371 protein-coding genes and 6 pseudogenes (1 of these 377 cut by a window edge) are annotated in these 461373 nt (G+C 61.1%); 184 read left to right on the top strand and 193 right to left on the bottom strand.

The annotated features are described in order from the left end of the window. Together BLO97_RS04095 and BLO97_RS04090 are read right to left on the bottom strand one after the other, a co-directional pair. A protein-coding gene (locus tag BLO97_RS04095; RefSeq protein WP_092141217.1) for a TRAP transporter large permease subunit crosses the window boundary here: on the bottom strand, nt 1–949 show its 5' portion. It extends 332 nt beyond the left edge of the window; 949 of the gene's 1281 nt are visible here — the first part of the coding sequence; its start codon is at nt 947–949; its stop codon lies off the left edge, out of view. After that, a complete protein-coding gene (locus BLO97_RS04090; protein ID WP_092345066.1) occupies nt 946–1506 on the bottom strand; it encodes a TRAP transporter small permease in 561 nt (186 codons plus the stop codon). The genes BLO97_RS04095 and BLO97_RS04090 overlap by 4 nt, the downstream gene beginning before the upstream one ends. A gap of 911 nt (nt 1507–2417) precedes the next feature. Between BLO97_RS04090 and wecB the strand changes: the two genes are divergently transcribed. The 6 genes from wecB to BLO97_RS04060 all read left to right on the top strand — a co-directional run bounded on the left by wecB (nt 2418) and on the right by BLO97_RS04060 (nt 11988). Further along, on the top strand, nt 2418–3650 hold the full coding sequence (gene wecB / locus BLO97_RS04085) for a non-hydrolyzing UDP-N-acetylglucosamine 2-epimerase (protein WP_092345113.1): 1233 nt from the start codon (nt 2418–2420) through the stop codon (nt 3648–3650). Nucleotides 3651–3686: 36 nt separating this feature from the next. Next, nucleotides 3687–5900: a hypothetical protein gene (locus BLO97_RS04080; RefSeq protein ID WP_092345064.1), complete on the top strand. Its 2214-nt coding sequence runs from the start codon at nt 3687–3689 to the stop codon at nt 5898–5900. Nucleotides 5901–5912: 12 nt separating this feature from the next. Continuing rightward, nucleotides 5913–8027: a glycosyl transferase family protein gene (locus BLO97_RS04075; protein WP_092345062.1), complete on the top strand. Its 2115-nt coding sequence runs from the start codon at nt 5913–5915 to the stop codon at nt 8025–8027. Then, nucleotides 8024–10570: an NfrA family protein gene (locus BLO97_RS04070; RefSeq protein ID WP_092345060.1), complete on the top strand. Its 2547-nt coding sequence runs from the start codon at nt 8024–8026 to the stop codon at nt 10568–10570. Before BLO97_RS04075 ends, BLO97_RS04070 begins: the two co-directional genes overlap by 4 nt. 180 nt (nt 10571–10750) lie before the next feature. Beyond that, a complete protein-coding gene (locus BLO97_RS04065; RefSeq protein WP_092345111.1) occupies nt 10751–11530 on the top strand; it encodes an alpha-amylase family protein in 780 nt (259 codons plus the stop codon). A 200-nt stretch (nt 11531–11730) separates the two neighbouring features. Continuing rightward, complete coding sequence (locus tag BLO97_RS04060) at nt 11731–11988, top strand: phage infection protein (protein ID WP_092345058.1); 258 nt, start codon at nt 11731–11733, stop codon at nt 11986–11988. A 171-nt stretch (nt 11989–12159) separates the two neighbouring features. Here the strand turns inward: BLO97_RS04060 and hpaR (BLO97_RS04055) are convergent, their stop codons facing one another. Together hpaR (BLO97_RS04055) and hpaA are read right to left on the bottom strand one after the other, a co-directional pair. Continuing rightward, nucleotides 12160–12582, bottom strand: coding sequence for a homoprotocatechuate degradation operon regulator HpaR (gene hpaR / locus BLO97_RS04055; protein WP_063321373.1), 423 nt, complete (start codon nt 12580–12582; stop codon nt 12160–12162). A gap of 62 nt (nt 12583–12644) precedes the next feature. Continuing rightward, complete coding sequence (hpaA, locus tag BLO97_RS04050) at nt 12645–13550, bottom strand: 4-hydroxyphenylacetate catabolism regulatory protein HpaA (protein WP_018613304.1); 906 nt, start codon at nt 13548–13550, stop codon at nt 12645–12647. Nucleotides 13551–13736: 186 nt separating this feature from the next. Between hpaA and BLO97_RS04045 the strand changes: the two genes are divergently transcribed. The 8 genes from BLO97_RS04045 to hpaI all read left to right on the top strand — a co-directional run bounded on the left by BLO97_RS04045 (nt 13737) and on the right by hpaI (nt 21161). Next, the gene (locus tag BLO97_RS04045; RefSeq protein ID WP_092345056.1) at nt 13737–14414 is read left to right on the top strand and encodes a fumarylacetoacetate hydrolase family protein; all 678 of its coding nucleotides are present in this window, start codon (nt 13737–13739) and stop codon (nt 14412–14414) included. After that, entirely contained in the window at nt 14411–15181 is a 771-nt protein-coding gene (locus tag BLO97_RS04040) for a fumarylacetoacetate hydrolase family protein (protein ID WP_092345054.1), read from the top strand. Before BLO97_RS04045 ends, BLO97_RS04040 begins: the two co-directional genes overlap by 4 nt. A gap of 5 nt (nt 15182–15186) precedes the next feature. Then, nucleotides 15187–16647, top strand: a complete 1461-nt coding sequence (gene hpaE / locus BLO97_RS04035; protein ID WP_092141229.1) for a 5-carboxymethyl-2-hydroxymuconate semialdehyde dehydrogenase — start codon at nt 15187–15189, stop codon at nt 16645–16647. A gap of 187 nt (nt 16648–16834) precedes the next feature. Next, entirely contained in the window at nt 16835–17692 is an 858-nt protein-coding gene (hpaD, locus tag BLO97_RS04030; RefSeq protein ID WP_063321378.1) for a 3,4-dihydroxyphenylacetate 2,3-dioxygenase, read from the top strand. A 91-nt stretch (nt 17693–17783) separates the two neighbouring features. Next, nucleotides 17784–18176, top strand: a complete 393-nt coding sequence (locus BLO97_RS04025) for a tautomerase family protein (protein ID WP_092345052.1) — start codon at nt 17784–17786, stop codon at nt 18174–18176. Between the two features lie 52 nt (nt 18177–18228). Beyond that, complete coding sequence (locus tag BLO97_RS04020) at nt 18229–19533, top strand: MFS transporter (RefSeq protein WP_092345050.1); 1305 nt, start codon at nt 18229–18231, stop codon at nt 19531–19533. 12 nt (nt 19534–19545) lie between these two features. Beyond that, nucleotides 19546–20349 carry a 2-oxo-hept-4-ene-1,7-dioate hydratase gene (gene hpaH, locus BLO97_RS04015; protein WP_092345048.1) on the top strand — a complete coding sequence of 268 codons (804 nt, stop codon included), beginning with the start codon at nt 19546–19548 and terminating at the stop codon, nt 20347–20349. A gap of 14 nt (nt 20350–20363) precedes the next feature. After that, nucleotides 20364–21161 (top strand): 4-hydroxy-2-oxoheptanedioate aldolase, encoded by a 798-nt coding sequence (hpaI, locus tag BLO97_RS04010; RefSeq protein ID WP_063321382.1) that lies wholly within the window; start codon nt 20364–20366, stop codon nt 21159–21161. 145 nt (nt 21162–21306) lie between these two features. Here hpaI and hpaR (BLO97_RS04005) read toward each other — a convergent pair whose 3' ends face one another. The 3 genes from hpaR (BLO97_RS04005) to BLO97_RS03995 all read right to left on the bottom strand — a co-directional run bounded on the left by hpaR (BLO97_RS04005) (nt 21307) and on the right by BLO97_RS03995 (nt 24179). Continuing rightward, a complete protein-coding gene (hpaR, locus tag BLO97_RS04005) occupies nt 21307–21729 on the bottom strand; it encodes a homoprotocatechuate degradation operon regulator HpaR (protein ID WP_092141241.1) in 423 nt (140 codons plus the stop codon). Between the two features lie 272 nt (nt 21730–22001). Then, nucleotides 22002–22943 carry a p-hydroxyphenylacetate 3-hydroxylase reductase component gene (locus BLO97_RS04000; RefSeq protein WP_072347828.1) on the bottom strand — a complete coding sequence of 314 codons (942 nt, stop codon included), beginning with the start codon at nt 22941–22943 and terminating at the stop codon, nt 22002–22004. 66 nt (nt 22944–23009) lie between these two features. Then, the gene (locus tag BLO97_RS03995) at nt 23010–24179 is read right to left on the bottom strand and encodes a p-hydroxyphenylacetate 3-hydroxylase oxygenase component (protein ID WP_092345046.1); all 1170 of its coding nucleotides are present in this window, start codon (nt 24177–24179) and stop codon (nt 23010–23012) included. A gap of 311 nt (nt 24180–24490) precedes the next feature. Between BLO97_RS03995 and BLO97_RS03990 the strand changes: the two genes are divergently transcribed. The 6 genes from BLO97_RS03990 to BLO97_RS03965 all read left to right on the top strand — a co-directional run bounded on the left by BLO97_RS03990 (nt 24491) and on the right by BLO97_RS03965 (nt 29502). Beyond that, complete coding sequence (locus BLO97_RS03990) at nt 24491–25789, top strand: NAD(P)/FAD-dependent oxidoreductase (RefSeq protein ID WP_092345044.1); 1299 nt, start codon at nt 24491–24493, stop codon at nt 25787–25789. A gap of 183 nt (nt 25790–25972) precedes the next feature. After that, nucleotides 25973–26338, top strand: a complete 366-nt coding sequence (locus BLO97_RS03985; RefSeq protein WP_092141253.1) for a cupin domain-containing protein — start codon at nt 25973–25975, stop codon at nt 26336–26338. 51 nt (nt 26339–26389) lie between these two features. Continuing rightward, a complete protein-coding gene (locus tag BLO97_RS03980; protein ID WP_092345042.1) occupies nt 26390–27049 on the top strand; it encodes a helix-turn-helix transcriptional regulator in 660 nt (219 codons plus the stop codon). A 78-nt stretch (nt 27050–27127) separates the two neighbouring features. After that, nucleotides 27128–27949, top strand: a complete 822-nt coding sequence (locus BLO97_RS03975; protein WP_092141259.1) for a molybdenum cofactor biosynthesis F family protein — start codon at nt 27128–27130, stop codon at nt 27947–27949. Then, nucleotides 27942–28742 (top strand): SDR family NAD(P)-dependent oxidoreductase, encoded by an 801-nt coding sequence (locus BLO97_RS03970; protein ID WP_092345040.1) that lies wholly within the window; start codon nt 27942–27944, stop codon nt 28740–28742. The genes BLO97_RS03975 and BLO97_RS03970 overlap by 8 nt, the downstream gene beginning before the upstream one ends. Further along, complete coding sequence (locus BLO97_RS03965) at nt 28735–29502, top strand: SDR family oxidoreductase (protein ID WP_092141266.1); 768 nt, start codon at nt 28735–28737, stop codon at nt 29500–29502. The genes BLO97_RS03970 and BLO97_RS03965 overlap by 8 nt, the downstream gene beginning before the upstream one ends. A 98-nt stretch (nt 29503–29600) precedes the next feature. On the opposite strand, the gene feaR is transcribed toward BLO97_RS03965, so the two are convergent. The 3 genes from feaR to BLO97_RS03950 form a co-directional block, all read right to left on the bottom strand. Next, entirely contained in the window at nt 29601–30563 is a 963-nt protein-coding gene (gene feaR / locus BLO97_RS03960; protein WP_092141268.1) for a transcriptional regulator FeaR, read from the bottom strand. A 123-nt stretch (nt 30564–30686) separates the two neighbouring features. After that, nucleotides 30687–31307, bottom strand: coding sequence for a DUF3156 family protein (locus BLO97_RS03955; RefSeq protein WP_170867281.1), 621 nt, complete (start codon nt 31305–31307; stop codon nt 30687–30689). After that, nucleotides 31252–32751, bottom strand: coding sequence for an APC family permease (locus BLO97_RS03950; protein ID WP_092141271.1), 1500 nt, complete (start codon nt 32749–32751; stop codon nt 31252–31254). The genes BLO97_RS03955 and BLO97_RS03950 overlap by 56 nt, the downstream gene beginning before the upstream one ends. A gap of 293 nt (nt 32752–33044) precedes the next feature. Here BLO97_RS03950 and BLO97_RS03945 point away from each other — a divergent pair. Beyond that, nucleotides 33045–33646, top strand: a pseudogene (locus BLO97_RS03945) (hypothetical protein); the annotation flags it as partial. A gap of 52 nt (nt 33647–33698) precedes the next feature. Here BLO97_RS03945 and BLO97_RS32080 read toward each other — a convergent pair. After that, nucleotides 33699–34670, bottom strand: coding sequence for a methyl-accepting chemotaxis protein (locus BLO97_RS32080; RefSeq protein ID WP_092141278.1), 972 nt, complete (start codon nt 34668–34670; stop codon nt 33699–33701). Nucleotides 34671–34878: 208 nt separating this feature from the next. Here BLO97_RS32080 and BLO97_RS03935 point away from each other — a divergent pair, with 208 nt between their 5' ends. Continuing rightward, on the top strand, nt 34879–36366 hold the full coding sequence (locus tag BLO97_RS03935; protein WP_092345038.1) for an aldehyde dehydrogenase family protein: 1488 nt from the start codon (nt 34879–34881) through the stop codon (nt 36364–36366). Between the two features lie 136 nt (nt 36367–36502). Here BLO97_RS03935 and BLO97_RS03930 read toward each other — a convergent pair whose 3' ends face one another. From BLO97_RS03930 to BLO97_RS03910, 5 genes are all read right to left on the bottom strand, one after another. Then, the gene (locus tag BLO97_RS03930; protein WP_092345036.1) at nt 36503–37960 is read right to left on the bottom strand and encodes an amidase; all 1458 of its coding nucleotides are present in this window, start codon (nt 37958–37960) and stop codon (nt 36503–36505) included. A 17-nt stretch (nt 37961–37977) separates the two neighbouring features. Further along, nucleotides 37978–39234, bottom strand: a complete 1257-nt coding sequence (locus BLO97_RS03925; RefSeq protein ID WP_092141286.1) for an MFS transporter — start codon at nt 39232–39234, stop codon at nt 37978–37980. Nucleotides 39235–39246: 12 nt separating this feature from the next. Continuing rightward, nucleotides 39247–40179: a SphA family protein gene (locus BLO97_RS03920; protein WP_092141289.1), complete on the bottom strand. Its 933-nt coding sequence runs from the start codon at nt 40177–40179 to the stop codon at nt 39247–39249. A gap of 69 nt (nt 40180–40248) precedes the next feature. Beyond that, complete coding sequence (locus BLO97_RS03915) at nt 40249–41241, bottom strand: helix-turn-helix domain-containing protein (protein ID WP_092345034.1); 993 nt, start codon at nt 41239–41241, stop codon at nt 40249–40251. 111 nt (nt 41242–41352) lie between these two features. Then, nucleotides 41353–42360, bottom strand: a complete 1008-nt coding sequence (locus BLO97_RS03910) for an ABC transporter substrate-binding protein (protein WP_092345109.1) — start codon at nt 42358–42360, stop codon at nt 41353–41355. A 207-nt stretch (nt 42361–42567) separates the two neighbouring features. Between BLO97_RS03910 and BLO97_RS03905 the strand changes: the two genes are divergently transcribed. Continuing rightward, nucleotides 42568–43578, top strand: a complete 1011-nt coding sequence (locus BLO97_RS03905; RefSeq protein ID WP_092345107.1) for a GlxA family transcriptional regulator — start codon at nt 42568–42570, stop codon at nt 43576–43578. A 26-nt stretch (nt 43579–43604) separates the two neighbouring features. Here BLO97_RS03905 and BLO97_RS03900 read toward each other — a convergent pair whose 3' ends face one another. Beyond that, the gene (locus BLO97_RS03900; protein WP_092345032.1) at nt 43605–44546 is read right to left on the bottom strand and encodes a LysR family transcriptional regulator; all 942 of its coding nucleotides are present in this window, start codon (nt 44544–44546) and stop codon (nt 43605–43607) included. Between the two features lie 473 nt (nt 44547–45019). On the opposite strand from BLO97_RS03900, the gene BLO97_RS03895 reads away from it, so the two are divergent. The 7 genes from BLO97_RS03895 (at nt 45020) to BLO97_RS03865 (ending at nt 51680) form a co-directional block, all read left to right on the top strand. Then, nucleotides 45020–46471 (top strand): sensor histidine kinase, encoded by a 1452-nt coding sequence (locus BLO97_RS03895; RefSeq protein WP_092345030.1) that lies wholly within the window; start codon nt 45020–45022, stop codon nt 46469–46471. Beyond that, nucleotides 46468–47127: a response regulator transcription factor gene (locus BLO97_RS03890; RefSeq protein WP_092345028.1), complete on the top strand. Its 660-nt coding sequence runs from the start codon at nt 46468–46470 to the stop codon at nt 47125–47127. The genes BLO97_RS03895 and BLO97_RS03890 overlap by 4 nt, the downstream gene beginning before the upstream one ends. 103 nt (nt 47128–47230) lie before the next feature. Then, nucleotides 47231–47770: a kinase inhibitor gene (locus BLO97_RS03885; protein WP_092345026.1), complete on the top strand. Its 540-nt coding sequence runs from the start codon at nt 47231–47233 to the stop codon at nt 47768–47770. A 5-nt stretch (nt 47771–47775) separates the two neighbouring features. Then, complete coding sequence (locus BLO97_RS03880; RefSeq protein WP_092345024.1) at nt 47776–48594, top strand: helix-turn-helix transcriptional regulator; 819 nt, start codon at nt 47776–47778, stop codon at nt 48592–48594. Between the two features lie 149 nt (nt 48595–48743). Next, nucleotides 48744–49118, top strand: a complete 375-nt coding sequence (locus tag BLO97_RS03875; protein WP_092345022.1) for a response regulator transcription factor — start codon at nt 48744–48746, stop codon at nt 49116–49118. Nucleotides 49119–49354: 236 nt separating this feature from the next. Further along, nucleotides 49355–50557: an NAD(P)/FAD-dependent oxidoreductase gene (locus BLO97_RS03870; protein WP_092345020.1), complete on the top strand. Its 1203-nt coding sequence runs from the start codon at nt 49355–49357 to the stop codon at nt 50555–50557. 211 nt (nt 50558–50768) lie between these two features. After that, nucleotides 50769–51680: a LysR substrate-binding domain-containing protein gene (locus tag BLO97_RS03865; protein ID WP_092345018.1), complete on the top strand. Its 912-nt coding sequence runs from the start codon at nt 50769–50771 to the stop codon at nt 51678–51680. A 199-nt stretch (nt 51681–51879) separates the two neighbouring features. On the opposite strand, the gene BLO97_RS03860 is transcribed toward BLO97_RS03865, so the two are convergent. From BLO97_RS03860 to BLO97_RS03835, 6 genes are all read right to left on the bottom strand, one after another. After that, the gene (locus BLO97_RS03860; protein ID WP_371856933.1) at nt 51880–52860 is read right to left on the bottom strand and encodes an ABC transporter substrate-binding protein; all 981 of its coding nucleotides are present in this window, start codon (nt 52858–52860) and stop codon (nt 51880–51882) included. A 241-nt stretch (nt 52861–53101) separates the two neighbouring features. Then, nucleotides 53102–54271 (bottom strand): acetylornithine deacetylase, encoded by a 1170-nt coding sequence (argE, locus tag BLO97_RS03855; RefSeq protein ID WP_092345016.1) that lies wholly within the window; start codon nt 54269–54271, stop codon nt 53102–53104. Further along, nucleotides 54264–54938 carry a DUF1028 domain-containing protein gene (locus BLO97_RS03850; protein WP_092345014.1) on the bottom strand — a complete coding sequence of 225 codons (675 nt, stop codon included), beginning with the start codon at nt 54936–54938 and terminating at the stop codon, nt 54264–54266. The genes argE and BLO97_RS03850 overlap by 8 nt, the downstream gene beginning before the upstream one ends. Nucleotides 54939–54948: 10 nt before the next feature. Continuing rightward, a complete protein-coding gene (locus tag BLO97_RS03845) occupies nt 54949–55359 on the bottom strand; it encodes a RidA family protein (protein ID WP_003201555.1) in 411 nt (136 codons plus the stop codon). After that, a complete protein-coding gene (locus tag BLO97_RS03840; protein WP_092345012.1) occupies nt 55359–56684 on the bottom strand; it encodes a flavin-containing monooxygenase in 1326 nt (441 codons plus the stop codon). Before BLO97_RS03840 ends, BLO97_RS03845 begins: the two co-directional genes overlap by 1 nt. An 853-nt stretch (nt 56685–57537) precedes the next feature. Further along, entirely contained in the window at nt 57538–58452 is a 915-nt protein-coding gene (locus BLO97_RS03835) for a LysR family transcriptional regulator (RefSeq protein WP_063321410.1), read from the bottom strand. A 121-nt stretch (nt 58453–58573) separates the two neighbouring features. On the opposite strand from BLO97_RS03835, the gene BLO97_RS03830 reads away from it, so the two are divergent. After that, complete coding sequence (locus tag BLO97_RS03830; RefSeq protein ID WP_092345010.1) at nt 58574–59413, top strand: pirin family protein; 840 nt, start codon at nt 58574–58576, stop codon at nt 59411–59413. A gap of 54 nt (nt 59414–59467) precedes the next feature. Continuing rightward, nucleotides 59468–60562, top strand: coding sequence for an alkene reductase (locus tag BLO97_RS03825; protein WP_092345008.1), 1095 nt, complete (start codon nt 59468–59470; stop codon nt 60560–60562). Nucleotides 60563–60624: 62 nt separating this feature from the next. Here BLO97_RS03825 and BLO97_RS03820 read toward each other — a convergent pair whose 3' ends face one another. After that, nucleotides 60625–61680 carry a LacI family DNA-binding transcriptional regulator gene (locus tag BLO97_RS03820; protein WP_092345006.1) on the bottom strand — a complete coding sequence of 352 codons (1056 nt, stop codon included), beginning with the start codon at nt 61678–61680 and terminating at the stop codon, nt 60625–60627. Nucleotides 61681–61808: 128 nt separating this feature from the next. Between BLO97_RS03820 and BLO97_RS03815 the strand changes: the two genes are divergently transcribed. The 3 genes from BLO97_RS03815 (at nt 61809) to BLO97_RS03805 (ending at nt 64969) form a co-directional block, all read left to right on the top strand. Continuing rightward, nucleotides 61809–62732 (top strand): TIM barrel protein, encoded by a 924-nt coding sequence (locus tag BLO97_RS03815; RefSeq protein ID WP_092345004.1) that lies wholly within the window; start codon nt 61809–61811, stop codon nt 62730–62732. A gap of 18 nt (nt 62733–62750) precedes the next feature. After that, entirely contained in the window at nt 62751–63920 is a 1170-nt protein-coding gene (locus tag BLO97_RS03810) for a Gfo/Idh/MocA family protein (RefSeq protein ID WP_092345002.1), read from the top strand. A 146-nt stretch (nt 63921–64066) separates the two neighbouring features. Next, entirely contained in the window at nt 64067–64969 is a 903-nt protein-coding gene (locus BLO97_RS03805; protein WP_092345000.1) for a sugar phosphate isomerase/epimerase family protein, read from the top strand. A gap of 9 nt (nt 64970–64978) precedes the next feature. On the opposite strand, the gene BLO97_RS03800 is transcribed toward BLO97_RS03805, so the two are convergent. After that, nucleotides 64979–65437, bottom strand: a complete 459-nt coding sequence (locus BLO97_RS03800; protein WP_092141340.1) for a metallophosphoesterase family protein — start codon at nt 65435–65437, stop codon at nt 64979–64981. 127 nt (nt 65438–65564) lie between these two features. Here BLO97_RS03800 and BLO97_RS03795 point away from each other — a divergent pair, with 127 nt between their 5' ends. The 3 genes from BLO97_RS03795 (at nt 65565) to BLO97_RS03780 (ending at nt 71274) form a co-directional block, all read left to right on the top strand. Continuing rightward, nucleotides 65565–67133 carry a sensor domain-containing diguanylate cyclase gene (locus tag BLO97_RS03795; protein ID WP_092344998.1) on the top strand — a complete coding sequence of 523 codons (1569 nt, stop codon included), beginning with the start codon at nt 65565–65567 and terminating at the stop codon, nt 67131–67133. Nucleotides 67134–67251: 118 nt separating this feature from the next. Further along, nucleotides 67252–69252, top strand: a complete 2001-nt coding sequence (locus BLO97_RS03790) for a peptidase U32 family protein (protein WP_092222137.1) — start codon at nt 67252–67254, stop codon at nt 69250–69252. A 282-nt stretch (nt 69253–69534) separates the two neighbouring features. Next, the gene (locus BLO97_RS03780) at nt 69535–71274 is read left to right on the top strand and encodes a dipeptidase (protein WP_092344996.1); all 1740 of its coding nucleotides are present in this window, start codon (nt 69535–69537) and stop codon (nt 71272–71274) included. Nucleotides 71275–71447: 173 nt separating this feature from the next. Here the strand turns inward: BLO97_RS03780 and BLO97_RS03775 are convergent, their stop codons facing one another. Further along, nucleotides 71448–71675, bottom strand: coding sequence for a DUF3079 domain-containing protein (locus BLO97_RS03775; RefSeq protein WP_027911723.1), 228 nt, complete (start codon nt 71673–71675; stop codon nt 71448–71450). A 204-nt stretch (nt 71676–71879) separates the two neighbouring features. Between BLO97_RS03775 and BLO97_RS03770 the strand changes: the two genes are divergently transcribed. From BLO97_RS03770 to BLO97_RS03755, 4 genes are read left to right on the top strand one after another with little or no spacing between them, the layout of a single operon-like run. Beyond that, nucleotides 71880–72410, top strand: a complete 531-nt coding sequence (locus BLO97_RS03770) for an iron transporter (RefSeq protein WP_063321427.1) — start codon at nt 71880–71882, stop codon at nt 72408–72410. 2 nt (nt 72411–72412) lie between these two features. Then, nucleotides 72413–72775, top strand: a complete 363-nt coding sequence (locus BLO97_RS03765; RefSeq protein WP_092344994.1) for a cupredoxin domain-containing protein — start codon at nt 72413–72415, stop codon at nt 72773–72775. A 22-nt stretch (nt 72776–72797) separates the two neighbouring features. Continuing rightward, complete coding sequence (locus tag BLO97_RS03760; RefSeq protein ID WP_092344992.1) at nt 72798–73652, top strand: FTR1 family iron permease; 855 nt, start codon at nt 72798–72800, stop codon at nt 73650–73652. Further along, nucleotides 73640–75007, top strand: a complete 1368-nt coding sequence (locus BLO97_RS03755; protein ID WP_092141361.1) for a 4Fe-4S binding protein — start codon at nt 73640–73642, stop codon at nt 75005–75007. The genes BLO97_RS03760 and BLO97_RS03755 overlap by 13 nt, the downstream gene beginning before the upstream one ends. 196 nt (nt 75008–75203) lie before the next feature. Here the strand turns inward: BLO97_RS03755 and BLO97_RS03750 are convergent, their stop codons facing one another. The 6 genes from BLO97_RS03750 to BLO97_RS03725 form a co-directional block, all read right to left on the bottom strand. Continuing rightward, entirely contained in the window at nt 75204–77624 is a 2421-nt protein-coding gene (locus tag BLO97_RS03750; protein WP_092344990.1) for an efflux RND transporter permease subunit, read from the bottom strand. A 52-nt stretch (nt 77625–77676) separates the two neighbouring features. Further along, nucleotides 77677–78780, bottom strand: a complete 1104-nt coding sequence (locus BLO97_RS03745) for a WD40/YVTN/BNR-like repeat-containing protein (protein ID WP_063325091.1) — start codon at nt 78778–78780, stop codon at nt 77677–77679. Between the two features lie 68 nt (nt 78781–78848). Then, nucleotides 78849–80210, bottom strand: coding sequence for a DUF1329 domain-containing protein (locus tag BLO97_RS03740; RefSeq protein ID WP_063321432.1), 1362 nt, complete (start codon nt 80208–80210; stop codon nt 78849–78851). Nucleotides 80211–80225: 15 nt separating this feature from the next. Then, the gene (locus tag BLO97_RS03735; RefSeq protein ID WP_092141373.1) at nt 80226–81875 is read right to left on the bottom strand and encodes a DUF1302 domain-containing protein; all 1650 of its coding nucleotides are present in this window, start codon (nt 81873–81875) and stop codon (nt 80226–80228) included. Between the two features lie 87 nt (nt 81876–81962). Continuing rightward, nucleotides 81963–82730, bottom strand: coding sequence for a coniferyl-alcohol dehydrogenase (locus BLO97_RS03730; protein ID WP_027911729.1), 768 nt, complete (start codon nt 82728–82730; stop codon nt 81963–81965). Nucleotides 82731–82799: 69 nt separating this feature from the next. Beyond that, a complete protein-coding gene (locus tag BLO97_RS03725) occupies nt 82800–84272 on the bottom strand; it encodes a benzaldehyde dehydrogenase (RefSeq protein ID WP_092141376.1) in 1473 nt (490 codons plus the stop codon). 282 nt (nt 84273–84554) lie between these two features. On the opposite strand from BLO97_RS03725, the gene BLO97_RS03720 reads away from it, so the two are divergent. After that, nucleotides 84555–86330: a sigma-54-dependent Fis family transcriptional regulator gene (locus tag BLO97_RS03720; RefSeq protein WP_092141379.1), complete on the top strand. Its 1776-nt coding sequence runs from the start codon at nt 84555–84557 to the stop codon at nt 86328–86330. A 174-nt stretch (nt 86331–86504) separates the two neighbouring features. Here the strand turns inward: BLO97_RS03720 and BLO97_RS03715 are convergent, their stop codons facing one another. Then, nucleotides 86505–87407, bottom strand: a complete 903-nt coding sequence (locus BLO97_RS03715) for an AraC family transcriptional regulator (RefSeq protein ID WP_092344988.1) — start codon at nt 87405–87407, stop codon at nt 86505–86507. A gap of 199 nt (nt 87408–87606) precedes the next feature. Between BLO97_RS03715 and BLO97_RS03710 the strand changes: the two are divergent. From BLO97_RS03710 to BLO97_RS03700, 3 genes and pseudogenes are all read left to right on the top strand, one after another. Further along, nucleotides 87607–87789: pseudogene (locus BLO97_RS03710) on the top strand (sugar ABC transporter substrate-binding protein); the annotation flags it as partial. Between the two features lie 156 nt (nt 87790–87945). Further along, nucleotides 87946–88719 (top strand): L-iditol 2-dehydrogenase, encoded by a 774-nt coding sequence (locus BLO97_RS03705; protein ID WP_092344986.1) that lies wholly within the window; start codon nt 87946–87948, stop codon nt 88717–88719. Nucleotides 88720–88913: 194 nt separating this feature from the next. Beyond that, nucleotides 88914–89765, top strand: coding sequence for a CAP domain-containing protein (locus BLO97_RS03700; RefSeq protein ID WP_063321438.1), 852 nt, complete (start codon nt 88914–88916; stop codon nt 89763–89765). A 19-nt stretch (nt 89766–89784) separates the two neighbouring features. On the opposite strand, the gene BLO97_RS03695 is transcribed toward BLO97_RS03700, so the two are convergent. After that, nucleotides 89785–90681, bottom strand: coding sequence for a LysR family transcriptional regulator (locus tag BLO97_RS03695; RefSeq protein ID WP_092222118.1), 897 nt, complete (start codon nt 90679–90681; stop codon nt 89785–89787). Between the two features lie 100 nt (nt 90682–90781). Between BLO97_RS03695 and BLO97_RS03690 the strand changes: the two genes are divergently transcribed. Genes BLO97_RS03690 through BLO97_RS03680 form a run of 3 tightly spaced genes read left to right on the top strand, consistent with a single transcriptional unit; the run spans nt 90782 to nt 93812 of the window. Beyond that, nucleotides 90782–92131, top strand: coding sequence for an acyclic terpene utilization AtuA family protein (locus BLO97_RS03690; RefSeq protein WP_092344984.1), 1350 nt, complete (start codon nt 90782–90784; stop codon nt 92129–92131). Next, nucleotides 92131–92454, top strand: coding sequence for an AtuA-related protein (locus BLO97_RS03685; RefSeq protein WP_003201468.1), 324 nt, complete (start codon nt 92131–92133; stop codon nt 92452–92454). The genes BLO97_RS03690 and BLO97_RS03685 overlap by 1 nt, the downstream gene beginning before the upstream one ends. 50 nt (nt 92455–92504) lie before the next feature. Next, entirely contained in the window at nt 92505–93812 is a 1308-nt protein-coding gene (locus tag BLO97_RS03680; RefSeq protein WP_092344982.1) for a CitMHS family transporter, read from the top strand. Between the two features lie 176 nt (nt 93813–93988). Here BLO97_RS03680 and mqo read toward each other — a convergent pair whose 3' ends face one another. The 12 genes from mqo to pedF all read right to left on the bottom strand — a co-directional run bounded on the left by mqo (nt 93989) and on the right by pedF (nt 108942). Then, nucleotides 93989–95632, bottom strand: coding sequence for a malate dehydrogenase (quinone) (gene mqo / locus BLO97_RS03675; RefSeq protein WP_092141388.1), 1644 nt, complete (start codon nt 95630–95632; stop codon nt 93989–93991). Nucleotides 95633–96016: 384 nt separating this feature from the next. Beyond that, nucleotides 96017–97222, bottom strand: a complete 1206-nt coding sequence (locus tag BLO97_RS03670; protein WP_092141391.1) for an acetyltransferase domain-containing protein — start codon at nt 97220–97222, stop codon at nt 96017–96019. Nucleotides 97223–97396: 174 nt separating this feature from the next. Next, nucleotides 97397–98767, bottom strand: a complete 1371-nt coding sequence (locus BLO97_RS03665; RefSeq protein WP_092222108.1) for a hybrid sensor histidine kinase/response regulator — start codon at nt 98765–98767, stop codon at nt 97397–97399. After that, nucleotides 98751–99908, bottom strand: coding sequence for an alcohol dehydrogenase-like regulatory protein ErcA (ercA, locus tag BLO97_RS03660; protein WP_092222169.1), 1158 nt, complete (start codon nt 99906–99908; stop codon nt 98751–98753). Before ercA ends, BLO97_RS03665 begins: the two co-directional genes overlap by 17 nt. A gap of 132 nt (nt 99909–100040) precedes the next feature. Next, the gene (gene pqqA, locus BLO97_RS03655) at nt 100041–100112 is read right to left on the bottom strand and encodes a pyrroloquinoline quinone precursor peptide PqqA (RefSeq protein ID WP_003253598.1); all 72 of its coding nucleotides are present in this window, start codon (nt 100110–100112) and stop codon (nt 100041–100043) included. A gap of 275 nt (nt 100113–100387) precedes the next feature. Then, nucleotides 100388–101908 carry an acetaldehyde dehydrogenase ExaC gene (locus BLO97_RS03650; RefSeq protein ID WP_063321443.1) on the bottom strand — a complete coding sequence of 507 codons (1521 nt, stop codon included), beginning with the start codon at nt 101906–101908 and terminating at the stop codon, nt 100388–100390. 303 nt (nt 101909–102211) lie between these two features. Beyond that, nucleotides 102212–103987 carry a PQQ-dependent methanol/ethanol family dehydrogenase gene (locus tag BLO97_RS03645; RefSeq protein ID WP_092222106.1) on the bottom strand — a complete coding sequence of 592 codons (1776 nt, stop codon included), beginning with the start codon at nt 103985–103987 and terminating at the stop codon, nt 102212–102214. Between the two features lie 408 nt (nt 103988–104395). Beyond that, on the bottom strand, nt 104396–105499 hold the full coding sequence (locus BLO97_RS03640) for an RHS repeat-associated core domain-containing protein (RefSeq protein ID WP_092344980.1): 1104 nt from the start codon (nt 105497–105499) through the stop codon (nt 104396–104398). Between the two features lie 385 nt (nt 105500–105884). Beyond that, nucleotides 105885–106814 (bottom strand): quinoprotein relay system zinc metallohydrolase 1, encoded by a 930-nt coding sequence (locus BLO97_RS03635; protein WP_092344978.1) that lies wholly within the window; start codon nt 106812–106814, stop codon nt 105885–105887. 16 nt (nt 106815–106830) lie between these two features. Then, a complete protein-coding gene (locus BLO97_RS03630; protein WP_092222100.1) occupies nt 106831–107589 on the bottom strand; it encodes a quinoprotein dehydrogenase-associated SoxYZ-like carrier in 759 nt (252 codons plus the stop codon). Nucleotides 107590–107599: 10 nt separating this feature from the next. Next, nucleotides 107600–108475, bottom strand: coding sequence for a substrate-binding periplasmic protein (locus tag BLO97_RS03625; RefSeq protein ID WP_092344976.1), 876 nt, complete (start codon nt 108473–108475; stop codon nt 107600–107602). 5 nt (nt 108476–108480) lie between these two features. After that, nucleotides 108481–108942: a cytochrome c-550 PedF gene (pedF, locus tag BLO97_RS03620; RefSeq protein ID WP_063321449.1), complete on the bottom strand. Its 462-nt coding sequence runs from the start codon at nt 108940–108942 to the stop codon at nt 108481–108483. A gap of 254 nt (nt 108943–109196) precedes the next feature. On the opposite strand from pedF, the gene exaA reads away from it, so the two are divergent. Together exaA and BLO97_RS03610 are read left to right on the top strand one after the other, a co-directional pair. After that, entirely contained in the window at nt 109197–111053 is a 1857-nt protein-coding gene (gene exaA / locus BLO97_RS03615; protein ID WP_092344974.1) for a quinoprotein ethanol dehydrogenase, read from the top strand. Nucleotides 111054–111196: 143 nt separating this feature from the next. Continuing rightward, entirely contained in the window at nt 111197–111841 is a 645-nt protein-coding gene (locus tag BLO97_RS03610; RefSeq protein ID WP_092141418.1) for a pentapeptide repeat-containing protein, read from the top strand. Nucleotides 111842–112006: 165 nt separating this feature from the next. Here the strand turns inward: BLO97_RS03610 and BLO97_RS03605 are convergent, their stop codons facing one another. Further along, complete coding sequence (locus BLO97_RS03605; protein ID WP_092222092.1) at nt 112007–112645, bottom strand: response regulator; 639 nt, start codon at nt 112643–112645, stop codon at nt 112007–112009. Then, nucleotides 112645–113898, bottom strand: coding sequence for a HAMP domain-containing sensor histidine kinase (locus BLO97_RS03600; RefSeq protein ID WP_092141424.1), 1254 nt, complete (start codon nt 113896–113898; stop codon nt 112645–112647). The genes BLO97_RS03605 and BLO97_RS03600 overlap by 1 nt, the downstream gene beginning before the upstream one ends. A gap of 286 nt (nt 113899–114184) precedes the next feature. On the opposite strand from BLO97_RS03600, the gene BLO97_RS03595 reads away from it, so the two are divergent. From BLO97_RS03595 to BLO97_RS03570, 6 genes are all read left to right on the top strand, one after another. Beyond that, a complete protein-coding gene (locus tag BLO97_RS03595) occupies nt 114185–115351 on the top strand; it encodes an ABC transporter substrate-binding protein (protein ID WP_092344972.1) in 1167 nt (388 codons plus the stop codon). Between the two features lie 27 nt (nt 115352–115378). Continuing rightward, nucleotides 115379–116368, top strand: a complete 990-nt coding sequence (locus tag BLO97_RS03590) for a YVTN family beta-propeller repeat protein (RefSeq protein WP_063321454.1) — start codon at nt 115379–115381, stop codon at nt 116366–116368. Further along, on the top strand, nt 116365–117096 hold the full coding sequence (locus BLO97_RS03585; RefSeq protein WP_092141432.1) for an ABC transporter ATP-binding protein: 732 nt from the start codon (nt 116365–116367) through the stop codon (nt 117094–117096). The genes BLO97_RS03590 and BLO97_RS03585 overlap by 4 nt, the downstream gene beginning before the upstream one ends. After that, nucleotides 117093–117884 (top strand): ABC transporter permease, encoded by a 792-nt coding sequence (locus tag BLO97_RS03580; RefSeq protein WP_063321456.1) that lies wholly within the window; start codon nt 117093–117095, stop codon nt 117882–117884. Before BLO97_RS03585 ends, BLO97_RS03580 begins: the two co-directional genes overlap by 4 nt. Before the next feature lie 147 nt (nt 117885–118031). Then, complete coding sequence (locus BLO97_RS03575) at nt 118032–118565, top strand: PQQ-dependent catabolism-associated CXXCW motif protein (RefSeq protein ID WP_092141435.1); 534 nt, start codon at nt 118032–118034, stop codon at nt 118563–118565. A gap of 59 nt (nt 118566–118624) precedes the next feature. Then, nucleotides 118625–119290, top strand: coding sequence for a response regulator transcription factor (locus tag BLO97_RS03570; protein ID WP_053122521.1), 666 nt, complete (start codon nt 118625–118627; stop codon nt 119288–119290). A gap of 159 nt (nt 119291–119449) precedes the next feature. Here BLO97_RS03570 and nahK read toward each other — a convergent pair whose 3' ends face one another. From nahK to nosR, 8 genes are all read right to left on the bottom strand, one after another. After that, a complete protein-coding gene (gene nahK / locus BLO97_RS03565) occupies nt 119450–122089 on the bottom strand; it encodes a hybrid sensor histidine kinase/response regulator NahK/ErcS' (RefSeq protein WP_256571611.1) in 2640 nt (879 codons plus the stop codon). Next, nucleotides 122019–123182, bottom strand: a complete 1164-nt coding sequence (gene nosP / locus BLO97_RS03560) for a nitric oxide-sensing protein NosP (RefSeq protein WP_063321459.1) — start codon at nt 123180–123182, stop codon at nt 122019–122021. The genes nahK and nosP overlap by 71 nt, the downstream gene beginning before the upstream one ends. Before the next feature lie 332 nt (nt 123183–123514). Beyond that, entirely contained in the window at nt 123515–124042 is a 528-nt protein-coding gene (locus tag BLO97_RS03555; protein ID WP_063321460.1) for a nitrous oxide reductase accessory protein NosL, read from the bottom strand. 30 nt (nt 124043–124072) lie between these two features. Beyond that, nucleotides 124073–124903 (bottom strand): ABC transporter permease, encoded by an 831-nt coding sequence (locus tag BLO97_RS03550; RefSeq protein WP_003201419.1) that lies wholly within the window; start codon nt 124901–124903, stop codon nt 124073–124075. Further along, on the bottom strand, nt 124900–125817 hold the full coding sequence (locus tag BLO97_RS03545) for an ABC transporter ATP-binding protein (protein WP_063321461.1): 918 nt from the start codon (nt 125815–125817) through the stop codon (nt 124900–124902). The genes BLO97_RS03550 and BLO97_RS03545 overlap by 4 nt, the downstream gene beginning before the upstream one ends. Continuing rightward, entirely contained in the window at nt 125814–127127 is a 1314-nt protein-coding gene (locus BLO97_RS03540; protein ID WP_092141447.1) for a nitrous oxide reductase family maturation protein NosD, read from the bottom strand. The genes BLO97_RS03545 and BLO97_RS03540 overlap by 4 nt, the downstream gene beginning before the upstream one ends. 25 nt (nt 127128–127152) lie before the next feature. Next, nucleotides 127153–129072 carry a TAT-dependent nitrous-oxide reductase gene (gene nosZ / locus BLO97_RS03535; RefSeq protein WP_092222080.1) on the bottom strand — a complete coding sequence of 640 codons (1920 nt, stop codon included), beginning with the start codon at nt 129070–129072 and terminating at the stop codon, nt 127153–127155. 52 nt (nt 129073–129124) lie between these two features. Further along, a complete protein-coding gene (gene nosR / locus BLO97_RS03530) occupies nt 129125–131293 on the bottom strand; it encodes a transcriptional regulator NosR (protein ID WP_256571610.1) in 2169 nt (722 codons plus the stop codon). 393 nt (nt 131294–131686) lie between these two features. Between nosR and BLO97_RS03525 the strand changes: the two genes are divergently transcribed. After that, complete coding sequence (locus BLO97_RS03525) at nt 131687–134344, top strand: excinuclease ABC subunit UvrA (RefSeq protein ID WP_092344966.1); 2658 nt, start codon at nt 131687–131689, stop codon at nt 134342–134344. Between the two features lie 146 nt (nt 134345–134490). Here BLO97_RS03525 and hemN read toward each other — a convergent pair whose 3' ends face one another. The 3 genes from hemN to BLO97_RS03510 form a co-directional block, all read right to left on the bottom strand. Next, nucleotides 134491–135879 carry an oxygen-independent coproporphyrinogen III oxidase gene (hemN, locus tag BLO97_RS03520; protein WP_092344964.1) on the bottom strand — a complete coding sequence of 463 codons (1389 nt, stop codon included), beginning with the start codon at nt 135877–135879 and terminating at the stop codon, nt 134491–134493. Then, nucleotides 135876–137249, bottom strand: coding sequence for an oxygen-independent coproporphyrinogen III oxidase (locus BLO97_RS03515; protein ID WP_092344962.1), 1374 nt, complete (start codon nt 137247–137249; stop codon nt 135876–135878). The genes hemN and BLO97_RS03515 overlap by 4 nt, the downstream gene beginning before the upstream one ends. Before the next feature lie 95 nt (nt 137250–137344). Further along, nucleotides 137345–137788 (bottom strand): CopD family copper resistance protein, encoded by a 444-nt coding sequence (locus BLO97_RS03510; protein WP_092222070.1) that lies wholly within the window; start codon nt 137786–137788, stop codon nt 137345–137347. A 324-nt stretch (nt 137789–138112) separates the two neighbouring features. On the opposite strand from BLO97_RS03510, the gene BLO97_RS03505 reads away from it, so the two are divergent. Beyond that, nucleotides 138113–143725 carry a putative Ig domain-containing protein gene (locus tag BLO97_RS03505; protein ID WP_092222068.1) on the top strand — a complete coding sequence of 1871 codons (5613 nt, stop codon included), beginning with the start codon at nt 138113–138115 and terminating at the stop codon, nt 143723–143725. Between the two features lie 299 nt (nt 143726–144024). On the opposite strand, the gene BLO97_RS31550 is transcribed toward BLO97_RS03505, so the two are convergent. The 5 genes from BLO97_RS31550 to gabP all read right to left on the bottom strand — a co-directional run bounded on the left by BLO97_RS31550 (nt 144025) and on the right by gabP (nt 150501). After that, nucleotides 144025–144180: a hypothetical protein gene (locus BLO97_RS31550; RefSeq protein ID WP_175489826.1), complete on the bottom strand. Its 156-nt coding sequence runs from the start codon at nt 144178–144180 to the stop codon at nt 144025–144027. Between the two features lie 174 nt (nt 144181–144354). Then, complete coding sequence (locus BLO97_RS03500) at nt 144355–145704, bottom strand: TolC family outer membrane protein (RefSeq protein WP_092344960.1); 1350 nt, start codon at nt 145702–145704, stop codon at nt 144355–144357. Between the two features lie 2 nt (nt 145705–145706). Continuing rightward, nucleotides 145707–147077 carry an HlyD family type I secretion periplasmic adaptor subunit gene (locus tag BLO97_RS03495; RefSeq protein ID WP_092222064.1) on the bottom strand — a complete coding sequence of 457 codons (1371 nt, stop codon included), beginning with the start codon at nt 147075–147077 and terminating at the stop codon, nt 145707–145709. Further along, complete coding sequence (locus BLO97_RS03490) at nt 147070–148791, bottom strand: type I secretion system permease/ATPase (RefSeq protein WP_092344958.1); 1722 nt, start codon at nt 148789–148791, stop codon at nt 147070–147072. The genes BLO97_RS03495 and BLO97_RS03490 overlap by 8 nt, the downstream gene beginning before the upstream one ends. Nucleotides 148792–149100: 309 nt before the next feature. Continuing rightward, nucleotides 149101–150501 carry a GABA permease gene (gene gabP, locus BLO97_RS03485; protein WP_092344956.1) on the bottom strand — a complete coding sequence of 467 codons (1401 nt, stop codon included), beginning with the start codon at nt 150499–150501 and terminating at the stop codon, nt 149101–149103. A gap of 517 nt (nt 150502–151018) precedes the next feature. Between gabP and BLO97_RS03480 the strand changes: the two genes are divergently transcribed. Continuing rightward, nucleotides 151019–151630: a TetR/AcrR family transcriptional regulator gene (locus BLO97_RS03480; RefSeq protein WP_092141481.1), complete on the top strand. Its 612-nt coding sequence runs from the start codon at nt 151019–151021 to the stop codon at nt 151628–151630. A gap of 48 nt (nt 151631–151678) precedes the next feature. Here the strand turns inward: BLO97_RS03480 and BLO97_RS03475 are convergent, their stop codons facing one another. The 3 genes from BLO97_RS03475 to BLO97_RS03465 form a co-directional block, all read right to left on the bottom strand. Further along, complete coding sequence (locus tag BLO97_RS03475; protein ID WP_072344702.1) at nt 151679–152782, bottom strand: polyamine ABC transporter substrate-binding protein; 1104 nt, start codon at nt 152780–152782, stop codon at nt 151679–151681. 39 nt (nt 152783–152821) lie between these two features. Then, nucleotides 152822–154159, bottom strand: a complete 1338-nt coding sequence (locus tag BLO97_RS03470; RefSeq protein ID WP_092344954.1) for an alginate export family protein — start codon at nt 154157–154159, stop codon at nt 152822–152824. A gap of 116 nt (nt 154160–154275) precedes the next feature. Next, the gene (locus BLO97_RS03465) at nt 154276–155538 is read right to left on the bottom strand and encodes a serine hydrolase domain-containing protein (protein ID WP_092344952.1); all 1263 of its coding nucleotides are present in this window, start codon (nt 155536–155538) and stop codon (nt 154276–154278) included. 304 nt (nt 155539–155842) lie between these two features. On the opposite strand from BLO97_RS03465, the gene BLO97_RS03460 reads away from it, so the two are divergent. Further along, nucleotides 155843–156946: a sigma-54 interaction domain-containing protein gene (locus BLO97_RS03460; RefSeq protein WP_092344949.1), complete on the top strand. Its 1104-nt coding sequence runs from the start codon at nt 155843–155845 to the stop codon at nt 156944–156946. Nucleotides 156947–157126: 180 nt separating this feature from the next. Here BLO97_RS03460 and BLO97_RS03455 read toward each other — a convergent pair whose 3' ends face one another. The 8 genes from BLO97_RS03455 to msuE form a co-directional block, all read right to left on the bottom strand. Next, nucleotides 157127–157888, bottom strand: coding sequence for an ABC transporter ATP-binding protein (locus BLO97_RS03455; protein WP_092344947.1), 762 nt, complete (start codon nt 157886–157888; stop codon nt 157127–157129). 56 nt (nt 157889–157944) lie between these two features. After that, entirely contained in the window at nt 157945–159270 is a 1326-nt protein-coding gene (locus BLO97_RS03450) for an ABC transporter substrate-binding protein (protein WP_092344945.1), read from the bottom strand. Nucleotides 159271–159342: 72 nt separating this feature from the next. Next, a complete protein-coding gene (locus BLO97_RS03445) occupies nt 159343–160410 on the bottom strand; it encodes a branched-chain amino acid ABC transporter permease (RefSeq protein WP_092141502.1) in 1068 nt (355 codons plus the stop codon). An 11-nt stretch (nt 160411–160421) separates the two neighbouring features. Further along, nucleotides 160422–161303 (bottom strand): branched-chain amino acid ABC transporter permease, encoded by an 882-nt coding sequence (locus BLO97_RS03440; RefSeq protein ID WP_092141505.1) that lies wholly within the window; start codon nt 161301–161303, stop codon nt 160422–160424. Between the two features lie 67 nt (nt 161304–161370). Next, nucleotides 161371–162153 carry an ABC transporter ATP-binding protein gene (locus BLO97_RS03435; protein WP_092344943.1) on the bottom strand — a complete coding sequence of 261 codons (783 nt, stop codon included), beginning with the start codon at nt 162151–162153 and terminating at the stop codon, nt 161371–161373. A 13-nt stretch (nt 162154–162166) separates the two neighbouring features. Beyond that, nucleotides 162167–163327 carry an AMP-binding protein gene (locus BLO97_RS03430; protein ID WP_092344941.1) on the bottom strand — a complete coding sequence of 387 codons (1161 nt, stop codon included), beginning with the start codon at nt 163325–163327 and terminating at the stop codon, nt 162167–162169. Nucleotides 163328–163341: 14 nt separating this feature from the next. Beyond that, nucleotides 163342–164439 carry a dimethylsulfone monooxygenase SfnG gene (gene sfnG, locus BLO97_RS03425; RefSeq protein WP_027911753.1) on the bottom strand — a complete coding sequence of 366 codons (1098 nt, stop codon included), beginning with the start codon at nt 164437–164439 and terminating at the stop codon, nt 163342–163344. A 39-nt stretch (nt 164440–164478) separates the two neighbouring features. Beyond that, complete coding sequence (msuE, locus tag BLO97_RS03420) at nt 164479–165042, bottom strand: FMN reductase (protein ID WP_092344939.1); 564 nt, start codon at nt 165040–165042, stop codon at nt 164479–164481. 377 nt (nt 165043–165419) lie between these two features. On the opposite strand from msuE, the gene BLO97_RS03415 reads away from it, so the two are divergent. The 4 genes from BLO97_RS03415 to BLO97_RS03400 all read left to right on the top strand — a co-directional run bounded on the left by BLO97_RS03415 (nt 165420) and on the right by BLO97_RS03400 (nt 169016). Beyond that, a complete protein-coding gene (locus BLO97_RS03415) occupies nt 165420–166664 on the top strand; it encodes an acyl-CoA dehydrogenase family protein (protein WP_092141520.1) in 1245 nt (414 codons plus the stop codon). Between the two features lie 343 nt (nt 166665–167007). Next, nucleotides 167008–167778 (top strand): class I SAM-dependent methyltransferase, encoded by a 771-nt coding sequence (locus tag BLO97_RS03410; RefSeq protein WP_092141523.1) that lies wholly within the window; start codon nt 167008–167010, stop codon nt 167776–167778. Between the two features lie 90 nt (nt 167779–167868). Continuing rightward, nucleotides 167869–168594, top strand: coding sequence for a CPBP family intramembrane glutamic endopeptidase (locus BLO97_RS03405; protein WP_256571609.1), 726 nt, complete (start codon nt 167869–167871; stop codon nt 168592–168594). 44 nt (nt 168595–168638) lie between these two features. Next, complete coding sequence (locus tag BLO97_RS03400) at nt 168639–169016, top strand: hypothetical protein (protein ID WP_092141526.1); 378 nt, start codon at nt 168639–168641, stop codon at nt 169014–169016. A gap of 47 nt (nt 169017–169063) precedes the next feature. Here BLO97_RS03400 and BLO97_RS03395 read toward each other — a convergent pair whose 3' ends face one another. The 4 genes from BLO97_RS03395 to BLO97_RS03380 all read right to left on the bottom strand — a co-directional run bounded on the left by BLO97_RS03395 (nt 169064) and on the right by BLO97_RS03380 (nt 172735). Beyond that, the gene (locus BLO97_RS03395; RefSeq protein ID WP_092344937.1) at nt 169064–169759 is read right to left on the bottom strand and encodes a tRNA (adenine(22)-N(1))-methyltransferase; all 696 of its coding nucleotides are present in this window, start codon (nt 169757–169759) and stop codon (nt 169064–169066) included. A 15-nt stretch (nt 169760–169774) separates the two neighbouring features. After that, nucleotides 169775–170701 (bottom strand): Gfo/Idh/MocA family protein, encoded by a 927-nt coding sequence (locus tag BLO97_RS03390; RefSeq protein WP_092141532.1) that lies wholly within the window; start codon nt 170699–170701, stop codon nt 169775–169777. A gap of 118 nt (nt 170702–170819) precedes the next feature. Beyond that, nucleotides 170820–171614, bottom strand: a complete 795-nt coding sequence (locus tag BLO97_RS03385) for a DeoR/GlpR family DNA-binding transcription regulator (RefSeq protein WP_092344935.1) — start codon at nt 171612–171614, stop codon at nt 170820–170822. Nucleotides 171615–171727: 113 nt separating this feature from the next. After that, entirely contained in the window at nt 171728–172735 is a 1008-nt protein-coding gene (locus BLO97_RS03380) for an aldo/keto reductase (protein WP_092344933.1), read from the bottom strand. 92 nt (nt 172736–172827) lie between these two features. Here BLO97_RS03380 and BLO97_RS03375 point away from each other — a divergent pair, with 92 nt between their 5' ends. Further along, nucleotides 172828–173730, top strand: coding sequence for a LysR family transcriptional regulator (locus BLO97_RS03375; protein WP_092344931.1), 903 nt, complete (start codon nt 172828–172830; stop codon nt 173728–173730). Nucleotides 173731–173863: 133 nt separating this feature from the next. Here BLO97_RS03375 and BLO97_RS03370 read toward each other — a convergent pair whose 3' ends face one another. Beyond that, nucleotides 173864–174535: a glutathione S-transferase family protein gene (locus BLO97_RS03370; protein WP_092344929.1), complete on the bottom strand. Its 672-nt coding sequence runs from the start codon at nt 174533–174535 to the stop codon at nt 173864–173866. 179 nt (nt 174536–174714) lie between these two features. After that, nucleotides 174715–175467, bottom strand: coding sequence for an SDR family oxidoreductase (locus BLO97_RS03365; protein ID WP_092141546.1), 753 nt, complete (start codon nt 175465–175467; stop codon nt 174715–174717). Nucleotides 175468–175594: 127 nt separating this feature from the next. On the opposite strand from BLO97_RS03365, the gene BLO97_RS03360 reads away from it, so the two are divergent. Next, entirely contained in the window at nt 175595–176503 is a 909-nt protein-coding gene (locus BLO97_RS03360) for a LysR family transcriptional regulator (RefSeq protein WP_092344927.1), read from the top strand. Between the two features lie 203 nt (nt 176504–176706). On the opposite strand, the gene BLO97_RS03355 is transcribed toward BLO97_RS03360, so the two are convergent. Continuing rightward, on the bottom strand, nt 176707–177048 hold the full coding sequence (locus tag BLO97_RS03355; protein ID WP_072344635.1) for a YajG family lipoprotein: 342 nt from the start codon (nt 177046–177048) through the stop codon (nt 176707–176709). Nucleotides 177049–177199: 151 nt separating this feature from the next. Between BLO97_RS03355 and BLO97_RS03350 the strand changes: the two genes are divergently transcribed. After that, complete coding sequence (locus tag BLO97_RS03350; RefSeq protein WP_003201330.1) at nt 177200–177436, top strand: hypothetical protein; 237 nt, start codon at nt 177200–177202, stop codon at nt 177434–177436. 43 nt (nt 177437–177479) lie between these two features. Here the strand turns inward: BLO97_RS03350 and BLO97_RS03345 are convergent, their stop codons facing one another. After that, nucleotides 177480–178415 carry a hypothetical protein gene (locus tag BLO97_RS03345; RefSeq protein ID WP_092344925.1) on the bottom strand — a complete coding sequence of 312 codons (936 nt, stop codon included), beginning with the start codon at nt 178413–178415 and terminating at the stop codon, nt 177480–177482. 112 nt (nt 178416–178527) lie between these two features. On the opposite strand from BLO97_RS03345, the gene BLO97_RS03340 reads away from it, so the two are divergent. Then, nucleotides 178528–179013 carry a thiol-disulfide oxidoreductase DCC family protein gene (locus BLO97_RS03340; RefSeq protein WP_092141555.1) on the top strand — a complete coding sequence of 162 codons (486 nt, stop codon included), beginning with the start codon at nt 178528–178530 and terminating at the stop codon, nt 179011–179013. 436 nt (nt 179014–179449) lie between these two features. Here BLO97_RS03340 and BLO97_RS03335 read toward each other — a convergent pair whose 3' ends face one another. Continuing rightward, on the bottom strand, nt 179450–180637 hold the full coding sequence (locus tag BLO97_RS03335; protein WP_092222022.1) for a XylR family transcriptional regulator: 1188 nt from the start codon (nt 180635–180637) through the stop codon (nt 179450–179452). Nucleotides 180638–180792: 155 nt separating this feature from the next. On the opposite strand from BLO97_RS03335, the gene xylA reads away from it, so the two are divergent. The 4 genes from xylA to BLO97_RS03315 all read left to right on the top strand — a co-directional run bounded on the left by xylA (nt 180793) and on the right by BLO97_RS03315 (nt 186130). After that, nucleotides 180793–182109, top strand: a complete 1317-nt coding sequence (gene xylA / locus BLO97_RS03330) for a xylose isomerase (protein ID WP_063321501.1) — start codon at nt 180793–180795, stop codon at nt 182107–182109. A 147-nt stretch (nt 182110–182256) separates the two neighbouring features. Beyond that, nucleotides 182257–183258: a D-xylose ABC transporter substrate-binding protein gene (gene xylF, locus BLO97_RS03325; protein ID WP_025213958.1), complete on the top strand. Its 1002-nt coding sequence runs from the start codon at nt 182257–182259 to the stop codon at nt 183256–183258. A gap of 178 nt (nt 183259–183436) precedes the next feature. Further along, on the top strand, nt 183437–184993 hold the full coding sequence (xylG, locus tag BLO97_RS03320; protein ID WP_092344923.1) for a D-xylose ABC transporter ATP-binding protein: 1557 nt from the start codon (nt 183437–183439) through the stop codon (nt 184991–184993). After that, nucleotides 184994–186130 carry a sugar ABC transporter permease gene (locus BLO97_RS03315; RefSeq protein WP_003201312.1) on the top strand — a complete coding sequence of 379 codons (1137 nt, stop codon included), beginning with the start codon at nt 184994–184996 and terminating at the stop codon, nt 186128–186130. Between the two features lie 10 nt (nt 186131–186140). Here the strand turns inward: BLO97_RS03315 and BLO97_RS03310 are convergent, their stop codons facing one another. Next, nucleotides 186141–186749 carry a LysE family translocator gene (locus tag BLO97_RS03310; protein WP_092344921.1) on the bottom strand — a complete coding sequence of 203 codons (609 nt, stop codon included), beginning with the start codon at nt 186747–186749 and terminating at the stop codon, nt 186141–186143. Nucleotides 186750–186855: 106 nt separating this feature from the next. On the opposite strand from BLO97_RS03310, the gene BLO97_RS03305 reads away from it, so the two are divergent. The 5 genes from BLO97_RS03305 (at nt 186856) to BLO97_RS03275 (ending at nt 190944) form a co-directional block, all read left to right on the top strand. Further along, a complete protein-coding gene (locus BLO97_RS03305; RefSeq protein ID WP_092344919.1) occupies nt 186856–187761 on the top strand; it encodes a LysR substrate-binding domain-containing protein in 906 nt (301 codons plus the stop codon). A gap of 2 nt (nt 187762–187763) precedes the next feature. Beyond that, the gene (locus BLO97_RS03300) at nt 187764–188909 is read left to right on the top strand and encodes an epoxide hydrolase family protein (protein ID WP_092344917.1); all 1146 of its coding nucleotides are present in this window, start codon (nt 187764–187766) and stop codon (nt 188907–188909) included. A 473-nt stretch (nt 188910–189382) separates the two neighbouring features. Then, nucleotides 189383–189664 carry a fructose-bisphosphate aldolase gene (locus tag BLO97_RS03290; RefSeq protein WP_092222012.1) on the top strand — a complete coding sequence of 94 codons (282 nt, stop codon included), beginning with the start codon at nt 189383–189385 and terminating at the stop codon, nt 189662–189664. 389 nt (nt 189665–190053) lie between these two features. After that, nucleotides 190054–190572, top strand: coding sequence for an isochorismatase family protein (locus BLO97_RS03280; protein WP_092344913.1), 519 nt, complete (start codon nt 190054–190056; stop codon nt 190570–190572). Between the two features lie 60 nt (nt 190573–190632). Further along, nucleotides 190633–190944, top strand: coding sequence for an isochorismate lyase (locus BLO97_RS03275; RefSeq protein ID WP_092344911.1), 312 nt, complete (start codon nt 190633–190635; stop codon nt 190942–190944). A 178-nt stretch (nt 190945–191122) separates the two neighbouring features. Here BLO97_RS03275 and BLO97_RS03270 read toward each other — a convergent pair whose 3' ends face one another. Genes BLO97_RS03270 through BLO97_RS03255 form a run of 4 tightly spaced genes read right to left on the bottom strand, consistent with a single transcriptional unit; the run spans nt 191123 to nt 196249 of the window. Then, entirely contained in the window at nt 191123–191344 is a 222-nt protein-coding gene (locus BLO97_RS03270) for a formate dehydrogenase subunit delta (protein WP_092344909.1), read from the bottom strand. Continuing rightward, nucleotides 191341–194217, bottom strand: coding sequence for a formate dehydrogenase subunit alpha (fdhF, locus tag BLO97_RS03265; protein ID WP_092344907.1), 2877 nt, complete (start codon nt 194215–194217; stop codon nt 191341–191343). Before fdhF ends, BLO97_RS03270 begins: the two co-directional genes overlap by 4 nt. Continuing rightward, nucleotides 194214–195773, bottom strand: coding sequence for a formate dehydrogenase beta subunit (locus tag BLO97_RS03260; RefSeq protein WP_092344905.1), 1560 nt, complete (start codon nt 195771–195773; stop codon nt 194214–194216). The genes fdhF and BLO97_RS03260 overlap by 4 nt, the downstream gene beginning before the upstream one ends. Beyond that, nucleotides 195767–196249 carry a formate dehydrogenase subunit gamma gene (locus tag BLO97_RS03255; protein WP_063321514.1) on the bottom strand — a complete coding sequence of 161 codons (483 nt, stop codon included), beginning with the start codon at nt 196247–196249 and terminating at the stop codon, nt 195767–195769. Before BLO97_RS03255 ends, BLO97_RS03260 begins: the two co-directional genes overlap by 7 nt. 296 nt (nt 196250–196545) lie before the next feature. Here BLO97_RS03255 and BLO97_RS03250 point away from each other — a divergent pair, with 296 nt between their 5' ends. The 3 genes from BLO97_RS03250 to BLO97_RS30530 are packed head-to-tail and all read left to right on the top strand — an operon-like array spanning nt 196546 to nt 201417. After that, nucleotides 196546–198192, top strand: coding sequence for a DUF6531 domain-containing protein (locus BLO97_RS03250; protein WP_256571606.1), 1647 nt, complete (start codon nt 196546–196548; stop codon nt 198190–198192). 17 nt (nt 198193–198209) lie between these two features. Further along, on the top strand, nt 198210–200900 hold the full coding sequence (locus BLO97_RS03245; protein ID WP_092344901.1) for an RHS repeat domain-containing protein: 2691 nt from the start codon (nt 198210–198212) through the stop codon (nt 200898–200900). Next, nucleotides 200887–201417 carry a hypothetical protein gene (locus BLO97_RS30530; protein WP_139197642.1) on the top strand — a complete coding sequence of 177 codons (531 nt, stop codon included), beginning with the start codon at nt 200887–200889 and terminating at the stop codon, nt 201415–201417. The genes BLO97_RS03245 and BLO97_RS30530 overlap by 14 nt, the downstream gene beginning before the upstream one ends. 173 nt (nt 201418–201590) lie before the next feature. On the opposite strand, the gene BLO97_RS03240 is transcribed toward BLO97_RS30530, so the two are convergent. Beyond that, nucleotides 201591–202484 carry a LysR family transcriptional regulator gene (locus tag BLO97_RS03240; RefSeq protein ID WP_092344899.1) on the bottom strand — a complete coding sequence of 298 codons (894 nt, stop codon included), beginning with the start codon at nt 202482–202484 and terminating at the stop codon, nt 201591–201593. A 98-nt stretch (nt 202485–202582) separates the two neighbouring features. On the opposite strand from BLO97_RS03240, the gene BLO97_RS03235 reads away from it, so the two are divergent. Together BLO97_RS03235 and BLO97_RS03230 are read left to right on the top strand one after the other, a co-directional pair. Continuing rightward, nucleotides 202583–203056 (top strand): cyclophilin-like fold protein, encoded by a 474-nt coding sequence (locus tag BLO97_RS03235; protein WP_175489825.1) that lies wholly within the window; start codon nt 202583–202585, stop codon nt 203054–203056. Nucleotides 203057–203081: 25 nt separating this feature from the next. Further along, nucleotides 203082–204110 carry an alpha/beta hydrolase gene (locus BLO97_RS03230; protein WP_092344895.1) on the top strand — a complete coding sequence of 343 codons (1029 nt, stop codon included), beginning with the start codon at nt 203082–203084 and terminating at the stop codon, nt 204108–204110. 18 nt (nt 204111–204128) lie between these two features. Here BLO97_RS03230 and BLO97_RS03225 read toward each other — a convergent pair whose 3' ends face one another. After that, on the bottom strand, nt 204129–204680 hold the full coding sequence (locus BLO97_RS03225; protein ID WP_092344893.1) for a cytochrome b: 552 nt from the start codon (nt 204678–204680) through the stop codon (nt 204129–204131). A gap of 279 nt (nt 204681–204959) precedes the next feature. Between BLO97_RS03225 and BLO97_RS03220 the strand changes: the two genes are divergently transcribed. Further along, nucleotides 204960–205121 (top strand): DUF2986 domain-containing protein, encoded by a 162-nt coding sequence (locus BLO97_RS03220; protein WP_080766468.1) that lies wholly within the window; start codon nt 204960–204962, stop codon nt 205119–205121. Nucleotides 205122–205144: 23 nt separating this feature from the next. Here BLO97_RS03220 and BLO97_RS03215 read toward each other — a convergent pair whose 3' ends face one another. Continuing rightward, nucleotides 205145–205861 carry a class I SAM-dependent methyltransferase gene (locus tag BLO97_RS03215; RefSeq protein WP_092345104.1) on the bottom strand — a complete coding sequence of 239 codons (717 nt, stop codon included), beginning with the start codon at nt 205859–205861 and terminating at the stop codon, nt 205145–205147. A gap of 206 nt (nt 205862–206067) precedes the next feature. On the opposite strand from BLO97_RS03215, the gene arsH reads away from it, so the two are divergent. Continuing rightward, on the top strand, nt 206068–206802 hold the full coding sequence (gene arsH, locus BLO97_RS03210) for an arsenical resistance protein ArsH (RefSeq protein ID WP_092344891.1): 735 nt from the start codon (nt 206068–206070) through the stop codon (nt 206800–206802). Between the two features lie 97 nt (nt 206803–206899). On the opposite strand, the gene BLO97_RS03205 is transcribed toward arsH, so the two are convergent. Further along, nucleotides 206900–207205 (bottom strand): NIPSNAP family protein, encoded by a 306-nt coding sequence (locus BLO97_RS03205; protein ID WP_039011797.1) that lies wholly within the window; start codon nt 207203–207205, stop codon nt 206900–206902. Nucleotides 207206–207422: 217 nt separating this feature from the next. On the opposite strand from BLO97_RS03205, the gene BLO97_RS03200 reads away from it, so the two are divergent. The 3 genes from BLO97_RS03200 to BLO97_RS03190 all read left to right on the top strand — a co-directional run bounded on the left by BLO97_RS03200 (nt 207423) and on the right by BLO97_RS03190 (nt 210184). Continuing rightward, nucleotides 207423–207716, top strand: a complete 294-nt coding sequence (locus BLO97_RS03200; protein WP_063321519.1) for a hypothetical protein — start codon at nt 207423–207425, stop codon at nt 207714–207716. Nucleotides 207717–207753: 37 nt separating this feature from the next. Next, nucleotides 207754–208320, top strand: a complete 567-nt coding sequence (locus BLO97_RS03195; RefSeq protein ID WP_092344889.1) for a DUF6630 family protein — start codon at nt 207754–207756, stop codon at nt 208318–208320. A gap of 97 nt (nt 208321–208417) precedes the next feature. After that, complete coding sequence (locus BLO97_RS03190; RefSeq protein ID WP_092344887.1) at nt 208418–210184, top strand: S8/S53 family peptidase; 1767 nt, start codon at nt 208418–208420, stop codon at nt 210182–210184. Between the two features lie 19 nt (nt 210185–210203). Here the strand turns inward: BLO97_RS03190 and BLO97_RS03185 are convergent, their stop codons facing one another. From BLO97_RS03185 to BLO97_RS03170, 3 genes are all read right to left on the bottom strand, one after another. After that, a complete protein-coding gene (locus tag BLO97_RS03185) occupies nt 210204–210911 on the bottom strand; it encodes a class I SAM-dependent methyltransferase (protein WP_092141626.1) in 708 nt (235 codons plus the stop codon). Nucleotides 210912–211347: 436 nt separating this feature from the next. Beyond that, nucleotides 211348–212676 (bottom strand): type VI secretion system tip protein TssI/VgrG, encoded by a 1329-nt coding sequence (gene tssI / locus BLO97_RS03175; RefSeq protein WP_092344885.1) that lies wholly within the window; start codon nt 212674–212676, stop codon nt 211348–211350. 152 nt (nt 212677–212828) lie between these two features. Beyond that, nucleotides 212829–213932, bottom strand: coding sequence for a polyamine ABC transporter substrate-binding protein (locus BLO97_RS03170; protein ID WP_092221985.1), 1104 nt, complete (start codon nt 213930–213932; stop codon nt 212829–212831). A 138-nt stretch (nt 213933–214070) separates the two neighbouring features. Between BLO97_RS03170 and BLO97_RS03165 the strand changes: the two genes are divergently transcribed. Beyond that, the gene (locus BLO97_RS03165) at nt 214071–214862 is read left to right on the top strand and encodes a helix-turn-helix transcriptional regulator (protein WP_092221983.1); all 792 of its coding nucleotides are present in this window, start codon (nt 214071–214073) and stop codon (nt 214860–214862) included. Between the two features lie 29 nt (nt 214863–214891). On the opposite strand, the gene argC is transcribed toward BLO97_RS03165, so the two are convergent. Further along, nucleotides 214892–215821 carry an N-acetyl-gamma-glutamyl-phosphate reductase gene (gene argC, locus BLO97_RS03160; RefSeq protein ID WP_092344883.1) on the bottom strand — a complete coding sequence of 310 codons (930 nt, stop codon included), beginning with the start codon at nt 215819–215821 and terminating at the stop codon, nt 214892–214894. 113 nt (nt 215822–215934) lie between these two features. On the opposite strand from argC, the gene BLO97_RS03155 reads away from it, so the two are divergent. The 7 genes from BLO97_RS03155 to BLO97_RS03125 all read left to right on the top strand — a co-directional run bounded on the left by BLO97_RS03155 (nt 215935) and on the right by BLO97_RS03125 (nt 224643). Further along, nucleotides 215935–216819 (top strand): LysR family transcriptional regulator, encoded by an 885-nt coding sequence (locus tag BLO97_RS03155; protein ID WP_092344881.1) that lies wholly within the window; start codon nt 215935–215937, stop codon nt 216817–216819. A 147-nt stretch (nt 216820–216966) separates the two neighbouring features. Continuing rightward, nucleotides 216967–218826, top strand: coding sequence for an ABC transporter ATP-binding protein (locus BLO97_RS03150; protein ID WP_063321528.1), 1860 nt, complete (start codon nt 216967–216969; stop codon nt 218824–218826). Nucleotides 218827–219564: 738 nt separating this feature from the next. Next, nucleotides 219565–220656, top strand: coding sequence for a hypothetical protein (locus BLO97_RS03145; protein WP_092221977.1), 1092 nt, complete (start codon nt 219565–219567; stop codon nt 220654–220656). 39 nt (nt 220657–220695) lie between these two features. Next, complete coding sequence (locus tag BLO97_RS03140) at nt 220696–221994, top strand: hypothetical protein (RefSeq protein WP_092344879.1); 1299 nt, start codon at nt 220696–220698, stop codon at nt 221992–221994. 62 nt (nt 221995–222056) lie between these two features. After that, a complete protein-coding gene (locus BLO97_RS03135; RefSeq protein WP_092221973.1) occupies nt 222057–222968 on the top strand; it encodes a Rossmann-fold NAD(P)-binding domain-containing protein in 912 nt (303 codons plus the stop codon). Nucleotides 222969–222971: 3 nt separating this feature from the next. Beyond that, nucleotides 222972–223931: a hypothetical protein gene (locus BLO97_RS03130; RefSeq protein WP_092344877.1), complete on the top strand. Its 960-nt coding sequence runs from the start codon at nt 222972–222974 to the stop codon at nt 223929–223931. 118 nt (nt 223932–224049) lie between these two features. Further along, on the top strand, nt 224050–224643 hold the full coding sequence (locus BLO97_RS03125) for a hypothetical protein (protein WP_139197641.1): 594 nt from the start codon (nt 224050–224052) through the stop codon (nt 224641–224643). 203 nt (nt 224644–224846) lie between these two features. Here the strand turns inward: BLO97_RS03125 and BLO97_RS03120 are convergent, their stop codons facing one another. The 6 genes from BLO97_RS03120 to BLO97_RS03095 all read right to left on the bottom strand — a co-directional run bounded on the left by BLO97_RS03120 (nt 224847) and on the right by BLO97_RS03095 (nt 231095). Beyond that, complete coding sequence (locus tag BLO97_RS03120; RefSeq protein WP_092221967.1) at nt 224847–225290, bottom strand: HIT family protein; 444 nt, start codon at nt 225288–225290, stop codon at nt 224847–224849. Between the two features lie 111 nt (nt 225291–225401). Next, nucleotides 225402–225803 (bottom strand): response regulator, encoded by a 402-nt coding sequence (locus BLO97_RS03115; protein WP_092344873.1) that lies wholly within the window; start codon nt 225801–225803, stop codon nt 225402–225404. Beyond that, entirely contained in the window at nt 225800–227983 is a 2184-nt protein-coding gene (locus BLO97_RS03110) for a PAS domain-containing sensor histidine kinase (RefSeq protein ID WP_092344871.1), read from the bottom strand. The genes BLO97_RS03115 and BLO97_RS03110 overlap by 4 nt, the downstream gene beginning before the upstream one ends. A 109-nt stretch (nt 227984–228092) precedes the next feature. Then, complete coding sequence (locus tag BLO97_RS03105; RefSeq protein ID WP_092344869.1) at nt 228093–228923, bottom strand: amidohydrolase family protein; 831 nt, start codon at nt 228921–228923, stop codon at nt 228093–228095. Between the two features lie 28 nt (nt 228924–228951). After that, the gene (locus tag BLO97_RS03100; protein WP_092141701.1) at nt 228952–230241 is read right to left on the bottom strand and encodes an MFS transporter; all 1290 of its coding nucleotides are present in this window, start codon (nt 230239–230241) and stop codon (nt 228952–228954) included. Between the two features lie 122 nt (nt 230242–230363). After that, nucleotides 230364–231095: a GntR family transcriptional regulator gene (locus tag BLO97_RS03095; protein WP_092344867.1), complete on the bottom strand. Its 732-nt coding sequence runs from the start codon at nt 231093–231095 to the stop codon at nt 230364–230366. 310 nt (nt 231096–231405) lie between these two features. Between BLO97_RS03095 and BLO97_RS03090 the strand changes: the two genes are divergently transcribed. After that, entirely contained in the window at nt 231406–232749 is a 1344-nt protein-coding gene (locus BLO97_RS03090; RefSeq protein ID WP_092141707.1) for an OprD family porin, read from the top strand. Between the two features lie 78 nt (nt 232750–232827). On the opposite strand, the gene BLO97_RS03085 is transcribed toward BLO97_RS03090, so the two are convergent. Continuing rightward, nucleotides 232828–233091 (bottom strand): Lpp/OprI family alanine-zipper lipoprotein, encoded by a 264-nt coding sequence (locus BLO97_RS03085; protein WP_092344865.1) that lies wholly within the window; start codon nt 233089–233091, stop codon nt 232828–232830. Nucleotides 233092–233350: 259 nt separating this feature from the next. Here BLO97_RS03085 and ftsH point away from each other — a divergent pair, with 259 nt between their 5' ends. The 4 genes from ftsH (at nt 233351) to BLO97_RS03065 (ending at nt 238411) form a co-directional block, all read left to right on the top strand. Then, on the top strand, nt 233351–235177 hold the full coding sequence (gene ftsH / locus BLO97_RS03080; RefSeq protein ID WP_092344863.1) for an ATP-dependent zinc metalloprotease FtsH: 1827 nt from the start codon (nt 233351–233353) through the stop codon (nt 235175–235177). 229 nt (nt 235178–235406) lie between these two features. Next, complete coding sequence (gene fnr / locus BLO97_RS03075; protein ID WP_092141716.1) at nt 235407–236159, top strand: fumarate/nitrate reduction transcriptional regulator Fnr; 753 nt, start codon at nt 235407–235409, stop codon at nt 236157–236159. 130 nt (nt 236160–236289) lie between these two features. Next, complete coding sequence (gene arcD / locus BLO97_RS03070; RefSeq protein WP_092141719.1) at nt 236290–237783, top strand: arginine-ornithine antiporter; 1494 nt, start codon at nt 236290–236292, stop codon at nt 237781–237783. 88 nt (nt 237784–237871) lie between these two features. Further along, on the top strand, nt 237872–238411 hold the full coding sequence (locus BLO97_RS03065) for an Hsp20/alpha crystallin family protein (RefSeq protein WP_092141722.1): 540 nt from the start codon (nt 237872–237874) through the stop codon (nt 238409–238411). Nucleotides 238412–238595: 184 nt separating this feature from the next. On the opposite strand, the gene BLO97_RS03060 is transcribed toward BLO97_RS03065, so the two are convergent. From BLO97_RS03060 to BLO97_RS03050, 3 genes are all read right to left on the bottom strand, one after another. Beyond that, a complete protein-coding gene (locus BLO97_RS03060) occupies nt 238596–239951 on the bottom strand; it encodes an MBL fold metallo-hydrolase RNA specificity domain-containing protein (RefSeq protein ID WP_092344861.1) in 1356 nt (451 codons plus the stop codon). A gap of 100 nt (nt 239952–240051) precedes the next feature. Further along, nucleotides 240052–240942, bottom strand: coding sequence for a universal stress protein (locus BLO97_RS03055; protein WP_092344859.1), 891 nt, complete (start codon nt 240940–240942; stop codon nt 240052–240054). 66 nt (nt 240943–241008) lie between these two features. After that, the gene (locus tag BLO97_RS03050) at nt 241009–243381 is read right to left on the bottom strand and encodes a phosphoketolase family protein (RefSeq protein WP_092221950.1); all 2373 of its coding nucleotides are present in this window, start codon (nt 243379–243381) and stop codon (nt 241009–241011) included. Between the two features lie 170 nt (nt 243382–243551). Between BLO97_RS03050 and BLO97_RS03045 the strand changes: the two genes are divergently transcribed. Then, nucleotides 243552–244535, top strand: coding sequence for a zinc-dependent alcohol dehydrogenase family protein (locus BLO97_RS03045; RefSeq protein WP_092141734.1), 984 nt, complete (start codon nt 243552–243554; stop codon nt 244533–244535). Here the strand turns inward: BLO97_RS03045 and BLO97_RS03040 are convergent. Then, nucleotides 244525–245418: a universal stress protein gene (locus tag BLO97_RS03040; RefSeq protein WP_092344857.1), complete on the bottom strand. Its 894-nt coding sequence runs from the start codon at nt 245416–245418 to the stop codon at nt 244525–244527. The two genes, BLO97_RS03045 and BLO97_RS03040, sit on opposite strands and share 11 nt — an antisense overlap. 246 nt (nt 245419–245664) lie before the next feature. Here BLO97_RS03040 and BLO97_RS03035 point away from each other — a divergent pair, with 246 nt between their 5' ends. Continuing rightward, nucleotides 245665–246228: a GNAT family N-acetyltransferase gene (locus BLO97_RS03035; RefSeq protein ID WP_072347403.1), complete on the top strand. Its 564-nt coding sequence runs from the start codon at nt 245665–245667 to the stop codon at nt 246226–246228. A 51-nt stretch (nt 246229–246279) separates the two neighbouring features. Here BLO97_RS03035 and BLO97_RS03030 read toward each other — a convergent pair whose 3' ends face one another. Together BLO97_RS03030 and BLO97_RS03025 are read right to left on the bottom strand one after the other, a co-directional pair. Next, the gene (locus BLO97_RS03030) at nt 246280–247191 is read right to left on the bottom strand and encodes a universal stress protein (protein WP_092344855.1); all 912 of its coding nucleotides are present in this window, start codon (nt 247189–247191) and stop codon (nt 246280–246282) included. 100 nt (nt 247192–247291) lie between these two features. Further along, a complete protein-coding gene (locus tag BLO97_RS03025) occupies nt 247292–248542 on the bottom strand; it encodes an MgtC/SapB family protein (RefSeq protein ID WP_092344853.1) in 1251 nt (416 codons plus the stop codon). Nucleotides 248543–248798: 256 nt separating this feature from the next. Here BLO97_RS03025 and BLO97_RS03020 point away from each other — a divergent pair, with 256 nt between their 5' ends. From BLO97_RS03020 to BLO97_RS03010, 3 genes are read left to right on the top strand one after another with little or no spacing between them, the layout of a single operon-like run. After that, a complete protein-coding gene (locus BLO97_RS03020; protein WP_092141745.1) occupies nt 248799–249722 on the top strand; it encodes a universal stress protein in 924 nt (307 codons plus the stop codon). Between the two features lie 60 nt (nt 249723–249782). After that, on the top strand, nt 249783–252530 hold the full coding sequence (locus BLO97_RS03015; protein ID WP_092344851.1) for a cation-transporting P-type ATPase: 2748 nt from the start codon (nt 249783–249785) through the stop codon (nt 252528–252530). A 42-nt stretch (nt 252531–252572) separates the two neighbouring features. Continuing rightward, nucleotides 252573–253058, top strand: a complete 486-nt coding sequence (locus BLO97_RS03010) for a hypothetical protein (RefSeq protein WP_063321570.1) — start codon at nt 252573–252575, stop codon at nt 253056–253058. Between the two features lie 92 nt (nt 253059–253150). On the opposite strand, the gene BLO97_RS03005 is transcribed toward BLO97_RS03010, so the two are convergent. The 6 genes from BLO97_RS03005 to BLO97_RS02985 form a co-directional block, all read right to left on the bottom strand. Continuing rightward, the gene (locus tag BLO97_RS03005; protein WP_092344849.1) at nt 253151–253438 is read right to left on the bottom strand and encodes a cyd operon YbgE family protein; all 288 of its coding nucleotides are present in this window, start codon (nt 253436–253438) and stop codon (nt 253151–253153) included. Next, on the bottom strand, nt 253435–253557 hold the full coding sequence (gene cydX, locus BLO97_RS03000) for a cytochrome bd-I oxidase subunit CydX (RefSeq protein ID WP_092165183.1): 123 nt from the start codon (nt 253555–253557) through the stop codon (nt 253435–253437). The genes BLO97_RS03005 and cydX overlap by 4 nt, the downstream gene beginning before the upstream one ends. A gap of 23 nt (nt 253558–253580) precedes the next feature. Beyond that, nucleotides 253581–254717, bottom strand: a complete 1137-nt coding sequence (cydB, locus tag BLO97_RS02995) for a cytochrome d ubiquinol oxidase subunit II (protein WP_092221932.1) — start codon at nt 254715–254717, stop codon at nt 253581–253583. Then, nucleotides 254710–256281 carry a cytochrome ubiquinol oxidase subunit I gene (locus tag BLO97_RS02990; protein WP_092141763.1) on the bottom strand — a complete coding sequence of 524 codons (1572 nt, stop codon included), beginning with the start codon at nt 256279–256281 and terminating at the stop codon, nt 254710–254712. The genes cydB and BLO97_RS02990 overlap by 8 nt, the downstream gene beginning before the upstream one ends. Beyond that, a complete protein-coding gene (gene cydP, locus BLO97_RS31545) occupies nt 256278–256454 on the bottom strand; it encodes a cytochrome oxidase putative small subunit CydP (RefSeq protein ID WP_014338536.1) in 177 nt (58 codons plus the stop codon). The genes BLO97_RS02990 and cydP overlap by 4 nt, the downstream gene beginning before the upstream one ends. 165 nt (nt 256455–256619) lie before the next feature. Then, the gene (locus BLO97_RS02985; RefSeq protein WP_092344847.1) at nt 256620–257942 is read right to left on the bottom strand and encodes a sigma-54 interaction domain-containing protein; all 1323 of its coding nucleotides are present in this window, start codon (nt 257940–257942) and stop codon (nt 256620–256622) included. A gap of 229 nt (nt 257943–258171) precedes the next feature. On the opposite strand from BLO97_RS02985, the gene BLO97_RS02980 reads away from it, so the two are divergent. From BLO97_RS02980 to BLO97_RS02950, 7 genes are all read left to right on the top strand, one after another. Beyond that, nucleotides 258172–259050 carry an MBL fold metallo-hydrolase gene (locus BLO97_RS02980; RefSeq protein ID WP_092221928.1) on the top strand — a complete coding sequence of 293 codons (879 nt, stop codon included), beginning with the start codon at nt 258172–258174 and terminating at the stop codon, nt 259048–259050. A gap of 45 nt (nt 259051–259095) precedes the next feature. Continuing rightward, nucleotides 259096–260766, top strand: coding sequence for a bifunctional protein tyrosine phosphatase family protein/NAD(P)/FAD-dependent oxidoreductase (locus tag BLO97_RS02975; RefSeq protein ID WP_092344845.1), 1671 nt, complete (start codon nt 259096–259098; stop codon nt 260764–260766). 28 nt (nt 260767–260794) lie between these two features. Next, nucleotides 260795–261598 (top strand): sulfite exporter TauE/SafE family protein, encoded by an 804-nt coding sequence (locus BLO97_RS02970; RefSeq protein ID WP_092141775.1) that lies wholly within the window; start codon nt 260795–260797, stop codon nt 261596–261598. 43 nt (nt 261599–261641) lie between these two features. Beyond that, nucleotides 261642–262076 carry a YeeE/YedE family protein gene (locus tag BLO97_RS02965; protein ID WP_092344843.1) on the top strand — a complete coding sequence of 145 codons (435 nt, stop codon included), beginning with the start codon at nt 261642–261644 and terminating at the stop codon, nt 262074–262076. 2 nt (nt 262077–262078) lie between these two features. Continuing rightward, nucleotides 262079–262516, top strand: a complete 438-nt coding sequence (locus BLO97_RS02960) for a DUF6691 family protein (protein ID WP_092141781.1) — start codon at nt 262079–262081, stop codon at nt 262514–262516. Then, nucleotides 262513–262701 (top strand): YgaP family membrane protein, encoded by a 189-nt coding sequence (locus BLO97_RS02955; protein WP_092141787.1) that lies wholly within the window; start codon nt 262513–262515, stop codon nt 262699–262701. The genes BLO97_RS02960 and BLO97_RS02955 overlap by 4 nt, the downstream gene beginning before the upstream one ends. Before the next feature lie 95 nt (nt 262702–262796). Beyond that, entirely contained in the window at nt 262797–263888 is a 1092-nt protein-coding gene (locus BLO97_RS02950) for an ArsO family NAD(P)H-dependent flavin-containing monooxygenase (RefSeq protein WP_092344841.1), read from the top strand. 45 nt (nt 263889–263933) lie between these two features. Here the strand turns inward: BLO97_RS02950 and BLO97_RS02945 are convergent, their stop codons facing one another. The 7 genes from BLO97_RS02945 to BLO97_RS02915 are packed head-to-tail and all read right to left on the bottom strand — an operon-like array spanning nt 263934 to nt 270228. After that, the gene (locus BLO97_RS02945; protein ID WP_092141793.1) at nt 263934–265301 is read right to left on the bottom strand and encodes a sensor histidine kinase; all 1368 of its coding nucleotides are present in this window, start codon (nt 265299–265301) and stop codon (nt 263934–263936) included. Continuing rightward, a complete protein-coding gene (locus BLO97_RS02940) occupies nt 265298–265960 on the bottom strand; it encodes a response regulator (RefSeq protein WP_092344839.1) in 663 nt (220 codons plus the stop codon). The genes BLO97_RS02945 and BLO97_RS02940 overlap by 4 nt, the downstream gene beginning before the upstream one ends. Nucleotides 265961–265971: 11 nt before the next feature. After that, nucleotides 265972–266616, bottom strand: a complete 645-nt coding sequence (locus BLO97_RS02935) for a tetratricopeptide repeat protein (protein WP_057448105.1) — start codon at nt 266614–266616, stop codon at nt 265972–265974. Then, complete coding sequence (locus tag BLO97_RS02930) at nt 266613–267422, bottom strand: SDR family oxidoreductase (protein ID WP_063321580.1); 810 nt, start codon at nt 267420–267422, stop codon at nt 266613–266615. The genes BLO97_RS02935 and BLO97_RS02930 overlap by 4 nt, the downstream gene beginning before the upstream one ends. Next, complete coding sequence (locus BLO97_RS02925; protein WP_092221915.1) at nt 267409–268083, bottom strand: iron-containing redox enzyme family protein; 675 nt, start codon at nt 268081–268083, stop codon at nt 267409–267411. The genes BLO97_RS02930 and BLO97_RS02925 overlap by 14 nt, the downstream gene beginning before the upstream one ends. After that, a complete protein-coding gene (locus tag BLO97_RS02920; RefSeq protein WP_092221913.1) occupies nt 268080–269561 on the bottom strand; it encodes an AMP-binding protein in 1482 nt (493 codons plus the stop codon). The genes BLO97_RS02925 and BLO97_RS02920 overlap by 4 nt, the downstream gene beginning before the upstream one ends. After that, nucleotides 269551–270228, bottom strand: coding sequence for a thermostable hemolysin (locus tag BLO97_RS02915; RefSeq protein ID WP_092141811.1), 678 nt, complete (start codon nt 270226–270228; stop codon nt 269551–269553). Before BLO97_RS02915 ends, BLO97_RS02920 begins: the two co-directional genes overlap by 11 nt. 244 nt (nt 270229–270472) lie before the next feature. On the opposite strand from BLO97_RS02915, the gene BLO97_RS02910 reads away from it, so the two are divergent. Then, a complete protein-coding gene (locus tag BLO97_RS02910; protein WP_092345102.1) occupies nt 270473–272179 on the top strand; it encodes an amidase in 1707 nt (568 codons plus the stop codon). Between the two features lie 164 nt (nt 272180–272343). Here BLO97_RS02910 and BLO97_RS02905 read toward each other — a convergent pair whose 3' ends face one another. After that, the gene (locus BLO97_RS02905; protein ID WP_092141814.1) at nt 272344–273198 is read right to left on the bottom strand and encodes a LysR family transcriptional regulator; all 855 of its coding nucleotides are present in this window, start codon (nt 273196–273198) and stop codon (nt 272344–272346) included. A 74-nt stretch (nt 273199–273272) separates the two neighbouring features. Here BLO97_RS02905 and BLO97_RS02900 point away from each other — a divergent pair, with 74 nt between their 5' ends. Continuing rightward, nucleotides 273273–274229 carry a DMT family transporter gene (locus BLO97_RS02900; protein WP_092344837.1) on the top strand — a complete coding sequence of 319 codons (957 nt, stop codon included), beginning with the start codon at nt 273273–273275 and terminating at the stop codon, nt 274227–274229. Between the two features lie 91 nt (nt 274230–274320). Next, nucleotides 274321–274719 carry a VOC family protein gene (locus BLO97_RS02895; protein ID WP_092344835.1) on the top strand — a complete coding sequence of 133 codons (399 nt, stop codon included), beginning with the start codon at nt 274321–274323 and terminating at the stop codon, nt 274717–274719. Nucleotides 274720–274742: 23 nt separating this feature from the next. On the opposite strand, the gene BLO97_RS02890 is transcribed toward BLO97_RS02895, so the two are convergent. Then, complete coding sequence (locus tag BLO97_RS02890; protein ID WP_063325097.1) at nt 274743–275675, bottom strand: LysR family transcriptional regulator; 933 nt, start codon at nt 275673–275675, stop codon at nt 274743–274745. 148 nt (nt 275676–275823) lie between these two features. Between BLO97_RS02890 and BLO97_RS02885 the strand changes: the two genes are divergently transcribed. Beyond that, on the top strand, nt 275824–277053 hold the full coding sequence (locus tag BLO97_RS02885; RefSeq protein WP_092344833.1) for an MFS transporter: 1230 nt from the start codon (nt 275824–275826) through the stop codon (nt 277051–277053). A 201-nt stretch (nt 277054–277254) separates the two neighbouring features. Here the strand turns inward: BLO97_RS02885 and BLO97_RS02880 are convergent, their stop codons facing one another. From BLO97_RS02880 to BLO97_RS02860, 5 genes are all read right to left on the bottom strand, one after another. Next, complete coding sequence (locus tag BLO97_RS02880; protein WP_092344831.1) at nt 277255–278160, bottom strand: LysR family transcriptional regulator; 906 nt, start codon at nt 278158–278160, stop codon at nt 277255–277257. Then, entirely contained in the window at nt 278160–279080 is a 921-nt protein-coding gene (locus BLO97_RS02875; protein ID WP_092344829.1) for a LysR family transcriptional regulator, read from the bottom strand. The genes BLO97_RS02880 and BLO97_RS02875 overlap by 1 nt, the downstream gene beginning before the upstream one ends. A 78-nt stretch (nt 279081–279158) precedes the next feature. Next, nucleotides 279159–279788 carry a glutathione S-transferase family protein gene (locus tag BLO97_RS02870; protein WP_063321590.1) on the bottom strand — a complete coding sequence of 210 codons (630 nt, stop codon included), beginning with the start codon at nt 279786–279788 and terminating at the stop codon, nt 279159–279161. Nucleotides 279789–279972: 184 nt separating this feature from the next. Continuing rightward, a complete protein-coding gene (locus BLO97_RS02865; RefSeq protein ID WP_092344827.1) occupies nt 279973–282027 on the bottom strand; it encodes a 2Fe-2S iron-sulfur cluster-binding protein in 2055 nt (684 codons plus the stop codon). Between the two features lie 199 nt (nt 282028–282226). Further along, nucleotides 282227–283834: an ATP-binding response regulator gene (locus BLO97_RS02860; RefSeq protein ID WP_092142714.1), complete on the bottom strand. Its 1608-nt coding sequence runs from the start codon at nt 283832–283834 to the stop codon at nt 282227–282229. Nucleotides 283835–283937: 103 nt separating this feature from the next. Here BLO97_RS02860 and BLO97_RS02855 point away from each other — a divergent pair, with 103 nt between their 5' ends. From BLO97_RS02855 to BLO97_RS02845, 3 genes are all read left to right on the top strand, one after another. After that, complete coding sequence (locus BLO97_RS02855; RefSeq protein WP_092141835.1) at nt 283938–284576, top strand: response regulator; 639 nt, start codon at nt 283938–283940, stop codon at nt 284574–284576. A 319-nt stretch (nt 284577–284895) separates the two neighbouring features. After that, complete coding sequence (locus BLO97_RS02850) at nt 284896–285393, top strand: hypothetical protein (RefSeq protein WP_092141838.1); 498 nt, start codon at nt 284896–284898, stop codon at nt 285391–285393. 191 nt (nt 285394–285584) lie between these two features. After that, nucleotides 285585–287279, top strand: a complete 1695-nt coding sequence (locus BLO97_RS02845; RefSeq protein ID WP_218189606.1) for an ATP-binding response regulator — start codon at nt 285585–285587, stop codon at nt 287277–287279. On the opposite strand, the pseudogene BLO97_RS32175 reads toward BLO97_RS02845, so the two are convergent. From BLO97_RS32175 to BLO97_RS02835, 3 genes and pseudogenes are all read right to left on the bottom strand, one after another. Then, a pseudogene (locus BLO97_RS32175) lies at nt 287260–287733 on the bottom strand (methyl-accepting chemotaxis protein); the annotation flags it as partial. The gene BLO97_RS02845 and the pseudogene BLO97_RS32175 overlap by 20 nt on opposite strands. A gap of 114 nt (nt 287734–287847) precedes the next feature. Beyond that, nucleotides 287848–288525, bottom strand: a pseudogene (locus BLO97_RS32170) (PAS domain-containing protein); the annotation flags it as partial. 174 nt (nt 288526–288699) lie between these two features. Next, nucleotides 288700–289605 carry a transcriptional regulator GcvA gene (locus BLO97_RS02835; RefSeq protein WP_063321594.1) on the bottom strand — a complete coding sequence of 302 codons (906 nt, stop codon included), beginning with the start codon at nt 289603–289605 and terminating at the stop codon, nt 288700–288702. Between the two features lie 110 nt (nt 289606–289715). On the opposite strand from BLO97_RS02835, the gene gstA reads away from it, so the two are divergent. Continuing rightward, nucleotides 289716–290315 carry a glutathione transferase GstA gene (gene gstA, locus BLO97_RS02830; RefSeq protein ID WP_092141847.1) on the top strand — a complete coding sequence of 200 codons (600 nt, stop codon included), beginning with the start codon at nt 289716–289718 and terminating at the stop codon, nt 290313–290315. Nucleotides 290316–290466: 151 nt separating this feature from the next. On the opposite strand, the gene BLO97_RS02825 is transcribed toward gstA, so the two are convergent. Next, nucleotides 290467–291423, bottom strand: coding sequence for a threonine dehydratase (locus BLO97_RS02825; RefSeq protein WP_092141850.1), 957 nt, complete (start codon nt 291421–291423; stop codon nt 290467–290469). Between the two features lie 93 nt (nt 291424–291516). Here BLO97_RS02825 and BLO97_RS02820 point away from each other — a divergent pair, with 93 nt between their 5' ends. The 13 genes from BLO97_RS02820 (at nt 291517) to BLO97_RS02760 (ending at nt 308410) form a co-directional block, all read left to right on the top strand. Further along, nucleotides 291517–292332, top strand: coding sequence for a helix-turn-helix transcriptional regulator (locus tag BLO97_RS02820; RefSeq protein ID WP_092344825.1), 816 nt, complete (start codon nt 291517–291519; stop codon nt 292330–292332). Between the two features lie 242 nt (nt 292333–292574). Next, entirely contained in the window at nt 292575–294449 is a 1875-nt protein-coding gene (locus BLO97_RS02815; RefSeq protein ID WP_092344823.1) for a 3-dehydroquinate synthase, read from the top strand. Next, nucleotides 294446–295336 carry a UbiA family prenyltransferase gene (locus tag BLO97_RS02810; protein WP_092344821.1) on the top strand — a complete coding sequence of 297 codons (891 nt, stop codon included), beginning with the start codon at nt 294446–294448 and terminating at the stop codon, nt 295334–295336. Before BLO97_RS02815 ends, BLO97_RS02810 begins: the two co-directional genes overlap by 4 nt. After that, nucleotides 295333–296106, top strand: a complete 774-nt coding sequence (locus BLO97_RS02805) for an EboA domain-containing protein (protein ID WP_092344819.1) — start codon at nt 295333–295335, stop codon at nt 296104–296106. The genes BLO97_RS02810 and BLO97_RS02805 overlap by 4 nt, the downstream gene beginning before the upstream one ends. A 39-nt stretch (nt 296107–296145) precedes the next feature. After that, nucleotides 296146–297030, top strand: a complete 885-nt coding sequence (locus BLO97_RS02800; RefSeq protein ID WP_058545409.1) for a TatD family hydrolase — start codon at nt 296146–296148, stop codon at nt 297028–297030. Beyond that, nucleotides 297027–298256: a metabolite traffic protein EboE gene (eboE, locus tag BLO97_RS02795; protein WP_092221891.1), complete on the top strand. Its 1230-nt coding sequence runs from the start codon at nt 297027–297029 to the stop codon at nt 298254–298256. The genes BLO97_RS02800 and eboE overlap by 4 nt, the downstream gene beginning before the upstream one ends. Next, entirely contained in the window at nt 298246–299700 is a 1455-nt protein-coding gene (locus BLO97_RS02790) for an alkaline phosphatase family protein (RefSeq protein WP_092344817.1), read from the top strand. The genes eboE and BLO97_RS02790 overlap by 11 nt, the downstream gene beginning before the upstream one ends. Further along, nucleotides 299670–300809, top strand: coding sequence for a hypothetical protein (locus tag BLO97_RS02785; protein ID WP_092344815.1), 1140 nt, complete (start codon nt 299670–299672; stop codon nt 300807–300809). The genes BLO97_RS02790 and BLO97_RS02785 overlap by 31 nt, the downstream gene beginning before the upstream one ends. A 12-nt stretch (nt 300810–300821) precedes the next feature. After that, nucleotides 300822–303200 carry a hypothetical protein gene (locus BLO97_RS02780; RefSeq protein WP_092344813.1) on the top strand — a complete coding sequence of 793 codons (2379 nt, stop codon included), beginning with the start codon at nt 300822–300824 and terminating at the stop codon, nt 303198–303200. A 62-nt stretch (nt 303201–303262) separates the two neighbouring features. Beyond that, a complete protein-coding gene (locus BLO97_RS02775) occupies nt 303263–304186 on the top strand; it encodes a hypothetical protein (protein WP_092221885.1) in 924 nt (307 codons plus the stop codon). Nucleotides 304187–304205: 19 nt separating this feature from the next. Continuing rightward, nucleotides 304206–305510, top strand: a complete 1305-nt coding sequence (locus tag BLO97_RS02770; protein WP_092221883.1) for a hypothetical protein — start codon at nt 304206–304208, stop codon at nt 305508–305510. A gap of 3 nt (nt 305511–305513) precedes the next feature. Beyond that, on the top strand, nt 305514–307322 hold the full coding sequence (locus tag BLO97_RS02765; RefSeq protein ID WP_092344810.1) for a hypothetical protein: 1809 nt from the start codon (nt 305514–305516) through the stop codon (nt 307320–307322). Nucleotides 307323–307354: 32 nt separating this feature from the next. Continuing rightward, the gene (locus tag BLO97_RS02760) at nt 307355–308410 is read left to right on the top strand and encodes a hypothetical protein (protein ID WP_092344808.1); all 1056 of its coding nucleotides are present in this window, start codon (nt 307355–307357) and stop codon (nt 308408–308410) included. Nucleotides 308411–309337: 927 nt separating this feature from the next. Here BLO97_RS02760 and BLO97_RS02755 read toward each other — a convergent pair. From BLO97_RS02755 to BLO97_RS02740, 3 genes are all read right to left on the bottom strand, one after another. Next, nucleotides 309338–310102: an SDR family NAD(P)-dependent oxidoreductase gene (locus BLO97_RS02755; protein ID WP_092344806.1), complete on the bottom strand. Its 765-nt coding sequence runs from the start codon at nt 310100–310102 to the stop codon at nt 309338–309340. Between the two features lie 221 nt (nt 310103–310323). Further along, complete coding sequence (locus tag BLO97_RS02745) at nt 310324–311235, bottom strand: bifunctional helix-turn-helix transcriptional regulator/GNAT family N-acetyltransferase (RefSeq protein ID WP_092344802.1); 912 nt, start codon at nt 311233–311235, stop codon at nt 310324–310326. A 212-nt stretch (nt 311236–311447) separates the two neighbouring features. Beyond that, nucleotides 311448–312044, bottom strand: coding sequence for a TetR/AcrR family transcriptional regulator (locus tag BLO97_RS02740; protein WP_063321617.1), 597 nt, complete (start codon nt 312042–312044; stop codon nt 311448–311450). Nucleotides 312045–312555: 511 nt separating this feature from the next. Between BLO97_RS02740 and BLO97_RS02735 the strand changes: the two genes are divergently transcribed. The 8 genes from BLO97_RS02735 to BLO97_RS02700 all read left to right on the top strand — a co-directional run bounded on the left by BLO97_RS02735 (nt 312556) and on the right by BLO97_RS02700 (nt 323557). Then, the gene (locus BLO97_RS02735) at nt 312556–313569 is read left to right on the top strand and encodes an SDR family oxidoreductase (protein ID WP_072347767.1); all 1014 of its coding nucleotides are present in this window, start codon (nt 312556–312558) and stop codon (nt 313567–313569) included. A gap of 81 nt (nt 313570–313650) precedes the next feature. Further along, nucleotides 313651–315165 carry a class I adenylate-forming enzyme family protein gene (locus BLO97_RS02730; protein WP_092344800.1) on the top strand — a complete coding sequence of 505 codons (1515 nt, stop codon included), beginning with the start codon at nt 313651–313653 and terminating at the stop codon, nt 315163–315165. Beyond that, the gene (locus tag BLO97_RS02725; protein ID WP_003201018.1) at nt 315155–315766 is read left to right on the top strand and encodes an HAD-IB family hydrolase; all 612 of its coding nucleotides are present in this window, start codon (nt 315155–315157) and stop codon (nt 315764–315766) included. The genes BLO97_RS02730 and BLO97_RS02725 overlap by 11 nt, the downstream gene beginning before the upstream one ends. A 3-nt stretch (nt 315767–315769) precedes the next feature. Then, nucleotides 315770–317533 (top strand): FAD-dependent monooxygenase, encoded by a 1764-nt coding sequence (locus tag BLO97_RS02720; protein ID WP_092344798.1) that lies wholly within the window; start codon nt 315770–315772, stop codon nt 317531–317533. A 118-nt stretch (nt 317534–317651) separates the two neighbouring features. Beyond that, a complete protein-coding gene (locus tag BLO97_RS02715; protein ID WP_092344796.1) occupies nt 317652–318743 on the top strand; it encodes an acyl carrier protein in 1092 nt (363 codons plus the stop codon). A 74-nt stretch (nt 318744–318817) separates the two neighbouring features. After that, the gene (locus tag BLO97_RS02710; protein ID WP_092344794.1) at nt 318818–322246 is read left to right on the top strand and encodes a polyketide synthase family protein; all 3429 of its coding nucleotides are present in this window, start codon (nt 318818–318820) and stop codon (nt 322244–322246) included. A gap of 56 nt (nt 322247–322302) precedes the next feature. After that, nucleotides 322303–322773, top strand: a complete 471-nt coding sequence (locus BLO97_RS02705; RefSeq protein WP_063321623.1) for an SRPBCC family protein — start codon at nt 322303–322305, stop codon at nt 322771–322773. Between the two features lie 85 nt (nt 322774–322858). Further along, nucleotides 322859–323557, top strand: coding sequence for an outer membrane protein (locus BLO97_RS02700; protein ID WP_092344792.1), 699 nt, complete (start codon nt 322859–322861; stop codon nt 323555–323557). Between the two features lie 115 nt (nt 323558–323672). Here BLO97_RS02700 and BLO97_RS02695 read toward each other — a convergent pair whose 3' ends face one another. Further along, nucleotides 323673–324515: a hypothetical protein gene (locus tag BLO97_RS02695; protein WP_092344790.1), complete on the bottom strand. Its 843-nt coding sequence runs from the start codon at nt 324513–324515 to the stop codon at nt 323673–323675. Between the two features lie 103 nt (nt 324516–324618). Here BLO97_RS02695 and BLO97_RS02690 point away from each other — a divergent pair, with 103 nt between their 5' ends. After that, nucleotides 324619–325047 carry a DUF1810 domain-containing protein gene (locus BLO97_RS02690; RefSeq protein ID WP_092344788.1) on the top strand — a complete coding sequence of 143 codons (429 nt, stop codon included), beginning with the start codon at nt 324619–324621 and terminating at the stop codon, nt 325045–325047. A gap of 62 nt (nt 325048–325109) precedes the next feature. On the opposite strand, the gene BLO97_RS02685 is transcribed toward BLO97_RS02690, so the two are convergent. The 4 genes from BLO97_RS02685 to BLO97_RS02670 all read right to left on the bottom strand — a co-directional run bounded on the left by BLO97_RS02685 (nt 325110) and on the right by BLO97_RS02670 (nt 329524). Continuing rightward, nucleotides 325110–325610: a GNAT family N-acetyltransferase gene (locus BLO97_RS02685; RefSeq protein ID WP_092344786.1), complete on the bottom strand. Its 501-nt coding sequence runs from the start codon at nt 325608–325610 to the stop codon at nt 325110–325112. A gap of 356 nt (nt 325611–325966) precedes the next feature. After that, nucleotides 325967–327211 carry a saccharopine dehydrogenase family protein gene (locus tag BLO97_RS02680; protein ID WP_063325102.1) on the bottom strand — a complete coding sequence of 415 codons (1245 nt, stop codon included), beginning with the start codon at nt 327209–327211 and terminating at the stop codon, nt 325967–325969. A gap of 25 nt (nt 327212–327236) precedes the next feature. Then, nucleotides 327237–328334 (bottom strand): carboxynorspermidine decarboxylase, encoded by a 1098-nt coding sequence (locus BLO97_RS02675; protein WP_058545429.1) that lies wholly within the window; start codon nt 328332–328334, stop codon nt 327237–327239. Nucleotides 328335–328588: 254 nt separating this feature from the next. Beyond that, nucleotides 328589–329524: a Ppx/GppA family phosphatase gene (locus BLO97_RS02670; protein ID WP_092221848.1), complete on the bottom strand. Its 936-nt coding sequence runs from the start codon at nt 329522–329524 to the stop codon at nt 328589–328591. A gap of 458 nt (nt 329525–329982) precedes the next feature. On the opposite strand from BLO97_RS02670, the gene BLO97_RS02665 reads away from it, so the two are divergent. The 5 genes from BLO97_RS02665 (at nt 329983) to phnE (BLO97_RS02645) (ending at nt 335200) form a co-directional block, all read left to right on the top strand. Continuing rightward, nucleotides 329983–331602, top strand: coding sequence for an inorganic phosphate transporter (locus BLO97_RS02665; protein ID WP_092344784.1), 1620 nt, complete (start codon nt 329983–329985; stop codon nt 331600–331602). Nucleotides 331603–331966: 364 nt separating this feature from the next. Further along, on the top strand, nt 331967–332818 hold the full coding sequence (locus BLO97_RS02660) for a putative selenate ABC transporter substrate-binding protein (protein ID WP_014339226.1): 852 nt from the start codon (nt 331967–331969) through the stop codon (nt 332816–332818). Next, the gene (locus BLO97_RS02655) at nt 332815–333615 is read left to right on the top strand and encodes a phosphonate ABC transporter ATP-binding protein (protein ID WP_092344782.1); all 801 of its coding nucleotides are present in this window, start codon (nt 332815–332817) and stop codon (nt 333613–333615) included. Before BLO97_RS02660 ends, BLO97_RS02655 begins: the two co-directional genes overlap by 4 nt. Continuing rightward, entirely contained in the window at nt 333609–334436 is an 828-nt protein-coding gene (gene phnE / locus BLO97_RS02650) for a phosphonate ABC transporter, permease protein PhnE (RefSeq protein WP_092344780.1), read from the top strand. Before BLO97_RS02655 ends, phnE (BLO97_RS02650) begins: the two co-directional genes overlap by 7 nt. Beyond that, entirely contained in the window at nt 334433–335200 is a 768-nt protein-coding gene (phnE, locus tag BLO97_RS02645; protein ID WP_092141942.1) for a phosphonate ABC transporter, permease protein PhnE, read from the top strand. Before phnE (BLO97_RS02650) ends, phnE (BLO97_RS02645) begins: the two co-directional genes overlap by 4 nt. A gap of 193 nt (nt 335201–335393) precedes the next feature. Here phnE (BLO97_RS02645) and BLO97_RS02640 read toward each other — a convergent pair whose 3' ends face one another. Then, nucleotides 335394–336317: a LysR family transcriptional regulator gene (locus BLO97_RS02640; protein WP_092344778.1), complete on the bottom strand. Its 924-nt coding sequence runs from the start codon at nt 336315–336317 to the stop codon at nt 335394–335396. A 113-nt stretch (nt 336318–336430) separates the two neighbouring features. On the opposite strand from BLO97_RS02640, the gene BLO97_RS02635 reads away from it, so the two are divergent. From BLO97_RS02635 to yghU, 5 genes are all read left to right on the top strand, one after another. Beyond that, nucleotides 336431–337426, top strand: coding sequence for an aldo/keto reductase (locus tag BLO97_RS02635; RefSeq protein WP_092344776.1), 996 nt, complete (start codon nt 336431–336433; stop codon nt 337424–337426). A gap of 122 nt (nt 337427–337548) precedes the next feature. Beyond that, entirely contained in the window at nt 337549–338307 is a 759-nt protein-coding gene (locus BLO97_RS02630) for a substrate-binding periplasmic protein (RefSeq protein WP_092141951.1), read from the top strand. 1 nt (nt 338308) lies between these two features. Beyond that, nucleotides 338309–339649, top strand: coding sequence for a diguanylate cyclase (locus BLO97_RS02625; RefSeq protein ID WP_092141954.1), 1341 nt, complete (start codon nt 338309–338311; stop codon nt 339647–339649). Between the two features lie 26 nt (nt 339650–339675). Beyond that, the gene (locus BLO97_RS02620; protein WP_092344774.1) at nt 339676–340410 is read left to right on the top strand and encodes a substrate-binding periplasmic protein; all 735 of its coding nucleotides are present in this window, start codon (nt 339676–339678) and stop codon (nt 340408–340410) included. A gap of 44 nt (nt 340411–340454) precedes the next feature. Then, nucleotides 340455–341294: a glutathione-dependent disulfide-bond oxidoreductase gene (gene yghU / locus BLO97_RS02615; RefSeq protein WP_092141960.1), complete on the top strand. Its 840-nt coding sequence runs from the start codon at nt 340455–340457 to the stop codon at nt 341292–341294. A gap of 25 nt (nt 341295–341319) precedes the next feature. On the opposite strand, the gene BLO97_RS02610 is transcribed toward yghU, so the two are convergent. After that, nucleotides 341320–342846: an FAD-dependent monooxygenase gene (locus BLO97_RS02610; protein WP_092344772.1), complete on the bottom strand. Its 1527-nt coding sequence runs from the start codon at nt 342844–342846 to the stop codon at nt 341320–341322. Between the two features lie 215 nt (nt 342847–343061). Next, complete coding sequence (locus BLO97_RS02605) at nt 343062–344168, bottom strand: hypothetical protein (protein WP_092221830.1); 1107 nt, start codon at nt 344166–344168, stop codon at nt 343062–343064. Here BLO97_RS02605 and BLO97_RS32165 point away from each other — a divergent pair. Further along, nucleotides 344159–345661 (top strand): annotated as a pseudogene (locus BLO97_RS32165) (FIST signal transduction protein); the annotation flags it as partial. The gene BLO97_RS02605 and the pseudogene BLO97_RS32165 overlap by 10 nt on opposite strands. A gap of 195 nt (nt 345662–345856) precedes the next feature. Beyond that, nucleotides 345857–346534, top strand: coding sequence for a methyl-accepting chemotaxis protein (locus BLO97_RS32160; protein WP_371914685.1), 678 nt, complete (start codon nt 345857–345859; stop codon nt 346532–346534). Between the two features lie 157 nt (nt 346535–346691). Here BLO97_RS32160 and BLO97_RS02595 read toward each other — a convergent pair whose 3' ends face one another. Together BLO97_RS02595 and BLO97_RS02590 are read right to left on the bottom strand one after the other, a co-directional pair. Then, nucleotides 346692–348122, bottom strand: a complete 1431-nt coding sequence (locus tag BLO97_RS02595) for a diaminobutyrate--2-oxoglutarate transaminase (protein ID WP_092221825.1) — start codon at nt 348120–348122, stop codon at nt 346692–346694. Nucleotides 348123–348158: 36 nt separating this feature from the next. Beyond that, nucleotides 348159–348374, bottom strand: coding sequence for an MbtH family protein (locus BLO97_RS02590; RefSeq protein ID WP_018600641.1), 216 nt, complete (start codon nt 348372–348374; stop codon nt 348159–348161). A gap of 203 nt (nt 348375–348577) precedes the next feature. On the opposite strand from BLO97_RS02590, the gene fhuF reads away from it, so the two are divergent. After that, complete coding sequence (gene fhuF / locus BLO97_RS02585; protein WP_092142014.1) at nt 348578–349315, top strand: siderophore-iron reductase FhuF; 738 nt, start codon at nt 348578–348580, stop codon at nt 349313–349315. 7 nt (nt 349316–349322) lie between these two features. Here the strand turns inward: fhuF and BLO97_RS02580 are convergent, their stop codons facing one another. The 10 genes from BLO97_RS02580 to BLO97_RS02535 all read right to left on the bottom strand — a co-directional run bounded on the left by BLO97_RS02580 (nt 349323) and on the right by BLO97_RS02535 (nt 383107). Next, nucleotides 349323–350966, bottom strand: coding sequence for a cyclic peptide export ABC transporter (locus tag BLO97_RS02580; RefSeq protein WP_092344770.1), 1644 nt, complete (start codon nt 350964–350966; stop codon nt 349323–349325). Next, a complete protein-coding gene (locus tag BLO97_RS02575; RefSeq protein WP_256571599.1) occupies nt 350963–354748 on the bottom strand; it encodes a non-ribosomal peptide synthetase in 3786 nt (1261 codons plus the stop codon). The genes BLO97_RS02580 and BLO97_RS02575 overlap by 4 nt, the downstream gene beginning before the upstream one ends. Further along, on the bottom strand, nt 354748–363768 hold the full coding sequence (locus BLO97_RS02570) for a non-ribosomal peptide synthetase (RefSeq protein WP_175489824.1): 9021 nt from the start codon (nt 363766–363768) through the stop codon (nt 354748–354750). The genes BLO97_RS02575 and BLO97_RS02570 overlap by 1 nt, the downstream gene beginning before the upstream one ends. 11 nt (nt 363769–363779) lie before the next feature. Then, nucleotides 363780–373244 (bottom strand): non-ribosomal peptide synthetase, encoded by a 9465-nt coding sequence (locus tag BLO97_RS02565; protein ID WP_092344764.1) that lies wholly within the window; start codon nt 373242–373244, stop codon nt 363780–363782. A gap of 44 nt (nt 373245–373288) precedes the next feature. Beyond that, nucleotides 373289–378106: a non-ribosomal peptide synthetase gene (locus tag BLO97_RS02560; protein WP_092344762.1), complete on the bottom strand. Its 4818-nt coding sequence runs from the start codon at nt 378104–378106 to the stop codon at nt 373289–373291. Nucleotides 378107–378176: 70 nt separating this feature from the next. Then, nucleotides 378177–379151 (bottom strand): TauD/TfdA family dioxygenase, encoded by a 975-nt coding sequence (locus BLO97_RS02555; RefSeq protein WP_092345098.1) that lies wholly within the window; start codon nt 379149–379151, stop codon nt 378177–378179. Nucleotides 379152–379285: 134 nt separating this feature from the next. After that, entirely contained in the window at nt 379286–380194 is a 909-nt protein-coding gene (locus BLO97_RS02550; protein WP_063321655.1) for an ABC transporter substrate-binding protein, read from the bottom strand. An 83-nt stretch (nt 380195–380277) separates the two neighbouring features. Continuing rightward, nucleotides 380278–381327: a FecCD family ABC transporter permease gene (locus BLO97_RS02545; protein ID WP_063321656.1), complete on the bottom strand. Its 1050-nt coding sequence runs from the start codon at nt 381325–381327 to the stop codon at nt 380278–380280. After that, nucleotides 381324–382307, bottom strand: a complete 984-nt coding sequence (locus BLO97_RS02540) for a FecCD family ABC transporter permease (RefSeq protein ID WP_063321657.1) — start codon at nt 382305–382307, stop codon at nt 381324–381326. The genes BLO97_RS02545 and BLO97_RS02540 overlap by 4 nt, the downstream gene beginning before the upstream one ends. After that, the gene (locus BLO97_RS02535; protein WP_092221812.1) at nt 382304–383107 is read right to left on the bottom strand and encodes an ABC transporter ATP-binding protein; all 804 of its coding nucleotides are present in this window, start codon (nt 383105–383107) and stop codon (nt 382304–382306) included. The genes BLO97_RS02540 and BLO97_RS02535 overlap by 4 nt, the downstream gene beginning before the upstream one ends. A 289-nt stretch (nt 383108–383396) precedes the next feature. On the opposite strand from BLO97_RS02535, the gene BLO97_RS02530 reads away from it, so the two are divergent. The 4 genes from BLO97_RS02530 (at nt 383397) to BLO97_RS02515 (ending at nt 389629) form a co-directional block, all read left to right on the top strand. Beyond that, the gene (locus BLO97_RS02530; RefSeq protein WP_092344760.1) at nt 383397–385616 is read left to right on the top strand and encodes a TonB-dependent siderophore receptor; all 2220 of its coding nucleotides are present in this window, start codon (nt 383397–383399) and stop codon (nt 385614–385616) included. A gap of 374 nt (nt 385617–385990) precedes the next feature. After that, nucleotides 385991–387853: an ATP-binding protein gene (locus BLO97_RS02525; protein WP_092344758.1), complete on the top strand. Its 1863-nt coding sequence runs from the start codon at nt 385991–385993 to the stop codon at nt 387851–387853. Nucleotides 387854–387941: 88 nt separating this feature from the next. After that, nucleotides 387942–389180, top strand: a complete 1239-nt coding sequence (locus tag BLO97_RS02520) for a porin (RefSeq protein ID WP_092344756.1) — start codon at nt 387942–387944, stop codon at nt 389178–389180. Nucleotides 389181–389191: 11 nt separating this feature from the next. Further along, on the top strand, nt 389192–389629 hold the full coding sequence (locus BLO97_RS02515) for a type 2 periplasmic-binding domain-containing protein (protein WP_063321661.1): 438 nt from the start codon (nt 389192–389194) through the stop codon (nt 389627–389629). Between the two features lie 9 nt (nt 389630–389638). Here the strand turns inward: BLO97_RS02515 and BLO97_RS02510 are convergent, their stop codons facing one another. Continuing rightward, a complete protein-coding gene (locus BLO97_RS02510; protein ID WP_092344754.1) occupies nt 389639–392011 on the bottom strand; it encodes a putative bifunctional diguanylate cyclase/phosphodiesterase in 2373 nt (790 codons plus the stop codon). 353 nt (nt 392012–392364) lie between these two features. Between BLO97_RS02510 and BLO97_RS02505 the strand changes: the two genes are divergently transcribed. After that, nucleotides 392365–393375 (top strand): response regulator, encoded by a 1011-nt coding sequence (locus tag BLO97_RS02505; RefSeq protein WP_092142049.1) that lies wholly within the window; start codon nt 392365–392367, stop codon nt 393373–393375. Between the two features lie 3 nt (nt 393376–393378). Continuing rightward, nucleotides 393379–394332 (top strand): GGDEF domain-containing protein, encoded by a 954-nt coding sequence (locus BLO97_RS02500; RefSeq protein ID WP_092221804.1) that lies wholly within the window; start codon nt 393379–393381, stop codon nt 394330–394332. Nucleotides 394333–394424: 92 nt separating this feature from the next. On the opposite strand, the gene treA is transcribed toward BLO97_RS02500, so the two are convergent. The 3 genes from treA to BLO97_RS02485 all read right to left on the bottom strand — a co-directional run bounded on the left by treA (nt 394425) and on the right by BLO97_RS02485 (nt 399090). Continuing rightward, a complete protein-coding gene (gene treA, locus BLO97_RS02495) occupies nt 394425–396053 on the bottom strand; it encodes an alpha,alpha-trehalase TreA (RefSeq protein ID WP_092345096.1) in 1629 nt (542 codons plus the stop codon). 84 nt (nt 396054–396137) lie between these two features. Beyond that, a complete protein-coding gene (locus BLO97_RS02490) occupies nt 396138–397016 on the bottom strand; it encodes a hypothetical protein (RefSeq protein WP_092344752.1) in 879 nt (292 codons plus the stop codon). A 517-nt stretch (nt 397017–397533) separates the two neighbouring features. Then, nucleotides 397534–399090 carry a carbohydrate porin gene (locus tag BLO97_RS02485; RefSeq protein ID WP_072339067.1) on the bottom strand — a complete coding sequence of 519 codons (1557 nt, stop codon included), beginning with the start codon at nt 399088–399090 and terminating at the stop codon, nt 397534–397536. A gap of 170 nt (nt 399091–399260) precedes the next feature. Here BLO97_RS02485 and BLO97_RS02480 point away from each other — a divergent pair, with 170 nt between their 5' ends. From BLO97_RS02480 to BLO97_RS02455, 6 genes are all read left to right on the top strand, one after another. After that, on the top strand, nt 399261–400535 hold the full coding sequence (locus tag BLO97_RS02480; RefSeq protein ID WP_092344749.1) for an ABC transporter substrate-binding protein: 1275 nt from the start codon (nt 399261–399263) through the stop codon (nt 400533–400535). Nucleotides 400536–400556: 21 nt separating this feature from the next. Beyond that, nucleotides 400557–401522, top strand: coding sequence for a carbohydrate ABC transporter permease (locus tag BLO97_RS02475; protein ID WP_063321669.1), 966 nt, complete (start codon nt 400557–400559; stop codon nt 401520–401522). Next, the gene (locus BLO97_RS02470) at nt 401519–402361 is read left to right on the top strand and encodes a carbohydrate ABC transporter permease (protein ID WP_063321670.1); all 843 of its coding nucleotides are present in this window, start codon (nt 401519–401521) and stop codon (nt 402359–402361) included. Before BLO97_RS02475 ends, BLO97_RS02470 begins: the two co-directional genes overlap by 4 nt. Before the next feature lie 31 nt (nt 402362–402392). Continuing rightward, on the top strand, nt 402393–403538 hold the full coding sequence (locus BLO97_RS02465) for an ABC transporter ATP-binding protein (protein WP_092344747.1): 1146 nt from the start codon (nt 402393–402395) through the stop codon (nt 403536–403538). Next, the gene (locus BLO97_RS02460; protein ID WP_092344745.1) at nt 403535–405037 is read left to right on the top strand and encodes a glycoside hydrolase family 32 protein; all 1503 of its coding nucleotides are present in this window, start codon (nt 403535–403537) and stop codon (nt 405035–405037) included. The genes BLO97_RS02465 and BLO97_RS02460 overlap by 4 nt, the downstream gene beginning before the upstream one ends. Before the next feature lie 75 nt (nt 405038–405112). Beyond that, nucleotides 405113–406105 (top strand): LacI family DNA-binding transcriptional regulator, encoded by a 993-nt coding sequence (locus tag BLO97_RS02455; RefSeq protein ID WP_092221797.1) that lies wholly within the window; start codon nt 405113–405115, stop codon nt 406103–406105. A gap of 144 nt (nt 406106–406249) precedes the next feature. On the opposite strand, the gene BLO97_RS02450 is transcribed toward BLO97_RS02455, so the two are convergent. Then, on the bottom strand, nt 406250–406837 hold the full coding sequence (locus tag BLO97_RS02450) for a TetR/AcrR family transcriptional regulator (RefSeq protein ID WP_063321674.1): 588 nt from the start codon (nt 406835–406837) through the stop codon (nt 406250–406252). Between the two features lie 170 nt (nt 406838–407007). On the opposite strand from BLO97_RS02450, the gene BLO97_RS02445 reads away from it, so the two are divergent. The 5 genes from BLO97_RS02445 (at nt 407008) to BLO97_RS02430 (ending at nt 411786) form a co-directional block, all read left to right on the top strand. Then, the gene (locus tag BLO97_RS02445) at nt 407008–408102 is read left to right on the top strand and encodes an alkene reductase (RefSeq protein WP_092344743.1); all 1095 of its coding nucleotides are present in this window, start codon (nt 407008–407010) and stop codon (nt 408100–408102) included. A gap of 76 nt (nt 408103–408178) precedes the next feature. Then, on the top strand, nt 408179–408967 hold the full coding sequence (locus BLO97_RS02440; protein ID WP_063321676.1) for an SDR family NAD(P)-dependent oxidoreductase: 789 nt from the start codon (nt 408179–408181) through the stop codon (nt 408965–408967). A 99-nt stretch (nt 408968–409066) separates the two neighbouring features. Then, entirely contained in the window at nt 409067–410083 is a 1017-nt protein-coding gene (locus BLO97_RS02435) for an NADP-dependent oxidoreductase (protein WP_092221793.1), read from the top strand. Nucleotides 410084–410238: 155 nt separating this feature from the next. Continuing rightward, on the top strand, nt 410239–410409 hold the full coding sequence (locus BLO97_RS31540) for a hypothetical protein (protein ID WP_170861994.1): 171 nt from the start codon (nt 410239–410241) through the stop codon (nt 410407–410409). A gap of 141 nt (nt 410410–410550) precedes the next feature. Next, nucleotides 410551–411786 (top strand): DUF2599 domain-containing protein, encoded by a 1236-nt coding sequence (locus BLO97_RS02430; RefSeq protein ID WP_092344741.1) that lies wholly within the window; start codon nt 410551–410553, stop codon nt 411784–411786. Nucleotides 411787–411870: 84 nt separating this feature from the next. Here BLO97_RS02430 and BLO97_RS02425 read toward each other — a convergent pair whose 3' ends face one another. The 7 genes from BLO97_RS02425 to BLO97_RS02395 all read right to left on the bottom strand — a co-directional run bounded on the left by BLO97_RS02425 (nt 411871) and on the right by BLO97_RS02395 (nt 420968). Next, entirely contained in the window at nt 411871–413955 is a 2085-nt protein-coding gene (locus tag BLO97_RS02425) for a 3-hydroxyacyl-CoA dehydrogenase NAD-binding domain-containing protein (protein ID WP_092344739.1), read from the bottom strand. A gap of 27 nt (nt 413956–413982) precedes the next feature. Then, nucleotides 413983–415224, bottom strand: a complete 1242-nt coding sequence (locus tag BLO97_RS02420) for an OprD family porin (RefSeq protein WP_092344737.1) — start codon at nt 415222–415224, stop codon at nt 413983–413985. Between the two features lie 85 nt (nt 415225–415309). Then, the gene (locus BLO97_RS02415) at nt 415310–416308 is read right to left on the bottom strand and encodes an ABC transporter substrate-binding protein (protein WP_092344735.1); all 999 of its coding nucleotides are present in this window, start codon (nt 416306–416308) and stop codon (nt 415310–415312) included. A 38-nt stretch (nt 416309–416346) separates the two neighbouring features. Then, nucleotides 416347–417114: an ABC transporter permease gene (locus tag BLO97_RS02410; protein ID WP_092344733.1), complete on the bottom strand. Its 768-nt coding sequence runs from the start codon at nt 417112–417114 to the stop codon at nt 416347–416349. Between the two features lie 27 nt (nt 417115–417141). Then, a complete protein-coding gene (locus tag BLO97_RS02405; protein ID WP_092344731.1) occupies nt 417142–417972 on the bottom strand; it encodes an ABC transporter ATP-binding protein in 831 nt (276 codons plus the stop codon). A 104-nt stretch (nt 417973–418076) separates the two neighbouring features. Then, nucleotides 418077–420158, bottom strand: a complete 2082-nt coding sequence (locus BLO97_RS02400) for an acetate--CoA ligase family protein (RefSeq protein WP_092344729.1) — start codon at nt 420156–420158, stop codon at nt 418077–418079. A 3-nt stretch (nt 420159–420161) separates the two neighbouring features. After that, nucleotides 420162–420968, bottom strand: a complete 807-nt coding sequence (locus tag BLO97_RS02395; protein WP_092344727.1) for an enoyl-CoA hydratase/isomerase family protein — start codon at nt 420966–420968, stop codon at nt 420162–420164. Nucleotides 420969–421050: 82 nt separating this feature from the next. On the opposite strand from BLO97_RS02395, the gene BLO97_RS02390 reads away from it, so the two are divergent. Further along, a complete protein-coding gene (locus BLO97_RS02390) occupies nt 421051–421887 on the top strand; it encodes an IclR family transcriptional regulator (RefSeq protein WP_092344725.1) in 837 nt (278 codons plus the stop codon). Between the two features lie 16 nt (nt 421888–421903). Here the strand turns inward: BLO97_RS02390 and BLO97_RS02385 are convergent, their stop codons facing one another. The 15 genes from BLO97_RS02385 to BLO97_RS02315 form a co-directional block, all read right to left on the bottom strand. Then, nucleotides 421904–423514 (bottom strand): gamma-glutamyltransferase family protein, encoded by a 1611-nt coding sequence (locus BLO97_RS02385; RefSeq protein ID WP_092344723.1) that lies wholly within the window; start codon nt 423512–423514, stop codon nt 421904–421906. A 42-nt stretch (nt 423515–423556) separates the two neighbouring features. Beyond that, nucleotides 423557–424336, bottom strand: coding sequence for an amino acid ABC transporter ATP-binding protein (locus tag BLO97_RS02380; protein WP_092344721.1), 780 nt, complete (start codon nt 424334–424336; stop codon nt 423557–423559). Nucleotides 424337–424338: 2 nt separating this feature from the next. Beyond that, the gene (locus BLO97_RS02375; protein WP_060742708.1) at nt 424339–425115 is read right to left on the bottom strand and encodes an amino acid ABC transporter permease; all 777 of its coding nucleotides are present in this window, start codon (nt 425113–425115) and stop codon (nt 424339–424341) included. Nucleotides 425116–425127: 12 nt separating this feature from the next. Next, nucleotides 425128–425934 (bottom strand): ABC transporter substrate-binding protein, encoded by an 807-nt coding sequence (locus BLO97_RS02370; protein ID WP_092344719.1) that lies wholly within the window; start codon nt 425932–425934, stop codon nt 425128–425130. Between the two features lie 77 nt (nt 425935–426011). Next, complete coding sequence (locus BLO97_RS02365; RefSeq protein WP_003200810.1) at nt 426012–426680, bottom strand: GntR family transcriptional regulator; 669 nt, start codon at nt 426678–426680, stop codon at nt 426012–426014. Between the two features lie 303 nt (nt 426681–426983). Beyond that, complete coding sequence (locus tag BLO97_RS02360; RefSeq protein WP_072339096.1) at nt 426984–427925, bottom strand: helix-turn-helix domain-containing protein; 942 nt, start codon at nt 427923–427925, stop codon at nt 426984–426986. Between the two features lie 186 nt (nt 427926–428111). Then, nucleotides 428112–428876: a 2-keto-4-pentenoate hydratase gene (locus BLO97_RS02355; RefSeq protein ID WP_092344717.1), complete on the bottom strand. Its 765-nt coding sequence runs from the start codon at nt 428874–428876 to the stop codon at nt 428112–428114. Further along, entirely contained in the window at nt 428873–430480 is a 1608-nt protein-coding gene (locus tag BLO97_RS02350; RefSeq protein ID WP_092344715.1) for a bifunctional 3-(3-hydroxy-phenyl)propionate/3-hydroxycinnamic acid hydroxylase, read from the bottom strand. Before BLO97_RS02350 ends, BLO97_RS02355 begins: the two co-directional genes overlap by 4 nt. A gap of 2 nt (nt 430481–430482) precedes the next feature. Beyond that, nucleotides 430483–431343, bottom strand: coding sequence for an alpha/beta fold hydrolase (locus BLO97_RS02345; protein ID WP_092344713.1), 861 nt, complete (start codon nt 431341–431343; stop codon nt 430483–430485). Nucleotides 431344–431369: 26 nt separating this feature from the next. Continuing rightward, complete coding sequence (locus BLO97_RS02340) at nt 431370–431972, bottom strand: amino acid synthesis family protein (RefSeq protein ID WP_092344711.1); 603 nt, start codon at nt 431970–431972, stop codon at nt 431370–431372. A 14-nt stretch (nt 431973–431986) separates the two neighbouring features. Further along, nucleotides 431987–432436, bottom strand: coding sequence for a VOC family protein (locus BLO97_RS02335; RefSeq protein WP_058546791.1), 450 nt, complete (start codon nt 432434–432436; stop codon nt 431987–431989). Between the two features lie 11 nt (nt 432437–432447). Then, nucleotides 432448–433488, bottom strand: a complete 1041-nt coding sequence (locus BLO97_RS02330) for a VPS10 domain-containing protein (protein ID WP_092344709.1) — start codon at nt 433486–433488, stop codon at nt 432448–432450. 12 nt (nt 433489–433500) lie between these two features. After that, on the bottom strand, nt 433501–434295 hold the full coding sequence (locus BLO97_RS02325) for an SDR family NAD(P)-dependent oxidoreductase (RefSeq protein WP_092344707.1): 795 nt from the start codon (nt 434293–434295) through the stop codon (nt 433501–433503). 26 nt (nt 434296–434321) lie between these two features. Then, nucleotides 434322–435812, bottom strand: coding sequence for an aldehyde dehydrogenase family protein (locus BLO97_RS02320; protein WP_092344705.1), 1491 nt, complete (start codon nt 435810–435812; stop codon nt 434322–434324). Nucleotides 435813–435822: 10 nt separating this feature from the next. Further along, entirely contained in the window at nt 435823–437364 is a 1542-nt protein-coding gene (locus BLO97_RS02315; RefSeq protein ID WP_092344703.1) for an acetolactate synthase large subunit, read from the bottom strand. A gap of 274 nt (nt 437365–437638) precedes the next feature. On the opposite strand from BLO97_RS02315, the gene BLO97_RS02310 reads away from it, so the two are divergent. Continuing rightward, nucleotides 437639–438391, top strand: coding sequence for an IclR family transcriptional regulator (locus tag BLO97_RS02310; protein WP_092344701.1), 753 nt, complete (start codon nt 437639–437641; stop codon nt 438389–438391). A gap of 155 nt (nt 438392–438546) precedes the next feature. Here BLO97_RS02310 and BLO97_RS02305 read toward each other — a convergent pair whose 3' ends face one another. The 4 genes from BLO97_RS02305 to BLO97_RS02290 all read right to left on the bottom strand — a co-directional run bounded on the left by BLO97_RS02305 (nt 438547) and on the right by BLO97_RS02290 (nt 444268). Continuing rightward, complete coding sequence (locus BLO97_RS02305; RefSeq protein ID WP_092344699.1) at nt 438547–439872, bottom strand: alginate export family protein; 1326 nt, start codon at nt 439870–439872, stop codon at nt 438547–438549. An 82-nt stretch (nt 439873–439954) separates the two neighbouring features. Continuing rightward, nucleotides 439955–441304 (bottom strand): aminotransferase class III-fold pyridoxal phosphate-dependent enzyme, encoded by a 1350-nt coding sequence (locus tag BLO97_RS02300; RefSeq protein ID WP_092344697.1) that lies wholly within the window; start codon nt 441302–441304, stop codon nt 439955–439957. Between the two features lie 11 nt (nt 441305–441315). Continuing rightward, nucleotides 441316–442737 (bottom strand): aldehyde dehydrogenase family protein, encoded by a 1422-nt coding sequence (locus tag BLO97_RS02295; protein WP_092344695.1) that lies wholly within the window; start codon nt 442735–442737, stop codon nt 441316–441318. Nucleotides 442738–442819: 82 nt separating this feature from the next. Further along, nucleotides 442820–444268: an APC family permease gene (locus BLO97_RS02290; protein ID WP_092344693.1), complete on the bottom strand. Its 1449-nt coding sequence runs from the start codon at nt 444266–444268 to the stop codon at nt 442820–442822. 478 nt (nt 444269–444746) lie between these two features. Between BLO97_RS02290 and BLO97_RS32155 the strand changes: the two are divergent. The 4 genes and pseudogenes from BLO97_RS32155 to BLO97_RS02275 all read left to right on the top strand — a co-directional run. Next, nucleotides 444747–445940: pseudogene (locus BLO97_RS32155) on the top strand (HAMP domain-containing protein); the annotation flags it as partial. 102 nt (nt 445941–446042) lie between these two features. After that, the gene (locus BLO97_RS32150) at nt 446043–446798 is read left to right on the top strand and encodes a methyl-accepting chemotaxis protein (protein ID WP_371914890.1); all 756 of its coding nucleotides are present in this window, start codon (nt 446043–446045) and stop codon (nt 446796–446798) included. A gap of 117 nt (nt 446799–446915) precedes the next feature. Then, the gene (locus BLO97_RS02280; protein ID WP_092344689.1) at nt 446916–448085 is read left to right on the top strand and encodes an efflux RND transporter periplasmic adaptor subunit; all 1170 of its coding nucleotides are present in this window, start codon (nt 446916–446918) and stop codon (nt 448083–448085) included. Nucleotides 448086–448088: 3 nt separating this feature from the next. Next, nucleotides 448089–451184, top strand: a complete 3096-nt coding sequence (locus BLO97_RS02275; protein ID WP_092344687.1) for an efflux RND transporter permease subunit — start codon at nt 448089–448091, stop codon at nt 451182–451184. Between the two features lie 110 nt (nt 451185–451294). Here BLO97_RS02275 and BLO97_RS02270 read toward each other — a convergent pair whose 3' ends face one another. From BLO97_RS02270 to BLO97_RS02255, 4 genes are all read right to left on the bottom strand, one after another. Further along, nucleotides 451295–452143, bottom strand: coding sequence for an ureidoglycolate lyase (locus tag BLO97_RS02270; protein ID WP_092344685.1), 849 nt, complete (start codon nt 452141–452143; stop codon nt 451295–451297). Nucleotides 452144–452174: 31 nt separating this feature from the next. Further along, complete coding sequence (locus BLO97_RS02265) at nt 452175–452915, bottom strand: SDR family oxidoreductase (protein WP_092344683.1); 741 nt, start codon at nt 452913–452915, stop codon at nt 452175–452177. Next, on the bottom strand, nt 452912–454294 hold the full coding sequence (locus BLO97_RS02260) for an MFS transporter (RefSeq protein ID WP_092344681.1): 1383 nt from the start codon (nt 454292–454294) through the stop codon (nt 452912–452914). The genes BLO97_RS02265 and BLO97_RS02260 overlap by 4 nt, the downstream gene beginning before the upstream one ends. 354 nt (nt 454295–454648) lie before the next feature. Next, nucleotides 454649–455587 carry a LysR family transcriptional regulator gene (locus tag BLO97_RS02255; protein ID WP_063321685.1) on the bottom strand — a complete coding sequence of 313 codons (939 nt, stop codon included), beginning with the start codon at nt 455585–455587 and terminating at the stop codon, nt 454649–454651. Nucleotides 455588–455700: 113 nt separating this feature from the next. On the opposite strand from BLO97_RS02255, the gene BLO97_RS02250 reads away from it, so the two are divergent. From BLO97_RS02250 to BLO97_RS02235, 4 genes are all read left to right on the top strand, one after another. Then, nucleotides 455701–456882, top strand: a complete 1182-nt coding sequence (locus BLO97_RS02250) for a fumarylacetoacetate hydrolase family protein (RefSeq protein WP_063321686.1) — start codon at nt 455701–455703, stop codon at nt 456880–456882. A 43-nt stretch (nt 456883–456925) separates the two neighbouring features. Beyond that, nucleotides 456926–458710, top strand: a complete 1785-nt coding sequence (locus BLO97_RS02245; protein ID WP_092142099.1) for an IlvD/Edd family dehydratase — start codon at nt 456926–456928, stop codon at nt 458708–458710. 134 nt (nt 458711–458844) lie between these two features. Continuing rightward, nucleotides 458845–459063 carry a tautomerase family protein gene (locus BLO97_RS02240; protein WP_092142102.1) on the top strand — a complete coding sequence of 73 codons (219 nt, stop codon included), beginning with the start codon at nt 458845–458847 and terminating at the stop codon, nt 459061–459063. 101 nt (nt 459064–459164) lie between these two features. After that, entirely contained in the window at nt 459165–459635 is a 471-nt protein-coding gene (locus tag BLO97_RS02235) for a DoxX family protein (RefSeq protein WP_092142105.1), read from the top strand. Nucleotides 459636–459658: 23 nt separating this feature from the next. Here BLO97_RS02235 and BLO97_RS02230 read toward each other — a convergent pair whose 3' ends face one another. Then, nucleotides 459659–460336: a TetR/AcrR family transcriptional regulator gene (locus BLO97_RS02230; RefSeq protein ID WP_063321689.1), complete on the bottom strand. Its 678-nt coding sequence runs from the start codon at nt 460334–460336 to the stop codon at nt 459659–459661. A gap of 148 nt (nt 460337–460484) precedes the next feature. On the opposite strand from BLO97_RS02230, the gene BLO97_RS02225 reads away from it, so the two are divergent. Beyond that, the gene (locus BLO97_RS02225) at nt 460485–461366 is read left to right on the top strand and encodes a 2,4-diacetylphloroglucinol hydrolase (RefSeq protein WP_092142112.1); all 882 of its coding nucleotides are present in this window, start codon (nt 460485–460487) and stop codon (nt 461364–461366) included. The last annotated feature ends 7 nt before the right edge of the window (nt 461367–461373 follow it).

The following is a 461373-nucleotide window of genomic DNA, read 5'->3' as shown; positions in this document are numbered from 1 at the left end:
GCAACAGAAGGGTCTGGTTGTCCATGAAGGGCGCCAGCATTTCCGCCAACTGGCCCGGCAGATCGGCGATGGTCACCAGCCACGATGAAACCATGGCCGCCGCCACCAGCAGCATCACCACCGAGGTGGTCTTGGCGGAGGACAGAATCACTTCGTACAACTGGCTGACTTTCATTTCCCGGTAGATCACCAAGGACACGAACAGCGAATAGACCGCCGCGACCACGGCGGCTTCCGTGGGGGTGAAGATGCCGAACTTGAGGCCCAGGATGATGATCAAGGGCAGGCCCATCGCCCAACTGCCGTCGAGCAACGTGCGCAGCACTTCGGCACGGGAACGCTTGGGCGGTGTCTCGACGTTCTCGCTGCGGGAGATGTACCACCAGGCAACAGCCAGCGAAGCCCCCAGCATCAGGCCCGGCACAATACCGGCCAGGAACAGCTTGGAAATCGACACCCCGGACGCCACGCCAAAGACGATGAAACCGATGCTCGGCGGAATGACCGGTGCGATGATGCTACCGGCGGCGATCAGCCCGGCCGAGCGCCCTCGGTTGTGCCCGGCCAGCACCATCATCGGCACCAACAAAGCCGCCAGTGCCGCCGCATCGGCCACGGCCGAACCGGAGAGCGAAGCCAACAGGCAGGAAGCGATGATCGCCACGTAACCCAGGCCTCCGCGCTTATGCCCCACCAGCGCCATGGCAATATTGACGATGCGTTTGGACAGGCCGCCGACGTTCATGATTTCGCCGGCCAACATGAAGAACGGCACGGCCATCAGCGGGAAGCTGTCCGCGCCGTTGAGCAGGTTCTGGGCGATGATTTGCGCGTCGAACAGATCCAGGTAGAACATCAACGCCACACTGACCACCAGCAAGGCAAACGCGATGGGCATGCCCAGTGCCATGCTGCCCACCAGAGACCCGAGGAAAATAACCAGCGTCATGGGCGGGTACTCTTTGTAGGGTTATGGGTAATGGGGTCATGGGTGAGCACCTCGGCATCGTTGTCCTTGACCATCACCAACTCGTCATCCCCCAGCTTGCCGAACAGTGCCAGGTAGAGCTCGTAAAGCAGGATCGCTGCGGCACTGGCGCCAAACACCAGGCCGGCACCATAAAACAGCGCCATGGACAATCCTGACGCCGGAGCAACGACATTCAGGTTGATCGCTGCCTGTTGCCAACTGCCACTGAAAATCAGCCAGCAGATGTACAACATCAAAAGATGACTGATGACCAGGCAGATACGCTTGCCTGCCGGCGGCAAGCGCTTGACCAGGCTGTCCATGCCCAGGTGAGCACGGTCCTTGAGCGCCACCAGGGCACCGAGAAAAATCATCCAGACGAAGAACCAGCGCGACAGCTCCTCCGACACACTGATGCCCGAGTTGAAGGCATAGCGCAGCACCACATTGCCGAACACCAGCAAGATCATCGCGACCATGCACAACACAATCAGTAGCTTGAGCAGCTTGAAATACAGATCGACGACTTTTGTCATCTTGAAGGCCTCTCGGTTTGTCGGATGCCGGGGTCCAGCCGGCGCGATGGAACGGTAGCGGTGTCCGCTATCGAATCCAGACGCAGGTATTGCCGAGGGTTCCAGACCAGGTGCGACAGAGCGAGGGAAAGGCATCGGGGGTTTGCAGATAGATCCGCATGAGGTGTTCCTCTACTTTTTATTATGGTCTTGGCAATGCATCGCAAGACGTATGGCGCCTAAAATGTACCAACCAGTTAGTTCGGTCAATATCCCTGGCGCGAACGCGTTACAAAGCGTGCGATTATCGGCTAGAGGAGAATTGGGTTTGCGAGGGTATTAGAGCTATTCAAGAACGTTTCAAACATCACTCAGTCCAATTGAGAATCTCGCCGCTTATAAACACCGACAATGTACATATTCGTAGATCACTTAAAATAAAAACGTAATTTAAATTGAACTTTGACAGCCTTATAAGAATTGGCACTCAAGTACTAGGAAATCAATAACCTTGACAATATGCAGGCGCCATTTTAATGGCGAGCAAATCTCTTACAAAAACATTGGCGCCACTTGTCAAAAAAACGTCACCACTCCCCTTTGCCGAGCCCGAGGCCACGTAGTAGCACAAAAAACTCTTATTAATCAGACAGTAATAAAATTTAAAGATATCCGGGCACGCCTCTTTCTTGCCCTCGCAAGAAGACCCTTTTAAAAAAACATTCAAACTTCACATATAAAACTTTGCGACAACGAACATTGATGTTATTAATTTGACGGCCCAGATCAAGATGCCACTACGTCACTTCCTGTGTTCGTAAGTATCTGCCTGACATTGGATCCAATTAACTTAAACCGCTGGCTTGCCCAACCACTTCGTTGTGCTTGGACGGCTGTTGTGCGGCGCAGAAAACTGCGCGAGGAAGGACGTCATCGCTATTCAAGACTCACGGATCAAGATCCTTTCGATCTTCGGTACCCGTCCAGAAGCCATCAAGATGGCACCTTTGGTCAAGGCCCTCGCCGCAGAACCAGGTATTGAGTCGCTGATCTGCGTCACCGGCCAGCATCAAAGCATGCTCAAGCAGGTGCTGGACCTGTTCGACCTCAAGGCCGACTTCACTCTCGACGTGATGACGCCGCACCAGACGCTCAACTCCCTGACCGCCGCGTTGTACAGCGCCATCGACCCGGTACTGGAACAGACCCGGCCGGATCGGGTACTGGTCCATGGCGACACCACTTCGGCCATGGTCGCTTCGATGGCCGCCTTCCATCGACGCATTCCCGTCGGCCATGTGGAAGCCGGTCTGCGCACCGGTGACATCTACAGCCCCTGGCCGGAAGAAATGAACCGCCGCTGCATCGACCTCAGCGCCGACCTGCTGTTTGCACCTACCGAACAATCGCGCGACAACCTGCTGGGCGAACGTCTGCAAGGCCGTTGCCTGGTGACCGGCAATACCGTGATCGACGCGCTGCAACTGACGGCCCGACGCATCGATGACGATGCCCGGTTGCGTGACGAACTGGACCAACAGTTCCCGTTCCTGCAAACCGGACGCAAGCTGCTGCTGGTGACCGGCCACCGCCGGGAGAATTTCGGCGAGGGTTTCCTGGACATCTGCAAGGCCCTGCGCCAACTGGCCCAGCGGCCGGATATCCAGATCGTCTACCCGGTGCACCTCAACCCGAACGTGCTCGGGCCGGTTACCGAACAGCTGGGCGACTTGCTCAATGTGCACCTGATCAAGCCGCTGGATTACCTGGCCTTTGTGCGCCTGATGCAGCACGCCCACGTCATCCTCACTGACTCTGGCGGAGTGCAGGAAGAAGCGCCGTCCCTGGGCAAGCCGGTGCTGGTGATGCGCGACGTCACCGAACGCCCCGAAGCCGTGGCCGCAGGCACTGTGCGCCTGGTGGGCACTTCCCCGGCCTCGATCATCGCCGGTGTGGACGCGCTGTTCGACGACCAGGCCTTGTGGCGTCGTGCGTCACAGGCCGCCAACCCCTATGGCGATGGCAAGGCCAGCCAACGCATCGTCGACACCCTGATGGGCCGCCCGGTCAGCGACTTCATCGTGGGCCAGGCGCATTCGCTCCAGGAAATGGCACACGCGCCAACGTCCGAACCACAAGAGTTGCTCGCCGATTTCACCTCATAACTGCTATCCACCCTTATCAGATCGAGATTTGCCTGAATGAAGCCTTCCGTTGCCATCCCTACGGGCGCGCTCAGCGCCCTTGCCTGTGGCCTGAGCCTGCTCGCGCTCATGCCGACCTTTGCCCTGGCTGCGGACAGCCCGCTGACCCAGGCTATTCATCGACTCAACGCCGATACCCGCCAGACACGTGAAGTGCGCTTGAGCGACCTGGGCATCACTGCGCCGATCCTCTTGAGCGCCAGCGACGCCCGCCGCGAGCTCTACCTGCCGGTGCCCGCCGGCGTTGCCCTTGATGACGCCACCTTGCAACTGGATGCCAACTACCTCAATGGCGAAGGCGGTCGCAACACCCTGCTGCTGTCCCTCGATGGCTACCCGGTGCGCGCCGAAGGACTCAGCGAGGCACAAGGCGATGCCAGCGCCACACTCGGTGTCGACAAGGCCGCACGTGACAACGGCCTGGTGCGCCTGGGCATTGCCTGGTCCTCGGTGGTGTCTCGGCCGTTGTGCGAAGACGATCGAGTCATCGGCAATGTGCTGCGCATCCAACCCGAGACGCGCCTGAACTACAGCTACGACGCCAGCCAGTTGCGCGACATCGGTGCGGCTTGGGCGGCCCTGCCCGGTGAGCCCGGCATCCTCGTCGCCCCTGGCTCGTTGTCCGCCGCCAGCTACGACTCGGCCTGGCGCCTGGGTGTCGCACTGGAACGCATCGGCAAACACAGCCGCATCCTGCCCTTCCCTGTCGTGCAGGACCGCGTGGACCTGAGCAGCCTGCGCATTCCCGCCGAGTTATTGAGCATTCCAGCCTTCGCCAGCCTCAACGGCAAAGGCCTGCACACCTTGGCCAACCCGGCCGAGATCGGCGCACTGCTGGTGTTGGGCCAGACCCCGAACGTACAGGCTGACCTGGCGATCAACGACCCGGAACTGCTCAAGGCCATCAACCAGTCCCTGGACGCCTTGCAAAGCCAGGTTCAAGGCCTCGACACAACGGCAGCCAGCGCACTGACCCAATGGCGCGAGCAGCACGTCAACGCGGCGCTGGCGAGCGCCGGCACCGACAACGTAAGCCTGGCGCTGCTCGGCACTCGCCCGGTTCTGATGATCGCCCCGCAATCCACGGGCAAAGCCCTGTCGCTGCTCGGTTCGGCGTGGAGCAAACTGGCGAAAAGTCGCCAATTGACCGTCAGCGAAGCGCAAACACCGTTGAGCGACGATGGCCGTGTGGCCCTGGCGCGACTGGGCGGCGCCCCTGGCAACTTCGACGTGGCCTCGCGATTCGACTGGAGCACTTCGTTCCCTCTGGGCAGCGTGGCTTACGACGGTCGCCTGCCGGTCACGGCCGTGGTGGACGTCTCCGCAGCCCCGGGGGCTTCCGCTACGGCACCAGTGGCCTCGCTGTTTTTCAATGATTTCCTGATCGGCGCGCAGCAACTGACCACCGATGGTGAGTCACAGCGCATCCAAGCCCACATCCCGCGCTATGCCCTGGGCTCGAAGAACACCTTGCGCGTATCCTTCCAGCGCCAGCCGGTCAGCGACCGCTGCCTGGAAACGCCACAAGCCTTCCCGGTATCGGTCCTGCCGACCAGTCACATCGTCCTGGAAAAAGCCTCGCTGGATGACGACTTCTCCGGCATGGCCGCACGCTTCGCCGTGGACACTCAGGTCCTGGTTCCCCAGGCCTACCTCGACCAACCGGCCAGCAGCCTGGCGCGGGTCATTTCGGTGGCCGATACCAGCGGTGTGTCGCCGCTGCGCGCGCAGCTCAAGGTCAGCGCTGATCCGAAAGCCGTCGTCAGCCCGGACAAAGCCTTCCTGGCCTTCGAGTTGCCGCTCAAGGACAGCAAGGAATCGGTCCAGGTCGACGAGCAAGGTCGCCTGCGCATCAACCACAAGGACCAGGTGTTGCTGGACGTACAACCCCTCAACCAATTGGCCTCGCTGCAAGTGGTGCAGACCGCGGGCCAGCATGGCCTGGTCTACCGGGCCCTGGGCAACCAGCCGCCAAGCCTGACCAAGCCGATTGTGCTGACCCGTGGCGACGTGGCGATTCTGGGCAACAACGGGGCCGTGGCGATCTTCGATACCCAAGACCCAAGCGGTAGCCTGCTGATCGGTCGCGAAGAACCCAAGGGCCTGGACGCCTGGCGTAAACCTTCGATGCTCTGGCTGATTCCAGGCGCCTTTATCCTGTTCCTCCTCTTGTTGCTGGCAGGCCGTAGTGCCCGTCGCAATCGCCAGTAACGGTACCTTTCGATGACGTCGCTTTATTGGCCCTATTGGCTGGCCCATTACTACAACTACCTGGAGATCGCGACCATCGTGGTCGCGGTGCTGATCCTGATCTCCAGCCTGGACGATCTGATCGTTGACGTGTGGTACTGGTCTCGTCGGCTGTACCGCAAGTTCACCGTGGACCGCAAATACCGCCCGCTGACCGTCGAGCAATTGTTGGCCCGGGACGAACAGCCCCTGGCGATCATGGTGCCGGCCTGGCTGGAATATGACGTCATCGCGCCGATGATCGAGAACATGGTCTCGACACTCGACTACCAGAACTACGTGGTTTTCGTCGGTACGTACATCAACGACCAGCGCACCATCGACGAAGTCGAACGGATGCGCAGGCGTTACAAGCAACTGCACCGCGTGGAAGTGCCCCATGCCGGGCCGACCTGTAAGGCCGACTGCCTGAACTGGGTTATCCAGGCGATTTTCCTGCATGAGAAAACCCATGGCATGACCTTCGCCGGCGTCGTCCTGCACGACAGCGAGGACGTGCTGCATCCGCTGGAACTGCGTCTGTTCAACTATCTATTGCCGCGCAAGGACATGATCCAGTTGCCCGTGGTGTCGCTGGAGCGCAACTGGTACGAATGGGTGGCGGGCGTCTACATGGACGAGTTCGCCGAATGGCACGGCAAGGACCTGGTGGTGCGTGAAAGCATGACCGACACCGTGCCCTCGGCCGGCGTCGGCACTTGCTTTTCCCATCGCGCCCTGCGGGTGCTGGCCGGTGAAACCGAAAACCAGCCGTTCAACACCGACAGCCTCACCGAGGACTACGACGTTGGCGCGCGCTTGGCCAAGGTGGGCATGAATGCGATTTTCGTACGTTTCCCGGTGCAGTTCCGGGTACTGCGCAAATCCTGGTTCCGCAAACCTTACGAATCGACCCTGACGATGCCACTGTGCGTGCGCGAGTTTTTCCCGGACACGTTCCGCACCGCCTTCCGGCAGAAGGCCCGCTGGACCCTGGGCATCGGCTTGCAAGGCTGGGAGCAGATGGGCTGGCACGGCTCGCTGGCCAACCGATACCTGCTGTTTCGTGATCGCAAGGGGGTGGTGACGGCGTTCGTGAGCATCATCGCCTACGTCATTCTGGTGCAACTGCTGGGCTTGATCATTCTGCGCCACAGCGGCTTGTGGGATGTCACCTTCCCCACGCCGTTTGAAACCAATGGCCTGGTCAAATACCTGCTGTTGGCCAACGGCGTCGCCTTGGTCTGGCGCATCCTGCACCGCTATTACTTCACCACCGTGCTGTACGGTTGGCAGCATGGCTTGCTGTCCATGCCCCGCATGCTGGTGGGCAACTTCGTCAACTTCATGGCCGCCTCCCGGGCCTGGCGCATGTTCCTGGTGGGCAAGGTGATGAATCGCAAGCTGGTCTGGGACAAGACCATGCACGACTTTCCTTCCACCGACCTGGTCGCCATCGCGCCACGCCGCTTGGGCAGCGTGTTGCTGTCCTGGCAGGCCATCACCGACACCGCGCTGCAAAGCGCGCTCGACGAACAACAGGCGCGCAACGTGCCTTTAGGACGAATTCTGCTCAATAACGGCTGGCTGGACGATGAAACCTTGGCCGAAGCCATCGCGTTCCAGAATGACCTGCCCCGGGTCTTTGATGTCGCCGAGAAAGCCGCTGCCTCGACGTCCTCGTTGAGCCCCGAGTTTGCCTTGCGCTGGCGGGTCGTGCCCCTGGGACGCAATAGCGAAGGCTGCGAACAGATCGCCGTCGCCAACCCCTTGCCCGATGCAGGTCTGCAACAGGTCAGCGCCGAGCTGGGCAGCGAGCCGGTGCAACTGATCGCCCGGGAAAGCGAAATTCTCGCGCTGTTGCGCAAGATGCCTGTGCGCAACGGCCACACAGTGCCAAATGCCCGGGCGCCGCTGCTGGGTGACCTGCTGATCGAAATGGGCCTGCTCGATCGCGACGAATTCAGTCGCGTCATGCTCCAGTACCAGCCTCAACACCATGGCCGCATCGGCGATTACCTGGTCGACAGCGGTGTCCTGCCACGCTCGACGATCGAGCAGGCTGTGGCCCGTCAGCACGACCTTTACCCAACGGAGCTCCCGGCATGAACCGCCCCTTCCTGACCCTTTTGGCCACGGGGCTGAGCCTGATACCAGCGTTTGCGCTTGCCGAAACGTTGCCGCTGCCGCTGTCCGGTCCGGCCTATACCGCCGCCAGCGAAGCCTACAGCGCCTACGAACGCAAGGACTATGATCTGGCCATCGCCAAGGCACGCGAAGCCCTGCGCCAGCGTGCCGACGTGACGCGCCTGAACACCCTGATCGAGTTGGCCGAGCGGGACAGGAAACTGCGCGACCAACCCCTGCCCCTGGCAACGTCTCGCCCCGCCACGGCGGCACCGGGTTTTGTCGCCGCGTCCCAGGGATTCAAGGCCTATGACCGCGAACAATTCAGCCTCGCCGCGCAATCGGCCCGCAAGGCCATCGTTCAAGCACCCCGTCGCCGTGAATATCGCCTGTTGCTGATCGACTCCTTGCAGCGCCAGCAACACCTGGAAGAAGCCGACCGGGCCACCACCGATGCCCTTGGCATCTTTGCCAACGACAACACGTTGTTGATGCGCCGCAAAGCCATTCGCCGTCAACTGGCCGTGCCACTGGCGACCCAGGGCTATCGCGCCCTGGAACAAGGCAACAGCGCCCTGGCCGTGGACCAGGCGCGCAAAGCCGTAGCCTGGGCGCCAGAGATCGCCGCCAACCAGCAATTGCTCATCAGTGCCCTGCTCGCGGCAAAGGATTACCCCGCTGCCGAACAGGCTGCCTCTGGCTCGCTGGCGCTGGACGATCGCCAAGCCGCCCCATGGCTCCTGCGCAGCTATGCCCGGGATCGCCAGGGCAATCTGCCGGCAGCCCAGGCCGATCTGAACCGCGCCCTGTCCCTGCCCGGATTGTCGGCAAGCGAGCGCCGGGGCATCCGTCTCTTTGCCGTCGACGCCGCCCTGGCACGCGGTGAGCCTCAGCACGCGTTGGAGCAGTTGCAGACATTGGGCAATGACGACAGCGATGAGGTGACCCGTCGCAGCGATACAGCCCGTGCAGCACTGCGCCAGAAAAACAAAGGTCTGAACAGCCTGGCCCAGTTTCCACCACCGCCCCTGGAGTGCCAGGAAAGCACCTTCGGCCTGACCTGTGCGATCTGGCCGGGCAGCTCCCACGATGCCGGTACTGCGCTGGCGTCCCAGGCCTATGCCGCCCTCGCCCGCAAAGACCCGGCGACCGCAGTCGCCCTGGCCCACCAGGCCGTGGCGCGCGCGCCGCAGAACCCCGCTTATCGGCACCTGCTGGTCAGCGCCCTGACGGAGCAAAAACGCCTGCCCGAAGCCATCACCGCCGCCAGCGAAGGCCTGCAAACCCATGGCGACGACGCACGGCTATTGGTCATGCGTGGACGCCTGCGCCAGCAATCCGGAGACGATGCCAGCGCCCGGGATGACTTTACCCGCGCCCTGGCGCTAGGCAGCCTGCCGGCCTACGAAGAAGCCGGGCTGTATGCCGCCATCGGCCAGCGCCGCACCGCCCGCGAACGTCTACAAGAAGCCCGGGCCAGCGGCGAGCTGGCATCGGTGAGTGACCTGCAGGTCGCCTACCTCTCGATGCAGGCCGGCGACGACGAGGCGGCCCACACGGCGTTCCGCAAGGCCGACGCCAGCACGCCGCTACCCCCGACAGCGGCCCAGGACGCCGCCTACAACGCCATGCGCCTGCACGAAGACGACGAAGCCGTGGCGTACTTCAAGCGCGTCATCGATGGGCAGAAAACCACTGAGACGCCGCTGTCCGCACAACAGCTATTCGATACCCGTCGCACCGTGGGCGATGTTTCCCGCACTATCGGCCTGACCAGCACCACCAGCTATCGCGGCAACAGTTCCAGTGGCCTGAGCGCCGCCCCGGGCACCAGCAGCAGCGGCAGCGAAAGCAATGACCTGCTGCAAAACAGCACCGAACTGTCGTGGCGTCCGCTGGGCTATCGCAATGGTCGCTTTGTCGAACTCTACGGACGCATCACCGACACCCTATGGAGCAAGAACAGCGATTCGGACACGGGCGCGGATGCCTTGCAAGGCGCCCTCGGCGTGCGGGTCAAGCCCTTCAGTTCGGTCAACATCATGGCCGCCCTTGAACGGACCTTCCCGCTTGGTTCTTCCAATGTCGACGGCGACTGGCTGGTGCGACTGGGCTACGGTTCGAGCATCGGCACCGATCTGCGGGTCGATGTGCCGAGCTGGTGGACTTCGCAGCTGTACGCCGAGGTCGGCCACTACATCAACGACTCGCGGGACTACTTCAACAGCGAATGGCAAGTGGGTCGCAGCTACGCCATCGGTGGAACTGGCTCGCGCTGGGTGACCTTCCCCCATGTTGTCGCAGCGATCGACTACGATTCCAAGATGAAGAGCGAAGCGGGCGGCGGCTTTTCTTCCGGCGACGCCGGGGGGATCGGGATAGGAAACAACGTACGTTACTGGTTCCGGGAAGACGCCTACAACGCGCCACGCTCCTATGTGGACCTGTCCCTGCAATACCGGGCCAGGGTGTTTGGCGAGGATCGCGCCAAAGGCGTGTTCGCACGCCTGACCTACTCCTACTGAGGACGTTGGTGGGATATTCGGTTCATCGGTACGAAAAGCGGCTCGTCTTGCCGAGCCGCGACTAAACTGCATCCAGAAGGGACTTGTTTGAATAGCTTCGCAAAGTTCATCAATCGCAAGACCATCGCGGCGCTGTTTGTCGCCGTGCTCCTCAGCGCAGGTACAGGGACGTACTACATAATGACCACCACGACACCGAATATCGTCGGCATCGTCTGGCAGCCAGACAACCAGACCGTCGGCATCAGCGGCAATTGGGAAAAACTGGGAGTGCACGAGCTGCTCGTGCAATGGACGGTGGTGGACGACCAGGCCTTCGTGTCCGGAACCAGCCTGCCCAGCGTACCGGTACTGCCCGACTGGGCGCGCATCGCCAAGACGCCCTGGGCCCAGGATGTCATCCTCGGGCTGGCTGGCTATTTCAGCGAGAACCGCTCACGAGAAAACATCGAGCAACTGGCCGCGCTGTCGGAGAGCATTGCCGGGTTGCCGACGCCATTGCATGTCACCGGTTGGTACTTTCCGGCTGAAGTCGACCCCAGCTGGTCGGGCGCCACGGAGCTGCCGGCCTTGCTGGCCAAGCTGCCACGCCCACTGTGGATCAGCGTCTATGACGGCGCCAACATCGGCCCCGCCGCTACCGCAGACTGGCTCAAGCAATGGTTGCCGAACGACATCGGCGTGTTTTTCCAGGACGGCGTCGGCGTCTACGCCCGTACCGCCCCGGTTGCCCGCAACTACGCCGATGCCCTGCGTGACCGGCTTGGCAAGGATCGCGTGCGGATCATCGTCGAAGCCTTTCGCCCCAAATACGGCGGTGGCTTTCGCTCCGCCACGGTCGACGAGCTCAAGCCACAACTGGCGGCCTATGCAGGCTATCCGCTCTATCTGTTCGACGGGCCGCACTACATGACGCCAACCTTGGTGGACCAGTTGAAACAAGCCTTGGCCCAGCCTTGACCAGGCCTTAAAACCATCCGCCTTCCCTCGCCTACTGAGTCTGTATCGGTCTGTATCTGAGATGCGGACCGATACGAAACAATGCATCTCACCCTCTGTTGGCACACATCGTCGATACATCCGAGCGTTTAACTGTGATCACCGGACAGCACAACATTCGCTGCCACGGACCCACTCAATCAAGCGCAAGGAGAATCACCATGTTCAACTTCTCGAAAGTATCGTCCCTGGCTATCGCCCTGACATTGGTGGGCGGTATCGGCCTCGCCAATGTCGCCTCCGCCACCGCAGCCAGTGCATCGATTCACAACCAGGAGCAACCACTGGCTGAAGGCGGGGCTGATCGCTTGCTCGAGAATCGTGTGGCTGAAGGCGGTTCTGATCGTTTACTCGAGAATCGCGTGGCTGAAGGCGGGGCCGATCGGTTGCAGGAGTTGCGTGAACGCAGCGCGGTGTGAAGCGATTGTGTGGCGAGGGCTCTTGCTCCCGTTGGGCTGCGTAGCAGCCCCCTGCCCCCTCCCACTCGTTTAGTCACCGGTCGGCTGGTTTTGCGACTACTTCGCAGTCGAACGGGAGCAAGCTCCCTCGCCACAAAAGCGGATGGCTACTCATGGCTTGTGGCTCAAACCTCAGGGCTTGATGTTCTTCAGCTCATTGAGCAACCCGAGCAACTGCTCCATCTTTTCCTCGCCAAACTGCTCTTCGATCCGTCGATAGTTGCCTTCCATGCCCTCGCTCATGGACACGAAGCACTGCTGGCCGCGCTCGGTCAGCCCGACAAAGACCCGCCGCTGATCCTGGCTGGACTTCTGCCGCCGCACCAGACCGTCACGCTCCAGGCGACTGAGTACACCGGTCATGCTCGGTTTGAGGATGCACGCCTGGTGGGCGAGCTGATGGCTTTCCAGCTCCCCTTGCTGATGCAGGATGCGGATCACCCGCCATTGTTGTTCCGTGAGGTCATGCTGGTTCAGCGCCGGTCGAAAAAAAGCCATCGCCGCTTCGCGGGCTTGCAACAGCGTCAGGGTCAATGAGGGTCTGGGGTTGGCCATGTTCGAACTGTGTGGATGGGCGAGTCGGCAGCTTAGTGTCGCTATCACAGCGCTGCAAGCGCTCAGCGCAACCCTGATTGCCGCTGGCGATACTCCCCCGGCGTGAGTTGGGCGTAACGCTGGAAAAACCGACTGAAATACGCCGGGTCCTTGAACCCGAGCTGGTAGCAGATTTCATTGGCCGAGCTGCCGGTGAACAGCAACAGGCGCTTGGCCTCCTGCATCAGCCGCTCCATGATCAGGCGCTTGGAAGGCAGGTCGGCGATGCGTCGGCACACGTCATTGAGGCGCGCCTCGGTCACGCCGATGCCTTCGGCGTAGCGCGATAACGGCCAATGCTGCAGGTAGTGGGCCTCGATCAACTCGTTGAAGCGGTGAAAGATCTTCAGGTCTTCATGCCGGGCCGGCCTGGCCTCCAGGGAGTTGGAACATAACCGCAGCAGGCTGATCATGATCAGCCGCGTCAATGCGTCCAGTGTTGCGCTGCGCCCCGGGCGCCCGGCCGTCACCTCCTCACTCAACTCCTCGAACAGGTACTCCAACCGCCGCACCTCCCCCGCCTGCCCAGGCCCCAGTTGCGCCAGCGCTACGCAGGCCGCCGGCATTTGCACGCCCGCCGGCGCCAGGCTCGGGTCGGCGTCGATCAACTGCCACACCAATTGCTGGCGCACCGTCAGCACATGGCCGTCACTGTCGGCCTCGGTCACGAAGGAATGGGGAATGGTCGGTGGCGTGAGGAAGAACATCGGCCCGGATTCGACGTACTGCTGGTCATCGAGATATACGCGCACGGTGCCGCTCTTGACGTAGTGCACCTGGAAGAACCGGTCGTGACGATGAACCGGCATGTTGCGACCGAAAAAATCCGCCAGGTTGGCGAGTCGGTCGTAATGCACTTCGGCATCGCTGTAGCGCTGGTCGTACACCTGACCAATGTTGATGTTGGGGATCGGCTGACGGTCAGTCATCACGCAGTACTCATTTTCTTATTCTGGTCCAGATACCTGCCGCATTCATCCTGCACCGAATCCGGCAAGGCAACCAGTGCCCGCTCATTCTGTCACGCTTGACGATAGTTAACATCTTAATTATAACTGTTAACACATTAACAATAACCGCAGAGCCCTCACCCTCTGCATCGCCAGGAGACAAGCATGAGCCGAGCCCTGCATGACGTCGCGACCGGCACCCTGTTCGGGGTCGCGCTGAACTACCAGGGGCTGCTGAAACAGCGCCTCGCCGAGTTCGAGCAACCGCCCTACCAAAAACAGCCGCTCAAGCCCGTGCTGTTCATCAAGACCCCCAACACCCGCAACTGGCACGGTGCCGAGGTGGTTCACCCCGGTCGCAGCGAAACACTGCAACCAGGGCCGGCGCTTGGCGTGGTCATGGGCAAGTCAGCCAGTCGCGTCAGCGCCGCCGAAGCCCTGGACTACGTGGCCGGCTACACCCTCATCAATGAATTCAGCCTCCCGGAAGACAGCTATTACCGCCCCGCCGTCAAGGCCAAGTGCCGGGACGGTTTCTGCGCCATGGGCCCGGAACTGGTGCCCACCACTCAGGTGTCCGACCCTCACAGCCTGGCGATCACGCTGTACGTCAACGGCGAGGTTCGCCAGCAGAACAGCACCGCCAACTTCGTTCGCAACATCCCCCAACTGATCGCCGAGATCAGCGAGTTCATGACCTTGCATGCTGGCGACGTGCTGATCACCGGCACGCCTGAAGGCCGGGTCGACGTACTGCCCGGTGACCGTGTCGAAGTAGACATCAGCGGCCTGGGGCGTCTGGTCAATATCATCGTGGCCGAGGAAACAGGAGCAGGTTCATGAAACACGCGCGCATTCGTTTTGAAGGCCAGGATCAAGCCGTCACCGTTGAAGCTCACAACGCTGTACGCCTGGCGGACGGTCGCCTGCTGGCCGAGGACCAGGTCCAGTGGCTGCCACCGGCCACCGGCAGCATGTTCGCCCTGGGCCTGAATTATGCCGATCACGCCGCCGAGCTGGCGTTCAAGCCGCCGACCGAGCCCCTGGCATTCATCAAGTCCCCCGGCACCTACACCGGCCACAACCGGGCGACCTGGCGTCCCGACAACGTCGCCTACATGCACTACGAGTGCGAGCTCGTGGCGGTCATCGGCAAAGCGGCGCGCAACGTCAAGCGCGAGGATGCGTTGGAATACCTGGCCGGCTACACCGTGTGCAACGACTACGCGATCCGCGATTACCTGGAAAACTACTACCGCCCCAACCTGCGGGTGAAGAACCGTGACGCGACAACGCCCGTCGGCCCATGGATTGTCGACGTGGCCGATGTGCCGGACCCGAGCAACCTGAAGCTGCGCACCTGGATCAACGGCCAGTTGCGCCAGGAAGGCAGCACGAAGGACATGATTTTCGATATCCCGTACCTGATCGAATACCTGTCCAGCTTCATGACCTTGCAGCCCGGCGACATGATCGCCACTGGCACGCCGGAAGGCCTGGCGGACGTGGTGCCCGGTGATGAAGTGGTGGTGGAAGTGGAAGGCGTCGGTCGCCTGGTCAATCGAATTGTCAGCGAAGCCGAGTTCTTCGCATCCCGTAAAGAGGCTTGAGCAGCATGATCAAACACTGGATCGACGGCCGTGAGGTCGAAAGCAAAGACGTCTTCGTCAACTACAATCCTGCCACCGGCGAGGCCATCGGCGAAGTCGCCAGCGGCGGCGCCGAGGAAGTGGCCCAAGCGGTCGCGGCAGCCAAGGAAGCGTTTCCGAAATGGGCCAATACCCCGGCCAAGGAACGCGCCCGGCTGATGCGCAAGCTCGGTGAACTGATCGAGCAGAACGTGCCGCAACTGGCCGAACTGGAAACCCTCGACACGGGCTTGCCGATCCACCAGACCAAGAACGTGCTGATCCCGCGGGCCTCCCACAACTTCGATTTCTTTGCCGAAGTCTGCACGCGAATGGACGGTCACACCTATCCGGTCGACGACCAGATGCTCAACTACACCCTGTACCAACCGGTGGGTGTCTGCGCGCTGGTATCGCCCTGGAACGTGCCGTTCATGACCGCGACCTGGAAAACGGCGCCGTGCCTGGCCCTGGGCAACACGGCCGTGCTGAAGATGTCCGAGCTGTCGCCGCTGACCGCCAACGAGTTGGGGCGCCTGGCCGTCGAGGCCGGCATTCCCAATGGCGTATTGAACGTGATCCAAGGCTACGGCGCCACCGCCGGCGACGCGCTGGTGCGCCACCCGGATGTACGGGCGATCTCCTTCACCGGGGGCACCGCCACCGGCAAGAAAATCATGCAGACCGCCGGGTTGAAAAAGTACTCGATGGAACTGGGCGGCAAGTCGCCGGTACTGATTTTCGAAGACGCCGACCTGGAACGCGCCCTCGACGCCGCGCTGTTCACCATTTTTTCCCTCAATGGCGAACGCTGCACCGCCGGCAGCCGGATCTTCATCCAGGAAAGCGTCTACCCGCAATTCGTGGCCGAGTTTGCCGCCCGCGCCAAACGCCTGATCGTCGGTGATCCGCAGGACCCGAAGACCCAGGTCGGTTCGATGATCACCCAGGCCCATTACGACAAGGTCACCGGCTACATCAAGATCGGCCTCGAAGAGGGCGCCACCCTCCTGGCCGGTGGCCTGGAGCGTCCGGCCAATTTGCCTGCCCACCTGAGCCGTGGCCAGTTCATCCAGCCGACGGTGTTCGCCGACGTCAACAACAAGATGCGCATCGCCCAGGAAGAAATCTTCGGCCCGGTGGTGTGCCTGATCCCGTTCAAGGATGAAGCCGAGGCCCTGCAACTGGCCAACGACACCGAATATGGCCTGGCTTCGTACATCTGGACCCAGGACATTGGCAAGGCCCATCGCCTGGCCCATGGCATCGAGGCCGGCATGGTGTTCATCAACAGCCAGAACGTGCGCGACCTGCGCCAGCCTTTCGGCGGCGTGAAGGGTTCCGGAACCGGCCGCGAAGGCGGACAGTACAGCTTTGAAGTGTTTGCCGAGATCAAGAACGTTTGCATCTCCATGGGCAGTCATCACATACCGCGATGGGGTGTTTAACCCAAGGTAAGTGATGAACCCTGTGGCGAGGGAGCTTGCTCCCGCTGGGCTGCGAAGCAGCCCCGCTTTTCCTGAAGATTGCTGCGCAATCGAGCGGGAGCAAGCTCCCTCGCCACAACTCATCAGCAAGACCCGATTCACCGATTATCCAAGATCCAACAAGAACAATCTTTTCAGGAGAATCATCATGGGCGAAGTCGTCCTGGCTGCGAAAATCTGCCACGTTCCCTCGATGTACCTGTCGGAGCTGCCCGGCAAGCACCACGGTTGCCGCGCCGCCGCGATTGCCGGCCACAAGGAAATCGGCCGTCGCGCCCGTGAGCTGGGGGCCGACACCGCCGTGGTGTTCGACGTGCACTGGCTGGTCAACAGCGCCTATCACGTCAACAGCGGCGCGCACTTCAAGGGCATCTACACCAGCAACGAGCTGCCGCACTTCATCAAGAACATGGAGTACGAATACTCAGGCGCCCCGGAACTGGGCGAGCTGATCGCCGCCGAGGCCAATGCCGCCGATGTGCGCACCCTGGCCCACAACATCCCAAGCCTTGAACTGGAATACGGCACGCTGGTGCCGATGCGCTACATGCACATGGACGTCCCTCAGGAACAGAAATTCGACGTCGTATCGATTGCTGCCTGGTGCGCCTGGCACCGCCTGCAAGACAGCTTCACCTTCGGCGCCGCCGTGCGCCGGGCCATCGAAAAAAGCGACCGCAAGGTCCTGGTGCTCGCGTCCGGCTCGCTGTCGCACCGTTTCTCCGACGATCGCAACGCTGAAGCCAACATCCACAACTGGACGCGGGAGTTCGACAAGCAGGTCGACCTGCACGTCGTCGAGATGTGGCGTCAGGGCCGCTGGAAAGAGTTCTGCGCGATGCTCCCGGACTATGCCGAACACTGCTTCGGCGAAGGCAAGATGCATGACACGGCGATGCTGCTGGGGTTGCTCGGCGGGCCGGACTACGACAAGCCTGCCGAAATCATCACCGAGCCTTTCGGCAGCTCCGGCACCGGACAGATCAACGCCATTTTTCCAGTCTGAACAGCAGCTGCAAGCCGCAAGCTAAAAGCTGATCGCTTGCAACTTGCCGCTTGTAGCTCACCACTCAAAGCTGCCGACGCAGGAGGCCCCCATGCCGCATTTCATCGCTGAATACACCGACAACATCGAACAACAAGCCGACCTGCCCGACCTGTTTGAAAAGGTCCACGCCTTGCTGGGCGACAGCGGCGTGTTCCCCCTGGGCGGCATCCGCAGCCGGGGCGTGCGTCTCGACACCTGGCGCATGGCCGACGGCAAGCACGACTACGCCTTCGTACACATGACCTTGAAAGTCGGCCACGGCCGCGACCTGGCCACGCGCCAGAAAGTCGCGGAAAAACTCTTCGAGGTGATCACCGCGCACTTTGCCGAGCTCCAGGCCCAGCGCCTGCTGGCCCTGTCGTTCGAGATGATCGAGCTGCACGAACAGCTCAATTTCAAGGCCAACAACGTCCACGCCTTCCTCAAGGGCCAGGCCACCTGAATCCGTCTGCCTCGCGTTCCCCATCGGCCTCTCTGACAAAAAGTACAAGATCATGAGCACAGCCCATACCGCCAACACCGCCGGCACCGTCGCGCACGACCGCACCCATGCCACCATCACCTGGCGGCTGATGCCGCTGCTGCTGGTCTGTTACCTCTTTGCCCACCTTGATCGCATCAACATCGGCTTCGCGAAGATGCAGATGAGCGCCGACCTGCAGTTCAGCGACACGGTCTACGGCTTCGGCGCAGGGCTGTTCTTCATCGCCTATGCGCTGTTTGGGGTGCCCAGCAACATGGCCCTGGACCGGGTCGGTCCGCGGCGCTGGATCGCCACGCTGATGGTGGTCTGGGGCGCTTTGTCCACCGGCATGTTCCTTATCGACAGCGCCGCCGGTTTCTACGTGTTGCGCTTTCTGCTGGGCGTGGCCGAGGCCGGTTTCTTTCCTGGCATCCTGGTCTTTCTCAACCGTTGGTATCCGGCCCGGCGCCGGGCCCAGGTGACCGCGTTGTTCGCCATCGCCGTGCCGATGGCCGGGGTGATTGGCGGGCCTTTGTCCGGCGGCATTCTCGAGCACTTCCATGATGTTGGCGGTTTGCGTGGCTGGCAGTGGATGTTCGTCATCGAAGGGCTGCCGGTGATCCTGCTCGGCCTTGTTATGCTCAAATGCCTGCCGGACGATTTCGAGACGGTCAAGTGGCTCACACCGCACGCCAAGCAGCAGCTGCGCGAACAACTGAGCCTTGAAGAACAGCGCAAATCCATCACCTCGTTTTCGGCGATTCTCAACAATCCGCAGGTCTGGTTGTTGGTGGCGGTGTACTTTGCCGTGATGTTGGCGGTGAATACCCTGGCCTTCTGGATGCCCACCCTGATCCATGGCGCCGGCATCGGCAGCGACGGCAAGGTCGGGCTGCTCAGCGCGGTGCCCTACCTGGCCGGCTGTTTCTTCATGATCGGCTGCGGGCGCTCCTCCGACCGCCATCGCGAACGTCGCTGGCACCTGTGCGTACCGCTGTTGATGGCCGCGCTGGGCATTGCGGTCACCGGGTTCTCACCCGGCAATCCAATCCTGGTGCTCAGCGGCCTGATTGTCGCCGGCATGGGCGCCAGTGCGGCGTTGCCGATGTTCTGGCAGCTGCCGCCAGCCTTCCTGTCCAACGGCACCCAGGCCGCCGGTATCGCGCTGATCAGCTCCTTCGGCAGCATCGCCTCATTCTTCGCGCCCTACCTGATCGGCTGGATGCGCGACACCACCCAGAGCGCCAGCCTCGCCTTGTATGTGCTGGCCCTGCTCATCGCCCTTGGTGGCTTGCTGGTGCTGCGCACACAGGCCGCCATCGTCAACCCTCAATAAGAGACCCTTGCCATGCTTGACCAGAACCTCATCCAACAAGCCGCCGCCCGCCTCGACCATGCCGAACGCTCCCGCGAGCAGGTGCGGCAGTTTTCCCTCGATCACCCGGACATCACGATCGAGGATGCCTACGCCATTCAGCGCGCCTGGGTCGCGCAGAAAATCAAGGACGGCCGCAAGCTGGTCGGCCACAAGATCGGCCTGACCTCCCGGGCCATGCAGGTGTCGTCGAACATCACCGAGCCGGACTACGGCGCGCTGCTGGACGACATGTTCTTTGACGAAGGCACCGACATCCCGTTCGAGCGTTTCATCGTGCCGAGGGTGGAAGTGGAGCTGGCGTTCATCCTCGGCAAGCCCTTGAAAGGCCCGAATGTGACGGTTTTCGACGTGCTCGACGCCACCGAATGGGTGATTCCGGCGCTGGAAATCATCGATGCGCGCATCCAGCAGATCGACCCGCAGACCAAGGCGACCCGCAAGGTGTTCGACACCATTTCCGACAACGCCGCCAATGCCGGCGTGGTCATGGGCGGTCGCGCCGTACGCCCGACCGAGATCGACCTGCGCAAGGTGCCGGCGGTGCTGTACCGCAACGGCGTGATCGAAGAGTCCGGCGTCTCGGCGGCGGTGCTCAATCACCCGGCCAAAGGGGTGGCCTGGCTGGCGAACAAGCTGGCGGCCTATGACGTCACCCTGCAACCGGGACAGATCATTCTCGGTGGTTCCTTCACCCGCCCCGTGGCAGCCAAGCCCGGCGATACCTTCCACGTCGACTACGACATGCTCGGCTCCATCGCCTGCCGTTTCGTCTGATCGGAGACCGTTTCATGGACATGCCCATCAATACCTTCAAGCAACGCCTGCGCAGCGGCGAGGCGCAGATCGGCCTGTGGCTGGGATTGGCCGATGCCTACTGTGCGGAACTGGCGGCCAACGCCGGCTTCGACTGGCTGCTGATCGACGGTGAACACGCGCCCAACGACTTGCGCACCTTGCTCGGCCAGCTCCAGGCCGTGGCCCCCTACCCCAGCCAGCCGGTGATACGCCCAGTGATCGGTGACACGGCGCTGATCAAGCAAGTGCTCGATATTGGCGTGCAGACCCTGCTGGTGCCGATGGTGGAAAGCGCCGACCAGGCGCGCGAACTGGTGCGCGCCATCCACTACCCGCCCCATGGCGTACGCGGTGTCGGCAGCGCACTGGCCCGGGCGTCACGCTGGAACAGCATCCCCGGTTACCTCGACAAAGCCGACGAGCAGATGTGTTTGCTGGTGCAGATCGAAAGCCGCGAGGGCCTGGCCAACCTGGACGCCATTGCCGCGGTGGACGGTGTCGATGGGGTCTTTATCGGCCCGGCGGACCTGAGCGCCTCCATGGGTTTTCGCGGCAACCCCGGCCACCCGCAGGTACAAGCGGCCATCGAAGACGCCATCGCCCGCATCCGTCAGGCCGGCAAGGCAGCCGGGATTCTCAGTGCCGATGAAAAACTGGCCCGGCGCTATATCGAACTCGGCGCGGCGTTTGTCGCGGTGGGCGTGGATACGACGGTGTTGATGCGGGGCTTGCAGACATTGGCGGCGACGTTCAAGGACACACCAAAGCCTGCGGCTGGCGGTGTGTACTGACAGCACCACAAACCCCGTGGCGAGGGAGCTTGCTCCCGCTGGGTCGCGAAGCGGCCCCCTTGAATCCGACAGTGAATTCAAGACTTTTGGGCCTGCTGCGCAGTCCAGCGGGAGCAAGCTCCCTCACCACAAAAGTAGACCAGCCTCAGCGCCTGATCGCCTTCAGGTCATTGAGCAACCCCAGAAGCGTCTGCAATTTTTCCTCCCCTAACTTGTCCTGCAGACGCTGATAGTTCGCTTCCATGCTCTGGCTCATCGAATCGAAGCTCGCCTGTCCTTGCGGCGCCAGGCGCACCAGCACCCGGCGCTGATCCTGCTCAGCCTTGCGCCGCACCACCATGCCTGCCGCCTCCATGCGCACCAGCACGCCGGTCATGCTGGGCTTGAGGATGCAGGCCAATTCGGCCAGGCGATTGATCTCCAGCTCATCGTGCTGGCTAAGAATGCGGATGACTCGCCATTGCTGCTCGGTCAAGCCATGTTGATTGAGGGAAGGCCGGAAAAAACCCATGGCCGCTTCACGGGCCTGGAGCAGGGTCAGGGTCAAGGATTGGCGCGGCTTGGGCATGAGAATGTTCGCGAGAAAGATTTAGTTAATGAGTTAACTAAATCTTAACAGCTTCCACCCCATGTCGGACCATCCGTTCACAGAATCTGGATCAAGCGATGGCCTCTGTGGCGAGGGAGCTTGCTCCCGCTGGGCTGCGCAGCAGCCCCTGGATCAGTCGCAGCGGAGTGTCAGGCAATCTGAGCTTGGAGTGTTGGGGCCGCTTCGCGGCCCAGCGGGAGCAAGCTCCCTCGCCACAGGGGTTGGTGCCAAGCCTTGATGCATGTTTCAGCTCAAGCGCCCTTGATCACACCCTTGAGCACCGCTTTGAAATGCTCCACCTGGGCCTCGCCGAACTGGCCGAACACCTTGTCCTGCTGTTCCTTGGCGATGGCCCAGAGCCCTTCGGTCTCATCCATGCCCTTGGCAGTCAGGCGTACCCGCTCGCCTTCATCGGTCACCAGGCCCTTGCGCTTGAGGTTGGCCACGGCTTCTTCGATCTCGCGCACCGGCATCGCCACCTCCCGCTGCAAGTCGCACAGGTTCAGCCCGGCATCGTTCTCGAGCACCATCAGCATTCGTGCCTCACTGGTGCGCAAGCCGGTAGACAACTGACGCGGCTGGTAGCTGGCCTGGTAAGCCCGCAGCGCCTGAGTCATCAGGTAATACAGATTGTGACTCAAGCGCCCCTGGAAGTGACTGCTGGGGGACTGTCCCTCTTCCCGTCTGGTCATGCGAGTGTGGGGCAGCACCATCGAGTAGGCGCCCTGGTGATAGAGCAATGGAGAGCGTCCGAAATCATCAAACGCCACGACCTTGCCGATCATGATCCAGTGATCGCCGCCATCGACCTGCTGGAATTTTTCACAGTGAAAACGCGCCGAGCAATCGACAAACACCGGGGCACCGCCTTCGCCGGTTTCGAATTCGATTTCAGCGAAGCGGTCCTCCTTGGGTCGTGCGAAGTTGTTCGACAGGTCGATCTGGTCGGCGGCCAGCACGTTCACCGCAAAGTGACTGGCGGCTTCGAACACGCCATGGCTGCTCGAACGCTTGTCGATGCTCCACAGGATCAATGGCGGGTCCAGGGACACCGAGTTGAAACTGTTGGCTGTCACACCGACCTTGCGGCCATCTTCAGTGGCAGCGGTGACCACGGTCACGCCGGTGGCGAAGTTACCCAGGGCCCGGCGGAATGCGCGGGTATCGAAAGCGGTATCACAAAGACTGGACATGCAAGACTCCCGGCCGCCTCGAGCGACGGCCTCGATTATTGTTCTAGGGGTACAACGAACAGGCGGTCAAACCATGGACGGATCAGGCTCAAGGCCCATCAACTCACGACCGAGAATCTGCGCACAAACGTCGTAGTCGGTATAGGCATGGGCGCCGGTCAGATGGGCGTCGCGGAACAGCCGTTGCAACTCGTTGTTCTCGAACCAGGCGCCGCCGCCAGCCGCCTCCATCAAGCGGTCGACGGCCTGGATGCACATTTTGGTGGCGTAACCCTGGTTGGTCCGCCAGAACGCCAGGGTTTCCCGGCTGGGGTATTCGTGGCGCTCACCGTATTCGGCGTGCTCCTGCCAGGTTTTCTCCAGAAAGGCACGGGCCGCGGCCACCTGATGAGTCGACTCGGCCAGACGCATCAACGCCGGGGTAGCGGCACCGACTGCCGCACCGGTGTAGGCCCGCACGCGGTTGCGGGTCTTCTCGCGAAAGACCTCCAGCATGCGTTCGGCCACACCCAGGCTGACCGTGGAAAAACCACTGGCGAAGTAAGGGCGGTATGGCGAGTAGAAAATCTTGCTATCGGGGTACAGGCCGAATCCGCCGGACTTGCCCTCCATCATGTCCTTGGCTTTCTGGATCCGGTGTTCCGGCACGAAAGCGTTGTCGATGATCAACGTCTTGCTGCCACTGCCGCGCATGCCCACCGCGAACCAGTCATCGCGAATCTCATAGTCGCTACGCGGCAGCACCGCAAAGCAATAGTCCTGGGCGCCTTCGGCGTTTTTACGGCGAAACCCAACGATCGCCCATTCGGCATGATCGCAGCCGCTGCTCCAGCCCATTTCACCGCTGAACGTCACACCGCCCTCGACTTCCTCGGTGCGGCCAAACGGCGCGATACTGCTGCTGGCAGTGGCATCGGGATCATCGCCCCAGATTTCCTGCTGGGCCCTGGCCGGGAACATTGCCAACTGATGGCTGTGGGTGCACAACAGGCTCATGGCCCAGGCCGTGCTGGCACAGGCACCGGCCAGCAGCGCGATGCAATCGGCGAACTGCGGCAGGGAAATCTCCAGGCCACCGTAGGGTTTCGGCTGGAAGGCCCGGTGCATGCCAATGCTTTTGAGCAAGGCTATATTTTCGGCAGGGACGCTACGGTCTTTCTCCGCCTGGAAGGCATTGGCGGCAATGACCGGCAGGAGGGGCTTGAGGTCTTCGAGCAGCGGGTTTGGCTTTTTCATGGACAGGCTCTTTTATTATTGGCATCTGCCAATCCCGTCTCTGCCCGGCAACCTGAGGTTGCACAAACAGCGGGATCAGTGATTAAGGCCGGTCCAGTATGGGCAATCACAGGCGGGTGAAAAATGCACCTTCCAGATCCAAGATTGTACTTTTCATGGGGCAGCTTTCGGCGCCATGGCGCGCTCGGTCAAATCCCCCGGCACGGATGATCAAGACAAGCGCCCCGCCAAGGCTCTTAATAGGGCCATCCCCTGCAATGCCTTGCGAAGGCGTGGCAACGGAGTTTCCTTTCACTTTGTCAGGTTGCGTCATGATCAATATCGAAACGCCCACCTATTACACGGCCACCAAGAAATACAACCTCAGCTTCCCCACGTTGGAACAGGACGTGGACGCCGATGTTGTGGTCATTGGCGGCGGTTTCTCCGGGATCAATACCGCGCTGGAGCTCGCCGAAAAAGGCATCACCAACATCGTGGTGCTGGAGGCGCGTTACCTGGGGTTCGGCGGCACTGGGCGCAATGGCGGGCAGATTATGGCCGGCATCGGTCATGACCTGGAAAAGATCAAGAAGGACGTGGGTGAAGACGGCCTGCGCCAGATCTTCGAGATCAGCGACCTGGGCGCCGACATCATCAAGGACCGTATCGCCAAGTACGCCATCGATGCCGACTTCTGCCACGGCTACGGCTACATGGGCTTCAACGCGCGCCAGGAGAAAACCCTGCGGGCCTGGGAAAAAGACTTCAAGTCAGTCAACAGCAAACACGAGATCCGCTTTCTCGGCGGCTCCGAGGTGCAGCAGATCATCGGTTCCAAGGCCTATGGCAGTGCCTTGCTGCACATGGGTGGCGGGCATGTGCACTCACTGAACCTGTTATTGGGTGAGGCCAAGGCCCTGGCCAGCCACGGCGTACGGATTTTCGAGAACAGCCCGGCGCTGGAAGTCAGTTATGGCGAGCGCATCACCGTGCGTACCGGGCGTGGCTCGGTCAGGGCCAGCAAGCTGCTGTGGGCCTGCGACAGTTTCCTCAACAAGCTGGAACCGGAACTGCACCGCTCGACCATCAACACTTACGCCTTCCAGATGATGACCGAGCCGTTGTCGGACGAACTGATCCAGCGCATCAGCCCGATTCGCGGTGCCTACAGTGACATTCGCCCGGTGATCGACTACTACCGAGTCACCAACGAAAACCGCCTGCTGTTCGGTGCCGCCACGCCGTTGGTGGAGCACATCCCCCAGGATCTCAAGGCCTGGAACCGGCGCCTGATGCTGAAGATCTTCCCGTACCTCAAGGACGTGAAGATCGACCTGGCCTGGGGTGGCCCGATGGCGTGCAGCCCGAACCTGTTCCCGCAGATCGGCACCCTGCCCGGGCGCAGCAACGCGTTTTTCGTCCAGGGTTACTCAGGCTTTGGCGTCACGCCGAGCCACATCATCTGCAAGGTGCTGGCCGAAGGCATGAGCGAAGGCTCGGCGCGCTACGACCTGGTCAGCTCGATCCGGCGCCCGACCATCATCGGCAAAGACGCCATTCGTCCATTGCTGCTGACCGCCGGCAAGTCCTGGCATCAGCTGTCGGGCTACTGGAACGGCCGTCGCTGAGATGAGTGGCTGAACATACACCCTGTGGCGAGGGGATTTATCCCCGCTGGCTGCGAAGCAGCCCCATAAGCAGCGCAGATGCAGGTTTTTTCAGGGGTCGCTGCGCGCCCAGCAGGGATAAATCCCCTCGTCACAAAAACCCCTTCCAACTTCGCTATTTTTTAATCATCAGGAGTCACTGCCATGCCCCTTATCACCGTCAAAAAAGACATCCAGCTGTCCGACCTGGACGCCTGGGGCACCGTCGCCGATCTCGGTTCGCAGATTCTCGAAGGCGAAGTCAAAGCCTTCGGCAAGATGACCTTCGGCGCACCAACCGACCCCGTCAGCAGCGCCTACTTCGGTACCACCCAAGGCAAGTTCCGGATGGTCTATCCCTTCGCCGAACACGCCACCGTGGTCACCGGTGAAGTGGTGCTCACCGACGAGGCCACCGGCCAGAGCACCCGCTACAAGGCCGGCGACAGCTGGTTCGTGACCAAGGGCACACCGGTGCTGTGGGAAGTGGTCAGCGAGAGTTTCGTCAAGCACTACTTCGCGGTAGCCTGATCGGACTTGGCTGCCGGCCCGACCGGCAGCCCTCTCGGCGAAGGTGCGACCATGAACCTCATCCCCACCCAGGACATCGCCAGCCAGTGCCTGCACGCATTTACCCAGCTCGTTCCCGTCAGCCGGGCGGCGTTCTACTGCGTTGATCGGCAACTGCAGGTCCACGACTTCAGTCTGCACAGGATGAGCGGCGAGATGCACCGCGACTATCTGGACAACTATCGCCAATTTGATCCGCTGCACCCGCGCCACTGCGTGTCCAGCGAGTTGGCCGTTGTGCCGTTGAGCCTGGCAATGACCCGCCAACCGCTGCGTGACAACCATCGTTATCGGGACTTCCTGCAGCGCTACGGCGTGGTCGACGTGGTGGAAGTCTTCGCCCATCGCGATGGTCAGCCTCAAGCCGCGATTTCGTTGTTGCGCACCGCCGAGCAAGGTGTCTTCACCAGCCAGCAGTTGAGCCAACTCAGCGCGTTGCAGGCCTTGCTGCAACTGGCCGCGGCCCATTTGCCCAGCCATGAGGACCCACTGGGCGACTTGACGCCCAAGGAGCGCCAGATTGCCTGGCTGCTGCGCCAAGGCGTCAGCAACAAGCAATTGGCCCGGGAGCTGGAGGTGGGCTTGCCGACCATCAAGACTCACCTGATCCACCTGTTTCGCAAGGTAGGTGTGAGCAGCCGTACCGAGTTGGTCAGCGCACTGTTCCTCTGATCAACCATTTGGTTGATAGTCCGCCGTTACCCGGCACCGCATGATCCGTGTGGCTAATTCAACCACCGGAGCCTTGTAATGAGCACATCTTCAGACTGGATCACCGTCGGCGCCCTGGCCGATGGCTTTGCCCCCGAAGCTTTCATCCTGCCAAACCTGGCCGACCTGGACAGCAAGACCTTCACCCTGCATTTCGCCAATGGCTGGCAGATCGAGCACCGCTTCGAGCAGGACACCCTGACCTGGAACGCCGCCGATGGGCACTCCAACGGCAGCGCGACCTACCGGGCCACATCCGTACGCCCGGGCCTGTACCTGGTGGACTTCATCAAGCGCGAAGGCGAGCTGACGCTGTCGGTAAGCCTGGTGCTCGATACCGCCAGCGCCGCCTTCACCGCCGTGATCGGCCGCATGCCGAGCCAGCCGGAAACCGGCGAAGGCCTCTACAGTCGGGCGCTGGCCGGCAAGCCCCTGACCTCGGTTCAAGCGCAGTTCCTGCACGGCAGCCTCGATCGTCCCTGGCAGCCTGGCCTGTGCCCGCACACACCGACTACCGAATTGGTGGGGCTGCGCAACTTGTATCGCTACAGCCCGAGCGAGGTCTACGAACACATTTACCTCAACGACCAGTTCTACTCCTGGCAGTGCCTCAAGGGCGTTGAGCAAGGCCTGTGCGACACCGATCGCTGCGACACCTACAAGATCGCCGATCAGTTGTACCTGTTCGTCTGGCGGGAAAAAATCATCCCGACCCTGGGCCTGGTGCTGATCGACCTGCAACAGCACCGCAGCGACGGCAAGATCTTCGGCTACGCCGGTGCGTCGTTCGATGAGTTCTCCAATTTCCCGGTCAGTTCCTACTGCCAGGTACTCAATCAGACGGAGTATCCCGATGCCTGAATCACGTACCGTGGTGATCACCGGTGCCGGTACCGGCATCGGCGCCGCCTGCGCCCGCCTGTATGCCGCCGAAGGCGCCAACCTGGTGCTGATCGGCCGCCGTCGCGAGCCCCTGGAAGCACTCGCCGAGGACATCGGCGGCCTGGTGCTGGTGGGCGATGCGGCCTGTCCGAACACCTGGGACGGCTTCATCGAGCAGATTTTCACGCGCCATGGCCGACTCGACGTGCTGCTCGCCTGTGCCGGTGGTTTGGGCATGGGCAGCGCCACTGAGACTCAGCCATCGGCCTGGGAAGCGGCACTGCGCAGCAACCTCGACAGCGCCTTCTACAGCGCCCGGGCGTGCCTGCCACTGCTGCAGGAAAGCGCCGGCAACATTGTGCTGATTGCCTCCATCGCTTCGTTGGCGGCAGGCCCCCACGTGTGCGGCTACACCACAGCCAAGCATGCGCTGTTAGGCCTCAACCGCTCCCTGGCAAGGGATTACGGGCCTCACGGCGTACGGGTCAATGCAATCTGCCCAGGTTGGGTCCGCACCCCCATGGCCGATGAAGAAATGCAGGCACTGATGCAGTTCCATGGCGAAACGTTGCAACAGGCCTATGACCGGGTCTGCGCCGACGTGCCGTTGCGCAGGCCGGCCAGCGCGGAGGAAATCGCCAACGTCTGCCGCTTCCTGGCCTCCCCTGATGCGTCGATCATCACCGGGGCGACGCTGGTGGCCGATGGCGGCTCCAACATTGTCGATGTACCGACACTGGCCTTCAGCCGGATGGAGGCCAGCGATGTCTGAGGATCTGGATTTCAGCGGCCAGACCGTATTGGTCACGGGCGGCGCCCAGGGCATTGGCCGGGCCATCGTTGAAGCGTTTGCCCTGCGTGGGGCTCGCGTGGTCATCGCCGACCTTGGCCTGGCGCGCGCCGAAGCGGTGGCCGACGAATTGACTGCCGAGGGCTGTCAGGTACAAGCGGTGGGGGTTGACCTGGCCGACGCAACGGCGGTCTTCGGGATGATGGCCGAGCTGGAGCAGCGCTTGGGGAGGCTGGATACCCTGGTGCACAACGCCGGGTATTTTCCGCTGACACCGTTCGCCGAGATCACCCCGTCGATGCTCGAGCGTACGCTGGCGGTGAACCTGTCGGCGCTGTTCTGGCTGACCCAGGCCGCGCTACCGATGTTCCGACGCCAGGGCCGAGGCTGCGTGCTGGTGACCTCTTCGGTCACCGGCCCGCGGGTGGCGTATCCAGGGCTCAGCCACTACGCGGCCTCCAAGGCCGGGGTCAATGGTTTCATTCGCAATGCCGCGCTGGAACTGGCGGCCGAGAATGTCCGCGTTAATGGGGTCGAGCCGGGCATGATCGCGACACCGGCCATGGCCAACCTGGGCGACGATGAAGTCAACCAGGACATTGCCCGCCGAGTGCCGCTGGGTCGATTGGGCCAACCGAGTGACATCGCCGGCGCCATGCTGTACCTGGCATCGAGCCTGGCCAGTTATGTGACCGGGCAGACTTTGGTGGTCGACGGGGGTTCGACGTTGCCGGAGGTCTGAACCTGAGTGGGGGGAGTCAGCTTGCGGTGAGGGTGGATGGACCACCGTCATCGCGAGCAAGCTCGCGATAGCGATCATCCAGTCAACGACGACCTCATTCAAGCCATCCCTTGCCCCTCCTGCAAACGGCTGGAACGAAACTCCTTGGGCGACAGCTCGAACTGCTTCTTGAACGAACGGCTGAAATGCGCCGAATCGGTAAAGCCCCATTTGTAGGCAATCGAGGTAATGGACTCGTCCCGCAGGAACGGATTGGTCAGGTCATCAGCGCTGCGCTTGAGCCGGGCCCGCTGGATATAGCGGCAAACGCTGTCATCCTGCTCTTCGAACAATCGATACAGATGCCGCACCGAAATATTCAGTCGATTGGCCAGGCCCACCGGGCTGAGGCCGGGCTGGGTCAGTGACTCGTCGATGACCTTCTGTACATAGCTGCGCAGATGGCTGCCCTGCAACGCAACCCCCTCATCACGGGCATCGCTACTGTGCTCCAAGGCCGAGCCCAACAGCGAAACGAAGGCACTCTGCAACGCTTCACCCTCGCCCGCGGCGCCCTCGCCGTCGGGTGTGTCCCTGCACAGCTGGTCCATCAAGACATGCAGCATCCGCCCACACGCCTTGCTGGACGAAACCTTGCCGAAAGTCTTGGTCTCCCCGCCCAGTTGTCGCGACACGTCCTGGCGAGACAAGGACAGCACCGCGTGCTCGATCAGGCCGAACGGGCTGATCTCAAGCGCCCCCACGGAATCCATCAGCAGCAGTTCACCGGGTGCCAGCTGAATGCTCAAGCCGTTCTGGGTAATGCGGCAGTAGCCGCTGCGCTGGCTGACCAGGAAGCAATCCTGGTCATCGTCGTGATCCGCGTTGGGTAGGTGACGCTTGATGCTACCGGCGTTGGTGCGCAGGTTCGCGAGGGCAAGGCCACCCCGATGGAAATTCGACACTTCACCAATAAACAGGGAACGATTGAAGGCCAGCTCGGTATCGAAGTGGCCGCAAGTCGCCCGCAGATCCCGGTTCCAGGTGTCCAGACCGTCCTGCCCAACCTGTTGCATGCTCATGGCATTCTCCGCAGTGGCTTTTTGTTTTTGTGCGGCAATAGTTAACATGTTATCTATATGCACGCAACAAGTACCTGATCGCCAGAGCAGTAGCAGGAATGATGCCAGGGCAGCACAACAGAATCAGAGCGTTGCCAGTACCCGCTGCAGACCGCTCAAGGTTGCCAGCAAGACGCAGCGCTGCTCGCGGCTCAACGGGATATACCGACGAAAGGCCGGCATGCGATTGACCACTTCGCTACCGCCCATGTGTTCCAGGCGCACGCACCACTGGCGTCCCTGCAAATCGATGCGCAGCCGTTTGAAATCCAGGGGCATGAGGGCCTGATACAGCACAAGATCCTGCTCCACCGCCGCCTGCAACCGGTCCGCCAGGTCACTGCGCCCGTCCCGCTGCCGGCAGCGAATACCACTGCGCCGAACAGCCCCGCCGTGGTGCAGCTCCAGGCGCGCCGTGCCCTCTCGGGAGGCAGGCACGCGCAGGACGAACTCGGTCATCACCAGGTGCATCAACAACTGCGACTCGGTGCGTTCGACGATCTCCAACTGCAAGCTGCCATCGTCGGTGGCTGCCGTCGCCGTGGTCAGGCCCGTCACCTCGAATTGCGCCAGCGCCAGGTTGCGCCGCAGGTGTTCCAGGGTCACCCCGGGCCGATACCCGGCCGGGGTGTGCTGGGCGCTGAACAACTCAGACAGTTTTTGCAGCAGGGTCGACAAACTCGCCCGCAAGTTGCCCTGGTTCATGGGAGAACTCCTTGGCCAGCACGTCTTCTACCGACGCTGGCTTGAATGGATTGACCCTCTGTACCACCAGGGTCCAGAACAAGGCGTACGCTGCCGTGCCACCGAGCATCACCGCGAAGGGCACGTAGATGTCTGCCGGGTTCATGCCGGGCGGTGTGATGAACCACATGCCCAGCATAATGCCGACACTGGACAGGATCTGTGGCAACGGGAACCACGGCGAGCGATAGGCCCGCGGCAGATCGGGACGACGAATCCGCAGGCTGACCACCGACACGGTCACCAGCAGGTAGGCAAAACTCCAGGCGCACACCGCGGCCAGCACCAGGTGCATGATGTTGTCGGTATTGCCACCCAGCCACCACGCGTGCAGGCACGGAATCAGCATCGCCACCAGGATGCACAGTAACGGCGTCTTGAAGCGCGGGTGCAGATAGGTGAAGATTTTCGGCAACGCACCATCCACCGCCATGCCGTAGAGAATCCGCGGTACGCCGGCCATCAGGGTGTTGATGGTCGCCGCACCGGCAAACAGAAAGCCAATGCCCAGCCACATCGGGCCGATATCGCCCATGACCTGTTCGGCGAAGCGTGGAATCGCCATGGGGGTGTCCAGCAGATGCACGCCGCTGGTGGCATCGAGCAGCACGTTTTCCACTTGGCGCTTCATCGCCGCACCGTAGATGAACATGCAGGTGGCGACGCTGAACAAGCCCAGCATCATGGCCCGGGGCATGGTCCGAGCGGACTGGCGCAGGTCCGGTGCCAGCGGCGTGACGAATTCGCAGCCGACAAACATGAACATGGCCATGCCCACCAGCGACAGCACCGTGACCATATCGGTGCCCACCACGGACGCGCCGAACCAGCCCTCCAACTCCACTGCCGGAGCGGCGATCAGGCCCAGCACGCCGAACACCATCAGGGTGGTCCACATGCCGAACGTCAGGATGATTTCGGCCCGGCCAAAGGCGCTGACGCCGAACGCGTTGAGCACGCCAAAGACCACCACGAACCCCACGCCCAGCAACCAGGAGCCACCTGCCGATTCGGCCAGGGTGTTGAGGTGTTCGAAGTTCACCAGGGCCATGACGCCGGCCAGGATGGTCTCGGCGGTTCCGGCGAACACATGGACAATCAGATAGGCCGACAAGGTGCCAGTAATCGCGAAGAAACGTCCCATGCCACAGTTGATATAGTCATAGACCGAGCCGGTGGTCGGAAGAATCGACGCCGCCTCGGCAAACGTCGTCGCCTGGGCCAGCATCATTACCACGGCGATCAGCATCGCCACGGCAAAGGCGCTGCCGCCAATGCCAAAGCCCATGGTCGCGGTGAGAATCACGGGACTTGCCATGATCAGGCCAATGGTGCTGGCCAACGCGGTGGGAAAGCCCACCGAACCCCGGTTCAAGTGCTCGGTGAGCCTGTCATTGATCGACATGGTGCAAGGTCCTCGAAAGCGGATTTTTAGTATGGATGCCACAGCCGTCCAGGAACCGGCGATCATGCCTTCCCCAACCAGTCCCTGATCGAAACGGCGTTGCGTGTAGCCTTACTCTGCGCCGCACCGCGCCGGGCGTCTTGCCCATGTCTGCCGCCGGTTTTGTTGCTGCCTGCCAACACCGCCGCGCTGGCGGCCTGGATCAACTCCATGGCAGGCAGGTGAAAGACTTCCCTGGGTACCTCTCCCCTTAATGCGCGCTCTACTGTCCAATCGCACTGGGGAATTCCACCATGGGGCACACACGCCGTACACCTCTGCTGCGCAATGCCCATCGGCTTGGGCATCGCCCTGCTGGTCGCCGATTCACCGGCCCAGGCTTATGAGCTTTATTCCGACGAAGATACCACCGTCATCGGCAACTTCCTGGCGGTCTACGGGCTGTTCAACAGCCGCAAGAACTACGACGGCTCCACCGGTGGTTCAAGCTGGCGCGAAGGCTTCATTAAGTATGGCCTGAGTATCGACCAGACACTCGGCAACCTGGGCAGTTTCTACGGGACGGCCAACCCTGGAATACACCGCCGCGCCTGGCACCCTGGGGCTGGCCTATATCCATGGCATCGATGTCGATGACCGCTACGCCAGCAACTTCCAGAAACAGCACGAAGGCATGGACATCTACAGCCTGCGCGGCGCCGGCAATGCTGGCATCGAAAACGCCCACTTCTCCTTCGAGTACGCCTGGCAGGACAAGGACGCGGGCCCGGAGAAAGCCTGGTACGGCGAAGCCGGCTACACCTTCGCCGACCTGCCCTGGACACCGGACCTGACCTATCGCTACAGCCGTTACTCCAAGGACTGGGACTCGATGTTCAACGGCCAGAACCGTGGCGGTTGCGTTCTGAACGTGGCGGGAGCTGCCCCGACGGCAGCTCCCGCTCGGCTTACTGTTTGTGCTGATGCAACATGGTCTGGATCTGATGGGTCGCCTGCCGGGTGCTCTGCGCCAGCTTGCGCACCTCATCGGCCACGACTGAGAAACCGCGCCCGACATCTCCGGCCCTGGCGGCTTCAATCGCGGCGTTCAAGGCGAGCAGATTGGTCTGGTCGGCAATGCCCTTGATCACCCCCACCACCGTGGCAATCTGGGCGTAGGTCACCTGGTTCTGTTCGAGCATGCGCTGATGGGTGGACTGGGCCGAGCGCTCATCGCTGATATCACGCACCGCACCAATGACCCGCACCAGTTGCCCATGCGAGTCGCGTACCGCCCGACCGCGTTCACGACACCAGATGTAATCCCGGGTCTTGTGGCGCATCCGGTATTCGAAGACGTATTCACCGCTGCCCTGGGAGCCAAGGATTTCCTGATCGAAAATGGCCATGATCTTGGGCAAGTCGTCCGGGTGGGTGATGCCGACCTGGGCATCCCAGCCATCGGGCAAGTCATCCGGCCCATACCCCAGCAGCGAACGGAACTGACTGGAAAAGCGCATGCCACTGGCCGGGTGCTGGAGGTCACCGTTGACGACCGTGATATCCCAGCAGCCTTCAGTCAAGGTCGATTGCAGCAACTCCCAGATCTGCGCATCCTGGCGTTGTTGCTGTAGATGCTGGCTGTGTTCGCCCAGACGAACTTCAAGCGCCTGCTCGCGCTCAAGGGCTTGCTCCAATTGCTGGCGAACCCTGTGCATCTCACGCTCGCAGTGCTGCCATTGCAGGGTTTGCGCCTGCACTTGTGCTTCGACCTGATGCAGATGTGCAGTCGCGCTCGCCACCTGCCGTGCATGCTGCTCAAGGACGGTGCGCAGTTGCGGATACGCGTCGAGCTGTGGCGTGTCCTCCGTTTCGCCGGTCAGCACGCGTTGCACCTGCGCAGTCAACGCCAGTCTCTGTTTGTTGGTCTGGAGAAACATCGCCCGCCCCTATGCCATCAAGTCGAAACCCGAATCTGATCGCAAACCGGCCTGGCTGGCTTGTCCCTGCCTGCACGAGGCCTTGCTCCTGGCTGCCAACCACCCAGGCTGGCAGCCACAGACATACGGCGCGGCAGGCACAGTCAAGCTGGATGATCCTGCCGGGATTACCCTCGGGGCTTTCCCTATTCGTGATCAGGAAACCCTCATGAGCGATATTGCCCTGCTGCCTCAGGTCGAAGCCTTCCTCGGCAAACATCACGCCCTGTTCATCGACGGTGGCTACGTCGAAAGCCAGAGCAGCCAGACACTTGACGTCGTCAATCCTGCCAACGGCCAAGTCATCGCCCAGGTCAGCGACGCCACTTCCGGCGACATTGATGTGGCGGTGGAGTCGTCCCGCCGCGGCTTCAAGCAGTGGTCCCAAACGGCACCCGCGGTCCGCGGCCATGTGCTGCTCAAGTTGGCAGACCTGCTGGAACGCAACCGCGAAGAGCTGGCGCAGATCGAGACCTGCCAGTCGGGGAAGATCATCCACGTCTCCCGGGCCTTCGAAGTCGACCAGGCCGCACATTTCCTGCGCTACTACGCTGGCTGGGCGACCAAGATCAACGGCGAGACGATCACCCCATCACTGCCCTCCTTCGCTGGCGAACGCTATACCGCATTCACCTTGCGCGAACCGGTCGGAGTGGTGGTCGGTATCGTACCGTGGAATTTTTCCACCATGATCGCCATCTGGAAATTGGCCTCAGCCCTGGTGACCGGTTGCAGCATCATCATCAAGCCCAGCGAGTTCACCCCGCTGACCATCCTGCGCATCGCTGAACTGGCCATCGAGGCCGGCCTTCCGGCCGGTGCCCTGAATGTGTTGACCGGCGGCGGCCAAGTGGGCAAAGGGCTGATCGAACACCCAGGCACCAACAAGGTCTCATTCACCGGTTCCGTGCCCACCGGCCTGGCGGTGGGCCAAGCGGCCATGGGCGCCGGGTTGACCCGTGCAACCTTGGAACTGGGCGGGAAGAATGCGGCGGGGTTCCTGCGTGATATCGATCCCGAGGTGGCGGTCAACGGCATCATCGAGGCCGGCTTTCTGCATTCGGGACAGATCTGTGCAGCAGCGGAACGGTTCTTTGTTCATCGCTCGCAGATCGAGTCGATCATGGACAAACTGGCGCAGCGCCTGAGCAAACTCACCATCGGCTCGCCCTTGGACGAACGCACCGAATTCGGCCCGGTGACCAACCGCCAGCACCAGCGCAAACTCGCGGAATTCTTCGCCAAGGCCCGCGCACAGAACAACACCATCGTCCACGGCGGCAAGCTGATCGATGGACCGGGTTGCTATGTGGAGCCGACCATCATCCTCGCCAATCGCCGCGACGACAGCCTGCTCAACGAAGAAACCTTCGGCCCGATCGCCACGTTTTTCCCTTACGACACTGAGGAAGAATTGCTGGAACTGATGAACGACACGCCCTATGGCCTGAGTGCCAGCCTCTGGACCAACGACCTGGGCAAGGCCCTGCGCATGGTCCCCGCCATCGAAGCCGGCACGGTATGGGTGAACATGCACACCCTGCTCGACCCGGCGGTGCCTTTTGGCGGCAGTAAATCTTCAGGAATAGGCCGTGAATTCGGCAGTGCATTCATTGATGATTACACCGAACTGAAGTCGGTGATGATCCGCTACTGACCTTCAAGGGCTCTGTAACAACCCCAGAGCCCTACCCGCAAAAATCCCGTTTGTGTGCGAGCTTGCTCGCGATAGCGGACTATCAGTCAACCATGATGCCGACTGACCCAACGCCTTCGCGAGCAGGCTCCCAGTTTCACCGCCGACAGGCGTTGACCGGTGGAACTCGGCTACGCCAGGGCTGGGCGCGCTCCAGTTGGGCGGCCAGGGCCAGCAAAGTGTTTTCCTCGCCAAAGCGACCGGCAAAATGCGCCCCCATCGGCAGGCCATTGGCGCTCCAGGACAACGGCACGGACATCGCCGGCTGGCCGCTGGCATTGAACAGTGCAGTGAATGGCGAATAGCTGTGGTAGCGCTCGATCAATTGATCCAGGCTCATGCACACATCCTGCAGATCCAGCTCGCCAATCAGCACCGGTTCACGGGTCAGGACTGGGCTCAGGATCACGTCATAATCCTGCATGAACACCGCCAACCGCCGGCCGAGGGCATGAATCCATTCCACCGCCGCGGCATATTGGGCGCCGCTGACGTTGCCCTTGTCCCGCAAGATGATCCGGGTGCGCACCTCCAGCTCTTCGGCCTGCACGGCAAACCCACGCATCTGGCCCAGCAGGTCGACATAGTGACGAGAGCTGGCGCCAATGATGGTGAACACGTGGTCGAGAAACTCCAGCAATCCCACCGGCAGGCTCACCGGTTCGACACGGTGCCCCAGGGACTCGCACAACCGCGCGGCCTCGCCCACCGCCTGAAGGCTCTGGGGTGACGTAGGCCAAGGCTCGAGTTGCTCGACCAGGGCAATGCGCAACGGCTTGGGATCAGCCTGCACCGCCATCACATACGGCAACGCCTGGACCGGCGCGGCATAGGGCGCCCCCAGGTCCCTCCCGGCGGTGGCGTCCAGCAGCGCCGCACTGTCGCGCACCGACAAGGTAATCGCATGGGGCGTGCCCATCCCCGCCCAGCCCTCGCCCACTATCGGCCCCGACGGCATAAGGCCACGGCTGGGCTTGAACCCGAACACGCCACAGCAAGACGCCGGCACGCGCAATGAACCACCGCCGTCGTTGCCATGGGTGAACGGCACCACCCGGGCCGCCACCAACGCCGCCGCGCCGCCACTGGAGCCACCGGCGCTGTGGTCGGTGCTCCAGGGGTTGCGGGTGGCGCCGAAGCGCGCGGACTCGGTGGAGTACGAGGTGCCGAACTCCGGCGAAGTGCTGGTGCCCATCACTTGACATCCGGCACGACGCAGACGCGTCACGACTTCCGATTCGAAATCCGCCCGGAAGTCGCCCAGTGCGCGTGAGCCGTTAGTCATCGCCGCGCCGTGGACCGGCGAAAACAGGTCTTTGATCAAGGTTGGCACACCGGCCAGCAAGCCTTGGCCAACCTGTGGCGTGCGCACGGCTTGCCGGGCCGAATCGTACAAACGCTCGGCCACCGCATTGAGCTGCGGCTCGACCCGCTCCAGGCGCTCGATGGCGGTTTCCAGCAGTTCGCCGGGCTGGACTTCGCCACGCCTGACCCACTCGGCCAGCGCCGTGGCGTCTTCACTGTCCATCAAATGGTGGATGTCTTGCATACCCATGTTTCAGATTCCTTATGTCACGACGATTGATGTGATCCGACGGTGCTCGCCTGCCCCTGGCCCCGTGCACGCAGACCGGCAATGACCCAGAGCAATGCCAAGGTAAAACTGGCCAGGGCCAGCCACTGGATGGCGTGACGCAGGTCACCGGCGAAGACAACCACCGACGCCACCACCAGCGGACTGACGAATTGGCCGATGTACAGGCACGAGGTAAACCCGCCCAAACCCCGGCCGCGGGTGTTGGCGGTCAAGGCATTCATCACCGGCGCCATCACATTGGGCACCAGCAACCCGGCCCCCAGGCCCTGGATGAACACCGCCACCAGCACAGCGTTGTAGCTTTGCCCGCGCATCAGCAACCACAGCCCCAGGCCCATCAAGCCGAGCAACAATGCGTTGCAACCGGCGATGCCGAAGCGACGGCGCAGCAACGGCCACATCAGCGAACCGCCCAAGGTCGCCAACAGGCTCAGCCCCGCCGCCAGGCCGATCAGCGTGCTGGAGGTGACGCCCAGGCTGACCAACAACGTCGGCGCCTGGATAGGCATGATGAATGTCAAGACCATGCCGCCCAGAATCATCAGGTAGCCGACCAGCAGTGGCAGCACGGCGACCTTGGCCGGAGCCGACTCATCGACGCGCTGCTCGACCTTCTGCTGCTTCGTCACCGGCGGTTCCCAGAGGATTTTCATCATGGCCGGCACCAGCAGCAGTGGCAGCAGATACAACAGGAATGGCGCACGCCACGAGTGCTCGCCGAGCACACCGCCCACCACGAAAAACAGCGCCCCCACCAGGCCAATGGTCACCACCTGCCGGTTGACGTAACGCAACCGCTCCTCGCCCTGCCAATAGTCGGCGATCAGCGTCGCGCAGCAGGTCATCACCGCCGCCTCCGTGCACCCGAACAACAGCCGCACACCGACAATCGAAGTCAGGCTATCGAGCAGGGCCGGTAATGCACCGAGCAAGGCGTAGAGCACCGTGGCAATCACCAGCAACGCCTTGCGTCCAACCCGGTCGGCCAACCAGCCAGCCAACGGCGCGCACACGGCAATCGCCAGGGCGGGACCGGTGATCGCCAACGGCACCAGCAGATCGGCGCGCGGTTCCAAGGGACCGAATTCGGCACCCAACCGGGGCAGGATCGGCGTGACCATCACCGCGCCCATGATCGTCAGGCTGCTGCCCAGCATCAGCACTGCGCCTTCGCGCCAACTGGCCTGGCGCGACGGGGTGGCCGCCGTTGAAACGGAACTTGATTGGTTCATGACGAGCCCCTTCTAGAAACTGTGGGAAATACGCAGCGCCGCGGTATAGCCCTCGGCGCGATTGCGCGCATCGAGCTCCTTGTAGACATGCAGCCACACCGGTGGAATGCCAGGCTTGAAGTAGCTCACCGCCGGCCCGACCGCCAACACCCGGGCGCGATTGCCCGCCTCCAGGCCCGGCGCATCGTCATCGGTGAATTGCCGGTAGTAATAGCCGCCCACGCCCACCGTCCAAGGGCCAACGTGTTGACCCACGGCGAACTCGTGGCGGTATTCGACGCCGTTCTTGTAGTCGGTGGCGTGGTTGCGGGTGTTGATGTCGGCCTCAAAGCTCGAAGACACCTCGAAGCCGCTGTCGGAGATGTAGGTGGCGTTGAGGATCGGCGAGAAGGTCCAGTGGTTGAGGCCCGGCGAGATCAAGCGATCCTTGTCGTAGTCGCCGGTGGGGGCCTGGATCTGGAACTGGGCATTGACGAACAGGTTCGGCGACAGGGTCCACTGCAAAATCACCGGCAACACCTGCATGTCGGCCATGCGAAACGGATCGGCTTCCAGGTCCAGCGGGCCGACAGGGGTCTGCACCTGTAGCGAAGCGTCCATCTGGAAAAACGGCACTACGGCGCCGAAACCATACTTGGCGCCCAGCACGGTGTAATCGGTCATGCGCATGTAGGCGAGGCCGATGGACAAGACATCCAGGGAGAAATGGTTGTCCACGGACTTGCCGTGGCGATCTTTCTGTACGTTGGCCGAATAGAACGCGGTACGCAGGCCGACAGTGCCAAAGGGCGTGGCCGGCGGCATCATGCCCGCGCCGAAATCATAGACCCCGACCGCCGTGGTCGGTGCGCCGTTTTCGGTGCCATGGGCAGCGGTGCAGGCACCGATCAGCCCCAGGGTTAACCACGTACAGTGCCAGGTGTTTGTTTTTTTGTTTTGGTACATCGAATGCCCCTCCGACCATGTGGTGTCGGGGTCATCCTAGGGAGCCGGCCGGTCAGCCGTTATCCGTTTTCAGCACAGATGCGTGCGGCGCAACGTGTGTGATGGGGTTTCGCCGAACAGGGTCCGGTAATCACTGGAAAACCGACTCAAATGCCAGAACCCCCAGCGCGCTGCCACCTCCTGCACACCCAGCGCCTGATCGCCATTGCGCAGCTCACGGCGCACCGCATTGAGGCGCAACGCCCGCAGATAAGCCACCGGATTGATGCCCAGGGTCTCCTGGAAGCAATACTGCAGTTTGCGTCGGCTGGCACCGATGTGATTGCACAGGTCGAGGATCGACAGCGGCTCATCGACATGGGTCAAGGCATATTCCCGGGCGCGGTCGACCATGCGTTTGCGCGCCGTGGGGCTGAGCGGCGGCGCTTCGTCAGGCGCCACCAGTTCCAATATGTGCAACATCACCGTGTCCCGCAGGCCCCGGCGAATCGACTCGTACCCCAGCAACGAATCACGCCCCTGCTCGCCGCCTTCAAGCTCATCGAACAACGCCGCAAGCTCGGCGGGCAGCGTCGAATTGCCAAGACGGTAACACTTGGGAAGATCGGTAATTCGAAAGCGACTGCCTTGGCGCTCCAGCACATGTTCCAACGCCTGCTCGTCGATGGCGACCCCGAGCAGATCCAGATGCTGGGGGGTGCGCAGCTCGGGCAGGTTTTGGCCGCGGGCGACCAACAGGCTGGGCTCGATAATCGGGTGCCCGGAGCAAAAGACCGGTCCATCGGCACTCAGCGGCACGCTGAAGGTGATGGCGCCCTCCCAGGCCATGCCTTGCTTGGTCATGGCCTGATTAGAGCGGTCGCGCACCAGTTGCATCCAGTCCGAGCGGAACTCGATCAACTCACCGTCGAAACGCCCGGGGGTCAACTGGTCATAGCAGACCTGCCACCCCCCCATGTTGCGGGCGTGCTCATCGATGTCAGCGGTGCGGAACCGATTGATCGGCAGCGTCGGCAACAGGTCCCACGAGACCGCTGGCTGCGCCATGTTGGAGTTGTTCATTGACCCGACCTTTGATGATTCCAGGGCTTACGGGTCAAAGCTCAGGCAAGTTCCATTCCGCCCCGTGGGCCGGTCGGGCAATTGTGCCGAAAACGGATAATCGGCCCGGATTCAGCTGCCGGCGTCGGCATGGGCCTCTTCGAAGAAATAGTCCTTCCAGCTGTCAGCCTTGTTTTTCAACACGCCCAGTTCATGCAGTTTTTCGGCATAGATGTAGGTGCGTTGCGGAACGACGGTGAAGTCGATTTCGGGGTCGGTGACGATTTTCTCCACCAGCGCCAGCGGCAACTTGGACTGTTCAACGCGGATGTAGGTCTGGGCAGCGGCCGGCTTGTCGGCCTTGATGATGCCTTGCGCCTCCACCAGGGCATCGTAGAACGCCTTGTAGGTCTTGGGGTTTTCGTCGTGGAATTTTTCCGTGGTGTAGAGCACGTTGAACGTCGCCGGCCCGCCCAGCACATCATAGGAACTGAGCACCTTGTGCACATTGGGGCTTTGCAGTGCCTGGTACTGGAACGGTGGGCTGGAGAAGTGTGAATTGATCTCCGACTGACCGGCGATCAGCGCCGCCGTCGCATCCGGGTGCGGAAGGCTGACCGAGATGTCGTCGAATTTCTTGAAGTGATCGTTGCCGAACACCTTGGCGGTTTCGATCTGCAACGTGCGCGACTGGAATCCGACCCCTGCGGCCGGGACAGCGATCCGGTCCTTGTCGGTGAAGTCCTTGAGGCTCTTCACGTTCGGGTTGTTGGTCAGCAGGTAGTTGGGCATCGCCCCCAGCGAGGCGATGGCCTTGACGTTCTGCTTGCCGCGGGTCCGATCCCAGATCGTCAGCATCGGCGGAATGCCCGCCGACACCACATCCAGGGCGCCGGTCAGCAAGGCCTCGTTCATCGCCGTCGCGCCGGAAATGCTGTTCCAGTCCACTTTGATATCCAGGCCCTGGGCCTTGCCATGCTTCTCGATGAGCTGCTGGTCACGCACCACATCCAGGATCAGGTAGCCGATACCGAATTGCTGGGCGATGCTGATCTCGCCCTCGGCATGGGCCAAGGGATTGAGCAGCGCAGTGGCCGCCAGGGAAACCAACAAGGTGAGCGCAGAACGCTTGAAAGCCATGGTCTGGTGAACCTCACAGTAGGTGAAAAGACTGAAGGTCACGACTTTAAAGCTATAAGAATATTAATTTAAATACCTTAATGGCATATCAATAGCACCTAAATATTCGGTATCCGAACCCATGAAGCCGCACTCACGGGCACGATCACTTGATAACCTTGCAGACCTCCCCTCACGAACACCCGGCGCGAAGCGAATATGAACGAGATGTCCCTGGATATCGGCATCGCCACCGAATCCGTTTCCCAACCGCGCACCCTGGTATTCCTGGCCTATCCGCAGATGGGTTTGCTGGACCTGACCGGGGCCCAGACCGTGTTCTGGGCCGCCACCAAAGCCATGACCGAACGCGGCCTGCCCGGCTACGCCATGCACACCGCGAGCCTGGCTGGCGGGTTGATGCAAAGCGCCGAAGGCCTGGTCGTTGATACCCGTGCACTGCATGAGCTCGACGGGACACTCATCGACACGCTGATCGTGCCCGGCGCACCGGACATTCGGCAGGCGATGATCGACTGTGTCGATCTGGTGCACTGGCTGCGCAAGGCCTCGGTCCAGGCCAGGCGCACGGCATCGGTGTGCAGCGGCACCTTCCTCATGGCCCAGGCCGGCTTGCTGGACGGACGCCGGGCCGCGACCCATTGGGCCATGTGCGAGATGCTCAAGAGCAATTTCCCGTCGGTTGAGGTGGACCTCGATGCGATCTTCATCCAGCAGGGCAACGTGTGGACCTCGGCCGGTGTCAGTGCCGGCATCGACATGGCACTGGCATTGGTCGAAGCCGACTGTGGTCGCGATGTGGCCTTGCAGGTGGCCCGTGAGCTGGTGGTGTTTCTCAAGCGCCCCGGCGGGCAGGCGCAGTTCAGCCAACTGTTGCAATTGCAGATGCAAGAGAGCGCCGGCTTCGATGAACTGCACGTGTGGATTTCCGAGCACCTGGACGACAACGACCTCACCGTCGAACGGCTGGCCCGCCAAACCAGGATGAGCCCGCGCAACTTTGCCCGGGTCTATAAACGCCAGACCGGCCGAACCCCGGCCAAAGCCATCGAGATGTTCCGCCTTGAAGCGGCGCGTCGAATGCTCGAAGACTCCCAGCGCAACATCGACCAGATCGCCCGATCCTGCGGTTTCGGTGACGAGGAACGAATGCGCCACACGTTTCAGCGCCATCTCTCGATATCCCCCCGGGAGTATCGCAGCCGGTTTTCTCGCTGAGTGCGAACCCCTTGCGCAACTGTCCGTCAGGCCACTCGCCTGGAATGCTCCTGCGGGTCGGCCTGCTCGGCCAGGAGCGCGCTGCAACGGGAACGCAACCAACGCTCCCCCGGATCATTGTGCGAAGCGCCGCGCCAGACCATGGAAAGCTCGTGCTGGGGCAAGCAGATCGGGGCCGCTTGCGCCCGCATGCCGGTCACCATGACCATCGCGTGGGCAACGTAATCCGGCACGATGGCAATCATGTCGCTCTGGGCCAACAGCACGGGCAAGGCGCTGAACTGTGGCACGGTCAACACCACCCGGCGCTGTCGACCCATCAGGCATAACGCGCGGTCCGAATCATCGATGACATTGCCCATGGACGATACGATGGCATGGGGCCGACGGCAGAATTCGTCCAGGGTCAGCTCGCCGGGCTGCGAATCGGCGCGCAACAGCATCGGCCGCATCGGCCGCAGTGTCTTGCGCCGGGCATTGGCCGGCAGCTCCAGTGTCGGGCTGATGCCCAGGGAAATCTCGCCACTGGCCAACAGCTGGGAGACCTGCCACTGATCGGTCCGGCGCACCACCAAGGTGGTGCCCGGTGCCTCGACCCGCAGGCGTCGCAACAGGTCCGGCAGCAGGGCATACTCGACGTCATCGCAAAGGCCGATATGGAAGGTCGCCTCGCTGGTGGCCGGCTCGAACGCCTGGCAGCAGCTCAAGGCGGCGGCGATGCCGTCCAGGGCCGGTGACAGGTTAGAGAAGATTTCCCGCGCCCGGGAGGTCGGTTCCATCAACCGCCCCGAACGGATGAACAAGGGATCATCGAACATCAACCGCAAGCGCGCCAGGGCACTGCTGATCGTTGGCTGGCCGAGAAACAGCTTTTCGCTGACGCGGGTCACGTTTCGCTCGTGCATCATGGTTTCGAAGACCACCAGCAGATTGATGTCAGCACGACGCAGGTCATTTCTGTTCATCATAGTCGTCGCCCCAGGCGCCAGGCCATTGAGTCGGAAGTGGACAAGATCATCGCCTGCACCCTCCATCAAGGCCTAAGACGACGAGGTGTTGAAAGCGTAATCCCCGAGGCGTGCCAGGTCTGTCGTACGTGGGGACACTCGACTCACCCTTTGGGCAACGTCATCGATACTTCGGTATGTATGTATCCAGGCCCGGGTGAACACCGCCTTTGTGGCGAGGGAGCTTGCTCCCGCTGGGCCGCGCAGGGGCCCCCTCTCTTTGGCACAGCTTGGCGGGATTTCAGGGTTTTATGTCCTACCTCAGGCAAAGCGACGCTTCTAAGATACGAACCGATGCTCTGTCGCCCCGACACTCCAGAGCGAGACCACGTAAAAACAAAAGGTCTGCCAGCGTGCCCCTACCCTCCGCGATGTTCAAGAACGTCTATGACAGCCTTCGATACAGCCCAAGCCGGAGCGGGCCTCGGCCGTCGATGGGAATCAGCACCCACCCACTGGTGAACGCCCTCGGCTGGGCGGTAGGCCTGGTGGTGGCCTGCGGGATTGTCATCATCAACTCCGAAACCCATTCCGACCTGGCGCCAACCCTGCTGTACATCACCTTGCTGTTGATGGCGGCCAACCTGTTCTCCATCAATCTGGTGATCGCCGTCGCGCTGATGTGCATGGGCTTGCTCACCGCGATGTTCTTGTACAACGGCGGTTATCACCGCTGGGAATCGACCACCGGCTTCTTCCGCTGCCTGACCGCGCTGTCCGCCATTGCGTTCCTGGCCCTGCGCAGCAAGCAGGCTTCCGACAGCCTGCGGCACAACGAGGCTTACCTGACCGGCGCCCAGCGTCTGAGCCAGACCGGCAGCCTGGGCTTTCGCGGTGATCGACAAGCGTTGTCCTGGTCGGAGCAATCGGCACGGATTTTCGAGTATCCACCCAGCAAGACGCCAACGGTGTCGATGATGCTGGAGCGCACCCATCCTGAAGACCTGGAGTTGGCACGCGGGGTTTTCCAGCAGGCCGCCGCTGGCGAACCGCAGATCGAGGTCAAGCTGCGGCTGCTGATGCCTGATGGACGCATCAAGCACATCCACATGATCGCCAGCCCCCTGCTCGTCCAGCATGGCCGTTTCCAGTATCTCGGCGCACTCATGGACGTGACTGCCAGCAAGCAGGCCGAAGAAGCCTTGTTTCGCGCCCAGAGCCAACTGGCCCACGTCACTCGCTTGACCTCCCTGGGGGAAATGGCCGCGTCCATTGCCCACGAGGTCAATCAGCCACTGACGGCCATCACCAGCAGCGGCGAGGCCTGTCGCCGGTGGCTCAAGCGCCCGCAACCCGATCTCGGGGAAGCCTTGGATTGCCTCGACCGAATCGTCGCCAACGGCTGTCGCGCCAGCGAGGTCATCAGCGGTATCAGGGCGCTGTCGCGCAAGTGCGACCCGTTGCGCCAGCCCGAGCGACTGGACGACATCGTCCGCGAGACCCTGAACCTGGTCCAGCAACAACTGGCTCATCATAAAGTCCGGGCCAAGGTGGATCTGGCAGCGACCGACGGCCAGGTCAGCGCAGACCGGGTGCAACTGCAGCAAGTGATCATCAACCTGATCATCAATGCCTGTCACGCCATGGACGGGGTCAAGGTAGATACACGAACCCTGCATATACGCACCTGGACGGCGAGTGACGAAGTGCTGCTGGAGGTGACTGACCACGGAACCGGCATTGCCCCCGAGGTCCTGCCGTGCTTGTTCAATGCGTTTTTTACCACCAAGGAAAACGGCCTGGGTATGGGCCTGTCCATCTGCCGGTCCATCATCGACTTCCATGACGGCAGGATCTGGGCAACCAGCGAGGCCGGCCAGGGCACCTCGTTCAGGTTCGCACTGCCGCGGCTCACTGGCACCGCTCTGTCGGGGGGTGGGCAATGACCTCCATACAGTCCGCAAGCCCGATCATCGACAACGCCCCCATCGTCTATATCGTTGATGACGACGCACCGCTGTGCCAATCCCTCGGCAGCCTGCTGCGCTCCATCGGCTTGCAGGTCCATCTGTTCGGTTCGGTCGCGCAGTTCATGAACCATCCCAGGCCCGACCAGCCCAGTTGCCTGGTCCTGGATGTGCGCCTGCAAGGCACCAGCGGCCTGGATTGCCAACGGGAGCTGGTCGCAGCCAACGTTCGACTACCGATTGTGTTCATGACCGGTCACGGTGACATCGCCATGACCGTGCGAGCGATGAAGGCCGGTGCGGTGGATTTCCTCGCCAAACCGTTCCGCGAACAAGACCTGATCGACGCCGTGACCGCCGCCCATTACCAGGACCGCCAGCGGCGCGACGCCGAACGCGGCCATCAGCAAGTGCTTGACCGCTACGCCACATTGACGCCCCGGGAGCAGCAGGTCATGGCACTGGCGGTGTCAGGCCTGATGAACAAGCAGATCGCCGGGGAACTGGGCTTGAGTGAAATCACGGTCAAGATTCACCGGGGCCAAGCCATGCGCAAGATGTGCGCACACTCGTTTGCCGATCTGGTACGCATGGCCCAGGTGCTGGAATGGCGCCTGGCTGACACAAGGCGATAGTCAATCGAGCATTTCGGCACTTTGGCCGAGCGTTTCGGCACAGTAACCACTCTTTGTTCATCCTAGACTCGAGCTTCACTTTTAAGCCCCAGAAGGAATCACGATGAAAATCAGGTCACTCCTGCCTGCACTCACCATGGCCGTAGCATTCAGTGGATACGCTGCCGACTTCTCACTGACCAGCCGGGATATTGCTGACAACCGTCCGATGACCAGTCGCGAAGTGTTCCAGGGCTTCGGTTGCGAAGGTGGCAACACGTCTCCTGAGCTTTCCTGGACAAACGCCCCCGCGGGGACCAAAAGCTACGCGATCACGGTCTATGATCCCGATGCGCCGACGGGTAGCGGTTGGTGGCATTGGACGGTGGTCAACCTACCCGCTTCTACCAATAGCTTGCCAAGCGGAGTGGGAGCGAACCTGCCTGCCGGTGCCGTACAAGGGCGAACCGATTATGGCCAGCCAGGATTTGGCGGGGCTTGCCCACCTGTAGGGGATAAGCCCCATCGCTATCAATTCACCGTATGGGCATTGAAAGTCGATAAGCTACCCCTCGACGGTGAGGCCAGTGGCGCCTTGGTTGGGTACATGCTCAATGCCAACGTCCTGGCCAAAGCGACGATCACTTCAACTTACGGACGTTAAAAACGATGCGCCCTTGTGACGGCATACAGCACCGGGAAAACATTATCGATGCGTGTGTCATACAGGCGCGACAGCCCCTCACCTTATCAAGGGTACCGGTGTTCGTGACCACCCTGTGTCGAGTGCGACAGGGGGAAAAACTGTTGCAATGGGATGACCGGGAGATGCGCGCGGGGCCGCAACATCTGATTCTGATGCCGGCCGGACGCGAGCTTGGTATCTCGAACTTCCCCGGCCCTCACGGTCACTACATCGCCGATGCGGTCACCTTTCCGCTCTCGACGCTGCGTCACTTCAGCAGCCGATATAGCCAACAGATCATGAGCCGTCGCGGTGCACTGAAGACCGATCTATGCGTCCCTCTGGACAAGCACACAACCCAGGCATGGAATCAGCTGTTGGCCTCCATCAATGCGAACGCGCCGGACGCATTACGCACACTCTATGGGGAAGCGGTTCTTCTGAGCCTGTGCCTTGGTGGCCAGATCGGACCTCTGCTGATGGGTCGCAACGATCCCATTTGCGAACGTGTGCAGCAGATGGTGATGGGCAGCCCGGAGAAAGACTGGACGGTTGCGAGCGTTGCGCAGCAACTTAACCTGGGTGAGTCGACATTGCGCCGCCAACTGGCGAATGAGGGGGACAGTTTCAGGAGCATCCTGGAGGGCGTTCGACTGGCGACAGCGTTGCAATGGTTGCAAACAACGTCCCGTCCCATCGGTGAAATTGCCGGTGCCTGCGGTTACGCCTCGGCCTCACGTTTTGCGGTGCGCTTTCGCTCACGCTATGGTCTGTCGCCACGTGAATTGCGGGCAACGATTTAAGCATTGCGGTGAGGTGCCCTCCCTGTTGTTGCCCCGCGATGCGGTGGAAAGTTCATACACACGTATACTTGGCGGGGCCATTGGACAGCGTATCTTGCAGTGATACGGGCGCCTTTATGGCTACCTGATATCAAACTCCAGGTATCGACATGTCCAACGCTGCAATCATTTCAATCATTGACGACGATGAGTCAGTTCGAATTGCATTGGATGGTTTGTTACGTTCCCACGGATATCGGGTTAAAACATACGCCAGCGCCTTGGATTTTTTATCTTCCTGCGAACTTGAAAACACAGCGTGCCTGATATCGGATATTCAAATGCCTGGTATGACGGGCATTCAGATGTACGATCGATTATCGGCCCTGGGCATTCATCCCCCGATCATCTTCATCACCGGATACCCTGGCGTGCCTCCCCGTATCAGCGCCGGTACGCCCGAGCCGGTGGCGTTTTTCCCGAAACCCTTCGACTGCGCCGAATTGATCGCCTGCATCGAAGCGGTACTGTCCCGGCCTGCTTGACTGCGGCGCGCCCTCATACCTTCGTATAGAACCCCCCTACCCAGGCATAGGCGCGATGACCTTATGTAGAAGTGTTAAACACAGGTCCTGCCAATAAGCTTCCCTACAGCGAACCGAAACTGAATGTGCTCGATGGCAACTCATTGCAGCCAAGCGATTTTGGAGTACTTCGCGATACGGTCACGCTGAAACAGTTGAACCATTCAACGTATCGATTTTGTCTTCGGGAGCTCATCATGAAACAACGTATTCTGGTTGTTGGCGCAGGTTTCGGCGGGGTCTGGAGCGCATTGAGCGCAGCCCGGCTGCTGGACCAACACGACCGTCATGACGTGGAGATCAGCGTCCTGGCCCCCCAGGCCGAGCTGCGCATTCGTCCCCGTTTCTACGAGCCGGACGTCCACACCATGGCGGCGCCGCTGGGTAGTCTGTTCGACGCCGTCGGCGTGAAATTCGTACAAGGCTCAGCGAGCAGTATCGATGTCGACAACAAACGGGTGGGCTATGTGGATGTGTTCGGTACCCAGGGCACCCTGGGCTATGACCGACTGGTGCTCGCGGCGGGCAGCCAGCTGGTTCGCCCCGACCTGGAGGGCATGATCGAGCATGCCTTCGACGTTGATGAAATCGAACAGGCCACCCGTCTCGAAGCCCATATCAAGTCGCTGAAAAATCTGCCGGACAGCCCGGCCCGCAACACCGTGGTGGTGGCCGGTGGCGGCTTTACCGGGATAGAAACCGCCACCGAAATGCCCGCACGCCTGCGCGCGGTCCTCGGCGAGGACGCGGACATCCGGGTCATCGTGGTGGACCGCGGACCGCAGATTGGTGCAGCGTTGGGCGACGGCATACGTCCATCCATTGTCGAAGCGTCCGAGCACCTGGGTATCGAGTGGATCCTCAACGCCTCGGTCGAGTCGGTGGATGCCGGTGGCGTCACCCTGTCGAGCGGCCAGCGTATCGAGTCCCATACCGTGATCTGGACCGTGGGTTTCCGCGCCAGTCCATTGACCGAACAGGTACCCGGCACCCGCGATCGCCAAGGTCGACTGCACGTCGATGCGAACCTGAAAGTCCTGGGCCAGAACGACATATTCGCCAGCGGTGACGTGGCCTACGCCGCCACCGACACGCTGGGCAACTATGCGGCGATGTCCTGCCAGCACGCCATCGCCCTGGGCCGCTATGCCGGCAACAACGTCGCGGCCGACTTGCTGGGCGTCGCGCCGATGGCCTACAGCCAACCCAAGTATGTGACCTGCCTGGACTTGGGTGCCTGGGGCGCGGTGTACACCGAAGGCTGGGATCGCCAGCTCAAGTTGGTCGGGCAGGAAGCCAAGGAGCTCAAGACCCAGATCAACACAGTGTGGATCTACCCGCCCGCGGCTGATCGCGCAACCGCCCTGGCCGCCGCCGACCCGTTGATCCCGGTAGCCTGAAACCCGTTTCCGCCCCCCGGCCAGTCCCTCCTTTCTGCGCCGGTCTTTCCCAGACGCCTGCCGACGATCCTTGGGCAGGCGTTTTTTCCGGTGCTCGTCCCCAAGCCAGCCTGAATATCGTCACTGCCCAGCAAAATCCGCATCAATGCCCGCCCATCGCCCTCCGTGCACAAGGTAAGGTAGGCAGAAATCATCCGGATCGAGGTGTGCCGTGGCGTCCTATTCCTTGCGTCAGCTGAAGTACTTCGTCACCACCGTCGAATGTGGCAGCGTCGCCGAAGCCTCTCGCAAGCTGTACATCGCCCAACCGTCGATCGCCTCCGCCATCAAGGGCTTGGAAGACAGTTTCGGTGTGCAATTGCTCATTCGTCATCACGCCCAGGGAGTATCGCTGACGCCCGGCGGCGCGCGCTTCTATCGCAAGGCCCAGGAACTGCTGCGCATGGCCCGGGAGTTCGAGCAGAACGCGCTGGCCGATAACGATGTGGTCAGCGGGCAGATCGACATCGGTTGTTTCGAAACCGTCGCCCCACTCTACCTGCCAAGGCTGATCGCGGGCTTTCGCGAGCGCTTCCCAGGGGTGGAAATCCGCGTGCAGGATGGCGAGCAACAGGAACTGGTGCAAGGTCTCACGGGGGGGCGTTTCGACCTGGCGATTTTTTATGAACACGACCTCGACAGTACCATCGAGACCGAAGCACTGACGGCGCCGCAACGCCCTTACGCGTTGTTGCCGGTGGGGCATCGCTTCGCCGACCAGGCCCAGGTATCGCTGCGCGACCTGGCCCTCGAACCGATGATCCTGCTGGATGTGCAGCCCAGTCGCACTTATTTCGTGAGCATCTTCGAGGAGCTGGGCCTGGCGCCCAACATTGTCTTCAGCTCGCCGTCCATCGAGATGGTGCGGGGCATGGTCGGCCAGTCCTTTGGTTTTGCCGTACTGGTGACCCGCCCGCACTCCACCTGCACCTACGATGGGCAACACCTGGTGTGCGTCGACATCGCCGAGGACGTGACCGGTTCGGCACTGGTGGCAGGCTGGCTCAAGCGCGCGCACCTTACCAAGCCGGCGCAGTTGTTTGTCGACTACTGCAAGGAACAGTTCAGGCAATGGCTGCCTTGAGCCACGACAGGCCAGGCACAACTGCCCGCCCCGGCCTGTAAGTAAAACACCAACCCCGTGGCGAGGGAGCTTGCTCCCGCTGGGTTGCGCAGCGACCCCATGCAAGCCGAACGCGGTCAGGCTGATACACCGAGGCGCCTGGTGTTGGGGCTGCTGCGCAGCCCAGCGGGAGCAAGCTCCCTCGCCACAAGGGATGTTTCTAGCGAGCGGCCCAGGCGTTGAAGCGTTGCTCCAGTTCCTCGCCATGGTCGACCCAGAACTCCGCGTCCACGGCTTGGGCTTCAGCCAGGTTGGCCTCGGCGGTGGGCAACTGTTCCTGTACCGCCGTCGGCAACAGCGCCAGTGTCTTGCGGTGCACCGGCCCATAAGGGATGTTTTCCGAAAACACCTTCTGGGTCTGCGGCTGGCTGGCAAAGGCAATGAACTGCTCGGCCAGGGCCTTGTTCGGCGTGCCCTTGACCACGGCCCAGTACTCCGGGTCGTAGAGGCTCTGCGGCCAGACGATGCTCAGCTTCATGCCTTCTTTCTGCGCCGACGCGATGCGTCCGTTGTAGGCCGCACTCATCGCCACGTCCCCCGCCACCAACCACTGCGCCGGTTGCGCGCCGGCTTCCCACCATTGGATGTTCGGCTTGATCTGGTCGAGCTTGGCGAATGCCCGGGACACGCCTTCCGGGGTGTTCAGCACCTTGTACACGTCGTGCGCCTTGACCCCGTCGGCCAGCAAGGCGATTTCCAAAGTGTACTTGGCGCCCTTGCGCAGGCCGCGCTTGCCTGGGTACTCGGCAACGTTCCAGAAATCCGCCCAGGACTTGGGTGCCTTGGCGAGCTTGCTCTGGTCATAAGCCAGGACCATCGACCAGACGTAGGTGGCGACCCCACATTCATTGAGTGCTCCCGGCACATAGTTCGCCGGGTCGCCCAGGCGCCCCAGGTCAAGCTTCTCGAACAGCCCCTCCTCGCAACCACGCAACAGCTCTGGGCTCTCCACTTCGACGACGTCCCAGCTGGTGTGGCCGGCGGCGACCATGGCCTTGATCTTCGACAATTCACCGTTGTATTCGCCAGCCACGATGTTTCCCGCGCCGCTGGCGTTGAAAGGTTGGAAGTAGGCCTTGTCCTGGGCCTGCTTGGTGGCGCCGCCGAAGGAAATCACGGTCAAGCTCTGGGGCGCGGCCATGACGCTTGAACTCAACAACGCCAATGCACACGCGATATTGCAACGCAAGGATCTGGACATGAAGCGGTTCCTCGAAAATACCGGCTCGCCCGCACGAGCCGGTGACGGGACTCAAAAGTGACCGTAAATACGGGCGGCAAGGTCTACAGCAAAGGCTCTTGTCGGCCTGTTCATGGGTGTCGCCTGGCTGACCGCGAGGAATCTCCTTCCCTTGAAATCGTCCTCCTCAGGCACCTTGCGGTCAGCAATCATTGGGTTCACAGAGATGGCTCGCCAGCCGATCCATCAAGCGGTCGCAGGCGGCCATTTGTTCAACGCTCACGTATTCGTCGGGCTTGTGCCCCTGGTCCATGCTGCCGGGGCCACAGACCACCGTCGGCACCCCGGCCTGATGGAACAGGCCGCCTTCGGTGCCAAAGGCGACGGTGCCGAACGCGTCGCTGCCGCACAGTTGCGCAACCAGTCGGGCGGCCGCGCTGTCCGGCGAAGTGGCGAGGCCCGGGTAGGCCGACAACGGTTCGAAGCGGATTGCGGTATCCCCCGCCACCGCCTGCATGGCCGGCAGCAGGGTCTGCTCGGCATAACCTTGCAATTGCTCGACCACCACGAGGGGATCGAAATCCGGCAAGGCGCGCACCTCGAAATCGAAGCGACAGTCCGCCGGGACGATGTTCAGCGCCGTGCCGCCGTGGACCACCCCGACCTGCACCGTGGAACACGCCGGGTCGAAGCGCGGGTCGTGCCGCGAAGGTTCGGCCAACTGAGCGCCGATCTCGCCCAACCGCCCGATCAGGCGCGCCGCCTGTTCGATGGCGTTGACCCCGTAAGGGGCATAGGCCGAATGACAAGCCGCCCCCCGGACATGACAACGCATCGCCAGCTTGCCTTTGTGCCCCAGCACCGGTCGGAGTTGGGTGGGTTCGCCAATCAGGCACAGGGCCGGTTGCGCGATCCGCCGAACCAGCACCTCCAGCAAGCTGTGAACGCCCAGGCAACCCACCTCTTCGTCATAGGAAAACGCCAGGTGCACCGGTCGCCGAAGCGGGCTGGACAGGAACACCGGCACCGCCGCGAGCACCGAGGCCAGATACCCCTTCATGTCCGCCGTGCCGCGCCCGAACCATTTCCCGTCCATCTCGGTCAGGCAGAACGGATCGACCGTCCAGGCCTGCCCGTCCACCGGCACCACATCGGTATGCCCGGACAACACCACGCCACCGGGCACCGCCGGGCCAATGCTCGCCAGCAGGTTGGCCTTGGTTCGCTCGGCGTTGTAGATCAGCTCGCTGTTCACGCCCAGCCCTTGCAAGTAGTCGCGCACGAACTCGATCAAGGCCAGGTTCGAATCGCGGCTGACCGTGGCAAAGCTCACCAGCTCGGCAAGCAGCGCGCGACTGCGCAGCTCACTCATCACCCGGCACCCCATAACTCGGCGCCAGGGTCGGGTTGAGCGCACGGGTCAGGTAATCCTGCAATTGCGGCTGATAGACGAGCCAGAGTTTTTCCAGCTCGCCGATGGGGTTTTCCTCGGCCCAATCCACCCGTAGATCGACGATGGGCCAGGTCAGGTCATCGACCACCGACAGCGCCGCCGAATGCACCGCTCCGGCCTCCCCACCCGCCGCCTGCCCGGCCTGCAACGCGCTCATCAAGCGTGACACAAGACAACCACCGCCCCGCTCGAAGGTCGTGACCATGGCCTCGATCACCGCAGCGTTGGCCAACAGATTGCCTGCCGCCACGCATTGCTCACCGGCCACGGCGTTGTGGGTGCCCAGGGTATGCTCGCCGCTGAAAATCGCCGTGCGGCCCTCGGCATCGATCACCGCCACCTGCCGGTATTGGCCGTAGCCGTTGCGCGCCAGGGTCCGCTCCAGCGCCGCTTGCGCGGTCAGGCCGCTGGCCAATTCATCGAGAACCTGCGGGCCCAGGGCCGGCAGCGTAATGTTCTGGCTCGACACCGCGCCGACGCCGGCTCGCAACCAGGGACAACGGGCACCCACGGCAATGCTCGAGGAGCTGATGGCGATGCCTAACTGGCCAGTTTCGGCGCAGCGCCCGACGATGGAAAAAGTCATGCCGCACTCCTTATTCGGGGATCACCGCAATCACGTCGATTTCCATCAGCCACTGCGGCTGGCCCAGGGCACTGACCACCAGGCCGGTGGAGATCGGAAACACGCCCTTGAGCCACTTGCCGACCTCCTGGTACACCGGCTCGCGATAACGCGGGTCGATCAGGTACGTCGTGGTCTTGACGATGTGGCTCAGGTCACTGCCGGCCTCTTCCAGCAATTGCTTGACGTTGCGCATGGCCTGTTCGGCCTGGGCGCGAGGATCGCCGAGGCCCACCAGTTGGCCATTGAAATCGGTACCGACCTGACCACGCACGTAGACGGTGTTGCCGGCGCGCACGGCCTGGCACAGATCGTTGTCCAGCGTCTGGTTCGGGTAGGTGTCCTTGGTATTGAACATGCGAATACGCGTGTGAGTAGGCATCAACGAACTCCCGTGAGACTGGTTTTCGAACGCTGTGAATCGCTGTCGAGTGCCGACGCCTGGCGCTGGGCAGCATCCTGATAGGCGAGATAAATGCGTTGCTTCACGATGTGGTCGGCAATATGCCGGGCGTCATGCCAGACGCCCCAGATGAACGCCGAGCCCCGTCGCGACAGCCAGGGCAAGCCGACGAAATACAGGCCCGGTTCCCTGGAAACGCCACGCTGATGCCGAGGCTTGCCATTGGCGCCGAGGGCGTCGACCTTCAGCCAGCTGTAATCCACCGAGTAGCCGGTGGCCCAGATGACACTGGTCACGCCGGCGGCGACCAGGTCCAGTTCCAGGATTGGCCGGGTCAGGCATTGCGGATCAGGCAGCCGGTGACGAGCTTCAGGTTCGAGCGGCAGGTCCAGGCCGTTGCGGGCGATGTAGGCGTCGGCGGCATCCAGCAGCGCCAGGTAGTTTTCGTCGCCGCGGGCGATGTTTTCGGCCAGATTCGGCTCAAAGGTCACCACGCTGCCATTGAACGATTTCGTCAGCCCCACCAGGGTGATGCCCTCCTGGGCCAGCCGGCGAAAATCCACGGTATGGCCACCACGGGCACCGCTCACCGCGATAGTGACGTGCTCCTTGCCCGGCTGGACCGCCTCCGCGTCCCACTCGCCCAGCACGCCCAGCCACCAGCAGAAATCGCGGTTGCGATAGGCCCGGGGCGGACGATCGTGGGCGCCCACCGAGAGATAGACCTGTTTGCCGGCGCGCTGCAGTTCATCGGCGATCTGCACCCCCGACGACCCGGCGCCCACCACCAACACAGCCCCTTCGGGCAATTGCCGGGGATTACGGTACTGGGCCGAATGAAGCTGGGTGACCGTCGCCATGTCCGGCGCAATCGGTGGAATCACCGGTCGTTGAAAAGGCCCGGTGGCGACGACGACATGGATCGCCTCGATCAAGCCTTCAGAGGTTTCAACGGTGAACCCCGGACGGCCGACATTGCGCTCGACTTTCCCGACCTCCACGCCGGTACGGATCGGCGCGCTGAACTTGTTGGCATAGGCCTCGAAATAATCGGCCACCTGGTCCTTTGTCGCGAAGTCATCAGGACCGAGTCCCTCAAATTCCAACCCCGGAAAACGGTCATGCCAGGCCGGGCCATTGGCGACCAGCGAATCCCAACGTGATGTGCGCCAAGCTTCGGCAATGCGGCTTCGCTCCACCACGAGATGCGGCACGCCTTGCCGGCTCAAGTGCTCACTCATGGCTATGCCGGCTTGGCCGGCGCCTATGACGAGCGTATCGATGTGTAGGGTTTCAACAGGCATGTCTGTGCACTTCCGGCAATAGGTTCGATTCAGGCGGGCATGGCCCCGCCTCGGGTTCAGTTTTCTTGTTGTTCTGCGGTTGCGGTTATCGAGATGAGGTGTCGAGGCGATTGTGTTGGCAGGCGGGAATTTGCGAAACGAGGGTTTTTATCGTTGCTGGGAAGGAAAAAAATGGGCTACTGCCCGGGCGTGATACCCAAAGGAACAAGGCGAGTCTTGTTTGCAGCTGAGACATGCGGAACCTGTGGCGAGGGAGCTTGCTCCCGCTGGGCTGCGCAGCGGCCCCAAACCTATCACCAAGGTCTGTCAGGCGGATTGCGTCCAGCTTTTAGGCTGCTGCGCAGCCAGCGGGAGCAAGCTCCCTCGCCACAAGAGCGGTTTAGCGGTGTGGCAAGAAGGTCGATGCACGCGGTAGCGCCACCCCTGACATCCACATCTTGGAGAGGGAATGCCTTTGTGGCGAGGGAGCTTGCTCCCGCTGGGGTGCGCAGCGGCCCCAAACCTGTCGCCAAGGTCTGTCAGGCGGATTGCGTTCAGCTTGTAGGCTGCTGCGCAGCCAGCGGGAGCAAGCTCCCTCGCCACAAGAGCGGTTTAGCGGTGTGGCAAGAAGGTCGATGCACGCGGTAGCGCCACCCCTGACATCCACATCTTGGAGAGGGAATGCCTTTGTGGCGAGGGAGCTTGCTCCCGCTGGGTTGCGCAGCGGCCCCAAACCCGTCGCCAAGGTCTGTCAGGCAGATTGCGTTCAGCTTGTAGGCTGCTGCCCAGCCAGCGGGAGCAAGCTCCCTCACCACGGTATTGAGGTGCGGCACAACGGGCTTATCCCGCCACGACACCGGCCTGGATGGCTCACTCACTGCATCCGCGCCGGAAACGCCTTGAGCTCAAGTTTCTCCATCACCAATCCGATGAAAGCCGAAACCGCCAGCGGCAACTGCCGCCGGCTCGGATAGAGCACATTCAGACCGAAGCCGACGCGTTGGTATTGTGGCAGGACACGCACCAGTCTTCCGGCTTCCAGGTCGAGGCTGCTCAGCGCCCCCGGCAACACGGCGATGCCAAGGCCGGCGACGGTCGCCCTGCGCAACGCCTGGGCGGTGTTGGCGTGGAATCGGCTGGCGATCTGCACCTGTTCCTCGATGCCGTCCGGGCCAACGAATCGCCAATGGGTCATGCCGCCGGGATGAGCGAAACTCACGCCGTCGTGGTGGGCCAGATCCTGCAACGAAAGCGGTGCGCCGCGCGCGGCAATGTACGCAGGGCTGGCGACCATGCCGTCACCGTCGTTCTTGAGCAGTTGGCGACCGACATACCCCGAGTCCTGCAAGGGACCGCCGCGAAAGGCAACGTCGATGCGGTCGGCAATCAGATCGACCCGGGCGTCGCTGAGCACGAAATCAAGTTGCACTCGCGGATGCGCGGCTAAAAAATCGGCCACCCATTGCATCGGGAAGAAATCGAAAAAATCCGCCATCGCCGCGATGCGCACCAGGCCGCTGGGTTCCTCGCTGCCCATCATCAGCTCCTGTCCGGCATCCATCAGGCCGTCCACCGCATCCACGCAGCGCTCATAAAACCCCTGGCCCGCATGAGTCAGGGTGAGTTTGCGGGTCGAGCGCTGCAGAAGTCGCGATTCAAGCTGGGCCTCCAACTGCTGAACCCGTCGGCTGACGGTATTGGAAGGCATGCCCAAGCGTCTGGCGGCTTCGGCGAAGCTGCCGCTGCGGACCACCTGAACGAACAGCGCAACATCGTTGAGATCGAGCATGGCACTGACATTCCTTCGCTTTATGGATGAGTTCAATCCGATTGTATCGGCTAATCAATCTATTGGCAGGCACTTATCCTTCTCGCATCGAGGCCCAACGCCCAAGACTTGGAGGCACCCCATGAACAGCATCGTCGCAGCACCGCCCCGCGCCATCGTCCATCGCACCTCCGGCAATAGCCACGGGCCGATCACCCGGCTCATGAGTCCCGGTGACCTGGGCCAGCTCTGCAAGCCATTCGTGTTTCTCGATCACTTCGCCTTCAACGCCGATGCCATGCAAAGAGGTTTCGGCATGCACCCGCATTCCGGTATCGCCACGCTGACCTACATGATCGAGGGCCAGGTGATCTACGAAGACACCACGGGCCAGTCAGGAACGCTGCCCAGCGGCGGCATGGAGTGGATGCAAGCCGGTAACGGCGTATGGCACACCGCCCGCCCCGTCGCAGGTTTGCCGAACCAAGGCTTCCAGCTCTGGGTTGCGCTGCCGGCGGCAGAAGAAAATGCCCCGGCCCACAGCGTCTACCTGGCGCCCTCCGAGATCCCCCGTGAAGGTCCGGCGCTGGTGTTGCTCGGCCAATACGGCAGCGCCCGCAGCAGTGTCGCGGCGCCAGCAGGCATGAATTACCTCGCCGTGCAGTTGCAAGACAACGAGCACTGGCGCTACACGCCACCGGCGGGGCACACCGTCGCCTGGCTGGCGGTCAACGACGGCAGTCTCGATGCTGGCGGCAACGTCAATGCCGGGGAAATGGTGGTCTTCGAAGAATCCGGCGGGGCCATCGACATGGTTGCCCAAGGCGCAACGTCCTTCGTGCTCGGCTCCGCAGTCAAGCATCCCCACGACCTGGTGATGGGCTACTACTCCGTGCACACCAGCAAAGCCGCACTGGAAAAAGGCGAGAAGGAAATCCAGCGCATCGGCACCGTTTTGCAGCAAGAGGGTCGGCTGGCCTAGCCGCTCCTCGACTCAACCCTGATCCACTGTCCGAATCCCATAGAGGTGAACATCATGAGCAACGTCGGTCTCGATCTTCTGCTGTCCCGCGCCCAAGTCGGCAAGCTGTCCCTGAAAAACCGCATGATCATGGCGCCGATGACCCGCAGCCGCGCAGGCGCTGGCGATGCCGCCACGCCCCTGATGGCCGAGTACTACAGCCAGCGCGCCAGCGCCGGCCTGATCATCAGCGAAGGTTCCCAGGTGTCGGCCCAGGGCAAGGGTTACCTGAGAACGCCAGGGATCTTTACCCCTGAGCAAATCACCGGCTGGAAACAGGTGACCGACGCAGTTCATGCCGAGGGCGGACAGATCTTTCTGCAGCTCTGGCATGTAGGCCGTCTTTCTCATCCGCTGGTGCAGGTCAACGGCGCCCAACCCGTAGCCCCCTCGGCGATCAAGGCCGATGGCGAAATCTACACCGCCGAAGGTCTCAAGCCCTATGAACTGCCACGGGCCCTGGAGCTCGATGAAATCCCCGGTGTGGTCGCCGACTTCCGCCAGGCCGCGGCCAACGCGAAGCTGGCCGGCTTCGACGGCGTGGAAATTCATGGCGCCAACGGCTACCTGATCGACCAGTTCCTGCGTGATGGCACCAACCAACGGACCGATGCCTACGGCGGCTCGATCGAGAACCGTGCCCGTTTCCTCAAGGAGGTGGTCGAGTCGGTGATTGAAGTCTTCGGCGCCAGCCGTGTCGGTGTTCGCCTGTCGCCGATCTTCAGTTACTTCTCGATGAGCGACAGCAACCCGCAAGCGACCTTCGACTACACCGCCAGAATGCTCAGCCGCTATGGCCTGGCTTACCTGCACATCGTGGAGTTGGGCGAAGGCCCGTTCGACTTCCTGGAACTCAAGCGTCGCTTCGGCGGGACGTACATTGCCAATGGCGGCTACAGCGCCGAACGCGCGGCCACTGCCATCAGCCGTGGAGAAGCTGACCTGGTGGCATTCGGCACGCCGTTTCTGGCGAACCCGGACCTGGTGGAGCGTTTCAAACGGGGCCAGGCGCTGAACGCCCCTGACGCATCGACGTTCTACCAGGGCGACGAGCGGGGTTATACGGACTATCCGCCCCTGACAGAGGCTCAAGCAGGCCAAGAGGCTTAATACCCAGGAGCCGACGGAACCAGCCTGTTCGCGAAAGCGGCGGCTGAGAATGCTTCAAACATTCAGGTGCTTTCCGGCACATCGATCTGAAGCGGCACCACCCGCCTCGGCGCCGGGCCTGGCGAGGTGGCAGTCGCTGCCTCGACCAGGGCTTCGACTGCCTGTTCGGCCATGGTCACGACGGGATGAGACAGCACCGCCTGGACCAGCCCCGTCTTCAACGCCTCGCGTGTCAACGGCGTCAGGTCATGGCACACCACCACAGGCAAGCGAATCTTCTGTTTCTGGAGGCTGCGCAAGGCCCGCAATACGCCGGCGATGCCACCACCGGCCACATAAAGCCCTACCAGGTCAGGCTCTGCGGTGAGCAAATCCAGCGTGTTGCCATACGCGAACTCATCGTCCTCCAGCGTCAGGCGCGACGCGAGCAGCTCCCATTCGCTGGAGTGCTCGGCCAGATAACTGTGAAAGCTCAGCTCACACAATTCCTGGCACTGGAAACGCTGGCTGCTGAGCATGACGGCCGCCGCCCCGGGTCGACTCGCCAGACGGCTGATGAACCAACCTGCCGTGCGGCCCGTGAGTCGATTGTCCAACCCGACATACCCCGTGCCGCTGGCGCTGGACAGCTCCGACAGCAGCGCTACCACCGAAACCCCTGTCTCGCGCAATTGCGCAACCGCCTCCCGGACCCGGGGATGATCCACCGCCACCACGCCCAGGCCGTCCACTTGATCGCGCAGGGCCAGGATACGTTGCGCCACGATGACCGGATCGAGGTCGTCCAAGTAGCCGATGACCACGCGAATCCGTGCTCGCGTGCAGGTCGCGGCAGCGTTCGACAACGCATGGGCCAGCCCCTGGTAAAAAGGTACGCCGCTTTTCTGCAACAGAAAGCCAAGCCGCAAGGTCGGGCGGTCGTTGAGCACCCGCTGCTCGATAACGCCCTTGGCATGAAACCCCAACCGCGCGGCCGCCGCGGCAATACGTTGGGCGGTATCGGCGCGCACATCGGCGCGCAGGTTCAACACCCGGTCGACGGTAGACAAGCTGACCCCGGCTTCCCGGGCGACATCAGCCATGGTGGGGCGAAGCATTCGGCGTGGCTTTTCTGACATGTTTTGACACCTCTGCCCGGTATCATGAGGGGTTTTGACAGATTAAGCCAACGCCCCATGGCCCCCTCCCCAGCAACGCAATAGCATCAGGTCCAGCCCATAACAATAAACACAGCCGGAGTGCTTCCATGGCCATTCACATCTGTACAGCGCCCTGCTGTTGGGGCGTCGACGACGTCAAGAACCCATTCCTGCCACCGTGGCGCCGGGTACTTGGCGAAGCCGCCGAGGCCGGTTATCGCGGCATTGAGCTGGGGCCTTATGGTTACTTGCCCCTGGACGCCGAAGACGTAGGCCCGGCCTTGTCCGAACACGGCCTGCACGTGGTTGCCGGGACGATTTTCGACGACTTGGTCAACCCCGCCAACCTGCCTGGACTGCTGCGCCAGGCCCACGACATCTGCACGTTGCTCAGGCAGTTGCCCCCCATGGAAAAACAGCTCGGCCAACGCTTCGCCGGGCCGTACCTGGTGATCATCGACTGGGGCCACGAGGCGCGCGACTACGCAGCCGGTCACTCGGACCGCGCCCCGCGCCTGGACGATGCTCGCTGGAACACGATGATGGCGCACATCCGCGCCATCGCTGACATCGCCTGGCATCAATACGGCATCCGCGCCGTCATCCATCCTCACGCCGGGGGCTACATCGAGTTCGCCGACGAGTTGGCGCGCCTGGTGGACGACATTCCCGATGAAGTCGCCGGGTTGTGCCTGGACACCGGGCATCTCTATTACGCGGGCATGGACCCGGTCGCGTCGCTGCGCACCTACGCCCATCGCCTGGACTACCTGCACTTCAAGGACATCGACCCGGCGGTGTTCGACCAGGTGCTGAACGAACGCATCCGCTTCTTCGACGCTTGCGCCCGGGGCGTGATGTGCCCCATCGGGCGGGGCGTCATCGATTACCCGGCGCTGCACAGCCTCGTGCATGAACTGGGTTATGTGGGTTGCATCACCGTCGAACAGGAGCGTGACCCACGCAACGCCGGGAGCAGCCTCGACGACGTGGCCGCCAGCCGCGCCTACCTGGCCCGCATCGGTTTCTGATCACACAAGGACAACGTCATGATCAACGGCAGCAAAACAATCACGCGGCCCATCCGTTGGGCCATGGTCGGTGGCGGCGAGCACAGCCAGATCGGCTACATCCATCGCTCGGCCGCCCTGCGCGACCGGAATTTCGAGTTGGTTGCCGCGGCGCTGGATATCGATCCAGCCCGTGGCCGAGCCTTTGGCGAGCAACTGGGTATCGACCCCCAGCGTTGCTATCCGGACTACCTCAGCCTGTTCGAGCTGGAAGCACAACGTCCCGACGGGATTGAAGCGGTGTCAATCGCCACGCCCAACGGCACCCACTACGCCATCACCCGCGCCGCCCTGGAAGCAGGGCTGCATGTGGTCTGCGAAAAGCCGCTGTGCTTTACCCTCGAGCAGGCCGAGGCGCTGCGCACCCTGGCGCACGCCAAGGGACGCATCGTTGGCTTGACCTACGGCTATGCCGGGCACCAGTTGATCGAGCAGGCCCGGGCGATGATCGCGGCGCAGGCACTGGGCGAGATCCGCATGGTGCACATGCAGTTTGCCCATGGTTTTCACTGCGCCCCGGTGGAGGCGCAGAACCAGGCCACCCAGTGGCGCGTCGACCCGCGCCAGGCCGGGCCCAGCTATGTACTGGGGGATGTCGGTACGCACCCGCTGTATTTGTCCAAGGTGATGTTGCCCGATCTCAAGATCAAACGCTTGATGTGCAGCCGGCAAAGCTTCGTCGCCAGTCGCGCACCGCTGGAAGACAACGCCTACACCTTGATGGAGTACGAAGGCGGCGCCATGGGCATGGTCTGGTCCAGCGCTGTGAATGCCGGTTCCATGCACGGGCAGAAAATCCGCGTGATCGGCTCCCGGGCCAGCCTTGAATGGTGGGACGAGCGGCCCAACCAGTTGAGCTTCGAGATCCAGGGCCAACCTGCGCAGGCCCTGGAACGCGGCATGGGCTACCTGCACGCCGACGCGCTGCAGGACGACCGCATCGGTGGTGGCCACCCCGAAGGGCTGTTCGAAGCCTGGTCCAATCTCTATCGCCGCTTCGCCCTGGCCATGGATGCAGCGAACCGCGGTGACAGCGAGGTGCTGGCCGCCCTGCGCTACCCCGACATCGACGTCGGCGTGGAAGGCGTGCGTTGGATCGAACGCTGCGTGGAATCGGCCAACCAGGATGCTGCTTGGGTCGCCTATTGACCCGACACCCGTCAGTCAAATAACCCTGTGGCGAGGGAGCTTGCTCCCGCTGGGCTGCGAAGCGGCCCCGTCTTGGGACTGCTGCGCAGTCCAGCGGGAGCAAGCTCCCTCGCCACGGGTAATGAGCGTTCCTAAGGAGAACAACAATGAAAATCGCCCTCGACCCCTACATGCATCGCCACCTGAGCCTGCCGGACCTGTGCCGCAAGACTGCCGAGCTCGGTTTCGAATACCTCGAACTGTCGCCACGGGAAGATTTCCTGCCCTGGTGGGTTCGCCCCCGCGCCCACAAGGAACGCATCGCCGAGTTCAAGAAAGCCCTGCGCGATCACGATCTGCAACTGGCCTCGCTGCTGCCGATGTATCGCTGGGCCAGCCCCCACGAAGACGAACGCCGGGCAGCGGTAAACTACTGGAAGGAGGCCATCCAGATCGCCGTGGAAATGGGTTGCACGACGATGAACTCGGAGTTCGGCCGTGGGCCGTCGCCTGATCGCGGGCATAAAATCAGTTGCTGCGGTGGTGTGCACAGCCACGAATCGAGCGAAGCGGCCTGGTGGCGTTCGATGGAAGAACTGGTGCCTGTCCTGGAGGCAGAAGGCGTCACGCTGAACGTCGAACCTCACCCGGAGGACTGGTGCGAGACACTGCACCCGGCCCTCGACATGCTCAAGACCCTCGGTTCGAACAACGTCAAGTTCCTCTATTGCACGCCGCACACCTTCTATTTCGGCGATGACATGAAAGCCATGATCACCGAGGCCGGGTCGATGATCGCCCATGTCCACATCGCCGACACCTACAATCACAAGGCCTCGTCCGGCCTGCGCTACATCGTCAACCCGCCCGGCGCCAAGGTCACCGTCCACCAGCATATGGACATGCACCAGGGCGAGATCGACTGGGACCTGTTCTTCAGTGAGCTGGCCAAGACCGGCTTCGACGGCATCGTCACCGCGTGCGTGTTCGGCTGGGAAGAGCGGGCGGATGAATCCGGGCGCTTCATGCGCAAGGAAATCCAGTCCTACGTCGACAAATACTTCAAGTAAGCGTGTCCATCACTCCAGCAACTGGACCAGCCGCGGCTCGATCGCGCCAGCGCTCACCTCGACCAACGCCAGCGTCACCGGCAGCGTAAACCGCCGCCGGCCGGCGCTGCCAGGGTTCAGGTACAGCCGGTCGCCACGCCATTCGATGCCCGGCTTGTGGGAATGGCCGCTGATCACCCAGTTCACGCCCGGGTCGAGCGAGTCCTGTACATCGGCAATGTCGTGAACCAGCAAGACCTGCCATCCACACAGGTCGAATTGCAGGCGGTCAGCAAGCGGCCCGGCCCAATCGGCCCCCAGGTCGTTATTGCCGCGCACCATGTGCAATGGCGCAATCGACGCCAATTGATCCAGGATCTCGGGGCTGCCGATGTCACCGGCATGGATGATACGCTCACACCCCTGCAATGCTGCCAGCGCTTGCGGGCGGAGCAGACCATGGGTGTCGGAAATGACGCCAACTTTCATGAAACCTCTCTCCCCAATCGTGTGTCGCCGGTTGTACCTGCCTCGTCGTAGCAAGCTAACGTGCTGAAATCGAATAAGATAGGCTGCGCATCAATAGTGTGCAGACCCGTCGTAAAAGGAAATGTTGATGCTCGGACGCAAACGGCCAGAGCCAAAGATTGAAAACACTGATGAGGTCTTTTCTCCCCAGAGCGCCCAGGCCGGAGCGGCGTTGCGGCTCACCGTGAGCTTCATGCTGGTGGTGGTTGTGGCCTTCCTGGCCGTCGAAGGCTGGCGGACCTGGCGCGACTACCGCGCCGCTTTTGCATCTGCCCGGGATTCAGTGACGAACCTGGCGCGGGCGACGGCCCAGCACGCTGAAGACACCATTCGACAAGTGGATGTGGTCACCGCCGCCCTCGCCGAACGAGTGGAGGGCGATGGCCTGCAGAACATGGATATCCCACGCATCCATAAACTATTGGTGCAGCAGGCCGCCATCATGCCGCAACTGCACGGGTTGTTTATCTATGGCCCGGACGGCCAATGGCTGGCGACGGACAAGGAGACGATCCCGGAAATGGCGAACAACGCCGACCGCGACTACTTCCAATACCACCGCACCCACAAGGATCAAGGCGTGCGCATCGGTGACGTCGTCAAGAGCCGTTCCACCAATGACCTGATCATTCCCATTTCCCGCCGCCTGAACAACCCCGATGGCTCGTTTGCCGGCGTATTGCTGGGAACAGTTAAGGTGAGCTATTTCGTCGACTACTACGGCGACTTCAAAATCGATGGCAAAGGCGCGCTGGTCCTGGCCAAGCGCAGCGGAACGATCCTGGTCCGACGTCCCTTCGTCGCTTCGGTGATTGGCAAGAGCCTGGTTAACAGCGTGATTTTCAGAGAACATTTACCCACCTCCAACCAAGGGGTTGCCGAAGCCAAGGCCGTCGTCGACGACACCGAGCGCCTATACGGCTACCGGGCGCTGACCACTTACCCGCTGGTGGTGGAAGCCGGCTTGTCCCGCGAATCGATCATCGCGCCCTGGCGCCGCGACCTGTTCAAGACCGGTTTGGTGCTGATTTTCCTGATCGCGATACTGGTGGGCTTCGGGCTCATCGTGTTGAGCCAACTGCGCTACCGCATGGCCATGGAGAAGCAGATTCGCAGCGCCCACCAGGCCATGCGCGACATGGCGCTGACCGACAGCCTGACCGGGCTGGGCAACCGCAGGCGGCTGGACATCGCCCTGGCCGATGAGATCCGCCTGGCCAGGCGCCAGGGTTCGTCCCTGGCCCTGATCATGCTCGACGTCGATTACTTCAAGCGTTTCAACGACAGATACGGCCATGCCGCCGGGGACGATTGCCTGCGGGCGCTTGCAGCCGCGCTCAGGCAGACCATCAAGCGGCCGGGCGACCTGGCTGTCCGCTACGGCGGTGAAGAGTTCACCGTGCTGCTGCCAAACACCGACAGCGCCGGCGCCACCAAGGTCGTGCAGCAAATCCTCGAAGCGGTCAGGGCCTTGAACATTGAACATGGCGACCATCCCTTGGGCATCGTGACCATCAGCGCGGGCGTCACCACCTGCCAGCCGAGCGGCGAGGACGTCACCCCGGCCATGCTGATCAGGGCCGCGGACGCCTTCCTGTACCTGGCCAAGAACACCGGGCGCAACCGCTGGTGCAGCGCCGGCTCGACGCCTGGGTGACCCCAGCAGGACCGCCGTGTATCGGTCAAGGTCGTGCTAACCCAAGTCCACAGGTGCCTGCAAGGCGCCTGGCGGCTACAATGCTCGCTTCGACCGTGACCAGCCTGACTAAAAACAAATGTCCTTGCCCAAACATCATCTGGAATTGCTCAGCCCCGCCCGCGACGTGACCATCGCCCGCGAGGCCATCCTGCATGGCGCCGACGCCGTGTACATCGGTGGCCCGAGTTTCGGCGCACGTCACAACGCCTGCAACGAAGTGGGCGATATTGCCCGGCTGGTGGAGTTCGCCCATCGCTACCACGCCCGTGTGTTCACCACCATCAACACCATCCTGCACGACAACGAGTTGGAGCCAGCCCGACAACTGATCCACCAGTTGTACGATGCCGGCGTCGATGCGCTGATCGTCCAGGACCTGGGGGTAATGGAGCTGGATATTCCACCCATCGAGCTGCACGCCAGCACCCAGACCGACATCCGTACCCTGGCCCGAGCGAAGTTCCTCGACCAGGCTGGTTTCTCGCAACTGGTCTTGGCCCGTGAGCTGAACCTGCAGGAAATCCGCGCCATCGCCGACGAGACCGAGGCGGCCATCGAGTTCTTCATCCACGGCGCGCTGTGCGTGGCGTTTTCCGGCCAGTGCAACATCTCCCACGCCCAGAACGGCCGCAGCGCCAACCGTGGCGACTGCTCCCAGGCCTGCCGCCTGCCCTACACCCTCAAGGACGACCAGGGCCGGGTGGTTGCCTACGAAAAACACCTGCTGTCGATGAAAGACAACAACCAGAGCGCCAACATCCGCGCCCTGGTCGAAGCCGGCGTGCGTTCATTCAAGATCGAAGGGCGCTACAAGGACATGGGTTATGTGAAGAACATCACCGCCTATTACCGCCAGCGCCTGGACGATGTCCTCGAAGACCGTCCGGACCTGGCCCGCGCGTCCAGCGGCCGCACCGCGCACTTCTTCGTCCCCGACCCGGACAAGACCTTCCACCGTGGCAGCACCGACTATTTCGTCAGCGAACGCAAGATCGACATCGGCGCCTTCGATTCGCCGACCTTTACGGGCGTGCCGGTGGGCGTGGTGGAAAAAGTCGGCAAACGTGACCTGCAAGTGGTGACCTTCGATCCGCTGTCCAACGGCGACGGCCTCAATGTACTGGTCAAGCGCGAAGTCGTCGGTTTCCGCGCCAACATCGCCGAGCCCAAGGGTGAGTTCGAAGAGGACGGCCAGAAGCGTTACCGCTACCGTGTCGAACCCAACGAGATGCCGGCCGGCATGTACCAGTTGCGCCCCAACCACCCGTTGAGCCGCAACCTGGACCACAACTGGCAGCAAGCGTTGCTCAAGACCTCCTCCGAACGCCGCGTCGGCCTGGCCTGGGTTGCGCGCCTGCGCGAAGAGCGCCTGGAACTGACCGCCACCAGCGAAGAAGGCATCAGCGCCAGCGTCGCCCTGGACGGACCGTTCGGCCAGGCCAACAAGCCGGAACAGGCCCTGGAGCAATTGCACGACCTGCTCGGCCAACTGGGCACCACCGAATACCACGCCACCGCGATCGAGCTGGATGCGCCCCAGGCGTTCTTCGTCCCCAACTCGCAGCTCAAGGCCTTGCGCCGCGAAGCCATCGAGGCCCTGACCAGCGCCCGCATCAAAGCCCACCCACGCGGTGGCCGCAAGGCCGAGACCAACCCGCCGCCGGTGTACCCGGAATCGCACCTGTCGTTCCTGGCCAACGTCTACAACCAGAAGGCCCGGGACTTCTATCATCGTCACGGCGTCAAGCTGATCGACGCGGCGTTCGAGGCCCACGAGGAAACGGGAGAAGTGCCGGTGATGATCACCAAGCACTGCCTGCGCTTCTCGTTCAACCTCTGCCCCAAGCAGGCCAAGGGGGTCACTGGCGTGCGCACCAAGGTGGCGCCGATGCAGCTGATACACGGTGATGAAGTGCTGACGTTGAAGTTCGATTGCAAACCCTGCGAAATGCACGTGGTCGGCAAGATCAAGGGACACATCCTCGACCTGCCGTTACCTGGCAGCACGGCGCAGCCCGTGGTCGGCCACATCAGCCCTGAAGACCTGCTCAAGACCATCCCCCGCGCACCGCATTAAGCAATGCGCACCTATGGCAGCGAGCTTGCTCGCGATAGCGGTGGGCCTGCTTGCATTGAGGCTGAATGTATCGCCGCCTTCGCGAGCAAGCTCGCTGCCACATGGGTTTTCGGGTGTTTGATGGCCCTGCGCCATTTTTCATTTCTGCGCCGTTTTTGCTTCGCTGTGCGACAGATTTTCCTGCAGGACTCCCCCACCCTTTCCTCGCGGTGTTAGGTTGCAAGCGTTTGTGTCATCAAATCAGACACTTGTCTCCTACCGCCTGCAAAGGAATGCCCAGCAATGGACTTCTCGCTCAAACATCTGGCAGTGACCACCCTGCTGCTGTCCAGCCTCGCTTCGATCACCACACCAGCACTCGCCAACATCACCGCCCAACAGGGCGCAGCCATCGTCAAAACCTTCTCCAACACCTCAGCCACCGATTTCAGGCAGTTCCTGGCCGACGTGGCCAAGAGCGACCCGGGCAAAGCCGCGAACCTCGGCCCGGCCATCAGCGCGTTCCAACGCAACAAAACCCTTTCAGTTGAACAGCAGAATGAAATCCATCGCCTGTTAGGTCTCTATGCCCGAGTGAAATACGGCCAAGCGGCCACCGAGACCCTGAAGGAACTGGTCGCCATCCCGACTTTTCGCAAGGACGGCGTCGCCCAGCACGAGAACCCGGAATTTCTCAAGATCGCCGACAAGATCAAAAGCCTGGCCGAAGCGTTCAACCTCAACTTCCGCAATGTCGACAACCGCGTCTATGAGATTTCCCTCGAAGGCGGCGGTGACGAAGTCGTCGGCATTCACGCCCATGCCGACGTGGTGCCGGTAACGCCGGAAAACTGGGTGTTGAAAGATGGCACCCGCCTCGACCCGTTCAAGGTCACCCTGGTGGGCGACCGCATGTATGGCCGCGGTACCGAGGACGACAAGAACGGCATCGTGGTCGCGCTCTATGCCATGAAAATCATCAAGGAAGAGAAACTGCCGCTGGCGCGCAACTTCAAGCTGCTGGTCGACACCACCGAGGAAACCACTGGCGACGCCATCCCCTATTACTTTGAACGCAACCCGACGCCCAACTACAACCTGGCGCTGGATGGCGGCTACCCCGTAGTGATCGCCGAGAAAGGCTATGGCACCATCATGGCGAACTTTACCCGACGCGCTGCACAGGGCAAGGGGGCAGAAATTACCGCGCTGACGGGCGGCCTGGCGACCAATCAGATTCCGTCGACGTCCGTTGCCACCTTCGCCAGCGACAAGCCCGCCGAATTGGCTACCAGCCTGCTCAAGGCCGGTACTGACTATGCCAAGCGCAATGGCGGTCACTTCGAGGTGGCCAGCCAGGTTGTCGGCAAGGACGTCCAACTGACCTTCACTGGCGTGTCCGCCCACTCCTCCGAACCCGAGTCAGGCGTCAACCCGGTGGCAAGGATGCTGGACTTCATCAATAGCCTGAACGGCAAGGTCGCGCTCAAACGCAACCACATCACCGACGCCGCCCGCTATGCCGCCGACAACTGGGGCCTGGACTATCTGGGCAGCAAACTGGGAATTGGTTTTTCCGATGCTTTCATGGGCCCGCTGACCGCGTCCCTGACCTACGTCGGCATGGACGAGAAGACCTTCAAGTTGGCGGTCAACCTGCGAGTGCCAGTGGGCAAGACCACAGCAGCCCTCAAGACTGAAATCGCCGACAAACTGGCCGCCTGGAGCAAGAAGTCCCACGTCGCGGTGGCCTTCGACTATTCCATTGACGAGCCGATGTACCGCAACCCCGAGGGGGAATGGGTCAAGGCACTGCTGGCCGTGGCAAGTGAAAACCTGGGCATGGAACACAAATACGGCACCTCTGCCGGCGCCACTTCGGTTCATGACTTGCCCAATGGCGTGCAATTCGGCCTGGCCATGCCCGACGTCAAGTACACCGGTCACAACGACAACGAGTTCAAGACGGTCGAGCAGTTCCTGTTGGACTTGCAGATCGTGACCGAGATGATGGGGCGGATCGGGCAGTTGCCGAAGCTCTAAGGTGCGTATGATCCATTGTGGCGAGGGAGCTTGCTCCCGCTGGGCTGCGAAGCGGCCCCTAAACCTGCCAAATGCGCAGCATCAGACACACCCCACCCGCCGGTTTACGACTGCTTCGCAGCCGAGCGGGAGCAAGCTCCCTTGCCACAGGGGGCCCCTCACTACAGGTTATTTCATTCCTTCGGGTGAGTGGCGCTTGGATCGATGACCTTGGCGGTGATATCGACCAGCTCCAACCCCCAATCCCCGTGCAGATACCAATCCTCCCCAATCATCTCAGCCGGATGCATCGTTCGATCGGCACCGTTGCCGCAGGCCAGCGCACTGGTCGGACAGTAGCGATCACACCCCCAGCAAATGCGCTCGGGATGTTTGGGACTGATGGGAAAGGGCTTTGCCATGACGACCCCGTATAACGGATGGGTGTACCCGCACCCTACCGCGTCGGGGCGCCGTGCCCCTTGATCGCGATCAAGAACAACCGCGCAGGAACGAGTCGTCACTCGTTGTTGGAAAATTCGCGCTGAAAATTGACAAGAATCATTATTATTCGCAGCAAAGCTTCCTAGACTCGGCGCCATCATTTAGCCAACCAGGAAGTCATCATGCGCACACTTGCCACTCTGCCTCTGGCCCTGCTGTTTCTCGCACCGCTGGCCCAGGCCAAGGAATACCCCATCGGCGAACCGCAACTGTGCCCGGGACTGGAGGTCGGTGCGGTGTATTTGCAGCCGATTGAAATGGCCCCGGCCGGGATGATGCGCGCCACTGCCGATTCCGACGTGCACCTGGAGGCCGACATCCGCGCCACGGCGGACAATAAGCAGGGCTTCCAGGAAGGCAGTTTCGTGCCCTACCTCAATGTGTCGTTCCAACTGAAGAAACAAGGCAACGACACCGAACTCAAGGGTGACTTCCACGCCATGGTCGCCAACGACGGACCGCACTATGGCGACAACGTCAAGCTGCTCGGCCCTGGCAAATATCAACTGACGTTCACCCTCCTGCCACCTGGCGGCCATGGCTCCCTCGGCCGTCATACCGACAAGGAAACCGGCGTGGCGCCATGGTTCGAACGTTGCGAACTGCATTACGAATTCGTCTACGCCGGGATCGGTAAAAAAGGCGGGTACTGAGCATGCGCCACTCATCCTGCCCACGGCACGTCGAGCCTCATCGACGCCTGGCCTGGTTGACGCTGGCCGGTTTGCTGCTGCCCTCGATCGCCCATGCCGAACTGCCGACCTACGAGCTGAGCATACGCGACGGGCATTTCACGCCGTCGCAACTGGAAGTACCGGCCGGGCAACGCTTCAAGATCGTGCTGAAGAACATCGGCCAAGGCCCGGCGGAGTTCGAAAGCACGCCTTTGCGCGTCGAGAAAGTGCTCTCGCCCGGTGTCACGACCTTCGTGGTCATCCACCCACTGCGCCCAGGGCACTATCCGTTTTTCGACGAATTCAATCCGCAACTGCCCGAGGGCGGGATTCTCGCTCAGTAGTTGGTCTGCAGGAGGCATTTGCATGACTCAATCGATGTTCATTGTATGGCGCGAAAGCGTCGAGGCGTTGTTGGTGATCGGGATTCTCCAGGCCTGGGTCAGCCGGCAACACCAGGCCAGCCAGCTGTTGCGCTATGTATGGACCGGCGCGGCGCTGGGCCTGTTGCTTTCGGGCGTGCTGGCCGGCCTGATCCTGCTGGCCGGCGAGGCCATGAGCGGGACGGCCAATGAATGGTTCCAAGCGTCGCTGGCACTGGTCGCCAGCCTGCTGATCGTGCAAATGGTCGGCTGGATGCACCGAAACGCAAGGACGCTCAAGCATGACCTGGCGCGCCACGCCGACCAGCGGCTGAGCCGCCAGGGCGGCCTGGGCCTGTTGGTGCTGGCCCTGCTGGCGGTCAGTCGCGAAGGCAGTGAAACCGTGGTGTTCTTGTATGGTGCCGGTGGGCGCCTGCAAGGGCCGCAACTGGGCTTGTTCGCTGTGGGCGCGCTGGCCGGGCTGGTGCTGTCGCTGCTGACCGTCTCCTTGCTGCACAGCAGCCGCCGGTTCATTTCATGGCCGCGTTTCTTTGCCATCAGCGAAGCGATCCTGCTGTTGTTGGGGGCGGCGTTGCTGGTCAGCGGTATCGAGCGCGTCGGCGGGCAACTGCTCGCGATGGATTGGCCCGAGGCGGTGTATCGCGCCATTGGCGACGCACTGTGGGACAGCAGTGCGATACTCGATGACGGCCATGGTTTCGGCGGGTTCCTGGCGGACTTCACCGGGTATCGGGCCAGCCCGAGTGCGATGACGCTGCTGGTGTGGCTGGGCTATTGGGGCGTCGTCGTGGGCTGGCTGCGGCAACGCAAGGCGGAAAACCTGCCATGCCCGACCTGAACCCCTGGCTCCAACGCCTGGGCGACGGCATGCGGCGCCACGGTGCAACCATTCGTGCCGTGCAATGGGTGGTGGTGCTGTTCTACGCGGTGCTGCTGGTGGTGCCGGCCCTGCTGCCATTGCCCAGCGGCCAGGCACGCCTGTTCGACAATCTCACGCTGCTGGCGCAGTTTCTGTTCTGGGGCCTGTGGTGGCCGTTCGTGTTGCTGTCGATCGTGTTGTTCGGGCGGCTCTGGTGTGGCGTGCTGTGCCCGGAAGGCGCCTTGAGCGAATGGGCCAGCCAGTACGGCAAGGGCTTAGGGGTGCCGCGCGGATTGCGCTGGGCTGGCTGGCCGACCTTGGCGTTCTGCCTGACGACCCTCTACGGTCAACTGATCAGCGTCTACGACTACGCCCAGGCGGCGTTGCTGATCCTGGGCGGCTCGACCGTCGCTGCGGTGATCGTCGGCCTGTTGTTCGCCCGGGGCAAGCGGGTGTGGTGCCGCTACCTGTGCCCGGTCAGCGGCGTCTTTTCCCTGCTCGCTCGCTTGGCGCCGGTGCACTTTCAGGTGGACGAACAACGCTGGCTGGAAAACCCCGCACCGCGTCGCCCTCCTCCCAACTGCGCGCCCTTGCTGGACATCCGCCGCATGCGTGGCGCCGCCGATTGCCACGCCTGTGGTCGCTGCAGCGGCCAGCGCGATGCGGTGCGCCTGATTGCCCGCTCCAGCAGCGAGGAAATCCTGCACTCGACGGCTAACACCCTCTCGCCCTGGGATGTTCGCTTGCTGTTGTTCGGTGTCATCGGCCTGGCCATGGGCGCCTTCCAGTGGACTGTCAGCCCATGGTTCATCGACCTCAAGCAAAGCCTGGCCCAATGGCTGGTCAGTCATGATTGGCTCTGGGCACTCCAGGACAACGCGCCCTGGTGGCTGTTGACGCACTATCCGCAACTCAATGACAGTTTCAGTTGGCTCGATGGTTTTTGCATCGTCGCGTACCTGGGCATGAGTGCGCTACTGATAGGCACTTCGCTGATGCTGCTGATGCGCCTGGCGGCACGCCTCTCGGGTGACAGCACACAATATCCGCCCTTAGCCATCACCCTGACGCCCCTTGGCGGTGCAGGGTTGTTCCTCGGCTTGTCGGCCACCACGGTCAAGCTGCTGCGCTATGAAGGCCTACTGCTGGAATGGGTACAACCGGCTCGGGCCGTATTGCTGATAGCGGCGATAGCCTGGAGTTTATGGCTGGGCTGCAAACGCCTGCAGCAGGCGCAGACTCCACCGATCCGACGATGGCCAGCCATGGCCTGCCTGGTCTTGGCCAGCAGCCTGGTGGGTTATGGCTGGTGGCTGCAGTTCTGGGGATGGTGATGTGTTCACAACACCTAGATTCGATACAAAACCCTGTGGGAGCGAGCTTGCTCGCGATGAGGCCGGCAAGCCCGACATGCATGTGACTGGACCACCGTCATCGCGAGCAAGCTCGTTCCCACAGAGGAAACGCGATCACCAAAGAACCACACCACGCGGGCTTAACGCAGGTATTGCGCAGTGCCATATCACCATATCACCCTCTAACCCACCGCCCCTGCCGACTCAACTCAGGCTTTTTTGAAAACACCCTCTGCGGCAACAGCAACCAAGCCAACGCCGGCAGCAAGATCAAGGCTCCCAGCATGTTCACCAAGAACATGAAGGCCAGCAAAATCCCCATATCAGCTTGAAACTTGATCGGCGAGAACGCCCAGGTCGACACCGCCACAGCCAAAGTCATGCCCGTCAACAACACCACTTTGCCGGTGAACAGAAGCGCCTGGTAATACGCCTGGGCCAAGGTGTCACCGGCCCGCATTCGCGCCAGGATCACGCTCAACACATAGAGCGCATAATCGACCCCGATGCCCACGCCCAGTGCAATGACCGGCAGCGTCGCGACTTTCACCCCCATGCCCAGCCCCACCATCAGCGCCTCGCACAGGATCGAGGTGAGCATCAGCGGCAGCATCGCGCACAGGGTTGCGCGCCAGCTGCGGAAGGTCACCAGGCATAGCAGGCTGACCGCGCCATAGACCCAGAACAGCATCTCGCGCATGGACTTCTTCACCACGATATTGGTCGCCGCTTCGATCCCCGCACTGCCGGCCGCGAGCATGAACTTGACCTCGGGCATCTGGTGCCCGGCGATAAACTGCTCGCTGGCCTCCACCACCCGGTTCAAGGTATCAGCCTTGTGATCGGCCAGGTAAACGTACAGCGACAGCATCGAGCAGCCCTGATTGAACAGTTCTCGCGGGGCACGGGTTTGCACGGCCCCCAGTGCGCCGTCATTGGGGATCAGTTCATACCATTTGAAGTTGCCTTCGTTGTAACCGACCGTGGCGATCTTGCTCAGCGCGGCCATCGAGGTGGTCGATTCCACGCCGGGCAATTGCTCCAGTTGCCAGGCCAGCGCATCTACCGCGGACAGGCTGGCGTAACGGGTGCATTGATCCTCGGGGGTCTTGATCATGACCACGAAAATATCCGAGCTGGCCGCATAGTTCTGGGTCATGAACAACGCATCGCGGTTGTAGCGCGAGTCGGCACGCAACTCTGGAGCGCCAGGGTCCAAGTCGCCGATTTTCAGGTGCAGGCTCACGGCAAAACCAGACGCGGCCAACAGCAAGCCAGTCAACATGGCGCCCGTGGCCCAGCGCCGCTGGGTGAACAGATCAAGCACACGCCACAGGGGATGCTTGATCTGCGCCTGTTGCTCGGTGGTTTCCGCACTCAGGCTGCGTTGCGCCGCCGCCGGGCTGACGCCGATATAGCTGAGCAGGATCGGCAGCAGGATCAGGTTGGTGAAAATCAGCACCGCCACCCCGAGGCTGGCGGTGATAGCCAGGTCCTGGATCACCCGGATGTTGATCAGCAGCAACACCGCGAAGCCCACCGCATCGCAGAGCAAAGCGGTGATGCCAGCGGCGAACAGTCGGCGGAAGGTATAGCGCGCGGCAACCACCCGGTGGGTGCCACGGCCGATGTCCTGCATGATGCCGTTCATCTTCTGCGCGCCATGGCTCATGCCAATGGCGAACACCAGGAACGGCACCAAGGCCGAGTAAGGGTCCAGTTCATAACCGAGCAGCGCCAGCAGCCCCAGTTGCCAAAGCACCGCCGCCAGTGAACAGATCACCACCACCAAGGTGCTTCGCACGCAACGGGTGTAGCCAAACAGCACCAAGACCGTCACCAGCACCGCCACCACGAAAAACAGCAGTACCTGGGTCATGCCCTCGATCAGGTCGCCGACGATCTTGGTAAAGCCGGTGACATGAATCCGCAGGTCATCGGTCTGGTACTTGTCTCGCAGCGCCTCCAGTTGCCGGGAAAACTCGCCATAGTCCAGCGCCTTGCCCGTCTGCGGATTGATTTCCAGCAACGGCACGAAAATCACGCTGGACTTGAAGTTGCCGGCGACCAATTGACCGACTTCCCCGGAGCGGGCCACGTTGGTCCGTACCTGCTCGAGGCTGGTGGCCGAGCCATCGTAGTCGTCAGGGATCACCGTGCCGCCGTCGAGCCCGTCTTCGGTCACGGCGGTCCAGCGCGTGGTCGGGGTCCATAATGATTTCATGTAGGGGCGGTCGACGCCCGGCAGCAGATAGAGCTCGTCGTTGAGCCTGGCCAGGGTGTCGAGGTAGTCCTTGGTGAAAATGCTCCCCTGCCTGACCTCCACGGCGATGCGCAGCGAGTTGCCCAGGCCGCTCAGTTCCTTGCGATTCTCCAGGAAATTGGCGACATAGGGATGCCCCGTGGGAATGGTCTTCTCGTAGCTGGCATTGATGCCGATGCGCGTGGCTTGCCAACCGAGCACCAACGTCACCAGCAGGCACAGCAGGATCACCAGCGGTCGATGGTTGAAGATCGCTCGCTCAGCGAAGTTGCCAGACGCCCGGTCAAAGTCTTCCTGGCGGCCGATCACGGTTTGAGTTTTATCGTCTTTCAAGTTTGACTCCTGTTGCACGAGCCGTGGCCCGATAGCGCTACACCGTGAAGTTTCAAGGTTGACCTGCGGCCCGCGGATCCTGGTCAGCGGCCACGCCGGTCAAGCCGACACTGGTCAGGCTGCCGTCGACCGCCTGCTGCACGGCAGCGAGGGTCCCGCCGCTGCGGCTCTGCCGCTTGTCAAAGCTTCGCCCCTGGTCATGGCTGAATAAAAGCTCACCACTCTGGCTGGCCAACAACAGGCCGCCGTCGCGCAGTTGGAGGGCACTCGCCAGTGTCGATTCGATACCGGTATCAAGGCGGCGCCAACTGTTGCCACGATCCCCGGACCACCAGGCGTTGCCGCGCAGGCCATAGACCACCAAGGCCCCGTCGCGGGTGCCGAGCAGACCGAAGAAGCTGCCCTCATACGGCGACTTCAAGGCCTGGAATGACTGCCCTGCGTCGGTCGAACGCAACAGCAAACCGCGCTCACCCACCAACCACAGATCGTTGCCCACGGCGCGGATGCCATACAGGTTCAAGCCCTGGGGATTGTCCACATGCCGCATCCACGGCTGCCAGCTTCGCCCGCCGTCGTCGGTACGGAAGATCTGGTTGTAGGCACCCACGACGTAGCCGTGCAGGCGGTCACTGAAGTACAGGTCGAGAAACGGTTTATCCGGTCCGTCATCGAGCATGCGCCGTGCCTGCGCCAAGTGGCTGGTACCGTCGGGTTGATTGACATCGCGCTCAGCGAACTGCACCGCCAAGGCGATGGCACGCTGACCGTCGAGTTGCTTCTGCCAGGTTTCCCCGCCGTCCTGGGTGTGCAACACCACGCCCAGATGACCGACCGCCCAACCCTGCTCGGCATCGACGAATTGCACCGCCGTCAGGCTGACACTGACCGGCACGCGGGCCTGGCGCCAGGTCGTTCCGGAATCGTCCGAGAGCAACACAATGCCGCGCTCACCGACCGCCACCAGACGCTCCCCGGCCCGGGTCAAGCCAAGCAACACCGCACGCGGTGCCTTGGCCGTCGGTAAGGCCGATTGCTGGAGCGCGGCGAACGTCGTGGCCGGTGCCGCGATGGCACTATTGGCCAACAGGCACGACGCCAGGACACAGGCTCCCCAGCGCCGGGCAAAACTCGCAAAGCATTGTTCAACGTTCATGTCTTTTCCCACTTCGAAAATCGCCAGCATCCGCGACGAGCCTCTCACCCGCCGCGGTGCTCCAGGGTTCAACGCATGTTTTCGTTCGCCATGGCATCCGGGGTGTAGAAGGACGCCGAAGGCGTGGCGATCTTCTGGTACTGGACCGCCAGGTCGTTGCTCGACGAATTGAGGAAATAGGCGCCGGTATCGAGGTTGTAGCTGCCCCACATGACCTGTGAAGTGAGCACCGGCATGTCCGGGGCCAACAGCGTCAGCGAATACATCTGCCGTCCCAGCTTGCCCTGGGCGTCATAGCCGTCGACCAACAGGATCTGCCAGGAATCCTCATCGATGTAATAGGTCCGACGCGGCACCACATGGCGCTTGCCGGATTTGAGCGTGGCCTCGACCACCCAGACCCGGTGCTTCTCCCAGCGCACCAGGTCAGGGTTGAGGAAGTTCGGCTTGACCAGCTCGTCGCTCTTGACCAGGCCGGCGCGATTATTGTTGTAGGGAACGATCAGTTCTTTCTTGCCCGCCAGCTTCAGGTCGTAGCGGTCGGTGGGGCCGAACAGCATGAACGCTTCGTCGAACAGACCAACGCCAGAGGTGACGAAGTCCGGCGTGTCATAGGCGATGTTCGGCGCCCGACGCACTCGGCGCTGGCCGACCAGGTATTGCCAGGCCGCACGGTTGCCCGGGTCCAGGTCCCAATGAGTCATCAGGCCTTCACCGGCCTTGGAGGATGGCAGCTCAGTCAATAACTTGCCGACCTGGTACTTGCCAGCGAATTGTTCCGGGCTACCGTTCTCGGAATAGTAGGGAAACTGGTAGCTGAACAGGGCACGGGTGGCCTGGACTTTCTTGCCGCCAGCGGTCATCAGCCACGTATCGAACGGCGCACTGATGGTCTCGGCCCCCTGCCAGGACAAGCGGTAATTCCACAACACCTGCGTGCCGTTGTCCGGGATCGGGAACGGAATGCCGCCGAAGGCACCGCTGACTTTCTCGGTCTCGACATCCAACGTGGCGCGGCCGGCATTCTTGGCGGTGTTGTCATACACCCATTGTGGTGCCGCCGCCGAGCGATGAGTGGGGTACACGTCCAGTCGGTAGTCCGGGTATTTCTTCAGCAGAAGCTTGGTACCTTCCGCCAGTTGGCCGGCGTACTGCTCCATGTTCGACGCCTTGATCGAGTACAGCGGCTTGTCGCTGGCAAACGGATCGGGCCGCTTATCGCCCGGCTTGTAGCCGGCCACGACCTTGGTATAGCCGCCGTCCCAGGCCGGGATACTGCCATCGGCGTTACCGGCGCGCTCGGCGCCGAGGGGCGTGAGTTCAGTCTTCAAGCGTGCCACCTGTTCAGGCGACACCGCCGCCTGGGCCAGGCTCACCCCGGCCAGGGCCAGCGTCAGGAGGCAGGTGTTGAGCAATGTGTTGTTCTGCATGGCGAATCCACCTTATTAGAATGAGGTTTTCACGTAGAGCGAGACGAAGTCGCGGTCGGCCAACGACTGTCCGTAACTGAAATTGCCGTCTTCGCGCAGCCCGGCTTTCGGGGCGCCGAAGAAGTTCACGTAGTTCAGGCCGACGTCCCAACGCTGCAGGTAGGTTGCCTTGACCCCGACGCTCCAGTCACCGGAGTGGGTGTTGCCGAAGCCTGCCTTGCTGACGGCCGATGAACGCCCATCGAGTACCACGCCCATGCCAATCGGTACGGTCAGGTCGATGCCGTCGATCACCTGGAAGTACGCCGGCTCCAGCAGTACCCGCAACGCCGTGGCATCGCGGGTGGTATTGGAGTCCAGGGCCGCCGCGTTCTTGGTGACGCTCAAGGTACGGTTCCAGGCCAGTTCGGCCAGCGCGGAACCGCCGTCCCAGAATGAGGTGGGCGACAACAGGTAAATCGCCGACAGGTTGGCGTGGGCGGTCTTGCCTCGGGCAAACAGCTCATCGTTACCGCCATCGACGTCCAGGCCTGGCGCGACCACTTGCAGATTGCTGACCAGCGGCGCGTTCCAGCGCACGGAGGTTTCACCGGCGAAGTTGAACGGCCCGTGGGCAGTGGAGAAACTGACGCCGGCGGTCTTGATGTCTTCGGCGTAGACCTGGCGATAGGAACCCAGGATCGGCAAGCCAGTGGCCGCCGAGGCGGGCCCGTCGAGGTAGGCGTACAGGCCACTCGGGGCTTTGTCGTGGTACTGCGCGGCGTAGAAACCCAGCTCCAGTTCGGTCCCATCAGGCTTGTAGCGGATCTGCATACCGCCCTGCCCCGAATTGCGCGGCTTCAAGTCACCGGCATTGACGGTGTCGTTGCCAAACACTTCGCGCAACGGACCACTACCGTAGCCAATGGCATCGACATCGCTCAGGTAGCTGCCGGCACCGGGAACGTTGGAGCGCTCCCACTCGAACTGATAGTAAGCCCCCACCGACAACTGCGGGTTGATCTGCAACTGCCCGGAAATCTGATTGACCGGCCGCAGGATCTCCTTGAACTGGGTCCCCGGCACGCTGAGCAACTTGACCACATCGCTCGGTCCCTGGGCATTGGCGATGCCGTTGCCGCCGTAGAACAGGCTTTCACCGTAGATGAGGCTGTGCCGGCCTACCCGCACCACGCCCTGGGAATCTTCGCCAAGGTCACCGCGCAGGAACACGAAGGCGTCGAGAATTTCCGCATCACGGCCGTGGAGCTTGCGGGTTTCGCTGAGGAAGTGGGGCTGCTCGCTGCTGTCGGTGTCCTTGTTGTAGATATCGTCGTACCAGGCTGCGCCGCTCACGCGCAGACCATAGTTTTGCCGGCTCAGGTCCATTTCGGAAAACAGGTCCAGGCGATTGGAGACCAGGCCGCGACTGAAATTCTTGTCGCCCTGGCTCTGGATCGAAGGGTACAGACCGTTGGCGGTCGAGGCGTTGGTCAGGCGGCTGTCCTGCCCCCGCAGGCGCCAGGCCTGGCTGTACTTGATGGTGTTGTCCCAGCGCAGTTTCCAGTCGGAGTCACCCAGGTCCATTTGCATGGCCTGGACCCTTTCGACCATCACACCGGTGCTGCATAACGCCAGGAACAGGGCGCAATGCTTGAAACCAAAGCAATCTTTGAGGTTATCCATGGACGCTTCTCATTATTGTTATTTTTGGGCATGGCTTTGCAGCCAACACGCTCGGGTAGCGGCTTGCACCGTTCTACGGATGCGCATTCAGATGTAGGTGGAGGCCAATCCACCATCGACCGGCAGGTTGACGCCGTTGATCCAGCGCGACTCGTCGGCACACAGGAAAGCGATCACCGCCGCCACCTCATCGGCGTAAGCAGGACGTTTCATGCGATGGGCATCGGCCTGGGTCCGGGCCTCGCCGAGCATGCTCACGAAGTCGTCGAGGATCGGCGTGAACACTGGGCCTGGCGCAACACTGTTCATGCGCACCGAATGCTCAAGAAACCAGGGTTGGGCCTGCAGGTAGGTCCAGACGATCAAGGCTTCCTTGAAGTACTGGTAGCAGGTCTGGTCCGGCACCCGGTGGTCGGCCAGCCAGGCTTGCGCGGCGGCAAAATCCTCGATGCGCGCCAGCGCCTTGTGCTGTTCCAGGCGCAACGGCCATTCGGCGCCGAGGATCGAGGCGATATTGACGATGCTGCCGCCCGCGTTGATGCGCGGTAGCAGCGCACGGCTCAAGTGGCGCAACCCAAGGTAGTTGACCCGCGCCAGCAGTTGCGGGTTTGCGGTGCCCGGCACCCCGGCGATGTTGCACAGGCTGTCGAGCCGTGCGGGTAGCTGCGGCAGCAACCGTTCGATGTTTTCGGCGCTACTCAAATCGCCTTGCACAAAACCGTCCAGGGTCATGTGCGGCGCCTTGAGGTCGACGCCAATCACCTGGGCGCCATGAGTGCGCAGCAGGCTTGCAGTGGCAGCACCAATGCCTGACGAGACACCGGTGACCAGCACAATCTTGTTGTCGAGTTTCATGTTGAGTCCTCTTATTATTTTTGTGTACTCGCAGGGCCCTCAGCTCATCGGGCCCTGTAAACCTGTCTGTCAGAAGGGGTAGACCGGCGCCTTGTCCTTGACCGTCACCCACTGCCATTGGGTGTATTCGTCCCAGTCCGCCGGGCCGCCGACGCTGCCGCCATTGCCCGAGGCGCCACGCCCGCCGAACGGGTTGATGCACTCGTCGGCGACGGTCTGGTCATTGATGTGCAACATGCCGCACTGCAACCGCTCACCGATGGCCATGGCCCGGCCCACCGACGACGAAATGATCGCCGCCGCCAAACCGTACTCGGTGCGGTTGGCCAACTCGACGGCTTCATCATCGGTGGCGAAGCTGACCACCGTTGCCACGGGGCCGAAGATCTCCTCGTCGAAGGCACGCATGCCCGGTTTCACGCCGCTGAGCACGGTGGCCTGGTAGAACAGTCGATCGTGCTCGCCGCCTGCCTCCAGCCGGGCGCCGGCGCGCACGGAGTCGCTGACGATGTCGTGCACCCGTTTCAGTTGCCGCTGATTGATCAGCGGCCCCAACGCAGCTTCGCCCTGGGCGGCGTTGCCTACCGTCAAGGCCCGGGCCTTTTCCACCAGTTTGCGGGTCAGTTCTTCGGCGATGGATTCATGGGCGAGGATCAACCCGGTGGCCATGCAAATCTGCCCTTGATGCAGCCAGGCGCCCCAGGCCGCATTGCGGGCGGCGAGGTCGAGGTCGGCGTCTTCAAGAATGATCAGCGGGTTCTTGCCACCCAACTCCAGCGCGACCTTTTTCAGGTTGCGCCCGGCGACTTCAGCGACTTTGCGACCGGCACCCGTGGAACCGGTAAAGGCGATCATGCGCACGTTAGGGTCACGGCACAGTGCCTCACCGGCATCCGCCGCGCCGGGCAACACTTGCAACAGGCCCTTGGGCAGCCCTGCCACCTCGAACAAACGAGCGATGAGAAAACCGCCGCTCACCGGGGTCTGCGGATCCGGCTTGAGCACCACCGCATTGCCCGCCGCCAGGGCTGGCGCAACGGAGCGCATGGACAGCACCAGGGGAAAGTTGAAGGGCGAAATCACGCCGACCACACCATGGGGCTGACGCCGCGCATAGGACAGGCGCCCCGCCTCGCTGGGCAGGACCACCCCATGGGCCTGGGATAGCAGGCCGGCGGCCTGATGCAACAGCACGATGGCTTCGCGCACTTCGTGTTGACCCTTGAACAGCGCGGCGCCGGACTCCCGAGCCACGTACAGTGCCAGTTCGTTGAAGGAATGCTCGGCCACCTCGGCGGCCTTGCGAAAGATCGCCGCGCGCTGCCGCGGGCCCAGCGCCGCCCAACCCGGCTGCGCCAGGGCTGCGTCGCGGCTGGCCTTGGCAATGTCGGCGGAGTCGGCCGTGGCACAGCGCATCAAGCGCTCACCGGTGGCCGGTTCAATGATCGATTGCAGCGGCCCCGACGCAGGCACCCAGTCACCGTTGAAGACACATTCCGACTCGATCACCTGGGACAACAGGTGGCTTTTGGATGCAGACATTTAACACTCCCGGCTCTTTGTTGTTGTCATCGTTTGCCGCACCTGGAAGGTATCGACGCACGCCGTGCAAGTGCTTGAGCAAGCGCTGTGCCGGTTTCGCCTGCGGACGTTGATAAACCTGGCGCAGGGCTCTGGATCAATGCTCTGCATCGAGTGCAAGGCTGATGACGCATCTGCCGACGTGGCCGTTGGCCAGCTGCCACTTGTTCATTTGATAAAGTTATGCTTAATAACTATCTCGCCAGATGATCATTTCGATCACCCGCCATCAGGGGCATAACAATGAATAATCCCCACTGCCAATTGCCGGATCACCGGATCGCCACCGAGCACTTCCGTCCACGGGGTGACAGCAACGAGCTGACCGACAACAGCTCGCCCACGACGGCAGAACTCACCGCATGTCTGTTTTTCTCCCCCGACGATGGCCGTATCTGGCTCAACGACCAACGCATGTTGCTGCTGCACAGTTCATCCTTCGGTGCGTTGCGCCGGGAAATCATCGAACGCCAGGGGCTGGAACAGGCCCGTGGGATGCTCACCCGCACCGGCTATTCCTCCGGCGCCCGGGACGCCCGGCTGATTCGCGAACGCTGGCCCCACGCCGATGCCGCGGCGGTGTTTCGCGCCGGCACGCATCTGCACACCCTTGAAGGCATGACCAAGGTCGAGCCGCTGCATTTCAAGTTCGATGCCGACTCCGGGTTCTATGAAGGGGAATTTCTCTGGCACCACTCCTGTGAGGCCGACGAGCATGTCGCCGCCTATGGCACCGGGCAGGATCCGGTGTGCTGGACCGAACTGGGCTATGCCATCGGTTTCGTCAGCGGGTTGTTCGGGCAATTGGTGATCTTCCGCGAAGTGGAATGCCGAGGCATGGGACACGAACGCTGCCGAGTCGTCGGCAAGACCGCCGAGCAATGGGGCGATGTCGAGCAGGACCTCAATTACCTCAACGCCTCACCGCCAGCGGTCGTCGCGCGCACCGACAGCCAGTCCGACAGCGTTGCCGGCACCGCCCCGCTGCCGGACAGCGAACAGCCGCTGATCGGTGCCAGCGCCGCCTTCAACGCCGCGACCCAAGCCTTGCAGCGGGTGGCCTTGACCCCCGCCACCGTGCTGGTCAGCGGCGAATCCGGCGTCGGCAAGGAGATGTTCGCCCGCCAGCTGCACCAACTGAGTCGCCGACGCGATGGTCCGTTCATCGCCCTCAACTGCGCGGCCATCCCCGACAACCTGATCGAGGCCGAACTGTTTGGCGTCGAACGCGGTGCCTATACCGGGGCCACCCATTCACGCCCCGGTCGTTTCGAGCGAGCCCATGGCGGCACGTTGTTCCTGGATGAGATCACCTGCCTGAGCCTGGCCGGGCAAAGCAAGTTGCTGCGCGCCTTGCAGGAGCGGGAAATCGAACGGATCGGTGGTGGCCACGGCATCAAGGTCGATGTGCGGGTCGTGGCGGCCACCAACATCGACCTGCGCAAGGCCGTGGCGGACGGCGCGTTCCGTGAAGACCTGTTCTATCGGCTCAACGTCTACCCCATCGCCCTGCCGCCCTTGCGCGAGCGTCGCGATGACATACCGCTGCTGATCAATGCCTTCCTCAAGCGCTTTTGCCAGGAATACGGCCGCACCCCGATGGGCCTGACCATGCGCGCCTTGAAGGTCCTGCTGCGCTATGACTTCCCGGGCAACGTGCGCGAATTGCAGAACCTCATCGAGCGCGGCCTGATCGCCAGCGAAGAAGGCCAGGCGATTGACCTGGTCCATCTGTTTCGCAATGAGCAACTGCCGGTGGATGCGTATTCCGTGGACCTGCACGGCGGTCTCTCGCCGATGGGCATGGCCGCCAACGACCCCGCGGAAAAACCGGCGTTGCTCCAGTCCCTCAGCCAACTGGACTCGGACTTCTCCATTGACGGGCTGGAGTCACGGCTGATCAACGAAGCCCTGCAACTGAGCAGCGGCAACCTGGCAGCGGCCGCACGCTCATTGGGGCTGAGCCGGGCACAGTTCGCGTATCGGTTGAAGAAGCATCAAAAAGGTGTACCGGACTGAACACCGAACCTGGGAGATGTTGCGAAGGCAGGTCTTGGGGCCGCTTCGCGCCCCAGCGGGAGCAAGCTCCCTCGCCACGGGTATATCGCCGGCCTTGAGTGAACAACATTACCTGCGGGAGCAAGCTCGGCTCCCACACTGGCTGCTCAACGACGGTCAACATGGCAGGCTCCGTCAAGCAGGGGCAAAAGCGCCCCGCCGGTACTCGCTGGGGGTCTGGTTCATTTCTATCCGAAAATGCCGGTTGAAGTTGGACAAGTTGTTGTAGCCCACTTCAAAACAGATATCGGTCACGGGCATTTCACTCTGCAACAGCAAGCGACAGGCACGCTGGACCCGCAGCTTGCGCATCAAGTCAATGAAACCGTGCCCGGTGATGCGCTTGAAGAACCTCGAGAAGCCTGGCTCGCTCATGTCCAATTGGCGGGCGATCACCGACAGGCGCAGGTCGCCGGTGAGTTCGGCCTGCAAGTATTCGAAGGCTTTATGGATGCGCTCGGAGCTGCGCGCATCGAGGGTCGGCGCATAGCAAGGGCTCGCCAGGCTCAAGGCTTCGTCGCCAGGGGCTTGGTTGAGGGTGTGAAGCAGTTCCAGGAACAGCGCCAACCGCGCCAGTCCCTGGGCCGGGCCGATGGCTTCCAGCAGGTGCGCGGCCTGCCGCGCGGTGTTGCCGCCGAAGGCCAGGCCGCGGCGGGCACGCTCGAACAGGCCCTGCAGATCGCCCAGTTCGGGCAGGGTTCGGCGCAAGGTCAGCAGCGTGGCACCGTCGAACTGCAAGACCACGTCGCGCCCGGGCAGGTGCTCGCCCGACGCCAGGTCGCCCATCCAATCGTGGGGCAAGTCCGGGCCAATCATCGCCACGTGGCCAGGGCCAAACGGACCGATGTAGTCGCCCGCCAACAGCTTGCCGCTGCCCTGGCGGATCAGGTGGATTTCAAATTCGGGGTGATGGTTCCAGCGCGCCATCGGGTACGGGTAATCATGCTCGTACCAGCGAAAACTGTGTTCGGGCTCAGGCAGGATGACTTCCAGTTCGGCTGGTCGCTGCTCGAACAGGGGCGTTCGGTGATCAGGCATGTCGCGCCTCTTTTATCGTTATAGCGGGCACCTTACGCCGAGTGCGCAGCGCTTCGCCAGCCTCGGCCTGACCGGTCACTGATACTTTTTTAACCCGCACCTGTCGCACTCAAGGGCGTTAAAAAAGTATCAACGCACGATCCTCCCTGCGTTTGTCGGCCTCCACGGGCGCTGCTGTAATCGGCTTGCCATTGACGACGAACCGGTGCCGTACGTGGGCATCCAGTACGTGACGATTCCAGAGCTCCAAGCCATCGGCACCTCCGTCGGCCAGCTGTTTACCGCCGCCCTCACCGGACAGGTCACGGTGGAACAGGCATTGGCCTCGGCGCAATCGAGTACCGAGCGGGAGATGAAACGGGCCGGGCATCCAAAGTTATAACGATTGGTACCGGCCTTTTGTGGCGAGGGAGCTTGCTCCCGCTGGGTCGCGCAGCGGCCCCACATCGGCGAGTGCTACGCACTCGAGCGGGAGCAAGCTCCCTCGCCACACGGCTGTGTGCGCCGCCTACCACCTAGACTGAAGACAGGACAACCCATGAAACGACTGGAAGGAAAAAGTGCCCTGGTGACCGGTGCCGCCCGCGGTATCGGCAGGACATTCGCCCAGGCCTACATCAACGAAGGCGCCACAGTGGCGATCGCCGATATCGACCTGGAGCGAGCCCAGGCCACCGCCGCCGAACTGGGCGATAGCGCCTACGCGGTCAAAATGGATGTGACGGACCAGGCGTCGATCGACCAGGCCATCGACGCCGTGGTGGCCCGGGTGGGCAAGCTGGATATCCTGATCAACAACGCCGCGCTGTTCGACCTGGCGCCCATCGTGGAGATCACCCGCCAGAGCTATGAGCGGCTGTTTTCCATCAATGTCGCCGGCACGCTGTTCACCCTGCAAGCGGCGGCGCGGCAGATGATCCGCCAGGGCCATGGCGGCCGGATCATCAACATGGCCAGCCAGGCCGGTCGGCGTGGCGAAGCGCTGGTCGGTGTCTATTGCGCCACCAAGGCAGCGGTGATCAGCCTGACCCAGTCCGCCGGGCTGGATCTGATCAAGCATCGGATCAACGTCAACGCCATGGCCCCCGGCGTGGTGGATGGCGAGCATTGGGATGGCGTGGATGCGCTGTTCGCCCGCCACGAAAACCTGCCGTTGGGGGAAAAGAAGCGCCAGGTAGGGCAACAGGTGCCCTATGGCCGGATGGGCACGGCGGAGGACCTCGCCGGGATGGCGATTTTCCTCGCCTCGGCGGAGAGCGAATACGTGGTCGCGCAGACCTATAACGTCGATGGCGGGAACTGGATGAGCTGATAATCTGCGATTTTATGGCCTTGAAACGACGGAAATGGACTTATTCGCCTGAAAGTTGATCCCACTATTTGAGGATCATCCCGAACGCTACCCAACGGTGCCGTTCCAAGGGATTTCAAAAGAGCGTGAATACCGTTGCCCCAGCGGGGCAAAAATTGCGCATCATAGGCGCCGTCCGCTCAAGGGAGATTTACATGCGTGCCATTTCATCCGTCATGGGTCTTGTCGTGCTGTCGCTGGGCCTGCTATTCACCACCGGTGCCACGGCCACCGAAGAGACGCAACTGGTCGAGTCCATCAACCTTTACCGCAGCCAGTCCCAAAGCTGTGCCGGCCAGGCCTCGCTGGAGTTGCCACCGCTGGCGATGGATTCCCGGCTGATCCTGTCGGCCAATGGCATCGGCGACCTGCAGCAGGCGCTGGCGCGGGCGGCCTATCCAATGGTCAACGTGCAGGCCATCAGCCTGTCCGGGCCGCGCGACGCACAATCAGCCATGAAAGCCGTCCAGGAAAGCTTCTGCCAGGTAGTACTCGACCCGCAGTTCATCGACATCGGCGTCAGCCGCCTGGACCGCGAATGGCGCATCGTGCTGGCGCGCCCACTGTTGTCGGCGCGCCTGGGTGATTGGCAAGCCGAGGGCCAGAAACTGCTGAAACTGATCAACAGTGCCCGCACCCAGCCGCGTCGCTGCGGCACCGAAACCTTCGCCGCCACCACGCCGCTGGCCTGGAACGCCACCTTGGCCCTGGCCGCTGTGAACCACACCCGGGCCATGGCCAACAACAATTTCTTCGACCACAAGGACCGCGACAACCGCATGCCGGGCGACCGCGCCGAGCTGGCCGGCTATCTGGGCCAGTTGATTGGCGAGAACATCGCCGCCGGACAGGACACCGCGCTCAAGGTGGTGGACGGCTGGCTGGCCAGCCCGGGGCACTGCGCCAACCTGATGAACCCGCAGTTCCGCGAATTGGGCGCCGGGTACGCGAGCGATCCGAAAAGCGATGCCGGGATCTATTGGACGGCAATGTTTGGCACTCAATAGCGCGGTGGCCCGATCAACCTCAGTGTCCGTGGCTGACATCGTCCTTGTGCAGCACCTGTCGCAAATGCTGCATGAACTGACTCAACGAAGGTGATTGGGCCACCGGCTTGCGTTGCAACAGGCCTATCGAGCGCTTCGCCGGCTGGTCGATGGCGGTGACAGCACACTGCTCGCCAATGTTGAACACCGCCGTGCAGCTGGCCGGCAACAGAGAAAACCCCAATCCTTCGCGCACCAGGGCCGTGGCCGTGCTCATGTGCGCCACTTCCCAGGCCGGCACAGGGTCGACGTTCAAATAGCGCAACGCAGCGTCAGCCAGGGGCCGGATGCTGGTGTCAGGCGTGAGGGCAATATAGGGTTGCCGCTTCCAGTCGCCCTGGCCGTCACGCTGCGGGTCTTTGTGGCTCAGCAACACCAGATTGTCATCCAACAGGCGCACAAAGCTCAGTCCGGACAGATCGTCAGGCAACGAACTGATGCCGGCGTCCACCTCCCCTCGCTGCACCCAGCCCATGATTTCCCCGGCGCGGCCGTCCAACAAGCTCACCGTCACGCCAGGGTTCTCGTGCTGGAAAGAAGCGATGGCGATCGGCAGGAATGACGCCGCAGCGGTGGGCAAGGCGGCCAGCCGGAGCGTGCCACGGCTCAGGCTCAGGGTGTCGCGAGCATCGCGCACGGCGTCGTTCATGTCCCGGAGCATGCGCCGCGCCTGGGGTAGAAAATGCTCACCGGCCGGGGTCAGCTCGACGCTGCGGGTATTACGCGCGAGCAACTGCAGCCCCATGCTCTCTTCCAGTTTGCGGACGCTATAGCTCAGCGCCGGCTGGGACAGGTGCAATTGTTCTGCCGTGCGGGTAAAGCTCGACGTCTCGGCGATGAGGATAAAGGCACGAAGCTGTCGAAAAGTAACGTTCATGGCCAACTTATAAAATTAATGAATCAATTGATTCTACCTTTAAAATTCACAGAACAATCCAGTCTCTCCACTATGGGGCCACCCCTCAGTGGAAAACGACATGACAAAAACAATTCTCGTCGGCTGCGGCGCCGGTTTCGCCAATGATCGACCCGACGCCGCCCTGCGTCTGGCCCAGGACCTGGCACAACGCGGCGGCCAGCGCTACATCATGCTGGAACTGCTGGCTGAACGGACCCTGGCCGAGGCGCAACTACGCAAGCGCCTGGATCCCCAAGCGGGATATTCCGTGCGCCTGTTCGATTTCCTCGAACCCATGCTCGACGTCTGCATCGAGGCTGGCATCCCAATAATCACCAACGGCGGCGCCGCCAATCCCAGGGCGGCCGCGCAACGGCTGCGCCAGACGCTGGCGGGCCGCTTTCCTGCACTGAAAATCGCCTGCGTGCTGGGTGATGATCTGTTGGAAGAAACACCGCCCCGTTACGAACGATGGCTGTCCTCGGAGCCCTTGGAACAGCCCGTGGCGGTGAACGTCTACACCGGGGCCGACGGTATCGCCCAGGCGTTGGCCCAGGGCGCTGGCATCGTGCTGTGTGGCCGGGTCGCGGATCCGTCGTTGGCCGTAGGCGCGATCCGCCATGGGTTGGGGTGGTCGGCGGACGATTGGCAGAAAATGGCGATCGCCACCACCGCTGGTCATCTGCTGGAGTGTTGCACCCAAGTCACGGGTGGCTATTTTGCCCATCCTGGAATGAAAGACGTTCCGGACCCGGCCAATCTCGGCTGCCCCATTGCTGAAGTCCATCAGGATGGCCGCCTGATCATCGGTAAAACCCGCAACAGCGGCGGACGGGTCAGCGAACAGACGGTCAAGGAGCAGCTCCTTTACGAAGTACACGACCCTCGACGCTATCTGACCCCGGACGTGGTGCTGGACCTGGGCCAGGCCCGTGTACAGGACTTGGGCGATGACCGTGTTGAAATCAGTGGCCTGCTGGGTCATCCGCGTCCCGACACACTCAAGGGCCTGGCGGGTGTGCGAGGCCTCTGGTTCGGCGAGGCGGAAATATCCTACGCAGGCCCCGGCGCCGTGGCGCGTGCCGCCCTGGCGCGGGAAATCCTGCTGCAGCGCTTCGACCAGTTGGCACCCGGGGTCCAGCCCTGGATCGACCTGTCCGGGGTCGCCAGCCTCTTCAACGACCAGGGCGGTCGATACCTGCAACAGCAACTGGCCCAGGCGCCCGCCCTGGAGGATGTGCGCGTGCGGATCGGCCTGACTCACACCGACCGACGGCTGGTGGAGGCCCTGCTGGCAGAGGTCGAGTCGCTCTACACCAACGGGCCGGCGGGCGGCGGTGGCGTCCGGCGACACCTCTCCGAGACCGTTACCACCCGCAGTTTCCTGCTACCGCGAGATCAAATCCATACAACCCTGGAGTGGTACTGATGAACCTAGTCACCCTCGCCGACTATGCCCATGCCCGTGCTGGCGACAAGGGCAACATTCTCAGCATCGCCCTGTTCCCCCACGATCCGGCCCACTATCCATGGCTGCTACGGGAATTGACCTGCGCCCGAGTGGCCGAGCAATTCGCGACGCGACAGCCCTCCAAGGTGCATCGCTATGAACTGCCAAACCTGAATGCGCTGAATTTCGTGCTCGAGGACGCCCTGGAGGGCGGGGTGAACCGCAGTTGCGGTCTTGATCGTCACGGCAAGAGCCTGAGTTACCTGCTTCTGGCCTTGCGCCTGCCCGGACCGCAAGGCTGATCGACTTCGCCCGCGAACCTTCGACAACAATAAAAAAGAGAGGCTGCAACATGATTACAACCCTGGGTTTCCTGATGATGCTCGCCATTATCGGGTTGATATTGCTACGCAGGATCAGCCCGGTGGTGGCGTTCACCACCCTTCCCGTGATCGTTTGCCTGCTGGCCGGCTTCAATCTCGGGCAGATCGGCGAATTCATCAAGACCGGCCTGATCACGGTGGCCCCGACCGCAGCACTGTTTCTGTTTGCCATCCTGTTCTTCGGCATCATGCGCGACCGGGGATTGTTCGATCCCTTGGTCAACCTGCTGATCCGCAGCACGGGCGGCAAGCCGCTGGCCGTGGCACTGGTGACGGTATTGGTGACGTCAGTGGTCCATCTCGACGGCGTCGGCGCCGCCACATTCTTACTGACCATCCCGGCCCTTCTGCCCTTGTATAAACGCCTGAACATGAGCCCGGCGATGCTGTTGTGCCTGGTGGGCACCACGGCCGGCGTGATCAATATGGTCCCTTGGGGTGGAACGACTGCACGCGCCGCCGCAGTGTCGGGGCTGGATGCCACCCAACTGTGGCTAGGCTTGCTGCCAGTGCAGATGGTGGGCCTGGCGTGCATGCTCGTTGTCGCGACAGTGTTGGGCTTGCGCGCCCAACGTCGCCAACCGATGTCGCTGGGCGCGGCTGCAACCTGTGACATGGACAGCCTGCAACCCCAAGACCGTGAACTCGCCCTCTCCCCGCGAGGACTGCGTTACTGGCTGAACGTGGCGCTGACCGGTGGGATCCTGGCGTGCCTGTTCACCGGCATTTTTCCCTTGTATGCCTGTTTCATGGTGGGATTGGGCATCGCCCTGCCCTTGAATTTCCCGTCCCTGGACGCCCAGGCCGAACGCCTCAAGGCCCATGCGGCCGATGCGCTGCAAATGGTCCTGGTGATGATGGCCGCCGCCGTTCTGCTGGGCGTGCTTTCCGGCGCAAAGATGTCCGACGGCATGGCATTGGCACTGATCGATACCATGCCAGCCGGTTCCGCCCAATATCTGCATGTGATCGTCGGTTTCTTCGGCGTCCCTCTGGGGATGATCTTCTCACCGGATGCCTACTATTTCGCCTTGCTGCCAGTGATCAGGGACGTGGCCGCTGCCGCGGGTGTCCCCCTCGAGGCCGTGGCCCGGGCCATGTTGATCGGCGAGAACACCGGATTCTCCATCAGCCCGGTGGTGCCCAGCGTGTACCTGGCGCTGGCGTTGTCCGGCGTAGAGCTGCGCAAGCACATGGCCTATACGTTCTTCTGGGCCTGGGGCGTCAGCCTGGTGATGCTCGCCTTCGCGGTGGCGACTGGAGCGGTACAGGTTTGAACAAGCGGTGAATGCGGGCAAGTGCAGATGATCCTTCGCATGTTGAGCAGATCAAGCATTGATGCTGACTGAGCGTGCGCCATCGCGAGCAGGCTCGCTCCCACAGGGTTAACCGAGCCCAAAAAAAACGCCGCTCAATGAGCGGCGTTTTTGTACCTCACCAGACGGCGTCCGGTTTACAGCGCCATGTCAGCCGCTGGGTTGGCTTCACGGGCAGCGGCCGGCTTGGCCGGTGCCGCGGTGGCGCCTGGCTTGCCGATCGCCGGCGGAGGATCCAGTTGCAGGACCTCGCTGGTGTAGGCCCATTCCTGGGCGACACGCTCAGGGTTATCGTTGAGCTTGGTGCCGTAGCTTGGCACGATCTGGTGCAGTTTTTCCTGCCAGGCCGGGCTGGCGACCTTGTCCTTGAAGACCTTCTCAAGCACGGTCAGCATGATCGGTGCGGCGGTCGAGGCGCCTGGCGAGGCACCCAGCAGGCCGGCGATGCTGCCGTCCTGGGACGCAACCACTTCGGTACCGAGTTTCAGTACGCCGCCCTTCTCTTCGTCACGCTTGATGATCTGCACGCGCTGACCGGCCTGCCACAGGCGCCAGTCTTCCTGCTTGGCCTCCGGGAAGTACTCTTTCAGGGCGTTGAAGCGATCTTCATCCGACAGCATCAGTTGACCGGCCAGGTACTCGACCAGTGGGTACTGTTCGATACCGACCTTGGTCATCGGCCACACGTTGTGGGTGGTGGTGCTGGTCAGCAGGTCGAAGTACGAACCGTTCTTCAGGAACTTGGTGGAGAAGGTTGCGAACGGGCCAAACAGAATCACGCGCTTGCCATCGAGCACACGGGTATCCAGGTGCGGAACCGACATCGGCGGTGCGCCCACCGAAGCCTTGCCGTAGGCCTTGGCCAGGTGCAGTTGGGCAACCGTCGGGTTTTCGGTGACCAGGAACGAACCACCCACCGGGAAACCCGCGTATTCACGCGCTTCCGGGATGTCGGACTTCTGCAGCAGGTGCAAGGCACCACCGCCGGCGCCGATGAACACGAACTTGGCGTCGGTCTCGGTTTCGGTACCGTCTTTCAGGTTCTTGTACGAAACGCGCCAGGTGCCGTCTTCGTTGCGGGTGATCTCTTCCACTTCGCTGGACAGCTTGAGGGAGAAGTTCGGCTTGGTTTGCAGGTAAGCCGCGAATTGACGCGTGATTTCGCCGAAGTTCACGTCAGTGCCCAGTGGACTCCAAGTGGCCGCGACTTTCTGGCTCGGGTCACGCCCTTGCATCATCAGCGGCACCCACTTGCTGATCTGCTCGCGATCTTCGGAATACTGCATGCCGGCGAACAACGGGCTGGCCTGGAGGGCTTCGTAGCGCTTCTTCAGGAACGCGATGTTCTCGTCGCCCCACAAAAAGCTCATGTGCGGCGTGGAGTTAATGAACGAACGCGGGTTCTTCAACACGCCGTTCTTGACCTGCCAGGACCAGAACTGACGGGAGATCTGGAAGGCTTCGTTGATTTCGATGGCCTTGGAGATATCGACCTTGCCGTTCTTGTCTTCCGGCGTGTAGTTCAGCTCGGCCAGCGCAGAGTGACCGGTACCGGCATTGTTCCAGCCGTTGGAGCTCTCTTCGGCAACACCGTCCAGGCGCTCGACCATTTCCATGGTCCAGCCCGGCTCCAGCTCATTGAGCCAGACGCCGAGTGTCGAGCTCATGATGCCCCCACCAATGAGCAAGACATCCACTTTTTTTGGCTCGGCGGCATGCGTGGTCGCAAGACCCATCGCCATCGCCAGGCCCAGTAGCGCCGTGTGTGTTTTCTTCAACATGTGTGTATCCCTAGGATGAACGCCATTCCGTCCACCTGTCCTGATCACGGATAGCCCACGTCCATGGCCGGCAACGCCAGCAGGGCGGCTATCGAGAAGGACCGGAGGATGGACCTACAGGGCCGAGCAATACGTCGGCCTCTCGTTTATATCTCTCCGGCGCTGACTTCTTGTAGGTCTTGGCTTCAGCTGGGGTGAGGGACGCTGCGAACGGTGTTCATCGGGCATGGCGCGGCCGTGTCCGATTGTCGCAGCGGGGGGAGTTTACATAAGGAAATAAACAGACCGAAACGTCTTTTTACATTCCTGACAAAAACGCCGACCAAATGACGGCATTTTAATGGCCCTGATCGCCACCGTTCGCGCGACCAGAGCCCCCGCGGGTCAGAGATACTTGAGGATCGCGATATCACGCCGCCGTTGCTTGAGCCCGGCAAACCAACGTGTCGGAAAAAACAGCACGACACCCAGCAACACACTCCACAACCACACCATGGGTAAATCATCGAATCCGAAATAGGTACCCTGGTTGGTGCCCCAGATGGCAACGGCGGTCAGGTACAGGGCCTTGAGCACGTAAAGGTGCAGCAGGTAGAAAAACATCGGTGCGCCGCCATAGATCGCCAACAGCGCGATGGCTCCCCGATCCTGGGCTTTTTCAAAGAGTGCCAGCAACATCAGCCCTATTCCCAGGGTCGGCATCAGGAACATCAGCGACGGCGGATACTTCGTCGCGCTCATGAAGCTCATGAAGGTGCGTAGCGCGTCGCCGGTCTGGAGCCAGGGTTTGTCGCCGTACACGTTCAGGTAACGGATAAGCACAAAAGCCAGCAGCAGACCCAGCCCCATCTTGAACAACCGTCGCAGGCGCACGGCGGGTTCAACATCCTTGCCAAACCACGGCCCGATGACCCAGCCCAGCAGGATCACGCCGATCCACGGCAGCACCGGATACGTGGTACGGGCCCGGGTGAACTCGGTGATATCGATGAATGCCCGTTGATGAAGAATCGACCACGGCACGAAAAACGGCGAGTCAGGCCCTGGCACCACACCGTCCAACAGATTGTGTCCAGCAACGATGGCAACGCCGAGGAGGATCAGCCAACTGCGCTTGAGGTGCAACAACGCAGCCAGGACAATCATGCAAATGCCAATGCACCAGATCACTTGCAACCACAGTGTCTTGGGCGGGAACTCGGCGTTCCAGGCGAAACACACGAAAGTCAGTTCCAGGAAAACCAGGAACAGGCCACGCTTGAGCAGGAACAACGAGGTCTGGCCGGCGGTGTGTTTCTGGCTGTAGAGCCAGGCCGACAAACCGGTGAGGAAGATGAAGACCGGGGCACAGAGCGTACTGAGCAGGCGGGTGAAATACAGGTCCGGGGTCACGCTCAGCGCATCGATGGGGTCGGTGACCTGACGGTGCAGCAGGAATGTCTCGCGAACATGATCCACCAGCATCAGCAGCATGACGAAACCTCGCAAGGCATCGATGGCGAGCATGCGCACATGGGTTTTGGTGGCGCTGATTGCAAATAAAGGCGCGATGACGCCGGACGGGCTCGTCATGCTTGAAGGTAGGCTCATGGCTTTACTCGGATGGAGGTCGTTGGTCCGTGCAAGGCAGGGAATGAGAATTCCTGCCAAACGGAAACGGATAACATAACACTGAATTGTTATCGCGCGCAGGCTCGCTGCCACTGGGGATTGTGGTGGAGACGGTTTCGGGGACCTCACCAGGTGAGGCCTGCCTCGGGTCCCCTACCCGAGCATCTGACTCAACACCGCCCGCAACTTGCCAGGCTTGAGCGGTTTGTTGAGCAGCGGCGCGCCCAGTTTGCGCAAGGCGCGGCGGCACTGGTCGCTGCGGTCGGCGGTGATGATCACCGCAGGGATCGCCTGGTGGAAATGCTCGCGCAGGTGCTTGACCACTTCACAGCCCACGACCCCGTGATCCAAGTGGAAATCCGCCAGGATCAGCTCCGGCGCACGGCCTTGCAGCACATCCAGGGCGCCCGCTTCGTCGGTGGCGGTCAAGACTTCGCAGCCCCACTGCCCCAACAACGCCGCCATGCTTTGCAAGATGCTCAACTCATTGTCGATCACCAACAAACGCCGCCCCGGTAGCGGGTTGCCCGCGACCGCCTGTACCGGAACCTGGGACACTGGCAGGGGTTTTTCGCTGGACAGCGGCACCTCGATACTGAACACCGAGCCCCGTCCCGGCCGAGAACGCACCTTGACCCGGTAACCGAGGATGTGGGCGATACGTTCGACAATCGCCAACCCCAGGCCCACGCCTTTGCGATCCGCCGCCCGGCCGACATCGAGTTGGTTGAATTCGAGGAAAATCGACTCCAGGCAATCGGCAGCGATGCCCCGCCCCGTGTCCCAGACCTCGATGCTCAAGCGCCCTCCCCGGCGCCGGGCCGCCAGGAGAATACCGCCCTGAGTGGTGTAGCGGCAGGCATTGCTCAGCAGGTTGCGCAGGATACGGCTGATCAATCGCAGGTCGGTCAGCACGGCTTCATCGCCAAACCGCACCCGCAATTCCAACCCCGCGGCGCCGGCCACCGATTGAAATTCGGAAACCAGCGGCCCCAACAACTCATCCAGCCGATACGGCGCCAGGTCGGGCTTGACGGCGGCCTGGTCCAGCCGGGAAATGTCCAGCAGGTCGGTGAGCAGGTCTTCGGCCCCTTCGAGCGCCTGATGAGTCCGTTCCACCAGTACATGTTCGGCGGTAGGCAACTGGCGCTCACGCAACGTGGCGATCAGCAGGCGGGCCGCGTTGAGTGGCTGCAACAGGTCATGGCTGGCGGCAGCCAGGTATTTGTCCTTGCTGCGGTTGGCGGCCTGGGCGGCGTCTCGGGCATCGCGCAACTGTTGCTCGATCAGTTCGCGCTGGACAATCTGCTGCTGCAAGTTGTGGTTGGCCTCCAGCAACGCGTCGGTGCGCTCGGCCACCCGCTGTTCCAGTTGATCATTGAGCTGCTGCAGATGTTGCCGGGCCTGCTCCAGTTCATCGAGGCGCGCCGCCAGTTCCGGGTAGTGACTCTTGCGCGTTGAGTGATTGCCCAGCCCCAACAGCCCCGCCAGGGCTTTTTGCTGCTCGTCAGAGGGCTTCGCCATAGACGACCTCGACATCCCGCTGGCTCGACTCCCGAGGGTTGGTGAGGATGCACGGGTCGTGCATCGCATGCTGCGACAGGAACGGAATGTCCGAGGTGCTCACGCCATGCAGGCCCAGCGTCTCGTGGAAGCCGATGGTGTGCTTGAGGGCAATCAGGTGTTCCACCAGCCGAGTGCGGATCTGCCGGTGGTTGAGCCCCCGGCAGTCGATGCCCAGCGTCTCGGCAATCACCTTGAAACGCTCCGGCGCCGAGTTGTAGTTGAACGCCACCACGTGCTCAACCAATACCGCGTTGCACAAACCATGGGGCAAATCGAGGAAGCCGCCCAGGCTGTGGGACATCGCATGAACCGCGCCGAGGATCGCGTTGGAAAACGCCAGCCCGGCCTGCATGCTGCCCAGCATGATTTTTTCCCGCAGGGCGATGTCCGCCGGGTTGGCGATCATCTGCACCAGGTTGCCATTGATCAGGCGCATGGCTTCCAGGGCATGGGGGTCGGTCAACGGCCCGTGACCGGTGGACACGAACGCCTCGATGGCATGCACCAGGGCGTCGATGCCGGTACAGGCGGACAGGAACGGGTCCATGCTCAGGGTGGTTTCCGGGTCGATCAGCGACACGTCCGGCACCGCCGCCTTGCTGACAATGGAGAATTTCATCCGTTCTTGCTGGTTGGAGATGATCACGAACTGCGACACGTCCGCCGACGTCCCCGCCGTGGTGGGGATCAGGATCAGTGGTGGGCTGGGCACGTGCAGGGTATCGACGCCTTCGAACTCGAGGATATTGCGACCGTGGGCAACGACAATGCCGATGCCTTTGCCGCAATCCATCGGGCTGCCACCGCCCACCGCGACGATGACATCGCAATGGTTTTCCCGGTAAAGGTCGGCACCGAGCATCACTTCCTCGACCCGCGGATTGGGCGAGACCGCGCTGTAGACGCAGTAGTCGATGCCTTGGGCCTGGAGACTGGCTTCGACGTCGGCCACCCAACCGGCGGCGATGACCCCGGGATCGGTGACGATCAGCACCTTGCGTGCACCGAACGTCTTGGCGTAATTGCCGACATTGTGCCGACAACCGGCACCGAACATGATTTCAGGGGAAACGAACTTGCGCAGCGGGCTGAGGCTCATCTTTTCAGGTACGTGGCTCATCGGTAAGCCTGTTGTTATTGTCTTGGGATACCTTGAGCCTAAAGCATCCCACCGCGATTGCAATCAGACCAATGGGTAGCCCGGCCTGAACGCGTCAGGCCGGGCTGGCACTCATCGGTTGGCGAAGTACATCGTCACTTCAAAGCCAATACGCAGGTCGGTAAACGCGGGTTTAGTCCACATGGGTCTTTCCTCTTCTTGTACCGGGCGATTCCGGCAAGTCATTAATGCATACCCCGCCCAAGGCTCGAATGCTACTTTCGAAGCGGTGGAGGGAGTGCGTTGGTACTACTGCAGAGCGGGCACCTGTGGCGAGGGAGCTTGCTCCCGCTGGGGCGCGAAGCGCCCCTTCTTCAAGGCACTGCATTTGAGTGCTTGATGATTACTTTTGGGGCCGCTGCGCGGCCCAGCGGGAGCAAGCTCCCTCGCCACAGTGTTCACTCACTCGATGTCGGGGATTAGAAGAACCCCAACGGATTGATGTCGTAGCTCACCAGCAGGTTCTTGGTCTGCTGATAGTGATCGAGCATCATCTTGTGGGTTTCACGGCCGACACCGGACTTCTTGTAGCCACCGAACGCGGCGTGCGCCGGGTACAGGTGGTAGCAGTTGGTCCACACGCGACCGGCCTTGATCGCCCGGCCCATGCGGTAGGCGCGGTTGATGTCGCGGGTCCAGAGACCGGCACCGAGGCCGAACTCGGTGTCGTTGGCGATCGCCAGGGCTTCGGCTTCGTCCTTGAAGGTGGTCACGCCCACTACCGGGCCGAAGATCTCTTCCTGGAACACACGCATTTTGTTGTGGCCCTTGAGCAGGGTCGGCTGGATGTAATAGCCGCTCGACAAATCCCCCTCGAGTCGCTCGGCAGCACCGCCAGTAAGCAGCTCGGCGCCCTCTTGCTGGGCAATTTCAAGGTACGACAGGATCTTGTCGAATTGCTGCTCGGACGCCTGGGCGCCAACCATGGTCTCGGTGTCCAGCGGGTTGCCACGCTTGATCTTGGCGATCTTTTTCATCACCTCGGCCATGAACGGCGCGTAGATCGACTCTTGCACCAGGGCCCGGGATGGGCAGGTGCAGACTTCGCCCTGGTTGAAGAACGCCAGCACCAGGCCTTCGGCGGCTTTCTCGATGAAGGCCGGCTCGGCCTGCATGATGTCTTCGAAGAAGATGTTCGGTGACTTGCCGCCCAGTTCCACGGTGGACGGGATGATGTTCTCGGCGGCGCATTTCATGATGTGCGAGCCGATCGGGGTGGAACCGGTGAAGGCGATCTTGGCGATGCGCTTGCTGGTGGCCAGGGCTTCGCCGGCCTCGCGACCGAAACCATGGACGATGTTCAGCACGCCGGGCGGCAGCAGGTCGGCGACCAGCTCGATGAAGACCATGATCGATAGCGGCGTCTGTTCAGCCGGCTTGAGCACGATGCAGTTACCGGCAGCCAGGGCCGGGGCGAGTTTCCAGGCGGCCATCAGCAGCGGGAAGTTCCACGGGATGATCTGCCCGACCACGCCCAGCGGCTCGTGGAAATGATAGGCCGTGGTCAGTTCGTTGATCTCGGCCGCCCCACCCTCTTGGGCGCGGATGCAGCCGGCGAAATAACGGAAATGGTCGGCCGCCAGCGGCACGTCGGCATTGAGGGTTTCGCGTACGGCCTTGCCGTTGTCCCAGGTCTCGCTGACAGCGAGGATTTCCAGGTTCTGCTCGATACGATCGGCGATTTTCAACAGCACCAGGGAACGGTCCTGCACCGAGGTCTTGCCCCAGGCATCGGCCGCGGCATGGGCGGCATCCAGGGCCTTGTCGATGTCGGCGGCGCTGGAACGCGGGAATTCGGCAATGACTTCGCCATTGACCGGAGACGTGTTCGTGAAGTATTCGCCGTTGACCGGCGCGACAAATTCGCCGCCGATGAAGTTGCCATAGCGCGGCTTGAAGGAAACGACGGCGCCTGGAGTTCCGGGTTGTGCGTAGATCATGATGGGCCTCTGCCTGGTCGATGCCTGTCGCGGGACAGGCGATAGACCGATGGTAGAGAGCCCCGCGCGGCGGACGAATGCGTCGTTGGCAGGGGGACTCTCGTTATTTGGTCGTAGATTCAGAGCAAGGCATCCGCGAACGTGAACCCATCGCAGATACCTTTGTGGCGAGGGAGCTTGCTCCCGCTGGAGTGCGAAGCGCTCCCCTTACCTCGGTTCATGGCCGAAAACTGGCCCGCCGGGTTGGCGACTGCTTCGTAGCCGAGCGGGAGCAAGCTCCCTCGCCACGGTTCAGTGCGGATATCAGCGTTTGGCCACCAACGCTTTCGGCAACTTGAAGGTCCAGAGCATCCCGCCCTGGTTGAAGTCCTTCACGCGCTTGGCCACCTCGCCCCCCCACAGCGGCACCGCGCCGCCCCAGCCGGAGACCACGGAGACGTATTGCTCGCCGTCCATTTCCCAGGTGATGGGCGAACCGAGCACGCCGGAGCCGGTCTGGAATTCCCAGACCTTTTCCCCGGTCTTGGCATTGAACGCCTGCAGGAACCCTTCAGGCGTGCCGGTGAACACCAGGTTGCCCTTGGTGGTCAAAACCCCGCCCCACAGCGGCGCGAAGTTCTTGTGGCGCCAGACTTCCTTGCCAGTCTTGGGGTCGATGGCCCGCAACACGCCGATGTAATCCTCGTTCAGCGGCTTGATGGTGAAACCGGCGCCGAGGAACGCCGCGCCTTTCTTGTAGGCGATGCCTTCGTTCCAGATGTCCATGCCCCATTCGTTGGACGGCACGTAGAACAACCCGGTGTCCTGGTTGTAGGCCATCGGCATCCAGTTTTTCGCGCCGAGGAAGGCCGGTGCGACGAACACCGAACTGCCCTTGGCTTCGCTGCCCGGCGCACCCGGACGGCTGGCCTCGTTGTAGATCGGCCGTCCATCCTTGTCCAGGCCAGTGGCCCAGGTGATCTTGTCGACAAACGGGAAGCCGCGGATGAACTTGCCGTTGGTGCGGTCGAGCACGTAGAAGAAGCCGTTACGGTCGGCGGTCGCTGCCGCCTTGATGTCCTTGCCACCTTCCTTGTAGTTGAACGAGATCAGCTCGTTGACGCCGTCATAATCCCAGCCGTCGTGAGGCGTGCTCTGGAAGTGCCATTTGATGGTGCCATCGTCCGGATTCAGGGCCAGGCGCGACGACGAATAGAGGTTGTCGCCAGGACGCAGGTGGGAGTTCCACGGCGCCGGGTTACCGGTGCCAAACAGCAGCAGGTTGGTTTCCGGGTCGTAGTAGCCGCCCAGCCAAGGTGCGGCACCGCCGGTTTTCCAGAGATCGCCCGGCCAGGTCTTGCCCGCCTCGCCGCCGGAAATGCCATTCTCGATGGCTTTGCCGTCCTTGTAGACGTAGCCCATGTGGCCTTCCACGGTGGGGCGGGTCCACAGCAATTCGCCGTTCTTCGGGTCATAGGCACTGATCTGGCCCACCACACCGAACTCGCCACCGGCCACGCCGGTGATCAGCTTGCCGTTGACGATCAACGGCGCGGCGCTGATGGAGTAGCCTTCCTTGTGGTCGGCAACCTTCTTGCTCCACACCACCTTGCCGGTGTCCTTGTTCAAGGCCACCAACTTGGCGTCGAGGGTGCCGAAGAACACCAGGTCGCCGTACAGCGCCACGCCACGGTTGATCACGTCGCAGCAAGGGCGGATGTCATCGGGCAGGCGCGCATCGTATTGCCACAGTTTCTTGCCGGTGCGCGCATCCACCGCGAACACCCGTGAATAAGAACCGGTGAGGTACATCACCCCGTCCTTGATCATCGGCTGGGCTTGCTGGCCGCGCTGCTTTTCGCCACCGAAGGAAAACGCCCAGACCGGCCGCAGGTCCTTGACGTTGTCGGTGTTGAGGGTGTCGAGCGGGCTATAGCGCTGGCCCTGGACGCCCAGGCCGTTGGTCACGATCTGCTCGGGGTTCTTCGGGTCCTGGAGAATTTCCTGATCGGTCACGGCTGCAAGGACCGAACCGGACAGCAGCATGGCACTGAGCAGCAGGCTCACGGCGAACGGTTGGCGACGTGCGGGTTGACTCATGACGGCTACCTCTGCGGTTATTGTTATACCCGGGAAATTTTCCCGGTCTGTCGCAGATTCTTGGCCCCAGGGCCGCTGGCAACAATTGCCCGCAGTGTTGAGTTTTCTAGTTCCTTGGTACATGTCAAAGGCGGCTTGGTCGGCCAACGCAACGCCCCCGTGGAGAGGGAATGAGCAACTGCTCCCTCTTATTTGAGCACCCTGACGTTTGTGCGGCGGTCTCGTCGGTAAAAAACCACAACTTCTTGGGCATCTGTCCAATGCAGTCTGCTTAAGGTCTTTCTATCCACGCGCAAGTACTTTATGCGTGAGCTCGGTTACGTTCCTTCACCAATGTAGCAACCTCTTGAAATGTGGCTGATTGCAGTCTAGCGCGATACGGATTCAACTATTTCCGGGGCGATGCCCTCAAGGAAAATAAGTCAAGTATTTATCGCGAATTCGGTTTTGCTCTGCAACCAAACCAGACTCAGACCTCGCTTTCAGTGCATACAATCGCAGCCTAAGTTTATATGCATCAACTATTTCCTCGTCGAACTTGAGACTGTTGTCTTCTAGGGCGTCTGCAAGATACTCGTTTCTATCCGGTAACACCTTCTTCTCCAAATGTTCGAAGATACCACGATGCTTAGTTTGTTCGATGGCCGCTTGGCGCTGCATCGGCTCTAAATGAGGTTCTAGGATTTTGCCTGCCAGTGAAGAAAACGGATGGCTTTCAGGGCGCGCCGCCTTATAAGCAAGGTTATCAAGTCGGATTCCGGTTTGTGGCGTGGTGTTTTTTTGGGGGCCGCCCCCCGGGTTCAATACCTTGTTATCTGCTTGGAAGAGCTGCCTCTGAGCATCACGTTTAATCGCCTCAATCTCTTCATCTAAAGCGTTAATTCTTTTTAACGCACGTTTTCCTTTAAAGCTGGTGACCCCTTTCTTTGTCCAAAGACCTTCACCCACGTGCGTTGTTTTCAGGCCTAACCATTCCAGTGGGTTGTTCCCTGTAGGATCGCATCTATTAATCGGGTCACCCAAGCAGTATGCATATCCATTTAGTCCACCTTCCCCAAACGGACTAAAACTGTCTGGACTGTTAAATCGCATCAACACCGGGCTGAACGCCCGACGCCCATTACCCAATAAATAATGCCCGGTCACCGGATCCGCTCGTTCGCCGTTGAACCCCAGCAAACTGGCTACACCGCGTTCAGTGGGGCGATGGCCGTAAGGTGAATAGGCGATGGGTTGTCGCTGGCTGTTTTCACTGAGCGTGTGCAACACCGACCGCTGGCAATCGGTTATCAGCAGCGCAGTGTCAAACTTAACGCCATGACACTGTTGCGCGAGTAGCTGGTCGTTGTATTGGAATATTGAATTTTTTATCGTGCCTCGAATCTCTGTGACCAGGCGCTTTCTGCAGTAGAAACGCTGAGATTCAGGCCCATTCAGCAACGTACAGCCGATCAAACGGTCGAGCGGGTCGTAATGGTATCGACAGAGCAACGATTCGTGTTGGGTAGGCATAGGATGACACCTAGTAAGTTTTGACGTGCAACTGAAGGGTAGTGGGTACTGCATCAGGCGACTACTAACAGAACTGTTAGGTTAGCGAATTGGAACACCGCGCTTTTGGATGCTTCAGGCAGCTGCGCAGCCCTGCGGGAGCAAGCCTTCATGAAAAAAATCACAACCTGCTGATTTTTAAAAAACTCTGCTAAACACAGTTCGGCAATGTGGCCTCAGTTAGGCGAGCACCTCCCTTTGTGGCGAGGGGATTTATCCCCGCTGGGCTGCGCAGCAGCCCCATGAGCCCGTCCAGTCACCCCGATAGTCGGCAGAAGATAGAGGGCCGCTTCGCGCCCCAGCGGGGATAAATCCCCTCGCCACAGAGGATTTGCTCAGCCAACGGTCATTGGGCGTCCACCCGCTTCATCCCCGCCCGCTCATAGCGCGGATAGAGATGGCTGACACTGCGAATCAGCTCATAACGACTCAGGCTGATCCCGGCGAAGCGTTCGGGGATGGGGCTGCGGATCATCTCGGTCATGTCGTCGCCGCGAGCCGCGCCGTCGCGCATCAGTTGGTCGAGCCAGCCCAGGTAATCGCGCATCTGCGCAAAGGGTTGGGCGCCGGTCGCCACTGGGCCGTGGCCGGGCACGATCTGTTTCCAGGGCAAGGCCTGCAGGGTGTCGAGGTCCTGGAGCCAGACCTCCAGCCCCGGGCTGTTGGGGGTGGTCAGGGCGCGTTCGTAGAACACCAGGTCGCCGGCGAACAGCACGCCCGTGGTTTCGTCGAGGATCGCCAGGTCGGCCCCGGTGTGCCCGGCCAGTTGCAGCAGCCGCAACGCGTGATTGCCCACCTTGAGCACACCGGGCGTCAACGCTTGGGTGGGCAGCACCACCTCGGTGCCGCGCATCCAGTCGCCCACCAGCCGGTACATGTTCTCCGCCATGGCGTCGCCCTGCTGGCGCAGCAGGTCCGTGGTCCCGGCCAAGGCGCCGATGGGGACGTCGCTGAAGGCCTGGTTGCCCAGTACGTGATCGGGATGATGATGGGTCAGCAGGACCTGGATCACCGGCTTATCCGTCGTTGCCGCAATGACCTGGCGCAGGGCTTCGCCGTAGCGCTTCGACGGCCCGGTGTCGATCACCACCACGCCGGCATCGGTGACGATGAACGCGGTGTTGACGATGTTGCCGCCGTTGGCCTTGGCAAAATTCTCGGTGCTGCCTTCCAGCAGCCAGGTGCCTTCGGCGATCTGCCGGGGCTTGAGCGCGTAGTCCGTCCCGGCCCACGTCGGCCAGCACAGGCTCAGGAACATCAGCAACAACCAGCGCATGGCGCGCTCCTTGTGGTCAGGGGATCGCCGCCTCGAACGTATTGCCGCTGTTGTCGCGCAGCAGCAGGCGGGTCTGGCCCGGGCCTCGGATGTCGAAGCCCAGGTTGGGGTTTTCACTGACCGCCGGGAACAGCTCCAGGCGCGCCAGCACCTGGCCGTCGGCGTCCAGCAGTTGCGCCTGGTTGAGGAAAAACTCCGGGATGCCGCTCACCAGGCCGTTATCCATCGGATGAGCGACCTGCAAGCGCAGGCGGCTCGAATCGCCCCGGGGATAGCGGGCGCCTAGCACCTCGCCCAAGTGTTCCTCCCAACCTGGCTGGGTGCGCACCACGCTGGGCGCGGTGCAGCCGCCACCGGCCGCGTCGATCAGGGTCGAGCCGACGTGCCACAGGCCATCGCGGGTCTGCACGGCAGCACGCAGCGGCGTGGCTTGTTCGATACGAATACGGATCGACAACCAGGGCAGCACACGCGCCCCTGGTTGGAAGTCGACGATTTTCGGCAACGGGTTCAGTTCGGCCCAGGCCAGCACCCGTACGACGTCGCCAGTGAAGGCCCGGGCATCGATTTCCAGTGGCACCTGGCGTGCGTCTTCGGCAAAGGGTGGGGCCAGCAGGCGCACCCGGTCATCGAACACGAACGGCGCGTCCCCCAGCAATTGCTTGTGATAAAAGGCCCACATCACCGACGGCACCGGGTCCTTCCCCGGTTCGACCGCCGCCAGCGCAATCGTCGGCAGGCCGCACCACAGCAGGCACCACATGGCCCATTTCATCCCTGCGCTCCTATTGATACATCTCCGGCACTTCGTAACGCAGGCCGTAATGGGCATAAAGAGTCTTGACGCTGCCGTCGCGGATCAAGCCTTCCAGCGCCTCTTCCACCGCATAGGCCAACTGACGGTTGCTTTCATGCACCGCCATGCCGATTTCCCAGCGTTGCTTGCCCATGTTCGGGTAGGCGTTTTCCGCCAGCGCCAGTTGCGGATCAGCCGCCTCGTGCACTTGCCAATCGACCTCACCGCGCATGGCCATGACGGCGTCCACCTCCCCGGCCTGCATGGCCCCGAAAGCTTTGGCGACGCTGGGGTAATGGCGGGTCTTGGCACTGAGCATGCCGTTGAACACCGAGGTCAGGTAAAACGACGGCACACTGTCGACTTCCACCCCGATGGGGTGTTGCTGGAACACTGCGACACTGCCCACCGAATCCAGTCGGCGGCGGTCATATGCCACCTGCCAACATTCCTGCTGATAAGGTCCGAACATCACCACTTGGGCATTTTCCAGCTCACCGATGTCGTTGCGCTTCTGCACGTAGTCGTGGTCGTACGGCACACGCATCATCAGGTCGGCCAGTTGTCGGTCGTGCAGCGGGCTGCTGCGCCAGATGTAATCGCGCAAATCGTCATCAAGCTTCTCGCCCGGTGGTGCCCACATCAATTGCAGACGCACGCCAAGCGCCTTGGCCAGGGCCTGGGCCAGTTCCACGTCCACGCCCCTGGGTTGCCCGTGATCCTCAAAACTGTAGGGCGCGAAGTCCTTGTAGACCGCGACCTTCAACTCACCGGAGGCGATCATCTGGTCGTAGCTGCGCACCTGCGCCTGCGCCGCCTGGCCACACAGCAGCAGGCTGCACATCACCCACGCGAACAGGCGCATGGCGATCACTCCTCGACGTGTACGCTGTCGAGATAGGTGCGCACCGCCCACAAGGCTTCCTGGCTCAGGTAGTCGGCCATTTTCGGCATGTAGACCCGGCCGTCGCGCACCGCGCCGTGACGTACGCGCTCGACGAACCATTCATCCCCGGCTTCGGCGGCGTCCAGCATCCGCAGGTCCGGGGCGATGCCGCCCGACTTGGCCTCCAGGCCATGGCACGCGGCGCAGTTCTGGTTGTAGGCCGAAGCGCCGATTTCTATGGCTTTGTCACGCTCGGGGGAACTGCGATAGGGGTTCTGGGCGGCCCAACCATCACCGTCCAGCGGCAGGTTGGTGTCCTTGATCGGGGTCAATCCCTTGGTTTCCACTGCCTGGGGCACTACGTTGCCATGGGCCCATGCGGAGCCTGCGCCGGTCAGCCCCATCAGCAGTGCGGTAGCGATGATGGCGTTGCGTTTTGTTGTCATTGTTATGCCCTCTGGATTGCACGCAAGACCTCTGTGAAGAAGCCGTGCCGTCATCTTAGGAACCGCCCTGCCCCAGCCGAATGCTGCTTTGGTGGCCGGGATCTAGTTCCTTGGTAGCAGGCCATCCGACGCAGGTCGTAAAGACAGGCGGTTTGGGAAGTCTTCCCGGCAAGGGCGGGACTTTTTCCGTATCGGTCGGGTCGTGGCACCACTCACCCTAGTCAGGCCAAAACCTTTCACTGGGAACTGCCACCATGAGAATAAAAACGCTACCCGCCCTCTCCTCCCTGACGGTCGCCTTGCTGCTGGCCGGCAGTCTGTCAACGAGTCCGTTGGCGCGCGCTGCCGTCACCTGGGAAGACATCGCCAACGACCACCTGACCACCCAGGACGTGCTGCAATACGGCATGGGCACCAACGCCCAGCGCTGGAGCCCGTTGGCCCAGGTCAACGACAAGAACGTGTTCAAGCTGACCCCGGCCTGGTCCTACTCATTCGGCGACGAGAAGCAGCGCGGCCAGGAATCACAGGCCATCGTCAGCGACGGCGTGGTGTACGTCACCGGCTCGTACTCGCGGGTATTCGCCCTCGACGCCAAGACCGGCAAGCGCCTGTGGACCTACAACCACCGGCTGCCGGACAACATTCGCCCGTGCTGCGACGTGGTCAACCGTGGCGCGGCCATCTACGGCGACAAGATCTACTTCGGCACCTTGGACGCGCGAGTCGTCGCCCTGGATAAGAACACCGGCAAAGTGGTGTGGAACAAGAAGTTCGGCGACCACGCCGGCGGCTACACCATGACCGGGGCGCCGGTGCTGATCAAGGACAAGACCAGTGGCAAGGTCCTGCTGATCCATGGCAGTTCCGGCGATGAGTTCGGCGTGGTCGGCCAGTTGTTCGCCCGCGACCCCGATACCGGCGAAGAAGTCTGGATGCGCCCGTTCGTCGAAGGCCACATGGGCCGCCTCAACGGCAAGGACAGCACCCCGACGGGCGATGTCAAGGCGCCTTCCTGGCCCGACGACAAGACCACTGAAACCGGCAAGGTCGAAGCCTGGAGCCACGGCGGCGGCGCACCTTGGCAGAGCGCCAGTTTCGACGCCGATACCAACACCATCATCGTCGGCGCGGGCAACCCTGGCCCGTGGAACACCTGGGCGCGCACGGCCAAGGATGGCAACCCTCACGATTACGACAGCCTCTACACCTCCGGCCAGGTGGGCGTCGACCCAAGCACTGGCGAAGTGAAGTGGTTCTACCAACACACGCCCAACGACGCCTGGGACTTCTCCGGCAACAACGAGCTGGTGCTGTTCGACTACAAGGACAAGGACGGCAAGGTGGTCAAAGCCACCGCACACGCCGACCGCAACGGTTTCTTCTACGTGGTGGACCGCAACAACGGCAAGCTGCAGAACGCCTTCCCGTTCGTCGACAACATCACTTGGGCCAGCCACATCGACCTCAAGACCGGCCGCCCGGTGGAAAACCCCGGCCAGCGTCCGGCCAAGCCATTGCCGGGTGAAACCAAGGGCAAGCCGGTGGAAGTCTCGCCGCCCTTCCTCGGCGGCAAGAACTGGAATCCCATGGCCTACAGCCAGGACACCGGCTTGTTCTACGTCCCCGGCAACCAGTGGAAAGAGGAATACTGGACCGAGGAAGTGAACTACAAGAAGGGCTCGGCCTACCTCGGCATGGGTTTTCGCATCAAGCGCATGTACGACGATCACGTTGGCAGCCTGCGGGCGATGAACCCCACCACCGGCAAGGTAGTCTGGGAGCACAAGGAACCGCTGCCACTGTGGGCCGGCGTACTGGCGACCAAGGGCAACTTGGTGTTCACCGGCACCGGCGACGGCTTCTTCAAGGCCTTTGATGCGAAAACCGGCAAGGAGCTTTGGAAGTTCCAGACCGGCAGCGGCATCGTTTCCCCACCCATCACGTGGGAGCAGGACGGCGAGCAATTCATCGGCGTGACCGTCGGCTACGGTGGTGCCGTACCGTTGTGGGGCGGCGACATGGCCGAACTGACCAAGCCGGTGGCCCAGGGTGGGTCGTTCTGGGTGTTCAAGATTCCGAGCTGGGATAAGGCGACGGCGCAGAAATAGCCCAATCCCACCTGAATCCTAATCGATACAACAATCCCCTGTGGGAGCGAGCCTGCTCGCGATAGCGGTGGTTCAGCTGGCATTCATGTTGACTGACATGGCGCTATCGCGAGCAAGCTCCCACAATTGCCCGAGCTCATGCCATGAGATGCTTGTCATTGCTGCTTTTGTTCGTTGGCGCCTTTGCCAACGCCGACGAGACCGACACCCCGCTCACCCTCAACGGCTGCCTCATCGCCGAATCCAGCCAATGCCCCGGCGCCAACCTGCGCGGTGCAAAACTGGCGAACCAGGACCTGCGCAAAATGAACCTCAGCGGTGCCGACCTGCGCGACGCCGACCTGCGGCACGCACGGCTGGACCTGGCCAACCTCGAGAAAGCCCAACTGCAGGGCGCCAACCTGACCCGTGCCAGCCTGCAACAAAGCAACCTGCGCCTGGCGGACTTCAGCGGCGCCACGCTCAAGGCGATCCAGGGTTGGGGTCTGTTCGCCCAAGGCACGCAGTTCCAACGCGCCGACCTGACCGCCGCCTACCTTCAGTTCGCCCGCTTGTCCGGCGCGCACCTGCAGGGTGCCAACCTGCAGGCCGCTGACCTGGAAATGGCCTGGCTGAGCAAGGCCGACCTCAAGGGCGCTGACCTGCGCGACGCCAACCTGCAGGAAGCCAAGCTCGGCGAAAGCAACCTGGAACAGGCCAACCTGAGCGGTTCTCGCCAGCACTACGGGAATTTCCAGGATGCGAATATGGAGGGCTGTACCGGTTGCCCGACTTCCTGGGATCAGTAAGGATTGCCACAACCCCCTGTGGCGAGGGAGCTTGCTCCCGCTGGGCTGCGCAGCAGCCCCCCTCCGCCGGCCAACTCAGTCAATCCGTCCTACCGAGGTGCCTGGTTTCAGGGCCGCTTCGCGCCCCAGCGGGAGCAAGCTCCCTCGCCACAATGAACCTGGGATTTATCCCGCCACCCGCACCACCCCCATATCGATCCCCAAGTGCACCAGCTCGGCATGGGAGCTGACCTGCAACTTGCTCTTGAGCAGCGTCAGGTGGTTGGACACGGTCTTGGCGCTGATGCACAGCTGTTCGGCGATGGTGCGGGCGGGGGTGCCCTTGGCGAGCATGACAAAGATCTCCAACTCCCGTTGAGTCATGCATTGCAGCCGCGGGTCGACATCCTGGCGCGAACGGGTGCAGGCCAGTTGCGTGGCCAGGGATTGCTCGATGTAGACATGCCCGGCCAGCACTCGCCGCACCGCGTCGACCAGCACCTGGGGTGCCGAATTCTTGGTCAGGTAGCCCGCGGCGCCAGCGTCCAATGCCTGGCGCACCAAGGGCAATTCATCGTGCATGCTGAAAAACAGCACCCGCAGTTGCGGCAGGCGATGGCGTAGCCGGCGGGTGGTTTCCAAGCCACTGATACCGGGCAGGCCGAAGTCCATGATCACCAGATGCGGCACCTGCTCCTGCACCTGGCTCAACGCCTCCTCACCGGTCGCCGCTTCGCGGACCTGCAGGTCCGGCATCAACACCCGCAAAAGGCTGGCATAGCCCTGCCGAACCACCGCATGGTCGTCCACCAACAGAATGTTCATCACGCCTCCAGGGGGATATTCAAGGCCAGCGCCCAACCGGCGCCAGCCTGGCTGAGGATGCGCAGCTCACCGCCCAGGCTGCGCGCCCGCTCGGACATCGAGTGCAAGCCGACACCGGCGCGCGATGGTTGCGTCGCTCCACAACCGTTGTCGCGCACCAGCAACCGCAGGCGCCCGGCGCGGTGTTGCAGGCGTATCCGCACCTGCGTGGCGCCGGCATGCCGGGCAACGTTGGTCAACGCTTCCTGCAACAAACGATACAAGTGGGTCTTGTCCGGACCGGACAAGGACGGCAGTGTTTTGTCGATCCACACCTGACAGGTGATGCCCTGGCTGGCCTGCCATTGCCCGGCCAATAGCCTGATGGCCTCGCACAATGGCAGGTACTGCAACACCACTGGGTACAAGTCATGCACCAGTGCCCGGAAACCCGATTGCAAATGCTCGCAATGCTCTTCGAGCTGGCTGACGGTCTGCTCCAGCGCCAGCGGCTGATCCATCAACAGCCGCAGCAGGCAGGCGCGAGCACGAATGCCGGCCACGTATTGGCCCAAGTCGTCGTGCAGGGTCTGGGCCAGCTGGGTACGCTCCTGTTCCTGCACGGCCAGCAAGGCCTGGGTAAGCCGGGCGTTATCGGCCTGGGCCTCGGCCAGCGCAGCGGTCATGCGATTGAAATGCCCCGCCAGATGCTGCGCCTCCGGGACACCCTCAGTGCCCAGGCGCACCTGCAGGTTCCCGGCTGAGACCTGACGCAACGCATGCAGCAGCTCATCGAGCAAGCGCATGCCCCGGCGTACCCCCCAACGAATCACCAACAGGCTGAGCGACAGCGCCAGGGCACAGACGTACAACAGTTGCACCAAGGAATCGAGAATCTCGTCGATTTCATCGCGAGGGTCGACGGCAATCCAGGCCCGCCGACCGTCCGGCAAATCCACCACCTGAGCCGCGGGTCCGTCATCCAGTAACCGGCGGCCGAGCCAGGCCTTCATTCCGGATTCATTCGCCGGGAACAACTCCCCAGGGGCCAGCCAACGGACCCGCACATGCCGCAGGCTGCCGGTCAACCGCGGCTGGAGACTGGCCGGATCGCGCTCGGCGGTTTCGCGCAGGTAATGCACCACCGATTCGGCCGATTGCAGCTCTCGTTTCACATCGGCCATGGCCTGGTGCAGCAGCAGGACTGCACAGGCCAGGGTGACCAGGGCGAAAAAGGCGGAGACCCAGAGGTTGATGCGCCAGAGGGCTGACATGGCTAGCGCTCCAGCCCTGAATTGACACCTACCCCCTGTGGGAGCGGGGGTTTCCCGGTTTTGGGACGGTCAACCCCGATCAAACTCAGGATCAGCAGAAACGGCAACAGCAGCGCTTTGAGAATCCGCATGGTCTGCCCCCTCCTGGTCAATGACGATGCCTGCATGCTAAAACCCCGACCTCCAAGGTGAGTTACTACCTTGGTACTGCACCGGCGGTACTTTCTGCATATTTCCCCATGCCCCTGGGCTTTCTATGCTGGCGCTACCTGCAATGGAGGATGTCATGCGCCGGCTCGTCAGTTACGCCCTGGTTTCTCTGCTGGCAGCGGCAACTGCTCACGCGGGCGATGCCACGCCGCTGCAAGTGCGCATCGGCTACCTGGGTTACCGTCCCGATCCGGGCCCGTTGCTATCCAACGTCATTGCCGAACCGGCCGATGCCGGGTTGCGCGGCGCTGAGTTGGCGATCGTCGACAGCAACAGCACCGGGCGTTTTCTCAAGCACGACTACCGCCTGGAAAGCGCCAGCGTCGACACTCCCGAAGCGCTGCTCCAGGCCGCCCGGACCCAACATGACCAGGGCCTGCGGCTGTTCGTGGTCAACGCACCGGCCGCCAGCCTGCGCCAACTCAGCGCCGCCCTGCCCGACAGCCTGCTGTTCAACGCCGGTAGCCCCGACGACAGCCTGCGCACCACCGACTGCCTGGGCAACGTGCTACACAGCCTGCCCGACCGCGCCATGCTCGCCGATGCCCTGGTGCAGTTCAGCGTCGTGCGTAAATGGCAGCGGGCCTTGCTGATCGTCGGCCAGACGCCCGAGGACCGGGCCTATGCCGACGCATTGCGCCGGGCCATGAAACGCTTCGGCATGAAAATCGTCGCCGAAAAGGCCTGGCAGTTCGACAACGACCAGCGCCGCAGCGCCCAGGCCGACATGCCGCTGTTCACCCAGACCGCCGAGTATGACGTGGTGCTGGTGGCCGATGAGCGCGGCGACTTCGGTGAATACCTGCCCTACCAGACCTGGTACCCACGCCCGGTGGCCGGCACCCAAGGGCTGACGCCCACCGGTTGGCACAAGACCGTGGAAACCTACGGCGCGGCGCAACTGCAAAAACGCTTTGAAGCCCTGGCCGGACGCTGGATGAACGACCGCGACTTTGCTGCCTGGATCGCCGTGCGCAGCATCGCCAGCGCCGTGAGCAAGTTGCGTCAGGACGACCCGCTCGCCATTCGCCAGCTGGCCCTCAGCGACCAGTTGCCCCTGGACGGCTTCAAGGGTCGCAAGCTCAGCTACCGGCCCTGGAACGGCCAGTTGCGCCAACCAATTGCGTTGGTCCAGCCACGGGCACTGGTCAGCACCTCGCCCCAGGACGGTTTTCTCCACCCTTCCAATGAAATGGACAGCCTGGGTTATGACCGGCCCGAAGTAAGCTGCCGTTACCCCTGATCGATAACAACAATAAGGAAAACCGCCATGCGCCGCCCGCTGTTCAAACCGGCCCTGCTCTGCCAAGTCCTTGCCCTGGGTGCTGTTCTGCTGGCTGCCGGCCCCGCCGCCGCCAGCATCGCCTGGGTCTCGAACGAGAAGGACAACAGCCTGAGCCTGATCGACATGCAGAGCCTGGAAGTCATCGAGACCCTACCGGTTGGCCAGCGCCCCCGGGGCCTGCTGCTGTCCCACGACAATCGCCTGCTGTACATCTGCGCCAGCGACTCGGACCGGGTCCAGGTGATGGATGTCGCCACCCGCAAGATCATCAAGGAACTGCCTTCCGGCAAAGACCCGGAGCAATTCGCCCTGCACCCCAACGACCGCTGGCTGTATGTCTCCAACGAAGACGATGCCCTAGTCACGGTGATCGACACCCAGACTTCCGAAGTGCTGGGCCAGATCGGCGTGGGTGTCGAACCCGAGGGCATGGCCGTCAGCCCTGACGGCAAGTGGGCGGTCAACACCAGTGAAACCACGAACATGCTGCACTGGATCGACACCAGCACCCAGACCCTGGCTGACAACACCCTGGTGGACCAGCGGCCACGTTTCGTCGAGTTCAATCGCGACGGTACGCAGCTCTGGGCCTCGGCGGAGATCGGCGGCACGTTGACCGTACTCGACGTCGCCACGCGCCAGGTGCTCAAGACCCTGACGTTCCAAATCAAGGGCGTGCACCCGGACAAGGTCCAACCAGTGGGCATCAAGCTCAGCGCCGACGGCAAGCTGGCGTTCGTCGCCCTGGGCCCGGCCAACCATGTGGCGGTGATCGACGCCAAGACCTTCGAAGTGCTGGATTACCTGCTGGTGGGCCGACGGGTCTGGCAACTGGCGTTCACCCCGGACCAGAAGCAGCTGCTGGCGACCAACGGCGTCAGCGGCGATGTCTCGGTGATCGATGTAGAAAGCCGCAAGGTCCTGAAGTCGGTGAAAGTCGGGCGCTACCCTTGGGGCGTGGTGGTCACGCCATGAACGCCCTGGAGGTCAGCGACCTGAGCTTTGCCTATGGCGCGCGCGAAGCTCTCAAGCAGATGAACTTCAGCCTGCCCGCAGGCCGTTTCGCCGCGCTGCTGGGTCCCAACGGTGCCGGCAAGTCGACGCTGATCGCCCTGCTCACACGCCTGTACGACCTGCAACGTGGCGAGATCCACATCGGCGGTCATTCCCTGCAGAAATCACCAAGACCGGCCCTGCGCCAGTTGGGTGTGGTGTTCCAACAGAGCACGCTGGACCTGGACCTGAGCATTGAACAGAATCTGCGCTATCACCTGGCGCTGCACGGTTTTTCGCGGCGCCAGGGCAGCGCCCGCATCGACGCCGAACTGACCCGCCAGCACCTGACGGAGCGCCGCCACGAGCGGGTACGCGACCTCAACGGTGGCCATCGACGCCGGGTTGAGATCGCCCGCGCCCTGCTCCACGAACCGCACCTGCTGCTGCTCGACGAACCCAGCGTCGGCCTCGATCCGGCCAGCCGCCTCGCCCTGGCTCTGCACATCCGGCAACTGTGCAGCGAGCAAGGCATCAGCGTGCTCTGGACCACTCACTTGCTCGACGAAGTGCAGCCCAGCGACGACCTGTTGATCGTGCACCAGGGCCGTCTGGTCGCCAGCGGACAGGCCGACGCGGTGAGCCTGGAACATGGGGGCACCCTCGGTTCGGCCTTCACCCGCTTGACCACCACGGGAGTCGGGCCATGAATGCGTACTGGCAATGTTTCAGCGGCATCGTGACGCGCGAATGGCTGCGCTTCGTGCTGCAACGCACACGGCTGCTCAGTGCCCTGGTACGGCCCCTGCTGTGGCTGCTGGTGTTCGCCGCCGGTTTTCGCGCGGCACTGGGCATCGCCATCATCGCGCCCTACGACACCTACATCCCCTACGAGGTGTATATCGTGCCCGGGCTGGCCTGCATGATCCTGTTGTTCAACGGCATGCAGGGCTCGCTGTCGATGGTCTACGACCGGGAGATGGGCAGCATGCGCGTGTTGCTCACCAGCCCCTTGCCCCGGGCTTTCCTGCTGGCGAGCAAGTTGTTGGCGACCTCGCTGATCTCACTGTTGCAGGTCTATGCCTTTCTCGCTATCGCCTGGCTGTACGGCATCCAGCCACCGACCATGGGCCTGCTGCTGGCCCTGCCGGCCCTGTTGCTGGTGGCCCTGATGCTCAGCGCCCTGGGCTTGTTGCTGTCCAATGCCATCCGGCAACTGGAAAACTTCGCCGGGGTGATGAATTTCGTGATCTTCCCGATGTTCTTCCTGTCTTCGGCGCTGTACCCGCTGTGGAAAATGCAGGAAGCCAGCCCTTGGCTGTACTGGCTTTGCTCGGTCAGCCCGTTCACCCACGGCGTGGAGTTGGTGCGTTTTGCGCTGTACGAGCAGTTCAACCTGCTGGCGATGGCGGTGTGCGTGGGGTTGACCCTGGTGTTCGCGCTGTTGGCGGTGTGGACGTTCAATCCGCAGCATGCGGCGTTGCGCAAGGCCAATTGAATTGCCCCATACCCATATCCCACGGGGGTTCTGTGCAGGGCTCATGGCCAAAATTACTACTTTAGTACTGGTTTTCCTGTCTATGGTCGCATTCACAAGACCTCGACCCTGGCATGTAATGGGCGCATAACAAAAAGGATAAATCCTATGCCCCGTTTGCTGGCGATCCTCCTGCTGGGCCTGGCGCTGAATGTCGCGCAGGCCGATACCGCGCTGTTTTCGGCGCAGGGTTATCGCATCGCCCAATACCGCAGCCCGACGCCCGCCACTGTCGACGGCGCCCAGACCCTCGATACCCAGGCCCTGCAACAGCTGCTTGAGCAAGCCTCGCCCCCGGTGCTGATCGACGTTTATCGCCGGCCGTGGGTCCAAGGGCGTTTCATCGACAACGAACCCCACGCCAACCTCCCGGGCAGCCTGTGGCTGGCCAATACCGGTGACGGCGACCTCGACCCGACCTGGCAGGACTACTTCAGCCATCACCTGCGCACGGCCACCGGCGGGCGGTTGGATTCACCGTTGGTCTTTTATTGCCGCGCCGATTGCTGGCTGAGCTGGAACGCGGTAAAACGCGCCACTGCCATGGGCTATAACCATGTGTACTGGTATCGCGATGGCCTCGATGCCTGGGAGGCGGCCAACCTGCCCCTGCAAGCGGCCCGGCCCGAACCTTTTCCCTGATCTTGCAAGAAGTGCGTGCAACTGCCCTGCCCCACACGACAATAACGAGGTGAATGGCCATGTATAAAATCCTGATAGCCGACGATCACCCACTGTTTCGCGAAGCCATCCACAACGTCATCAGCGACGGTTTTCCTGGCAGCGAGGTCATGGAGACCGCCGACCTGGACAGCGCCTTGGCCTTGACTGCCGAGCACGACGACCTGGACCTGATCCTGCTGGACCTGAACATGCCCGGCATGCACGGGCTCAATGGCCTGATCAACCTGCGCAACGAGGCACCGACCATTCCCGTGGTGATTGTCTCCGCCGAGCAGGACAAACAGGTGGTGCTGCAGGCCATCACCTATGGTGCGGTGGGCTTCATCACCAAATCCTCGCCACGCTCGCAGATGACCGACGCCATCGAGCAGATCCTCAACGGCAACGTGTACCTGCCGCCCGACATCATTCGCACGCAAAAAAGCCCGATGGGCCGCCGCCTGAACGAAACCCCGGCATTCCCGCCGGAACTGCTCCAGGCCTTGACCCGCAAGCAACTGCTGGTGCTCGAACGCATGACCAAGGGCGAGTCGAACAAACAGATCGCCTACACCCTGGACATCGCTGAAACCACGGTCAAGGCCCACGTCTCGGCGATCCTGCGCAAACTCAACGTGCACAACCGGGTGCAGGCGATCCTCAGTGCCGGGGATATTGATTTCGGGGCTTATTTGCGGCGCTGAACAGGCGCCATGAATCCCTGTGGCGAGGGAGCTTGCTCCCGCTGGGGCGCGCAGCGGCCCTGAAAAGTCTGCAACAACACCGATAATCAGGGTGGCGCGCGAAGGGGGCTGCTTCGCAGCCCAGCGGGAGCAAGCTCCCTCGCCACAACAGTGTTCGGCTCAAGATCGGGAGGGATCCAACAGATGACTCATCGCAATCTTGAGCTTCATCGGCCGCACCGGCTTGTGCATCAGGGTGTGCCCGCGTTCGCGGATCTGCTGCTTGAGTTCGTTGCTGTAGTTGGCGGTGATCATCATGGCCGGGATCGGTGAGGCCCGGCGGGCGTTGATCCTGGCCACCGCATCGACGCCATTCTGATCGTTGTCCAGATGATAATCGGCGATCAACAAGTCGGCCTCGGCATGGTAGTTGTCCACTTGGCGGGCCAGGTCCTGTTCCGACAACGCGGTCACTACCTGGCAACCCCAGCCCTCCAGCAACGTACGCATGCCGGCGCAGATCGCTGCATCGTTATCCAGCACCCAGACCCGTGCCCCGCGCAGGCGTTCGAGCATCGGCTCGCTCATGTCCAGGCACGGCAGCGGCTTGGGCGCGGTGGCGCTCAGCGGCACGTCGATGGAGAACATCGAGCCCTTGCCCGGCCAAGAGCGCACCTGGATCCGGTGCCCGAGGATCCCGGCGATTTTTTCGACAATCGCCAGGCCCAGGCCCAACCCACGGTCCTGGTTCGGGCGTTGCACGTCGCCACGCTTGAACTCCTGGAATATTTCCTCGAGGCGGTTCTCGGCAATACCGATGCCGCTGTCCCAGACCTGGATCGACACGCGTTGGCGGTGTCGCCGGCAACCCAGCACCACCCGCCCGCTGGGAGTGTAACGAATGGCGTTGCTCAGCAGGTTGCGCAAGATCCGCGCGAGCAATTGCATGTCGCTGCGCACCAGCACCGAACAACCGACAAAGTGCAGCTCCAGCCCTTCGCTGCGGGCGATCTGGGCGTATTCGGCGGCCAGGTTGTCGAGCAACTCACTGAGGCCGAACGGCGCGACGTCGGCCTTGATCACCCCGGCGTCCAGCTTGGAGATGTCCACCAGGGTGCCCAGCAGGTTCTCCACGTCCTGTAGCGAATTGCTGACGTTACGCACCAGTTGCGCGTTGGCGACCGGCTCGCGGCGCTCAAGCAAGGCACTGGTGAACAACCGGGCAGCGTTGAGCGGTTGCAGCAGGTCATGGCTGACCGCTGCGAGAAACTTGGTCTTCGACAGGTTGGCCTGCTCGGCCTCGCGCTTGGCCTCCCGCAGGCGCAATTCCACCCGGCTGCGCTCGTCGATCTCGCGCAGCAACTGGTCATTGAGCGTAGTCAGTTCGGCGGTCCGTTCCTGGACCCGCTGTTCCAGGTTCTGGTAGGCCTGGTGCAGCGCTTCGGCGGTGCGCCGGCGTTCGGTGATGTCGCGGATCAGCACGAAAATCCCCACCACTTCACCGTTGGCCAGGCGGTTGGGTACATAGGAGCGCAGCATGTAGCGCTCCTGGTTGTTGATGTTGGTCTCGGCGAACTCAAACGTCACGCTCTCCCCCGCCAACGCCCGGGCCACGTAGGCTTCCAGGCGCTGGTAATGCTGCTCGCTGTGGGCCTCGCGCAGGCTCTGGCCGAGCATCACGCCACGGGGCCAGCAATACCATTGCTCGTAGACCTTATTGGTGAACTCGTAGACCAGGTCGGCGTTGAGGTAGGCGATCAGCGCCGGCACATGGTCGGTGATCAGGCGGATCCAGCGCTCGCTTTCGCTCAGGGCTTCGGCGTGCTGATAGCGCTCGGTGATGTCGGTGAAGGTATTGACATAACCGCCGGTAGGCAGCGGGTGGGTGCGGATCTCCAGGACCCGGCCATCCGACAGGCGCTGTTCGCTTTCGTGAATCAGCCGCCCGTTGCTGTCACGGCTGGTTGGCGTCAGCAGGTGCAGCTCGCTGTCGGCGATGACCTCGTTGAAGGGCCGATGGGCAGCCACCGGAGCCAAGCCGCTGAGTTCCAGGAAGCGCCGGTTCCAAAGCTCTAGCACGCCTTGGGCATTGACCATCGCCACGCCCTGGGACAGGTTGTCCACCGCCCGCTGCAACAGGTGGGATTTCTGCGCGATGGCCTGCTCGCGACGCACGGTTTCGCTGAGCTTGACGTCAGTGATGTCGGTAAACAGGATCACCCGCCCGCCCTCCTGGGTCGGCCGCTCGCTGACTTGCAACCAACGTCCGTTCTGCAAGCGATACAGCACATGCTCGTCGGCCTGGCCCCGGGGCTCTTCGCTGAACAGCCCGTTGGCGGTCATCAAGCGCTTGACCTCGGAAAGGCGCATGCCGGCGATGATGCGCACCCGGCTGTTGGCCCAGAAGGCCTTGAAGCGGCTGTTGAACAGGACAATGCGTTGCTGCTCGTCGAACAGCACAAACGCATCGGAGATGCTTTCGATGGCGTCGATCAGATGCCGGTGGGCGGTTTCCGCCCGCAGCCGCGCCTCGCCCAGCAAGTGATTGCCGGCCTTGAGTTCGGCCATGGCCTGGTTCAGGGCATCGGTGCGCTCACGCACCTGCTCGGCCAGCACCACCGAGTGCTGGAACGCCGCATACGGGTCGTTGCCCCGAGTTACGCCGGACTCCACCCGTTCGATCAGCGCCTCATTGATGCGCCGCAACTTGCGGTTTTCATGCTGCTGGGCAGCGAGCTGGGCCTGCAGCTCAGCGATGGCCGGGGACGCGATGTCGGGCAATGGCAACTCCGGTGAACGTCTGGTTGATGTGCATGCCATTGAACTGTTCTCCATAGGTGTTGAACCCCATCACCCGTTGTTCGCGCAGGAACTGGCCGATCTGCTCCAGGCCGCCGCGATCTTCCAGCTCCAGGCGCCGGAGAAAGCAATCGCAGCCGATGGTCAGCAGCAAGTCGCCGAGGCGTGCCTGCAAACCGTCGAACAGCGTTTGCAGGTTGTGCAGCAAAGGACCGGGCGTCATCGCGGTGAGGACAATGCCGTTCTCCACCGCACAGTAGAAACTCAGGCTCAAGTCCGGATGCACCTGCTGGATGGCGCGCACGTAGTACTGGTCGTTGATGCGCACCGCCAGTGGATGGGCGGCGAAGACCCGGTAGTCGAGGGCGCTCACCGGCACGCCGATGTGCCGGGCGTATTCTTCGGCGGCGGGTTCGGCGTTGAGCTCGTAGACCCGTCGCGAGGCGCTGTCGGCGCCGGTCACCACCAGTTTCTCCTCCCGGGGCAGGATGTGATGGGTGGTGAAGACTTCGAATTCCAGCCAGGTGTTGATCAGCACCACCACGGCCGCGCCACTGTGGAACTGGCCTTCGAAGTACACGTGGGTGTGAGTCAGGTAGTTGTCATCGCCAGCCGAACCGCCGAAATGCGGGATGTCCCCCAGCGCGGCGCTCAAGGCCGCCAGCACCATCTCCTCGCGGCTGGACAGGCCATCGAGCAGGGTCAAGGCGAAGCTGTGGCCCTTGATCGGGGCCAGGGCGTTGCTGCGACAGCCACTCGCCAGACGCTCGACCATTTGTTGGGCGTCGATCAGGCTGAAGTGTTCCATTTCCCCGATCAGTTCGGCGGCGATGGAAAAGTGCCGGTGATCGAAACCCACCGCCGTCACGCAGTTGCGACCATAACCTTGCGCGGTGATTTCACCGGCGCTGGTACAGCCCACCAGGCGAATCCCGCCGAAACTCTGGGACAGCGCCTGGCCCAAGGCCGGCAGGTCATATTCGGCGGAACAGAAAAACAGCACGAAGCCCAGGTGCGGGTGCAACAACTGCCGCGCCAACTCCTGGGCCACCTGCTGGACGTCCGTGGCCTGGGACATGGCGCTCACCACACCTTCGCTCTGGGCCTGCTGCATCTTCGCCTCCGACGGGTGCGTGATAGGAGCCCTGAGTGTACGAAGCCGCGTCGAGTCGACGTATGCTACTTGGGTAGCGGGTGGACGCTTCCATGGGATGAGAAGATCGGCGCACACGACGGTGCCGCCACCACCCACACCCCTGATATGGAATACCTTTGTGGCGAGGGAGCTTGCTCCCGCTGGGTTGCGAAGCAGCCCCAAGCAAATTGAATGCAGTCAACCTGACACAGCGCGCTGTCAAGTCTCAGGGCTGCTTCGCAGCCCAGCGAGGCGGTGCGACGTTTCGCTAAATCCCCTCACCACAAAGGCGGTTCGGTGTGCAGGCAATATCAGTGACTCATCGGAGACATGGCGGTCGCCTGCCCCAGCAGTTCCTGGTCGATGTCTTCCAGGCGCAGCACCCGACCACCGGTATCGCTGGCGAGTTTTTGTGCCGCCTGGGGGTCGGAGAACGAAGCCAGGACAACGCCCATGGCGCCCTTGAGCCCGCTGCCGATGACGAAGTAGGCGGTCCGGGCGTCGATCAGGTGGGCGTCATCCGGTGTGTCCCAATGGCTGCGGCCCATGTCGTGGACATACAGCTTGACGTCGGCCCGATGGTTTTCCGGCTGCAACCACCAGCCCAGCATCTCCGCCGGCGAGCAGAATTTCTTTACGCCCCCTGCCCCGACCGCCGCGCCCTTGGGTCCGGGAAAGTCAGTGATGACCATGCCGCACACATGGCATTCGTCACTGGGATGGAACGCCAGCGCGGCCTCGCTGGCCGCGGGTGGCTCGGCCTTGCCGCAGGCCGCCAGTGCCAGGCACATCAATACCCCGACCCAAAGGCGACCCGCCTTGAAATACACCCTGTTCATCGTTGCATGCTCCCTTATCAAGATTGAAATTCACGGGCATCGGCGATTGAACAACCGATAGGCCAGCCACAACGGCACCGCCATCCACAGGCCCAGGCACAGCCAGAGCAAAGGCGCCGACACCGGCAGGTCGCTGCCCAAGGTCAGCACCGCGGCGCCGCTGGACGCCGCATCGAACCCGGACAGGTTGATCAGCCGATAGACGTCGGTAGGGTTGAACAGCAGCAGCCATGGCAACAGTTCCGGGCTGAAGCGCCCTTCGCTCAGCACCAGCAATGCCAGCAACGCCAGGTCGAACACCAGCACGAAGAAAAACCACACCCCCAGCGCCAATCCGGCCGCGGTGGATTTCTCTGCCGACAAGCTGCTCAGCACATAGGCCAACCCGAGGAACACCCAGCCCAGCAGCGTGCTGGACACCATGAAGCGACCGAAGGCCCAGAGCAGCAGGCTCAACTGGACATCGTCCACCAACAGGGCGATAGCCAGCATCGCGCAGCCAAAACCGATGAAGGTGGCCAGGGCCAGGATCAAGCCGTGCCCCACGAACTTGCCCAGCAGCAATTGTCCGCGGCCCAACGGGTAGGTCAGCAACAGCAGCAAGGTGCCGCTCTCGTCCTCGCCGACAATCGCGTCATAGGCCAACAGCAAGGCAATCAGCGGCATCAGGAAGGTCGCCAGGCTGGACAGGCTCGCCACCGTGGCCGGCACCGAGGTGAACCCCAGTTGACCGGATGCCGCCGCGCCGAGCCAGGCGATGCCGATCGCCAGCACCGCGAACAACAGACTGATCGCCAACAACCAGCGATTGCGCAGGCCATCGCTGAATTCCTTGCGAGCCATGTTCCAGACCGGATTCATAGGCGGGTCTCCTCGGCCGCGGCACGGACCATGTAATGACGGTACAAATCCTCCAGCGACGGCGGCTTGATCTCGACATCCGACGGGTCATCCTGGGCCAGTAACTGGCGCAGCAATTTAAGCTTGCTGCCATCCGGCGCGGACACCTGTACCCCTTCGGCGCCCCAGCCTTGGGTGGCGTGCCCTTCACTGCGCCAATGCTGGCGAAGCCAATCGGCCCGCGACAGGCCCGAGGCGCGGATCAGTGTCGGCAACCCGGCGTCCTCCCTCAGGCGGGCCAGGCTGCCCAGGGCCAACAGGCGACCCCGGGTGAGAATCGCGGCGCGGTTGATGTGAGCTTCCACGCCAGGCAGGACATGAGAACAGAGAATGATGCTGGTGCCCTGCCAACGCAGGCGGTCGAGCAACTGATAGAGGTCCTGGGTGGCGATGGGGTCCAGGCCCACGGTCGGTTCATCCAGCAATAACAGGCGCGGTTGGCCGAGCAGCGCCTGGGCCAGGCCGAGACGCTGGCGCATGCCCTTGGAATACGTCTTCACGCGTCGTGTCGCGGCACCCGCCAGCCCGACCTCTTCCAGCAAACGCTGCACCTGCTCCGGTGCAGCGCCTTTGAGCCGGGCAAAATGGCGCAAGGTTTCCAGCCCGCTCAATTGCGGATAGAACATCACGTTCTCGGGCAGATAACCGAGCATCTGCCGCACGCTCGGGTCACTGGGCGCGCGGCCGAAGACACGCACCTGCCCCTCGCTGGCCCGCAGCAAACCGAGGATCAGCTTCATCGTGGTGGTCTTGCCCGCACCGTTATGCCCGAACAGGCCGAGCACTTCGCCCTGGGCCAGGTTCAAGTCCAGCCCGCGCAGCACGGCGACATCGCCATAGTACTGGCTGACGCCTTCGATCTCGACGACGTTCAAGACGCGTCCTCCTGGGCACTGTTGCGTGGCGGGGGCTGGACAGGCGTTTCCATCAGCGGATGGCTGTCCATCACCCCGGGGGATTTCATCACCGGGAAGGCTCGCTGCACCCAACGCAGCAGTTCGATCCCCGGGCTGTTCATCAACAAGCGCACCTGGGGATACAGCCACAGCAGGCGATCGACGTTGTCGTTGGGTTCATAGGCGACATCGCCCAAGCCATCGCCATTGCGATCCCAACCCAGGTAGTCGCTCCAGTAATTGCCGCGGCCATCCACCGACCATTCCTGCAACCGCGTGGCCACGTATTTGACCTGGCGCTGGTTGTGAACGAAGGCATTGCCGGCGATGCGGTTATCCTCCGAGCCCGCCGTCAGGTGGATACCCACGGCGCTGCGCTCGAAATGGTTGCCTTCGATGCGGTTGAACAGTGAGTTGTAGATGAACAGGGCCTTGCCCTCGGCGCCGGTGATCATGGTGTCGCCGGTGGACCCGTCGCGCACGTCGGTGACGAAGTTGTCGCGCAGGGTCGAATAGGTGATGTAGTTCATCAGGATCCCGTAGTTCTGATCCTGTTCGGAGCGATTGCCGATGACCGTCAACTGGCGGCTTTGCATCAAGGCATAACCGGTGCGAGTACGCCGGGTGACGTTATCCAGCAGGCGGTTATCGTTGGCGAACATGTAATGCACGCCGTAGCGTAGGTCCTCCAGGACATTGCCCTGGAGCAGGTTGCCGCTGGAGGTGTCGATGTAGATGCCATCGCGGGTTTCGCGCACCTGGTTACCGATGACCCGGGCGCCGTGTACGGCATACAAATGGATGCCATTGCCACGGTCCTGGGAGCGCAGGCTGGGGTCGCCCTGGATGCGGTTGTCGATCAGGCTGACGTCCCGCGTGCCATCGACCCAGATACCGAAGCCCTGGCCCTGCATCCGGTTGCCACGCACCACCGCGCCTTGGGCAACCGGTTGGATGAACACGGCCGCGTTCATGGCCGTCAGGTCGTGGCCCCAGTCCAGGAACGTACATCCCTGGACCCGCACGTTCGGGGCGCGAATGATCACGCCATTGCCCTCGCCCAGGCCCTGGAATACCGCATCCGGCGCACACGTGAGGGTCATGGGCTGGTCGATGCTGAACGAGCCCCGGTACTGGCCCGCAGGCAGGCGCCATTGCTGGTCGCCCTCGGCCTGCAAAGGCAAATCGGTGATCGGCTGCGGCGCGCCGAGCACGCCGCCCGACAGCAGGCTGAACACCAGGGCAATGACCAGTCGACGAACGTTTGGATGCTGCATATTCCCGGTCATTGCGCCTGTCTCCCTAGTGAATGACTCAGGCCTTTTCAACCAGCATGCGCCCGACCATCTCCATGTGCAGCGCGTGGCAGAACCAGCTGCAGTAGTACCAGTGCAAGCCGGCTTTGTCGGCGGTGAAGGTGATGGATGAGGTCTGTTGCGGACTGATCTCCATGCTGACGCCATGGTTGGTCATGACAAAGCCGTGGGACACGTCCTCGATCTGGTCGATGTTGGTGATGGTCACCGTGACCTCATTGCCTTGTTTGACGGTGAACTCCGTCAGGCCATAGGCCGGCGCCATCGACGTCATGTACACCCGCACCTTGTTGCCGTCGCGGATGACCTTGTTGTCGGTTTCCAGGTTGATGCCGTCCTTCTTCGCCCGGGCCACGGTGTCGGCGAAAAACGGATCGTTGCGGTTCCAGATCTTCTGGGTCTTGATCTGATCGCGCCGCGCGAGAATACAGTCATGCGGTTCGGCGAAGGCCGGGCCGTCGTGCACCAGCTTCATTTCTTCACCGGAAATGTCGATCAGTTGATCGTTCTCCGGGTGCAGCGGGCCGGTGGGCAGGAAGCGGTCCTTGGAGAATTTGCACAACACCACCAACCACTTGCCGTCCGCCTCGCTGGTTTCGGTGAGAGACGCATGGTTATGGCCAGGCTGGTATTGGACGTCGAGTTTCTGCTTGATGTAATTGATCTTTTCGCCCTTGTAGGCGCGGATGGCCTCGTCCATGTTCCACTTCACCACCTGGCTGTCGATGAACAAGGTGGTGTAGGCATTGCCGCGCCCGTCGAACGTGGTGTGCAATGGCCCGAGCCCCAGTTCCGGCTCGGCGACGATCACTTCGCGTGGGTCCTTGAAGCGGTCGGCGAACAAATCGTCCAGGCGATCGATGGCGATCATCGAGACCGTAGGCGACAGCTTGCCGTTGGCGATGAAGTATTTACCGTCCGACGAGGTATTGAGCCCGTGGGGGTTCTTCGGCACGGGAATGTAGCGGGTGAATTCGGAGTCCTTGCCATCGATCTTGCGGCCATCGACCACCGGCACCTTGGAGCCGTCCAGGTTGATGAACTTGCCGGCCTTGATCGCCGCCTCGATGCGCGGGATGTTGAACACCACCACCCAGTCGCGCTCGTTGCGCATCATGCCGCCCAGGTCGTAGGCCTTCTCGGAGTTGTAGCAGGTGCTGGCGGCGTATTTGCCGGTGTAGTCAGCATCGGAGTTGTCCAGGTTGCCGTCGACGATCACCTGGAACGCCATTTCCATTTTCTCGGCATCGATGGCGTTGAACATCGTGAAGCTGTTTTTGTCCTGCAGGTCGAAGGTATGGCCGTCGTTGGGGTGCGGGATCACGAACTCAGCGTTGGCGAACACGTACTTGGTGTACGGCACCTTTTGCAGGCGCAGGCCGTGGATGGCTTGCACGTTGGGCACGGTGAGGATCTTGTCGCACTTCATGATGTCCAGGCGAATACGCGCGACCCGCGAGTTGGCCTTGTCGTTGATGAACAGGTATTTGCCGTCGTACTTGCCGTCGGTCATGGAGATGTGCGGGTGGTGGCAATCGCCGTTCTGGTACTTGGCGCTGTCGCCCAGGATGCGCTTGCTTTCGTTGGTCAGGCCCCAACCGGTGGCCGAGTCGACGTTGAACACCGGGATACGCATCAGCTCACGCATCGATGGCACACCTAGCACCCGCACCTCGCCCTGGTGGCCGCCGCTCCAGAAACCATAGTATTCGTCCAGCTCCCCAGGCCCGACGTGAATCTTGGACTTGGCCTCCTTGGCCGCCGCAGCCCAGGACTCACGGGTGAACGTCCCGGCCCCCAGCGCCGTCGCGCCGGCCAGTACGGCACCGGTTACCGCGCCAGTGCCGAGAAAACTGCGCCGGCTGACACCCCTGGGTTCTTCCACCACGCCCGGGGTTTGGTTTTTTTTATCGCTCATGCTGTGTGCTCCATGAAGAATGAAACGGTCAAGGGACAGGCCATTGGGGGCCTCAAGGCGCCGGGTTCACCTGCACCACGGGAATCAGTTGCGGATCGCTCACGGCCGCCTTGCCGCGCTTCTTGCGCTTGTTGATCAGCGGCGGACATTTGTTTTCGTTGTGCCAGGTCATCTGGCAGTCGAGGCAGTAATGGCATTCGTTGGCATTGATCCGGCCATCGGGATGAATCGCCTGGATCTCGCATTCCTTGGCGCACAGCTGACAGGGGTTGCCACATTCCTTGCGGCGCTTGAGCCAGTCGAACAGCCGCAGCCGGGTCGGCATCGCCAGGGCCGCGCCCAGCGGGCAGACGTAGCGGCAATAGACCTTGCGAGTAAACAGGTTGATCACCAGCAGGCCCACGGCGTACGCCACGAACCACCACTGGCGGTCGAATCTGAGGGTGATGGCGGTCTTGAAGGGCTCCACTTCGGCCAGCCGCTCGGCGGTGGCCATCGACTCCAGCGAAACGCCGAACAGCACCAGCAAAATGATGTACTTGATCGCCCAGAGCCGCTCATGCACGGCGAACGGCAACTCGTATTGGGGCACCTTGAGCTTGCGCGCCAGTTCGTTGATCAACTCCTGTAACGCGCCGAACGGACACAGCCAGCCGCAGAACACCCCACGTCCCCACAGCAGAATGCTGCCGGCGGTGAACACCCAGAGAATGAAGATCAGCGGATCGGTGAGAAACAGTTCCCAGCGAAAGCCTTCGAACAAGGCGTGGACGAAGGTCAGCACGTTGACCACCGACAACTGCGCCAAGGCGTAGCCGCCCAGAAACACCACGGTGAAGACCAGGTAGCCGCGGCGCAGCCAGTGCAACAGCGTCGGCCGCCGGGCCAGTGAATCCTGGAAAAACAGGATCGCCGTCAGCACCAGCAGGGCTACGCCAAGCACGATGATTTCGACACTTTTCTGATACCAGAGCGTCAGCCACATCGGCCGGCTCGCTTCTTCGGCGGCCGCCAGTTGCTCGGCGGTCGGCAATGGCCGCTCCAGGTAGGGCTCCGGCAATTGATAGGCCAGCTCGAAGCTGCTGAAAATACCGCTGACCGGCCCGGTCTGGCGGCGGATCAGCAGCTCCAGGCTCCAAGGCGAACCGGGGTCGAAACGGTGGGACGCGCGAACGATGAACACCGCCATTTCGTCGAACTCAGGCATGTCCTCGGCGGCCACGTCATCCAGGCGCTGGAAGTCCATGTCACGGAAACTGATGACGTCGCCGAACTGACGCACCAGCACCCGGTCGAAAATGCCGCCGCGCACATAACCCGAGCCCTTGAAGGAATAGCGCCCGCTGCCCATCACGGCAATGGCTTGTTCGCCGGGTTTGAGCTCGCTCATCAGCGTGCGATATTGCCCATCGCCCAACAGATTGCGGCCAATGGTGGGCGGGTTGAGGTGGGTGACGTACAGGTCGATGAACGTGTCGTCGGCCTGGGCGGCGCTGGCAACTTCGACCTGTTCGGCGTCGGTGCCTTTGAAGCTGGCGTCTACTTGAGCGCGAGTCAGGTGCAGGCGCCGTACAGCGCCGTTGCCGGTCAGGGTCTTCCAGTCGGCGGGCTCGTAGATGTCCTCGCGCACACGAGCCGGCGCCACGGCCAATCCCGCATCGCCCTTGACCAGGCCCAGGGACACCGCGACATCGTGGGCGGCACGCATGATGACTTCGTTGACCACCATCGCCGTCACGGTAGCCCCGGCGATGGCATCCACGGTCACGGCATTCGGGTCGCTGGAATGCCCCACCACCACCCGCTGGTTGACCTTGATGCCGCTGTAGCGCGCGCTGAACGCGTGGAGTTTTTCTTCGGCGATGCCGATCAGCAGAATCGGCTCATGGTGTTCGAGCACATAGGCATCGAGGATCACCCCTGCAGGATCGAGAATGACCTGGACGTTGATCGGCTTGCCGGAATAGGCGGGAATGTCCACCACGTCCAGGCTCTGGAACACATAGCCCAGGACCTTGCCGGCAGCGGACAGCGTGCGCACCTTGAACCGCCCTTCGGGCTCGGAGATCGCGTCGGTCTGGCCCAGGACATGGTGGATGCGCTGTTGCGGGGTGTCGCCGTAGTCCTTGGCCTGGGCCAGGCCCGTGAACAACAGCAGGAAAACGAACAGTCCACGGAGCCAGAAGCGGGATAGGTGCAGCATCACAAAGGGAGGGGTCATGGACGCCAGGGCTTAAAGACAGGATCTTGGCGATCATGGTAGGGGCCGGCCCCATCTTCGGCCCTTGATTGAAATCAACTTGGGAAAAAACTTAAGCCTCGCCACAAAGGTCTTCCATGACAAGGTCGTGGATGTGGGCCATACCGCTTTGTGGCGAGGGAGCTTGCTCCCGCTGGGCTGCGCAGCAGCCCTAAAGCCTGTCATTGCTGTGAGTCATCAACTTCATTAGGGGCGCTTCGCACCCCAGCGGGAGCAAGCTCCCTCGCCACAGGACCGTGCCCACTTTTGTGCCATGTTCACCGTTGGTATCCTGGTCCAGTCCACTCTGCCATCGCCATAATGCAGCGCCATAACGCCCTTAAACGTTGCACCAACGTCCACAAGGAATGCCCGATGCATCCGCGCCACGCCCCCGCTTCAACCGCTGACTTGCCGCAAGGCACCGGTTTCGTCCGGGTGCGTGGCGCCCGCGAACACAACCTCAAGAACGTCGACGTGGATATCCCCCGCGATGCCCTGGTGGTGTTCACCGGTGTGTCGGGGTCCGGCAAGTCATCGCTGGCCTTCTCCACGCTCTACGCCGAAGCACAGCGTCGTTATTTCGAGTCCGTCGCACCCTACGCACGGCGCCTGATCGACCAGGTCGGCGTGCCGGACGTGGACAGCATCGAGGGCCTGCCGCCGGCAGTCGCCTTGCAGCAACAGCGCGGCACCCCCAGCGCACGCTCATCGGTGGGCAGCGTCACCACTCTGTCGAGCCTGATTCGCATGCTTTACTCCCGCGCCGGCAGCTACCCGGCCGACCAACCGATGCTCTATGCCGAAGACTTCTCGCCCAACACGCCACAAGGTGCCTGCCAGGAATGCCATGGCCTGGGCCGGGTCTATGAGGTGACCGAAGCCTCCATGGTGCCGGACCCGTCGCTGACCATCCGCGAGCGCGCCGTGGCCGCCTGGCCCATGGCTTGGCAGGGGCAGAACCTGCGGGACATCCTGGTGACCCTGGGCTATGACGTCGACATCCCCTGGCGCGACCTGCCGAAGCAGCAGCGGGACTGGATTCTCTTCACCGAACAAACCCCTACCGTTCCCGTATACGCCGGGCTCACCCCGGCCCAGACCCGCGCTGCTCTCAAACGCAAGCTCGAACCGAGCTACCAGGGCACGTTCAGTGGCGCCCGACGCTACTTGCTGCACACCTTCATGCACTCCCAAAGCGCGCAGATGCGCAAACGCGTGGCGCAATACATGCGCGCCAGCCCCTGCCCCGTGTGCGAAGGCAAGCGGCTCAAACGCCAGGCGTTGACGGTGACCTTTGCCGGCCTGGACATCGCCGAGCTGTCGCACCTGCCGCTGCTTGAGTTGGCCGAAGTGCTCAAGCGCGTCCTGGCACCCGACTACCTGGAACAGGCCGAAGAAACGGGCGACGTCCTCAGCCACCAGCAAACCCGAAAAGCCCGCGAGCAACGCGCCGCCAGGGGCGACAACCCGCACGCGGGTGGGCCCGACGCGCGCCACACGCCCAATCTCTCCCTGGAGAAACGCCTGGCCGCCCAACGCATCGCCGCCGAGCTGCTGGAACGGATCGTCACCCTGATCGACCTGGGCCTGGGCTACCTCGCCCTGGAACGCAGCACGCCGACGCTTTCGTCCGGCGAACTGCAACGCCTGCGCCTGGCGACCCAGCTCAATTCCCAGTTGTTCGGGGTGATCTACGTGCTGGACGAACCCTCCGCCGGCCTGCATCCGGCCGACAGCGAGGCGCTGTTTGGCGCCCTGCAACGCCTCAAGGCAGCGGGCAACTCGGTGTTTGTGGTCGAACATGACCTCGATACCATGCGCCGGGCCGACTGGCTCATCGACGTCGGCCCGGACGCCGGCGAACAAGGCGGGAAAGTCCTCTACAGCGGTCCGCCGTCAGGCCTCGGCCAAGTGCCGGAATCACGCACCCGCGCCTACCTCTTTGGCGAGGAACACGTTATGGCACGCAGCCCTCGGACACCCAGGGATTGGCTGCGCCTGGAAGGCATCACCCGCAACAACCTCGACAACTTGAGCGCGGCCTTTCCCTTGGGTTGCTTCACCGCCGTGACCGGCATCTCCGGCTCAGGCAAATCCAGCCTCGTCAGCCAGGCCCTGTTGGATCTGGTCGGCGCCCACCTGGGCCAGGCCAGCCCCAACGCCGAACCCGATGAACAAAGCCTGGAAGACGAACCCGTGCAAACCAGCGGCGGACGCGTTAGCGCTGGGCTTGAGGCGGTCAGGCGGCTGGTGCAGGTGGACCAGAAACCCATCGGCCGCACCCCGCGCTCCAACCTCGCCACCTACACCGGGCTGTTCGATCACGTGCGCAAACTGTTTGCCGCGACAGCGCAGGCGCAAGCACTGGGATTCGATGCCGGACGGTTTTCCTTCAACGTCGCCAAGGGCCGTTGCGAAACCTGTGAGGGCGAGGGTTTCGTCAGTGTGGAATTGCTGTTCATGCCCAGCGTGTACGCACCCTGCCCCACTTGCCACGGGGCGCGCTACAACCCGCAGACCCTGGAAGTGAACTGGCAGGGCTTGAACATTTCCCAAGTGCTGCAACTGACCGTGAACCAGGCGCTTGAGGTGTTTGCCGAGCAAGCGGCGGCCAGGCGCTCATTGCAGGTGCTGCAGGATATCGGGTTGGGCTACCTGCGCCTGGGCCAACCGGCCACGGAACTGTCCGGCGGCGAAGCCCAGCGGATCAAGCTGGCGACAGAACTGCAGCGCAAGGCCCGGGGGGCGACGTTGTATGTGTTGGATGAGCCCACCAACGGGCTGCACCCCCAAGACGTCGACCGCTTGCTGGTACAGTTGAATCGCCTGGTGGAGGACGGTCACACGGTGGTTGTGGTGGAACATGACATGCGCGTCGTGGCACAGAGTGACTGGGTCATCGACATCGGCCCGGGCGCAGGTTCCCAAGGTGGGAACGTCGTGGCCTGCGGGGCTCCGGAGGAAGTCGCGGCCTGCCGGGAAAGCCGGACGGCGGAGTTTCTGAAAAGGGCTTTGCAGCCCGGAAGATAACTCCCGTGGCGAGGGAGCTTGCTCCCGCTGGGGTGCGAAGCACCCCCAATGAAGCTGACTACATCAACCTGATACACCTCAGTGACTGGCCTTGGGGCTGCTTCGCAGCCCAGCGGGAGCAAGCTCCCTCGCCACAAGAGCGGTTTTCAGACCGTACGCGAATACTGAACCGTCTGGTCCGCCCCCAGGTACGCGTCGAAAGCCATGGCCACGTTGCGCATCATCAATTGCCCCTGGGGCAACAACACCAGCTCGTCGTCGCGAAGGTCCAGCAACCCGTCGCGCACCAGCTCCTGGAGTCGGTCCAGGGCATCGACGAAGTACTCGGTAAATCGAATGCCGTGGGCGCGCTCGATCTGGCCGAAATCGATGCGTGCGTGGCACATCAGTTCGCTGATGACCTCGCGCCGCAAGCGATCGTCGTCGCTCAGCCGATAACCACGCTGCACCGCCAGCAAGCCTTGATCCAACCGGGCGTAATACTGGGAAAGCTCCTTGACGTTCTGGTTGTAACTGTCGCCCACCTTGCCGATCGAGGACACCCCCAGGCCAATCAGGTCGCAGTCGGCGTGGGTGGAGTAACCCTGGAAATTGCGCTGCAGGCTGCCCTGGGCGCGGGCGCGTACCAGTTCGTCATCCGGCAAGGCAAAGTGGTCCATGCCGATATAGACGTAGCCGGCTTCAGTCAGGCGATTGATGGTCAGCTCGAGCAACTCCAGCTTGCGCTCTGGCGGCGGCATGTCTTCCGGCCGGATCATCCGTTGCGCCCGCACCCGTTGCGGCAGGTGGGCGTAGCTGTATGCCGCGATCCGGTCCGGACGCAGGGCGATGATCTTGCTCAAGGTGACATCGAAACTGGCGATGGTCTGCAAAGGCAGGCCATAGATCAGATCGACGCTGACCGACTTGAAGCGCGCCAGGCGCGCGGCCTCCACCAGCTCGACGACCTGGGCTTCGCTTTGCACTCGATTGACGGCGATCTGCACCTGGGCATCGAAATCCTGGACGCCAAAGCTCAGGCGGTTGAACCCCAGCTGGCGCAAGCCTTGGATCTGTTGCGCATCGATGGTCCGCGGATCGACCTCGATGGAAAACTCATGGGCGTCGCTGTCGTCCATGTCGAACGACTGGTGCAGGCAGTCCATCAGGTCGGCCAGTTGCTCATGGGTCAGGTAAGTCGGCGTGCCCCCGCCCAGATGCAGTTGGGTCAGTTTGCGCGAGCGGTCGAACAAGCCCGCCTGCAGGGCAATTTCGCGCTTGAGGTAGGTCAGGTATTCGACGGCACGATGGCTTTTGCGCGTGATGATCTTGTTGCACGCGCAGTAATAGCAGAGGCTCTGGCAGAACGGGATATGGATGTACACCGATAACGACTTGGGCTGCGGCGCCTGGTTGCTGCGCTGGGCAGCCTGCTGGTATTCGTCCATGGCAAAGGCCTGGTGGAACTGCGGCGCCGTCGGATAGGAGGTGTAGCGCGGCCCCGGGCGGTCGTATTTCTCCACCAGGGCACGATTGAAACCGGATACAGCATTCATGATGGGTTCAACTTTTCAAAAGGGTGTGGGCCTGCGTCATCCATTCCTGGGTCGAACAGATTGCAGATCGCATCGACGTTCAAGCGCCCGGCGGGCAGGATGCCGATAAACCGGCTCGACAGTTCGATCAATCCCTGGTCATGCAACACTTCCAGCGACGGCCAGACAGACGCGAATTGCTCGCGAAACACCAGGCCGAAGCGTGCCTCGATGGCCAGGATATCCAGCTCCAGATCACAGGACAGCTGCTCGGTCACGCTCGCCTTGACCTGATCCTGCGCTTCACAGCGCCAGCCGCGACACACCGGCAACTGCCCGGCATCCAGCTGTTGGCAATATTGATGCAGGTCGTCGGTGTTCTGTACGTACAGGTGCTCGATCTGAGTAATGGCCGACAGACCGAAGCCCACATGATCACAGCAACCGTGACGGGTAAAACCCTGGCAATTGCGATGCAGGCGTCCGTGTTCCTGGGCCACCGCCAGGTCATCGTCGGCCCTGACGAACTGGCCCAGGCCGATGTAGTGATAACCGGCGCCAATCAGTTGCTCGCAGCAGATCCGCCGCATGGCGTCCTTGTCGGCCGGGCTGCAAAAGGCGCCGGCCACCCCGGCGTTCTTCGAGCGGTAACGATAAGGCGCGCGGGCATAGTCGAAAATGTGCAACCGGTCCGGTTCCAGTTCGATCAACGTCGCCAGTTTCAGGGCGAAACTGCTGGGCGTCTGCCAAGCGTGACCGTAGCCCAGGTCAATGTTGATGGAGCGAAAACCAAACGTGCGCGCCGCATCGATCAACGAATGGATCGGAGCCGGATTCTGGTAGCAATCGACCGACAGGTCGCTGTCGACGCCAATGTCGGGGACGCCGATGCTGACATGGGTGAAACCCTGGTCACGGATCAGGCCCATGGTCGACCAATCCGTGTGGTGCAGGTCCACCTCGATACTGTGGTCGCCACCGTCGTATTCACTGAAGTCGAAGCGCTTGCGCAGGTCACTCATCAACTTCTGCAGATGAGCGATCACCGGTGTGCCACCGGTCAGGCAAAACTGCTCGACACGCCGCCCTGCGCCCAAGTGGCAACCGACCAACCCCAGCTCATACATCAGACGTTGCAGATAACCCTCGATCTCGCCGCACCGGCAGTCACTGGCCAGGGGCGAACACGACGCCAGCCGCAAGCGCGAAGGCAGATGCACCGCCAGGGACAAGGGCCGTCGTTTCTGACGGCTGCTGCGCAACCCTCGAAGCAGGTCGAGCGAACCGATGCCTGTGTGGAATCTACGTGTACCGACCGGACAATCGAAATCAGCCACCACAGACGCGAGGCCCGAAGGTCGCTCACCGAGGGTATGGAACGGGTCGAACATGACAATCTCCGAGTGGCAGTGCGGGAGCAGTTTGCGGGGTAACCCGCCGGGGCACCTTGACCTGTATCAAGCGCCTTGGAACCACGCGCCAGCGCTTACCAGGTGACGTAGAACATGGCCTTGGCCAGCAGCACGATCGCGACCATGTGCAAGAAGACGCTGGCATGGATGACGTGCACGTAGCGGGCGTTCATGCGCCCACTCCTGAACAGCCACATGGCCCAGAGGAAATGGCCCAGCACACTGCCCGCCAACAGGATCTTGAGCCCCAGCAGCAAACCGAAGGATGACTGCAACGGCGACGAGAGCACCGGCCAATAGCGCAGCGAGACCATACCAATGCCCGCGCCGAACAGCACCAGCAGCACCCACGGCATCAACTGCCGGGCGCGTTGGCTGATGCCTTGCTCCAGCAGCACCATGACCTTGATGGGCAGTTGTTTGCGGATGCTCTCCAGGAACAGGACTTCGAAGAAAACCGTGCCGATGAAAACCAGCGCGGCAAACAGGTGCAAGGTCAGAAACAGCGGATAAATCATGGGGTTCCTCGGTCGCCCTCTTCATCGGGGCGATGGTTTATTCGAGGTTATCCCGCAGCCCTGGAAACGGGCTTGATGCCAATCAAGGAAACCGCATGTCCGCCACACCGACGGCCCCACAGTAGGCGGCGTCGGGCTTCAGAAAGCGTCAACGAAACGTTACTCCTGCCCTTCACGACACAACCGCTGATCAGTTAGTCCGGCTTTTTGACACTTTCCCCGATATGCGGTCACAACTTTTGCGCTCCGCTGGGTCATAACACGAAGGTCGTCGATGGAATGTTGACGTCTACCTAGGTTTAAGCCTGATACGGAGATAAGCTCATGATTTTCAACGTACAAAATTTTGGCGCCAAAGGAGATGGCATCACCGACGACACGGCAGCCATCCAAAGTGCGATTGATGCGGCGGCAGCGGCCGGCGGTGGGCAGGTGTACATGCCGACCGGTACCTACATCGTTTCGGGGGGTGAGGAACCTTCCGATGGCTGCCTGATGCTCAAGAGCAACGTCTACCTGTACGGCGACGGCATGGGCGAGACCACGGTCAAGCTGGTCGACGGCTCCGACACCAAGATCACCGGTATCATCCGCTCGGCCTACGGCGAGGAAACCCACGACTTCGGCGTCAGCAACCTCACCATCGACGGCAACCGCGACAGCACCACCGGCAAGGTCGACGGCTGGTTCAACGGCTACATTCCAGGCGAAGAAGGCTACGACTCCAACGTCACCCTCGACAGCGTCGAGATCAAGGATTGCTCCGGGTACGGTTTCGACCCCCACGAGCAAACCGTCAACATGGTCATCAAGAACAGCGTGTCCCACGGCAACGGCCTGGACGGCTTCGTCGCCGACTTCCTCAGCGACAGCACCTTCGAAAACAACGTCGCCTACGACAACGACCGCCACGGTTTCAACGTCGTCACCAGCACCCACGATTTCACCATGACCAATAACGTCGCCTACGACAACGGCGGCAATGGCATCGTGATCCAGCGCGGCAGCGAGGACATCCCCTCGCCCAACAACATCACCATCACCGGCGGCGAGGTGTATGGCAATGGCGCCGAAGGGGTGCTGATCAAGCTCTCCAGCGAAGTGACCGTCACCGGCGTCGACATCCACGATAACAGCAGCGCCGGGATTCGCATCTACGGCAGCAACCACGTCGAAATCATCGACAACACCCTCAACAACAATTCCCTGGGCGGCGCCGTACCGGAAATCATCATCCAGTCCTACGACGACACCCTGGGCGTGTCCGGCAAGTACTTCAACGGCAGTGATAACCTCATCCAGGGCAACATCATCAGCGGCAGCGACCTGTCGACCTACGGTGTTGCAGAGCGCAATGAAGACGGCACCGACCGCAACGCCATCATCGCCAACACCATCAGCCACACCAGCAAGGGCGCCACGCTGGTCTATGGCGACGGCAGCTACGTCAGCGCCACGGTGCCGATGACCACCGTGCAAGGTACCGCGGGCAACGACACACTGCTCGGCAGCGCCGCCAGCGAGATTTTCTATGGCGGCGCGGGCAACGATACGATCAATGGCGCGGCCGGTGGCGACATCCTGGTCGGTGGCGCCGGCATCGACAAACTCACCGGCGGCACCGGCGCCGATACGTTCCGGTTCGTCGCCCAGTCGGACAGTTACCGCAACGCCACCTCCAGTTTCGATGACACCATCACCGACTTCGACGTCACCCAGGACAAGATCGACCTTGCCGGCCTCGGTTTCACCGGCCTGGGCAATGGCCGTGGCGGCACCCTGCAGGTCAGCTACAGCGCCAGCAGCGACCGCACCTACATCAAGGACTACGACGCCGATGCCAGCGGCAATCGCTTCGAGTTGATTCTCTCGGGCAACCTGAGCAGCACCCTGACGGCCAGTAACTTCATCTTCAACCGGGTGATCACCGGCACCAGCGGCAGCGACTCGCTGTTGGGTAGCGATGCGGCCGATACCCTGCTCGGCCTGGCAGGCAATGACAGCCTCAGCGGTGGTGCGGGCGACGACAAGCTCGACGGCGGTGCTGGCATGGACACCCTCACCGGTGGCGCCGGGGCGGACACCTTCGTGTTCTCCAACCGCCTGGACAGCTACCGCAACTACAACACCGGTGGCGCCAACCTCGGCGACCTGATTACCGACTTCAACGTCAGCGCCGACAAGATCGACCTCTCGGCCATGGGTTTCACTGGCCTGGGGGACGGCAAGAACAACACCGTGTACCTGGTGCTCAACAGTGCCGGCACCAAGACCTACATCAAGTCCCTGGAGGCCGACGCCAATGGCAACCGCTTCGAAGTGGCGTTGGATGGCAATTACCTCAACACCTTGACCAGCGCCAACTTCGTCTTCGCCACCACCTCGCCGACCAACCAGGCGCCGGTACTGGCGACGCCGCTGTTGGACCAGAACGCGACCGAAAATACCCCGTTCAGTTACGTGGTGCCGGCCACCAGTTTCACCGATCCGGACAACGACAGCCTGAGCTACACCGCCAAACTCGCCAATGGCAACGCCCTGCCCAGCTGGCTGGTCTTCGATGCCGCCACCCGCACCTTCAGTGGCACGCCACCCGACACCGCGTCGGGCACCTACGCCATCCAGGTCACCGCGAGCGACGGCAGCAACGCCACCGTCAGCGACAGCTTTACCCTCGCCGTGCAGGACGTTCCCACCACCATTGTGATCAATGGCACGCCGAACAACGACACGCTGACCGGCACCGCGGCCAATGAACAACTGTTCGGTGGCGCGGGCAACGACACCCTCAATGGCGGCGCCGGCAACGACATCCTGGTCGGCGGCACCGGGGTCGACAAACTCACCGGTGGCACCGGCGCCGATGTGTTCCGCTACACCTCGAAACTCGATAGCTACCGCACCAGTTCCACCAGCGCCAGTGACCAGATCCTCGACTTCGAGCTGACGGCGGACAAGATCGATGTCTCGGCGCTTGGCTATATCGGCCTGGGCAACGGGCTCAACGGCACCCTACAGGTCACTTACAGCTCGTCGACCAACCGCACCTACCTCAAGGACCTCACGGTCGACGCCAACGGCAACCGGTTCGAGATCTCGATGGCGGGCAACTTCGTCAGCAGCCTGACGGCCAGTCACTTCGTCTTCGCCGACCAGACCAACCCCACCAACGTGGCCCCGGTCGTGGCCACCCCACTCCTGGACCAGAACGCCAGTGAAAGCACGCCTTTCAAATACACGGTGGCGAGCAACAGCTTCACCGACGCCAACCAGGATGTGCTGACCTATACCGCGACCCTCGCCAATGGCACTGCCCTACCCACCTGGCTGAGCTTCAACGCCACCAGCCTGACCTTCAGCGGCACGCCAACCAGCACCGCTGCAGGCAACTACGACATACTGGTCAAGGCCACCGACCCCTCGGGCGCCTCGGTCAGCGACAACTTCAGCCTGGTGGTGGCCGATGCGCCCGCCAACACCATTACCGGCACCAACAACGCCGAAACCCTCAACGGCACGACGGGTGCGGACCTGATCCTCGGCCTCGGCGGCAACGATACGATCAAGGCCGGCACCGGCGCCGACATCGTCGACGGCGGTGCCGGACGCGACTCGTTGTACGGTGGCGATGGCGCCGACACGTTCCGCTACAGCAACCTGTCCGATAGCTACCGCGACTACGACACCGGGGGTGTCACAGCCACCGACACGATTTATGACTTTACCGTTGGCGTCGACAAAATCGACGTTTCAGGGCTGGGCTTTCTCGGCCTCGGCGATGGCAGCAACGGCACGCTGTACATGACCCTGAACACGGCGGGCGACAAAACCTACATCAAGTCCGCCGAAGCCGACGCCGATGGCAATCGCTTCGAGATCGCCCTCAACGGCAACTACCTCAACACCCTCACCGCCAACGACTTCGTCTTCGGCGAGCGCGCCCAGCAGGACATTCTCTACCTGCCCACCCTCGGCCAATCCAATGCGCGCCTGCTGCGCATGACCGAGGACGATGACCAATCCGGCACCTCGATGCTGGTCAATGACTTGAACCGCTACACCACCTACGACGTGCGCAGCCAGTTCACCGATGCCGATGGCAACGGTATCGACATCGCGGTCGGCGGCAGCACGGTCAACGGCCTGTCCACTCTCAGCCCCGAGGAACTCCAACTGTGCTGGTGGCTGACAGACACCAACCAACCCGGGCCGGCACTGTTGCGGGCGGTGACGTTGCTGCGCGACCAGCGCACCGAACTGCAGTCGATCGACAACGTCACCATGGGCATCATCTGGGGCCAGGGCGAGGAAGCCGCCCAGGAAATCGCCCGCGCCACGGACAAGGCCGCGGCAGCAGCGGCCTATAAGGCCGCGACCCTGAAGGTGTTCGACTATTTGCATGCCCAATTTGGCAACTTCAGCGTCTATCTGATGGAAACCGGTCACTACGAAGAGGATGCGGCCCGGGCCCGGGGTTATTCGGAAGAAAAAATCGCGTCCATCGTCGAGGGCGTCGGTTATGTCCGCGCCGCCCAGGAGGCCATGGCCGCCGAGCGCGCCGACGTCAAGCTGGCGGTGGACTACACCGACCTGCCCTTGCGCTACGAAGTCGACCCGCTGGTGTATCCCGATGACGTCTGGCACCTGCACGAGGAGTCAGCGGAAATCGTCGGTCAACGCCTGGCGGACTACATTGCCGATGACCTGGGCTTCCAGGGCAACCCCAACGACAACAACAGCGTGCAGGACATTTTCGACAACGCCCAGAACCAGGGCGGGATGATCTCCGGCACCGACCAGGACGACACCCTGGTGGGCAGTTCGGGCAACGATACGATCGATGGCGACCTGGGCGCCGACACCATGACCGGCGGCGATGGCAACGACATCTACGTGGTCGACAACGCGTTAGACAGTGTGGTGGAAACCAACACCTCGACGGCGCAGATCGATACGGTGCAGGCCTCGGTCAGTTGGACGCTGGGGGCCAATCTCGAGAACCTGGTGCTCACCGGTGTATCGGACATCGACGGCACCGGCAATGAACGGCGCAACTTCATCACCGGCAATGCCGCCAACAACGTGCTCGACGGCGCCGCAGGGAACGACAGCATGAGCGGTGGTGACGGCAACGACAGTTACGTTGTCGACAATGCCGACGACAGCGTGATCGAGACCAACAGCAATACCGTGACTGGCGGGATCGACAGCGTGCACAGCAGCCTCGCGGCCTATACCTTGGGCAACAACGTCGAGAACCTGTATGTCGATAGCACCGGCGCCGCCAATGGCACCGGCAACGCGCTGGACAATACGCTGTTCGCCGGCACCGGCAACAATGTGCTGGATGGACGCGATGGCATTGACACGGCCAGCTTCGAGCGCGCCCTGTCTGGCGTGACCGTCAACCTCTCGACGTCGGCGCAACAGAACACCGTGGGGTCCGGGCTCGACACCTTGAAGTTCATCGAGAACCTGAAAGGAAGCGCCTACGCCGACACACTGTCGGGGAACAGCGCGGCAAACGTCCTCGATGGAGGGGCCGGCAACGATACGCTGGTGGGTGGTTCGGGCGATGACCGGTTGATCGGCGGCGCAGGCACCGACAACCTCACCGGTGGCACTGGTGCGGACACCTACGCATTTGGTGCGCTGTCGGACATGGGCGTCGGGGCCTTGCGCGACGTGATCAGCGGTTTCAAGAGTACGGAGTTCGACAAGTTGGACCTCACCGGCCTGGACGCCAACCCGCTGACCGCCACGGTCGATGCCTTCACGTTCATCGGCAGCAACGCCTTCGACGCCACCAACGCCACCGGCCAGCTGCGCTTCGTCGATGGCATCCTCTTCGGCAGCACCAACGCCGACGCCACCCCCGAGTTCGAATTCGAACTGGTGGGCGTCAAGGAGCTGCACGCCAGCGACTTCACCGCCTGATTGCCCCTGAGCAGGCTTGTCCGCAATAGCTGCGGCACATTCAGCATGGATGCTGACTGACCCACCGCTATCGCGAGCAAGCTCCCCCCAGGACGGCGTGTTGTGCCAGAAAAGTTGAAGTTCATGGGCGGCTTTTGTGGCGAGGGAGCTTGCTCCCGCTCGGCTGCGCAGCAGTCGTGAACCGGTGGACTCGGTCTGCCTGATACCACGCATTGTCTGGGTTTGGGGCCGCTTCGCAGCCCAGCGGGAGCAAGCTCCCTCGCCACAGAGATAAGTTGCGAACTTGAACCCTGGCTTGTCTAGAACAAGCTTTGCACCTGCTCCAGCACCGCGTGGTTCATCTGGCCGGTGTGGGTGTGCAGGCTCACATAGCTTTGCAGCATGTCGAGCTTGGTATTGAGCAGGTCTCGACGGGCCTGGGGACGGCGTGTTGTGCCAGAAAAGCTGAAGGTCATGGGCGGCTTTTGTGGCGAGGGAGCTTGCTCCCGCTCGGCTGCGCAGCAGTCGTGAACCGGTGGACTCGGTCTGCCTGATACCACTCATTGTCTGGGTTTGGGGCCGCTTCGCAGCCCAGCGGGAGCAAGCTCCCTCGCCACAGGGATAAGTTGCGAACTTGAACCCTGGATTGTCTAGAACAAGCTTTGCACCTGCTCCAGCACCGCGCGGTTCATCTGGCCGGTGTGGGTGTGCAGGCTCACATAGCTCTGCAGCATGTCGAGCTTGGTATTGAGCAGGTCCCGACGTGCCTGGAACAGTCGCTGCTGCGCGTCAAGAATATCCACCGTGGAGCGCACGCCGCCCTGGAAGCCTTTTTCCGTCGAGGTCAGTGCTCGCTGATTGGACTCCACCGCCCGTTGCATCGCCTTACTCTTGGCAAACCCGGCTACGACGCCCAGATAATCGGCCTCGATATCCTCGGCCAGTTGTTGGCGTTGCACGTCGTAGTCGGACTGGGCGCCGGCCAGTTGCGCTTCGGCCTTGGCCACCGACGCCCGTACCGCCCCGCCGCGATACAACGGAATGTCCAACTGCACCCCCACGTAGTAGGTGTCCTGGCGCGGGTCGAGTTCCTGGTATTGACGGGTTTCCCGCCGGGTCAACTGAGTGGTCAGCGACAAGGTTGGATAATGCCCGGCACGCTGGCTGTCGGCCTGGGCCTCGGCCACTTTCACCGCGGCCAGCCGAGCGGCCAGTTCGGGGCTGGCTTCACGGGCAATCGCCGTCCAGTACGGCAAGTCCTGCTCAGGCGGGATCGGACTGCCGGCGGCCAGTTCTTCGCGCATCGGCAGGATGTCATCGATGGGCACGCTGGCACGCCCGGACAAGGCCCGCAACGCCGCCACGCGACGCGCCTGGGCTTCAGCCTCCTGGGCATGCACCAGGTCGAGCCGCGCCTGGGCTTCGTCGATATCGGTGATCGCGCCTTGGCCGCCCTCGTACAGTTTTTTGCTCTGGATGACCAAGCCTTGGATGGCCGCCTTTTGCTGCTGGATCAGCTTGATCTCGTTCTCGGCCCGGGCAACGTCGAAATACCCCTTTGCCACCCGGTCATACAAGGTCTGATCGGCCACGTCGAACACCTGGATACCCAGTTGCCCCCGCGCCTTGCCTTCCTGGTACGCAGCCCAGCGGGCCTTGTCGTAGAGCGGCTGTTGCGCCGCCAGGGTGACGTTGTTGGCCTGGTAATCGTTGCTGTTGACGTAAGTGCTGTCGTCACCGCCGTCGGTCCGCCCGCCGTAGCCGTAGCGCGAGGTCAGCGACACTTGCGGGTAAAGGCCGCCACGCCCGATGTCCTCTTCATGCCGCGAAGCTTCAAAAGCGTGAGCCGCCGATTGCACGGTCGGATCGTTGAGGCGCGAGGCATCGTAGGCGGCGGTGAGGCTCAGGCCTCCCTCGGCAGCCCACAGCGGATCGATCAACGCCCAACCGGTATACAGGCCCAGCAACACACGGCAACGGTAGCGGCGACGGTCGACCATGCTCATTCCTCCTTGAAGGCTGCAAGCAAGCGTTCACGCAAAGGCTTCATCAGGTAATTCATCAAGGTGCGCTCGCCCGTCACCACCGTGACGTCGGCGAGCATGCCCGGGCGCACCAGCAGACCGGCGCGCTGCAACTCAACCACGGTGTCGGCGGGAATCTCGACCTTGGCGGAAAAGTACGGTTGGTGTGTCTGCTCATCGATCAACTGGTCCGCCGACACCGTCGTCACCGTGCCGGTGACCGTCGGCGTATCCACCCGTTGCAGCGCGGTGAAATGCACGTGCACCGGCAGGCCCGGGCGCAGTTTGTTGGCCATCAGCGGCTCGAAACGCGCGGTGATCGCCATCGGTGCATCCAGCGGCACCACCTGCATCAGCGTCTGGCCGGCCTGCGCAACGCCGCCGACGGTATGAATGCTCACATCCATGACTTGCCCGGCCACCGGCGCACGGATTGCACCGTTGTCGACTTCAAACTGCAAGGCACGAATCTGATCGGCATAACCAGCGGCCTCGGCCGAGACTTCGCTGAGCTGGGTTTCGGCATCACGGCGAAACTCCTGCTGCGCCTGCAGGGCCTTGAGTCGGCTTTCATTGATCGCCTGCCGGGTCCTGCCGACATCACCCACACCGGAGGCGATCTGTCCCGCCAACTGGGCCGCGTTGCGCTCGGCCTCGAAGAGTTTGTTGCGCGGAACGTAGCCTTCGCGGGCCAAATCGCGCAGGCCTTCAAGCTCCTGCTGCTGGAAACGCATCTGCGCGTCGTAGTTGCGCTTGACGCCTTCGTAGCCAAGCAATTGCTGCTGCAAGGCCGCGGCTTCGTGCTCGATGATCTGCAAGCGGCTGCCCAGCTCCGCACGGCGGGTGATGAACAACTGGCTCTGCAAGGCCATGGCCGCCTTGACTCGCGGTTCGTCGGCGTGGGCCAGCAGTTCCGCGGGCCATTGGATCTCGGCGCTGCCCAGGCGCTCGGCAATCAAGCGCGCCTCGATGCTGCGATCATTGAGCAGCTTGCCCAGGGTTACGTCCAATTGCGACTGCGCTTGCACCGTGTTGAGTTGCACGAGCAATTGCCCCTGGGTGACGCGGTCGCCGTCGCTGACCAGCAGTTTTTCCACGACTCCGCCGACCAGCGACTGCACGGCCTTGCGCTCCCCCGCCACCACCACGGTGCCACTGCCTACCACCCCTTGGTCGAGCGGCGCCAGGCAGGCCCAGAGCAGGAAACCACCCAGCGTCAGGACCAGGAATCCCACGCCATAACGCGCCGCGCTCCCGGCGTCGGTGCTGGCACTGGGCAGCGTCGTGGTGCTGCGCACACTCAGCCCCTGCTCGCTGTACGCGTGTGCCCCTGGAGTCAGATCACGCATCGCCGCCCGCCTCCCTGACCGCGGCCGGTCTCGGCCCCGGCATCAATGCCTTGAGCACCCGGTCCCGAGGGCCGAACGCTTGTTGAGTACCGTCCTTGAGCACCAGGATGTGATCGACCACCGCCAGTACATTGGGACGGTGGGTAATCAACACCACGGTACTGCCGGCCGCCTTGAGCGCACTGATGGCCTGCACCAGCGCCAATTCTCCGGCGTCATCGAGATTGGAGTTGGGCTCATCGAGCACGATCAGCGATGGCCGCCCATAGAGCGCGCGAGCCAGGCCCAGGCGTTGCTTTTGCCCACCGGACAAGCCAAGCCCACCCGGGCCCAACGGCGTGTCGTAGCCCTTGGGGAACCTTAGGATCATTTCGTGGATGCCGGCATGACGCCCGGCGGCGATGATCTTGTCGGCGTCCTGCTCACCGAAGCGGGCAATGTTGTCGGCGACCGTGCCATCGAACAGCTCGATGTCCTGTGGCAGGTATCCAAGGTACGGGCCCAAGGCATCGTGGGACCACTGGCTGATCTCGGCATCGTCCAGGCGCACCGACCCGCCCATGGCCGGCCAGACCCCGACCAAGGCCCGCGCCAGTGTCGATTTACCACTGGCGCTGGGCCCGACCACCGCCAGCACATCGCCTTTGGCGAGGCTGAAATTGATCCCGCGCAGGATCGGCTGCGAAGCACCTGGCGGACCGACATACAACTGTTCCAGGCGCACCGCGCCGCTGGGCGGTGGCAACGGCATGCGCAGGCGCTCGCGAGGGTGCTGGGCCAGCAATTGGCTCAGGCGCTGGTAGCTCTGGCGTCCGGAATTGAATTGCTTCCACGAGCCAATGGCGATTTCCACGGGTGCCAAGGCCCGTCCCAGCAACAGCGACATCGCAATCATCATGCCCGCCGACAGTTGGCCTTCAAGCACCAGCAAAGCGCCCAACCCCAACGCCAGGGACTGCCCGGAGATCCGCACGAAACGAGTCGTCGAGGTAATACGTGCACTGCGGTCGCTGGCATGGGCCTGGGCGGCAATGATCCGTTGCTGCAACAGGCTCCAGCGCTGACGCAGCGGCCCGAGCATGCCCAGGGCCTGGATAACTTCGGCATTGTGCAGCGTGCTGTTCACATAGATCGACGACTGCACCCCCAGTCGATTGGCCTCCCCCAGGCGTGTTCGCGTCGCCAGTTCTCCCCACAGCGCCAAGCCGATCAGCACCAAGGCCAACACCAATGTCAGCACACCGAACCAGGGGTGAAAGATGAACGCCACCAGCAGGAAGATCGGCAGCCAGGGTGCATCGAGCAAGGCGATCAGGCCCTGCCCGGTAATCAACTGGCGCAGCGTTGCCAGGTCGGTGAGCACCTGCGCCGGGTTGGCGTTGTGCTCGCGCAGGCTGCGAGCGAAGGCGGCGTCGAAAATCCGCTCGCCCAAGGCTTCATCCAGCCCCGCGCTCATGCGAATCATCACCTCGCCACGGACCCACTCGATGAGGGCGCTGAACATGAACAGTCCCAGGGCCATCAAGGTCAGCATGAACAAGGTGGTTTCGTTGCGGCTGGTCAGGACCCGGTCGTAGACCTGCATCATGTAGAGCGACGGCACCAGCACCAGCAGATTGATCACGCCACTGAACAATGCCAGCGCCCAGAACACCCGGCGGTAGCTCAATAAGGCAGCATCAATGTCATGACGCGGATCGAGTAGAAACCCCATGGGAAATCGCCTGCAAGAGAAATGGTCGGTCCAGGACGCAATCCATCGCAAGGCCTTTTTTCCCGAGCGTGATCGAGAAAAAACTAATCCAGCTGGCGTGCTGTTATCAGGGGCGATCCTCATCCCTACAGGCGCCAATTACTGACAACGCAGCCGTGGGTTAGTGCCGGTTTGCAGGGGTGTGCTTGCAAGTGGGTGACAAGCGGACGGGCCGCGTTTCAAGGCGGAGCTTATTGCCTCCCGAATGGGCCCGAAATGAGGTTTTGTTGACGCCAGTAACGTGGCGTCAACCGGGTAAAAACAGCTTGGCTAGCCGAGGGAAACGACCCGTTCAGGCTGGGGCGAATGCCGCGACGTCACCAACCCGATAAAGGAAATGACCAATGCCAGGCCCAAGGTGGTACTGACCTCGCTGCGATGCTCGGGCGTGACCATCATGACCGCCAGCGCCGCCGAGATGAACACGATGACCAACCATGTCAGCCAGGGGAACAGCCACATGCGAAAAGGCAGCTCGATATTCTGCCGTTGCAACATCCGGCGCATGCGCAGTTGCGAGATGGCGATCACCAGATACACCAGCAAGGCGATGGCGCCGGAGCTGGCGAGCAGGAACTGGAACAGGCCGGCGGGCATGAAGTAACTGAACAAGGTGATGCCCGCACCCAGTACGGTACTGGCAATCACCGCGGACCGTGGCACACCAGCCGAAGACGTCACCTTCAAGGCCTTTGGCGCATCGCCGCGACGCCCCAGGGAGTACAACATCCGCGAGGCGATGTAGATCGAGGAGTTCATGCAACTGGCCACGGCGATCAGCACCACCACATCCACCAGGAATTTGGCGTGGGGAATGTTCATCAGTTCCAGGGCCCGCTGGTAGGAACCCACTGAAGCCAGGAGCGGATCGTTCCAGGGGACCACGGAAATGACCACGAAGATCGACAGCAGGTAGAACACACCGATGCGCCAGATCACCGAACGGGTGGCCTTGGCAATGTTCTGCGCAGGGTTATCGGATTCGGCAGCGGCGATGGTCACCGCCTCCGTACCGATGAAGCTGAACATGATGGTAATGAACGCGCCCACCACCGCCGACAGGCCGTTGGGGGCGAACCCGCCATGTTCCTCCATCAACCGACTCAGGCCGCTGGCTTCACGCTCGGGAATCCACCCCATCAGCACCGCGAAACCCAGGGAGATGAAGCCGATGATCGCCACGACCTTGGCCATGGCGAACCAGAACTCGAACTCGCCGTATTTGGACACGCTGAACAGATTCGTCACGGCCAGCAGAACGATGGAGACCGAGGCAAACAACCACGCGTCGATGGCGGGAAACCACTGGTTCAGCACATGACCGGCGGCCAACGCTTCAATGGGAATCACCAGCACCCAGAACCACCAGTAGAGCCAACCGATGGTAAAGCCTGCCCAGCGTCCGATGGCCTGGTCGGCATAGGTGGAGAAGGAGCCGGTGTCCGGATTGGCGACGGCCATCTCGCCCAGCATGCGCATGACCAGGACCACCAACAGTCCGGAAAACAGATAGGCCAGCATGACGGCCGGGCCCGCGGCGGCAATGGCATGCCCCGATCCCACGAACAGACCCGCACCGATGATTCCGGCAATGGACAGCATGGTGACGTGACGAGGCTTGAAGCCCTGTGCCAGATGGCCGTTCGAGTCCTTGAAGCTGGGGCTGGTCATTCTTTTTATTCTCTTGTGATCGAACATTGAGACGCGCGCAGGGACAGTCGGTGTTGCTGGTTTCCCGCCCCTCCTGGAAGCGGCAGCGTTTGGTTGTGTTGATCCACCCTGGGCGAACGTGCGCACTTGCGGTGAAAAGTCGCGCCACGTTACCTGCCTTCCCTCCCGAGTTAGTTACCTGAACGCGCCATCTCTGTGCCTGATTTCGCCAAGTGGGACATGGCGTTTTGCCCATTGTGGCGAGGGGATTTATCCCCGCTGGGCTGCATAGCAGCCCCCAAAAATACCGTTGACTTGACACCGAGCCGAACGTTTTTAGGGCTGCTGGGCAGCCCAGCGGGGATAAATCCCCTCGCCACAAAAGCTCCCGATCAGCACTCCACCGAAAACGCTGAAATAAATGCTTTAAACATTTTATTCAGTTAAGTATTTTTGCATGAGTTCGGAAGGCAAGTCAGTCACAAGCCCCTGTGGAAGCACCGGCCTTCTATTCTCTTCTCTCCAACAAGGACCTCCCGTGAGCGGACTGCGTGAACGTCAAAAAGCCGAACGCCGCCAAGCCATCAGCAAGGCAGCGGTCGAACTGTTCGAGCGCCAGGGTTTCCAGAACACCACCATCGAACAGATCGCCAGCCAGGCCGGCGTATCGGCGCCTACCGTCTTCAAGTACTTCGGCAACAAGCAGGAAATCATCCTGGAAATCCTGCACGATGCCGACCAGCGCGCGCTCAGCGACACCCGTAGCCAAATGCCTGACATCGAAGACCCGGTCGAAGCGTTGTGTTATCTGGAGCGACTGTTGACCGGTTATGCGCTGGAAGTCATGCACCCGAGCTTGTGGCGCGAATTGCTGCCGCTGATTCTGTTTGGCGGCGACAACGGGCTGCCCGAGGGTTATCGCGCCATGAACGATGCGCTCAGGGCCGAAATCAGTGGGCTGATCAGGGAATTGCAACAGGCCGGCAAATTACGCGCCGACCTGGACGTGGACCTCGCCGCGTTCCTGTTGAACGACTATTCGCACTTGCAACTGTACAGGCTGGTCAACCAGGAACAACCGGATATCGAAGCCCATTCAACGCAGGTCCGGCGTATCACTGAGCTGCTGTTCCAGGGCATGCGCGCCTGAGCACATCCACCGATAAGCGCCCGGCGCCGCGACGCCGGGCCAGCCTGATCAGCGATTGGTCTTGATGGCGGTCCAGGTGCGCGTGCGGATCCGCTCCACGGCAGCCGGCACGGGCTCTAGCATGAACAGGGTCTTGCGAGCTTCATCCGGTATATACATGGCCGGGTTGCTACGGATCTCGGCGTCCACCAATGCCGTGGCGTCCTTGTTCGGGTTGGGGTAACCAATCTTGTTGCTGATCCGGGCAATCACATCCGGGCGCAGGATGTAGTTGATGAAGGCGTAGGCCTCTGCGGTATGAGGGGCGTTGGTGGGCACCATCATTACGTCCGCCCACATCGGCGCACCTTCCTTGGGTAAGGCCATCGCCACCTTGACACCCTTGCCGGCGGCATCGGCCAGTCGCGTGGCCAGGGCCACGCCGCCAGACCAGCCCACCCCGACGCAGATCTCACCGTTGGCCAGGTCCATGCCATAGCGTGACGAGTTGAAATAGGTGATGTACGGGCGAACCGTGTGCATCGCCGCCTGGGCCTGCGGGTAGTCTTCGCGCTTCTGGCTGTTGGGATCCAGGCCTTTGTAATGCAAGGCGATGGGTACGATCTCGTTCGCCGCATCAAGGAAGCCGACACCGCAACTGGCCAACTTGGCCATATTCTCTTCCTTGAAGATGATGTCCCAGGTATTCATCTGCACGTCAGCCCCGAGCACCTGCCGGACCTTGTCGACGTTATAGCCGATCAGGGTCGTGCCCCAGAGATACGGCGCCGCGTAACGGTTGCCTTCGTCACCGATGGCTTCCAGGGTTTTCATGAACTCGGGGTCCAGATGCTGCCAGTTCGGCAATTGGCTGCGGTCCAGGGGTTGGACCGCGCCCGCGGCAATCAGGTGGCTGACGTTGGAACTGCTCGGGTAGACCACGTCATATCCGGAGTTGCCGGTCAGGAGTTTGGACTCCAAGGTCTCGACGCTGTCGAAAACGTCGTAGATGGGACGGATGCCGGTTTCCTCCTCGAAACTCTTGAGGATTTCAGGCGGCAGGTACTCGATCCAATTGTAGATCCGCACCGTCCGCTCTTCGGCCAGGCTTGCGCCACTGACCAACATCGAAACGACAGCGCCCAGCAAGGTGTTGCGCAAAAGCATATTCATTATCAAACACTCCAGCGCGGCCGCGAAGGCTCGCGGCACTTAATAGCGGTAGGTGAAGTAGAGTTCCAGCGCGCTGAATTTCCGGTCGTCGCCGAAGACTTGTCTGGCCGCTGCCATGGGCTTGACCCAGTTATAGGACAGCGAGGTAGACAACGACTTCGAAGGCGCCCAATCCAGGAAGACTACACTTTCGTCGGCAAACCGTTTGTCGCTGACGGCGGTGCCCATGTAGTTTTTTTCGTCCAGCCAGAACTGGTAGTGGATCGCACCGAGCGTAAGGGTTTCGTTGAGGTGGGTCTTGAGTGAGAACTGCTGGACGTTTTCGTTGCTGTTGAATAGCAGGTAGTTGCCGACGACATCACCGATCAGCCAGGTGCTCCAATCGACGAAGCCCTTGCTCAACGGGTCCCAGGCTTTCTGTCGGTTGTCCGTGAGGTTGTCGTCGCCGGAAAAGCTCGCGTAGCGGTAGCCGATCACCGGGGTCAACGGCAGCGTGCTGAAGGTGTAATCCGCCTGGCCGTACCAGGCCTTGGCATCGTAATCCACGCCTTCGCCGCTGCCTCGTTCCAGGGCATATTCGGCATTGAGGGTCAGGTCCGGGATAGCCGGGAGCCGGGCGTTCAAGGCCCTGACGTTGTACACCAGCATGCCATCGCGACGGCGCGGCAACGTGCTGCCCTTGGGCCCCATGGCCTTGACCTTCAACGCGGTGGCGCCCAGCGTCACCTGGTCGTCGAGGTTGTAGTCCAGGTTCACGCCGCTCATGCGGAAATCACCCAGGTCGCTGTCGGTTCCCAGGCTGAAGCCCTGGACCTTCAACGCGCCGTGGTCCCAGGCGACCACTGCCGAATCCTTGAAGGCGGTGCGTGGGGCGAGCCAGTAGGCGCCGTCATTCAACTGGTCGAGGTTGCCATCCATCACGATGAAACCGTTGCCGATCATGTAGTTCTGGCGACCGCCCGTGACCGTCCACTCCCCGGCGCGGAAACCACCGTAGAACTCTTCGGTCGACACCTTGCCGTCGGAACTGCGGGTAAAACCACCGGCATCGCCATCACCGAAGGTGGTCGCCCCCACCAGGGAGCCGCCAGCCAACAGGGCGAAATCCGGCTGCACGGCGTATTCCAACTTGATGCCCGGCTTGACGTAGAACTCCTGCCAGTCGATTTTCGTGCCGCGATTCTTGCCGCTGCGCATGTCCACCACGCCGCCGCCAAAGTTGACATTGCGGGTAGAAAGGACTGCGCCACCGGCACTGAAGTTGACCTCGCCCTTGAGGTTGCCCTCCTCGAAGGTGTAGCCCGCCCAGGCAACCTGGGCGGTCAAGGGTAACCCGAGCACGAGGAACGTTCGGGACAAACGCATCATGGAAACCATATGGAGCTCCTGTTGATTATTGTTGTTACAGGGCAGTGAATGGCGGCGCAAACCCGCGCCAACACCTGGTGGGCCAGGTGAGCGGAACGCAAAATTGTTGTGTTTATCGGATGCAGTCAGGGCGTCAGGTGCGCCGCGATGGCGCGCAACATGCGCACGCTGTCGCCGTCGAAGGGGCTGACGGCCTCGCCCAGGGACGACTGCTTGACGATCACCACGCCGGACGGTTTGTCGATGAACAGGTATTGACCATGGATGCCACCGGCCATGAGCGCCTGGCTGTGGTCGTTGAAGACATACCATTGGCTGCGGTAGGACGCGCCAGGGGTCCAGCTCGAAAAGTCGGCGCAGGCGGCATAGATGGTGGGGTCGGCTCCGGTGGCGATACCGACGAGCGCCTCGGCCGAGAGCAGTTGTGTCCTACCCTGGCGGCCATCGTTGGCCAGCAGGCGACCGAAGCGCGCCATGTCACGCAAGGTCGCACTGAAACCGGCACCGGCGACGCTGCGGCCCCAGGGATCCGCCAGGAAGTAGCCGTCACGTTCACAGCCCAACTGGCTCCAGATGTCTTGCAGCAACTGATGGCAGGCCTTGCCTGATGCCCGCTCCATGACCCAGGCCAACGCCTCGGTGGTGGCCGTCACGTAGTGGAAAAAGCCGCCGTGACTGCCGCGCTTTCTCAATGACGGTATGTACTGATACAGGGATTCGAACGTCGTGTACTGCGCTGGCGCCGGCTGGAAACCGCAGGCGTAGCCGTATTGGGAACTCTCGGAATCCGGGTCCTCATAGACCTCGCTGTAATCGACGGCCACGGCCATGTCGAACAGCTGGCGCACGGTCGCATCGCCGAACGCGCTGCCCGTCAGTTCCGGTACGTAATGGGCGGCTGTCAGCGTCGGGTCCAACAGGCCTTCGCAGACCAGTTGCTCGCCCAGGGCACCGATCAGCGACTTGGTCACCGAAAACATGATGTGCCGGTCCTGGGGGCACTGGCCATTGAAGTAGCGCTCGAACAGCACGGTGTCGCCCTTGAGGACCAGGAACCCATCGGTCTGGCTGGCGATCAGGTGGTCGATCACGCTGATGCTCAAGCCACACTCGCTGTCGAAGTGCAGCTCATCCAGCGGCTGGAGCGCCTGCTTGAACGCGCTGACCGATCCGCTGCCGGCCCGCACATCGATGGAAGGACGCAAGCGCGCCAGGTTGCGGAAGCCCCATTGGTTGAACGGTGGGCTCATCCAGTTGTGCCAGGTGACGCGGCGGTGGGGTTCGGCGGGAAAGCCTTGCATGAGTGAAGGCGCCAGGCGTGCGTCAAATGGCGATTCGTGAGTCTCGACGTAAAGACTGGCCAGTGAAGGCACGGTGTTCTGATTCATCGGGTTGCCCCTGCAAAATGACTCTGCGTGAAAGCAGATGCAGGGAAATAATTACCCGATGTAATTTTTTAATCAATAAAACTTTTTATGGTCATTTCAATTTATCTCGTTAACGGCGACATGACCCTAGCGCTGTACTGAATTCTGGGACGAAAGCCTTAAGCAAATAACTAAAGGTTATTTGTTTTATATTTTTTAGATCATTTAGATTAAGCCTTAAGCCCAATGGCTTCGCGGTACTGCCTCAAGAATGTTGGCATTTACCCATCCTCAGTCACGGCAATCTCATTAACGGGCCACCGTCATGCAGCTTCTAACACTTCCCCCCTCTCCCGGCCTGGCCACCTCGATTCGTGCCACGGCCCAGGTCTTCGAAGACCCCACCTCCCGCGCGTTGCTGGCTCACCTGCAACAAGTGGCGCCCAGTGACGCCAGCGTGCTGATCATCGGCCAGACCGGGACCGGCAAGGAACTGGTGGCGCGCCACGTACACAACCTCAGCGCCCGTCGCCACAAGCCGTTCGTGGCGGTCAACTGCGGGGCGTTTTCCGAAACCCTGGTGGAGGCCGAGCTGTTCGGCCATGAAAAAGGCGCCTTTACCGGCGCGTTGACGGCCAAGGCCGGCTGGTTCGAGGAAGCGGATGGCGGCACCTTGTTCCTCGATGAAATCGGTGATTTACCGCTGCCGATCCAGGTCAAGTTGCTGCGGGTATTGCAGGAACGCGAAGTGGTTCGACTGGGGTCGCGCAAGAGCATCAAGATCAATGTGCGCGTGTTGGCGGCCACCAACGTACAGCTGGAAAAAGCCATCAATGCCGGACACTTTCGCGAAGACCTCTATTACCGCCTGAACGTGGTCAGCCTGGTGCTCAAGCCGCTGCGCGAACGCCCCGGTGACATCCTGCCGCTGATCCGCCACTTCATTGCCGAGTACAGCCGCAGGCTCGGTCACGGCGAGGTAACGCTGGATACCCAGGCACAGCGCAAATTGCTCGACTATTCCTGGCCGGGGAATATCCGCGAGCTGGAAAATGTCATCCACCACACCCTGTTGATTTGCCGTAACAATGTGATCGGCGTGCAGGACCTGCACCTGTCGAACCTCCGTATCGAACGCCGGGACAACCCGCCGGACTCGGCCCCTCAAAGCGCAGAGGCGCTTTTGCAAAAAGCCTTCGAGAAACTGCTCGAGCAAGAGCATGGCGACGTGTATGAAAAGGTCGAGGCCGAGTTGCTACGCACCGCCTACCGATACGCCAATTGCAATCAGGTCCACACCGCCAGCCTGTTGGGCCTGAGCCGCAATGTCACCCGCACGTTGCTGATCAGGATTGGCGAACTGGTGGTCAACAAACGCCGCCCCGCGCTCAGTACGCGGGACGGCCAGGTCATCAACCTTTCAACCTGAGTTCGCCACAAAAGCCAGGTGCGTCCCTTTTTTGTGGCGAGGGGATTTATCCCCGCTGGGCTGCGCAGCGGCCCCAAGACCTGTCCCCGATGTATCAGGCCGACTGCGTTCAACCTGCTTGGGGTCGTTGCGCGCCCAACGGGGATAAATCCCCTCGCCACAGGGTCATGTCAGCGGTGCTCACAGCACTGCTGTTCGCGCGCCCAGGTAGAAATCCTGGAGATCGCTGCGGGCCGCCAGTTGTTCGGCGCTGCCTTCACTGACCACGCGACCGCTTTCCAACACGTAACCGTAGTGGGCGTAGCGCAGGGCGATGTTGATGTTCTGTTCGGCAATCAGGAAACTGACGCCGTCACGCTGATTGAGTTGGCGGACGATCTCGAAGATTTCCTCGACGATCTGCGGCGCCAACCCCATCGACGGTTCGTCCAGCAAGACCAGTTGCGGCTTGGCCATCAGCGCACGACCGATCGCGATCATCTGTTGCTCGCCGCCCGAGGTGTAGCCGGCCAGGCTTTTGCGCCGCAGTTTCAGTCGGGGAAAATGGCCGTAAACCGATTCCAGGTCAGCCAGCAACTGGCGCCGTGGCACCTGCCGCGCCAGGGCACCGGCCAGCAGGTTTTCCTCCACGCTCAACTGGGCAAAGCAATGCCGACCTTCCAGCACTTGCACCAGGCCGTTCGCCGCCAAGGTATGAGGCGCGCTGCGGGTCACGTCTCGCCCTTGGTAGACAATCCGCCCCCGCACCACCTCGCCGCGTTCGGCGCGCACCAGGTTGGAGGCCGCCTTCAGTGTGGTGCTTTTACCCGCGCCGTTGGCGCCCAGCAGCACCACGACCTGCCCTTTTTCCACCTCCAGCGACACACTGCGCACCGCCAGGATGGTCTGTTCGTAGAGCACTTCAATATCGTCGATCTGCAGGATCGGCACGTTCGTCGCCATGCTGTTTCGCCTTTTCAGACAGCGACCGGACGTGTGCGCCCGGTCGCCGCGATGCCTCAGGATTCCTTGCTGCAATCACGCGGGGTAACGCCTTTTTCCCGGGCGTACTGGTGCGAAGACGCTTCGATGATCGGTCGCAGCAAGGCACGGTCAGCCTGTACCCAGTCACTGATCAGCTTCCACTGCGTACCGTCCCATTGCTGGAAGCGCACCGCGCCACCGCCTTCATGGTCCGAGCACGACAACTGCAACGGCTGAACCAGGCCCAACGCCCCCAGTTCCTTGAGCCGGGCGTCGTCGAGCTTGAGGTTCTCGAAGCCCCAACGCACCTGCTCACCCGTCAGGGGTTGCTGACCGAATTTCTGCTGGGCAATGCGCAGCGCTTCTACGTTGAGGATGCCGTTGACCACGCCGAGATTGTAGTACACGGTACCGAAACGCTTGGGATCAGCCAGGTCGCCATGACCGGCATCGACCACTTGTTTCTTGATGCCCTGCAACACTGGAAAATCGGTGCCCGAAGGGTGCGTGGTGATGGCGATGAAGCCCTTGGCCGCGGCACCGGCCGGCGCAGCGTCATCCTCGGAGTTGCTCCAGATATTGCCGATGATGTGGTCGGCCGGGAAACCGACTTTCTGCGCGGTTTTCAGCGCCACCGGGTTCATCACGCCCCAACCGCGCAGGATCACCCAATCAGGTTTTTCCCGACGGATATTCAACCATTGCGATTGTTGCTCGTTGCCCGGGTGCGGCACCTCCAGTAAGGTCAGCGCAAAGCCGTACTTGTCGGCCAAGGTTTGCAGCACCTCATTGGTTTCCTTGCCATAGGGCGAACCGTGATACAGGGTGACGATCTTCAAGCCCTTGAGCTTGTCCAACCCGCCGGCGCGCTGGCCGATGTAATTGATGATCGCCGAGACCTCGGAATAGGGGTTCAGCTGCAACGGGAAAACGTAGGGAAACACGCTGCCATCGGTGGAATCCGTACGCCCATGGTTGATGGTGATCAGCGGCAGTTTGTCGGCCGTCGAACGCTCCAGCGTGGCGTAGGCGATGCCCACCGATAATGGGTTGGTGGCCGCCGCTGGCGCGCCGTTCAAGCCTTTCTTCAGGCGCTCGTAGCACTCCACGCCTTTCTCGACCACGTATTCGGTTTCGCACTCGCTCCAGGTCAGCTTGACGCCATTCACGCCGCCATTGGCGTTGACGTACTTGAGGTAGTCGATGAAACCGCCGAAAAAACCGGTGCCGCCGGCCGCATAAGGGCCGACGCGATAGCTTTGCAGCGGAAAGTATTGTTCGTTGTCCGCCTGGACAGTGAAGGCCGCGGCGGTGAGGCTCAGGGCCAGTGCCAGGCTGCTGGCGAATGATCGTTTGAACATCGGATTTTCCTTGTTATGGAGCCATGGATAAGCCAACAAAATGGAACTGCAAACCCGCGTTGTGCGGTTCGCTCAGTAGCGCAACGGCCACAGCCGAGCGCGCTGGCGAAATCTCTGCCAGAGGCGCGCAAGGCCCTCTGGTTCCTTGATCAGGAACAAAATGATCAGGGCGCCGAATATCATCTTCTGCAGGTTCTCCACCTGGCCGGCGTCCACCAGCCCGCCGGGCAGCAGCGACACCAGGTTCGAGAGCAACACCGGAAACAGCACGATGAAGGCCGCGCCGAGGAAGTTGCCCAGCAGGCTGCCGAGGCCACCGATAATGATGATGAACAGAATCTGGAACGACCGATTGAGGTCGAACCCGTGGGGCTCCACCGTGCCCAGGTAAGCGAAGGCCCAGAGCGCACCGGCCACCCCGAGGAAAAAACCGCTGATGGCGAACGCCAGCAGCTTGGTTTTTGCCAATGCAATGCCGATGACCGCGGCGGCGGTGTCCATGTCGCGCACCGCCATCCAGTTGCGCCCCAACTCGCTGCGCACCAGGTTCTTGCCCAGCCAGAACAGCGCTACCACCACGCTCAGGGTCAACAGATAGCGGCCGGCCGGCGCGTCGAGGTTTATCCCGAATACGTCCAGGCGCGGCGCGCTGATCACGCCCGAAGCGCTGTTGTTGGAAAACCAACTGAACCGGGTCAGCGCCCAGGTCACGAAGAACTGCGCTGCCAGGGTCGAGACCAGCAGGTAGAAGCCTTTGATGCGCAAACTCGGCAAGCCGAACAGCACCGCCACCAACGCCGCCGTCAATCCGCCCAGGGCGATACTGACCAACAACGGCAAGCCGGCGACCCTTATTTCAAGGTTGTAGGTGGCAAAGGCGCCCACCGCCATGAACGCCGCCGAACCGAGGGACAGTTGCCCGGCATAGCCAGTGAGCAGATTGAGCCCCAACCCGGCCAGGGACAGCACCAGGAACGGAATCAGGATCGCGCTGAACCAGTAGTCATTGCCCAGCCAAGGCACCACGACAAAGGCAAACAGCAGCAACGCGACCAGCCCGTGACGGTCCTGGCGCAGCGCGAAGACCCGGCGGTCCTGGGCATAGCGGGTGTTGAACTGGCCTGCTTCTCGATAAAACATGATGCGCTCCCCTAAACCCGTTCGATGGCCCGTTCGCCAAACAACCCCGCCGGACGCACCAGCAAAAACACCAGCGCCAGCACGTAGGGAAACCAGTTCTCGATGCCGCTGCCGATGAAGGGCCCGAGGTAAACCTCGGCCAGCTTCTCCGAGGCACCGATGATCAAGCCGCCGACAATCGCCCCGCTGATGGAGGTAAAGCCGCCGATGATCAGCACCGGCAACGCCTTGAGCACCACCAGCGAGAGCGAGAACTGCACACCCAGGCGCGCGCCCCAGAGCAGGCCAGCGACCAGCCCGACAAACCCCGCCACCGCCCACACCACCACCCACACGCGCTGCAAGCGGATGCCCACGGCCAGTGCCGCCAGCGGGTCATCGGCCACCGCCCGCAACGACAATCCGAGCCGGGTCTTGTTGAACAGCCAGGACAACAGCAGCACCAGGAACGCCGCGGTCACTGCGGCAAAAATGTCGAACTGCGACAACAACATCCCACCCAACTCCAGCGGCTCATCGCTGATACCCAGTTCCAGGCCATGCACCTGGGCGCCCCACAGGGCCTGGGCGAAACCTTCGATGACGTAGGACAGCCCGAGGGTGGCCATGAACAGGGTGATCGGCGAACGGTTGACCAAGGGCCGCAGCACCGCCCGCTCCACCGCCAGGGCGATCAGCAGCATCGCCGCCAGGCTGATGACGAAGGCCAGCCAGAACGGCACACCGCGCTCCACCAGGCTGACGAAGGTCAGCGCCGAGAACAGCACCATTGCGCCCTGGGCAAAATTGAACACCCCGGAGGCCTTGTAGATCAGCACAAAACCGATGGCCACCAAGGCGTACATCACCCCCGCCAACAACCCGCCAATCAATACTTCAAAGAAAAATTCCATAGCTGTTCCTGTTCTGCGGGCGCAACTTGCCTGCCCTCCCTGGAGAGAAGGCGTCGAATATCCAGTGTCAGTGGCGAGTGCCCAGGTAGGCCGAAATGACCTCAGGGTTCTGCCGTACGTCTTCGGGCGAGCCGTCGCCGATCTTGCGACCGTAATCGAGCACCACCACGTGGTCGCTGATGTCCATGACCACGCCGATATCGTGCTCGATCAACACCACGGTGGTGCCCAGTTCACGATTGATGTCGACGATAAAGCGGCTCATCTGCTGCTTCTCGTCGGCGTTCATCCCGGCCATGGGCTCGTCCAGCAGCAACAGCCGGGGCTCCGCCGCCAGCGCACGGGCCAGTTCCACCCGCTTCTGCAAGCCATAGGGCAACGTGCCCACCAGGGTGTCGCGCCAAGGCTGCAAATGCAGGAACGCGATGACACGCTCGGCCGCCTCGCGCTGGCGATCATCCTCGGCCCGGGCGCGACCGATGCGCAGCGCCTGCTCGATCCAGGTGCTGCGGCGCTTGAGGTTGCGTCCGGTGAGCACGTTGTCGAGCACGCTCATGCCCTTGAACAGCGCGATATTCTGGAATGTCCGGGCAATGCCGCGGACCGCCACGTCGCGGGGGCGCATCCGGCTCCGCTCCTGTCGATCAAAACGGATGTGCCCGTCCTGGGCCTGGTACACGCCGCTGATGACGTTCAGCAGCGAACTCTTGCCGGCGCCGTTGGGGCCGATCAAGGCGCAGATCTCACCGGCGGCGACGCGAAAGCTGATGTCCGTGACCGCTTTGACGCCTTTGAATGACAGCGAAATATGGTCCAGCTCCAGCAAATGCGTGATGGCCGTCTGGGTCATGGGGCGTCTCCTTTCAGGCCAGTTGCGACTGGAGACCCGTCCAGTCATCGGTGGCGTGTTGCACCAGGTTCGGCGGCGCTTGCCAGTGGGCCCCGTCGTCCCACTGGCGAATCCTGATACCCAATGCCTGGAAAAACGCCTGGGTCTCGGACGGCAACGCGTCGCCCACCAGCAGCGGCGCGCGGGTCCGGGAAAAACCCAGCACATCGCGCAAAGGCCGGCGCACCAGCCAGTCTCCAAGATGCCGTTGCAGGACGTCGGGATGGGCCGTCAACGCCCAGTCCACCAGCCCACGCGACCAACTGCCCGGCGCCGGCAAACGCTCCAACGCATAACGGTACAAACGTTCGTAGGTTTCCCGCGTCCCGGCCACCAGCGTCGGGCCCAGCTCGCGACGATCGCGATCACGGGTCGCCAGGTTTTCTGGAAAATTCAAGCGAAAACCGGCCATCAACCAGGGCGCCAGCAAATAGCGAGCTTGCCCGCCCGAGGCGAACGCCCGTGCGGCCAATGCCTCTTCCTGCCGGCCCAGGCCTTCGCGCGTCACCAACCGCTGCCCCTCCTGCAGCAGCTCGGCGTGGCTGACGCGTTGCTCCTCCATCGCCCGTCCACTTCCGCGATAAAAAACAAAGGCCGTCTGCAGCACTTGCCCTTGCGGGGCCAGGTCAACGATTGGCCGCTCGGCAGCCAACGCCGCGTAATCCAGCGCTTGCGCAAATGGCGTCGTATCCGCCAGGCCACGCTTGTCGAGATAAACCAGCACACGCGCAGCCACCTGCGCCGCACGCAGACGCAGCATTTCTTCCACGCCTTCGACCAGGACGAAATCCGGCTGCAGCGTGCCGAGCAATTGCACCTGTCCGGCCGATGCGTCCAACGGGTCGAACAGACTCGCCACGCCGCCCAGCCATTGCGCGGCCAAGGCGGCAAGCAGCGCCTGCGGCCTGGGTCGGCTGATGATCGTCAGGGTCGCGCCCGCTGAAAAGCCGCGGGCTTGCAGGGCACTGGCGAAACGGCGCACCTCGTCGGCCACGTGCGCCCAGCTCTGCTCCTGCCAGACACCCAGGTGCTTATGCCGCAGCGCGACGTCCTTGCCATGCTCCAGCGCCTGGTGCTGCAACCACTGGGGCAAGCTGGCCGGGACCGGGTCGAGGGTGTCGGTGAACGTGCCCATGCTGCCTCCCTTGCCTAAGCGACCGCCGCCGTTTTGGCTGCCACTTTGCGTTGCTCCAGCTCACGCACCAGCGGCAGCACCTTACGGCCGAAATACTCGACTTCTTCCTGGAAGTGCAGGAAACCGGCGAGCACCAGATCCACACCCACCGCCTTGAGCGCGACGATGCGTTCGGCGATCTGCTGCGGTGTGCCGATCAGGTTGGTCTTGAAGCCATCGTTGTATTGCACCAGGTCCTCGAAGCTGGACTTGGCCCAGTTGCCCTCGCCTTCCGGGCTGGATTTGCCGGCCTGCTTCGCCGCATCGCCGAAGGCATTGACGGCCTCGGGGTCGGCCTGGTCGATGATCTGGGCGAGGACCGCACGCGCCTCTTCTTCGGTGTCACGGGCAATGACAAAGGCGTTAACGCCGACCTTGACCTTGTGGTTGTTGGCCGCGGCTTTCGCCTGGAGGTCATCGATCTGCGCCTTGACGCCTTCTACGGTATTGCCGTTGGTGAAGTACCAGTCCGATACCCGGGCGGCCATGTCCCGCGCCGCACGTGAGCTGCCGCCCTGGAAGATCTCCGGATGCTGCTGCAGTGGTTTTGGCTTGAGGGTGTAGTCGTGGAAGCGGTAGAAATCACCGCGCAAGGTGAAGTTGTCGGTGGTCCAGATGCCCTTGAGCGCAGTGATGAATTCTTCGGAACGGCGATAGCGCTCATCGTGCTCCAGCCATGGCTCGCCAATGGCGGTGAACTCGCCCTTGAACCAGCCCGACACGATGTTGACCGCCACCCGGCCGCCGGTCAGGTGGTCGATGGTTGCGATCTGCTTGGCCAACACCGACGGCGTCCACGGCCCCGGCAGCACCGCGGCGATGACTTTCAGGCGCGTGGTGGCGGCCAGCAAGGCATGACTGAACGCCACGGACTCATGTTGGTATTCGGCGCCGTAACCGGCGGTAAAGCGCACTTGCGACAGGGCGTAGTCGAAGCCGGCCGCTTCAGCGATCTGGGCCAGCTTGCGGTTGTAGTCGATGCCCCAGTCGGTGCGTTGCTCGATTTTGCTGACCACCAGCCCGCCACTGACGTTGGGCACCCAATAGGCAAATTTGATCGTGTCCTGGCTCATTGCATGTACTCCACGGCTCGTTTTGAAAGGAAAAATGGATCAGGCGGCACTGGCGTCGCGTCGAACGCTCGAAACCAGGCTCAACAACGCCGACTCGACGGCACGCTCGATACGCTCCAGCACCTGTGCACTGCAGATCCGGTATTGGCTGAAATCGGTTTCGCTGGCATAGACCCCCACTGGCAGGCTGAGGGCCTGGAAGAAGCCGAACAGGGGCCGCAACTGGTGATCGATCATCAAGGCATGGCGATCCGAGCCGCCTGTCGCGGCCAACAGCACCGGTACGTTCTTGAGGGCTTCGTGATGAACGAAATCGAACAGGTGCTTGAACAGGCCGGTGTATGAAGCTCGGTATACCGGGCTGGCGGCAATCAGCAGATCGGCCGATTCAATGGCGTGCAGGTCCTCCTGCACGGCAGCCGGCAACGCCTCGCGACGCAACACCCCGGCGAACTGTGGACCGACCTTGGCCAATTCGATCAAGCGCACCTCGATCGGCAGTTGCTGCCCCAGCCGGTCCACCAACGCCTGGAGCAGCGCCAGGGTGCGTGACGGGTGCTGCACGCTACCTGACACCGCCACCACTTTGAATTGCTTGCTCATCGCTTACCCCATGCCTGGAGACGCCACCTCAGCGTCCGCACAAGGTGTAGAGCAGCAACCATGCCACCTGAATATTCATTTAATAATCAATAAGTTACATGACGCATCCAATCACTGCGCTGTCGCCTGACGGTCAAGCTGTTGGTCCACTGTTGCCTGGCCAACACCTGGCCTGTCGATGCCCGCCGCGGCAACTGTTGCCCGGCACACAGTTGCGCAACAGATTGTCCGTGGCCAGGACAGCTCTTTCGCTGATAAGCGCCGTATGGGCCCCGCATTTACGGGCGTTGGGCCTCGGGCATGGACTGTGCAATGGCCTTTGGCACCGGCAGATTTTTCCCCTGCCCGCCTACTCGCCATCAAGAAGGAAGATCAACATGACCGCACAGCAACAACACCTGCCGCCGACCCTTTCCACGGGCACCGACTATGAGCCCCTGGCCGAACGCTTCCGGCCGATCTTTGCGCGCATCCAGGCCGGCGCCCTGGAGCGTGAGCAGACGCGCAGCCTGCCCTTTGAACAGGTGAAATGGTTGAAGGAAGCCGGCTTTGGCGCCGTCCGCGTACCGGTCGAATATGGCGGCGCCGGGGCTTCGTTGCCGCAACTGCTGCAATTGCTGATCGAACTGGCTGAAGCCGATTCCAACCTGCCCCAGGCTTTGCGCGGACACTTCGCATTCGTCGAGGACCGTCTCAACGCCCACGCCAGCGGCCCACAAGACATCTGGTTCAAGCGTTTCGTCGAGGGTGAACTGGTGGGCAATGCCTGGACGGAAGTCGGCGCGGTGAAGATCGGCGAAGTCGGCACCCGGGTTTCCCGCCAGGGTGATCAGTGGGTCGTCAATGGCACCAAGTACTACAGCACCGGCAGTATCTTCGCCGACTGGATCGACGTGTATGCCCAACGCGACGACAACGGCACCGACGTGATTGCCGCCGTCCGCGTACACCAGCCGGGCGTCAAGCAAAGCGATGACTGGGACGGTTTTGGCCAACGCACCACCGGCAGCGGCACGTCGCTGTTCGAGAATGCGTTGGTCGAGGCAGAAAACCTCATCGACTTCTCTACCCGCTTCAAATACCAGACCGCGTTTTATCAACTGGTGTTGCTGGCCGTGCTGACCGGCGCCGGTCGCGCTGCGGTTCATGACATCACCGAGCAAGTGCGCAAACGCACGCGGGTCTTCAGCACCGGCAATGCCAGCGAAGTGAGCCAGGACGTGCAAGTGCAGCAAGTGATCGGCAGGGCATCGGCCCAGGTCTATGCCGCCGAAGCCACCACCCTGCGCGCCGCGAGCGCCTCCCAACGTGCCTACGAGAGCCGCTTCAGCCAGGACGCCGAAACCGAGCACACCGCCAACATCGCCGCCGAACTGGAGTCGGCCCAGGCCCAGGTGGTGATTTCCGACCTGGTGTTGCGTGCCACCAGCGACCTGTTCAATGCCCTCGGTGCTTCGGCCACCAGCACCAGCAAGACCCTCGACCGCCACTGGCGTAACGCCCGCACCGCTGCCTCGCATAATCCATTGATCTACAAGGAGCGCATCATTGGTGATTGGGAAATCAACGGTACGGAACCGCCGTATGTCTGGCAGATTGGCGGAGGGTCGAAGCAGCTTTGAGTACCACATCCGAGAAGGACTGGCTCAGCGCTTGCGGGCGCTGGCTAGCAATATCCAGCGAAGAATGGCTGGAGGGCAAAGCGGCGAATGCTCATCTGTCGATGGGATAGGGTGCTGAAGCCGCTAAAGTCAAAAGGCCTTGAAAGGGATGGCTGTAAGAGCGGAACCATAAGCAGTCATTACCTCAGAAACGGATATACACACCAACCAATCCCCCAAAAAACGATGAACGATCTGCCCCAACGCAAACACATGAGACCAAGTACAGAAAGGATCAACTAGCTGACGACCTGAACACACCGCATAATCCATCTACCCCCATCCACCCGAAGGGTCGCTGAAGATGACAGTCATCCATAAGGCCGCTCAGATAGGATACTCAGCAGAAGCCAGCACCTATACCCAAGGGCGCCCAGACTACCCAAGCGAAATACAGGCATGGCTCAGCAGCGCACTGGAAATCAGCCCAGGATCGACAGTCGTTGAGTTAGGAGCCGGTACCGGTAAATTTACTCGCCTGCTGGATTCAATGGCGATCAATGCCATCGCCATCGAACCGGTCGAGGCGATGCGAATCGAGTTTGCCAAGCACCTGCCGAACACCAGGATTCTGGAGGGAACGGCCGAATCCATTCCCCTCGAGGCAGGGACGGCGCAGGCGCTCGTATGCGCCCAGGCCTTCCACTGGTTCGCGAATGAAACCGCGCTCCAGGAAATTCACCGAGTACTCAAACCGGGCGGCCGGCTCGGCTTGATCTGGAACGTGCGTGATGAGTCCGTGGACTGGGTGGCCGACATCACTAAAATCATCACCCCCTTCGAAGGCGATACCCCACGCTTTCATACTGGAAACTGGCGACATCCCTTCAACGGACGTTACTTCTCGCAGCCCGAACTGACCTGTTTCAGTTACACCCACACAGGCAGCCCCGAGACGGTCATCCTGGATCGCTTTCTGTCCGTGAGTTTTATTGCAGCACTGCCTGACGCAGAGAAGAAACGGGTAGCGGATCAACTACTGGCCTTGATTCAGACCCATCCGGCTCTGCGCGGACGCAAGCACATTGAGTTCCCTTATCAGACCCACGCTTATTCATGTCGCCGCCTGGATTGAATCACGACGCCATGAACCCAGCAGGAACTCGTACCTGACGCCCTCAAAATGCTGGCATCATGCCTTTTTCCTTGCACTCATGGAGTGACTGTGACGAATCTAAGTGCCGCCCCTGAGTTTGCAACCGCCGCCACTTTACCGCCCTACCGCTTCTTTCCCCGGATCGGGATGTTTGTACTTGCGACCCTGATAGTCTTTCTGGCTGCAGTGCCCGAAGTCCTTTTCATACCCGCAGACATGCAGGCCTACCTGACGTTCACCACCACCTCAGGTATCACCGCGCTCGCTCTCCTCGCCCTCTTCGCCCTGCAGTACCGCTCCGATGCGCGCACGCAATGGCGCGGTCATTACATAGGCAAACCCCTGCAGTGGGGCGCGCTTGGCATCGTGGGCTCCTACCTGTTTTTCGGGGTCGCCATATTCGTGCTGGGGCTGCCGCGAGAAGTGTTCATGGCCCAGCTCCTGGACGGGCTCAACAATTGGCAGGCCACGATCAAGATCGCCTCGCTGATCGTGTTGCCACCCATCGCTGAAGAGCTATTTTTCCGCCATTACATGCTCCGGCTGTTCCCCTATGAGAACAGCCGTACCTGGACATGGATCGCGATCATCGTCACGTCAGCCATCTTCGCCGGCATGCACATCCAATACGGGAACTGGATAACCGTCGTGCTGATCTTCTCCTGTGGGGGTGTATTCGCCATTGCAAGAGTGGTCAGCGGTGGCTTGCTGGTGCCAGTGCTCCTGCATTCGCTGGCCGAAATGGTTGCGCTGAGCACTGACAAGTCTTTCTCGCTGATGGGGCTTTACGGTTGAATCAGGCAAAGGCGCAAACGTCAGCACCTCAAACAAGGGCAACCATGACCTCTCACGCAGCGTGCCTCGGACTGTCTGCCTTGACGCTCGCCTTCCTGAGTGGGCCCGTCCAGGCCTCGACGTGGCAGATCTGCCACCTGGAGCTACGTATCGTCGAGGTCTTGAAACAACCCTACCCGCAGCTTCAGGCGCAGATCGTGAAAGTCAGGCCGAAGTCCGCCTCGGTGGAGTGCCCAGCGCAAGGCTCATCGCTCACCTTCACCCCGGAAACCCCGGACTACCAAGCCACGCTCCCCCGCCGGCAATGGCCCGGCAAAGGACAGTCGGTACGGGTGGACTACCGCTACCTGGATGGCATCTGTAAAGGTGACGGCAACTCGTATGCGTGTCGTATCAAACACTACCCGGTGGTGGGTCGATAATCAGGCGGCTGGAGACACTGGCATTTAGCTGATGGCCTCAATGCGTCTCAAGCCAACAGCTCCGTGATCCAGCGAGCCTGCCGGGCGATGTCCTGCAGCTTCTCTTGCGGCACGGTTTGCCGTGCCTTGGCGAAGCTGGTGAGGGTCTTTTGTTTCTGGCGCAGCAGGCGTTGCCACTTGGCCAGGAAAACCGGGGTTCGCGCTTGCATCTGCAGCGGGCCGAAGTACAGCTCCTCGGCGGTGTACGTCACTGGCCCGGCGCGCTCGGCGACGATGATCTCGTAGTAGAAGCGGTTTTCCCGCAGCACTTCCTCGCAAAGGATGCGGTAGTCGTTTTCCATCAGCCACTGGCGCAGCGGTTGTTCGCCGCCGTTGGGTTGTAGAATCAGCCGCTCCTGACCGCTCAACCGCGCTTTGCCGCTGTCCAGGATGTCGCGGATCGTCTCACCGCCCATGCCGCAGAGGCTGATCGCCGTGATCCCGTCTTCCGGCTCGATTGCCGCCAGGCCATTGGCCAGGCGCACGCTGATCCGCCGTTCCAGGCCATTCTCGATCACGGTGCGTTCGGCGGCGCGCAACGGCGTCAACGCCACCTCGCCGGCCACCGCCATCGCAATCACACCACGGCGCAGCAAGGCCACCGGCAGGTAAGCGTGATCCGAGCCGATATCGGCCAAGTGCGCACCTGCCGGCATATGCGCCGCCACGCGCTCCAGGCGCATGGACAATGTTTGTTCGTTCAACTGCAGTTCCCTGGGTTAATCGTAGAACGGCTCGACCGCCGTCCGACTGCCGACAAAGAAGCTGTCCGCGACCAACCGCAGTGGCTGCAGGTCCATGTCGCTGGCCTTGTCGTTGATCAGTTGCTGAAAATGTCGATACACCGCGGCGTACTCGCCCTCCTCGGAGACGGCCTGGCGCACGCCGTCGATGCTCAACAGCGCACCGCCGTTGTCCAGGCGCAGGACGCCTTCGGCGCAGCGAATCTCGATGCTCCAGAGTTCGTCATGACCATGGTCGAAATCGAACTCCGCCCGGATGTCGAGGTGGCGCGCATCGGCCATCTTGATGCTGGCGGCAATCGGCGACTGGCAGTTGTCCGGCACGCGCAACTCGGCGGACTCCACGAACAGTGGCAACGCCAGCAGATGGGTCACAATCGACAAGGCATTGATACCCGGATCGAAGACGCCCAGGCCGCCGGGCTGCCAGATCCACGCCTGGCCGGGGTGCCACTTGCGCACGTCTTCCTTCCAGTCGATCTGCACGCTGTGCAAGGTGCGACTGGCCAGCCAGTCACGGGCGGCTTCGATGCCCGGGGCGTAACGGGAATGCCAGGCGAACAGGCCGCTGATGCCTTGCTCGCGAACCTGCTCCACCAAGGCCATGGCTTCACCCAGCGTGGCGCACGGCGGCTTCTCCACTAGGACGTGTTTACCGGCCGCCAGCGCCTGTTGCACCAGGGCGAATCGACCTTGTGGCGGTGTGCAAAACGCAATCGCATCGACCTGCGGACCGTTTTCGAGCAACTCGCCCAGGGATCGGAAGTTCTCCACCCCGGCGCAGGGCTGCCCTTGCGTGGCGACCGCCACCAGTTGGAACGCGGGGTTGGCGTGGATGGCTGGAACGTGTTGATCCTGGGCAATCTTGCCGTAGCCCACCAGGCCGAGACGAATCGGTTGCATCGATGACTCCTGTTTTTTTGTATTTGTGATCGGGCAGCAAACTAGACGCAAATCGCCTGGCGGACAATGGGGGCCGTACAGTATCTACCCGATTGCCCTGCACTGCGCCGCTAAGGCATCAACTACGCAGTTGCTCACGGACACTCGTCACGACGTTGGTCACCCGGCCGTAGAAGGGCTCCAGCCGCTCACGTGGCGCATCGTGCTCCACCACCAGGGCGGCGACCTCCTCACAAGAAACCACCTGATAATGAGCAACGCTGGACAGCTTTTCGTTGGTCACCGCTGTAATCACTTGCCCACTTGCCGCCACCACTGCGCGCTTGAACTCTGCGTCCTCCAGGCCGAATGCCGTGACCCCATTGTCTGGATCGATGGCGCAGGCCCCCAGAAAACACACGTCATAACTGAACTGGCGCAATTGCTCCACCGCCGTCAGCCCGATCACACCACCGGCGATTGGGTTCAAGCGCCCACCCAGAAGGATGACTTCGGCACGGGGCAGTTTCATCAACTGCACCGCAATCAACGGCGAATTGGTGGAGAGGGTCAACTGAAGGCTCGGATCGATGGCACCTGCAATCGCCAGGTTCGTCGACCCGGCATCGATGAACACGTGCTGGCCCGCGCGCAGCAAAGCAGCGGCCGCTTGGCCGAGGCTGCCCTTGCGTGCCGGGTCTTTACGCACGCGAACATCCAGCGACCCTTCGGCAGCCGGCACAAGTATCGCGCCGCCATAAACGCGCTTGCATAACCCCGCCGCTGCCAATACCCCCAGGTCACGCCGGATCGAGTGTTCGGACACATTGAATTCGCTGGCCAGGTCAGCCGCGATCACCCGGCCATACCGGGCGAGACGCTGGCTGATCAATTGCTGGCGTTCGCCGGGGAACGCTTCATGGGGAGAAGTCATGGGATACAACCTGCATAAACGAGCACTAATGATCATCAACGAGCAGATAGTGCCGGTTATGCAGCGAAGCGTCAAACCCGCTCATTCCAGCGGGCGCCTGCACGATCAATTGCTCAAGCGCTCTGTGGGACATTCGTGCCCATGCCCAATGGCAGGAAGGGTCGAATTTCCTCGATTTCCTCGGCGCTGAGGCGCAGCTGCGCGCCGGCAATCAGCCCATCGACCTGCCCGCGGCAACGGGCTCCGACGATGGCACCGGTCACCACCGGCTTGCGCAGCACCCAGGCGATGGCGACTGCCGCCGCACTGACCCCGTGCCGTTCGCCGATACCGGCCAAGACCTCGACCAGCGCCAGGTTCGCGCTCAAGCGAGGCTCCTGGAAGTCCGCGCTTCGCGCCTTGCGCCAATCGTCGTCGGGCAATTGGGCGATACGTTCGCGCGTCATGCTGCCGGAAAGCAGCCCCGATTGGAGAGTGGAATAGGCCAAGACACCCATTTCCGCCTGCTCGCAAAATGGCAGGACGTCTTCCTCGATGTCCCGCATCAAGGCGGAATATGGCGGCTGAAGTGAAACGATCTCGGTCACCGCCCGGGCCCGCTTGAGCTGCGCGACATCGAAATTGGAGACGCCAATAGCGCGAATTTTCCCCTGTTCACGGGCGGTGGCCAACGCCGAAAGCGCCCTCTCGAGCCCTTCGCTGCTGCCGTCGGCAGGAAAGGCCGGCCAGTGGATCTGATAAAGGTCGATGGTTTCGACTTGCAGTCGGCGCAAGCTTGCCTCGACCTCGGCGAGCAACGATCGAGGTGCCAACGAATGTGAGATTGCCTTGGTGACCGGGTCCCAGATCAAGCTGCCCTTGGTGAACACCAATGGGCGCTGCGAAGCCGGCAGCCTACGCAACAGCTGCCCGACCAACTGCTCGGCATGGCCCAAACCATAAACCGCCGCCGTATCGACCCAGTTCACCCCGCATTCAACGGCATATTCAAGAGCACCCAGGCTGTCCTCGTCGTCCTGCGCACCCCAGCTGTATTCCCAGCCGGTGCCAGCAATGGCCCAGGTTCCCAGGCCAATGGGTGAAATCAGGAAGTCCGATGATCCAAGACGATTCTTTTGCATAGCGAGTTCTCCACAGATGATGTGGGCAGTATCCGCGAGGGATCTCATGACGATAAGATGGGTAATCGTATTTGAACTACTGAACCGTACTCATGAGTCAGCACCCCGACCTTTCCGAACTGGATGCCTTTGCCGCCGTCGCGCGCCATCGCAGCTTTCGCAAGGCCGCCGACGAGCGTGGCGTTTCGGCCTCGGCATTGAGCCACGCCATGCGAGCCCTGGAAGCACGTCTGGGTGTCAGGCTGCTCAACCGCACCACGCGCAGCGTTACCCCGACCGAGGCCGGCCACCAGCTATTGGCAACGCTGGCCCCTACCCTGCAGCAGGTCGCCGAAGCCTTGACCCAATTGACCTCGCTGCAAGACGTGCCTGCGGGCAAGCTTCGCCTCAACGTGGCGCGTCCGGCGGCACGCGCGGTATTTGCAAAAGTGCTCGCGCCGTTTGTGGCCAGGTATCCTCGCATTCAACTGGACCTGGTCACTGATGACGGCTTGACCGATATCGTCAACGGTGGCTTTGACGCCGGCGTGCGCTTTGGCGAAAGCCTGGCCGGCGACATGATCGCCGTCCCTGTCGGCCCCCCACAATCGTTCGTGACCGTAGCCGCGCCAAACTACCTGGCCACGAAGGGGATCGCCCAGGCTCCACGGGACTTGCTCGACCATGCCTGCATCGCCCGGCGTTTTCCCAGCGGCAAACTCTACGCTTGGGAGTATCAGGCAGAGGGGCAACCGATCCGGTTGTCCGTCACCGGCCCGCTCATTCTTGAAGACGATGCGCTGATGATCCAGGCAGCCAAAGATGGCGCCGGAATTGCCTACGTCTACGAGGAGCTGGCGCGCGACGACCTTCGCAATGGGCATCTCACGGAACTGCTCGCGCAATGGAAAGCGCCGCCAAGCCGGTTTTTTCTCTATTACCCCAGCCGACGCCATGTGCCGCCGGCCCTGAAAGCGCTCATCGAGTTCATCCGGGCGGACGATTGGCTAACCTGAAACCGGCAGGCAAAAATGGCCAGTTGGGGCCAGCCCATCGTTGACCTACTCAACGAGGATCAGAGCGCTTCTTGATGGGTTCGTCATGTTCCCGACTCCCGATCGAAAGGCTTGGGTTGATTGATCGCTGCGGCTAAGCGGCAGCGATCAGCGCGCCTTGTTGGCGCAGATGCGTTTGGAATCGAGCGGCATAGTCTTCGACAACGGCATCCCTTACGCTGGAGCGCGCCTCAAGCGCTTCACGCCAAGCCGAAATGCGCGGAAGGCCGTCGAAAATCTGGTGTGCGACAGTTGCGTCGATACTCTCGAAGTAACGGAAAAGCGGAGCATAAACCGCATCAACCATTCCAAAGGCCGAGCCATCGAAGAACGGCCCCACGCCTATTTCTGACTCCAGTTTGCCGAGCCGTTCGCGAAATGCGGTGCGCTTGGCATCTGCGGTCGCAGAGTCACGAGCGTGGAGAAACTGCCAGGCTTCAGCTTGCGTCTGCGACGCGAACTCGATCCACGCCCGATTCCGTGCGCGAGCTAACGCATCAATCGGGTACATCGGCGCGCCGCCTTGGGTTTCGTCGAGGTACTCGCAGATGACCATGCTTTCGAATAGGATCGCGTCTTGCGCATTGTCCTGGCGCACCTTGAGCACCGGGACCTTGCCGGTTGGCGAAACTGCCAGGAACCAGTCTGGCTTGGCTGATAGATCGACATTTATCCGATCGAATTGGATGCCCTTTTCAAGAAGCACAATCGCGGCGCGCTGTACGAATGGGCATAGTGGGTGGCTTATTAACGTAAGAGCGTTCATTGCTTTTAGTGGCTCTGGAGGGTTTATCAAGCGAAAACAGCGGCAGAGGTTTCCCCGCGTACCGCTGTTTGCACAGTCTGGATTGGACTCGTTCGTCGCTAAGTGCTGAGGCGGGCGTTCAGTATCTGATTAACTCAGCCCAGGCGATGTTGCATTCGCACAATTCTTGAGCTGCGCCCTTAGCCATTCAGCAGGCGGCCGCCGTCAAGGACGATTTCAGAGCCGACCGTCCAGCGCGACTCGTCGGATGCCAGATACAGCACGGCCTTGGCCACCTCGTCGGAGGTGCCGAAGCGCCCAAGCGGAATGGTGGCCGCGATCTCTTTGTTAAGCTGCTCGCGATAAGCTTCCGGAATACCGAGCTTGTCGTAAAGCGGCGTCTCGACGGGGCCAGGGCTCACTGCGTTGACCCGGATGCCACGGCCCAGCAATTCGGTCGAGAGCGTCTTCGACATGTTCAGCAATGCGGCCTTCGTTGCGGCATACACGGACGAGCGATCTGCGCCTGCATGCGCGCTTACGGAAGTGGTCAACACGACGGAAGCAGGATTTGCGAAGACCGGCAACAGCGCCTGCATCAGGAAGTACGGCCCTTTGACGTTGATGTCGAAAGAACGGTCGAACATCTCTTCCGTCCATTCCTCAATGGGCTGCCAGACGGATACGCCGGCATTGAGGAAGGCAACGTCGAGTTGGCCGTAGTGTTCCTTGATGACTTGGGCCAGCTCCTTTTGTGCTGCAACGCTGGCCGAGTCGGCGCGCAGCACCGGCACTTCCGGGCCCAATTCGGCCTGGGCCTTTGCAATCGAATCGGGGTTGACACCCGTTACGATCACGCGAGCCCCCTCCGCGAGGAACTGCTTTGCCGTTTCCAGCCCGATGCCACTGGTGCCGCCAGTGATAAGAGTACGTTTACCTTGCAAGCGCGACATTTGAATTCTCCGGTGAATGACGACCACCGCGGTCGACATGGAGAAATATGCGCTCATGCCTCGTATAGGATAAGACCACCTATTCGCATATGATTCATGCAAATCAGGCATGAATCGAGGTGGAGAAGTGGACCGATTTCTTTTGATGACATGCTTCGCGCGTGCTGTAGAAACTGGGAGCTTTTCGGCGGCAGGGCGCGATCTAGGGTTGGGGCAACCCAATGTAAGCCGCTATGTAGCGGCTCTGGAGGACCATTTGCAGACGCGCTTGCTCCACCGGTCTACGCGCAAGCTATCCTTGACGCCGGAGGGCGAACGCTACTATGCGGACATCCGGCGCATCCTGGATGCGGTGGATGAATCCGAATCGTCCTTCAGGAACAACGTCGAGCCATCGGGACTTTTGCGCGTAGCCTGTCCGACAGCGCTCGCACACGCGTTTGTGCTGCCGTATGTGCCGGCCTTTTTGGAGCGCTACCCTCAATTGAACCTGGATCTCCAACTCAACGATCGATACGTAGACCTGGTCAATGAAGGCACCGAACTCGCCATTCGCATAGGACACCTGGAGGACAGCGCCCTGCGCGCCCGGCCTCTTGGGTGGTACGACCGGGTCTTCGTCGCCAGCAAGGACTACTTGGCCAAACGTGGAGTACCGCAGACCCCGGATGATCTACGCGACCACGATTGCATCATCTACACCTTGCTGTCGTCCGGGGCGACCTGGCGATTCCGGGACGCGGACATTCCGATTAGCGGCAGGCTCAGGGTCAACTCGCCCGACGCTGTGAGTGCGGCGGTCGCCGCAGGCCTGGGCGTGGCGCATGGACCTGCGTGGCTGTTTGAGGGCGGGCTGAGCAGCGGGAAATTACAGTTCATTCTCACCAACCATGCGGCTCCCCCTGTCCCCGTGCAGATGGTTTATGTCGCCAATAGACTGCTCCCCACGCGGGCTATCGTGTTCATGGATTTTATGGCTGACGTGTTTTCAAGGATTCCAGCCTTGAACGGCAGCTCCCCCTTGCCGACGCTATAAGACAAAACGTGCCCCCTCATGCTTTTGCCGATCGCCGCGCGGGGGCGCGATGCCGGTCACGGCGGATGCGCTGTCCGGGCCGAAATACCGGGCTGGAGTCATCGTCAAACAAAAAAAGCCCCGCGACCGAGGACGGTGCGGGGCAAGGGAATTGGTTGGTTGCGGCCAACCAAAGGAGCACAGTGAAAAACGTTTACGGCCGGTCAGATGCATTCCTGTGCGGCGCGTTCGAAACTCGAAGGCAGGAGGTTGGAGGCCAGCAAATGTCGCTCGTAGATGAAGACCTTGCCGCCGCTGCCGGCCTTGTAGGCTTCCAGCACGTTGTCCGCCGAGACTTTGCTCGGCACCACGATGCGGTAGCTGCGCTGGGTCTGCGAGACCATCGGGTTCAAGGCACTGCCCTGCAATTTCGGTACGACGCATTCAGCGTATTGGGCCGGCGTCTTGCTGGTCTGCAAGGTCAGGGTCGGATCGTTCGGCGCCGAGGCACAACCGGCCAGCAACAACGGGGAAAACGCCAGGGGAAGCAAAAATAAAGGGCGCATGGGTGGGGTCCTGAAAATAAAAATAATGGGCTGCGTGTTCGATGGCGCTGATTTTCCAATGATTGCCGGCAAAGCAGAACTTGCATTTCGTAATGGTCACTATTACTCCTAGCAATAGTTGCAAGCCGAGAAAGATTGATGAGATATAGCCATGAGAACGTTTGATCTGATTCGCGACGCGGTATTGCCCGACTTCCGTGAGCGGGTGGCTGATTACCTGATCCAGTACGAAAGCGTGCTACTGAGCAGCACCGAACCCGACCCGGAGCTCAGGCGCGCCACGGCCAATCAACTGCGCGGTTATTTGCGCGGGTTGAACACCACTCGGGTACTGGGCATGGCGGATTGGGAGGAGCTGGATCGGCGGGTGGTGAATACATGGCTTTAGCGCCCGGCCAGTGACAGGCCGGACTTCCAGGAATGGGTTCGATTCATTGTGGCGAGGGAGCTTGCTCCCGCTGGGCTGCGCAGCAGTCCTCTTGCGGCCGCGGCCCAACGCAGGCTTGCGCCCGGTCCACCAGCCGTTGCACCCACGCGGCATCCTGATCATTGATCACCCCATAGCGGTTCGGCGGTAGAAAATTCCAGTGATGAGCGGCCTCTTCCAGGCGCTTGAGCTCATCGGCGGACAGCCAGTACGGCGTCTGCACCAATGGCATCCGCGCACCGTCGAAACGTCGGCCCAACTGCAGGTTCGTGCCGGGGGCGAAAGCGATCGCCAGTTGCTGACGGGGTTGCAGGAGCTTGTTCGGTGCGGGCATTTGCCCTACTCGCCCGTAGCTGAAGTCGCCCGAAAACTGCTCCTTGAGCACCAGCCAATGCCCCGCCGCGGTCTTGGCCAGAATCCATTGCGATATACCGCTGTCTTGCACGCACTTCAACTGGCCGTCGGTCCATTGCATGAGGGTGTTGCAGTCCGGGTCATAGTCGTTGGACCACAGGCTGATGCCGGAGACCAGGGTATGGTGTTCGAGTTCGACCAGCCCTTGATCGGGCATCGATTGCCAAAATCGCTTGGTCGGGTCGCGCTTATCGCGCAAGTAGTTATGCAGGCCCCAGGCAGCCATGAACAACAAGGTGGCGAGCACAAGCCAGCCAAGGGAATCCCCGATGATTCGGTCAAGGTCGACGCCTGGGGCGGATAACCCTTGATAGACCAGCAGCCCCAGCAGAAACGCGATGCCCGGCAGCACCGGGCCCAGGCACAGAGGCGGCACCAGCACCATGATCCAGCTGAAGCGATGCATGGTCGCACGCTCCCGCGCCCAGGCCAGCTCCTGCTCCAGCATCGGCACCCGCTCTCGTGGGCCGATGCCAGGGTCGGGGGTCTGGAAGCGCATGTACAGGGTGTAGGTGTCATCGCTCATGGATCGGATCATGCCCTTGAAGTCATCATGGTCGAGCAACCCTCCGGGTCGCCCCTTGACGCTGGAACACGCGTATTATCCGGGTAACCAGGCGCCATGTAGACACCCATTCATGTCCATCTCCCAAACTCGCCCCACACCCGCGCCCTTGCTCGAGCCAGGCGAGACAGTGGTCCTGTTCGACGGCGTTTGTAAACTGTGCAATGGCTGGGCGAAATTCCTGATCCGCCATGACCACGCCCGACGCGTGCGGTTGGCCTCCGTACAGTCGCCAGAAGGACAAGCCTTGCTTGCCTGGGCGGGCCTGCCCCTGCATCAATTCGACACCATGGCCGTGGTTCGCGATCAGCATTACTGGGTGCGTTCGGATGCGATTTTTGAAGTCGTAGCCCTATTACCCTGGGCCTGGCGCCTGGTGAAACTGCTGCGTTACGTCCCCCGCAGGCTTCGGGACTGGGCCTACGATCGCATTGCCCTGAATCGTTATCGGCTGTTTGGCAAATACGACGTGTGCCTTTTGCCGAACGCGGATCATGAGCGGCGTTTTTTGAAGATTCCCACGCCTGGGACCTACCCGGCGGAACGGATCGATATTTAGCCCAGCAAATAAACGGGGCCGCTTCGCGCCCCAGCGGGAGCAAGCTCCCTCGCCACGAGAGCGGTTCGGCAGTGGGTCAGTTCATCAGGAGCAGAGCTGTTTTTTTGTGGCGAGGGGATTTATCCCCGTTGGGCTGCGCAGCAGACCCTAAGGCATCCACTCAATCAACCTGACGCACCGGTATGTCAGGTTTCGGGGCCGCTCCGCGCCCCAGCGGGAGCAAGCTCCCTCGCCACAAGAGCGGTTCGGCAGTGGGTCAGTTCATCAGGAGCAGAGCTGTTTTTTTGTGGCGAGGGGATTTATCCCCGTTGGGCTGCGCAGCAGACCCTAAGGCATCCACTCAATCAACCTGACACACCGGTATATCAGGTTTCGGGGCCGCTTCGCGCCCCAGCGGGAGCAAGCTCCCTCGCCACGAGAGCGGTTCGGCAGTGGGTCAGTGAGTTGCTGCATTGGCCCCCTGCTGATACTCCCGAGGGGTGCAGCCGAACTCCCGGCGAAACACCGTGTGCAGGTACTGCGCCGATTTGAAGCCGCAATTCTGGGCGATGTCGGCAATCGGCGAGTGGGTGTTTTCCAGGCCATTGGCGGCGGCGGCCAGTTTGAAGCGCAGGATCTCGTCGTGGACGCTGCAGCCCCGCTCCTTGCGAAAGTGCGATTCCAGCGATGAGCGCGACACGCCCACATAGGCCGCCACCTGGGCCGTCTTGATGCCCTGGCAGGCGTATTGGCGGATGAAGAGCAGTGCCTGCATGACATAAGGGTTGCCCAACGGCTGATGCAGACTCGACACCTGCACATTGATCGCATCCGGCGGTATCAGAATCTGTGTGCCCGTGGACGGCATGCCGTGCAGCATTTGATGGAGCAGGCGCGCGGCGGTGCGGCCCATGGTTTCGGTGCCCTGGATCACCGAGCTCAGCGGCACCCGCGTCAGGCTGCGGGTCAGGGGATCGTTGTCGATGCCGATCAACGCCACTTCCTCCGGTACGGCGATTCCGGCGGTCAGGCAGGCTTGCAGCAGTTGCCGGGCGCGGGCGTCGCTGACGGCGATGATGCCGATGGGTTTGGGCAGGCTTTGCAGCCAGGCGATCTGCTGTTCGACGGCGCTGTCCCACAGCGGTGCGCTGGTGCCCATGCCGCGATAGACCTCGGCGTGCAGGCCATCGCGCTGCACCAGCCGGCGAAAGGCTTTTTCCCGTTCCTGGGCCCAGCGATTGGCTTGTGCTTCAGGCAGGCTGAAACAGGCAAAACGCGTCAATCCGGCCTCGATCAGGTGCTCGTAGGCCAACGTCATCAACGCGTCATTATCGGTGGCGACATAGGGGATGCCTTTCGGGTAGGCGCGTTCATCCTGATAGGAACCGCCCACCGCCACCACCGGCAGCTTGATTCCGGCCAGTGCCTCGCCAATCAGCGGGTCGTCGAAGTCGGCGATGATCCCGTCGCCCTGCCAGCGCTCGATGCCTTTCAAGCGACAGAGGAAATCCTCCTCGAGGAACAAGTCCCAGGACGCACGGGTGCTGCTCAGGTAGTTGCCGATGCCGCTGATGATGCCGCGGTCGTAGATCTTGCTGCCATTGAACAACAGTGCGATGCGGTGAACGGGCGGGACGGTTTTCATTGGTTTAACCCTGGGCCGATGCACACAGACTAGGCGCGCAAGCGATGAACCTCAATACTCAAAATCGAACGCCCTGTTGGTGATTTTCATAATCAGCAGCCTCGGGGCCGGCGTTAGTATCGAGACACCGCCAAGAATAAAAAAGGAACTCGCCCATGTCGTACTTCCCCGCTGTCGACAAGATTCGCTACGAAGGCGCCGCCAGCGACTCGCCGCTTGCCTTCCGTCACTACGACGCCAACAAACTGGTGCTCGGTAAACCCATGCGCGAGCACCTGCGCATGGCGGTCTGCTACTGGCATACCTTCGTCTGGCCGGGGTCGGATGTGTTCGGTGCCGGTACCTTCAAGCGCCCGTGGCAGCACGCTGGGGATCCCATGGAAATGGCCATCGGCAAGGCCGAAGCGGCCTTCGAGTTCTTCTCCAAGCTGGGCATCGACTACTACTGCTTCCACGACACCGATGTCGCCCCCGAAGGCACTTCGCTCAAAGAGTACCGCGAACACTTCGCCCAGATGGTCGACCACCTGGAGCGCCATCAGGAACAAACCGGGATCAAGCTGCTGTGGGGCACCGCCAACTGCTTCAGCAACCCACGTTTTGCCGCAGGTGCCGCCAGCAACCCGGACCCGGAAGTCTTCGCCTGCGCCGCCGCCCAGGTGTTCAGCGCCATGAACGCGACCCAACGCCTGAAGGGCTCCAATTACGTGCTGTGGGGCGGTCGGGAAGGTTACGAAACCCTGCTCAATACCGACTTGAAACGCGAGCGCGAGCAACTGGGCCGTTTCATGCGCATGGTGGTCGAGCACAAGCACAAGATCGGCTTCAAGGGCGACCTGCTGATCGAGCCCAAGCCCCAGGAACCGACCAAGCACCAGTACGATTACGACAGCGCCACGGTGTTCGGCTTCCTGCAACAGTTCGGCCTGGAAAACGAGATCAAGGTCAACATCGAAGCCAACCACGCGACCCTGGCCGGGCATAGCTTTCATCATGAGATCGCCACGGCCGTCTCGTTGGGGATCTTCGGCAGCATCGACGCCAACCGGGGCGACCCGCAGAACGGTTGGGACACCGACCAGTTCCCCAACAGCGTCGAAGAGATGACCCTGGCCACCTACGAGATTCTCAAGGCGGGCGGTTTCACCAACGGCGGGTTCAACTTCGATTCCAAGGTGCGGCGCCAGAGCGTGGACGAACTCGATCTGTTCCACGGTCATGTGGCGGCCATGGACGTCCTGGCTCTGGCGCTGGAACGCGCGGCAGCCATGGTCCAGAACGACCAGCTCCAGCAGTTCAAGGACCAACGCTACGCCGGTTGGCAGCAGCCGTTCGGCCAAGCGGTCTTGGCCGGTGAATTCAGCCTCGCCTCACTGGCCGAGCATGCCTTCACCAACGAGCTGAATCCCCAAGCCGTCAGCGGTCGACAGGAGATGCTCGAGAACGTGGTCAACCGGTTTATCTATCCCTGACAACGGGCAGAGCTGTGGTGCTGTGAGGTTGTTACATTCTCGCGACAAATCTCTGCCCACAGCGCTCGGCGACTCTCTACAGTTCTATCCGCACCACGCTCATCGTCAGGCAGTGTCTTTCAAACAACAATAAAAGGACGCACCACCATGAAAACATTCAAACGCACGTTACTCGCTGGCGCCCTCGCCCTGCTCTCGCTGCCGGTCATGGCCGATGCGGCCCATCCGAAAATCGGTTTTTCCATCGATGACCTGCGCCTGGAACGCTGGTCGCGGGACCGTGACTACTTCGTCGCGGCGGCGGAAAAACTCGATGCCAAGGTCTTCGTCCAGTCGGCCGATGCCAACGAGCAGAAGCAGATCTCGCAGATCGAAAACCTGATTTCCCGTGGCGTCGATGTGATCGTCATCGTGCCGTTCAACGCCACCGTGCTGACCAACGCCGTCGCCGAAGCCAAGAAGGCCGGGATCAAGGTCGTGTCTTATGACCGACTGATCCTCAACGCCGACATCGACGCCTACATTTCCTTCGATAACGAAAAGGTCGGCGAGATGCAGGCCAGTGGCGTGCTGAAAGCCGCGCCCAAGGGCAATTACTTCCTGCTCGGTGGCGCGCCCACGGACAACAACGCCAAGGTTCTGCGCGAAGGCCAGATGAAGGTGCTGCAACCGGCCATCGACAAGGGGGATATCAAGATCGTCGGCCAGCAGTGGGTGAAGGAATGGAACCCCACCGAAGCCTTGAGCATCGTGGAAAACGCCCTGACCCGGAACAACAACAAGATCGATGGCATCGTCGCCTCCAACGACGCCACCGCCGGCGGCGCCATCCAGGCCTTGGCCGCCCAGAAAATGGCCGGCAAGGTGCCGATCTCGGGCCAGGACGCCGACCTCGCAGCGGTCAAGCGCGTGATCGATGGTACCCAGACCATGACCGTCTACAAGCCGCTGAAGCTGATCGCCTCCGAAGCCGCCAAGCTCTCGGTGCAACTGGCACGCAACGAGAAGCCGACCTTCAGCTCGCAATACGACAATGGCAGCAAGAAAGTCGACACCATCCTGCTCACGCCAACCCCGTTGACCAAGGACAACATCGACCTGCTGGAAAAGGACGGGTTCTACACCAAGGCGCAGATCGCCGGGCAGTGACCCAACGCTTGGGTTAAACACAGTTCCTGTGGGAGCGAGCCTGCTCGCGATGACGGCGGCACATCCAATATTGATGCAAGCCGAGCCACCGCTTTCGCGAGCAGGCTCGCTCCCACAGGGGGCTGATTGACTTCAGGGTTCCTGCGTATGTGTGAGCCCTTTTCCACGAGCCTTCGCCATGTCCGACTACCTGCTGCAAATGAACGGCATCGTCAAAACCTTTGGCGGTGTCAAAGCCCTGAACGGCATCGACATCAAGGTCAGGCCAGGTGAGTGTGTCGGCCTGTGCGGTGAGAACGGCGCCGGCAAATCCACGCTGATGAAGGTGCTGTCGGCGGTCTATCCCTACGGCACCTGGGACGGTGAAATCCTTTGGGACGGCCAGCCGCTCAAGGCGCAGTCCATCAGCGAAACCGAAGCCGCCGGGATCGTCATCATTCACCAGGAGCTGACCCTGGTCCCCGACCTGTCGGTGGCGGAAAACATCTTCATGGGCCACGAACTCACGCTGCCCGGCGGGCGCATGAACTACCCGGCAATGATCCACCGCGCCGAAGCCCTGATGCGTGAACTCAAAGTGCCGGACATGAACGTCTCGCTGCCGGTTTCGCAGTACGGCGGTGGCTACCAGCAACTGGTGGAAATCGCCAAGGCACTGAACAAGCAAGCGCGGCTGCTGATCCTCGACGAGCCCTCCTCGGCCCTGACCCGTTCGGAAATCGAGGTGCTGCTGGACATCATCCGCGACCTCAAGGCCAAGGGCGTCGCCTGCGTCTACATCTCCCACAAGCTCGATGAAGTGGCCGCCGTGTGCGACACCATTTCGGTGATCCGCGACGGCAAGCACATCGCTACCACCGCCATGACCGACATGGACATCCCGAAGATCATCACCCAGATGGTCGGACGGGAAATGAGCAACCTCTACCCCACCGAACCCCATGACGTCGGCGAAGTGATTTTCGAGGCGCGCCACTTCACCTGCTACGACGTCGACAACCCCAGGCGCAAACGGGTCGACGACATTTCATTCGTCCTCAAGCGTGGGGAAATCCTCGGCATCGCCGGGCTGGTCGGCGCCGGCCGCACGGAACTGGTGTCCGCGCTGTTCGGCGCCTACCCCGGCCGCTACGAAGGCGAAGTCTGGCTCAACGGCCAACAAATCGACACGCGCACGCCGCTCAAGTCGATCCGTGCCGGCCTGTGCATGGTCCCCGAAGACCGCAAGCGCCAAGGCATCATTCCGGACCTTGGCGTGGGGCAGAATATCACCCTGGCCGTGCTGGATAACTATTCGAAACTGACCCGCATCGACGCCGAAGCCGAACTGGGCAGCATCGACAAGGAAATCTCGCGCATGCACCTCAAGACCGCGAGCCCGTTCCTGCCGATCACCAGCCTCTCCGGCGGCAACCAGCAAAAAGCCGTGTTGGCGAAAATGCTCCTGACCAAACCCCGCGTGCTGATTCTCGATGAACCCACCCGCGGCGTGGACGTCGGCGCCAAGTACGAGATCTACAAGTTGATGGGCGCGCTGGCGGCCGAAGGCGTGTCGATCATCATGGTGTCCTCGGAGCTGGCCGAGGTGCTGGGGGTTTCCGACCGCGTCCTGGTGATCGGCGAAGGCCAGTTGCGCGGCGACTTCATCAACCACGAACTGACCCAGGAACAAGTGCTTGCCGCCGCGCTCAGCCATCCCGATGGCCATAACAATAATGATCGGAAGTCCGCGTAGATGAATCAGGTCAAACAGCTGTTTTCCCGCTACAAAATGCTCGCGCTGGTGATCGCCGTGGCGCTGATCTGGCTGTTTTTCAGCTGGCAGACCGAGGGTGGGTTCGTGACCCCGCGCAACCTCTCCAACCTGCTGCGGCAGATGTCCATCACCGGTATCCTGGCCTGCGGCATGGTGCTGGTGATCATCAGCGGCGAGATCGATTTGTCGGTGGGTTCATTGCTTGGGCTGCTCGGTGGCCTGGCGGCGATTCTCGACGTGGTCTATCACATTCCGCTGCTGGCGAACCTGAGTTTGGTGGCCCTGTGCGGCTTGGTGATTGGCTTGGGCAACGGCTACATGACCGCCTACCTGCGTATCCCGTCGTTCATCGTCGGGCTGGGTGGCATGCTCGCGTTTCGCGGCGTTCTGCTGGGAGTAACCGGCGGCACCACCATTGCCCCGGTGTCACCGGAACTGGTCTACGTTGGGCAGGGTTACTTGCCGCACACGGTCGGGACCGGGCTCGGCATCCTGCTGTTCGCCCTGACGCTGTTCCTGACTTGGAAACAGCGGCGCAACCGTGCCCTCCATGGCCTGGCGGCCCACTCTCTGGTGCGTGACGTATTGCGCGTGGTGGTGATCGGCGCAGTGCTGGCGGGGTTCGTCTATACCCTCAACAGCTACGACGGCATCCCGGTGCCGGTGCTGCTCCTGCTGATCCTGCTGGGCGTATTCAGCTACGTCACCAGCCAGACCGTGTTCGGCCGACGTGTCTACTCGGTGGGCAGCAACATGGAAGCCACGCGCCTGTCCGGCATCAACGTACAGGCCGTGAAGCTGTGGATCTTCGGCATCATGGGCGTGATGTGCGCCCTCGCCGGCGTGGTCAACACCGCACGCCTGGCCGCTGGCTCACCTTCGGCCGGCAACATGGGCGAACTCGATGCCATCGCCGCCTGCTTCATCGGCGGCACCTCCATGCGCGGCGGCTCCGGCACGGTCTACGGTGCTCTCCTCGGCGCGCTGGTGATCACCAGCCTGGACAACGGCATGTCCATGCTCGACGTCGACAGTTATTGGCAGATGATCGTCAAGGGCAGCATTCTGGTGTTGGCGGTTTGGGTGGATGTGAGTACGCGCACGGGGCGGCGTTGACGCGTACTCGTCACTTGCTGGCAGACGCCATCAGCACGCCGAACCCCAGGAAGGTAATGCCCGACAGTTTGCCGACGATCCTGGCGCCCTGGCTTGAAGAGAGCCAGCCCCTGGCGCCATTGGCCATGAGCGCATAACCGGAATGCACCAGTACGACAAGCACGCTATAGGACAACACCAGCAAGAAGAACTGGCTGTAATAGTGATCCAACGGCTTGATGAACTGAGGGAACACGGCGAGGAAGAAAAACCCGGCCTTGGGGTTGAGCAACTGGATCGACAGCGCCTCGCCAAATCGCCGCCACGGGCGCGTGGACGTGACCGTGAGTTCGGGCCCGAAGCGTTGGGTGCGCCACATCTTGATGCCCAGGTACAACAAGTACAGCGCGCCGATGTATTTCAAAAGCGTGAAGGCCGTCGCCGAGGCGGCCAGGATCAACCCCAAGCTGCTGGCGCAGATACCCGCCACGATAAACGCGCCCGACGCGATCCCGAAGATGCCCGGCAGTGCACCGCGACAGCCATGGCGCAAGGCATTGGAAATCGTCAGCACCACACCGGGGCCCGGGCTGAGCACCGTCAGGGTCGCCAGGATCAGAAAAAGTCCGTAACCGGCCATGCATCACTCCACATTGAAGGCGAATTGCTGTGGCCTTCAGGGTGGCGTGGCACCGGGACGCTGACAAACGCTTTAATTGCGACTCATATGTGACTAAATTAGACACATGATCGCCAACCTCCCACCGTTGAACGCCGTCCGCGCCTTCGCCGCTGCCGCTCGCCACCAGAGCTTCAGCCGCGCCGCCGAAGAACTGCACGTGAGCCACAGTGCCGTCAGCCGCCACGTAAAGTTGCTCGAAGAGCGCTTGGGCGTGCTGCTGTTCGAGCGTCGAACCCGACAGTCTTTGCTCACGCCTGAGGGGAAGGCGTTTTACGAACAGGTCAGCGAGGCGCTGACACAGATCGCCAACGCCGCTGCCGCCCTGACCCGCCGTGCATCCCAGCGCAAAGTGATCATCAACGTGCGCCCGTCCTTCGCCGTGCGCTGGTTGATCCCTCGGCTACCGGATTTCGTGGCGCTGCATCCGGACATCAAGCCCGAAGTGGTCACCAGCACCAGACCACCGGACCCGTCACGAGAACCCTTCGACGTAGTCATCCGCCGTGGACGCGCCGGATGGTCAACCCATGTGCAGCCCACGGCATTGCTGGAAGACGACCTATTGCTGGTCGCCGCGCCATCATTGCTGCAAAGCGTGCCGATAGAAAACACCCACGACCTGGCCCGGCACACATTGCTGTCGGGCAAGACCCGCAGCGGCGATTGGCAAGCGTGGACAGTACACGCGGGCATCAGCCCCTTGCACAACTCGCCAACCCTGCAATTCGACCACATGCATCTCGTGCTGCAAGCCGCCGTCGATGGGCTAGGCGTGGCGTTGTGTCCGGCTTCGCTATTGGGCAAGGATCTATCCAACGGGCGCCTGACCTGTCCGCTGCCGTCATTGCGCCTGCCGTTGTCCCGTTACTATTACGGTGTGTCTCGGGATGCCGCGGTTGACGCGCAGTTTTTTGTTGATTGGCTGTTTTCTCAGATCCGGCTGCCGACCACCGCTCAACCGAAGGCGTAATCATGCTCATCGAACCTTTCTCCATCGACATCCCCGACAGCGCCCTTGAAGACCTTCGGCACCGCCTGCTGAACGCAAGGCTGCCAGAGCCCTTGGCCGAGCAAGGCTGGAGCGAAGGCATGGACATGGATGTGCTACGAGAACTTCTCGCACATTGGTCGACCGCGTTCGATTGGCGTGCCCAGGAAGCCGCGCTGAATCGCCTGCCGCAGTTTGTCACCCACATCGACGGGCAAAGGGTCCATTTTATTCATCAACGTGGCACCGGCCCGAAGCCGATGCCGCTCATCCTCACCCACGGCTGGCCCGGCTCGTTCATTGAGATGCAGCGCATCATCCCATTGCTGACGGACCCGGCCCGCCATGGCGGCGATCCTGCGGACGCCTTCGATGTGGTGGTGCCGTCGCTGCCCGGCTACACCTTCTCCGCACCGTTCCAGCAATCCGGCAGGGGGCCTTACGAGGTCGCCGGTTTATGGGGTGAGTTGATGACGGGGCTAGGCTATGACCGATTTGGCGCCCAGGGTGGGGATATTGGTGCAGGCGTTTCGATGTGGTTGGGCGTGCGTTTTCCAGAGCGGGTGACCAGCATTCACCTCAATTACATTCCCGGTTCCTACCGCCCTCCCCTTGGCGAAACCGAGCCCGCGCAGACAACAGCAGAAACCGCCTTCCTGCAACGTGCAGGGGCATTTGCCGATGCCGAAGGCGCCTACGCACACCTCCAAAGAACCAAGCCACAAAGCCTGGCCGTGGGTCTGAATGATTCACCGGCGGGACTCTTGGCGTGGATGGGCGAAAAGATCCTGTCCTGGTGCGATACCCGCCCCGCCATCAATCGAGAGTGGTTGCTGACCAATGTCACGCTGTATTGGCTGACGAACTGCATCGGCTCGTCGTTTCGCCAGTATGTGGAAGGTGGCAAGCGGCCGTTGCTGTTCAACCACAGTGAACGGCTGAAACCACGGGTTGGGGTCGCGCTGTTTCCCAGGGAACTGCCTATGCCGCCGAGGAGCTGGGTGGAGCGATGCTGCGACGTGCAGCGTTGGACCGAGATGCCTCGGGGTGGTCATTTTGCTGCGTTGGAGCAGCCGGAGTTGTTGGCGGAGGATATCAGGGCGTTTTTCCGGCCATTGCGTCAGGTGTGACGGCCTGAACTGGCCGTCCTAAAATCTCGTAGGAATTTACCTCCCGTGGCGAGGGAGCTTGCTCCCGCTGGGTTGCGAAGCAGCCCCAAATCGGCCACCGCGTTTCGCCAGGTACACCGCAGGCACCGGTTTTACGGCGGCTGCGCCACCGAGCGGGAGCAAGCTCCCTCGCCACAAGGGGCTGGGGCGTCCTACAGGTCGGTTGTGGGTGCTGGTATCGACTTCTATAGTTGGCTCGTCGCCGGCTTTGGCCGGTGATTGGGTTTCGCAGCCCGAATGAACAAATCTAGATACCGTCAAATGAAATTCAGGCAAACTTGCCCGCTTTCATTTTATGGCGGTTGCGCGCGGGAGACTTTCGGGTCTGCCGAGTTTTAGATTCGTTCCTCGGTCTGCGAACCCTCGCGCAACTGCCACCCATATGATTCGCAGCAGAAAGGTGGCGATTCTTTCTATCGAACGAGTACAACCTTATGACAACGAATCAAGCATCTGCCCGCTTCACGCCTCTCACCCAAACCGCCACCGCGCACCCCGTCCTGCTGATCGACACCCAAGCCCCACTCCCCGAACTCCACGCCTGCGCCAGCGAACGCCTGCACGCCACGCTCGATTACCTGACGCTGGTCGCCTGCACCAGCCTGCGTGATTCGGCAGAGAACGACATCGCCACCATCACCAACGTCGCCCGGATCCTGGTGCAGGATGTGGCAGACGTGTTCGGCGTGATCGAACGGCGCGGACTAGAAGACTAGCCAACCCCTGTGGCGAGGGAGCTTGCTCCCGCTGGGTTGCGAAGCAGCCCCAAACCAGTCACCGCGTTTCGCCAGGCACACCGCAAACACCGGTTTTACGACTGCTGCGCAGCCGAGCGGGAGCAAGCTCCCTCGCCACAGTGTCCACCCATCCAAACAGGGGCCGCATATATCTGCGCAAGCAAGGCTTGCCAATCCGGATCGCCTCCAGTTATCGTCAGGCCATGAATCATTCTCAGATGACCTCGACCACCACAACCACGACCGCCCAAGGCGGGTCGTGCGAGATGTCGTGAGTCGCTGACAAACGAATCCCAAAGGCCCGCCAGTGATGGTAAGGGCCTTTTCTTTTGCTCTTGCGTCGCTGGCCCACACGCAAGGAAAGCACCATGCACGCTCTGTTGATTCTCGATATGCAAGTTGGGTTGTTTCACGGCCCGGATACCCCCTGGGCCGGCGAAGCATTGCTAGACACGTTGAATGGCTTGCTGCTCAAGGCCCGGAGAGCTGGCGCACCGATTTTCCTGGCTCGCCACGTAGGCCCGCCTGGCTCGCCCATCGAGCCTGCAAGCCCGCTGACGCAACTGGTGCAGGAACTGCAATTGGAGGGGAACGAAATCATCTTCGAAAAAAACCGCCCCAACGCCTTCACCCAGACGGGCCTGGCAGCGCGGCTAAAGGCTTGCGAGGCTGAAGGCCTGGTCATCACCGGTATGAAAACCCAGTATTGTATCGACAGCACCTGCCGAGCCGCTCGGGATCTGGGGTTCGATGCGGTATTGATCGCCGACGGTCATACCTGTTCCGACACGCCTGAATTGAAGGCAGAAATGATCGTTGCCCATCACAACGCAACCCTGGCAGGCGCCTTCTGTCGTGTCGTTCGCGCTGAAGACTGGCGCTTCTAAACTCCATCAGAAGATCGGCTCACGTCGGGCCGGTCTTGTTCAACAAGCGGAGCTCACGGCATGGACCCGTTGCAACCCTCACAATGCGCAAACATGGAGGACATCCGACACGAAATCGATGCCCTCGACCAGGCGGTCATCACGCTGCTGGGCAAGCGCTATCAATACGTGCTCGCGGCCTCGAAATTCAAGACATCGGCAACTTCGGTGCAGGCACCGGAGCGTTTAAAGGCCATGTTGGCGAGACGACGCGAGTGGGCCGAGGCCGAAGGCTTGAGCCCGGATGCCATCGAGAAGATGTACAGCGACCTGGTGCATCACTTCATTGCCGAAGAGCTGAAACACTGGGCGGCTCATCAAGCCAAACCCTGACCACCAAACCCGCTTTGGTGGCGAGGGAGTTTGCTCCCGCTGGGCTGCGCAGCAGCCCCAAACCGACCACCACGTTTCGCCAGACAGACCGCAGGCACCGGTTTTACGACGGCTCTGCCGCCGAGCGGGAGCAAGCTCCCTCGCCACAAGGGTTGCCTGCTCCCACGATCACCGCGTGCTAGGCATTCACCTCCGGTTCCACCAGCGCCGCCAACACCAACGGGTGCAGGGCAGCGTCCGGATGTTCCTTCTCCCATGCCAGCAAGTCCCGGCGCATGCCCGGCGTCCAGAAGCTCTTGATGTGCTGGCGCACGCCATTCACCGCCAATGTATGATCCGGCTCGCTGGCGAAATACTGGGCGATCTGGTTAGCCATCTTTATCAAGCTGTCAGAGCTCATCGACGCACCTCCGCTTTCTCGGCATGGCGACGTTCCCTGAGCAAGCGGCTTTGTTCATCACTGAAGGCCTGGTAGCGCTTCTGCCATTCCGAAGGCTGGCTGACCCGCACGATCTCGACCGCGGTCACCTTGTATTCCGGGCAGTTGGTGGCCCAGTCGGAGTTGTCGGTGGTGATCACGTTGGCGCCCGATTCAGGGAAGTGGAACGTGGTGTAGACCACGCCCGGAGCCACCCGCTCGGTCACCTTCGCACGCAGCACCGTCTGCCCGGCGCGACTGCCGATACCCACCCAGTCTTCGTCGACGATCCCGCGGTTCTCGGCGTCGGTTGGGTGAATCTCCAACCGGTCCTCCTCGTGCCAGGCCACGTTGTCGGTGCGTCGGGTCTGGGCGCCAACGTTGTACTGGCTGAGGATGCGTCCGGTGGTCAGCAGCAGTGGATAGCGGCTGTTGACCTTTTCCTCGGTGGGCACGTAGCCGGTGAGCATGAAACGGCCCTTGCCACGTACGAACTGGTCGATGTGCATGGTCGGCGTACCGTCCGGCGCGGCATCGTTGCAAGGCCATTGCAGGCTGCCGTGACGATCCAGTTCGGCGTAGCTGACGCGGCTGAAAGTCGGCGTCAGGCGGGCGATTTCATCCATGATTTGCGAAGGATGGTTGTAGTGCATCTTGTAGCCCAGGGCGTCGGCCAGGGCGATGGTGGCCTCCCAGTCGGCCTTGCCGGCCAGTGGATCCATCACCTTGCGAACGCGGGAGATGCGACGTTCAGCGTTGGTGAAGGTGCCGTCCTTCTCAAGGAACGAGCTGCCCGGCAGGAACACGTGGGCGAACTTGGCCGTCTCGTTGAGGAAGATGTCCTGGACAATCACGCATTCCAAAGCGGACAGCGCGGCCGTCACATGCTGGGTATTGGGGTCGCTCTGGGCGATGTCCTCGCCTTGGCAATAAAGCGCCTTGAAGGTGCCGTCCAGCGCGGCCTCGAACATGTTCGGAATACGCAGGCCCGGGTCGGGTTGCAGGGTCACGTTCCACGCCTGTTCGAACTGGGCGCGTACGGTTTCGTTGGAAACGTGCCGGTAGCCGGGCAGTTCGTGGGGGAACGAACCCATGTCGCAGGAGCCCTGGACGTTGTTCTGTCCACGCAGCGGGTTCACCCCGACACCTTCGCGACCGATGTTGCCGGTGGCCATGGCCAGGTTGGCAATGCCCATGACCGAGGTGCTGCCCTGGCTGTGTTCGGTGACGCCGAGACCATAGTAGATGGCGGCGTTGCCGCCGGTGGCGTAGAGCCGTGCCGCGGCGCGGATCTGCTCGGCAGGCACGCCACACACCGGGCCCAGGACCTCGGGGGAGTTTTCCGGCTGGCTGACGAAATCGCGCCAGCGCGCGAAGTCCGCCGCCTCGCAGCGCGCGTCGACAAAAGGCTGGTCAATCAAGCCTTCGGTGGCAATCACATGGCCCAACGCGTTGAGCATGGCCACGTTGGTGCCCGGACGCAGTTGCAAGTGCAGCTCGGCACGGGCGTGAGGCGAATCCACCAAGTCGATGCGCCGCGGGTCGATGACGATCAGCCGTGCGCCCTGGCGCAGGCGGCGCTTGAGCTGGGAGCCGAACACCGGGTGCGCGTCAGTCGGGTTGGCGCCCATTACCAGGATGACGTCGGCTTTCATCACCGAGTCGAAATTCTGGGTGCCGGCGGACTCGCCCAAGGTCTGCTTGAGGCCGTAACCGGTGGGCGAATGGCAAACACGGGCACAAGTATCGACGTTGTTGTTGCCGAAGGCGGTGCGCACCAGTTTCTGCACCAGGTAGGTTTCTTCGTTGGTGCAGCGGCTGGAGGTGATGCCGCCGATGGAGTCACGTCCGTACTTCAGTTGGATGCGGCGCAGCTCGCTGGCGGCGTAGGTGACCGCCTCATCCCAACTGACTTCCTGCCATGGGTCGTTGATGTGCTTGCGGATCATCGGCTTGGTGATGCGGTCCGGGTGAGTGGCGTAGCCCCAGGCGAAGCGGCCCTTGACGCAGGAGTGGCCATGGTTGGCCTGGCCGTTCTTGTCCGGAACCATGCGCACCAGTTGTTCGCCTTTCATCTCGGCGCGGAACGAGCAACCCACGCCGCAGTAGGCGCAAGTGGTAATGACGCTACGCTCCGGCTGGCCGATCTCCACGACGCTCTTGTCGATCAGGGTCGCCGTCGGGCACGCCTGCACGCAGGCGCCGCAGGAAACGCACTCGGAATCGAGGAAGTTGTCCCCGCCGGCCGCTTCCACCCGGGAATCGAAGCCGCGTCCGGTAATCGTCAGGGCGAAGGTGCCCTGGATTTCCTCGCAGGCGCGCACGCAGCGGTTGCAGACGATGCACTTGCTCGGGTCGTAGTCGAAATACGGGTTGGAAACGTCCTTGGCCTCAGCCAGGTGGTTGGCGCCTTCGTAGCCGTAGCGCACTTCGCGCAGGCCCACCTGCCCCGCCACGGTCTGCAATTCGCAGTTGCCATTGGCCGGGCATGTCAGGCAGTCCAGCGGGTGGTCGGAAATGTACAGCTCCATCACGTTGCGCCGCAGCGTGGCGAGCTTGGAGGTTTGCGTGCGCACCACCATGCCTTCGGTTACCGGCGTGGTGCAGGACGCGGGATAGCCGCGCATGCCGTCGATCTCCACCAGGCACATGCGGCAGGAACCGAACGCCTCCAGGCTGTCGGTGGCGCAGAGTTTGGGGATGGTGGTGCCGAGCAAGGCCGCGGCACGCATGACCGAGGTGCCGGAGGCGACGCTGATTTCACGCCCGTCGATGGTCAGGCTGACCTGCACGTCGCTTTCACGCGCCGGGGTGCCCAGGTCGATGTCGGTGCTGGGATCGAAGATGTTGATCATTGGTCGGCCTCCGTGGTCGCCAGACCGAAGTCGGCGGGGAAATGCTTGAGGGCGCTGGCGACAGGGTAGGACGTCATCCCACCGAGGGCACAGAGCGAACCGTATTGCAGGGTGTCGCACAGATCCTGCAACAGCAGGGCCTGTTCCTGACGAGCACCGGCTTCGGTGCTGGCGATCAAGCGATCCACCACTTCCACCCCACGGGTGGAGCCGATCCGGCACGGCGTGCACTTGCCGCAGGATTCCTCGGCGCAGAACTGCAAGGCGAACCGGGCCATCTGGGCCATGTCCAGGCTGTCGTCGGCGACCACCACACCGCCGTGGCCAAGCATCGCGCCCATGGCGGCGAACGCCTCGTAGTCCAGCGGCGTATCGAATTGCGAAGGCGGCACCCAGGCCCCCAACGGCCCACCCACTTGCGCGGCTTTCAGGGGGCGACCGCTGGCGGTACCGCCGCCGTAGCCTTCCACCAGTTCACGCAAGCTCAGGCCGAAGGCGCGCTCCACCAGACCGCCCTGACGGACGTTGCCGGCCAGTTGGAACGGCATCGTGCCCAGGGAACGACCCATGCCGAAGTCGCGATAGAACTGCGCGCCCTTCTCCAGGATGATCGGCACCGAGGCCAGGGTCACCACGTTGTGCACCAGCGTCGGCAGCCCGAACAGGCCTTGAATCGCTGGCAGTGGCGGCTTGGCGCGAACCGTGCCGCGCTTGCCCTCGAGGGATTCCAGCAGTGCGGTTTCTTCGCCACAGATATAGGCGCCGGCCCCGACACGAACCTCAATGTCGAAGGTGCGGCCGCTACCGCTCACGTTCGCCCCCAGATAGCCGGCGTCGCGAGCAATGCGCAACGCATCGTTCAGGGTACTGATGGCGGCCGGGTATTCCGAACGCACGTAGATGTAGCCCATCGTCGCGCCTACGGCGAGGCCGGCGATGATCATGCCTTCAATCAGCAGGAAGGGGTCGCCCTCCATCAACATACGGTCGGCGAAGGTGCCGGAGTCGCCTTCATCGGCGTTACACACCACATACTTCTGAGCACCCACGGCATCGCGCACCGTGCGCCACTTGATGCCCGCTGGGAACGCCGCACCGCCCCGACCGCGCAGGCCGGAATCCAGCACGCTGGCGACCACGTCAGCGCCATCCATCTGGATGGACCGGGCCAGGCCCAGGAAACCGCCCTGGGCACGGTAATCGTCCAGGGACAGCGGTTGTGTGATGCCGGCGCGCGCGAACAGCAGGCGCTGCTGGCTCTTGAGATAGGGAATCTCCTCCACCGGCCCCAGGGCCAGCGGATGGCTGCCAGGATCGCCTGCCAGCGCATCCAGCAGGCCCGGCACATCGGCCGGTGTGACAGGGCCAAAGCCCAACCGGCCGCCGACGCTTTCAAGCTCCACCAGCGGTTCCAGCCAATAGAGGCCACGGGAACTGGTGCGCAACACCGTCAACGGTAGCTGTCGACGCTCAGCCTCAAGGGCCAACGCATCGGCCACCTTGTCCGCGCCCACGGCACGGGCTACCGAATCGCGGGGGATACAGAGCGTCAGCATGCGCCCTCCTCCCTGCAATCATTGACCAACTGACGCAGACGCTCAGGCGTGATCCGCGCATGCAACTCCCCGTCCAGCTCCAGGGCCGGCGAACAGACGCAGGCGCCCAGGCAATAGACCGGCCGCAGGCTGATGCTTCCATCGGCGCTGGTACCGTGATCGTCCAGCGCCAATTGCTCGCGCAACTGCGCAGCCAGGGTCTCGGCGCCCATGCTCTTGCAGGACTCGGCCCGGCACAGGCGCAGGGTATGGCGCGCCGGCGGCGTGGTGCGGAAATCGTGGTAGAAGCTGATGACCCCGCGCACTTCAGCCTGGCTGAGGTTGAGGGCGTGGGCGATCTCCGGGACGGCGCTGTCGGGGACATACCCGCAGCCTGCCTGGATGGCATGGAGAATAGGCAGCAAGGCACCGGGGGTGTCCTTTTCGCGCGCAAGCACGCTGTGGATCAAAGGCAGGTGAAGCGTCTCATCGGGCATAAACGTACCTCGGCATCTCGAACGACACCACCGCATAGCGGCAGCCGTCCGGAGTCTTGGCTGCGGCGTTCGGCCCACGTCACGGTCGCGTGGCACATCCGATCGCCATTCTCGCTCTCCGGCCAGGTGTCTTTGGCGCACCTGGTCCGGGGCATCCTCACAGCTTGCCACTCCCGGGGGTTGGCGATTGCACATGGACGACGAAACGTGTTCTGAAAGCGACTAGGCGTGAAAAGTTGCCCTGCGTCCGCGGGAAGTCAAATACACAAGTGAGTGTAGGCGACCCGCAGCGATCGGTGGCTATTGGTCGTTTTCCTGACTGGCAGCGTGGCGAGTGCTTTGTTGGATCACAACATAAAGTTACAAACACACTATATATGTATCGTTTTCACAGCGTCGCACCAAGAGATCATCAAGGGAGTTTAAAACCTAAAAAACCGCAAGGACGCCCAATGTTACCCAAAATACTCGCCTCATACTCTCTGTCACTCTCACTGCTTGCCACTAGTTTTAACACAACAGCAGAGGAATATTATTGGCATATTCAACCGGAAGCTTGGGATTGGCAGGGACCACAGAAAAATCATCTATCCCCAGAACAAGCCTGTCGATTTCTGCACGAAAACACTGAGTACGAAATGTATGAATACGGCTCTGCCACTCCCACCTCAAGGGAAAACCAATGGACCTGTAACCTTTTCTATGGTGACGGGCCCGATGACAATCTAGCCATATCGATATACCGGCATGGCAACTCATGCGAAGGCGGGAAAGCTTTTAATAACTTCACCGAACAATGCGAAGCCCAAGGGGTGGACAACAGCTGCCCTTCAAGCCTAACGGGAAATCCGATAAATTTCGCAACAGGCTATAAAATACAACTCGAAAATGACTACTCTGCATCGAACTCACATTCATCTTTAAATCCACTCGAGTTTTCAAAGTCCTACAGAAGCGCCGATGGAATATGGCGACATGGTTATTCATCCAGACTAAGTTTCGAAGAGAACCTGATCACGCTTATTCATCATAATGGAAACCTCTCCTATTTCGAAAAGGAAGGTGCGTCGTATAAGGGTAAACCACCAGAAACGGGCAAGCTCACCCGCCTGTCAAACCGCTGGAGCTATCATGCCTCCAACAATCACGCACTTGAGTTTGACAGCGACGGAAGGCTCATAGCGCTCATCAAATCGGGTATCGCACTAAACATCACATACTTAAATACCATTGCAACTGTCACTGACGGCTTTGGCAACACCTTAACGTTTACCGAGGACGCAAAGAAGCAACCTCTTACCGTCACAGCGAACAACGTAAACATTAGCTACACCTACAATGATTACAAACAGCTTACTTCGATGATCAAAAACCATCCAAACCATACAGAAAACAAACAATACCTTTATCAAGACCCCAACGACCGCAGACTTCTGACCGGCATTATCGATGAACGCGGGGTGCGTTACGCCACATGGACCTATGATGAACAAGGACGCGCCATTTCAGGTGAGCACGCTGCTGGTGCTGAAAAAGTCCTGGTCAACTACAACAGTGATGGATCGTCCACGGTCACTAACGCGTTGGGCAAGCAGACGCACTATCAATTTGAATTGATTCAAGGCATCAAACGCATCAAATCCATTACAGGTTTTCCATCGGCCAACTGCCCCGATAGCAACTCAACTTTCACCTACGACACCCGCGGTCTGCTGACAACAAAAACAGACAACAATGGCAATATAACCACCTATCTCTACAACGACCGTGGCCTGGAAACCTCTCGCACGGAAGCGAGCGGCACTCCTCAAGCGAGAACAATCACCACCGAATGGCACCCTACGTTGTATTCCCCAGTGCGCATCAACGAACCGGATCGCTCCATTCAATACACCTACGACACTCAAGGGCGCCAGCTCAGTAAAACAATCATTTCACGTTAATTCAGAAGGATCTGAATATGAACATATTGACATGCAGGGTTGCTCTGCTCACTCTCGCTTTGGGCGGAACCATTACCAGCCTTCCCCTTTGCCAAGCTGCCGAACGTGGCTGGTCGTTCACCTACAATACCCAGGGGCTGCTGGAGTCGTCAGATGGGCCCCGAACAGATGTAAGTGACATTACCCGCTATGAATACGATGCCAAAGGACATCTGGCACGCATTATCAACGCGCTCGGCCACACCACCAGATTTTCCAACTTTGATGTCGCCGGCAATCCTAAGACAGTTGTCGATTCCAATGGTGTTATTACAAACCTGACCTATGCACCACAAGGCTGGGTGAAATCGCTGAGTAACGCTACCGGCACAGTTCGCCTTGAACACAATGCCGTGGGCGACATCACCAAGATAATTCGCGCAGACAATAGCTGGTCGGCTTACACCTGGGACGACGCAAGGCGGCTCATTCGAGTGACCAATAACGCAGGGGAACAGATCGAATTTGATCTCGACCCGATGGGGAACCGGACTGCGGTAAGGATCAAGGACAAGACCGGTCATCTGACCAGACAACATCAATGGGTGTATGACGAACTGGGTCGCTTGCTGCGTTCAGTGGGTGCTGCCGGCCAGACAAGCCGGACCCAGTACGACCTTAACGATAATCCGATCATGCTGACCAACCCCCGCAATCACAGCCATCAACGGGCCTTTGACTCATTGAACCGATGGGTGACGAATACTGACCCGCTCAATGGCATCACTCAACTTGAGTACGACGTTCAAGATAACCTCACGCAAGTCCGCGACCCACGTGGTGCAACCACTCAATATCAATACGACGGCCTGGGAAACCTGACGCGGGTGAACAGCCCTGACAGCGGCGCCACTGACTACCAATACGATGCCGCAGGCAACGTGACGCAACAGGTGGACGCGCGTGGGGTGGTCACGACTTTTACCTACGATGCGCTCAATCGCCTGACCGCCCGCCGCTATCCGACGAACCCGGCACTGGACGTTCAGTTCCACTACGATTCGATTGCCGCCGGTAACAAAGGCATTGGCCGACTGACAGCCGTGGAGGACGTCAACGGGGAGCTGAATTACACCTACGACGCCCAAGGCAACGTTACAGCCCAGCGGCAAACAGCGCCTGCAAACACAGCCACTCAGCCAGAACAAATCGGCTATGGATACGATGTCGCCAATCGGTTGAGCAGGATCGACTATCCAACAGGTTTCAGCATCGTTTACTCGCGCAACACCACAGGACAAATCAGCCAAGTACAAATTCGGCGCGGTACGGGGCAGCCGACCGCGTTCGCCAGCAACATCACGTATCAACCTTTTGGTCCGCTTAAAAACCTGACCTGGGCCAACGAGACTACGCTTCAACGTACCTTCGATCTGGACTACCGGCTGACCGCTCAAACCGTTGCAGGCCAGAGTAACGCCTATACCTACGACGGCCAGGGAAACATGACTCAAATGCAACGCGACTCAGTCGACTACCATGGCTACAGCTATGACCCGCTGGATCGCCTGGTGGGAGAATCTACTGCTTTCAACCGGATGACTTACGTTTATGATCCCGCGGGTAACCGCACCCGAAAAGCGCTCAGCACGTTGATTGACGGCGAGTTGCGTGTCACCGCTGGCACGTCTTATCAGTATGGGGCGAGCAACAATCGGTTGACGCAGGCAGGCACCCACTCGGTAGACTTCGACGCGGCAGGCAACCTGACCGCAGACCGCGCCAATCGTCAGTTTTCCTATGACGAGCAGAATCGCCTGAGCAAAGTGAAAATCAAGGGTGCTGTCAAGGCTCGGTTCCGCTACAACGCTTTCGGCCAACGAACCAAAAAAATCACCTCTCAAGGCACTACAACATTTATCTACGGGTTGAGTGGCGAACTTCTTGGCGAGCACGTATTCGATAACCAAGGCAAGAAGCTGAGAAGTCAGTTTTATATCTGGCTCGAAGGGGTGCCCTTGGGCGGGATCAGTGTGAGCTACGGTGCAACGGGCGCGCCAGCAAACAGCGCCGCGTTCTACCTCCATAGCGACCACCTCAACACACCGCGGATCGCAACGAACGCGGCGCGAACAAAGATATGGGAGTGGGTTTCCGATGCATTTGGTACAAAGGAAGCCAGCGGACAACTGGAAATCAACCTACGCTTTCCCGGTCAGTACTACGATGTTGAGACTGGACTCCACTATAACTATTTCCGTGATTACGACCCGAAAACTGGACGCTACATGCAGAGCGATCCGATTGGTTTGGCGGGAGGGCTTAACACCTACAGTTATGTAAATGTCAACCCGCTGAAATACGTTGACCCGTTAGGCTTGGAATCTATTTTTGAGTGGTCCGCAAAAGCTGAAACCGAAGCGCAAAATAGTAAATTGCCTGGCATGCACAATGGGCCTCAAGATGCGTATAGACATTGTGTTGCATCCTGCATGATTGCCTCATCGAACTGGGGAGAAACAGTAAGTCAGTTAGCAGGCTGGGCAAATGAGATATCAAATTTCGGGCAAAATCCCAGCGAAAGGGCCATGGATGACTTTAACAACCAAGCGGGCATATGCGCAGCCAAGGGCAACAACCCTCCTGAAAACTGCCCCCAAAACTGCATGACATTTCTTAACAATGGAATCTTAAGGACAGAGGCAAGCTCTGAAGGTGCATACTATTAATACCATTCTTAAACTGTCGAAAACATCAGCAGCACTGATTGCTCTGGTGACTGTGGTTTTTGCTACCGTTGGACTCAGATACCAAGAACCCGTGAACATTGAACGTGTTTGCGAGGACTCTCCACCTCTGCTAATAAACAACGTCAATAGCTGCAGCTTTGTTGATCAGACTTTGAGCTTCCTTGAAACGGAAGGCTACAAGCCTGTAATTCTAGAAAACTTAGAAAAAAACAGTGGTCTTCTGCGAAAAAAATTCTCTTTAAAAACATTTGAAGTACCCAACTACAAAATAGATAACAGCACCGCCCCTGCGCAATTCAGCTTTATAAACGGACGATTATTTGCCATATCCTACTTTCCGAAAGCATCAGACACCGTATTCGAAAGGCATCCAGCAAGTAAATCCGAGACGCTGACTGTAAAACACCTGACCAACCACCAGGGATTGAAATACATATCATGGTCAAACAATCACCTTGAAACCTATATCACTTGGTGGATATCGAGATTCTCATGAGGGCTAGCACGTGAGTTACTAAACGTTACGGCTTGCCCCAAGCCGTAACGTTTCTTTAGAGGTATTTGAGCGCCCGGTTTAAAGCGATTACTTGAAAGCCGTACCCGTGAATCAGCGCTGCCTGAACGAGCAAGACATACGCCGGATCCGCTTATTTGAACCGGCACTCGTCCTTAATGGGCTTGGCGCAATGCGTTGGCAACCAACGTAAATGCAGGCGAAGGTTGCCGCCGGCTGGGATAGTACAAATAGTAGCCTGAAAACGGTGGGCACCAATCTTCCAGCACGCGCACCAGCCGGCCTTCTTGCAGGTACGGTTCAAACTCTTCTTCTGGCAGGTAGGCAACGCCCAGCCCGGCCACTGCCGCCTGCAGGATATGGGTCGACGTATTGAAAATCAGTTGGCCGTCCACTCGCACGTTCACCTGTTTGCCTCGACGCTCAAAGTCCCAGACATAGAGCCCGCCTGAGGTCTGCATGCGCTGGTTGATGCAACGATGGCTCATCAGGTCGCGCGGGGCCTTGGGAATGGCGTGGGCAGCGAAGTACGCTTGCGAAGCGACAACAGCCATCCGCAATGGAGGGCCTATCGGAACGGCAACCATGTCTTTATCGATGGTATCCCCCAGGCGCACACCGGCATCAAACCGATCCGCGACGATGTCTCGAAATCCGTAACACACGTCAAATTCAACGTTTATATCCGGGTAGTCGTGCAGCAACCCGGTAAGTTTGGGTAACAAGGTCGTGCGCAAGACATGATCACCGCAGGTGATGCGTACGGTGCCTGCGGGCTTGTCGCGCATCTCCGTCAGCCTATCCAGCTCCGTTTCTATTTCATCGAAGCGATTGCCTATCGCTTGCAGCAGCCGCTCGCCAGCGATGGTCGGCGAAACGCTGCGAGTGGTCCGCGTCAATAACCGGATCTGCAAGCGTGCTTCCAGGCCATTGACTGCCTGGCTCAGTGCAGATTGTGTGACACCCAATGCCCCGGCAGCGCGCGTGAAGCTGCCTTCGCGCGCGACCGTGACGAAAGACAGCAGGTCATTGAGATTTCTTTTGATCATGGCGAAACACATCCAAGCCAACTAATTAGCCTTGCTTATAACCTTGTTAATCATTCATTAGCTAGTCGCATAACCGTTCCCAAGTCACCATTAGCGCCATGAACAGGAATAAATGCGCAACTGCGGTGAAATCGGTCCGGCTTGGTTTGCTGGCGGTGACGCTCGTGCTTGGCAGCTACGCAACGACGAATGGTGCCGCCTCGGCATCTTCGAAAACGGAGCAAACCGCGATGTGGATGACCGTAGGCGAACAACGCTTCGCCATCACCTTGGCCAACAATGCGGCTACCCGCGCGTTTGTCACGTTTTTGCCGCTTACGTTGGAAATGAACGATCTCAACCATAACGAGAAATACGCCACTTTGCCCCAAGCGCTACCAGCCCAAGCAAACCAGCCGGGAACGATCCGCAAGGGCGACCTGATGCTGTACGGCTCGGACACCTTGGTCGTCTTTTACACGACCTTCAACTCTACCTACGCCTACACCCGTCTGGGGCAAGTGGATGACACCGCGAAACTGGTTCAAGCGCTGGGTCGGCGGAATGTGCAAGTGACATTTTCCAAAAACTGATTACTCCGCATCGACAGGATTCCCAATGAAAAAGATCATCGTTTTATTAACCCTTCTTATCAGTTCGCTCTCAGCAATAGGAGCCGATATGTCTAACGGCGCAGATAACTTCTACACCAGCGACGACGTGACCGTACAAAAGGTCAATTTCAAGAACCAGTATCAAATGAACGTAGCCGGCAACCTGTTCATTCCCAAGAAACTCAATGGCAAGGCCAGAAATCCGGCGATTGTCGTAGGCCACCCGATGGGCGCGGTCAAGGAACAGAGCGCCAACCTCTATGCCACAAAAATGGCAGAAAGAGGCTTCGTGACCCTTTCCCTGGACTTGTCATTCTGGGGCGAAAGCGAGGGGCAGCCGCGCAATGCGGTTTCGCCGGATATCTATGCCGAGGACTTCAGCGCCGCGGTGGACTTTCTCAGCGCCCAGCCTTTCGTCGACAAGGAGCGCATTGGTGCCATCGGCATCTGTGGCAGTGGCAGCTTCGTGATCAGCGCAGCCAAGATCGACCCGCGCATGAAAGCCATCGCAACGGTGAGCATGTATGACATGGGTGGCGTCAATCGCAACGGATTGAAGCACTCCCAAACGCTTGAACAGCGCCGGGCTATCATCGCGCAGGCCACACAACAGCGTAATGTGGAGTTCGCGGGCGGTGAAACGCTTTACACCAGCGGTACGGTGCATCAGTTGGATGAAAACATTCATCCTATCCAACGCGAGTTCTATGATTTCTACCGCACCCCGCGCGGTGAGTTCACGCCATCGAGCTCGTCCAAAGACCTGACCACGCACCCGACGCTGACAAGCAACGTCAAGTTCATGAATTTTTATCCCCTCAATGACATCGAGACCATTTCGCCTCATCCGATGTTATTCATTGCTGGCGCCGATGCGCGCTCCAGGGAGTTCAGCGAGGAGGCTTACAAGCTCGCCGGTCAACCCAAGGAACTTGTCATCATTCCCGGGGCTGGCCATGTCGATCTTTATGATCGGGTCGACCTCATCCCGTTCGATAAGCTGACGAACTTCTTCCAGAGCCATCTGAGATGACAAGAGACGGGAAAGCGGTCAAGAGCGGTTTCGCCCCGGCAGCATCCGGACCAAGGTATTGTCACCCACCCAATAATGATGGAACAGCCCCGCCACCGCATGCAGGCCGATGAGCCAGTAGCCACTGCTGCCGAGTAACTCGTGCCAATACTTGAGCTGTTTGGCCAAATCGGGATCCACCGCCACAGGAGCCGGCAAGAAGAACCCGAAGTACGGCACGGGCTTACCGCCGGCGGCCAGCATCAACCAAGCCAGCACGGGTGTCGCGATCATCAGGCCATACAAGGCCGCATGCATCAGGTGGGATACACCCGTCTGCCAGGCTGGCGGCGCGGGTGTGATGGGCGGGCGTGGTGTCAAGCGCCCGAACAGGCGGACCCAAACCAGTGCAAAAATGCTCAGCCCGAAGAGCCCGTGCAACCCCAGGAACAGGCTTCGCCCGGTGCTGCCACGGGGCAACAAACCCTTGATCTCGATGCAGGCATACACACCGACGAACAGTGCCAGCATCAACCAGTGCAGGGTGATCGACAGTTTTCCATAACGGTTTACGGCAACATCGCGGGTCATGACACGCCTCGTGAAAGTCTGACGGCTGCCGACTCATTCGCCAGCCTCGATCCGGTCGCTGGAACCGATGCTGCCAATTTGCAGGCAAAGTCTTAAGGCAGTCTGAAGACCGACATTTCAAGAAGTTTTTTACCTTCAAACTTCGGCGATCCGCTTAGAGGCCCCAAATAACTCGATCATTATCGAGCACCGCGTGAAGTCCATAGCCAAGTCAGGAAAAAGCCTGGAAAAACGGAAAGCTGATACCATCCGGAAAATTGACATGCTGAGCAGAACACCATGAATCGCCGCAAGAAAATAAACCAGTTATTGAAGGCTAACGCCAAAAAAGCCAGTGCCAAGCTCGCACCCAAAAACAAGACTCAATACATCAGCAAAGCCGACCGACTGAAACTGGCGGCTGAAGCCAGCGACGCCCCCATCACGCCGCCGGAAAGCTGATCCACGTTGCTGAAGTTCCATCCTCAGGCCGTTTTGCACGTTAACCAGGCGCTCCAGAAAAGACTGCTGAAGAACCGGGTAGCACTGCCGAATCCTGCATCACTCAACAGTTTTTGAACCGCAGCCTCGGAATGTGGAGGATCGGCGCCTTGAAGAATCTTGCCAAGCTTGACTGTCACTTCTTCCGGGCTGGCGCCATGCTGTCGCCACCGTTGCCCCCAGGCCGCGAGCAGTAACGGTTGACTGGCATACGCATATTGGTTCCCGGCGACAATCAGCGGCGCCCCCGGCTTTAGGTGTGCCTGGATGGACCGCAATATTTTCGACTTGGCTTCATCCCCGTCGAGATGATGGAGTACACCGATCAAGGTAGCAGCATCGTACGACCCGTTGGCTACCAGGTCTTCAACATGCCCAAGATGCATGGCGGTTCTTCCGAGCAAGTTGTTTGCGGCTAATTGCTGCTTCGCGGCCTCCAGCATAGGCTCGGACGGATCGACGGCAGTGAAGCGCCAACCCGGCTCCAGCTTGGCCATTGCAATGATCTCTTGCGCCGTACCGCCGGCGCCCACCACCAGTATTTTCGCCGAGCCCACGTTCCCAAGGGTCGCCGCCAGCATGCACGCCGCCAGGTCCTGGCAGGCGTCGTATCCAGCGAGCGCAATGCGGCTCTGCCGGCCGTACTCGTTGGCTCGTGAGGTATCAAATTTTTCCGCTGAATTAAACGAGGATGATTTCAAAGCGCAGTTCTCCATGTGCTGAAATCAGGCTACGCCTCGCTTACGAATAATAAAAATTCATTAATTTTATGCGCAGCATTCCCATAAGGAATATCGTTTTCCATCGGCAGCATTTTGCGCAGTCAGCGAATTGCGACTTGCGATAAACATATGGAAATACGAATATGTTTTTTTCCATATGTTCTGGACCGAATTGGAGCTGTGTAATGACTGAGTTCTCCAGCGAAACCCCGCATGACTTCCCAAACCTTGACCTGTCACTCTTCGACGTACCCACAGCGGAAAAACTCGCAAAGGGCGCAGAACCAGAACATAAACCGCGCATACTTTTACTGTATGGATCAACCCGCGAGCGCTCTTTCAGTCAGTTGCTGACCCGCGAAGCGGCGCGCCTGCTGGAGCTCATGGGCGCCGAAACCGCGATCTTCGACCCGTCCGGGCTGCCATTGCCGGACGATGCGCCCGTCGATCACCCCAAGGTGCAGGAACTGCGCGACCTGGTGATGTGGTCGGAAGGCCAGGTCTGGTGCTCGCCAGAACGCCACGGCTCGATGTCGGCGGTGTTCAAGGCACAGATCGACTGGATCCCGCTCGCGCTGGGCGCGGTTCGTCCTTCCCAAGGCAAGACATTGGCGGTGATGCAGGTATGCGGCGGCTCACAATCCTTCAACACGGTGAACCAACTTCGTGTGCTGGGGCGTTGGATGCGCATGGTCACGATACCCAATCAATCCTCCGTCCCCAAAGCCTTCCTTGAGTTCGACGAAGTCGGGCGCATGAAGCCATCGCCCTATTACGACCGGGTCGTCGATGTCATGGAGGAACTGATGAAGTTCACCTTGCTGGTGCGCGGCAGAGAAACCTATTTGGTCGACCGCTACTCCGAGCGAAAGGAAAGCGCCGAAGCGCTCTCCAAACGCGTTAACCAGAGGTCTATCTAGGTGCAGCGATAGTGATAGGTTCTTCGGTGGGATGTAGAACCTTAACGGACGTTGGCTCATGGCTTGAAATCTGGCATTGATTCAAGCATCCACCCGCTCAATCCAGAACAGGACGCAGGAAACTACGCTCATAACTCAGAATGAATCGTTGTTCCGTCGCCTGGGTCACTAATTCAACGCACGCTGGATCCTGTTCGGCTTTCCTTCGATAGTTTTCGTAGTCGGCCAGGCTGGCAAAGCTGAACAGGCAGTAGGCGATGTTGTTGGCGCCTTCGGCGGGGAGAAAGTAGCCATGATGGACGCCCCCCATTCGGGTCACCACTTCGATCCATTGGCGCGAGTAGCTCTCGAAAGCTGGGATCTGGTAGGGGTCAATGACATACCTGACATGGCAAGTAATCATGGGCTCAATCCTTTGAAAACTAAAAAAACGGATTCTACACAGGATACGAGGCATGTCGTCGATGATTGCCATTGGCCGAACAACTTCTTCGCTCGCTCCCTCTCATCACCCGGGTCAGTACTCCCCTGCCATGATCGAGCGCTCAAAAAACAAATGCGGCGCTTGCTATCGCAGTGCCTGACGCCTGCGATCAATCATCAACCAGGATCGAAACACCATGGATGAACGCCAAGCAACCATCAAAAACAAGATCCACGCCGTGGTGACGAGCGGCGAATCCGACGAGATTACCTATCGGTCAGAGTGGCTCGGTTACCTGCCCTTCCCGGTTTTCCGATGGGTTGAATATCAGGGTGAAAGCTTTTCCAGCGATTTCCCCTTTGATTGGACCCTTGAGGATCTGGCGAGTCTTGAGTGCACAGGGTTCTTGGAAACACTGGAAGCTTATGAAAACCCGGAAGACAGTTTTGATCGGGATATCAGGTATCGCGTTCATGTTGGGCGCGTGTAACGGTTGGCTGGAAAAATGAACAATTCAAGGAAAGGACATGGGCATTCTTGATCGCTTGTTCGGCGGCCGCTTTACGCTGCCGCCACCGGAGGAAACGACTGTCAGCGACGCGGCGATCATGCGGGAGCTGCATCCCTATCGCTCCGAGCTCAAGGCATTTGCCCAAGCCATATTGGCCCGCATGCCGGAAGACGAGCGCGCCAGGCTGGTTCGGCGCGTGCTGCGCCTGTACGGCTCGGGCCTGGAGCCAGTCTCGGCACTGGTGGAAGGATTGCTGGATACAGACCGGGGCCAGAAGCTCGAACACTTGGCTTTGCTCGGCGTCGACTGGAAAGGCTTTGATGGTTTCGAATATCTGGCGCCTTACCTGGTGAGCGCTAGCGGGGTGAAAGAGGCTTACACCTATCGGCACGAGGGCACGCTATCGATGCCGGAGACGCTGGCCAGTTTTGACCAGTGGCTGGCGGCATTCGACAAACGCTACCTGCACCTGGACTCTGGTGGCGACGAATATGTGGGATTCATCGCCGATACCGACCAGGTTGAAGCCATGATCGAGCTCGGGCGGCAAGCAGGTGTTGAAGTACGCCTCGATAGCTTCTGAACGAAGAGGCGTCATCGCTGGATAACGTCATCCCGCTGAACAAAGCGAGCAAGGTAACAGTCGGAGCAACAAGACCCTCGGCAAAGAAACCTGGCTCATGCCCCTACGATCCGCTGCCCTCGCTACGTTGTTCTCTTTGGCTGCCAGCGCGGCGGTCGCAGTGCCTGAACCGCTGCGCCTGGAAAGCCTGAAACGCTGCGGCGACCTGCTCGAAACCCAGCGCCAGGATTGGTGCCTGACCGTACGCGGACTGGGCAACGCAACGCCGCAACTGAAACTGGGCGCCAAGGTGATACCGGCAGACACGATCCAACGCGAAGGGGAGAACCTGCGCTTGCGCCTGGACAGCACCGACTACCAGAGCGGCCCGCTCTCGCTGCAGGACGGCCCACGCGCCAGCAATGCCGCCTGGCTGACGTTGCGCAACAGTCACGTACTGGCCGCCGGAGCGCACGAAGTAGCGAAGAACATGGATGGCCTGACCACCTACCTCGACCTGGTCAGCGTGCTGATCGAGGAAGACCGTGACGGCCGTCAGGAAGCCGAGCGCCTGGCCCGCAGGTATGGGGCAACGGTAGTCGGCAGCATCGCGCCGCTGAACCTGTACCAACTTCGCCTGCCGGCCAAGGACCTGGTGCAGCGTGACGCCCTGGTGTTGCGCCTGGGCAGCGAGACCAGCGTGGACGCCGTGGTCATCGAAGAGTCCTCGGCCGAAGAAACCGAGCAAGCCGCAGCCCATCCTGAAGAACCGAAGAAGCCTGCCCTGGACTCCGATGAGTGGGCCGCGAATCGCTTCCTCGACGCGGTGAATTATTACCAACGACGCATCCCCGCACGACAGCCGCCCATCCAGCCGCAACCGGTACGCATTGGCCTGATCGAGCGTGATGTGGATTTCGACACGACGGATTTCGCAGACTACCTCGGCGCCTGCTCGCCGCCGCGCACCTGTGTCTACGCCCGCGATGCAGACAAGCCGGACAACCATGGCACAACCGTCGCCGGCATTCTCGCCGCGCGCTGGGACGACAACGGCAACACTGGTTTTCTCCGTGGCCTGGACAAAGCCAGCGGTGGCTTCGAGGTCATCGTCGAGCGTAATTCCGATGCCGGGATCACCGCCAATATCGCCGCCTCCGTCAACCTCGTGGAGGACGGTGTGCGCGTGCTCAACTGGAGCTGGGGCATCCACCGCGTCGGCGCCAAAGACATCAAAGGCGATGAGGTCGACTCGCTGCTGCGCTCGGGCATCGCCATGGGCGGATATGAGGAGTTGCTGGAGGAATTCTTCCTCTGGCTGCGCAAGGAACATCCCGACGTCATCGTGGTGAACTCCGCCGGCAATGGCGCTTCGTTCTCGGGCAGCGACGAATACCGCCTGCCCTCCTCCTTCATCACCGAACAATTGCTGGTGGTCGGCGGGCACCAGCGCAGCGAGCATACCGACGTCGCCGTCGACGACCCGGCCTATGCAGTCAAGCGCAGTTCCTCGAACATCGACATGCGCGTCGACATCACCGCCGCCGCATGCGCCCACGCCTCGACGACCAACGCCGACCAGCAAGGCGCAGTGCATTGCGGCACCTCCTACGCCACGCCCATGGTCGCGGGCCTGCTGGCGGCGATGCTGTCCATCAACCCGCAACTGCACCCCGAGCAACTGCGCATGCTGCTACGCCGCAGCGCCATGACCATCGGCGACAACCACGACTTCGAACAGATGGACGCCGAAGACCTCACCGCGCCCATCCTGCCGTCGGAGCGTCGCTATCAACTCAACGACAAAGACGTCGGCCGCTCAGCGCGGCTGGACATGCAAAAGGCCCTGGACCTGGCCGCACAAAGCCGCGACCGCGTGCGTTGAAAGCCTAGGTCAGTCCAACTCAAGACGATGTCTGCTTGCGCGGGCAGAACCAGCCATGCATCAGCCCCGCCTGGAAGAACTGTACCGGAGCCTCGAACCCAGCGGTCCCGATGAGACCGGCGACCTGCTGTGTCGGCAAGATAGCCACGTCTCGGGCGTAGGCGGCACGAGCTCTGGCCAGCATCTCCGGCTGTACGCCTGCCGAGGACATCAGCGTCATCCAGTTGCGCAGCAGTGCCTCATAGGCAGGTGACTCGATGTCGGCGGCGAGGTCGGCGTTTGCCAGTATTGCGCCCGGCTTGAGCCGGCGGGCGATCTCATTAAAGAAAGTTATGCGGGACTGTGGCTCGAGCAAAAATTGAGACACCAGAAAGCAGGTAGCGCCGTCGTGCTCAGGCTCGGCAGGTAGCGCGTCGAGGTAACCCTGGTGAAAGCTGCAACGCGAGAGGAAGCCTTCTTGTACCGCTTTCTGCCGGCAGATATCGAGCATGGCGTCCGAGGGGTCAACCGCGGTGAAATGCCAGCCGCGGTTCTGCTTGGCCAGGTGGACCAGTTCCGCACCGGTGCCCACGCCGACACAGAGAATCCGGGCATTCTCCGGTAAGTCAGCGAATACGGCGTCGAGCAGGGTGTACAGGGCGTCACGAATAGGCGCCATTCCCGCCCATTGCTTGTCGTAGCTGGCGGCCTGCTGGTCGAATAAGGCCTTGAGTTCTTCATTGCGCATGGAGAGCACCTTCCTTTGCGTCGTGATGGGATGTACCGCGATGGATGCGGCTACGCTTTGAGTATCCCAGGGCTGTCAAGCCCCATAGGTGTCGAAGGTCCGCACCTTTTCATAGCTCCCGCGCGCCCTCACGATCACATCCTTTTTGGAAAGCCCGGCAGCCTGTGCGAAGGCCATCACATGTCCCCCCACTCGTATTCACACGCCGTGCGAGCACAAACCCTATCAATGACGAGTGCTTTCTGGCGAAGTGTCAGCAACCAATAGCGACTACTACTGCATATCAAAGGCTGGCGTGGCTCGATACAGGTCACACAACGCAAGCACGAACGAAAGCTAGCCAACTTTTGCAGTTTGGTTCGAACAGGTCTGCATAAACCTTGAGCAGAGTCTACTGGATCAGCAACCCATGCCTAAGACATAAAAAGCAGCACACTCAACGACAACACAGGCAACCGCCAACCACCGGCTGATCAGGATCGTTCTCAAGAAATGTGACCACGACTTCTATGCCCATCCGCGGCGGCCCAATCTCACAACGCCAGTCGGCGGCGCCCTTCAGCCAGCAATGACTCTTGTCGTCAAATCTATCTTCACGGTCCCAGGGGAACTTGACCTTGATCCGTCCGAAGCACCGATCATTCTGGATCTCCTCGCCTTCTGAAGCGACGACTACAGCGGTCTGCATGCTTGGCACCTGAGGTTTCTTGTGAGCCAACGGCGGACGATAGGAAACATTCCACGGAAGAACGACAAAGCGGTTGCGGTAACCCTGATGAAAGTCATCTTCGTTCACAGTGTTGCCACGGGCGACGTTCTCACCCAATACCTGTGGTTGCCGGCCTTCGTGGATGACCTGGGTCAGTAGCCATAGGGTGTTCCACTCCTGGCGCGGATGGCCTGAGATTTCCAGCACATGGCCGCTGACTAACCGAGTCTGGTCACTTTGCCCTTCAGCTTGTCGATAGGCCGCATGGCGGCGCTCCATAGTCCGAAGACGTATCTGCTTGCCGTGCTCATGACCGGTATAACGCTGCGGACTGTCATCTTTTTCAATGTCCAGCGGTTGCTCGAAATCATAGTTGCGCTGCGAGATACGACTGGTGAGCTGTCCCAGACGCAGGTTGATGCGCTTGATCAGGGGTTCGTCGGCCACCCTATCGCTCTCATCCCTATAAGCAGTGGGTTGGCCAATACTGGGAAAAACCGACTGATCATCGCCAAAGACCAGCACGTGGCCTTGAGCGCCGTGCTGAAAGTGAAAGTGGATACCCTCTTCTTCGCACAAGCGCTGAATGAAGTGCAAATCCGTTTCGTCGTACTGGGTACAGTAGTCACGCTCGGGGTAGGTCGCCCCCAGATGAAACCGATAGGCGTCGCCCAGAATGCCGTGCTCTTCCAGTATCAAGGCGACGATTTTCGGCACCGAGAACTGTTGATAGATCCTCTGGTTGATGCGATGGCGCAAGTAGGCCAGGTGCGGTACGAGGGCCAGCCTGTAGCGCGTCAAACACTCACCGTTACTGCTGTGAGCGATGTGGTAGACCCGTCCATGAATGCCGTTGCCCTTCGAGTCGAAGGTCAGAAAAGCCTCTACGTCGAAGAGGCTCTTGAGATCAAGGTCAGACCGCTCGCTAACAAACTCCACATTGAAGAGGTAAGGCCTGCTGATCGCCTCTTTTCCAGTGAATGCGAGCACTTGAAAATCGTGCTCAAAACCTTCGATGGTCAAACTGAAGTGCGTTTGATTGGCTGGGCTGAACATCCGCTGTTCTCTTCTTACATAAGGCGGCGCAATGGACCGGAAGACCCCGAACAATACTGGGCTGATGGATTAACAGGCACGAACCCACCCGCCCAGCGTTCCTGTATATCGGCGTTTGCGTCTTACTTTCCAGACATACAAATCAAGTCAGATCAGACACCACTCTTCACTTTGGTCCAGATCCGCGTGCGGATCCGCTCCAACTTCAACGGCAGTGGCTCAAGTGGAATAAGTGTCGCGATCGTTTTTTTGTCTGGATAAATCCAAGGATTGTCTCGCAGCTTCTGCTCGACGAACTCAGCGGCATCCTTATTGGCGTTAGGGTATAGCGTGTGATTTGAGGTCTTGGCGATAACTTCTGGTCGCATCATATAATTAATGAACGCCATGCCTTCCTTGGGGTGGGGAGCGTCTTTCAGCAAAACCAGATTCTCTGACCAGGACAGCGCTCCTTCGCGAGGAAGGCTGTAGGCGATCTTGCGCCCCGTGTTGGCCTTCTCGTTGATGGCCTGCGCAGCAAGGGCACCGTTAGCCCATCCCACAACTGCACAAATATTGCCATCGGCCAGGTCAGCGTCGATTTTGGAGGAGTCGAAATAGAGGACGTAAGGACGAATTTTCAACAGCAAGGCTTGCGCTTTCTGGTAATCATCCGGGTTCTTGCTGTTGCTAGGGAGTCCAAGGTAATTCAACGCAATCGAAATGATCTCACTTGGAGAGTCAAGCATTGCCACGCCACACGACTGTAGCTTGCTAATGTTTTCCTCTTTGAAGATCAGGTCCCAGCTATTCACCGGGGCATTATCACCCAACGCGCCCCTGACTTTGTCAACGTCATAACCAATGCCGGTAGTGCCCCATAGATAAGGTACGGCGTAGCGGTTACCAGGGTCATTGACCGCGAGCTGGGACAAGAGATCAGGATCGATGTGTGAGAAGTTACTCAGTTGACTACGATCCAATGGCTGAAGGACTCCCGCCTGGATCAGGCTGGGCAACACATTGGAGGTCGCCACAACCACGTCATACCCGGTGCGCCCGGCCATGACCTTGCTCTGCATGATTTCAGCGCTGTCGAACGCATCCATATGCACGCGCGTGCCAGTTTCCTGTTCAAACTCCTTTGGCGTCTCCGGCGCAAGCAACCCGAACCAGTTATACAGATACATCCCGGGCTCTACGGCCGCTACTGATGTGCTTATCCCTGCACAGAGAAGCGAGGCGGAAAAAATGGTTCGCAAATGTGACTTTCTCATGCAACATCCTTGTCAAGACGATACGCCCTCATGGCCATCGTTAACCCTGGCAGCGAATATACCGGGTGTTACCGAATAGTAAATACCTACGAATACTTACCTTTGACCTGCGAATCCCTAACCCTAAAGGGGTAGAAAATGCCGTTTGACCTCCACAGCCTGGCTTGGCATCGATCGATTGGAAAGCTGATCATGCAGCTGAATCGTCCAGATTTCTGGAGTTCACTTGTTCGCACCTTGAATGAATATGTACAAATCGATAATTGGGTTGTATTGATTTTCAGCAATCAACACGTGCAGGTTGTTAGCCTTCCCGAGATAGCAGACGCGGAAGAAGTCGACGCATTCATTCATCGTTATGTGAAGGGTCTTTACTTGCTGGATCCGTTCTATATAGCCAATCGGGAAAACCCACAGAGTGGTTTCTTCCACCTACTGGATATAGCACCGGAATATTTTCTTGAAACCGAGTATTACCATCAGTACTTTGCACAGTACATCTCCATGGATGAGGCACAGTTCAATGTCCAACTCGACGCCGACAGAACGTTATGCATTTCCATCGGCAGCAAAGTCCGCTTTAGCCAAGAACAAATAACCATGCTGGACATCATAAAACCGTGGGTGACAGCATTGATGCATCAGCGCATGGGTTTTGAAATTGACGTAGAGAAAACCCTGGCCGAGCCACCTCTGTGGCCGGAAACGGTCAATCAGCTTGGCACCCAAATAACCGCACGCGAGAGTGACGTACTCCGTTTATTACTCAGCGGCTTCTCCAATAAGGAAATAGCCGGAAAGCTGTCCCTCTCGGCGGAGACCATAAAAGTTCACCGCCGCAACATTTATGCAAAATTGAATATCAAGTCGCAATCTGAGCTATTTGCTCGATTCTTCATGCCCAAACAGAATGTTCCCGCTACCCATTGAAGCCAGGACACCGGGGCTGATTTGTTCGGTCATGCGCCTGCAAGCATCAAGTTCAGATTCTGCACCGCCGCGCCAGCGGCGCCCTTCCCAAGATTGTCAAACACCGCAGCCAGCAAAACCTGCCCGGCCTCATCGTTATCAAACACCGACAATCGCAAATCATCAGTTCCGTTAAGCGCTTGAGGATCAAGGGACGTCAACGCTTTCGCTTCTTGCATCGACATCACCTGTACATGGCGCGCATCGGCGTAGTGCTGCATCAAACACCCATGCAACTGCACCGCGCTCACGCCTGGCGCCAGCAATCGGGTGTGCAAGGGTATGGTCAACACGATCCCCTGCCTGAAAGCGCCATAGGCCGGTACGAACATCGGGCGCTGCGTCAGTCCGCTTTGCTGCTGAATCTCCGGAATATGCTTGTGTGCCAGCCCCAGCCCATAGACCTGAAACGCCGACGCCTGTGCTGCGCCTACTCCCTCATGCTCTTGCACGCCGGCACGTCCTTTTCCGGAATAACCCGACACGGCATGAATGTTCAGCGGGTAATCCCTGGGCAGCAATCCGGCCTCCAGCAATGGGCGCAGCAACCCGATCGCCCCCGTTGGATAGCAACCGGGATTGCTGACCCGTCGCGCAGCGGCGATGCGTTGGGCCTGTTGCGGATTCATCTCTGCGAAACCATAGGTCCAGTCTGGCTGGGTGCGGTGCGCCGAACTCGCGTCGATCACCCGAACGACGGGGTTTTCGATGGTCGCTACGGCGTCGCGTGCGGCTTGGTCGGGCAGGCAGAGAACCGCGATGTCGCAGTGATTGATGGCTTCGGCGCGACGTTGCGGATCCTTGCGATGTTCGGGGCTGAGTGTGAAAAGCCGCAGATCGTTGCGTTCGCGCAGACGTTGATGGATTTGCAGCCCGGTGGTGCCTTGGTCGCCATCGATGAATACAAGGGGACTTGCCATGGAGTGCTCTCGGACATTGGAAATCAGGAGCCCAATCTTCAGCGAGGCTCTAAGATAGGAAAAGTTGAATTTACAAACCATGAAATTCAGTTTTTCTGAATAAGGAAATCTTCATGCGCGAAATCAGCCTGGACCGTCTGCGCACGTTGGTGGCGATTGCCGACCTGGGATCGTTTGCCGAGGCCGCCCGTGCGCTGCACCTTGCACCACCCACCGTCAGTCTGCATATCGCCGACCTGGAGGCGCGCGTGGGCGGCAAGCTGTTGTCGCGCACGCGCGGGCGCGTTCAGCCTTCAGCGATAGGGAGCACGCTGGTAGAACGCGCGCGGCGCCTGTTGGCAGACGCAGAGCAGGCGCTTGAGGACATCGAACGTCAGGTGCAAGGGTTGGCCGGGCGTGTGCGGCTAGGCGCCTCCACAGGGGCCATCGCGCAGTTGCTGCCCCATGCTTTGGAGTCGTTGAGCCAACGCCACCCCGCTATCGACGTACAAGTCGCGGTGCTGACTTCCCAGGAAACCTTGCAGAAACTGGCCGAGGGCTCCCTGGAGGTTGGTTTGGTTGCACTGCCGCAGTCCCCGGTGAAGGGCTTGCGGATCGAGCCGTGGCGACGGGACCCGGTCATGGCGTTCCTGCCGGCTCGCTGGGAGTCCCCGGAGGTTGTGACCCCCACTTGGTTGTCCGCCCAGCCGTTGATTTTGAATGACGCCAGCACGCGTCTTTCGCGCTTGACGGCGGAGTGGTTCGCCAGTGATGGGCAACAGCCTGCGCCGCGTATCCAACTGAACTACAACGACGCGATAAAAAGCCTGGTGGCGGCAGGATATGGTGCGACGTTGTTGCCCCATGAGGCGGCCACGCCATTGCTTGATCACAGGATCGTCATGCGGCCATTGAAGCCCTTATTATGGCGTCAACTGGGTATCGCCCACCGCAGTCTGGACATCGAACGGTCTACGCAACATGTGCTGGATGTGTTGTGGGAATTGAGTGCGCAGTGATGCCCTCGAATGCCTCTGCCCACGGCGATCCGGCGCCGGATGAGAGCCAATCCCTGAGAGCGGTCAATTCGACCACAGCGCCACATAACCCTCAAAGCAGCCTTTAAGTGGCAGAATCTCCCTAATCGATCGTTTCGGAGACCCTCCATGCTTCGCGTGTTTGAACAAAGACTCGACCCCTTCCCGCCCGACGAGGTACCGCCGCCACCCGAAGGCCTGGCTCGGTTTCTTTGGGCGTGCACACGGGGCGCCCGCGGCTACATCCTTGCCTTTGCGCTGCTCAGCGCCGGAGTGTCGATCTACGAAGCCTGGTTGTTTTCTTTCCTCGGTCAGGTCGTAGACCTGCTCTCGACCTGGCAAGCCGGTGGTGAGGCGGCGGCGCAGGAAGGTCGCGTGCTGTGGGGCATGGGCATCGTCATGCTGGCCAGCATCGGACTGGTAGCGTTGCGTACCATGGTGCAGCACCAGGTATTGGCGATCAATCTGCCGTTGCGCCTGCGTTGGGACTTTCATCGTCTGATGCTGCGGCAAAGCCTGTCGTTTTTTTCCGATGAGTTCTCCGGTCGGGTCACCACCAAGGTGATGCAGACAGCGCTGGCCGTGCGTGACGTGCTGTTCACCCTGATCGAGATCGCCCCCGGAATCGGCGTGTATTTCATCGCGATCATCGCACTGGCCGGCGGCTTCGCCCTGAAACTGATGCTGCCTTTCCTTGCCTGGATCGTGTTGTTCGGGCTGGCCATGCTCTACTTCGTGCCCCGCCTAGGGAAAGTCGGACAGGAACAGGCCCATGCGCGCTCCTCGATGACCGGGCGCATCTCGGACGCCTACACCAACATCACGACCGTAAAGCTGTTTTCCCACTCCAATCGTGAAGCGCATTTCGCGCGCGCGGCCATGGAGGACTTCAAACAGACCGGCTTTCGCCAGATGCGCCTGGTCAGCCAGTTCGAGATCGTCAACCAGGCGCTGGTGGTGGGCTTGATCATGGCCGCAGGCGGTTATGCCCTTTGGCTGTGGCACCAGGGCGAAGTCGGCGCCGGTGCCGTGGCGGCGATCACTGCCATGGCGTTGCGTATCAACGGCATGTCGCACTGGATCATGTGGCAAATGACCTCGCTGTTCGAGAGCATCGGCACCGTACAGGACGGCATGGCCACCCTGACCCGCGGCCCCAAGGTGCAGGATGCGCCGGACGCCGGGGTGTTGGTGACCTCCGGCGGAGCGGTCACCTTCGACAATGTGAGCTTCAACTACAACGGTGAACGCCAGGTGCTCGATGGCTTGAGCCTGAACATTCGTCCGGGCGAGAAAATCGGCCTGGTAGGTCGCTCCGGCGCGGGCAAATCCACGCTCATCAACTTGCTGCTGCGTTTCTATGACGTCGACAGCGGGCAGATTCGCATTGACGGGCAAGACATTGCGCATGTGACGCAGGACAGCCTGCGCAGCGCCATCGGCATGGTCACCCAGGATACGTCCCTGCTGCACCGCTCCATTGGCGAAAACATCGCCTATGGCCGACCCGATGCAAGCGACGCACAAATCCGCCGTGCCGCGGCCAATGCCCAGGCCGACGAGTTCATTAGCCAACTGAGCGATCGCCAGGGCCACACCGGCTACGACACCTTGGTGGGCGAGCGCGGCATCAAGCTGTCGGGCGGCCAGCGCCAGCGCATCGCGATTGCCCGAGTGATGCTCAAGAACGCTCCGATCCTGCTCCTCGACGAGGCGACCAGCGCGCTGGACTCGGAAGTAGAAGTGGCCATCCAGGAAAGCCTCGATGAAATGATGCAGGGCAAAACCGTCATCGCCATCGCCCATCGGCTGTCCACAATTGCGGCGATGGATCGACTGATTGTCATGGACGATGGACGCATCATTGAACAGGGCACGCACGCTGAATTGCTCGCCAAAAACGGCATCTATGCGCGGCTATGGCAGCATCAGAGTGGCGGGTTTCTGGGTGAGGATCAGTGGGTGACTGAGGCGATGGATCAGGTATGAGCGTGGATGGCCCGGGGGACAACCCGACTTACCTTTTCTCAACCAATCGCAGTGACTGTGCCCCCTCCAGCGCTAGGTGAAAAAGCGCTGGGTCAAGTGGGCATTGAGGTTGGATGCGCTGCCGAATACCCAAATTCTGAATTGAAGACATGGATTTGTATCACGTGTCTCAACGTTTTTTTCTGACGACCTTAAATACCTTATTGCAATGGTCCTGATTCTTTAAAAATCAAGGCACATGAGAGCCCAGACATAACAATCATGCGGACCTGCCGGTTACAAATCAAATACAATTAAAAATGATGGCTAGATAATGCCACTCAGGCACATATCATAATTATCGGCCAGCGCGCCAGTTCACTTCAGCCAAAAAAAAGTTTTAACTTTTTTCCACACTGACGTTTGACAAATATTTCTTCCACGACTAGGTTTTGGGCTCGAAGTGATTTTGCTTCGAACAAAACTTTACTAGAAGGAATTAGACTATGACGACGACAATTCGTGTACTTAGTGCACAAGAGCAGAAAGCCATCAGTGCATCTGCTGCCTTTACCAAAAGTGGTGGCGGCGGTGGCGGTGGCGGCGTGGCTTAATAAGCCACGGCGTAGTCAATAGTAACGCAAGGATAGCCAGCGCACATGGAAGTGCACGATTCCTGTTAGAGTCTACAGCCTTACACGCATTAAAAATCATCGATAGTTTTCGGATGATGGACTGAGTCATACATGGAGGTATGTCATGCAACAAACATCAGCAGACCTTTCTACTGAAGAGCTCGACACCTTAAAAAACTTAGTCAAAGGTTATTTCCACTCAACGGCACAACCCATTTTCAGTTTTTTGTCAGGGTCCATCACGGAGGGAATCTCTACACCCAATTCCGATTACGACATCTATGCAGTATTTGACAACTGTACAGAAGAAGAAGTCTTGATTTCGGAACTCGAGCGCCCTGTAGAACTAACGAAGATTTCGCTCGCAAAAATACACTCAATAATGGAATTCATTTCAAAGGGTGAAAATCTCGCGTCCGTCGGCGCCTATGAAATGTTAATTTGCCATCGAGTGTATTCCGGCATTGCCCTTAGCGGGGAATCAGTGTTCGACAGCATAAAAAAAGAATTTGATGTTACTACATTCAGGACTCGGCTCGCTGACTTGTCTTTGCTTAACGCTGAGCGTGAACTCAAGGTATCGCAGGGGTTCAAGTTGGTTAATGACCTGCGCTCAGCACTCTTCAGTGCACATAAAGCACTCAGGCACAGTCTCAGTGTCCTTCTGGCAATACGCGGATCGACATCAGTCTTGGAAAAATGGCATGTACGCTACGCAGTTCGATACCTGGGAGAGCACCATCTTGGGTTCCGTAGATTTCTTGAACTCGCCTCTTCCATTCCAGTTTCATCGACAGTTGAAAGTAAAAAATACTTGATCTCTGTCAAAAAATTTCACCAAATGATCACCGATTACAAAATTATTGCCGACATCGTACCGGAAGAGATTTTTTTTGTTGAATCCAGGCTGGTTGATACTGATCAACTGAGTGATGAACCGCTGATTCTCAAAAATCCGGATGCCCGCGTCATGTTTCATATGTCAAAATGGTACCTCACGATCGAGTCTAAAGCGATCCTGGAGCTCCCCAGTTCGGCCGCGCTTTTTTGGGCATTAATAGACAACGCACAATCAGTGGACATGATTATTGATCGTGCAAAAGAGCACCTGAAAATAACCGACAATGTTTGTCTTGAGTATTTAGATGCACTAGCCGCAGCCAAGGCAATCAGCTCGCACTCATTTGAAATACCTAAAAGCCATAGAGCAATATAATTACCTGCCTACGGCTTATGGGTACCAGATCATTTGAAAATGGGTTTTCGCCAAATGAAAGCAGCTGCGACGCGCCAAAGTTACGCCAACTTTTACTATTCCAGCATACTCAAGTTTTCTGCAAATCGTTTTTTCCCCTTTGTCAGCATGGCATTTGCCGGAATTCTGGTTGCAAACAAAAACTTCGATGAATTCGCCTTTTTCAGCTACATCACATCAGCATTTATATTTCCCGCGACGGTTGTCACCTTCATGTTCAGGGCGGTGGGAAACCTGGCATTGGAGGGAGGACGCACACGTGAGAATATCTTCATGTCATCCTTTCTTATGGTCATTGCCTGTTCATTCCTAGTAGCAGCCGCTTGTTACCTGATCACAATCACATCCGATCGTGAAATAGACAGCCTTTCCAAAAGCTATAAGGCGCTGACGTTTTGCCATGTGTACCTTATTTATATATCGATATACATCCTTACAAGCTTCTTTAACGCATATTTTGAGGCTCACGTAAAAGGCAACAGCAGCAGCATCGCCCGATTCATAAACTTCTTCCCGTTCATGTTTTTTTCAGGCGCGGCGTTTGCGCTGAGCGACAAAGAAAATTATTCGCTCACTATTGCGTACCTCATGCTTGGCTGTGAATGCCTGGAACTGGCCTACTACATCTATAAAAGCAGCACTCTCAAGCTTTGGCAACTCAGCTTCAATTACTCGGTACTTCGGCACCTTTTTATAATTGGCAGCCCCAACGGACTTGGCCTTGCATCCCAGCGATTCGCATTCTTCATGGCCAATAAAAAATTATTTTTAATTGATAAAGACCTCGTATCTATTTTTTCAATTGCAGTAAGCATAACAACCCTACTAATAATCCCGGTTTCGGCATTTACTCAGATTCACAGCATCTACGTATCTAGAAATGGCCAACCAGGTCTTTCGTCGATGGTCTTTCGCTACCTCGCGCTTAGCATGCTTATACCTATCGCCATCCTTGTGACATGGGGCATTGAAATCGGTCAGCTTTTTGGCGTTACTGCTCACATGTATACGGCAGACCCCTGGTTGAACCCTAGCCTGATTTTCATGTTTTGCTGCACAAGCCTGATGATGCTCGTATCGGCTCACATTCGAGCACTGGGCAATACTATCATCACCCAAATAGTCATGAACGCCGTCGTTTACATAGGGTATGTGGGTTACATTTTCAGGTATGCCGACTCAAGCATGTCTGGCTCCACCTTGTTAACCACTTATTCACTCTGCTATCTATTGAGCTTCTTATTTCTAGGTGCCAACGTACACTATTTCCAGGCAAAACAACTACAGCCATCGCTGTAGAAATTTTCCAATGCAAAAGTTTGAAAAATCCACATATCTACAGCCTGTGACAAAGGATAAACATGAAGTTACTCAGGGAAGGATACCCAGTCAAGCGAGTTTGCATCATCGGTGGCACGGGCAAAGTAGGTCAAACGCTGGTTTCTTTCCTGAGAACAGCCAACGAACTCTCGATCGTATTTTACGCTGAAAGCTACGAGCAAGAATGCAAGCTCCGAGCTAGCTTCCAGGACAATCTGGTCGATTTTGAAATCTGTAGATCTCCACAAGCCATTCAGAAGGCTGACACTATTATCCTGATAGCTGGGAAACGAACCAGTAGAGGAAGCGGAAAAAGCGACCTCTACCAGCTCAACAAGGAAGTCATTGACCCTTACTTGGATTTCTTGAATCACAAGAACGTAATTTTGGTCACCAATCCAACGACATTATTAGGCACCTATCTAGGGCAGAGACTTGACGCCTTCATCGTAGGTGTTGGTGTTCAAAATGACTTCAATCGCCTGAAGTTTCAGTGCCCGCATGTCGACTTTGTGATGGGGGCACACAACCTGAATGAGCAGTGTTATTTCAATAACAGCCAACAACTTCTGTTTGATGGTTTCAAGTCTACAAAGGTTTACTCTGAGGCTCGCAGCCAGCAGGACGACTACGTGAGCAGTGGCGACTTTGAAAAATTGCATTCCACATTCTTGGAGAATGACATCCATAAATGGTGGAAAATCCAGAGATACCATACTGTCGTCAATAGCTCTTCCTATTCATGCGCATTGGCGATTATGCAAACCTTATCCAATTTAAACGAAAACATCCATAGCGTGATTCACGCTGAGGTTTGCGTTGTAACCCCGAGTGGCTCCACCTATTTCATTGGCGTGCCACTGCTGGGGAAAAATCTGCGTTGCACCGACACCTGCCTCATGCAATTCATAGATATGCATCTCGACCAACTATCCAACTACAAGGTGGCGTAAATCATGTTATACCTGAATTACTACGATGAGTTTATTTTCCTGGTAACCTTTCATTCGCCCACAGAAAAACTAGCCTTTTTAGACCTCTATGAAGCGAACCTTTTTCCATTCCTATCCATTAGCGAGTCTCCCCGCGACACCTTCGACTATAAAATCAACCTGCGCCAAAATACCTCCGACTTTAAAGCAGACCTTTCTGACTGGTCAGAAACTGTTTTTTTCAACCCCCTTACCGACAATGCCATAAGCGATTTTGGTACTGGCTTTGTGAAGCACAGCTCCGATACTTCCCGCACAATCTACAACCCCAACTCCGGAACACTATTCTCAATAGACAAGAACACCATTGAAGTCTTGTATCGCAACAACAGCTCATTCACCAAAGATTTTCAACGCTTACTGAAACAGCTTATTGTTACAGAGATAGAACGCCAGGGTGGCGCAATACTCCACGCCTCTGCCGTCTCCTTCGGCGATTACGGATTCTGCTTCGTAGGGGAAAAAGGTCAAGGAAAAACAACAAGTTTGCTTCAATCTCTCCAGATACCCGACGTTGGCTACCTGACCAATGACAGGTTACCCATCATTCCAAGCGGGGAAGGATTCAAAGCTCTAGGGTGGTTTGAAGAGATCCGTTTAGTCATCCCAGGCAGCACAAAAAAAGAAGTTGTCCGTGTTACCGACTACGTAGATCCATCGCGCATACAAAAAAAACCTGTGTACCTGAAGAAAATAATTCTTCCAACCCGTATCCAAAACGACTCATCACCGGCGGAAATTGTCGCAAGCCAGATGCTTTCTCCAATAGATCCTCAGCGCCCCAAATGGCTAGGCTTTAGCGCCCCCCAAAATTTCCCGCTTGCGTCGCTGCTCGAGAAGGTAAGTACTGCTTGTATCCACTGGAGTTATTCTGATCTAGAGGGCTTAACGCGACAAATCGAGAAGGAGATATTAAATGTATGATTGCGTGCTGATTCTTGGCCCCTGCAGAAGCGGCACTACATTCCTCTTCAACGCACTGGCGTCCTCTCATTACATAGGAATTTTCCAACCGTTAAAGCACATCTTAAGATGCGAGCACATGAAAATCGATCCCACCCTCTCACTCCGGGATTTTGCTGGCAAACGGCTGGTGCTCAAAGAGGCCTTTGGTCCATACCTTGCCTCGGAAGCAACCTATGATCCAGTAGAACTTTTGGCGAACAATCTCAACCTTGAAAAAATCCTGCTGATCACTATTCTTCGCAACCCTATCGACTGTTTTTCATCATGGCTTGCCTCTTTTAAAGTCACTCCAGATGAGGCAGCAATACGCCTATCGCAAGCCTATGAAAACACCGTACGGGTGCATACAAAATATCTTCAGCGAATGGATTCGGTTTCTTTAATCCTGGAAGACGAAGCAGACTGCCGCAATAAAATAAACCTGATCAGAAAGGCCATGGGCAGCGTCCCACTTCCTGACCAGTATAACCAGTACATTAAACCGAACGACCCGCCTGGCTTCCAAGTATCCGGGCTACTCAAGAAAGCGCTTAGCGGCCAGGAATACAAGGCTGAAAACATCGAAAAGAGAAAATTCTTTTTTGATAAAAACAAGCTGAAGATTGCGGCGTCGCATTATGAAAACTTACATGACTTGCAACCCCGATTATCTGGCAATTTTTCAATTTAGCCTGGCTAAAAGTAAGTGGGGGGCGCGCCCTGAAACAGATCGAACAGCCGTTGCAGTTTACCGGCCGCCCCGCGCATCGGTGCGTCCGGCGCACGATCGCCTGCCAATGGGCCACAGGTGCGGTTGGGGTGCTCAAAGGCAACGTTGCCGTCAGTTTTTATGAGTAGGGCACGCCCTGTGCCCTTACAGAATCCTGCCCGGCATCAGGCTCCTGAGCGAATCCGCTCGACCAGACGCGCCTGGAGTGCTTCCAGCTCATCCGGATCGGCCTTGCCCCTACCATGCACACCGGGCGCCTCACCGTCCCAACGAGGAATGATGTGCATGTGAATGTGATAGACCGTTTGCCCGGCCACAGCACCATTGAACTGCGCGACCTGAACCCCGTCCGGCTGCAATTCGTCCACGATGATCCGCGTCAGGCGCTGCACGGCAGACATCATCGCACCCAGGACGGCGGGCTCGACCTCGAGGATGTTGCGCGCCTGGGAGGCTTTGGGGATGACCAGGACATGGCCGCGCGATTGAGGGAAGAGATCCAGGAAGGCCAACACATCGGCGTCTTCGTAAATCTTGTAGCACGGCGCATCGCCGCGAAGGATCAGCGCAAAGATGTTCTGCGGATCGTAATGACCGTGGAGACTCATGATCACTCCTTGAATGGGTTTAGAGAGGTTGGTGGGCTGCCAGTAAGAGATTTAGCACAGTCAGAGGCCCACTTGAAGCCAAGGGCTGGGCTTGCTCGCGATGGCGGCGGCTCAGTCGCCATCGGTGCTGGCAGCCAAGCCGCTTTCACGAGCCCCCGCCAGCGTAACGGCAATTTTTTGCTGCAGCTCAGTTTGCGAAAACGGCTTGTGCAAGACCGGGCAGCCAGCGTATTCGGCTGGCAGTCCGCTGGCGCCGTATCCGGTGCTGAACAGGAAGGGAATATGGCGACCGCGAAGGATTTCGGCCACCGGAAAAACGCGCTCGCCAGCCAGATTGACGTCCAGGATCGCCAGATCGACCTGCACCGAGCCGGCCATGTCACGTGCTGCCGCGAGCCGGGCGACCGAGGCCACCACTTCGCATCCGAACTCCTCCAGCATATCCTCGATCAACAGGGCAACCGCGCCTTCGTCCTCGACGACCAGCACCCTGACGCCTACAAATGGGGTCATGCCCCGGTCACCCCAATCAGGAACGAAAAGCGGCAACAAACGCCTTGCGGAGCGTAGGTAAGGTCGAACTTGCCGGCCAAGTCACGCTCGATGCAACGTTGCATCAAGCGAGAACCCAGCCCTTCCCGTTCCGGCGGTGACACGGGGGGTCCTCCTTGTTCGCGCCAGTCGAGGGTCAGCAATGTTCCGCCCGCCCGGGCTTGCAGGTGCCAGGTGACGGCAAGCGTCCCACTCTCGACCGACATCGCACCATATTTCAGCGCGTTGATCGCCAATTCATTGAGGGTCATCGTAAGGTTGAGCGCCACGCGAGTGCCGACGTCTGCAGAAGGGCCTTCGATCACGATGCGGCCAGGCTCATGCCCAAACACCGGCATCAGCACTTCGTGGGCCAGGGTGTCGAGCGGCGTCTGTCCCCAATGCCGTTTCGTCAAGAGATCGTGTGCCCGTGACAAGGCCAAAAGCCTTGCCTCGAAACGCCTGTAGCCGTCTTTCGCATCCTCTGCGTTGCGTGCCGTCTGGGCTGCCAGCGATTGCACCGTGGCCAGGGTGTTCTTGACCCGGTGATTGAGCTCATCAATCAGCGTCTTCTGCCGATTTTCCGCCTGCTTTCGCTCGGAGATGTCGACCAGCATGTTGATGGCGCCCACCAGGTTTCCATCGGCATCATGCAAAGGCGTGGGATAAGGCGTGAACGGAACGCGGCTACCGTCCGGCCGTTCTGCAACGGCCTCGACGCCGCGTATCGGCCGGTTTTCCTTCAGGGCCACTGCCATCGGGCATTGATCGTGAGGCAGCGCGGTTCCGTCCGTATTGAACAGCTTCCAGGTCACACACCACATGTCGCCCAACTGCGGTGTTCGTCCCGACAGTTCCACGGCGGCGCGATTGTAGAAGGTGATACGACCGTCGGCGTCAGTGGTGTACACCGCAGCAGGCAACGCCTCGAGAAGATTGCGCATGTGCCGTTCGCTTTCGCGGACCTGGTTTTCCATCCGCCGCGCCAGCGTGACGTCCTGCAGCACTCGCACGCCATAACGAAACGTACCGTTGGCGTCCCTCACCGAGGAACTATGGATGTCGAGGTAAACGACCTCGCCATCGGGCTTCACGGCGCGCTTGCGAAGCACGTAGTTATCAAGTTCACCGGCCACTTGGCGGGCGTACAATCCGGCGTCCTGCGGGATGCAATCCGGGTGGGTATAGTCCAGGAATGTCATCGACAGGAGCTGTTCCCGCGAGCGGCCCAGCATGTTGCACAGGGCGTCGTTGACGCGGAGCAAGCGACCGTCGACGTCGGCCTCGGCAATACCGATGGTCGCCGCTTCATAGGTCGCCGAAAGTCGGTCATCGCTGTCCTGGCGCGCCGCCTCGGCTGCATGGACACCGCTCCGGTCTATGGTGAAGCAGCGCGTATTGAAGAGTTTCCCGTCTTCGAAGCGGCCATTGGAAGTGATCATGACATGCTTGATCGAGCCGTCCTTTGCCCTCAGTCGCGCCGGGTAGCTTTGCAGGCAGTCGCCGCTGCCCAGCTTGGCGAGGATGTCGCCGATAACCGGTTCGTCGACATGAAACTCGGTGATGTGGCGGCCGATGTACTCGTCGGCCGAGTAGCCCAGCAGCGCCAGCTCCGCCTTGTTGGCGCGCAGGATAATGCCTTCGCCGCTGACGATATGCAGGCCCACCGCGCTGTTTTCGAAAAAGTCTTCCAGGTCGGCGCTCTTGCGCCGAAGCTCTTCGGCCATGGCGTGGTGCGCCGAAACGTCCTGGAAGCAGTTGATCACCCCTTGAATGACGCCTCGGCAATCCTTGAGCGCGCGGATGTTCATCAGCGCCACGAACCGCGAGCCATCCGGGCGCTCGATGAGCACTTCCTGATTGCGCGAGGCAATGCCGGTATCGAGCGCCAAGGCTGTCGGGCAGTGTTCGAATGCCAGCGGCCTACCGTCGGTCAGGAACAGTCGATGAGCGCCGCAGAAACGGTCACCGTTCTCCCCAAGTGCCGGCGCCCTTCCCCATAGCTCAGCCGCCTCACCGTTGTACCTGACGAGCCACCCCTTGCGATCACAGAGGTATACCGCACCAGGAATGGCATCAAGTGCGCTCGTCCCCATCGCGATCAAGCTTTCGTACTCGCTTGGTGTACGCGTTTCCCTGGGTAGCTCTTCAATGTTCGACATCAGTCATCCTCAAACCGCCTGGCTGAAACCTTTCACAGGGCATCAATGGATGTCTAGATCCCTATTCACCGGGCGAGTTCAGGAAAACTCAATCTCACAGCCTCGCGCCTCAAAACTTGAAGAGCGCCTGGGGTGCCTGGACCATTAACGCATGCATCAGCGACGCCGAACATTGCAATGCGCGCAACTGCGCCATGACCGTCTCGAAGCCGACATGCGCTTCATGCTGAGTGTGCGGCCAATCGCTGCCCCACACCAGGCGTTCGGGGCCAAAACTGCGTTCCAGCACCGCCAACGAAGCGCGGGCGAATTCAAGGTTTCGCGGGGCCGTTGCACCCAATCGATAGATACCGGACACCTTCATCCACACCTGCCCACCCTGCCCCAACTCCATCAATTGGGCAAAGCCAGGTTGATCCAACCCCAGACGCGCATCCGGGCGACCGAAATGATCGACCACCAATCGGACACCAAACGGCAACAGTTGACCGATCAGCCCCGGCAAGTCCACCAGGTTGGCATGCAGTTCGATATGCCAATCCAGTTCCGCGAGATGACGCAAAAAACCGTTCCAGGCAACGTCACGAAAATCAGGCAACGCCCTGCCCATCAGGTTCAAGCGCACACCGACCACCCCCAGCCGGGCCATGTCGTCCAACTCGGCTCGGCTGACGTCTCGCTCCACCACCACGACCCCGCGCAACTGCTGCGTTGCTTGCCGTAGCGCGGCCAACAGGTAGCGGTTATCGGTGCCGAGAAAGCTCGGCTGCACCAACACCCCATGGCTCAAGCCATGGGCGTGCAGGTGGCCCAGGTATTGAGCGAGCGTAGCGTCATAGTCAGGTGTGTAGCGCCGGACAGCCGCCAGTTCCAGCCCGCGGCTGAATACGTGGGCGTGGCAGTCAATGCCGGTGATCGGCGTAGTACGGATATCAACCATGGGTTTCATCTATCGACAATAAGGAAAATCAGGCTCGGGCGCCCTGGCCGTCACTCTCCACCACAGGCGCCGATGCCACAGCGGCTTCCAGGCTGCGGCCGCGGGTTTCCGGCAGGCACAGCGCCGCGATCACCGCCACGCCGTAGGCAATCCCGGCGTCGATGCCAATGGCCGAGCCCAAGGACATGGAGTCGCTCATGTGGCCGACCAGGAACGGGAACACCGACGAGAGCACCCGGCCGAAGTTGTAGCAGAACCCCACACCGGCACCGCGCACATCCGCCGGATACAACTCGTTGAAAAACGCTCCGAGGCTCGCCGGAATACCGGCCGCGAAGAAGCCGAGCGGGAACCCCAGGAACAGCATCTGGGTGTTGGTCAACGGCAGGAACACATAACACTGCACGGTGACCACGCAGCACAGCGCGAACAGCACGATGTTCTTCCGACGTCCAATGCGATCGATCAACAGGCCACTGACTACGCAGCCGCACCAGAAGGCGAAGATGATCACCGCCAGATAGCCGCCGGAGTTGAGCACCGACAGGTTGCGCTCGGTTTTGAGGAAGGTCGGCAACCAGGTCATCACGGCGTGGTAACCACCGTGCGCCCCGAGCCCCAGCAACCCGCCAAACAAGGTCACGCGGATCAACTCGGGGCGAAAGATACCGGCCAGGGATTTGAAGAAACTTTGCGGGATGACGTTGTCTTTTTTCAGGCGCTGGAAACTGTCGGGCTCTTCAACGTTGCGCCGCACCCAGATGATCAGGAACGACGGCAGCAGGCCCACGACGAACATCACCCGCCAGGCCATGTCTTGGGGCACGAGGGAGTAGATCAGCGTGAAGACGCCGACCGCCAGCCCCCAACCCACCGCCCAGGCGCTTTGTACCGTGCCCATGACCTTGCCGCGATACTTGGGGTTGATGGTCTCGGCCATCAATACTGCGCCGGCGGCCCATTCCCCGCCAATCCCGAAGCCCTGCAGCGCCTTGACGATCAACAGCTGGTGGAAGCCTGTGACGAACGCCGACAGGAAGGTGAAGAACGAAAACCACAAGATCATCCACTGCAGCGTGCGCACCCGACCGTAACGGTCCGACAACGTCCCGCCGACCCAACCGCCAATGGCCGAAGTGACCAGGGTCACGCCGCTGACCAGCCCGGCATCGCCCTTGCTCAAGGCGAACGCGGCGATCAACGCCGGGATCGCCAGGCCGAACATCTGTACTTCCAAGGCGTCGAGCGACCATCCGCCGAAACAGGCCCAAAACGTTTTGCGCTCCCGCGCGGTGACTTGGCGATACCAACTGAACATGATTGTTATCCTTATGGGTGGAACGAAAGGCAGCCGAGAGCGAACCGCGCCGCTACAGGGCCAGTCATGACAAACAAAACGGTAGGGACAGCGGCGACCGACTCGCCGCTAGCCGGGTCGGGTCAGCGAATTTCCACGCTGTAGCGGAAGTGCTCGGCATGCCCGCGAGAGCGTCGCCACTCCAGGGGATTGCCGGCGTAATCCCGCGCCAGACGCTCGATCACCACCACCGGGCTGTTGACCGGCACTTGCAGCAATCGCGCGTACACCTCATTCACCGATTCGGCGGTGAGGGTTTCTTCGGCATAGGCGACAACCTGGCCGCAAACCTCTTCATAAATGGGGTAAAGCAACGGGCCCTTTTGACTCAGGTCGATTTCGAGCAAGGTTTGGAAGCGGCTACGGGGCAACCATATTTCTTCGGCGAGCACCGGCTCCACTTCCAGCAGACGCACTCGCACGATACGAATCACCGGAGCGTCGGCCGGTAGCCCCAGCGCCTGGGCCACCGCCGAAGGCGCGGCTACCGGCTCCAGGGACAGGATCCGGCTCTCGGGAACCCGGCGTTCGCCTGAAGCGCTTTGAAAGCGGAAAAAACGGAACAGCGACGATTGAAATTGCGGCCGGCGAATGAAGGTGCCGCGCCCTTGCTGGCGCTCCAGGACGCCCTCGCTGACCAGCGCATCGATGGCCTTGCGCACCGTACCGGTAGACAACTGGTATTCGGCTGAAAGTGCCGCCTCAGTAGGAATCGCCTCCCCCGGGCGCCAGCGGTTATTGGCGATCTGCTCAGCCAATTGGTCGCGTAAACGTTGATAAAGCGGCAGGCGGGCATCACTGGAGAGAGCGTTCATTGACCTTATTCACCTTGTTATCTAGTCATATATATGAATATGAGTGGCGAGTATTTACCCAGCCGCGATGGCTGTCAAGAAATGCCAGGGCGGCCCGTTGATGAATGGTAAAGCCAATGATGTAGCGGCCCGTAATTAACAACGTTTAACTCGCACGCTCGCGCCCCACGCCCAAGAATGAAGCCCTCTGCCCAGACCTGGTTTCTCAAGCGCCAAGCTGCTCGGTCACCCTGCGCCGCGCCGGACGCTTCCCACCTGGCTGCGCGTAGTGCCGCCCCTTCGCCCGCCCAATTTCACATGGAAATGAAGCATGTTGCCTGCACCACACCACTCAACCGCCGCCCTGAAGCCGCTCTGGCTGCTTGCCCTGCTCACAAGCGGCACCGCACCGGCGATGGCAGCGGAACTCGCGCAAAGCACGCCTGGCTTTCTCGACGGGGCGACGCTGCAAGTCCTCAGCCGTAACTTCTACCTCAACAATGACTATCGCGCCCCGACCCCGGCAGGCAAAAGCTACAAACAGGAATGGGCCCAGGGCTTCATCGCCTCGTTCGAGTCCGGTTTCACCCCCGGCACGATTGGCGTAGGCATTGATGCCCACGGGTTCCTGGGGTTGAAACTGGACGGCGGCAAGGGGCACTCCGGAACGGGATTATTGCCGCTGGATGAGAACGGGCGAAGCGAGGACCACTACTCCAGCGCCGGCGGTGCGCTGAAATTCAACGCCTCACGCACCACACTGGCGGTCGGCGAAATGACGGTGCAGAGCCCGGTATTCGATACCGCAGACAAGCGCCTGCAACCCGAATACGCCAGCGGCCTGCTACTCTCCAGCCGCGAGTTCGAAGGGGTCGCCCTGCAGGCAGGCCACTTCAGTGCGTTCAAGAATCAGGACGCCTCGACCAGCAAGGGTGATTTTTCCGGGTATGGGGCGACGACGCGCCACGGCGTCATCGACTTCATCGGCGCCGACCTGCTCACCGGCCAAGCCCTGGGCGGCGCGCTCTACGCCTCCGAACTGAGCGATACCTGGCGCCAGTACTATGCCAACCTGCATGCCACCGTTGGCGAACTGTTCCTCGACGGCAACCTGTATCACACCCGCGACGATGGCAAGGCCATTGCCGGGGCCATCGACACCACAGCCTATAGCCTGAGCGGCAAGTACCGGTTCAATGCCCAGGCGTTCACCCTGGCCTATCAGAAAATCAACGGCGACACGCCCTTCGATTTCGTCGGCGGCGACTCCATCTACCTGGCCAATTCAATCAAATATGCCGACTTCAACGGCCCCGGCGAGCGCTCGTGGCAAGCGCGCTACGACCTCGACCTGGGCACCTTGGGCATCCCCGGCCTGAGCTTCATGGCCCGCTATGTGACTGGACGCGGGATCGACGGCAGCCATGCCCCCCAAGACGGTGCCTACAACCCGTTCGATAGCGACACCGGCACTTACAGTCCGCAACAAGGCGCTGGCGGACGCCATTGGGAGCGCGACCTGGACCTGCACTACATCGTGCAGTCAGGCCCGGCCAAGGACCTGTCGTTGCAACTGTCCCATGTCACCCATCGCGCCAACAGCAGCCAGGGCGGCGATGACATCGACCGGTTGTATATCGTCATCCAGTACCCGCTCAAGCTGGGGCCGTTCTGACCCTCGCGCGTCAGGAAACCGAAGGTGGACGAACGCGCGCAGCGCCCGCCTGTTGCCCATGCCCCATATATCCGCTGATTACTTGCGCGAGGCCTTATCGTCGGTCATCCGAGTGGCCCGGATGCTTGCCTCCTCGGCGGTACGTTGGGCCTGCTCGGACATTGTCTCGGCCTGCTCAGCCTTCCTGTAGGCCTCATCCGCCCTGAGCCTTGCCGTTGCAGCGTTACTTTCCGCCGATTCCAGTCGGGCATCCACTTCTTGGGCGAGCTTGTTACAGCACCCGGCAGTGGTTGCCAGAAAAATGCTCATTAATACGACAGGTAAGTATCTATTCAAGGCCATGGTTATTTCCTCGGTTAAGCGCAGCAGGAAAAACGGCTAGCAACTGGCTCGAGTATCTGGCAACACCCCCTGCCCACTCTGATCCTTGTCAACTGCTTGGCTCGTCCGACGCCCACACCGTGACTCACTTGAACCGAGTTGATTTAGCTCAATGTCTTTGCAGCCCTCAGGCGTAGAAAAAGCAAACCAGGGAGCCGGCGATCTCCCCGACCATTTATGCGCGGCCTGTTCATCCGAGGCCTTTTATCGAGTCGAGGCCATGAAAAAAAACCACCAATGGAACCTGTCCTACTTCTTCATTGCGCTGGCCGTGTTCAGCCTGGTGCAGTTCCTGTTTTTCGAACGCCCCGCGGTGCAGGTCATCCCCTATAGCCAGTTTCTGCAATTGCTGAACAATCGGCAGGTCAGCGATCTACGGGTAGAGAAGGACCAGATCCGCGGCCAGTTGCAGGAACCCATCGACGGCCACACCCAGTTCGCGACCGTGAGGGTGGAACCGGCACTGGCGGCAGATCTCGCCCACTCGGGGGTCGGGTTCACCGGCATCAACGAAAACACCTTCCTGAGTGGCCTGCTGGGCTGGTTGCTGCCCTTCGTGCTGATCATGGTGATCTGGCATTTCCTGTTTCGTGGGCTGGCGGAAAAACAGGGCATGGGTGGTTTGATGAACATCGGCAAGTCCCGCGCCAAGGTGTTCGTCGAACGCGATACCGGCGTGACCTTTGCCGACGTTGCCGGCATCGACGAAGCCAAGGTCGAGCTGGTGGAGATTGTTTCTTTCCTCAAGGACAAGGCGAAATACGCACGCTTGGGGGCGCACATTCCCAAAGGTACATTGCTGGTCGGTCCGCCAGGCACCGGCAAGACCCTGGTTGCCAAAGCCATCGCTGGAGAGGCCGGCGTGCCCTTCTTCTCGATATCAGGGTCAGAATTCGTCGAGATGTTCGTTGGTGTCGGCGCCGCTCGCGTGCATGACTTGTTCGAACAGGCCCGACAGGCCGCGCCCTGCATCATTTTTATCGACGAGCTCGATGCGCTGGGCAAAATGCGCAGCGTCGGCGTCCTGGGCGGCAATGACGAAAAAGAGCAGACCCTCAACCAGCTGTTGGCAGAACTGGATGGGTTCGACCCGCGTGAAGGGGTCGTGCTGCTGGCGGCGACCAACCGCCCCGAGGTATTGGACCCGGCGCTGTTGCGAGCCGGCCGGATCGATCGACAGATCCTGATCGATCGCCCCGACCGTAAAGGCCGGCAGGCGATCCTCAAGGTTCACCTGCAGAAGATCGTCACTGGCCAGGACCTCGATAGCGAGCGTATCGCCGACATCACCACGGGTTTTACTGGCGCAGACCTGGCCAACCTGGTCAACGAGGCCGCCATCATCGCCACTCGCCGCGGTGCCGAAACGGTCAGCCTCGACGATTTCACCGCGGCCGTGGAGCGCATCGTTGCCGGGATCGAACGCAAGAGCAGCCTGTTACATCCCGATGAACGCCAAGTGGTGGCCTACCACGAAATGGGACATGCGTTGGCGGCCAGCAACCTCCCGGACATGGACCCGGTCCATAAGGTATCGATCGTGCCGCGCGCCATTGGCTCGCTGGGCTATACCCTGCAGCGACCGACGGAAGATCATTTTCTCGTCAGTTGCCAGATGCTCAAGGACCGCATGGTCGTGCTGATGGCGGGACGTGCCGCCGAATGCCTTGCCTACGGCCAAGTCTCGACCGGGGCCGCCGATGACCTGGCCCACGCCACGGATATCGCCCGACAGTTGATCACCCGCTTTGGCATGAGCACAGAGCTTGGCCTGGCGGTGCTGGAACGCAAAAGTGCCAGTTACCTGGGCGAGCGCACGGAAATGGGTGACAAGGACTACTCGGAACAAACCGCCAGGGAAGTCGACCTGGGTATCCGCGCCTTGCTCGCTGAAGCCTATCAACGCGCCAGGACACTGCTGGAAAGCCATCGGGAAGACCTCGACGCCGGGGCCCATCTGCTGGTGGAAAAGGAAACCCTGACACCTGAAGAGTTTGCCCCGCTCCTGCCGCTCAAACGCGCTGCGCTGCCTTTGCGACTGGTTTGACAGCGCCTGGCCGTTGATCGATCTGTCACGGCGTGAACGAATCCAACGCCCCCCTGTACGCCCACCCACGACACAATAGCGTCATCTGCAAGTCCCATAGTGAAGGTTTTCACCCCCATCCTTTGTACCCGTTCTGCGTCTATCGATAGCCGGTATGGCTTTAGGCGACAAAAAACAGGCATGGCTGAGTTGTTGTTCTATGCTTGCTCCAACTATAGGAAATTTCCTCATGGCCGAGTCCGAACCGCGACTTCTGCGGGTGCATGCCCTCAAGACCGCTTGCTCGAACTGCAGCGTGCTTGAGCTGTGCCTGCCCATTGGCCTGACGGGCGGTGAAGTCGAGCGCCTCGACACCCTGATCGCCCAGCGAGTGAAGGTCAAGAAAGGCGCGGCGCTGTATCGCACCGGCGACCCGCTGCGCTCGTTGTATGCGGTGAGATTGGGTTTCTTCAAGACCAGCGTCCTTTCGGTAGACGGTCGCGAACAGGTCACCGGTTTCCAGATGCAAGGCGAAATGCTTGGCCTGGACGCCATCAGCACCGATCGCTACGCCTGTAATGCCATTGCCCTGGAAGACAGCGAAGTCTGCCCGCTACCCTTCAACCTCCTGGAAAAACTGGCCCACGACTTACCGTCGTTGCAGCACAACCTGAATAAACTCCTGAGCCAGGAAATCGTGCGCGACCACGGCATGCTGTTGATGCTCGGCAACATGAACGCCGACGAACGCCTGGCGGCGTTTCTATTGAACCTGTCCCAGCGGCTTAACATGCGAGGTTATTCCTCCAGGGAATTCGTGCTGCGCATGAGCCGCGAAGCCATCGGCTCCTACCTGGGCCTGCGCCTGGAAACCATCTGCCGGGGCATCGCCCACCTGCGCCAGGAGGAACTGGTGGACATGCATGGGCGCAACGTCACGATTCTGGACTTGCCCGGCCTCAAGCAAAAAGTCGCCGGTTGTCATCGTCATGCGGAACTGTGATGCCTGCTCCGCATGACATCTGATCTACGTCAATACCCCTCCACGCCTTCAAGCCGAGATTAAGACTCAGCGTTCGAACCTTTGCATCGACGAAGGTTACCGAACCTCCCGTCTCATGGAGGCTTTGATCATGGCAACGCACCTGCAAGGTACAGAACCGGTCATCCCGACCGTCACACCTCACCCTTTGGCCGGCAGTTTGCGAAAGGTCGAGCCCAGACGCCTGTCGCTGAGTTTGCTGATCGCTCTGGTCGTCGGTTCGATGATCGGCAGCGGCATCTTCAGCCTGCCCCAGAACATGGCAGCCAGCGCCGGTGCCGGAGCGATCCTGATCGGCTGGCTCATCACCGGCGTGGGCATGCTCTCGCTGGCCCTGGTCTACCAGACTCTCTCCAACCGCCAACCGGAACTGGACAACGGTGTGTTTGCCTACGCCCGTGCCCTGGGTGGCGAATTCCTCGGTTTCAATTCGGCGTGGGGCTATTGGATCAGCGCCTGGATCGGCAATGTCAGCTACCTGGTGATTCTGTTCGCTGCGCTCAGCTACTTTTTCCCCGTGTTTGGCGAAGGCAATAACAAAGCCGCAATCGTTGGCGCGTCCGTGGTGCTGTGGGCATTGCACTGGATGATCCTGCGCGGGATGCGCACCGCCGCCAAGGCCAACGCCCTGACGACGATCGCCAAGGTGGTGCCGTTGCTGTTGTTCATCGGACTGGTCATTGCCGCGTTCTCCAAGGACACCTTCATGGTGGATTTCTGGGGCACGCCGGCGCTGGGCAGTACGCTGGACCAGGTCAAGAGCACCATGTTGGTGACGGTCTGGGTGTTCATCGGTATCGAAGGCGCCAACGTATTCTCCGCCCGGGCCGCCGAACGGGCCGACGTCGGCCGCGCCACGGTGATTGGCTTCATCCTGACATTGATGCTGCTGATCGCCGTTTCCCTATTGTCCTTGGGCATCCTCAGACAGCCCGAACTGGCCGCGCTGAAGAACCCTTCCATGGCCGGTGTACTGGAAGCGGTGGCCGGGCCTTGGGGCGCGGTGCTGATCAGCATTGGCCTGATTGTGTCGGTGGGCGGCGCGCTGCTGGCCTGGACGCTGTTGGCAGCCGAATCGGTGTTCACCCCGGCCAAGGAAAAGGTCATGCCGCGCCTGCTGGCCACGGAAAACCAACACGGCGCACCGGCCAACGCGCTATGGATCACCAACGGCTGCATCCAATTGTTCCTATTGCTGACCCTGTATTCGAGCGCCAGCTACCTGGCGCTGATTTCACTCGCCACCTCGATGATCCTGCTGCCCTACCTGTTCAGTGGCCTGTATGCACTGAAAATGACCTGGCAAGGCCAGACCTACGCCGGCCATCGCGGCCTGCAACTGCGCGACATGGCCATCGCTGTGGTCGCGACGGGCTATTGCGTCTGGCTGCTCTACGCCGCCGGCCCCCGGTACATGCTGCTCAGTGCCCTGCTCTATGCCCCCGGCTCGCTGATCTACCTGAGCGCTCAACGGGCCAGGACGGGCCAGGCCCTCACTGGTTTTGGCTGGGGCCTGCTGCTGGTGATCTGGGCGGCGGCGATCTTCGCCGGCTGGATGCTCTGGTCCGGCCAACTGTCCTTGTAAGTTCGCAAGCATGCATTGACCTGTTCGGCAACGGTATCTGGTCATCTGTTCAGGTACCCGCCCGAACATCACCCAAGAGGAAAATCAAATGTCCAATTCAGTGAAAAAGATGCCGGTCAAAACCGAAGACAACGCTCCGCATCCCGCCAAGACTGACCTCAGGCATCCATTTGAAAAGCTCCGCCAGCAGGTAGATCGCCTGTTCGATGACTTCAACCGGGGCACGGGGATTTCGCCCTTCAGTCGCGGGTTGTTCGATGTCGAACCCTTCTGGCGTCGCGAGTTTTCCATGAGCAGCCTGCCGGCCGTTGACATCACCGAGAAGGAAAAGAGCTTTGAAATCACCGCCGAGTTGCCCGGCATGGATCAGAAAGACATCGAAATCCGCCTGGCCAACGGCAACCTGATCATCAAGGGGGAGAAAAAAGAAACCAAGGAAGAAAAGAAAAAAGGTTATCACCTGTCCGAGCGCCATTACGGCTCCTTCGAACGGGTGTTCAACCTGCCAAAAGGCGTCGACAGCGACAAGATCGAAGCCCAGTTCAGCAAAGGCGTGCTGACGCTGACACTGCCAAAAAAACCGGAAGCACTGAAAGCGGAAAAGGTCGTGCCGATCAAGGCCGATTGATCGCTTTGAACCCTGCCCCTCGCCGGCCAACGACGAGGGGCTTTTTCATGCCTGAGCTTATTTCAAGCCGAATGCGTCGTTGAAGCGGCCGGCCCCTTCGCGAGCAGGCTCGCTCCCACTCTGGAGCGTGGCGCGCACAAATCCGGTGGGTAGAGAAAATCCCCTTGCTCGCCAAGGCGATCGTTCAGAGTTCGACGCTATCGCGGTACTCCGGCACAGACACCGACCACCCCAGTTCGTCGCCAATGCGGTGGCGCAAGACGTCGGACGCATTGGGTTCGCCATGCACGACATAGGTGTGCCGGGGGGGTGTCTTGAAGCCGCGCAACCATTGCATGATTTCGTCGGCATCGGCATGGGCCGAGAGCGTTTGCATGGGCACCACTTCGGCATTGATCGGCACGTCCTTGCCATGGATGCGCACCGCCGGCTCACCCGCCACAATCCTCGCACCTCGCGTACCGCCAGCCTGGAAACCGGGCATCAGCAAGGTGTTGATGGGGTTGGGCGCCAGGCTCTTGAGGTGGTGCAGCACGCGCCCGCCGGTGGCCATGCCACTGGCGGCGATGATCACCGCCGGAGTACGTTGCAGGTCCAGGGCCATGGAGTCCTTGACCGAGCGCACAGGATGGGCGATGTGGCACATGCCTTCGCACTCTTCCCTGGAGAGATGATGCTCGTCACCAAAGCGCTGGTACAACCGGGTGACGTCGATGGCCATGGGGCTGTTGAGGTAGATCGGGATATCGGGGATCGCCCGGCGTTGTTTCAGGCGATACAGGTGGTACATCAGCAACTGGGCACGGCCAACCGTGAACGAGGGCACCAACGTGATGCCACGGCGCAGCGCGGTGCGAGTGATCACCTCAGCCAATTGATCTTCCGGCGACTCGTGTGGGTGTCGACGGTCGCCGTAGGTCGACTCCACCAGCAGGACATCCGCCTGCTCGATGACTTTCGGCGCGAACATCACCGGATCCTCGGGTCGCCCCAAGTCCCCGGAACACACCAGCGTCACCCCACCAGCCTGGACCTGTACCGTCGCGGCACCGAGGATGTGCCCGGCGCGACGCAGCAAGATGGTGATCCCCCGGGCGATCTCCACCGGGTGTTCGAATGCAATCGGGCGCAGCAGTTTCAGCGCTCGTTCAGCGTGTTCACGGGTGTACAGCGGGAAGGCCGGCGCGTGTTTGGAAAACCCCTTGCGGTTAGCGTATTCGGCTTCTTCTTCCTGCAAGCGAGCGCTGTCGCGCAGCAGGATCTTCACCAGCTCGCAGGTCGCCGGCGTGGCGTAGATGGGGCCGCAATAGCCATTACGCACCAGCACCGGCAGGTAGCCGCTGTGGTCCAGGTGGGCGTGGGTCAGTACGATCGCATCCAGGTCACGCATCGGCAGCTCGAAGGGGTCCCAGTTGTGCAGGCGCAACTGCTTGTAGCCCTGGAACAGACCGCAATCGATCAGGATGCGCTGATCGTCGTGTTCCAGCAGGTACTTGCTGCCGGTGACCGTACCGGCGGCCCCGAGAAATGTCATGCGCATGGCGGTGCTCCTGGACAATCGATCGTAAGCCTATTGGTCACATTGTTTGACCTCGTTGCCGTTGATCTTTGTCAACAACCCAGCGGTCAAGTCCGATTCATCACACCGCCAGAACACTGCACGACACCTGGTACAGGATGTGCTCGGTCGTGCTGCCCAGTAGCCCATACAGATCGTCGTGCTGGAATCGCCCCATGACGATCACGTCCACTTCATGCTCCAGGGCAAATTCACTCAGGGCCGAGACCGGATGCCCCAGTAGAAAATGCCTGCGCTCGGCCGGCACACCAAACAGGTTCGCCAGTTCCAGGAAGGTTTTTTCCAGGCTCCTGCGCAGTTCCTTGCTGAGCTGCGACAGCGACAGGCCGCCACCACCCGCATCCCCCAGATAGACTGACGACACCTCATAGGCGTGAACCAGATGCAGCTCGGCGTCGCACTGCAAGGCCAGCCCCATGGCCTGGCGGATGATCCGGTCATTCAGCCCGCTGTTCTGGGCAAACGCACTGGAAGGGTCCACCGCCGCGACCACTGTGCGCGGCAGCGCATGACCGGTGGCCCCCACCAGGTACATCGGAACAGGACAGTTGCGCAGCAGTTGCCAGTCCAGCGGGGTGAAAAATGCCCGCTTGAGCATGGGCTCGTGTTGTATTTGCTTGATCAGCAAGTCCGGCTGGATCTGCGTAACGTGTTGCAGGATCTGCTTGCCCATCTTCTGGGCCCATTCCACCTCAGTGGTGACCCGCAGGCCACGGCGGCGCAACTTGTCCGCCTCATCCTCCAACCAATGGCGATGGTCCTGGAGATAGTTCTGCCGCGCTTCCTCACGAGGCCCCTCTTCAAGCAGCGAAAGAATGTCCAGCGAGGGAATCAAGGCGGTGACATGCAAGTGCGCGCCACTGGCCGCTGCCAGGGCCGCGGCGTGATGCAGGGCGGGTGAATGGCGTTGTGCCGGGTTGAGGATCAGCAACAGGCGTTGGTACTGGCTCATGATGGGTCTCCAAAGTCGGGCTCGAACGCCACGGCGCAGCGTCGATGCCATGAGGCATGTTGGCCGTCATTGCGGCGTCGGCGTCCAGCGCCAATTCAAGACTTCGGGCATGTCCTGCCCATGCTCGATGAGGTACAGCTGATGCTTTTCCATGGTTGCCCAGTAGCGATCCCGAGCGCTGTCCACCAGCGGCTGCAACCGTGGCACGCGCTGGATGACATCGAGCGCCAGTTGGTAGCGATCCAGGTGGTTGATGACCGCCATGTCGAACGGCGTAGTGGTGGCGCCCTCCTCCATGAAACCGCGGACATGGAAGTTATCGTGGTTGTGACGCTTGTAGATCAGTCGATGAATCAGCGACGGATAGCCGTGGAAGGCGAAAATCACTGGCTTGTCCACGGTAAACAACCCATCGAACTCGGCGTCCGGCAACCCGTGGGCATGCTGTTGCGGCGGTTGCAGGGCCAGCAGGTCGACGACATTCACCACCCGCACCCGCAGGTCTGGCACGTATTCACGCAGCAGCGTGACAGCGGCCAGGGTTTCCAACGTTGGCACGTCACCGGCACACGCCATCACCACGTCCGGGTCTTCGTCGTTGTTGCAGGCAAAGGCCCAGCGACCGATCCCGACCGAGCAGTGCCGAACGGCCGAATCGATGTCCAGCCACTGCCATTCCGGCTGTTTGCCGGCCACGATCACATTGATGTAATCGCGGCTCTTGAGGCAGTGATCGGCCACGGACAACAGGCAATTGGCGTCCGCTGGCAGGTAGATGCGCACCACGTCGGCGCTCTTGTTCGCCACCAGGTCGATGAACCCCGGGTCCTGATGGGAAAATCCATTGTGGTCCTGTCGCCAGACATGGGACGTGAGCAGGTAATTGAGCGAAGCAATCGAGGCGCGCCATGGGATCTGGGCAGCGGTCTTGAGCCATTTGGCGTGCTGATTGAACATCGAATCGACGATGTGGATGAACGCCTCATAGCAGGAAAACAGCCCATGCCGACCCGTCAGCAGATACCCCTCCAGCCAGCCTTCACACACTTGCTCGCTGAGGATTTCCATCACCCGGCCGTCGCACGCCAGGTTCGTATCGCCCGTCTCCAGGGCCGCCATCCAGGCTTTGCCACTGACCTCGTACACCGCATCAAGGCGATTGGAGGCGGTTTCGTCGGGACCGAACAGGCGGAAATTGGCTGCCCCCAGGTTGTGCTTCATCACATCGCGCACAAAACCACCCAACACCCGGGTGGCCTCTGCCTGCACGCTGCCGGGCGCGTTGAATTGCATGGCGTAATCGGTGAACCTGGGCAGTTCCAAGGGTTTGAGCAGCACGCCGCCATTGGCATGAGGATTGGCGCCCAGGCGCCGATGTCCCGTCGGCGCCAACGCGGCAACGTCCGGCAGCAACGCACCGTTGTCGTCGAACAACTCCTGCGGACGGTAGCTCTGGAGCCATTGTTCCAGTTGCGTCAAATGGACGGGCAGCTCGAAGTGGCTCAGCGGCACCTGGTGGGCGCGCCAGGTGCCTTCGACCTGCTGGCCATCGACGAATTTCGGACCGGTCCAACCCTTGGGCGTGCGCAGCACCAGCATCGGCCAGAGCTGGCGTTCCAGGGTACGTCCCGACGAATCCGCGCGGGCCATGCGCTGGATTTCGCGAATCTTGAGCAACATGCCGTCCAGGGTCCTGGCCAGCTGTTGGTGCACCGCTTGCGGGTCGTCGCCTTCGACAAAATAAGGATCGTAGCCGTAGCCATACATCAGGGCCGACAGCTCGTCTTCACTGATGCGCGAAAGCAGCGTGGGGTTGGCGATCTTGAAACCGTTGAGATGAAGAATGGGCAGTACGGCGCCGTCACGCCTGGGGTTGAGGAATTTATTGGAATGCCAGCTCGCCGCCAACGTCCCGGTTTCCGCCTCACCGTCGCCGATGACGCAGGCCACGATCAGGTCAGGGTTGTCGAACGCCGCGCCATAGGCATGGGCCAGGGAGTAACCCAACTCCCCACCTTCATGGATGGAGCCGGGAATCTGCGCCGAGACATGGCTGGATAAGCCATAAGGCCAGGAAAACTGCCGGAACAGGCGCAACATTCCGTTTTCGTTCTGCTCCACCGAGGGATAACACTGGGTGAAGCTACCCTCCAGGTAGCTCTGGGCGACGATGGCCGGGCCGCCATGACCGGGCCCGGTGATCAGGATCATGTTCAGGTCACGGGTCTTGATCAGGTGATTGAGGTGCACGTAAATCAGATTCAGCCCAGGCGTCGTGCCCCAGTGGCCCAGCAAGCGAGGTTTGACATGCCCCTGTTGCAGTGGTTTGCGCAACAACGGGTTGTCCTTGAGGTAGATCTGACCTACGGCCAGGTAATTGGACGCACGCCAGTAGGCGTCAATACCTTCCAGTTGGTCGGGGCTGAGAAAATCGCTCATCACGTCCTCCGCAAAAACACAGGGTTGCCATGCCTGATTCTGGAACGCGGGAATAAGGGTGACTTGATTTACATCAGAACCAGGGACGCTAAGGTCATACAAGGTGATTGCTTGATGCCCTGGCGCCGCTCACTGGCATGGCGAGCGCCCGCTCACACAGGAGAATGCTCATGCGCGCCATGGTCCTGCACACGATTGGCCAGCCCTTGCAACTGGAAGAACGCCCTCAACCGACGCCGGCCGCCGGGCAACTGCTGATCAAGGTGCAAGCCTGCGGTGTGTGCCGCACCGACTTGCATCTGTTCGACGGTGAACTGCCCCAGGCTCGATTGCCTCGGGTGCCGGGCCACGAGATCGTCGGTGAGGTCACCGCCGTCGGCGCGCAGGTGGCCCCGGACTGGATCGGCCGACGGGTAGGCGTACCCTGGCTGGGGTGGACGTGTGGGGTGTGTGAGTTCTGCCGCTCGGGCCGGGAGAACCTCTGCGACCAGGCACTGTTCACTGGCTGCCAGTTGGACGGCGGCTATGCCGACTACACCGTCGCCGATGCGCGATTCTGCTTCCCCCTCCCCGATACGCTTGAGGCCGCCGAAGCCGCGCCTCTGCTGTGTGCAGGGCTGATCGGTTTCCGGGCCTTGCAGATGGCGCAAAACGCCCCTCACTTGGGCCTTTATGGCTTCGGCGCCGCTGCGCACCTGGCGATCCAGGTCGCCGTGGGCCGGGGCCAGCAAGTCTATGCCTTCACTCGGCCCGGTGACGACCTCGGCCAGGCCTATGCCCGTTCGCTGGGCGCGACCTGGGCCGGGGCATCGGATCAGCTCCCGCCACATCTGCTGGACGCCAGCCTGATCTTCGCCCCCGTCGGCGAACTGGTGCCACTGGCCTTGCAAGCCACCGCCAAAGGCGGTTGCGTGGTGTGCGCCGGCATTCACATGAGCGACATCCCTGCCTTCCCCTATCGCCTGTTGTGGCAGGAGCGCAGCGTGCGCTCAGTGGCCAATCTGACCCGCGCAGACGGCCTGGCGTTTTTCGAACAGATCCAGCGCACACCCGTGCATTGCAACGTGACCTGCTACCCATTGGTCCAAGCCAACCAAGCGCTGGAACACCTGAGGAGCGGACAGCTCAACGGGGCCATCGTACTCATCCCTTGACCGCCAGCACACTGCCCGGCACCGAGTACAAGGCACGTTCTGTCGTGCTGCCAATCAAACGCTCAAGACCGGCGCGGTGCACAGTGCCCATCACCACCACGTCGGCCTCGAATTCGTCGACGAATTCCTGGATAACCGGCACTGGCAGGCCAACGACGAAGTGCCGACGCTCCGCCGGTACGCCACAGCGCCCGGCCAGGCTGATAAACGCCGCATGCAGCGATTCGCGCAGGGCGTCGGCAAAGTCGTCATCCCAAGCCCCGGCCAGCAACGAGGCTTCGCCGTTGAAGGCCGGCGACAGGTCGCAGGCGTACAACAGATGAAGCGAGGCATCGCATTGCCGGGCCATCGCGGCAGCAGTCTGGACGATGTGCTCGTTCAAGGCATTGGCCTCGGGGTCCGAAGGGTCCACCGCCGCCACGACCCGGCGCGGCAAGCCGTGCACCGCCTGGTTGACCAGATGCACCGGCACCGGACAGTCGCGCAACAGATGACAGTCCAGCGGCGTTGCGAACACGCGCTTGAGCAAAGGTTCGAGGGCAACGTCCTTGATCAGCAGGTCAGGCTGGAACTGCTCGACATAGCGCAGGATGTCCAGCAACGGATGGAGCGTCCATACCACGTGAGTCGTCACATCCAGGCCTTCCTCCTTGAGCAGCGCCGCCTCCTCCACCATCCAGCGACGGTAGCGGTGCAGATAGCGCTGCACACTCGCTTCATCGATTTTTTCACCCCATAAGTGGGTGCGCGCCGGCGGTTGGACGAACGCGCACAAGTGCAGTGCGGCGCCGCTGGCCCGGGCCAGGGCACAGGCCCTGCGCATCGCTGCAGAGGGGTGCAGATCAGGTTCGACGATCAATAGCAGACGCTGGTATTGCCCCATCGCACACCTCCATCGGATTGCCCACACGAAATCCAGAACCTTGCACCGGCCTTTTCCGGAGCGATCTTCAGCGTGCGCCCATCAAGGCCCCGGACGGTTTGATCTGAATCAAAGGCCGGGCAATCGACGGGCGGATACGCAGGCACTGATCCAGATCAGAATCGATCGCCGTGGCGGGCGTAGAACAGTACCGAATGCGTAGCTTTTTATCGCACCGCACGTGCACATCCGAGGGAGGATCGCACCATGCTCACTGTCAAAGACCACAACGAACGCGCCGCTGCCCTGTATGCCAGCATCAGTGGCAAACACTGGATCCAGGCACTCAAGGACGGCCGGCATGTCTTGATCCGCCCGCTCAGGGAGCAGGATCGCCAGCGCGAATACGACTTCATCATGCGCCTGTCACCAGAGTCGCGGCACATGCGCTTCCTGGCGCAGATCAATGAGCCGGGCGCGGCGCTGCTCGATAACTTGATGGACGTCGACTGCAAGACGCGCATGGCCTACATCGCCCTGGTCCATGACAACGGCGAGTTGATCGAGATCGGTGTCAGCCGCTATTGCGCGACCCAGGAACACGAATGCGAGTGTGCGGTGACGGTCGCCGACCCTTGGCAACACCTGGGACTGGGGACGTTGTTGATGGAGCACCTGATCGACACCGCGCGTAAAAACGGCTATCGCCAGATGTACTCCGTCGATGCGGCCAGCAATGCGCCGATGCGGGACTTGGCCCATAGCCTGGGTTTTGAAACCCACAGCGATCCCGACGACACCCGGCAGGTCATCCACCGGCTCTACCTTTGATCCCGGACGCTGCGCGAGGCCTTGGCATGGCCTCGCGCCGCGTTGCGCCAATCACGCTTGCGGCTTGATCGCCAATACGCTGCAGGGCGCCCGTTGCAGCAGGAGCTCAGCGGTGGTGCCCAGGCGCTTGTCCAGGCCACGATGCGCCGTGGTGCCCATGACGATGACATCGATCTGGTGATCGATGGCGAACGTGCAAATGCTGTTCAGCGGCGCCCCTTCGATGAAGTGGCACTGCTGCGGTGCGACCCCGTGCCGCTCGGCCAGGGACTCGAACACCTCGTGCTGTGCCTGGCCCAACGCTTCATAGAGCCCGGTGGCCAGGGGCAGCGCACCAATGCCCATATCCGAGGCGTAGACAGCCGTCCAATCGAAGGCGTGCAGCAACTCGACCTGGGCGTTGCATTGTTCCGCCAGTTTGACCGCGGCGTCGACGATCCGGTCGTTGAACACCAGGTCCTGCTCCTCGCTGCGCAGCACATCGACAATCGCCAGGACCCGCCGAGGCCGCGGGTTACGAGAGTCCGTGACCAGATGCACCGGCACCGGACAGTCGCGCAGCAAGCGCCAGTCCAGGGGCGTGAAAAACACCCGTTTCATCGCCGGCTCCGGCTGCGCGTCCTTGATGATCAACGCCATCGGCATCTCCTTGACGTATTGCTGCAAGGCTTGGAAGGCATCCTTGCTCCAAACCACCTCGCAGGTCACCTCGACGCCGTGCCGGCGCGCCAGTTCGGCCTGCTGCCACAGCCAATGCCGATGGGTTTCCAGATAACCCTCACGCGCTTGCTTGACCTGTTCCGGGGCGAACAGACCGGCCACCGAGAGCAACTCCAGGTAGTCGAACGCCACCATATGCAGGGGCAGGTCCAGCGCCAGGGCCAACTCGGTGGTGCGGTCGAACGCCGGCGTACGGATCATGGCGTCAGGCGCCACTAGCAATAAACGTTGAGTCTGGGACATGGAACACCTCGGCACGTGGCGACAGCCACTTAAAGGATTGAGGGTTCCAGAATGAACGCCTGCCCGAGACAGGACTTGATCTTCATCAAACAGCCATCATTCAGGCTGACAAACTCGGGAGCAACAGCCCTGCCCACATCGCCAGCGTGACCAGCACCTGGCCGGGAATCACATACCCGGCGAACCTTCGCCCGCCACTGAGCCAGGCGACGACGCATTTGCTCAGGGAGTTGCTGCTCAGCGCCATCAGCACCGGTACGGCGACGCCGTCGAAGGGCAACAACCCGCCCTTGGCCAGGGAAGCGATGGAGGCTGTCGAAGCATGGGCGTCGAGCAACCCGCTGAAAATCGCGGTGACGGTCACCCCGGCCTGGCCAAACACATCGAGCATCGCCGACGAGAGGACGGTGATAGCGGCCATCGCCAGGACCATCGTCATCGCCAGTTTGAGGCTGAAGGCGCCGCTGTGCTTGATGGTTTCATCGGCCCGCGCCCTTGGCCGGGGAAACATCAGCACGCCGGCATAGAGCAATACCATCAGCATCCCGCACACCAACGGCCCCCACATCCATCGCAACAGCGCGGGGTCCACCGCCGCGAGGATCAGGCCCATTTGAGTCACCGTCGCCAGATTGGATAACATCGCCGCAGCGCTCACCACCTTGAGATTGATCGGCTCTTTGGCCGCGATACCGCCCATGGTCGCGACAGTCGCCGTGGCAGAAGCAAACCCCGAGGCAATCGCACTGAGGGCGTAGCCATAGCGGGTCCCCAGGGTTCGAACCGCGACATGCCCCAGCGCACCCACCGCCATCAGCATGACGGTGAGGGTGCACAGGTTGCGCAGGTTGATGGCGTCATAAGGCCCGAGGAATCGATCCGGTGCCAGCGGGAGCACGACCAGCGCGGCGATCAACAGCACCAGGCCATCGCGCATCTCGGTGGTCGTCAATTGGTTGCGGGCAAAGTGGTGCAACGCCTGGCGGCTGGCGAGCAGCCCGGCCATCACCACCCCAATCGAGGTCGCCAGGCCTGGGGCGCTCGCACAGAGCGCGCCCAATGCCAATACTGCGAACAAGGCCACCTCGCTGGTGATCCCCGGATCCTTGTCGAGGTTTCGCCAATAGGCCACGGTGACCAATGCGCCCAGGGCGAGCGTCATGCCCCCCAGCAACAAGGGACCGCCCGCCTGGACCGCCAGGTAGCCGAGCACGGACGTGATGGCGAAGGTACGCAGGCCGGCGAAGTCGCGCCGGTCGCCCTCGCCTTTGCGTCGTTCGCGCTCAAGCCCCACCAACAGGCCGATTCCCAGCGCGGCGGCGGCATTGGCGAAGGCCAGGGTTTCAGTCATGGTTCGGCTCTCTGGCACTGTCTGCGGTTGTCACTCAATCCAGAGGTCCGAGCCGGCTGCGCTCGTGCCCTGGGGCGACTGATCATGCTCAAACATAGCGCGATTGCCGCGCCGTTGCCGCCTTCGATGCAACGCTTTGAAGCGTGTTTGATGCAAATCAAGTTACCGGGCTCCATGACGCTCATGATCGATGACAGACACCACGCCGCGCGAAACGTCGCCCGGCGCCAACAGGTCCTTGCCCGGGAGGTTTGTCATGTCTACGCAATCACGATTGATGCTGGTCGTCTCGCCACTGATGGAACACAGCCCGGCGTTCGACCGGGCCGCCGCACTGGCCAGGGCCGAAGGCGCGGCGCTGCATATTGTCGCGTTTGACTACCTCGAAGGCCTGGCCACGGCGGGCCTGGTCAACGAGCAGGCGCTGGAGCAGATGCGCTTGGGCTACATCGAGCGCCATCGGCAGTGGCTGGAGGAACAGGCCAGGCCCCTGCGCAACCTCGGCATCGAAGTCACGACAGAAGTGACGTGGGTCGAGCGCCCCTTGCAGGAAATCCTGGTCCACCTCAAGGAAGCGCCGATGGCGGCGCTGATCAAGTCGGTGGACCCTGAGTCGTGGTTTTCCCGACTGATGTTCACGCCGCTGGACGTGCATCTGCTGCGCGAATGCGAGGTCCCGCTGCACTTCGTCAACAAGGTCGCCCACGCCCGCCCGCGCAAGATCCTGGCCGCCATCGACCCGTTCCATCAGGACGGACGCTACGAAGGCCTCAATGATCGGATCCTGAGCGAAGCCAACAAGCTGGCCACCCGCTGCGACGCGACGCTGGAAGTCATCTACGCCTATGACCTTTCGTCCATTACCGCCGCTGAATACGGTTTTGGCAACGGTTCGATGTTCTTCTCCTCGACCCTGGCCCGCCAGCTCTACGAGTCCCAGGGCGCCGCCTTCGATGCACTGGCCGAACGCAATGGCATCGCCGCGGACCAGCGACGCATGATCATGGGTGACCCGGCCAAGGTGCTGGCGAGCTACGCCGCGTCCCATGACATTGATGTCATCGTCATGGGGCGCGTGCGCTACGGCAGCCTGGACAAGCTGATCGGCAGCACCGTCGAAGGCCTGCTGTACAAGATGCCCTGCAGCCTGTGGGTGATAGCGCCGCAGCAGATGGGCTGAGGGCAGTCCTGTGCCGATGGCCTGTAGAACAACCGCTCCGTATCCACAGGAACGCGGCTGATGAACCGACCGAGCAACATACCAGCGGCGCACCCGACAACGCCCTCGCAGGGCCTGGCCTGGTACACGTTGCCCGCCGAACAGGTGCTCAAACACCTTGATGTCGATGAGCAAGCCGGGCTGGACATCGCCGAAGTCCAGGCCCGGCTTGAGCGTACGGGTTTCAACCGGTTGTCGGCGTCAGCCCGACGGCCAGCGTGGCGGCGATTTCTGCTGCAATTTCATAACATCCTGATTTATGTGCTGCTGGGTTGCGCTGCAATCACCGCTGCGCTGCAACACCTGTGGGACACGGTGGTCATTCTCGCTGTCGTGGTGGCCAATGCGATCATTGGCTATGTCCAGGAAGGCAAGGCCGAACAGGCCATGGACGCCATCCGCAACATGCTCGCGCCCCGGGCAACGGTGATACGTGCCGGCGAACGCCTGGGCATCGCAGGCGAGGAACTGGTGCCCGGCGATATCGTCTTGCTGGAGGCCGGCGACAAGGTCCCGGCGGATCTGCGCCTGCTGCATGCCAACCGGCTCCAGGTCCAGGAAGCCATCCTGACCGGAGAATCCGCACCGGCCGAAAAAAATACCGAACCGGTGCGCATCGAAGCGGCCCTGGGTGATCGTGCCTGCATGGCCTTCAGTGGCACCCTGGTGACCTGCGGACAAGCGACAGGGGTCGTTGTCGCCACCGCGACATCGACTGAAATCGGGCGCATCAGCAACCTGCTGTCAGCAGTGGAGCCGCTGACGACGCCCCTGATAAAGCAAATGGATGCCTTCGCCCGCTGGCTGACGCTATTGATTTTGCTGATCGCCGGTCTGCTACTCGCTTATGGCCACTTTGTCGGGCATTACGTCTTCACCGAGATATTCATGGTCGTGGTGGGCATGTCGGTCGCAGCCATACCCGAGGGATTGCCCGCCGTACTCACCATCACCCTGGCGGTGGGCGTGCGGGCGATGGCCCAGCGCAACGCCATCGTTCGGCGCCTGCCGGCCATCGAAACCCTGGGCTCGGTATCGGTCATCTGCACGGACAAGACCGGCACCCTCACCCGTAACGAGATGATGGTGGCATCCGTCGTCACCCGTGACCTGACCTTCACCGTCGACGGTGTCGGCTACCAGCCTTCGGGCAACATGAACCTTGCCGATCAATTGATCGACACCTCCCACCACCCGGTGCTGGCCGAACTGGGGCGCGCGACGAGCCTTTGCAATGACGCACGCTTGAGGCAGCACGAAGACACCTGGAAAGTCGAAGGGGACCCCATGGAGGGTGCATTGCTGGTGTTTTGCGCCAAGGCCGGCATCAACGGTGAAGAGGAACGCGGCACTTGGGCCCGCACCGATGCCATTCCGTTCGACGCCAAACACCGTTTCATGGCAACGCTGCATCACAACCATGACCGGCAAGCCGCCATTTATGTCAAAGGTGCGCCGGAGCAGATTCTGACCATGTGCACGCACCAGCGCAGCAACACGGGGGCAACGGACCCGCTCGATGCCGACTATTGGCACGCGCAGGCCAATGCCATCGCCCGCAAGGGCCAACGCGTGTTGGCGCTCGCCGTCCGGTCCGTCCCGCCCGAACACGCCATCCTGGAGTTTGCCGATGTGCAAGGGACACTGACCTTGCTTGGCCTGGTCGGGATGATCGACCCGCCCCGCCCGGAAACGATCCAGGCGATCAAGCAATGCCAGGCGGCCGGCATTGTCGTGAAGATGATCACAGGAGACCACGCCGGCACCGCCTGCGCCATCGGTGATCAGATCGGCCTGGACAACCCCGACAAGGTACTGACCGGCAGCGACCTGGACGCCATGAACGATGCCACCCTCAGGGAATCACTCAAGCAAGTGAACATCTTCGCGCGTACCAGCCCCGAACATAAGCTGCGGCTGGTGACGTTGCTGCAACTCAACGGCATGACCGTAGCCATGACCGGCGATGGCGTCAACGACGCGCCAGCGCTCAAACGCGCAGATGCCGGCATCGCCATGGGTTGCAAAGGCAGTGAAGCAGCCAAGGAAGCCGCGGACCTGGTACTGGCGGACGATAACTTCGCCTCCATCGTGGCCGCTGTGCGTGAAGGCCGGACGGTCTACGACAACATCAAGAAAGTGCTGAGCTGGACGTTACCCACCAACGCGGGCGAGACAATGACCCTGATTGTCGCGCTGCTGTTTGGCCTTACATTGCCAGTCACGGCGATACAGATCCTGTGGATCAACCTGATTACCGCCATCACGCTGGGTATCGCACTGGCGTTCGAACCAACCGAAGACAACACCATGCGCAGGCCACCGCGCTCACGACAGGAGCCGTTGATCAGCGGCGCATTGGTCTGGCATATGGTGCTCGTTTCCATTCTGTTCCTGTGCGGTGTCTACGGCATCTTTACCTATGCCCTGGACCGAGGCTACTCCGTCGAACTGGCCCGCACCCTGGCAGTGAACACCTTGGTCGTGATGGAAATTTTCCACCTGTTCTTTATCCGCAATCTCTACGGCACGTCACTGACCTGGAAGGGCCTTCGGGGTACGAAGGTTGTGTGGGCGACCGTCGCGGTAGTGACCGTCGCTCAATTCGCCATCACCTACGCGCCGCCGCTGCAAACCGTGTTCGCGACCCAAGCGGTGCCCTTCATGGATGGACTGCTGATCATCGCGGTGGGCATTGCGCTGTTCGCCATCATCGAAATTGAAAAACAGCTTCGACTGCGTTTAACCGAGTCCGATCGTCAACCGTGACGATCCCACTCCCCGCTCCACCAGCCTGCAAGGAACTGAATCATGAACGCATCCAGACTCGCCGCCCTCGCCCTGACCGCGGTGCTTTTCCCCACGCTGAGCTTTGCCCAGCAAGCCACCGACGCCGCCAAGGCGCCCCCGCCGTCAATGAGCGTTGAGCAATTCGACCAGCAGATGGCGACGGCCCAGGAAAACCTGAAAAAAATGCAGGAACAGATGGCCCAGATCCAGAACACCAGCGATCCGGCGCAACGCCAGAAGCTCATGCAAGATCACCAGGCCACGATGCGGCAAAGCATGCAGATGATGAATGGGATGATGGGGTGTTGCGGGGCAGGCATGATGGGCGGCCACATGAAGGGGAACGGCCCGATGATGGGCTGGAAACAAATGGGCAGCCACTATTCCCAGATGACGCCTGAGCAGATGAAGCAGCACCAGTACATGATGGACAGGTACATGGGCATGCAACAGATGATGATGGAGCAGATGATGCAACAACAGCAAATGAGCCCGCCAGCTCGCTAGGCCGGCCTTCAGGACTGCCCTACTCACCTGCCGCGTCGGCAGGTGAGTTTTCTTGATCACCGTCCGGCCATCGCCGGGCTTCTCATCAGGCTTCAGTGCAACAACTTCAACCCACCGGCAAGCGCAAGTGCCCCCAGGCAGGTCCAGCCTGAGAACATCCTTCGCCAGACAAGCCTGCGCGGAATGAACCCCACCCCTCTTACAAAGGCCACGCTCATGGCGATGAACAATGCCGTTGCCAGCGCATGGTCGGCTTTCCCATCCGTCGCCGTCATCAGTGGCGGGTAGATCGTACAGGCCAACATGATCGTCACCGCGACCGCCAGGCTCAGCCGATGCAGCCGTGACGAGGGTTGGACGTCAGCGACATTCGGCGTCATGGCTGCCCCTCGTCACGGTCGCTCATGGCTCGACCGGTCTCGTTCTCGCCCCACATCGCATTGAGTATCGCCAGCAGCAGTGCGAAACCGACTCCCAGCATCCAGGCGAAATACCACATATTGCTTCACTCCTCTGTCGACACTAGTACGCCGAATGCTCGTTGGCGTTGATCTGGGTGGCCGTGACCTTGCCGCGCATGACGCGATACGCCCAACCGGTATAGATCACGATCAACGGCATGAAGAACAACGTGGCCCAGAACATGATGGCCAGGCTCAGGTGACTGGAAACACTGTCCCACACGGTCAAACTGGCCGCTGGCATCGATGACGACGGCATGACAAAGGGGAACATCGATACCCCTGCCGTACCGATGACACCGACCACCGCAAGCGATGACGCAACGAACGCGCAAAGGGTACGGCGCCTCATCAGCAACAGCGCCGCACCGGCTGCGCCGGCCAGTCCAAGCGCGGGCAGCAGCCACAGCCAAGGATAGCGACCATAGTTGGCCATCCAGGCCCCCGCCTCCCTTACGACCGACTTGCCGAGAATGTCAGGCAACCCGGCGGTATCGACGAGCGACGTGATGCGATAGCCCTCGATCCATTGCAACCAGATACCCGCTGCGATGAACGAACACACCAGTACGATCGCAGCGCCTACCGCGCCTTTTATCGCCCGGGACTGGATGCTGCCCTCCGTGCGATGGGCCAGGTAGGTGCCCCCCTGCAGCGTAATCATGGCGCTGCTGACCAGGCCGGTCAGCAGCGCGAAAGGGTTGAGCAATTGCCAGAAGCTGCCGGTATAGGTTGACACCAGGTATTGATTGAAGTGAAACGGTACGCCCTGCAACAAGTTGCCAAACGCGATGCCGAACACCAGCGGCGGCACGGCCCCACCCACGAAAAGCCCCCAATCCCAGGTACTGCGCCACACCGGGTTATGGATCTTGCTGCGGTAGTCGAAACCCACCGGGCGGAAGAACAACGCCCAGAGCACCAGGATCATCGCCCAATAGAACCCGCTGAACGCCGTGGCATAGACCACCGGCCATGCGGCGAACAAAGCGCCGCCGGCCGTAATGAACCAGACCTGATTGCCATCCCAGTGCGGGCCCACGGTGTTGATCACGATGCGACGTTCCATGTCATTGCGACCGACAAACGGCAGCAGTGAGCCGACGCCCATGTCGTGGCCGTCCATGATGGCGAAACCTATGAGCAGGACGCCGACCAGCGCCCACCAGATGATCTTGAGCGTGAAGTAATCAAGCATGGTGAAGCTCCTTCAACTTGGCGTCGTGGACATAACGACCTGTACCGAGGCTGCCGGGGCCCTGGCGGGCGAACTTGACCATCAGGAACATTTCCACCGCCAGCAGCACCGTGTAGAAAACGACGAACCCAGCCAAAGAGCCATACAGGTTATCGACGCTGAGGGTGGAAACGCTCATGTGGGTCGGCAACACACCGTAGATGGTCCAGGGTTGGCGGCCGTACTCGGCGACGAACCAGCCCAATTCGCAGGCAAGCCATGGCGCAGGCAGCATCCAGAGCGCCCAGCGCAGCAGCCCGCGATGATGTGCGCCGCTGGATTTCAAGGTGCTCCAGAATGCCAGCCCGAAAAGCACGAGCATGGCAAAGCCCAGGCCGACCATGATCCGGAACCCCCAGAACATCGGGGTCACCCGCGGTACGGTATCGTTCACAGCCTTGTCGATGATGGCCGGCGTGGCCTGGTTGACATCCTCGACGTACTTTTTAAGCAGCAGGCCAAAGCCCAGATCGGCCTTGTACGCTTCGAAGGTATCGAACGCGGCCTTATCGGTGCGATCGGCGCGCAGCGCTTCAAGCGCATTGACGGCGGTAATGCCCCGCAGAATGCGCGCGCGGTTTTTCGCTTTGATGTCATGAATCCCTGGGATCTGCTTGCTGACCGAGCGCGTGCCGATCAAGCCCATCACCCACGGCACATCGAACTCCCAGTTATTCCTGGACTCGGCTTCATTAATGCTGGCCACCAGCGTCAGGCCCGCCGGTGCGGGTTTGGTTTCCCACATGGCCTCCATGGCCGCCAGCTTGGTTTGCTGCGCCTCGCCCACCGTATAACCCGACTCATCCCCCAGTACGATGACGCTCAGCACAGAGGCCAGGCCGAAGGCGGCCGCCACCCGGAAGCTGCGCTTGGCGAACTCGACATCACGCCCCTTGAGCAAGTACCAACTGGAAATCGACAACACAAACATCGAGCCGGTGACATAACCGGCAGACACCGTGTGGACAAACTTGGCCTGCGCCACCGGGTTGAAGACCACGGCCCAGAAATCCACCATCTCCATGCGCATGGTGATGTAACTGAATTGCGAGCCCACCGGGTTCTGCATCCAACCATTGGCGATCAGAATCCATAGCGCCGACAGGTTGGTACCGATGGCCATCAACAACGTGACCAGCAAATGATGTTCTTTCTTCAGGCGATCCCAACCGAAGAAAAATAAGCCGATCATGGTCGACTCAAGGAAGAACGCCATCAGACCCTCGATGGCCAGCGGGGCCCCGAAGATGTCCCCGACGTAGTGCGAGTAGTAGGCCCAGTTAGTGCCGAACTGAAACTCCAAGGTGATGCCGGTGGTCACGCCCAAGGCGAAGTTGATGCCGAACAATTTGCCCCAGAAGCGAGTCATGTCTTTCCAGATGACATTGCCTGTCATCACGTAGACGCTTTCCATGATGACCAGCAGCCACACCATCCCCACGGTGAGCGGTACAAATAGAAAGTGGTACAGCGCTGTGGCTGCGAATTGCAGCCGTGACAGATCCACCAGTTGTTCTGAGATCACTTGCTTGCCCCTTGAGCCGAGGTGGGTACGCCGAACCTGTCACTGATGGTGTTCGAGTCGACGCTGACGCGCGAATCCTTAATGAACAGCCACCACAGCACCGTCAGCACGACCAGTTTGATCAGCACGGCTGTGAGCAGATGGCGACGCAATCGTTTATCGGAAATAGTCATGGGACATGCTTTAGCACGGCGCATGCCAACGCCTGGATATATTTTTTATCTTTATAAAACAATTAGTTATTGAGAGAGCCGAAGCTCACTGCCTGGTTTGGCGAGAATAAAACCTGCCAAACTGCCAGGGGCTGGCAGTCATTGGCAGTCCAGGCTCGATGACGTTCAGGCCAGGCCTTGTTCTTTCAACCGCCTGTATAACGTGCGCTCACTCACGCCCAGGTGCCTGGCCAGTTCGCTGCGGGTGCCTTTGAAAGTGGCCACCAACTGTTCCAGGTCCCTGCTATTGCGGGCAGGCGTCAAGGCTGGGGCGGACAACGCCAAGGGGGGCGCGGGCAGATGCAAGGCGTGAATGACGCCGTCGTCGGCAAACAGTGCGGCTCTTTCCAGGACATTGCGCAGCTCGCGGATATTGCCCGGCCAGGCAAACCGCTGCAATTGCATCAGCGCCTCGGGATCGATGGTCAGCCGACGCTTACCGATCCCGGAACGTTGCAGGAATGAATCCACCAGCAAGCCGATGTCTTCAAGGCGATGCCGCAAGGGCGGTAAATGGATAGGGAAAACGCTGATGCGGTAGTACAAGTCCTGCCTGAACTCGCCCTTCTCCACCATCTTTTCCAAGGGCTTATGGGTCGCGGCCACCAGCCTGAAATCGGCGTGCTGGGTTTCTACACTGCCAACACGGCGATAGGTTCCAGACTCGATCAGTCGCAACAGTTTCACCTGCATGGCCAGGGGAACGTCGCCTATCTCATCGAGAAACAGCGTACCGCCCTGGGCCGTCTCCACCAGGCCCACCTTGCGCGTGGTCGCTCCGGTAAATGCCCCCTTTTCGTGGCCGAACAGCTCGCTCTCGAACAACGTTTCGGTCAAGCCGGAGCAATCCACCACGACAAAAGGCCCCGCGGCCCGCTCACTGGTTTCATGGACGGCGCGGGCAAACAGCTCCTTGCCTGTGCCGGACTCTCCCAGCAACAGCACCGGTAACATCGAGGGCGCTACCCGCTGCAGTTCCAACAGCGCCTGATTAAAGGCCGGTGAACTGCCCACCAGCCCCTCATTACTGGGCCGTGCCGAGGCGCTCCGCACCTGGGTAAGGCGCTCCACATAAGCAGTGATGACGCCGTGCTCATTGAGGATCGGGCGCAGTTCCACATCGACGTGTTCCGGCCCGCGCGGTGTGTGATGAATGTGCAAGACCCGATCCGGACTGCGCATCTCCCTGGCCTTTTTCATCGGGCAGTTCTCGCCGGCCTGGTCACAAGGCACATCGTAGTGGTGGGAAACCCGATAACACTTATGGCCAATGAACGGCTTGTCGGCGCTGCCGAACTGACGCAGGTAAGCCGTGTTCGCCGCCAGGATGTTGTAATCAGGATCGAGGACGATCATCGGCTGGGGCTCATGCTCCAGAAACGAGACCAGGGACTGCACCTGGTCTGCACGTGGAAGCGGGTCTTGGGTGGGCGGCAGGCGGTGTGTCATCGCGGCTCCAGTGAATTCATCCAGCACAGGTGGCACTGCCACTATGCCAACAAACACTGCCAATGGCAGTTAAATTGTCTGGGCATCGGCCCGCACCCTCGCGGACTCATGAAGTTAAATCAATAAAATCATTAGGTTAGCCTTTTAAAACGACCCAGCATCCACCTGGCAGCATTATTGCTCTGTCTGTTCTTCAAGCGGTTCGATGAGAGCCCAAAGGAGACCGTTCATGACCGTAAAACCGTACGTCGAAGGATTTTTCGATCCGGAGACCCACACTGTCAGCTATCTGGTGCTGGACAAAACGACGCGCCAGTGCGCCTTGATCGACAGCGTCCTGGATTTCGATCCCAAATCCGGCCGTACCACAACCACTTCGGCCGACAAGCTGATGGCCAGGGTGATCGAGCTGGAGGCGAAGGTCCAATGGATTCTTGAAACCCACGTCCATGCCGACCACCTCACCGCCGCCCCGTACCTGAAGGAAAAGCTCGGCGGCACGATAGGGATCGGCAGCCAGATTGCGACTGTACAAGAAGTCTTTGGCACGCTGTTCAACACCGGTGGGGAGATGCCCCGCGATGGCAGCCAGTTCGACCACCTGTTCGTCAATGACGAGTCGTTCACTATTGGAACGCTGCAATGCCATGCGCTTCACACGCCGGGCCACACCCCCGCCTGCATGACGTATGTCATCAGCGACGGCCAGGAAACGGCTGCATTCGTTGGCGACACCTTGTTCATGCCCGACTACGGCACCGCACGGTGTGACTTCCCCGGTGGCAACGCGCATACGTTGTTCCGGTCCATCAACAAGGTCTTGAGCCTGCCGGCCAACACCCTGCTCTACACCTGTCACGATTACCAACCCGGTGGCCGCGAGGTGCAGTTTTCCAGCACCGTCGCCGAGCAACGCGCCGACAATGTCCATGTCCGAAACGGCGTCAGCGAAGAAGCATTCGTGGCAATGCGCACCCAGCGCGATGCCTCGCTGGACATGCCGACGCTCATCCTGCCATCGGTCCAGGTCAACATGCGGGCCGGGCATTTCCCGGAGCCGGAATCGAACGGCACGTGCTACCTGAAAATCCCACTCAATCGGCTCTGAAGACCGGCCCCCCTTATAAGAAAAACCGTCATCACGGAGACAGTCATGGACATCCGCCACCTTGCGTCCGGCCTCTCGATCTCGGGGCAGATTCAACCCGAGCAAATGAGTGAGATCAAAACCAGCGGCTTTCGCGCCATCATCTGCAACCGCCCTGATGGTGAAGGCAGCGATCAACCTTTGTTTGCCGACATCCAGCGCGCGGCACAAGCGATGGGCATCGAGGCGCACTACCTTGCCGCAGAGTCCGGCAAGGTGACCGATGAGCAAGGCGTTGCCTTCGGCAAATTGTTCGAGTCCTTGCCCAAGCCAGTGTTGGCGTACTGCCGCTCCGGCATGCGTTCGACGACGATGTGGGCGCTGTCCCAGGCCGGCCAGCAGCCCTTGCCACAGATTGTCGAAGCCGCCAGGAAAGCCGGCTTCGACATGAAAGGCGTCATTCGCAGAATTGCCAATGAGGGACGCACGCCTGTTGGCGTGGCCGAGGCCCGACATGCCGTGGTGATTGTCGGCGGCGGCGCGGCGGGCATCGCCACAGCCTCGAGCCTGTTGGCCCGCGAGCCAGGCCTGGACATTGCCGTCATCGATCCGGCGGATGTGCATTATTACCAGCCCGGCTGGACCCTCGTCGGCGGTGGCGTGTTCGAGGCACAACAAACCGCCCATACGATGGGTGCGACCATTCCCCGGGGCGTGCATTGGATCAAAGCGGCTGTCGCGGCCTTCGAACCTGAGAACGACGCCATTATTCTCGATGGGTGCCGCGTGGTCCGCTACGAGCAGTTGATCGTATGCCCGGGCCTGAAACTGGACTGGCATGCCATTGAAGGCTTACCGCAGACACTGGGGCGCAACGGCGTCACCTCGAACTATCTGTACCACCTGGCCCCCTACACCTGGGAACAGGTGCAGCAACTGCGCAGCGGCCGGGCCATTTTCACGCAGCCCCCCATGCCGATCAAATGCGCCGGGGCCCCTCAAAAAGCGATGTACCTGTGCGCCGACCACTGGAAACGCCAAGGCGTACTGGGCGATATCGAGATCGACTTCTGCAGCGCCGGGGCTGTCCTGTTCGGTGTTCCCGACTACGTGCCGGCCTTGATGGAGTACGTCCGCGCCTATGAGATCGACCTGAATTTCGGCAGTACGCTGACCTCTGTCGATGGACCGGCACAAACGGCGACCTTCAGCTGCGTCAAGGCCGATGGCAGTACTCACCGGGTGACGCACGACTTCGATCTGCTGCATGTGGTGCCCCCTCAGGTCGCGCCGGATTTTATCCGCGTAAGCCCTCTGGCTGATGGGGCGGGCTGGATCGATGTCGATCCCGACAGCTTGCGGCATACAACCTGGGCGAATATTTACGCACTGGGCGATGCCACCAATACCAGCAACGCAAAAACCGCAGCGGCGGCGCGCAAGCAGGCGCCCGTGGTCGCCCATAATGTGCTGGCGGCCATGGGCAAGGCCAAGGGCAGCGCCCATTACGACGGCTACGGTTCTTGCCCGCTGACCGTGGAACGAGGCAAGGTCGTGCTCGCTGAATTCACCTACGGCGGCAAGCTTGCCCCCAGCTTCCCGTCCTGGCTGATCGACGGCACTCGGCCTTCGAGACTCGCCTGGCTACTTAAAGAGCGAATTCTTCCGCCGCTGTATTGGAAAGCCATGCTCAAGGGCCGTGAGTGGCTGGCGAAACCTGAACTGGCGGACCTATGAAATCGAACCTCTGCTCCAGGAGACCGAGATGATTGCAGTCCTGGTACTGGGCTTTGCGGTGGGCGTGATCCTGGCGCTGACCGGAGCCGGCGGCGGCATACTCGCCGTCCCGTTCCTGGTTTTTGGCGTGGGCTTGAGCATGGCCGAAGCCGGGCCCATTGGTTTGCTGGCGGTGGGCCTGGCTGCCACCCTGGGCGCCGTGATGGGCCTGCGCAATGGCATCGTGCGCTACAAGGCGGCGCTGTTGACGGCCAGTGCGGGGGTCATCTGCTCGCCGCTGGGCCTTTGGCTGGCGCAGCGCACGCCCAACCGTCCGTTGACGATCCTGTTTGCCTTGTTGCTGATGTACGTGGCGTTTCGGGCCTTGCAAAAATCACTGCCCGCTCGCGCCGGGGCAAAGGCATCCGCCGCGCGCAAACCGCCCCCCTGTGTCCTGGACGAAAACCGCGGCAAGCTGAACTGGACCGGCCCTTGCGCATGGGCGCTCACAGCGTCGGGCATGGTCGCCGGGGTGCTTTCCGGACTGCTCGGCGTGGGCGGTGGTTTCGTCATGGTTCCGGCGCTCCAGCGGTACACCAATTTGACCACGCAGTCGGTGCTCGCCACGTCACTGACCGTCATCGCTTTGGTCTCCATGTCGGGGGTGCTGGCGAGTTCGGCGATGGGCCACCTGCAATGGCCAATAGCGCTACCCTTTTCCATGGGGGCCATCGTCGGCATGCTCGGCGGGCGCCTGGTCGCCGCGAGGTTGCCGGAACCCCATCTGCAAAGAGGCTTCGCCCTGGTGTCCACGCTGGTAGCGGTCGCGCTGCTGGTAAAAGCACTGGGTTGAATCGCCTAGTGAAATATCAACGATTGTGCATCGGAGAACGCTGATGAATCTCGACTGGCTCAACTTCACGCCGTGGTCATCCCTGGCCGGCGGCATGCTGATTGGCCTGGCGGCCGGCCTGTTCGTGGTCGCCAACGGCCGGATCGCCGGCATCAGCGGGCTGATCGGCAGCCTGCTGCAGCGAGGCAGCGAAGGGGGGGGCGAAAAGGCCCTGTTTCTCCTGGGCCTGCTCGTCGCGCCGCTGGTATGGGGCGTGTTTGCCACCTTGCCGCCGATCGAGTTCCAGAACGGCTGGTTCGGCCTCACTGTCGCGGGCCTGTTGGTGGGTGTCGGCACTCGTTACGGTTCGGGCTGCACCAGTGGCCATGGCGTGTGTGGCCTGTCGCGCCTTTCACCGCGTTCGATGGTCGCCACGGCGTGTTTCATGCTCAGCGGTTTCGCCACGGTATTTGTCCTGCGTCACGTGATGGGGGTTTGAACATGCGCAAACTGACGGCATTCATCGCCGGCCTGCTCTTTGGTTTCGGGCTGCTCCTGGCGGGCATGGCCAACCCGAAAAAGGTGTTGGGTTTCCTGGACCTGGCCGGCACCTGGGATCCGTCCCTGGCGTTGGTGATGATCGGAGCGATTGGCACCGCCATCGTCCCCCTGGCTTGGGCACGCCAACAGACTCATTCGCTGCTGGGCAGCCCCATGCAGTTGCCGGTCAAGCGAGAACTGGACCCACGCCTGATCGGTGGCAGCCTGGTGTTCGGCATCGGCTGGGGCATTGCCGGCATCTGTCCTGGCCCCGCCGTGGCCATCCTGCTGACCGGACACTGGCAGGCCATTGTGTTCATGCTGGCCATGTTGGCGGGCATGTTGCTGTTCACCGTGCTGGAAACCCGGCGCGATCAATTGATCGGGAGATTGTCATGAAAGCCAACATTGGAACCATTGACCGGGGCGCACGTATTGCCGTGGGGCTTGTCCTTATAATTCTGGCCCTGACGGGCTCGATCGGCGCCTGGGGCTGGATTGGCCTGGTGCCACTGGCCACGGGTATCTTTCGCTTCTGTCCGCTCTATTCGTTATTGGGCATCAAGACCTGCAAACGTTGCTGAAGCGTACAACGGCCTTTCTCTTGGAGTGGCCATTGACGTTGCAAGCCCCTCTTGGAGCCTTGCAACGGGCTCCCTCAACCGAAGGATTCGCCGCCATGCCCTGCTCACAGCCCGAGACATTTGACGTAGTCATCATCGGCGGGGGCCAAGCAGCCTTGGCGGTGGCCTATTTCCTGCGGCGCACGCCTCTGTCGTTCGTCATCCTCGATGCCCAGGAGGGACCCGGTGGTGCCTGGCGGCATGGCTGGAACTCGCTGCGACTCTTTTCCCCGGCGACCTGGAGTTCGATCCCCGGCTGGATGATGCCCCCCTCACAGGATGGCTATCCGTCGCGAGACCATGTGGTCGACTACCTCACGCAGTATGAACAGCGCTATGGATTCCCCGTGGTGCGGCCGGTACAGGTCACCCGTGTGGAACCCACCGAAACGGGCTTGCGCGTATATGCCACGGACAAGCACTGGGATGCCCGGGTCGTGGTCAGCGCAACGGGCACCTGGAGCAACCCCTACATCCCTCGCTATCTTGATGCGGCCTTGTTCGCCGGCCAGCAACTGCATTCGGCGGACTATGTCGAGGCGGCCCCGTTCGCCGGCAAGAAAGTCCTGGTGGTGGGCGGCGGCAATTCAGGGGCACAGATTCTGGCCGAAGTGTCGAAAATCGCCGAGACCACTTGGGTCACCCCCGTCGAACCACTGTTCCTTCCTGACGAGGTCGATGGGCGCGTGTTGTTCGAGCGCGCCACCGAGCGCTGGAAGGCCCAGCAGGAAGGTCGCGTCATCGACCAACCCGTGGGAGGGTTGGGTGACATCGTCATGGTGCCGCCGGTGGTCGAGGCCCGTGAACGCAACGTCCTTCAGGCCGTCAGGCCTTTCGAGCGCTTTACCCGCAACGGCGTGATCTGGGCCGACGGCCGCGAATCAGCCGTGGACGTGGTGATCTGGTGCACCGGATTCAGGCCCGCCCTACAGCATCTGGATGCGCTGGGGTTGCTCAACAACGACGGCCGTGTGGAGGTCGAGGGCACCCGCTCGATACAAGAGCCCAGGCTGTGGCTGGTCGGCTACGGCGAGTGGACGGGGTCGGCTTCCGCCACCCTGATCGGCGTTACACGCACGGCACGCAGCACGGTTGGCGAGATAGTCGACTTTCTCGCCCGGCAATCCATGGCCGATGCGCCTGCTTGAAGCAACGCACGGGACCGGCCACCTGTCATGGCAGCGGAAAATCGCTTAGAAGCGCCCTATTTCCAAGGTCGCGCACAGCCCACCCTCGGTGCGATTCTCCAGGCGTATGTGCCCTCCCAGACGATCCGCGATGGTGCGTACGATCGTCAGCCCCAACCCCGCCCCTTGGTCATTGCCGCGGCTGTAGAACCGCTCGAAGAGCCGCTCACGCTCGGCCTCGTCGATACCCGGCCCCTGGTCTTCGACTGACAGCTCGTAGTGATCGCCCTTCCTGGCCAGGCGTACGGTGATCGTGCCGTTGGCCGGCGAAAAATTGGCCGCATTGGTCACCAGGTTGTTCAAGGCGATGTCGATGGCCACTGGGTCGATTCGAACCGGGCCGATGTCATCGCTGACATCCAGCACCGGCTCGAGCCCCTTGCTCAACAACCAGGGCGTCAGCTGAACCAGGCTCGCACGAACCGTGGCGGCCAGGTCGATGACCGCAGGCGTCGGCACACCTGCCTGCGGTTCGAGCCGCGCCATGGTGAGCAGCTGATTGACCAAACGCGTGGTGCGATCGACGCCAGCGATCAGGTGTTCCAGGGACTCGCGACGGCTTTGCTCGCTCCCCGCCTCCATCAGGTTCTGTGCATGCACCCGCAGCACGGCCAACGGCGTACGCATTTCATGGGCGGCGTCGGCAATGAAACGCCGCTCACGGCCCATCACCTCCTGGATCTGCGCCAAGACGCGGTTGAGGGCCGCCTGCATGGGCTCAAGCTCCGTAGGGAGCGGCATCATTTGCAGGGGTTCCAGTGAGCCGGGATGCCTGGCCCGCAACTTCGCCGCCATATCGACCAGGGGTTTGAGCCCCCAGCCGATGGCCAGCCAGATCACGGCCGCAAGCACCACGCTGCCGATCAGGTTGGGGACGACGGTGTGACGAACAATGCGGTCGACCAGGTCGGCACGCACGTCGTCACGCTCGCCCACCCAGATCTTCAAGCCGTATTGCGCGTCGTCGAGGACGAACGCCCGCCACTTACGGTTTTTCTGGTCCACGACCTCACTGAAGCCAGGCGCGCTCGGCGGTGAGGTGAACGACGGTGCGCTGGACGTATGCACCAACACCGAACCCTGTGAGTTCCAGACCTGGAAAGCGATCTTGCTTTCATAGGGATGACCGTCGACTTTGGGCGCTGCCTGCCCCAACGCCGAATTGAACGCCTGATACAGTTCGGCGTGCTCCTTGCTCGCCATCGGCATGCGCATCACGCCCTGCAATAGCCGGGCATTCTGCGCCAACTGGGCATCGTAGACCTCGGCGATTTCGTGGTTGCTGTCATGCAGGTTGAATACGGTGATGATCAACAAACCAAGGAACAGCAGGCCAAGAATCAACGTGAGGGTGCGACGCCGGATCGAACTCATCGACGCTCCTCCACCAGGTATCCGACCCCGCGAATGGTGCGGATCAGGTCGGTGGAGAATTTCTTGCGCAGGTGATGGATGTGCACTTCCAGCGTGTTGCTCTCGGCCTCCTCGCTCCAGCCGTAGAGCAGTTGCATCAGATGATCGCGAGTCATGACGCGACCCGGCGGCGAGAGCAGCTCATGGAGCAACTGATACTCCTTGGGCGTCAGGGCCACCGGCTTGCCTTGGTAACTGACTTGCTGGGTACCTGGGTTCAGGCTGATGCCGGCATGTTCGATCAACGCTTGGGCGCGGCCGGCGCTGCGGCGCAACAAGGCCCGTAGCCGGGCCTTGAGTTCCGCCAGATCGAAGGGCTTGACCAGATAATCGTCGGCCCCGGCGTCCAACCCGGCGATGCGATCCTCGGTGGCATCGCGGGCAGTGAGGATCAGCACCGGCAGGTTGGAGCCGCTGTCACGCAAGCGCCGCAACACTTGCAGGCCGTCCATGCGTGGCAGGCCCAGGTCGAGCACCGCTAGGTCGAATGTTTCACTGAGCAACGAATGCAAGGCGCTGCCGCCGTCCTGCACCCAGTCGACGGTATAACCTTCGCGACTCAAGGCCTGATGGATGCCCTCGCCCAGGGCCACGTCATCCTCGATCAGTAATAAACGCACATCCGCTCCTGTCAGTTCAGTTGCTTGTTCACATCCACCAGTAAAGCGTCGATCTCCTTGCGGCGCCCGGCATCAGCCGTTTCCCGACCCGGCCGCGGTGCTGCCTGCAAGGCTTTTTGCAACGCTGCCTTGGCTTCGCTATAGCGCTTCTGACGGTAGAGGTGATCGCCCCAAAAGTACAGGCTGTCGATGCCGTTCGGGTTGAGTTGCAACGCCTGCTGGAGCAATTGCTCGGCCTTGTCGGAGTCGCCGAAACCCAGGGGCCAGCCCGGCACCCGGTCGTAGAGCGCGCCGAGGCTGGTATAGGCCGAGCCTTGCAGGGCCTTGGGGTCCAGGGTCAGGGCTTTTTCCAGGTCGCCCTTGGCATCCTTGACCTTGCCCAGTGCACCGATCCCACCCTTGGCACCGGCCCAACTGCTGTTGACGATGCCAGACCAGATCCACGCTTCGGCCACCGACTGGCGCTCCTGCTTGAACGCCGATGCCTGGACGGCGAGTTTTTCGAACGCATCGGCACGTTGGCCTTCGGGCACTTCATATTGAATATGGGCCCAACTCTGCTGGATGTCGCTGAGACGTTGCTGGTCGGCCGCCTCCAACGCCCAGACGCTTTGGCTCAGGGTGCCGATCAACAGGCAAGCGAGGATTTTTTTCATGGCTTGAGATGCTCGTTTTCGGGTTTGTGACTGAGACGGCGCACCAGTGGCAATTGCTTGCGCAGACCACGGTCCACCAGGTTGGGCAGCAGGCTGTTGAGGCCGACGAAAAAGCGTTCGGGCCAGCCCAGATACAACTCGCGTCGGTCGCCGATAATCGCGTGGATCACCGCCGCCGCCACGGTTTGCGGGTCGTCGACGTTGGCCTTGAGGGCTTGGTTGAGCGCATCGGCCGCCGGGCTGTTCATCGAGGTACGGGTGGCCCGGGGCGCTACGTAGAGCACGCCGACACGGGTATCGGCCAACTCCCGGCGCAAGGCTTCGGAAAAACCGCGCAAGGCAAACTTGCTGGCGCAGTAGCTGGCATAGCCCGGGTAGCCGATTGATCCATAGGTCGAGCCAACGTTGACCACCATCGCACTGTCAGCCTGCTTGAGCAGTGGCAAGAGCAGTTTGGTCAGGCAAATCGGCGCGCTGATGTTCAGCGCCAGCATGGCGTTGATCTCGCTGTCGTCGAGTTGTTCGAGCATGGCGAAGTGGTTCACGCCGGCGGCATTGATCAGCAGGTTGATACCGCCCAGAGCCTCGGCGGCGACCAGTACTTTGCGCCGGTCGACGAGAAAGGTCAGGTCGGCTTCGACCCAGCTCAAGTGCTGCGGATAACGCTCCAGCAACGGCTGCAAGGCTTCGTGATGCCTGGCCACGGCCAGCACCCGCGCACCACTGGCGCACAAGGCGGCGGCGATGGCCTGGCCGATTCCGCCGCTGGCGCCGGTCAGCACGACACGCGCATCACACAGGCGCATGTTCATGCTCCCCGTCACGTGGCAGGCCGCGGAACATGTCGGTGTACAACCGGTACACCACCTTGGAGGCATGGATCACCGCAGCCTGGTCCGCCGGATCCTCCAGCCGGTTCATCAAGCCGCGATAGGTCTGCATATGCTCGATGTCGAGCGAACCATGGGAGCTGAGGTAGCTGAACGCCGTGGGTGGCAATTCCAGGCGCTGACGGATGCTGTCGGCGGCGTGGGTCGCCAGAGCGATACTGGTGCCTTCCAGCACATTGACCATGCCGAACAGGCCCACCGGGTTGCCTCGGGCGATCAAGTCGTAGAGGTAACTGACCATCAGCTCAATGGGCAACGACGGCTGACCGTTGCGCACCGCTTCCTTATCGCCACCGCACACGGCAATGTCATCCAGCACCCATTGCTCGTGGCCGTACTCTTCGTCGATGTATTCACACACGGCCTTGCGCAGCCATTCCAAATGCGCTGGCAGGCGCGCCCCGCAAGCCATCATCAGCGGTACGGTGTGGCGCACGTGGTAATACGCCTGGATCAGGAAACCCCGGTAACTGGCGAGGCTGACCTGGCCGTCGAGGGCGTCGCGGATGATCGGCAGATTGAACAGCGCCTGGCGCTCTTGCTGGGTGGCTTCTTGCAACGTGTCAAAAAAACTCATGTTGGGGATTCCTCGGACAAGACAGATGAAGTGAGCTGCGCGCGGTAATGCTCGACGATGGCTTCCCGGCGTGGCCGGCCATTGGCGGTGAGCATGCCGTTGGCAGCGCTGAAGGGTTGGTCCAGGCGCGTCCAGCGATGGACCCGCGCGTAGTCGGGCAGCGTGTCGTTGGCCTTGGCCACGGCCAGCTCCAGCGTTTGATCCGTGCAGTCGGCCCGGGCGGGCCAGAGCAGTGCATGGTTGTGCGGCATGGCTTCGCCATAGACAAAGGCCTGGGCAATGTCACCGCCCTGGGTGAGTTCGGCTTCAACCCATTCGGGGTTCACGTTGCGACCGAAACTGGTCACGAACTGATGCTTCTTGCGACCGCGCAGGTAAAGGAAACCGTCTTCGTCGAACTCACCCAGGTCGCCGCTGGGCCACCATTCGCTGGCGTGCGGTGGCTCACCCAGGTAACCGAGCAGCGTCGAGCCCTTGATCAGGACTTCGCCGTCCTCGGCCAAGCGGATCTCCACATGGGGCAGCGGCTGGCCGACACTGCCGGCGCGATGAGCCTGTGGCCGATTGAGGCAGACCACCGAGGCGCATTCCGACAGCCCATAGCCTTCAAACACCGGCAGGCCAACACGCTGGGCCCGCTGCAACAAATCGTGGGACACCCGTGCCCCGCCAACGGCGGCGAATCGCACGATGTGCGGGTTGAACATCTTTTGTTCGGCAGCCATGACCAACATCAGCAGCAGTTGCGGAACCAGGATCAGGCTCTGCGCCCGACGCTCGGCCAGGCATCCCAGCAGCCGGGTCGGGTCGACCCCACTGGCGCCCTGGATGCCGAGGGTTTTCTGGCTGGGCAGGCTCAGCATGGCGCCGGCATACAACGCCGCGTAGCAGCCAAGGTTTTCCAGCAAAATCGCCAGGGGCAGTAACGCCAGGTGATGCCTGGCCTCGACCGGTTGGCTGGCCTGCTCCAGTTCGCGGGCCACCCGCAACAGGCTGTCGGCGCTCAGGCAGACGCCCTTCGGCGTGCCGGTGGTGCCAGAGGTGAACGTCAGCTTGGCGGTGCCTGCCGGCAGACGGCTCGGTCCGTCGAAGTGCCGTCGCCAGAACTCGCCACTGTGCTGGTATCCGGCAGCTTGCAGTTGCGCTTCGAATGCGGGCTCGGCAATCACTCGCTCGGCCTGGCTCTGCTCCAGGCAGTGCCGACGTTGAGCCTGGCTGAAAAACCCGGGCAGGATGACGCAGGTCAGCCCTTCGAACAGGGCGGCAAGGTCCCAGAGCATCGCTTCGATGCCGTTATCCAGAGCCAGGGCGACAACACTGATGTGTTCATCGCGCAAGCGTTGCTGGCGGTACACCACTTCGGAATAAAGTGTCGCGTAGTCGAGCTGCGAGCCGTCGCCCCACAGTGCCACGGCATGGCCCCTGCGCTCGGCATGACCACGCAGAGTGCGCTTGAAGCGTTCCATTTCAGGCGACATGGCTGGTTTCTCCGAGGTCCGTCGGCAGTCCCAGGCGATTGAACACGCCGGTATTGCGCAGATGAATGAAACCGGCGCGGATGTTTCCAACGTGAACCCACGGCTGGCTCTCGTAGTAGCGGCCCCAGAGATGACGGTCTTCGCCGAGGCGCTGCGGGTCTGCCGGGCACAGCGTCACAGGCTTGAGGCCCAGGCGATGGAAGCTGTTGACCAGGCCGATGTTGCCAGTGAACGCAACCCACTCCAGGCCGCCCATGGCCAACAGATAAGTGATGGCTATGATGCTCAGCCGAGCGCTGCCCGTGTCGCTGGCGGCCAGGTTGCCAACCTCGACGATGCCAGCGCGGTCCACCGCGCGATCGGCGGCGGCGCTGATCAAGGGCTCGATGAGGCTATCCAGATAATGTTCGAGGAACAGCGGCCCCTGGGCGGCCCGGCGCACGCCAGCGGCTGCGCAGAGCGTGCCATGGACATCGTCGAGCCCGAACAGCTCCGGCATGAAGTGACGAATATCGGCACCGTGGACCTGGCGAAAACGCTGCTGGATGAACGCCTCGAACTCAGCTCGCCGGGCTTGTCCCGGCAAGGCCCGGTGCAAGTGCCGAACCGGCGGGCCGGCATCACCGAAGGCCAGCGGCAGGCGGATGTTCCAGTCGAAATCGGGCATGGGTCAACGTTCTCCCTCGGGCTATTGGGAGAAAGTATCGAGGCCGTTTCTTAACGAAGTCTGAAGGTGGCAAATTTTCGCTCGATCGAGAGACAGTGCGGTCAAAACCCGACTGCCCCTGATCGCTATTCCGTAGTACAGTGCGCAAGTCCGATAAATATCCACTTTGAGATGACCTGAAGTCTCAGGAGCAGCTTCAATGGAACCGAACACCCCGCAATCCCTCTGCCGCGGCGCTAACAGCATGATCGAAATCACCGAAGCCTCCATTGGCCAATTGCGCGCTGCGCTGGAGTCGGGCCAGACGACCGCGGTGGCGCTTGTCCAGGCCTACCTCGCCAGGATTGATGCCTACGACGGCCCCGACACGCCCACAGCCCTCAACGCGGTGGTGGTGCGCAACCCCGATGCATTGAAAGAGGCCCAGGCCTGCGATGCCCGTCGGGCCAGCGGCCAGACCCTGGGGCCGCTTGACGGCATTCCCTATACGGCCAAGGACAGTTACCTGGTCAAGGGGCTCACTGCCGCTTCCGGCAGCCCGGCGTTCAAGGACCTGGTTGCTTATCGCGATGCGTTCACCATCGAACGGCTTCGCGCCGCCGGGGCGATCTGCCTGGGCAAGACCAACATGCCGCCCATGGCCAACGGCGGCATGCAGCGCGGGGTGTATGGCCGTGCCGAGAGCCCGTACAACGGCGACTACCTCACCGCGCCGTTTGCCTCCGGCTCTTCGAACGGTGCGGGCACGGCAACCGCCGCCAGTTTCGCGGCGTTCGGCCTTGCCGAAGAAACCTGGTCGAGCGGGCGCGGTCCAGCGTCGAACAATGGCTTGTGCGCGTATACGCCGTCGCGCGGGGTGATCTCGGTGCGTGGCAACTGGCCGTTGACGCCGACGATGGACGTCGTCGTGCCCTTCGCCAGGACCATGGCCGACCTGCTCGAAGTGCTGGACGTGGTGGTCGCCGAGGACCCGGACACCCGTGGCGACCTGTGGCGCCTGCAACCCTGGGTGCCGATTCCGAGCGTTGATTCAGTTCGTCCGGCCTCGTATCCGAGCCTTGCCAGCAACCCAAGTGCGCTGGCAGGCGTTCGGTTCGGCGTTCCTCGGATGTACATCAACGCCGACCCTGAGGCGGGCACGGCCCAAGCCCCCGGCATCGGCGGCCCGACGGGGCAGCGAATCATCACCCGCGCCTCGGTGATCGAGCTCTGGGAGCAAGCGCGCAAGGCGCTTGAGGCCTGTGGCGCCGAAGTGGTCGAGGTGGATTTCCCCCTGGTGTCCAACTGCGAGGGCGATCGTCCTGGCGCACCTACGGTATTCACCCGCGGCCTGGTTTCCAAAGAGTTCCTGCACCATGAATTGTGGGACCTGTCGGCCTGGGCATTCGATGACTTCCTGCGGGCCAACGGCGATCCGAAGTTGAATCGCCTGGCCGACGTCGACGGACCGAAGATCTTCCCCCACGACCCGGGCACCCTGCCCAACCGGGAGGATGATCTGGCGGCCGGCATGGATGAGTACGTGAAGATGGCCCAGCGGGGCATCACGCCGTGGGACCAGATCCCGACCCTGCCCGACGGCCTGCGTGGGCTTGAACAGACACGTCGAATCGATCTGGAGGACTGGATGGAGCGGCTGGGCCTGGACGCGGTGATCTTCCCGACCGTCGCCGACGTCGGGCCGGCGGATGCGGACGTCAACCCGGCATCTGCCGATATCGCCTGGAGCAATGGGGTCTGGGTCGCCAACGGCAACCTTGCCATCCGCCATCTGGGCGTGCCTACGGTCACCGTGCCGATGGGCGTCATGGCGGATATCGGCATGCCCGTCGGGCTGACGTTCGCTGGCCGCGCCTATGACGATTCGACCTTATTGCGACTGGCTTCGGCGTTCGAATCGATCGGTTCAAAACGCCTGATCCCGCCGCGGACGCCGCCGCTGTCGGCTTGATCGTTTAGTAGGCTCGGTCTTGTCTTGGGGCTGCTGCGCAGCCCAGCGGGAGCAAGCTCCCTCGCCACAAAAAGCAGCGTTCGACTTCATTTTTGAGTACGAGCGCAACCCCGTGGCGAGGGAGCTTGCTCCCGCTGGGCTGCGCAGCAGTCCCTAGACCGCTTCTACAGCCGGAAATACTGTTGCATGGCACGGGAAAGCAGGTTCACCGCCTCATCGCCGTGTGACGCCTGGGCTCGCATGAACACCACCTCGTGCTCCTTGATGACCGGAAGATCTTCGAGGATCTGCATGGCATCTGTTACGCGCGCGCGGTCTATCAGGCTGACCGCCAACCCCGCTTCCACACACGCCTTGACGGCCTGGTTGGAGGGGCTTTCCAGAACGACTCGGGTCCTGCGGCCGCTTTGCCTGAGGGCCTCCATCATCGCTTGCCGATAAGGGCATTGCGCCGCATGCACCGCCAACGGCAGTGGCGCCATCGGGGCCATCGTCGTGTGGACCGGACCAACCCAGACCGGCGTGGTGGAAACCAGCACTTGCCCTCCAGCACTGGCCTGACCCTTCGGCTGCACAACGACCGCTGCCTGGAGCTGGCCGCGCTGCACCAGGTCACGTAACGCGTAGCTTGGCGCGGTCTTGAGTTCCAGCACCACGTTGGGCCACGCGGCGGCGAAGGCCGGGAGGATGTCGCGGATGACATGCTCGGCGTATTCATCCGGCACCCCCAACGTAATGCGTCCCGCCAGCCGGGCTCCGTGCAGATCGGCCAGCACCCGGTCATGGGTGCTCAGCAGTTCCGTCGTCGCCACGAGCAGACGCTTGCCCAACGCCGTGAGGGATACCGATTGATTGTCCCGGTTGAGCAAACGCCCGCCAGCGACCGCCTCCAGGCGCTGAATATGCACGCTGACCGCCGCCGGGCTTTTGTGCAGTTGTTCTGCCGCCGCACTGAATTTGCCGATTCGCGCCACCGCATGAAAGGTACGGATCAAGTCGATATCGAGTATGGCCGTCATGATTCAATCTTCGTGAAGTACTGATGCATTACATTTTGATTTATTAGATTACGTCGGTTTCGTAGCCTGTGGTCATGAACCCGACTAAATCGATGAGCTGCCCTTCACTGCCCAAGCCCGACTGGCACTGGCTGATTCCATTGCCACTGCTCGAAGCCGCGTTGCTGCTGACGTGGAGCTCCGGCTTCGTTGGCGCGCGTTTTTCCATTGATTATGCGCCAGCATTGCTGGTGGTGTTCTGGCGTTGCGTCGTGGTCACACTCGTCCTGTTGCCCTTCGTCGCCAGAGCGCTGCGCCGAACCTCGCCCGTCGTGCTGTTGAAAAATGCCGGCATCGGCCTGCTGGCGATGGCGGGCTACCTGGCCGGTATCACCCAAGGCATTGCGCTGGGTGTGCCGGCGGGCCTGGCCGCGCTAGTCGCTGATCTGCTGCCGATGGGCCTGGCGCTGTTGGCTGCGAGCGTACTCAAGCAACGACTGGCCTGGCAGGTCTGGGCCGGCCTACTTATCGGCCTGCTCGGCGTCATGCTGGTGACCCAAGGCGCGCTGGCGTGGGGCAACGCGCCCTGGTGGGCCTATGGCCTGCCGCTGCTTGGCATGCTCTCGCTCGCCGTCGCGACTCTGTGGCAGAAATACCTACCCTGCGCGCAATCACTGGGCCTGTTGCCTAACCTGTGGCTGCAATGCTGCGTTTCGGGCCTGGCCTTCGCCCTGGTCGAAGCCGCCCATGGCAGCCTCGCCCCGATACCCAGCACCGGCTTTGCACTGAGCGTCTTGTGGACTGCGGGCCTGTCGACGATGGGCGGCTATGGGCTCTACTGGCTGTGTCTGCGCCGCGCGACCGCCACCCGGGTCGCCAGCGTCCTGTACCTCAGCCCGCCCTTTACGATGCTCTGGGCCTGGGTCATGTTCGACGAACCGCTTTCATGGCAGATGGTGTCGGGGATGGCGGTGTCCGGGATTGGCATCTGGCTGGTCGTCGGCACCGAAGCCCGGCAGGCCAGGCGTCCGGCGTCTGAGCTGAAGCGCTAACCGCCCGGACTTGGCAGCGGGATGATGCCTGTGGCAGCGTAGGCTGGAATTTCAAACAACCCTCACGCCCACAGGCAAAACGGTAGCCATTATGATCTCGCACGTGTTTCTAGGTATCGGCGATTTTGATCGCGCCTTCGTGTTCTATTCAAAAATCATGACCGGGCTGGGCCTGACATTGAAATTTAGCGACGCCCACAAAGGCTGGGCGGGCTGGATTGCCGAGCATTCACCTCGTCCCATTTTCGTGATTGGAAAACCCTTTGACGACAAGATGCACGAACCCGGCAACGGACAAATGGTGGCTCTGCTTGCGCCCAACCGGGAAGCCGTGAGGAACAGCTACGCGACAGCGCTGGCACTGGGTGGGACGTGTGAGGGAGAACCCGGCTTGAGACCCCACTACCACCCCGACTATTACGGCGCCTACTTTCGAGATCTCGATGGCAACAAGCTTTGTGTCTGTTGCCATGATTCGGTGTCGACTTAGTCGTGGCACCACAGGCAGAACTTCTAGAGTCGTTGCCCCCGCCCTGCTGCCGTCTGAGCCAAACTGGCCGTCAGCACGTCCAATAAAGCCGCGACCTTGGGAAGCGTCCCACGGTTTTTCTGCCAGGCAAGATTGATCGCCATTCCATCGGTTGCCCACTGCGGCAACACTTCAACCAACGTCCCCTCATCCAGTTGTCGCTGGACCAACCAGGACGGTAATTGGGCAATACCGCAACCCGCCAATACCGCAATCACCAGGCCCTCGCCATCGCCCACCACCAGCGTTGGCGAGACCTGTTTCCTGAGCGTTTCGCCCCGATGCCCGGCAAAATTCCAGGGGCTGACGTTTCCATCCGGCCAACCGTAGGCGATGCACTGGTGATGTTCCAGATCGAGGTCGATCAGGGGCGTGCCATGCCTGGCCAGATACGCAGGGGACGCACAGAAAATATGCCATTCGCTGCCAAGGTGGCGATGCCCCCACGTGGCCGGCCAAATGTCCGCGCCTCCCAAACGGATCACGATGTCCACGCCTTCCTGCACAGGATCGATAAAACCGTCGGAGAAGGAAAGGTGTGGCACCAGTTGCGGGAAGTCCTGCAGGCATCGCAAGACGATAGGCAGCACCTGGGATCGGCCGAAGGCGCCCGGAAGGTCGATCCGAACCCTGCCACGTGGCTCGGTGTTTTCAGCGTGCAGCGACCACTCAGCCTCTTCCAGGTCGGCGAGCACGCCTGTGCAGGTGCGAAGAAAGGCGCGTCCTGCATCCGTCAGCGAAACACGTCGAGTCGTACGTTCGAACAGTCGAACCCCAAGTCGGCTCTCCAGGCGAGCAACGCTTTTGCTGATCGCAGAACTGGTCAGGCTCATCCGCTCAGCGGCAGCCTTGAAACTGCCGGACTCGGCAACACAGACAAATACATCGATCCCTTTCAATCGCTCCGAGGAAAACATGGACATCCTTATTCATGAACTGAATTCAATCAACTGAAGAAAAAGCATCATAAATCAGAACTGGCTTCCTCAGTAAGCTTGGCTGCCGCGTATCCGTCCGCGCGACGACGCTGCTCCCTATAAACATCTCCGGTCGTATGAGGCAAGGATGCTCGCCACCCTTAAAAACTACCCCGCGTCAGTCAACCTGCTGCTCTGGGCGTCACTCATCCTGACGCTGGCCCGGGCAATCACACTGCCCTACCTGGTCATCTACCTGTCGGGCAACTTTGGATTGAACGTTGCCGACATCGGCCTGGTGATCGGCAGCACATTGATCATCGGTTCCCTGTTGAGCCTCTACGGTGGATTCCTGGTGGACAACGTGTCCAGCTACCGACTCATCCTGGTGTTCAGCGGATTATTCACGGCGGGGTTTCTCGGAACGTTTCTGGCTCGCGATCTCTGGCTGTTCTACAGCTGCCTGGTGCTGATCAACCTGGCCTATGCCGTCATCGATATCGCGGTCAAGGCGGGATTCGGCAGCTTGCTCGCGGTGGCCGAGCGCAGCGAAGCGTTCTCGATCAAATACACCCTGACCAACATCGGCTATGCCGTTGGGCCATTTCTCGGGGCGGGAATAGCCGATCTGGACATCAGCTTGCCATTTCTATTGTCCTGCATGCTGGGTGCCGGGTTCTGCCTGATTTATTTTGTCTGGGGCGACAGGGACCTGGCGGTCGTCGATGCGAGCCACTGTAGGAGCGAGCTGGCTCGCGAAAGCGCTAAACCCGTTCCCTTCCTGGCCGTGGGCAAGCTTCTGCTGCGCGATTACCGCTTAGTGTGCTTCACCCTCGGCGGCCTGCTCAGCGCGGTGGTCTTCGGCCAGTTCACGGCCTATCTCTCCCAGTACCTGGTGGTCACTACAACAGCTCAGTCCACCTACCGCATCATCAGCGCCCTTGTGACGACCAACGCGCTGATGGTGATCAGCCTGCAATACGTCATTGGCCGAAAGATTTCCCACCGGCATCTGAACCTGTGGCTGGCAGCGGGGCTGAGTCTGTTCATCCTCGGCTTGGCCGGCTTCGCCGTGGCCGATACCCTCCTGCTCTGGGTGATCGCCATGGCGGTGTTCACGGTCGGAGAGATCATCGTCTTCCCCACTGAATACATGTTCATCGACAACATCGCGCCCGACCACCTGCGCGGCATGTACTACGCTGCGCAGAATCTCGGCAACCTCGGCGCCGCCTCCGGGCCGGTGCTGTGTGGCGTCGTATTGGCAACGCAGCCACCTCACTACATCTTCTACATGCTCGCCCTGTTCATTGTTGCCGGTGGTGTGTTTTATTTCCTGGGAACCTGTCGGCTGATCGACTCGCCGGCCAAGACGTAATGCATGGCCTATGACGATCGGTACGACGATCCAACGTTTCATTGCCTGGCGGCGCATTCCGGACGCCGCTGAGACCCAAGCCGTTACCGAGTTCTTTTGCCACTGAGGTGATCGCTTAGCCGGCGCTTGATAAAACCTTCAGCACCCCCATCACAAAGGCGCCAGCCTTCGCCAGCAACGTGCCCAAGCGCGAGCTGATACTCAAGAAACATCCGCTCGCAGGGCCGGGTGCTCGCGCAGGCGCTCGACGATGTAATCCACGAAGCTGCGCACGCGCATCGGCGCCTTGCTTCTTTCGCGGTAGACCACATGAACCGGTATCGAGGGCGGCTCATAAGGTTGCAAGACCCGGCGCAAGCGTCCGCTGTTCAGATAGTCGTGTAGTGGATAGTTCAAGCAGCGCATCAACCCAGCCCCATGAGCCGCCGCATCGATGGCCGTCTGTAGCGTGGCGCAGCTGAGCCGCGTGCGTGCCTTGAGGCCGCTGGCCGGCTGATGAAAAGGCCACTGGACCCAATCCTGGTTGGCCTGCGTGGCGATCAGTCGATGATTGTGCAGATCCTGCGGCACAACCGGTTCACCATGAAGCGCCAGGTAGCCAGGACTGGCGCAGACGAGTGAACGAACGCTGCCGACCGGTCGTGCGATCAATGAGCAGTTGGGCAGATGCCCCACCAGCACCGCCACATCCAGCCCTTCCTCATGCATGTTCGGAAAACGATCGTGGTAGTGGGCGAATATCCTGATCTCGGGGTACTGATCCATGTAGCCGGCCAGCACCGGGGCCATGACATAGCGGCTGAACAGCAAGGGCAACAGGATCGTCAGGTTGCCTTGGGCCTGGACATGCCAGCCCTTGGCCGATGCCTCGGCCTCGTCAATCGCCCTGAGGATCCGTGAACAGTCGGCCATGAAGCCGATCCCGGCCTCAGTCAGCACGACCCCGCGCGTGCTGCGCAACAGTAACTGCACACCCAGTCGCGCCTCCAACCGAGCGATGGCACGCATCACGGTCGGTCCGGAAACGTTGAGGCGCTGGGCTGCCGAAGCGAGACTGGGGCACTGCGACAGCGCATGGAACATCAGCATTTCATGGTGGCGAGCCATCAGGCGAGGCCTTTTACGACAGGCTTGAGCGTGACGTCGTCCCCCAACCGATCAGCGAGAAAGTCGACGAACGTGCGCACCTTGGCCGGCACTCGATTGCTCTTCTGATACACCACCTGAATCGGCAACGCTGGCGGCTCGAACGCCTTGAGCACCACCTCAAGTTCCCCATCGGCGACCTGCCGGGCTACTTGATAGGACAAGACCCGGGTGACGCCCCAACCCTGGCAGGCAATATTGATCGCCGCCTGATTCGCGGTCACCACCAGGCGTGGATCAAAGCGCAAGCTCAGTGAACTGGCCTCGTCCATGAACTGCCAGTGGCTCAGCAAATGACTGGCCGAAGACATCACGATGTTGGCCTTGCTCAACTCACCAGGATGCGTTGGCCGTCCGTGTCGCTGGAAATAGGCCGGGGCGCCACAAATCACCTGGCGCACTTCACCAACCTTGATGGCGTGCTGATTGTTTTCCTGCAAATGACCGATGCGGATCGCCACGTCGATGCCTTCGTCGGCGATGTTCACCACGCGGTCGACCAACAAGGCGTTGAGGTGTACCGAGGGAAATTGATCCAGGTAATCCGTCAGCAAAGGCGCGATGTACAGCTCGCCAAACAGCACCGGAGCGGTGACCGTCAGATACCCGCAGGGGATCGAATAACTGCCGGCAGCAGCCTCCTCGGCTTCATCGAGCTCACTCAGGATCCGTCGGCAATCTTCCAGGTAGCGTTGCCCCGCTTCGGTCAAGTACACCTTGCGGGTGGTGCGCGACAACAGCTGGGTGCCGATCCGCTCCTCCATCGCCGCAATGGCGCGCGTCACGCTTGGCGGGGAGATACGCAGTCGGCGGGCAGCAGCGGCGAACCCTTCCTCCTCGGCCACCGCCATGAAAACCTGCATTTCCTGAAAGCGATCCATGGGTGGTCCAGTCTTGAGGGCACGTGGCTTGAATGGACTTGCCGGAAGATGCCCCCCGACAAGCACCCGCGGTTTGAATCAGGCTTGCTGCAAGCCCTTGGCGGTACGTTGCATGCCGACGAAATTCGGCAAGGCTTCGATGCTGCCCAGCCAGGCCCGGACATTCGGGTAGTCGGTCAGCGCGACGTTGCCTTCCGGCGCATGGGACACGTAAGTGTACGCGGCCACATCAGCGATGGTTGGTTGCTCACCGGCCAGGAACCGGCTTTGGCCCAACTCCGTCTCCATCACCTTCAACAGGGCATGGGAGCGCTTGATGGCGTCTTCGGCGTCATAGCCGGCGCCGAACACGGTGATCAACCGGGCGTTGGCCGGCCCCTGGTTGATCTGGCCCGCCGCCACCGACAGCCAGCGCTGCACCCGCGCCTGGGCAAGCGAATCACTGGGCAGCCATTGCCCCTTGCCATACTTGGTCGCAAGGTAGACCAGGATCGCGTTCGAGTCGGCCAGGACGGTGCCGTTATCGTCAATCACCGGCACCTGGCCAAAGCTGTTGATGGCGAGAAACTCCGGAGTCTTGTGCTCACCTTTCATCAAGTCCACGAATATCAACTCGGTTGGCAAGCCAAGCAGCGAGAGCATCAGCTCGACACGATGGGCGTGCCCCGACAGCGGGTGGCGATAAAGTTTGATCGCTTTCTCAGACATGACGTACTCCATGTTGTTTTGGGCTCGAAGCGGTGATCGCGTCGATGGCGCTATCCTCTGCTCCTGTCCCGGGCAGCGGAATAACCAGCTTCTACAATCCAGCATTTCATCCAGTGAAACAGTCGGGCGGTGAGCCTAGTGGCCTGTACGTTAATTCGAGTACACGAATCAGCCACGCAGGCCACTAGACCTCCAGCACCAAAGGCTCGCTCCCCTGGGCCGGTACGGCACAACAGATCAGCACTTCACCTTCGCCAACCGGTTCGGCCGGCTGGCTCAGGTAATGCACCTGGCCGCGGCTCAAGCGAGTTTTGCAGGTGCCGCAGGAGCCGCCGCGGCAACTGAATTCCGGGTTAAGGCCGCGCGCTTCGGCCAGCTCCAGCAGCGTCCCACTGCCCGGCTCCCAACGTGCCTCCTTGCCGGAACTGGCGAACAAGACCTTCACCGCTTCATTGGCGGCCGGCACTTGCTCTGGCGCCGGCATGCTCACTTCGAGATCTCGCACGAGCGTCGAGGGCCCGAAGGTTTCCGCGTGGATGCGATCGTCAGGGATGCGCAGTTTGCGCAGCCCGTCGTACAACGCCTGGGTAAAGCTGCCCGGCCCGCACAAATAGAAGTCGTAGTCGTTGAGCGGCAGCAGCTTCTTGAGCAGTTCCACATCGATCCTGCCGGCCAGGTCATAGCCCTCAGCGCTCCCTCCATCAGTGGGTGGCTGGCTGACCAGGCGCAGAACCTGTAGCTTGTCGCCGGCACGGGCGGCCAGTTCGTCGATCTCGTCACGGAAAGCCAGGTCGGCCACCGAACGAGCGCTTTGCACCAGCCAGACCGGGCGCATGCGGCTGATGCGTAGGCCCTGGTACACCACCTCGCGCAACATCGACAACAACGGCGTGATACCTACCCCCGCTGCCAGCAAGACCAACGGACGCCGCTCGGTGGCCTGGACGGTGAAATGGCCCTGAGGCGCCCGCGCCTCAATCTCGTGCAGCGCCTGCACCTGATCATGCAGGTGGGACGACACCGAGCCATCGCGCTTGACGCTGATACGCAGGAAATCATCCGACGGCGCACTGGATACGCTGTAGGTCCGGATCGATGGAGCGCTCTGTCCCTCCAACAAGATCCTCACCGGCAAATGTTGCCCGGCTTCAAACCGGGGCAAACCCAAGCCATCGCTCGCCTGCAAGTAGAACGAGCGAATGTTGTGGCTTTCATCCACCACCCGCGCAACACGCAACGCCCGCCAGCGGCTACGCAGCGCCTCGGCCTGCAAGCGCTCGGCGGCCTGCTCCCAACTGCCTGTCATCATTGAATTGGGCGAGTCGCCTTCGTCCTGATCCTTCCAGCGCAGCGCAATGGCTGCTGGGCGATACACGATGCGTTGCGGGATAAAGCGCAGCAGCCGCTCGGCGCCCTGGAACGCGCTGATCTCGGGGTCGTCCAGCAGGACTTGCGCCGAGCCACTCATTTGCAGCAGATCGCCCGTCCGAAAATCGACGAACACCAGCCCTGCCCGTGGATTGAGCAGGATGTTGCCCAGCGTGTTGAAAAACAGGTTGCCGGAAAAGTCCGGGATGGTCAGCGATCCATCTTCATCCATGCGCACAAACCCTGGCTTGCCACCACGGTGGGAAGCATCGACCTGCCGCTCGCCATCGCGTACCACGTAGGTGGCGATATAGAACGAATCGGCCGCCGTCACCAGGCGCCGCACCAGCGGGTCGGACAGGGTCAGTTGACGCGGCGCAACGGCCTGCGCATCGACGAAGTGGTACTGGCGCAAGTTGATGTAGCGAGGGCAGTTGCCATACGCCTGGCTCACTGAAATCTCGAGCCCCGGGGCGAGCTGGCGACGTACGACACCGTTCATGCGGTTGCGTCTGCGGGTGTGCAACTCGATCCCCAGCATCCCGATGGCATCGCCCTCGCCCAAGCCCTCCTGGGCCGGGTCGTTCGGCTCAGGTTCGAGTTGGATGTGCAGGGTCTGCGGATCGGGTGAGCTCATGAAGCCCGGTTGTCCCGAGCGCAGGGTCGCCCAGACGTCGCCTTGCCGATCCACCGCCCCCAGCACCACGAAAGGCAGTTGGGCGTAGAACTCCCGATGCTGGTCCGGCATCCAGGTACGCGCCAGTTGCCGTTGACCGACACTGGCCATCATGTCGACTGCCCCGACGGAGCGCTGCAAGGCCAGCTCTCCTTCGTGCCAGGGCGAGGTTTTTGCTTGCAAGGCTACGTCCATCAGCTACTCCTCGCGCTCGCAGCATGAACGCCTGCGCCAGTGCGCTACGGTTGGGTATTCTCCGCCTTCGTTTGCACGGCTGTGCAAGTGGCTGGAGTCATCTTCTGCCCAAAGCGACGGCGCAGGAATACGCACAAACTGCAATCCACCGTTTCATAAAATGGAATGGTGGAAGAACGAGCAATGGCCCGGACGGCGATCACGTCCTGATGCTGGAAAAGTTCTTGGTCAGCTCGAGCAAGGTCGCCCGCAACTCCGGCGGTCGCACGGGCTTGGCCAGGATCGAAATGTTCATGTGGTGCAGCGCATGGCGGATTCTCTCGATTTCATGGCCGGTCATGATCATGGCGGGGACTTCCCAGCCCCGTTGTTCGCGAATCGCGGCGATGCATTCGGAACCGGAGACCTTCGTGCCCAGGTCGAAGTCGGCAATGATGATGTCGCAGTCACTGGTCACGCCCACTCCGTCACTGTGGGTTTCCACTTCGCACCCCCACCTCTCCAATAGCGCGGATGTCGCCATCAGCACGTTGGCGTCATCCTCTACCAGGCACACCCGCAAGCCTTGCAAACGGCTGTGCGTGGACACCGGCCTGTCCACCATCGCCCTTGGCGCGACCGTTTCCAGCCCCTGGATCATGGCGCGAGTGCCCCTGCCGAGCCGGGAGTCCAGTTGGATGTCCAGATTGATCAGGTGGCTGATTCGCTTGACGATGGACAACCCCAGGCCCAGCCCCTCGACGTCCTTGTCACGAACGTGACGCACCCGATAGAACTCCTTGAACACCTCGGGCAGGTGTTCGGCGGCAATGCCCCGGCCCTTGTCATAGATGACGATGGCCAGGCCACTGCCTTTCGGACGCACGCCGATCAACACCGGTTGGCCGGAGGCATATTTGAGCGTGTTGGAGACCAGGTTCTGCACCATGGTTGCCAACAGGCCGGCGTTGACATTGACCCAATGCCGGCAAGGCCGCAGGCGCAACTCGACGCCGGCCCAGCGGGCCGCTTCGGTGTTCTGCTTGACCACATCTTGAAGCAGTGTGCCCAGGTGTACGGGTTCGGCCTGCGGTTCAAGCTGCCCGTTATCGAGGGTGTAGATATCGAGGATCGAGCGAAACAGTTGCGAGACGATGTGCAACGAACGGTCGATGTTGTCCACCAGTCGCAACTCTTCCTGGCCCAACCGGGCATCGCGCAGGCAGGCGGTGAACAAGCCGATCGAGTGAATCGGTTGGCGCAAGTCATGGCTGGCCTGGGCCAGGAAGCGGGACTTCTCCTGGTTCGCGGCAATCGCCTCTTCCGAAGCGATGCGGGTTCGGGTCAGCAGGATATGCGCGTAGGCGGGCACCACGATGGTGGTGACGATCAGCGTCAGGAACAGATAGGGTTGACCACGCCAGAACGGCGTGAGCAGGAAAATCACCACCAGGGTCGACAACGCGATAACGGTTGCCAGCGCCAGGTAGCGCGAGCCGAAGCGCATGCCATTGCCCAACGTGACCCAGAGCAATGCAGCGTACACCGGTAGCGTACCCTCCCCACCCACGATCAAGGCAAAGGCAAGACTGGCATAATCCAGTGTCATGGCAAAAAGACGACGCAGGAAGAAGTGCCCGGGCCAGCGCTTGACCGCCATGCGCAGAGGGATAGCGGTGCCGAAGAAAAAGGTCATGTACCACAGGATCGGTACATAGGTTTCGAAGTCGCTGGCCAGAAAGGCCACCACAATGATGTAGAGCGCTGCACAGGCCCCGACCGTCAATCTCAAGGTAGCCTGATCAAGCTCGCTATTCTTTTCCGTCATGGTCACTGGATTATTCCAACATGAAAGGTTGTTTCAAACTTGAAACCCAAGGGGGCAGTTTAGGTTACGATTCGTGAACTGGAAGATCAGAAGGATCTGAAGCATGACGTGCAGAGTAATTGTGGCAGATGACCACCCTTTGTTTCGCGAGGGTATGCTGAGAACCATTGAACGACTCATACCGACAGCATCCATAGAACAGGCTGGAAATCTGGACGAAGTATTGGCGCTGGCACGCTCCGGAGTGGAAGTGGACTCCCTGATACTCGACTTGCGCTTTCCCGGGATCAAATCGTTGCAAGTCATCGGCCAGTTGCGCGGTGAGTTCAAACGCACCTCGATCATTGTGGTTTCAATGGTGGATGATGTCGATGTTATTTCCCAGGTGATAGCGCTGGGTGCCGACGGATTCATCGGCAAGAATATCGACCCCGCCGCAATTGCCGACGCCATCATGGCAATACGCGAAGGCGAAGTGGTGGTGAAGTATCAAGCCGAAAACGCGATCCTGGACGATGCACTTTCCCAACTGACCGCGCGCCAACGGCAAGTGCTTGGCTTGATCGCCGCCGGCAAGACCAACAAGGAGATAGCCCGGGACCTGGGTATCTCCCCGTTCACGGTGCGCATCCATGTCTCAAGCCTGCTCAAATCCCTGGGTGTGCCCACGCGCGCGGCGGCTGCGGCGCAGTTTTCCAACTTCCCAAGCAATGGTGGATGGCCGGGAAAACAAGACAATTGAATGTATAACGGCGGCGAATATCAATTGAGCATCACCCTCCGTGCCGGCCCATCTCCGGGGCCATAGCACACTTGTACTATAGCTTCGCCCAGTACGCTCCCCCTAAGCTGTGGACGCTCCATAAAAAGGCTGTTCGAACAGCCAAATATAAAGAAAGCCAACATGCCATGCGCCGTGCAGTATCACTGTACCTATTGAAACGTCATGACATGCGAAGCCTATGGATTTAATAAATCGATAGGCGGCGCAATGCTGGGTCAACTTCACCGTTGCACGGTTGAAATGGAATGGTCCTGACATCAACTCAAGGTAAGTCATCATGTCCTTCAAATATGGAAAAACACTTAGAAATGGAATGACGCTGTGCATGCTGGCGGGCGTACTGAACGGTTGTGCAAACACCGGCGACTTGGGTAACTTGATGGGCGCCTTGAATCAGGGTGCCCAAAAATACGACGTCTCTTACCTCAAGCAAACGATCATTCCGGGCAAGACGACAAAAGGCCAGATCACTCAAATGTTCGGCGCGCCGACGAATGAAGAGCTCAATTCGACCAGTACCAGCAACGAGTCGAACTGGACCTATGAAAAGAGTGATGAGGGCCTGGATAAGTACATGAAGCTGGCCCACAAGTACGTGTCGCCCGAGACGCGCCTGAAGATGTACGACACCTCGGCACAACTGTCCAAGGCACAAACCGTGGCCAACGACCTCAGCAGTGTGACCGGCACGAAAGCGGGCCAAAGCCAGACCCAGGGTTCGGTATTGACCATCTATTTCGTCGATGACGTCGTGAAGTACTACAGGGTCTACTGACGCAATGGCATTGCCTTTGGGGACAGCATCAAGCCTGTCCCCAACCCTCACCTCATTTCTTCCAAGTACCTGCGCTCAAGACGCAAGCCTTGCAGATAACGAACGACTTCGTTCACGTGCTCTCCCGACGCCCTGCGTGGTAGTCCCCTCCTGAAGTATCCCGGCCCGGGCAACTATTCTGAGTCGCATTGATGGGCCAGCCGCTACGCTATCTCAAGGCACCAGAAGCCCATGAGGTTCGAAAACCGGTGGAAAAGAACAGTGAACTCGACCAGGCCACATTACGCCTGACCGTCAGCGCCTGCGCGCTGCTGTATATCGTCATCCTGGCCGGCCTCTATCCAGAAGACGCCGCGAGCTACGTACCCATCATTATCTACATCTGTACCTTCATCGTCGTCTCGGTGTTCCTGCGCATGATCATCAAGCGCTGGCCCGGAGACTTCTTCTGGCGGCGCCTTTTCACAATGCTGCATGACTATGCCGGCATCGCATTTGCCATGATCGTCGGTGGAGAGGGCACGCTCCCGGTGTACGCTGCATTACTCTGGGTCACGCTGGGCAATGGCATGCGCTTCGGCTCGCGCTACCTGGCGTTGGCGACCGTTATCGCATTGTCGAGCCTGGTATTGGTTTTCTGGCTGACCCCGTTCTGGCATACGCAGCCCTACATGTTCCTGATGTTGATCGTCACCACCATTGTGGTGCCCGCCTACGCGCACATTTTGCTCAAGCGCACACGCATTGCCTCCGAAGAAGCCATTTTGGCCAATCAGGAGAAATCGCGATTCCTGGCCCAGGCCAGTCATGACCTGCGCCAGCCAATCCACTCCATCGGCCTGTTCACGGCCTGCCTGCGCGATGCCCGGTTGGGCCAGGAAGAGTTGCGACTGGTGGACAACATCGACCGTTCGCTGCACACCGTGTCGCAGCTATTCCGCTCGATCCTCGATATCTACACCCTCGATCACGGCCAACTGATGCCGAAGGCCGACACCGTACACCTGGGCCAATTGCTGCAGGACGTCGTCAAGCAGAACACCGAAGCGGCCCGCTGGGCCGGCGTCGAGCTGCGTCTGCGCGATTGTCCTTACTGGGTCAGCGTCAATCCCAGCTTGCTGACTACGATGGTCCAGAACCTGCTGTCCAACGCGCTCAAATACGCACCCGGCCAACCCGTGCTGATCGGCGTGCGGCGCCAGGGCAAGCGCCTGACCGTGGTGATCTACGACAAGGGGCGCGGCATCGCCGCCGAACATTTGCCCGAAGTGTTCAAGGAGTTCTACCGCGTGCGCCATATGCGCGACAAGGATGTCGAGGGCCTTGGCCTCGGCCTGTCCATCGTCAAGCGCATCAGCCAGATGCTCGACGTCGATATACACATCCGCTCCAAGGTCGGACAAGGCACCCGGGTGGCGATCAGCGGCCTGGAGCCGGCAGCACCACGTGTCATGGCGCCCAAGGTAATGCCCGTCCAGAATCGCCTGGACGGGTTACGGGTGTGCTTGGTTGAAGACGACGCCAACGTACTGATGGCGACCTCGGCGCTGCTGGAAAAATGGGGCTGCGAGGTTGAGGCCCACAGCGACGGCGAAGGGCTGACCAGCGATTGCGACATCGTCATCGCCGACTTCGACCTGGGCACAAAAGTCTCGGGCGCCGAATGCATTGCCGCGCTACGCGAACAGCGCGGCTGGCAAGTCCCGGCGCTGGTCATCACCGGGCATGAGATCGAGCGGATACGCCAATCGCTGCAAAGCCTGAGTATCTCGGTGCTGGCCAAGCCCGTGCGACCGCCGGAACTGCGAGCGGTATTGCTTGAATTGGTCAAGCGCATAAATCGCAAGGGCGAGGCCTCAGCTCACCTCAACCCACCCAGCCGATAGCCGTCTTGGGGATCACCTCGGACTCGTCGAGCTTGGACGCAAACATGCTCACGGCCTCAAGTGCGTCCGTGGTCCCGTTCCTGATTTGCACGATGACCGAACCGGCCTGATCTGCCAGGGTTACGCCGCGCAATGCGCCTTCATGGGTCACGTTCATGCTGGCGACGGCATCGCGGGTTTCGGAGAGGATCATGCCGATCATTTCGGCAATTTCAGAGGTGGAGCGACTGGTGCGCCCGGCCAGTTGCCGGACCTCGTCGGCCACGACCGCGAACCCCCTCCCCTGGTCCCCGGCCCGTGCCGCCTCGATGGCCGCGTTGAGGGCCAGCAGGTTGGTCTGGTCGGCAATGCCGCGAATGGTGTTGACGATGGCAGTGATCTCTTCCGAACGCGCGCCCAACTGCCCAACCAGACGCGCGGAAGAGCCAATGTTATCGGCAATCTCGCGCATTTCCTTGGCAGTCTGGTGGATCACCTGGGCACCCTGTTCGGCCACTCGCTCGGTCTCGGCGGAGATATGGTACGCACGGGAAGCGCCACGCGAATCCTCTTCGAATTTCTCCACCCGCTCGCTGATGTCACTGGCGAACTTCACGATCTTGCACAACTTGCCTTCGGCGTCATAGACCGGGTTGTAGCTGGCTTCCAGCCAGACGACTTTGCCGTTTTTGCCGAGGCGCTTGAATTGGCCGCTGAAAAACTCGCCGGCGTTGAGACGGCGCCAGAAATCACTGTACTCCGAACTGCCAACCAGGCTCGGTTCGCAGAACATCCGGTGATGCTTGCCCTTGAGCTCTGCCAACGTGTAATTCATGACATTCATGAAGTTGTCGTTGGCGGTCAGGATGTGGCCGCCCAGGTCGAACTCGATCACGGCCATGGCCCGGTCGAGTGCCGCCAGCCGGCCACGTGTTTCTGCCTCGCTGGCAACCTTGGCGGTGACATCGAGTGCGTACTTGACCACCTTCACGACGCGGCCCTGCTCGTCCACTATCGGGTTATAGCTGGCTTCCAGCCACACGTTCTGCCCTTGCGCGCTACGGCGCTGAAACGTGCCGGAAACAAACTGGCCGGCGCGCAACTGGTTCCAGAATTCACGGTACTCGGCGCTGCCCACCAGCGCCGGGGTGCAAAAATCCCGATGGGACAGGCCGGCCAATTGATCCGCACGGTAGCCCATCGTGCCAAGAAAATTTTCGTTCGCCCGAAGGACCTTGCCGTCGGGGCTGAACTCGATAACAGCCATCGACCGCTCCAGGGAGCCTACCAATCCTTTGTATGTTGCCAATTCGGCCGTCCTAGCCGTCAGTTCGTTTTTTAGTGTTGTATTAAACATGACGTACCCTCGGTGAACCCTGAAAGTAACCGGACCTTCTATTCATATCGGCTCGCTGACTGAAGGCTGAACGGTACGCGGTAATCATGTTTCGGCGCCAAAACCCAACGAATCCATCAGCCAGGTTCTAAAGGCCTGCACTTTTGGCGTGTCGGCTGTTTCATGCGGGCTCACGAAATAAAAGCCAAGGTCAGATTTCAATCGCAGATCAAAGGGGGCAACCAATCGCCCGGCCTTCAGGTCATCCTCGACATAGGTCGAACGCCCAATGCACACCCCCAGACCGTCAACCGCAGCCTGAACGGCCATCATGGCAAGGTCGAATGTCAGCCGGCTGCCTTCGGCCAGTTTTTTCGGCTGGCCAGCGGCGCTCAACCAGGCACTCCAGTCGTCGCGGGTCACCCCACTGACCTGCAACAAGGTGTGCCGGGCCAGATCGCGTGGATTCTCCAGGACTTTCGGACCTTGCAGCAGCCTGGGGCTGCACACCGGAAAGATCTCATCGGCCATCAGCCAGTCCGCCCGCAACCCCTTCCAGTCCCCGGAACCGTAACGAATGGCCGCATCGACGCCGCCCTCACGGAAATTCACTCGTTCGGTAGATGCCGTAACGCGCACGTCAATGTTGGGAAACGCCTGCTGGAATGACGCCAGTCGCGGCAACAACCATTTGGAAGCAAATGAAACCAGGGTACTGATCGTCAAGACGCTGTTGCTGCGGCTCTGCAGCAACGTCTGCGTGCAATAGCGCAACTCATGGAACGCCGCGCGAACGCCTGGGAAATAGGCATGTCCTTCGTCTGTCAGGGCCAGGCCATCCTTGAGCCGCAAGAACAGGCGCACGCCCAGTTCCTCTTCGAGCCGGCGAATTTGATGGCTGATGGCTGTCTGCGTGACGTTCAGCTCTTGCGCAGCCTTGGTAAAGCTCATATGCCGAGCGGCTGACTCGAATGCTTTAAGGCCATTGAGGGAAGGGATTCTGATGGCCATTGGGTTTGGCTTGCTCATGAGATTTTGTCATACGCTAGCACTGAAGATGTCCTTTGAAAATGTTCCGGCCCTCGCGGATTCTGACAGCCCCCCCCGTCCTTGAGGAAACCATGAAACTGTACTTCGCCCCCATGACCTGCTCATTGTCCCCGCACATCGTGCTGCGGGAATTGGGCCTGCCATTTGAATTGATTCGGGTCGACAACAAAACCAAGCGAACTGCCGATGGGCTCGATTTCCTGAGCATCAACCCCAAGGGCTACGTGGCAGCCTTGGTGCTGGATAACGGTAATGTCCTGACCGAGGGGCCCGCCATCGTCCAGTACCTGGCCGACCTGGTCCCCGCAAACACGCTGGCGCCGGCCAATGGCACTTGGGAGCGGGTTCGCTTGCAGGAATGGTTGAACTTCATTACCTCCGAGCTTCACAGCGGATGTGCGCCGCTGTTCAACGCCGATATTGCAGAGTCGACCAAGGCCATCTTCAGGGCAAAACTGTTCAGGCGCCTGGATTACCTCAGCCAGACCCTTGAACGACAGGATTACCTGATGGGCACCTTTGGCCTGGCCGACAGCTATTTGTTTACCATCCTGAACTGGCTGCCGTTGTTCAATATCCAGATCAGGGATTGGCCGGCACTGGCGGCGTTCATGGCGCGAATCGCAACACGCCCCAGCGTCCGGGCAGCCATGGCTGCGGAAGCGGCGTAGTCATTGGCGGCACATTCAACCTCAGGTGCAACCTGACCTGCGGCTATCGCGAGCAAGCTCGCTCACAGTTGTCCGGGGTGATTGTAAGATTCGAGATACACCTCGGCCCTCCTGTGGGAGCTTGCTCGCGATGACGGCGGCAAGCCCGACCTCAGCCAATCAGATTCGCATACACCGGCCGGTCGATATTGCCACCGGAGAGAATCACCGCCACCCTTTTCCCCCGCATCGTTTCACGCTCCTGCATCAGCGCTGCCAAGGCGGCCGCGCCGGCACCTTCGGCGAGGTTGTGGGTGTCGGTGTAATACGCCCGCATGGCCCCGGCAATTTCAGCATCGCTGACCGCTACGATTCTCGCCGCCCCGGCCCCATAGATGGCAAAGGCCTCGGGAACGGGTCTGCGCACGGCCAGGCCGTCGGCAAAGGTATTTGCCGACGCGGTCTCGCATAGCCTGCCCGCTTCAAACGACAACTTCGCCGCGAGGGCCTCGGTGGACACCACGCCCACCACCTGGGTCTTCAGGCCCAAGGCATCGCGGGCGGCGATGACCGCGCAGATCCCCGAGCCGCAGCCTATCGGCACATAGACGGTGTCCAGGTCCGGCACCGCGTTGAACAGCTCAAGCCCATAGGTCGCCACGCCCTTGACCAACTCGGGATGGAACGGCGGCACCAGGTAGAGGCCATGCGATTGGGCCAGGCGCACGGCCTCCTCACGGGCCTCATCGAAATCGCGGCCATACTCGATCACCTCGCCGCCAAAACCGCGCATGGCGTTGTTCTTCTCCACCGAGTTACCTTGCGGCACGACGATCAACGCTTTCAAACCCAATGCGCTGGCCGCCAGCGCCAGGCTCTGGCCGTGGTTGCCGCGAGTCGCCGTGACGATGCCTTTTGCCTCTGGGTGCTCGCGCTTGAGCCAGCGCACGAAGGTCAGGCCGCCGCGTACCTTGAAGGCCCCCGTCGGGGTGTGATTCTCGTGCTTGACCCACACCGTGCAACCCAGCCGTTCAGCCAACAAGGGCCAGGCGTACTGGGCGGTGGCGGGCATGACTTCGTATAAGTGGCGGGCAGCTTGTTCGATATCGTCGCGAGTCAGTGTGTGCATGATGGGCCTCCGGGTTTTTGCCCAGTCTAATCAGGGCTCCACCGGCGGGCTTTCAGAAAACTGACCTGACTTTCTGCTCCTCTCTTCACTACTATGCTGTTCATGAACCCTCGAAACCGCCAACAGCCGCCCCAGTCCGAACCGGTCCGTCGTATCGAAGCAGGGCCGTGGGCGATCGAATTGCTGCCCGGCTGCGCCTACGCCACCCGCTATGTCGCCACCCAGTCGGCGATCGGCTTTGCCTTCGACAGCCAGCGTGGCCTGCACGCCATCGGCAGCGACCGCGTGCAGCCCTTCGAGGCGATCCCCAACGGCCTGGCATTTGTCCCCGCCGAATGCGACGTGTTCTCCGAATCTCCCAGGGGCGGAGAATACCTGCGGGTCGTGCGCACCGACGGTATGGCGTTGCCGGGGGAACATGCGTTCAACAACCGTATGGACCCGCAGGCCATCACCCTCGCCCTGAGAATGCGCAGCGCACTGCTGCGTGCCTGCGCAGAGGATGACTGGGAGGCCTGGACGCTCGGATTGGCTGAACGGCTGAAGGACCCCAAGACGTTTTCGGCCCCCGTACAAGGGTCCATCACCGGCGGGCGAATGCGCCTGCTCGATGAGTTCATCGATGCCGGTCTCGACGGTCCGCTGGGGGTCAAGGAAATGGCCGGGCTGCTTGGCTTGTCCGAAGGGTATTTCATGCGGGCATTCAAGAATGCCACCGGCAAAAGCCCGCACAGCTACCTGATCGACCGACGCCTGGCCAAGGCACGGGCGCTGATGCGCGACTCAACCGCCCGACTGACCGATATCGCCCACACTTGCGGTTTCAACTCCCAGGCGCACATGACCACGCTGTTCAAGCAACGCCTTGGCGTCAGCCCGGCGCAGTTGCGCGGCTATTCGCGGCCCTGAACGGGCCGGGCAAGCAGCTAATTCGGGTCACCTGAAACGCGAGTGGCGCCCCAAATCAAATCGCCATCAGATAGCCTTGCAAAAACACCCGGGCCGTCTAGATTCAAATCTGTCTCCAACCACATCGTCAACCACACCTGACAGCCCTTCGGGCGAGAGCGTCTATTGGCCTAAAACACACACTTGGCGTTGCTTTCAATTACTGACACGGAATCAGTCAATAACAACAAGAGGGATGCTTGATGAAGCATGGCCGTGGGTATCGTTTGCTCTCGCAAAAAGGCGCAGCCGGACATTTCTGGCTGTCGCTGGTTTGCTTTTCCGCCCTGGTGATCGCCAGCTTCTTGCTGTTCGAACAACAGATCCAGGACTTCCTGACCCATCTCGACCTGTACCAACCCTCGACGCCCGCGCAGAAACTCTACCTCGCGTTGCTGCTGATCGCCCTGCTGGCGCTGGACGTGGTGCTGCCGGTGCCGTCGAGCATGGTTGCGCTGCTGGCCGTGGCCATGCTCGGCAGCGTGGGGGGTTACCTGGCGATTTTCGTGGGGCTGTGCCTGGGCGCCGGGTTAGGTTATGCCCTGGGCGCCGGCTATTTGCGTTTGTTGTCCGGCCGCCTGGGCCTGCATCAGCGCCAGCCGGGGCAACTGGCGTACCGGTTGGGCACACTGTCGTTGATCTGCCTGCGCGGGGTCCCGGTATTGGCGGAAACCTCAGTCGTCGCCGCCGGTATGCAAGGCTACCCTCTGCGCGCTTTCATCTTGGTCACCACCCTGGCCAACGCCGGCCTCGCGCTGGCCTACAGCGCCATTGGCACCTTTCTCGTCGAGCAGAACGCGCTGTTGGTGACCTTGCTCGCCAGCATGGTATTGCCCGGGCTGTTCATCGCCGGGTACAGCCTGTTCAAGAGCCTTCGCCGCAGCGACGCGGAGCAACCGTTGCACGGGCGCTTCAAGGTCAGCTACGACTACCCGGTGGTGTTCACCGACCATGTATTCGATCCGCTCAATCCCTGCCTGCACCGCCAGCTCATGGCCGGCCACAGGGGCCCGGTCACGGTGTTGATATTCGCCGATGAACAACTGCTGCACAGCGCCCCGCACCTGCAGGAACAGATCAACGCCTACTTCGCCAGCCACTTTCCAGACCTGCACCTGCAGGCGCCGCCGATTGCGGTCCCGGCCGGCGAGTCGAGCAAGGATTCACAGGTGTTGCAGCGGCTGTACACCGACATGCTGAAACATGGCTTGGACCGGCATTGCCATGTGCTGGCCCTCGGTGGCGGCGCGGTGCTGGATGCGGTGGGCTACGCCTGCGCCACCTTCCACCGTGGCATTCGCCTGATTCGCATCCCCAGCACCGTGCTCGCCCAGAACGACGCCGGCATCGGTGTAAAAAACGGCATCAACGCCTTCGGCCAGAAGAACTTGCTGGGTGCCTTCTATCCCGCCACCGCAGTCATCAACGACTTTCAATTGCTGACCAGCCTGACCCGGCGCGACCAGATCGCAGGCCTGGCCGAGGCGGTCAAAGTGGCGCTGATCAAGGACCAGGCGTTTTTCCAATGGATGGAGCAACAGGCCGACGCCCTCGCCCACTTCGAACATGGGGCCAGCCGCTATGCGATCCACCGCTGCGCCGAATTGCACCTGGCGCACATCACCGGTGCCGGCGACCCCTTCGAACGTGGTAACGGACGGCCCTTGGACTACGGACACTGGGCCGCTCACAAACTGGAAAATCTCAGTCAGCACCGACTGCGCCATGGTGAAGCCGTCGCGGTGGGCATGGCCCTGGATGGGCTTTATGCCAATGCCCTGGGATTGTTGAGCGACGGCGACACCGAACGGGTGCTGAACCTGCTGCTCAAGCTCGGCTTCTGCCTGAACCCGCCAGAACTGACCTTGAAAGATGCACTGGGGCGCTCGCAGGTCTTGCTGGGATTGGAGGAGTTCCGCCAGCATCTGGGCGGGCAACTCTCCATCCCCATGTTGAGCCGGATCGGCGAGTCGGTGGACTTGCATGAAATCGATACCGCGCGAATGGAGCAGGCATTGCAGCGGCTGTCCACCCAGGTCGAGCTTGCGCCGATCCTGAACGAGCGCTGTGCGCAATGAACCAGACGGCGCCGAACCTCAAGACCTGGCTGACCCTCGGCCGTGTCTCCAACCTGCCCACGGTGTGGACCAACACCTTGGCCGCCGCCCTGCTCGCCAGCAGCGCCGGGGCCCTGGCACCGCCGTCTTCCCTGGTGTGGATCCTGCTGCTGGTGGCACTGTCGCTGCTGTATCTCGCCGGCATGCTGTTGAACGATCTGTTGGACGCCGACTGGGACCAACAACACCACAACCCCCGCCCCATAACCCTGGGCCTGGTGAGCCGCCAGCACGTGCGGCTGGCCACTGCGTTGTTGCTGGTGCTGGCTGCCGCCTCGCTGCTGGGCCTGAGCCAGTTGATCGAGCAGCCGCACTGGCTGCTGGGCAGCGTGACGCTGTTGGTTGGCTGCATTCTCGGTTACAACCTGCTGCACAAGAGATACGCCCACAGCGTCTGGCTGATGGGGGCCTGCCGCTCGGCGCTCTACCTCACCGCGGCGGCCAGCCTGGCGATGCCGGCGGGGCCGATCTGGCTCTGCGCCATTTTGCTCGGTGTCTACATCAGCGGCCTGACCTACTTGGCTCGCCAGGAACACCGCAACCAATTGATCAGCCGCCTCCCCCTGCTGCTGATGCTGAGCCCACTGGCCTTGGCAGTCTATGCAGGCAGCGCCTGGTTTTGGCCGGTGCTGCTGTTATGGCTTGGCTGGTTGGGCTGGCATTACTGGCACAACCTGGCCAACCCTCGGCAACGACAGGTCCGCGCCTTTATCGGCGCTGGCCTGGCAGCCCTGCCGCTGTTCGATGCCCTGGTGCTGGCCGTGGCTAACCAGCCCTTGGGTAGCCTGTTATGTGTCGCGGTGTTTTTCCTGCTTCCCCATTTCCAGCGCTGGATCAAACCAACATGAATACGGACGTTACTGCAGCGGCATCGGCGGCCCTCGACATGCGCCACGATTGCCTGAACGAACAACGCCAGCCTTTCATCCGCCATCTCGATGAAAGCGAACGGCGATGGTGGCATCAGGCAGAGGAACAGCTTGCCCTAAGCCCGGACGCCAACACCGCGGCGCTCATGAGCAGCCAATGCAAGCGCAACCTCAAGGAGCGTGCGCAACCCGGTGGCGATGGCTGGAGCAACGTCCAACTGGCGCGAGCGTTGCTGCTGGCCCAGGTGCTGGAACAGCAGCCCGCCGCCGGGCAAGTCCCCCTGCTGCACCAATTGTTCCTGTGGGGCGACGACCAGGAAAAGGTCGCCACCTTGAAAGCCCTCGATTGGCTCGATAGTCGCGGAGCGTGCGTGGAGCTTGCACGCCAGGCCGGGCGCACCAGCAACAGCCAGGTGTTCGCCGCCCTCGCCCTGGACACCGCCTACCCATCGCGTCACTACAACGAACAAGCCTTCAACCAATTGGTGCTGAAAGCGCTGGGCATGGGCCTCGACGTACGACGCCTGATCGGCCTGGCGCAACGACAAAGCGTCACCCTCAACCAGTTGGCCCTCGACCTGCTGGACGAACAACTCGCCGCCGAACGAACGGTGTCCGCCGGGCTGCCCCACGTCATTGCCTTCGACCTGCTGAGCCCGGCGCAACGTCAGCGCCTGGCCGGCCTGGGCCAGCAACAACGCTTGCCGACGCAATGGCACGAGCACCTGGGCGGCGTTTCGCCGAACTGATGCCCCACCGCCCCCCGCTTTTTTTGACGAGGATTCACCATGCCCAAGTACTTTGACCCGCATATCCACATGGTCAGCCGCACCACCGACGATTACCAGAACATGGCGGCCGCCGGCATCACCGGGGTAATCGAGCCGGCCTTCTGGCAGGGCCAGGCCAGGACCAGCGTCGGCAGCTTCATCGACTACTTCGACACACTGTTGGGCTGGGAGCGTTTTCGCGCCAGCATGTTTGGTATCCATCACTTCTGCACCATTGGCCTGAATCCCAAGGAGGCCAATGACCTGTCGGTGGCCAATGAGGTGCTGGAGATTCTCCCGCGCTACCTGGTGAAAGACGGCGTGGTGGCGGTGGGTGAAATCGGCTACGACGACATTACCCCGGAAGAAGATCGCTTCCTCGCCGCGCAATTGGAGCTGGCCAAGCAATTCAATTTGCCGGTGCTGGTGCACACGCCGCACCGCGACAAGATTGGTGGCACCAAACGCACGCTCGCCGTCATTCGCGAGGTCGGCATTGCCGAACATCTGGTGATCATTGACCACCTCAACGAACTGACCCTGCCCCTGGTGCTGGACAGCGACTGCTGGCGCGGCCACTCCATCTACCCCAACACCAAGATGTCGGAACAACGCATGGTCGCGCTGCTGCAGCAGTACGGCACGGAGAAAATGGTGGTCAACAGCGCCGCCGACTGGGGCATCAGCGACCCGCTCAAGGTGCCCAAGACCGGCCAGGCAATGTTAGCCGCAGGCTTCAGTGAAGCCCAGGTCGAACAAGTGCTGTTCCACAACCCGGTGGACTTTTTCGCCCAGAGCGGCCAGTTGGACAAAGCCCTGGTCAGCACGCCCCTGCCCATCGATCAGCGGCGGCAATGGCAGGACAACTCCGCCCTGCGGGGCCAGGAACCGGTGATCAAATGAGCGCCCGCACGGGTTGGACGGCCACGCAGATCGGCTATTGCAGCAACGTTCACCCGACCCATGACCTGGGCGGGCTATGCGCTTGCGTCGAACGGCATTTCCAGACCGTACGCACACTGCGCGGGCTCGATACGCAGGACAGTGGATTGTGGATCAGCGCCCTCGCCGCCGCCGAACTCCAACAAGCGTCGACCCGTGCGGATTTCCTCGACCTGCTGCAACGCAGCGGACTACGCCTGACCTCACTCAATGGGTTTCCCTACGGCCAATTTCACCAGGGCGCGGTGAAAGCCGACGTCTACCTGCCCAGCTGGGCCGATCCGCAGCGGCTGGCGTACAGCCTGGACCTGGCTCGATTTCTCGCCCAGGCCCTGCCAGCGGACTGTGCCCAGGGAGTGATCTCCAGCCTGCCCCTGGGCTATGCCGCCCACTGGAGCCCGACGCTACAACAACGTGCCGAGCAGCAACTGCGCGAGCTCACTGCCGGGCTGGCCCGGCTGCAACGGGAGACGGGCAAGAAGATCGTGGTCTGCCTGGAGATGGAGCCCGATTGCGTGCTGGAAAACACCGACCAGGCCATCGCCTTCTTCCGCCACTGGCAAGCCACGGACCCGCACCATGAACACCTGGCGCTGTGCTTTGACGTTTGCCACCAGGCCGTGATGTTCGAAGACTGCTATCAATCACTGGACCGATTGCGTCGGGCCCGGGTCCCCATCGGCAAGATCCAGTTATCCAATGCACTGATTTGTCGCCTGCCTGAGGACGAACACCGGCGCGAACAGGTGCTCAAGACATTGAGCGGTTTTGCCGAGCCCACCTACCTGCATCAAGTGAAGGCTCGCGATGGGCACGATCGGCTATCGGCCTGGGCCGACCTCCCCGCGGCCCTGGACGATTGTGAGCAGAACCGCGCCTCTCATCCCGAACTGAGGATTCACTTTCACATTCCGCTGTTCAGCGAGCAGTTGCTGCTGCCCGAACTCAGCGGCAGCCAGCTTGCCCTGTCGCAGACTTTCGACTTTTTGGCCGACCATGGGGATTTTCGCCCCGTACTGGAAGTGGAAACCTACAGCTGGGGCGTCCTGCCCAGCCAATTGCGGCCCACGACCGAGCATGCCCAACTCCAGGGCATCGCGGCGGAGTTGCATTGGGTCGAGGATCAATTGCAACAGCGCCGCTTGCTGCAACCTCAGGCACTGGAGGCCCACGCCCATGCGCTCTGATCCTGCGCGCCAGCCGCTGCTGCTGATCAACGTGGTCGGCCTGACGCCCGCGCTGTTGGGTGCCGCGACGCCCTGCATCAATGCCCTGTTGAAAACGGCCAAGATGGCCACGCTGCAGCCAGTGTTCCCGGCGGTCACCTCGACCGTGCAGGCCTCGATCCTCACCGGACAACCACCGTCGGAACACGGCATCGTCGGCAACGGCTGGTATTTTCGCGATCAGGCCGAAGTGCGTTTCTGGCTGCAACCCAATGCTCTGATCCAGGGGGAAAAGGTCTGGCAGACACTCAAGCGCCAGTACCCCGGGTTTCGCTGCAGCCAGTTGTTCTGGTGGTACAACATGTATGCCGACGTGGACGCCGCCATTACCCCTCGGCCCCACTACCCGGCCGATGGTCGCAAGCTGTTCGGCCTGTATTCGGCGCCGGCCTCGTTGCATGAGCGTATCGAACAGCAGATCGGCGAGTTTCCCTTTCCGAGTTTCTGGGGACCGGCGGCCGGCATCGCGTCGAGCCGCTGGATCGTCGACTGCGCCATCGCCGAATTCCAGCTCAACCGCCCCGACCTGCAATTGATCTACCTGCCCCACCTCGACTACAGCCTGCAACGCCTGGGGCCCGATCACCCGTCGATTGCCGACGAGGTAAGGGCCATCGACGGTGAAGTCGGGCGTCTACTGGATTTTGCCCAAGCACAAGGCGCGGCAGTGATGCTGCTGTCCGAATACGGGATCGAAGCCGTCACCCAATCCGTTTCCATCAACCGGTTGTTACGAGCCGAGGGCTTGTTGCAGGTCCGCCAATCGCTGACCTGGGAGTTGCTCGATCCCGGTGCCAGTGCAGCGTTTGCGGTGGCCGATCATCAGGTCGCGCACATCTACGTGAAGCAGGCGCGCGACATCCCCCGCGTCAAGGCGCTGTTGCAACGCCAGGCCGGCATCGAACAGGTGCTGGATAAAACCGAACAACAGGCCTGGCAACTGGATCATCCCCGCAGCGGCGAACTGGTGGCCGTGGCCGCGCCCGGTTACTGGTTCGATTATTACTACTGGTTCGACGAGCGCAAGGCTCCCGACTTTGCCCGCACCGTGGACATCCATCGCAAGCCAGGCTATGACCCGCTCGAGCTGTTCATCGACCCGGCCATTCGCTTCCCGACATTGAAAGTGGCGCGCCGCCTCCTCCAGAAAAAGCTCGGCTTTCGCTACTACATGGACCTGATTCCGCTGGACACCCGCCTGGTCCGCGGCAGCCACGGACGGCTGCCCACGAGCGAGAAGACCGGCCCGCTGCTCATCACCAATTGTGATCTGTCGCTGCCGCAGCACCTTGCGGCGACGGCGGTGAAGCAACTGCTCCTGGAACACTTCCGGGGGCACCCTCATGCCGATACGGCGAATGCCAAGGAGCTTCCATGCGGCGAGCCATTTCCATCACTGTTCTAAGTGCCCTGGCCGGTTTGGCCCAGGCCGAGAACGCCACCAACTTCAATTGCGGTAACTTCCTGCAATTTGGATACAACGCCGACCAGACCCGGACCGCGTTCAACAATAGTCCCGAGACCATGGCCTGGAACTGGTTCGTCTGTTTGAACCAGTCCGACGCCAAGGGTTACAACCGTCAGTGGGAGCTGTTCAAGCCTTCCGATCAGGTCTATCTGGCCAATGGCGCCAACCCCGGTTCGTATGACAGCCGCATGAAGCCACCGGGCGAGGTGCTCAGGCAAGCCAAAGCCCTGGGGCTAGACCCGAACCGTCTCCTGCATAACATCAACGCCGTACAGCAGGTCGACGGCCTGAGCCTGGCCATGGGCGGTGCCGCCGTGCCTGCCACACAACAAGGTCACGTCGTGCGCTTTCAACTGCTGATGGGCCAGGACACCTACGACTACATCGTAAAAACCAATGTCTACAACGTGGATGGTCAAGAGGCCCTGACGAGCAACCTGAACTTTCCGGCCACGGCCTGGGAGTTGAAAGCCGCCTGGCTATGGATCGGCACGGACGCGAACTACAAGAAGCAGTTGGAAAAAGATGGCTACTACGTGGCCCAGGCCTACTACGCCGTGGGCACCGGGTACAAGGTCGGCTATGCGGCGTTGAGCGGTTTGCATGTGGTCAACAAACTGAACCCCGACTGGGTCTGGACCACCTTCGAAAACCTCAACAACCCCAAATACACCGTGAACAAGGACTACCCGCCTGCGCCGATGACAAACAGCACCGGGCCGACAGCGGGTGCCATACCGGTCAACGCCCAGTTCCAGGCCAATAACCCGGCGCTGTCGAAGTACCAGTTGATCGGCGTGGAATACCAGCCCATTACCCAGGTCCTGGCGAACTCACAGTTGGAGTCGGCATTCCAGGACACATCGTCCTGCCTGGCTTGCCACGGCACCGCCGCCTACTCGAAGAGCAACGGTTGGTTCAGTTTCGCCATCCCGTCCTCAGGCGGTCTCACCTACCCCACTACGCCGCTGCCGGAAAAGGCCTTCGTCGGCTACAAAAAACTGGATTTTGTCTGGTCGCTGAAACACGCCCAGTGGCAACGCTAAGGAGAGCACGACATGAGCATATTGAATTTCCCCCGCATCTACCTCAACGGCGAGATGTTCTGGAACCCGCCAACGGCCAACAACAATGACATGTTCCCGCTGTACGACGCGGTCAACATGGACATCAACTGGCCGTTCGTGAAGCACTTCGGCATCGACCCCCACAATGCCCCCGACAGGCTGATGCCATGGGCTCTCTCGACGCAGTACATGGCCGACATGCCGACCTATGTGCAACAAGTGCCAGGCAATATCAATCCGAAGCATGACCCGTACATGCCCGCCGAATGGGATCTGTTCGGTGACAACGGTTGCGGTCTGGTGAACTACGGGAAAACCACCTCGACCGTCATCGGTGGCGAGCTGCAGGCCAATACCTACATCGATCAGGATTCGCTGATCGGCGCGCAATACCACCTACTCGGCAGCCCTCTGGGCAGCTCCGCCCCGACCCCGGCGCGCTTCGTGGATATCAGCCCATGGCAGAACACGTTCACGGCATTGTATTTCGACAAACTGGTGCTGGGGGATACGTCCTGCGGCCTGACCCTCAACCGCAAGTATCGGATGATGGACCGTTTCCTGAACTTCAATTGGGGAGCCCTGGGTAGCCTGGTGAACATCAGCACCACCTGGCAGACCTGTTTTCCCAAGGAGAACCTGGAATGGGCGATTGGCAACTCGCGTCTTCTGGCCAACCTCCAGCAGCAGATGACGCAGCAAGGGGCTCAGGGCCTCATGTTCCGATTTTCAACCTACCTGACCTGCTACGACAAGAACGGTGTATTCAACGATTACACGCAGCGCCCCAACACCCGTTCCAACCACCCGGACATCATGGCGAAAGTGCGTGATCTGTACAGGGAAGGCTTGAACAACGTCAACCAGATTTTCTTCAACCCCGCCTACAGCCGCACCTCGGCGGTGCTGGGTCTGTGGCTCGCCAACGAATACCCCACCGCTCCCGCCGGGGTGCGCCTGGTACCCACCCAGCCAGTCTCGGTCGTTCAACCGGGCCACGATAAGAAAAGTGTCCCATTAGGGGTGATCTCGGCGCAGATCAACGGTAATACCCTGTCGCTGGACCTGAGTAACACGTTCCCGTGTTATCCCGTGGACCCCGCAGCCGACATCCTGGTCCCTGAGAAATTCAACGCCGGCGACTACCTGTTGGGCGTGCGCCAGAAGGGACGGTTCATGGCGGGGATCGGCTTCGGCTTCGATAAATACCAGCAATCGGCTTTCGAGCTACGCTCAGGCATCCTCGATCTCACGCTCAACCCCGAAGCCAAGGCACTGCTGCAGTCCGGTCCTCTGCTGCTGCAACAGCGCCTCCCGGCCACCCCTCCGAGGATCGCCGCCGGCCAGCAACCGTGGACCGCCGAAGTCATCGAGAGCGGCAGTTTCATCGATGTCGGTGACCGCAAGACGCTGAGCATCATGGTGCAGAAAAATGGTCAGCCGGCCGCCAACACCACGTTGTATGTCGCGGAGTACGGCAACCCCTACATGGTGACCAGCAGCAATTACTACCTGGCTTTCAGTAATGCGGCCGATTTCACGCTGTTCTACGACAACCCGTCGGCCCGTATCAACAATACAGCCAATCTGCCGCAGTTCATCGACGCCCCCAAGGTCGCCCTCTATCGCAGCACCGGCAGCGGTCGCCGGCTGACCGAACTGCAGGACGTGCCCGAACCCGTAGGCAACCCGATCGGGTACCAAGACTTCCTCAGAGCGACCGGTACGCCGGTCGCCGTCGACCTGCGCCCCTGCCTGGTCTTCGACAAAGGCCTCAATGGCACCGGTACACTGCAGGACAAGAAGGCCAGCAGCGTCAATTACTCCTACGCCGTCATCACCACCAACGCCCAAGGCATCGCCCAGATAAGCTGCCGGGCAGTGGCGCCAGGCTTCCCTACCTTGCGCTTCTTCGTGCAGGAGAACGGCAAAAAACCGGCCATTCCGTTCAGCTTCCCGATCACCCAGGCCTACGTCGACTTCCTCGCACCGATACGGGTGCTGCCACTGGACATGCAGTTGCAACAGGACTTCATCGACACCTGGAACGCCATCTACGAGAAAACAAACGCTCCAGAGCTGCTGTGGGACAAGTTCATTTATCCAAGGATCCTGCAGACCTTCTATTACCTGTACCCCATCATGAACAAGTTCATGCCGCTCAATTCCCGGACGCGCGTGGAGGGCGCAATCGACCAATTGATCTTGCTGATCAGCAAGGATTACCAGGACCAGAGCACCCTTGCGATGCCCATCACCCGGGACATGTCCCAAAGCCGCCGCGCCGTCCTGGAGCTGTGGGCCAAGCGCCTGGTGAAGTTCAACTATCCGCCCAAGAAACTCAGCATGAGTGACTACAACGGCCTTTGACGATTTCACCCAGGATCACCGGGTGGCGAGCCCGCCGCCCGGCACTGCACAGGAGTGTCGATATGAAAGCCTGCATTTTGAGCCGACTGTTGTTACTGATCCTGTTGTTCAGTCCGGGGCTTTTTGCCCAGCAGGACAGCGGTGCCGTCTACTTCACCATGGGCGTGCACAACACCGAGGGCTGCAACGAACAGAACGGCAACTGCATCGCCAAACGTGCCCCGGGCGACCCTTCCGATCCGTTTTTCCCGGCGTTCTGGATCAGCGATTGGACCATGTACCGGGTGATGCACAACTACGAAAAAAACCCGCCGCCCTACAGCAATCCCCCTTCCACCCTGACCCCGGCGGACTACACCGTCTCTCGCGGGACCAGCTATTACGACACGGCCTATATCCCGGCCGATGGCGACGGCTTCGGGGCGATGATGGAGCACTATGAGAAGTACTGCCTGCCGATCTTTCCGATCAAGAACAACAACTACACCTGCTCCTTCGTGTCCCTGGGCAACAAGGCATACTTCCTGACCTACCCGCAGGATCGCCCCAAGGACATGCCGGCCTGCTGCATGTTCTCGCCGATGAATCATCCACCGCGGCAAGACTTCATCCAGCACCTGCCCTACAGCGCCGCGCGCAGCAAAAACCTGGATGGCAGCGTGCAGGCCTACGCCCTGGACCTGGATTCGCCGCAAGGTCCGATCCTGTTCGGTTATGCCTTCTACAAAAAAATGTCGGGGCAACCGCCCTACCGGCAGCCCCAATCGTTCTTTTTCTCCGGTGACAGCAGTGTCGCCAATGCCCCCATCGTCAGCCAGAACTACACCAACTTCCGCATCGCCAGACCGGACCCTGCCCAGACCTGGGCGCAGGTGGCTGCGATGTGCCCGGCGAACCCACCGCCCTGCCAGTTGTTCGAGCCACCGGTTTCACAGAGCAACGGGCAAAAGGCGCAGTGGAACAAGCTCATGCAGCGCAAACCCTGACCAATGACGAAGGATCGCCATGAACACTTCATTCCGTTTCACCCTGGTGCTACTGGGTCTGGCCAGTCTTCCGGCCCTGGCCCTGGAACAATCCCAGGAACAAGCCATGCCACGGACGCAGGCCTCGAACCTGAATTGCCAGCCCCCCAGCACGGCGCCGGCGGCCAACGCCAGCCAGGACCTGTTCGATCAATACAGCTGGCAGTTGTTCATCGCCGTGAACTGGCCCGCCCAGGCGGGGCAGCGCGGTGATCCCGACTGCAGCAAACAACCGGGAGATCCTGGCTACACCGTCTGGCAGACCTACAAGACCGTGGAAGAAACCTTCCTGCCACGGGGGGCCGATCCAGGCCCCTGGAACACCCCGCAGCTTGCCAAGAGCCTGGGCATTATCAACATCGCCGCGCTGAAGAACAGCTCCCAGGTGAATGCCGTCGACCAGGCCGTCGGCGGCTGGCTGATCGACCAGGCCGGCAACCCGACCTACTACGACATCTCGGCCAACGAGACCTCCTACAACTACATCGTCGCCAACCAGTTCTATAACGCCGATGTGGTTTCCAAAGCCAACAACATCAACTTTCCCTATGGGGTCATCGAGGTCAAATCGAGCTGGCGCATCCTCACCCCCAATGACAATGCCAGCCGCTACCTGACCATGCTTGCGCGCGTGGCCACGTTCGACGACCAAGGCCAGCGCACCGGCGTCACCGAGGCCTATCTGGGCCTGGTGGGGCTGCACGTCATCACCAAGGTGAACGGCTATCCGCAGTGGATCTGGTCGACCTTCGAGCAGATCGACAACGTTCCGCCCAAAACGCTGGTGAACGGTGTATGGGTCGACCAGCCGGCCTCCGGCACGGCCTATTCCTACTTCAACGCCAACGCCCCGGCAGCCACGCTCAACCAGTCACCCTGCGACTGGCAGACCCAGGGCGCGCACCTGGTCTGCGTGCCCAAGCCTGGCACCACCTTCCAGACCCCGAACCCGTTGAACCGGTACACCCCGATCGCCGAGATCACCAACGAGGTCAACGCCCGTTACCGCAGCGACCCGGACCTGCAACGCAGCGTGCTGAAGTACTACCAACTCATCACCACCCAGCGCCCGCTGATGCCGGACAACCCCAGTAATCCACTGGGCCAGCCGACCCCCGCCCTTTCGGCCAACGTGACCATGGAAAGCTACATCCAGCCCAACAGCAGCTGCATGAATTGCCACTCCATGGCGACTCCGGTCAAGAGCCCCTACAAATCCGACTACTCCTACCTGTTCAAATTCGCCAATTCGCCTGTCGGCAAAACCATCAAGGACGAGGAATAAATCATGAGCATCCTGAACGGACCACGGCTGAATTTCTGGGGCGGCATCCGCACGGACGTCAGCCTGCCGAACAACTCCCCGACCATTCCCTACGGTGGCAACGACGACTGGCCGCTCTTCGACCTGACCACTTCGACCCTGGCACCGAGCGCCGAGTCCTACACCGACGACCAGTTGAACAACATGATCAATGCCCCCACCGGCAACTACTACACCGCCGGGGGCTGGAATCACTATGGGCAGCATATCGTCGACATGCAGAACGCCCTGATCAGCTCCCAGGGCATCCCCGGCAGCATCAACACCACCGGCGACCTGGTGGGCCAGCCCGTCTACCTGCTCGGTTCGGTGGACCCGGTGACCGGCCAGGGGCCCGTTTCCGGACCGATGATGGTGGACCTGAACCCCACCTCCTCGACGACCACCCAAATCTTCGTCGGTGGCCTGCAAATCGGTGGCAACGACAACATCCAATTGCTGATCCGCAGCGACACCGTGTGCAGCAGTTTCGACGTGGCGGGACGTGTGCTGCTGCCGGCGAAAATGGATGCGCCGGGCTCTTTCCACGCCAGCGGTACATTTCAACTGACCTTCCCCTTGAGCAGCATTGTCAGTTGGAACCAGAACAGCAGCGGCCTGCGCTCGATCATTCAGGCACCGGGAGCGACGGGCATCGTCCTGCGTTTCGTCATGTTCGAAATGTGCCCCACGATGACCACCGAACAACTGGACGCCGACTATGCCGCCGGCCGGTACACGCCCAACCCGAGCATCGGCCGGGTCATCGGCACACTGGCCCCGGCCTTCGCCGATGAGCCGCTGAACTGCCAGCCGGGCCGGCAACTGGTCAACCAGAGTACCGGCAATGCCGGCTATGCCGACCTGGACAACACCGGTTACCTGAGCATCGACATGGTGAACGTCATTCCGAAGGAAACCTTCCGGGCCGTCAGGGACGATATCACCAGCCCGATCGGCCCCAACGCCAATTACGGGACCGTGACCATCAGCGCCGGCTCCACCACCCTGACGACCCTGGAGCCGACCAGCCGCTTTTTATTCGATTACTACGTGTATGGCGGCATCGTCGACCTGCCCCTGACCGCCGACCAGCTACAGGCAGTACGGACCTCTGCCTTGGCGATCAACGCACCGGGCAAGGTCGCCGGCACCACATTGCAGGCCACCGAGTCGACCTATCGGATCTATGCCGACCAACGCAACGTCTACCTGGAGGACTACCCCAACGGCCTGTCGATCACCCTTCAGGTCAGGTACCTGGGCGGAGCGGTCCCCAGCACCACCGAAATTGGCCTGCAGGCGGCGGCCCCCGCGGTCTATGATCAACCGCAATACTGGGACTTCCTCGACTTCCCTGATTCGTTGACCGTCGACAGTGGCCAGCTTTCCGTCAGTTTCCCGGTCACCCTCAAGCCGGGCAGCGCCGCTCAAGCGGGTTTCGTCGCCCTGACCTGCACGGCCAATGGCCTCGACAGCAGTGCCTACTTCACCAACTTTCGCAAATACGCCCAGACCGACTTCGGCATTCCCCAGGGCACCACCATCACCTGGCCGCTGATGTACCCCAACGTGCTGCGTTTTCACTACCTGGCGTTCCCCGCCATGTCGCGCTATATCCCGCTGAATCAGCCCGACGCCGTCATGGGCGCCAAGAACCCTATCCTCGCCCGCACCTCGGACGCCTACAAAGGCACCACGCTGTTCATGCCCGTGGTGCGCTCGATGTCGCCCTGCCAACGGGCGTTGCTGCGGGCCTATCTCACCGGTGAACCGTGGCAGCCGCCGCAATGACCGTATCCCCTGCTCAATCACGGAGAGAGCCTATGCCCGTTCCCCTTCAGATCCCCGCGCACCCCGGGGAAAACCTGCGCCCCGGCACCCTGGTCGCCGAGGACCTGCTGAACCCTCGCGGCCTCTGCCTGCAAGCCGATGGCAGCCTGCTGCTGACCGAAGCAGGCTCGGGGTTGCCCGACCAACCCTTCAGCGGCCGTATCAGTCGACTGCGACCGGATCCGCAGCGGCCCGGCACCTACCTGCCCCGCGAAACATTGGCGCAAGGCTTTCGCGCCATGAACATGCAGGCGCGCATGCTGCGTGATGAAATCATGGGGGTGTCGGACATCGCCTGCGGTGACGGACGCTGCCTGGTCAGCCAGACCGATTACGTCGCCGGTTCCAAACTGCTGGACCTGCAATTCACACCGCCCGAGCCAGTGTTCCATAGCCGTGGCAACCTGAATGCGCTGTGCTACCACCCGACCCGCCACAGCTGGCTGGCCGTCAAGCCCGATACCAATCAGTTGGTGGAGTTCATCACAGGCCAAGAGGAGCGCGTGCTGGCCCAGCTGCCCGAACTGGATCAAGGCCAGGAAGCCGTTCCCGTGACCCTGGTGTACGAACCGGCGACAGACGCCGTGCTGATCAGCCTGTTCTCGGGCGAACTGCACGGCGACCCGAGCCGCAAGGGCATCGACTTTGCCGAGAAGGCCGGCCAGGTGATCCGGGTCTGGCCGGGCAGCGCCAGGATCGACATCCTGATTCGCGGCCTGCAACTGCCCACCGGGCTGGCGCTGCGCCCCAACGGCCAACTGCTGGTGCTGGAACTCTGCGAGCGCCTGCAACAACCGCTGCTTCCCGACTGGAACGGCGAACCCCTGCATGGCGGCTTTACCCGGTTCAGTGGGCGGCTGCTGAGCTGCGACTTGCAAACCGCCCAGGTCACGGTGCTCGCCCGCGACCTGGACACCCCTTCCAACCTGTGCCTGTTACCGGACGCGGTACTGGTCAGCGAAGGCATGGGGCTGCTCGGGCGACCACTGCCTACACCAGATGGAAGCGTGGTGCCGTTAAACGGCAGGCTTCGTCGGGTGCAACTCTGAACAAGCACTCAAGACAAAGGCAAAAAAACGGTGCTTACCCTAATGCCAGTCAGTTAAGGATCACACGGGTTTGAGGCTTAACTGATCGGCATTAGGCGCCAGGGCCGCTTCGCGCCCCAGCGGGAGCAAGCTCCCTCGCCACAGGGAGCTGTGGCGCTGCAACTGATTTTTTCCCAGCCGCTACCAAGTGTTTGTATCCGGGTTGATTCATTCAGATAAATGAGGCACCCGGGCTAATGCCAGTCAGTCAAGGATCACACGACACAAAACCTGTGGGAGCAAGGGCCGCTTTTGTGGCGAGGGAGCTTGCTCCCGCTGGACTGCGCAGCAGGCCCAAGGCTGGCGACACCATTGAGTCTGGCATAACCGGGATTCAGGTTTTAGGGCCGCTTCGCGCCCCAGCGGGAGCAAGCTCCCTCGCCACAGGGGGCTGTGGCGCTGCAACTGATTTTTCCCCAGCCTGCTACCAAGTGTTTGTATCCGGGTTGATTCATTCAGATAGATGAGGCACCCGGGCTAATGCCAGTCAGTTAAGGATCACATGACACAAAACCTGTAGGAGCAAGGGCCGCTTTTGTGGCGAGGGAGCTTGCTCCCGCTGGACTGCGCAGCAGGCCCAAGGCTGGCGACACCATTGAGTCTGGCATAACCGGGATTCAGGTTTTAGGGCCGCTTCGCGCCCCAGCGGGAGCAAGCTCCCTCGCCACAGGGAGCTGTGGCGCTGCAACTGATTTTTTCCCAGCCGCTACCAAGTGTTTGTATCCGGGTTGGTTCATTCAGATAAATGAGGCACCCGGGCTAATGCCAGTCAGCTAAGGATCACATGACACAAAACCTGTGGGAGCAAAGCTTGCTCCCACGGGGTTGAGGCTTAACTGATCGGCATTAGCGCTTACCCTTTCATGGGATAAGCGCCTTTTTCTTGACTCAGCCAGCAGTGACCGTCATGCCACCATCCGCCATGACCACCGAACCGACGATAAAGCTGGCACGGTCCGACGCAAGGAACGCAACCACCTCGGCAATTTCTTCCGGCTGTGCGGCTCGGCCAATAGGCGCGGCTTCACCATGCTGGGCAAGGAACGCCGGGCCGTCCTCGACCACGTCATTAAGGATGTTGGTGACCACATCGCCAACGCCGACCGCATTGACGCGAATACCATCCTCGATGACTTCCAGCGCCAGGGTCCGCGTCAGTTGTGCCAGGGCACCCTTGGAGGCGGTATAAGCGGCAATGGTCGGGAAGGCAAAATAGGACGCGTAGGACGCTATGTTGACGATGGCCCCCGACTTGTTCGGCATCATCGCCTTGACCGCTTCGCGTGAATGCAGGAAGGCCGCGGTGGCGTTGACCGCCTGGATGCGCTCCCAGTCCTGGCGCGTCATGTCGATCACCCGCTTGTTGATGATGATCCCGGCATTGTTGACCAGGATGTCCAGCCGACCGAACTGCTCGACGGCCAGGCCGACGGCGCGCTCGGCAGCGCCATCCTCGGTGATGTCGGCCTCCAGCGGCACCAGCCCGGGACGGGCCAGCTCATGGACGGCGGGGTTGATGTCTTCCGCGACCACGTTGGCGCCGCGGGCGTGCAGCAACAACGCGATGGCCTTGCCGATGCCACTGGCGGCTCCGGTGACCAGTGCCACCTTGCCTTCGACTTCCTGGGGAATGCTGTGTTGGATATCGGTCATGATCGCTCTCCTGCGTGAGCGGGCCGCCGAGACATTCGCCGGCCCGGCGCCCGTGGGCGCTGTCGTTATCGACGGCTTCACTTTCTCGCAACGGCGACTGCCGGGCTTTCGCAGGCTTGCTGGGACTGTCGGGGTTTTGCGCGAATCTGCCCACGCAGGCTTAATCCCATTGCCGGTGACATAGGCCGAAACTCCCACCCCGCCTGGGAGTATCAGCCGATTCAAATTGGCGAGACAGCTGGGCCCGGTCGTACAAAACACTGTTCCGTGACGGGTCGCCCCCATTGCTGTCCTTCTTGCTCCCGTTCCAACTTGAAACCGAAATCCTCGTACAGCTTGCGGGCAGCATCGAGCCCCTGGAACGTCCAGAGGCTCGTTGAACTGAAGCCCCACTCGTCACAGAACTTCATCGCTTCAGCCAACAGGCGTCTGCCGGCGCCCTTGCCTCGTGCCGAATCATCCAGGATGAAGCAACGCAGTACCGCACTGCCGTCCTCTCCTTCTCCGTCGATGGCAATCGAACCGACCACGCGTTCGCCATCCAGGGCCGACCAGACCTCATTGCGCGGGTTGTGCAAACGCCCCATCAGTTGCGCCATGTCCGATGCCACCAGGCTTTCGAACAACTGGCCGAAGTTCGAATGCCTGGAGTAATAGTCCGCATGCATTTGCACAATGCGGCCAATCACGCCTGGACGGTAGCCCCGGGCAATCTCCAACTGCGCCGGCGCAGGCGGCTCCGTACCGAGTCGATGAGCGTGCAGCGCAACGGCATAGCTGGCAATCCCCTCGCTCACGGTCTGACATTGCTCGCTGGATAAGTGAGACATGGCCGCGACAACCTGTTGGGTGGCGAAAGCATCGATGGCTCGAAGGGTCTTTTGCCCCTGCGCGGTGAGCCGCAGTCGCTTGGCTCGGGCATCCTGTTCATGGGCAATTTCTTCAATCTCACCGGCCTCGACGAGCTTGCGAACCATCCGGCTTACGCTGGATTTTTCCAAGCCAAGCAGCTCGACAAGCTCACCCGCCGTCAGGGATTGGCGATTGCCGAGTTCGACTATTGTGTGCACCGACGACGGCGGATAACCCGTCGCAGCCAGCGTGGCGTGCATGAACCCCAGCTCCCGCACCATGAGACGCGACGCCGAACGGATTTTTTCAATCAGGTCTGGTGGGCACTGGTTCACGGGGGGACCTCGGACGCAACGAGCCATTAGTTGTATTGCACAACTAAAGACCCATCCATGCGTTCAGTCAAACCTTGCGGTGCATCCCGGATAACTTCAAGACCTTCCAGGCCCATGGCATTGCCGATTGCTGGGCCAATAACGATAACGCCAGGGACTTATAGAGGCTCTGCGGTCTGGATGAGCGAGTTCAGCACCAGCTTGATTTCAACAGCTGGGTCTTTATGCCCTTGCAATATCAGGCCTTCCGCCAGGGCGGTGAAGGTCTTGGCAAGCGCGGCGTAGGCCAGCGGCGGCTTCTTGCCGGCATGATTGAATATGATGGTAATCAACTTGCCCAAGGCCTCGCTGTTTTCCTCATGCAAGTCGTAGTAATGCGGCGAGAATTCTTCATCGCGCAAGGCGATCAATTGCAACTCGGCATCGAGGATCGCACAGCGGGTATTGTTCTTCAGCGTATCGATATAGGCATTCAAGCCGTGGCTCAACTGTTCCGCCGAATATCCCGATGCCAGGGTCGTACTCAGTCGCTCGATCTCAACTCGCTTGAAGCGTTGAGTCAATTGCAGCAGCAAGTCCGATTTACTTGAGAAATTTGAGAAAAAAGCGCCTTTGGAAAAGCCCGCCTCTTCGGCGATAACGTTGACGCTGGCGGCATGAAAGCCCTTGCGGATCATCAGCTCAGTGGCTGTGTCGAACAATTTGTCTCTTGTTACTTGCTGGCTCTCTTCTCGACCTAGTCTCTTTTTAATCACGCCCTCGGCTCCTTTGGCCAAACAAGATAGCTATGTGTGACTGAATGCAACGAATCGATTACTCACTGTACGGAACCCGTTTTCGCCATCATATCTTATACGCGCCTTGTTCAATCATTTACATTTTAACTTTCAAAAAATGCCATGTATGTGCCATGTAGTTGGAACAGCCGCAAAGGCCCCCTAGATGGGGCTACCGGCCCCAGTTTTTGCCGGATAGGCGTGACTCACAGTCTTCGTTTCGCGCCCCTCGATGAGCCCTTGCCGTCCCTTTGAGCGGCTCAAAGCGGATATTTTCCTGCCCTCGAGCATGCACCAGAACCTGAAAAAACCTGCACGAAGCCCGATGCAGAGCCATCAGCTCGTCAATCCGACGAAATACCACTTGATTTTCAGATACCGAATGGTTTTTACTTGCGCCGTTGGTGGAGCCCAACGCCTGATCAGCGCATCGAGTCAGTGACACCGCTCTCGATGCAATGCCAGGTCACCTCACAGGAGCGGGATTTTAATGGAATATGCCTTCGTTACAGGCGCTACTGGCCTGCTCGGGAATAATGTCGTTCGTGCGCTGTTAAAGCGGAACATCAAAGTAAAAGCGTTGGTTCGTTCCGTAGAGAAAGCCAGGAAACAGTTCGGCAGCCTGCCTGTGGAGTTCGTCGAAGGCGACATGCTTAATGTCGAGGCCTTCGCCCATGCCCTGCAAGGCTGTGACGCCCTGTTTCATACGGCGGCCTATTTCCGCGACAGTTACAAAGGCGGGAAACATTGGCAAAAACTGTATGACACCAATGTGACCGGCACCGAGCGCTTGTTGCAAGCCGCTTATGACGCCGGTATCCGTCGTGCGGTCCACACCTCCTCCATTGCCGTATTGAAGGGCAATCGGGATCAAGTGATCGATGAAACCATGTCTCGCAGTGAATTGGAGGCTGACGATTATTACTTGAGCAAAATATTGTCCGAACAGAAGGTCCAGCAATTCCTGGCGCAGCACCCGGACATGTTTATCGCCATGGTCCTGCCAGGGTGGATGTTCGGCCCCGGCGATATCGGCCCTACTTCCTCAGGACAGTTCCTGCTCGACTTTGTCGGTCAGAAATTGCCCGGTGTACTCCCCGGAAGCTTTTCCGTTGTCGATGCCCGGGATGTGGCCGAGCATCAAATCGCGGCCATCACCCGTGGCAGGTCCGGAGAGCGCTACCTGGCCGCCGGCAATCACATGGACATGAAGAGCATTTTCCAGGCGCTGTCCAGCGTCAGTGGCATAAAAGCCCCAGAGCGAAAAGTGCCTCTGTTCATGCTGCGAATCATCGCGCTTATCTATGAAGGTTACTACCGGATCACAAAAAAGCCGGTGCTCATCAGTACCTCCACGGTCAAGCTCATGGAGCAAGAACAAGGCCGCACTCATTTCAGCCATAACAAAAGCTCAAGAGAATTGGAGTGCAAGTTCCGCCCTGTTGCTGAAACCCTGACCGATACCCTGGATTGGTATCGGAATAACAACTACACAGATGCTTAATTGAAACAATTCATATATAGCCTGCCTCTGTAGTACTTTTTTTGACTAGCCATATATCCAAGGATTGAGAGAGGTTGGTAAATGAAAAGCCTTTCATATAAAGAAGGTTTTCTGCATCGCTTTGTCGGTTTTTCGGAATCGTTTCCCGAGCAAGTTGCTATTCGGCATCTGGACACGGAAGAAGATACCGTTACTTACCGCGAGTTGCACATCAAGGCTGAACAATGCAATGGCGCTCTTACAGCGCTTGGTGTATTGCCTGGCGACAAAGTAGCGCTGGTGCTGCCCAATGGGGTGGCATTCATCGCTTACTACTTGGCGATCATCGGGCGAGGCGCCATTCCGGTCATCCTCAACTACAAGTTGACCCCTTTCGAAATGGCCAGTGTCGTCAGCCTCGCCAGGCCGACGCTCGTGGTCACGACCGAAACGCTATGGGTGCAACACAGTGAGGTGTTCCAGGCTGACAACGGTGTCAGGCACTCCCTGGTGCTGGGGAGCGAACCGTCATCGTCCCTGCCCGCCAACGCAACGGCCATCTCTCAACTGCCTTGCCAGGTCGAACCCTTGTTGCTGCCCGAGGGTAATCCGGTCGTCTCGGTCCAATTCACCTATCGAGGCATCGGCAGGCCCCTGGCTGTTTCTCACCGATATCTCGACCTGACGCAATCGAGCGACGGGCTGCATGAGCACTTTCATCTGCAAGGCGTCGGCTCCGTTCATCTGGTGACGTTGCCACTGTATGCCATCTTCGGCCTGTCCGTGATGATGGTGTTTCCCTTGAGCGTGGGCGCCACCCTGCTGATGACCAACACCCTGCTCAACCGAGACCTCGCTGAAGTCCTGTCCGAGCATCAGGTCACCTTTGCCTGCCTGGTGCCCGATGTCATTCGCTACTTCAATACGCGCCTGGCCAAACGCAAAGGTGCGCTCCTGCCGTTGCACCCGCAGTTGATGATTTACTCGGGGGGCAGCCACCTGCCGGCCGATGAAGCCGAGAAGCTGGGGAAGTTGCTGGGGTGCAATCCGGTGCTGCAGGGCTATGGCTTGACCGAAAGCATGCCCGTAATCGTCCAGAGCTCGATTGGTACGGTCCACCGTGGCGCCATGGGCCAGCCGATCAGCGGCGTGGAACTGCGCATCGTCGATGCCCAGGGCCGGGACGTAGCGCCTGGGCGTATCGGCGAATTGCTGATACGTGGCGCGATGGTGATCGACGGCTATAACGATGCCGAGGACACCAATGCGCGGTTCTTCCGCGATGGCTGGTTCCACAGCGGTGACCTGGTCTGGCAGGACGACGATGGCCATGTGTTTTTCTATTGCCAGCGCCTGCGAATCTCGAAGATCAAGGCGCAGATGGTCGACCTGGTGGAAATCGAATCCGTCGCCCTCAAGCACCCCGACGTGGTGCGCGCCAAGGCCTATATCGTCCCGGACCACAAGGAAGTCAACGTGCTGCACCTGAGCGTCGAAGGGACCGGCGAGCTGACCCAGAACGCACTGTCCACCCTGCTTTCGCGCTACCTATCGGGCTTCAAGCTGCCCAAGACCATCGAGATTACTTCTCTCAAGGAAGAGGCCCATGCACGCTAACAGCACACAACCGGTCCTGGCCGTTTTCGACTTCGACGGCACATTGACCGACCGGCACACGTTCTGGCGCTACATGCGCTTTATCGTGGGCACCCGCTCGTTCTGGCTGCGGATCATTCCCCTGCTGCCCAAGATGCTCAGCGTGATCGTCGGCATCACCCCACTGATGCAAGCACGGCTGGCGTTCATCGCCTGCTACCTGGGCGGCCTGTCGGTGGAGCAAGAGCGCGAACATGCCAAGTACTTCATCAGCGAGCTGCTGCCGCTCTGGCTCAGGCCCGAGGCGTTGCGGCGGCTGCAATGGCATCAGTCCATGGGGCACGTCACCGCGCTGGTGAGCAATTCGCCGGAAAACTACCTGATCCCCTGGGGCCAGGCCGCAGGTTTTGACTATGTGTGCGGCACCCGCCTGGCAACGGCAAAGAACAAGCTGACCGGCGGGATATCCGGTACCAACTGTGTAGAGCGAGAGAAAGTCACGCGGCTCAAGGGCTGCTTGAGCAACCTTGATGATTTTTACATTTATGCCTACGGCGACTCATCGGGCGACGACGCCCTGCTCGGCATTGCCAACTCTCCCTTCTACAGAAACTGGTACTGATCGATGAACACTCTGAGCACGTTGGCCCCCAATCATTTCAAGCGCCCTGGCAGCGCCCCGACCGTCATGATCGTCGGAGCCGGTCCTGTTGGCCTGTCCCTGGCAATCCTGTTGAAGAAATGGGGCGTGTCGTTCCGCATCATTGAAAGGAACGCCGGCCCCTCGACGGCGACCAAGGCGATGGCTATCCACTCCCGGACCCTGGAAATCTTTCGGGACCTGGGCGTTGCCGAACAAGCCATCAGCGACGGCTTCACGATCAACCAGTTTTCGGTGCAGTCGAACGCCAAGCGGGTGCTGAACTACAACTTCTCCTACCTGGACGCGCCCTATCCCCTGCTCCTGAGCCTGCCACAGCCGCAAACGGAGAAAATTCTCCTGGAGCGGCTCAGGGAGCTGGGCGCCGAGGTGGAATGGAATACCGAACTGGTGGACATCGAAAACCAGCCGGGTTCGGTGCGCGTGACGCTCAAGCATGCCGACGGCACCGACGAACACTTCACCAGTCGTTGGGTGGCCGCGTGCGACGGTGCTCGCAGCAACATCAGAAAACGCCTGGACATGACGTTCGAAGGCTCGTCCTACGACCGCTTCTTCATGCTCGCCGATGCCGATATCGAGTGGTCCGGAAGCAAGGATGAGGGCGCATTCTTCCTGGGTGCGCAGGACGGTTATGTGGCCGTTGCACCGATCAGCGCTCAATCGCGTTATCGGCTGTTCATCGAAATGCCCTACAACCTGCCACCAGAAGGCGAGCGCCCGTCCTTGAGCCTGGAGAACTTCCAGCGCTTGTGCGAAGGGCGCGGGCAAAAGATGACGCTGTCCAACATTTCATCGACCACCATCGCCTCTTTCCAGCATCGCCGCGTGCAATCGATGCAACAAGGTTCCGTGTTCCTGCTGGGGGATTCGGCGCATATCGGCAGCCCCATCGGTGGGCAGTGGATGAACCTGGGGGTTTCCGAGGCCTATAACCTGGCCTGGAAAATGGCCTATGTCGATCAGGGCCTGGCGAATCCGTCCTTGCTCGACAGCTACAACGAAGAGCGCTACCCGGTTGCCCTGGAAGTCGAGAACACCGCACACCGGCTGACGGGGCTGATTACGGTCCGGCGTCGCGCCCTGGTGTGGCTGCGCGACAACGTCCTGCCGCTGTTGAGCAACCGCAAAAAGGTCCAGCGCAAACTGCCGTCGATGATTTCCGGTCATCAATATCACTATGAGAAAAGTGACTACATCCAAGAATCGCTGACGAAGAAGCAGCGCAAGAACTGGAGCAAGAAAGGGAAAAAACCCGAGTTCCAGACCGCAGCGCCTCGCGCCGGGCAACTGGCGCCCGATGTCGAACTGTGGCAACTGCAAGGGATGCCGACAAAACGCTTGATCGACTTGTTCCACGGGACATTCACGCTGTTGATTTTCAGCGCGGCCGATCAGTTTTCGCCATTGTTGCCAGGCTACTACACGCTGGCCAAGTCGGTGGAACAGGACTACCCAGGCATCAAGGCCTACTGCGTGATCGACGCCCTGAGCAGCGCCGGCCTGCCGGCTTGGCATTCGACGTTGCTGGACCCCGACTGGCGACTGCATAAGCGCTATCACGCCAAGGAAGGCACGATGATGCTGATTCGTCCTGACGGCTATATCGCTTTCCTCGGCGCCGATGCAATAACGCTGATGACGTATCTGAACGTAAGGTCCGGGTTGCTCAAGGGCGCCAGGAAAACAATAACTTGCGAGACCGACGCAGTGGAACTCCAACTTTAAGTCGCTCCATGGCTACTGCCAGTTTGATGATTTGATATAAACAAGGCCCTGCCCTGGGCCATGATTTTTGATCTTTCTTACTTATAGAAATATCGACCGACTTGGTTAGGAGAACTTTATGCGCTTGCAACTTAACGATGTTGTGCAGGAATTCATCGTATCCAATGGGAGAATAGCCCATAGCTATTTCTCTCTTTCTGAAAAGATTATTGATTCACTGTGCGAATCCAATGTCGCCAAAGAAGCAATATTGCTGCGACTCCTGGAACAGGCTGAAACAGTCACTGCGCATTATTTCAATGCTCATCAACAAGTCCTTGAAGGCGTTTATGCCAATGGGACCGAAGCAGCTGTCAACCAGAGTGTTCCCGTGCTGGAGCCGGTGCACTTGAACCCGACCATACTGGCGCCGGCGCCTGTCGTCGAAGCCGTCGAAGAGACAGATGCACTTAACTACGGGCAATGGTTGCGTGCCGAAATCAGCACGGTCACCGGCTTCCAGCCGCAACAGATCGACTTCGATCAGAGCTTCGAGAGCCTGGGGATCGACTCGCTGGGGCTGGTCGATATTTTCGAATCCCTGGCCCAGCACTTCCCGGAAAAGAAAGACCTCACCTCGCAGCTCTTCGATGCCCCTACCCCGACCGCCTTGCTGGCACGGCTTGAAGCCGATCCGCAGGCACCCACGGTGGATGTCCAAGCATGGGTGCTCGACCAACTCGCGGCCATCACCGGCTTTACGGTTGAGCAGATCGACCCGTCACAAAGCTATGAAAGCCTGGGCCTTGATTCGCTGGTGCAGTTGGACTTCCTGGAGTCGGTAGTCGCCATGTGGCCACAACTCAAGGCGCACAGTTCCGAGCTGGCCAACGCCAAGCTCCCGCAGGCAACCATTGCCCTGATTCAAGCCGCCCTGGCCGATCCAACACCGCAGGCAGCGCCTGGCGTCGAGCCTTCACCTGCCACGACGGACACTCAGGGGCAGGAAGAAAACCTGCTGCTCAATGCCCTGTCTCCGTTGATCCCGGACGCAGCGCAGTCGATCGACATCCAGACGCCGTTCGCACAACTGGGCCTCAACGGCTTTGCCCGCGAGGCGCTCTGCCAATCCATGGCGCAACAGTGCTCTGCCAGCGAGTTTGCCGGTGAAGCGCTGATGTCCCGTCGCACTCCTCAAGATGCCTTGTCGCTGCTGGCCAGGTTGAGCTGAGCCCAGCAGCAACAGGAATGGAATCCGGGTGATCGAACAGGTCACCCAGCATTTTGGCGATCAGGGAGACAGGTATGAGTGGCGCAGTAACAACAATGGGCGATTTCTGCTTCAGCGCGATGGCGGGCGAGTTTCCGGGGGCGCCGTCCACGGACGCGCTTTGGCAGTTGCTCTGGCAAGGGCAGATCGCACCGATCGAATCCATGCCGACACGTTGGGAATTGGACAAGGCGTCGATCTATTCAACCAAGGCCGGCGAGAAGGATCGCACGTACCTGGACAGCGCTTTTTGCCTGACCGATGACGCCTCGACCCCGTCACGGCACGAAGGACGACAGGTCGCCATCGGCAAGAAAGTGCTCCAGACACTGCTCACCCAACTCGCCGGACAGGGCTCGGCGCTGAGCAGGGAGCGCACCGCGCTGGTGGTTGCGACCTCCTGGAGCGACGAGAGCTATTTCGTCACCGGCGTATCCGGAAAAACCGACACGCCGTCGGGCTTTACACCGGGTGAGCAAGTGGCAGAACTGGCGGCAGCCTTTGCCTTGGGTGGGCCGGCGTTGTCGGTAGACACCGCGTGCAGTTCGTTCCCCTATGCCTTGGATATGGCCCAGGCGCTGGTCAACAGTGGCCAGGCTGACGACGCGATTGTCATGGCCCTCAACACCGTGCTGCCACCCGCGCTGTTCCTGGGTTTCTCGCAGTTGACGGCTTTTTCCGCCCGCGCGCGGATGGAAGCGTTCGGCCAGGACGCCGACGGCATCGTGCCGGGCGAATGTGCCGTGGCCTTTCTGGTCGAACCGCTCGCCCAGGCCCTGACAGCGCAGCGTCGTCCCCTGGGCGTGCTGCGCGCCTTGGGCATGTCCGCCGACGGCGCCGAAGGCTCGGTGTTTGCGCCAGGCAAACAGGCCCAGTACTCGGCCTACCAACGTGCCTATCGCGGCCTCGATCCACGCGATGTGGACTACATCGAGACCCACGGCACCGGTACACCGCTTGGGGACGCAACGGAGCTGGCCTCGCTCAACAGCTTCTTTGCCCCCCATCGTCCGGACGGCAAGAAAATCATCATCGGTTCGATCAAGTCGGTCATCGGCCATCCCCTGGCCGCTGCCGGAGGGGCCTCGCTCGCCAAAGCCTTGATGATACTGCGCCATAAAGGCATTCCCCCGCAGCCCGGTTACCGCCCCAGCACCAAGGTCGACGAGACCTGCCTGCGACTCGCCACCCAGCAGGTACAGCCCCTGGAGGATCATCGATCCGCACTCCGGATCGGCATCTCCAGTTTTGGTTTCGGCGGCGCCAACGCGCACCTGGTGGTGGATGAATACATTCCCGACAACCACTCTGCCGCCCCCCTGACCGCCCCGGCGAGCGCCAGTGGCGTGGTAATGCTCGACCTTGCCATTGTCGAGGCTGAAGCAGCGCTGGGCAGCCACCGTTCCTTGCAGTCATTCCAACAGCAACTCGATCAACCCGCCGCCCCCTCGGTCATGTTCCCTTATGGGCGCTTCGTTGATTACACCCCGGCGCCCGGTCAACCGTTGCTGGGGAAATTCCTCGCCCAAGACCACGTTATCGATATCGATGGCTTTGGCATGGGTCCCAAGCCATTGGCTCATGTCGACCCGTTCAAGCTGTTGATCACCGATCGCGTCAATCATCTGCTGCGACGTTTGCCAGGCGTGGCCGGTTCGCCCGGCACTGCGATGGTCATGTGCTGCAACATGGGCGGCGAGCGCTTCAGCAATGCCTACAGCAGCGCCCACAACTTCTACTCCCGGGCGCAAGGTACGGCACCGGGCGTCGAGGTGACGGACGTGGCAACCATGCTGCCGAACATGTTGTCCGGCTACCCGGCGCAGATTTTTGACTTCAAGGGTTTCCATCAGACCCTGGTCGGCACGGCGGGACTGTTCTGGCAAACCCTGCTGGCCTCACCGCAATGGTTCAACGACGGCATCACCACGCTGCTGCTCGGCGCAGGGCGTTTTTTCAGCGCTGAAATCGAGGTCGAGCGCGCCCGGAGCAGCACAATCACGCAAGGTGAAGGACTGGGGCTGATCGCGCTGCGTCGTTACCAACCGGATGCCGCTGACAAACCCTTGCTGGTGATCCGCGCGGCGGTCCTCGCCCACGCTGCCGACTCGTTGGAAGAGGCTTGCCAACGGCTGGGCAAAGCGCCGAGCGACTATCCGAACGTTGACGTCTGTGAGTTGCAGCCTGCTGCGACGCCTGCCAGCGGATCGCTGCAGGAGATGACCGGCTTCCTGGCTGAAGCCAGTGGCATCGAGACCCTGTTGGCGGTGATGTTGAAGGGCACGACCCATTCGGTGATCGAGGTGCGCGATGCCGGCAAGACGGTGATGTGGCTGTTTACCGAAAAACTTCGCCAATGGAGCCCGGCGGCGGCCGAAGCCAGCTCGCCCATCAAGCATCCCTTCATGTTGCGCTTTGCCCATTCGTCATCCCACGAACTGCAGCAGGTCATCACGCCTGCCCGGCCTGTGAGCGTGGTTCGCGAACCGCAGAACGATGGCGTCGACGTGCAGCAACTCAGCGACATGCTCACCAGCACCTTGCTCTCCGGGCTGCGGGTGCGGGTTCGCGCCATGGAAAGCCTGTTCGCCCTGCACCGTGGCGACACATCCCAGCGCCCGACACGCTGGCAGCGCAGCGCGGAACATATCGTGATCGCCAACGCCCAGCGCAGCCCACAGTCGCTGCACGCCCAGCTCGTGGTGGATAAAGCGCACCCGTACTTCTTCGATCATCCCCTGGATCATGTCCCGGGCATTTTGCTGCTCGAGGGCGTGCTGCAACTGATCGAACTGGCAATGCCCCCTCTGAGCGGGCGGGTCGCCTACATCAAGACCCTGACAATCAAGTTCCAGCAATACGTACAGAAGCAAGGCGTGATCGATCTGCACGTCGAGCAAGGCCAGGATCCCCAGGTGTTCAACGCGAAGGTCATGCAGGCCGGGAAAGTGATGTGCACCTGTGTCCTCGGGATGGCCTACAGCTCGGCGTTCGAGACATCGCCAGCCGGCGAATTCACCGCCACGCCGTGCCGTAACAAGGCCCTGTTGCACAAGGCCAGGGAGGAGAACGTCATCGTCAGTGACATGAGCGGTGTCGCCCAGGGCCTGAGCGTGGACACCGTGAAACTGCCGCAGGAGCACTTCTTCCAGGCAGGTGATCCCGAGCACTATTCGATGGTGTATTTCCTCGAAGTCGCTCGCCAGTGCTACATGCAGATCGCCCACAGCCATCTGCGGATTCCACTCAACACCCCGATGAATCTGCTGGCCTTGAGCTTCACCCTGGATCGCCCCATCCCCAGGAACAGCCCGCTGTCATTGGCGCCGCAAGCCGGCTTTGATGCGGCGCTCCAGGCATTCAAGACCAACCGCATCTATATCGACCTGTTCAACCGGGGTGAAAAAATCGGTCAAGCAAGTATTACCGCCCAGGTGCTGAGTCAATCCGCACCGGCGGCCTGAGCATTGAATGAATCTGCCCTGCGCATGACCGTGCCCCCCACAACCAAGGTGTCGCCGTGAACGATGTCAAAGTGCAAGTCATAGTCAAATCGCCCCCTTCTGAAATCTGGAAGATCTGGAGCAATTTTGCAGAAGCGCCGTTATGGGATACCGACGTTCGCCAGTGTCAGCTCGACGGCCCTTTCCAGGCGGGGACACGCGGCAAATGTGTGCTCAAGAACGGCTTGAACATGCCACTGAAACTGGAAGCCGTAAGCCTGCACGAAAGCTATCGCAACAGTGCACGGCTGCTGTGGATCGACCTCGAATTCGATCATCAGATGCGCAGGCTTTCTCCCGACGAAACCCATGTCATCCATAGCGCGAAAATTTCTGGGCCGTTGAGTTTCCTGTACCGCGCACTGCTGCGCAAAGCGTTGACAGCAGCGATGACCACGGCACTGGACAACCTGTGCACGCTGGCTGAACAACGGGCCATCGCCACCCCAGGACACGAGAAAACCGCGACGCCTTTGCACCTCGTGTGAATGCCTCCCGGAGGCATGCGTGCAGAACGCGCCTTCCCGGACTCGCTTTGCTTACTTATCGATAACAGTACATTTCGGATCTAGCATGAACCTACAAAAAAACACCCAGTATCTGCTCATGGCAATCGTTGGCCTGGGGGCTATTGCCCCAGCACCGAGTTTCGCCGACAACCTCGGCCCCTACATCAGTGGCATGGGCGGCGTGAACTGGGTCTCCAAACAGGACCTGACCCAGAACAACAATGATTTCGTCGAGATGGAATACAACCAACCGCTGCACTCGGGCTACGCCACCGGGCTGGCACTGGGCTGGCGGTTCCCGGTCGGGCTACGGCCCGAGGTGGAACTGAGCTACCGCCGCAACACCCTGGACCAATTCAATAACCGGATCTACGAGGGCGGGAGCAGCATCGAGGGCAAAGGCGAAGAGGAAGCCAGCAGCCTCATGGCCAACCTCTGGTATGACATCCCGAACCTACCTGCCCCCTTGAGCCGGTTCACACCCTATGTGGGCGGTGGCCTGGGCTACGCGGTGCTGACCATCAAGGGCCTGGAAGCCGGTGGTGTCGAGTTCGGCGGCACCCATCGCGAAACCGTCTCGGCCTGGCAACTCGGCGCAGGCGTCGCTTACGAGCTGAGCGACCACTGGTCCATGTCCCTGGATTACCGCTACTTCAAGACCGGCGAAGCGAACTTCGGCCAAATCCAGGGCCTGCCCCCGGCTGACGTGGAAACCGAATACAACGCCCAGTCCTTGATGCTCGGCCTGCGGTACTGGCTGTAAGCGCTAGACGGATCGGCGCCTGGTTTTGGCCAGGCGTCAATCATAATCCCGACTAACGCAAAATGCCTGGCGCCTGGCGCCTTTCCGGCAAATCTTCTGGCCCGAAACACAACGTTCACCGAGCCCCATACTGCATCTTGATGACTTCACTGATTCTCTGCGCAACGCCGTTGGCCGGCGGCGTGACTGATCGGATCGACTGGCCACGGTAAGGCCCCTCCGCGGGAAACCAATTCTGCACAACGACCACGTTTTTCGGCTGCGCAGCGGAAGCCGAACCGGTAGAGATTTCATTGGTGAACTTGCAGGTATCAAACGTACCGAGGGCCGTCTTGATCGTTTCACGACCGTTATAAGTCAGCTTCTCGACGACATCGAACTCGATGGTCGCCCCGGCGCTCACGGCTTTGTTTTTGTAGCTGACGGTGACGGTCTGCCCGGGTTGCAGATCAATCGGTGTGGAAGCGGGAGGTTCGTAGGTGGTGGTCACCAACGATGCCCCGGCGCCATGGCGATCACCGTAACGAATCAGTCGACCGTCCTTGATCTCGGCGAAAGTGGTCGTCAGAAAGAACGGCGCGTTGTTCAAGTACGACGTGTGCACCGAAGCCACCGGATTGGCGTCGGCAAATGCCTCGCGCCCCAACGTCTCGGTTTTGCCGCGACTGACGGCCGATGACAGGTTGTCACGGCTTTCATACTCCACCACTGTCCCGGCCTGAAAGTCCACTTCGTTGGTACAAGCCGCAGAAGACGTTGCACTGGCGGTCGAGGCCGACGCATCGGCGCTAAAAGCCCCCCAACCACTGACGGCAAAGGTCGAGGCGGTGAGCGCCGTTGCCAGGCATCTGCGCCAAGCCGGATTGACGTTGGACTTTCTGGCAGGTGTGCTTTTCAAAAAACAGATCCTTGTCCCGATGTGCTCGTTGCGATCGATCGAAAAACCGATAACGCTCATAGGTTATGGGACGAGTGCCGAACGGCGCTATAGCGCAAGTGTGCTATAGGCTCTGACCTTGTCTGGTCCATTATTCAGCCTTGAAACCCTATCGGAGGCTCGCATGACCGAATCACTGGAGCGTTTTATCCAGGCGCAAGCGTCTACCTATGACCATGCCTTGCTGGAACTGCGGCGTGGCCGCAAGGAAGGCCATTGGATGTGGTTCATCTTTCCGCAATTACGCGGCCTGGGTGTCAGCGAGAACGCCACTTACTATGGCCTGCGCGGCATCGACGAGGCGCGTGACTATTTGCAGCACCCGCTTCTGGGACCGCGACTCGAACGCGCGACTCGTGCCGTACTGGACTCGGGAGCCGCTTTGGAGAAACTCCTCGGGACCATCGATGCCATGAAGTTCGCCTCCTGCATGACGCTTTTTGCAGCGGTTGCGGGCGGGCAATCCGTGTATGCCCAGGCGTTGGAGGGTGGGCTGGTGGTCGACTCAAGGACACTGGATCTGCTCAAGGAGCAGGAGAGCAGGAATGTCTGATTACGGAACATGGACGCTGGCAGTACATGTGGCCCAATGGCGCTCCTGCGCGGATTAACGTTCTAGATCGACAACACAAAGCGGCCCCCGCCCTCGATTTCCTCGCTACCCGACAGCGCGTCAGGCACAAACCCGCACCGTTCAAGGACCTTCCTTGAGCCGACGTTGCGCTCATAGACATAAGCCACCAGTTGCGTAAGTTCCCAACGCACCCGTGCCGCCTCGATCAGGTGTTGCAGGGCCTGCGTTGCCAACCCTTGCCCGCAAACGCGTTGATCAATGCGATAGCCCACCTCGGCGCAACCGTGTGGTGAGTGGATGCTTTTCAGATTCGCTCGCCCGACGATTCTCCCGTTGGAATCTTCGATGACAAAAGGGTGCCAGGCACCCGCAGCAAAATCGGCCAAATAGCTTTCAATGTGATCGGTGACGCCCGTCCCTGAGTAAAAGGCTGGGTCGCGTGCATCGATATGCGACTCGAACCATTCACGGTTGTGGATCTCGAAGGCCAGCAGCGCTTCGACGTCGGTATTCTCCAGGTCGCGAATCCTGAATGGGGTCACTGATTGCTTCTCCTGAGGCTCAAGCGCAATCGTAAGGTCGAGTGATGGCTCATGGCGAGGTTTTCTGCGTGAGCGGGCTTGTGTTGGGGGCTGCTGCGCAGCCCAGCGGGGATAAATCCCCTCGCCACAAGGTTATTCATTTGAAGATGCCGATCATTCCCACGCTCCTGCGTGGGAATGCCGCCAGGGACGCTCCGCGTTCCGCTTCTGCAAGGTGGCGCAGAGCGTCACGGGATGCCACCAGAGCGTGGGAACGATCAATGTCATAAACGAAAAATGCTCCGTACCTTTCGATACGGAGCATTTTTTCAAGAGTTCCTATCGGGAGAGTCGGAACGGAACCTGCCTGGCGTCCTTCAGGCGTTTTGGTTCCAGGGACGGTCTCCATGCTCGTCCTTGATGCGCGTCGGCAAGCCCATCACATCCAACGCCTCGAGGAACGCCTCGGCAGGCAGCTCCTCGACGTTGACCATGCGCTGCACGTCCCACTCGCCACGGGCCACCAGCAAGGCTGCGGCCACGGGAGGCACACCTGCGGTATAGGAAATACCCTGGCTGTCGGTTTCGGCGTAGGCGTCCTCGTGGTCGGCCACGTTGTAGATGAACATCTCGCGCGGCTGGCCATCCTTGACGCCCTTGACCAGGTCGCCGATGCAGGTCTTGCCGGTGTAGCCCGGCGCCAGCGAACTCGGGTCAGGCAGCACGGCCTTGACCACTTTCAGCGGCACGACTTCCAGGCCTTCGGCGGTCTTGACCGGTTGCTCGGAGAGCAGGCCGAGGTTCCTCAGTACGGTGAACACGTTGATGTAGTGCTCGCCGAAGCTCATCCAGAAACGCACGTTGGGCACGTCGAGGTTCTTCGACAGCGAGTGCACTTCGTCGTGGCCGGTCAGGTACAGGTTCTGCGAGCCTACGACCGGCAGGTCGTCGGTGCGCTTGACCTCGAACATGGTGTTGCTGGTCCACTGGCTGTCCTGCCAGCTCCACACCTGTCCGGTAAATTCGCGGAAATTGATTTCCGGGTCGAAATTGGTGGCGAAATATTTGCCATGGGAGCCGGCATTGACGTCGAGAATATCGATCGAATCAATGCGGTCGAAATGCTGTTGCTGCGCCAGTGCCGCATAGGCATTGACCACACCCGGGTCGAAGCCCACGCCGAGAATGGCGGTGATGTTCTTTTCCTGGCACTCCTGGAGGTGGTTCCACTCGTAGTTGCCGTACCAGGGCGGCGTCTCGCAGACCTTGCCCGGTTCTTCGTGGATGGCGGTGTCCAGGTAAGCCACGCCGGTATCGATGCAGGCACGCAGCACCGACATGTTGAGAAAGGCAGAGCCGACGTTGATGACGATCTGCGACTCGGTTTCGCGAATCAGCGACTTGGTCGCTTCGACATCCAGAGCGTTCAGTGCAAAGGCCTTGATGTCGGCGGGTTGCTTGAGGCTACCCTTGGCCTTGACGCTGTCGATGATGGCCTGGCATTTGGAGATGTTGCGCGACGCGATAGCAATACGACCGAGTTCGTCGTTGTGCTGCGCGCACTTGTGGGCCACCACCTTGGCGACACCTCCTGCACCAATGATAAGTACGTTCTTCTTCAATTTCTTCATTTCTCCTTCCGCCAGCTCAAGACAGGCTGGACAGATAGTCGTCGTAAACAAACTCGCGAACCACCTCGACGCTGCCGTCGAGCTGCTTCACTACGATGGACGGCATTTTCAGGCCGTTGAACCAGTTTTTCTTGACCATGGTGTAGCCCGCTGCGTCGATGAACGACAGCCGATCGCCGATGGACAGCGGACGATCGAATTGGTACTCGCCGAAAATGTCTCCGGCCAGGCAGGACTTGCCGCACACCATGTAGGTGTGTTCGCCCTCGCTCGGCGCCAGCTTGGCGTCCAAGCGATAGATCAGCAGATCGAGCATGTGCGCCTCGATGGAGCTGTCCACCACGGCCAGGTGCTTGCCGTTGTAGAGCGTGTCGAGCACGGTAACTTCCAGCGACGCGCTCTGAGTGATCGCGGCCTCGCCCGGCTCCAGGTAGACCTGCACGCCATATTTCTGCGAGAAAGCCTTGAGCCGTGCGCAGAAGGCGTCCAAAGCGTAGCCCTCGCCAGTGAAGTGAATGCCGCCACCGAGGCTGACCCACTCGACCTTATGCAGCAAGTGACCAAAGCGCTCTTCGATAGTGCCCAGCATCTGGTCGAACAAACCGAAATCGCCGTTCTCGCAGTTGTTGTGGAACATGAAGCCGGAGATATGCTCGATGACTTGCTCGATTTTCACCGGATCCCATTCGCCCAAACGGCTGAAGGGGCGCGCCGGGTCGGCCAGCAGGTAATCGGAGCTGCTCACTTGCGGATTGACCCGCAGGCCGCGGACCTTGCCGGCCGACGCCTCGGTGTAGCGCTGCAACTGGCCGATGGAGTTGAAGATGATCTTGTCGCAGTTGGCGAGCATCTCCTCGATCTCATCGTCGGCCCAGGCGACGCTGTAGGCGTGGGTCTCGCCAGCGAACTTCTGCCGGCCGAGCTTGAGCTCATAGAGCGACGACGACGTGGTGCCGTCCATGTACTGCTGCATCAGGTCGAACACCGACCAGGTGGCGAAACACTTGAGCGCCAGCAAGGCCTTGGCCCCGGACTGCTCACGCACATAGGCGATCTTCTGCATGTTCGCCAGCAGCTTTTGTTTGTCGATGAGGTAGTACGGCGTTTTGATCATTTTCGAGGCCTCCGGGCAAGGCGAGCCAAAAAAGGATGCGCATTGTGCCTTCACTGACTGCATATCGAAAGAGCGAAAAGCCCCGTTCACGCAATCATCCTGATCCAGGCCCACGCTTTGCGATCACCGGACGTACCGACTGCCCAGGCGATGAAATGCTGGATGATCTGGTAAAGAAGGGGTCGCCGAAGAGGCGTCGATGCTCGAAATTGAGCCATCGCTGATAGACGGCAATGGGTAACAACCGTCGGTGTTCAGTGCTGATGCATCAGGCCATGCAGCACGCCGAACCTCAGGCCCGGCTCGGAAGCAATCATTTGCGAGATACCAAAGACCTTGAATGCCGCCAGCATGATCGCCAGGCCACCGGGCAGGATGCCCAGGCGATGGCTTTGCAAGCCGGCCAGGCTGAGCTGGTCGACATGGCCGACTTCCAGCAACCGCAGCGACAGACGCAACAATCCACCGTAGGTAATGCCGCCTTGTCCAACATCGTTGAAACCATTGGCCTTGAGCACTTTGGCCAACATCCGCGCCGTACCGGAAGAACCGATTGCCTGCTGCCAGCCCTGGGCGCGATAACCCGCCGCGACTTGTTCAAACTGCAGGACCGCCACCCGCTCAGCCTCCAACAGCGCCTGGGCGGTGATGCTTCCGCCCCGAAAGTAACGCGCACCAAAGGTGCCACTGCCGATGGCGATGCTTTCCGTCAGCAGCGGTTGAGCGCCCTGCCCCAGAATCAGTTCGGTCGAGCCACCGCCGATGTCCACCACCAGCCGCGTGCGCTCGACACCGGGCACGGTATGGGCAACACCGGCATACACCAGCCGGGCCTCTTCATGCCCGGACAGCACGTCGATCCGAAACCCCAGGTGCCGCTCGGCACTGGCCAGGAACAACTGGGCATTCGCCGCTTCGCGCACGGCACTGGTCGCCACCGCCCGCACCCTTGCGGCTTCAAAGCCACGCAGTTTCTTGCCAAATCGGGCGAGCGCCTGCCAGCCCCGATCCAGCGCCAGCTCATCCAACGCCCCGGCCTGCAGACCCTCGGCCAATCGGACCGGCTCACGCAGGGTTTTCACTTCCTGGATCACCAGGCGTCGATTGCGCTTGACCGACTGGCCGATCATCAAGCGGAAGGCGTTAGAGCCCAAGTCAATGGCCGCGAACAGGGGGGCGTCGCCTTTCATAGCGGTGTTCCTTGCTTCATCAGCCAGCAGGCACAGGCGCTGCCGGACTTCCCACGATGGTTTGCGAAGATCCTGCCATAGCTTCGATGACACCTGGATGACACACCTTGCACGTTGCCATGCAAGCAGACGCTTGTTGGGGGAAACTCCGGGCGCCCCTTGCGCGGTCGTGCGTAATCGATAAACCCAATCTTGCCGACATCCCCTTGGGAAAAACGTTTTAGCCAGGGGAAAGCGCGTGAAGCACAGATGTCAGTCACCGCCATGTAACAAATTGCAACTAGCGTGGATGAAGCGGTGCGATTGCCGGCCATCGAACTGCCACAGCGGGACGACAAGAAGATGCTTGCGCAGTCCGAAGCCACCGACGCGTATCGTGCCCCGGGACTTTCACAGCCCGCCAGGGATGCCCGGCACCGAGCCTTACAACCCCACTGCTCACCGAATCGGATTTCATCATGACAAACCAGACCCTGGTCATGGACTCATCGAGTTCCATCGCCCCCAGTTTAAGACCGCAGCTCAACCACAAGCCGAGTGTACTCACCCTGGTGGTGTTTTTCGCCGTGCTGGGCTGCGGTTTGCTGTTTACCGCCTACAGCCTGATGCACGACATGAACGAACTGGGCACCGTGGTGACCACCTGGACACCGTTCCTGCTGTTGGGCGTGGCGCTGCTGATTGCCCTTGGCTTCGAATTCGTCAACGGTTTCCACGACACCGCCAACGCCGTGGCCACCGTCATTTATACCAACTCCATGGCGCCGAACTTCGCCGTGGCCTGGTCGGGCTTCTTCAACTTCCTCGGGGTGCTGCTCTCCAGCGGCGCCGTGGCCTTCGGCATCATCGCCCTGCTGCCGGTGGAACTGATCCTGCAAGTCGGTTCCTCTGCCGGCTTCGCCATGATCTTCGCCCTGCTGATCGCCGCCATCCTGTGGAACCTGGGCACCTGGTGGCTGGGCTTGCCGGCGTCGTCGTCCCACACGCTGATCGGCTCGATCATCGGCGTGGGCGTCGCCAATGCCCTGATGCACGGGCGTGACGGCACCAGCGGTGTGGACTGGGCCCAGGCGACCAAGATTGGCTATGCGTTGCTGCTGTCGCCGCTAGTGGGTTTCGGTTGCGCTGCCTTGCTGCTGCTGGCCCTGCGGGCCTTCGTCAAGAACCGCTCGCTGTACAAGGCCCCGGAAGGCAATACTCCGCCGCCCTGGTGGATACGCGGCATGCTGATCCTGACGTGCACCGGCGTGTCATTCGCCCACGGCTCCAACGACGGTCAGAAAGGCATGGGCCTGATCATGCTGATTCTGGTCGGCACCCTGCCGATGGCGTATGCGCTGAACCGCACCATGCCGGCCGACCAGGCACTGCAATTCGCCGCCGTGGCGCAAGTCACCCAGCAAGCCCTGGTCAAGCACTCGCCGCTGCCGGCCCCGGAAAATCCGCGAGCGATCCTTTCCACCTACGTGGGCAGCAAGGAGGCGACGCCGCAATTGGTTCCGGCCCTGGCTGCGATGACCGGCAGCATTGGCGCCGAGGTCAAGGGTTACGGCTCGCTGGCCAGGGTCCCCGCCGAAGCCGTGGGCAACGTGCGCAACGACATGTACCTGACCAGCGAAACCATTCGCCTGATGGACAAGAACAAGGTCGGCAACTTCGACGCCGACACCAGCGCCCAGCTGCAATTGTTCAAACAGCAGATCGACAATTCCACGCGGTTCATTCCACTGTGGGTGAAAATCGCCGTGGCCATCGCCCTCGGCCTGGGCACCATGGTCGGCTGGAAGCGCATTGTGGTGACGGTGGGTGAGAAAATCGGCAAGTCCCACCTGACCTACGCCCAAGGTGCCTCGGCCGAAACCGTCGCCATGCTGACCATCGGCGCCGCCGACATGTTCGGTTTGCCGGTGTCCACGACCCATGTGTTGTCCTCCGGCGTGGCCGGCACCATGGTCGCCAACGGCTCGGGCTTGCAGATGCGCACCATTCGCAACCTGGTGATGGCCTGGGTACTGACGCTGCCTGCTGCCATCCTCCTTTCCGGCAGCCTCTACTGGTTGTTCACCAAGCTGTTCTGACCTCTCATTAGCCGAGGCCTCACCCGACGAGGCCCCGGTTCTCCCGCCCGCCTCCCCCCTGTGGGAGCGAGCTTGCTCGCGATAGCGTCAACCCAGACAACCCAGAACCTGTGGCGAGGGAGCTTGCTCCCGCTCGGCTGCGCAGCAGTCGCAAAACCAGACAATGCGGTCTGCCTGTCAGCATGCTGGGGCCTGCTGCGCAGGCCAGTGGGAGCAAGCTCCCTCGCCACGGGGGAATGAGTGAGTTCAAGGCCAGAAACGGTTAATATCGCTCTCCTTCGTCTACCCTCACAGAGCGGCGTACCGCCATCCCCGTGGGCGTGATGCTTCACCATTCCTTGCCTTCATGTACCGGAGATCCTCCATGCTCAAGCGTTCCCTGGCATTGGCCGTCGGCGTTGCCCTGTCTTTTAGCAGCCTGCTGACCCAGGCCGCTGACACCTTGAAAGTCAGTGCGATTCCCGATGAGGCCCCGACCGAGCTGCTGCGCAAGTTCAAGCCGCTGGGTGCCTATCTGGAACAGCAAACCGGCATGAAAGTCGAGTTCGTACCCGTCAGCGACTACCCCGCCGTGGTCGAAGCGCTGGCCACCGACCGCATCGACATGGCCTGGCTGGGCGGCTTCACCTTCGTGCAGGCACGCCTGAAAACCGGCAATGCCATTCCCCTGGTACAGCGCGAACAGGACGCCCAGTTCACCAGTAAATTCATCACCGCCGATCCGGCCGTCAAATCCCTCGCCGACCTCAAGGGCAAGACCTTTGCCTTCGGTTCGGTGTCGTCGACGTCCGGTAGCCTCATGCCGCGCTATTTCATGCTCAAGGACGGCATCAAGCCTGAAAGCTACTTCAGTCGCGTGGGCTACTCGGGCGCCCATGACGCCACCGTCGCCTGGGTCCAGGCCGGCAAGGTGGACGCTGGCGTGCTGAACGCCAGTGTCTGGGAAAAACTGGTCGCTGCCGGCAAGGTCGACACGACCAAGGTCAAGGTCTTCGCCACCACCCCTGCCTACTTCGACTACAACTGGACGGTGCGCGGTACCCTCGACCCCGCGTTGGCGGCCAAGATAAAGGCAGCCTTCCTGGCACTCGATCCGGCCAACCCGAAGGACAAGGAAATCCTCGATCTGCAAGCCGCCAGTCGCTTCATCGAAACCAAGCCTGAGAACTACAAGGGCATCGAGGAAGCCGCACGCGCCGCCGAACTGCTCAAATGACCCTGCAACTGACCCAGGTCAGCGTTACCCATGCCAACGGCGTCCAGGCGCTGCGGGGCATTGACCTGCACATCGGCGCCGGTGAGCAGGTCGCCATCATCGGCCCGTCCGGCGCGGGCAAGTCGAGCCTGCTCAACCTGCTGGCCACCGCCCTGCGCCCGGGTAACGGCGAGCTGCAGTTGCTCGGCGAACGCGCCTGGCAGTTGTCTGCCCGCCAGCGTCAACGCCTGCGCGCACGCATCGGCCTGATCCACCAATCGCCGCCCCTGCCGCCACGTCAACGTGTGGTCACGGCAGTCCTGGCCGGAAAGCTCGGTCAGTGGAGCATCGGCAAAAGCCTGTTGAACCTGTTGCACCCGCAGGATATTCCAGGTGCCAGGGCGGCATTGGCCCAGTTGGACCTGGGCGACAAACTGTTCGCCCAATGCCAGCAGCTGTCCGGCGGCCAACTGCAACGCGTGGGCATTGCCCGGGTGTTGTACCAGGCACCAGAGGTGTTGCTGGCCGACGAACCGGTTTCGGCCATGGACCCGGTATTGGCCGAGCACACGCTTTCGGTGCTTTGCCGCCACGCCCGGGAACACAACGTCACCCTGGTCGCCAGCCTGCATGCGGTGGATCTGGCCTTGGCGCACTTTTCCCGGGTCATTGGCCTGCGGGACGGGCAGATCCTGTTCGACCTGCCAACCGAGGCGGTCGACCGTCCGTTGCTCGACACGCTTTACGCCAACGAACAACTGCAGTCTTCACCAACAACACCCCCCTCTTCCTTGAGCGTGCAGATCCCCCGATGCTGATACGCGATACCCGAGACCCCGCTACCCGCCCGCGCCTGCTGCTCACTCTGCTGGCCCTCGTCTTGCTGTGGCCGGGCATCCAGTTCAGCGAACTGGACCTTCGCGTGCTAATGGCGGGGGACAGCCAGAGCGAAATGGGCCGGTTTTTAGCGGCCTTCTGGCCTCCAGCCCATGGCGACGAATTTGTCGAACTGCTGTGGCAAGCCACCTTGCAGACGCTGGCGATCGCCACGGCCGGCATGGCCTTGGCGCTGCTGTTGGCGGTGCCCGCGAGCCTGCTGGCCAGCCGCGCCTTGTCGCTGTCGGCGGCCTCCCGTGCCGGGCACCCGGGGTATTGGGGCCAACTGCTGCGCTGGCCTGTGCGCGGCCTGCTGATCTTCCTGCGCAGCGTCCCGGAAATCGTCTGGGCCTTGCTCTTCGTCCGTGCTGTCGGCCTCGGTCCCACGGCCGGCGTACTGGCGATCGCCATTACCTACAGCGGCATGCTGGGCAAGGTCTACGCGGAAATCTACGAGTCGGTCGACCAGCGTCCGGCCCACGCGCTCTTGCAATCTGGCAGCAGCCGGCTCGCCGCTTTCTGCTACGGGATCCTGCCCAATGTCGCGGCCGAACTGTTGTCGTACACAGTGTATCGCTGGGAATGCGCCATCCGCGCCTCGGTAGTGATGGGCTTCGTCGGTGCCGGAGGCCTGGGTCAGCAGATGGACCTGTCGCTGCGAATGTTCGCCGGCGGTGAAGTCGCCAGCCTGCTGCTGACGTTCCTGGTGCTGGTGCTGCTCGCCGATCAACTCAGCCGCCTGCTGCGCTGGAGGCTGGCATGAATCGCCTGATCAACGCGGTCATTGTCCTGGGCATCGGTGCGGCAGTCATTGCCTCGTTCGTCTACCTGGGCATCGACTTGGGCGAACTCGGCGACAGCGGCAACCTACACCAGATGGGCGCTTATGCGCAGCGCTTTCTCAGCCCGGACCTGAGCCCGGGCCACCTGAAAGCCATCGGTCACGGCGCCTTGGAAACCCTGGCCATGTCCGCCCTCGGCACCCTGCTCGCGGCGGTGTTCGGCCTGCTATTGGCCTTGCCTGCGGCCGGGCGCTTCGGCTGGCCCCTGCAGAGTGCTTCGCGGCTGGTGCTCAATGCCTTGCGCGCGGTTCCAGAACTGGTGTGGGCGGCGCTGATGGTCCTGGCCGCCGGGCTCGGCCCCAATGCCGGCACCCTTGCCTTGGCCCTGCACACCACCGGCGTGCTCGGCCGGCTGTTCGCCGAAGCCCTGGAAAATACCCCTTCGGAACCTGCCGACGCCATCCGCCTGCAAGGTGGCAATGCGGTATTGGCGTTCTGCTACGGCACACTGCCCAACCTCTTGCCCCAGCTACTGGCGTATGTCCTGTACCGCTGGGAAAACAATATCCGCATGGCCAGCGTGCTCGGCTTCGTCGGTGCCGGAGGGCTTGGGCAAATGCTCTATGTCAGCCTCAGCCTGTTCCAGGAGGCCCAAGGCAGTACGGTGATTCTGGCGATGCTGTTGCTGGTTCTGGCGGTCGATACGTTGAGCAGCTGGAGCCGTCAACGCTGGGTCAAGGCTTGAGGCCCTGGGCAAAACCAACACTTTCCGTGAAACCACACAACCTGTCGATCGTTCCCACTCCGCGTGGGAATGCAGCCATGGACGCTCTGCGTCCACTCAAAAGCCGAACGCGGAGCGTCCGAAGCGGCATTCCCACGCGGGGGACGGTCGAATCTCTGATAGCGGCTCGCTCCCACAGCGATTCGGCACTGCTCTACACCCTCTCCATCAGTGCCATCTGGGCAGCCGCGTCTCCCTGCAACAGCTCGATCACCCAGTCGATAAAGACCCGCACCCTGGGCGACAACTGTCGATGGGGCGGGTACACCGCTGAGATCGGCCACGACGGCACGCTGTAGTGGTCGAGCACTTGCACCAGCCGGCCTTCGGCCAATTGCCGTTGCACGTGATAACGCGGCACCTGGATCAAGCCGAATCCCGCTTCACAGGCGGTCACATAGGCGTCGGCATTGTTGACGTTCAAGTCACTGGGCAATTGCATTTCGCGCAGCCGCCCCGCCACCTCGAATTCAAACGGGAAAAACCGCCCATTGCCGGACGCAAAACCAATGGCCCGGTGCGCCGTCAAATCGTCCAACCGCCCGGGCGTGCCGGCGCGGGCCAGATAGCCAGGGCTGGCACACGTCAGTTGATGCAGGCGCACGATGGGGCGCGCCACCAGCGCCTGGTCGACGATATTGCCGGCGCGGATTGCACAATCCACGCCCTCGCGCTGCAGATGGACCTGGCGGTCATGGAAACCGATGTCCAACTGCAACGCCGGGTAGCGCCGGTAGAAATCCGCCAGGCGCGGCAGGATCCAGGTGCAACCAAAGGCAATGGGCATGTCCACCTTCAAGGTGCCGCGCGGTTGGCTCCGTTGCACCGACAGCGAACTTTCCAGGTCATCAAGGTCGTCCAGCAACTGGCCGCTGCGCTGGTAATACGCTTGCCCATCGAGCGTTGCGCGCACCTGCCGGGTGGTGCGTTGCAACAGTTGCACGCCCAGATGGGCTTCCAACTGCTGGATCAGCAGGCTGACGGTGGCCCGGGGCAGTCCAAGGTCATCGGCCGCCTTGCCGAAACCGCCCAGTTCAACGATGCGCCGGAACACCTGCATGGCCTGTAATCGGTCCAATCTCACGCCTCACTATTTAGATATCACGAATAGTTAAACCAATAATCGTGGATTTATCCAGGAAACCCCTTGATAGAGACTACACAGGTCGTTCATTTCCAGGAGCTATCAACATGAAGACTCGCCAACTCGGCCATCACGGCCCTCACGTTTCCTCCATCGGCCTGGGCTGCATGGGCATGTCGGATTTCTACACCACGGGCGTGGACGAGCGCGAAGCGATTGCCACGCTGCACCGCGCCGTGGAGTTGGGCGTGACGCTGTTCGACACCGCCGACATGTACGGGCCGCATACCAACGAAGAACTGCTCGGACGGGCCCTGCGTGGCAAGCGTGAAAACCTGTACCTGGCGAGCAAGTTCGGCCTGGTGCGCAGCAGCGATCCCCATGCCCGCGGCGTCAATGGTCGCCCCGACTACGTCCGGCAATCTGTCGATGGCAGCCTCAAGCGTCTCGATACCGATTACCTCGACCTCTACTACCAGCACCGCATCGATCCTGAAGTGCCCGTCGAAGAAACCATCGGCGCCACGGCCGAGCTGGTCAAGGCCGGCAAGGTCCGCCACATCGGGATCTCCGAAGCCAGTGCCGAGACCATCCAGCGCGCCCACGCCGTGCATCCCCTGGCAGCGGTACAAAGCGAATACTCGCTGTGGTCCCGTGACCCCGAACACAATGGCGTGCTCGATACGTGCCGACGCCTGGGCATTGCATTCGTCGCCTATAGTCCCTTGGGCCGGGGCTTTTTGACCGGCGAGCTGAAATCACCGGAGGATTTCGCCGCCGATGACTATCGCCGCTTCAACCCACGTTTCCAGGCCGACAACTTCAATCGCAACCTGGTGCTGGTAGAGCAGGTCAAGGCATTGGCCTTGGACAAGGGCATCAGCGCTGCGCAATTGGCCTTGGCCTGGGTATTGGCCCAGGGTGACCATGTCATCCCGATCCCGGGCACCAAGCAACGCAAGTACCTGGAAAGCAACGTGGCAGCGGCTTCGGTGGTGTTGAGCGCTGGTGAATTGGCCCGGCTGGATGGGATTTTCGCAGGCGAAGGTGCCGTGGCGGGCGACCGATACCAGGCGCACACAATGACGTTGTTGAACGGTTGATCCTTCGGCTGGGCTGGCGGTTTCGACAGACCGGATTCAAGCAGGCGCCAGCCCAGCCGATAACCCTATCAATAATAGCTCCCAGACCTCCGGGCTCTGCCAGTTGCATAGGGTAATGATCAATGGGTTTGCCGCTGAATCGCCTGCTAGTGTGGGGCGTCCTGATGTTCCTCACTGCAAGTGTTTGTGCGGCAGAGGCGCCGCTGCGCATCGTGACCGAGGAACTACCGCCCTACAACATGACGCAGAACGGCCGAATGACCGGCATGAGCACCGAGGTGGTCCAAGCCGTGCTCAAGGAGGTCGGCATGGACGCGCCTATCCATTCCATGCCGTGGGCCCGGGCCTACGAACTGGCGCTCAATGAAAGCAACGTGTTGATCTACTCGATCGTCCGCACGCCTGCACGCGAATCGCTTTTCCAGTGGGTCGGCAGCATCGGCCCGACGCAGTGGTACATCTACTCGCTGGCGGACCGGCCGGTGAAACTCGACTCGCTGGCCGATGCCCATGGGCACCAGATCGCCACTGTCAATCAGGACGTGGGTGAGCAATACCTGGTATCGAAGGGTTTTCGCATCGGCGAAGAACTGCAGTCGAGCACCAAGTACGAACACAACTACCGCAAGCTCAAGGTCGATCACGTGGAGCTGTGGATTTCCAATGAGCTCAACGCGCTGTACCTGACGCGCCAGAATGGCGAAGACCCGGACAAGTTGCTGATCCGTTCGCTGGCGCTGCCCGAGCTAAGCAGCGCCGACGGCTTGAGCATGGCGTTCAGCCGCAATACGCCTGCCGATACGGTGGCGAAATTCCGTGCGGGCCTGGAGACCATCCGACGCAATGGCGTCTACGATGCCATCCTGCGCAAATGGTTATGACATGGATGCCAATTTTCGTACGGCCTCCTCACAACCACAGACCAAGGCGTTCAGCTCCCTGGGACGCCGCCTGGTACTGGCAACGCTGTTGTTCTGCCTGCTTTTTACCCTGGTGATGGTCACCTGGCGTACCTGGATGGCCTGGGAAAACAACCTGGCGGAAATGAATTCGGAGCTGGCCCTGATCGACCAAGTGTTCCAGAACACCCTGGCCCATGCCATTTGGGAACTGGACCGTGAATCCCTCGACCAGCAAATCGCCAGCGTCGCCATGGCAGCACCCGTGGGACGCCTGGTGCTGAACATCCTGCGCCCCGGGCAAGCGCCTGAAGTCATCGAACTCAATCGATACCCCGTCGCTCAATCGGGCGTGGTGCCGGTGCTGCATCGCCAACTCATCGCGCAGCCCTACGCCGGGGCCCATGAAAAGGTCGGCGAGCTGACCATCGAAGGCGACAATAACCTGCTGTGGGAGCGCCTCTGGGGCGAAGCACGCAGCATCGTCATCACTCAACTCATCCAGTCCCTGCTGCTGGCCGGGTTGATCATGACCGTGTTCAACCGCCTGGTGACCGTGCATGTGGTGCACATCGCCCGGCACCTGGGCGAACTGGCGCCGCAAACCCTCAAGCGTCACCTCAAGCTGCAACGGGCGGTGCGGCGCCAAGACGAGCTGAGCCTGCTCGAATGCCAGGTGAATACCCTCCAGGACAACCTGCGCGCCCATTTGGAGCGCCAACATTCGGACGAACTGGCGCTTGCCGCCAGCCGCGACCAAATGGCCGAACTGGTCGAGGCGCGCACCGCAGAATTGAAGGCGGCCAACCAGGCCCTCGAAGCACTGTCACGTCACGATGATTTGACGGGGCTGGCCAACCGTCGCTATTTCGACGAGTTGAAGGAGATCGAGTTTCGCCGGGCGATCCGCCACAAGACCCCGCTGGCGGTGCTCATGTGCGATGTCGATTTCTTCAAGATCTACAACGACACCTACGGCCACATGCAGGGCGACTTGTGCTTGAAAGAGATCGCCGAGACCCTGCGCAGCGTGTTCGGCCGCTCTGGCGAACTGACTGCGCGCGTGGGTGGCGAAGAGTTCGTCGTGGTCCTGCCCAACATCGACGCCGCCCAGGCCTGCGAGGCCGCCCAACGTTTGCGTGCAAGCCTGGCGGAACGTGAACTGCCCCACAGCGGCTCCAAGGTATCGCCGTTTGTCACCGTAAGCATCGGCGTCGCCGAGCTGGACCCGGAGACCATGGACCATTTCGATCAACTGCTGCAACGCGCCGACCAGGCGCTGTACCGGGCCAAACATAAAGGGCGCGATTGCATCGCCCTGTGAACCATCACGTGCCATGAGGTCTGTATATGCACTATCGCCTAATGCTCTGCTCGTGCCTGCTACTCACCTCGATCAGCCTGCAAAGCCACGCCGAGGCGATCGAAGTCGTGACCGAAGATTCCCTCTATGCCTACCAGCGTGACGACAAGGTCGTCGGACCGGGCATTCGCATCGCCGAACAAACGCTGAAAAACGCGCTGCTCACCGACTACAGCCTGTCGCTGTACCCGTGGGCCCGGGCCTACGAAAAGGCGCTGCACGAGCCTAACGTGTTGATTTTCCCGCTGGACCGCACCCCGGCCCGCGAGCAGCTATTCAAATGGGTCGGTGAAATACATCGGGTGGCGAGCCGGCTCTACAAGATGCGCGACAGTAAAGGCATCGCCGTCAACAACCTCGAGGATGCCAAGCAGTACAGCATCGGTGTGGTGCGAAATGACGCCAAGCAGATTTACCTGCAACAGCGTGGGTTTACCCGGCTGGTCATCTCGGCCAACAACCACGACAACTTTCAAAAGCTGCTGAATCACCAGATCCAACTGCTGCCGATGCCGGAGAACACCGCGCGCCTGATGAGCAAGGATGCCCAAGTGGATTTCACTTCCCTGCAAGAGGTCTATACCCTCGACGAGCAACCCCACAGGGTCCACCTGGCGTTCAGCCTGAGCACACCTGACGAAGTCGTCGCCAAGGCCCAGCGCGCTTTCGAGCAGCTCAAGGCTTCCGGTGAAGTAGCGCGGATCATGAACGAACAGCGGTAGACTCTGGGGGATCACATCACAAGCAAACGATGAGGTATGTCCCGATGAGCCAAGCGTCCTACGTTCCGCCCAAGGTCTGGAAAAACGACGCCCCGTCTGGCGGCCAGTTCGCCAGCATCAACCGCCCTATCGCCGGGCCGACTCACGAAAAAACCTTGCCGATTGGCAAACACCCTTTGCAGCTGTATTCCCTGGCCACGCCCAATGGCGTGAAGGTGACCATCCTGCTGGAGGAACTGCTGGCGTTGGGTCATACGGGTGCGGAATACGACGCCTGGCTGATCCGCATCAACGAAGGTGACCAGTTCTCCAGCGGTTTTGTCGAGGTCAACCCCAACTCCAAGATCCCGGCCCTGCTGGACCGCAGCGTGGAACCCGCCATTCGGGTCTTCGAATCCGGCTCGATCCTGCTGTACCTGGCGGAAAAATTCGGCGCCTTCCTGCCCACCGATCCGGCGGGCCGCACCGAAACACTGAACTGGCTGTTCTGGCAGATGGGCTCTGCCCCGTATCTGGGTGGCGGCTTCGGGCATTTCTATGCGTATGCGCCGGAGAAACTCGAATACCCGATCAATCGCTTCACCATGGAGGTCAAGCGTCAACTCGACGTACTGGATCGCCGCCTCGGCGAAAGCCAATACCTGGGAGGCGATGACTACACCATTGCCGACATCGCGGTCTGGCCCTGGTATGGCCAACTGGTGCGCAACAACGTGTACGGCGCCGCCGAGTTCCTGAGTGCTCACGAATACACCCATGTGCAGCGCTGGGCAGAGGCGATTGCCAAACGACCGGCCGTCCTGCGCGGGCAGCGGGTCAACCGCACGTGGGGTGACGAAGCGAGCCAGGTGCCGGAGCGGCATGAGGCTGCGGATCTGGGCTAAGGGCCAATCGCCACACCTGACGCGCTCAAGCCGGCAGCGTCAGGCCCCGGTCGCTGAAGTACCGGCTCAACGTTGCCGCAGACGCTTGGGGATCCGCCAGGGCGACGTAGGTGTCGGGACGCAGCAGATAGGCGGCGTCCCGACACAGCCCGGCTTTATGATGCTCATCCTGCCAGGTGAACGTGTGCAGAGGGATCCGCTGCTGGCGGCTCCAGGCTTTCAGGTCCGCCCGGGCCTCGCCGTAGACGTGCACCTGCCAGCCGATGGAGGCGAGCGGTTCGTAGTTATCGGCGCCCGGCACCGGTACCCAGGGCAAACGGTCACCGCCCAGTACGTCACCGGCCTTGCCGGCACTCAACGGGCTCTCGTGATAATTCAAGGTGGTTTGGGACACCATCCGGAACAGGTACTCACGCACGTTCTCGCTTTTGTAGGCAACACTCGCAAAAAGCGGTGCGATGCGCGTGCGCACGAAGTCGGCAAAATTGCCTTGGGCGGTTGCAAAGGTGAACAGCCGGTCTGTCGTTTCCACAAGCTTTTGCGCAAACGCCTGGCGTTCGGCCTGATAGCTGTCGAGTAACGCGTCTGGTGCCTGTCCCTTCACGACCGCCGCCAGTTTCCAAGCCAGATTGATCGCGTCGAGGATGCCTGTGTTCATGCCTTGTCCACCGGCCGGGCTGTGGACGTGCGCAGCGTCTCCCAGCAAAAACGCCCTGCCCCAGCGGAACTGATCCGTGACGCGATGATGGACCCGGTAGGTGGAAAACCAATTCACGCCATTGATCCTGATGTTCAGACCGTTGATCGCGTCATGGCCGACGTCCTCGAACGTCAGTGTCTCTGGATGTTCCGCGCGCTCGTCGCGAACCGTACCGATCAGGCGATATTGACCCGTTTCGCCATAGAAAAACGCCAACACGAATTCGGATTTATCAAAAGCGATATGGGCCTCATCCGCAGGCTCGAAACCGCTGGCAGACACGTCCGCCACGTAGAACAGCTGCTTATAGGTGCCGCCCTCGAAACCGCTTCCCACCTGATGACGCACGAGCGAACGCGCGCCATCGCAGCCGGCGAGGTAAGCAGTCGTCAGCACTTCTTCGCGGCCATCGGCGTGTTTTAAACGTGCGATAACGTAGTCGCCAGGGTCCTCGAAGGACAGCAGTTCGGTCTGCCGCTCGACTTCGACGCCCAGGGACTGAAGCTGTTCGACTAACAACCGCTCATGACGATCCTGGGGATATATGAGGACAAAAGGATAAGGCGATACATCCCCGCCAGCCTCCACCAGAGGAATCCGCGCCTTGCGTTTGCCCCGGGCCCACATGTTCATGGCCGGGGTCTTGTACCCCGCTCCGATAACCGCACCGGCCATGCCGAGCTGGCGATACAGCTCAAGTGTGCGGGCCTGGACGGCCATGGCACGCGAGGTTTCCCCCGGCCCGCTGCTCTTGTCGACGATCCTGACAACAAGCCCCTGCCGGGTGAGCCACAAAGCCAGGACCAATCCCGTAGGACCGGCTCCCACAATGAGAATGTCCGTTTTCGCCATGTTCATGCCTCTGGAGAAGTGATGACTCTGGAGGCACTTAATGATGGTCGAGGAAGGCCGAATGTCAACGAACGAGCGGCGTGCGAGCTGGCTGCTGGGGTTCTGTGGTTACTGTGGGAGCGGGCTTGCTCGCGAAAGCGGTGGATCAGCCTGCACCGATGCTGAATATGCCGACGTCATCGCGAGCAAGCTCCCACCAGCTTGTCATCAGGTGTTCAGCGGTTGGCCTCCAGCTTATATCCATCACCCGCCGACGCCGGAGTCGTTTCATTGGCCAGCGCAAAAACACACTCATCCAGATAAGGCCTGACATCCGCCCATTTCCTGCGATCGGCGATAAACCCTCTCAACTTCTTGCCCGCATCCACGACGTCCGGTTCATGGGCCATCAGCATGATCCTGGCGACTGAACTGGCGTCATCGGCCTTGTGCTTGGCATGATCCTGCCGGGCGTAAGAGTGAAACTCCTCGATTCGCCCCTGCACAGCCTCGGCACCGCCCATGCACTTGTCACCCAACACCTCTTCACGCCGCTGCGCATGCCCACCAGCAAAGCTGTCCTGGACAAGGTGAAGCAAGCTGCCAAGCGCCACCTGGTTCACATTCGCCCGCAGCCATGGACGCCCGACGGCAAAAAGATCCTGCACGGTCTGTCCGTTATTGAAATGCTGGTCCCAGCCTTCGATCTTGATATCTTTCAAATAGGTATTGATGGGATAGGTTCCATCGGCAACGCCCCAAGCGAACTCGGCCCACATCATGATTTCTCGCTTGGTCTGCTCTGGCGCGACGCCCTCCTGGGAAGCCATGGAATGCAAGAACTGCAGGTCGCCAAAATGCGAACGAGAGATGTAATTCCCTGCGCCCATGAACGCCATTGGATCAGAAGCGCTTTTGCTTTCGGCTTTCTCGAAAAGATTTACCCAGCACCGCGTCTGCGAGATAAAACCCACCGAGTAACGTCCATCGCAACCCTTGGTCTTGGCATCTTCCGCGCCCGGCATGAACACCGGATCATCGTTCCAGCGAACCCCGGCAATGATGTAGGCACCGGCATTCTCCAGATTGGGGTTGCTGCACTCCTGCCAATCCCCGTCGCACCCATAGATCTTCTGCGTCAGCGCCTCATGGGCAGGATCGGAAAAATTATGCAGCGCAAAACTGGCGAAAGGCACCGTCGCCTTATAGGAGACCCCGTATTTCTTGGCCATCTCCCGCTCAGCCAAGGTGCCATCCGGCGAAAGCTGAAAAGCGTTGACCTGGCCGATGCAACCCAACAAAACACCCCAGGCCACTCCGGACACGGCTTTGTATGTATTCATGGATTGTCTCTGCAAGGGCGATGACGAGCAGGTTCTCGTCTCACACCTGGGGTTGTGGTGGGCGTGGTAAATGGCAAGACGCCATCGTCGATAGCATAGCGGGTGTCGCTTTGCCGTCCAGGCGTCATAGGGCTGATTTGTTCAGCGACCGCCCCCGGGACCGATACGAAAGTCGCTATCCAACAGACGGAGCAAACCCCAACCAAAAGCCCCTATGGACCGCCCCCGCAAATAGCACAAGCTCACGCCCATACAAGTCCCCAGCCGTGACCGCTACAGGGAAAGGACTCCGCACGCATACCTCGTACGCGTCACGTCGCGCTCAACCGAGTCCAGCCATGAACCTACTGAACCTCTTCAACACTGCCCGAGCCCGCACTCAAGGGGCTGTAAGTGTGGCCTGCACCTCTGCTGAATTGGACCAGGCGCTGGCCAACGTACGTATCACCCCTGTGTTGGTCACCGGGTTCGTCTCCCCTCACCTGGACATCGACCGGGTCGCCGCCAAGGTCAAGCAGCGCTTTCCCCAAAGCGCCATCAGCTTGTGCACGACGTCGGGTGAGCTGTGCAACGGTGCGAACACGCTGTACTGCCAGACCGGCGAGAGCTGGGATCGGGTGGTGTTGCAGCTCTTTGACGCCAGTGTGATTGTGTCGGCTGAGGTGGTGATGGTGCCGCTGGAGTGCGAGGACATTCGCGGAGGCGGCAAGCGCTTGGCCATGCGTGAGCGCATCGCCAGGCTGGTGAATAACATCAAGCAGGCGCAAGTGAGCACACCCATTGATCATCGCGATACGCTGGCCTACGTGGTGTTCGATGGTCTTTCAGCTTCCGAGTCGTTCTTTATGGAGGCGCTCTATGAGTCGGGGCGTTTTCCTTGCCTGTTCGTCGGCGGCTCGGCCGGTGGCAAGACGGATTTCAAAAAGACCCTGATCAGTGATGGGCAACGCAGTTATCAGAACCACGCGCAGATTGTCTTCCTGAAAACCGCGGCGGATGTGCGCTTCGGGGTGTTCAAGAGCCAGAACTTCCAACCTGCCGGGCTGACGTTCAGCGTGCTGACCGCGTCGGTCGAAGACCGCACCATCGACCAGGTCATCGATAGCCGGGGGAACATCAAGAGCATGGTCCAGGCGCTGTGCGATGCATTCGAGTGCAGTGCCCAGGCGCTGGAAAAGAAGCTCGCCGATTATTCATTCGCCATCCGTGTGGGCGATGAGCTGTTCGTGCGCTCCATTGCCCGTATCGACTATCAGCAGCAGATCATCCAGTTGTTCTGCGACGTGGCGCCCGGCGAAGAGCTGGTGATGGTCAAGCGCACGCCCCTTCGCGAGGCGACCCGACTGGACTACGAGAAATTCCTCAAGGGCAAGGGCGGCCGTCCGGTGGCAGCTATTCTCAATGACTGCATCCTGCGCCGGCTCAACAACAGCAGCGACCTGGGCAGCATGGCCGGTATTTTCGGGGATGTGCCTTTGGCCGGTTTCTCGACGTTTGGTGAAATTCTCGGTTTGAACCTTAACCAGACACTCACGGCGATTTTCTTCTTCAGAGTCACCAAGGGCGCCAGCTTTGTCGATGAGTACGTCGACAACTTCATCGCCCACTATGGCGAGTTCAAGGCGTTTTTCCTGCGCCGCCAGGTCAAGAAACTGGCCGGCCTGAACCACGTCGTGGTCAAGCAGATCATGGCGTTCAAGATGAACGACTTCAGCAGCGCCTTGGACACTCGCGGCCTGGACAACACCATCCTGCCGGTGTTCGACGGCCTGACCGATCTGGGCCAGGTATTGGCCCAGGCCAGCCAGCAGCAAGCGCAGATGGCGACGCAAATCAAGCACTACTCAGGTGAGCTACACCTGTCGATGGATGACCTGACGGGCACGATTGACCGGCAAAACAGCGTCGCCGAGCAGGCCGGCACGACCGTCGAACAGCTTGCCACGCAAGCGGGTGAAGCGGTGGTCGGCGCCCGTGCGCTCGCCAGTTCGAGCTTGCGTATTCAGTCGATCGTACAGGTCATCCAGCAAATCGCCGGGCAGACCAACCTGTTGGCCCTTAACGCCGCCATCGAAGCAGCGCGGGCAGGTGAAATGGGCAGAGGGTTTGCGGTGGTGGCGGATGAGGTCCGCAAGCTAGCGGAAATCACCCGCAAGAATGCTGCGGAAATTGGCGTGGACATTGACCTGCTCTCGACGGAGATCCAAGGCGTCGCCCAACAGATCGAAGACCAGTCCGTCGCCGTCAGCGCCCTGCGCGAGATGCTCGATGCCCTGGAAGACTCGAGCCGCACCACCGAAGGCACGGCACAACGCACGAAGGCCATCGCGGACACCTTGACCGGGCTGACCCACGCCAGTGCCTGAGCAACTGTTGCAGGGTTTGGTGTTGAATCTGGATGCCGTGGGCTCCCGCAATCCTTTGTGGGAGCAAGCTTGCTCGCGATAGCGGTGGATCAGCTTGCATCGATGTTGAATGTGCCGCCGTCTTCGCGAGCAAACCTGGCTCCCACATTGCAGCATTTCATGCGATATGCAACGTCCGGCCCTTGACCTCCACGAGAGCATTGGCCAGGGCAACCTGGAACAGTTCGACCAACACGTCGACCTCCTCGGCCCGGATGATCAATGGCGGCAGGAACCGCACAACGGCACCATGGCGCCCCCCGAGCTCCAGAATGACGCCCAAGCGCAGGCATTGACGCTGGATTGCCTGGGCCAATGCCGTATCGGCTGCTGGGACACGACTGTCGCTCGCCGTGTCACTGACGATTTCCACACCCACCATCAGTCCTCGGCCGCGTACTTGGCCCAGGCAAGCATAGCGGTCCTGCAACTGGCGCAGAGCCGCCATGAGTCGTTGCCCCATGACATCGGCATGTCCCGGCAAGTCTTCGCTGATGATATGGCGCAGCGTCGCAGCCCCCGCAGCCATCGCCATTTGATTGCCGCGGAATGTGCCGGCATGGGCACCTGGTTTCCAGGTATCCAATTCTTCGCGGTACACCATCACGGCTAACGGCAGGCCACCACCGATGGCTTTTGAGAGTACGAGGATATCGGGCTCGATATCCGCGTGTTCGAACGCAAACAGTTTGCCGGTCCGACCCAGGCCGGTCTGGACTTCATCGATGATCAGCGCCACGCCGAACTTACGGGTCAATTGGCGCAAGCCTTGGAGCCAGCGTATTGGCGCAGGGATCACGCCGCCCTCGCCCTGCACGACTTCGACCACCACCGCCGCGGGTGGCAGCACACCCGACTCCGGGTCGCTGAGCAGTTGTTCGATAAAATGCAACCCGGCATCGACACCGGCTTCGCCGCCGATGCCGAACGGACAACGGTAGTCATAGGGATATGGCAGAAATTGCACATCGGCCATCAGCGAGCCCAGTGCCTGTTTCGGCCCCAGGTTGCCCATCAGGCTCAACGTGCCCAGTGTCATCCCGTGGTAGCCGCCAGAGAACGACAGAATCGGTTTGCGCCCGGTGGCCGTCCTGGCCAGCTTCAAGGCCGCCTCAATGCCATCGGCACCGGTCGGCCCGCAAAACTGGATGCGAGCATGACGGGCAAAGTTTTCCGGCAGCGCGTTGAACAGGTCTTCGACGAAGCGATCCTTGACCGGTGTCGTCAGATCCAGGGTGTGCAAGGGCAAGCCGGAGTCGAGCGTTTGGCGCATGGCCGCGATGGCTACCGGGTGGTTGTGCCCCAGCGCCAGAGTTCCCGCCCCCGCCAGGCAATCCATGAACAGCTGACCTTGGGTATCACGAACATAGAGGCCATGGGCCTCTTGCAGCGCCAACGGAATACGCCGTGGATAAGACCGGGCATTCGATTCACGGGCCGCCTGGCGCTGAAGATACGGGTTGGTGTTCAGTTCACGCGGTGCTTGCTGGCGAAACTGTTCCAGCGTGAAGGTTGCGCTGGATGATAGACGGGGCTGGACGCTTTCCATATTGAATCCCTGAGGTAAAAACTCTGTCGCGGGCGATCAGCCCTGTCCTTGTACTTGCATGGCCTGGCGCAGGCTCAGCGGGCGCATATCGGTCCAGACCTTTTCGATATAGTCCAGACACTCTTGCTTGCTGCCTTTCATGTCGAGCGTGCGCCAGCCATTGGGCACGCTTCGATAATCCGGCCAGATCGAGTACTGCTCCTCATCATTGACTACAACCAGAAAGCGCGTATCCGGACTGTCCAAACTCATTGCTTGCTCCTTGACTGACATGGCGGAAAGACGCCTACGATACAATACTAATGGTAGCGATTCTCATTAATTTTTAAAAATTCATACACTGTTCTCAAATTTCCCTATCGACGATGAACAGTCGCAAGACGGCAACGCCCTGTTTATACTTCGGGCCCCTCTGAACGATAACCGCTCTCTATTCGCGGTCCACGGATGAGTCGATGATTCCCAGCCTTGCCCCGCTGTTCACCGGTCCGCTTGCCGACCATGGTGAAAAGCTGCAACTGCGCAGCCATCCCCGCACAGACGTACCGGGGGACAGGTTCTTCCAGCATGAATATTTCGGCGCATTCGTCGACGACCTGCAGGCACGGTACAAAACCGATGAGCGCCTGGCCTTGGTGTCACTGTGGTCCAAATGGTACTTCAGCACCTTCCTGGCACCCGTGATGGCCGCCAATCTGCTCCAGCAATGCGATCTGCCACTTGCCCTTGCCGACACCGGGATACAACTGGGCAATGACGCCAGGCCACAGGCGTTGCACTTGCCCCATGCCGGCCAGCCTTTGCCAGCCTGCACCGCCTTCGAGCGATTTCATACCCTGGTCGAGGATCATCTGGAGCCCGTCATCGAAACCTTGGTCAGTGTCTCCCAGGCATCGCCCCGGTTGTTCTGGAGCAATGCCGGCAATACGTTCGAATTCGTCACCAGCCGTATCGACCTGCACCCATTGGCCAACGCGTACAGCACCGCACCGGCCAAAGAAATCCTGAATACCCGCCTGCGCCCGAACGGCCGGCGTAATCCTTTGTTCGCCCCCGTGCAGTACCGCGATATCGGCGAGGACGAGCCGCAGCGCCTGAGGCGCATCTGCTGCATTCGCTACCGCCTGCCCGGCGTCGGCTATTGCAGCAGTTGCCCACTCGATGAATGCAAACGGCAGGAACAGCCCGTTTAACTGCAACCTATTTCGCCAGTTGAAAAGGGTTCTCTGTCGCTCGGTCGTAGTCCACGAGATGGCCGTAGTCGAGACGATAGACCCGGTCGGCAACATCGAAATAGCGGTCGTCATGGGTGATTGCAATCACCGTCTTGCCGGCCGCCTTCAGCTCGGGCAGCAGTTCGTTGTAGAACACGTGGCGGAACACCGGGTCCTGATCCGCCGCCCATTCGTCCAGCAGGAACACCTCCCTGCCCTCCATCATCAGCAGTAACAGTGCCAGGCGCTTGCGCTGGCCCTGGGACAGGGCCGTGGTCGACAGGCGCCCGGCAGCGAACTCGACTTTATGGGCCAACCCAAGGCGGTCCAAGTAATGATCCACCCGGGCCTCAAGCCCCTCATGATTGCCCGCTTCGCCCAGCACATCGGCGAACAGATAGAAGTCGGCAAAAATGGCGGCGAAATGCTCCCGGTGCCACTCGCTGGTGCGGGTATCGAGCACCACGCCGTTCAGCGAAACCTGCCCAGAGGTGGGGACGTAGAGCCCCGTCAGGAGCTTGGCCAGGGTCGACTTGCCACTGCCATTGCCACCGACAATGAAAATCAACTCGCCGCGACGAATCGACAGGTCGATCGGCCCCAACTCAAACGCAAATTCGTCACTTTGCCCGGGATAGCGGTAATGCACGTTTGACAGGCGCAACTCACCGAAGGGTTGCGCCGCTTGTGCAGGGGTCTTGAACTGCACCGTCTCACCCAACGCCAGGGCATCGATGGCCTGCAAGGCAACATGGCCGCGAATGACCGCAGGAATGGCATCCAGGATCATCGAGATCGGCGTGCGCAGAAACATGATTGCCAGCACGTAACCCACCACAACCTGCTGACTGAGCAACCCCAGCCCCTGGCCGAGAAAGAACAGCGTACCGATCAGTACGAACACCAGCAGTGTCGTCCAGTTCAGGTTCACCGCCCACAAGGTGTCGGCACGTACCGACGCCTCCAGCGAGGCCCGCGCGATGGGTTCGAGCTTGTGTTCGTAGAGCAGGTGCCGGCGTTCCCGGCTCAGGCCCAACTCGCAACGCCCCTGGATGGCGGCCTCGAACTGCTCGGTCAACTGGTCATCCTGCTGCCGCACGGCCTGCATCAGGGTCTTGACCTTGCGCCCCAGCAGCACGTCAAGACCGACCCCAAGGGCAATCACCCCCAGGGTCAGGAAAAAGAACGGCATGCTCAACCAGGCCATGTAGGCGAGCCCCGCCAACAACAGCAAGCCGTTGTACAAGGAAATCGGCAGTTGCTTGAACGCCGTGGCGACGGTGGTCACGTCCTTGGTCAGCGCGTTGTAGATACGCGGGCTGCCCAGCCGCTCGATGCGCTCGAGTGCTGTGCCCAACACCTTGCCCACCAGCCGCAGGCGCAACTGGTAAACCAGGCGATGCCCGATCTGCACCAGCAGCCATTGCGACGTGACACCGCTGATGAACAATAGGATCAGCAGGCCACCGAACAGCAACAAGCCCCGGCCGATATTATCGAGCCCATGCTCCAGGCTGCGGTTGATATACCCGATCAGGCCGATACTGGTTGCCGCGCTCAAGGCGCTGCTCAGAATCGCCAGCAGAATGCGCCATCGAGCGTCGTGCAGCAGTTCTTTCAATAACATCATGAGACAGACACCACCTTGGCAGAGGTTTGCAACAGTAAAGGCAACAGGCTTTCGACCAATCGAGGCTCTGCGAGCATCTCGTGATGCCCCACGTCCAGCGTCCACTGGCGAACAGCTTGGTGGGTATGCGCTTGCCACTGAGCACGCAAGTCGGCATGGGCATTGCCGCGCCAGAGCCACAGCGGCACATCAACGGTGGGCAAGGCTTGCTCATACAAGCGCATCTTGATCGAGCGATATTGCGCCAATAGCGTGAGCAAATCAGCATCGGCGGCTCCCCATTGCAGATGCGCACGCACCTGGGCATCGTTGAGCAAGCGGGCAACGCCCTCGGCATAGTCCAGACCTGCCAACAGGCCCGTCACACGTTCGCGCAGCGACTCACCGATTGGCTGGGCGTGAGTGCGGCAGTAGAAAGCAAAATCGGCAATCAACTGGCCGGCTTCGTCGCCCTCGCCGGCCAGGCTGCGCTGCGCATCGTGATCGAGCACCACAAGCCCTTCGACGCTAAAGCCGTGGGCTTGCAGATGGGGCACCAGCATCAATGCCAGCCGCGACGCCAGGCTCCAGCCCAGCAGCACCAGCGGGCGCTGTTTCAGCTGGACAGGGATGCTCGCCACATATTGCTGCAACAGCACGTCCATGTCGTCCTCATCCCAGCCCTTTTCCAGGGCGGCCAGACCAAAGACAGCGGCTTTACCGTTTAGATTCTCTACCAACGGCTGATACGCCTGCAGATGCCCTTGCGCGCCATGCACCAGCAACAGGGCCGGCGCATGTTCATGCGCGTCATTCAAGACGTGCCATGGGCCGCCGCTGTGATCGTTACCCAGGCCATGAACCAGGTCACGGACGGTATGCCGCTCGAACAGCAGATTGGTCGGCAATTCGAGAGACAGGCGCTCGCGAATCAGCGACACCACTTTGATCGCCGCCAGCGAGTGCCCACCGACGTTGAAGAAATTGTCGGTCACCCCCAGCTCGTCGACACCCAACACCTCGCACCAAATCGCCAGAATGGCCGTTTCGAGCTCGCCCACGGGCGCCACGCGAGTGTTCTGCAAACGCTGCCTGGCGCGTTCGAGCAGGTTTTTGCGATCAAGCTTGCCATTGCTGTTCAGTGGCAGCGTCTTGAGTGCAAGGATACCGCTGGGCAGCATGTAGTCCGGTAGCTGGCGAGCCAGGGCGGCGTACAGTTGCTCGGTCGTTTGCGACAGGGCGTCGTCCTTGACCACGAAAGCCAGCAAGCGCCCATGGTCGCCTTCGCCGTCCAGCAAGACCGCAGCCTGCAACACGCCCGGCTGGGCCAACAAAGCCTGTTCGACTTCCGCCAACTCCAGGCGAAACCCACGGATTTTCACCTGTTGATCATTGCGCCCCAGAATGCGTACGGCACCATCGGCTTGGCGCAAAGCAAGATCACCGGTGCGATACAGGCGCTGGCCACTGAGTGGATCGACACCAAAGGCACCGCCACCGACACCACCCACATAACCGCGCCCGACACTGGCGCCACTGATGCACAATTCCCCGGCCTGGCCTGACGGCACTGCGCGTTGCTGGTCGTCGAGCAGGTGGATGCGGTTATCACCCAATACCTGATTCAAGGCGCTATCACCCACGCCCTGGCTGACATCGATCGCACGCCATAGCACGCCAACCGTAGTCTCTGTCGGTCCGTAATGGTTGTAGAGGCGACAGGCCGGTTTCGCTTGGGCCAAACGGCTCAGCAAATGCTCACTGAGCGGCTCTCCGCCCAGTACCAGGACCTGGCGTGGAAGAATGCCGTTGGGAGCGTGCTCGCCCATCAGCGCTTCAAGGTGTGAAGGAACGATTTTGAGCACGTCCAACGGGTAGCGCTGAAGCTCTTCGGCGAACGCCCGGGCATCGGTCACGGTGGACTGCTCCAGCACATGCACACAACCGCCCTGCAACCAGGCCGGAAACAACACAGTATTTCCCAGATCCGCGAGCAGTGAAGACACCAGGCCATAATGCCCGGCCTCGGGTAACTGGAGCGCGCGGGTCACTTGCGTGACGTAATGGCGCAATTGGCCTTGCTCGATTTGCACACCTTTGGGCTTGCCGCTGGTGCCCGAGGTATAGAGCACGTAGGCCAGGTCTTGCGCCGAGCCCTGCACCGGCGAATCGAACACCGGCCCGATGCAGGCCTGCGACCAGCACAGGGTGTCGACCGAAGTATCAGGCAGCAGCCCCTCTACGTGCAGCAACAGGGCCGGTCGGGCATCCTCGATAATGTCGGCCAGCCGCAGCGGTGGTTGTTGAGGATCCAGTGGTAGGTACGCAGCACCGACCTTGAAGCAGGCCAGCATCGCGATCAACATCTGCGCCCCACGGGGCAAATACAGGCCGACCACGTGTTCATGGCCAACACCGGCCTGACGCAGGCTGCCGGCAACACGATCGCTCAAGGCATCGAGTTCGGCGTAAGAGAACAGTTGCTCTGCATAGCGCAGCGCCGGTCGATCCGGTTGTGTCCGAGCGTGCTCGCGCACGGTGGCGACGATATCGAGATCCGGCGCCAGGGCGGGACGCGTCGGCAACGCCAGCAACTCCTCGGGCAAGTGCGGATCGACACCGTTGATGAGGCCATTGGGCGACTGCAGCAATTGCTCGAGCCAATGGGCGAAGCGCTTGAGCAAGACCTGCATCTGCTCTTCACGGTACAGACCACGGTCATAGGCCAGTGTCAGTTCCCCACTGTCCTGGGCGTCGAGCGTCAGTTGCAATTGCAGTTCGACCGGGGTGTCGAAGGACAGGACTTGCAGCCCCTCCAGCAGCGGTGCATGCACGACACGCAGCCCGGTCTGAAAGCTGGCCCGCCACTCGGGCAATAGCTGAGCCTGACCGACATATTCCTGCCAAGCCACCGCGTTTTCCAGTTGCCGTGCCAATGGCCGGGCCAGGTTGATCCAGGTGCTGTGTTCGGACACCCGCACCACCATCGGCAGCGTCTGCTCGAACAGCCCATAGGCTCCCGAGAGTTCTTCATAGTCATCGCGAGGATCGTGCTGCAGACCCAACTGGCCGTGCTGCTGGCCATTGAGCCGGCCCAGCAATGAGCCCCAGGCGGCCAGGGCCAGCGCTTCGGCAGCCACGCCTTCGCGCGCGGCCAGCGCCGTCAACGCCGCTGGCAATGTCTGCGCAAGCCTTAGCCGAACAACGGCATGGTTGCCGCTGGCGATGCCATAGCGCTCGATCAGGCGCATGCCCGGTACGGCCTGCAAGGCCAGGTTGCGCCAGAACTGCGTGCCTTGCTCGGCATCCTCGTCCAACTGCAGGCCATTGATCCACTCGACGTATTCGCCGTACTGCATGGGTTCAGTGTCAAACGACGCGGCACGTCCCAACAATTGCTCCTGCAACTGGATCAGGCTGCGTTGATCCAGCGAATAAACCGGGACCGCCAACAACAGATAATCGTCGAGTAGCCAGGCCAACACATCGGGTTGTTCGGCAAGGCAATGCGCCTTGGCCTCAAGCAGCCACTGTTGCTCATCATGCCCGTCACCTGAACGTCCCTCACGCCAGCTCAGGCGCAAGTCGAGGGGGTCGACCACACGCTGGCGCAGTCCCGTGGCGCCAACCGGGCGCTGGTAGCGCAAGCGCAACGCTTGATGCTGCTGCAAGCCGTCACGCAGTCGCTGTTGGACAGTGGCCTCGGGCACGCCCGACAGTTGCATCCGAACCCAGCGCCAGGCCTGCGGATTGGCCTGGGCCAGTTGTTTTTGTTGAGGTGAAAGCGTTAGTCCAAGGTCCATCATGGTTTCAACTCTGCGGGTGTCTCTTCGGTCTGCGCCGGCGCAGCCATGACCTGATCACGACCATAGATTTCACCCATGGCCACCACAATTTTACGCTCGCCTTCGAACGGATCCCGGGCGTGCGCAGCCAGCATGTTATCGAGCATGACCACATCGCCCTGCTGCCAGTCGAAGCGCACGGCACAACGGTCGTAGGCAGCGTTGATGGCCTCGATGGCACTTGGCTCAAGCTCGGAACCGTCACCGTAGAACACTTGTCTGGGCATCGCAGTTGTCCCGTCGCGCAGGAACTGCTCACGCACATCGGCATCGAGAAAGGCCGGGTGATAGAGCTGGATCTGATTGAAGAAGCTCTCCTCTCCCGTCAGCGGGTGCAGGATCACCGCAGGACAAACCTGACGGGTGTGCAGATCGTTGGCGCCGCGCCACTCAAAATCGATGTTGCTCTCACGGCAGATCCGCTCGACTTGCTCGCGCTCCTCGGTCTGGAAAAAGTGCTGCCAGCTGACGTCCAGGCTGGTGCTGAAATTGCGCACGTACATCAGTTGCTTGCGACGCAGGTTCGCTTGCAGCCAGGCCGGCAGTTCACGGTAAACCTGGCGGCTGTCGACAATCGGGGTCGCGCCACCGGAAGTGGCGGGCGTCTGGCAGTAGAACCATTGGCGACGCGGCCAGCGATGCTGATGAGCACTCTCGTTGTGGAACAGGATCATCCGATCCTTGGGATAGGGCGTGGACTTGTAGATGTTCTTGCCGCCCTCTTCCTTCGGCAGGTCACCGTACTGACCATATAACTGAGGGCACAAGGCTTGGCAAAAAGCCTCGAAAGCCGCCGGCGTCGGCAAATCAAAGCCACGCAAGAGAATGCCACCGTGCTCGCGCAGCCAGCTTTCGACCTTCTCACGGTTGGCCTCAGCCCAAATGGCCGGTGCCAGTTCGCGGTCACGCAGTTGAATCAACAGGGGGAACTTCGAACCTTCGCGCAACGGTCGGGCTTCAAAGGGCTCGCGGGTAACGGGCGATCCGCTCTGGCGCATCTTGCCCAATTTGCTCATTTTGCGTTGCAGCGGATTGTCCGTGGACATTGCAGCAGCTCCTTTTGGAGTCGGAATCAGGGTGTCGATTGGGTTGTCCGGTGCGCCGAGGGCCATGTCCAGCAGGGACTCGAAGGCATCACGCAAGCGTTCGACCGTGGCCGGGCGGAACAGGCTGGTGCGATACACCCAGCGCAGGTTGAACACATCGCCGTCTTCGCTGGCGAACAGGGCCATGTCGAACTTGGAATGGTGCTGCTCGCCCGTCAGTGGTTCAACCTGCAGATTGCCGAGTTGGCGTTGCTGGCGCGGCGTGTTGTCGAGGACAAACAACGTCTGCAACAACGGGTGGACATTCGCCACCCGTGGCAGCTCCAGGCACTCGACGACACGCTCGAACGGCGTGTCCTGCCAGGCGAATGCTTGCAGACAAATCTCCCGGACCTGCTGCGCTTGCTCACGCAAACTCAGTTCCGGTTGCACGCGGATACGCAAGGCCAGCAGATTGACGAAAAAGCCGATCAGCGATTCAGTGGCCGGATGCTCGCGGTTGGCGACGTCCGTTCCGATCACCAGATCACGGCCTTGCGTTTCGCGCTGCAGCACGGCGGCATAGCACGTCAGCAGCACCATGAACGGCGACGTTGCGCTGTCCTGCGCGAAAGCCTTCAGCCGGCCAACCGTGGCCGCTGACAACTGGAAATCCAGGGCCGCCCCGGTGCCGCTGTCGCGCTCCGGACGGGGAAAATCGAACGGCAGTGGCACCTGCGCGGGAATGCCGGCCAGGGTCTGTCGCCAGAACGCCAGGCCTTCACGCTGACGCAGCTGTACCGCCGCCGAACCTTGCCATACGGCATAGTCGACGTACTGGATCGCCAGTTCGCTCTGGGGCGGCAGCGCGCCCGTGCTGTACGCTTCATAACCCTGGATCAGTTCATCCACCAGCACAGCGCCGGACCAGCCATCGGAGGCGATGTGGTGCATGACCAACTGCAGCACATGTTCCTGCTCACCGAGGCGGTACAGGACGGCCCGCAGCGGTGCCTCGCTGGCGAGGTCGAACGGTCGCAGCGCAATGTCGCGGGCATCGACCGGCCACTGCGCGGCGTTCGAGGCGATCACTTGCAACGCTACCGACATCTGTCCGTGAATCCGCTGGTACAACTCGCCGTTACGCTGGTGATAGGTGGTACGCAAGATGGCATGACGGTCTACCAGCCGGTGCACTGAACGCTCCAGGGCATGACGGTCCAGTTGTCCGCGCAAGCGCACATTGCTGCTCATGTTGAAGCTGCTGTCGGCCAGGTCCAGCTGCTGCATCAACCAGACGCGTTGCTGCGCCGAGGACAAGGGTTGCTCAAGCTGCCGATCGACCTGAGGGATCTGCAACGAAGCCAGATCCAGGTGCTGCGCAAGACCCTCGATGCGCTGCGCAAGGTCCGTCAGTACCGGCGTTTCGAACAGCCAGCGCAAAGGCACTTCAAAGCCCTGTTCCCGCAAGCGCGCACGCACCTGGGCCGCCATCAGAGAATGCCCGCCCAGTTGGAAGAAATGACCGTCGGCAGGAATCTGTTGCAGGTTCAACACCGCTGCCCAGACTTCGGCCAGCAACGCCTCGCTGGCCGTCAGCGGGCGCTGGACGTCCCCCTCGCCGCGGTTTTCCAACTGCAAGCGTGGCAGCTGTTTACGATCCACCTTGCCATTGGTATTGAGGGGCAGTTGTTCCAGCGCCTGCAAATGCGTCGGCAGCATGTAGGCCGGCAAGCGCCCCTGTAAGTAGGTACGGATGGAGGCTGCGTCGGGTGGATTGTCGGGATTGGCGACCCAGAAGGCGGCCAGATGCTCGCCTTGCACGGCCACGACCGCCTGCAGCAGTTCGGGGTGGCTGAGCAGCACGGCCTCGATCTCCCCCAGTTCGATACGATAACCACGCAATTTGATCTGGTCATCGGTGCGACCGAGGTAATACAGCTGCCCATCCGGCTGCCAGCGCGCCAGGTCGCCGGTGCGGTACAAACGCCCACCGTCACGGCTGAACGGATCGGCAATGAAACGTTCGGCGGTCAACCCTGGCTGCCCGGCATAACCGCGGGCCAGACCATCACCGGCAATGTAAAGCTCGCCCACACAACCGGGAGGTACTTCGCACAAGTGCTCATCAAGGACGTGGCAGCGGGTATTGAGCAATGGCCGGCCAATGGGTGCGACGGGCAACTGCAAGGCACCGATCGGCGCCTGGGTGGACCACACCGTGGTTTCTGTCGGGCCGTAGACGTTGACGAGGTGAGCCACGCATTGCCTGATCTCAGTCGCCATTTCCGCCGCCAGCGCCTCACCACCGGCCAGGGCCACACGCCCGGCCAGCACCTGGCGATCGCCTTGCAGCAACATCGCCCAAGTGGCCGGTGTAGCCTGGATGAGATCCACGGCCTGGTCCTGAATCAATCGCGCAAGCAACAGGGGGTCCTGTCGCTCTTCATCATCGGCCAATACCACGGTGCCGCCGCGCACCAGCGGCAGGCACAGCTCCAGGCCGCAAATATCGAAGGTCACCGTGGTCAAGGCCAGATAACGCTGCACGTTTTCCAGTGGCAGCGCGTCTTCCATGGCCAGCAGGAAGTTGGCGAAATTCCCTCGACTGATCTGCACGCCCTTGGGTTGCCCGGTCGATCCGGAGGTGTAGAGCGTGTAGGCCAACTGTTCAAGCGTCGTCGCCAATGCCGGGGCTTGTGCAGGGAACCGAGCCAATGGCAGGTCCGCCCACAGGCAACTGCGCAGGTGTTCGGGCAGGTCCGCGAACAGCTTGTCGCAGAGCAGCAATTGCGGTCGAGCGCGGGTGAGAATCTGCGCCTGGCGTGCCGGTGGATGAGCTGGGTCGAGCGGCAGGTAGCAAGCACCTGCCTTCTGGATCCCCAACAGGCACACCAGCAGTCTTTCGTCCCGAGGCAGGCAGAAGGCAATCGTCGACTCCTGCCCTATACCCTGCGCCAGCAGCCAATGGGCCAGGCGATTGGCCTGGGCATCCAGCGCCGCGTAGCTCAAGCGGCGATCAGCGCAGCACACCGCGATACGCTCAGGATGAACGGCGGCCTGTACTTCAAAGCGCGTGACAAAATCGGCCTCGCTGTGCAGATGCATGGACTTGCCCGCCACGGCCAAAGTTGCGACTGAACCCAGGGGAATTTCCAGCAAGCGCTGCTGAAGATCGAGGCTGACCAGGCTGGCGAGCAATCCCTGGTAATCCTCCATCAGCCGTTGGGTGGTTCCGGGGCGCAACAGAGCAGTCGCGTATTCGACAATCAACCCGGTACGCGCATCAGTCCCGCGGCCTTGGGTGAACAGATTGAACGTCAGGTCGAACTTGGCACTCACCACGCCGTCCGGCAACGCCAGCGTTTCCACGCTGATGCCCGGCAAGTTGAGGCGGCGCGAATCCCGATGGTCGGACTGGTAGTTGAACATCGCCTGGAACACCGGCGTGCGATCCAGGCTGCGCTCGACATCCAGCATGTCCAGCAGTTGCTCGAACGGCAGCGCCTGATGGGACAAATCATCGGCCAACTGCCCGTTCAGGGTCTGGATAAAGGCTTGCAGGCTTTGCCGGGGATCAATCTGCACCCGGTGCGCCAGTGTGTTGACGAACAAACCGACCAATGCCTGGCTCTCGGCCGATTCGCGCCCTGCCACTGGCAAGCCAATGGCGAAATCATTGCGTCCACCATGACGCCAGAGCAGGAGCTGGTAGGCGGCGAAATACAGCACGAAGGGCGTGACACCCAGTGCCCTGGCCCGGGCCTCGACCGCCGCGCTCAACGAAACGGGCAAGGCCAGCTCACTGCGGGCGCCGGCGTAGGCCTGCAGCGCCGGTCGCGTGCAGTGGTCGGGAAGCTCCAGCGGTTCGTTGCTCAGACCTTGCAAGCGTTGTTGCCAGTAGGCCAGCAACTGGCTGCCCTGCTCCTCTTCCAGACCTCGCCGTTGTGCTTCGATCAATGGCAACAATCCGGTAGTCGCAGGCGTGGCCCGGTCCTGGTAGATCTGCGCAAAGTCCTCGACCAACAAGCCCATGGACCAACCGTCCACGGCAATGTGGTGGACATTGAACAGCAAGCGATAATCACCCGGTGCCACACAAAATACATCGATTGCCAGCAACGGCCCCTGCGCAAGGTCAAAAACCCGCTTGGCGGCCCCGGCAATGGCCACTGCCTGTTGTGATTCATCCAGGTCCTGGAGGTCATGCACATTGAAGATTGCAGCAGCCGTCTCATCCAGGCGCTGCCAGACTTGCCCTTGCTCTTCGAAAAACCTGCAGCGCAATGCATCATGGCGCGAGACAAGGACCTGGCAAGCGCGCTGCAATCGCGGCACGTCCAGATCGCCGCGCAAGGCCAACAATTGCGTAACGTTGTAAGCCGTTGCAGCCGGATCGAGTTGTTGCATGAACCACACCCGTTGCTGGGCATGGGACAGTGCACGTGACGGCGCCAAGGCTTCGGTTGCCGGCTGCGGTGCAACCGCCGGCGACGCTGAGGAGGTCAGAACCCCAGCCAGTTGCCGGGCGCTGGGGTTCTCCAGCAATTGCCGGGGCATCAGGCGCAGTTCAGCCTGACGCAGACGCGCGATCAATTGCAGGCTGAGGATCGAATCCCCCCCTTCGGCAAAGAAGTCGGCGTCCGGTCCCAGGCCAGGCTGCTCAAGCAACTCGCGAAAAGCCGTGAGGACGGTCAGCAACACGGGGTTCAACCGGCCATCGATGCACAGGGCCATGGTCGCCAAGGTGGAATGCTGCAGGACATCGCGTGGTTGCAACTTGAGTCCTTCGCGCGAGGCCAGGCCGATCAATTGCAGACTGAGAATAGAATCGCCACCGAGGGCGAAAAAATCATCGTCGCGTCCGACGTGCGCACAATCGAGAATCTGACACCACAGCTGCGCCAGGCGCTGTTCCGTGACGCCGATCGGTGGCCGGGCGGATGCATCGACCGACTCGGTCTCGGCCGGCTCAGGCAATGCCCGCCGATCCAGCTTGCCATTGGCCGTCAGAGGCAACGTATCCAGCCCCCACCAATGACTGGGCACCATGTGTTCCGGCAATTGACGCTTGGCCTCGGCTTGCAGAGCCGCCAACGCTTCGGTTGCCAGGGCGGGGCTGAGATACGCCACCAGTTGCGTGCGCCCTTTCACCTCGCAGGCCAGCACCGCCCCTTCGCGAACCTGGGGCTGAGCAGTGAGCCAGGCGCTGACTTCGCCCGGTTCCACGCGAAAACCGCGGATCTTGACCTGATCGTCCTGACGCCCCAGGAACACCAGTTGCCCATTGCGATCCAGGCGAACCCGGTCGCCGCTGCGATAAAAGCGTTGCCCCTGGGCAGTGGAACCAAATACTTGGGCGGTCAACTCAGGTTGACCGAGGTAGCCCTGGGCGACCTGAGGGCCTGCGATCAGCAGCTCGCCGGCGACACCCAGCGGCACCGATACGTCATTGCCGTCTACGATGCGCAAATGGCAATCCGATAACGGCTGCCCCAAGGGCAGATACAGACCCGAGTCAGGGGCGTCGAGAGCCTGGATTTCCCCGCAGATCACGCCGACCGTGGTCTCCGAAGGACCGTAATGGTTGAAGATGCGCAGTTGCGGTGCCAATTCACGCACCCGTGCAAACAAGGCCTGATCGAAACCCTCACCGCCCAGGATCAACACATCCCTGGGCAAGACGCGTCGGGCATCGTCCAGCGCCAACAGCCCGCGTAAATGCGACGGCGCGATTTTCAGGCAATCCACGGGCTGCTCGTCGAGAAAGTCAGCCCAGCCTGGCGGATCGAAGGTCAACGACGCTGGCGGCAGAATCAGCGGATCGCCGGCATTCAGCCCGGCGAACACGCAGGTCAGCCCCAGGTCCGCGGCCACGGTCGCCAACGTCGCCCAGCGGCTACCCGGCTTGGCTTGCACGCGTTGACCGATCGCGCTCGCGTAATGTCCCACGTTGCCATGAGTGACCAGGACACCTTTGGGCTGACCGGTCGAACCCGAGGTATAAATGAGGTAGGCAGGCAGGTGCGGCTGACTGAGGCTCTCGCCCAGCCCCTCGGTGGCCACCGCGGACAAATCGGCGGTACTGAGTACCAGGCGCGCCATGTCGACGTCCGTTTCAGGGGCCTCGGCCAGTGTCACCCACAGCCTCGCGCCACTGTCCTGCAGCAACTGCGCAAGTCGCTGTGGCGGCTGTGCCGGGTCAAGAAACAGACACACCGCACCGCGTTGCCAGCAGGCCAGCATCGCCAACAGTTGTTCCGCGCAACGGGGCATGCACAGTGCAACCACCTGGCCCGGGCCTATGCCCTGCCCGGCCAGTCGCGCGGCCAGCGCGCCGGTTGCGGCACCGAGCGTGGCATAGTCGACGGTTTGCCCAGCGCTGCACAACGCTGCCGCGTTCGGCGTGTGCGTTGCCCAGTGAAGTACTTGCTGATCCAGCGGCAAGGGTATGGCGCCCAACGCGGGGCCACTCAGCTCACTCGGTGGCGAAACCAGCTGCAGTTCGGCCAGACGTCGCTGGGGATGGCTTGATGCCTCTTGGAAAATCGCCAGCAAGTCATTCAGCATCTGCTCAACCGTGGCCGCGTCGAACAATTCGTCGCTGTATTCCAACTCGCAGCGCAGGCGCGCGTCAGCGGTACGTACCAGGCGCAGCGTGAGGTCGAAACGTGCATGACGCTGCGGCGGGTCGAGCACTTCAACCGCGACACCGGGCAATGTCAGGGTGCGGCTTTCGGGTAAATCGACCTGGACGAACATTACCTGGAACAGCGGGTTCGAACGTGGACGGTCAAGGCTTTCGAGGACATTTTCGAAAGGCAGCAACTGATGATCGAAGGCGGCCGCGACGGTGTCACGGGTGCGCAGCAGCGCGGTGGCGAAGTCCGGGTTGTCGTGCAGGCGCTGACGGATCACCAGGGTATTGAGCAACGGGCCTATCAAGGGCATCAACTCTGGGCGATCACGTTGTGCCGCCGAGGTGCCCAGGCACAGGTCGTTCTCGCCACTGTAGCGCGACAGCAAGCAACTGAAGGCCGTCAGGCCGTAGATGTACAGCGTCACCCCATGACTACGAATGGCGGCTTCTACCGCCGTCGTCAGCTGCGGCGAAAGCTCCCGGGCAAGCACCGCGCCGCTATGGCGGCGTTGCGCGGGCGCAGGGCGTGGCCGATCCAGGGGCAATGCCAAGGGCGCCGGCGCATCTGCCAGTTGGCCGCGCCAGAAGTCGATATGCTGCCGGCAGCTTTCGCTGTCCAGCCACTCGCGTTCCCAAGCCGCGTAATCGGCGTACTGGATACTCAATTCGGGTTGGCGGGCCGGCTCATTCATTGCCAGCGCCCGGTAAGCCTCGGCCAGTTCAAGGGTCAGTTGCTGAGCCGACCAGGCATCGTAGGCCACATGGTGAATGGTGAAAAACAACCAGGTCGATTGCTCTTGCGCGTCGCTGAAGGCTTGCCAGCGCCAAGGCGCCGATTGAGCGAGATCGAAGGGCTCGGCGAGCTGGCGGGCGTATTCATCGGCGCACCACTGCTCGTATTCAGAAGCCGCCAGGGTCAACGGTTCGACGGATGGCAGCGGCACTTGTTGCGACTCACAATGGGGCTGCATCTGGCCTTGGGAATCGGTGGTGTAACGGGTGCGCAGGATCTGATGACGGTCAGTCAACTGCTGCATGGCCTGCTGCAAACGCTCGCCATCGAGGCGGCCGTCGAAACGCAGTACCGAACACAGATTGTAAAGGGCACGACCGCTCAGGGCTTCCGCCGACAGAAAGCGCCGCTGCGCCTGCGCCAACGGCATATGCTCACCTTCGCCAAGCACGGCGGGAACGATTGGCAGGCGCCAGCTATCGATGCCCTTCTCGGCCAGGCGCTGGCGAAAGACTTTTTTCTTGTCCGCGGGCAAGGAAGCCAGCCGCTGCGCAATCTCCAGGAAAGCTTGTTGCGTCATCGCACTCATCCTTACTCTTCCATCTCTGATAACAGGCGCTGCATTTCGTCCAGGGCTTCGTCGGTCGAAGGCCCTTGGGGTTTCTCGATCTGCTCGGCAAGACCGGCGATCGTCGGGTTATGGAACAGGCTGCGCAGCTCGATCCTGATGCCGAAACGGCTCTCGACCTGGGTCATCAGGCGCATCGCCAACAACGAATGCCCGCCCAGCTCGAAGAAACTGTTGAACACCCCGACTTGCGGCACCTCAAGCAGGCTCTGCCAGATGTCGGCCAGTTGCTGCTCCAGTTGGTTACGCGGCGCCACGCCCTGTACAGCGATGGGCTGCGGTGCCGGCAAGGCCTTGCGGTCGATCTTGCCGTTGGCATTGAGGGCAAAACGCTGCTGCTCGATAAAACCGGCCGGGACCATGTAGCCCGGCAACAGGCCTTCGAGATACCGCCGCAGGGCCACTTGATCAATGGGGCTCGGAGCTTGTAGCCAAGCGAACAGGCTTTGACTGCGCGGATCGATCATCACCACGGCCTCTTCCACGCCCGGGTAACGACGCACCAGCGATTCGATCTCACCGGGCTCGATGCGGAATCCGCGCACCTTGACCTGGAAGTCGCTGCGACCGACATACGCCAACCGACCGTCACCGCGCCGGCGTACCAGGTCGCCAGTGCGGTACATGCGGCTGCCAGGTTCGCCGGCATAGGGGTCAGGCAGATAGACCGCGGCCGTTGCGGCGGCGGCATGCTGATAGCCACGGGTAACCCCGGCGCCCGCGATATACAGCTCTCCGGTAGTGCCCAGCGGCACCGGACGCAGCATTTCATCGAGCACATAGCAGCGGGTATTGAGCAGCGGCGAGCCAATATCAGCCACGCCGGACGGCACCTCCTGCAACGCCTGCGTGGTCGACCAGACGGTGGTTTCGGTCGGACCGTAGGCGTTGATCAGTACCACGCCCCGGCTACGCAGCTCGGTCACCAGTTCGCCCGGAACCGCCTCACCACCAATCAGCCCGCGCACTGGCGGCCAGTCGGCCTGCCCGGTTTCCAGCAGGATCTGCCAGCCGGCGGGTGTCGCCTGGAACACCGTGGCCCGGCGCAGCAAGGCAAACAGTTGATGACCATCGACGACCTGCTCGCGACGGGCCAGCAAGATGGCTGCGCCGTTGACCAGCGGCAAGAACAGTTCCGGCTTGCACATATCGAACGCGTAAGTGGTACTGGCCAGCCAGACATCCGCAGCGCTGAGTGGCAACTGCCGATCGAGACCGGCCAACAGGTTGCTCAGGTTCTCGCGTGTGACCTGCACACCTTTTGGTGTACCGGTCGAGCCCGAGGTGTAGATCACATAAGCGCGTTGCTGTGGGTTGACCGCCAGCATCAGGTTGTCGGCGCTGCATGCCTCCAGCGACAACTGATCGAGCCAGACGTTGTCGACACCGCTCAAGGCATCGCCACACTGACTTTCGCTGAGCACCAGGGCCGGCCGCGCGTGCTCGATGATGAAGCGCAGGCGATCTGCCGGGTGTTGCGGATCCAGCGGCAAGTACGCCGCGCCAGCTTTGTGAATAGCCAGCAGGGTTGGCAGCAACCAGGGGCCACGACTCAAGCAAACGGCAATCAGCTCATCGGTGCCGACACCCTGTGCACGCAGCCAATGGGCCAGGCGATTGCTGAGGGCATTGAGCTGGGCATAACTCAATTGCTGATCCTGGCAATCGACCGCCAATGCCTGGGGCGTCAACGCCACCTGGCGCTCGAAGCGGGCAATCAAGTCCACTTCGCGGTGCAGCACCTCGGCTGCCTGGTTCCATGGCCGCTGGGCCAGGGCATGATCGGCGTTGGCCAGGTCGATGTCCCATAGGCGCGCCTGTGAGTTTTTCAGCATGCCCTCGAGCAGATACAGATATTCGTCGGCATAACGTTGCGCCGTCCGGGCCAGGAACAGGTCGGTGTTGTACTCCAGCACACATTGCCAATCGTCACCGTGCTGCTCGATGTGCAAGCCGATATCCACCAGGGCGCTGTCACTTTCCACATCCAGTCGCTGCGCCGGCAAGCCGGCGAAACGGTGCTCATCCTTTGCGGCGACATCGCGCTGGATCAGGTTGAACAACGCCTGGAACAGCGGTGTGTGGCTAAGGTCGCGGCGCACTTGCAACGCCTCCACCAGTCGCTCGAAAGGGACGTCCCCATGCTGCTGTGCAGCCAGGTGAGTGGCTTGCAGTTGCTGCCAGAACTGTTCGACCGGTTGCTGGGCATCAATGTGACTGCGCAGCACCTGGGTGGTCGCGAAGTAGCCAATCAGGTTGTCGGTGTGGGCCTGATGGCGATGGGCGACCGGCAGGCCAATCCAGATTTCACGCTGGCCCGAGTGTCGGGCCAGGAGAACTTTCCAGGCTGCAAGCAACGGCGCGAACGCGGTCAACCCATGGCGTTGCGCGGTCTCGCGCAGCGCCTTGACCAGGGTTGCCGGCAGGCTGAAGCGCAGGCGCTGGCCTTTGTAACCTTGCTCCGCGGGGCGTGGCATGTCGGTCGGCAGGTTCAGCACCGGCGGCTCCCCTGCCAGGCTCCGACGCCAGTACTCAAGCTGCGATTCGATACACGCTTGCCCCGCAGGACTCTGCCAACTGGCGGCGATGTCAGAAAACTGCAGCGGTAGTGGCGGCAAGCAAGCGCCGCGCCCTTCCAGCAACGCCTGGTAGATCAGTTGCAGTTCATTGAAGAAGATTTCCAGCGAACGGGCATCGGCGATGATGTGGTGCAAGGTAACCTGCAGCACACTCAGGCTTTGGCCCTGGTACACACGCACTCGCCACAGCGGGGGCGCCGAAAGGTCGAAGGGACGCTGTGCCTCTTGACTCAGTTTCTGCGCAAAAACTGGCGAATGCGCGTCAATCTCCAGAGGCTCGAAGCTCAACGGCACCGCCGTGAGCGCCTCGACCTGCTGACGTGCGCCCTCGGACGTTTCGCTGAATACCGTGCGCAAACTGTGCTGGCGACTGATCAGTTGCGTCAGTGCCTGCTCCAGCAACGACGGTTGCAGCGCCCCCTCCAGACGCAAGGCGAGGGACAAATGGTAGGCCTGGGTATCGCCCTGCAAACGATCGAGGAACCACAGCCGCTGCTGGGTGAAATGCAGCGGTGCCAAGGGTTCTGCAAAATGACGCAAGACGCCCTCGGCCTCAATGCCCGTCGCCGCCAACTGCGCCGCCAGATCCCGCAGGACCGGCTGCTCGAACACCGTGCGCAAAGGCAGGCGCCGGCCATGCTGTTCGGCCATTCGCGCCACCAGACGCGCTGCCAGCAGAGAATGGCCGCCCAAGGCGAAGAAGTTATCGTCGGCACCCACATCGGTGCAGCCCAACAGCTCCTCCCAGAGCTTGGCCAACGCCTGCTCCCATTCGCCCGAAAGCGCGCCACTGTGGCGGTTACGCTGTACCGGCGCCGGCAATGCCTTGCGGTCAACCTTGCCGCTGGGGCTCAAAGGCAGGGTGTCCAGGCGAACGAACTGGCTCGGCAACATGTAGTCCGGTAATTGCGCGCCGAGCGTCTCACGCAAGAGCGCTTCATCCAGCGGGTCGCCTGCGTAGTAAGCCACCAGACTCGCTGTTTCGCCGCCACCCAGCAGCACGACAGCCGCTTCGCGAACCCCGGGAATACGCGCCAGCAGCGCTTCGATTTCACCCAACTCGATTCGGAAGCCGCGCAGTTTGACCTGGAAATCCAGACGCCCCAGGTAATCCAGGCCGCCCTGGCTGTTACGACGAACCCGGTCACCGGTGCGGTACATACGGGCGCCAGGCACGAAAGGATCGGGCAGGAAAGCCGCCGCGGTCAGTCGCGCCGCCGCGAAGTAACCACGACCGAGGTTGGCCCCGGCCAGATACAGTTCACCCGGTACACCTGCGGCCACTGGCTGCAGATCAGCATCAAGGACATACGCGGCGGTATTGACCACTGGTTGCCCGATCGGCACTTCCACACCCGCCTCACCACCGCTGCGTACTTCAAAAGTGCTGTAGACCGTCGCTTCTGTCGGCCCGTAACCGTTAATGACCCTGGCGCCCCTGCCCTCGATGGCTTCGGCCAATGCACACGGCAAGGCCTCCCCACCGGAAACGGCACGCACGCCTTGCCAACTGCGCGAGGTGTGCGCCACCAGCATCCGCCAGGTCGCCGGAGTGGCCTGCATGACCGTTGGTTGTCCTGTCATCAATAGCTGATCGATCGCTTGGGGATCACGCGCCTGCTCGCGATCAGCCAACAGGATGCTGGCGCCATGCGCCAGAGGCAGCAGCAATTCGACAATGGCAATATCAAAGGTCGCGGTGGTCAATGCCAGCACCCGATCCCGGGCCGTCATTGGCAAGACCTGGTCCACGGCCAGCATCAGGTTCATCAGGTTGCCGCGGCTGATAGCCACGCCTTTGGGCTGGCCGGTGGAACCGGAGGTGTACAACACGTAAGCGAGCTGCTCCGCCACCAATACCGGAGCCTTGTAGCGGTCGGCAGCGCTCATCGCATCGATATCAAGCAACGGCACGCCACTGTTCCACTGCGCCAACACCGCCAGGCTCGCGGCAGTGCCCAGGCACAGTTTGGGTTGCGCCGCCTCAAGAATGTAACGGCCACGCTCCGGTGGCGTGTCCTCGGCCAACGGCACATAGGCAGCGCCGGCCTTGAGGATCGCCAGCATCGCCATGGGCAGGCGGGCATCACGAGGCAGGCTCAAGGCCACTCGATCTTCGATGCCAACGCCATGGGCCTGCAAAGCCGTCGCCAGTCGTTCGGCGGCCTGATCCAGTTCGCCATAGCTCAGGCGCTCATTGCCGGCCAGTACGGCGACCGCGTCGGGTTGGCGGGCAACCTGATGAGCAAAGGCCTGGAGGATGTCCTGATGACCGGCCACGCGGTGCCCCTCGATTCGGGCAAGACCCCGTTCGGCGGGTTGCCATGCCAGCTCACCCAAGGCCTGCCCTGGCTGCTCTAGCAACGCATCAAGCAATGCCAGATATTGTTCGGCCATCGCTTGCACGGTCTGTTCGCGGAACAGATCGCTGCTGTATTGAAGGCTCAGGCTGATGCCATGCTCGCTGTCCCGCACGTCCAGGTGCAGGTCACACATTACGCTGTCCGGACGATTGTCCAACGGCTCGGCGATCACATCGGTCAGCTCAAAACGCTCCAGGGCGTTGCCCGGAAAGTAGTTGAACATGGCCTGGAACAGGGGGTTGTAACTTACCTGCCGGACCACACCAAGCTGTTCGATCAGGTAATCGAAGGGCAAGTCCTGATGGGACTGAGCCGACACCGACAACGCCTGCAACTCGGTCATCAGTTGCAGCAGACTGCGCTCGCCCGACAGTTTTTTGCGATACACCAGCGTGTTGACGAAGCAACCGACCAGGGGCTGCAGGACCCCATGGTGCCGATTGGCAACGGGAACCCCGACCAGAATGTCGTCCGCGCCGCTGCGGCTGCGCAACAGCAGCTGAAACGCGGTCAGCATCGGGATGAAATTGCTCCAGCCATGACGAGCACTGAACGCGCGCAAGCGTGCCGCCAGGGCCTCGGGCACGCGCCGTTCAACACGACCGCCAGCCTGGGTGGCCTGGGCAGGACGAGGAAAATCGGCCGCCAGCTCCAGCACCGGCAACTCGCCGGCCAACTGCTCGCGCCAATAGGCCAGTTCCTGCTCACAGGCCTTGCTGGTCATCCATTGGCGTTGCCAGAGTGCATAGTCGGCGTATTGCATCGACGAGGCTGACTGCTCCGTCACCAGGCCTTGCCGCAAGTTGCGGTACTGCTTGCACACACCGTCGATGATCAATTGCAGGGACCAGCCATCGGCAACGATGTGATGGCAGTTCAACGACAGGACAAATGCATCCGGCGCCAGGCGATAGAGTCTTGCACGCAGTAACGGAGCCGTTTCCAGAGAGAAAGGCGTCATTGCATCCTGACGCAGCAAGTCGTGCAGCGCCTCTTCGCTCTGCACCTCGATCAAAGGCATCTCAAGCTCGGTGCGGGCCAGGATCACCTGGCTCGGCCCTTGAGCTTCGCCGATAAACCCGGTGCGCAGCACTTCGTGCTGATCGACCACGGCCTGCAGGGCAGCCTGCAGGTCGGCGACATGCAACTCGCCGGTCAAGCGCACGGCACCGGCCAGGTTGTAGGCGGGACTTTGCGGATCCAGTTGCTGCAGAAACCACAGGCGCTGCTGGGCAAACGAAAGTGGCAGCTTTTCAGGGCGCGGCAACAGCGTTGGCGACAACTTGACCGTGCTGGCCCGACTTTCCAGCCAATCGGCCATGGCGGCGATGGTCGGGCGCTCGAACACCACGCGCAGAGGCAAATCCCTGCCACTGAGTTTGCCGATCAGGCCAATCAGTTGAGTGGCCAGCAGCGAGTGACCGCCTAGCTCGAAGAAATTGTCCTCGACCCCGACCTGACCGAGCCCCAGCACGCTTTGCCAAGCCTCGACCATCTGCCCCTGCAACTCGCTGCTGGGCGCAACGTAGCGGGCCTGACTTTGCGCGGCGAAATCCGGCGCGGGCAAGGACTTGCGGTCGATCTTGCCATTGCCATTGAGTGGAAAGCGCTCCAGAAACACAAAAGCGCCCGGGGTCATGTACGGCGGCAGGTTACCCAGAACATGCTCGCGCAGGGCCTCGATGCTTGCCTGTGCATCCGCCACCACATAAGCCACCAGGACCTTGGAACGTTGCTGGTCATCACGAGCCACCACCACGGCTTCCCGTACGCCGGGGTAACGGGTCAGGCAGGCTTCGATCTCGTCCAGTTCAATACGGTGCCCGCGGATCTTGACTTGGTGGTCGGTACGGCCGACGTATTCAAGATCACCATTGGGCAGGAAGCGCGCCAGGTCGCCAGTGCGATAGAGACGGGAACCGTCGTTGGCAATCGGGTCCGGCAGGAACACCGCCGCCGTGCGCGCCGGGTCGGCCATGTAGCCGCGCCCGACGCCCACCCCGGCCACGAAGATTTCCCCGACCGCGCCGGCCGGTATCGGCTGCAGGTCGGCATTGAGCAGGTACAAGCGATTGTTCAATGTGGCGCGACCGATCGGCACATTGGTGCGCTGCTCAGGCAAACGCTCGAGCAACGGATGAAAAGCCACGTCATCGGAGCATTCGGCCGGCCCATAGGCGTTCATCAACGGGATGGCGGGATAACGCTCGAACCAGCGACGCGCCAACGCCGGCGGCAACGCCTCGCCGGTGGCCAGCACCCAGCGCAGGGACGAACGCTCGAGCCCCGCGTCGAGCAGGCTCTGCATCAACGACGGCACGGCCTCAAGGATACTGATGCCGTGCCGTTCAATGGCTGAAGCCAGCGCCTCAGGATCCTGCACGACGCAATCGCCGAGGATCACCGTGCGCGCCCCCAGCACCAGGCCGGCGAGGGTTTGCCAGACGGAAATGTCGAAGCACTGCGGCGCGGTCTGGGCAATCACGTCGGTCGCATCGAGCCCCAGCCCCGGCAGTTTGCCGAGAATGTTATTGAGCATGCCCGCATGCGCCACCATGGCTCCTTTGGGCGTACCGGTGGAACCGGAAGTGAAGATGCAATAGGCCAACGAGCGGTCGTGAACCGGGATGTTCAACGCGTCATCGCTGTAGCTGCTCAACACCGCCGGATCGTAGAGCACCGGTTGGGGACGCTGCTCAAGGTAGTCCAAAGCCTCCATCGCCAGCTCGCCCTGCCCTGCACTGTGAATCAGCAGTGGCGTTCGACTCTGGCGCAGGACCTGCGCCAGCCGCTGAGGCGGGTTGCGTGGGTCGAGCGGCAGCCAACCGGCACCGGCCTTGAGGGTGGCGACAATCATCACCACCAGGTCCAGGCCTCGCTCGTCGAACACCGCGACCAAATCGTCGGACTTGACCCCCTGCGCCCGCAAGTGCCGGGCCAGACGGTTGGCGGCGCGGTTCAACTGGTCGAAGGTCAGGCTTTGCTCGCCGTGAACCATGGCAATGCGCTCGGGCGTCTGGCGAACCTGTTGCTCAAACCGCTCGATGTACAGCGGTTGCAGCAGTTGTTCATTGGCCGCCAGACCACCCCCGGCCCAAACTTGATGCTGGTGGGCAATCTCACGCTCATCGAGCATCGCCAAGTGGTGCAAAGGGGTCTCGGCGTTCGTGTGCAGGGCATCACCGATGTTCAGCAACAAGGTGCGGAAGTGGCGCAGCATCTGCTCGACTTCTTCGCGCAGGAACCAGTCGGTCTGGTAGGTCAGTTGCAAATGCAGCCGCTCACCCGGGACGATCACCACCGTGATGGGATAGTTCGTATGGGTGCGGTTGGCCATGTCGCTGATCAGGTAGTCCAGTTGCCCCTGGCGCAAGTCGGCGGCAATGGGGGCGTTCTCAAAGACGAACAGGCTCTGGAACAAATCCTGACGCTGTACTTCGCTCCAGCGCTGGATCTCGGCCAGGGACACACTCTCGTGTTCGCGCAGGCTCAGGTTCTCGGTCTGCAAGGCCTTCAGCCATGGACCCAGCGCGTCATCCGGGCGCCAACGCCAGCGCAGCGGCAAGCTGTTGATGAACAGACCGACGATGCTTTCCATGCCTTGCAGGTGCACCGGGCGACCGGCGACCGTGATACCGAACACCAGGTCGCGATCACCGCTGTAACGCGCCAACAGCAAAGCCCAGGCCCCCTGCACCAGGGTGTTCAGGGTAATGCCGTGCTGGGCCGCCGCGCTTTGCAGTGCCTGGGTTTGCTCAAGCTCCAGATGTTCGACACAGTCCTCAACGGGCTCGGCGGCGCCCTGAATGCGCCCGACATGACCGAAGCCAAATTCATTGGGCGTGTCGAAACCCGCCAGGCGCTGTTGCCAGAACGCCTGATGATCTTCCGGCTTCTGGGTTTCCAGCCAGCGAATGAAATCACGGTATGGACGCGGCGCCGGCAAATTCAGGCGGCGACCTTCCTGGGCGGCGCGGTAGCCGTTGAGGAAGTCCATCATGATGATCGAGAAGCACCAGGCATCCATCAGAATGTGGTGATAGCTGCGCACGAACTGGTAGGTGTCGGGCGCCAGCTTGTACAGCCTGACTCGCATCAGGGGGGCCTTGGTAAAATCCAGTCCCTGGGCGCGTTCTTCGCTGAGCAACTGCTCCAGGCGATCCTGCTGCTCGCCTTCGCTTAGATGCGACCAGTCCTCATAGGTGATCGGCAATTCGACCTGCTTGTGCACGACCTGCATCGGTCGCTTCTGCTGCTTCCAGACAAAAGAGGTGCGCAGCAACTCATGGCGCTCCACCACCTGCGCCCAGGCCTGACGAAAAGCGGCCAGATCGAGATTGGGCATGACCATGACATGACGGTATTGCAGCAGGTACATACCCTTGCCAGGGTGCAGCAGGCTATGAAACAGCAGCCCCTGCTGCATGGGAGCCAGCGGGTAAATCGCTTCGATATTGCGCGAAAGTGCTTTGACCTTATCGTTCATGCTGACGGTATCCGAACCTGTAATGTAGGGGGGCGCAATAGATGTCACTGCTCGAGTTGTTCGAGCAGCCCCAGGAACTCATCGTCGGACAAGCCGGAGTCGGCGAAGTCCGAAGCCGTGGCGCGACCGGCCGTGGGGGCCAGGCAGTGCTCCAGCAAGGCCGCAATACGCTGCTGGAATTGCTGCGCCAACTCGCGGACCAACGCTGGCTCGTGGACCTGCGGGGCATAACGCCATTCGATATGCAGCCGACCTTCGTTCACCAGCGCGGTGACATCCAGCAAGTGCGTACGGCGGGTGCTGTCGGCGCGCATGCCCGGGCAGATCGGCCGAGCCAATCGCCAAAGGCTGGACGCATCGAGCCATTGGTCGACCCGCCCCAGGTAGTTGAAGGTCAGCAGCGAGGCCGCCCCCAGGCCATGGGCCGGGTCGAGGCGCAGCAATCCGTAACCCATGCCTTGTTCAGGTACGCGGCGCAGGGCTTCCTTGGCGGCGATGATCGAGTGTTCGCAATCCCATGAGGTGTCGACGGCCAGCGGATAGCGGCTGGTATGCCAACCAATCGAGCGGGACAGATCGGGGCTCTGCTCCCAACCGCTGCGACCGTGGCTTTCCAATTCGAGGGTGACGCGCTCCCGCCCCTGCCACTGGCCGATGGTTCCGGCCAGCGCGGCCACCAGCAGATCCTGGACCTGGGTGCCGTACGCCCCATGACAATCGCCCAGTAACACCTGCGTCTGCTCAACCGACAATTGCGTGTCCAGCGTCCGGCTCTCACCGTACAAGCTGACCTGTGCAGGTACGACGCCCTCGGCGGCCAGCTGCTCGTGCCAGAAATCCACCTGCGCCACTACATCAGGCTCACCGCGGTGGCGCTGCAACGCTTGGCTCCATACATGGAAACCTGCCGTGACGGCGGGCAGAACCATGTCCGGTTGCAGGTACAGTCCTTCCAACTCTTGCAGCAGAACCTGCCACGACACCGCATCGACCAACAGGTGATGGGCCGTGCAAAGCAATTCCCGGCTGTGGGGGAAATACACCCAGCGGATCAGCGGTGCCTGGGCCAGGTTCCAGCCCTGCTGCGAGCGTTGCAGCAGCGCTTCGGTCAAGGGTTCTTCCACAACCTGGAACAGCGCTTTGACCTGTTCCTGGGAAAAGCGCTGATAGCGTTGTTGCCAGCCCTGCGCCGATGTTTCAAAGGTCAGGCGCAAGCTGGCGTGGCGCTCAAGCAACGAGCCCAGGGCCTGGGTAAACCGCTCCTGATCCAGTGGCTCGTCCAAAGCCAGCAACAGCGACTGGTTCCAGTGTTCGGCCAGGTTTTGCTGCTGGGCAAAGAACCAATCCTGGATCGGCGTCAAGGCGAAAGCCGTGGTGGGCTCAGGCCCGTCGCTGGCAGGCTGCGCATTCATCGCGCCAAGGTCCACCACCTGCTCGGCCCAGCCGCGCACGGTGGGGTATTCGAAAATCTGCTTGGGTTTGAGCTGCAGACCCTGTTGCTTGGCCCGGGCGATGATCTGCAAACTCAGAATCGAGTCGCCGCCGACCGAGAAAAAATTGTCGTCTACCCGCAGATCCGGGTTATTGAGAATCTCCCGGGCGATTTCGAGAAGGCGCTGCTCGAGGGTCCGCCGTGGTGTCTGCACCACCCGGGCCAAGGCTCGCACGCTTTGCTCGGCAAACAACTGCTTGGGTGTCATCAGAATCTGTTGCTGGCGTGCCAGGGCAATGATTTGCAGGCCAAGAATGGAGTCGCCACCCAAGGCAAAGAAGTTGTCATCAGGCCCCACCTCGGGGTTGCCGAGCATCGCCCGCCAGATGTCCAGCAACGCGGCTTCCACGGCGCTCAAGGGCTGATCGCCCAACGGCCCTGCCCCATGCAGCGGCGCCGTCGCTTGCTCAGCCAGGCGCAACAATGCCTGACGATCGACCTTGCCGTTGGGCAGCAAGGCGAAGCCGTCGAGACAATGCCACTGAGTCGGTTGCATGTAGTCCGGCAATTGCCGTTGCAGCGCCGTCTGGATTTCGGCCAGTGCGGCCGACGGCGCGACCAGGAAGGCTACCAGTCGATTGCCCGACAACGGCGTGGGGCTGTTGAGCACCCTGACATCGCTGACATGAGGCATGGCGCGTAACTGTGCCGCGACTTCCGCCGGCTCCACCCGGTAGCCCCTGATCTTGACCTGCTCATCGAGGCGACCGAGAAACTCCACCTGCCCCTGGTGATTGAGTCGCACGCGGTCCCCAGTGCGATAACCGTGCTCACCAAAGCGTGCGTGATCGGCATCGGTGGCACTGAGATACCCCTGAGCGACGGTCGCCCCTTGAACGTACAGTTCACCGCTGACGCCGATCGGCAACAGAGCGCCATCAAACGAGCGCACGCTGACCTGGACATTGGCCAGTGGCCGCCCCAACGGTGCGGCACCGCTGGCATCGACCTCATGGGTCAGCACCCCGACGGTGGTTTCGCTGGGTCCATAGTGGTTGACGATGCGCAAATCCGCGCTCAAGGCACGCAAGCGTGTCACCAACTCGTGGCTCAGGGCCTCGCCGCCCACCACCAGGCATCGACGCGGCAACAGCCGCTGCGGGTCTTTGGCGATCAACAAGGCGTTGAGGTGCGACGGCACGATTTTCAACAGGTCGACGGGCTGGTGTTCAAGCACGGCAGCCAGTTCCTCGGCGTCGAAGGCCAGTTCCTCGGCCAGCAGGCGCAGACAGCGGCCGCTCAGCAGTGCGCCGAACAAGGCCGTGTGGCCCAGGTCGGTCGCACAGCTGGCCAGACTCGCCAGACTCGCATCGGCCGGCAGCTTCAGGCGTTCAAGGCAGCCGGTGACGTAATGAATCAGATTGCCCTGGCTGACCTTTACGCCCTTTGGCCGGCCGCTGGAACCCGAGGTGTACACCACGTAAGCCGCAAGATCGGCCGCCAGGGCCGCTCGCAAAGGTGACTCACTGGACAATTGCACAGACGGCAACGCCAACCACCGAACCTGCTCAGGCAACCACTCGGGTCGCGCGCCCTCACTGATCCACACCTTGGGCATTGCATCCTGACAGATAGCCTGCAAACGCGACGACGGCCACTGCGGATCGAGGGCCAGGTAGGTCGCGCCACACTGCCAGGTTGCGAGCATATGCATCACCAACTCACGACTGCGCGGCAGGCACAAGGCAATGCGCTCACCGGCCAGGCTCGAAGCCTCCTGCAAGCGTTCGCCGCGGGCGACCACAGCACGTCCCAGCTCGGCATAGCTGAGCGTACCCTGCTCATCCTGAAGAGCAATCGACTGGGGCTTGCGCTCACACTGCTCAGTGAACGCCTGCCAGGCGTTGCTGACGGCGACCGACGCATCCTCCCCGCTCAGGAATGACTGCTGCTCGGGCACCAACCACTCGAGCTCGGCAAACGGCCTTTTGGGCTGTTCGATCGCCGCGAGTGCCAAGGCGACGAACTGATCCCGGTAGCGCTCAATCGTTTCATGGCGGTACAACGCCTTGCTGTAACGCCAGCGGCAGAGGAACCCCTCCTCCTCGTCGATGATCACCATGTTCAGTTCGTGGGCCGCGCCGCGCTGCTCCGACAGCAAGCGGTCGACGTACTGCTCGAAAGGCGCAATGCGTTCCTTGTTCAGCGTGAACATATGTTGGAACAGCGGCGCCCGGCCCACCTGGCGCGGTAAATCCAGTTGCTTGACCAGGCGCGAGAATGGGTAATGGCGGTGCTGCAGGGCTTGCTTGACGGTGGCATCTACCTGCCTGGCCCAGTCGCCGCTGGACAGATCCCGACGCAGACGGCAGCGAATCGGCAGCGGATTGACCAGGTAGCCCGGCAGATTGACGTGCTCGCGTCGCAAGCGCCAACCGCTGGGCGTCCCCAGGACGAAATCGTCTTGGCCTGACAGCACGCCGAGAAATTGCTGGAACAGTGAGAACCACAGCACATACGGCGTCACTCCCACCTCTCGGGCTACGGCGCGAAACCGTGCCGTGGTGGCCGGATCGAAGCGGACCGACAACTCCCCACCTTTGAATGCCTGATTGCTGCCGTAGGGAAAATCCGTCGGCAACTCCAGCGTCGGCGCTTCGGCCAGTTGTGCCTGCCACCAGGCCAGTTCCACGGGCTCGGCCGCTTCGCTGCGGATGTGCAGATCACTGCAGTAGTTGCGATAGGCGTCGGGATTCACGGCGGGCAGCGGCTGATCGTTGATCAATGCGAACAGCTCATTGAGCACAATGTAGAACGTGGCCAGATCCGCCGCGATGTGATGAATCACCAATAGCACGGTGTGCTCGACATGGCCGTCGCGTGCATTGCTCAAAAGGACGACCCGACTGACGTCCCCCTCTTCCAGCTTGAAGGGAAGATCGGCCGACTCAGTGATACGTTGCTGCAACGTCTCTGCGCCCGCGTCTTGCAGGGCCACACACTGCAACGGCTGGACCCGCTCGCGGTGGCTCCACTGCAACAACTCGCCGTTGCGCTCGGCATAGGCCGTGCACAACATCGGATAGCGCTGCTGGACCGTCACCCAGGCGTCCTGCAGGCGTTGAGGCAAGTCTTGGGTAACGAACTGCGGCTTGATCCGTCCGGCATAGGCAATGTTATAGGCGCAGCTGTCAGGCTCCAGGCGCTGAAGGAACCAGAGCGCCTGCTCGTTATCCGTCAGGGGCCGGGCAGCAAAATAATCGGGGTGCTGTTGCAGCCACTGCAGAATTTCGGCGTCGCGTGCATGGAGCTCGGCATTGAGCTCATCATCCAGCGCACCTGGCGATCCGTGCGTAACGATCAATTGACCTTGGGCTATCGATAGGCGAATTCCACGCAGCCAGCAGCGATGCATCAGGCGATCGAGCATTTGATGTCCTTGATTGTACTTGTTCGAAATAGGCCGCCCATTACGACGGCTTTCTGAAAGTGGGAGGCGATCAGCTTGCCGAGACTGGTTCTGCCATGGCGACCACGACCTTGCGCGATCCCTGGAAGGTCGAACGACCGTGAGCGACCAGCATGTTGTCGAGCATCAAGACGTCACCCGCCTGCCAGGGAAAACTCACCTGACAGCGCTGCAGCACTTCGCGGATGTGCTCCAACGCTTCCAATTCAATTGGCGAGCCGTCGCCATAAAACACGTTACGCGGCACGCCCTGCTCCCCGACGATGGAGATCAATGTCTCGCGCACCGACGCTGCCAGGTTGGAGATATGGAACAGATGAGCCTGGTTGAACCACACCCACTCCCGGGTCACCGGATGCTGGGCAACGGCCTGGCAGACCTGGCGAGTGGAAAGCTCGCCATCGTCCGTCCACTGGAACTCGATGTTGCTGTCGCGACAGAAACGCTCGACCTGGGCACGGTCTTCGGTGCTGAAAGCCTGTTGCCAGGGCAAGTCCAGGCCATTGCCGTAATTGCGCACGTACATCAGGCGTTTCTCGGCAAAACGCTGACGGATAGCAGGATCGAGTTGCTGGTAAACGAGGCGGCTGTCGGCTATGGGGGTTTCACCGCCGACCGGCGAGGCCTGCATACAATGAAACCAGATTTTCATCGGCCAATTCAGCGAATAGGACTGTTCATTGTGCAGCGGGATAACCTGATGGGCCGGGTACTCGGTGGAGGTGTATACCCGGTTGTTGAGCTTGGTGCGCGGGGTGGAAGCGTAGTCATAGGTCAGCAGTTCATGGCCGAAGCTACGAGCAAATTCCTCGAAGTCCGCCTCTCCCTTGAACGCAAAACCGCGAAACAAAATGCCACCCGCACGCGGCAACTCAGTTTCTACGACCTGCTGGATCTGCGCTCGACTGGCTTGCCAGGCATCGCCGGCAAGCGGAGCCTGGAATATGAACGGCAGGGTCTGCTCGTTACCCGGTACAACATCCATGAATTGAACCTGTGCACGCATCAAACCGCTTTCCATTTAAGCCCCCCGCCATCGCGATCAGCGTATTTTTCGAGAGCATAAACTAATACAAACGAGTAACACCTGCAATAGAGAATCATTGTCATTAATGACAATTGTATTGCAGATGATACGTTTTACTTGGTCTGCAGCACGCTCTCGCGCTCGGCGATATGCGACATCAGCAGATAGGCAGAACCCACCAGGCCCTGCATCGTATCGGCATAGCGGCTGCGATTGAGGTACAGGAATTGGCGATTCTTCACTGCAAACAGATTCTGCCACTGTGGGGACTGACGAAACGCCGCTGTGCTGGCTTCTGAGTCGAGCAACTCTTCATACGTGTCAATAATGAAATCGCTGTCGAAGTCGCCGATGCGTTCCAGGCTGTAAGGCACGTTCTGCCGCGCCTCGCGGTACGCGGCGACACGCCCCAGGCCAAAGTCGGCAATGACGTCGTCCATGCCGCCGCGACCGATCAGTTGAAAGCCGTCGCTGTAGACTTCCAGCGTCGTGACGGTAATGCGCGAAGGATCTTTCACGCGCTTCTTGAACTCGCTGACGACCCATTGATATTCGTTGAGCATTTCCGCATAGCGCTGCTGCTTGCCGACCAGGTCGGCGAGTTGTTTAGCGTAAGTCTTGATATCGCTTTCCCGAGCAGGGAGCAGCACGACCGGGGCGATTTTGCTGAGCTTGTCCTTGAGGTCGGCGTGATAGGACAAACCCACGATCAAGTCAGGCTTCAAGGCTGCAATGGCTTCCAGATCGGGCGCCTGGTGCGAGCCGATATACTGAATGCCCGTCACATCGAACCGCTCCTGCGTCCCGCGGAACAACACGTCCGAGAACAGCTTTTTGCGCCCCGTCGAACCACAGGGTTTGACCCCCAACTCCAGCAACTGGGCCGTCAGGCTGAAGTCATGCAAAGACACAATGCAATGCGGCGCCACGGGAACCTCGACTCGGCCAAAACTGTTCTCGAACACTTTGGTTTCAGCGGCGCCAGCCTGTACAGCTACCAATGCCAACGGCACACATAGCATGCCAAGCACACCTCGGAAAAAACCTTTAACCCGGTCCCGCACGCGTTTACCTCCACACATTTCCAATGAGCGTCGCTGTGTTTTCAGCGACTGCGTTGACGCGCCAGCAAAACAATCAGATACGGCGCGCCGATGATTGCGACAACCAGCCCTGCGGGCAACTGCAGGGGCGGCAAAAGCCCCCTGCCCAGCGTGTCACCGGCCAGCACCAACAACGCACCGACCAAGGCCGACAAGGGGATCAAGGCGCCATGACGGTCACCCGCCATTTGTCGCGCCAGATGAGGCGCCACCAGCCCGACAAACGTCATGGTGCCCACGTTCGCCACTGCAGCCGCCGTTAACATGACGCTGCACAGCAACAACGAAACCATGATCCACGTGACATTCAGCCCTCGACTGAGTGCGACTTTTTCACCCAACTGCAACAGATTCAACTGGCGATGACAGAACAGCAACGGCACCCCAGCCACCAATAGCCAAAGGCCGAGGCTATGAACCTGCGGCCAACTGGCTCGGTGCAAACTGCCGCCAAGCCACATCAGGGCCGACTCCACCTGATCGATATTGCCGTAAGTGATGAGCAGGTCGGCCACCGCGCTAAGCATCGCGGTGAGACCGACGCCGACGAGGATCAAGCGCAACGGCGAGATGCCCTGGCGCCAGGACAGCAGCGCAACGAAGAAAGCCACCGCCAACCCGCCGGCCAGTGCCGCCAATGGATAGAACTCCAGAGGTAAAAGCGCCGGCCAGAGCACGATAATCAACAACATGGTGACGCTGGCGCCTGATTCCACGCCCACCAGGCCCGGCGCCGCCAGCGGGTTACGCGTCAACGACTGCATCAACAGACCCGCAAGGGACATGGCCGCACCGGCCAGGACCGCCAGCAAGACACGCGGCAGCCGCAGCTCCCAGAGCAGGTTGCGCATTGTCGAATTGACTTGCTCAGGTGCCAGCAAGGCTTGCCAGACCTGGGCGACACTCAGTGAGTAGCTGCCGACGGTCAATGCGTACAGCGCCAATGCAACAACGGCAACCATCAGCAACAACACTGAAATCAAGTCGATCGGTCGCGCAATCCAAGGCAACAACGGATACGCCCGGGGCAAGGTCAATCCCGCTCGCATCATCTGACCTTCCTCAATACCAGCACGACAAAAATAGGGCCGCCGATAAGCGCCGTCACGATACCGGTATTGAGTTCGAACGGACGCACCACGGTTCTTGCCGCGATATCCGCCAGAATCAGCAGCAACGCTCCCAGCAACGGGGCGGCCAGCAACAGTCGACGATAATCATCGCCGAACAACAGTCGCGCCGCATGAGGCACCACCAGACCGACAAAGCCAATGGGCCCCGCCAAGGCCACTGCCCCCCCAGACAACAGCACCACCGACGCCAAGCCCAGCACGCGCATTTTCAACAGATTGACACCCATGCCGGCCGCAGCCTGCGGGCCAAGACGATGGGCATTCAATGCACGGACGTTCACCAGGCACAGGCACATGCCGAGCAAGACATAAGGCCAGACCCAAGCCTGCATCGAGCCCCCGGTCACTCCGATGGAGCCGGTAAGCCAGCGCCGCAGACTGTCGAGCCCCTGTTGATCGAGCAGCAGCAAAATCGAGGTAATGGCGCTGAACAGTGCCGCGATCATCGCTCCGGACAGTGTCAGCCGAATCGGATTGTGCCCCCGACCCGCCAACAGCAGGACGCCGACAGAGGCCACCAATGCCCCCGCAAATGCAAACAATGGAATCATCGACATATCGTTGCCCGGCAGCACCAGCAAACCGAACACGACGAATAACGCAGCACCGCTGTTGATGCCGAGAATGCCCGGATCGGCCAACGGGTTATCACCCACCGCCTGCATGATTGCACCGGCAAGCCCGAGGCTGGCCCCCACCAGCATCGCGACCAGCAGACGCGGTAAGCGGCTGCCACGAATGACGCTCTGGTCGGGGTTGCCCGGCGCATAGGCGACCAAGGCCTGCCAAGCTTCCTGCCAAGGTATGTCCTTTGCGCCGACGGCCAGATGAAGCAGCGAGGTCAAGGCAATTGCCATCAACAAGCCCAACCAGACCGGCAACCGTAAACCCTGACTCACATCGCCTCCCGCACAGCCAATGGCTGGCTTCGGCTCGTCTGCGGCACGCATAACGGATCACCGGAATAAGGGTCGGTGATGATGTGCGCATCCAGATCAAACACCGCTTTGAGATTGTCCCGAGTGAACACCTTGGCAGGGACGCCTTGGGCGAGCACACGCCCTTCGCGCATCATCACCAAATGGTCGGCATAACGCGCCGCCTGGTTCAGGTCGTGAAGGACCGCCACGATGGTTTTGCCTTGCTCACGAAGATCCACCAGCAACTCAAGCAGCGTGATCTGATGCGCAATATCCAGAAATGTCGTTGGCTCATCCAGAAGGATCACCGGCGTATCCTGGGCCAGGGTCATTGCAATCCAGCAGCGTTGCAGTTGTCCACCCGACAGGGTGGCCAAGGAACGATCAAGCAAAGGACTGATGCCCGCCAAGTCAATGGCGCGGTCAATTGCCTGTTGATCCTGTTCGGACCATTGGCGCCACCAGGTCTGCCAGGGAAAACGCCCCTGCATCACCAGCTCGCGCACACTCATACCCGCTGGCGATGTCGTGCGCTGCGGCAATAACGCCAGGTGTTGTGCCAGCGTTCGACGCGAATACTGCCCCAGCCGCTTCCCCGACAGCTGCACGTCGCCCGCGCTCGGCCGCAGCATATGCGCAAGCACATTTAACAACGTGGTCTTGCCGCACCCGTTCGCCCCGATCAACGCCGTGAAACGCCCTTCAGGAATATCCAGGCTAACACCGTTGAGAATCTGCTGTTCGCCATAGCTCAGCCGCACATCGGTGGCTTTCAGCATGACCGTCCCTCCACGCCCAAAAGGCCTGATCGAATTATTCGTCGAGCAACGCCCCCGCGATATTTCTTTCGTCCGGTAACACCGTAGGGAGTCAGCCGGGGGGCATAAGTGGGCGACAGGATATGTCGAAAATAAAATAATTGCCTACAAGACTGACAACACTAATGCAAACCCTTATCATTTACAGCTAACATATGGCCAGTAGACACCAACCCTGATGGTCTATTGATCGAACTGAATCAGGGCATAAGGCCCCCAAAGCCAAAATGTAAACTCAAGGACTCCCTCGATGCTCGGAAAAAAAACAACAGTTGGCACCGAAAAACGTTACGTCATGCGTCATCCCGCATTTCACCTGAGCACCCTTGCACTGGCTTTGGGGAGCATTTTTTCAGCGCAGGCGATCGCCGCGCAGGATGAAACATCCGATAAGGGTACAACCGTTCAACTCGGTGAAATCAACATCAACGCCGCCGCCCCGGAGAACCCGACAGGCCCGGTCAACGGCAAAGTCGCCTTGCGCAACACCAGCGCCACCAAAACCAACGCAGCCATCACTGAGACGCCGCAGTCGTTGTCCGTGGTGACCGCCGATGAAATGCGCGATCGCAAATCAGACACCCTGGCCGACGCCCTGAGCTACACCCCGGGCTTCACCAGCCAGCCCAGCAGCTTCAACCGGACCTCCGATCGGTTCCGCATTCGTGGTTTCGACGTAGAGTCCGCCACCGGCGGCTCGCTGCGCGACGGCCTGCGCCTGCAAAACAACTCCTACGACGGCGTCCAAGAACCCTTCGGCCTGGAGCGCGTGGAAGTGATCCGCGGCGCGGCCTCGGTCTTGTACGGGCAGCTGTCACCGGGTGGATTCGTCAACGGCGTCAGCAAGCGCCCGACGGAGGCGCCGCTGCACGAGTTGGGCCTGCAATATGGCAATCACGATCGCAAGCAACTGACAGCGGACTTCAGCGGCCCCCTGGGCGACAGCGAGACGCTTAGCTATCGCTTGACCATGCTCAAGCGCGACAGTGACACCCAGCAGGACTACATCAACGACGACAAGACCTACATCGCCCCGGCCCTGACCTGGCGTCCCAACGAAGACACGTCGCTGACATTGCTGTCCTTCTATCAAAAAAGTGACACACGCTTCTCCGCCCCCCTGCCCTATCAACTCGTCAAAGGTGTCGGCAACGGCCCCTTCACCATCGGCCGCCACGATTTCATCGGTGAGCCTGACTACGACGATATGAATGGCGAAATGTCCGCCATCGGCTACGAGTTTGAACACCGTTTCGACGAGCACACCCGCATCAGCAACAAATTGCGTTACTACGAAGCGGATGTGAAATGGAAATACCTGCAGGTTCGGACAGGGGCCCCAGTCAATACCGCAGCCACCACGGGCCTCCTGGCTCGTCAGTACAGTGATCGCCATGAGCGCTCCAGAGCCCTGGCCAGCGACACTAACGTCGAGACACGCTGGAACATCGGCGGCGTGGAAAACACCTTCCTGGTGGGCGCTGATACCTACGATGCGTCGTACGATTCGCATAACTTCCGGGCCAACGCACCTTCTATCAATATCGGTGACTACAACTACGGGCAACCGGTAGTGGTGGACAAGGATCCGAGCCGTGATCGTGGCTCACAGATCGATACCCTGCAGACAGGCATCTACCTGCAAGACCAGATCAAGTTCGACGACCACTGGTTGCTGTTGCTCGGTGGCCGCCACGACTGGGCCAGCCAGGATCAAAAAGCCTTTGCCCCTGGTCGGTCTCCGGCTCATCAAAGCAACGAAGCCACCACCTGGCGTGCGGGCCTTGTGTATCAGGCGGATAACGGCCTGGCCCCGTACATCAGCTACAGCGAATCGTTCTTCCCGGTCGCGGTGGCCGAAGCGACTGATGGGCAGACCTTCGATCCTACCGAAGGCAAGCAGTACGAAATTGGTATTCGCTACCAGCCTCCTGGCAGCAACACCCTGTTGAGCGCAGCGGTTTATGAACTGACGCAAGAGAACGTAGTGAAGCGCGACCTGGCGGGCGAAAATCCCCAGCAGATTGGCGAACAGCGCTCCCGCGGCCTGGAGCTGGAAGCCAAGACAGACGTGACGCCTCAACTGAGTGTCATCGCGACCTACGCCTACACCGATGCGCGCATTACCAAAAGCCAGATCCAGAGCGAAGTAGGCCAGCGCAGCGAAGACACGCCCTACCATCAGGCCGCCATATGGGCAGACTACAACTTCGCCTTGTTCGGCTTGCCGCAGTTGAAGGTCGGTGGTGGTGCTCGCTACAAGGGAACCACCCAGGCCTCGGGTATCGACTCGCAGATGCCGGCCTATACCCTGTTCGATGCCATGGCCAGCTACCAGATCGACAAGAACTGGGACATCGCCCTCAACGCAAACAACGTGACGAACAAGAAATACACTTACTGTGAAGTTGCCATCTGCCGCTACGGCGACGAGCGCGAGTTGGTAACCTCCGTTAATTTCAGGTGGTAAGATCGGCTCGGTCGGCGCTGGCAGGGGTCGACCGAGCCATGTAACGCAGCAGAAATCCAAGCACCAGATAGAAGCTGGGTGACACTGGCTTCTACCCCCCTCAAGGGCGATCAAGCGCCTGTTCATACAAAAAACCGATCACGTCCCAAGGACAATAGACCAATCAGGTATTGCTAACCAGGATTGCGGCATAGGCCTGGGGAATCAAGGCTATCGGACCGTATCACCGCGCACTGGCAGGTACGGTTTGTGGTCTATAGTTCCTAGCAAATCCGAAATATTTTCGCTCGTGCAACCTGGAGCAACATCCTCTCGAGCCATAAACCGCGTCGGATAACCACCCGCCTTCAATAGTGAAATGCAGGGAGCACACTATGCCGAACCAGCGGCCCGAGACACTGAGGTTGGCCCCTGGCCCTGCCCATCATGCAGAGATTGATGGCGATACCGAGGCCGGCGTATTTCGGTTTGGCATCGACCAGGCCAAGGAAGCCTACATTCTGTTTCCGATGCTGGCCGCGTTGCTGTTGCTGGCCATCTGGACCGCGACCCTGTACCTGATCAAGGTTGAACATGCCCGCGCGCAGCAGAGCGCCGCGACGGCAAGCCTGGAGATGGGCGCCACCTACGAAGCGCAAATGTTGCGCGCCATTCACGAAATCGATCAAACCCTCAAACTGGTCAAATACACCTACGAAGCTGAAGGTGAGCCTAATCCCTTGCGCCGTCTCCAGGAGCGGGCCTTGTTGCCGCCGGCCTTGGTGTTCGACGTCAGTGTGGTCAGCCCGGACGGCAGGCTCGTGGCAAGCACGCGGGTCAACGAGCGGGAAAATATCGCCGACCCTGATGAGCAGCAAACGCTGCGCCATAGCGACTCACTGTCCATCAGCCACCCGTGGAAAAGCCCTGTCACCGGAGAATGGCGCCTGCGTTTCAGCCGGCGACTCGACGCGAAGGATGGCGGGCTTTCCGGGATCGCCAGGGTCGAGGTCGATGCGGCCTATTTTGTCAGCAGCTACGACGCCTCGAAACTCGGCGACCAGGGTGCGCTCGGGCTGCTTGGCACCGACGGCATCTTCCGCGTACGGCGCACCGGGGAAACGGTACTGGCCGGCGATACGGTCAATTACAGCGCCGTGGTGCCGGACGCCGAAAACACCGAGACCGTGCTCTCGGTCAACGGATGGGACGGGGTGCGGCGCTACACCAGTGCCCGCCAGCTCTACGACTTTCCGTTGGCGGTGATTGTGGGCTTGTCCGAGCAAGAGCAACTGGCCGCAGTGAACCAGCAAGCGCGCACCTATCTCTGGCGCGCCGCAGGCGGCAGCCTGGTGCTGGTGTTGTTGGTGAGCCTGCTCGCCCGGATGAGCTGGCAACTGGCGCAGAGCCGTTTGCGCGCCGCCGAAGCCCAGACGCAACTGGCCGCGGCCGCCCGTCAAGCCGGCATGGCCGAAATCGCCACCAACGTCTTGCACAACGTGGGCAATGTGCTCAACAGCGTGAATATCTCCGCCGACCTGGTCACCCGCAAGCTGCGTACCAGCAAGGCCTTGGGGCTCGGCAAAGCGGTGCAAATGATGAACGAGCATGCCGAGGACCTCGGCGACTTCATCTCCCGCGACGAAAAAGGCAAGCTGCTGCCCGGCTACCTGAACCAACTGGTAGACGCGCTTGCGATCGAGCAACAGAGCATGGCCGAGGAACTCGGCCAGCTGACTAAAAGCGTTGACCACATCAAGGAAATCGTTTCCGCCCAGCAATCGTATGCGGGCACCTCTACCATTGCCGAAACCGTGCAGATAAAGGAACTGATCGAGGATGCCTTGCGCATGAACGCCGGCATCATCGCGGCGCGCCAGATAGCCGTGGTACGAAAATTTGCCGAAACGCCCTTGTTGCTGTTGGACAAGCACCGGGTGCTGCTGATCCTGGTCAACTTGATAAAAAACGCCAGCAGGGCGATGGATGACAAGCCTGAGCTTGCTCACCAGATCATCCTTCAGAGTGAGATGCACCAAGGAGACACCCTGGTGATCAAGGTCATCGACAATGGCGAAGGCATCGCGCCCGAGAACCTGACGCGAATATTTGCCCATGGCTTTACCACGCGTAAGGACGGTCATGGTTTTGGTCTGCACAGCTGCGTCCTGGCGGCCATGGAGATGGGCGGTTCACTGGAAGCCCACAGCGATGGCCCGGGAACAGGGGCGACCTTTACGCTCAAATTGGCGATCTAGGCTACGCTTCGGTGGTTTCACGCAGTTTCAGCCAACGTTACAAGGAACAGACGAATGGCGCTCCATGCAACGAGGTCACGTTGACCCTATGGCGACAAGACCCAACACACTGGCCCTGGCCGTCATGACGCTGTATGCCGGCGGCTCCAGCGCCGATACAGCCGATACGTCGATGTTCTCGTTGAGCAGCTTCGGCACGGTGGGGATCGTTCACTCCAGCGAGAAAAAAGCCGACTTCACGTCCAGTATCTTCAAGCCCAACGGCGCGGGGCATTCGCGCAACTGGAGCGCCGACGTCGACAGCCTGATCGGTGCCCAGCTGACCGCCACGTTCACCCCGCAGCTGTCAGCTGTGGTGCAGGTCATTTCCGAGCAGCGCTACGACAACAGTTACCGACCCTTTGTCGAGTGGGCCAACATCAAGTACCAGTTCACGCCGGACTTCAACGCACGCATTGGCCGTACCGTGTTGCCGTCGCTCCTGGTCTCCGACACTCGAAAAGTGGGCTATACCCTGCATTGGGTGCGAGCGCCCATGGAGGTCTACAGCCTGATGCCGATTTCCAGCAGCGACGGCATCGATGGCAGCTACCGGTTTCGAGTCGATGAAATCACCAACACGGTGCACGCCCACTACGGCCAGACCGACAGCCGCGACTCCGACGGGACCGGCAAGGCGCTGACGAGAAATCTCTGGGGGGTCACCAACACCACCGAGCTTGGCGTCCTCACCACACGCATCACCTACATGAAGGCCGACCTGACCCTGGAGCCGTTCAATTCACTCTTCGATACCTTCAGGGCGTTTGGTCCGGAAGGCGTCGCCATCGCCGATCGCTACGATTCCGATGACACCCCCGTCGACTTTATCGGCTTGGGTGCCAGCTATGATCCGGGCGACTGGTTCGTCATGAGTGAATGGGGGCGTCTGGACAGCCGTTCCGGCCTGGGCAGGACCAGCGCCTGGTACATCAGCGGCGGGTACCGCATCGCAGCGTTCACCCCCTATGTCACCTACGCGCGCTCCAGAACCGAAACAGAAGTCTCCAGCCCGGGCCTGACGCTATCGGCCTTACCGCCGGCCCTGGCGGGCACGGCCGCCGAACTCAACGGTGCGCTCAACAGCATCCTGGGCTCGAACGAAGGCCAGCAGACCCTTTCCCTGGGTATGCGCTGGGACTTCACCAAGAACATGGACGCCAAAGTGCAATTCGATCACACACGTTTCAAGGGCAACTCGGTCGGTCCGTTGATCAACCCCCAACCGGACTTCACGTCGGGGGGTTCGCTCAACGTCATCAGCCTGGCTGTTGATTTTGTCTTCTGATGGAGCAGGCCATGTGGGTTGTGAGACTCATCGGATTCGCCATGGCGGGGCTCGCCCTGTGCGCCGCCAGTGCTGCCGTCAAGGCCGAGGTAGTGGTGGTCGTCGCCGCGTCCAGCCCGGTGAAGACGCTCGCGCGCAATCAGGTGGCGGATATATTCCTCGGCAAGACCAGTCGTTTCCCCGACGGAGGACAGGCAACGCCCATTGACCTGACGGAAGATTCGCCGACCCGCGACGAGTTCTACACAACGTTCACAAGCAAGTCCGCCTCCCAGCTCAAGGCGCACTGGTCGAAAATCATCTTTACCGGCAGAGGCCAACCGCCCCAGGCTGTTTCAAGCAGTGCGGAGGTCAAGAAGCGTGTTGCAGAGAACCCCGGCACCATTGGCTATATCGATGCTCAGGAGGTAGACGGCAGCGTCAGGGCACTGCCGCTTGACCCGCAATAAGCGCGGGCCTCAGGTATCGAGATCCGTGCCAGCCGCCTGGGCTTGCAGCAACACCTTGAACTGATCGGCGGGCACCGGTTTGTTGAAGTAGAACCCCTGGAATTCGTCGCAGGCATTGTCGCGCAGGAAATCGGCCTGCTCCTTGGTTTCCACGCCCTGGGCCACCACGGTCAGGCTGAGGGTCCGGCCCATGGCAATAATGGCCTCGGTCAGGGCTTTGTCTTCCGACACGCTGCTGGTATCGCAGATACACGAGCGGTCAATCTTGATGACATCCAGCGGAAACTGTTCGAGGGCAGAGAGCGAAGAATAGCCAATGCCGAAATCATCGATGGCGATGCGGACCTTCAGGTGTTTGAGCCCGGTCAACACGTTCAACGCTTTCTTGACGTCCTGCATGAGCAGGCTCTCGGCGATCTCCAGCTCCAGCAGACGTGCATCCATACCGGTTTCGGCCAATATCCCAGCCAGGTCCCTGAGCAGGTTCTCATCGGCAAACTGCCGTGCCGTGAGATTCACGGCGACCCCCAGGCATGGTAATCCCTGTTGCTGCCAGGCCACGTTTTGCTGGCAGGCGGTCTTGAGCACCCACTTGCCGATCGGCACGATCAAACCGGTCTCTTCCGCTACCGGGATGAATTGCATCGGTGCCACGATACCCAGGTCCGGGTGATTCCAGCGCAGCAGCGCTTCCATGCCGGTAATGCGGCCACTGCCAATATCTCGCTTGGCCTGGTAGTGAAGCTGGAACTCGTGGCGCTCCAGGGCGTGGCGCAAGCTCAGCTCCAGCGTCATCCGCTCCAGTGAGTCCGCGTTCAGCTTCGCGGAGTAGAACTGGAAATTGTTCTTGCCGCACTGCTTGGCCTGGTACATCGCGATATCGGCGTTTTTCTTGAGGGTCTGCTCGTCCAGGCCATCCTGTGGGAAAACGCTGATGCCGACGCTGGCGGTCACCCGGAACTCCTGGCCCTGGAGGTTGAAAGGCCGGGCAATGGCCCCAAGGATTTTCTGGGCAGTGGTTGCCACGTCCTTGTCATCGGACAGCTCTGGCAGCAGGATCACGAATTCGTCGCCACCCAATCGAGCCACCGTATCGCTGGTGCGCAGACACGCCTTGAGTCGCAGCGCCACCTCCTTGAGCAATTGATCGCCGGCATCGTGCCCAAGCGTATCGTTGACTTGTTTGAAGCGGTCGAGGTCAAGGAACAGCACTGCCAGTTGCCGATGATAACGACTTGCCTCACCGATGCTCTGGCTCAACAGCTTGCTGAACAGACTGCGATTGGGCAACGCCGTAAGGCCGTCGTGATAAGCCAGATACTCGACATTTTCGGCGTAGGCAATTTTCGCTTCGCCTGCGCGCAGACGGCTTTGCACCAGTTGCCAGCTCATCCGGGCGAGCAGCCCCGCCAACAACACCAGCAACAGGCTGCCGCCGGCCGTACGCCAGAGGTAGGTGTGCGCTTGCCGCGTCACTGTGGCCAGTTGTTCTTCTTCGGACAACCCGACGATCACCGCCAGCGGAAAATCGTAGAGCTGACGGGCGCTGGTGTAGCGCCGCACGCCGTCCGTCCCGTTGATCAAGCGTACGGCGTCAGTGTTTTCGGTGTCCGGCACCACGGCGGCGTAATCGACCTCATTGCCGGCCGATATCGCTTCCCCGCTACGCCGTGCCCGAAAGACGCCGTCGATGCCCAGCAGGCCGAGCAAGCCCTGATTGCCAAGCTTCGAGGTGTCATAACTGCTGACGAAATAGGCCGCATCGACTTCAACCATGGCAATCCCGGCGAATGCGCCATCCCCCGTGTCGAGCCGCCGGCTGAAACGTAGCTTCCACTCCCCCGTCGCCGGGCTTTTCCACGGGCGGCTGATCGACAGTGCAGTGTCACGCCCCACCGTTTGCAGCTCATCCTTGGCAATCTGGTTTCCGACCTCACTCGATTGGGTACTGGCCACGACCAGCCCCCTGGCATCCACCACGCTGACATCAAACAAATAAGGTGAAGGCAGCAAGGCGCGCGCCTTGAGCTTGGGCAGCGGATTTGTCTCGCGCTCGGACTCGTAGGTGTACTTGACGAGTTTGAGGGTCTGGTCGATTTCACGCACCGCCCGTAGGATCTGCGCTTCGTAGGTGGCGCCGATTTCCAGGCTCGCCTCGGCGATGCCCCGCTGCGCGCGGGTCTGTTCGACCTTGATCAGGTACAGGGTTCCCGCCCAGATGACCGACAGCAGGAGAGCCGCCAACAGCGGGAACAGAATGTAGGCTTCCTTGACCTGATCGAAGCGGCGCCGAAACAGATCGCCCGTCGCATCGGACAAGGGGTTTTCACGAGGGGCAACATCCTGGGCCGACGTCAGTACACTCGCCCGTTGGATCGCCATGGTGTGCTCCCTGCATTGTTCACTGCTGACGGCCTGCGGATATCCGACGCGGCAATGCTGCGAGGCGTCCATGGTTCCTGGCCGCCGACACTGAAGGATTCCGGACCTGCACAAAACTATAGACCACAAACTGTGCCTGCCAATGCCAATCGGCACGCCGACCGTGGCTTTGCACTGGTTGTAATGACGAAGTGCAGTTGACTCCCCTGACTTATTGGTCCAGTTTTTAATGCAACAGTGCCCTGCAAGTCTTTCATGCAGGACGCAATGCCCGATAAATCCTGTTCGTTAATCAAGGGCCCCTGCCAGCCTATGAATGATGTACGTAGGACCTACCCTGTCATTGAACGCCAATGGATGCCCCTGTGCCGTTGATTCCCCTGGTTGTGTGTGACGACTCCAACATGGCGCGCAAACAGGTGTTGCGCGCGCTGCCTGCAGACTGGCCGGTTTCGGTCACCGAGGCGGTCAACGGGTGCCAGGCGATGGACGCCATACGCCAAGGCCTGGGGCAAGTGGTGCTGCTCGACCTGACCATGCCGGAGATGGATGGCTACCAGGTGTTGAGCGCATTGCGCGCAGAGGGCTTGAAGGCGCAAGTCATCGTGATTTCCGGTGACGTCCAGGACGAGGCGGTGCGCCGCGTGCTTGAGCTGGGCGCGCTGGCGTTCCTGAAAAAACCTTTCGACGAAAACGAACTGCGCCAGACCCTCACCCGGGTGGGGCTACTGACCCGATCCGACCAGGTGCCGTTGCAGAATCGTTCGGCCACGAACACGGCCATCGGTTTTCACGATGTGTTCCGCGAGACGGTCAACGTGGCCATAGGCCGGGCGGCGGCCCTGATCGCCAAGGTATTGGGGGTCTTTGTGCAGTTGCCGGTGCCGAACGTGAACATCCTCGAGGTCGGGGAACTGCATATGGCGCTCAACGACGTCGGCAGCTCCCAGCAACTCACGGCCATCTGCCAAGGTTTCATCGGCAGCGGCATCGCCGGCGAGGCCCTGCTGATATTCCATGACTCGGAAATCGCCGACATCGCGCAATTGATGCAGCGCGAGAGCGCCGATTATTCGGACCTGGAAATGTTGCTGGACCTTTCCAGCGTCTTGATCGGCGCGTGTCTCAGCAGCATTGCCGAGCAGATCGATGTGGTGTTTTCCCAGGGCCATCCGCAGATTCTCGGCCAGCACGCGGCCATCGAGGAACTGATCCAGGGCAACCGCATGCACTGGAAAAAGACCCTGGCAGTGGAAATCAGCTACAGCCTGGAAGGGCACGATATTCGCTTCGATCTGTTGCTGCTGTTCACGGAAGACTCCATCGAACGGTTGACCCACAAACTCGCCTATCTGATGAGCTGAGCCATGAACGATTCCATCGATCTGAACGAGTTTCACTGGTTGCTGGCCATCGTTCAGAGCATCGACGTCGGTGTCGTGGTGCTCGACCGAGAGTACCGTGTGCAGGTCTGGAACACCTTCATGGAGAACCGCTCGGGGGTGCAGCCCAAGGATGCCCACAATCAGCATTTTTTCAGCCTGTTCCCTGAAATCGATCGCCAATGGTTCAGCCGCAAGGTGGAAAGTGTCGCGACCCTGGGCACGCCAGCGTTCACGGTCTGGGAGCAGCGCCCGTACCTGATTCGGTTCAAGAGCTACCAGCCGATCACCGGCCAGGAAGCGTTCATGTACCAGAACACCACGCTGCTGCCGCTGCGCTCGCCTGACAACACCATCAAGCACATCTGCCTGGTGATCTATGACGTCACCGACGTCGCCACCAACCGGCATCAGCTCCAGGCCGCCAACGCGCAGCTGCAGCTACTCTCCAGCACCGATCGGCTGACGGGGCTCTACAACCGCGGTCATTGGGAAAGCAACCTGAAAGCCGCCTACGCCCGGCACCAGCGCTACGGCCATGCGTTGAGCCTGGTGATGCTCGATATCGATCACTTCAAGCGGGTCAACGACACCTACGGTCACCAGGCCGGCGACAAGGTCATCGAGCAAGTCGCCAGGCTGTTGCGCGAACATGCGCGCGACTCCGATGTGGTCGGGCGATATGGCGGTGAAGAGTTTGGCGTGGTGCTTTCGGATACCGACAGCAGCGGCGCACACGCGTTCGCCGAACGCATGCGGCACTCAGTGGAGGCGCTGGAGGTGGTGTACAACGACCAGACCATCCGTTTCACCATCAGCCTGGGCGTGGCCGACCTGAGCCAGCCCTCGAACGACCACGCCGACCTGATCGCCAGGGCGGACCAGGCGCTGTATACGTCGAAAAAGACCGGACGCAATCGGGTGACGGTGCATGAATAGACATTCCACATTTTTTCCGAGTGATCGTGACACTTGATGCCAACCACACATCCCCTGTGGGAGCTCGCTCCCACAGGGGATGTGTACGGCGTTCACTTACCCACTAGGGTTGGGGAAGTCGCGCCATATTTACCCAGCAGTTTGAGCGTCACCCCATTTGTCCAGCCGAAGCCGTCCTGCAGTTCATATTCACCGCCTCCCCCGCCGTCACCGCGCCCGGACAGATCGTATTTCTCCACCAGCTTGTTTTCCTTGCGGTAAAGGCTCTCGACCTGCTGCAAGAAGCGGCTGCCAATTTGCTGCGCCAGGGCGGTTTGCTGGTATCGGTCCAGCCCCTCCACCGCGACCCATTGCAACGGTGCCCAGCCATTGGGTTCGTCCCACTGCTGGCCATTACTGACCTGGGTGGTGGCGATGCCGCCGGGGCGCAACAGGCCGTCACGTACCGCATCGGCGGTGCGATTGGCATGCTCGACAGACGCCAGCCCCGTATACAGCGGGAAAAGCGTCGCGGCCGTGAGCTGCTGGCGTGGCTGGTTGCGTTGCCAGTCGTAGTCCACGTAGAAACCTTTGTCGGCATTCCACAAATGCTTCTCGATGGCACGCTGGCGCAGCTCGGCGCGCCGGCCGTAAGCCTGGACACAGGGGATGTTCTGCACCGTCTCGCAAGCTTTGGCGATGGTGTTTTCGAGATGATAAATCAGGCTGTTGAGGTCCACGGGCACGATGGCCGTGGTGCGTATGCTCGCCAGGTTCTGGCCGTCGTCCAACCAGCGCGAGCTGAAGTCCCAACCGCTTTCAGCGCCGGCACGCAGGTCACGCCAGACCTCTTCCTTGGGCCGATCCGGAGCTCGCTCGGCGGTGCTGACATCTTGCAACCAGGACTCCTGTCGAGGCGTCGGGCTGGCATCCCAATAGCGGTTGAGCACACTGCCATCGGCGAGTTTGACCACGTGTCGCGCGGCCGAACCGGGTTTGAGTGACTGGGCGCCCTCCATCCAATAGGCATACTCCTTCTGCAATTGCGGCAGGTATCGTCCATAGGCCTGGTCGCCTTCGATACGCGCCTGCAACTCCACCATGTAAGCGAAGAATGGAGGCTGCGACCGGCTCAAGTAGTAGGTGCGATTGCCGTTGGGAATGTGGCCGTAGGTGTCGATCATGTAGGCAAAGTTGTCGGTCATCTGCCGAACCTGGGCCTTATCACCGCTCTGCTCAAGTCCCAACATAGTGAAATACGAATCCCAGTAATACATCTCGCGAAAGCGTCCGCCGGGCACCACATAGGGCTGCGGCAGGGGCAACAAACTGCTGTAGGCCGGCACCTGGCGGTAGGATCGACTCAGTACCGGCCAAAGGCTGTCGATATGTTCCTTGATCGGAGCGCCGGGCTTGGGAGCCGGGCTTTCGACTTCGCCGGATTCGATGAAGTTGTCTTTCACGAAAGCCTTGATATCGAAGCCATCACGGTTGCGTCGGTCCAGGTAATCGGCGCGGATCTGCGCCGGCTCACGGTTGGGCAGTGCGTCCACGAAATGCTTCTGGTCGGTGAACACCTGCTCGCGTTGCACCGCTTCAAAGAGTTCGGGGTAGGTTTGGTCGGGAGGGAGATTGGCCCGTCCTTGAGCGTCTGCATAGCTCCATGTGGCGGGCGGCTGGCTTGAACACGCTACGCACAGCAGCGCGGCAAAGGAAAGGCTGGTGAAGTACATAGGTCGCATCGGCTGCTCCATCATGTTGTCGTTCCTGACAAACGAGTGACATGACCGGATAGACCCGGGTTCAGTAAAAAATCTTCGATAGCCTCACTCGTATTGACTCAACTCATTCCATTGTCCGTTGAAGACACTGCCATCCTGCACCGAGGCCAAGGGAACACCGACCACATAGTTGATGTGGATGGCCTGGATGATTTCTTTCGTTGTCGCGCCGTTGCCCTGCGCCGCATCGAACATCGGATTGGAAACATTCGCCGAATCCACTCGCAATATCGCCAGGTTCTCGTACTGACCACTGACGATATGCTTGGCGTAAGTGCTGTACTGACTCTTGAGATGCTTCTCAGGGAACAGGTATACGCGGTGACGGGTGACTTCCTGTTCGTCGTCGGCCACCAGCTCTTCATAGGCATAGGCCAGTTCGCTGAGAAAATGCTGGTGGTGCAACGACAGATCCAGCCTATCGATCTCTTGGACTGCTTTGCCGTAAAAGGAATTCTTCGCCCTATGGGCCTTGGCCTGTCGCTCGTCGAACAAGTCCTCGTCCAACGGTGCCGAGACGCTGCGCAGCTTCTCGACGTACCTTGCCAGAATCTCTTTGAGGTCCGCGTCGGCCGCAACAACGCCTTTTTTTGCGGGAATCGGCGGATAGACACCGACCTGCTCGACATAGGGAATATCGTCTACGACGGCAAAATCCTTGTTGGAAAAAGCGATCTGCACCCTCGCCGTTGCCGCTCGCTCATTGAAAAGGATCGTGCGCGGTGAATAACCTGCCACCGCCAGGTCCTTGAGGAGCATCTTGAAGCGTGCAAGGCGATTGTGTTCGCGCATCTCAATCCGGTTCTTTTGAGTTGCGCCGAATGCCTGGGCCGTGGAAGCCTTTCGTTTGGCGGCGGGGGCCAGCCCGGCGGTGCTGATATTCGCCAGGTTAGCCTTGTTCGTCACATGGTAAAGAAATGACATGGTGCCTCCTTGGCGGTGTCGTGGACACGAAAATCACGTTGCCTCTACGAACCAGGCCCAGCACCCGAGCGCTGGCTGGGCGAATCAACCGGCCCCGGGTCCGGCAGGTTGATCCTAAGTACAGTAGCCCCAGTCCTTCCAAAAGCAACCCGTCGGTTGGAGATCCCGGCAAAGGCGACTCGCATTCGATCATGACAGGCCCAAACAGCCGTCCACCCTGTCGGTCACTGAAATGCACTCAGTGCATCTGTGGGAAATCGGTCATTCCCACGCAGTGGTGGGAATGATCAAAACCAGCGGTTTGGCTTGTGTGGCGAGGGAGCTTGCTCCCGCTGGGTCGTGAAGCGGCCCCAGAACCTGCCAAATGCGGAGCATCAGACACACCGCACCCACCGGTTCACGACTGCTTCGCAGCCGAGCGGGAGCAAGCTCCCTCGCCACAGGTCCATCATTTTTCCTGAGTGAACCGCATTACCCGTGGGAGCGGGCTTGCTTCACAAGTTTCAACTGACCAGCATCAGAACCAGGTTTCCATCTGGATGCCGTACTGCCAGACACCGCCGGCGTTGAAGTCAGTCTTGCCGAAGGAGTCCGTGGTGCTGTACCTGTCCAGGTCCGACGACCAGTTCATGACGCTGGCGAACAGGCGCAGCTCAGGACGCGTGAGCAGATCGCCCAGGTCGGGCTTGAAGGTCGGGGCGACCGTGAATTTCCAGAAGTTGCCGTCAACCGCATTGCGTTGCAGGTAGCCCTTGGGGTCCAGCTTCATGGTTTGCCAGCTCATCTCGTAGGCCATCTCGAAATTGCTGTTGATTTCATTGGCCAACCGCACGTTCAGGGTCATCCAACGGTAATCGTCGCCCTTGACGTAGCGGTCCTTGCTTTGCTCAGCCAGCAGGCTCGGGCCAATGCGCCAGTCGGACGCCAAGGGCGTTTCGCCGTACAGCGCCAGGCGCACAGCGCGGGCGTCATCGATCAGTTCGCCATCCGAGCCAACGTTCTTGACCTCGGCCCCCAACCCCTGCCCATAGAGCAGCGCCGTCTTGAAGAAGCCTTCGCGGCCGAAAAAGTTTTTCTGGTGATTGGCGATCATGCTGTGCAAGCCGGAATCGGCCGGCGTCAGCCCCGCTTCGTTGGTGCGGGTAGCAAAGTCGTTTTTCTTCGAGCCGATGGCGTTGAACATCCACTGCCACTGCCCGCCGTCGAAAAACTGGTTGGACGTCAGGATGTAGCTTTCCACATCGGCATTGACGCCGCCCTCACTGAAATCGCCGTAGTTGCGACCGATCAATGAGTAGTTCGAGCGCCAGTTCTTGTTCATCTGTATATCGTAGATACCGCCACCAGTGCCGGCCAGATAGACAACGTCGGAGTCCAGCCAGTGGATGTCGAAATTGTCCCTGTCGAAGCGCTTGCCGGCCCACAGGGTGGAGTTTTCGAACATCGAGTTGCCCTTGAATGCCGCGAGGTGATCGAGTTCGGTAAACACCTGGCGCACGTTCAGGTTGCTTTCGTCGGCGGTCCAGTCGTTGGAGCTCTCCACACCATCGGCGATGGAAACCGTGAACTTGGAGTGGGTGCCGTTCTGCGCGTACTGCTCTTTCGACAGGTCGATGCGCATGTAGGTGTCGTCTTCGTTGCCGAGTCGCCCGACCGCGCCACCCACAGAACCGGCCGGAGTGGTGTAAGGACCGCCACGACCACCGCCCAATCCATCATTGATCAGCAGCCCGGAGCGGGCGTAGCCCTTGAAGCTGAAGCCGTCGGTAAGGTGTGCGCCACTGCCCTGTTTCTGCGTGCTTTGCTGGCTGGCTTCGAGCTTTGCCAGGCGAGCGTCGAGCGTGGGGACCGTAGCGGCGGACGCCACCGGTTGCACAGCGGGCGTGGCGAGTTTGAGTTGCTGCAACTCCCTGGCGAGTGCCTGGGTTTGCTGTTCGGCGGCGGCTGCGCGTTTTTCCGCTGCGCTGGCACGGGCCTCGAAAGCGGCCATGCGCTCTTCCAGAGTCGCGGCCTGAGACGTGGTCGCCGCGGCGCCGAGCACGCCTGCGAGTAGCCAGCTTGATGCTTTCTGCATGTGGATTTTCCCTGTTTTGTTTTTATTGTTCTGTTGCCGCGACCGGCCTTTTTCACCCAGGTTCTGAATTGTCAAACCAAAGGAAAAAAAGGATGCCTCATCGCAAATACACTGCTACATTTGGCGATGTTAACGTTAACTTTTCTAAAAACAAAAATAAAGAGGGCTTTATGAAACAGCTCAAATCGATCCTTCCAGCGGCGCTGCTCGGCCTGTGCGTCGGATTTCCATCCCTCTCCACAGCCGCCAGCCTGACGATATCCTGCGGTGCCGTGGGTGCTGAATTGCAACTGTGCAAGGAGGCCGTCGAGGCGTGGTCGAAGCAGACCGGCAACAGCGTCGAAGTGGTTTCCACGCCTAACTCGGCGACCGAGCGGTTGTCGTTCTACCAACAGATCCTCAGTGCGCAATCCAGCGACATCGACATCATCCAGATCGACATGGTGTGGCCGGGAATGTTGGCCAAGCACTTGATGGACCTGCGCGAAGTGCTTCCTGCCAACGCGACCCAGGGTTACTTCCAGGCCCAGGTGGACAACGCTACGGTGAACGGGCGCCTGGTGACCATGCCGTGGTTCACGGACTCGGGGCTGCTGTATTACCGCAAGGACCTGCTCGAGAAGTACAACAAGCCCGTGCCCCAGACCTGGGAAGAAATGACCACGACTGCCAGGGCTGTCCAGCAGGCCGAACGCGATGCCGGGAACGCCAATGCCTGGGGTTATGTATTCCAAGGGCGCGCCTACGAAGGCCTGACGTGTAACGCACTGGAATGGATCAGCAGCCAGCCGCAAGGCGGGCTGGTCAATCAGCAAGGCGACATCGTGGTCAACAGCCAGGCCTCAAGGGCCGCATTGACCCTGGCCAAAAGCTGGGTGGGAGACATCTCCCCGCGTGGCGTACTCAATTACACCGAGGAAGAAGGACGCGGCGTCTTCCAGTCGGGCAATGCGTTGTTCATGCGTAACTGGCCTTATGTCTGGGCCCTGGTGCAAAGCCAGGACAGCGTCGTGAAGGACAAGGTCGGCGTCGCTCCCCTGCCCCGCGGCGGCGAGACGGGCACCCATGCGTCCACCCTCGGCGGCTGGGGCCTGGCGGTGTCGCGCTACAGCGCCAACCCCAAGCTCGCCGCAGAACTGGTGAGCTACCTGAGCAGCGCCCAACAACAGAAACACCGCGCCCTGGTGGGTGCCTACAACCCGGTGATCGAGTCGCTATACCAGGATCCCGATTTGCTCGCGGCCATGCCGTACTACAGCCAACTGCGCAGCATCCTCAATGATGGGGTCATGCGCCCTGCTTCAATCACCGCCGACCGCTATCCACGGGTCTCCAATGCTTTCTTCGATCAAGTGCACGGCGTGCTGGCAGACGAACGGCCGGTCGATCAGGCGTTGGCCGAACTGGAAAGCGAACTCACGCGCATCAAACGCCGGAACTGGTAAGCCACAAGGAAGGAAATCACCATGTCTGTCTCCACTACACTCGCCCCCGGCGACGACGAGTACCTGCTCAATCGGGAAACGCCGGTACAACGCCGTCGCGTTCGCGCCGCCTGGCTGTTCCTGAGCCCGATGTTGCTATGCCTGGCCCTGGTGGCGGCCTGGCCGCTGCTGCGCACATTCTGGTTCAGCTTGACCGACGCCAGCCTGGCCGACACGGGCGATGCAACCTTTGTCGGCTTGAGCAATTATCTGTTTCACAGCAGCGCGGGCTGGTCCGGCATCCTGGTCGATCCGCAGTGGTGGAACGCGGTGCGCAACACCCTGCATTTCACCGTGGTGTCAGTGGGATTGGAAATCGTACTGGGGCTGATGGTGGCGTTGCTGCTGAACGTCAAGTTCACTGGACGCGCGCTGGTGCGGGCGTTGATCCTGATTCCCTGGGCGATCCCGACCATCGTCTCGGCGAAAATCTGGTCATGGATGCTCAACGACCAGTTCGGCATCATCAATCACCTGATGCTCGGCCTCGGCCTGATCGATGCGCCACTGGCCTGGACAGCCGACGCGGACCTGTCGATGTGGGCAGTGATCATCGTCGACGTCTGGAAGACCGTGCCTTTCGTCACGCTGCTGATGTTGGCGGCCTTGCAGATGTTGCCCAGCGACTGCTACGAAGCCGCCAGGGTCGATGGCATTCACCCGGTGAAAGTGTTCTGGTGGGTCACCCTGCCACTGCTGATGCCGGCATTGCTGGTGGCGGCGATCTTTCGCATCCTCGATTCCTTGCGGGTGTTCGATGTCATCTATGTGCTGACCTCGAACTCATCGAGCACCATGAGCATGTCGGTCTATGCCCGTCAGCACCTGGTGGAATTCCAGGACGTCGGTTACGGCAGCGCCGCTTCGACCTTGCTGTTTCTGGTCGTGGCGGTAATCGCCATGGCGTACCTGTACCTCGGACGCCGTCAGCTGGAGGTTCGTTCATGAGCCCGCGCCTGCTGAAAAAAGCCCTGCTGCGCGCCGGGTTCTGGTGCCTGATCGGGATCTTGCTGCTGTACGCGGTCTTTCCGTTCTACTACGCCATCGTGACGTCGCTGAAGCCGTCCAGCGCCTTGTTCCAGGTGAGCTACTGGATCGATAACCCCGACTTCTCCAACTATGCCGCCGTGCTGGGCCAGGCCTCGTTCCTGCGGGCCATCGGCAACTCGCTGGTGGTTGCGCTGTGCGTGGTCGCGCTGGCGTTGCTCCTCAGCCTGACCGCCGCCTATGCCCTGGGCCGGGTGAAGTTTCGCGGACGCGGCGTGGTGTTGATGATGGTCCTGGGCGTCTCGATGTTTCCACAAGTCGCGGTGCTGTCGGGATTGTTCGAAGTGATACGTGCCCTGGGCCTGTACAACACGTCCTGGGCGTTGATCCTGAGCTACACGATCTTCACTTTGCCCTTCACCGTCTGGGTGCTGACCACCTTTATGGGACAACTGCCTCATGAGCTGGAAGAGGCCGCGATCATGGACGGTGCGTCACCCTGGGTCACGCTGACCCGCGTGCTGTTGCCGTTGCTCTGGCCGGCACTGGTCACCACGGGGCTTCTGGCCTTCATCGCCGCCTGGAACGAATTCCTGTTTGCCCTGACCTTCACCCTGACCGACTCGCAACGCACGGTCCCGGTCGCCATCGCGCTGATTTCCGGCGGCAGCCCTCATGAATTGCCTTGGGGCTTGTTGATGGCGGCGTCGGTGCTGGTCACGGTCCCATTGGTGATTCTGGTGCTGATCTTCCAGCGCCGCATCGTTTCCGGCCTCACTGCCGGTGCGTTAAAGGGTTGAGGCCCAACACAGACAAGAAAGGAACAGCATCGTGATCAAGTTGAAGCTGGACAACGTGAACAAACAATTGGGCGGCGCACGCATTCTTCGCGACGTCAGCCTGGAAATCTCGGCGGGTGAATTCGTGGTTTTCGTCGGCCCTTCGGGCTGCGGAAAGTCGACCTTGCTGCGGCTGATCGCCGGACTGGATTCGATCTGTGACGGCGACCTGCTGATCGACGGACGCCGGGTCAATGACCTGGAACCGCGCGAGCGTGGCGTCGGCATGGTGTTCCAGTCCTATGCGCTGTACCCGCACATGAGCGTCTACGACAACATCAGCTTTGGCCTCAAACTGGCCAAGACCGAAAAGGCCAGCCTGCGCGAGCGAGTGCTGAAAACCGCGCAAATCCTGCAGTTGGATAAACTGCTGCAGCGCAAGCCACGGGAACTGTCGGGTGGACAGCGCCAGCGAGTGGCCATGGGCCGGGCCATGGCGCGGGAACCGGACATCCTGTTGTTCGACGAGCCACTGTCCAACCTCGACGCCTCTCTGCGCGTGCAGATGCGCAACGAAATCGCTCGGCTGCATGGGCGACTGGGCTCGACCATGATCTACGTGACCCACGACCAGGTTGAAGCGATGACCCTGGCCGACAAGATTGTCGTGCTCAATGGCGGCCGCATCGAGCAGGTCGGCTCGCCACGCGAACTCTATGAGCACCCGGCCAGCCGCTTTGTCGCCGGTTTCCTCGGCTCGCCCAAGATGAACTTTCTGCCGGCGCGCCTGCACTCCCCAGGTGAAACCAGCCAGATCGACAGCCCTTTATTGGGCATGACGCCCCTTCCCTTCGACAGCGCCCACCTGGCGGCGGGCAGTCCGCTGACCCTGGGGATTCGCCCGGAACACATGTCGCTCAAAGCGGCGCAAGGCAGCGCCGGGGTCATCGTGGTCGGGGTCGAATACCTGGGCAGCGAAACCTACGTGCACCTGGAGTCAGGCGAGGATGAACCGTTGATCTGTCGCTGCGAAGTCAACGCCGGATGGCGAGTGGGCGATCGGGTTGAACTGCAACTGGCGTTCGGCAGCGTGCACCTGTTCGACGCGGAAGGCACGGCCTTGAGGCGCCATCCTGCTGTTATTGAAGTCCTCCCGGAGGACGTCCCGCAGCGCTCGCCAAAAGCAGGCGCCCTATGACTGTGTCTGTGAATGCCATGAACGCCCCCATGCCCTCCCCCCTTGAACATGCGCAGCAGGCGCTGAGTGAAGGTCAGTCTCGTCTCATCGGCGATTATCGACCGGCCTATCATCTGGCGCCTGTCGCAGGCTGGATGAACGACCCTAACGGGGTGGTGTTTTTCCGTGGCGAGTATCACGTGTTCTACCAACACCACCCTTTCGATGCCAAATGGGGTCCGATGTATTGGGGGCACGCCAAGAGCACCGACCTGGTCCATTGGCAGCATCTGCCCCTCGCCCTGGCACCAGGCGATGATTTCGACCGCCACGGCTGTTTTTCCGGTAGCGCGGTGGTGTGTGGCGACACCTTGGCGCTGATCTACACCGGGCACACCTGGCTGGGAGAAGTGGGCGACGAACGCTTTATCCGCCAGGTCCAGTGCCTGGCCACCAGTGACGACGGCATCCGGTTCGTCAAGCATGGCGCCGTCATCGAGAACGCGCCGCAAGAAACGATCATGCACTTTCGCGACCCCAAGGTCTGGCGGGAGGATGGCTATTGGTACCTGATTGCCGGCGCGCGCCTGGGCGACAAGCCGCTGCTGCCGCTGTACCGCTCCACCGACCTGCACACCTGGGACTTCCTCGACTACGTGTCCAGTGGCAATGAGGGCGATGGCTACATGTGGGAATGCCCGGACCTGTTTCGCCTCAACGGCTGTGACGTGCTGCTTTACTCCCCCCAGGGGATGAAACCCGAAGGTTACGAACGCCTCAACAAGTACCAGACCGGTTATCGCATTGGCCAGCTCGACAGCGAATGGCACTTCACCGGCGGGCCGTTCATCGAACTGGATAACGGTCACGATTTCTATGCTGCGCAAACCTTGGAGACCGCCGATGGTCGGCGCCTGGTGTGGGCTTGGCTGGACATGTGGGAAAGCCCGATGCCGAGCCAGGCCCATCACTGGTGCGGCATGCTCGGTTTGCCTCGCGAGCTTGAACTGCACGGCGATCGCCTTGGCGTGTTTCCGGCACGGGAACTGACCGCGCTGCGCCAGGCGCCGCTGCCGAGCGTCGCGCCGTGGGGCGAGTCGGGCAGCCGCTGGGTGCCGCAAGTGAAGGGCGACAGGCTCGAAATCCATGTGCATCTGGATCTGCTCGACTGCACCGAAGGCCACCTGGGCATCGCCTTGCGCTGCAGCGCCGATGAGCAGGAACAAACCCTGCTTTATTACGACGCGTCACTGCAACGCCTGGTGCTAGATCGCAGCCGCTCGGGTGCGCAAGTGAGCGGTCAGCGCAGCGTGTCGATCGAGCCTTCGCAAACACAACTGCACCTGCGGGTATTTCTCGATCGCTCGTCCATCGAGGTGTTCGAGGAAAACGGCCGCTTCAGCTTCAGCAGCCGCCTCTATCCGCGACCCGACAGCCTCGGAGTGAAACTATTGGCGAACGGGACTGGCGGGCGCGTCGCCATTCCCAAGGCGTGGCCGCTGGACTCGGGTTGGCTGTGAGTACTGTCATTCGAGTCGCGAGAAGCCCAGGGCCTGTGTCATGATTCTGCGTCAACCTGACTGGCCGCACTTCGCATGACTTCCGTGAAAGACGTTGCACAGCTGGCCGGCGTATCCCTGATGACGGTTTCGCGCGCGCTCAACACGCCGGAAAAACTGAGCCCCGAAACCCTTCAGCGGGTACGTCGCGCCATTGATGAACTGCAATTCGTACCGAGCCTGTCGGCGCGCAGGATGCGCGGCGACAACCTGCAGGCGCGCACCATCGGTGTGTTCGCACTGGACACCGCGACCACGCCGTTTGCCGTTGAGTTGCTGCTGTCCATCGAACAGACCGCGCAGCAGGCAGGCTGGAACGTCTTCATCCTTAACCTGTTGAGCAACCCGCCCACCGATCAGAACATCGACCTGATGCTGTCGCACCGCCCTGACGGGTTGATCTTCAGTGCCATGGGATTGCGCCAGGTGAGCATTCCCGAACGGCTCAAGAGCAAACCGCTGGTGCTCGCCAATTGCCTGGCCGATGACAGCCACTTGGTCAGTTATGTGCCGGATGATGAAGCCGGGCAGCATCGAGCCATGCAGCATGCGTTGAGCCAAGGCTATCGGCGCCCGCTGTGTATCAATTTGCCGAGGAAGAGTCTTGCCTGGGGCCTGCGTCAACAAGGCCTGAAACGCGCCTGTCAGGCTGTCGGGCTGGCACCTGAAGCACTCCTGCAGTACGACCTTTCCGATCACGACGCCTATGATGAAACCGCCGCCATTCTCGACCGGCATATCGTTGACGGCCGTCCGCAATTCGACATCCTGGTCTGCGGCAACGACCGCATTGCCTTTTGCGCCTATCAGTTGTTGCTGGGGCGCGGCCTGAAAATTCCCGACGATGTCGCAGTGCTCGGCTATGACAACATGATCGGCATCGCCGAACTGTTCATGCCGCCACTGACCACGGTACAACTGCCGTACTACGAGATCGGGCGCCAGGCGGCCCGGCACCTGATCGAGAACCTCGAGGTATCAGGCGCCCAGCCGGTGGATTGCCCCCTGGTGGTCAGGGCGTCGCTATAAGACCGCCGACAAACCCGTGGCGAGGGAGCTCGCTCCCGCTTGAGTGCAAAGCACTCACAAAAAAGGGCCGCTTCGCAGCCCAGCGGGAGCAAGCTCCCTCACCACGGGCGCACCGTTTTTCTTAAGTGAACAGCATTTTGATCACTAAGGCTGCTTCGCGGGCGACGACGGCAGCGCCGCGATGATCCGGGCGCGGCACACCTCGAGGATTTCATCGGCCAGCGCGGAATCGTCCGGGCAGGCCCGTGACAACACGATCGCACCGACGGCATGCGCCAACATGTCGAGCATTTTTGCCCTGATCGCTTCCTGCGGCGCGTCTTGCCCGGCCTCGTACCGGCTTTCGAGCGCGGCCAGCATGTCTTCGATGCCGTTGGCAAAGGTAGCCTTCAGCTCGGGCGATTGACGGGCAGCGTCGCCACACAGTGCCGCCATGGTGCAACCGCTACCCCGGCCGTCACGGTGGTCCCTGGACACGTAAAGATCGACGAAACCAGCTACGTCGATGCCTGCATTGTCGGTCAGCGACTGCGCAAGGCTATTCGCCGCCGCTTCGGCCATCAGGTCGGCCTTGGAGCCGAAATGCTTGTAGAACCCGCCATGGGTGAAGCCGGCGGCCGCCATCAGGTCCGCCACACCCACGCCGTCAAAGCCTCGCTCGCGAAACAAGACAGAGGCCGTCTCGACGATGTGCTCCCGATTTGCCTGGGCCTGGGCCTTGGTCACCCTCATTTTTCACTCCCTCGTGCAGCTCGAAATTCATGCCCACATCATACATAGATGTCGAGCATAATCAAATTCGTTGACAGCTTAGATTTCGATCATCATCCTAATGAAAAGCGCGCTCACCTCGCCAGGTTGCACGCGCTCCCCTTTATCCAAACCTACGGAAACAAGACGTCATGACCGACCAGATCCTGTTCACACCCTACACGTTGGGTGATCTCACGCTTTCTAACCGAGTGGTCCTGGCGCCGCTGACACGTAACCGTGCGGGGCAAGGTTTTGTGCCCAGCGAGTTCGCTGCCACTTACTACAGCCAGAGAGCGTCGGCAGGCCTGTTGATCTCCGAGGCGTCGCAGATCTCCCAGCAAGGCCAGGGCTATCAGGACACCCCCGGGATCTACACCCAGGCCCAGATCGACGGCTGGCGCACGGTCACCGATGCCGTACATGCCAAAGGCGGGCGGATTTTCCTGCAACTGTGGCATGTCGGCCGCGTTTCCCACGTCGACCTGCAAGCAGATGGTGCAGCGCCAGTGGCCCCCTCTGCTCTGCGTCCGGCGACGAAGGTATTCGTCAACAATCGTTTCGAAGACGTTTCCGAACCGCGAGCGCTGGACATCAGCGAGTTGCCCGGGATCGTCAACGATTTTCGCCAGGCGGCGGCGAACGCCATCGCCGCGGGATTTGACGGCGTAGAGATCCACGGTGCGAACGGCTACCTGTTGGACCAGTTCATCAAGGACGGCGCCAACATGCGCACCGATGCCTACGGCGGCTCGATTGAAAATCGTGCTCGCCTGCTGCTGGAAGTGACGGCGGCAGTGGTGGGCGAAGTCGGCGCCAGCCGCACCGGCCTGCGCATCTCGCCGGTCTCGCCGGCCAATGGTGTGTCCAGCAGCGCGCCACAGGCCCAGTTCGACTACCTGATCGACCAGCTCAACACCCTCGACATCGTGTACCTGCATGTGGTCGAAGGCGCGACCGGTGGGCCGCGCGACGTTGCGCCCTTCGACTTCGGTGCCTTGCGCCAGCGCTTCAAAAACACCTACATCGCCAACAACGGCTACGACCTGGACCTGGCGACCTCACGACTCATCGAAGACAAGGCTGACCTGATCGCCTTCGGCCGGCCGTTCATCGGCAATCCGGACCTGGTGGAGCGGCTCAGAACCGGTTCGCCTTTGTCGGCGTTCAATCCCGCTACCCTCTACGGTGGTGGTGCGACGGGCTACATCGACTATCCAACGCTCGCTGAATCCAGCGCGCAGTAACACTGGCCAGACCCGACTGCGCGCCTGAACAACAGCGCGCGACTCGCTCATCGATACCTTGAAGAAGAGAATCTCCATGGACACTCGCACAACTGTTCTCATCACTGGCGCCTCCACCGGTATTGGCGCTGTCTATGCCCAACGCTTTGCGCAACGTGGACACGATCTCGTCCTGGTGGCCCGCGACAGCGCGCGCCTGGAAGCGCTGGCCGCCAAGCTGCGCAGCGAACACAACGTTGCCGTCGATATTCTCCAGGCCGACCTGACCCAGCTCGGCGACCTGACAACCGTCGAAGCCCGGCTGCGCGACGACGCCAACATCGGCATCCTGGTCAATAACGCCGGCGCCGCCCAATCCGGGACCTTCATCGAACAGTCGACCGACAGTGTCGCGCACCTCGTGTCGCTCAATACCACCGCGCTGGTCCGGCTGGCCAGCGCCATCGCCCCACGCCTGGTGGAAGCGGGTGACGGCGCGATCATCAACATCGGCTCCGTCGTTGGCCTGGCACCGGAGTTCGGTATGTCGGTCTACGGCGCGACCAAGGCGTTCGTGCTGTTTCTCTCCCAGGGACTCAGCCTGGAACTCTCTCCGAAAGGCGTCTACGTACAAGCCGTCCTGCCAGCGGCCACCCGCACTGAGATCTGGGAACGCGCGGGTATCGATATCAACACCCTGAATGAAATCATGGAAGTCGGTGACCTGGTCGATGCCGCGCTGGTCGGTTTTGATCGTCGCGAGCCGGTGACCATCCCGCCCTTGCATGAAGAAGCACGCTGGGATGCCTTGCAGGCCGCACGTCAAGGCCTGCTCGGGCAAATCCGGCAGTCCCATGTCGCCGAACGCTATCAAGACCCGGCGTGATCATCGTTTAGCAGGTGCCGGCGCAAAGGACAGCGCCGGTATTTCCGGATGCCGGGCCAAGTGATCACTGCACTGCATCCCTTATGAGAGCAAAGCACCATGAAAGCATTTTTAATCGACCGCTACGGCAAGCACAGTGGTCGTATCGGCGAGCTACCGGCCCCTGACGTGGGTGACCACGACGTTCTGGTCCGCGTGCAGGCTGCCAGCGTCAACTTGCTGGATTCAAAGATCAGCAAAGGCGAATTCAAGCTGATCCTGCCCTACTCCTTTCCCTTGGCATTGGGTCATGACTTGGCCGGGGTCGTGGTCCGCGTGGGATCCCGTGTCGAGCAATTCAAGCCGGGCGATGAAGTCTATGCCCGCGCCCCGGACGGGCACATCGGCACCTTCGCCGAGCAGATTTCAGTGAACGAAAATGCCCTGGCCGTGAAACCGGCAAACATCAGCATGGAAGAAGCCGCCGCCCTGCCCTTGGTCGCCCTGACGGCCTGGCAGGTACTGGTTGAAACCGCCCGACTGAAGAAAGGCCAAAAGGTCTTCATCCAGGCCGGTTCAGGTGGCGTCGGCACCGTCGCCATCCAGCTTGCCAAGCACCTCGGCGCCTTCGTTGCGACCAGCACCAGCACCCCCAATGTGCCGTGGGTCAAGGCCCTGGGCGCAGACGTTGTCATCGATTACAAGCAGCAGGATTTCGCCAGCGTCCTGCAGGACTATGACATCGTGTTGAACAGCCTGGGCGCCGATGAGCTGGAGAAATCGCTGAAGATCCTGAAACCAGGCGGCCAACTCATTTCCATCTCCGGCCCCCCCACCCCACAGTTCGCCCAGGCCCAGGGACTTTCCTGGGTGCTGAGACTGATCATGGGCCTGTTGAGCAGCGGTATACGCCGCAAGGCCCACCGAAAGGGAGTGAGCTACGCCTTCGTGTACATGCGTGCCAATGGTCCTCAGCTGCGGGAGATCACCACCCTCGTCGAGTCCGGCAGCATCAAGCCGGTGCTTGACCGATCCTTCCCCTTCGACGCGACAGCCGATGCCCTGAGCTATGTCGAACAAGGACGATCGAAGGGTAAGGTCGTCATCAAGATCCACTCGGGAATGGCCGATGAGTGAAGGCGTATCGGCGCCGCAGAGTCTGGCGCACATTGATGCTTGAGCAATGAGGAGTGTCAGGCCAGTACCACCTGAAGCAAAAGCGCTGATTTGACCTGTGGCAATCGGGTGACTACCTTGAAACTCACCCATCTCGTTCGACAAGGAGTGTCGACATGCGCGCAACTGCTCGTGCGTTTTTTAACCTGCCCCTGGCATTCCATACGGTAGCTGCCCAGTCGCCGCATGATCCGCTGAAGCCCCGCATCAACCCCAACTACAACATCCTCAAGGACGCGCACCAGGAACTCGATGCGGCGGCTGGTTGCCATTCGCTCTCGCGTTGAGTCGCCCTCGTCCATAACACTGCCGATGCCCGCGACAGGCTCAATGAAAGCCGCCGGCCGGCATCACGAACCCTGCTGTTTTCTCTTTCCCGGCATGGAATGCCCCGCCGGCTACCGGCTCCAACACAAGGAAGTCACGTCATGAAGACACGTTTGAAAAGAATCACGCCTTTGCTCGTCCTCCCGTTGTTCTGGCAAACGACAGCGGCCAATGCCGAGTCGTGCGAAGAGACGCTGAAACGGGTGGAAGGTTTGTACAACAACACCGTCGACAGTTGCCGGCAGGACCCGGCCTCGGATTGTTCGGGGTTGCTGATCAGGGGCACCCACCGCGCCAACCCGGCGAAGGGCGAGAAATGGGATGTCTGGAACCCGAGCCCGAAAGCGAAGGAACTGGGTACCTTTGCCGCCTCCTGGATGCGGGTCGATGGCATCAGCTATGAAGATCCTGGCATGAGCACCCAGAACGGCTACATCATCACACCGATCGACCAGGTACGCGAACCGGAAACCCCGGTGCACATCTACTGCGCATTTCCGAACGATGCCTGGACCGACTTTCGCGATGACCGAGGCTGCGGCAACAACAAAAACACCGCCCAGACAGAGGCTGTCTGCCAGGCCATGGCGCCGCCTATCCTCAACGCCAATGCCTGGGTCGCGCATTTCACCCGGTTCAACAACGACAGGAAGCAAGACCAGTTGCAATGTGGATTCAATATGCGCAACCCCATGAGCAGCCGGGAACGGGTCGACGCGTTTCGAAACTTCATGGGCGCCCGGCAAGTCATCAATACCCGCGAATTTCAAACCCAGACCGAACTGCGCCTGGGGAACCCGAAAGACGATGCATTGCCGATCCTGGCGTTTTTCTACAGCGATCAGCGGGGCTTGAACGATGCCCTGGCCAACCAACGGGACTACAAGGACAAGACCGGCAAGGATCGCAACATCATCAAGATCGACTTCCCCAGGACGCCGGGCAGCAAGGCCACGTTCTCCTGCACCCGAACCACGCCGCCCACGCAACAATTCTGTGAACGCTACATCGAATCCAGTACTTGGGTACGCCGCCCTGATCCGAAGCTTGGGCCCGATACCTGGTCGCTCCAGGTCGTGCCCACGGCCTGCGGCCGTGCGATCAAGGATGACCAGACCGACAGGATGTTTGCCGAGCTGTACAACAAGCACAAAGACGACGGGCAATGGCGGCAATACAGCGTCTACGGCGGATCCATCCGCCGGCAACTAGTGTGTCATCTGGCGGCCACCTTCGATGGCAAACCCGTCAGGAACAAGCCCGAGTGGAACCTTGAGCCGGCACGTCCTTACGTCGACCAGGCCAGGGCTGTCGCACAGTACTGCAATCCTTACTGAGGTTTGAGCGGCAAAGCCGACCTGCCGATCCCGAGTATCGGCAGGTTGCCTTTCCAACGAAGTGCCAGAGCCGTGTTGCGGGCATCATGACCGAATGAACGACGCCCCCTGCGCTGCCATCGTCCGAAGCAGCGGAGCCACCCGCAGCCCTCGCTCAGGAAGTAAGGCCGTCCAGCCGGAAAGCGCCTCGACGATCCCTGGCAAGCCAATTCGGTCGGCATGGTAAAGAAGCCCGCCCCGGTAACGGGGGAAGCCGTAGCCGTGAATCCAGACGAGGTCGATGTCATTGGGGCTGTCCACGATGCCTTGCTCCAGCAGGTGCGCGGCCTCATTGACCATGGCGAACAGGCACCTATTGAGGATTTCCTCATCGTCAATTGCACGCGGCTCGATGCCCCGGTTCTGTCGATGAGCCACGAGCATCCTGGCCACATACGGGTCCGGCAGGCCCCGGCGCTGGCCTTCCTCGTATCGATAGTAACCGGCCGCTGTTTTCTGTCCGAGACGCCCCGCCTCATGAAGCTGTTCGATCCAGTTGCAACGGCGTTCCGATGCGCTCAATAGATCGGCCCGGCCCTGTCGGTTTCGCCAAGCGATATCCACGCCCGCCAGATCACGCAGTTCGAAGGGCCCCATCGGGAAACCGAACTGCCGGATGACCCGGTCCACATCTTCTGGAGCCGCCCCCTCCTCCAGCAGGAAACCCGCCTCGCGCTCGCGAACGGCCAATAGACGGTTGCCGACAAAACCATAGCAATTGCCCACCGCGACAGCGGTCTTGCCCAGCCGTGCGCCCAATTGCAGCACCGTTGCCAGGACCTCCGGTTGGACCTGGGGTGTCCTGACCACCTCTAGCAGCTTCATGACGTGCGCCGGGCTGAAGAAGTGCATGCCGATGACATCGCCCGGGCGGGTGGTCACGGCAGCAATGGCCTCGATATCGAGGTACGAGGTATTCGTCGCGAGGATGGCGCCCGACTTGGCGAAGTGGTCCAGCTGCCTGAACACGGCCTGCTTGACGGCGAGGTCCTCGAACACGGCTTCGATAATCAGATCGGCGCTGGCAACGCCTTCGATGCTTGAGTCGAACTCGATCAGGGGGGCACGTCGGGCGGCTTCGTCGGTATCTAGCCGACCTTTTTCCACGGCGCTGGTGAAGTAGTGGTCGATGGTCGCGCGGCCACGCGCCAAAGCCCCGGGTTGCGTGTCGATCAGGCGTGTGGCGATTCCGGCATTGGCCAGGCACAGCGCAATACCGCTGCCCATGGTGCCGGCACCGATCACCGCAACGAGGTCGATGGGGCGAGTGGGCGCTTGCCTGGCCAATGCGCGACATCGGGAGGCCAGGTCCCGTTCGGCGAAGAACACGTGCCGCAATGCCCTGGCCTGCTCGCCATGGCGACGAGCGATGAAGCGCTCACGCTCGTTCGCCATCCCTTCGGCGAAGGGAAGCTGCCAGGCACCTTGCAGTGCTTGTAGGGCGATGCTGGGCGCTTCCTGACCCGCTGCCTTGCGAATGATCGCCTGGGCGCGTTCGTGGATAAGCTGCGGGTCGAACGGCGCGACCGACAGGTCGCAGACCCGAGGGACGGGCTTGTCCATGACCTCCCTGGCGAAGTCGCTGGCACACGCCAGCACCGAGGTGTCGCTCAACCGATCCAACAAACCGATCGACAACGCCTGTTCCGCACCGATACGTTCGCCCTCCAGCACCATCGCCAGCGCTACCTCCATGCCGCACAACCGAGGCAAGCGCTGCGTCCCTCCCGCTCCGGGTATCAGGCCCAGGCTGACTTCCGGCAAGGCGAACTGCACATCAACTGCGGCCACTCGGTAATGGCAGGCCAGGGCCAGTTCGAACCCACCACCGAACGCCGAGCCATGCAGCGCCGCAACGACAGGTTTCGACGCCTGTTCAATCGTGGCCAACACATCAGGGAGATGAGGGGCCCGCAGGGGCAGGTCAAACTCCTTGAGATCGGCACCGGCGACAAACGTCCGGCCCTGGCACGCAATGACAATCGCCTTGATGGCGCTGTCGCTCAACGCTTCTTGCAGTCTTTTGAGCAACTGCTCCCGAACCTCCTGCGACAGGGCATTGATCGGTGGATTGTCGATGATGACCTGGCCGATATCACCTTCACGCTGGAGCACTACAGTGGCGTGCATCGGTTACCTCCCGTTGAATGGCTTGGATTACAGAAGCGACAGTGGGTAGCTGACGATCACACGCACATCGTCAGCGTCCCGGGCGAAGTCCGCTCTATAGGTGGCGCTGCGAACCCGCATGCTCATGCCTTTCATCGAACCGCTCTGCACCACGTATTGCAGTTCGACGTCGAGCTCGCGTTCACCATCGGAATCCGCGCCCGCGACGTCGGCCCGGCTGCCGCGCACATAACGCGTCATGAAGCTCAGCCCCGGCACGCCGACCGTGCCGAGGTCGAAGTCATAACGAGCCTGCCAAGAGCGCTCGTCCTTCTCGGCAAAGTCGCCCACCTGGACGAAGTTCACGAGGTAAGGGTCGGCGCCAGCCACATAGGGAAACGCGGAGTCCCCGGACATCTTCTGGTAGCCCAGCCCAAACGAATGACCTTTCAGCCTGTAAGTGCCCAAGGCGCTGAAGGCGCGGTTGTCGATGTGCCCGCCTCGTGCCTGACCGTCGCTGTCACTGTCGAAAAAGCGCACATCGCTGGTGAAGGCGCCCCAGTCGCCTTTCCTGCGGTCGGTCAGGCCCAGGAAGCGCTGTTTGTAGACGTCTTCGAGGACGGCGTACTGGGCAATCAGGTCGGTCGTCTCACTGGCGTGAAAGGCCCCGCCGAGGAGGTTGAAATCGCCCCCGTCGAGGGGGCCGCTGAAGCGGCGGTTCTTATTGTTCAGCTCAAGACCGGTCGTGCCCGACTGGTCCCTGTACACCGTACCCTTGATCTGTGCCGCGGTGAGTTCAAGAGGCTTCCACTCATTGACCTGTACCTGGGCCCCCTCGAAGGTCTGCGGCAGCAGACGCCCGTTGTTGGCGACCAGGGTTGGCCATTTCGGCAACAGGGTCCCGACCCGCAACTGGCTGTCCGAGACCTTGACCTTGAGGGTGCCGCCCGCCTTGGAATAACGGTCCGGGACATCTCCATCGTCCTGGACCGGCAGCAGCCCCGTGCCGGAACGCCCTGGCCCGGAATCGAGCTTGATGCCCAGCATGCCGATCGCATCGACACCGACCCCGAAGACACCAGGGGTGAAGCCGGACTCATAGCGCAGGATAAAACCCTGGGCCCACTCCTGGCGTCTTGACTGGCCCGCGCCTTCGCGAAAATCCCGGCTCATGTAGAAATTGCGCATTTCCACAGAGGCCTTGCTGTCTTCAAAGAACCCTTCGGCACCTGCCACCGGCAGATACACGGCAAAACCCACCCCTGCCGCACAGAGCGGCATTGTTTTCATCGATTTCATGACTGCTTACCGAGAGGAAGCCGAGCTCTGCCAATGTGCTTCTTGACGCGCCGGCCGGTTGGAGTTCAAACGCGCTTCAGCGCACCTGGGTCAGGTAGTCCTGGGCCTTGCCCGGGATCTTTTCGTTCTGGACGGTGCCCAGGAACTTGATTGCACGCTCGACATCGGTGTCCGTCAGGTACGGAGTCTGCGGGAATGACTTGCGATTGCTTTGCCAGGCGGCGGCATAGACCTTGTCATTCACCCCGTCGAAACGGCTGCGCACGGCTTTCATGGCTTGCTGCGGCTGTTCATTGATGAGCTTCGTTGCGTCGCCCAGGGCCGCGAGGAAGGCCTTCACGATTGCTGGGTTGTCCTCGGCCCATTGCCGGCGAGCGCTGAGGGCGATCGAAGGATACCCATCCAGCTCGGCGACCATGCCTTCGGACATGTCCAGCAGGGTGAAGCCATTCTGCTCGATGACCGCACTGTCCGAAGCCGGCGATGACAGGGCAAAGCCATCGATCTTGCCTTGGGCGAACGCCGCCAGCATGGCCGCGCCGTTATTGAGGTAAAGCAGCGTGAAGTCTTTTTCCGACTGCAGGTGAGCCTGCTGACCGAGAAAACGCACCAGGAAATCGGCACTGCCACCGGCCCCGCTCACCGCCAGGCGCAGGCCCTTGAAAGCGGCCAGGCGTTGCTCGACGGTGGAGTTGGCGTCCAGGCCGAGCCGATCAGCCACCTCTTGGCGAATGACGACGTTGCTGGCGTATTGACCGACCATGCGCCCCAACAGCGTGATGTCGGCGCCCTTGATCTTGGCATTGATCGCATTCTGGATGGCGCATGAGCAGAACTCGACTGATCGGCTGGCAAGGCCCGAAGCCGCGGCACCGCCACCCTTGAATTTCACCAGCTCGACATCCAGGCCATGTTTTTCAAACAGGCCGCCGTCGAGTGCGACGAACAACGGCATATGCACGAAGCCTTCCGTTCCCAAAGCGACTTTTACGGGCTCGGCAGCTTGCGCCTGGAACGAGACAGCACTGAGTACGACGCTGAGCCCTAAAGCAGATATCCAACCTTTGATAGACATGATGCGACCCTCTGTTTTTGTTGTTGTGATGGTGTTGCTCAGACCGAGATTTCTCGCTCGTCCTGTTCTTTCTTCCACGGCATCAGGTACGTCTCCAATGCGCGAACCGCCGCCTGGAGCAGCAGCGCCAAGGCGATGATGGCGATCAGCGCGGCGAATACACCGGCCGTGTCCAATTGCCCCGCTGCGTCCTGCAACAGGTAGCCCAGTCCGCGGTTGGCGGCCATGATTTCACCGACGATGGCGCCGATCAGGGCATAGGGCACCGACAGCTTGAGGCCGGTGAACACCCACTGGATGGCCGATGGCAGTACGACCTTGGTGATCAGGTGGTGCTCCTTGGCGCCCATCAGGCGCAGGATTTCCAATTGCTCGCGCTCCACCGCGCGGACGCCGCTGTAGGTGTTGAGGAACACCAGGAAGAACACGATGGTGGCGGTCAGGATGATCTTCATTTCGATGCCGATTCCGAACCACATGATGAATAGCGGCGCGAGGGCGACTTTCGGCAAGCTGTAGATGGAGGTCAGGATGGGGTCCAGCAGCTTGGCGAGCAGCGCGTTGCGCCCCAGGATCAAGCCCACCGTGATACCTGCCAGGGCACCTAAGAAAAAGCCCACCAAGGTTTCCACGACAGTGATCCAACCGTGGGCGAACAGTCGGCCACTGACGACCAGCTCAATGAAGCGCCGGCCGATTTCCAATGGCGAGCTGACGAAAAACGGGTCCACCAAGGGACCGGAAGCGAACTGCCAGGACAAAAAAATCGCAGCGAAGATGGCGAGACGACCGAGAAAGATATTCATGTGCAGGGGTTCTCCAAGACTGGGCCTTTAGGCGTCGTGATCCGGCGTGATGATTTCCCAGAGGTCGCCACAGAGCTGGTGGTAGCGCGGGTTCTTGCGCAGTTGGATGATGTTGCGATCGTCACCCAAAGGAATCGGCACATCGCGGACAATCGTGCCCGGCCGACCGGAGAAGACCAGGCAGCGATCGCCCAGGGCCACGGCTTCGTCCAGGTCATGGGTGACGAACAACACGGTTTTCTTGAGCTGGCGGCTGAGCTTGAACAGCTCGGTCTGCATGCGGATCCGCAGTTGCGCATCCAATGCGGCAAACGGCTCGTCCATCAACAGCGTCTCAGGGTCGTACGCCAACAAGCGAGCGAGGGCCGCGCGCTTGCGCATGCCACCGGAGAGCTGGCTCGGGTAGGCCTTTTCATGCCCATCGAGGCCAACGAGGGTCAGCAACTCACGGATACGCGCTTCACGCCTAGCCTTGGGCACGCCCTGGATTTCCAAGGGAACGGCGATATTGCCGGCCACATCCCGCCATGGCAGCAGATGATCGCTCTGGGTCATGTAGCCGGTGCGGCCGTTAACGCCTTGCACGGCCTCGCCTCGGTACAGCACCTCGCCGGTGGTGGGGCAAAACAGCCCGGCGACCATGTTGAGCAAGGTCGACTTGCCGCAGCCGGAGGGGCCGATGATGGTCACCAACTGACCTTGCTGGATATCGACGTTGATGCTGTGGGACGCCTGCTTGGCAACGCCTTTCACTGTGAAAGACTTGGACACGTCACGGAAAGAAACCACCGTCGGAGCGGTGACCGTGGCGCTGATCGGGGAACTGCGCGACTGGATGGCAATATGGGGACTGTTCATAGAGACCTGCTTGTTTTTATGAGTCTTAAATGAGCGTTCTTTGATTATGCGAGCGTGATTTCCAGGGTAAAGACAGCTGTTCCACAGAGTGGAACGGCTGTCCCTCATGCCATGATCGTCAAGCCGTCCAAGGCCATCACCCCGCTTCCGGCAGGACGCACCAGCAACGGATTGATCTCGGCTTCAATCAGGCGCTCGCCCAACTGCATGGCCATGTCCGAGAACGCGACGATGCAGTGCGCCGCAGCTTCGGTGTCGGCCTTGGGCATCCCGCGATAGCCGTCCAGCAACGGGTAGGTGCGCAACTCGCGCAGCATCTGCCGGGCTTGTTCGAGGTTTACCGGAAGCAAGTGCAAGGTGGTGTCCTGGAACAACTCCGCCGTCACCCCGCCCATTCCAAGCAGGAGCGCCGGGCCCAGTTGCGGGTCCCGGTGAAAACCGAGAATGAGTTCCTGCCCGCCGGTGACCATTTCCTGGACGAGAAAGGTTGGCGGCTCGAACCCCACATGACGGCTGACCTCGGCACGCATGCGATCCAGCCGTGAGCCAATATTTCCGGCATCCAGATGCAAGGCCACGCCGCCCACTTCGCTCTTGTGCGGAATCTGCTCGGAAAGGACCTTGAGGGCGACGTGGCCGCCCAGTTCCTGCGCGGCCTGAGCGGCTTGCTCCCTATCACGAACCACCCGCTCCCGCGTCACCGGGATGCCGAAGCTGGCGTACAAGCGCTTGCTGCGCTCTTCATCGAGCGGACCACTTGGCAGGTCCTGGGCAGCCTCAGGCCGGGCCTGCACAGTGCCTGGCTCATCGGATGGCTCGTTCCATGTGGCCTGTGCCGCCAATGCCTTCAGTGCGCTGGCGCAACTTTCCGGCGCGCTGAACGCCACGCCACCTGAGCCATTGATGCGTCGGGCCGCAGCCGGAGCATGGGGGCTGATGTACGCCAGCACCGGTTTATCGGAGCTGGCCAGGCTGTCGCGAATGGCATCGGCCATCAGGTGGGGCTGAGCAACACCGGAAGAGCCCACGACGCTGATCACCGCATCGAAATCCGGACTGTCGAGCAGGATGCCAATGGCCGCGCGCATCAGCTCCGGCTGCAGCCCCGCCAAGGTCAAGTCGATCGGGTTGCGGTCCAGGACCGCCTGGTCGCCAATATCCAGGTCACGCAGTTTTGCCGCGGTCTGCGCACCGGGCGTGGGGGTTTCGAAACCGCTGACGCCGAGGCTGTCGGCGATCAAGGTGCCCGCGCCGCCGGTCGAGGTCAGAATGGCAACCCGCCGGCCACGCATGCCCCTGCCACGGGCCAAGGCAAAGGGAATGTCCAGCAGGTCGGCAAACGTCTCGGCCCGAATCACCCCAAGCTGACGGAAATAGGCGCAGTACAGAGCATCGGAGCCGGCCATAGCCCCCGTATGGGAAGCTGCCGCATGGGCACCGGCTTGGGAGCGTCCCACTTTGAAGACCACGACAGGCTTGCCGGCAGCGCGAGCCTTGCGCACCGCACGGGAAAATTTTTCACTGTCGCGCAAGCCCTCCAGATAAAGGGCAATGACCGAGGTCGCGGGATCGTCGGCCAGGTAATCGACGAAGTCGGCGACATCCAGGTCGACCTCGTTGCTGGTGGAGATCAGCTTGGAAAAACCGATTCCGGCAGCAACGCCACGGGACAGCAGTGCGCCCAGGATCCCGCCACTTTGCGATACGACGGCTACACGGCCGACCAGCAGCTCGTCCATGTCCAACGCACCGCTGGCCGACAGCGTGACCCGCTCGGTCAGGTTGACCAGGCCGATGGTGTTCGGGCCCAGGATCCTCATCGCCCCACGGGCCGCTTTCAGTTCGTCCTGGCGCAACGCACCCGTCGCGCCAGTTTCACCATAGCCACCGGCCAACACAATCGCTGCGGGGCATCCCAATGCCGCCAGCTCGGCGACGGCCTGGTTGGCGCGCGCCGGCCCTAGGAGAATGATCGCCACGTCCGGCACTTCCGGCAGCTCGGCAATACTGGGGTAGCAGCGCAGTCCGTCGATATCTTCATAACGTGGATTGACGGGATACAAGCGTCCCTGGAAACCGTGCTTGCGCAAGAACGCGATGGGCCGGCCCGAGGTTTTGCGAGCGTCGCCCGAGGCGCCGATGACCGCGACGCTGGCGGGACTGAGAAGACGTGCAATCTGGTTCATGGTTCAGCTCCGCTCGGCCTTGCCGGCAAGGAAGGCGGCAACCGATTCGTGATGCTCGCTGGAGGTGTAGCAAATGCCCTGGGCCTGGCTGCCCATGGCGAAGATCTGGCTCTGGGTGAGCTCGAAGGTGTTGTTCAGGATCGACTTGCTCAACGCCAGGGCCGTGGCGGATCCCCCCGCGAGTTGCAACGCCCAATCGTGGGCCGTCGGGAGAAGATGTTCGTGGTCGACAACGCGATCGATCATGCCGATCCGCTGGGCCTCCACCGGCGCCACCGTGCGTCCGCTGAAGATCAGTTCCTTGGCCTTGGGCAGGCCGACACGACGGGGCAGGAAATACAAGCCGCCGCCATCCGGAATCAGGCCGCGAGCGATATAGCTCATCGCAAAGCTGGCCTGCTCGGAGGCCACGATGAAATCGCAGCTCAACGCCATGTCGCAGCCCAAGCCCGTCGCGGCGCCATTCACTGCGGCGATGGTCGGCTTGGGCAGGTTGTGCAGCAGCGACACCGCGTGATGAACCCGCTGCTGACGCTTCCAGCCATTGAACGCCACGGAACCGGCGGGAGCGCTCATGCGTGCTTGCATGCCCTTGATGTCGCCACCGGCGCAGAAGCCCTTGCCGGTGCCGGTCACGATCAACGCCTTGATCGAATTGTCGGACGCAATGTGCTCCAGATGCTCGATCAACAATGAGCGCATGTCGTCGCTGATTGCGTTGCGCGCTTGAGGACGATTGAGGGTCAGGGTGGCGATGCCTTCGACAACAGACAGTTCGACCGGGCAAGACAATTGCTCAGGATTGGTCATACGGTGCCTCTTTTATTATTCGGTTGATTGACTGCCCGGCGCTGGGCCAAGCTTGGATTCAATCTGCGGGAGAGCGAACCTGATGACAACGCGACCGTTCCACCTGTTGGAACAGGGTGATACTGGCCTTGCTTCGGCAAACATTCCCGGGCAAGGCAAGGCGCCGCTCAACCGATCCCTTGAGCGCGGCCTCGATTTGCTGAGGGCGTTTCGGCCGGGCACCGAATCCCTGACCAATGGTGATCTGAGCGAGATCGCGGGTTTGTCGAAATCCACCGTGAGTCGGTTGACCCAGACCCTTGTTCACGCCGGTTTCCTGGATTACGACCCGACGACGGGCACCTACCGACTGGCGCCCTCCCTGCTTGGGCTGGCGCATTCGATGTACCACGCCAGTACGCTGTTGCAGGTCGCCACGCCGTTGATGTTGCAAGTGGCTCGCGAACATCAGGTCAACGTCAGCCTCGCCGCCGCCGATGGCGACGAGATGATCTACCTGGAGTCGATTCGCTTGGGCAAGCGCAAGTCGCCGCGCAATGTACTCGCCGGGCAGCGCTTGCCCATGGACGTGACGTCCCTGGGCCGGGCTTATCTATCGGGGCTTGAAGAAGGACAACGCCGGCCATTGCTGGAACTGTTCAGCTCGCGCCGATGCGAGTCCCGCGCCAGCCAACTGATCCAGGAGATTGACGATGCGGTGAGGCACGTATGGGCGACCGGCTACTGCGTGGCCTCGTGGCAGCCGGAGGTCATGGCGATTGCCACCCCGCTCGGACATCCGGCCTATCGAACCCATGCGCTGAACATCAGCCTGGCGACCGTTGAAACCGCACAGGAAGTGGAAGCGCGTTATGCAACGGTACTGCTGGATCTGGCGCAGGCGATCAGGCAGGCACTGGCAGACGCCCGTGCCGACTGATCGTCAGTAGAGGCCCTTACCAAACAGCAATGTGCGAATCCGCCCGGGGCTCGGTACCGCCGCACAGCACGCCGCTGAGCGGGTCACGCAGGATGATCTGGCCGCGGCCATAGTCGGTCAGATCGCTGGCGATCCGGACCTCATGCCCCCGTCGCGCCAGGGCATTGGCCAGGTCCCGTGAGGCCCCGTGCTCGATCCCGACCTTCATCGCCCCCAGCCATTGCCAACGCGGCGCATCCAGCGCCGCTTGCGGGTTCAGGCCGAAATCCACCAGGTTCATGACCATCTGCACATGCCCCTGGGGCTGCATGTAGCCGCCCATCACGCCGAAGGGACCGAGGGCCTGGCCATTGCGGGTGAGGAAACCGGGAATGATGGTATGGAAGGTCTTCTTGCCTGGAGCCAGGCAGTTGACGTGGGTCGGATCGAGGCTGAATTCCTGCCCGCGGTTCTGCAGGGCAATACCGCTATCGGGCAGCACCACACCGGAGCCGAACCCGTGGTAGTTGCTCTGGATGAACGAGACCATATTGCCCTCTCCATCCGCGGTCGCCAGGTACACCGTGCCGCTGGCGTGGGGGTCGCCGGGCGCGGGCGGCTGGGCCTGTTCGCCGATCTGCCGACGACGGCGGGCACTGTAGTCATCGCTGAGCAGGTCGGCCACCGCCACGCGCATGTGCAAAGGATCGGTGATGTAGTGCAGGCCGTCGCTGTAGGCCAACTTCATCGCTTCCAGTTGGCGATGCCAGGTCTGTTGGCTGTCACGGTGATCGAAGTCGAAGCCTTCCAGTATCTTCAACGCCATCAAGGCCACCAGGCCCTGCCCGCTCGGTGGGATTTCCCAGACATCCACGCCTCGGTAATTGACATGGATGGGCTCTACCCACTGGGCGCGATAATCCTTGAGGTCCGAGGCCCGCAGATAGCCGCCGCTGGCCCGGGAATGGGCGTCCAGGCGCTCGGCCAATGCACCGCGATACAGGCTCTCGCAGCGGGTGTCGGCCAACTCCTGGAGAGTGCGCGCCTGGGCCGGGTTGCGAAAAACCTCCCCGGCCCGTGGCGCCCGGCCTTCGATCAGGAAAGTCTCGAACCAGGCCTCGAGGACGACATCGCGATGGGGCGTGAACTCGTTCACCGCGACCTGCCATTGATGGGCAACCACCGGCGACAGCGCAAAGCCGTCCCGCGCCAGGCTGATCGCCGGTTGCAGCAGCTCGGCAAAGGGCAGCTTGCCAAAGCGGCGGGACAACTCGGCCCAGGCCGACGGGCAGCCAGGGACGGTCACCGGTGTCCAGCCATAGAGCGGCATCTGCTCATGGCCGGCGGCCTTGACCGCCTCGATGCTCAAGGCCGCCGGCGCATGGCCGTTGCCGTTGAGGCCGTGCAACTGGCCCTTGCACCAGACCAGCGCGAAGGCATCGCCGCCAATGCCACAACCGGTGGATTCCACCACCGTCAGTGCGGCTGCCGTGGCGATGGCGGCGTCGATGGCATTGCCGCCCTTTTGCATGATCTCGATGCCCGCCTGGGCAGCCAGGGGCTGGGACGCGGCGACCATGCCTCGACGGGCGAAAACGCTTTGGCGTTGCGACGGATAAGGGTATTCGTGGGCAGAAAATTTCAGCATGGTGAAGGCTCTTCGATACAGGAATTCAGTGGCCGGGAAAGGTCATAACACGCGACTGAGAAAAGCCCGGGTACGAGGATGGACGGGGTGACAGAAAATCTGTTCCGGCGGCCCCTGCTCGATGAGCTCGCCCTGGTCCAGGACCACCACACGGTCGGCCACTTCCCGGGCAAAGCCCATTTCATGGGTCACCACGACCATGGTCATCCCCTCCTCGGCCAACTCCTTCATCACTTGCAACACCTCGCCGACAGTCTCCGGGTCGAGGGCGCTGGTGGGTTCATCGAACAACATGGCCTGGGGTTTCATGGCCAGGGCCCGGGCAATCGCCACCCGCTGTTGCTGGCCGCCGGAAAGCATCGACGGGTAGTGATCGGCCTTGTCCGCCAGGCCGACCCGCTCCAGCAGGCCGCGGGCCTGTTCCAGCGCTGCGGTGCGAGTCACGCCAAGCACCTGGATCGGCGCCTCGATGATGTTCTCCAGGGCCGTCATGTGAGGAAACAGGTTGAAGCGTTGGAAGACCATGCCGATATCCCGCCGCTGACGGGCGATGTTGCGCTCCGACTCACGCACCAGGCTGCCGTCGGCCCGCTCGCGATAGCCCATGGCCCGGCCGTTGACGCGGATACGCCCGCCCTGGATGTCCTCCAGCAAGTTGATGCAGCGGATGAAGGTGGTCTTGCCGGAGCCCGAAGCGCCGATCAGCACCACCACTTCGCCGCGCCGCACTTGCAGGGAAATGCCCTTGAGAATCTGCAGCTCGCCGAAGGACTTGTGGACATCCAGCGCCTCGATAATCAGCTCTTCGCTTTTATGCGCCATGGTTAACGTGCCCTCAGCAGGTTCAGGGTGCTGCGACCGAACATCCGCGTCGAAGCCGGCGGCGGTGACGAGGGCCGGTCCGACTGACCGAAACGAGTCTCCAACCAGCGCTGGAAAAAGCCCCACAACGTGGTCAGCAACAGGAAGTAGATCGCCACCACCAGATACAGTTCGAACACCCGGAACGTCGCCGAGGTGACCATCTGGGTACTGAGCAACAATTCCTGTACGCCGATCACGCTGACCAGCGTGGTGTTCTTGAGCATCACGTTGAACTCGTTGCCCAGCGGCGGAACGATGACCCGGAACGCCTGGGGCAGGACAATGCGGCGCATCAGTTTGGCGAAGGTCATGCCCAGCGAGCGCCCGGCCTCGTATTGGCCCTTGTCCACCGCACCGATGCCGGCGCGGATGATCTCGGCCATGTAGGCTCCCTCGTTGAGGCCCAGGGCAATGATCGCCGCCTGGATATTGCCGGGGATCACCAGGCCGAACAGGTCGATGTCTTCGAAGCGGAAAATCCCGCCGGCGGCCAGCGCGGTATAGAGAAAGACGATCTGCACCAGCAACGGCGTGCCGCGCATCAGCCACACGTAAAAACGCACCGGCAAATGCAGCAACGGGTTGCTCGACAACCGCAGCAACGCGGCGGCCAGCCCGAGGGCACAGCCCAGCAGCATCGCCAGCACACTGATCAGACAGGTCAGCCAGAGCCCGGTGAGGTACACCCCACTGGGCTGCAGCAGGTACTGCCAGAACACATCCCAATTGAAATTCATCGGTGGTTCACCTCAATCAAGTGTGTCACTGGCGACATGCCATTTGCCAAGCAACTGGGTGTAGCTGCCGTCGCTGCGCATATCGCCGATCACCTGCTGCACGGCGGCGGTCAGTTGCGGATCGTCTTTGCGAATGCCCAGGCCGGTGAGAATCCGGCTGAAGGCTGGCACGCCCTCCTCGAACAGATCGGGCGCCATGGCCGCGTAGTAACCGGCGGTTTCCACGGTGGTGCCGTAGGCGTCGACCTGGCTGATGCGCAGGGCCTGGAAGGCATCGGTGTCGGTGTTGTAGACCACCAGCTTCATCGCCGGCTTGCCGGCCTTGGCCAAGGTTTCGTTCTCGGCGTCGAGCAGGGTCTTGATGGTGGAACCGTTAAGTACTGCGACCTTATCTCCGGAGAGATCCGACAGCGTCTTGAGGCCCTTCGGATTGCCCTTGGGCACCACCACCGCCTGGCTGGAATACATGTAGTTGACGATGTCGATCACCTCGCGGCGTTCGGGCTTGTCAAACAGCTGGTCGACGATCATGTCGCACTGTCGAGCCAGCAACGCGGGGAGCAATCCGGAAAAGGGAATGACTCGCCATTCCACCTTCTTGTCGCCCAGGCGCTTGGCGATTTCCAGCCCCAGGTCCACGGTCAGTCCCTTGGGTTTCTGCGCCTCATCGAAGGACACCAGCGGCGGCGAATCCATGCCCGAGCAGTAGACGAGTTTATCGACCTTGAGCAAACGCTCCGGGACAACGGGCGCGGCAACCGCCCACTGCGCACAGAAACCCAAGGATAAAGCGGCAACCAACAGGCGAGGCTTATGCATGACCAGACACTCCAGTTCAGTAAGTAACGGGCAGTACTCAAAGTCAGAACACGGGCAGGTCTAATCTCCTGCTCTCGTTATTTTTTCGATTGCAGGAACTCGATCAATTCAGGAACGGTGCCTTCGATGTGCGCACGCACCACCGCCTCGGCCTTGTCGGCGTCGCCGGCACGCAGGGCGTCGAGGATCAGCATGTGCTCCTGGCGCGCACTCAGGGGCTTCTCCACATGCTGCAACCACAGGCGCATGGGCGCTTCGATCAAGGAATACAGCGCGCTGATCTGCTTGAGCAATCGCGGACGACCGCTGAGGCTGCACAGGTATTCATGGAACGCGCGATGGCGGCTGACCCACTCGGCGCTTTCCTCGCGGTAATCGTCCATCTCGTCCAGCAGTCGCTCCAAGGCAGCCAACTGGCGCTCGCCAATTCTGGCTGTCGCGACACGGACTGCCAGGCCTTCCAGGGCGCTGCGCATCTCGAAGACTTCGTGCAACTCATCGATATCCAGGCCGCTGACAATCGCCCCGCGATTGGGTCGCAGGGTCACCAGGCCCTGGGCATCCAGACGACGGAAGGCTTCGCGCACCGGCATCCGGCTCATGCCGATCTCGTTGGCAATGTCCTCGGCAATCAGCCGGTCGCCTTTGCGTAACCGGCCGCCACAAATGGCATCGAGCAGGAAGTTGTAGGCCTCCTCCTCGGCGGTCATCGGTGGGCGTTCAGCGTAAGTCGGGGCAAATTGCATGGCAGCACCTTCTGCATTTTTGTATCCAATTATCCACGGATTCAAAAAAAGCAGAATGCATGCCAACATCTCACGCAAGCGTGCAAGCATTTGATTTGAAGAAATTTATCGAGGAAGACGACGGCCTGCCTGAAGCCTTGGATCGCACACGTGTGCTACCAAATAGCTCAGCAACTGCCTGTTATGGGTGCACGAGGGCGCTTCGGTAACACCGCAATGCCAGTTACCCAAGGATTTGTAAGATTAATTGTGGCGAGGGGATTTATCCCCTCGCCACAGATTTCACTGCGCATTTGGAGTTCATCAGGCAGGTGCCCTGGGTGTATCCGAGGGTGACTCGCCAAACAGCGCTCGGTAATGGGCCGCAAAATGACTCAGGTGGAAAAACCCCATCGCTACGGCGATTTCACTGACGTTGAGTGCCGCCGCACGGGTCGTGATCAAACGCCGGCGCACGGCATTGAGCCGCAGGTTGCGCAGGTACTCCACCGGGCGCATCCCGGTGACCGCCTGGAAACTGTTCTGCAGGGTCCTGCGGCTTACCCGCAATTGCTCGCACAAATCGAGGATGCTCAAGGGCACCTCGGCGCTGGCGACGACCAGCTCCTGGCAACGCTTGACCAGATAGGCACTGACGGCAAAATTGCCGCGCCGGCCACGCACCTCGTCCGAAGCGTGACTGAACAGGTCGAGAAAGGCGTTGAGCAGGACGTCTTCGAGGATTTTTTCCGAAGCCGGATTGACCGCGTCCGCCTGTTCCAGAAGGTGACGAAACAGTGGGTGGATCCTTTGCTGCACGCGGCGCAGCACCGCCTCATCCACGCTGACCTGGGACACGCTTTTCAGACGCTTGAGCTGCTCGCTCGACAGTTCGTAGGCCGCCAGCTTGGCGAACCGCACCGTGTCGACATTGGCCGCAAAGAAATGCATGCCTTCCGGAGCGTGCAAGACGAAGTCCTCGCCATCGCGTAACAACACGACGCTGTGGGCGCCCACCTGGTGCCCCTGGACCACCGGCGCACCGCCCAGCGACATGGCGATGCACAAGCGCCCTTTTGGCGCGCAACCGTGCTGCACCACGCGCTTATCCAGCACCTCCTGGAAAATCTGGAAACGTTCGGCGCACACCTGGCGCAGCTCGCTGGAAAGGCAGCCACGCCCGAGCTGGTCATAGACCTGTTGCCAGCCCAGGATCGAACCGGCGTGTTGCTGAGGATCATTGAAGGTACGGACTTCGGCGAACATGATCATTGGTCCTCGGTGGCGCTGCGTTTATTGCCTGGTACGGTTGTTCAAGGACATCTGAACCCCGTGGCGAGGGAGCTTGCTCCCGCTGGGCTGCGCAGCAGACCCATTTTTGTGAGTGCTTCGCACTCAAGCGGGAGCAAGCTCCCTCGCCACGGGTGCGGCGTTTCCTTGAGTGAGCGGTGCTTACTGCCGGAAAACCAAAGCCAGTTCCATGCCAAGCATGTACAACCGGTACTCGCCAGCCTTGATGTCCAGAGGTGCCAATAAAGATCCGGACAACACCACCTGGCCCGCTTCAACGCACTGCCCGTCGGCCAGCAAGCGCCGCACCAGCCAGCACAGGTTGGCCTGGGGCGTGTCCTCGCGCGCCTGGGCATTGCCCTCGCCACAAGGCACCCCATCGCACGCCAGGCGATAATCCACGTGGGCCAATTGCTCGGGATGGAACTTGACCCGCGAACCCAGGCAATACAGCGCCGCGGCGGCATTGTCGGCAAGAAACCCGCCGACGCCGAAACGCCAACCCTGCCAGCGACTATCGGCAATTTCGAAGGCTGGCGCGACCTCGGACACGGCAGCGAGGATGTCCTCGTCGCTGTAGAAACCGGGCACCAGCGTACGTCCCAGGACAAACGCCAGCTCGATTTCCAACTTCGGCTGGATCAGCCGCGCAAGCGACACCCCACGGCCGGGTTCCACGACCATGGCATCGGTCAGCGCACCCAATACTGGTTCATCAATACCGAAACGGTCCTGGGCGGCGCGACCGGCGAAGGCCACTTTCCATCCGGTCAACCGCTCACCAGCGGCCTGGCGCCGACGCAGCGCCTCGCGTTGCAAGGTGTAGCCGGTCGGCAGGTCGACGGCCTCTGGTTCCAACGAAGGCAAGGCGTGCACGGCCTGCGCGGCATCGTGAAGCCGAACCAACAGATGATCTTCGCGGCTCATGAGAGTTGCTCCGCCAGTTTGCGCAAGACGCCTTCGAGCCGCTCGGGTGTGGTAATCGCGGCAACGAACCGATCCGGCCGCACCACCACGACGCAGTCACGCACCTTGGCAAACCATTCGCCCAAGCGGTTATCGACGTCTTCGACGCAAATGGCGCCGCTGGCGGACAAGGGTTGGTTACGCCCCACGCCACTGCGCGAGCGATTGATCTGGATGAAACGCGTCTCCCAACGCGCCCACCAGGCGGCGGTTTGCTCGCTGAGCTGTTCACTCGGATTGACCCGATACCCCAACACCGCATAGGAATGCCCCAGCACATCGTCCAGGCGCCGGCGCTGACCCTGGGCGTCCTCGACAGACGGCTGGATGAACAATTGCCCGACCAGATCATCCTCATGCAGCTCGGCACGCTCGTGATGAACCAGGCCTTTGGTGATGGTCGCCTTGGGTTTGAACTTGAATTCCAGCAAGTGCGAGCGCAGGTTGTCGACGCTGTTGACGGCCTGGAACAACCAGTCCCGCACACCGGCCATCAACGGATTGGTCAGCCCCAGCACTGCACCCATGTTGTCGGCCAGCGCGATGAGGTCGGTCGCATGCCCACGGCGCTCCTGATCGTAACTGGCAAGAATCGCCGGCGACGCCCGACCTTGGAGAATCGCGGCAAGCTTCCAGGTGACGTTGGCGACATCACGCAGGCCCGAATTGAGCCCCTGCCCGGCCCAGGGCGGGGAAATATGCGCCGCATCGCCCACCAATGCCACACGCCCCTGGACAAAGCGCGCCGCGACCCGGGAGTTATGGGTGTAGGCGCGGATCCGGATGATTTCCAATTGATCGACTGCATCGCCGATATGCCCACGGATCAAGTCCCGGATCGTCGCCTCTTCGCACATCTGGGTCTCGTCTTCGCCCTCCAGGAGCATGAACTCCCAGCGTCGTTGCTGATACGGCAGGTAGATGCAGACGAAGGGTCGCTGGGGGTCGGCATGCAACGCCGTATAGGGTGCATCCAGACTGTCGTTGGCCGTGTCGATCACCACCCATTTGCGCGGATGGGTCAGTCCCAGCAGTTCGATGCCAAGTTTCTTGCGCACGCTGGAACGTCCGCCATCGGCACCGATCACGTACTGTGCCTGCAATTGATAGAGGTCGCCCTGGGCGTCACGCACCTGCAAGGTCACGCCCTCGGCATCCTGCTCCAGATCGAGCATTTCATGGCCCTGGCGCAGCTCGACACTGGCGTGCTTGCCCAATTGCTCGCGCAATGTGGTTTCCAGCAACTGTTGCATGAAGATGTTGCGCATCGGCCAGCCATAGTGAGCCGTGCTCGGCTTGACCTCGGCAAAACAGACGCCTCGCGCATTGTAGTAACGCAAGGGCACGTTGCAGATCATGTCGCGCGCGGCCAACTCGGCGATGCCGATGCCCTGCAACACCCGCAGCGCTTCGTCATCCATGCCCACCGCGCGCGGATACGGCAGGACGCCGTCAGCCAATTCAAGGACGATGCAGTCGATGCCGTACAGCCCCATGTAATGAGCGGCCGTGATCCCGTTGGGGCCGCCGCCCACGATGACAACCTGGGTTTTCTCCTGCTTCATCGCTATTCACCGCTTTGTTGTGGTTGTAGGCATTGGTCATACAAATAGTCCATGACGACAAGGTTGAACATCTCGCTCTGGTCATCATGGACGTAATGGCTGGCGTCGGCGATCTCCTCTGTGCGTACCCACCCATTGGCCTGCTTGATCGACTCAAGGGTCGCCAAGGGCAGGAAATCGGAACGGGCGCCACGAATGAACAGCGTCGGGCAATCCAGCGCCCGTACCGCCGGCCACAGGTCGGTCGGGGTAATACTCAGGCGCGCCTGGGCAATACCTTGCTGGTCGTGACGCCATTCGATTCCAGCCAGGGCTTCCTTCATGGAATACATCAACCTGGAAGCCAGCCCCGCCTGAGAGAGGCCAGGTCGCGCTTGCAGCCAGAACTGGGCGGCGCTCTCCCAGTCAGGAAACAACAACGGTGTCTGGCTCATCTCGCGCCGAATCCGCTCGGCGCCGTCACCGCTGACCGAAGAACCCGGGCCAATGTCCTCGATCACCAACGCTTGCAGTCGTCCCGGATTCAGCCGCGCATACTCCAGTGCATTGGTGCCACCAAGGGAATGCCCCACCAGGACGAAACGCTGCAATCCCAAATGCGCCACCAGATCTTCAAGATCGTTGACATAGGCCTCGGTCCGGTAACTGGCGGCATCCGCCCAGTCACTGTAGCCACGACCGCGCTGGTCAAGGGCATAGCAGCAGTACCCCTCGCCCAATGCATTGGCCAGGCCATCCCAGGTCTGGGCATAGGATCGCAGGCCGTGCAGCAGCACCACCGCGATGCCCGACGGGTTGCCCCAGGACAGATAATGCAGGCGCAGCCCTGATCGATTGGTGAAGAACTGGCTGTTTGCAGACATTCGTTGGCTTCCCACGTCAGCGCACCTCAATACAGGCCGTCATTGCCCTTGACGTCAGCGGCCTGGAGGCCACCCAGGCGTGCATGCAAACGCCCGCGCGTGGCGAAGGCCCAGATGATGATCAACTCGTCGGCCGACGGACCATCGCCGAACGACAGGGAAATGCTGTCGTAATGGGAGCGGACATACAGCGCGTCCTTGTGGGCCAGCGGCACGTCGATGGTCACGCCAGGCCCGCCACGCTTGCCGGTGGAAGGCACCCAGGACTTGCCGCCGCCCAATGCGACGCGGATCGGATCCGCCGCCGGGTTGGTCAGCAATGCATTGCCGTGCTCATACTCGCCCTGGCTGCCCACCAGGCACGCCTTGCCGTAGCTGACGATCTTGTGCTGGCCCGCCAGTACCCGGATGCGCCGACCAAACTCCTGGCCCAGCAAGGGTGACGGCTCGATCAACTCGGCCAGGCTTTCACTGAAACGGCCGGCATAAGGGTTGGCGATCACCGCGCCAATGGCGTACTTGAACAGCGGCTCACCATCGGCCAACTGGCCCGTTTCGTTGGCCAGGGTTTCCTCGACGAAGGTGTACCATTTGCGGATGTGGTAACTGGCGAAATTCGCGGTTTTCATAAGAGCAGTCTCTTTCAAAGTGGGTCGAGATCGAAATGCCGGCTGGGGGCCCCAGCGGCCTTGAAGCGGGCCTTGCCGCGCTCGTCGTCATGTTCGGATTCGAGGAAGAATTCCAGGCGATTGCCGTCGGGGTCGTTGAAATACACGCCGTTGCCGATCTCGTGGTCGGTGATCTTCACCACCTCGACGCCCTTGTTCAGCAACATGCCGTAGAGCTTGCGCAGGGTGGTCATGTCGCCCGCAATCTCCAGCCCGTAGTGCTGCAGCCCCAGGCCGCCCTGGTGGGCCCCGGGTGCTGCGCGGAGCAACGCGATGTCGTGGTGCTTGGCACCGAAGGCCATCATGATCCAGCTTTCACCCCGGGCGCTTTCATGCATGCCCAGCACGTCGGCGTACCAACGCGCCGACACCTCAGGATCGCTCACGGATAGCGACAGGTGAGTACGAACGACTTCGACTTTCATCGCGCGATACCTCAGTTCTTCTTGATGATGGATTGATGCCCGGACTTGATTTGTGCCACGGCGGGTGTCCAGAGCACATCAGCGATTTCACTGAATTCACGCCACTGCTTCTGCCAGCCGTCACCGCCATTCTCGGAAGTGAACAGGTGCCCGTACTTGGTACCGGCGACAATCTGGCGAGGGTCGGCGGGGTTCAAGGCAATCGCCCAGACACAGGAGTTGGGCTGTTGTGGCAGCGGCAGCACCTCCCAACCGAGGGCGGCATCCCGGGACACCAGGACCTTGCTGGTCGTGCCTGGAGTGCCGTCGGAGATGCTCAGGTAGAGCGTGTCCTCGCTGCCCAACGGTGCATTCATGGCGCGTACGTAGTACAGGCCGAAGGCTTCCCGGGCGACGATACCGGTCCAGGTCTGCCCCTCGTCGAGGCTGCGGTAAACGGCGTTGACGCACACCACGACGATGACCTTTTGCCCATGGTTGGGCAGGACCACGATGTTGTGCACGTCCGAGTTGTAGTCCCACAGCAGGCGGTCATCGACGCGGGTCCAGCTCTCGCCACCGTCACGGCTGTGGAACAACCCGCCCTCTTCCAGGCCGAACCAGAGCTGGTTGCGGTCCGTCGGATCGTAGGCGAAGGCCAGCAAGCGTGGACGACTCACGCCATCGCAGAACTCCGGGATCTCCACGGGGGCACGATCCCAGTGCTGGCCACCGTCGAGGGTGCGCCACAGCACGGCGCGCGACGGTGCACCGGTGCCGACGAAAATGCGCTGTGCATCCTGTGGGTCCACGGCCACTTTCCAGACGGTCTGCCCATTGAACGGCGAATCCACCCGCTGCCAATGGCCGCCGGTATCGCGGCTGATGCACAGGCCGACGTCGGTACCGGCGTAGATCACCTCCGGGGTCCCCGGATGGAAACTCAGGGATCGGGTGATCGCGTCGAATTCCAGGTCCTGGCCAAGGCCCAGGCGATGCCAGGTACGGCCATCGTCGGCACTGCGGATCACCGCTTGCCCGACGGTGGCGACCAAAAGGGTTCCGTTACTCATCACTGCTGCTCCTCAAATGAAGATGCCACGGGTCAAGCCGCCGTCGATGCCAATGGATTCCCCGGTCACGGCACCTGCCTTGGGGGAAGCGAGGAAACCGATCAGCCAGCCCATTTCAATGGGCGCCAAGGTGCGCCGGATCGGCGTCGCATCGATGTAGCCCTGCTCCACCTGCTCGGGCGTCTTGCCCTGCTTGATCCCTTCGCGCTCGTAAAGCTCCTGGATGTGCGGGGTGTCCACCACGCCGGGGTGGATCAGATTGACCGTGATGCCGGCTGGGCCCAGTTGGTCGGAGAGTGTCTTGGTCATGTGGGCGATGGCCAGGTTACGCATGCCCGAGAGGACCTTGCTGCCACGCCCGGTCAGGCCACCGATATTGATAATGCGACCGAAGCCGCCGGCCTTCATGTGTGGGGTCACGGCCTTGGCGCAACGGAAATAGCCGATCACCTTGGTGTTGAGGTCCGAGAGCAATTCGTCGTCGCCGGCATGCTCGATATCGTTGCGCACCACACCGGACGGTGCCGCGGCGCCATTGACCAGGATGTCGATGCGCCCAAAGTGCTTGTGGGCAGCCTCGACCATGTCGGACACCGCCGACATCTGGTTGGTGTCACAGAACAGCGGCAGCACCTCGTTGCCGGTCTGCGCGGTGATTTCCTCGGCGGCTTGCTGGAGAAACTCCATCCGCCGTGCGCAGATCACCACCTTGCAACCTTCCTGGGACAGAAAGCGCGCGACTTCCTTGCCGATGCCCATGCCACCGCCAGTGACGATCGCCACGCGGCCTTGCAATTCCAGATCCATAGCAGTTCCTCTTGTGATTGTTCGGCTCAGGCGAGATCGACGAAGACACTCTTGGTTTCGGTGTAGGCATCGATCACGTTCTTACTCATTTCCCGGCCCCAGCCGGATTGCTTGTAGCCACCAAATGGCGAGGCCGGGTCGACGACGTTCCAGCAGTTGATCCACACCGAGCCGGCCTTCAACTGGGCGGCCACGCGATGGGCGGAACGCAAGTCACGGGTCCAGAGACCGGCGGCCAGGCCGTAGGGCGAGTCGTTGGCGCGCAGCACCAGTTCATCGATCTCGGTCCAGCTCATGACGGTCAGTACCGGGCCGAAGATTTCCTCCCGGGCGACACAGGCGCGCTCGGCGCGGTCGAGAAACACGCTGGGCCGGATGAAGTGGCCGCGCTCCAGGTGGGCCGGCCGATCACCGCCACAGATCAGCTCGGCGCCTTCTTCCTGGCCCCGTTGCAGGTAGCCACGCACCGTGCCCAATTGCCGGGCCGAGACCAGCGGGCCCATGCTGCTGGCCGGATCCAGGCCCGGCCCCAACACATGGGCGGCTGCGTGGCGCTGGAGTTCTTCAAGCACCTGATCGAGGACGCTGGCGTGCACGTACAGACGCGATCCGGCGGTGCAGACCTGGCCCTGGTTGTAGAAAATGCCATCGGCGGCGCCCTTGGCGGCACGGGTGATATCGGCGTCCGGCAGGATGATGTTGGGGGACTTGCCACCCAGCTCCAGGGAGACCTTTTTCATGTTGCCGGTGGCCGCCTGGGCGATCAGTCGCCCCACCTGGGTCGAACCGGTGAAGGCGATCTTGTCCACGTCCGGGTGCTGGGCCAGCGGAGCGCCGGTATGCGCACCGAGGCCGGTGAGCAGGTTGACCACCCCAGCCGGGAAACCGGCGGCCTCGATCAATTGCACCAGGCGAATCGCAACCAGAGGCGTCTGCTCGGCGGGCTTGAGCACCGCGACACACCCGGTCGCCAGCGCCGGGCCAAGCTTCCACACGCACATGGTCAGCGGGAAGTTCCACGGCACAATCAAGGCGCAGACGCCCACCGGCTCACGCAAGGTGTAGTTGAGCATCGGCGCGCCACTGGAAGGCGATACCGGCAGCGTGCTGCCTTCGATCTTGGTCGGCCAGCCAGCGAAATAACGAATGATATTGGCCGCACTGGCCGCTTCGCCCCGGGCCGCGCCGATCGGCTTGCCGTTTTCCAGGGTGATCAGTTGCGCCAGCTCTTCGCGATGCTGGTCGAGCAGTTCCGCCAGGCGAAACAGCAACAACCCGCGCTGGGCCGGTGAGTGCTGCGCCCAGGGCCCGGTGAAGGCCGCGCGGGCGGCAGCGACGGCGGCATCCACGTCACGTTCACCGCCTTCGGCGACTTCCGCCAGGGTGTGCTCAGTGGCCGGGTTTTCCACGGCAAACCGACGGCCGTTGGCGGCATCCTGCCAGGTGCCGCCGATAAACAGGCGCCCGGGCTGTGACAGGAACTTCTCGACCGCAGGTAACAATTGAATCGGGTTCATATCCGCTCCTTCACAGTGCCATTTCAATCAGGCAAGGACCGCCATCGGCCTTGGCGTTGGCCAGGGCGCGCTGCAACTCACCGTTGGTGTGCACGGTGCTGGCCGGCAAGCCGTAGCCCTTGGCCAAGGCCTTCCAATCGATGCGCGGACGGTCCAGCACCGTCAGGCTCAGGGCCTCGGGGCCCAGCTCGGTCATGCCGAAGCGCCGCAGCTCGTTCTGCAAAATGGCGTAGCGATGGTTGGCCGCGATCAGGATCACCACCGGCAGTTGCTCGCGGGCGATGCTCCACAAGGTCTGGATGGTGTACTGGGCACTGCCGTCCGATTGCAGGCAGAAGACACGGTTGCCGCGCTCGGCCATGGCGGCGCCAAAGCCCACCGGGATGCCCTGGCCGATGGCCCCACCGGTGTTGGTCAAGACCCGATGCCGTGCGGCATGGGCCGACGCGGTAAAGAATGGATAGCCGCACGTCCCGCCTTCCACCGAAACGATGCAGTCGTCCGGCAGCGATGCAGCCAGCACCTGCCCCACGGACTGCGGGGTCAACGTGGCGTCGCCGGGCGGCAGTTCGATACCGATTGGCGTTGGCACATAAGCCGGCGCTTCAAGCGCATCGGCAAGTGCAGTGAGCGCGCCGGCAACATCGTCCCCTACTTGCGCCAGGCAGAGCAGGCGTTCACGTTCGGCCAGGCGAGAAGCGATGCCTTCGTAGCCGAAATAACTGATCGGGTCTGGCACGCCGGCGCACACCACCGCGTCGTACTGGTCAAGGATCTCAATGGCCACTTCGGGGAAGTACGGCAGGCGATCCAGGTCAGGCAAACCACCGCCGCGATAGCTCAGGCGCGGAAAGGTTTCGGCGAATAGGCGTACGCCCGGCAACTGAGCCAGGCGCCCCGCCGCTTCGAGTCCGGCGACGGACAAGCCTTGGTCGCCAACGATAAACACCAGGCGCTGGCCATCACGCAGGGCCTGGGCGACCGCCTCGATCCGATCACCAGCAAAACGGCGAACCGGGGCCTGCAATGCCGTGAAGGCTTTCTCGTGCCGCACCGTGTTGGCTTGCAGGTCCATCGGAAGAATCAGGCTGGCGATCTGCCCGTTGGCTTGCCAAGCGGCACGCACTGCCTCTTGGAAATCTTCGCCAACACCCGATGCGGTGCGCGATGTGCGCACCCACCCGGAAACACTCCCGGCCAGCGCCTGGATATCACTGGCCAGTGGCGGATCGTAATTGACGTGCCATGACGCGTGATCGCCGATGACGTTGACGATCGGTGTGTTGGCGCGACGCGCGTTGTGCAGGTTGGCAATGCCATTGGCAAAGCCTGGCCCCAGGTGAGTCAGGGTCATCGCCGGCTTGCCGGCAATCCGGCCGTAGCCGTCCGCAGCACCGGTGCACACCCCTTCGAACAAGGACAACACCGGCTTGAGGGCTGGCGCACTGGCCATGGCTGCCACCAGGGGAATTTCAGTCGTTCCGGGATTGGCGAAGCAATATTCGATACCGCTCGCCACCGCCGCTTTCACTATCAGTTGCGCACCATTCATTTCCAGCCCTCTTGATCGAGCGTTTGCAGTGGCTGAGATTTATCACACAGAAAAACCCTTCACTCAAGTATTTTTACATGCAAAAGCTCTTATTTTGAGATTTATGCAAAATAACAACGCGAATACCACCTTCAATATGTTTGTTTTTCTCAAGCACTGGCGTATCGTGGCGACGCCCTGTTCGCCGAACGAGCGGGCTTTTCATCATCGGCGCACCTACCTATAGTGCTCACCCAACGACCACCTACGCGCCATTCCCCCCTTTAGGAGCGAAATGAGCAGTCTGAGCAAAATGCTGAGTGTGCTGGACCTGTTCGGCCCGGAAACGCTGAAGATCGACCCCGACACCATTGCCGAACGCATGGGCCTGTCACGGGCGACTGTGTACCGCTACGTCAAGGATTTGTGTGATGCGGGCCTGCTGGTCAGGGTGGATGCCGGCAGCTACGGCCTGGGGCCACGCATCATCGAGCTCGACTGGATGATGCGCCAATACGACCCGATCCTCGTGGCGGGCCGCGAGTTGATGCACGAGCTGTCCGACGCCACTGGCCTGGCGGTATTCGCCAGCGTTTTTTACGACGGCCGCATCATCAACACCTACATCGCCGAACCCAGTGACACCTACCAGTTCGCATTCGGCCGCGGCCAACCACTGCCGTTTTTTCGCGGTGCGCAATCCAAGGTATTGATCGCCTTCCAGAAGGGTCGGCGCCTGCAACGCCTGTTCGAAGAACACCTGGCCAACGACCCCGACAGCGGCCATGACTGGGCAAGCTTTTCCAAAGCAGCGAAAAAGATCCGCAAGGATGGCTATTGCATGACCCACGATGAACTCAACCTGGGCCTCACCGGTATCGCGGCGCCGATCGTCAACCCCGAGCTCGACGAGGTGGTGGGCAGCCTTTCAGCCGTCGGCAGCACCGACAGCTTCAAACTGCTGCGCCAGGAAACCGTGATCGAAATGGTGATGGACACCACCCGGCGAATTGCCGAGCGGATGCAACATCCGCCTGCTGTCGGCTAGACAACAGGGACACTGCTCACTCAAGAAAAACGCTCCCCTTGTGGCGAGGGAGCTTGCTCCCGCTGGACTGCGCAGCAGGCCCAAAGAGAGGGGCCGCTGCGCGACCCAGCGGGAGCAAGCTCCCTCGCCACAGGGTTTATCGAACCACTCCTGCCTCAGAACGGCACGGCCACCGTCACCTGGCTGTACACGTTGGTGCCATTGCCCGCCACTTGATTGCCCCCGGTCGTTGCATCCCGATCCGGCTTGTAGAGGCCTATCAGCGGAGTGATGATCAGATGCTCGTTGACGGCCCACTCGGCATACAGATCCAGCTCACGGGCATCCAGGTTCAGGCCGTTGTCTTTACGCACAGTGTTGTAATCGAAGTACAACGCACCGAGGGTCAGGTTCTCCAGCGGCTTGGCGGTCAGGCCGACATGATGAATGCCCGTGTTGCTGTTGAAGGGCCCGGCATAATTGCCCGCGACTTCACCCTGGAACCACGTGCCATAACCCGTGCTCTGTCCGGTGAACAGCGAATCCCATTTCTGCGAATAGCGGGTGTAGCGGTACGTCAGCTTGGGTGCCCAGGCGAGATCGGCAAAGGTGTAGCCGGCCTCGGCGTACCAGGCGTTCTGCGGGCCGGCGTCCTTGTCCTGCCAGGCGTATTCGAACGCCAGGCTGGCGTTCTCGATGCCCGCGTCGCCTTCACCACGGACGCTGTAGACGTCCATGCCCTTGCGTTGCTTCTGGAAATCGCTGGCCCACTGCTCGTTGACGTCGAGGCCATGTATCCAGGTCAGCCCCAACGTGCCCACCTTGGCGGTGTAATCGAGCGTGCCGGCGGCCAGTTCGGTTTCGGCCTGGGCACGGTTATCGGACTTGAGCCACACCACGCTGCCATGCAGCCCCTCCTGCCCGCCCAGACGTAATACGGCGGTTTGATCGAATGCATGCCGGGCAGCCAGGTAATAGGCGCCACCGCGATTCAAGCGACCATCGGCAGGCCCCTTGCCCAGGTTCGGCCCGTCATCGTTGATCAAGAATCCCCTGCCCAGCTTGACCACCTGGCGGCCGCCGGAGATATCGACACCGTCCTGCCCCAACACAGGGAACAGATCGGCGGAACGCCAACCCAGGTAAGCGTCTTCGATCTTCGTCGTGCGCTCACTGCCGAGCGTATTGCCGGCCGCGTCGCCGTCGCCCCAGGTGGCGGAACTGACCAGGCTGAACGCCCCGTAGGCGGTGCCATGGCCGGCCAGGCCCTGGTCGCCGCTGACGCCATACTTGATAAAGCCTTCGCGCCAGGTTGAACCACCTGGCCTGCCGTCGTAGTTCTTGCGGCTGTTGAAATGACCGAACACGGCCAGCATGTCGGCGTTGAGGTGAGTGTCGTCATCGGCATACAACTCATAGGCCTGGACCTGACTCGCAGCGCAGAGCGCCAGCGTACAGGCAAGGCCACTGCCGAAAAATCCCACACGCGATAGATTTCGCATGGCTGGAGCTCCTTATGGTGCGCCCTTATGGGCTGTTTTTATATGTAGGAGCCGGCACCGCAAGCGGCGCCGGCTGGCCGGGCTAGCGGCAGTCGGCAAGCGCGCTGTCCAGCGCACCGACCATCATGGCGGCCTCGTCAGAAGTGAGGGTCAACGGTGGCGACATCACGATTTTGTTGCCTATCGGGCGCATCAATACGCCAGCCCGGCGCGCCTGCTCGGCGATGCGCGAGGCCAGGCCATTGGCCGGGTCCAGCGGCTCGCGGGTGGCCTTGTCCGCCACCAGGTCCACGGCGATCATCAAGCCCTTGCCGCGCACTTCGCCCACCACCGCATAACGTTCGGTCAACGGTTGCAGTTGCTCCAGCAACTGGGCACCGACCTTCCCGGCGTTGCCCGGCAAATCCTCGGCCTCGACGATGTCCAGCACCGCCAGGGCCGCCGCACAGGCAGTCGGGTGCCCACTGTAGGTGTAGCCGTGCATGATTACATTGCTGAAGCCAGGGCCGTTCTCGATGGCATCGACCATGCGCTGGTTGAAGACCGTGGCCCCCATGGGGATGTAACCGGCGGTGATGCCCTTGGCCAGGCACAGTACGTCGGGGGCGACACCCCAGCCACGACTGCCGAGCATGCAACCGGTGCGGCCGAAACCCGTCACCACTTCATCGGCGATCAACAAAATGCCGTGGCGGTCGCAGACTTCGCGCAGCCCCTTCCAGTAGTGCGCCGGCGGCACGATCACGCCGCCAGCGCCCTGCACGGGTTCGGCGATCAGCGCGGCAATGGTCTGCGGGCCGAGCAGCGCGATCTGGTCTTCCAACTGACGAATGCAGTGAGCGGTCAGTTCTTCCGGATCGCGGCAGTCCCAGGGGTTGCGGTACAGCCACGGCGTATCGAGCAGATGACAGCCCGCCAGCAGCGGCCCGTGGTTGTAGTGATACACGCCGTTGCCGCCCACGGAGGTGCCGCCCACGTGCACGCCATGGTAACCATTGCGCAATGACAGAAAGCGCGTGCGCCCTGGCTCGCCGCTGGCGATCCAGTATTGGCGGGCCATTTTCAGGGCCGTCTCGACCGCATCGGAACCGCCTGAACTGAACAACACCCGGGTCATGTTTTCCTGGGCGAACATCGAGGTCAGCCGCTCAGCCAGGTCGAACACCCGCGGATGAGCGATGCCGTCGAAGGTCTGGTAATAAGCCAGTTCGTCCAGCTGCGCGGCAATGGCTGCCTTCACTGAAGCCCGGTTATGGCCCACGTTCACGTTCCACAAGCCGCCGACACCATCGAGCATGCGATGACCGTCGATATCGGTGATGTAGTTACCGTCGCCACGGGCGATGATCAACGTCTTGGACCGGTTCGCCGGCGCCGAAGAACTCATCGGGTGCCAGAATTTTTTTTGTGCTGTCTTGTATTGCTCGTACATGGTTGCACTCCTCACTCTGTTTCACGCTTGCGTACGTACAGCAGTTGCTGGCCGGTGAACTCCAGCAACCCCTCAAGGCCGAACTCGACGCCGAACCCGGACATCTTGCTGCCGCCAAACGGCGTATTCGGCTGGATCTGCGCATGGCAATTGACCCAGGCCATGCCACATTCCAGGCGACTGGCCAGGGCCTGTGCCTGCTCGCTGTCGCGGCCCCAGACCGATCCCCCCAGGCCCATGTCGCCAGCATTGGCGCGACGCAGGACGTCCTCGACATCCTGGTAGGCAATCAGCGGCAACACCGGCCCAAACTGTTCCTCATCCACCAGGCGCTGGCCATCGGTCACATCGGCGACCAGCGTTGGCGGATAGAAAAAGCCCGGGCGGTCCAGACGAGCACCGCCGCACAACACACGCGCCCCCTGGGCACGGGCATCCGCCACCAGCTCCTCCACCAGCACCAGCTGTTCGAGGTTCTGCACTGGGCCAAACGTAACCCCCGGCGCCAGGCCGTCACCCACCACCTGACGCCGGGCGATAACGGTCAGGGCCTCGGCAAAGTCCTCGTACTGGGATTGGTGGATGTACAGACGCTTGAGGGCGGCGCAGGTCTGCCCCATGTTCAGGAATGCGGCCTGGAAAATATCTTCGGCAACCGCCTCGACCGACGTGCCTGGCAACACGATGGCGGCATCGTTGCCGCCCAGTTCCAGCGTCAGGCGCTTGAGGTTGCCGGCAGCGCCGCGCATCACGCTTTGGCCGGTGGCGGTGGAGCCGGTGAAGACAATCTTCTGGATGCCGGCGTGGGCAGTGATCGCGCTGCCGAAACCCTGTTCGCCGGTCACGCTATTGATCACACCCCGAGGCACGTGGCGAGCGATGACTTCCACCAGGCGTAGGGTGCTCAAGGGGGTCAGGCTCGACGGTTTGCTGATCACGCAGTTGCCGGCCCGCAACGCCGGCATGATGTGCCAGACGGCGATCATGAAGGGCCAGTTCCAGGGCGTGATCGACGCAACGACGCCCAACGGCTTGCGGTGCAGTTCAATGCGCTGGCTCGGAGTCTCCTCCACCAACTCCACAGGGATCTGTTGCTCGGCGGCGTAACGCGTCCAGGCCACCGCGCCCATCACTTCGGAGAACGCCAGTTCCAGCGGCTTGCCCTGCTCCAGGACAATCAGCCGGGCCAATGCCTCGGCTTCCTGCTCGAGATCGACAGCGATGCTCAGCAGGCGCTGGCGGCGGTCTTCATGGGTGCTGTGTCGCCACTCGACAAAGGCCGACTGCGCCGCTTCGACAGCGAGGTCCAGCTGGGCCAGGGAACCGGCCGCGCAACGGGCGAACACGCTGCCGGTCGCCGGATTGAGCACATCGAAGTGGCCGTTTTCGCCGTCGACCCGGGCGCCATTGATGAGCATTTGATAATCGTGCATAAAACCTTCCTTTCACGCGCTGACGAACCGTCCCGAACGACAGCGCAGTTTTTTGTGGGGTTTGACGTGGTCGCGTGGTGCCCTAGAGCTTGTGGCTGCCCAACGCCATGAACCGCTCGGGCGAGGACTTGCGCAATCGGGCGGCGAGGAACACGCCGACGATCAGCGCGGCGGGAATGACGGCGCAAAGGCCGTAGGACAACAGTTGGCTGGCGCCGGTCAGCACGTCGAAATGAATCACCGCAAGGGCCAGGACCGCCAGCAGTGCCAGGCACGAAAAAACCGGAAGAATCCGACCGCGCCAGAGCCCCAGCTTCAGCTCCGGATGAGCGCGAAAATAGACAAACACCGCCGCTGAGGTCAGCGCCATGAGCAGGATCACGCACAGCGTGGCCAGGTTGGAAAACCAAGCGAACAGCTGAAGGATCGGATCGGCGTCCAGCGCGGCGAAGATCAGTACCACCACCGCCGCGATCAGGCTTTGCAGGACCGAGCCCATGTGCGGACTCTGGTGCACGCGATGGGTGGTGCCCAACCGGCTGTGCAGCAAACCGTCACGGCCGATGGCATAGAAGTAACGGGCCGCGGCATTGTGAAACGCCAGCAGCCCGGCGTAGATGCTGACCATGAACAGCACGCGGATGATCTGGGTCAGGTGCGGGCCGACAAAGTGATCGGACATGCCGTAGATGAACGTCGTCGGATCCTGGAGCGCCTGCAGGGTCGGCACGATCTTGTCGGCCCCGACGCCGATCACCATCGCCCAGACCGACAGGGCATAGAAACCACCGATCAACAGCACCGAGCTGTAGGTAGCAATGGGAATCGTACGGTGCGGGTTCCTGGCCTCCTCGCCGTAGATGGTGGTGGCCTCGAAGCCGATGAATGCCGCGAAGCAGAACAGCAAGCCGATGGACGGCGTGCCGCTGAACACATGGCTGCGCTCGAACGAATCGAGATTGATGCCACTGTCACCGCCGGTCTTGAGGATGGCGAAATCCAGCGTCAGGATCGCCAGGTACTCAGCAATGACCACTACCGACAGCACCCGGGCCGACAGGTCGATCTTGCGATAGCCAAGAATCGCGATGCTCGCCATCGCCAGGAGCGAATAGGTCCACCAGGGCAAGTCCAGGCCAAAGACGCTGGCCATCGTGCCACTGACCACGCCGCCGAACATGCCGTAGAGGCCGACCTGGAGAATGTTGTAGGCGAACATCGCCAGCACCCCCGCCGCCCCGCCGGCCAAGCCACCCAGGCCGCGGGAGGTGAAGGCATAGAAACCACCGGCGTTGGTCATGTGGCGGGACATGGCGGTGTAGCCCGCCGAGAACGCCAGTAACACCAACAAGGCCAGGATCAGCAATGCCGGTGTGCCAGCGCCGTTGCCGAGCATGATGCCAATGGGGAAACCGCCGGCGATGACGCTCAAGGGACTCGCCGCCGAAATCACAAAGAAGATGATGAAACCGACACCCAAGGCGCCGCGTTTCAACTCCGTCGAGCTGCTGATCGGGAAAGATACGCTCATTGTTCTTGACCTTATTGTATGAGGCAGTTGTTGCTGGATCGGGGACGGCCAGCTTCGCCGACTTCCAAAAGCTTATTGTTCTGCTTGCACGCTGGATTCGATGCTAGGCCCTTGCCAAAACCCTTCGCTATCCCAAAACGGCAGCATCCAAAGCGCTGCCCCAAAACAGGTCAGTCCAATGCTGTAACGCTGACCATGTCCCTGGACCAAACAACAACCCGTGGCGAGGGAGCTTGCTCCCGCTGGACTGCGCAGCAGGCCCAGAAAAGAGGGGCCGCTTCGCGGCCCAGCGGGAGCAAGCTCCCTCGCCACAGGTTTTGTGTTTTCTTGGCGGAACCGCATTGCCCAATACCGGCGCACAACGGCTGCCGATTCGGGATAACCGACAGGCGCTTGCTGCCGCAAGATAGCCTCGCCCGTCCTTCAAACAGTACTGGGCAAAGAACAATAAAAATCCCTAAGCGCAGGAAACTTCAGCATGTTTTTCGCTCGTCTCTCTATCCAATGGCGGATCACGCTCTTGAGTGGCCTGTGCCTGCTCGCCGTCGTCGGGGCGCTGACCGGCGCTTCCCTGTATCAGAACCAGCAAGGCGCAACGCTGCTCAAGCAGCAAAGCAGTCAACTGCTGGGGCGCTCGGCCCTGGAAGGTTTGCAGGCTCAGGGCCTGGCCCACGGTCAACGGGTGGAACGCTTTTTCAGCGAAACGGCGATCTATGGGGAGGGTTTTGCCCAGCAGGTCCTGCAACTGCGCGCCCAAGCGTGGAACGGGCGACTGACGCCAGGGCAACTGCGCCGGGACCTGATCGCCGCAACCCGCCAAGCCCTTCAGAACCGCGAAAAAGTCCTCGGTTTCTACGTGGTGCTGCTTCCCGACGCGCTGGTCGGTGAAGATAGCGGTTTCACTGGCCAACGCGATCTGGCCGGTAATGAAAAAGGTCGCTTTGCCCTATATTGGTCGCAAAGCCAACCCGGCCATTTGGTGCAGGAGGTGCTCAGCGAAGCCCAGATCAGCGCCAACACCGCACCACCGGGTAGCGAGCCGACCAACGCCTGGTACGTCTGCCCGCAGACCCAGGGGCGCACCTGCGTGACAGAGCCCTACGCGGTTGAGGTCGAAGGCCAGAAGACCTTGATGAGCAGCATCTCCATACCGTTGTTGGACCAGGGCAACGTCATCGGCGTGGTGGGCATGGACATCAGCCTCGACACCCTCCAGCAACTCGCCGCCAGCCTTGCCAACGACCTGTACCCCGGCCACAGCGAGATCAACATTCTTTCCCCATCAGGGCAAGTCGCCGGCCATGGCGGCACGGTTGACGGCATCTCCATCGACGTCCAGCAAGCCGTGCAAACCGTTCCCGCCAATACGCCCTGGCAATTGCAGATACGCGTGCCTGAGTCGCTTGTGCAAGCGCCGGCCCTGCAAATGCAGGCCCAGTTGGACGACAAGCGTCGCCAGTCCAATTGGTTCAACCTCAGCCTGGGCTTGCTCGCCAGTTGCCTGGGCCTATTGCTTATCTGGCTGACGGCCTACGGCGTCACACGCCCCTTGCTCAGGGTGGCGCACATGCTCGACGCCATTGTCGAGGGCGACGGCGATCTCACCCAACGCCTGCCCAACGACCGCTACGATGAATTGGGCCACCTGGCGAAGGGCTTCAACCGCTTTCTCGACAAATTGCAGCCCATTATCCGCGATATCCAGCAAGCGTCCCTGGACACCCGCGACACCGCCGATACGTCGGCGCAGGTGGTCCGGGAAGTCAGCGCAGGCATGCACACGCAGTACCGGGAAGTCGAGCTGGCCGCAACCGCCCTGCATGAAATGAGCACCAACGCCCAGGAAGTGGCCCGTCACTCCCACCAGGCAGCCGATGCCGCCAGCGTCGCCGAAAACGCCAGCCGATCGGGGCGTGAATTGTTCGCCAATGCGGTCACCAGCATCGACAGCCTGGACCGGCGCCTGGAGACCACGCTTGAACAAGTGCAGGCGCTGGCCGGCAACAGTCAACACATCGGCCAGGTGCTGGACGTGATCTGCGCCATTGCCCAGCAGACCAACTTGCTGGCCTTGAATGCCGCCATCGAAGCCGCCAGGGCGGGGGAACAGGGACGCGGCTTCGCGGTGGTGGCCGACGAAGTTCGCCATTTGGCCAGCAACACCCAGAACTCGGTCGAGCAGATACGCACGGTGATCGAGGCGTTGCAACAGTTGAGCCAGGAGGTCGTGCACAGCACCCAACTGAGCCGCGAACAGGCCAGGGACAGCGTCGTTCAAGTCGAAAAGACCCAGGCGGCACTGCGACACATCAGCGACGCCGTGGAAGTGATCGAACACATGAACCAACAGATCGCCAGCGCCGCCCTGGAGCAAAGCGCTGTCGTGGAAGACATCAGCCATCGCGTCAGCGACATTCGCGGGATCAGCGAGACCTTGACCAGCCGCATGGAAGAAGCGTCGCAGGCGAGCCACTCGTTGCATGCCATGGCCAACCATCAACAGCAGTTGGTGGGGCATTTTCGGATCTAGTGGCCCCTGAAACGGACCTCTAGGGTGCTTACACAATTTCACAGAGCGCCTACAAAGCTTCACCCCTGCCGTTGGCCTCGATCCCTACCATGGGCGGCTCAATAGTGGGGAAGCACCATGTCCAAGATTCCTTTCATCACACTGGGCCTGCTGGTCGGCGCGCTGCTGCTCAGTGGCTGTGATAGCGCCTCGACCCCAGACGCCTCCTCCCCGCTGGCAAGCGTGCGTATCGAAACCGTTCAGGCCCGGCCACTGTCGATCAGCAACGAGCTGAGTGGCCGGATCGCCGCGCCGCGGGTAGCCGAAGTGCGGGCGCGGGTGGCCGGGGTAGTCTTGCAACAGGTGTTTCGTGAAGGCCGCGACGTCAAACAGGGCGAGCTGCTGTTTCGCATCGATCCAGCGCCATTCAAGGCCGACCTGGACAGTGCCGAGGCGGCGTTGCGCAAGGCCGAAGCCAATGCGTTCCAGGCCCGTTTGCAGGCACAACGTTACGCCCAGTTGATCGATGACAAAGCGATCAGTGGCCAGGATTACGACAACGCCCGGGCCAGCGTGCGCCAGACCGCCGCCGATGTCGCTGCCAGCAAGGCCGCGGTGGAACGGGCGAAACTGAACCTGGGGTACGCCACGGTGACCGCGCCGATTTCCGGACGTATCGGTCGCGCCCTGGTGACGGAAGGTGCCTTGGTCGGGCAGAACGAAAGCACGCCGTTGGCGCTGATCCAGCAACTGGACCCGATCCACGCCGACCTCACGCAATCGACCCGCGAACTCAACGACCTGCGCCGCGCCTTTCGCGCAGGGCTCTTGCAAGCGGTCGGCCAGGACCAGGCCAAGGCCACGTTGATTCAGGACGATGGCAGCCCCTATCCGCTGCCCGGCAAATTGCTGTTCACCGACCTCAGCGTCGACCCGAGCACCGGCCAGATCACCCTGCGCAGCGAATTCCCCAACCCCGACCTGGACCTGCTGCCCGGCAGCTTCATCCGCGTGCGCCTGGAACAGGCGGTCAACAGCCAGGGCATCACTGTGCCGCAACGGGCCGTCCTGCGAGACAGCGCCGGGGTTGCCCAGGTGCTGATGCTGGACGCCGAACAGAAGGTCAGCCAGCAACCTGTGCAACTGGGCGCCGCGCAAAACGATCGCTGGGTCGTCACGCAAGGTTTGAAACCCGGCGACCGCATCGTCATCGAAGGCCTGCAACACGCCCGTCCCGGTGAGCAGGTCCAGGTCGATGACACCCCACTTCCCCTCGCCCAGGTTCCCGGGCCACAGGCAGGACACTAAGCCATGCCGCAGTTCTTCATCGACCGTCCGGTGTTCGCCTGGGTGGTCGCGCTGTTCATCCTGTTGGCCGGTATCCTGGCCATCCCGCAACTGCCGGTGGCGCAATACCCGGTCGTGGCCCCGCCCCAAATCGAGATCTACACCGTCTACCCGGGTGCTTCGGCGCAAACCGTGGACGAAAGCGTGGTCAGCCTGATCGAGGAAGAACTCAACGGCGCCGACAACCTGCTGTATTTCGAGTCCCAGAGCAGCCTGGGTAGCGCCACCATCACCGCGACCTTCCAACCCGGCACCAACCCGGAACTGGCCCAGGTCGATGTGCAGAACCGCCTCAAGGCCGTGGAGTCGCGCCTGCCGCAAGCGGTGACCCAGCAAGGCTTGCAAGTGGACAAAGTCTCCGCTGGCTTCCTGCTGCTGATCACCCTCACCTCCAGCGACGGCAAGCTCGACGACGTGGCTCTGAGCGACTACCTGGCGCGCAACGTGATGAACGAGATCAAGCGCCTGGACGGTGTCGGCAAGGCCCAGTTGTACGGGGCCGAACGGGCCATGCGGATCTGGATCGACCCGCAGAAACTGGTGGGCTTCAACCTGACTCCGGCCGACGTCAACGCAGCCATCGTGGCGCAGAACGCCCAGGTATCGGCCGGTAGCCTGGGCGATTTGCCGAGCCGCCACACCCAGGAAATCACCGCGACCATCGTCGTCAAAGGCCAGCTCAACACACCGCAAGAGTTCGCCGACATAGTGCTCAAGGCCAACCCCGATGGCTCGACGGTGCGCATCGCCGACGTGGCACGGGTAGAAATCGGCAGCCAGGAATACCAGTTTTCCACGCGCCTGAACGGCAAGCCGTCCACTGCCGTGGCCGTGCAACTGTCTCCGGGCGCCAACGCCTTGAACACCGCGACCCTGGTGCGCAACAAGATGGACGAGCTGTCGCGCTACTTCCCGGCCGGCGTGGAATACAAGATTCCCTACGACACGTCGCCGTTCGTCAAGGTCTCGATCACCAAGGTGATCTACACCCTCGGCGAGGCGATGTTGCTGGTGTTCGCGGTGATGTTCCTGTTCCTGCAGAACATCCGCTACACCCTGATCCCGACATTGGTGGTGCCGGTGGCGCTGATGGGCACCTTCGCGACGATGCTCGCGCTGGGGTTCTCGATCAACGTGCTGACGATGTTCGGCATGGTGCTGGCCATCGGCATCCTGGTGGACGATGCCATCGTGGTGGTGGAGAACGTCGAGCGGATCATGGCCCGGGAAGGCTTGTCGCCCAAGGAGGCCACACGCAAGGCCATGGGGCAGATCACCGGGGCGATCATCGGCATCACCCTGGTGCTGGTGGCGGTGTTCATTCCGATGGCGTTCATGCAGGGCTCGGTGGGGGTGATCTACCAGCAGTTCTCGCTGTCGATGGCGACATCGATCCTGTTCTCGGCCTTTCTCGCCCTGACCTTGACCCCGGCGCTTTGCGCGACCTTGCTCAAACCGATCGCCAAAGGTGATCACCACGCCAAGACTGGATTCTTCGGCATGTTCAACCGTGGTTTCGACCGATTCGGCGAGCGCTATCAAGGTTGGGTGGCCTATGCGGTAAAACGCAGCGGCCGTTATCTGCTGATCTACGGCGTGTTGCTGGTGGGCATGGGCGTGCTGTTCAGCCGCCTGCCCTCCTCGTTCCTGCCGGTGGAAGACCAGGGCTACACCATCACCGACATCCAGCTGCCACCGGGTGCCAGCAAGAATCGTACGGTGCAGGTGGTGGAGCAGATCGAAGCCCACAACGCCGGCGAACCGGGGGTCGGTGACAGCACGATCATTCTCGGTTTCAGCTTTTCCGGCAGCGGCCAGAATGCGGCCCTGGCCTTCACCACCCTCAAGGACTGGTCGCAACGCGGCGCCGAGGATTCGGCGGCGTCCATCGCCGACCGCGCCAACCTGGCGCTGAGCCAGATCAAGGACGCCATGGCGTTCTCGGTGCTACCGCCGCCGGTGGATGGCCTGGGCACTTCCAGCGGTTTCGAGTTCCGTTTGCAGGACCGTGGTGGCCTCGGCCATGCCACCTTGATGCAGGCCCGCAGCGAATTGCTCGCCGCCGCCGACAAAAGCCCGATGCTGATGAATGTGCGTGAAAGCGCCCTGGCGGAGGCGCCGCAGGTGCAATTGGAAGTCGACCGCAAGCAGGCCAATGCCCTGGGCATTTCCTTTGCCGACGTCGGCAGTGTGTTGTCCACGGCAGTGGGTTCGGCCTACATCAACGACTTCCCCAACCAGGGGCGGATGCAGCGGGTGGTAGTCCAGGCCGAGGGCGACCAGCGCAGCCAGGTCGAGGATCTGCTGAAAATCCACGTGCGCAACAACAGCGGAAAAATGGTCCCGTTGTCGGCATTCGTCCAGGCCCGCTGGACCCAGGGGCCGGCGCAATTGACCCGCTATAACGGTTATCCGGCGGTGAGCATTTCCGGCGAACCGGCACCGGGCTACAGCACCGGACAAGCCATGGCCGAAATCGAACGGCTGGTGGCCCTGGGGCCGACGGGCCTGGGCCAGGAATGGACCGGGTTGTCCTTGCAGGAACGCCTGTCCGGCAGCCAGGCACCCATTCTGTTGGGCCTGTCGCTGCTGGTAGTGTTCCTGTGCCTGGCGGCGCTGTACGAGAGCTGGTCAATCCCGACCTCGGTGTTGCTGGTGGTGCCGCTGGGTGTGCTCGGCGCGGTATTGGCCGTGTCGTTGCGCGGCATGCCTAACGATGTGTTTTTCAAGATCGGGCTGATCACCATCATCGGCCTGTCGGCGAAAAACGCGATCCTGATCATCGAGTTCGCCAAGAGCCTGTACGACGAAGGTCACGACCTGATCGACGCCACGCTACAGGCTGCACGCCTGCGCCTGCGGCCGATCATCATGACCTCGCTGGCCTTCATCCTTGGGGTGGTCCCGCTGGCGATTGCCACGGGCGCCAGCTCGGCGAGCCAGCAGGCCATCGGTACCGGAGTGATCGGCGGGATGATCACCGCCACACTGGCGGTGGTGTTCGTGCCGGTGTTTTTTGTGGTGGTGATGAAGCGTGTCAGGCGTGTTGAACCCAAGTGAGGCCAGGCCGGAGCACCGCTATCGCGAGCAAGCTTGCTTCCACATTGGGTCTACAGCGGACACCATATCCGCGTGCATCCGGAATCGTTCTGTGGGAGCGGGCCCAGCCCTCAGTCCGCCTGCACCGTGACCTGGCGCTGTTCGCCCAAGCCCTGGATCCCCAGGCGCATGGTCTGGCCCGGCCGCAGGAACACCGGGTTGGGCTTGATGCCCAAGCCGACGCCGGGCGGCGTGCCGGTGGAGATCACATCCCCGGGTTGCAGGCTCATGCACCGGCTCAGGTAGGCAATCAGTTGCGGCACGCTGAAGATCAGCGTACGGGTATTGCCGTTCTGATAGCGGTGTCCGTCGACCTCCAGCCACAGGTCCAGCGTATGCGGGTCGGCGATTTCGTCCCGCGTCACCAGCCACGGCCCAAGGGGGCCGAAGGTGTCAAAGCCTTTGCCCTTGTCCCAGGTGCCGCCACGCTCCAGTTGCCACTCGCGCTCGGACACATCGTTGATGACACAGTAGCCGGCGACATGCTCCATGGCATTGGCTTCGTCGATGTAGCGTCCGCCTTTACCGATGACCACGCCCAGCTCGACTTCCCAATCGGTCTTGAGCGAGCCGCGCGGGATCTGGATGTCGTCGTTCGGCCCGCAGATGGCACTGGTCCATTTGTTGAAGATGATCGGCTCTTTCGGCACCTCCATGTTCGACTCGGCCGCATGGTCGGCGTAGTTCAGGCCGATGCAGATGAATTTGCCGACCTGCCCGACGCAGGCACCGATACGCGGCTGGCCGGCAACGAGCGGCAGGCTGCGCGGGTCAAGGGTGGCGAGCGCTGCCAGGCTGTCCGCGCCCAGGACCTGCCCGGCGATGTCCGGCACATGGGCCGAGAGGTCGCGGATCTGATTGTCGGCATCCAACAGCCCGGGTTTTTCCGAACCTTTTTCGCCGTAGCGCAATAGTTTCATGTCGTGCTCCTGCTCAAGTGAAGACCGGGGTTCAGATGCTCATGCCACCGTCGATGATGTGGATGGCACCCGTGGTGTAGGCAGACGCATCACTGCCCAGGTACAACGCCAACTGCGCGATCTCTTCAGTGTGGCCGATGCGGCCCATGGGCTGGCGGTCGAGAAATTGCCGGTAGACCTGCGCCTCATCGACGCCCTGCTGCACGGCCTGGTCAGCGATGCGCTGGCGCAACGAGGGTGAGTCCACGGTGCCCGGGCAGATCGCGTTGCAGCGGATGCCCTGGTTGACGAAGTCGATGGCGACAGCCTTGGTCAGGCCCACGACTGCGGCCTTGCTGGTGGCATAGGCAAAGCGATTGGGCACGCCCTTGACGCTGGAGGCCACCGACGACATGTTGATGATCGAACCGCCGCCACGGGCCAGCATGCCCGGCAGGAACGCATGGATCATCCGGTACATGGCCGTGACATTGAGGTCCATCGAACGTGCCCAGGCCGCTTCATCGCATTGCAGTATGTTGCCGCTGTGCACGTAGCCTGCGCAGTTGAACAACACGTCGAGCCCACCGATGCGTTCACAGGCGGCGCTGATGGCAGAGGGCGACGTGACGTCCAGGGGCATGGCGGTGATCCCTTCGATCCCCGCCAGCGCCTGGATATCGATGTCAGTGGCGAACACCTCGGCACCGGCCCGGGCGAAGGCAACGGCGCTGGCCAAGCCAATGCCCTGCCCCGCTGCCGTGACCAGTGCGCGCTTGTTTTGTAGGTTCATGCGGTCTCCAGTTGCGCTGCCGTGGTGGCGTGCTTGGGTGTCCTGCCGAGCATCGAGGCGGGAATGGCCAGGATCAGTCCACCACTGACCAAAAGACACAAGGCCAGTACATAGGTGCCGTTGTTGATGTTGCCCGTGAGGGTTTCCGCCACAGCGGTGATCATCGAACCGGTGAAGCCCGACAGGTTGCCGATGGCGTTGATCATGCCGATGCCGGCTGCGGCGGCGACCCCCGACAGCACGGTGCCCGGCAGGGTCCAGAAAATCGGCATCAGGCTGAGGATCCCGGAAGCGGAAACACTGAGAAAGAGCACGGACAACACCAGGTTGTCGGCGAAGAACGCACTGAGGATCAGGCCGGCTCCGCCAATGAACGCCGGGATTGCCGCGTGCAGGCGCCGCTCACCGGTGCGGTTGGAGTGCCGGGCGTTGAGCAGCATCGCCACCACTGCCACCGAGTAAGGAATGGCGGTCAGCAAACCGATGTGCAAGCTGTTGGTGATACCGGTGCTCTTGATGATCGACGGCATCCAGAACGCCAGGCCATAGAAGCCGGTGTTGAAGGTCAGCAGGATCAACACCAGCAACCACACCCGAGGGTTGAAGAACACTTCACTCAAGCGCGTGGCCTTGCCCTGGTTGTCGGTTTGCAGGTTGGCCTTGAGCAGGGCTTTTTCCGCGACAGACAGCCATTTGGCTTTGTCGATGTTGTCGGCCAGGCAGACGATCACCACGAACGCCATGATGATCGAAGGAATGCCTTCGATCAGCAACATCCATTGCCAGCCAGACAAGCCATGCACCCCTTGCATGCTGTTCATCAGCCAGCCGGAGAGTATGCCGCCCAGGGTCAGACTGACCGGCAATGCCAGCAGGAACCCGGACATCACCCGACTCTGCCGGTGGGTCGGGAACCAGTAGTTGAGGTACAGGATCACGCCGGGGAAAAAGCCCGCTTCACAGATGCCCAACAAGAAGCGCAACACATAGAACATGCTGCTCGATTCGATGTGGAACAAACCTGCCAGCGGCACGGTGTAGGCCACGGCCATGGAGATCACCGCCCAGGACAGCATGATCCGGGCAATCCAGAACCGCGCGCCAAAGCGATGCAGCAACAGGTTGCTGGGGACTTCGAAGAGGAAATAGCCCCAGAAAAACATACTGGCGCCCAAGGCATACACCGTGTTGCTGAACTGCAGCTCGTTGAGCATGTCGAGCTTGGCGAACCCGATGTTCACCCGATCGAGGTACGCCGCCATGTAGCACAACAGCAACACGGGCAGGATCCGCCAGACCACCTTGCGGTAGGTCCGGTCTTCGAAATCCAATTCGCAGGCGGGAGCCTGCGCGGGCAACTGCTCGGAGATGGTTTGCATGAGGTAACCCCTGATTGTTTTTATTGGGTCACGTCGAATGAGCGAATCATCCGGCGATTGAACGAGGACTCTACTGTCGGGGATCGATTCTTTCCCAATGGCATTTTTGGATTAGTCGATAACCGCCCGTTATCAAGGTTCTAGAAATCCGGACGAGGATTTAAGTCAAGGCGCATGACTTGTGGCGAGGGGATTTATCCCCGCTGGGCTGCGCAGCAGCCCCAAAAAGCTCAACGTGAAATCAACCTGACAGAAGGCGGGGCCGAGTTTAGGACTGCTGCGCAGTCCAACGGGGATAAATCCCCTCGCCACAGGCTAACCATGTCCCCGGACCAAACAGTTTCGATTGCGTCTTCAAATCATCTGGCGGGCGTTGTCCTTGAGAATCTCGGCGAACTCCAGCGCTGCGCCTACCAACGGCTCATCCTTGCGCGTGAGAATGCCGTAGTCCTGCGGCACCAGGTGCAGCGGGGTGTCGAGGGTCTTGAGCTGGCCGCTTTCGAGCAGCGGATCGACCATCGCATGGGGCAGCATGCCGATCATGGGCCCGCGTTGCAGCACCTGGAGGAAGGTCTGCATGGAAATGGTGTCGATGGTGTTGCGCGGCATTCCCACCCCGGCCTCGGCGAACGCCAGCTCCATGCGTGCGCGAATCGGCGTGCCGACGGGGTAGAGAATCCATGGCAAGTCCACCAACTGCTGCAAGGAGACCGGGCCCGCGCCGGCCAACGGATGGCGATAGTTGACCACGATGCAGAACGGCTCCGGGGCCAACGGCTGGAAGTCATAGCGCTGCTGCTGGCTTTGATCGGTAAAACGGGCCACCGCCAGGTCGAGCGTCTTCTCTTCAAGCATCTCCATCAGGTGGTTACTGGTCTGCTCCACCACTTCAATCGACAGCAACGGCCAGCGCTGCTTGATCTGCAAGATCGCCTCGGGCAGAGCCACCGCAGTGGCGGCAAAGATCCCGCCGACCTTGAGAAAGCCGTGGCCACCCTCGCGCAAGCTGCTGATTTGCTCGACGAACGAGCGCGCATCATTCAAGGCAATCTGCGCATACCGCAGTACGTGTTCGCCCAAAGCCGTAGGCGGCATGCTCCGTGGCAGCCGTTCGAACAGGGCAAAGCCGAGCAGGCTTTCGATTTCCTTGAGCATCTTGCTGATGGCCGGCTGGCTGAGGTTCATCTGCTGCGCCGCCAGGTGCATGTTGCGGGTGCGCCCCAAGGTGTCGATCAGCAGCAAGTGGCGGAATTTGAGCCAGCCACAGAAGCTGGAGAAGGACAGATCTGACATGGCTATTCCTCAGGCCGGCGATAACCCGACGTTATCAAATACTGAATATATCTCATTGGAGTTTATCGAGCGGCCACCCTAGCGTGAAGGCTTTACGAACAGGAAGACTTGCCATGTCGCTACTGCTTACTCCCGAGAATACCCTGCCCGTCGATGGTGTGGCCGGAACCCTGATTGGTCGTGCCTGGGTGCCAGGCCGAATCGCCGGGCCTTCGCCCATTGCGTTGCGCAGCGACGGTGTATTCGATCTCTCGGATCGTTTTGCGACATTGAGTGATCTGCTGGAAACAGAATCGCCGCTGGCCGCCGTGCGACAGACGCCCGGCACCTTCATCGCCAGTGTCGAAGCCCTGCTGGCCAACACCGGCCCTGATGCCGACCCGAGCAAACCGTCGCTGTTGCCGCCACTGGACTTGCAAGTGATCAAGGCCGCCGGCGTGACCTTCGCCGCCAGCATGATCGAGCGTGTGATCGAGGAACAGGCCGGCGGCGATGCAGCGAAGGCCGAAGCCGTACGCGCCACCGTCCACAGCGTGATCGGTGACAATCTGCGCACGATCGTGCCGGGCTCCGAGCAAGCCATGCGCCTCAAAGCCTTGCTTATCGAACAGGGCATGTGGTCGCAGTACCTGGAGGTCGGCATCGGCCCGGATGCGGAGATCTTCACCAAGGCACCGGTCCTGGCCGCCGTGGGCAGCGGCAGCCGCATCGGCATTCACCCCGGCTCGCAATGGAACAACCCGGAGCCCGAAGTGGTGCTGGCCGTGAACAGCCGGGGCCAGATCCTCGGCGCCAGCCTGGGCAACGACGTCAACCTGCGGGATTTCGAAGGCCGCAGCGCACTGTTGCTGAGCAAGGCCAAGGACAACAACGCCTCCTGCGCCATCGGGCCGTTCATTCGCCTGTTTGACGAACACTTCAGCCTGGATGATGTCAGGGAGTGCGTGGTCGATCTTCAGGTACACGGCGAGGATGGCTACCGCCTGCACGGCTCCAGCTCCATGAACCAGATCAGCCGCGACCCGCAGGACCTGGCAGGCCAGACACTCAACGCCAATCACCAATACCCGGATGGTTTTGTGCTGTTTCTCGGTACCCTGTTCGCCCCCACCGAAGACCGCGATCATGCCGGCAGCGGTTTCACCCACAAACGCGGTGATGTGGTCAGCATCAGCAGTCCGTTGCTCGGAAGCCTGCATAACCAGGTGACCCACAGCTGCGACGCCGCCCCCTGGACCTTTGGTGTCAGCGCCTTGCTGCGTAACCTTGCCGCCCGAGGACTGCTGGACCGCTAAAACGCCGTGACCGATTCATCCAATTACAAGAGAGAAATGAATCATGAGTGACACGCCAAAACACCGCCTGCGCAGCGAGCAATGGTTCAATGACCCGGCTCACGCGGACATGACCGCCCTGTATGTCGAACGCTACATGAACTACGGGATGACCCGCGAAGAACTGCAGTCGGGACGCCCGATCATCGGCATCGCCCAGACCGGCAGCGACCTGACCCCTTGCAACCGTCATCACTTGGAACTGGCCCAACGGGTCAAGGCCGGTATCCGTGATGCCGGCGGCATTCCCATGGAATTCCCGGTGCACCCGATCGCCGAACAGTCGCGTCGCCCCACCGCCGCACTGGACCGCAACCTGGCGTACCTGGGGCTGGTTGAGATTCTTCACGGTTACCCATTGGACGGCGTGGTGCTCACCACCGGCTGCGACAAGACCACCCCGGCCTGCCTGATGGCCGCGGCGACCACCGATCTGCCGGCCATTGTCCTGTCCGGCGGGCCGATGCTCGACGGCCACCACAAGGGCGAACTGATCGGCTCCGGCACCGTACTCTGGCATGCACGCAACCTGATGGCCGCCGGCGAGATCGACTACGAAGGCTTCATGGAAATGACCACTGCGGCATCGCCGTCGGTGGGTCACTGCAATACCATGGGCACCGCCTTGTCGATGAACGCCCTGGCCGAAGCCCTGGGCATGTCGCTGCCCGGTTGCGCGAGCATTCCGGCGCCCTATCGCGAGCGCGGGCAAATGGCTTATGCCACCGGCAAGCGCATCTGCGACCTGGTGCGGCAAGACATTCGTCCGTCACAGATCATGACCCGCCAGGCCTTCGAGAACGCCATCGCCGTCGCCTCGGCACTCGGCGCTTCGAGCAACTGCCCGCCGCACTTGATCGCCATCGCCCGGCACATGGGCGTCGAGCTGAGCCTGGAGGACTGGCAACGGATTGGCGAGGACGTGCCGCTGCTGGTCAATTGCATGCCGGCGGGCAAGTACCTGGGCGAGGGTTTCCATCGGGCCGGAGGCGTGCCCTCGGTCATGCATGAACTGCAAAAAGCCGGGCGCCTGCATGAAGACTGCGCCACGGTCAGCGGCAAGACCATCGGCGAAATCGTCAGCAACAGCCTGACCAGCAACACCGATGTGATCCATCCCTTCGACACCCCGCTCAAGCACCGGGCCGGCTTCATCGTGCTCAGCGGCAACTTCTTCGACAGCGCGATCATGAAGATGTCGGTGGTGGGCGAGGCGTTTCGCAAGACCTACCTGTCCGAGCCCGGCGCCGAGAATAGCTTTGAAGCCCGGGCCATCGTATTCGAAGGACCGGAGGACTATCACGCGCGGATCGACGACCCGGCGCTGGACATCGACGAGCGCTGCATCCTGGTGGTCCGTGGCGTTGGCACCGTAGGCTACCCCGGCAGCGCCGAAGTGGTGAACATGGCCCCGCCGGCGGCGCTGATCAAGCAAGGCATCGACTCCCTGCCCTGCCTCGGCGATGGACGTCAGAGCGGCACTTCGGCGAGCCCGTCGATCCTCAACATGTCCCCGGAAGCGGCCGTGGGCGGCGGCCTGGCGTTGCTGAAAACCAACGACCGGCTGAAAGTGGACCTGAACACACGCACCGTGAACCTGCTGATCGACGACGCCGAGATGGCCCAGCGCCGCCGCGAATGGATACCGAATATCCCACCCTCGCAAACACCTTGGCAGGAGCTGTACCGGCAACTGGTGGGACAGCTTTCCACAGGGGGCTGCCTGGAGCCGGCGACGTTGCATCTGCGCGTGATTGCCCGCAGTGGTGAACCGCGTCACTCGCACTGAGCCGAGCGGCCGATTGTTCACGCACGTTGAATGCTGATGACAATCCAGAGGGATTTATTCCATGGACCTGAAGGGGAAAGATGCGCTTGGGTTGTTGACCCTACCGAATCTTTCCTACACCACGGAGTCGATCCATGCCATTTGCCAACTACAAATTCCCCGAAGGAATCCTGGACCACGTCCGCAAAGAAGAGATCATCCATCGCACCACAGAGATGTTCGTCGAGTACTTCGGCGAGGGCGTTCGTCCGTTCACCATGGTCCTTGTCGAGGAGGTTGCAGACGGCGGATGGGGGCGCGCCGATGAAACGCTGACGCTGGCGAAGATGGGCCTGCCCGCCAAAGGGCAATAGCGCCCAGGGAGTATTCGCAGAGGTATCGCCCCTTGCACAATGCAGGGGTCGTTATCGAATTCATGCGTCAGCGTTTCAAGCAACCCTGCCAGGGATTCCCCATGACCATTCAAGTCTTATCGTCGCTGCGCTGCGTGTTAGCCGCTGCGACTGAACGAGTCGCCCGCGTTGAAGCGCCCCTGTACGCCTTGCTGCGGATCATCTTCGCCGGGGTCCTGCTGACCCACGGTTTGCCAAAGGTTCTGCGCATTTCACACGGTTCGATGGCGGATCCAATGGCCGCCTCGATCAACCTCATCCAGAACGTGATGGGGCTGCCTTTCGCTGCACAGCTTGCCTTCCTGGTCATGCTGCTGGAGACGGTAGGTGCGCTCATGCTGGCGATAGGGCTCGGCACACGACTCGTCGCCTTGCTGATCGCCATTGAGATGGTTGCGATCAGCTATGCACTGGGGCCGACATGGCCCTGGATAGATCGAGGCATCGAGTTTCCTGTGCTGATGGGGTTTCTTGCCCTCTACATCGTCGCGCGCGGCGGCGGTGCCTACTCATTGGACTCGCGCCAACGGTAGCCCCCATAACCATGGACCCCGCGTCAGTTTGCAGCGTCGTGCGCAGTCGCGGCCACTGCCTGGAGCCCACCAAGGGCATAGCTCATCATGTGGTCGATCAAACCCTGCGGCTCGAGACTCAACCCTTGCAGCACATGCTGCTTTAACGGCTGATGGGCTATAAGCAAGAAAAGACAGGGGGCGAAGACACTGATGGCGCTGCGCAACGTTGTCGGGTGATCCGCTGGCAAGTTCATGATTTGCCCAAGCAAGCCACGCAGAATGTGCGCCTTGGGAAACGACTGCTCCTTGAGTACCACCTCAAACTCGGGAGAAGGCGAAAGCACTTCGCGCGTGAGCACTTTCAGCGCCCAGCCATCCGGATGGTCGTGCAGGCGCTCGACCAGCACGGTGATGAGGGCACGTAATTTGTCTTGCGGCGAGCCGGGCCGCTCGTTAAGCGAAACCAGAGTTTCCATCCGCACCAACCGAGCGTGGGCTTCGAGCAATACCGCGCGGTACAGGCCCTCTTTGTTGACGAAGTGATAATTCACCGCCGCACTGTTGGCTTGCGAGCGTTCGCAAATCTGCTTGCTGGTGGTGTTGGCCAATCCCTGTTCGGCAAACAATTCACCCGCTTTTTCCAGAATCTGCAGCCGCGTTGCCTGCCCATCGAGCCGCGAAGCACGAGGCAGGGAAGGCTTGCCAATGGCATTGTCCATGAGCTCATCTCTTTATAGTTCTAATTCAAATTTGACTTTTTATTTCAGCCTACCTATTTTGGTCCCGTCATTGTCCCTTTACAACACCGCGCGAGGACTTCGCAGCCGATGCTCCGGGCTTTTCGCGCACTATCAAGGAAATACCGTCATGGAAGCGCGCGTAATGACACCTTTCACCTACTTCTCATTGCCAATGCAGAAGCAGTTCCTGGCCAATCAGCAGGCCATCCAAGGCAAACCCTACGCCGACTTTTTCCGCTCGAAGATCAGCGTGCCGCTCAGTGCCGTCGAAAAAATACAGCAAGGCCCCATGCCCTTGGCTGACGCCTTGACGCCCAGCGTTGAAGACCTTAACCGCATGCTCGCCGCTGACTTCATCAGCGAAGAGGCCGGATACGCCCTGCTGCCAGGGCCGATGGCCTATGTGCAAAGTCGCAAGTTTTTTCCCAACTGCACCGCGCAGATGCTCAAGTGGTGGTTCATGTGGCATCCACTGGAGGCTGAACGCTACACCCTGTGGTTTCCTTATGCCCACGTGGAAAACCCCTGCGTTCATCACGAGCGCCTCCTGGACGATACCCTGACCTTCGAGGAGCGCTTGTATGGCAATACCTTTTGCGCCTCAGAGTACGTCGGTGACCGCCTCATGCACCTGCACATTGATTTCAGGGACCCCTGCGAACTGGGCTTCTGTCCGGATCTTTACCGCGAATCCAAAATAGACGGCAGTGTCAGCGCCTTGATGAGCCTGGCCCACGAACCGCAAGTACCGGTGTCGCTGATGGCGCACTTGTTCAAGGAATGCCCGGAGGGTTTGTACCTGACGAGCCGTTACTGGGTCGGCAGCCACCCGGCCATGCAGCGTTTTCCAGGCGCCGAGCGCGCCGCCCAGCTACTGGAAGAAAACGGCCTGGGAGAAGTGGAGCTGGAAACCCTGGCTTATGAATTTGCGGTGCATGACTTGTGTGAGTTCAACCACCTGGCCAGCATCCTGCCGAGCCTTCATGCACGATTCAGCGGCGCGAAATAAGCCCAAC

Origin of the sequence: Pseudomonas sp. NFACC05-1, assembly GCF_900100135.1 — a bacterium.
Lineage (GTDB): Bacteria > Pseudomonadota > Gammaproteobacteria > Pseudomonadales > Pseudomonadaceae > Aquipseudomonas > Aquipseudomonas fluorescens_Q.
Note: the sequence above shows the minus strand (reverse complement) of the source record. Positions and strands in the feature narration are given on the sequence as shown.

What these genes read in the sequence shown, in the direction of transcription:
- BLO97_RS03150 (WP_063321528.1), top strand. Translation starts at nt 216,967, where the DNA reads ATGCTTCGCGTGTTTGAACAAAGACTCGACCCCTTCCCGCCCGACGAG.
- hpaH (WP_092345048.1), top strand. Translation starts at nt 19,546, where the DNA reads ATGCTTGACCAGAACCTCATCCAACAAGCCGCCGCCCGCCTCGACCAT.
- eboE (WP_092221891.1), top strand. Translation starts at nt 297,027, where the DNA reads ATGAGCGCCCGCACGGGTTGGACGGCCACGCAGATCGGCTATTGCAGC.
- cydB (WP_092221932.1), bottom strand. Translation starts at nt 254,717, where the DNA reads ATGCTTGATTACTTCACGCTCAAGATCATCTGGTGGGCGCTGGTCGGC.
- BLO97_RS03980 (WP_092345042.1), top strand. Translation starts at nt 26,390, where the DNA reads ATGAACCTCATCCCCACCCAGGACATCGCCAGCCAGTGCCTGCACGCA.
- BLO97_RS03355 (WP_072344635.1), bottom strand. Translation starts at nt 177,048, where the DNA reads ATGCGCCCTTTATTTTTGCTTCCCCTGGCGTTTTCCCCGTTGTTGCTG.
- nosP (WP_063321459.1), bottom strand. Translation starts at nt 123,182, where the DNA reads ATGCAGCAGGCCCAGAGCGAAGGTGTGGTGAGCGCCATGTCCCAGGCC.
- gstA (WP_092141847.1), top strand. Translation starts at nt 289,716, where the DNA reads ATGAAACTGTACTTCGCCCCCATGACCTGCTCATTGTCCCCGCACATC.
- BLO97_RS02395 (WP_092344727.1), bottom strand. Translation starts at nt 420,968, where the DNA reads ATGACCAATCCTGAGCAATTGTCTTGCCCGGTCGAACTGTCTGTTGTC.
- BLO97_RS02280 (WP_092344689.1), top strand. Translation starts at nt 446,916, where the DNA reads ATGTCCAAGATTCCTTTCATCACACTGGGCCTGCTGGTCGGCGCGCTG.
- BLO97_RS02770 (WP_092221883.1), top strand. Translation starts at nt 304,206, where the DNA reads ATGAACACTTCATTCCGTTTCACCCTGGTGCTACTGGGTCTGGCCAGT.
- BLO97_RS03100 (WP_092141701.1), bottom strand. Translation starts at nt 230,241, where the DNA reads ATGTTCAGTTGGTATCGCCAAGTCACCGCGCGGGAGCGCAAAACGTTT.
- BLO97_RS03700 (WP_063321438.1), top strand. Translation starts at nt 88,914, where the DNA reads ATGCGTGCCATTTCATCCGTCATGGGTCTTGTCGTGCTGTCGCTGGGC.
- BLO97_RS03445 (WP_092141502.1), bottom strand. Translation starts at nt 160,410, where the DNA reads ATGTTTTATCGAGAAGCAGGCCAGTTCAACACCCGCTATGCCCAGGAC.
- nosZ (WP_092222080.1), bottom strand. Translation starts at nt 129,072, where the DNA reads ATGAGCGATAAAAAAAACCAAACCCCGGGCGTGGTGGAAGAACCCAGG.
- BLO97_RS03810 (WP_092345002.1), top strand. Translation starts at nt 62,751, where the DNA reads ATGATCAACGGCAGCAAAACAATCACGCGGCCCATCCGTTGGGCCATG.
- BLO97_RS02780 (WP_092344813.1), top strand. Translation starts at nt 300,822, where the DNA reads ATGAGCATATTGAATTTCCCCCGCATCTACCTCAACGGCGAGATGTTC.
- BLO97_RS03905 (WP_092345107.1), top strand. Translation starts at nt 42,568, where the DNA reads ATGTCCCTGGATATCGGCATCGCCACCGAATCCGTTTCCCAACCGCGC.
- BLO97_RS03890 (WP_092345028.1), top strand. Translation starts at nt 46,468, where the DNA reads ATGACCTCCATACAGTCCGCAAGCCCGATCATCGACAACGCCCCCATC.
- BLO97_RS02275 (WP_092344687.1), top strand. Translation starts at nt 448,089, where the DNA reads ATGCCGCAGTTCTTCATCGACCGTCCGGTGTTCGCCTGGGTGGTCGCG.
- hpaI (WP_063321382.1), top strand. Translation starts at nt 20,364, where the DNA reads ATGGACATGCCCATCAATACCTTCAAGCAACGCCTGCGCAGCGGCGAG.
- pedF (WP_063321449.1), bottom strand. Translation starts at nt 108,942, where the DNA reads ATGACAACAAAACGCAACGCCATCATCGCTACCGCACTGCTGATGGGG.
- BLO97_RS03315 (WP_003201312.1), top strand. Translation starts at nt 184,994, where the DNA reads ATGAATCAGGTCAAACAGCTGTTTTCCCGCTACAAAATGCTCGCGCTG.
- BLO97_RS03740 (WP_063321432.1), bottom strand. Translation starts at nt 80,210, where the DNA reads ATGCAGAACAACACATTGCTCAACACCTGCCTCCTGACGCTGGCCCTG.
- BLO97_RS02575 (WP_256571599.1), bottom strand. Translation starts at nt 354,748, where the DNA reads ATGGACCTTGGACTAACGCTTTCACCTCAACAAAAACAACTGGCCCAG.
- BLO97_RS02235 (WP_092142105.1), top strand. Translation starts at nt 459,165, where the DNA reads ATGACCATTCAAGTCTTATCGTCGCTGCGCTGCGTGTTAGCCGCTGCG.
- BLO97_RS03260 (WP_092344905.1), bottom strand. Translation starts at nt 195,773, where the DNA reads ATGCTGACGCTCTGTATCCCCCGCGATTCGGTAGCCCGTGCCGTGGGC.
- BLO97_RS02230 (WP_063321689.1), bottom strand. Translation starts at nt 460,336, where the DNA reads ATGGACAATGCCATTGGCAAGCCTTCCCTGCCTCGTGCTTCGCGGCTC.
- BLO97_RS04040 (WP_092345054.1), top strand. Translation starts at nt 14,411, where the DNA reads ATGAAACACGCGCGCATTCGTTTTGAAGGCCAGGATCAAGCCGTCACC.
- BLO97_RS02505 (WP_092142049.1), top strand. Translation starts at nt 392,365, where the DNA reads ATGGATGCCCCTGTGCCGTTGATTCCCCTGGTTGTGTGTGACGACTCC.
- BLO97_RS02610 (WP_092344772.1), bottom strand. Translation starts at nt 342,846, where the DNA reads ATGGCGAAAACGGACATTCTCATTGTGGGAGCCGGTCCTACGGGATTG.
- BLO97_RS02490 (WP_092344752.1), bottom strand. Translation starts at nt 397,016, where the DNA reads ATGTCATTTCTTTACCATGTGACGAACAAGGCTAACCTGGCGAATATC.
- BLO97_RS03200 (WP_063321519.1), top strand. Translation starts at nt 207,423, where the DNA reads ATGGATGAACGCCAAGCAACCATCAAAAACAAGATCCACGCCGTGGTG.
- BLO97_RS02605 (WP_092221830.1), bottom strand. Translation starts at nt 344,168, where the DNA reads ATGAATACATACAAAGCCGTGTCCGGAGTGGCCTGGGGTGTTTTGTTG.
- BLO97_RS03670 (WP_092141391.1), bottom strand. Translation starts at nt 97,222, where the DNA reads ATGAGCCTACCTTCAAGCATGACGAGCCCGTCCGGCGTCATCGCGCCT.
- BLO97_RS03650 (WP_063321443.1), bottom strand. Translation starts at nt 101,908, where the DNA reads ATGATCTACGCACAACCCGGAACTCCAGGCGCCGTCGTTTCCTTCAAG.
- BLO97_RS02955 (WP_092141787.1), top strand. Translation starts at nt 262,513, where the DNA reads ATGAAAGCCAACATTGGAACCATTGACCGGGGCGCACGTATTGCCGTG.
- yghU (WP_092141960.1), top strand. Translation starts at nt 340,455, where the DNA reads ATGAGCCAAGCGTCCTACGTTCCGCCCAAGGTCTGGAAAAACGACGCC.
- BLO97_RS02710 (WP_092344794.1), top strand. Translation starts at nt 318,818, where the DNA reads ATGAGTGGCGCAGTAACAACAATGGGCGATTTCTGCTTCAGCGCGATG.
- BLO97_RS04080 (WP_092345064.1), top strand. Translation starts at nt 3,687, where the DNA reads ATGAAGCCTTCCGTTGCCATCCCTACGGGCGCGCTCAGCGCCCTTGCC.
- tssI (WP_092344885.1), bottom strand. Translation starts at nt 212,676, where the DNA reads ATGTTCAGCCCAGCCAATCAAACGCACTTCAGTTTGACCATCGAAGGT.
- BLO97_RS03415 (WP_092141520.1), top strand. Translation starts at nt 165,420, where the DNA reads ATGACCGCACAGCAACAACACCTGCCGCCGACCCTTTCCACGGGCACC.
- BLO97_RS03640 (WP_092344980.1), bottom strand. Translation starts at nt 105,499, where the DNA reads ATGCCTACCCAACACGAATCGTTGCTCTGTCGATACCATTACGACCCG.
- BLO97_RS03735 (WP_092141373.1), bottom strand. Translation starts at nt 81,875, where the DNA reads ATGGATAACCTCAAAGATTGCTTTGGTTTCAAGCATTGCGCCCTGTTC.
- BLO97_RS02550 (WP_063321655.1), bottom strand. Translation starts at nt 380,194, where the DNA reads ATGCTATGTGTGCCGTTGGCATTGGTAGCTGTACAGGCTGGCGCCGCT.
- BLO97_RS03630 (WP_092222100.1), bottom strand. Translation starts at nt 107,589, where the DNA reads ATGAAATGGGCCATGTGGTGCCTGCTGTGGTGCGGCCTGCCGACGATT.
- BLO97_RS03770 (WP_063321427.1), top strand. Translation starts at nt 71,880, where the DNA reads ATGCGCACACTTGCCACTCTGCCTCTGGCCCTGCTGTTTCTCGCACCG.
- BLO97_RS03625 (WP_092344976.1), bottom strand. Translation starts at nt 108,475, where the DNA reads ATGCGCCTGTTCGCGTGGGTGATGTGCAGCCTGCTGCTGTGTGGCCAG.
- BLO97_RS02310 (WP_092344701.1), top strand. Translation starts at nt 437,639, where the DNA reads ATGAGCAGTCTGAGCAAAATGCTGAGTGTGCTGGACCTGTTCGGCCCG.
- BLO97_RS02905 (WP_092141814.1), bottom strand. Translation starts at nt 273,198, where the DNA reads ATGACGGCCATACTCGATATCGACTTGATCCGTACCTTTCATGCGGTG.
- BLO97_RS02340 (WP_092344711.1), bottom strand. Translation starts at nt 431,972, where the DNA reads ATGAAAACCGCGAATTTCGCCAGTTACCACATCCGCAAATGGTACACC.
- sfnG (WP_027911753.1), bottom strand. Translation starts at nt 164,439, where the DNA reads ATGAGCCAGGACACGATCAAATTTGCCTATTGGGTGCCCAACGTCAGT.
- BLO97_RS03840 (WP_092345012.1), bottom strand. Translation starts at nt 56,684, where the DNA reads ATGCCTGTTGAAACCCTACACATCGATACGCTCGTCATAGGCGCCGGC.
- BLO97_RS04070 (WP_092345060.1), top strand. Translation starts at nt 8,024, where the DNA reads ATGAACCGCCCCTTCCTGACCCTTTTGGCCACGGGGCTGAGCCTGATA.
- BLO97_RS03165 (WP_092221983.1), top strand. Translation starts at nt 214,071, where the DNA reads ATGCCGTTTGACCTCCACAGCCTGGCTTGGCATCGATCGATTGGAAAG.
- BLO97_RS03470 (WP_092344954.1), bottom strand. Translation starts at nt 154,159, where the DNA reads ATGGTTTCCATGATGCGTTTGTCCCGAACGTTCCTCGTGCTCGGGTTA.
- BLO97_RS03595 (WP_092344972.1), top strand. Translation starts at nt 114,185, where the DNA reads ATGCGCCGGCTCGTCAGTTACGCCCTGGTTTCTCTGCTGGCAGCGGCA.
- BLO97_RS02385 (WP_092344723.1), bottom strand. Translation starts at nt 423,514, where the DNA reads ATGCTGAAATTTTCTGCCCACGAATACCCTTATCCGTCGCAACGCCAA.
- BLO97_RS03585 (WP_092141432.1), top strand. Translation starts at nt 116,365, where the DNA reads ATGAACGCCCTGGAGGTCAGCGACCTGAGCTTTGCCTATGGCGCGCGC.
- BLO97_RS02295 (WP_092344695.1), bottom strand. Translation starts at nt 442,737, where the DNA reads ATGCACGATTATCAAATGCTCATCAATGGCGCCCGGGTCGACGGCGAA.
- BLO97_RS02590 (WP_018600641.1), bottom strand. Translation starts at nt 348,374, where the DNA reads ATGAGTTTGGACAGTCCGGATACGCGCTTTCTGGTTGTAGTCAATGAT.
- BLO97_RS02405 (WP_092344731.1), bottom strand. Translation starts at nt 417,972, where the DNA reads ATGAACAGTCCCCATATTGCCATCCAGTCGCGCAGTTCCCCGATCAGC.
- xylA (WP_063321501.1), top strand. Translation starts at nt 180,793, where the DNA reads ATGTCGTACTTCCCCGCTGTCGACAAGATTCGCTACGAAGGCGCCGCC.
- BLO97_RS03155 (WP_092344881.1), top strand. Translation starts at nt 215,935, where the DNA reads ATGCGCGAAATCAGCCTGGACCGTCTGCGCACGTTGGTGGCGATTGCC.
- BLO97_RS03760 (WP_092344992.1), top strand. Translation starts at nt 72,798, where the DNA reads ATGACTCAATCGATGTTCATTGTATGGCGCGAAAGCGTCGAGGCGTTG.
- BLO97_RS02670 (WP_092221848.1), bottom strand. Translation starts at nt 329,524, where the DNA reads ATGAAAGGCGACGCCCCCCTGTTCGCGGCCATTGACTTGGGCTCTAAC.
- BLO97_RS03350 (WP_003201330.1), top strand. Translation starts at nt 177,200, where the DNA reads ATGAGAACGTTTGATCTGATTCGCGACGCGGTATTGCCCGACTTCCGT.
- BLO97_RS03145 (WP_092221977.1), top strand. Translation starts at nt 219,565, where the DNA reads ATGCAACAAACATCAGCAGACCTTTCTACTGAAGAGCTCGACACCTTA.
- feaR (WP_092141268.1), bottom strand. Translation starts at nt 30,563, where the DNA reads ATGAGCATGCAACAGGTTGGGCAGGACGGTCTGGACACCTGGAACCGG.
- BLO97_RS03050 (WP_092221950.1), bottom strand. Translation starts at nt 243,381, where the DNA reads ATGAGCGATTTTCTCAGCCCCGACCAACTGGAAGGTATTGACGCCTAC.
- BLO97_RS03965 (WP_092141266.1), top strand. Translation starts at nt 28,735, where the DNA reads ATGTCTGAGGATCTGGATTTCAGCGGCCAGACCGTATTGGTCACGGGC.
- BLO97_RS02625 (WP_092141954.1), top strand. Translation starts at nt 338,309, where the DNA reads ATGGATGCCAATTTTCGTACGGCCTCCTCACAACCACAGACCAAGGCG.
- BLO97_RS03240 (WP_092344899.1), bottom strand. Translation starts at nt 202,484, where the DNA reads ATGATCAAAAGAAATCTCAATGACCTGCTGTCTTTCGTCACGGTCGCG.
- BLO97_RS03455 (WP_092344947.1), bottom strand. Translation starts at nt 157,888, where the DNA reads ATGGCGACGAACGTGCCGATCCTGCAGATCGACGATATTGAAGTGCTC.
- BLO97_RS02225 (WP_092142112.1), top strand. Translation starts at nt 460,485, where the DNA reads ATGGAAGCGCGCGTAATGACACCTTTCACCTACTTCTCATTGCCAATG.
- msuE (WP_092344939.1), bottom strand. Translation starts at nt 165,042, where the DNA reads ATGAGCAAGCAATTCAAAGTGGTGGCGGTGTCAGGTAGCGTGCAGCAC.
- BLO97_RS03310 (WP_092344921.1), bottom strand. Translation starts at nt 186,749, where the DNA reads ATGGCCGGTTACGGACTTTTTCTGATCCTGGCGACCCTGACGGTGCTC.
- BLO97_RS02725 (WP_003201018.1), top strand. Translation starts at nt 315,155, where the DNA reads ATGCACGCTAACAGCACACAACCGGTCCTGGCCGTTTTCGACTTCGAC.
- BLO97_RS02320 (WP_092344705.1), bottom strand. Translation starts at nt 435,812, where the DNA reads ATGAACCCGATTCAATTGTTACCTGCGGTCGAGAAGTTCCTGTCACAG.
- cydP (WP_014338536.1), bottom strand. Translation starts at nt 256,454, where the DNA reads ATGACTATTTCCGATAAACGATTGCGTCGCCATCTGCTCACAGCCGTG.
- BLO97_RS02915 (WP_092141811.1), bottom strand. Translation starts at nt 270,228, where the DNA reads ATGCCCGATTTCGACTGGAACATCCGCCTGCCGCTGGCCTTCGGTGAT.
- BLO97_RS02520 (WP_092344756.1), top strand. Translation starts at nt 387,942, where the DNA reads ATGGCGACAAGACCCAACACACTGGCCCTGGCCGTCATGACGCTGTAT.
- BLO97_RS02475 (WP_063321669.1), top strand. Translation starts at nt 400,557, where the DNA reads ATGTCTGTCTCCACTACACTCGCCCCCGGCGACGACGAGTACCTGCTC.
- BLO97_RS02245 (WP_092142099.1), top strand. Translation starts at nt 456,926, where the DNA reads ATGAGTGACACGCCAAAACACCGCCTGCGCAGCGAGCAATGGTTCAAT.
- BLO97_RS02910 (WP_092345102.1), top strand. Translation starts at nt 270,473, where the DNA reads ATGATCGAAATCACCGAAGCCTCCATTGGCCAATTGCGCGCTGCGCTG.
- BLO97_RS03340 (WP_092141555.1), top strand. Translation starts at nt 178,528, where the DNA reads ATGTCCATCTCCCAAACTCGCCCCACACCCGCGCCCTTGCTCGAGCCA.
- BLO97_RS02330 (WP_092344709.1), bottom strand. Translation starts at nt 433,488, where the DNA reads ATGAGTAACGGAACCCTTTTGGTCGCCACCGTCGGGCAAGCGGTGATC.
- BLO97_RS03870 (WP_092345020.1), top strand. Translation starts at nt 49,355, where the DNA reads ATGAAACAACGTATTCTGGTTGTTGGCGCAGGTTTCGGCGGGGTCTGG.
- BLO97_RS02775 (WP_092221885.1), top strand. Translation starts at nt 303,263, where the DNA reads ATGAAAGCCTGCATTTTGAGCCGACTGTTGTTACTGATCCTGTTGTTC.
- BLO97_RS02535 (WP_092221812.1), bottom strand. Translation starts at nt 383,107, where the DNA reads ATGCTGAAAGCCACCGATGTGCGGCTGAGCTATGGCGAACAGCAGATT.
- BLO97_RS31540 (WP_170861994.1), top strand. Translation starts at nt 410,239, where the DNA reads ATGCGCGCAACTGCTCGTGCGTTTTTTAACCTGCCCCTGGCATTCCAT.
- BLO97_RS03305 (WP_092344919.1), top strand. Translation starts at nt 186,856, where the DNA reads ATGATCGCCAACCTCCCACCGTTGAACGCCGTCCGCGCCTTCGCCGCT.
- BLO97_RS02480 (WP_092344749.1), top strand. Translation starts at nt 399,261, where the DNA reads ATGAAACAGCTCAAATCGATCCTTCCAGCGGCGCTGCTCGGCCTGTGC.
- BLO97_RS03045 (WP_092141734.1), top strand. Translation starts at nt 243,552, where the DNA reads ATGCGCGCCATGGTCCTGCACACGATTGGCCAGCCCTTGCAACTGGAA.
- BLO97_RS02345 (WP_092344713.1), bottom strand. Translation starts at nt 431,343, where the DNA reads ATGTCTGCAAACAGCCAGTTCTTCACCAATCGATCAGGGCTGCGCCTG.
- BLO97_RS02325 (WP_092344707.1), bottom strand. Translation starts at nt 434,295, where the DNA reads ATGGATCTGGAATTGCAAGGCCGCGTGGCGATCGTCACTGGCGGTGGC.
- BLO97_RS03130 (WP_092344877.1), top strand. Translation starts at nt 222,972, where the DNA reads ATGTTATACCTGAATTACTACGATGAGTTTATTTTCCTGGTAACCTTT.
- xylF (WP_025213958.1), top strand. Translation starts at nt 182,257, where the DNA reads ATGAAAACATTCAAACGCACGTTACTCGCTGGCGCCCTCGCCCTGCTC.
- phnE (WP_092141942.1), top strand. Translation starts at nt 334,433, where the DNA reads ATGAATCGCCTGATCAACGCGGTCATTGTCCTGGGCATCGGTGCGGCA.
- BLO97_RS02935 (WP_057448105.1), bottom strand. Translation starts at nt 266,616, where the DNA reads ATGAAAAAAATCCTCGCTTGCCTGTTGATCGGCACCCTGAGCCAAAGC.
- BLO97_RS02925 (WP_092221915.1), bottom strand. Translation starts at nt 268,083, where the DNA reads ATGAGTTTTTTTGACACGTTGCAAGAAGCCACCCAGCAAGAGCGCCAG.
- BLO97_RS03600 (WP_092141424.1), bottom strand. Translation starts at nt 113,898, where the DNA reads ATGTCAGCCCTCTGGCGCATCAACCTCTGGGTCTCCGCCTTTTTCGCC.
- BLO97_RS02660 (WP_014339226.1), top strand. Translation starts at nt 331,967, where the DNA reads ATGCTCAAGCGTTCCCTGGCATTGGCCGTCGGCGTTGCCCTGTCTTTT.
- BLO97_RS03375 (WP_092344931.1), top strand. Translation starts at nt 172,828, where the DNA reads ATGAGTCAGCACCCCGACCTTTCCGAACTGGATGCCTTTGCCGCCGTC.
- BLO97_RS02880 (WP_092344831.1), bottom strand. Translation starts at nt 278,160, where the DNA reads ATGGCTCGCCACCATGAAATGCTGATGTTCCATGCGCTGTCGCAGTGC.
- BLO97_RS03850 (WP_092345014.1), bottom strand. Translation starts at nt 54,938, where the DNA reads ATGACTTTTTCCATCGTCGGGCGCTGCGCCGAAACTGGCCAGTTAGGC.
- BLO97_RS03185 (WP_092141626.1), bottom strand. Translation starts at nt 210,911, where the DNA reads ATGCGCAATGAAGAACTCAAGGCCTTATTCGACCAGCAGGCCGCCAGC.
- BLO97_RS03365 (WP_092141546.1), bottom strand. Translation starts at nt 175,467, where the DNA reads ATGTCGCGCTTGCAAGGTAAACGTACTCTTATCACTGGCGGCACCAGT.
- BLO97_RS03780 (WP_092344996.1), top strand. Translation starts at nt 69,535, where the DNA reads ATGGACTTCTCGCTCAAACATCTGGCAGTGACCACCCTGCTGCTGTCC.
- hpaE (WP_092141229.1), top strand. Translation starts at nt 15,187, where the DNA reads ATGATCAAACACTGGATCGACGGCCGTGAGGTCGAAAGCAAAGACGTC.
- BLO97_RS02290 (WP_092344693.1), bottom strand. Translation starts at nt 444,268, where the DNA reads ATGAGCGTATCTTTCCCGATCAGCAGCTCGACGGAGTTGAAACGCGGC.
- BLO97_RS03835 (WP_063321410.1), bottom strand. Translation starts at nt 58,452, where the DNA reads ATGCTCGATCTCAACGATGTTGCGCTGTTCGTTCAGGTGGTCCGCAGC.
- BLO97_RS03220 (WP_080766468.1), top strand. Translation starts at nt 204,960, where the DNA reads ATGAATCGCCGCAAGAAAATAAACCAGTTATTGAAGGCTAACGCCAAA.
- BLO97_RS03540 (WP_092141447.1), bottom strand. Translation starts at nt 127,127, where the DNA reads ATGACCGGGAATATGCAGCATCCAAACGTTCGTCGACTGGTCATTGCC.
- BLO97_RS03465 (WP_092344952.1), bottom strand. Translation starts at nt 155,538, where the DNA reads ATGAATCAGAACACCGTGCCTTCACTGGCCAGTCTTTACGTCGAGACT.
- BLO97_RS02980 (WP_092221928.1), top strand. Translation starts at nt 258,172, where the DNA reads ATGACCGTAAAACCGTACGTCGAAGGATTTTTCGATCCGGAGACCCAC.
- BLO97_RS02700 (WP_092344792.1), top strand. Translation starts at nt 322,859, where the DNA reads ATGAACCTACAAAAAAACACCCAGTATCTGCTCATGGCAATCGTTGGC.
- BLO97_RS04000 (WP_072347828.1), bottom strand. Translation starts at nt 22,943, where the DNA reads ATGTCCAGTCTTTGTGATACCGCTTTCGATACCCGCGCATTCCGCCGG.
- BLO97_RS02860 (WP_092142714.1), bottom strand. Translation starts at nt 283,834, where the DNA reads ATGACGGAAAAGAATAGCGAGCTTGATCAGGCTACCTTGAGATTGACG.
- BLO97_RS02530 (WP_092344760.1), top strand. Translation starts at nt 383,397, where the DNA reads ATGCTCGGAAAAAAAACAACAGTTGGCACCGAAAAACGTTACGTCATG.
- BLO97_RS02265 (WP_092344683.1), bottom strand. Translation starts at nt 452,915, where the DNA reads ATGAACCTACAAAACAAGCGCGCACTGGTCACGGCAGCGGGGCAGGGC.
- BLO97_RS03795 (WP_092344998.1), top strand. Translation starts at nt 65,565, where the DNA reads ATGCTCGGACGCAAACGGCCAGAGCCAAAGATTGAAAACACTGATGAG.
- BLO97_RS03095 (WP_092344867.1), bottom strand. Translation starts at nt 231,095, where the DNA reads ATGAACGCTCTCTCCAGTGATGCCCGCCTGCCGCTTTATCAACGTTTA.
- BLO97_RS03235 (WP_175489825.1), top strand. Translation starts at nt 202,583, where the DNA reads ATGAACAGGAATAAATGCGCAACTGCGGTGAAATCGGTCCGGCTTGGT.
- BLO97_RS03930 (WP_092345036.1), bottom strand. Translation starts at nt 37,960, where the DNA reads ATGGGTATGCAAGACATCCACCATTTGATGGACAGTGAAGACGCCACG.
- BLO97_RS03885 (WP_092345026.1), top strand. Translation starts at nt 47,231, where the DNA reads ATGAAAATCAGGTCACTCCTGCCTGCACTCACCATGGCCGTAGCATTC.
- BLO97_RS02390 (WP_092344725.1), top strand. Translation starts at nt 421,051, where the DNA reads ATGACAACGCGACCGTTCCACCTGTTGGAACAGGGTGATACTGGCCTT.
- BLO97_RS02570 (WP_175489824.1), bottom strand. Translation starts at nt 363,768, where the DNA reads ATGACGCAACAAGCTTTCCTGGAGATTGCGCAGCGGCTGGCTTCCTTG.
- BLO97_RS03085 (WP_092344865.1), bottom strand. Translation starts at nt 233,091, where the DNA reads ATGGCCTTGAATAGATACTTACCTGTCGTATTAATGAGCATTTTTCTG.
- BLO97_RS03090 (WP_092141707.1), top strand. Translation starts at nt 231,406, where the DNA reads ATGTTGCCTGCACCACACCACTCAACCGCCGCCCTGAAGCCGCTCTGG.
- BLO97_RS03230 (WP_092344895.1), top strand. Translation starts at nt 203,082, where the DNA reads ATGAAAAAGATCATCGTTTTATTAACCCTTCTTATCAGTTCGCTCTCA.
- BLO97_RS03715 (WP_092344988.1), bottom strand. Translation starts at nt 87,407, where the DNA reads ATGCCTGATCACCGAACGCCCCTGTTCGAGCAGCGACCAGCCGAACTG.
- BLO97_RS02270 (WP_092344685.1), bottom strand. Translation starts at nt 452,143, where the DNA reads ATGAAACTATTGCGCTACGGCGAAAAAGGTTCGGAAAAACCCGGGCTG.
- BLO97_RS03860 (WP_371856933.1), bottom strand. Translation starts at nt 52,860, where the DNA reads ATGGCCGCGCCCCAGAGCTTGACCGTGATTTCCTTCGGCGGCGCCACC.
- BLO97_RS02485 (WP_072339067.1), bottom strand. Translation starts at nt 399,090, where the DNA reads ATGCAGAAAGCATCAAGCTGGCTACTCGCAGGCGTGCTCGGCGCCGCG.
- BLO97_RS03255 (WP_063321514.1), bottom strand. Translation starts at nt 196,249, where the DNA reads ATGCCCGATGAGACGCTTCACCTGCCTTTGATCCACAGCGTGCTTGCG.
- BLO97_RS02960 (WP_092141781.1), top strand. Translation starts at nt 262,079, where the DNA reads ATGCGCAAACTGACGGCATTCATCGCCGGCCTGCTCTTTGGTTTCGGG.
- BLO97_RS03510 (WP_092222070.1), bottom strand. Translation starts at nt 137,788, where the DNA reads ATGATTTATCCGCTGTTTCTGACCTTGCACCTGTTTGCCGCGCTGGTT.
- BLO97_RS03755 (WP_092141361.1), top strand. Translation starts at nt 73,640, where the DNA reads ATGCCCGACCTGAACCCCTGGCTCCAACGCCTGGGCGACGGCATGCGG.
- BLO97_RS03225 (WP_092344893.1), bottom strand. Translation starts at nt 204,680, where the DNA reads ATGACCCGCGATGTTGCCGTAAACCGTTATGGAAAACTGTCGATCACC.
- exaA (WP_092344974.1), top strand. Translation starts at nt 109,197, where the DNA reads ATGAGAATAAAAACGCTACCCGCCCTCTCCTCCCTGACGGTCGCCTTG.
- BLO97_RS03575 (WP_092141435.1), top strand. Translation starts at nt 118,032, where the DNA reads ATGCCCCGTTTGCTGGCGATCCTCCTGCTGGGCCTGGCGCTGAATGTC.
- BLO97_RS04090 (WP_092345066.1), bottom strand. Translation starts at nt 1,506, where the DNA reads ATGACAAAAGTCGTCGATCTGTATTTCAAGCTGCTCAAGCTACTGATT.
- BLO97_RS03610 (WP_092141418.1), top strand. Translation starts at nt 111,197, where the DNA reads ATGAGATGCTTGTCATTGCTGCTTTTGTTCGTTGGCGCCTTTGCCAAC.
- BLO97_RS03275 (WP_092344911.1), top strand. Translation starts at nt 190,633, where the DNA reads ATGGACCCGTTGCAACCCTCACAATGCGCAAACATGGAGGACATCCGA.
- BLO97_RS03605 (WP_092222092.1), bottom strand. Translation starts at nt 112,645, where the DNA reads ATGAACATTCTGTTGGTGGACGACCATGCGGTGGTTCGGCAGGGCTAT.
- BLO97_RS02805 (WP_092344819.1), top strand. Translation starts at nt 295,333, where the DNA reads ATGAATACGGACGTTACTGCAGCGGCATCGGCGGCCCTCGACATGCGC.
- BLO97_RS03190 (WP_092344887.1), top strand. Translation starts at nt 208,418, where the DNA reads ATGCCCCTACGATCCGCTGCCCTCGCTACGTTGTTCTCTTTGGCTGCC.
- BLO97_RS03410 (WP_092141523.1), top strand. Translation starts at nt 167,008, where the DNA reads ATGACAGTCATCCATAAGGCCGCTCAGATAGGATACTCAGCAGAAGCC.
- BLO97_RS03440 (WP_092141505.1), bottom strand. Translation starts at nt 161,303, where the DNA reads ATGGAATTTTTCTTTGAAGTATTGATTGGCGGGTTGTTGGCGGGGGTG.
- BLO97_RS02515 (WP_063321661.1), top strand. Translation starts at nt 389,192, where the DNA reads ATGTGGGTTGTGAGACTCATCGGATTCGCCATGGCGGGGCTCGCCCTG.
- BLO97_RS03015 (WP_092344851.1), top strand. Translation starts at nt 249,783, where the DNA reads ATGAACCGACCGAGCAACATACCAGCGGCGCACCCGACAACGCCCTCG.
- BLO97_RS03830 (WP_092345010.1), top strand. Translation starts at nt 58,574, where the DNA reads ATGAACAGCATCGTCGCAGCACCGCCCCGCGCCATCGTCCATCGCACC.
- BLO97_RS03030 (WP_092344855.1), bottom strand. Translation starts at nt 247,191, where the DNA reads ATGTCCCAGACTCAACGTTTATTGCTAGTGGCGCCTGACGCCATGATC.
- BLO97_RS02595 (WP_092221825.1), bottom strand. Translation starts at nt 348,122, where the DNA reads ATGGAAAGCGTCCAGCCCCGTCTATCATCCAGCGCAACCTTCACGCTG.
- BLO97_RS02630 (WP_092141951.1), top strand. Translation starts at nt 337,549, where the DNA reads ATGGGTTTGCCGCTGAATCGCCTGCTAGTGTGGGGCGTCCTGATGTTC.
- BLO97_RS03475 (WP_072344702.1), bottom strand. Translation starts at nt 152,782, where the DNA reads ATGAATATGCTTTTGCGCAACACCTTGCTGGGCGCTGTCGTTTCGATG.
- BLO97_RS03205 (WP_039011797.1), bottom strand. Translation starts at nt 207,205, where the DNA reads ATGATTACTTGCCATGTCAGGTATGTCATTGACCCCTACCAGATCCCA.
- BLO97_RS02870 (WP_063321590.1), bottom strand. Translation starts at nt 279,788, where the DNA reads ATGTCTGAGAAAGCGATCAAACTTTATCGCCACCCGCTGTCGGGGCAC.
- BLO97_RS02400 (WP_092344729.1), bottom strand. Translation starts at nt 420,158, where the DNA reads ATGAACCAGATTGCACGTCTTCTCAGTCCCGCCAGCGTCGCGGTCATC.
- BLO97_RS03035 (WP_072347403.1), top strand. Translation starts at nt 245,665, where the DNA reads ATGCTCACTGTCAAAGACCACAACGAACGCGCCGCTGCCCTGTATGCC.
- BLO97_RS02845 (WP_218189606.1), top strand. Translation starts at nt 285,585, where the DNA reads ATGGGCCAGCCGCTACGCTATCTCAAGGCACCAGAAGCCCATGAGGTT.
- treA (WP_092345096.1), bottom strand. Translation starts at nt 396,053, where the DNA reads ATGCGACCTATGTACTTCACCAGCCTTTCCTTTGCCGCGCTGCTGTGC.
- BLO97_RS03290 (WP_092222012.1), top strand. Translation starts at nt 189,383, where the DNA reads ATGACAACGAATCAAGCATCTGCCCGCTTCACGCCTCTCACCCAAACC.
- BLO97_RS03680 (WP_092344982.1), top strand. Translation starts at nt 92,505, where the DNA reads ATGATTACAACCCTGGGTTTCCTGATGATGCTCGCCATTATCGGGTTG.
- BLO97_RS02930 (WP_063321580.1), bottom strand. Translation starts at nt 267,422, where the DNA reads ATGCGCCTGTGTGATGCGCGTGTCGTGCTGACCGGCGCCAGCGGCGGA.
- BLO97_RS04045 (WP_092345056.1), top strand. Translation starts at nt 13,737, where the DNA reads ATGAGCCGAGCCCTGCATGACGTCGCGACCGGCACCCTGTTCGGGGTC.
- BLO97_RS02525 (WP_092344758.1), top strand. Translation starts at nt 385,991, where the DNA reads ATGCCGAACCAGCGGCCCGAGACACTGAGGTTGGCCCCTGGCCCTGCC.
- BLO97_RS02800 (WP_058545409.1), top strand. Translation starts at nt 296,146, where the DNA reads ATGCCCAAGTACTTTGACCCGCATATCCACATGGTCAGCCGCACCACC.
- BLO97_RS03775 (WP_027911723.1), bottom strand. Translation starts at nt 71,675, where the DNA reads ATGGCAAAGCCCTTTCCCATCAGTCCCAAACATCCCGAGCGCATTTGC.
- nosR (WP_256571610.1), bottom strand. Translation starts at nt 131,293, where the DNA reads ATGACCCCTCCCTTTGTGATGCTGCACCTATCCCGCTTCTGGCTCCGT.
- BLO97_RS02865 (WP_092344827.1), bottom strand. Translation starts at nt 282,027, where the DNA reads ATGGACGTAGCCTTGCAAGCAAAAACCTCGCCCTGGCACGAAGGAGAG.
- BLO97_RS03460 (WP_092344949.1), top strand. Translation starts at nt 155,843, where the DNA reads ATGCAGCTTCTAACACTTCCCCCCTCTCCCGGCCTGGCCACCTCGATT.
- BLO97_RS03135 (WP_092221973.1), top strand. Translation starts at nt 222,057, where the DNA reads ATGAAGTTACTCAGGGAAGGATACCCAGTCAAGCGAGTTTGCATCATC.
- BLO97_RS03010 (WP_063321570.1), top strand. Translation starts at nt 252,573, where the DNA reads ATGAACGCATCCAGACTCGCCGCCCTCGCCCTGACCGCGGTGCTTTTC.
- phnE (WP_092344780.1), top strand. Translation starts at nt 333,609, where the DNA reads ATGCTGATACGCGATACCCGAGACCCCGCTACCCGCCCGCGCCTGCTG.
- BLO97_RS03430 (WP_092344941.1), bottom strand. Translation starts at nt 163,327, where the DNA reads ATGGGCACGTTCACCGACACCCTCGACCCGGTCCCGGCCAGCTTGCCC.
- BLO97_RS02720 (WP_092344798.1), top strand. Translation starts at nt 315,770, where the DNA reads ATGAACACTCTGAGCACGTTGGCCCCCAATCATTTCAAGCGCCCTGGC.
- BLO97_RS03105 (WP_092344869.1), bottom strand. Translation starts at nt 228,923, where the DNA reads ATGGTTGATATCCGTACTACGCCGATCACCGGCATTGACTGCCACGCC.
- BLO97_RS03815 (WP_092345004.1), top strand. Translation starts at nt 61,809, where the DNA reads ATGGCCATTCACATCTGTACAGCGCCCTGCTGTTGGGGCGTCGACGAC.
- BLO97_RS03665 (WP_092222108.1), bottom strand. Translation starts at nt 98,767, where the DNA reads ATGGCGAAGCCCTCTGACGAGCAGCAAAAAGCCCTGGCGGGGCTGTTG.
- BLO97_RS02695 (WP_092344790.1), bottom strand. Translation starts at nt 324,515, where the DNA reads ATGAGCGTTATCGGTTTTTCGATCGATCGCAACGAGCACATCGGGACA.
- BLO97_RS03915 (WP_092345034.1), bottom strand. Translation starts at nt 41,241, where the DNA reads ATGAACAACTCCAACATGGCGCAGCCAGCGGTCTCGTGGGACCTGTTG.
- BLO97_RS02965 (WP_092344843.1), top strand. Translation starts at nt 261,642, where the DNA reads ATGAATCTCGACTGGCTCAACTTCACGCCGTGGTCATCCCTGGCCGGC.
- BLO97_RS03695 (WP_092222118.1), bottom strand. Translation starts at nt 90,681, where the DNA reads ATGAACGTTACTTTTCGACAGCTTCGTGCCTTTATCCTCATCGCCGAG.
- BLO97_RS03920 (WP_092141289.1), bottom strand. Translation starts at nt 40,179, where the DNA reads ATGTACCAAAACAAAAAAACAAACACCTGGCACTGTACGTGGTTAACC.
- BLO97_RS03970 (WP_092345040.1), top strand. Translation starts at nt 27,942, where the DNA reads ATGCCTGAATCACGTACCGTGGTGATCACCGGTGCCGGTACCGGCATC.
- BLO97_RS02895 (WP_092344835.1), top strand. Translation starts at nt 274,321, where the DNA reads ATGATCTCGCACGTGTTTCTAGGTATCGGCGATTTTGATCGCGCCTTC.
- BLO97_RS03115 (WP_092344873.1), bottom strand. Translation starts at nt 225,803, where the DNA reads ATGACCCCATTTGTAGGCGTCAGGGTGCTGGTCGTCGAGGACGAAGGC.
- BLO97_RS02920 (WP_092221913.1), bottom strand. Translation starts at nt 269,561, where the DNA reads ATGTCGCCTGAAATGGAACGCTTCAAGCGCACTCTGCGTGGTCATGCC.
- BLO97_RS02565 (WP_092344764.1), bottom strand. Translation starts at nt 373,244, where the DNA reads ATGAACGATAAGGTCAAAGCACTTTCGCGCAATATCGAAGCGATTTAC.
- BLO97_RS02635 (WP_092344776.1), top strand. Translation starts at nt 336,431, where the DNA reads ATGAAGACTCGCCAACTCGGCCATCACGGCCCTCACGTTTCCTCCATC.
- BLO97_RS02690 (WP_092344788.1), top strand. Translation starts at nt 324,619, where the DNA reads ATGACCGAATCACTGGAGCGTTTTATCCAGGCGCAAGCGTCTACCTAT.
- BLO97_RS02755 (WP_092344806.1), bottom strand. Translation starts at nt 310,102, where the DNA reads ATGACCGATATCCAACACAGCATTCCCCAGGAAGTCGAAGGCAAGGTG.
- BLO97_RS02760 (WP_092344808.1), top strand. Translation starts at nt 307,355, where the DNA reads ATGCCCGTTCCCCTTCAGATCCCCGCGCACCCCGGGGAAAACCTGCGC.
- BLO97_RS03370 (WP_092344929.1), bottom strand. Translation starts at nt 174,535, where the DNA reads ATGAACGCTCTTACGTTAATAAGCCACCCACTATGCCCATTCGTACAG.
- BLO97_RS02370 (WP_092344719.1), bottom strand. Translation starts at nt 425,934, where the DNA reads ATGCATAAGCCTCGCCTGTTGGTTGCCGCTTTATCCTTGGGTTTCTGT.
- hpaR (WP_063321373.1), bottom strand. Translation starts at nt 12,582, where the DNA reads ATGGCCAACCCCAGACCCTCATTGACCCTGACGCTGTTGCAAGCCCGC.
- BLO97_RS03645 (WP_092222106.1), bottom strand. Translation starts at nt 103,987, where the DNA reads ATGAGTCAACCCGCACGTCGCCAACCGTTCGCCGTGAGCCTGCTGCTC.
- BLO97_RS02435 (WP_092221793.1), top strand. Translation starts at nt 409,067, where the DNA reads ATGAAAGCATTTTTAATCGACCGCTACGGCAAGCACAGTGGTCGTATC.
- BLO97_RS03380 (WP_092344933.1), bottom strand. Translation starts at nt 172,735, where the DNA reads ATGCAAAAGAATCGTCTTGGATCATCGGACTTCCTGATTTCACCCATT.
- BLO97_RS02470 (WP_063321670.1), top strand. Translation starts at nt 401,519, where the DNA reads ATGAGCCCGCGCCTGCTGAAAAAAGCCCTGCTGCGCGCCGGGTTCTGG.
- BLO97_RS03170 (WP_092221985.1), bottom strand. Translation starts at nt 213,932, where the DNA reads ATGAGAAAGTCACATTTGCGAACCATTTTTTCCGCCTCGCTTCTCTGT.
- BLO97_RS03935 (WP_092345038.1), top strand. Translation starts at nt 34,879, where the DNA reads ATGAGCGATATTGCCCTGCTGCCTCAGGTCGAAGCCTTCCTCGGCAAA.
- BLO97_RS02985 (WP_092344847.1), bottom strand. Translation starts at nt 257,942, where the DNA reads ATGACACACCGCCTGCCGCCCACCCAAGACCCGCTTCCACGTGCAGAC.
- BLO97_RS02250 (WP_063321686.1), top strand. Translation starts at nt 455,701, where the DNA reads ATGTCGCTACTGCTTACTCCCGAGAATACCCTGCCCGTCGATGGTGTG.
- fhuF (WP_092142014.1), top strand. Translation starts at nt 348,578, where the DNA reads ATGATTCCCAGCCTTGCCCCGCTGTTCACCGGTCCGCTTGCCGACCAT.
- BLO97_RS03985 (WP_092141253.1), top strand. Translation starts at nt 25,973, where the DNA reads ATGCCCCTTATCACCGTCAAAAAAGACATCCAGCTGTCCGACCTGGAC.
- BLO97_RS02875 (WP_092344829.1), bottom strand. Translation starts at nt 279,080, where the DNA reads ATGGATCGCTTTCAGGAAATGCAGGTTTTCATGGCGGTGGCCGAGGAG.
- fdhF (WP_092344907.1), bottom strand. Translation starts at nt 194,217, where the DNA reads ATGATCAACATCTTCGATCCCAGCACCGACATCGACCTGGGCACCCCG.
- BLO97_RS03825 (WP_092345008.1), top strand. Translation starts at nt 59,468, where the DNA reads ATGAGCAACGTCGGTCTCGATCTTCTGCTGTCCCGCGCCCAAGTCGGC.
- BLO97_RS02745 (WP_092344802.1), bottom strand. Translation starts at nt 311,235, where the DNA reads ATGGTGCGGGAGCTGGGGTTCATGCACGCCACGCTGGCTGCGACGGGT.
- BLO97_RS31550 (WP_175489826.1), bottom strand. Translation starts at nt 144,180, where the DNA reads ATGACCTTCAGCTTTTCTGGCACAACACGCCGTCCCCAGGCCCGTCGA.
- BLO97_RS03550 (WP_003201419.1), bottom strand. Translation starts at nt 124,903, where the DNA reads ATGAATCCGGTCTGGAACATGGCTCGCAAGGAATTCAGCGATGGCCTG.
- BLO97_RS03515 (WP_092344962.1), bottom strand. Translation starts at nt 137,249, where the DNA reads ATGTTCGACCCGTTCCATACCCTCGGTGAGCGACCTTCGGGCCTCGCG.
- BLO97_RS02785 (WP_092344815.1), top strand. Translation starts at nt 299,670, where the DNA reads ATGCGGCGAGCCATTTCCATCACTGTTCTAAGTGCCCTGGCCGGTTTG.
- BLO97_RS02675 (WP_058545429.1), bottom strand. Translation starts at nt 328,334, where the DNA reads ATGATCAAAACGCCGTACTACCTCATCGACAAACAAAAGCTGCTGGCG.
- BLO97_RS03955 (WP_170867281.1), bottom strand. Translation starts at nt 31,307, where the DNA reads ATGAACCAGGGCAACTTGCGGGCGAGTTTGTCGACCCTGCTGCAAAAA.
- BLO97_RS03195 (WP_092344889.1), top strand. Translation starts at nt 207,754, where the DNA reads ATGGGCATTCTTGATCGCTTGTTCGGCGGCCGCTTTACGCTGCCGCCA.
- BLO97_RS03720 (WP_092141379.1), top strand. Translation starts at nt 84,555, where the DNA reads ATGAATAATCCCCACTGCCAATTGCCGGATCACCGGATCGCCACCGAG.
- BLO97_RS03590 (WP_063321454.1), top strand. Translation starts at nt 115,379, where the DNA reads ATGCGCCGCCCGCTGTTCAAACCGGCCCTGCTCTGCCAAGTCCTTGCC.
- BLO97_RS03635 (WP_092344978.1), bottom strand. Translation starts at nt 106,814, where the DNA reads ATGCGCTGGTTGTTGCTGATGTTCCTGAGCCTGTGCTGGCCGACGTGG.
- BLO97_RS03880 (WP_092345024.1), top strand. Translation starts at nt 47,776, where the DNA reads ATGCGCCCTTGTGACGGCATACAGCACCGGGAAAACATTATCGATGCG.
- BLO97_RS03570 (WP_053122521.1), top strand. Translation starts at nt 118,625, where the DNA reads ATGTATAAAATCCTGATAGCCGACGATCACCCACTGTTTCGCGAAGCC.
- BLO97_RS02360 (WP_072339096.1), bottom strand. Translation starts at nt 427,925, where the DNA reads ATGTTCGCCGAAGTCCGTACCTTCAATGATCCTCAGCAACACGCCGGT.
- ftsH (WP_092344863.1), top strand. Translation starts at nt 233,351, where the DNA reads ATGAAAAAAAACCACCAATGGAACCTGTCCTACTTCTTCATTGCGCTG.
- BLO97_RS03490 (WP_092344958.1), bottom strand. Translation starts at nt 148,791, where the DNA reads ATGGGGTTTCTACTCGATCCGCGTCATGACATTGATGCTGCCTTATTG.
- BLO97_RS02500 (WP_092221804.1), top strand. Translation starts at nt 393,379, where the DNA reads ATGAACGATTCCATCGATCTGAACGAGTTTCACTGGTTGCTGGCCATC.
- BLO97_RS03040 (WP_092344857.1), bottom strand. Translation starts at nt 245,418, where the DNA reads ATGGGGCAATACCAGCGTCTGCTATTGATCGTCGAACCTGATCTGCAC.
- BLO97_RS03555 (WP_063321460.1), bottom strand. Translation starts at nt 124,042, where the DNA reads ATGAACAGGGTGTATTTCAAGGCGGGTCGCCTTTGGGTCGGGGTATTG.
- BLO97_RS03685 (WP_003201468.1), top strand. Translation starts at nt 92,131, where the DNA reads ATGAACCTAGTCACCCTCGCCGACTATGCCCATGCCCGTGCTGGCGAC.
- BLO97_RS02900 (WP_092344837.1), top strand. Translation starts at nt 273,273, where the DNA reads ATGAACCCGACTAAATCGATGAGCTGCCCTTCACTGCCCAAGCCCGAC.
- BLO97_RS02415 (WP_092344735.1), bottom strand. Translation starts at nt 416,308, where the DNA reads ATGTCTATCAAAGGTTGGATATCTGCTTTAGGGCTCAGCGTCGTACTC.
- BLO97_RS02350 (WP_092344715.1), bottom strand. Translation starts at nt 430,480, where the DNA reads ATGAAGCAGGAGAAAACCCAGGTTGTCATCGTGGGCGGCGGCCCCAAC.
- BLO97_RS02430 (WP_092344741.1), top strand. Translation starts at nt 410,551, where the DNA reads ATGAAGACACGTTTGAAAAGAATCACGCCTTTGCTCGTCCTCCCGTTG.
- BLO97_RS03335 (WP_092222022.1), bottom strand. Translation starts at nt 180,637, where the DNA reads ATGAAAACCGTCCCGCCCGTTCACCGCATCGCACTGTTGTTCAATGGC.
- BLO97_RS03805 (WP_092345000.1), top strand. Translation starts at nt 64,067, where the DNA reads ATGAAAATCGCCCTCGACCCCTACATGCATCGCCACCTGAGCCTGCCG.
- BLO97_RS03730 (WP_027911729.1), bottom strand. Translation starts at nt 82,730, where the DNA reads ATGAAACTCGACAACAAGATTGTGCTGGTCACCGGTGTCTCGTCAGGC.
- BLO97_RS03690 (WP_092344984.1), top strand. Translation starts at nt 90,782, where the DNA reads ATGACAAAAACAATTCTCGTCGGCTGCGGCGCCGGTTTCGCCAATGAT.
- BLO97_RS03900 (WP_092345032.1), bottom strand. Translation starts at nt 44,546, where the DNA reads ATGATGAACAGAAATGACCTGCGTCGTGCTGACATCAATCTGCTGGTG.
- BLO97_RS03990 (WP_092345044.1), top strand. Translation starts at nt 24,491, where the DNA reads ATGATCAATATCGAAACGCCCACCTATTACACGGCCACCAAGAAATAC.
- BLO97_RS03745 (WP_063325091.1), bottom strand. Translation starts at nt 78,780, where the DNA reads ATGAACGTTGAACAATGCTTTGCGAGTTTTGCCCGGCGCTGGGGAGCC.
- BLO97_RS03025 (WP_092344853.1), bottom strand. Translation starts at nt 248,542, where the DNA reads ATGACTGAAACCCTGGCCTTCGCCAATGCCGCCGCCGCGCTGGGAATC.
- BLO97_RS04075 (WP_092345062.1), top strand. Translation starts at nt 5,913, where the DNA reads ATGACGTCGCTTTATTGGCCCTATTGGCTGGCCCATTACTACAACTAC.
- BLO97_RS03245 (WP_092344901.1), top strand. Translation starts at nt 198,210, where the DNA reads ATGAACATATTGACATGCAGGGTTGCTCTGCTCACTCTCGCTTTGGGC.
- BLO97_RS02260 (WP_092344681.1), bottom strand. Translation starts at nt 454,294, where the DNA reads ATGCAAACCATCTCCGAGCAGTTGCCCGCGCAGGCTCCCGCCTGCGAA.
- BLO97_RS02890 (WP_063325097.1), bottom strand. Translation starts at nt 275,675, where the DNA reads ATGTTTTCCTCGGAGCGATTGAAAGGGATCGATGTATTTGTCTGTGTT.
- BLO97_RS02730 (WP_092344800.1), top strand. Translation starts at nt 313,651, where the DNA reads ATGAAAAGCCTTTCATATAAAGAAGGTTTTCTGCATCGCTTTGTCGGT.
- arcD (WP_092141719.1), top strand. Translation starts at nt 236,290, where the DNA reads ATGGCAACGCACCTGCAAGGTACAGAACCGGTCATCCCGACCGTCACA.
- BLO97_RS02835 (WP_063321594.1), bottom strand. Translation starts at nt 289,605, where the DNA reads ATGGCCATCAGAATCCCTTCCCTCAATGGCCTTAAAGCATTCGAGTCA.
- BLO97_RS03505 (WP_092222068.1), top strand. Translation starts at nt 138,113, where the DNA reads ATGATTTTCAACGTACAAAATTTTGGCGCCAAAGGAGATGGCATCACC.
- BLO97_RS03765 (WP_092344994.1), top strand. Translation starts at nt 72,413, where the DNA reads ATGCGCCACTCATCCTGCCCACGGCACGTCGAGCCTCATCGACGCCTG.
- BLO97_RS03580 (WP_063321456.1), top strand. Translation starts at nt 117,093, where the DNA reads ATGAATGCGTACTGGCAATGTTTCAGCGGCATCGTGACGCGCGAATGG.
- BLO97_RS02715 (WP_092344796.1), top strand. Translation starts at nt 317,652, where the DNA reads ATGCGCTTGCAACTTAACGATGTTGTGCAGGAATTCATCGTATCCAAT.
- BLO97_RS02815 (WP_092344823.1), top strand. Translation starts at nt 292,575, where the DNA reads ATGAAGCATGGCCGTGGGTATCGTTTGCTCTCGCAAAAAGGCGCAGCC.
- BLO97_RS03125 (WP_139197641.1), top strand. Translation starts at nt 224,050, where the DNA reads ATGAAAATCGATCCCACCCTCTCACTCCGGGATTTTGCTGGCAAACGG.
- BLO97_RS03140 (WP_092344879.1), top strand. Translation starts at nt 220,696, where the DNA reads ATGGGTTTTCGCCAAATGAAAGCAGCTGCGACGCGCCAAAGTTACGCC.
- cydX (WP_092165183.1), bottom strand. Translation starts at nt 253,557, where the DNA reads ATGTGGTATTTCGCCTGGATGCTGGGAGTCGGTTTCGCACTGCTGCTG.
- BLO97_RS04020 (WP_092345050.1), top strand. Translation starts at nt 18,229, where the DNA reads ATGAGCACAGCCCATACCGCCAACACCGCCGGCACCGTCGCGCACGAC.
- BLO97_RS03705 (WP_092344986.1), top strand. Translation starts at nt 87,946, where the DNA reads ATGAAACGACTGGAAGGAAAAAGTGCCCTGGTGACCGGTGCCGCCCGC.
- BLO97_RS02305 (WP_092344699.1), bottom strand. Translation starts at nt 439,872, where the DNA reads ATGCGAAATCTATCGCGTGTGGGATTTTTCGGCAGTGGCCTTGCCTGT.
- BLO97_RS02545 (WP_063321656.1), bottom strand. Translation starts at nt 381,327, where the DNA reads ATGATGCGAGCGGGATTGACCTTGCCCCGGGCGTATCCGTTGTTGCCT.
- BLO97_RS03995 (WP_092345046.1), bottom strand. Translation starts at nt 24,179, where the DNA reads ATGAAAAAGCCAAACCCGCTGCTCGAAGACCTCAAGCCCCTCCTGCCG.
- BLO97_RS04060 (WP_092345058.1), top strand. Translation starts at nt 11,731, where the DNA reads ATGTTCAACTTCTCGAAAGTATCGTCCCTGGCTATCGCCCTGACATTG.
- BLO97_RS02410 (WP_092344733.1), bottom strand. Translation starts at nt 417,114, where the DNA reads ATGAATATCTTTCTCGGTCGTCTCGCCATCTTCGCTGCGATTTTTTTG.
- BLO97_RS02950 (WP_092344841.1), top strand. Translation starts at nt 262,797, where the DNA reads ATGCCCTGCTCACAGCCCGAGACATTTGACGTAGTCATCATCGGCGGG.
- nahK (WP_256571611.1), bottom strand. Translation starts at nt 122,089, where the DNA reads ATGGCATGCACATCAACCAGACGTTCACCGGAGTTGCCATTGCCCGAC.
- BLO97_RS02975 (WP_092344845.1), top strand. Translation starts at nt 259,096, where the DNA reads ATGGACATCCGCCACCTTGCGTCCGGCCTCTCGATCTCGGGGCAGATT.
- BLO97_RS03020 (WP_092141745.1), top strand. Translation starts at nt 248,799, where the DNA reads ATGTCTACGCAATCACGATTGATGCTGGTCGTCTCGCCACTGATGGAA.
- BLO97_RS03925 (WP_092141286.1), bottom strand. Translation starts at nt 39,234, where the DNA reads ATGAACCAATCAAGTTCCGTTTCAACGGCGGCCACCCCGTCGCGCCAG.
- BLO97_RS03270 (WP_092344909.1), bottom strand. Translation starts at nt 191,344, where the DNA reads ATGAGCTCTGACAGCTTGATAAAGATGGCTAACCAGATCGCCCAGTAT.
- BLO97_RS02850 (WP_092141838.1), top strand. Translation starts at nt 284,896, where the DNA reads ATGTCCTTCAAATATGGAAAAACACTTAGAAATGGAATGACGCTGTGC.
- BLO97_RS03390 (WP_092141532.1), bottom strand. Translation starts at nt 170,701, where the DNA reads ATGCAACCGATTCGTCTCGGCCTGGTGGGCTACGGCAAGATTGCCCAG.
- BLO97_RS02365 (WP_003200810.1), bottom strand. Translation starts at nt 426,680, where the DNA reads ATGCAATTTGCCCCGACTTACGCTGAACGCCCACCGATGACCGCCGAG.
- BLO97_RS02825 (WP_092141850.1), bottom strand. Translation starts at nt 291,423, where the DNA reads ATGCACACACTGACTCGCGACGATATCGAACAAGCTGCCCGCCACTTA.
- BLO97_RS02665 (WP_092344784.1), top strand. Translation starts at nt 329,983, where the DNA reads ATGACAAACCAGACCCTGGTCATGGACTCATCGAGTTCCATCGCCCCC.
- BLO97_RS03385 (WP_092344935.1), bottom strand. Translation starts at nt 171,614, where the DNA reads ATGACTTCTCCCCATGAAGCGTTCCCCGGCGAACGCCAGCAATTGATC.
- BLO97_RS32150 (WP_371914890.1), top strand. Translation starts at nt 446,043, where the DNA reads ATGCACACGCAGTACCGGGAAGTCGAGCTGGCCGCAACCGCCCTGCAT.
- BLO97_RS02420 (WP_092344737.1), bottom strand. Translation starts at nt 415,224, where the DNA reads ATGAAAACAATGCCGCTCTGTGCGGCAGGGGTGGGTTTTGCCGTGTAT.
- BLO97_RS04025 (WP_092345052.1), top strand. Translation starts at nt 17,784, where the DNA reads ATGCCGCATTTCATCGCTGAATACACCGACAACATCGAACAACAAGCC.
- BLO97_RS02555 (WP_092345098.1), bottom strand. Translation starts at nt 379,151, where the DNA reads ATGCGTGCACAGGTTCAATTCATGGATGTTGTACCGGGTAACGAGCAG.
- BLO97_RS02620 (WP_092344774.1), top strand. Translation starts at nt 339,676, where the DNA reads ATGCACTATCGCCTAATGCTCTGCTCGTGCCTGCTACTCACCTCGATC.
- BLO97_RS03950 (WP_092141271.1), bottom strand. Translation starts at nt 32,751, where the DNA reads ATGTCGATCAATGACAGGCTCACCGAGCACTTGAACCGGGGTTCGGTG.
- BLO97_RS03895 (WP_092345030.1), top strand. Translation starts at nt 45,020, where the DNA reads ATGGGAATCAGCACCCACCCACTGGTGAACGCCCTCGGCTGGGCGGTA.
- fnr (WP_092141716.1), top strand. Translation starts at nt 235,407, where the DNA reads ATGGCCGAGTCCGAACCGCGACTTCTGCGGGTGCATGCCCTCAAGACC.
- BLO97_RS03120 (WP_092221967.1), bottom strand. Translation starts at nt 225,290, where the DNA reads ATGAGTCTCCACGGTCATTACGATCCGCAGAACATCTTTGCGCTGATC.
- BLO97_RS02335 (WP_058546791.1), bottom strand. Translation starts at nt 432,436, where the DNA reads ATGAAAGTCGAAGTCGTTCGTACTCACCTGTCGCTATCCGTGAGCGAT.
- BLO97_RS03910 (WP_092345109.1), bottom strand. Translation starts at nt 42,360, where the DNA reads ATGGCTTTCAAGCGTTCTGCGCTCACCTTGTTGGTTTCCCTGGCGGCC.
- BLO97_RS02580 (WP_092344770.1), bottom strand. Translation starts at nt 350,966, where the DNA reads ATGATGTTATTGAAAGAACTGCTGCACGACGCTCGATGGCGCATTCTG.
- BLO97_RS02455 (WP_092221797.1), top strand. Translation starts at nt 405,113, where the DNA reads ATGACTTCCGTGAAAGACGTTGCACAGCTGGCCGGCGTATCCCTGATG.
- hpaA (WP_018613304.1), bottom strand. Translation starts at nt 13,550, where the DNA reads ATGACTGACCGTCAGCCGATCCCCAACATCAACATTGGTCAGGTGTAC.
- BLO97_RS32080 (WP_092141278.1), bottom strand. Translation starts at nt 34,670, where the DNA reads ATGTTTCTCCAGACCAACAAACAGAGACTGGCGTTGACTGCGCAGGTG.
- BLO97_RS02855 (WP_092141835.1), top strand. Translation starts at nt 283,938, where the DNA reads ATGACGTGCAGAGTAATTGTGGCAGATGACCACCCTTTGTTTCGCGAG.
- BLO97_RS03280 (WP_092344913.1), top strand. Translation starts at nt 190,054, where the DNA reads ATGCACGCTCTGTTGATTCTCGATATGCAAGTTGGGTTGTTTCACGGC.
- BLO97_RS03500 (WP_092344960.1), bottom strand. Translation starts at nt 145,704, where the DNA reads ATGGTCGACCGTCGCCGCTACCGTTGCCGTGTGTTGCTGGGCCTGTAT.
- BLO97_RS03800 (WP_092141340.1), bottom strand. Translation starts at nt 65,437, where the DNA reads ATGAAAGTTGGCGTCATTTCCGACACCCATGGTCTGCTCCGCCCGCAA.
- BLO97_RS03060 (WP_092344861.1), bottom strand. Translation starts at nt 239,951, where the DNA reads ATGCGCATGACATTTCTCGGGGCCGCCGGTACGGTCACCGGCAGCAAG.
- BLO97_RS02255 (WP_063321685.1), bottom strand. Translation starts at nt 455,587, where the DNA reads ATGTCAGATCTGTCCTTCTCCAGCTTCTGTGGCTGGCTCAAATTCCGC.
- BLO97_RS02445 (WP_092344743.1), top strand. Translation starts at nt 407,008, where the DNA reads ATGACCGACCAGATCCTGTTCACACCCTACACGTTGGGTGATCTCACG.
- BLO97_RS03525 (WP_092344966.1), top strand. Translation starts at nt 131,687, where the DNA reads ATGCATCCGCGCCACGCCCCCGCTTCAACCGCTGACTTGCCGCAAGGC.
- mqo (WP_092141388.1), bottom strand. Translation starts at nt 95,632, where the DNA reads ATGTTGAAGAAAACACACACGGCGCTACTGGGCCTGGCGATGGCGATG.
- BLO97_RS02790 (WP_092344817.1), top strand. Translation starts at nt 298,246, where the DNA reads ATGCGCTCTGATCCTGCGCGCCAGCCGCTGCTGCTGATCAACGTGGTC.
- BLO97_RS03055 (WP_092344859.1), bottom strand. Translation starts at nt 240,942, where the DNA reads ATGAGCCAGTACCAACGCCTGTTGCTGATCCTCAACCCGGCACAACGC.
- BLO97_RS03400 (WP_092141526.1), top strand. Translation starts at nt 168,639, where the DNA reads ATGACCTCTCACGCAGCGTGCCTCGGACTGTCTGCCTTGACGCTCGCC.
- BLO97_RS03495 (WP_092222064.1), bottom strand. Translation starts at nt 147,077, where the DNA reads ATGCGTGATCTGACTCCAGGGGCACACGCGTACAGCGAGCAGGGGCTG.
- BLO97_RS02820 (WP_092344825.1), top strand. Translation starts at nt 291,517, where the DNA reads ATGCTGTTCATGAACCCTCGAAACCGCCAACAGCCGCCCCAGTCCGAA.
- gabP (WP_092344956.1), bottom strand. Translation starts at nt 150,501, where the DNA reads ATGACCAGCCCCAGCTTCAAGGACTCGAACGGCCATCTGGCACAGGGC.
- BLO97_RS02315 (WP_092344703.1), bottom strand. Translation starts at nt 437,364, where the DNA reads ATGAATGGTGCGCAACTGATAGTGAAAGCGGCGGTGGCGAGCGGTATC.
- BLO97_RS03725 (WP_092141376.1), bottom strand. Translation starts at nt 84,272, where the DNA reads ATGTCTGCATCCAAAAGCCACCTGTTGTCCCAGGTGATCGAGTCGGAA.
- argC (WP_092344883.1), bottom strand. Translation starts at nt 215,821, where the DNA reads ATGGCAAGTCCCCTTGTATTCATCGATGGCGACCAAGGCACCACCGGG.
- hpaD (WP_063321378.1), top strand. Translation starts at nt 16,835, where the DNA reads ATGGGCGAAGTCGTCCTGGCTGCGAAAATCTGCCACGTTCCCTCGATG.
- BLO97_RS03875 (WP_092345022.1), top strand. Translation starts at nt 48,744, where the DNA reads ATGTCCAACGCTGCAATCATTTCAATCATTGACGACGATGAGTCAGTT.
- BLO97_RS02655 (WP_092344782.1), top strand. Translation starts at nt 332,815, where the DNA reads ATGACCCTGCAACTGACCCAGGTCAGCGTTACCCATGCCAACGGCGTC.
- BLO97_RS02810 (WP_092344821.1), top strand. Translation starts at nt 294,446, where the DNA reads ATGAACCAGACGGCGCCGAACCTCAAGACCTGGCTGACCCTCGGCCGT.
- BLO97_RS02425 (WP_092344739.1), bottom strand. Translation starts at nt 413,955, where the DNA reads ATGCACGCCACTGTAGTGCTCCAGCGTGAAGGTGATATCGGCCAGGTC.
- BLO97_RS02355 (WP_092344717.1), bottom strand. Translation starts at nt 428,876, where the DNA reads ATGAGCCGCGAAGATCATCTGTTGGTTCGGCTTCACGATGCCGCGCAG.
- hemN (WP_092344964.1), bottom strand. Translation starts at nt 135,879, where the DNA reads ATGAATGCTGTATCCGGTTTCAATCGTGCCCTGGTGGAGAAATACGAC.
- BLO97_RS03820 (WP_092345006.1), bottom strand. Translation starts at nt 61,680, where the DNA reads ATGTCAGAAAAGCCACGCCGAATGCTTCGCCCCACCATGGCTGATGTC.
- BLO97_RS02885 (WP_092344833.1), top strand. Translation starts at nt 275,824, where the DNA reads ATGCTCGCCACCCTTAAAAACTACCCCGCGTCAGTCAACCTGCTGCTC.
- BLO97_RS02440 (WP_063321676.1), top strand. Translation starts at nt 408,179, where the DNA reads ATGGACACTCGCACAACTGTTCTCATCACTGGCGCCTCCACCGGTATT.
- BLO97_RS02380 (WP_092344721.1), bottom strand. Translation starts at nt 424,336, where the DNA reads ATGGCGCATAAAAGCGAAGAGCTGATTATCGAGGCGCTGGATGTCCAC.
- BLO97_RS03110 (WP_092344871.1), bottom strand. Translation starts at nt 227,983, where the DNA reads ATGTCGAACATTGAAGAGCTACCCAGGGAAACGCGTACACCAAGCGAG.
- ercA (WP_092222169.1), bottom strand. Translation starts at nt 99,908, where the DNA reads ATGAGCCTCAGCCCGCTGCGCAAGTTCGTTTCCCCTGAAATCATGTTC.
- BLO97_RS02560 (WP_092344762.1), bottom strand. Translation starts at nt 378,106, where the DNA reads ATGCTCGATCGCCTGATGCATCGCTGCTGGCTGCGTGGAATTCGCCTA.
- hpaR (WP_092141241.1), bottom strand. Translation starts at nt 21,729, where the DNA reads ATGCCCAAGCCGCGCCAATCCTTGACCCTGACCCTGCTCCAGGCCCGT.
- BLO97_RS02735 (WP_072347767.1), top strand. Translation starts at nt 312,556, where the DNA reads ATGGAATATGCCTTCGTTACAGGCGCTACTGGCCTGCTCGGGAATAAT.
- BLO97_RS03790 (WP_092222137.1), top strand. Translation starts at nt 67,252, where the DNA reads ATGTCCTTGCCCAAACATCATCTGGAATTGCTCAGCCCCGCCCGCGAC.
- BLO97_RS02460 (WP_092344745.1), top strand. Translation starts at nt 403,535, where the DNA reads ATGACTGTGTCTGTGAATGCCATGAACGCCCCCATGCCCTCCCCCCTT.
- BLO97_RS03345 (WP_092344925.1), bottom strand. Translation starts at nt 178,415, where the DNA reads ATGAGCGATGACACCTACACCCTGTACATGCGCTTCCAGACCCCCGAC.
- BLO97_RS02240 (WP_092142102.1), top strand. Translation starts at nt 458,845, where the DNA reads ATGCCATTTGCCAACTACAAATTCCCCGAAGGAATCCTGGACCACGTC.
- BLO97_RS02375 (WP_060742708.1), bottom strand. Translation starts at nt 425,115, where the DNA reads ATGAATTTCAATTGGGATGTGTTCTGGCAGTACCTGCTGCAGCCCAGT.
- BLO97_RS02765 (WP_092344810.1), top strand. Translation starts at nt 305,514, where the DNA reads ATGAGCATCCTGAACGGACCACGGCTGAATTTCTGGGGCGGCATCCGC.
- arsH (WP_092344891.1), top strand. Translation starts at nt 206,068, where the DNA reads ATGACTGAGTTCTCCAGCGAAACCCCGCATGACTTCCCAAACCTTGAC.
- BLO97_RS02510 (WP_092344754.1), bottom strand. Translation starts at nt 392,011, where the DNA reads ATGGCGATCCAACGGGCGAGTGTACTGACGTCGGCCCAGGATGTTGCC.
- BLO97_RS03005 (WP_092344849.1), bottom strand. Translation starts at nt 253,438, where the DNA reads ATGACGCCGAATGTCGCTGACGTCCAACCCTCGTCACGGCTGCATCGG.
- BLO97_RS03065 (WP_092141722.1), top strand. Translation starts at nt 237,872, where the DNA reads ATGTCCAATTCAGTGAAAAAGATGCCGGTCAAAACCGAAGACAACGCT.
- argE (WP_092345016.1), bottom strand. Translation starts at nt 54,271, where the DNA reads ATGAGTGAGCTGCGCAGTCGCGCGCTGCTTGCCGAGCTGGTGAGCTTT.
- BLO97_RS32160 (WP_371914685.1), top strand. Translation starts at nt 345,857, where the DNA reads ATGGCGTTCAAGATGAACGACTTCAGCAGCGCCTTGGACACTCGCGGC.
- xylG (WP_092344923.1), top strand. Translation starts at nt 183,437, where the DNA reads ATGTCCGACTACCTGCTGCAAATGAACGGCATCGTCAAAACCTTTGGC.
- BLO97_RS03300 (WP_092344917.1), top strand. Translation starts at nt 187,764, where the DNA reads ATGCTCATCGAACCTTTCTCCATCGACATCCCCGACAGCGCCCTTGAA.
- BLO97_RS03450 (WP_092344945.1), bottom strand. Translation starts at nt 159,270, where the DNA reads ATGTTCAAACGATCATTCGCCAGCAGCCTGGCACTGGCCCTGAGCCTC.
- BLO97_RS02450 (WP_063321674.1), bottom strand. Translation starts at nt 406,837, where the DNA reads ATGAGGGTGACCAAGGCCCAGGCCCAGGCAAATCGGGAGCACATCGTC.
- BLO97_RS02945 (WP_092141793.1), bottom strand. Translation starts at nt 265,301, where the DNA reads ATGAGTTCGATCCGGCGTCGCACCCTCACGTTGATTCTTGGCCTGCTG.
- BLO97_RS02300 (WP_092344697.1), bottom strand. Translation starts at nt 441,304, where the DNA reads ATGTACGAGCAATACAAGACAGCACAAAAAAAATTCTGGCACCCGATG.
- BLO97_RS03845 (WP_003201555.1), bottom strand. Translation starts at nt 55,359, where the DNA reads ATGCCTACTCACACGCGTATTCGCATGTTCAATACCAAGGACACCTAC.
- BLO97_RS02970 (WP_092141775.1), top strand. Translation starts at nt 260,795, where the DNA reads ATGATTGCAGTCCTGGTACTGGGCTTTGCGGTGGGCGTGATCCTGGCG.
- BLO97_RS03435 (WP_092344943.1), bottom strand. Translation starts at nt 162,153, where the DNA reads ATGACCCAGACGGCCATCACGCATTTGCTGGAGCTGGACCATATTTCG.
- BLO97_RS04065 (WP_092345111.1), top strand. Translation starts at nt 10,751, where the DNA reads ATGACCACCACGACACCGAATATCGTCGGCATCGTCTGGCAGCCAGAC.
- BLO97_RS03975 (WP_092141259.1), top strand. Translation starts at nt 27,128, where the DNA reads ATGAGCACATCTTCAGACTGGATCACCGTCGGCGCCCTGGCCGATGGC.